416 protein-coding genes, 2 other RNA genes, 2 pseudogenes and 1 riboswitch (2 of these 421 cut by a window edge) are annotated in these 461,373 nt (G+C 44.7%); of the genes and pseudogenes, 259 read left to right on the plus strand and 161 right to left on the minus strand.

Annotated elements, in window-relative coordinates; translation table 11 throughout:
- The 13 genes from K5609_RS03425 to tldD form a co-directional block, all read left to right on the plus strand.
- On the plus strand, positions 1 to 428 hold the 3' portion of the coding sequence (locus K5609_RS03425; RefSeq protein ID WP_221075962.1) for a type II secretion system protein. 49 nt of this gene lie to the left of the window's left edge; only the last 428 of its 477 coding nucleotides appear in the window; its start codon lies beyond the left edge, outside the window; its stop codon occupies positions 426 to 428.
- The gene (locus K5609_RS03430; protein WP_221075963.1) at positions 415 to 942 is read left to right on the plus strand and encodes a type IV pilus modification PilV family protein; all 528 of its coding nucleotides are present in this window, start codon (positions 415 to 417) and stop codon (positions 940 to 942) included. Before K5609_RS03425 ends, K5609_RS03430 begins: the two co-directional genes overlap by 14 nt.
- Positions 942 to 1,754 carry a PulJ/GspJ family protein gene (locus K5609_RS03435; RefSeq protein WP_221075964.1) on the plus strand — a complete coding sequence of 271 codons (813 nt, stop codon included), beginning with the start codon at positions 942 to 944 and terminating at the stop codon, positions 1,752 to 1,754. The genes K5609_RS03430 and K5609_RS03435 overlap by 1 nt, the downstream gene beginning before the upstream one ends.
- Entirely contained in the window at positions 1,726 to 2,190 is a 465-nt protein-coding gene (locus tag K5609_RS03440; protein ID WP_221075965.1) for a hypothetical protein, read from the plus strand. Before K5609_RS03435 ends, K5609_RS03440 begins: the two co-directional genes overlap by 29 nt.
- Positions 2,187 to 6,059, plus strand: a complete 3,873-nt coding sequence (locus K5609_RS03445; protein WP_221075966.1) for a DUF6701 domain-containing protein — start codon at positions 2,187 to 2,189, stop codon at positions 6,057 to 6,059. The genes K5609_RS03440 and K5609_RS03445 overlap by 4 nt, the downstream gene beginning before the upstream one ends.
- Before the next feature lie 178 nt (positions 6,060 to 6,237).
- Complete coding sequence (locus tag K5609_RS03450) at positions 6,238 to 7,281, plus strand: rod shape-determining protein (RefSeq protein WP_016400728.1); 1,044 nt, start codon at positions 6,238 to 6,240, stop codon at positions 7,279 to 7,281.
- An 83-nt stretch (positions 7,282 to 7,364) separates the two neighbouring features.
- Complete coding sequence (gene mreC, locus K5609_RS03455; RefSeq protein ID WP_221075967.1) at positions 7,365 to 8,180, plus strand: rod shape-determining protein MreC; 816 nt, start codon at positions 7,365 to 7,367, stop codon at positions 8,178 to 8,180.
- 24 nt (positions 8,181 to 8,204) lie between these two features.
- Positions 8,205 to 8,690, plus strand: a complete 486-nt coding sequence (gene mreD, locus K5609_RS03460) for a rod shape-determining protein MreD (protein ID WP_221075968.1) — start codon at positions 8,205 to 8,207, stop codon at positions 8,688 to 8,690.
- On the plus strand, positions 8,687 to 9,265 hold the full coding sequence (locus K5609_RS03465; protein WP_221075969.1) for a Maf family protein: 579 nt from the start codon (positions 8,687 to 8,689) through the stop codon (positions 9,263 to 9,265). Before mreD ends, K5609_RS03465 begins: the two co-directional genes overlap by 4 nt.
- A 6-nt stretch (positions 9,266 to 9,271) precedes the next feature.
- Positions 9,272 to 10,741: a ribonuclease G gene (gene rng, locus K5609_RS03470; protein WP_221075970.1), complete on the plus strand. Its 1,470-nt coding sequence runs from the start codon at positions 9,272 to 9,274 to the stop codon at positions 10,739 to 10,741.
- Positions 10,742 to 10,745: 4 nt separating this feature from the next.
- Positions 10,746 to 14,597 (plus strand): YhdP family protein, encoded by a 3,852-nt coding sequence (locus tag K5609_RS03475; RefSeq protein WP_221075971.1) that lies wholly within the window; start codon positions 10,746 to 10,748, stop codon positions 14,595 to 14,597.
- Positions 14,594 to 15,418: a carbon-nitrogen hydrolase family protein gene (locus K5609_RS03480; protein WP_246611938.1), complete on the plus strand. Its 825-nt coding sequence runs from the start codon at positions 14,594 to 14,596 to the stop codon at positions 15,416 to 15,418. Before K5609_RS03475 ends, K5609_RS03480 begins: the two co-directional genes overlap by 4 nt.
- A 5-nt stretch (positions 15,419 to 15,423) precedes the next feature.
- Positions 15,424 to 16,869: a metalloprotease TldD gene (gene tldD, locus K5609_RS03485; RefSeq protein ID WP_221075972.1), complete on the plus strand. Its 1,446-nt coding sequence runs from the start codon at positions 15,424 to 15,426 to the stop codon at positions 16,867 to 16,869.
- A 66-nt stretch (positions 16,870 to 16,935) separates the two neighbouring features.
- On the opposite strand, the gene yjgA is transcribed toward tldD, so the two are convergent.
- A complete protein-coding gene (gene yjgA, locus K5609_RS03490) occupies positions 16,936 to 17,442 on the minus strand; it encodes a ribosome biogenesis factor YjgA (protein WP_221075973.1) in 507 nt (168 codons plus the stop codon).
- 104 nt (positions 17,443 to 17,546) lie between these two features.
- On the opposite strand from yjgA, the gene pmbA reads away from it, so the two are divergent.
- Entirely contained in the window at positions 17,547 to 18,884 is a 1,338-nt protein-coding gene (gene pmbA / locus K5609_RS03495; RefSeq protein WP_221075974.1) for a metalloprotease PmbA, read from the plus strand.
- Positions 18,885 to 18,965: 81 nt separating this feature from the next.
- Here the strand turns inward: pmbA and mgtE are convergent, their stop codons facing one another.
- The 12 genes from mgtE to K5609_RS03555 form a co-directional block, all read right to left on the minus strand.
- Positions 18,966 to 20,327 carry a magnesium transporter gene (gene mgtE, locus K5609_RS03500; protein ID WP_221075975.1) on the minus strand — a complete coding sequence of 454 codons (1,362 nt, stop codon included), beginning with the start codon at positions 20,325 to 20,327 and terminating at the stop codon, positions 18,966 to 18,968.
- A gap of 69 nt (positions 20,328 to 20,396) precedes the next feature.
- Complete coding sequence (locus K5609_RS03505) at positions 20,397 to 20,666, minus strand: HPr family phosphocarrier protein (protein WP_221075976.1); 270 nt, start codon at positions 20,664 to 20,666, stop codon at positions 20,397 to 20,399.
- Positions 20,653 to 21,510 (minus strand): RNase adapter RapZ, encoded by an 858-nt coding sequence (gene rapZ / locus K5609_RS03510; RefSeq protein WP_221075977.1) that lies wholly within the window; start codon positions 21,508 to 21,510, stop codon positions 20,653 to 20,655. The genes K5609_RS03505 and rapZ overlap by 14 nt, the downstream gene beginning before the upstream one ends.
- 26 nt (positions 21,511 to 21,536) lie before the next feature.
- Positions 21,537 to 21,980: a PTS IIA-like nitrogen regulatory protein PtsN gene (ptsN, locus tag K5609_RS03515; protein ID WP_221075978.1), complete on the minus strand. Its 444-nt coding sequence runs from the start codon at positions 21,978 to 21,980 to the stop codon at positions 21,537 to 21,539.
- An 8-nt stretch (positions 21,981 to 21,988) separates the two neighbouring features.
- Positions 21,989 to 22,276: a ribosome hibernation promoting factor gene (gene hpf / locus K5609_RS03520; RefSeq protein WP_221075979.1), complete on the minus strand. Its 288-nt coding sequence runs from the start codon at positions 22,274 to 22,276 to the stop codon at positions 21,989 to 21,991.
- A 24-nt stretch (positions 22,277 to 22,300) separates the two neighbouring features.
- Entirely contained in the window at positions 22,301 to 23,800 is a 1,500-nt protein-coding gene (locus K5609_RS03525; RefSeq protein ID WP_221075980.1) for an RNA polymerase factor sigma-54, read from the minus strand.
- A 53-nt stretch (positions 23,801 to 23,853) separates the two neighbouring features.
- Positions 23,854 to 24,579: an LPS export ABC transporter ATP-binding protein gene (gene lptB / locus K5609_RS03530; protein WP_221075981.1), complete on the minus strand. Its 726-nt coding sequence runs from the start codon at positions 24,577 to 24,579 to the stop codon at positions 23,854 to 23,856.
- Positions 24,579 to 25,058 carry a lipopolysaccharide transport periplasmic protein LptA gene (lptA, locus tag K5609_RS03535; protein ID WP_221075982.1) on the minus strand — a complete coding sequence of 160 codons (480 nt, stop codon included), beginning with the start codon at positions 25,056 to 25,058 and terminating at the stop codon, positions 24,579 to 24,581. Before lptA ends, lptB begins: the two co-directional genes overlap by 1 nt.
- Positions 25,059 to 25,083: 25 nt before the next feature.
- Positions 25,084 to 25,641 (minus strand): LPS export ABC transporter periplasmic protein LptC, encoded by a 558-nt coding sequence (gene lptC, locus K5609_RS03540; RefSeq protein ID WP_221075983.1) that lies wholly within the window; start codon positions 25,639 to 25,641, stop codon positions 25,084 to 25,086.
- On the minus strand, positions 25,638 to 26,189 hold the full coding sequence (kdsC, locus tag K5609_RS03545) for a 3-deoxy-manno-octulosonate-8-phosphatase KdsC (protein WP_221075984.1): 552 nt from the start codon (positions 26,187 to 26,189) through the stop codon (positions 25,638 to 25,640). Before kdsC ends, lptC begins: the two co-directional genes overlap by 4 nt.
- Positions 26,189 to 27,154, minus strand: coding sequence for a KpsF/GutQ family sugar-phosphate isomerase (locus K5609_RS03550; protein ID WP_221075985.1), 966 nt, complete (start codon positions 27,152 to 27,154; stop codon positions 26,189 to 26,191). Before K5609_RS03550 ends, kdsC begins: the two co-directional genes overlap by 1 nt.
- A gap of 39 nt (positions 27,155 to 27,193) precedes the next feature.
- Complete coding sequence (locus tag K5609_RS03555) at positions 27,194 to 28,162, minus strand: calcium/sodium antiporter (protein ID WP_221075986.1); 969 nt, start codon at positions 28,160 to 28,162, stop codon at positions 27,194 to 27,196.
- Positions 28,163 to 28,309: 147 nt separating this feature from the next.
- Between K5609_RS03555 and K5609_RS03560 the strand changes: the two genes are divergently transcribed.
- From K5609_RS03560 to murA, 7 genes are read left to right on the plus strand one after another with little or no spacing between them, the layout of a single operon-like run.
- Positions 28,310 to 29,110: an ATP-binding cassette domain-containing protein gene (locus K5609_RS03560; protein ID WP_246611939.1), complete on the plus strand. Its 801-nt coding sequence runs from the start codon at positions 28,310 to 28,312 to the stop codon at positions 29,108 to 29,110.
- Positions 29,107 to 29,883: a lipid asymmetry maintenance ABC transporter permease subunit MlaE gene (mlaE, locus tag K5609_RS03565; protein WP_425514833.1), complete on the plus strand. Its 777-nt coding sequence runs from the start codon at positions 29,107 to 29,109 to the stop codon at positions 29,881 to 29,883. Before K5609_RS03560 ends, mlaE begins: the two co-directional genes overlap by 4 nt.
- A gap of 14 nt (positions 29,884 to 29,897) precedes the next feature.
- A complete protein-coding gene (mlaD, locus tag K5609_RS03570) occupies positions 29,898 to 30,365 on the plus strand; it encodes an outer membrane lipid asymmetry maintenance protein MlaD (protein WP_221075987.1) in 468 nt (155 codons plus the stop codon).
- Between the two features lies 1 nt (position 30,366).
- The gene (locus K5609_RS03575) at positions 30,367 to 31,008 is read left to right on the plus strand and encodes an MlaC/ttg2D family ABC transporter substrate-binding protein (RefSeq protein WP_221075988.1); all 642 of its coding nucleotides are present in this window, start codon (positions 30,367 to 30,369) and stop codon (positions 31,006 to 31,008) included.
- Complete coding sequence (locus K5609_RS03580; RefSeq protein WP_221075989.1) at positions 31,005 to 31,283, plus strand: STAS domain-containing protein; 279 nt, start codon at positions 31,005 to 31,007, stop codon at positions 31,281 to 31,283. The genes K5609_RS03575 and K5609_RS03580 overlap by 4 nt, the downstream gene beginning before the upstream one ends.
- Before the next feature lie 22 nt (positions 31,284 to 31,305).
- Entirely contained in the window at positions 31,306 to 31,560 is a 255-nt protein-coding gene (locus tag K5609_RS03585) for a BolA family protein (protein WP_016400755.1), read from the plus strand.
- Between the two features lie 15 nt (positions 31,561 to 31,575).
- Entirely contained in the window at positions 31,576 to 32,841 is a 1,266-nt protein-coding gene (gene murA / locus K5609_RS03590) for a UDP-N-acetylglucosamine 1-carboxyvinyltransferase (protein ID WP_016400756.1), read from the plus strand.
- On the opposite strand, the gene degS is transcribed toward murA, so the two are convergent.
- From degS to K5609_RS03605, 3 genes are all read right to left on the minus strand, one after another.
- Positions 32,825 to 33,919 (minus strand): outer membrane-stress sensor serine endopeptidase DegS, encoded by a 1,095-nt coding sequence (degS, locus tag K5609_RS03595; protein ID WP_221075990.1) that lies wholly within the window; start codon positions 33,917 to 33,919, stop codon positions 32,825 to 32,827. The two genes, murA and degS, sit on opposite strands and share 17 nt — an antisense overlap.
- Before the next feature lie 97 nt (positions 33,920 to 34,016).
- Positions 34,017 to 35,384, minus strand: a complete 1,368-nt coding sequence (locus tag K5609_RS03600; protein WP_016400758.1) for a Do family serine endopeptidase — start codon at positions 35,382 to 35,384, stop codon at positions 34,017 to 34,019.
- Positions 35,385 to 35,463: 79 nt separating this feature from the next.
- A complete protein-coding gene (locus K5609_RS03605) occupies positions 35,464 to 35,868 on the minus strand; it encodes a Z-ring associated ZapG family protein (RefSeq protein WP_221075991.1) in 405 nt (134 codons plus the stop codon).
- 107 nt (positions 35,869 to 35,975) lie between these two features.
- Between K5609_RS03605 and zapE the strand changes: the two genes are divergently transcribed.
- From zapE to K5609_RS03645, 8 genes are all read left to right on the plus strand, one after another.
- Positions 35,976 to 37,091, plus strand: coding sequence for a cell division protein ZapE (zapE, locus tag K5609_RS03610; protein WP_221075992.1), 1,116 nt, complete (start codon positions 35,976 to 35,978; stop codon positions 37,089 to 37,091).
- A gap of 192 nt (positions 37,092 to 37,283) precedes the next feature.
- Positions 37,284 to 37,712, plus strand: a complete 429-nt coding sequence (rplM, locus tag K5609_RS03615) for a 50S ribosomal protein L13 (RefSeq protein ID WP_016400761.1) — start codon at positions 37,284 to 37,286, stop codon at positions 37,710 to 37,712.
- A gap of 17 nt (positions 37,713 to 37,729) precedes the next feature.
- Positions 37,730 to 38,122 carry a 30S ribosomal protein S9 gene (rpsI, locus tag K5609_RS03620; RefSeq protein ID WP_221075993.1) on the plus strand — a complete coding sequence of 131 codons (393 nt, stop codon included), beginning with the start codon at positions 37,730 to 37,732 and terminating at the stop codon, positions 38,120 to 38,122.
- Positions 38,123 to 38,364: 242 nt separating this feature from the next.
- Positions 38,365 to 38,955 carry a ubiquinol-cytochrome c reductase iron-sulfur subunit gene (gene petA / locus K5609_RS03625; protein ID WP_221075994.1) on the plus strand — a complete coding sequence of 197 codons (591 nt, stop codon included), beginning with the start codon at positions 38,365 to 38,367 and terminating at the stop codon, positions 38,953 to 38,955.
- Between the two features lies 1 nt (position 38,956).
- Complete coding sequence (locus tag K5609_RS03630) at positions 38,957 to 40,168, plus strand: cytochrome b (protein ID WP_016400764.1); 1,212 nt, start codon at positions 38,957 to 38,959, stop codon at positions 40,166 to 40,168.
- Positions 40,168 to 40,902, plus strand: a complete 735-nt coding sequence (locus tag K5609_RS03635) for a cytochrome c1 (protein WP_040306950.1) — start codon at positions 40,168 to 40,170, stop codon at positions 40,900 to 40,902. The genes K5609_RS03630 and K5609_RS03635 overlap by 1 nt, the downstream gene beginning before the upstream one ends.
- An 86-nt stretch (positions 40,903 to 40,988) precedes the next feature.
- Positions 40,989 to 41,624, plus strand: coding sequence for a stringent starvation protein SspA (gene sspA / locus K5609_RS03640; RefSeq protein ID WP_221075995.1), 636 nt, complete (start codon positions 40,989 to 40,991; stop codon positions 41,622 to 41,624).
- Positions 41,625 to 41,635: 11 nt separating this feature from the next.
- Positions 41,636 to 42,040, plus strand: a complete 405-nt coding sequence (locus K5609_RS03645; RefSeq protein ID WP_221075996.1) for a ClpXP protease specificity-enhancing factor — start codon at positions 41,636 to 41,638, stop codon at positions 42,038 to 42,040.
- A 43-nt stretch (positions 42,041 to 42,083) separates the two neighbouring features.
- On the opposite strand, the gene dolP is transcribed toward K5609_RS03645, so the two are convergent.
- Genes dolP through K5609_RS03665 form a run of 4 tightly spaced genes read right to left on the minus strand, consistent with a single transcriptional unit; the run spans position 42,084 to position 45,451 of the window.
- Positions 42,084 to 42,656: a division/outer membrane stress-associated lipid-binding lipoprotein gene (gene dolP / locus K5609_RS03650; RefSeq protein ID WP_221075997.1), complete on the minus strand. Its 573-nt coding sequence runs from the start codon at positions 42,654 to 42,656 to the stop codon at positions 42,084 to 42,086.
- Positions 42,657 to 42,659: 3 nt separating this feature from the next.
- The gene (locus K5609_RS03655; protein WP_221075998.1) at positions 42,660 to 43,250 is read right to left on the minus strand and encodes a D-sedoheptulose-7-phosphate isomerase; all 591 of its coding nucleotides are present in this window, start codon (positions 43,248 to 43,250) and stop codon (positions 42,660 to 42,662) included.
- A 1-nt stretch (position 43,251) separates the two neighbouring features.
- Positions 43,252 to 43,599, minus strand: a complete 348-nt coding sequence (locus K5609_RS03660; protein ID WP_246611940.1) for a YraN family protein — start codon at positions 43,597 to 43,599, stop codon at positions 43,252 to 43,254.
- Complete coding sequence (locus K5609_RS03665) at positions 43,592 to 45,451, minus strand: penicillin-binding protein activator (RefSeq protein ID WP_221076000.1); 1,860 nt, start codon at positions 45,449 to 45,451, stop codon at positions 43,592 to 43,594. Before K5609_RS03665 ends, K5609_RS03660 begins: the two co-directional genes overlap by 8 nt.
- A 139-nt stretch (positions 45,452 to 45,590) precedes the next feature.
- On the opposite strand from K5609_RS03665, the gene rsmI reads away from it, so the two are divergent.
- The 18 genes from rsmI (at position 45,591) to lpxC (ending at position 64,754) form a co-directional block, all read left to right on the plus strand.
- Positions 45,591 to 46,430 (plus strand): 16S rRNA (cytidine(1402)-2'-O)-methyltransferase, encoded by an 840-nt coding sequence (gene rsmI / locus K5609_RS03670; protein WP_221076001.1) that lies wholly within the window; start codon positions 45,591 to 45,593, stop codon positions 46,428 to 46,430.
- Positions 46,431 to 46,471: 41 nt separating this feature from the next.
- Positions 46,472 to 46,853, plus strand: an RNA gene (gene rnpB / locus K5609_RS03675) — RNase P RNA component class A.
- Positions 46,854 to 47,194: 341 nt separating this feature from the next.
- Positions 47,195 to 47,650 (plus strand): division/cell wall cluster transcriptional repressor MraZ, encoded by a 456-nt coding sequence (gene mraZ / locus K5609_RS03680; RefSeq protein WP_016400774.1) that lies wholly within the window; start codon positions 47,195 to 47,197, stop codon positions 47,648 to 47,650.
- 1 nt (position 47,651) lies between these two features.
- Positions 47,652 to 48,587, plus strand: a complete 936-nt coding sequence (rsmH, locus tag K5609_RS03685; protein ID WP_221076002.1) for a 16S rRNA (cytosine(1402)-N(4))-methyltransferase RsmH — start codon at positions 47,652 to 47,654, stop codon at positions 48,585 to 48,587.
- A complete protein-coding gene (gene ftsL, locus K5609_RS03690) occupies positions 48,587 to 48,904 on the plus strand; it encodes a cell division protein FtsL (RefSeq protein ID WP_016400776.1) in 318 nt (105 codons plus the stop codon). The genes rsmH and ftsL overlap by 1 nt, the downstream gene beginning before the upstream one ends.
- Positions 48,904 to 50,634, plus strand: a complete 1,731-nt coding sequence (locus K5609_RS03695) for a peptidoglycan glycosyltransferase FtsI (RefSeq protein ID WP_016400777.1) — start codon at positions 48,904 to 48,906, stop codon at positions 50,632 to 50,634. The genes ftsL and K5609_RS03695 overlap by 1 nt, the downstream gene beginning before the upstream one ends.
- On the plus strand, positions 50,621 to 52,096 hold the full coding sequence (gene murE / locus K5609_RS03700) for a UDP-N-acetylmuramoyl-L-alanyl-D-glutamate--2,6-diaminopimelate ligase (RefSeq protein ID WP_221076003.1): 1,476 nt from the start codon (positions 50,621 to 50,623) through the stop codon (positions 52,094 to 52,096). Before K5609_RS03695 ends, murE begins: the two co-directional genes overlap by 14 nt.
- Positions 52,093 to 53,469, plus strand: a complete 1,377-nt coding sequence (locus tag K5609_RS03705; RefSeq protein ID WP_221076004.1) for a UDP-N-acetylmuramoyl-tripeptide--D-alanyl-D-alanine ligase — start codon at positions 52,093 to 52,095, stop codon at positions 53,467 to 53,469. Before murE ends, K5609_RS03705 begins: the two co-directional genes overlap by 4 nt.
- The gene (gene mraY, locus K5609_RS03710; RefSeq protein WP_221076005.1) at positions 53,463 to 54,545 is read left to right on the plus strand and encodes a phospho-N-acetylmuramoyl-pentapeptide-transferase; all 1,083 of its coding nucleotides are present in this window, start codon (positions 53,463 to 53,465) and stop codon (positions 54,543 to 54,545) included. The genes K5609_RS03705 and mraY overlap by 7 nt, the downstream gene beginning before the upstream one ends.
- A gap of 34 nt (positions 54,546 to 54,579) precedes the next feature.
- A complete protein-coding gene (gene murD, locus K5609_RS03715; RefSeq protein ID WP_221076006.1) occupies positions 54,580 to 55,884 on the plus strand; it encodes a UDP-N-acetylmuramoyl-L-alanine--D-glutamate ligase in 1,305 nt (434 codons plus the stop codon).
- Complete coding sequence (gene ftsW, locus K5609_RS03720; RefSeq protein ID WP_221076007.1) at positions 55,881 to 57,086, plus strand: cell division protein FtsW; 1,206 nt, start codon at positions 55,881 to 55,883, stop codon at positions 57,084 to 57,086. The genes murD and ftsW overlap by 4 nt, the downstream gene beginning before the upstream one ends.
- On the plus strand, positions 57,079 to 58,161 hold the full coding sequence (gene murG, locus K5609_RS03725) for an undecaprenyldiphospho-muramoylpentapeptide beta-N-acetylglucosaminyltransferase (protein ID WP_221076008.1): 1,083 nt from the start codon (positions 57,079 to 57,081) through the stop codon (positions 58,159 to 58,161). Before ftsW ends, murG begins: the two co-directional genes overlap by 8 nt.
- Before the next feature lie 4 nt (positions 58,162 to 58,165).
- Complete coding sequence (gene murC, locus K5609_RS03730; RefSeq protein WP_221076009.1) at positions 58,166 to 59,620, plus strand: UDP-N-acetylmuramate--L-alanine ligase; 1,455 nt, start codon at positions 58,166 to 58,168, stop codon at positions 59,618 to 59,620.
- Positions 59,620 to 60,543 (plus strand): D-alanine--D-alanine ligase, encoded by a 924-nt coding sequence (locus K5609_RS03735; RefSeq protein WP_221076010.1) that lies wholly within the window; start codon positions 59,620 to 59,622, stop codon positions 60,541 to 60,543. Before murC ends, K5609_RS03735 begins: the two co-directional genes overlap by 1 nt.
- A gap of 2 nt (positions 60,544 to 60,545) precedes the next feature.
- Positions 60,546 to 61,301: a cell division protein FtsQ/DivIB gene (locus tag K5609_RS03740; RefSeq protein ID WP_221076011.1), complete on the plus strand. Its 756-nt coding sequence runs from the start codon at positions 60,546 to 60,548 to the stop codon at positions 61,299 to 61,301.
- Positions 61,282 to 62,538 carry a cell division protein FtsA gene (gene ftsA / locus K5609_RS03745; RefSeq protein ID WP_221076012.1) on the plus strand — a complete coding sequence of 419 codons (1,257 nt, stop codon included), beginning with the start codon at positions 61,282 to 61,284 and terminating at the stop codon, positions 62,536 to 62,538. Before K5609_RS03740 ends, ftsA begins: the two co-directional genes overlap by 20 nt.
- Before the next feature lie 38 nt (positions 62,539 to 62,576).
- Positions 62,577 to 63,728, plus strand: a complete 1,152-nt coding sequence (ftsZ, locus tag K5609_RS03750; RefSeq protein ID WP_163134753.1) for a cell division protein FtsZ — start codon at positions 62,577 to 62,579, stop codon at positions 63,726 to 63,728.
- Between the two features lie 108 nt (positions 63,729 to 63,836).
- On the plus strand, positions 63,837 to 64,754 hold the full coding sequence (gene lpxC, locus K5609_RS03755) for a UDP-3-O-acyl-N-acetylglucosamine deacetylase (protein ID WP_163134754.1): 918 nt from the start codon (positions 63,837 to 63,839) through the stop codon (positions 64,752 to 64,754).
- 22 nt (positions 64,755 to 64,776) lie between these two features.
- Here lpxC and K5609_RS03760 read toward each other — a convergent pair whose 3' ends face one another.
- A complete protein-coding gene (locus K5609_RS03760; protein WP_016400790.1) occupies positions 64,777 to 65,232 on the minus strand; it encodes a DUF721 domain-containing protein in 456 nt (151 codons plus the stop codon).
- Between the two features lie 17 nt (positions 65,233 to 65,249).
- On the opposite strand from K5609_RS03760, the gene K5609_RS03765 reads away from it, so the two are divergent.
- From K5609_RS03765 to mutT, 3 genes are all read left to right on the plus strand, one after another.
- Positions 65,250 to 66,173 carry a M23 family metallopeptidase gene (locus K5609_RS03765; protein ID WP_221076013.1) on the plus strand — a complete coding sequence of 308 codons (924 nt, stop codon included), beginning with the start codon at positions 65,250 to 65,252 and terminating at the stop codon, positions 66,171 to 66,173.
- Positions 66,174 to 66,208: 35 nt separating this feature from the next.
- A complete protein-coding gene (secA, locus tag K5609_RS03770) occupies positions 66,209 to 68,926 on the plus strand; it encodes a preprotein translocase subunit SecA (RefSeq protein ID WP_221076014.1) in 2,718 nt (905 codons plus the stop codon).
- A gap of 67 nt (positions 68,927 to 68,993) precedes the next feature.
- On the plus strand, positions 68,994 to 69,398 hold the full coding sequence (mutT, locus tag K5609_RS03775; RefSeq protein WP_221076015.1) for an 8-oxo-dGTP diphosphatase MutT: 405 nt from the start codon (positions 68,994 to 68,996) through the stop codon (positions 69,396 to 69,398).
- A 2-nt stretch (positions 69,399 to 69,400) separates the two neighbouring features.
- Here mutT and yacG read toward each other — a convergent pair whose 3' ends face one another.
- The 8 genes from yacG to nadC form a co-directional block, all read right to left on the minus strand.
- A complete protein-coding gene (gene yacG, locus K5609_RS03780) occupies positions 69,401 to 69,601 on the minus strand; it encodes a DNA gyrase inhibitor YacG (RefSeq protein WP_221076016.1) in 201 nt (66 codons plus the stop codon).
- Positions 69,601 to 70,341 (minus strand): cell division protein ZapD, encoded by a 741-nt coding sequence (gene zapD / locus K5609_RS03785; protein ID WP_221076017.1) that lies wholly within the window; start codon positions 70,339 to 70,341, stop codon positions 69,601 to 69,603. Before zapD ends, yacG begins: the two co-directional genes overlap by 1 nt.
- Before the next feature lie 59 nt (positions 70,342 to 70,400).
- The gene (gene coaE / locus K5609_RS03790) at positions 70,401 to 71,003 is read right to left on the minus strand and encodes a dephospho-CoA kinase (protein WP_221076018.1); all 603 of its coding nucleotides are present in this window, start codon (positions 71,001 to 71,003) and stop codon (positions 70,401 to 70,403) included.
- On the minus strand, positions 71,000 to 71,893 hold the full coding sequence (locus tag K5609_RS03795) for a prepilin peptidase (RefSeq protein ID WP_221076019.1): 894 nt from the start codon (positions 71,891 to 71,893) through the stop codon (positions 71,000 to 71,002). Before K5609_RS03795 ends, coaE begins: the two co-directional genes overlap by 4 nt.
- Complete coding sequence (locus tag K5609_RS03800; protein WP_221076020.1) at positions 71,893 to 73,143, minus strand: type II secretion system F family protein; 1,251 nt, start codon at positions 73,141 to 73,143, stop codon at positions 71,893 to 71,895. The genes K5609_RS03795 and K5609_RS03800 overlap by 1 nt, the downstream gene beginning before the upstream one ends.
- A gap of 87 nt (positions 73,144 to 73,230) precedes the next feature.
- On the minus strand, positions 73,231 to 74,934 hold the full coding sequence (pilB, locus tag K5609_RS03805) for a type IV-A pilus assembly ATPase PilB (RefSeq protein ID WP_221076021.1): 1,704 nt from the start codon (positions 74,932 to 74,934) through the stop codon (positions 73,231 to 73,233).
- Positions 74,935 to 74,940: 6 nt separating this feature from the next.
- Positions 74,941 to 75,390: a pilin gene (locus K5609_RS03810; protein ID WP_221076022.1), complete on the minus strand. Its 450-nt coding sequence runs from the start codon at positions 75,388 to 75,390 to the stop codon at positions 74,941 to 74,943.
- A gap of 253 nt (positions 75,391 to 75,643) precedes the next feature.
- Complete coding sequence (gene nadC, locus K5609_RS03815; protein WP_221076023.1) at positions 75,644 to 76,483, minus strand: carboxylating nicotinate-nucleotide diphosphorylase; 840 nt, start codon at positions 76,481 to 76,483, stop codon at positions 75,644 to 75,646.
- A 174-nt stretch (positions 76,484 to 76,657) separates the two neighbouring features.
- Between nadC and ampD the strand changes: the two genes are divergently transcribed.
- The 15 genes from ampD (at position 76,658) to K5609_RS03890 (ending at position 97,862) form a co-directional block, all read left to right on the plus strand.
- Positions 76,658 to 77,194: a 1,6-anhydro-N-acetylmuramyl-L-alanine amidase AmpD gene (gene ampD / locus K5609_RS03820; RefSeq protein ID WP_221076024.1), complete on the plus strand. Its 537-nt coding sequence runs from the start codon at positions 76,658 to 76,660 to the stop codon at positions 77,192 to 77,194.
- A 74-nt stretch (positions 77,195 to 77,268) separates the two neighbouring features.
- The gene (gene ampE, locus K5609_RS03825; RefSeq protein WP_221076025.1) at positions 77,269 to 78,123 is read left to right on the plus strand and encodes a beta-lactamase regulator AmpE; all 855 of its coding nucleotides are present in this window, start codon (positions 77,269 to 77,271) and stop codon (positions 78,121 to 78,123) included.
- A gap of 256 nt (positions 78,124 to 78,379) precedes the next feature.
- Positions 78,380 to 79,144, plus strand: coding sequence for a pyruvate dehydrogenase complex transcriptional repressor PdhR (gene pdhR, locus K5609_RS03830; protein ID WP_016400804.1), 765 nt, complete (start codon positions 78,380 to 78,382; stop codon positions 79,142 to 79,144).
- A gap of 57 nt (positions 79,145 to 79,201) precedes the next feature.
- Entirely contained in the window at positions 79,202 to 81,859 is a 2,658-nt protein-coding gene (gene aceE / locus K5609_RS03835; protein WP_221076026.1) for a pyruvate dehydrogenase (acetyl-transferring), homodimeric type, read from the plus strand.
- A gap of 12 nt (positions 81,860 to 81,871) precedes the next feature.
- Entirely contained in the window at positions 81,872 to 83,725 is a 1,854-nt protein-coding gene (gene aceF / locus K5609_RS03840) for a pyruvate dehydrogenase complex dihydrolipoyllysine-residue acetyltransferase (protein ID WP_221076027.1), read from the plus strand.
- Positions 83,726 to 83,856: 131 nt separating this feature from the next.
- Positions 83,857 to 85,290, plus strand: a complete 1,434-nt coding sequence (lpdA, locus tag K5609_RS03845) for a dihydrolipoyl dehydrogenase (RefSeq protein ID WP_221076028.1) — start codon at positions 83,857 to 83,859, stop codon at positions 85,288 to 85,290.
- A gap of 82 nt (positions 85,291 to 85,372) precedes the next feature.
- Positions 85,373 to 87,589, plus strand: coding sequence for a patatin-like phospholipase family protein (locus K5609_RS03850; RefSeq protein ID WP_221076029.1), 2,217 nt, complete (start codon positions 85,373 to 85,375; stop codon positions 87,587 to 87,589).
- Between the two features lie 234 nt (positions 87,590 to 87,823).
- Complete coding sequence (acnB, locus tag K5609_RS03855) at positions 87,824 to 90,421, plus strand: bifunctional aconitate hydratase 2/2-methylisocitrate dehydratase (RefSeq protein ID WP_221076030.1); 2,598 nt, start codon at positions 87,824 to 87,826, stop codon at positions 90,419 to 90,421.
- A gap of 238 nt (positions 90,422 to 90,659) precedes the next feature.
- Positions 90,660 to 91,478 (plus strand): winged helix-turn-helix domain-containing protein, encoded by an 819-nt coding sequence (locus tag K5609_RS03860; RefSeq protein ID WP_221076031.1) that lies wholly within the window; start codon positions 90,660 to 90,662, stop codon positions 91,476 to 91,478.
- Positions 91,479 to 91,487: 9 nt separating this feature from the next.
- A complete protein-coding gene (locus K5609_RS03865; RefSeq protein ID WP_221076032.1) occupies positions 91,488 to 91,835 on the plus strand; it encodes a YacL family protein in 348 nt (115 codons plus the stop codon).
- A gap of 351 nt (positions 91,836 to 92,186) precedes the next feature.
- On the plus strand, positions 92,187 to 92,525 hold the full coding sequence (locus K5609_RS03870; RefSeq protein WP_163134777.1) for a P-II family nitrogen regulator: 339 nt from the start codon (positions 92,187 to 92,189) through the stop codon (positions 92,523 to 92,525).
- Between the two features lie 45 nt (positions 92,526 to 92,570).
- On the plus strand, positions 92,571 to 93,842 hold the full coding sequence (locus tag K5609_RS03875) for an ammonium transporter (RefSeq protein ID WP_221076033.1): 1,272 nt from the start codon (positions 92,571 to 92,573) through the stop codon (positions 93,840 to 93,842).
- A gap of 134 nt (positions 93,843 to 93,976) precedes the next feature.
- Positions 93,977 to 95,011, plus strand: a complete 1,035-nt coding sequence (locus tag K5609_RS03880) for an extracellular solute-binding protein (protein WP_221076034.1) — start codon at positions 93,977 to 93,979, stop codon at positions 95,009 to 95,011.
- Positions 95,012 to 95,113: 102 nt separating this feature from the next.
- Positions 95,114 to 96,796, plus strand: a complete 1,683-nt coding sequence (locus K5609_RS03885; RefSeq protein WP_221076035.1) for an ABC transporter permease — start codon at positions 95,114 to 95,116, stop codon at positions 96,794 to 96,796.
- 7 nt (positions 96,797 to 96,803) lie between these two features.
- Positions 96,804 to 97,862, plus strand: a complete 1,059-nt coding sequence (locus tag K5609_RS03890) for an ABC transporter ATP-binding protein (protein WP_221076036.1) — start codon at positions 96,804 to 96,806, stop codon at positions 97,860 to 97,862.
- 23 nt (positions 97,863 to 97,885) lie between these two features.
- Here the strand turns inward: K5609_RS03890 and argR are convergent, their stop codons facing one another.
- Positions 97,886 to 98,353: a transcriptional regulator ArgR gene (gene argR, locus K5609_RS03895; protein ID WP_221076037.1), complete on the minus strand. Its 468-nt coding sequence runs from the start codon at positions 98,351 to 98,353 to the stop codon at positions 97,886 to 97,888.
- A gap of 189 nt (positions 98,354 to 98,542) precedes the next feature.
- Between argR and K5609_RS03900 the strand changes: the two genes are divergently transcribed.
- The 16 genes from K5609_RS03900 to K5609_RS03975 all read left to right on the plus strand — a co-directional run bounded on the left by K5609_RS03900 (position 98,543) and on the right by K5609_RS03975 (position 114,088).
- Complete coding sequence (locus K5609_RS03900; protein WP_221076038.1) at positions 98,543 to 99,250, plus strand: transporter substrate-binding domain-containing protein; 708 nt, start codon at positions 98,543 to 98,545, stop codon at positions 99,248 to 99,250.
- Between the two features lie 181 nt (positions 99,251 to 99,431).
- Complete coding sequence (gene mdh, locus K5609_RS03905) at positions 99,432 to 100,361, plus strand: malate dehydrogenase (RefSeq protein ID WP_163134782.1); 930 nt, start codon at positions 99,432 to 99,434, stop codon at positions 100,359 to 100,361.
- A gap of 239 nt (positions 100,362 to 100,600) precedes the next feature.
- The gene (locus tag K5609_RS03910) at positions 100,601 to 101,314 is read left to right on the plus strand and encodes a tetratricopeptide repeat protein (protein ID WP_221076039.1); all 714 of its coding nucleotides are present in this window, start codon (positions 100,601 to 100,603) and stop codon (positions 101,312 to 101,314) included.
- A 76-nt stretch (positions 101,315 to 101,390) separates the two neighbouring features.
- Positions 101,391 to 103,916: a ribonuclease R gene (gene rnr, locus K5609_RS03915; protein WP_221076040.1), complete on the plus strand. Its 2,526-nt coding sequence runs from the start codon at positions 101,391 to 101,393 to the stop codon at positions 103,914 to 103,916.
- A 2-nt stretch (positions 103,917 to 103,918) separates the two neighbouring features.
- The gene (gene rlmB / locus K5609_RS03920) at positions 103,919 to 104,653 is read left to right on the plus strand and encodes a 23S rRNA (guanosine(2251)-2'-O)-methyltransferase RlmB (RefSeq protein ID WP_221076041.1); all 735 of its coding nucleotides are present in this window, start codon (positions 103,919 to 103,921) and stop codon (positions 104,651 to 104,653) included.
- 197 nt (positions 104,654 to 104,850) lie between these two features.
- Positions 104,851 to 105,285: a 30S ribosomal protein S6 gene (gene rpsF / locus K5609_RS03925; protein WP_163134786.1), complete on the plus strand. Its 435-nt coding sequence runs from the start codon at positions 104,851 to 104,853 to the stop codon at positions 105,283 to 105,285.
- A 5-nt stretch (positions 105,286 to 105,290) separates the two neighbouring features.
- Positions 105,291 to 105,605: a primosomal replication protein N gene (priB, locus tag K5609_RS03930; protein ID WP_163134787.1), complete on the plus strand. Its 315-nt coding sequence runs from the start codon at positions 105,291 to 105,293 to the stop codon at positions 105,603 to 105,605.
- 4 nt (positions 105,606 to 105,609) lie between these two features.
- On the plus strand, positions 105,610 to 105,837 hold the full coding sequence (gene rpsR, locus K5609_RS03935; RefSeq protein ID WP_016400825.1) for a 30S ribosomal protein S18: 228 nt from the start codon (positions 105,610 to 105,612) through the stop codon (positions 105,835 to 105,837).
- Positions 105,838 to 105,886: 49 nt separating this feature from the next.
- Complete coding sequence (gene rplI, locus K5609_RS03940; protein WP_221076042.1) at positions 105,887 to 106,339, plus strand: 50S ribosomal protein L9; 453 nt, start codon at positions 105,887 to 105,889, stop codon at positions 106,337 to 106,339.
- A 160-nt stretch (positions 106,340 to 106,499) separates the two neighbouring features.
- A complete protein-coding gene (locus K5609_RS03945; RefSeq protein ID WP_221076043.1) occupies positions 106,500 to 107,681 on the plus strand; it encodes an ABC transporter substrate-binding protein in 1,182 nt (393 codons plus the stop codon).
- Positions 107,678 to 109,366, plus strand: a complete 1,689-nt coding sequence (locus K5609_RS03950; protein WP_221076044.1) for an ABC transporter permease — start codon at positions 107,678 to 107,680, stop codon at positions 109,364 to 109,366. The genes K5609_RS03945 and K5609_RS03950 overlap by 4 nt, the downstream gene beginning before the upstream one ends.
- Positions 109,366 to 109,983, plus strand: coding sequence for an ATP-binding cassette domain-containing protein (locus K5609_RS03955; protein WP_221076045.1), 618 nt, complete (start codon positions 109,366 to 109,368; stop codon positions 109,981 to 109,983). Before K5609_RS03950 ends, K5609_RS03955 begins: the two co-directional genes overlap by 1 nt.
- 137 nt (positions 109,984 to 110,120) lie before the next feature.
- On the plus strand, positions 110,121 to 110,414 hold the full coding sequence (locus K5609_RS03960; RefSeq protein ID WP_040306938.1) for a c-type cytochrome: 294 nt from the start codon (positions 110,121 to 110,123) through the stop codon (positions 110,412 to 110,414).
- 132 nt (positions 110,415 to 110,546) lie between these two features.
- Positions 110,547 to 111,965, plus strand: coding sequence for a replicative DNA helicase (dnaB, locus tag K5609_RS03965; RefSeq protein ID WP_163134793.1), 1,419 nt, complete (start codon positions 110,547 to 110,549; stop codon positions 111,963 to 111,965).
- 6 nt (positions 111,966 to 111,971) lie between these two features.
- A complete protein-coding gene (gene alr / locus K5609_RS03970) occupies positions 111,972 to 113,051 on the plus strand; it encodes an alanine racemase (RefSeq protein WP_221076046.1) in 1,080 nt (359 codons plus the stop codon).
- Between the two features lie 431 nt (positions 113,052 to 113,482).
- Positions 113,483 to 114,088 (plus strand): peroxiredoxin C, encoded by a 606-nt coding sequence (locus K5609_RS03975; protein ID WP_221076047.1) that lies wholly within the window; start codon positions 113,483 to 113,485, stop codon positions 114,086 to 114,088.
- 73 nt (positions 114,089 to 114,161) lie between these two features.
- Here K5609_RS03975 and K5609_RS03980 read toward each other — a convergent pair whose 3' ends face one another.
- Together K5609_RS03980 and K5609_RS03985 are read right to left on the minus strand one after the other, a co-directional pair.
- Positions 114,162 to 114,629 (minus strand): chemotaxis protein CheX, encoded by a 468-nt coding sequence (locus tag K5609_RS03980; RefSeq protein WP_221076048.1) that lies wholly within the window; start codon positions 114,627 to 114,629, stop codon positions 114,162 to 114,164.
- A gap of 636 nt (positions 114,630 to 115,265) precedes the next feature.
- Complete coding sequence (locus K5609_RS03985) at positions 115,266 to 115,667, minus strand: glycosyltransferase family 2 protein (protein ID WP_221076049.1); 402 nt, start codon at positions 115,665 to 115,667, stop codon at positions 115,266 to 115,268.
- Positions 115,668 to 115,861: 194 nt separating this feature from the next.
- Between K5609_RS03985 and K5609_RS03990 the strand changes: the two genes are divergently transcribed.
- From K5609_RS03990 to K5609_RS04005, 4 genes are all read left to right on the plus strand, one after another.
- Positions 115,862 to 116,452 carry a hypothetical protein gene (locus tag K5609_RS03990; RefSeq protein WP_221076050.1) on the plus strand — a complete coding sequence of 197 codons (591 nt, stop codon included), beginning with the start codon at positions 115,862 to 115,864 and terminating at the stop codon, positions 116,450 to 116,452.
- 499 nt (positions 116,453 to 116,951) lie between these two features.
- The gene (locus K5609_RS03995) at positions 116,952 to 117,245 is read left to right on the plus strand and encodes a pyocin activator PrtN family protein (protein ID WP_221076051.1); all 294 of its coding nucleotides are present in this window, start codon (positions 116,952 to 116,954) and stop codon (positions 117,243 to 117,245) included.
- A complete protein-coding gene (locus K5609_RS04000; RefSeq protein WP_221076052.1) occupies positions 117,242 to 117,535 on the plus strand; it encodes a hypothetical protein in 294 nt (97 codons plus the stop codon). The genes K5609_RS03995 and K5609_RS04000 overlap by 4 nt, the downstream gene beginning before the upstream one ends.
- Before the next feature lie 157 nt (positions 117,536 to 117,692).
- A complete protein-coding gene (locus K5609_RS04005; RefSeq protein WP_221076053.1) occupies positions 117,693 to 118,076 on the plus strand; it encodes a hypothetical protein in 384 nt (127 codons plus the stop codon).
- A gap of 30 nt (positions 118,077 to 118,106) precedes the next feature.
- On the opposite strand, the gene K5609_RS04010 is transcribed toward K5609_RS04005, so the two are convergent.
- A complete protein-coding gene (locus tag K5609_RS04010) occupies positions 118,107 to 118,958 on the minus strand; it encodes a hypothetical protein (RefSeq protein ID WP_221076054.1) in 852 nt (283 codons plus the stop codon).
- 203 nt (positions 118,959 to 119,161) lie between these two features.
- Here K5609_RS04010 and K5609_RS04015 point away from each other — a divergent pair, with 203 nt between their 5' ends.
- The 4 genes from K5609_RS04015 (at position 119,162) to K5609_RS04030 (ending at position 126,661) form a co-directional block, all read left to right on the plus strand.
- Positions 119,162 to 119,548: a hypothetical protein gene (locus K5609_RS04015; RefSeq protein ID WP_221076055.1), complete on the plus strand. Its 387-nt coding sequence runs from the start codon at positions 119,162 to 119,164 to the stop codon at positions 119,546 to 119,548.
- An 83-nt stretch (positions 119,549 to 119,631) separates the two neighbouring features.
- On the plus strand, positions 119,632 to 122,007 hold the full coding sequence (locus K5609_RS04020) for a type I restriction-modification system subunit M (protein WP_221076056.1): 2,376 nt from the start codon (positions 119,632 to 119,634) through the stop codon (positions 122,005 to 122,007).
- Complete coding sequence (locus K5609_RS04025) at positions 122,007 to 123,389, plus strand: restriction endonuclease subunit S (RefSeq protein ID WP_221076057.1); 1,383 nt, start codon at positions 122,007 to 122,009, stop codon at positions 123,387 to 123,389. Before K5609_RS04020 ends, K5609_RS04025 begins: the two co-directional genes overlap by 1 nt.
- Positions 123,389 to 126,661: a type I restriction endonuclease subunit R gene (locus K5609_RS04030; protein WP_221076058.1), complete on the plus strand. Its 3,273-nt coding sequence runs from the start codon at positions 123,389 to 123,391 to the stop codon at positions 126,659 to 126,661. Before K5609_RS04025 ends, K5609_RS04030 begins: the two co-directional genes overlap by 1 nt.
- A 145-nt stretch (positions 126,662 to 126,806) precedes the next feature.
- Here K5609_RS04030 and K5609_RS04035 read toward each other — a convergent pair whose 3' ends face one another.
- Positions 126,807 to 127,877 (minus strand): helicase RepA family protein, encoded by a 1,071-nt coding sequence (locus K5609_RS04035; RefSeq protein WP_221076059.1) that lies wholly within the window; start codon positions 127,875 to 127,877, stop codon positions 126,807 to 126,809.
- Positions 127,878 to 128,001: 124 nt separating this feature from the next.
- The gene (locus tag K5609_RS04040; RefSeq protein WP_221076060.1) at positions 128,002 to 129,111 is read right to left on the minus strand and encodes a site-specific integrase; all 1,110 of its coding nucleotides are present in this window, start codon (positions 129,109 to 129,111) and stop codon (positions 128,002 to 128,004) included.
- Positions 129,112 to 129,428: 317 nt separating this feature from the next.
- Between K5609_RS04040 and dusA the strand changes: the two genes are divergently transcribed.
- Positions 129,429 to 130,409, plus strand: coding sequence for a tRNA dihydrouridine(20/20a) synthase DusA (gene dusA / locus K5609_RS04045; RefSeq protein WP_221076061.1), 981 nt, complete (start codon positions 129,429 to 129,431; stop codon positions 130,407 to 130,409).
- 115 nt (positions 130,410 to 130,524) lie between these two features.
- Positions 130,525 to 131,163 carry a super-infection exclusion protein B gene (locus K5609_RS04050; RefSeq protein ID WP_221076062.1) on the plus strand — a complete coding sequence of 213 codons (639 nt, stop codon included), beginning with the start codon at positions 130,525 to 130,527 and terminating at the stop codon, positions 131,161 to 131,163.
- 1 nt (position 131,164) lies between these two features.
- Here the strand turns inward: K5609_RS04050 and K5609_RS04055 are convergent, their stop codons facing one another.
- On the minus strand, positions 131,165 to 131,620 hold the full coding sequence (locus K5609_RS04055) for a methylglyoxal synthase (RefSeq protein ID WP_221076063.1): 456 nt from the start codon (positions 131,618 to 131,620) through the stop codon (positions 131,165 to 131,167).
- Between the two features lie 113 nt (positions 131,621 to 131,733).
- On the opposite strand from K5609_RS04055, the gene K5609_RS04060 reads away from it, so the two are divergent.
- Together K5609_RS04060 and K5609_RS04065 are read left to right on the plus strand one after the other, a co-directional pair.
- Positions 131,734 to 132,300, plus strand: coding sequence for an SOS response-associated peptidase family protein (locus tag K5609_RS04060; protein ID WP_221076064.1), 567 nt, complete (start codon positions 131,734 to 131,736; stop codon positions 132,298 to 132,300).
- A gap of 41 nt (positions 132,301 to 132,341) precedes the next feature.
- A complete protein-coding gene (locus tag K5609_RS04065) occupies positions 132,342 to 132,935 on the plus strand; it encodes a gamma-glutamylcyclotransferase family protein (protein ID WP_221076065.1) in 594 nt (197 codons plus the stop codon).
- Between the two features lie 57 nt (positions 132,936 to 132,992).
- Here the strand turns inward: K5609_RS04065 and pykF are convergent, their stop codons facing one another.
- Positions 132,993 to 134,405: a pyruvate kinase PykF gene (pykF, locus tag K5609_RS04070; RefSeq protein WP_221076066.1), complete on the minus strand. Its 1,413-nt coding sequence runs from the start codon at positions 134,403 to 134,405 to the stop codon at positions 132,993 to 132,995.
- 250 nt (positions 134,406 to 134,655) lie between these two features.
- Complete coding sequence (gene arcA, locus K5609_RS04075) at positions 134,656 to 135,366, minus strand: two-component system response regulator ArcA (RefSeq protein ID WP_221076067.1); 711 nt, start codon at positions 135,364 to 135,366, stop codon at positions 134,656 to 134,658.
- A gap of 345 nt (positions 135,367 to 135,711) precedes the next feature.
- Between arcA and K5609_RS21905 the strand changes: the two genes are divergently transcribed.
- Together K5609_RS21905 and K5609_RS04085 are read left to right on the plus strand one after the other, a co-directional pair.
- Positions 135,712 to 136,179 carry a DUF3293 domain-containing protein gene (locus tag K5609_RS21905; RefSeq protein ID WP_221076068.1) on the plus strand — a complete coding sequence of 156 codons (468 nt, stop codon included), beginning with the start codon at positions 135,712 to 135,714 and terminating at the stop codon, positions 136,177 to 136,179.
- Positions 136,130 to 136,627: a putative 4-hydroxy-4-methyl-2-oxoglutarate aldolase gene (locus K5609_RS04085; protein ID WP_221076069.1), complete on the plus strand. Its 498-nt coding sequence runs from the start codon at positions 136,130 to 136,132 to the stop codon at positions 136,625 to 136,627. Before K5609_RS21905 ends, K5609_RS04085 begins: the two co-directional genes overlap by 50 nt.
- Here the strand turns inward: K5609_RS04085 and K5609_RS04090 are convergent.
- Together K5609_RS04090 and aceK are read right to left on the minus strand one after the other, a co-directional pair.
- Positions 136,624 to 137,175: a hypothetical protein gene (locus tag K5609_RS04090; protein WP_221076070.1), complete on the minus strand. Its 552-nt coding sequence runs from the start codon at positions 137,173 to 137,175 to the stop codon at positions 136,624 to 136,626. The two genes, K5609_RS04085 and K5609_RS04090, sit on opposite strands and share 4 nt — an antisense overlap.
- Positions 137,176 to 137,309: 134 nt before the next feature.
- Complete coding sequence (gene aceK / locus K5609_RS04095) at positions 137,310 to 139,016, minus strand: bifunctional isocitrate dehydrogenase kinase/phosphatase (RefSeq protein ID WP_221076071.1); 1,707 nt, start codon at positions 139,014 to 139,016, stop codon at positions 137,310 to 137,312.
- A gap of 540 nt (positions 139,017 to 139,556) precedes the next feature.
- Between aceK and thrA the strand changes: the two genes are divergently transcribed.
- The 5 genes from thrA to tesB all read left to right on the plus strand — a co-directional run bounded on the left by thrA (position 139,557) and on the right by tesB (position 146,197).
- On the plus strand, positions 139,557 to 142,028 hold the full coding sequence (gene thrA, locus K5609_RS04100) for a bifunctional aspartate kinase/homoserine dehydrogenase I (protein WP_221076072.1): 2,472 nt from the start codon (positions 139,557 to 139,559) through the stop codon (positions 142,026 to 142,028).
- A 1-nt stretch (position 142,029) separates the two neighbouring features.
- Entirely contained in the window at positions 142,030 to 142,995 is a 966-nt protein-coding gene (thrB, locus tag K5609_RS04105) for a homoserine kinase (RefSeq protein WP_221076073.1), read from the plus strand.
- Positions 142,992 to 144,269 (plus strand): threonine synthase, encoded by a 1,278-nt coding sequence (gene thrC, locus K5609_RS04110; protein WP_016400851.1) that lies wholly within the window; start codon positions 142,992 to 142,994, stop codon positions 144,267 to 144,269. Before thrB ends, thrC begins: the two co-directional genes overlap by 4 nt.
- 73 nt (positions 144,270 to 144,342) lie before the next feature.
- A complete protein-coding gene (locus K5609_RS04115) occupies positions 144,343 to 144,981 on the plus strand; it encodes a hypothetical protein (RefSeq protein WP_221076074.1) in 639 nt (212 codons plus the stop codon).
- A gap of 355 nt (positions 144,982 to 145,336) precedes the next feature.
- Complete coding sequence (tesB, locus tag K5609_RS04120; protein ID WP_221076075.1) at positions 145,337 to 146,197, plus strand: acyl-CoA thioesterase II; 861 nt, start codon at positions 145,337 to 145,339, stop codon at positions 146,195 to 146,197.
- Between the two features lie 66 nt (positions 146,198 to 146,263).
- On the opposite strand, the gene grcA is transcribed toward tesB, so the two are convergent.
- Positions 146,264 to 146,656 carry an autonomous glycyl radical cofactor GrcA gene (gene grcA, locus K5609_RS04125; protein ID WP_419196680.1) on the minus strand — a complete coding sequence of 131 codons (393 nt, stop codon included), beginning with the start codon at positions 146,654 to 146,656 and terminating at the stop codon, positions 146,264 to 146,266.
- 417 nt (positions 146,657 to 147,073) lie between these two features.
- On the opposite strand from grcA, the gene K5609_RS04130 reads away from it, so the two are divergent.
- A complete protein-coding gene (locus tag K5609_RS04130) occupies positions 147,074 to 147,634 on the plus strand; it encodes a hemerythrin domain-containing protein (RefSeq protein ID WP_221076076.1) in 561 nt (186 codons plus the stop codon).
- 51 nt (positions 147,635 to 147,685) lie between these two features.
- Here the strand turns inward: K5609_RS04130 and K5609_RS04135 are convergent, their stop codons facing one another.
- A complete protein-coding gene (locus tag K5609_RS04135) occupies positions 147,686 to 147,853 on the minus strand; it encodes a DUF3545 family protein (RefSeq protein WP_016400856.1) in 168 nt (55 codons plus the stop codon).
- A 307-nt stretch (positions 147,854 to 148,160) separates the two neighbouring features.
- Here K5609_RS04135 and K5609_RS04140 point away from each other — a divergent pair, with 307 nt between their 5' ends.
- On the plus strand, positions 148,161 to 149,570 hold the full coding sequence (locus tag K5609_RS04140; protein WP_221076077.1) for an alanine/glycine:cation symporter family protein: 1,410 nt from the start codon (positions 148,161 to 148,163) through the stop codon (positions 149,568 to 149,570).
- Between the two features lie 75 nt (positions 149,571 to 149,645).
- Here K5609_RS04140 and ruvX read toward each other — a convergent pair whose 3' ends face one another.
- Genes ruvX through rsmE form a run of 4 tightly spaced genes read right to left on the minus strand, consistent with a single transcriptional unit; the run spans position 149,646 to position 152,353 of the window.
- Positions 149,646 to 150,074, minus strand: a complete 429-nt coding sequence (ruvX, locus tag K5609_RS04145) for a Holliday junction resolvase RuvX (protein WP_221076078.1) — start codon at positions 150,072 to 150,074, stop codon at positions 149,646 to 149,648.
- Positions 150,074 to 150,637 carry a YqgE/AlgH family protein gene (locus tag K5609_RS04150; RefSeq protein WP_016400859.1) on the minus strand — a complete coding sequence of 188 codons (564 nt, stop codon included), beginning with the start codon at positions 150,635 to 150,637 and terminating at the stop codon, positions 150,074 to 150,076. The genes ruvX and K5609_RS04150 overlap by 1 nt, the downstream gene beginning before the upstream one ends.
- A 27-nt stretch (positions 150,638 to 150,664) precedes the next feature.
- Positions 150,665 to 151,621: a glutathione synthase gene (gene gshB / locus K5609_RS04155; RefSeq protein WP_016400860.1), complete on the minus strand. Its 957-nt coding sequence runs from the start codon at positions 151,619 to 151,621 to the stop codon at positions 150,665 to 150,667.
- Positions 151,622 to 152,353, minus strand: coding sequence for a 16S rRNA (uracil(1498)-N(3))-methyltransferase (gene rsmE, locus K5609_RS04160; protein ID WP_221076079.1), 732 nt, complete (start codon positions 152,351 to 152,353; stop codon positions 151,622 to 151,624).
- 164 nt (positions 152,354 to 152,517) lie between these two features.
- Between rsmE and K5609_RS04165 the strand changes: the two genes are divergently transcribed.
- Positions 152,518 to 152,946, plus strand: coding sequence for a hypothetical protein (locus K5609_RS04165; RefSeq protein WP_221076080.1), 429 nt, complete (start codon positions 152,518 to 152,520; stop codon positions 152,944 to 152,946).
- Here K5609_RS04165 and K5609_RS04170 read toward each other — a convergent pair.
- From K5609_RS04170 to K5609_RS04185, 4 genes are all read right to left on the minus strand, one after another.
- Entirely contained in the window at positions 152,935 to 153,399 is a 465-nt protein-coding gene (locus tag K5609_RS04170) for a SprT family zinc-dependent metalloprotease (RefSeq protein ID WP_221076081.1), read from the minus strand. The two genes, K5609_RS04165 and K5609_RS04170, sit on opposite strands and share 12 nt — an antisense overlap.
- Before the next feature lie 91 nt (positions 153,400 to 153,490).
- Complete coding sequence (gene metK, locus K5609_RS04175) at positions 153,491 to 154,642, minus strand: methionine adenosyltransferase (RefSeq protein WP_221076082.1); 1,152 nt, start codon at positions 154,640 to 154,642, stop codon at positions 153,491 to 153,493.
- Between the two features lie 360 nt (positions 154,643 to 155,002).
- Positions 155,003 to 155,548, minus strand: coding sequence for a YbbN family protein (locus tag K5609_RS04180; RefSeq protein ID WP_221076083.1), 546 nt, complete (start codon positions 155,546 to 155,548; stop codon positions 155,003 to 155,005).
- A 355-nt stretch (positions 155,549 to 155,903) separates the two neighbouring features.
- On the minus strand, positions 155,904 to 157,175 hold the full coding sequence (locus tag K5609_RS04185; RefSeq protein WP_221076084.1) for a chloride channel protein: 1,272 nt from the start codon (positions 157,173 to 157,175) through the stop codon (positions 155,904 to 155,906).
- A 206-nt stretch (positions 157,176 to 157,381) separates the two neighbouring features.
- On the opposite strand from K5609_RS04185, the gene tkt reads away from it, so the two are divergent.
- The 12 genes from tkt to K5609_RS04245 all read left to right on the plus strand — a co-directional run bounded on the left by tkt (position 157,382) and on the right by K5609_RS04245 (position 178,799).
- Complete coding sequence (gene tkt, locus K5609_RS04190; RefSeq protein WP_221076085.1) at positions 157,382 to 159,376, plus strand: transketolase; 1,995 nt, start codon at positions 157,382 to 157,384, stop codon at positions 159,374 to 159,376.
- Between the two features lie 83 nt (positions 159,377 to 159,459).
- Complete coding sequence (gene epd, locus K5609_RS04195) at positions 159,460 to 160,485, plus strand: erythrose-4-phosphate dehydrogenase (RefSeq protein ID WP_221076086.1); 1,026 nt, start codon at positions 159,460 to 159,462, stop codon at positions 160,483 to 160,485.
- 55 nt (positions 160,486 to 160,540) lie between these two features.
- Complete coding sequence (locus K5609_RS04200; protein ID WP_221076087.1) at positions 160,541 to 161,704, plus strand: phosphoglycerate kinase; 1,164 nt, start codon at positions 160,541 to 160,543, stop codon at positions 161,702 to 161,704.
- A gap of 98 nt (positions 161,705 to 161,802) precedes the next feature.
- Complete coding sequence (gene fbaA, locus K5609_RS04205; protein ID WP_221076088.1) at positions 161,803 to 162,879, plus strand: class II fructose-bisphosphate aldolase; 1,077 nt, start codon at positions 161,803 to 161,805, stop codon at positions 162,877 to 162,879.
- A gap of 433 nt (positions 162,880 to 163,312) precedes the next feature.
- Positions 163,313 to 169,888 carry a retention module-containing protein gene (locus K5609_RS04210; RefSeq protein ID WP_221076089.1) on the plus strand — a complete coding sequence of 2,192 codons (6,576 nt, stop codon included), beginning with the start codon at positions 163,313 to 163,315 and terminating at the stop codon, positions 169,886 to 169,888.
- A gap of 82 nt (positions 169,889 to 169,970) precedes the next feature.
- Complete coding sequence (locus K5609_RS04215) at positions 169,971 to 172,130, plus strand: type I secretion system permease/ATPase (protein WP_221076090.1); 2,160 nt, start codon at positions 169,971 to 169,973, stop codon at positions 172,128 to 172,130.
- Positions 172,123 to 173,517 (plus strand): HlyD family type I secretion periplasmic adaptor subunit, encoded by a 1,395-nt coding sequence (locus K5609_RS04220; protein WP_221076091.1) that lies wholly within the window; start codon positions 172,123 to 172,125, stop codon positions 173,515 to 173,517. The genes K5609_RS04215 and K5609_RS04220 overlap by 8 nt, the downstream gene beginning before the upstream one ends.
- Before the next feature lie 48 nt (positions 173,518 to 173,565).
- Positions 173,566 to 174,861 (plus strand): TolC family outer membrane protein, encoded by a 1,296-nt coding sequence (locus tag K5609_RS04225; RefSeq protein WP_221076092.1) that lies wholly within the window; start codon positions 173,566 to 173,568, stop codon positions 174,859 to 174,861.
- On the plus strand, positions 174,861 to 175,463 hold the full coding sequence (locus K5609_RS04230; RefSeq protein WP_221076093.1) for an OmpA family protein: 603 nt from the start codon (positions 174,861 to 174,863) through the stop codon (positions 175,461 to 175,463). Before K5609_RS04225 ends, K5609_RS04230 begins: the two co-directional genes overlap by 1 nt.
- Before the next feature lie 7 nt (positions 175,464 to 175,470).
- On the plus strand, positions 175,471 to 176,142 hold the full coding sequence (locus tag K5609_RS04235; RefSeq protein ID WP_221076094.1) for a transglutaminase-like cysteine peptidase: 672 nt from the start codon (positions 175,471 to 175,473) through the stop codon (positions 176,140 to 176,142).
- A gap of 9 nt (positions 176,143 to 176,151) precedes the next feature.
- Positions 176,152 to 178,083 carry a bifunctional diguanylate cyclase/phosphodiesterase gene (locus tag K5609_RS04240; protein ID WP_221076095.1) on the plus strand — a complete coding sequence of 644 codons (1,932 nt, stop codon included), beginning with the start codon at positions 176,152 to 176,154 and terminating at the stop codon, positions 178,081 to 178,083.
- Between the two features lie 26 nt (positions 178,084 to 178,109).
- Positions 178,110 to 178,799 (plus strand): SIMPL domain-containing protein, encoded by a 690-nt coding sequence (locus tag K5609_RS04245; protein WP_221076096.1) that lies wholly within the window; start codon positions 178,110 to 178,112, stop codon positions 178,797 to 178,799.
- A 106-nt stretch (positions 178,800 to 178,905) separates the two neighbouring features.
- Here K5609_RS04245 and K5609_RS04250 read toward each other — a convergent pair whose 3' ends face one another.
- The 5 genes from K5609_RS04250 to K5609_RS04270 are packed head-to-tail and all read right to left on the minus strand — an operon-like array spanning position 178,906 to position 184,671.
- Complete coding sequence (locus tag K5609_RS04250; RefSeq protein WP_221076097.1) at positions 178,906 to 179,880, minus strand: substrate-binding domain-containing protein; 975 nt, start codon at positions 179,878 to 179,880, stop codon at positions 178,906 to 178,908.
- Positions 179,881 to 179,916: 36 nt separating this feature from the next.
- The gene (locus K5609_RS04255) at positions 179,917 to 180,921 is read right to left on the minus strand and encodes an ABC transporter permease (RefSeq protein WP_246611941.1); all 1,005 of its coding nucleotides are present in this window, start codon (positions 180,919 to 180,921) and stop codon (positions 179,917 to 179,919) included.
- The gene (locus K5609_RS04260) at positions 180,918 to 182,453 is read right to left on the minus strand and encodes a sugar ABC transporter ATP-binding protein (protein WP_221076098.1); all 1,536 of its coding nucleotides are present in this window, start codon (positions 182,451 to 182,453) and stop codon (positions 180,918 to 180,920) included. Before K5609_RS04260 ends, K5609_RS04255 begins: the two co-directional genes overlap by 4 nt.
- Positions 182,440 to 183,609 (minus strand): Gfo/Idh/MocA family protein, encoded by a 1,170-nt coding sequence (locus tag K5609_RS04265; protein WP_221076099.1) that lies wholly within the window; start codon positions 183,607 to 183,609, stop codon positions 182,440 to 182,442. The genes K5609_RS04260 and K5609_RS04265 overlap by 14 nt, the downstream gene beginning before the upstream one ends.
- A gap of 9 nt (positions 183,610 to 183,618) precedes the next feature.
- A complete protein-coding gene (locus K5609_RS04270; RefSeq protein ID WP_220720360.1) occupies positions 183,619 to 184,671 on the minus strand; it encodes a sugar phosphate isomerase/epimerase family protein in 1,053 nt (350 codons plus the stop codon).
- 356 nt (positions 184,672 to 185,027) lie between these two features.
- Between K5609_RS04270 and K5609_RS04275 the strand changes: the two genes are divergently transcribed.
- On the plus strand, positions 185,028 to 186,017 hold the full coding sequence (locus K5609_RS04275) for a LacI family DNA-binding transcriptional regulator (RefSeq protein WP_016403944.1): 990 nt from the start codon (positions 185,028 to 185,030) through the stop codon (positions 186,015 to 186,017).
- Between the two features lie 47 nt (positions 186,018 to 186,064).
- On the opposite strand, the gene K5609_RS04280 is transcribed toward K5609_RS04275, so the two are convergent.
- Positions 186,065 to 187,000 carry a LysR family transcriptional regulator gene (locus tag K5609_RS04280; RefSeq protein ID WP_221076100.1) on the minus strand — a complete coding sequence of 312 codons (936 nt, stop codon included), beginning with the start codon at positions 186,998 to 187,000 and terminating at the stop codon, positions 186,065 to 186,067.
- A gap of 133 nt (positions 187,001 to 187,133) precedes the next feature.
- On the opposite strand from K5609_RS04280, the gene K5609_RS04285 reads away from it, so the two are divergent.
- Positions 187,134 to 187,424 (plus strand): putative quinol monooxygenase, encoded by a 291-nt coding sequence (locus K5609_RS04285; protein WP_221076101.1) that lies wholly within the window; start codon positions 187,134 to 187,136, stop codon positions 187,422 to 187,424.
- A gap of 64 nt (positions 187,425 to 187,488) precedes the next feature.
- Here the strand turns inward: K5609_RS04285 and K5609_RS04290 are convergent, their stop codons facing one another.
- The 9 genes from K5609_RS04290 to K5609_RS04330 form a co-directional block, all read right to left on the minus strand.
- Positions 187,489 to 189,435 carry a hypothetical protein gene (locus tag K5609_RS04290; protein WP_221076102.1) on the minus strand — a complete coding sequence of 649 codons (1,947 nt, stop codon included), beginning with the start codon at positions 189,433 to 189,435 and terminating at the stop codon, positions 187,489 to 187,491.
- 314 nt (positions 189,436 to 189,749) lie between these two features.
- Positions 189,750 to 190,979 (minus strand): phosphoglycerate dehydrogenase, encoded by a 1,230-nt coding sequence (gene serA, locus K5609_RS04295; RefSeq protein ID WP_221076103.1) that lies wholly within the window; start codon positions 190,977 to 190,979, stop codon positions 189,750 to 189,752.
- 255 nt (positions 190,980 to 191,234) lie between these two features.
- Entirely contained in the window at positions 191,235 to 191,888 is a 654-nt protein-coding gene (gene rpiA / locus K5609_RS04300; protein ID WP_221076104.1) for a ribose-5-phosphate isomerase RpiA, read from the minus strand.
- Positions 191,889 to 192,026: 138 nt separating this feature from the next.
- Entirely contained in the window at positions 192,027 to 192,611 is a 585-nt protein-coding gene (locus tag K5609_RS04305; protein WP_221076105.1) for a 5-formyltetrahydrofolate cyclo-ligase, read from the minus strand.
- Between the two features lie 161 nt (positions 192,612 to 192,772).
- Positions 192,773 to 193,492, minus strand: a complete 720-nt coding sequence (locus K5609_RS04310; protein WP_221076106.1) for a YebC/PmpR family DNA-binding transcriptional regulator — start codon at positions 193,490 to 193,492, stop codon at positions 192,773 to 192,775.
- Positions 193,493 to 193,692: 200 nt separating this feature from the next.
- Positions 193,693 to 194,436: an outer membrane lipoprotein-sorting protein gene (locus K5609_RS04315; RefSeq protein WP_221076107.1), complete on the minus strand. Its 744-nt coding sequence runs from the start codon at positions 194,434 to 194,436 to the stop codon at positions 193,693 to 193,695.
- Positions 194,429 to 195,643: an ABC transporter permease gene (locus K5609_RS04320; RefSeq protein ID WP_221076108.1), complete on the minus strand. Its 1,215-nt coding sequence runs from the start codon at positions 195,641 to 195,643 to the stop codon at positions 194,429 to 194,431. Before K5609_RS04320 ends, K5609_RS04315 begins: the two co-directional genes overlap by 8 nt.
- A complete protein-coding gene (locus tag K5609_RS04325) occupies positions 195,631 to 196,317 on the minus strand; it encodes an ABC transporter ATP-binding protein (RefSeq protein ID WP_221076109.1) in 687 nt (228 codons plus the stop codon). Before K5609_RS04325 ends, K5609_RS04320 begins: the two co-directional genes overlap by 13 nt.
- 9 nt (positions 196,318 to 196,326) lie before the next feature.
- Positions 196,327 to 196,956: a hypothetical protein gene (locus tag K5609_RS04330; protein WP_221076110.1), complete on the minus strand. Its 630-nt coding sequence runs from the start codon at positions 196,954 to 196,956 to the stop codon at positions 196,327 to 196,329.
- A 388-nt stretch (positions 196,957 to 197,344) separates the two neighbouring features.
- Between K5609_RS04330 and K5609_RS04335 the strand changes: the two genes are divergently transcribed.
- A complete protein-coding gene (locus tag K5609_RS04335) occupies positions 197,345 to 197,860 on the plus strand; it encodes a hypothetical protein (RefSeq protein ID WP_221076111.1) in 516 nt (171 codons plus the stop codon).
- Between the two features lie 128 nt (positions 197,861 to 197,988).
- Entirely contained in the window at positions 197,989 to 198,567 is a 579-nt protein-coding gene (locus K5609_RS04340) for a hypothetical protein (RefSeq protein ID WP_221076112.1), read from the plus strand.
- 84 nt (positions 198,568 to 198,651) lie between these two features.
- Here the strand turns inward: K5609_RS04340 and K5609_RS04345 are convergent, their stop codons facing one another.
- On the minus strand, positions 198,652 to 199,116 hold the full coding sequence (locus K5609_RS04345) for an OsmC family protein (protein ID WP_221076113.1): 465 nt from the start codon (positions 199,114 to 199,116) through the stop codon (positions 198,652 to 198,654).
- A gap of 161 nt (positions 199,117 to 199,277) precedes the next feature.
- Between K5609_RS04345 and K5609_RS04350 the strand changes: the two genes are divergently transcribed.
- Entirely contained in the window at positions 199,278 to 199,934 is a 657-nt protein-coding gene (locus K5609_RS04350; RefSeq protein ID WP_221076114.1) for a cupin domain-containing protein, read from the plus strand.
- 178 nt (positions 199,935 to 200,112) lie between these two features.
- On the opposite strand, the gene K5609_RS04355 is transcribed toward K5609_RS04350, so the two are convergent.
- Positions 200,113 to 201,171 (minus strand): LacI family DNA-binding transcriptional regulator, encoded by a 1,059-nt coding sequence (locus K5609_RS04355; RefSeq protein ID WP_221076115.1) that lies wholly within the window; start codon positions 201,169 to 201,171, stop codon positions 200,113 to 200,115.
- Positions 201,172 to 201,436: 265 nt separating this feature from the next.
- Between K5609_RS04355 and K5609_RS04360 the strand changes: the two genes are divergently transcribed.
- Complete coding sequence (locus K5609_RS04360) at positions 201,437 to 203,539, plus strand: alpha-galactosidase (protein WP_221076116.1); 2,103 nt, start codon at positions 201,437 to 201,439, stop codon at positions 203,537 to 203,539.
- 68 nt (positions 203,540 to 203,607) lie between these two features.
- Entirely contained in the window at positions 203,608 to 205,311 is a 1,704-nt protein-coding gene (locus tag K5609_RS04365) for a solute:sodium symporter family transporter (protein ID WP_016403182.1), read from the plus strand.
- Between the two features lie 72 nt (positions 205,312 to 205,383).
- On the opposite strand, the gene K5609_RS04370 is transcribed toward K5609_RS04365, so the two are convergent.
- Genes K5609_RS04370 through K5609_RS04380 form a run of 3 tightly spaced genes read right to left on the minus strand, consistent with a single transcriptional unit; the run spans position 205,384 to position 208,321 of the window.
- Complete coding sequence (locus K5609_RS04370; protein WP_016403181.1) at positions 205,384 to 206,133, minus strand: LytR/AlgR family response regulator transcription factor; 750 nt, start codon at positions 206,131 to 206,133, stop codon at positions 205,384 to 205,386.
- The gene (locus tag K5609_RS04375; protein ID WP_221076117.1) at positions 206,121 to 207,107 is read right to left on the minus strand and encodes a sensor histidine kinase; all 987 of its coding nucleotides are present in this window, start codon (positions 207,105 to 207,107) and stop codon (positions 206,121 to 206,123) included. Before K5609_RS04375 ends, K5609_RS04370 begins: the two co-directional genes overlap by 13 nt.
- Positions 207,108 to 207,139: 32 nt before the next feature.
- A complete protein-coding gene (locus K5609_RS04380) occupies positions 207,140 to 208,321 on the minus strand; it encodes a hypothetical protein (RefSeq protein WP_221076118.1) in 1,182 nt (393 codons plus the stop codon).
- A 425-nt stretch (positions 208,322 to 208,746) separates the two neighbouring features.
- On the opposite strand from K5609_RS04380, the gene K5609_RS04385 reads away from it, so the two are divergent.
- The 3 genes from K5609_RS04385 to K5609_RS04395 all read left to right on the plus strand — a co-directional run bounded on the left by K5609_RS04385 (position 208,747) and on the right by K5609_RS04395 (position 212,115).
- On the plus strand, positions 208,747 to 210,996 hold the full coding sequence (locus tag K5609_RS04385; protein ID WP_221076119.1) for a hypothetical protein: 2,250 nt from the start codon (positions 208,747 to 208,749) through the stop codon (positions 210,994 to 210,996).
- Positions 210,997 to 211,002: 6 nt separating this feature from the next.
- Positions 211,003 to 211,464: a hypothetical protein gene (locus K5609_RS04390; RefSeq protein WP_221076120.1), complete on the plus strand. Its 462-nt coding sequence runs from the start codon at positions 211,003 to 211,005 to the stop codon at positions 211,462 to 211,464.
- 81 nt (positions 211,465 to 211,545) lie between these two features.
- Complete coding sequence (locus tag K5609_RS04395; protein ID WP_221076121.1) at positions 211,546 to 212,115, plus strand: hypothetical protein; 570 nt, start codon at positions 211,546 to 211,548, stop codon at positions 212,113 to 212,115.
- Positions 212,116 to 212,508: 393 nt separating this feature from the next.
- Here the strand turns inward: K5609_RS04395 and ssrS are convergent.
- Both ssrS and zapA read right to left on the minus strand, forming a co-directional pair.
- A non-coding RNA gene (ssrS, locus tag K5609_RS04400) (6S RNA) lies at positions 212,509 to 212,689 on the minus strand.
- A gap of 47 nt (positions 212,690 to 212,736) precedes the next feature.
- Positions 212,737 to 213,051 carry a cell division protein ZapA gene (gene zapA, locus K5609_RS04405; RefSeq protein ID WP_163131971.1) on the minus strand — a complete coding sequence of 105 codons (315 nt, stop codon included), beginning with the start codon at positions 213,049 to 213,051 and terminating at the stop codon, positions 212,737 to 212,739.
- A gap of 268 nt (positions 213,052 to 213,319) precedes the next feature.
- On the opposite strand from zapA, the gene K5609_RS04410 reads away from it, so the two are divergent.
- The 5 genes from K5609_RS04410 to K5609_RS04430 all read left to right on the plus strand — a co-directional run bounded on the left by K5609_RS04410 (position 213,320) and on the right by K5609_RS04430 (position 218,332).
- The gene (locus tag K5609_RS04410) at positions 213,320 to 213,925 is read left to right on the plus strand and encodes a hypothetical protein (RefSeq protein ID WP_221076122.1); all 606 of its coding nucleotides are present in this window, start codon (positions 213,320 to 213,322) and stop codon (positions 213,923 to 213,925) included.
- A gap of 91 nt (positions 213,926 to 214,016) precedes the next feature.
- Positions 214,017 to 214,583: a UPF0149 family protein gene (locus K5609_RS04415; RefSeq protein ID WP_163131973.1), complete on the plus strand. Its 567-nt coding sequence runs from the start codon at positions 214,017 to 214,019 to the stop codon at positions 214,581 to 214,583.
- Positions 214,584 to 214,607: 24 nt separating this feature from the next.
- The gene (gene pepP, locus K5609_RS04420; protein WP_221076123.1) at positions 214,608 to 215,903 is read left to right on the plus strand and encodes a Xaa-Pro aminopeptidase; all 1,296 of its coding nucleotides are present in this window, start codon (positions 214,608 to 214,610) and stop codon (positions 215,901 to 215,903) included.
- Between the two features lies 1 nt (position 215,904).
- The gene (gene ubiH, locus K5609_RS04425) at positions 215,905 to 217,104 is read left to right on the plus strand and encodes a 2-octaprenyl-6-methoxyphenyl hydroxylase (protein ID WP_221076124.1); all 1,200 of its coding nucleotides are present in this window, start codon (positions 215,905 to 215,907) and stop codon (positions 217,102 to 217,104) included.
- Between the two features lie 19 nt (positions 217,105 to 217,123).
- Entirely contained in the window at positions 217,124 to 218,332 is a 1,209-nt protein-coding gene (locus K5609_RS04430) for an FAD-dependent monooxygenase (RefSeq protein ID WP_221076125.1), read from the plus strand.
- 50 nt (positions 218,333 to 218,382) lie between these two features.
- Here the strand turns inward: K5609_RS04430 and K5609_RS04435 are convergent, their stop codons facing one another.
- The 3 genes from K5609_RS04435 to K5609_RS04445 form a co-directional block, all read right to left on the minus strand.
- Positions 218,383 to 218,781: a hypothetical protein gene (locus tag K5609_RS04435; protein ID WP_221076126.1), complete on the minus strand. Its 399-nt coding sequence runs from the start codon at positions 218,779 to 218,781 to the stop codon at positions 218,383 to 218,385.
- Positions 218,782 to 218,796: 15 nt separating this feature from the next.
- Positions 218,797 to 219,987 carry a serine hydrolase domain-containing protein gene (locus K5609_RS04440; protein ID WP_221076127.1) on the minus strand — a complete coding sequence of 397 codons (1,191 nt, stop codon included), beginning with the start codon at positions 219,985 to 219,987 and terminating at the stop codon, positions 218,797 to 218,799.
- Positions 219,988 to 220,184: 197 nt separating this feature from the next.
- Positions 220,185 to 220,772 (minus strand): acyloxyacyl hydrolase, encoded by a 588-nt coding sequence (locus K5609_RS04445; protein WP_221076128.1) that lies wholly within the window; start codon positions 220,770 to 220,772, stop codon positions 220,185 to 220,187.
- 120 nt (positions 220,773 to 220,892) lie between these two features.
- Between K5609_RS04445 and K5609_RS04450 the strand changes: the two genes are divergently transcribed.
- The 7 genes from K5609_RS04450 (at position 220,893) to K5609_RS04480 (ending at position 228,513) form a co-directional block, all read left to right on the plus strand.
- On the plus strand, positions 220,893 to 221,300 hold the full coding sequence (locus K5609_RS04450) for an XRE family transcriptional regulator (protein ID WP_221076129.1): 408 nt from the start codon (positions 220,893 to 220,895) through the stop codon (positions 221,298 to 221,300).
- Positions 221,301 to 221,713: 413 nt separating this feature from the next.
- Positions 221,714 to 222,805, plus strand: coding sequence for a glycine cleavage system aminomethyltransferase GcvT (gene gcvT / locus K5609_RS04455; RefSeq protein ID WP_221076130.1), 1,092 nt, complete (start codon positions 221,714 to 221,716; stop codon positions 222,803 to 222,805).
- A gap of 78 nt (positions 222,806 to 222,883) precedes the next feature.
- Complete coding sequence (gcvH, locus tag K5609_RS04460; RefSeq protein WP_221076131.1) at positions 222,884 to 223,276, plus strand: glycine cleavage system protein GcvH; 393 nt, start codon at positions 222,884 to 222,886, stop codon at positions 223,274 to 223,276.
- A gap of 111 nt (positions 223,277 to 223,387) precedes the next feature.
- Entirely contained in the window at positions 223,388 to 226,273 is a 2,886-nt protein-coding gene (gene gcvP, locus K5609_RS04465) for an aminomethyl-transferring glycine dehydrogenase (protein ID WP_221076132.1), read from the plus strand.
- 595 nt (positions 226,274 to 226,868) lie between these two features.
- The gene (locus K5609_RS04470) at positions 226,869 to 227,078 is read left to right on the plus strand and encodes a hypothetical protein (protein WP_221076133.1); all 210 of its coding nucleotides are present in this window, start codon (positions 226,869 to 226,871) and stop codon (positions 227,076 to 227,078) included.
- A gap of 37 nt (positions 227,079 to 227,115) precedes the next feature.
- Complete coding sequence (locus tag K5609_RS04475; RefSeq protein ID WP_221076134.1) at positions 227,116 to 228,303, plus strand: reverse transcriptase family protein; 1,188 nt, start codon at positions 227,116 to 227,118, stop codon at positions 228,301 to 228,303.
- Complete coding sequence (locus K5609_RS04480; RefSeq protein ID WP_221076135.1) at positions 228,304 to 228,513, plus strand: cold shock domain-containing protein; 210 nt, start codon at positions 228,304 to 228,306, stop codon at positions 228,511 to 228,513.
- Positions 228,514 to 228,680: 167 nt separating this feature from the next.
- On the opposite strand, the gene dgt is transcribed toward K5609_RS04480, so the two are convergent.
- Positions 228,681 to 230,192 carry a dGTPase gene (gene dgt, locus K5609_RS04485; protein WP_221076136.1) on the minus strand — a complete coding sequence of 504 codons (1,512 nt, stop codon included), beginning with the start codon at positions 230,190 to 230,192 and terminating at the stop codon, positions 228,681 to 228,683.
- Positions 230,193 to 230,474: 282 nt separating this feature from the next.
- Here dgt and K5609_RS04490 point away from each other — a divergent pair.
- Positions 230,475 to 231,761 (plus strand): annotated as a pseudogene (locus tag K5609_RS04490) (DEAD/DEAH box helicase).
- A gap of 213 nt (positions 231,762 to 231,974) precedes the next feature.
- On the opposite strand, the gene K5609_RS04495 reads toward K5609_RS04490, so the two are convergent.
- Genes K5609_RS04495 through K5609_RS04505 form a run of 3 tightly spaced genes read right to left on the minus strand, consistent with a single transcriptional unit; the run spans position 231,975 to position 233,755 of the window.
- Complete coding sequence (locus K5609_RS04495; protein WP_221076137.1) at positions 231,975 to 232,328, minus strand: hypothetical protein; 354 nt, start codon at positions 232,326 to 232,328, stop codon at positions 231,975 to 231,977.
- Positions 232,329 to 232,352: 24 nt separating this feature from the next.
- On the minus strand, positions 232,353 to 232,700 hold the full coding sequence (locus K5609_RS04500; RefSeq protein WP_221076138.1) for a hypothetical protein: 348 nt from the start codon (positions 232,698 to 232,700) through the stop codon (positions 232,353 to 232,355).
- The gene (locus K5609_RS04505) at positions 232,700 to 233,755 is read right to left on the minus strand and encodes a hypothetical protein (RefSeq protein WP_221076139.1); all 1,056 of its coding nucleotides are present in this window, start codon (positions 233,753 to 233,755) and stop codon (positions 232,700 to 232,702) included. The genes K5609_RS04500 and K5609_RS04505 overlap by 1 nt, the downstream gene beginning before the upstream one ends.
- A 213-nt stretch (positions 233,756 to 233,968) precedes the next feature.
- Between K5609_RS04505 and betI the strand changes: the two genes are divergently transcribed.
- From betI to arsB, 5 genes are all read left to right on the plus strand, one after another.
- Positions 233,969 to 234,562 carry a transcriptional regulator BetI gene (gene betI / locus K5609_RS04510; RefSeq protein WP_221076140.1) on the plus strand — a complete coding sequence of 198 codons (594 nt, stop codon included), beginning with the start codon at positions 233,969 to 233,971 and terminating at the stop codon, positions 234,560 to 234,562.
- A 47-nt stretch (positions 234,563 to 234,609) separates the two neighbouring features.
- On the plus strand, positions 234,610 to 236,064 hold the full coding sequence (betB, locus tag K5609_RS04515) for a betaine-aldehyde dehydrogenase (protein WP_221077199.1): 1,455 nt from the start codon (positions 234,610 to 234,612) through the stop codon (positions 236,062 to 236,064).
- A gap of 52 nt (positions 236,065 to 236,116) precedes the next feature.
- Positions 236,117 to 237,799 carry a choline dehydrogenase gene (betA, locus tag K5609_RS04520; protein WP_221076141.1) on the plus strand — a complete coding sequence of 561 codons (1,683 nt, stop codon included), beginning with the start codon at positions 236,117 to 236,119 and terminating at the stop codon, positions 237,797 to 237,799.
- Positions 237,800 to 237,953: 154 nt separating this feature from the next.
- Positions 237,954 to 238,280: a metalloregulator ArsR/SmtB family transcription factor gene (locus K5609_RS04525; RefSeq protein WP_016400497.1), complete on the plus strand. Its 327-nt coding sequence runs from the start codon at positions 237,954 to 237,956 to the stop codon at positions 238,278 to 238,280.
- A gap of 53 nt (positions 238,281 to 238,333) precedes the next feature.
- Positions 238,334 to 239,350 carry an ACR3 family arsenite efflux transporter gene (gene arsB / locus K5609_RS04530; RefSeq protein WP_221076142.1) on the plus strand — a complete coding sequence of 339 codons (1,017 nt, stop codon included), beginning with the start codon at positions 238,334 to 238,336 and terminating at the stop codon, positions 239,348 to 239,350.
- 24 nt (positions 239,351 to 239,374) lie between these two features.
- On the opposite strand, the gene K5609_RS04535 is transcribed toward arsB, so the two are convergent.
- Complete coding sequence (locus K5609_RS04535) at positions 239,375 to 240,286, minus strand: LysR family transcriptional regulator (protein WP_221076143.1); 912 nt, start codon at positions 240,284 to 240,286, stop codon at positions 239,375 to 239,377.
- Between the two features lie 148 nt (positions 240,287 to 240,434).
- On the opposite strand from K5609_RS04535, the gene ygiD reads away from it, so the two are divergent.
- From ygiD to K5609_RS04550, 3 genes are all read left to right on the plus strand, one after another.
- Positions 240,435 to 241,256, plus strand: a complete 822-nt coding sequence (gene ygiD, locus K5609_RS04540; protein WP_221076144.1) for a 4,5-DOPA-extradiol-dioxygenase — start codon at positions 240,435 to 240,437, stop codon at positions 241,254 to 241,256.
- Positions 241,257 to 241,269: 13 nt separating this feature from the next.
- Entirely contained in the window at positions 241,270 to 242,238 is a 969-nt protein-coding gene (locus K5609_RS04545) for a glutathione S-transferase family protein (protein ID WP_221076145.1), read from the plus strand.
- Positions 242,239 to 242,487: 249 nt separating this feature from the next.
- Positions 242,488 to 243,852, plus strand: coding sequence for a glycoside hydrolase family 30 protein (locus K5609_RS04550; protein WP_221076146.1), 1,365 nt, complete (start codon positions 242,488 to 242,490; stop codon positions 243,850 to 243,852).
- A gap of 78 nt (positions 243,853 to 243,930) precedes the next feature.
- Here the strand turns inward: K5609_RS04550 and yghU are convergent, their stop codons facing one another.
- From yghU to K5609_RS04565, 3 genes are all read right to left on the minus strand, one after another.
- Entirely contained in the window at positions 243,931 to 244,788 is an 858-nt protein-coding gene (gene yghU, locus K5609_RS04555; RefSeq protein WP_221076147.1) for a glutathione-dependent disulfide-bond oxidoreductase, read from the minus strand.
- Positions 244,789 to 245,115: 327 nt separating this feature from the next.
- The gene (locus K5609_RS04560) at positions 245,116 to 245,706 is read right to left on the minus strand and encodes a hypothetical protein (RefSeq protein ID WP_221076148.1); all 591 of its coding nucleotides are present in this window, start codon (positions 245,704 to 245,706) and stop codon (positions 245,116 to 245,118) included.
- Positions 245,707 to 245,954: 248 nt separating this feature from the next.
- Positions 245,955 to 247,109, minus strand: coding sequence for an MFS transporter (locus tag K5609_RS04565; RefSeq protein WP_221076149.1), 1,155 nt, complete (start codon positions 247,107 to 247,109; stop codon positions 245,955 to 245,957).
- A 455-nt stretch (positions 247,110 to 247,564) separates the two neighbouring features.
- Here K5609_RS04565 and K5609_RS04570 point away from each other — a divergent pair, with 455 nt between their 5' ends.
- Entirely contained in the window at positions 247,565 to 248,665 is a 1,101-nt protein-coding gene (locus K5609_RS04570; RefSeq protein WP_221076150.1) for a DUF3179 domain-containing (seleno)protein, read from the plus strand.
- A gap of 73 nt (positions 248,666 to 248,738) precedes the next feature.
- Here the strand turns inward: K5609_RS04570 and nadN are convergent, their stop codons facing one another.
- Together nadN and K5609_RS04580 are read right to left on the minus strand one after the other, a co-directional pair.
- Complete coding sequence (nadN, locus tag K5609_RS04575) at positions 248,739 to 250,583, minus strand: NAD nucleotidase (RefSeq protein ID WP_221076151.1); 1,845 nt, start codon at positions 250,581 to 250,583, stop codon at positions 248,739 to 248,741.
- Between the two features lie 92 nt (positions 250,584 to 250,675).
- Positions 250,676 to 251,977 (minus strand): DASH family cryptochrome, encoded by a 1,302-nt coding sequence (locus tag K5609_RS04580; protein WP_221076152.1) that lies wholly within the window; start codon positions 251,975 to 251,977, stop codon positions 250,676 to 250,678.
- Between the two features lie 113 nt (positions 251,978 to 252,090).
- Here K5609_RS04580 and K5609_RS04585 point away from each other — a divergent pair, with 113 nt between their 5' ends.
- The 5 genes from K5609_RS04585 to K5609_RS04605 all read left to right on the plus strand — a co-directional run bounded on the left by K5609_RS04585 (position 252,091) and on the right by K5609_RS04605 (position 256,909).
- A complete protein-coding gene (locus K5609_RS04585) occupies positions 252,091 to 252,552 on the plus strand; it encodes an NUDIX hydrolase (protein WP_221076153.1) in 462 nt (153 codons plus the stop codon).
- A gap of 265 nt (positions 252,553 to 252,817) precedes the next feature.
- Positions 252,818 to 253,435: a CAP domain-containing protein gene (locus K5609_RS04590; RefSeq protein WP_246611942.1), complete on the plus strand. Its 618-nt coding sequence runs from the start codon at positions 252,818 to 252,820 to the stop codon at positions 253,433 to 253,435.
- Between the two features lie 297 nt (positions 253,436 to 253,732).
- Complete coding sequence (locus K5609_RS04595) at positions 253,733 to 254,404, plus strand: haloacid dehalogenase type II (protein WP_221076154.1); 672 nt, start codon at positions 253,733 to 253,735, stop codon at positions 254,402 to 254,404.
- A 104-nt stretch (positions 254,405 to 254,508) separates the two neighbouring features.
- Positions 254,509 to 255,102, plus strand: coding sequence for a sugar O-acetyltransferase (locus K5609_RS04600; RefSeq protein WP_221076155.1), 594 nt, complete (start codon positions 254,509 to 254,511; stop codon positions 255,100 to 255,102).
- Positions 255,103 to 255,409: 307 nt separating this feature from the next.
- Positions 255,410 to 256,909 (plus strand): arylsulfatase, encoded by a 1,500-nt coding sequence (locus K5609_RS04605; RefSeq protein ID WP_221076156.1) that lies wholly within the window; start codon positions 255,410 to 255,412, stop codon positions 256,907 to 256,909.
- Positions 256,910 to 257,069: 160 nt separating this feature from the next.
- Here K5609_RS04605 and K5609_RS04610 read toward each other — a convergent pair whose 3' ends face one another.
- Entirely contained in the window at positions 257,070 to 257,852 is a 783-nt protein-coding gene (locus tag K5609_RS04610; RefSeq protein WP_221076157.1) for a substrate-binding periplasmic protein, read from the minus strand.
- A gap of 58 nt (positions 257,853 to 257,910) precedes the next feature.
- Complete coding sequence (locus K5609_RS04615) at positions 257,911 to 258,234, minus strand: ArsR/SmtB family transcription factor (protein ID WP_221076158.1); 324 nt, start codon at positions 258,232 to 258,234, stop codon at positions 257,911 to 257,913.
- Between the two features lie 104 nt (positions 258,235 to 258,338).
- Between K5609_RS04615 and K5609_RS04620 the strand changes: the two genes are divergently transcribed.
- Positions 258,339 to 259,259, plus strand: coding sequence for a permease (locus K5609_RS04620; protein WP_221076159.1), 921 nt, complete (start codon positions 258,339 to 258,341; stop codon positions 259,257 to 259,259).
- A 59-nt stretch (positions 259,260 to 259,318) separates the two neighbouring features.
- Here the strand turns inward: K5609_RS04620 and K5609_RS04625 are convergent, their stop codons facing one another.
- Both K5609_RS04625 and K5609_RS04630 read right to left on the minus strand, forming a co-directional pair.
- Positions 259,319 to 260,638, minus strand: a complete 1,320-nt coding sequence (locus tag K5609_RS04625; protein ID WP_221076160.1) for a ferredoxin reductase family protein — start codon at positions 260,636 to 260,638, stop codon at positions 259,319 to 259,321.
- 166 nt (positions 260,639 to 260,804) lie between these two features.
- Positions 260,805 to 261,803: a zinc-binding alcohol dehydrogenase family protein gene (locus K5609_RS04630; protein ID WP_221076161.1), complete on the minus strand. Its 999-nt coding sequence runs from the start codon at positions 261,801 to 261,803 to the stop codon at positions 260,805 to 260,807.
- Positions 261,804 to 262,054: 251 nt separating this feature from the next.
- On the opposite strand from K5609_RS04630, the gene K5609_RS04635 reads away from it, so the two are divergent.
- Positions 262,055 to 263,038 (plus strand): TDT family transporter, encoded by a 984-nt coding sequence (locus K5609_RS04635; protein WP_221076162.1) that lies wholly within the window; start codon positions 262,055 to 262,057, stop codon positions 263,036 to 263,038.
- A 30-nt stretch (positions 263,039 to 263,068) separates the two neighbouring features.
- On the opposite strand, the gene K5609_RS04640 is transcribed toward K5609_RS04635, so the two are convergent.
- The 4 genes from K5609_RS04640 to K5609_RS04655 form a co-directional block, all read right to left on the minus strand.
- Positions 263,069 to 264,280, minus strand: coding sequence for a hypothetical protein (locus K5609_RS04640; protein WP_221076163.1), 1,212 nt, complete (start codon positions 264,278 to 264,280; stop codon positions 263,069 to 263,071).
- Between the two features lie 25 nt (positions 264,281 to 264,305).
- On the minus strand, positions 264,306 to 266,624 hold the full coding sequence (locus K5609_RS04645) for a bifunctional diguanylate cyclase/phosphodiesterase (RefSeq protein WP_221076164.1): 2,319 nt from the start codon (positions 266,622 to 266,624) through the stop codon (positions 264,306 to 264,308).
- A 15-nt stretch (positions 266,625 to 266,639) separates the two neighbouring features.
- On the minus strand, positions 266,640 to 267,299 hold the full coding sequence (locus K5609_RS04650) for a hypothetical protein (RefSeq protein ID WP_221076165.1): 660 nt from the start codon (positions 267,297 to 267,299) through the stop codon (positions 266,640 to 266,642).
- Between the two features lie 226 nt (positions 267,300 to 267,525).
- Positions 267,526 to 267,933 carry a hypothetical protein gene (locus tag K5609_RS04655; protein ID WP_221076166.1) on the minus strand — a complete coding sequence of 136 codons (408 nt, stop codon included), beginning with the start codon at positions 267,931 to 267,933 and terminating at the stop codon, positions 267,526 to 267,528.
- Between the two features lie 196 nt (positions 267,934 to 268,129).
- Here K5609_RS04655 and K5609_RS04660 point away from each other — a divergent pair, with 196 nt between their 5' ends.
- From K5609_RS04660 to K5609_RS04670, 3 genes are all read left to right on the plus strand, one after another.
- Positions 268,130 to 270,133: a metallophosphoesterase family protein gene (locus K5609_RS04660; protein ID WP_221076167.1), complete on the plus strand. Its 2,004-nt coding sequence runs from the start codon at positions 268,130 to 268,132 to the stop codon at positions 270,131 to 270,133.
- Between the two features lie 68 nt (positions 270,134 to 270,201).
- Complete coding sequence (locus K5609_RS04665; RefSeq protein ID WP_221076168.1) at positions 270,202 to 271,254, plus strand: ParB/Srx family N-terminal domain-containing protein; 1,053 nt, start codon at positions 270,202 to 270,204, stop codon at positions 271,252 to 271,254.
- A gap of 252 nt (positions 271,255 to 271,506) precedes the next feature.
- Entirely contained in the window at positions 271,507 to 272,034 is a 528-nt protein-coding gene (locus tag K5609_RS04670; protein ID WP_221076169.1) for a hypothetical protein, read from the plus strand.
- 42 nt (positions 272,035 to 272,076) lie between these two features.
- Here the strand turns inward: K5609_RS04670 and K5609_RS04675 are convergent, their stop codons facing one another.
- Complete coding sequence (locus K5609_RS04675) at positions 272,077 to 272,250, minus strand: restriction endonuclease subunit S domain-containing protein (RefSeq protein ID WP_016400452.1); 174 nt, start codon at positions 272,248 to 272,250, stop codon at positions 272,077 to 272,079.
- Between the two features lie 169 nt (positions 272,251 to 272,419).
- Between K5609_RS04675 and K5609_RS04680 the strand changes: the two genes are divergently transcribed.
- Complete coding sequence (locus K5609_RS04680; RefSeq protein ID WP_221076170.1) at positions 272,420 to 272,638, plus strand: TIGR02450 family Trp-rich protein; 219 nt, start codon at positions 272,420 to 272,422, stop codon at positions 272,636 to 272,638.
- Positions 272,639 to 272,678: 40 nt separating this feature from the next.
- Here the strand turns inward: K5609_RS04680 and K5609_RS04685 are convergent, their stop codons facing one another.
- From K5609_RS04685 to K5609_RS04695, 3 genes are all read right to left on the minus strand, one after another.
- On the minus strand, positions 272,679 to 272,957 hold the full coding sequence (locus K5609_RS04685; RefSeq protein ID WP_016400450.1) for a peptidylprolyl isomerase: 279 nt from the start codon (positions 272,955 to 272,957) through the stop codon (positions 272,679 to 272,681).
- 141 nt (positions 272,958 to 273,098) lie between these two features.
- Positions 273,099 to 273,758: an NAD(P)H-dependent oxidoreductase gene (locus tag K5609_RS04690; RefSeq protein WP_221076171.1), complete on the minus strand. Its 660-nt coding sequence runs from the start codon at positions 273,756 to 273,758 to the stop codon at positions 273,099 to 273,101.
- Between the two features lie 263 nt (positions 273,759 to 274,021).
- Positions 274,022 to 277,348, minus strand: a complete 3,327-nt coding sequence (locus K5609_RS04695) for an alpha-amylase family glycosyl hydrolase (protein ID WP_221076172.1) — start codon at positions 277,346 to 277,348, stop codon at positions 274,022 to 274,024.
- Positions 277,349 to 277,864: 516 nt separating this feature from the next.
- On the opposite strand from K5609_RS04695, the gene K5609_RS04700 reads away from it, so the two are divergent.
- Positions 277,865 to 279,397, plus strand: coding sequence for a methyl-accepting chemotaxis protein (locus K5609_RS04700; RefSeq protein WP_221076173.1), 1,533 nt, complete (start codon positions 277,865 to 277,867; stop codon positions 279,395 to 279,397).
- Positions 279,398 to 279,399: 2 nt separating this feature from the next.
- On the opposite strand, the gene K5609_RS04705 is transcribed toward K5609_RS04700, so the two are convergent.
- Complete coding sequence (locus K5609_RS04705) at positions 279,400 to 279,684, minus strand: DUF1330 domain-containing protein (RefSeq protein ID WP_221076174.1); 285 nt, start codon at positions 279,682 to 279,684, stop codon at positions 279,400 to 279,402.
- A 124-nt stretch (positions 279,685 to 279,808) separates the two neighbouring features.
- Between K5609_RS04705 and K5609_RS04710 the strand changes: the two genes are divergently transcribed.
- From K5609_RS04710 to K5609_RS04730, 5 genes are all read left to right on the plus strand, one after another.
- Positions 279,809 to 281,728 (plus strand): alkaline phosphatase D family protein, encoded by a 1,920-nt coding sequence (locus K5609_RS04710; protein ID WP_221076175.1) that lies wholly within the window; start codon positions 279,809 to 279,811, stop codon positions 281,726 to 281,728.
- Between the two features lie 96 nt (positions 281,729 to 281,824).
- The gene (locus tag K5609_RS04715) at positions 281,825 to 283,930 is read left to right on the plus strand and encodes an MMPL family transporter (protein WP_221076176.1); all 2,106 of its coding nucleotides are present in this window, start codon (positions 281,825 to 281,827) and stop codon (positions 283,928 to 283,930) included.
- Positions 283,927 to 284,637 (plus strand): hypothetical protein, encoded by a 711-nt coding sequence (locus K5609_RS04720; RefSeq protein WP_221076177.1) that lies wholly within the window; start codon positions 283,927 to 283,929, stop codon positions 284,635 to 284,637. The genes K5609_RS04715 and K5609_RS04720 overlap by 4 nt, the downstream gene beginning before the upstream one ends.
- Complete coding sequence (locus K5609_RS04725) at positions 284,628 to 285,677, plus strand: 3-oxoacyl-ACP synthase III family protein (RefSeq protein ID WP_221076178.1); 1,050 nt, start codon at positions 284,628 to 284,630, stop codon at positions 285,675 to 285,677. Before K5609_RS04720 ends, K5609_RS04725 begins: the two co-directional genes overlap by 10 nt.
- 215 nt (positions 285,678 to 285,892) lie before the next feature.
- Complete coding sequence (locus K5609_RS04730; RefSeq protein ID WP_221076179.1) at positions 285,893 to 286,582, plus strand: SDR family NAD(P)-dependent oxidoreductase; 690 nt, start codon at positions 285,893 to 285,895, stop codon at positions 286,580 to 286,582.
- A 2-nt stretch (positions 286,583 to 286,584) separates the two neighbouring features.
- On the opposite strand, the gene K5609_RS04735 is transcribed toward K5609_RS04730, so the two are convergent.
- Complete coding sequence (locus tag K5609_RS04735) at positions 286,585 to 287,763, minus strand: MFS transporter (protein ID WP_221076180.1); 1,179 nt, start codon at positions 287,761 to 287,763, stop codon at positions 286,585 to 286,587.
- Between the two features lie 321 nt (positions 287,764 to 288,084).
- Between K5609_RS04735 and K5609_RS04740 the strand changes: the two genes are divergently transcribed.
- Complete coding sequence (locus tag K5609_RS04740) at positions 288,085 to 288,258, plus strand: PA3496 family putative envelope integrity protein (protein WP_221076181.1); 174 nt, start codon at positions 288,085 to 288,087, stop codon at positions 288,256 to 288,258.
- Between the two features lie 175 nt (positions 288,259 to 288,433).
- Here the strand turns inward: K5609_RS04740 and K5609_RS04745 are convergent, their stop codons facing one another.
- The 3 genes from K5609_RS04745 to K5609_RS04755 all read right to left on the minus strand — a co-directional run bounded on the left by K5609_RS04745 (position 288,434) and on the right by K5609_RS04755 (position 291,518).
- Complete coding sequence (locus K5609_RS04745) at positions 288,434 to 288,784, minus strand: DUF2750 domain-containing protein (protein ID WP_221076182.1); 351 nt, start codon at positions 288,782 to 288,784, stop codon at positions 288,434 to 288,436.
- Between the two features lie 254 nt (positions 288,785 to 289,038).
- Complete coding sequence (locus tag K5609_RS04750; protein ID WP_221076183.1) at positions 289,039 to 289,716, minus strand: PEP-CTERM sorting domain-containing protein; 678 nt, start codon at positions 289,714 to 289,716, stop codon at positions 289,039 to 289,041.
- A gap of 578 nt (positions 289,717 to 290,294) precedes the next feature.
- Positions 290,295 to 291,518, minus strand: a complete 1,224-nt coding sequence (locus tag K5609_RS04755; protein ID WP_221076184.1) for a DEAD/DEAH box helicase — start codon at positions 291,516 to 291,518, stop codon at positions 290,295 to 290,297.
- Positions 291,519 to 291,708: 190 nt separating this feature from the next.
- On the opposite strand from K5609_RS04755, the gene K5609_RS04760 reads away from it, so the two are divergent.
- The 4 genes from K5609_RS04760 to K5609_RS04775 all read left to right on the plus strand — a co-directional run bounded on the left by K5609_RS04760 (position 291,709) and on the right by K5609_RS04775 (position 296,740).
- Positions 291,709 to 292,944, plus strand: coding sequence for an ABC transporter substrate-binding protein (locus tag K5609_RS04760; protein WP_221076185.1), 1,236 nt, complete (start codon positions 291,709 to 291,711; stop codon positions 292,942 to 292,944).
- 146 nt (positions 292,945 to 293,090) lie between these two features.
- The gene (locus tag K5609_RS04765) at positions 293,091 to 293,831 is read left to right on the plus strand and encodes a substrate-binding periplasmic protein (RefSeq protein WP_221076186.1); all 741 of its coding nucleotides are present in this window, start codon (positions 293,091 to 293,093) and stop codon (positions 293,829 to 293,831) included.
- 478 nt (positions 293,832 to 294,309) lie between these two features.
- A complete protein-coding gene (locus K5609_RS04770) occupies positions 294,310 to 294,810 on the plus strand; it encodes a carbohydrate binding domain-containing protein (RefSeq protein ID WP_221076187.1) in 501 nt (166 codons plus the stop codon).
- Between the two features lie 274 nt (positions 294,811 to 295,084).
- Positions 295,085 to 296,740 (plus strand): trypsin-like serine protease, encoded by a 1,656-nt coding sequence (locus tag K5609_RS04775; protein ID WP_221076188.1) that lies wholly within the window; start codon positions 295,085 to 295,087, stop codon positions 296,738 to 296,740.
- A gap of 13 nt (positions 296,741 to 296,753) precedes the next feature.
- On the opposite strand, the gene K5609_RS04780 is transcribed toward K5609_RS04775, so the two are convergent.
- A complete protein-coding gene (locus K5609_RS04780; protein ID WP_016400432.1) occupies positions 296,754 to 297,029 on the minus strand; it encodes a DUF3634 family protein in 276 nt (91 codons plus the stop codon).
- Between the two features lie 244 nt (positions 297,030 to 297,273).
- Here K5609_RS04780 and K5609_RS04785 point away from each other — a divergent pair, with 244 nt between their 5' ends.
- Positions 297,274 to 297,711, plus strand: a complete 438-nt coding sequence (locus K5609_RS04785; RefSeq protein ID WP_221076189.1) for a DUF4399 domain-containing protein — start codon at positions 297,274 to 297,276, stop codon at positions 297,709 to 297,711.
- A gap of 310 nt (positions 297,712 to 298,021) precedes the next feature.
- On the plus strand, positions 298,022 to 298,870 hold the full coding sequence (locus tag K5609_RS04790; protein ID WP_221076190.1) for an endonuclease/exonuclease/phosphatase family protein: 849 nt from the start codon (positions 298,022 to 298,024) through the stop codon (positions 298,868 to 298,870).
- Positions 298,871 to 299,061: 191 nt separating this feature from the next.
- On the opposite strand, the gene K5609_RS04795 is transcribed toward K5609_RS04790, so the two are convergent.
- On the minus strand, positions 299,062 to 300,291 hold the full coding sequence (locus tag K5609_RS04795) for an ABC1 kinase family protein (RefSeq protein ID WP_221076191.1): 1,230 nt from the start codon (positions 300,289 to 300,291) through the stop codon (positions 299,062 to 299,064).
- Between the two features lie 335 nt (positions 300,292 to 300,626).
- Between K5609_RS04795 and K5609_RS04800 the strand changes: the two genes are divergently transcribed.
- Positions 300,627 to 301,283, plus strand: coding sequence for a DUF642 domain-containing protein (locus K5609_RS04800; RefSeq protein ID WP_221076192.1), 657 nt, complete (start codon positions 300,627 to 300,629; stop codon positions 301,281 to 301,283).
- Between the two features lie 101 nt (positions 301,284 to 301,384).
- Here the strand turns inward: K5609_RS04800 and K5609_RS04805 are convergent, their stop codons facing one another.
- Positions 301,385 to 302,338, minus strand: coding sequence for a response regulator (locus tag K5609_RS04805; protein ID WP_221076193.1), 954 nt, complete (start codon positions 302,336 to 302,338; stop codon positions 301,385 to 301,387).
- Between the two features lie 191 nt (positions 302,339 to 302,529).
- On the opposite strand from K5609_RS04805, the gene K5609_RS04810 reads away from it, so the two are divergent.
- From K5609_RS04810 to K5609_RS04820, 3 genes are all read left to right on the plus strand, one after another.
- Positions 302,530 to 302,895: a 5-carboxymethyl-2-hydroxymuconate Delta-isomerase gene (locus tag K5609_RS04810; RefSeq protein ID WP_221076194.1), complete on the plus strand. Its 366-nt coding sequence runs from the start codon at positions 302,530 to 302,532 to the stop codon at positions 302,893 to 302,895.
- Positions 302,896 to 303,009: 114 nt separating this feature from the next.
- Positions 303,010 to 303,951 (plus strand): formate dehydrogenase accessory sulfurtransferase FdhD, encoded by a 942-nt coding sequence (locus tag K5609_RS04815; RefSeq protein ID WP_221076195.1) that lies wholly within the window; start codon positions 303,010 to 303,012, stop codon positions 303,949 to 303,951.
- Positions 303,941 to 306,247, plus strand: coding sequence for an FdhF/YdeP family oxidoreductase (locus K5609_RS04820; protein ID WP_221076196.1), 2,307 nt, complete (start codon positions 303,941 to 303,943; stop codon positions 306,245 to 306,247). The genes K5609_RS04815 and K5609_RS04820 overlap by 11 nt, the downstream gene beginning before the upstream one ends.
- Here K5609_RS04820 and K5609_RS04825 read toward each other — a convergent pair.
- Positions 306,244 to 308,031, minus strand: coding sequence for a putative bifunctional diguanylate cyclase/phosphodiesterase (locus K5609_RS04825; protein WP_221076197.1), 1,788 nt, complete (start codon positions 308,029 to 308,031; stop codon positions 306,244 to 306,246). The two genes, K5609_RS04820 and K5609_RS04825, sit on opposite strands and share 4 nt — an antisense overlap.
- A 721-nt stretch (positions 308,032 to 308,752) precedes the next feature.
- Between K5609_RS04825 and K5609_RS04830 the strand changes: the two genes are divergently transcribed.
- From K5609_RS04830 to K5609_RS04840, 3 genes are all read left to right on the plus strand, one after another.
- Positions 308,753 to 309,700, plus strand: coding sequence for a LysR family transcriptional regulator (locus K5609_RS04830; RefSeq protein WP_221076198.1), 948 nt, complete (start codon positions 308,753 to 308,755; stop codon positions 309,698 to 309,700).
- Positions 309,701 to 309,900: 200 nt separating this feature from the next.
- Complete coding sequence (locus K5609_RS04835) at positions 309,901 to 310,464, plus strand: hypothetical protein (RefSeq protein ID WP_221076199.1); 564 nt, start codon at positions 309,901 to 309,903, stop codon at positions 310,462 to 310,464.
- 267 nt (positions 310,465 to 310,731) lie between these two features.
- Complete coding sequence (locus K5609_RS04840) at positions 310,732 to 311,241, plus strand: P-loop NTPase family protein (protein WP_221076200.1); 510 nt, start codon at positions 310,732 to 310,734, stop codon at positions 311,239 to 311,241.
- Between the two features lie 10 nt (positions 311,242 to 311,251).
- On the opposite strand, the gene icd is transcribed toward K5609_RS04840, so the two are convergent.
- Both icd and K5609_RS04850 read right to left on the minus strand, forming a co-directional pair.
- A complete protein-coding gene (gene icd, locus K5609_RS04845; RefSeq protein WP_221076201.1) occupies positions 311,252 to 312,511 on the minus strand; it encodes an NADP-dependent isocitrate dehydrogenase in 1,260 nt (419 codons plus the stop codon).
- A 200-nt stretch (positions 312,512 to 312,711) separates the two neighbouring features.
- Entirely contained in the window at positions 312,712 to 313,809 is a 1,098-nt protein-coding gene (locus tag K5609_RS04850; RefSeq protein WP_221076202.1) for an endo-1,4-beta-xylanase, read from the minus strand.
- A gap of 544 nt (positions 313,810 to 314,353) precedes the next feature.
- Between K5609_RS04850 and K5609_RS04855 the strand changes: the two genes are divergently transcribed.
- Both K5609_RS04855 and K5609_RS04860 read left to right on the plus strand, forming a co-directional pair.
- Positions 314,354 to 315,643, plus strand: a complete 1,290-nt coding sequence (locus tag K5609_RS04855) for a carbohydrate porin (RefSeq protein ID WP_221076203.1) — start codon at positions 314,354 to 314,356, stop codon at positions 315,641 to 315,643.
- 493 nt (positions 315,644 to 316,136) lie between these two features.
- Positions 316,137 to 317,342 (plus strand): carbohydrate porin, encoded by a 1,206-nt coding sequence (locus K5609_RS04860; protein WP_152780148.1) that lies wholly within the window; start codon positions 316,137 to 316,139, stop codon positions 317,340 to 317,342.
- 77 nt (positions 317,343 to 317,419) lie between these two features.
- On the opposite strand, the gene K5609_RS04865 is transcribed toward K5609_RS04860, so the two are convergent.
- Positions 317,420 to 319,081: an AMP-binding protein gene (locus K5609_RS04865; protein WP_221076204.1), complete on the minus strand. Its 1,662-nt coding sequence runs from the start codon at positions 319,079 to 319,081 to the stop codon at positions 317,420 to 317,422.
- 376 nt (positions 319,082 to 319,457) lie between these two features.
- Between K5609_RS04865 and K5609_RS04870 the strand changes: the two genes are divergently transcribed.
- The gene (locus K5609_RS04870; RefSeq protein ID WP_221076205.1) at positions 319,458 to 320,171 is read left to right on the plus strand and encodes a substrate-binding periplasmic protein; all 714 of its coding nucleotides are present in this window, start codon (positions 319,458 to 319,460) and stop codon (positions 320,169 to 320,171) included.
- Positions 320,172 to 320,237: 66 nt separating this feature from the next.
- Here the strand turns inward: K5609_RS04870 and K5609_RS04875 are convergent, their stop codons facing one another.
- On the minus strand, positions 320,238 to 323,390 hold the full coding sequence (locus K5609_RS04875) for an efflux RND transporter permease subunit (protein WP_221076206.1): 3,153 nt from the start codon (positions 323,388 to 323,390) through the stop codon (positions 320,238 to 320,240).
- Between the two features lie 14 nt (positions 323,391 to 323,404).
- On the minus strand, positions 323,405 to 324,532 hold the full coding sequence (locus K5609_RS04880) for an efflux RND transporter periplasmic adaptor subunit (protein WP_221076207.1): 1,128 nt from the start codon (positions 324,530 to 324,532) through the stop codon (positions 323,405 to 323,407).
- A gap of 314 nt (positions 324,533 to 324,846) precedes the next feature.
- On the opposite strand from K5609_RS04880, the gene K5609_RS04885 reads away from it, so the two are divergent.
- The 10 genes from K5609_RS04885 to K5609_RS04930 all read left to right on the plus strand — a co-directional run bounded on the left by K5609_RS04885 (position 324,847) and on the right by K5609_RS04930 (position 333,684).
- A complete protein-coding gene (locus K5609_RS04885; RefSeq protein WP_343212505.1) occupies positions 324,847 to 325,182 on the plus strand; it encodes a DUF2960 domain-containing protein in 336 nt (111 codons plus the stop codon).
- A gap of 96 nt (positions 325,183 to 325,278) precedes the next feature.
- Positions 325,279 to 326,103, plus strand: coding sequence for a DUF4037 domain-containing protein (locus K5609_RS04890; RefSeq protein ID WP_221076208.1), 825 nt, complete (start codon positions 325,279 to 325,281; stop codon positions 326,101 to 326,103).
- A 99-nt stretch (positions 326,104 to 326,202) separates the two neighbouring features.
- Positions 326,203 to 327,168 carry a S1 family peptidase gene (locus K5609_RS04895; protein ID WP_221076209.1) on the plus strand — a complete coding sequence of 322 codons (966 nt, stop codon included), beginning with the start codon at positions 326,203 to 326,205 and terminating at the stop codon, positions 327,166 to 327,168.
- Positions 327,169 to 327,382: 214 nt separating this feature from the next.
- Positions 327,383 to 327,640, plus strand: coding sequence for a CBU_0592 family membrane protein (locus K5609_RS04900; protein ID WP_221076210.1), 258 nt, complete (start codon positions 327,383 to 327,385; stop codon positions 327,638 to 327,640).
- A 316-nt stretch (positions 327,641 to 327,956) separates the two neighbouring features.
- Positions 327,957 to 328,868 carry an AAA family ATPase gene (locus tag K5609_RS04905; RefSeq protein ID WP_221076211.1) on the plus strand — a complete coding sequence of 304 codons (912 nt, stop codon included), beginning with the start codon at positions 327,957 to 327,959 and terminating at the stop codon, positions 328,866 to 328,868.
- Between the two features lie 2 nt (positions 328,869 to 328,870).
- Positions 328,871 to 329,848: a DUF58 domain-containing protein gene (locus K5609_RS04910; RefSeq protein WP_221076212.1), complete on the plus strand. Its 978-nt coding sequence runs from the start codon at positions 328,871 to 328,873 to the stop codon at positions 329,846 to 329,848.
- Positions 329,841 to 331,730 carry a transglutaminase TgpA family protein gene (locus tag K5609_RS04915; protein WP_246611984.1) on the plus strand — a complete coding sequence of 630 codons (1,890 nt, stop codon included), beginning with the start codon at positions 329,841 to 329,843 and terminating at the stop codon, positions 331,728 to 331,730. Before K5609_RS04910 ends, K5609_RS04915 begins: the two co-directional genes overlap by 8 nt.
- A 239-nt stretch (positions 331,731 to 331,969) precedes the next feature.
- Positions 331,970 to 332,587, plus strand: a complete 618-nt coding sequence (locus K5609_RS04920) for a hypothetical protein (protein WP_221076214.1) — start codon at positions 331,970 to 331,972, stop codon at positions 332,585 to 332,587.
- Between the two features lie 82 nt (positions 332,588 to 332,669).
- Positions 332,670 to 333,233, plus strand: coding sequence for a DUF4136 domain-containing protein (locus tag K5609_RS04925; RefSeq protein ID WP_221076215.1), 564 nt, complete (start codon positions 332,670 to 332,672; stop codon positions 333,231 to 333,233).
- Between the two features lie 49 nt (positions 333,234 to 333,282).
- Entirely contained in the window at positions 333,283 to 333,684 is a 402-nt protein-coding gene (locus tag K5609_RS04930; RefSeq protein ID WP_221076216.1) for a MerR family transcriptional regulator, read from the plus strand.
- On the opposite strand, the gene K5609_RS04935 is transcribed toward K5609_RS04930, so the two are convergent.
- Positions 333,681 to 334,619: an aldo/keto reductase gene (locus K5609_RS04935; RefSeq protein ID WP_221076217.1), complete on the minus strand. Its 939-nt coding sequence runs from the start codon at positions 334,617 to 334,619 to the stop codon at positions 333,681 to 333,683. The two genes, K5609_RS04930 and K5609_RS04935, sit on opposite strands and share 4 nt — an antisense overlap.
- A 273-nt stretch (positions 334,620 to 334,892) precedes the next feature.
- Between K5609_RS04935 and add the strand changes: the two genes are divergently transcribed.
- Positions 334,893 to 335,891 carry an adenosine deaminase gene (add, locus tag K5609_RS04940; RefSeq protein WP_221076218.1) on the plus strand — a complete coding sequence of 333 codons (999 nt, stop codon included), beginning with the start codon at positions 334,893 to 334,895 and terminating at the stop codon, positions 335,889 to 335,891.
- A gap of 39 nt (positions 335,892 to 335,930) precedes the next feature.
- On the opposite strand, the gene K5609_RS04945 is transcribed toward add, so the two are convergent.
- Positions 335,931 to 337,898, minus strand: a complete 1,968-nt coding sequence (locus tag K5609_RS04945; RefSeq protein ID WP_221076219.1) for a M48 family metallopeptidase — start codon at positions 337,896 to 337,898, stop codon at positions 335,931 to 335,933.
- A gap of 15 nt (positions 337,899 to 337,913) precedes the next feature.
- A complete protein-coding gene (locus tag K5609_RS04950) occupies positions 337,914 to 338,507 on the minus strand; it encodes a LemA family protein (RefSeq protein ID WP_221076220.1) in 594 nt (197 codons plus the stop codon).
- A 248-nt stretch (positions 338,508 to 338,755) separates the two neighbouring features.
- Here K5609_RS04950 and K5609_RS04955 point away from each other — a divergent pair, with 248 nt between their 5' ends.
- Entirely contained in the window at positions 338,756 to 339,481 is a 726-nt protein-coding gene (locus K5609_RS04955) for a MarC family protein (protein ID WP_343212506.1), read from the plus strand.
- 131 nt (positions 339,482 to 339,612) lie between these two features.
- Here the strand turns inward: K5609_RS04955 and K5609_RS04960 are convergent, their stop codons facing one another.
- From K5609_RS04960 to K5609_RS04975, 4 genes are all read right to left on the minus strand, one after another.
- Positions 339,613 to 339,942 (minus strand): hypothetical protein, encoded by a 330-nt coding sequence (locus tag K5609_RS04960; protein WP_221076221.1) that lies wholly within the window; start codon positions 339,940 to 339,942, stop codon positions 339,613 to 339,615.
- 224 nt (positions 339,943 to 340,166) lie between these two features.
- Positions 340,167 to 340,730 (minus strand): hypothetical protein, encoded by a 564-nt coding sequence (locus K5609_RS04965; protein ID WP_221076222.1) that lies wholly within the window; start codon positions 340,728 to 340,730, stop codon positions 340,167 to 340,169.
- Positions 340,681 to 340,962: a hypothetical protein gene (locus tag K5609_RS04970; protein ID WP_221076223.1), complete on the minus strand. Its 282-nt coding sequence runs from the start codon at positions 340,960 to 340,962 to the stop codon at positions 340,681 to 340,683. The genes K5609_RS04965 and K5609_RS04970 overlap by 50 nt, the downstream gene beginning before the upstream one ends.
- A gap of 245 nt (positions 340,963 to 341,207) precedes the next feature.
- Positions 341,208 to 341,462, minus strand: coding sequence for a TIGR02647 family protein (locus K5609_RS04975; protein WP_221076224.1), 255 nt, complete (start codon positions 341,460 to 341,462; stop codon positions 341,208 to 341,210).
- A gap of 211 nt (positions 341,463 to 341,673) precedes the next feature.
- Here K5609_RS04975 and K5609_RS04980 point away from each other — a divergent pair, with 211 nt between their 5' ends.
- Together K5609_RS04980 and K5609_RS04985 are read left to right on the plus strand one after the other, a co-directional pair.
- Positions 341,674 to 342,267: a LysE family translocator gene (locus K5609_RS04980; protein ID WP_246611943.1), complete on the plus strand. Its 594-nt coding sequence runs from the start codon at positions 341,674 to 341,676 to the stop codon at positions 342,265 to 342,267.
- Between the two features lie 18 nt (positions 342,268 to 342,285).
- The gene (locus K5609_RS04985) at positions 342,286 to 343,104 is read left to right on the plus strand and encodes an AraC family transcriptional regulator (RefSeq protein WP_221076225.1); all 819 of its coding nucleotides are present in this window, start codon (positions 342,286 to 342,288) and stop codon (positions 343,102 to 343,104) included.
- A gap of 30 nt (positions 343,105 to 343,134) precedes the next feature.
- Here the strand turns inward: K5609_RS04985 and K5609_RS04990 are convergent, their stop codons facing one another.
- Positions 343,135 to 343,785, minus strand: coding sequence for a peroxiredoxin-like family protein (locus K5609_RS04990; protein ID WP_221076226.1), 651 nt, complete (start codon positions 343,783 to 343,785; stop codon positions 343,135 to 343,137).
- 158 nt (positions 343,786 to 343,943) lie between these two features.
- Here K5609_RS04990 and K5609_RS04995 point away from each other — a divergent pair, with 158 nt between their 5' ends.
- Positions 343,944 to 344,516: a TetR/AcrR family transcriptional regulator gene (locus tag K5609_RS04995; RefSeq protein ID WP_221076227.1), complete on the plus strand. Its 573-nt coding sequence runs from the start codon at positions 343,944 to 343,946 to the stop codon at positions 344,514 to 344,516.
- Positions 344,517 to 344,540: 24 nt separating this feature from the next.
- On the opposite strand, the gene K5609_RS05000 is transcribed toward K5609_RS04995, so the two are convergent.
- The gene (locus tag K5609_RS05000) at positions 344,541 to 345,248 is read right to left on the minus strand and encodes an SDR family NAD(P)-dependent oxidoreductase (RefSeq protein ID WP_221076228.1); all 708 of its coding nucleotides are present in this window, start codon (positions 345,246 to 345,248) and stop codon (positions 344,541 to 344,543) included.
- A gap of 143 nt (positions 345,249 to 345,391) precedes the next feature.
- Positions 345,392 to 346,645 carry an OmpP1/FadL family transporter gene (locus K5609_RS05005; protein ID WP_221076229.1) on the minus strand — a complete coding sequence of 418 codons (1,254 nt, stop codon included), beginning with the start codon at positions 346,643 to 346,645 and terminating at the stop codon, positions 345,392 to 345,394.
- 303 nt (positions 346,646 to 346,948) lie between these two features.
- Between K5609_RS05005 and K5609_RS05010 the strand changes: the two genes are divergently transcribed.
- From K5609_RS05010 to gloA2, 5 genes are all read left to right on the plus strand, one after another.
- Positions 346,949 to 347,245 (plus strand): Dabb family protein, encoded by a 297-nt coding sequence (locus K5609_RS05010; protein ID WP_221076230.1) that lies wholly within the window; start codon positions 346,949 to 346,951, stop codon positions 347,243 to 347,245.
- Positions 347,246 to 347,443: 198 nt separating this feature from the next.
- On the plus strand, positions 347,444 to 347,671 hold the full coding sequence (locus K5609_RS05015; protein WP_221076231.1) for a putative hemolysin: 228 nt from the start codon (positions 347,444 to 347,446) through the stop codon (positions 347,669 to 347,671).
- 88 nt (positions 347,672 to 347,759) lie between these two features.
- Positions 347,760 to 348,125 (plus strand): hypothetical protein, encoded by a 366-nt coding sequence (locus K5609_RS05020; RefSeq protein ID WP_221076232.1) that lies wholly within the window; start codon positions 347,760 to 347,762, stop codon positions 348,123 to 348,125.
- A gap of 12 nt (positions 348,126 to 348,137) precedes the next feature.
- Entirely contained in the window at positions 348,138 to 348,485 is a 348-nt protein-coding gene (locus tag K5609_RS05025; RefSeq protein ID WP_221076233.1) for a hypothetical protein, read from the plus strand.
- Between the two features lie 2 nt (positions 348,486 to 348,487).
- Complete coding sequence (gene gloA2 / locus K5609_RS05030; protein ID WP_221076234.1) at positions 348,488 to 348,871, plus strand: SMU1112c/YaeR family gloxylase I-like metalloprotein; 384 nt, start codon at positions 348,488 to 348,490, stop codon at positions 348,869 to 348,871.
- Positions 348,872 to 348,899: 28 nt separating this feature from the next.
- Here the strand turns inward: gloA2 and K5609_RS21700 are convergent.
- Positions 348,900 to 349,004 (minus strand): annotated as a pseudogene (locus K5609_RS21700) (sugar dehydrogenase); the annotation flags it as partial.
- 319 nt (positions 349,005 to 349,323) lie between these two features.
- Between K5609_RS21700 and phrB the strand changes: the two are divergent.
- From phrB to K5609_RS05045, 3 genes are read left to right on the plus strand one after another with little or no spacing between them, the layout of a single operon-like run.
- Complete coding sequence (phrB, locus tag K5609_RS05035; RefSeq protein WP_221076235.1) at positions 349,324 to 350,787, plus strand: deoxyribodipyrimidine photo-lyase; 1,464 nt, start codon at positions 349,324 to 349,326, stop codon at positions 350,785 to 350,787.
- Positions 350,788 to 350,847: 60 nt separating this feature from the next.
- Positions 350,848 to 353,238, plus strand: a complete 2,391-nt coding sequence (locus tag K5609_RS05040) for a heavy metal translocating P-type ATPase (protein ID WP_221076236.1) — start codon at positions 350,848 to 350,850, stop codon at positions 353,236 to 353,238.
- Positions 353,239 to 353,240: 2 nt separating this feature from the next.
- Positions 353,241 to 353,630, plus strand: a complete 390-nt coding sequence (locus tag K5609_RS05045; RefSeq protein ID WP_221077204.1) for a MerR family DNA-binding protein — start codon at positions 353,241 to 353,243, stop codon at positions 353,628 to 353,630.
- Between the two features lie 6 nt (positions 353,631 to 353,636).
- Here the strand turns inward: K5609_RS05045 and K5609_RS05050 are convergent, their stop codons facing one another.
- Both K5609_RS05050 and ppnP read right to left on the minus strand, forming a co-directional pair.
- On the minus strand, positions 353,637 to 353,915 hold the full coding sequence (locus K5609_RS05050; protein WP_205472613.1) for a hypothetical protein: 279 nt from the start codon (positions 353,913 to 353,915) through the stop codon (positions 353,637 to 353,639).
- A gap of 6 nt (positions 353,916 to 353,921) precedes the next feature.
- Positions 353,922 to 354,203 (minus strand): pyrimidine/purine nucleoside phosphorylase, encoded by a 282-nt coding sequence (gene ppnP / locus K5609_RS05055; RefSeq protein WP_221076237.1) that lies wholly within the window; start codon positions 354,201 to 354,203, stop codon positions 353,922 to 353,924.
- Positions 354,204 to 354,290: 87 nt separating this feature from the next.
- On the opposite strand from ppnP, the gene K5609_RS05060 reads away from it, so the two are divergent.
- The 3 genes from K5609_RS05060 to K5609_RS05070 all read left to right on the plus strand — a co-directional run bounded on the left by K5609_RS05060 (position 354,291) and on the right by K5609_RS05070 (position 355,796).
- Entirely contained in the window at positions 354,291 to 354,548 is a 258-nt protein-coding gene (locus tag K5609_RS05060; RefSeq protein WP_221076238.1) for a DUF3820 family protein, read from the plus strand.
- 275 nt (positions 354,549 to 354,823) lie between these two features.
- On the plus strand, positions 354,824 to 355,036 hold the full coding sequence (locus K5609_RS05065; RefSeq protein ID WP_221076239.1) for a cold-shock protein: 213 nt from the start codon (positions 354,824 to 354,826) through the stop codon (positions 355,034 to 355,036).
- Positions 355,037 to 355,304: 268 nt separating this feature from the next.
- Complete coding sequence (locus K5609_RS05070; RefSeq protein WP_221076240.1) at positions 355,305 to 355,796, plus strand: TIGR02444 family protein; 492 nt, start codon at positions 355,305 to 355,307, stop codon at positions 355,794 to 355,796.
- A gap of 169 nt (positions 355,797 to 355,965) precedes the next feature.
- Here K5609_RS05070 and K5609_RS05075 read toward each other — a convergent pair whose 3' ends face one another.
- Together K5609_RS05075 and K5609_RS05080 are read right to left on the minus strand one after the other, a co-directional pair.
- The gene (locus K5609_RS05075) at positions 355,966 to 357,759 is read right to left on the minus strand and encodes an ABC transporter ATP-binding protein (RefSeq protein ID WP_221076241.1); all 1,794 of its coding nucleotides are present in this window, start codon (positions 357,757 to 357,759) and stop codon (positions 355,966 to 355,968) included.
- Positions 357,760 to 357,895: 136 nt separating this feature from the next.
- Positions 357,896 to 359,239: a DEAD/DEAH box helicase gene (locus tag K5609_RS05080; RefSeq protein WP_221076242.1), complete on the minus strand. Its 1,344-nt coding sequence runs from the start codon at positions 359,237 to 359,239 to the stop codon at positions 357,896 to 357,898.
- A gap of 279 nt (positions 359,240 to 359,518) precedes the next feature.
- Between K5609_RS05080 and K5609_RS05085 the strand changes: the two genes are divergently transcribed.
- Positions 359,519 to 362,440 (plus strand): HD domain-containing phosphohydrolase, encoded by a 2,922-nt coding sequence (locus tag K5609_RS05085; protein WP_221076243.1) that lies wholly within the window; start codon positions 359,519 to 359,521, stop codon positions 362,438 to 362,440.
- Positions 362,441 to 362,510: 70 nt separating this feature from the next.
- On the opposite strand, the gene K5609_RS05090 is transcribed toward K5609_RS05085, so the two are convergent.
- Positions 362,511 to 363,755 (minus strand): diguanylate cyclase, encoded by a 1,245-nt coding sequence (locus tag K5609_RS05090; RefSeq protein WP_221076244.1) that lies wholly within the window; start codon positions 363,753 to 363,755, stop codon positions 362,511 to 362,513.
- 248 nt (positions 363,756 to 364,003) lie between these two features.
- On the opposite strand from K5609_RS05090, the gene K5609_RS05095 reads away from it, so the two are divergent.
- The 3 genes from K5609_RS05095 (at position 364,004) to K5609_RS05105 (ending at position 369,259) form a co-directional block, all read left to right on the plus strand.
- Positions 364,004 to 364,630 (plus strand): LysE family transporter, encoded by a 627-nt coding sequence (locus tag K5609_RS05095; protein ID WP_016400353.1) that lies wholly within the window; start codon positions 364,004 to 364,006, stop codon positions 364,628 to 364,630.
- 61 nt (positions 364,631 to 364,691) lie between these two features.
- Positions 364,692 to 368,507: a DUF748 domain-containing protein gene (locus tag K5609_RS05100; RefSeq protein WP_221076245.1), complete on the plus strand. Its 3,816-nt coding sequence runs from the start codon at positions 364,692 to 364,694 to the stop codon at positions 368,505 to 368,507.
- Between the two features lie 65 nt (positions 368,508 to 368,572).
- Positions 368,573 to 369,259: a TIGR01621 family pseudouridine synthase gene (locus K5609_RS05105; protein WP_221076246.1), complete on the plus strand. Its 687-nt coding sequence runs from the start codon at positions 368,573 to 368,575 to the stop codon at positions 369,257 to 369,259.
- Between the two features lie 335 nt (positions 369,260 to 369,594).
- Here the strand turns inward: K5609_RS05105 and K5609_RS05110 are convergent, their stop codons facing one another.
- From K5609_RS05110 to K5609_RS05120, 3 genes are all read right to left on the minus strand, one after another.
- Positions 369,595 to 371,088: a carbon starvation CstA family protein gene (locus tag K5609_RS05110; protein WP_221076247.1), complete on the minus strand. Its 1,494-nt coding sequence runs from the start codon at positions 371,086 to 371,088 to the stop codon at positions 369,595 to 369,597.
- Positions 371,089 to 371,375: 287 nt separating this feature from the next.
- Positions 371,376 to 372,119, minus strand: coding sequence for a two-component system response regulator BtsR (gene btsR, locus K5609_RS05115; protein ID WP_221076248.1), 744 nt, complete (start codon positions 372,117 to 372,119; stop codon positions 371,376 to 371,378).
- Entirely contained in the window at positions 372,116 to 373,816 is a 1,701-nt protein-coding gene (locus K5609_RS05120; protein ID WP_281423335.1) for a LytS/YhcK type 5TM receptor domain-containing protein, read from the minus strand. The genes btsR and K5609_RS05120 overlap by 4 nt, the downstream gene beginning before the upstream one ends.
- 250 nt (positions 373,817 to 374,066) lie before the next feature.
- On the opposite strand from K5609_RS05120, the gene K5609_RS05125 reads away from it, so the two are divergent.
- Positions 374,067 to 375,140, plus strand: a complete 1,074-nt coding sequence (locus tag K5609_RS05125) for a 3-deoxy-7-phosphoheptulonate synthase (RefSeq protein WP_040306856.1) — start codon at positions 374,067 to 374,069, stop codon at positions 375,138 to 375,140.
- A gap of 13 nt (positions 375,141 to 375,153) precedes the next feature.
- Positions 375,154 to 376,278 carry a bifunctional chorismate mutase/prephenate dehydrogenase gene (gene tyrA / locus K5609_RS05130; protein ID WP_221076250.1) on the plus strand — a complete coding sequence of 375 codons (1,125 nt, stop codon included), beginning with the start codon at positions 375,154 to 375,156 and terminating at the stop codon, positions 376,276 to 376,278.
- Positions 376,279 to 376,344: 66 nt separating this feature from the next.
- Here the strand turns inward: tyrA and K5609_RS05135 are convergent, their stop codons facing one another.
- Positions 376,345 to 376,773 (minus strand): hypothetical protein, encoded by a 429-nt coding sequence (locus tag K5609_RS05135; protein WP_221076251.1) that lies wholly within the window; start codon positions 376,771 to 376,773, stop codon positions 376,345 to 376,347.
- A 349-nt stretch (positions 376,774 to 377,122) separates the two neighbouring features.
- On the opposite strand from K5609_RS05135, the gene prfB reads away from it, so the two are divergent.
- The 4 genes from prfB to K5609_RS05155 all read left to right on the plus strand — a co-directional run bounded on the left by prfB (position 377,123) and on the right by K5609_RS05155 (position 381,463).
- Positions 377,123 to 378,221, plus strand: a protein-coding gene (prfB, locus tag K5609_RS05140) for a peptide chain release factor 2 (RefSeq protein WP_221076252.1) whose coding sequence is annotated in 2 segments (ribosomal slippage) — positions 377,123 to 377,197 and positions 377,199 to 378,221 — 1,098 coding nt in all. Because the reading frame shifts where the segments join, the coding sequence is not laid out codon by codon here.
- A 16-nt stretch (positions 378,222 to 378,237) separates the two neighbouring features.
- The gene (gene lysS, locus K5609_RS05145) at positions 378,238 to 379,761 is read left to right on the plus strand and encodes a lysine--tRNA ligase (protein ID WP_221076253.1); all 1,524 of its coding nucleotides are present in this window, start codon (positions 378,238 to 378,240) and stop codon (positions 379,759 to 379,761) included.
- A 160-nt stretch (positions 379,762 to 379,921) separates the two neighbouring features.
- The gene (locus K5609_RS05150; RefSeq protein WP_246611985.1) at positions 379,922 to 380,368 is read left to right on the plus strand and encodes a DUF1499 domain-containing protein; all 447 of its coding nucleotides are present in this window, start codon (positions 379,922 to 379,924) and stop codon (positions 380,366 to 380,368) included.
- A 105-nt stretch (positions 380,369 to 380,473) separates the two neighbouring features.
- The gene (locus K5609_RS05155; RefSeq protein WP_221076255.1) at positions 380,474 to 381,463 is read left to right on the plus strand and encodes a substrate-binding domain-containing protein; all 990 of its coding nucleotides are present in this window, start codon (positions 380,474 to 380,476) and stop codon (positions 381,461 to 381,463) included.
- Between the two features lie 114 nt (positions 381,464 to 381,577).
- Here the strand turns inward: K5609_RS05155 and K5609_RS05160 are convergent, their stop codons facing one another.
- Together K5609_RS05160 and K5609_RS05165 are read right to left on the minus strand one after the other, a co-directional pair.
- Positions 381,578 to 382,138, minus strand: a complete 561-nt coding sequence (locus K5609_RS05160) for a DJ-1 family glyoxalase III (protein WP_221076256.1) — start codon at positions 382,136 to 382,138, stop codon at positions 381,578 to 381,580.
- Positions 382,131 to 383,054, minus strand: coding sequence for a ketopantoate reductase family protein (locus tag K5609_RS05165; protein ID WP_221076257.1), 924 nt, complete (start codon positions 383,052 to 383,054; stop codon positions 382,131 to 382,133). The genes K5609_RS05160 and K5609_RS05165 overlap by 8 nt, the downstream gene beginning before the upstream one ends.
- Before the next feature lie 121 nt (positions 383,055 to 383,175).
- On the opposite strand from K5609_RS05165, the gene K5609_RS05170 reads away from it, so the two are divergent.
- The 3 genes from K5609_RS05170 (at position 383,176) to K5609_RS05180 (ending at position 385,421) form a co-directional block, all read left to right on the plus strand.
- Positions 383,176 to 383,658 (plus strand): YajQ family cyclic di-GMP-binding protein, encoded by a 483-nt coding sequence (locus K5609_RS05170; RefSeq protein WP_016400328.1) that lies wholly within the window; start codon positions 383,176 to 383,178, stop codon positions 383,656 to 383,658.
- A 180-nt stretch (positions 383,659 to 383,838) separates the two neighbouring features.
- Positions 383,839 to 384,180 carry a YciI family protein gene (locus tag K5609_RS05175; protein WP_221076258.1) on the plus strand — a complete coding sequence of 114 codons (342 nt, stop codon included), beginning with the start codon at positions 383,839 to 383,841 and terminating at the stop codon, positions 384,178 to 384,180.
- Positions 384,177 to 385,421 (plus strand): RNA polymerase sigma factor, encoded by a 1,245-nt coding sequence (locus tag K5609_RS05180; protein ID WP_221076259.1) that lies wholly within the window; start codon positions 384,177 to 384,179, stop codon positions 385,419 to 385,421. The genes K5609_RS05175 and K5609_RS05180 overlap by 4 nt, the downstream gene beginning before the upstream one ends.
- A 2-nt stretch (positions 385,422 to 385,423) precedes the next feature.
- Here the strand turns inward: K5609_RS05180 and K5609_RS05185 are convergent, their stop codons facing one another.
- The 4 genes from K5609_RS05185 to K5609_RS05200 are packed head-to-tail and all read right to left on the minus strand — an operon-like array spanning position 385,424 to position 389,131.
- The gene (locus K5609_RS05185; RefSeq protein WP_221076260.1) at positions 385,424 to 386,782 is read right to left on the minus strand and encodes an AmpG family muropeptide MFS transporter; all 1,359 of its coding nucleotides are present in this window, start codon (positions 386,780 to 386,782) and stop codon (positions 385,424 to 385,426) included.
- Positions 386,783 to 386,809: 27 nt separating this feature from the next.
- On the minus strand, positions 386,810 to 387,388 hold the full coding sequence (locus K5609_RS05190; protein ID WP_221076261.1) for a peptidylprolyl isomerase: 579 nt from the start codon (positions 387,386 to 387,388) through the stop codon (positions 386,810 to 386,812).
- Positions 387,385 to 387,966 (minus strand): YajG family lipoprotein, encoded by a 582-nt coding sequence (locus tag K5609_RS05195; protein WP_221076262.1) that lies wholly within the window; start codon positions 387,964 to 387,966, stop codon positions 387,385 to 387,387. Before K5609_RS05195 ends, K5609_RS05190 begins: the two co-directional genes overlap by 4 nt.
- A 22-nt stretch (positions 387,967 to 387,988) precedes the next feature.
- A complete protein-coding gene (locus K5609_RS05200) occupies positions 387,989 to 389,131 on the minus strand; it encodes a methyltransferase (protein WP_221076263.1) in 1,143 nt (380 codons plus the stop codon).
- Positions 389,132 to 389,229: 98 nt separating this feature from the next.
- Here K5609_RS05200 and K5609_RS05205 point away from each other — a divergent pair, with 98 nt between their 5' ends.
- The 11 genes from K5609_RS05205 (at position 389,230) to nqrM (ending at position 398,651) form a co-directional block, all read left to right on the plus strand.
- Entirely contained in the window at positions 389,230 to 389,817 is a 588-nt protein-coding gene (locus K5609_RS05205; RefSeq protein ID WP_221076264.1) for an alpha-ketoglutarate-dependent dioxygenase AlkB family protein, read from the plus strand.
- 18 nt (positions 389,818 to 389,835) lie between these two features.
- Positions 389,836 to 390,141 carry a BolA family protein gene (locus K5609_RS05210; protein ID WP_163132135.1) on the plus strand — a complete coding sequence of 102 codons (306 nt, stop codon included), beginning with the start codon at positions 389,836 to 389,838 and terminating at the stop codon, positions 390,139 to 390,141.
- A gap of 31 nt (positions 390,142 to 390,172) precedes the next feature.
- Complete coding sequence (locus K5609_RS05215) at positions 390,173 to 391,243, plus strand: TRAP transporter substrate-binding protein (protein WP_221076265.1); 1,071 nt, start codon at positions 390,173 to 390,175, stop codon at positions 391,241 to 391,243.
- A gap of 296 nt (positions 391,244 to 391,539) precedes the next feature.
- On the plus strand, positions 391,540 to 392,880 hold the full coding sequence (locus K5609_RS05220; protein WP_221076266.1) for a Na(+)-translocating NADH-quinone reductase subunit A: 1,341 nt from the start codon (positions 391,540 to 391,542) through the stop codon (positions 392,878 to 392,880).
- A 2-nt stretch (positions 392,881 to 392,882) separates the two neighbouring features.
- Positions 392,883 to 394,100 carry an NADH:ubiquinone reductase (Na(+)-transporting) subunit B gene (locus tag K5609_RS05225; protein WP_221076267.1) on the plus strand — a complete coding sequence of 406 codons (1,218 nt, stop codon included), beginning with the start codon at positions 392,883 to 392,885 and terminating at the stop codon, positions 394,098 to 394,100.
- The gene (locus tag K5609_RS05230) at positions 394,090 to 394,875 is read left to right on the plus strand and encodes a Na(+)-translocating NADH-quinone reductase subunit C (protein WP_221076268.1); all 786 of its coding nucleotides are present in this window, start codon (positions 394,090 to 394,092) and stop codon (positions 394,873 to 394,875) included. The genes K5609_RS05225 and K5609_RS05230 overlap by 11 nt, the downstream gene beginning before the upstream one ends.
- Positions 394,868 to 395,500 carry an NADH:ubiquinone reductase (Na(+)-transporting) subunit D gene (locus K5609_RS05235; RefSeq protein WP_016400315.1) on the plus strand — a complete coding sequence of 211 codons (633 nt, stop codon included), beginning with the start codon at positions 394,868 to 394,870 and terminating at the stop codon, positions 395,498 to 395,500. Before K5609_RS05230 ends, K5609_RS05235 begins: the two co-directional genes overlap by 8 nt.
- 4 nt (positions 395,501 to 395,504) lie before the next feature.
- Positions 395,505 to 396,113: an NADH:ubiquinone reductase (Na(+)-transporting) subunit E gene (nqrE, locus tag K5609_RS05240; protein ID WP_016400314.1), complete on the plus strand. Its 609-nt coding sequence runs from the start codon at positions 395,505 to 395,507 to the stop codon at positions 396,111 to 396,113.
- A 31-nt stretch (positions 396,114 to 396,144) separates the two neighbouring features.
- Complete coding sequence (gene nqrF, locus K5609_RS05245; protein ID WP_016400313.1) at positions 396,145 to 397,368, plus strand: NADH:ubiquinone reductase (Na(+)-transporting) subunit F; 1,224 nt, start codon at positions 396,145 to 396,147, stop codon at positions 397,366 to 397,368.
- 3 nt (positions 397,369 to 397,371) lie between these two features.
- Positions 397,372 to 398,397 (plus strand): FAD:protein FMN transferase, encoded by a 1,026-nt coding sequence (locus K5609_RS05250; RefSeq protein ID WP_221076269.1) that lies wholly within the window; start codon positions 397,372 to 397,374, stop codon positions 398,395 to 398,397.
- 17 nt (positions 398,398 to 398,414) lie between these two features.
- The gene (gene nqrM, locus K5609_RS05255) at positions 398,415 to 398,651 is read left to right on the plus strand and encodes a (Na+)-NQR maturation NqrM (RefSeq protein WP_016400311.1); all 237 of its coding nucleotides are present in this window, start codon (positions 398,415 to 398,417) and stop codon (positions 398,649 to 398,651) included.
- 39 nt (positions 398,652 to 398,690) lie between these two features.
- Here the strand turns inward: nqrM and K5609_RS05260 are convergent, their stop codons facing one another.
- The 3 genes from K5609_RS05260 to ggt form a co-directional block, all read right to left on the minus strand.
- Positions 398,691 to 399,137 carry an Lcl C-terminal domain-containing protein gene (locus K5609_RS05260; RefSeq protein ID WP_221076270.1) on the minus strand — a complete coding sequence of 149 codons (447 nt, stop codon included), beginning with the start codon at positions 399,135 to 399,137 and terminating at the stop codon, positions 398,691 to 398,693.
- Positions 399,138 to 399,258: 121 nt separating this feature from the next.
- Positions 399,259 to 402,285, minus strand: a complete 3,027-nt coding sequence (locus K5609_RS05265) for an Lcl C-terminal domain-containing protein (protein ID WP_221076271.1) — start codon at positions 402,283 to 402,285, stop codon at positions 399,259 to 399,261.
- A gap of 104 nt (positions 402,286 to 402,389) precedes the next feature.
- Positions 402,390 to 404,129, minus strand: coding sequence for a gamma-glutamyltransferase (ggt, locus tag K5609_RS05270; RefSeq protein WP_221076272.1), 1,740 nt, complete (start codon positions 404,127 to 404,129; stop codon positions 402,390 to 402,392).
- 359 nt (positions 404,130 to 404,488) lie between these two features.
- Between ggt and K5609_RS05275 the strand changes: the two genes are divergently transcribed.
- Positions 404,489 to 404,749, plus strand: a complete 261-nt coding sequence (locus K5609_RS05275) for an EF-hand domain-containing protein (protein WP_016400309.1) — start codon at positions 404,489 to 404,491, stop codon at positions 404,747 to 404,749.
- 147 nt (positions 404,750 to 404,896) lie between these two features.
- On the opposite strand, the gene K5609_RS05280 is transcribed toward K5609_RS05275, so the two are convergent.
- Positions 404,897 to 406,120, minus strand: a complete 1,224-nt coding sequence (locus K5609_RS05280; protein WP_040306848.1) for a threonine/serine exporter family protein — start codon at positions 406,118 to 406,120, stop codon at positions 404,897 to 404,899.
- Positions 406,121 to 406,325: 205 nt separating this feature from the next.
- Between K5609_RS05280 and K5609_RS05285 the strand changes: the two genes are divergently transcribed.
- Positions 406,326 to 408,041: an NAD-dependent malic enzyme gene (locus tag K5609_RS05285; RefSeq protein WP_016400307.1), complete on the plus strand. Its 1,716-nt coding sequence runs from the start codon at positions 406,326 to 406,328 to the stop codon at positions 408,039 to 408,041.
- An 85-nt stretch (positions 408,042 to 408,126) separates the two neighbouring features.
- Here the strand turns inward: K5609_RS05285 and K5609_RS05290 are convergent, their stop codons facing one another.
- Positions 408,127 to 409,869 carry a choice-of-anchor I family protein gene (locus tag K5609_RS05290; protein ID WP_221076273.1) on the minus strand — a complete coding sequence of 581 codons (1,743 nt, stop codon included), beginning with the start codon at positions 409,867 to 409,869 and terminating at the stop codon, positions 408,127 to 408,129.
- A gap of 302 nt (positions 409,870 to 410,171) precedes the next feature.
- Here K5609_RS05290 and K5609_RS05295 point away from each other — a divergent pair, with 302 nt between their 5' ends.
- Complete coding sequence (locus K5609_RS05295) at positions 410,172 to 410,669, plus strand: fasciclin domain-containing protein (RefSeq protein WP_221076274.1); 498 nt, start codon at positions 410,172 to 410,174, stop codon at positions 410,667 to 410,669.
- A gap of 66 nt (positions 410,670 to 410,735) precedes the next feature.
- Here the strand turns inward: K5609_RS05295 and K5609_RS05300 are convergent, their stop codons facing one another.
- Positions 410,736 to 411,572 carry a hypothetical protein gene (locus tag K5609_RS05300; RefSeq protein WP_221076275.1) on the minus strand — a complete coding sequence of 279 codons (837 nt, stop codon included), beginning with the start codon at positions 411,570 to 411,572 and terminating at the stop codon, positions 410,736 to 410,738.
- A gap of 183 nt (positions 411,573 to 411,755) precedes the next feature.
- Positions 411,756 to 411,953, plus strand: a riboswitch (FMN riboswitch).
- A gap of 155 nt (positions 411,954 to 412,108) precedes the next feature.
- On the opposite strand from K5609_RS05300, the gene ribB reads away from it, so the two are divergent.
- Positions 412,109 to 412,762 carry a 3,4-dihydroxy-2-butanone-4-phosphate synthase gene (ribB, locus tag K5609_RS05305; protein WP_221076276.1) on the plus strand — a complete coding sequence of 218 codons (654 nt, stop codon included), beginning with the start codon at positions 412,109 to 412,111 and terminating at the stop codon, positions 412,760 to 412,762.
- A gap of 256 nt (positions 412,763 to 413,018) precedes the next feature.
- Here ribB and K5609_RS05310 read toward each other — a convergent pair whose 3' ends face one another.
- The gene (locus K5609_RS05310) at positions 413,019 to 414,002 is read right to left on the minus strand and encodes an aldo/keto reductase (protein ID WP_221076277.1); all 984 of its coding nucleotides are present in this window, start codon (positions 414,000 to 414,002) and stop codon (positions 413,019 to 413,021) included.
- Positions 414,003 to 414,160: 158 nt separating this feature from the next.
- On the opposite strand from K5609_RS05310, the gene K5609_RS05315 reads away from it, so the two are divergent.
- Complete coding sequence (locus tag K5609_RS05315; protein WP_221076278.1) at positions 414,161 to 415,063, plus strand: LysR family transcriptional regulator; 903 nt, start codon at positions 414,161 to 414,163, stop codon at positions 415,061 to 415,063.
- 182 nt (positions 415,064 to 415,245) lie between these two features.
- Positions 415,246 to 416,736 carry an alpha/beta hydrolase-fold protein gene (locus tag K5609_RS05320; RefSeq protein ID WP_221076279.1) on the plus strand — a complete coding sequence of 497 codons (1,491 nt, stop codon included), beginning with the start codon at positions 415,246 to 415,248 and terminating at the stop codon, positions 416,734 to 416,736.
- Positions 416,737 to 416,784: 48 nt separating this feature from the next.
- Here K5609_RS05320 and K5609_RS05325 read toward each other — a convergent pair whose 3' ends face one another.
- A complete protein-coding gene (locus K5609_RS05325) occupies positions 416,785 to 417,669 on the minus strand; it encodes a glycoside hydrolase family 16 protein (protein ID WP_221076280.1) in 885 nt (294 codons plus the stop codon).
- A gap of 391 nt (positions 417,670 to 418,060) precedes the next feature.
- Between K5609_RS05325 and K5609_RS05330 the strand changes: the two genes are divergently transcribed.
- From K5609_RS05330 to K5609_RS05340, 3 genes are all read left to right on the plus strand, one after another.
- On the plus strand, positions 418,061 to 418,201 hold the full coding sequence (locus K5609_RS05330) for a hypothetical protein (RefSeq protein ID WP_221076281.1): 141 nt from the start codon (positions 418,061 to 418,063) through the stop codon (positions 418,199 to 418,201).
- Between the two features lie 397 nt (positions 418,202 to 418,598).
- Positions 418,599 to 419,681, plus strand: a complete 1,083-nt coding sequence (locus tag K5609_RS05335) for a PDDEXK family nuclease (protein WP_221076282.1) — start codon at positions 418,599 to 418,601, stop codon at positions 419,679 to 419,681.
- Between the two features lie 131 nt (positions 419,682 to 419,812).
- Positions 419,813 to 420,661: a TIR domain-containing protein gene (locus K5609_RS05340; RefSeq protein WP_221076283.1), complete on the plus strand. Its 849-nt coding sequence runs from the start codon at positions 419,813 to 419,815 to the stop codon at positions 420,659 to 420,661.
- Between the two features lie 121 nt (positions 420,662 to 420,782).
- Here the strand turns inward: K5609_RS05340 and rnr (K5609_RS05345) are convergent, their stop codons facing one another.
- The 4 genes from rnr (K5609_RS05345) to K5609_RS05360 all read right to left on the minus strand — a co-directional run bounded on the left by rnr (K5609_RS05345) (position 420,783) and on the right by K5609_RS05360 (position 425,289).
- Complete coding sequence (gene rnr / locus K5609_RS05345) at positions 420,783 to 423,113, minus strand: ribonuclease R (protein WP_221076284.1); 2,331 nt, start codon at positions 423,111 to 423,113, stop codon at positions 420,783 to 420,785.
- Between the two features lie 402 nt (positions 423,114 to 423,515).
- Positions 423,516 to 424,058 (minus strand): inosine/xanthosine triphosphatase, encoded by a 543-nt coding sequence (gene yjjX / locus K5609_RS05350; protein ID WP_221076285.1) that lies wholly within the window; start codon positions 424,056 to 424,058, stop codon positions 423,516 to 423,518.
- A gap of 59 nt (positions 424,059 to 424,117) precedes the next feature.
- Positions 424,118 to 424,864, minus strand: a complete 747-nt coding sequence (locus K5609_RS05355) for a sugar nucleotide-binding protein (protein WP_221076286.1) — start codon at positions 424,862 to 424,864, stop codon at positions 424,118 to 424,120.
- A 74-nt stretch (positions 424,865 to 424,938) separates the two neighbouring features.
- The gene (locus K5609_RS05360) at positions 424,939 to 425,289 is read right to left on the minus strand and encodes a hypothetical protein (protein WP_016400878.1); all 351 of its coding nucleotides are present in this window, start codon (positions 425,287 to 425,289) and stop codon (positions 424,939 to 424,941) included.
- 552 nt (positions 425,290 to 425,841) lie between these two features.
- On the opposite strand from K5609_RS05360, the gene K5609_RS05365 reads away from it, so the two are divergent.
- Positions 425,842 to 426,063, plus strand: coding sequence for a hypothetical protein (locus K5609_RS05365; RefSeq protein ID WP_221076287.1), 222 nt, complete (start codon positions 425,842 to 425,844; stop codon positions 426,061 to 426,063).
- Positions 426,064 to 426,088: 25 nt separating this feature from the next.
- Here K5609_RS05365 and K5609_RS05370 read toward each other — a convergent pair whose 3' ends face one another.
- A complete protein-coding gene (locus K5609_RS05370; RefSeq protein WP_221076288.1) occupies positions 426,089 to 427,519 on the minus strand; it encodes an aminotransferase-like domain-containing protein in 1,431 nt (476 codons plus the stop codon).
- 216 nt (positions 427,520 to 427,735) lie between these two features.
- Here K5609_RS05370 and K5609_RS05375 point away from each other — a divergent pair, with 216 nt between their 5' ends.
- The gene (locus K5609_RS05375; RefSeq protein WP_221076289.1) at positions 427,736 to 427,996 is read left to right on the plus strand and encodes a DUF1127 domain-containing protein; all 261 of its coding nucleotides are present in this window, start codon (positions 427,736 to 427,738) and stop codon (positions 427,994 to 427,996) included.
- 230 nt (positions 427,997 to 428,226) lie between these two features.
- A complete protein-coding gene (locus K5609_RS05380) occupies positions 428,227 to 430,359 on the plus strand; it encodes a di-heme-cytochrome C peroxidase (RefSeq protein ID WP_221076290.1) in 2,133 nt (710 codons plus the stop codon).
- Positions 430,360 to 430,445: 86 nt separating this feature from the next.
- Here the strand turns inward: K5609_RS05380 and K5609_RS05385 are convergent, their stop codons facing one another.
- Positions 430,446 to 431,603, minus strand: a complete 1,158-nt coding sequence (locus tag K5609_RS05385; protein WP_221077205.1) for an iron-containing alcohol dehydrogenase — start codon at positions 431,601 to 431,603, stop codon at positions 430,446 to 430,448.
- Between the two features lie 30 nt (positions 431,604 to 431,633).
- Complete coding sequence (locus tag K5609_RS05390; protein WP_221076291.1) at positions 431,634 to 432,323, minus strand: type 1 glutamine amidotransferase domain-containing protein; 690 nt, start codon at positions 432,321 to 432,323, stop codon at positions 431,634 to 431,636.
- A gap of 158 nt (positions 432,324 to 432,481) precedes the next feature.
- On the opposite strand from K5609_RS05390, the gene K5609_RS05395 reads away from it, so the two are divergent.
- The 6 genes from K5609_RS05395 (at position 432,482) to K5609_RS05420 (ending at position 437,704) form a co-directional block, all read left to right on the plus strand.
- Complete coding sequence (locus K5609_RS05395) at positions 432,482 to 433,393, plus strand: LysR family transcriptional regulator (protein ID WP_221076292.1); 912 nt, start codon at positions 432,482 to 432,484, stop codon at positions 433,391 to 433,393.
- 151 nt (positions 433,394 to 433,544) lie between these two features.
- A complete protein-coding gene (locus tag K5609_RS05400) occupies positions 433,545 to 434,438 on the plus strand; it encodes an EamA family transporter (protein ID WP_221076293.1) in 894 nt (297 codons plus the stop codon).
- A 10-nt stretch (positions 434,439 to 434,448) separates the two neighbouring features.
- A complete protein-coding gene (locus K5609_RS05405) occupies positions 434,449 to 434,922 on the plus strand; it encodes an anthrone oxygenase family protein (RefSeq protein ID WP_221076294.1) in 474 nt (157 codons plus the stop codon).
- Between the two features lie 225 nt (positions 434,923 to 435,147).
- Positions 435,148 to 436,026 carry a LysR family transcriptional regulator gene (locus tag K5609_RS05410; RefSeq protein ID WP_221076295.1) on the plus strand — a complete coding sequence of 293 codons (879 nt, stop codon included), beginning with the start codon at positions 435,148 to 435,150 and terminating at the stop codon, positions 436,024 to 436,026.
- Between the two features lie 270 nt (positions 436,027 to 436,296).
- Positions 436,297 to 436,815 carry a PEP-CTERM sorting domain-containing protein gene (locus K5609_RS05415; protein WP_221076296.1) on the plus strand — a complete coding sequence of 173 codons (519 nt, stop codon included), beginning with the start codon at positions 436,297 to 436,299 and terminating at the stop codon, positions 436,813 to 436,815.
- A 283-nt stretch (positions 436,816 to 437,098) separates the two neighbouring features.
- Entirely contained in the window at positions 437,099 to 437,704 is a 606-nt protein-coding gene (locus K5609_RS05420; RefSeq protein ID WP_221076297.1) for a YiiX/YebB-like N1pC/P60 family cysteine hydrolase, read from the plus strand.
- Positions 437,705 to 437,801: 97 nt separating this feature from the next.
- Here the strand turns inward: K5609_RS05420 and K5609_RS05425 are convergent, their stop codons facing one another.
- The 4 genes from K5609_RS05425 to K5609_RS05440 all read right to left on the minus strand — a co-directional run bounded on the left by K5609_RS05425 (position 437,802) and on the right by K5609_RS05440 (position 444,411).
- Positions 437,802 to 439,274 (minus strand): efflux transporter outer membrane subunit, encoded by a 1,473-nt coding sequence (locus tag K5609_RS05425; RefSeq protein WP_221076298.1) that lies wholly within the window; start codon positions 439,272 to 439,274, stop codon positions 437,802 to 437,804.
- The gene (locus K5609_RS05430; RefSeq protein WP_221076299.1) at positions 439,261 to 442,344 is read right to left on the minus strand and encodes an efflux RND transporter permease subunit; all 3,084 of its coding nucleotides are present in this window, start codon (positions 442,342 to 442,344) and stop codon (positions 439,261 to 439,263) included. Before K5609_RS05430 ends, K5609_RS05425 begins: the two co-directional genes overlap by 14 nt.
- Before the next feature lies 1 nt (position 442,345).
- Positions 442,346 to 443,428: an efflux RND transporter periplasmic adaptor subunit gene (locus K5609_RS05435; RefSeq protein ID WP_221076300.1), complete on the minus strand. Its 1,083-nt coding sequence runs from the start codon at positions 443,426 to 443,428 to the stop codon at positions 442,346 to 442,348.
- A gap of 101 nt (positions 443,429 to 443,529) precedes the next feature.
- Complete coding sequence (locus K5609_RS05440; RefSeq protein WP_221076301.1) at positions 443,530 to 444,411, minus strand: LysR family transcriptional regulator; 882 nt, start codon at positions 444,409 to 444,411, stop codon at positions 443,530 to 443,532.
- A gap of 253 nt (positions 444,412 to 444,664) precedes the next feature.
- On the opposite strand from K5609_RS05440, the gene K5609_RS05445 reads away from it, so the two are divergent.
- From K5609_RS05445 to K5609_RS05475, 7 genes are all read left to right on the plus strand, one after another.
- Positions 444,665 to 445,363, plus strand: a complete 699-nt coding sequence (locus K5609_RS05445) for a hypothetical protein (protein ID WP_246611945.1) — start codon at positions 444,665 to 444,667, stop codon at positions 445,361 to 445,363.
- A 430-nt stretch (positions 445,364 to 445,793) separates the two neighbouring features.
- Entirely contained in the window at positions 445,794 to 446,582 is a 789-nt protein-coding gene (locus K5609_RS05450; protein WP_221076302.1) for an FRG domain-containing protein, read from the plus strand.
- A 113-nt stretch (positions 446,583 to 446,695) separates the two neighbouring features.
- Positions 446,696 to 447,700, plus strand: a complete 1,005-nt coding sequence (locus tag K5609_RS05455) for a Shedu immune nuclease family protein (RefSeq protein WP_221076303.1) — start codon at positions 446,696 to 446,698, stop codon at positions 447,698 to 447,700.
- 121 nt (positions 447,701 to 447,821) lie between these two features.
- Entirely contained in the window at positions 447,822 to 448,184 is a 363-nt protein-coding gene (locus tag K5609_RS05460) for a hypothetical protein (RefSeq protein WP_221076304.1), read from the plus strand.
- A 105-nt stretch (positions 448,185 to 448,289) separates the two neighbouring features.
- Entirely contained in the window at positions 448,290 to 448,964 is a 675-nt protein-coding gene (locus K5609_RS05465; protein WP_221076305.1) for a hypothetical protein, read from the plus strand.
- A 110-nt stretch (positions 448,965 to 449,074) separates the two neighbouring features.
- On the plus strand, positions 449,075 to 450,061 hold the full coding sequence (locus tag K5609_RS05470) for a hypothetical protein (protein WP_221076306.1): 987 nt from the start codon (positions 449,075 to 449,077) through the stop codon (positions 450,059 to 450,061).
- A 109-nt stretch (positions 450,062 to 450,170) separates the two neighbouring features.
- The gene (locus K5609_RS05475; protein WP_221076307.1) at positions 450,171 to 450,602 is read left to right on the plus strand and encodes a hypothetical protein; all 432 of its coding nucleotides are present in this window, start codon (positions 450,171 to 450,173) and stop codon (positions 450,600 to 450,602) included.
- 163 nt (positions 450,603 to 450,765) lie between these two features.
- On the opposite strand, the gene K5609_RS05480 is transcribed toward K5609_RS05475, so the two are convergent.
- The 4 genes from K5609_RS05480 to K5609_RS05495 form a co-directional block, all read right to left on the minus strand.
- Complete coding sequence (locus K5609_RS05480; protein ID WP_246611946.1) at positions 450,766 to 451,956, minus strand: hypothetical protein; 1,191 nt, start codon at positions 451,954 to 451,956, stop codon at positions 450,766 to 450,768.
- Positions 451,956 to 452,774, minus strand: a complete 819-nt coding sequence (locus K5609_RS05485; RefSeq protein WP_016400901.1) for an outer membrane lipoprotein-sorting protein — start codon at positions 452,772 to 452,774, stop codon at positions 451,956 to 451,958. Before K5609_RS05485 ends, K5609_RS05480 begins: the two co-directional genes overlap by 1 nt.
- On the minus strand, positions 452,743 to 455,058 hold the full coding sequence (locus K5609_RS05490) for an efflux RND transporter permease subunit (RefSeq protein WP_221076308.1): 2,316 nt from the start codon (positions 455,056 to 455,058) through the stop codon (positions 452,743 to 452,745). Before K5609_RS05490 ends, K5609_RS05485 begins: the two co-directional genes overlap by 32 nt.
- 235 nt (positions 455,059 to 455,293) lie before the next feature.
- Positions 455,294 to 456,046 carry a TetR/AcrR family transcriptional regulator gene (locus tag K5609_RS05495; protein WP_221076309.1) on the minus strand — a complete coding sequence of 251 codons (753 nt, stop codon included), beginning with the start codon at positions 456,044 to 456,046 and terminating at the stop codon, positions 455,294 to 455,296.
- A gap of 425 nt (positions 456,047 to 456,471) precedes the next feature.
- On the opposite strand from K5609_RS05495, the gene sstT reads away from it, so the two are divergent.
- The 3 genes from sstT (at position 456,472) to K5609_RS05510 (ending at position 461,158) form a co-directional block, all read left to right on the plus strand.
- Complete coding sequence (gene sstT, locus K5609_RS05500; protein WP_221076310.1) at positions 456,472 to 457,695, plus strand: serine/threonine transporter SstT; 1,224 nt, start codon at positions 456,472 to 456,474, stop codon at positions 457,693 to 457,695.
- A 482-nt stretch (positions 457,696 to 458,177) separates the two neighbouring features.
- Positions 458,178 to 460,028: a DUF3857 domain-containing transglutaminase family protein gene (locus tag K5609_RS05505; RefSeq protein WP_221076311.1), complete on the plus strand. Its 1,851-nt coding sequence runs from the start codon at positions 458,178 to 458,180 to the stop codon at positions 460,026 to 460,028.
- Positions 460,028 to 461,158: a tetratricopeptide repeat protein gene (locus K5609_RS05510; protein ID WP_221076312.1), complete on the plus strand. Its 1,131-nt coding sequence runs from the start codon at positions 460,028 to 460,030 to the stop codon at positions 461,156 to 461,158. Before K5609_RS05505 ends, K5609_RS05510 begins: the two co-directional genes overlap by 1 nt.
- A gap of 48 nt (positions 461,159 to 461,206) precedes the next feature.
- Here the strand turns inward: K5609_RS05510 and K5609_RS05515 are convergent, their stop codons facing one another.
- Positions 461,207 to 461,373 carry the 3' portion of a tripartite tricarboxylate transporter permease gene (locus K5609_RS05515; RefSeq protein ID WP_221077208.1) on the minus strand. The gene runs 1,384 nt beyond the window's last position, so only the last 167 of its 1,551 coding nucleotides appear in the window; the start codon falls outside the window, past its right edge; its stop codon occupies positions 461,207 to 461,209.

Genomic DNA, 461,373 nt, shown 5'->3' on the forward strand with positions numbered 1-461,373 from the left:
TTGAGCTGGTGATTACGCTCATCTTAATTGGCATTCTTGCGATCACCGTACTACCTAAGTTCTTTCGCGGTGGCTTTGCTGAAATTAGCCTGCGCGAACAATTGTTAAGCCGTTTGCATTTAGTGCAAACTCAAGCCATGAACCATTATCAAGACTGCTTCTTTCTGCAAGTAAATACTGATAACTATTTCTCTGGCGAGTTGTCTACCGATGGTAGCTGCGCCAATACATCTCCTCCTTTGGAAGCTGTTTCTTATTCTAGCGATTTGTTGGTCAGCCAAGGAACCATTCGTTTTGATGGCATGGGGCGAGTAAGGCTTGCCGATTCAAGCTTATGTAATCAGTTCCCTTGTGTAATTAGTGTCGAAAGCGATGATATTCATACTATTATTATTGAATCAGAGGGCTATATCCATGCGCCCTTATAAGCTTCCGTCTGCTAATGGTTTCACTCTCATCGAGTTAATTGTAGGCATTGTTGTGTTGGCTATATCGCTGATGGTAATTACCTCTTTTTTAGCACCACAAGCGCTCAAAAGTGTTGATCCCATTTACGAAGTGCGCTCGGCTGAGCTGGGTTCAAGTTTAATGAATGAAATCCTCGGTAAATCCTTTGATGAAAACTCTGATCATACCGGCGGAGGGCTGTGGCGTTGTGGTGACACTGGGCAGTTAAGCTGCACGGCAGCCAGTGATTATGGTCCCGAAGGAGAAGACCGCGGACAATACAATGATGTAGATGACTATCACACCAACGGCAACTTCATTACTATTGATGACAGTTTAGGTGTTGATTTATCAAATGTTTATCGTAATTTTTCTTACCGAGTTAATGTGGACAGTAGTGAGCATGGCATCAATGCTGCCAAACGTATCGACGTAATAATAAGAGCGCCTAATGGCATCGATTACGCCTTTAGCGCTTTTAGATGGAATTACTAATGCGCCGCGTGCAAGGTTTTACCTTAATTGAGCTGGTTATTACCATGGTATTGTTGGCAATTTTAGCCATTGCTACTAGTGATTTTTTACGCACTGGTAGTTTGATATACCGCCAAGGCGCAGACCGCCAAGTATTGCTGGGGGAAGCGCGCTTTGCCATCGAGCGTTTAAATCGCGAGCTACACAACAGCTTGCCAAACAGCGCTATGCTTGGCCAAAATAGTGCTGGCGAAGCTAATCATTGTTTAACCTTTGTGCCTACCTTTTCTAGTCATACCTATATTGATTTACCGATTACACCTAGCAGTGCGGCTTCTGGCTCTGTCGTTACTTCACTCAACCAACCTGCTGTTACAGCGGCTGGCAATGCTTGGCTAGGTGTTTATGTATTAAACAGTGATGAAGTGCTAAATGCCAATGGCGCCTTATTAGATGCCAATTGTACCGCAGCCACTGGCAAGGTGTTTTGTTTAAGTAGTATTACAGCTGATGCTAGTTCTGGTGTTAGCACTATTGAATTTTCTGGTTCGATTAGTGTGAACACGGACTCACCGGCTCAGCGAGCATTTATATTGGATGAACCGATCCGTTATTGTGTGGAAGGTAGTAAGCTGTTGCGTTTTCAGCCGGCGGATAGTGGTAGTGGAGTATTAATGGCGAGTAAGCTTGAAGCCAATAGTGCTATTCAGCCATTCCAAGTGTCGCCTGCCAGTTTAACTCGAAATGGTTTGGTGAACCTTCGCTTGCGCTTTGTTGAGAATAGAGAAGTAGTGGAATTTAATCATGACATCGTTGTTCTTAATCAGCCCTAAGATAAAGGCTTACCAAGCACTTCCTGCCCGCCAAGGTGGTAGTGCCTTAGTGGTGGCTATTTTTGTTATTGTGGTCATGGCTCTAATCAGCGTGGGTTTAACCGCGATGATTCAAGATACCTCACGCAATGCCGCATGGGATGTTCTAGGAACACGTGCTGAGCTAGCTGCTTATTCTGGTTTAGAGCAAGCATTGTCAGAACTATTCCCGCTAAACGTACCTGCCACAACTTTAGGCCAATGTAGCAATGTGACTTCAGCACCAATTCTTAGTGGCCAAGGCCTATCGTCATGCGACGTTAGCGTGACTTGTCAGCAAAAAGACATCACAGAGTTGAGTGCGCGCTTTTTTGATCTTCAAGCAACTGGCCAATGTGGTACTGGAGAAGTATTGGTGCAACGTAGCCAAAGCATTCAAGCAAGGAGTGGCTTATGAAGTTGTGGTCATTATTTGCGAGTTGTTTAAGCATAAGCTTTCTGCTGGGAGGTCAACCTGTTCAAGCGGTTGAGTGCCAAGAAGTGTTTTCTAGCCCTGTTGCATCCTCACAAAATAACCGACGTGTAGAAATAAACTGGCAAGCACGCGTATATGGTACTCAAAATGGGCAGCTTAATGTTAGTCAAGTTGACAAGGTTGAACCTTCGGACGGTAATACTTGTCCCGATGAAAATACAGATTGTGCAGCAAGCGGGGTTTTAGCGAGCTCTGGTAATAACGTAACTATTGAAAAGTTAAACAATGGGGATTCAGTAAACGTTGGGTATCAGCAAAGCATAGTGTTAGGAAGTGGTAGCTACAATACTGATAATTTTGCCGACATTATTGGAGGTACTCAAAGTTCCATAACTTTTTCATCTACTCGCAATGAGTACTTTATTGAAAATATAGATCTTGGTTACCAAAGTACCTTAAGTCTTCCACCAGGTACTTACTGGGTTGATGGCTCTTTTTCAATGGGGACTGAAGCAACACTTCATGTACTAGGTGGTAGTGGAACAGTAAAGATTTTTGTTAAGGGTGATGTAAATTTTTATTACCAAACTGAAGTTAATTTAGGTGGTGATCCTTTGCGCCTGGCGATTTATTCTCGAGACGGTATTAACTTATCTAATGAGACAAAATCTGCATTTATGGGTTATGCCAGAAGGAATGTAACTCTAGGGTATCGTGCTGAAATTGACGGTGCATTGTTCACTCAACAGCGGGATGTGATTTTAGCTAACGAAGTTCAAGTTCGTGGAATTAATAATGCTGGAGAAGTCGACTTTGCGCCTTTGTGTGATGGCTCTGTAGTAGAACCTCTACTGTTACAATTTGGTAATTCAGGTGCAGGTCAAAACGGTGGAACAGTCACCTTTGATCAAGCGTATCAGTCTAAACCTTTAGTTTTTCTAATGACGCCAATGGATGCCAGTGACCCAAATAATGATGGTCCAGTGGCGGCGATTTTAACCAGTGTTATTCAAAGCAACGGAGAGTGGACGGGTTTTACCTGGGCTCGGCAAGAACCTCCAGGCAATACAACTGCCTCAAAAAATATTCAAGCGGTTGATTGGATTGCAGTGAATGAAGGTGAACATTTTCTGGAAGACGGTACCGAGTTAAGAGCGGGCACCATTGATACTAATGAAGCCTTCCCCTTCCCAGATAGAAATTACTTCAATGTTGATATGCCGAACTATCTCACAGTAGTTTTGCATCAAAAGCAATCGCGCAACAATAACTGTTGGCTGACCTCAAACTCAGAATATAACAACAACGGCATTCGCTTAGCGATCGATAGCAGCGAGGTCTATGATACTAATTTCTTTGGCTCTTCGCGTTACTGTGTCTCGGATAATGATTCAATCTTTTATACCGATATACAAAATGAAACAGTAGCCTACCTTGCCACTGAAGCAACTGTGGGGGAGATTACAGTAGACAATCAGGTGGTTAATTATCAGTTTGGCAACTCTGTTACTCATGGCAGTGGCGGTAGTACTATCTCACCAGCGGCTACTTGTAACTACACCACCAGTTATCAAACTAACCTGTTTTCTGTGCCACCTATTTTAGTTGGCAGCAAAAATGAGCGTCGTGGTAATAATGGTGGTTGGTTAAGGCGATGTCAGCACAATGCCGCTAATTTTTCGATGATCACTGAAGAGGACCAGTATTTAGATAGTGAGCGATATCACCTTGCGGAAGAGTACAGTTATATGGCGTTTGCCACTAACTCTTCGGTGCAGGAGCCCGGCCTTAATATCTTTGCTGATAGTACCGGACTTACCTGTGATATCCATGAGGTGACTATCCAAGCGACGCTAGATGGGCAAATTGACCAGAACTTTCAAGGAACGGTTGGGCTGAGTACTTCAACTAATCGTGGTACGTGGTCGCAAGGTGATGGTCAAGGCAGCTTACAAGCTGGAGCTGACAACGGCCAAGCCAGCTATAGCTTTGTACCTAATGATTTAGGTGAAGTAACATTGGGCTTACTACATCCCTTAGAAGGCGCAGTAACACTTACTGTAGCCGATGGCGGAATTAGTGCCACTACTGTTGTGACCTTTAATGCCTATGGGTTTAAAGACGAGCTAATTGGAACCTGGGGAGAGAATCCTCATAAAGCCAATACTGATTTTACGCTTAAGCTTACCGCAGTGGGGAAAGACCCCGATGGTGGTGTTGGCTGCAGTCAAATTGGTAATTACGAAGGTACCAAAGATTTGAGCTTTTGGACTGATTATACCCAGCCCACTTCAGGAACGCGGCAACTGGCAGTGCAAGACCAAGATAGCAATCAATTTGTAGATGTAGGCACTAGCCAAGGTGCCAATACCAAAATCAAAACAGTATTTGCTGGTGGTGAGGCACAGCTTAACTTGCGCTATCCCGATGTAGGCCGTTTGGGAATTAACTTTTGGGATGAAGATGGCTCGGAAATTGATGGCTCAACCGTAACCTTGTTGGGAAGCACGACCGCGGAGTTAATACCCGCGGGTTTCCAATGGCAAGACATAAAAAATCAAGAAGATGAAACCAGAGTCAATCCTGCAACTTACTTCACTAAAGCAGGTGACCCTTTTGTTTCATCGTTGATTGCGGTTATCGACAACTGCGATATCAGTACTCAAGGGCAAGACTGCAATGCGGCTAACTTTGTTGCAGATCCTGCTTACTTGGAGCAGGAAGCTAGCTTAGAAAGCCCTTCAAATGGAGAGCTAGGAACGCTTAGCGATGGAACGATTGATAGTCAATCGGCAGGAGTGGCGCTAATTATCGACACCAACTATTCAGAAGTGGGCGGTATTAATTATACAGGTTGGGTATCTGAGTACTTAGGTTATGTCTTGGAAGATTATGCAGTAGGAAAAGCCAGTGATGTGGTTGGCAGTTTTTATCCACATCATTTCGAATTAACGGTGGCGAGCATTCAAGCTGCCTGTTTACTTGGCGACTTTACTTACATTGGCCAGCAAGAGCAGCTAATTAGTTGGACCCTTGTAGCTGAGAATGCATTTGGTACTACAACTCAAAATTATTCCGAGGGCAAATTCCAGGTAACGAATGTAGGCCGAAACCCCGGTGATGATTGGAGTTTTGTTAGCAGCTCTGCGGAGGCGGATTTTGATGATGGCTTTATGATAGAAGAGTCTACCAGTACATGGGCTGATGGCGTGTTTACCCAAACTGATTTACTTTCTGGCGTTGAAAAGCCAGTAACGGCGCAAGCTCCGGTAGTAGACGGTGCTATTAGCTTATTTTATCAACATAGCGATGCGGGTATTCAATCTACCGATGGCACTTATGTGTGTGTGGGAGATGATGATACTGCATATAGCTGTGTATTAGGTACTGCTCCAGAATTGCGCCATGGTCGCATTAAGCTTAATAACGGCTTTGGCTCAGAGCTTCAAGCTATAGCAGTTAATGGCGAATTGCAGTATTACGATGGCAGTCAGTACATCCGAAATGCTGATGACGTGTGCAGTAATCTCAATCTTCCTAGCTTAGAGTTTTTACCTAAAGTTGATTCCGACACAGCCCAAGTTGGTGGAGGCAGTTCTGATGTTTCACTTCGTTCTCCAGGCATCGCTGAGCAAGGCATAATTTGGGTCGATTTTACTGCTCCGGGTGACAGCAATACTGGGCAAGTGGACTATTGGTTTAATTTAGACAGTAACCTTAATTGGTTACGTGAAGATTGGAATGGCAATGGTAGCTTTGAAAGTGCAGATGATGCTATCGGAAGTGGTCAAGTAACTTTTGGCGTATTTCGTCAAAGCGATCGGGTTATTGATCGTAGGATGCGTTATTAGTCGTTGATTGGTTGAAAAATATGCAATCTAAACCGAGGATTTTACGAAAGGCAGGTGATAGCCTTCACTATCCTTGGCATCTCTCTAGAGTATGCTTGCTAGTCGCGGTTTGCATTGGTAAAGTGAGCCAAGTTTTAATCGCTTATCATCGACACTATTTCTCAGGATTCGCCCAGCTATGTTTAAAAAGCTCCGAGGCTTGTTTTCTAACGATTTGTCAATCGACTTAGGAACAGCCAATACACTTATTTATGTAAAAGATCAGGGGATCGTTCTTAACGAGCCTTCAGTAGTGGCGATTCGCCAAGAGCGCGCTGGTAGTCCCAAAAGTGTCGCTGCGGTAGGTCATGCCGCTAAGCAAATGCTAGGTCGTACTCCTGGTAACATTTTGGCGATTCGTCCAATGAAAGACGGCGTAATTGCTGACTTCTATGTAACCGAAAAAATGCTGCAGCACTTTATTAAGCAAGTTCACGATAATAACTTCTTGCGCCCAAGCCCTCGGGTACTGGTTTGTGTTCCTTGTGGCTCTACCCAAGTTGAGCGCCGTGCAATTCGTGAATCGGCGATGGGAGCTGGAGCACGTGAGGTTTACCTAATTGATGAGCCAATGGCTGCGGCAATTGGTGCGGGCTTACCAGTATCAGAAGCTACCGGTTCTATGGTGGTCGATATTGGTGGTGGTACTACCGAAGTTGCGATTATCTCGCTAAACGGTGTTGTTTACTCTTCTTCAGTACGTATTGGTGGCGACAAGTTTGACGATGCCATTATCAACTACGTGCGCCGTAACTACGGCAGCTTAATTGGTGAAGCAACTGCCGAGCGCATCAAGCATGTTATTGGTTCTGCTTATCCTGGCGATGAAGTTCGTGAAATTGAAGTGCGTGGTCGCAACCTTGCTGAAGGCGTGCCAAGAAGCTTTACTTTAAACAGCAACGAAATTCTAGAAGCCTTACAAGAGCCGCTTTCAGGTATTGTGAGTGCAGTTATGGTCGCGCTTGAGCAAAGTCCTCCAGAGCTAGCGTCTGATATTTCAGAGCGCGGCATGGTATTGACTGGCGGTGGCGCCTTGGTTCGCGATTTAGATCGCTTACTAATGGAAGAAACCGGTATACCTGTAGTGGTTGCTGATGACCCTCTAACGTGTGTGGCACGAGGTGGCGGTAAAGCCATTGAAATGATCGACATGCACGGCGGTGACTTGTTCCATTACGAATAAGCTACACCTAACGAAGAACACGCCTTGTGTTCTTCGTTTTATTTAACTTTGTTCCAAACAGACAACTACTTAGGTAACGACCGATGAAACCTATCTTCGGCCCAGGTCCATCTTTAGAGCTTCGCCTTGTGCTCGCTATTTTGTTGTCCATTTCTTTTATTTTCATCGACAGTAAACTGATTGCCTTTAAGCAAGTGCGAGTGTATTTGCATTCTGCTGTAAGCCCCATGCAATACATAGCCAATATGCCGGGTCAACTTATGGACTCGATGTCCAATCAAGTGATTACGCGTGAACAGCTGAAAAAGCAAAATAGTAGCTTGCGAGAGCAGCTCCTGCTTAATCGTGCTGATCAGTTGTTAATGGAAAGCCTAGCCAAAGAAAATACCCGTTTACGTGCCTTATTGGGCTCTCCTGTGCGCAACGATAGCCGCAAGCTAGTGGCCGAAATTATGGCCGTAGATTCGGACCCATTTTCGCATCAAGTGGTTATTGATAAAGGTAAACTAGATGGGGTGTTTGAAGGGCAACCTGTCATCAACGATATTGGTGTGATTGGCCAAGTATTGCATGTAGGCACAACCACTAGTCGGGTATTGCTTATCACTGATGCGAGCCATGGTATACCGGTGCGTATCGCGCGAAATGATATTCGCGCAGTGGCTACCGGCACCGGTGAGCTAAACCGCTTGCAACTTCCGCACATTCCGAGAAGTACCGATATTGGTGAAGGTGATGTGTTAGTGACTTCTGGTTTAGGCGGAGTATTTCCTGAAGGCTACCCGGTAGCGGTAGTTAATCGTTTTGATTATCAGGAAGGCAAACCCTATGCCGACGTAATGGCTACGCCAGTGGTTGAGTTAGATCGCTTGCGTTATTTATTGTTAATTTGGCCTTAAATATTGGCTTGGTAAAGGCACAGCATGATTGAAAAAATTAATGGCCGCGGCGCCATTATTGGCAGTTTATTCATAGCACTGATATTGGCAATTATTCCTTTGCCCTTGATTGCCGACGCCTTTCGCCCAGATTGGGTATTGGTGTGTGTATTTTATTGGACGATAGCCTTGCCTCATCGCACTAATGTGGGCATTGCCTTTGTTGTTGGCTTTATTCTTGACCTCCTGCTCGGTTCAACTTTAGGCGTTCGGGCCTTAGCGATGTCTATAGTGGCCTATATTGCTGCCACTAACTTTACTCGCTTACGTAATTTTTCGGTTTGGCAGCAAGCCTTGGTGGTGGGTGGCTTAACCGGCTTGGCAAAGGTTGTTGTTTTTTGGGCAGAATACCTGGTTCAAGATATTCAGTTGCCTTCTGGATACTTTTATCCGGTTATTACCACTACCGTTGCTTGGCCTTGGATATTTTTACTGTTGCGCAAGCTGCGCCGCCAGTGGAAGATATCATGAAGCAATCCTGCCCTTTAATCCTCGCTTCTGCCTCGCCAAGACGACAGGAACTGCTTGGCCAGTTAGGCTGGATTTTTACTTCTCAAGCCGCGGATATTGACGAATCGCCAAAACAGAAGGAAGCAGCTGCAGACCTAGTGTGTCGCTTAGCAGAAGAGAAAGCGGCGGCTATATATAGCTTGTATCAAGGGAAGTCGCTTGCAGTACTGGGCTCGGATACTATTGTGGTCTGTGAAGGCAAAGTGCTAGGGAAACCCCAAGACGCTACCGACAGCAAAGCGATGTTAGGTTTATTAAGTGCTAAGCAACATCAAGTAATGACGGCTATTTGCTTATATTATCAAGGGCGAGCACATACTCAGCTAGTCACTACTGAGGTGTACTTTTGTCAGGTTACGGAAAGCCAAATGGTCGAGTATTGGGCCAGTGGTGAGCCGGCGGACAAGGCCGGTAGTTATGCCATTCAAGGTCTTGGCGGTCGGTTTGTCGAACGTATTGAAGGTAGTTATAGTTCGGTGGTTGGTCTGCCATTGGTAGAGACCGACCGTTTACTCCATTTACATTTAACTCGCTAGGTTACTATGTCAGCAGAATTATTGATCAACGTTACCCCAACCGAGACTCGTGTAGCTTTAGTGGATAGCGGGATCTTGCAAGAAACCCACGTAGAGCGTGATGCGCGGCGCGGCATTGTTGGTAACATGTACAAGGGCCGAGTTAGTCGGGTATTACCGGGTATGCAGGCGGCTTTTGTTGATATCGGTTTGGAAAAAGCGGCATTTTTGCATGCCTCCGATATTGTTCCCCATACTGAATGTGTAGATGTGACTGAGCAAGAACACTTTCAAGCGGGAAATATCGCCGAGCTAGTGAGACAAGGCCAAGACATTATGGTGCAGGTGGTTAAAGACCCACTGGGCACCAAAGGTGCACGTTTAACTACCGACATTACTTTGCCTTCGCGCTACTTGGTATTTATGCCTGGCAGCAGCCACGTTGGGGTATCACAACGTATAGAAAGTGAAGAAGAACGAGAGCGCTTAAAAGAGATTTGTGGCGATTTTGTTGATGAACTAGGCGGCTTTATTATTCGCACAGCCGCTGAAGGTATTGGCGCTGATGAGCTTGAACAAGATGCGGCGTTTTTAAAACGCGTCTGGCGTAAAGTGTTGCAACGTAAAGAGAGCTCGCCAAGTAAAAGCAAATTGTATGCTGAGCTGAATTTAGCGCTGCGAATCATTCGTGATTTTGTGGGGACTCACTTAGACCGGATTCGGGTCGATTCACGGGAAACTTACGAGCAATTGGTTTCTTTTAGTGCTGAGTTTGTGCCCGAATTTACCGAAATCCTCGAGTATTACGCTGGCGACAGACCAATCTTTGATTTGTTTGACGTAGAGAATGAGATTCAACGTGCATTAAAACGACGTGTGGACCTTAAGTCGGGCGGTTATCTGATTATCGATCAGACCGAAGCGATGACCACCATCGATATCAATACCGGTGCTTTTGTTGGCCACCGAAATCTAGAAGAAACGATTTTTAATACCAATATCGAAGCAACTCAATCAATTGCCCGACAGCTACGTTTGCGCAACTTGGGTGGCATTGTGATTATTGATTTTATTGATATGACTGACTCTGAACATCAGCGCCGCGTACTGCATAGTTTAGAACTAGCTTTAGCCAAAGACAGAGCAAAAACTAACATTAGTGGCTTCTCTCAGTTAGGTTTAGTAGAGATGACGCGTAAACGTACCCGCGAAAGTATTGAACATATTCTCTGTGGTGAGTGTCCAACCTGTCGTGGTCGCGGTACGGTAAAAACAGTCGAGACAGTTTGTTACGAAGTGCTGCGTGAAATAATTCGGGTTAATCGTGCTTATGACGCCGATAATTTCATCGTATATGCGTCGACCAAAGTGGCAGAGATGCTAATGGGAGAAGAGTCTCACAGCCTGGCAGAATTAGAGGTGTTTATTGGAAAGCAAGTTAGAGTTCAAACCGAACCGATGTACAGTCAAGAGCAATTTGACGTGGTATTGATGTAGGTTTATGGCGACTCCTTTACGCCGTGGCGCCAGAAAATGCTGGTACGGCCTTGCAATAGTGTTAGTGATTATTGCCGTGTGCTTAAGTATTGCACGCGGCATTTTATCATTTGCCAGTAACTATAAAGATGACCTTGCCCAATGGTTAGTAGCAGATCAAGACGCCGAGTTACGAATTGGCCAACTCAGTGCTCGGCTGCGTAACTTTCGACCAATGTTAGTGTTTGAAGACACCGAAGTCGCGATTGGCGAAAACCGCAATACGCGCTTCAGTGTTGGGGCCTTAATGTTAGAACTTGATCTTTGGGAAACGCTTGAGCAGCGCCAAGCGGTATTCAAAGATTTGGTACTTGATGAATTCCATTTAAAACTCAGTGTTGACCCCAACAGTAGCAGGTCTTCCCGCGATTTTAGTCAAAGCTATCAAGCCATTAGTAATGTGTTTTTGGGGCAGTTGGCGCAATTTAGTTTAACCAATAGTTTAATTGAACTGAGTTTCCCAGAACATAGCATGAATTTTGATATTGCTAGTTTAGACTGGGTGAACAAGGGCGATTTGCATCAAGGCAATGGTGAAATCCTGATTGGCCAAGATTTGCAAAATGGTCAAGTAAGCTTTCGGATCGATTTAGTGGGTGACGCTGCCAAGGTTGAGGGCTTAACGGGCAAGTTATTCGCTAAGGTTGAGCACCTCAATTTACAAGCCATGCGCAGATTATTGGGTGCTTCGGCCCAGCATTTCGAGAGTGATGTAAACCTTTCGCTATGGGCAGAGTTTGGCGCGGAACAGCAACAGCGTTGGCTAAGCCAGTGGCAACCTAGCCAATTAACTTGGGGCGAACAAAACAAGCAGGTTCTGCGCATTGACAGTGGCCTTATCCAAGGCCTAAAGGTAGCCGATAAGTGGCGAATTGATAAGCTTCCTTGGCAGCTAAGTGTTAACGATCAAAGCGCCGATTTCTCGGTACAAGGTTTGGTGAGCAAACAGCATCAGGCGTGGCGCTTGGCTGAACTTGATTTAGCGACTTGGTCACCGCTGTTAGCAGTGCTCGAAAACACCGAATCGAGCATAGCTTGGTCTCAGCTACTTAAGGGCGGTCAACTAAGTCAACTGAAGCTTGAATACCAGCAAGCCACTAAGCAACTAAGTTATCAAGCAGACTTGCATGATGTGACTACTCAAGGCCAAGCCTTTCTTCCTAGTCTTACTGGTTTAAATGCGCGGGTGGTAGGCGATAAGCTGCAGGCGAATATCAATTTGCAGCAACAAGGTGGTTTTCACCTAGGAGTGCAGTTTGAGGAAACCTGGAAAATTGAAAAGCTTGATTCTGACATTGCTATTCGCTTTGCCGATCCTGGATTAAGTTTACGTAGTCACCATACTCACTTAGTGACCCCCGAGTTAGATTTTGCTGGCAAGTGGTCGTTAACTTGGCCAAAAGATGGTGCTTGGCCAGTATTGAGTTTGATGGCAAACGCCGAAATTAGAGATGCAGGCAAGGCTTATTGGTATTACCCAGAAGTAATGCCGGCCAAGGTGTTTTCTTACTTAAAAGATGCCTTGGTGGAAGGGCAGGCAAAACATAGCCAAGTGCTGTGGTATGGCCAACTCAATAATTATCCCTATGATGCGAAAAACGGCATATTCCAAGCCTTTGTTCCACTAGAGAACGCCACTTTTAAATTTGACCCCGATTGGCCAGCGCTGAAAGAATTGCAGCTAGATTTGCTGTTTCAAAACGATGGCCTATTCATGGAAAGCAACCGCGCGCGTTTGGGCGAAGTGCCCGCTCAGCGTATTAGTGCCAGTATTCCAAAGTTTCAAAGTCGTTCGGAGCTTTTCATTACCGGTGAAATCGCCGGACCCGCGGCCGGCGTACAGGACTACTTATTGCAATCGCCCATCGACGCGCTCAGTGATAGCTTAGCTCAGCTACCGCTGGGGAGTGGCGATGTTGCCGGTGAGATTTACCTTAATATCCCACTTTATGATGGAGAAGTAGAGGTAAATGGCCATGTCGACTTTAATGGTAATAGCATTGAAGTAAAACCGGCCGGGATGGATTTGAGCCAGGTAAACGGGCGGCTATATTTTCAAAACGATAAACTACGCACTAACAATCTAAGTGCGCTTTGGCGCGGCATGCCGCTGGATATTAAGTTTAATACTCAAGCCTCAGCAGATAATTACTTACTTAACTTTGATTTAGTGGGTCGTTGGCCGCTAGATGATGCGCAGCGAGCTTTTGGTATTCCGCTTAGCGAATATACTTCTGGAAGCCTTAATTGGCAGGGTGACTTAGATATTCGCTTACTACCCCAAGGGCAGTTTGATTATAAGGGCGACTTTCGCAGTGACTTGCTAGGGCTAGCCTTAACACTTCCAGAACCTATTCAAAAACGCCCAGCCGAAACCTGGCCTACCGCACTGAGTATTAGTGGTGATGGTTTAAGTGGCAAATTGCAGCTGGAATCTAACCAATTGATCTCTGCTGCTGCCCAAGTTGATTTTGTCGATGAACAGAAACAACTTAAATATGCGCTGCTTAATTTAGGGGCTGATAACGATTTATTGTGGCAGGGAGAAGGCCTGGCGATGTCTTTTGATTTCGCTCAGCTAGATCTAGAGCCCTGGCTAAAATGGTCAAAGCAACAAATCAAATTTACTCCAGAGAAGCCAAAGACAAATTACACCAACGTGAGTTTAACTGTGCCGCCTCTGATGTTTATTCGCGGTTCAGTTGATGAAGCTCAGTTACTCGGCCAACCTTTAAATAATCTCAATATTGCTTATTTACCGCGCAGTAAAACCCAGTTGCAAATTGAATCTGAACAGTTGATCGCTAGTATTGCGGTGCCTGATGCGCCAAGCATCGAAGAAGCGGTGAAGGTAAATATAGAGAAAGCTCAACTGAATGAGTTGGATTTTTCCCAACTGGGTAGCGAAGCTGAGCAAAATGAACCAGTGGGCGAGCAGCAAAGCAGTTCTTTGCTTGAGGTATTGCCGCCAATAGCTATTAGCTGTAACGACTGTCAGTTTGGTGACTATCGTATAGGCAACGTTAAACTAGACTTGCCGATAGAAAACCAAGCCATGGAGAATGGCCGTTTGTGGGTTGATTGGGGCCATAGCCAGCTTACCGCTGCCTTGTTTTGGAATAAAATCGACGCGCAAGAGCAAGCCGGGTTTGCTGGTAGCTTTGATAGCTCTAGTATGGAGCAGCTAATAGAAGATTTAGGTCGAGATAGCCCTTTGAAAGGCACGCCTGCGCGCTTTACCTTTGATGTAAGTTGGCAAGACAGTTTGCTTAAGCCGCAAATGAACAGCTTGGATGGCTCTATATCGGTGAAGACCGATAAAGGCGTAGTGACCGAAATGAGTGACAAGGGCACACGCTTGCTTACTTTAGCCAGCCTAGACACTATTCGTCGTCGCCTGCAGCTTGATTTTAGTGATGTATTTGAAAAGGGACTGCACTTCGATTCAATGAGCGGCAGCATTAATTTTGATAATGGTGTGGGTAATAATCAAGACTTTTACTTAGATGGCGTAGCTGGCGCAATGCGTGGTAAAGGTGAAGTAGATTTTCGCGATGGCCAAATTGATTATCGAGTGAGTTACTCTCCCAAAGTAACCTCCAGCTTACCAGTGCTTGCAGCCTTTTTGGTAACTCCCGCTACAGGGGTTGCGGTATTGGCCTTATCTAAGCTCTTGGAGCCGGTGGTGGAAGTGGTTACCCAAATTGACTTCGCCCTTACCGGTAACCTAGCAGAACCAGAACTTATTGAGCTTGAACGGGTGAAACAAGAAATTAAAGTACCCGATGAATTTAGAGCCAGCGAGTCGCGCCAATGAAACTAATCGCCCTACAAATGACCTCAAATGGTGTGGTCGAAGACAATCTCACTCAAGCAGCGCGTTTGCTGCAAGAGGCTAATCCGGCTGCGGGCGACTTAGTATTACTGCCCGAGAATTTTGCTTGTTATGGTGGTGGCGATAAGGCCTATATGTCTATCGCCGAGCGGTTGGGCAAGGGGCCGATTCAAACTTGGCTAAGCCAACAAGCTAAGTTATATGGCATTTACTTAGTGGCAGGCAGTGTGCCTACTCAGTCTCAGGAGCTGCACCGCTGCTACACCACTAGCTTGGCGTTCTCACCCGCTGGAGAACTGCTGCAGCATTATCACAAGCTGCACTTGTTTGATGTTGATGTGGCTGACAACGTTGGGAGCTATCGAGAATCAGACAGTTTTGTTGCTGGCGAGCAGCTGGCTTGGTTTGATATGGGCGGAATTCGCGTAGGAATGGCGATTTGTTTTGATTTACGTTTTCCTTACTTATTTCAGCTGCTGCGCCAACAGGGCTGTGATATTGTATTACTTCCTGCTGCATTTACTGCATTAACTGGGGAAGCCCACTGGCAAGCGTTACTGCAAGCCAGAGCCATAGAAAATCAACTCTATTTAGTGGCCGCCAATCAAACAGGAACACATACAAATCAACGCCAAACTTGGGGACATTCAATGATTGTTGATCCCTGGGGGCGTTGTTTAGATCTACAGCCAAGCGGAATTGTGCCAGCAAGAGCCGATTTTAATCCGCAGCTATTACAGCAAGTTAGGGACCGGATGCCCGTGCCGTTGCATGGTCAATTACAACTAGGGTGGAGAGAATAAACACTATGTCGTTTGAAAAAGTCAGTCAGTCATTACTGGTGCCGGGAGGCATCGGCGAACAAGAGCTAAGCATGGCGCTGACCGAAGTGGCAAAACACCAAATTGATTATGCAGATCTGTTCTTCCAACATAGCCGCCACGAATCGTGGGTATTGGAAGACGGTATTGTAAAAGAAGGCAGCTATAACATTGAGCAAGGTGTAGGGGTTCGCGCGATAAGCGGCGAACAAACCGGCTTTGCCTATTCCGATGTGATTAACAACAGCGCCTTGTTACAAACTTGCCAAGCGGCTCGAGGCATCAGTCCAAAGGGTGTTAATGCCCGTATTAAGCCTTTTAGTAAAGTAACAGCCGAACAGTTTTATCAAGCCGATAACCCCTTAGTTAGCTTGTCTAATCAGCAAAAAATTGCCTTGTTAGAGCGGGCTGACAAATATGCGCGCAGCTTAGATCCTGCCGTTACTCAAGTGATTGTGAGCTTAAGTGGCGTATATGAAGAAGTATTAGTTGCCGCCAGTGATGGTACCTTAGCGGCGGATATTCGCCCCTTAATTCGGTTTAACTGTAGTGTATTGGTTGAGCGTAACCAACGCCGAGAGCGAGGTTCTGCCGGTGGCGGAGGACGTCGTAATTACAGTTACTTTTTAGAAGACGTTAATGGCCGTGAGCGAGCCATGGGTTTTGTTGATGAGGCGGTTCGCCAAGCCTTGGTTAATTTGGAAGCGGTAGATGCTCCCGCAGGTTTAATGCCTGTAGTACTAGGCGCGGGATGGCCAGGCGTATTGTTGCATGAAGCAGTCGGCCATGGCTTGGAAGGTGACTTTAACCGTAAGGGCTCTTCAGCCTTTAGTGGCTGCATGGGTAAACAAGTGGCATCTAGTCTTTGTACTATTGTTGATGATGGCACCTTAGGACAGCGTCGCGGCTCTGTGAATATCGATGATGAAGGTACTCCTGGCCAATACAATGTATTGATAGAGAAGGGTATTTTGACTGGCTATATGCAAGATAAGCATAATGCCCAGTTGATGAATACTCGTTCAACCGGTAATGGTCGTCGTGAGTCTTATGCACACTTACCATTACCACGTATGACCAATACCTATATGTTGCCGGGAGAAAGTGAGCCTGAAGAGCTTATTGCTTCAGTAAAACAAGGTATTTATGCGCCTAACTTTGGCGGTGGGCAGGTAGACATTACTTCGGGTAAGTTTGTGTTTTCTGCCTCAGAGGCTTATCTAATCGAAGACGGTAAAATTACCGCCCCCATTAAAGGTGCTACTTTGATTGGTAGTGGCCCAGAAGCAATGCAACAGGTGTCTATGGTGGGTAACGACCTAGCACTTGATCAAGGCGTTGGGGTGTGTGGTAAAGAAGGCCAAAGCGTTCCGGTTGGGGTTGGCCAGCCTAGTGTTAAACTCGATGAGTTAACGGTGGGAGGCACTGCATAAACCTTATTTAGGATGGTTCATGCGCAAAACAAAAGGGGCCTAGGCCCCTTTTTTGATCTTTAAGTATTAAGCGTTTTCTTTTAAGTACTTAGCCAACTCTTGGTGAGCTTTGGCTGGTTTGTCTTGAGCCGCTTCTTTTTTTGCTTGGCGAACTAATTGACGTAATTTCTGACGTTCTAATTTAGTATTCTGCTCAAGCACTTGATTAATCGCATCGTCACCTTCGGCAACTAATAAATCACGTTGCTTTTCTAAAGCTAATTGTGCTTGAGCTTGATAAATATGCTTGTTGCGAATTTTATCTAGACCGGCGTTAATCGCTTCTTCATCCTCGGTGCGCATTACTTTGCCAATATAGTTCATATGGCGACGAGCAGCTTCACGTTTGTCTTTTAAGCGTTTAGCTAAAGCAATTGCTTCACGCAAGGTTGGGCTCATTTCGATAGTGGCTAATTGTGGGTTAGTTAAGCCTACTAAATCCGCACCAATTTTTTTCAGCCGATCTGCTTCACGTTTGATTTCAGACTTGCTGATCCAATCGTCATCATCTTCATAGGGCTGCTGATTCTTCATTTTTAACTCTCGTAGTACTTTTTTTCATATCTTACCAGTTCTTGCATATGGTCGCTCGATGAGTTTTGTTATGCTAGTGCCATGCATGGAGATGAAGAATAACAATGAGCCCTGAAAAACAAGTTAGCCAAGAGTTAAGTCAATTGAAGCAGGCGGTGGAATTCGCCTTAGAGCAAGCCAAACAATTTGGTGCTGATGAGTCTGAAGTGTCGATTTCAAAGCAAACCGGGATTTGTGTAGCAACCCGTGACCAACAGGTTGAGACTCTGGAGTTTAATCACGATGGCGCCTTAGGCATCGCAGTTTACTCAGCTAATTGTAAGGGCAGTGCTTCTACCTCTGATTTAAGCCCTGAAGCGATTAAAAACGCAGTTAAAGCCGCCTACGATATTTCTCAATATACTTCTAAGGACTCTGCGGCAGGCATCGCAGATAAAGCGCTTTTAGCTAGTGACATTCCTGATCTAGAGCTATTTCATCCTCATCCATTAGAGCCGGATTACTTTATCGATGTGGCCAAGCAGTGTGAAGACATTGCTTTGCGTAACCCACAAATCAAAGCCAGTGACGGTGCCAATATAAACAGCCATTACGGTGTAAAGGTTTATGGTAATAGTCATGGTTTTGTTGCCGGTTATCCAACTAGTCGTCACAGCATTAGTTGCATGCTAATTGCCGGTGAAAAAGAGATGCAACGTGACTATGCCTATAGCGTGGCACGTGACTTCGCCGACCTAGACAATATTGAAACCATAGCTACCAAGGCGCAGCAAAAGACTTTAGGGCGTTTAAACAGCCAGAAGATATCTACCTGTGAAGTACCGGTGGTATTTGACCAAGATGTGGCCAGTGGGCTGTTTGGTCATTTAGTCGGGGCTATTAGTGGTGGCAACTTGTACCGCCGCTCATCGTTTTTGTTAGATAGCTTAGGCAAGCAATTGTTTCCAAGTTGGTTGTCGATTTACGAAGACCCGTTTATAAAGAAAGGCCTGTCGAGCACCCCATTTGATAGTGAAGGAGTTGCACCAACCGCTAAACATATTATCGCTGATGGTAAGTTAGAGACTTATTTACTGACCAGTTATTCGGCCCGTAAGTTAGGTATGCAAAGTACCGGTCACGCAGGTGGTATCCATAATTGGAAGGTTAAGCACAGTGGAATAAGTCGCGCAGAGCTACTCAAGCAAATGGGCACTGGCTTGTTAGTGACAGAAATGATGGGACAAGGGGTAAATACAGTTACCGGTGATTACTCTCGTGGCGCAGCTGGTTACTGGGTAGAAAATGGTGAAATTGCCTTCCCGGTGCACGAAATTACCGTGGCTAGTTCCTTACAAGAGATGTTTAGCAATATTGTGGCAATTGCTGACGATTTTGATAAAGAAAGTGCGATTCAATCGGGCTCGGTGCTTATCTCATCGATGAAAGTTGCCGGCAGCTAAGGCCTTAGCTGTTCAACCTATAGCCCGAGCAAGGTCTCGGGCTAAGTTTTATACGCTCAATTTAAAATAGAGACCGAAACCTTAGGCAAGCACAAGCGTCGCCATGCCTAGGAACGAAAATAAACCCATAACGTCGGTCACTGTTGTCAGAGCCATACCGCCAGCTAGCGCGGGGTCTATCTTGAATTTCTTCATGAGTAGCGGAATGGTTACCCCAGCTAAACCCGCTAAGGACATGTTAATAAACATCGCGCCAGCGATTATCACACCTAGGGTCCAATCGCCTTTCCACAGGGTGACGACCAAGGCTATTACCGTTGCCCAAATAACCCCATTGAGCATGCCAATAGCGGCTTCTTTACCAATTAGCCAGCGCGAGTTACCTTCACCAATATGCCCTACGGCTAAGCCTCGAATCACCAACGCTAAGGTTTGATTGCCGGCAATGCCGCCCATGCTCGGTACAATGGTCATTAAAATCGCTAAAGTGGCTAATTGCTCAAGGGTCGCTTCAAACATATTGCTGATGGATGCTGCGACCAATGCCGCACACAGATTGACCGCCAGCCAAAAAGTGCGGCGTTGGGTACTTTTTACTACCGGTGCAAAGGTATCTTCATCGTCGTCCATGCCGGCCATACCCATCATGCTGTGTTCAGCATTCTCTCGAATGATATCTACTACATCATCGATGGTTATTCGCCCTAATAGTCGGCCTTGTTCATCCACTACTGGCGCAGAGATCCAGTCATGTCGCTCAAATAATGCGGCAACGTCATTTTCATCCATTGCTACATGAATGGTTTCGGCATTGCCGTCCATCACTTCGCGCACGTTTACATTAGGGTTTACCGTAAGCAGGGTAGATAAAGGAATATCGCCGAGCAGCAGGTCATCTTCATCGACGACATACAGAGCATCGGTAGCTTCGGGGAGTTCACCACGCAAGCGTAAATAGCGTAATACCACATCTATGCTTACATCAGCGCGTAAAGTAATGGTATCAGTATTCATGATACTGCCGGCAGTGTCTTCTGGGTAAGCCAGAGCGGCTTCTACCCGATGCCGGTCTTGGCCATCCATTTGCTCAAGTACTTCTTGGTAAACACTGTCGGGCAGGCTTCGCAGTACGTAAGCGATGTCGTCGGTGTCCATGCCTTCTGTTGCTGCCGCCAAGGTTTCTGGTGCCATTAACTGAAGTACTCCCTCCATCACATCTTCATTGAGCTCTTCGAGGATTTCACCTTGCTGTTCTGGATCGGTAAGTTGCCAAAGTACTTTACGCCCTGCTGGTGGACTGGATTCAAGCAATAGCGCCACGTCACAGGGAGGCATTTGATGAAGCATGCGCCTAACATGCACGAACATTCCACTCTCTAGAGCTTGATTTAGCTCCTGTAAGCGTTTGTGCTGATTAGGGTTTAACTCCATCTCTTCTGGCATAAGCGATCCCTATTATTTTGTTGGCATGTACCGCTCGCTAATTGTAGCTCGGCTTTGTTGCGTATTGATTTATTCTTCGTTGAAGTTGGCTTCCACCAAAGCTTGTACCGCATCTAATGCAGCCTCTGCGTCGGCTCCTTCCGACTCAATGGTTAAGGTGCTCCCTTGAGCGCTGGCTAATACTAGCAGGCCCATCACGCTGGCCGCAGAAGCGGTTTTCTCGCCATCAATGATGGTGAGTTCAGCGTCAAACTGTTGCGCCAGTTCAACTAACTTTGTAGCCGGGCGAGCGTGCAAGCCTAGCTTGTTCTTTACAATAACTTGTCTAGTGAGCTTCAAGGCGATGCTCCAAGGTGCGATGGCGTCGCTGAACCTTACGTTGAGAGCTAAAATGGCTAGCCAGTTGCTCAGCGACATACACCGAACGATGCTGCCCGCCAGTACAGCCAATGGCAATGGTTAAGTAGGCGCGGTTATTGGCTTCCAAATGGGGCAACCAAGATTCTAATAGTTGACTGATTTGCTCGACATATTGATTAACTAAAGGCTGCGCAGACAAATACTCTTGCACTGCTTTGTCTAAGCCAGTAAGTGGGCGCAATTCCTCTTGCCAATGGGGGTTAGGCAAAAAACGCGCATCAAACATGTAGTCGGCATCGTTAGGCACGCCATTCTTAAAGCCAAAAGACTCAAAGACCAAAATCAACTGTTGTTGCTGATCGCCGGTAACCCGCGAGCGAATCAAGCCACTTAGCTCGTGCACCGATAAACGTGAGGTATCGATGCGTAAATCTGCATTTCTAGAAATAGGCGCTAATAGCTCGGTCTCTGATTCTATAGCTTCAGCTAAGGATAAGTCGCTTCGACTAAGTGGGTGAACTCGGCGTGTTTCACTGTAACGGCGGATCAGCGCTTCGTCTTTTGCATCCAAAAAGATGCTCAGTAAGTTCACATCGGGACTGGCATCTCGAATGAGCTGCCCAACTGGAGAAAGTTCATCAGGGAGGTTACGAATATCGATACTAATAGCAACTTTGCTATAGGTCTTTGTTAAGTTATCGATGAGCGATTGCCATAGTACTACTGGCAAATTATCGACGCAGTAGTAGCCAAGATCTTCTAATACTCTTAAGGCGACGGTTTTTCCTGAACCCGAGCGCCCACTAACGATGATCAGTTCCATGATAATCCCTAAGGCTGATTAGAGTATTAGGCTACCATGATGTCGTACAATTCGTCATCACTTTGTGCGCAACGAAGTTGTTTACATACCTGCTTATCGTTAAGTTTTTCAGCTACTTGAGCAAGAGTATTAAGATGCTGCTTACATTGATCTTCGGGAACCAGTAGCGCAAAAACCAAATCTACTGGTTTATTATCAATAGCATCGAAAGAAATGGGTGGATCGCAGCGTAAGAAAACCGCAGTGGCTTGATGTTGGTTATCGATACGACCGTGAGGAATAGCGATGCCTTGGCCAATACCAGTACTGCCCATTTTTTCTCGACTTAACAAGCTTTCGAAAATGCATTGGGTGGTGGTATCAAGCTGTTTAGCAGCCAATTCGCTGACTATTTCTAGGGCGCGCTTTTTTGAAGAGCATTGAACTGCACTGAGAGTGCAGTTCAAGCTAAGTACTTTATTTAGTTGCATTGGGGTGATTAACGTTTGTTGAGTTTTTCTTTATGTTTGATGACTTGGCGGTCAAGCTTGTCAATCAGACTGTCGATGGCGGCATACATGTCAGAATGCTCAGAGGTTGCAAATAATTCGCCGCCGTTAAGGTGCAATGTTGCTTCAGCAATTTGGTTCAGTTTTTCTACGTTTAAAATGACGTGAACATTGTTAATCTGATCGAATCGTCGGGTGAGTTTGGCAAACTTGGTGTGGACATATTCTTTCAAAGACTCAGTTATTTCTACGTGGTGTCCAGTAAGGTTAATTTGCATAGATATCTTCCCCTTTTATTGGCCTTAGATAAGGCTCTTACGTTGGTTAGAAGGTGGAATTGCTAAAGACTCACGATATTTAGCAATCGTACGTCTTGCCACCTTGATCCCCTGATCTGCCAAAATATCAGCAATTTTGCTATCGCTAAGTGGTTTACTGGTATTTTCGGCAGCTACCAGTTTCTTAATTAATGCACGAATGGCTGTTGATGAGCATTCACCACCACCATCGGTAGCCACATGGCTAGAAAAGAAATATTTAAGCTCGAAGATGCCGCGAGGTGTATGCATGAATTTTTGGGTGGTTACCCGAGAAATGGTCGATTCATGCATTTCTACGGCTTCGGCAACATCGTTCAATACCATTGGTTTCATGGCTTCTTCGCCATATTCAAAAAATGCTTGTTGGTGGTGAACAATGCAGTTGGATACTTTTAGTAGGGTTTCGTTACGGCTTTCAATACTTTTAATAAACCACTTGGCTTCTTGTAAATGGCTACGGATAAACTGGGTATCGGTGGCATTAGAGGTTTTACTTAATGAAGCATAGTGAGAGTTTACCCGTAGTTTAGGCATTGCATCTGGGTTGAGTTCAACTACCCAACGGCCTTGTCGCTTGACTACCGATACATCGGGAATCACATATTGTGCTTGATTAGGCTCTACTGCATTGCCTGGGCGCGGCTCTAAGGTATGAATCAAGCGCATAACTTCGCGCAATTGATCTTCTTTAAGCTTGGTTTTACGGGCCAGTAAGCGAAAGTCACGATTGGCCAAAACATCAATGTGGTTTGATACTACATCTTTGGCTTCAACTAACCATGGGGTATCTTCGGCAAAGCGACTTAGTTGAATTAGTAGGCATTCTTGCAGGGAGCGGGCGGCAATGCCAACAGGGTCAAAGTGCTGAATGCGTTTTAGTACCGCTTCTACTTCATCTAGCTCTACGTCTAAGTCGTTATTGGCGCTTGAACGTAGGCCTTCGAGTAGTTGCTCACAATCTTGAGTGAGGTAACCTGATGCGTCGACAGCATCAATGATGGCTAAGGCAATGGCTTGGTCCACTTCACTAAATGGCGTGAGTTGCATTTGCCACAATAAGTGGTCTTGTAGTGAGTCGACAGTTTCGCCTTGAAACACCATGTCGTTGTCATCGCTCACCGCGCCGCTAGAAGAGCTAGCTGGGGCTGAACTGGCGCTGTAGATATCATCCCAAGTGGAATCAACCGGTAGGTCATCGGAGACGGTTTCTTGGTTAATGGCATCGCCAGCTTCAATTTGACTATTGTCTATATCCGCTGTGGATTCAGCTTCGGTAGATTTCTCATTGGCTGATTTCGCGTCAGTTGCGTCACCATCACTCGCGTGAGACTCATCCGCCTCAAGTAGAGGGTTACTTTCCAGAGCCTCTTGAATCTCTTGCTGCAAATCCAGCGTTGAAAGCTGGAGTAAGCGAATGGCCTGTTGTAACTGGGGGGTCATGGTTAACTGCTGACCAAGACGCAACTGCAAAGATGCTTTCATTAACTACCGCTGTTCCTTCTTCTTATTGTCTTTTTGAAAACTTACTACTTTAACTATAGCTTGAATTGCTCACCGAGATAAACTCGTTTCACATGCTCGTTTTCAAGAATTTCTTTTGGTTTTCCTGAGGCTATCAATTCGCCTTGGCTAACGATATAGGCATGCTCACAAACATCGAGAGTTTCTCTAACATTGTGGTCGGTAATGAGTACACCTAGACCGCGATCACGTAGGTGTTCAATGATCTTTTTAATATCGATAACAGAAATAGGATCTACCCCAGCGAAGGGTTCGTCAAGCAAAATAAACTTAGGCGCAGCCGCGAGCGCACGGGCAATCTCGACTCTTCGACGTTCACCGCCCGACAAGCTCATGCCGAGATTTTTACGAATATGACCAATATGAAACTCTTCTAATAGGTCATCTAGTGCACCTATCTGCTGCTCTTTATCTAAGTCTTTACGGGTTTCTAACACCGCAAGGATGTTCTTCTCAACCGATAAACGGCGGAAAATAGAGGCTTCCTGTGGAAGGTAGCCAATGCCTTTACGTGCGCGAGTGTGCATCGCTGTGCTAGATATATCATCATCGTCGATGAGAATTCGACCCTGGTCGCGTGGCACTAAACCCACCACCATATAGAAAGTGGTGGTTTTACCGGCACCATTTGGCCCCAGTAAACCGACAATTTTGCCTGTTTCTACATTTAAACTTACGTTTTTGACTACCTTGCGACCTTTGTAGGCCTTAGCTAAGTTTTCAGCAATTAGGGTACTCATTATTGCTGGTCTTCCTTGGGCGTAAGCTCTTCAAGCTGCTGAGGCTGGAAAATGGTGGTTACACGGCTATTTTCGTCACCTTGTGCCACCATTTCTTGTTTATTGATGCTGTATTTGATCATGTTACCTTTTACCAAGCTCTCTTCTTGTTTGAGTTGGGCATTGGTAGTGAGTGTTAGCGTTTGGGTTTTTAAGTCGTAACGCACTTCGTTAGCCTCTGCTTCGATTGGTTTGCCACTATCAAGTAACTGATAAAAAGTAGCAGGCTCGCCTTTGGCGATCATCACTTCACTACCTTTTTCTTCACTGCCAATAACACTCAGTTCTTCGGCATGCATTTTTATCGAACCTTGAGTAACCACTACATTATTATAAAAAGTTACTCGGTTTTCTTTGATGTTGACCTGTTGACGGTCAGCATCAACAATAATTTGTTTATTGAAGTCGTCTTCTAGTGCTTGTGAACCCCAAGAAAGCATAAACAAGCTAGCGGCAAGGGCTAACTTACTCTTGTGGATTGTGGTAAACCGCTTCGATATCATCTAATAAAGTCACTATTTCGTTGGCTAAATCACCGTCCATGCCAACCCCATACAGTTCGTATGAAGGGCCATATACGGTAACAGGTTGATCGCTGCTCATGGTTTCTGTTTGCAGATCGATCTCCAATCTTTCGGTTATTAAGTCGCGAACATACTCGCCTCGACTCAAATTTTTAATTACTACATTGTCATTTAAAATGACGTTTTGCTGCTGCTGTACTGTAGCGTGATCGGCCACAATTTGCCATACAGGTTGGCTAGGATCTGGGTACACTAGGATCTTGGGTTGAGCAAAAGTAGTGTGCTTAAGTTGTTCAAAAAACTCCATTTCCTCAGCGTAGATACGATAGCGTGGGCTACCGTTCTCGCCAAAGCTTACGCTGTAGAGTTTTTCTGCAACAAAGTTTGGTTTGCTCGCTTCACGCTTGGCACTTAACTGCTCTGTTTCTGAGGGGCTGAGTTGCCACAGCACCAAGGCCAGCACAAATAGGCTAGCAAAAAACCAAGTGGGGCGATTCATACGCTCATACCTTGAGCATTATCCAACTCGCCTTTGGCTTGTAATAGTAAATCACAAAGCTCTCGCACCGCGCCAAAGCCGCCGCGGGTTTGGGTAATAAAGTGGGCGCTTTGTTTACACAATGGATGGGCGTCTTGTACTGCCACACCTAAACCACAGGCGCGCATCACTGGAGTGTCTACCACGTCATCGCCAATATAGGCGACTTCTTCAGGGCGTAATGACAGTTGCTCCAGCATTTGTTGGTAGGCCACCAGTTTGTCTTGTTGACCTTGATAAATGCGAGTAATGCCTAAAGCCTGCATACGATGCTGCACAATATTAGATTGGCGGCCGGTAATAATGGCGACTTCGATACCAATATTAAGCAGTGCTTTAATGCCAAAGCCGTCGTGAGTATGAAAAGCTTTTAGTTCTTCGCCGTCGTTACCCATGTAAATGCGGCCATCGGAGAACACGCCATCTACATCGCACACTAACAGTTTAATCTTCGACGCTGCATCAAAGTTGCTTTGGCTTACTTCGCCATAAGGTGTGTTAATGCTCACTAATAAACTCCAGCTTGCAACAAGGTATGCATATTAAACGCACCGACTACAGTGTTGTCCTTGAGCACAAACAAGCCATTGATTGATTTAGCCTTCATCAGTTTTAAGGCATCGAAAGCTAGCCAAGTATCTTCTATCACCTTGGGGTTTTCGGTCATCACTTGGCCTATTGGGGTGTCGTGAATGTCGATGCGTTGATCAAGAATACGGCGTAAATCTCCATCGGTAAAAATACCGGCTAGTTGTTGCTCGGCGTTAAGTACGCCCACCATGCCTAAGCCTTTGGCGGTAATTTCAAATAAGGCTTCGCGAATAGTTTGTTCGACTGTTACCAGTGGGATTTGTTCCCCAGTTAACATTAAGTCACTCACACTCAATAGCAGTTTTTTACCTAAAGTACCGCCAGGGTGAGATAGAGCAAAGTCATCGGCGGTAAAACCGCGAGCTTCTAACAGGGCTACTGCTAGGGCATCACCCATAACTAATGTGGCGGTAGAACTTGCCGTTGGCGCTAAACCTAGGGGGCAAGCTTCACGAGGAACCGAGATGCACAAATGGTAGTTAGCCAGCTTGGCCATTGACGAGCTCGGATTGCTGGTCATGGCTATAGAGCGCACACCAATACGATTAAATACTGGGTAAAGCGATAAGATTTCTTCAGATTCACCCGAATTAGATAAGGCTAATACAATGTCGTCGGCGGCAATCATGCCTAAGTCGCCATGACATGCTTCGCCAGGGTGAACAAAAAAGGCCGGGGTGCCAGTAGAAGCTAAAGTAGCAGCAATTTTATTGGCGATATGACCCGATTTACCCATGCCAGTGAGAATTACCTTACCTTTACAGGCCAAAATCATTTCGCAAGCGGCGGTAAAGTCTTGGTTGATATACTGGTGAAGGTTATCAATACCCAAGCTTTCAATCTCTAATACACGCTTAGCAACAGCGACGTAATCAAATGACACTCACTTCCCCTTGATTTACAAATTAGTAACAACAGCGACTTATGCTAAGAATAATAGCATTTGGTAGCCTATGAAGCCGCTTAACAATAAGCCACCTTCCCAGCGGGTGATTTTACGGCTTTTACCAAAGCCCATGGCCATGATAAATAACAGCACGGTGACTCCCATCATTACATAAAAGTCACGTCCGGCTGCGTTGGCATCAATCGGCCCCGGTGACAACATGGCTGGTACCGCCAATACGGCGAGAATATTGAAAAGGTTGGAGCCAATAATATTACCCAGCACCAAGTCGTCTTCTTTTTTAATCACACCAGCAATACACGCTGCCAACTCAGGCAAGCTGGTGCCAATAGCAATAATGGTTAAGCCAATCACCAAATCACTCATGCCAAAGTAGCGAGCGATTTCTGAGGCCGAGCCCACCAACAAATCGGCGCTAAGCGGCAGCACGATAATCCCCACCACTAGCCACAATAAGGCTTTGCTGGTTGGCACATCGTTAGGTACTTCCGATTCTGCTTCCTCAACCATTGGATCAACTTTATTGCTGCTGCGTTGACGTAGCGAATTGATAATTAAGTAGGCCATCATTGCTACAAATAAGCTGAGCAATATTACGCCTTCAAGGTAACCGAGTTGTTTATCGTGAAGTACCCAACCAGCAACTGCTGTTGCCCCGAGTACCATTGGTAACTCTCTAAATAAAGTAGAAGACGAAACCATTAAGGGCTTAAGTAGGGCAGTTAAACCCAACACCAAGGTAATATTGGTGATATTGGAACCAATCACGTTTCCTACCGCGGTATTCATTTTGCCTTCTAAAGACGCTGTGGCCGACACCATGATCTCTGGCGCCGAGGAGCCTAAAGCCACAATGGTTAAGCCAATAATCATTGGCGATAAACCAAAATTGTTGGCAATGGCCGCTGCGCCAAAAACAAAACGGTCGGCACTCCATACCAACAATGCTAAGCCTACAACCAACAATAAAAATTCAACTAGCATGTAAGTCCTTAAGTTTAAAAATATCCACGATGCAAAAAAATCGAAGCATTGTCGGCATTTTCCCAGTAAAAGGGAAGAGTTTAGCCTTGAGTGTAAGCAATTATCTCAATAATATGTCTGCCTTGGCCAATCAAGATTGCTCACGGAGTGGCAGATAGTTTGATTGAAGTAAAACAACTGGCGTTTCAGCGTGGCGATAAAGTCATCTTTGAAGGCTTAGACCTGCATATTCCCACTGGTAAAATCACTGCCATTATGGGGCCTAGTGGTATTGGTAAAACAACCTTACTCAAATTAATTGGCGGTCAGTTAAAACCAACTGGCGGCGAAGTGCTTATCGATCAGCAAAATGTTCACCTGCTTAGTCGTAGCGAATTGTTTAAACTGCGTAAGCGAATTGGCATGCTGTTCCAAAGCGGCGCTTTGTTTAGCGACCTTAACGTGTTTGAGAATGTTGCCTTCCCGCTTCGCGAGCATACTCAATTGCCAGAACCAGTATTACGTAACTTAGTGCTAATGAAGCTACAAGCGGTAGGGCTACGCGGCACTGCTCAACTGATGCCGGGTGATTTGTCGGGCGGCATGGCACGCCGAGTAGCGCTGGCACGAGCGATTGCCTTAGAGCCAGAGATCATTCTTTATGATGAGCCTTTTGTTGGCCAAGACCCAATCTCTATGGGCGTGCTGATTAAGCTTATTCAGGGTTTGAACCAAAGCCTGCAGCTTACCTCAGTAATTGTTTCCCACGATGTGAATGAAGTATTGAGCATTGCTGACTATGTGTTTGTGATTGATGGTCACAGCGTACTAGCGCAAGGAACGGTGGCGGAGATTGCTAATAATCCTAACCCACGCTTGGCTCAATTCCTTGAAGGGCAGGCCGATGGCCCAGCCGCATTTCATTATCCTGCTGAAGACTACGCGCAAGCATTAAAGGCGAGTTTATGATTGACGCTATTGCAGCTTTAGGCCGCAACACCTTATTACGTGTAGGGGCTCTGGGACGAGCTAGTTTAATGCTTTGGCATGCTTTATTAACTTTTCCCAGCAAGCAGCTACTTAAAGACACCATTCGCCAGATTTATGTGGTGGGCGTGCAGTCACTGCCTATTATTGCGGTTTCGGGCTTGTTTATTGGCATGGTGTTAGCGCTGCAGGGCTACCATATACTGGTAGATTTTGGTGCAGAGACCAGCCTTGGTCCCATGGTGGCTTTGTCACTATTGCGAGAACTTGGCCCGGTAGTTACCGCATTGTTGTTTGCCGGCAGAGCTGGCTCAGCGTTAACAGCTGAAATAGGTTTGATGAAAACCACCGAACAGCTCTCGAGTATGGAAATGATGGCCGTTGATCCACTTAAACGGGTGATTGCTCCACGTTTATGGGCTGGCTTTATCGCCATGCCGCTGCTTACTTTAATGTTCAACCTAGTAGGTATATGGGGCGGATTTCTGGTTGGTGTTGAGTGGCTGGGAGTTGATAACGGTAGCTTCTGGTCAATTACCGCAGCTTCAATAGAATTTGGTCAAGACATTGGCAATGGCATTATTAAAAGCGCGGTGTTTGCTATAACAGTAGTTTGGGTGGCGTTATTTAATGGCTACGATGCGATGCCGAGCGCTCAGGGAATTAGCCAAGCGACTACACGCAGCGTAGTGCACGCCTCTTTGTTGGTTTTAGCCTTGGATTTTGTACTAACCGCCTTGATGTTTGGCAGCTAGGTTTAGGGAATAACATGAAAGTAAATAAATTAGAATTGTCGGTTGGTTTGTTTGTATTGCTAGGCATTGCAGCCTTACTGATTTTGTCACTTAAAATAGCTGATAGCCAATTAGGTAAAAACACCGATACCTACACCTTGTATGCTAAGTTCGACAATATCGGCGGGCTAAAAGCACGCTCGCCAGTGAAAGTTGGCGGTGTGGTTGTTGGTCGTGTAGAGAAGATTCACCTTGATACTGAGGATTACATGCCAAAAGTCACCTTAAGCATGTATCGTCAATATGGTTTTTACCCCGAGACCAGTTCATTATCCATTCTTACAGCCGGCTTGTTAGGTGAGCAATATATTGGTCTGACACCGGGTTTTGTATTGGATGATATTGAAGACTTGAATGACGGTGATGTGATCGAAGACACCAAATCGGCGTTAGTACTTGAAGAACTAATTGGGCAATTCCTGTTTTCTATAACGGAGAAATAGCATGTTTATAAGACGCTTGATGTTGGCAGTAACACTGCTGTTTAGTGTTAATGCTTTAGCTGAACAAGTAAACGAAAACCCCTATCGTTTGATGAGCTATGTGGCAGAGCAAACCTTTAGTCGCTTAGCCGAAGTAGATAGAGACGCCGCGGATTCCGCTCAGCAAATTGAAGATATTGTGCGCGAACAGTTAATGCCGCACATCGACTATCGCTACGCCTCTTTTGTAGTGTTAGGTAAGCAAATTAAAAAAACCACTAAGCCGCAACGGGTAGAGTTTACCGCCGCTTTTAAAGAATATTTAGTAAGCACTTACACTCAAGCTTTGGGTCAATACAAGCAACAACAAGTAAATATTGAGCCAGAACGCTCTGTAGAAGGAAAATCTAAAGTTGGCGTTAAAGCGCAATTTGTTGATGGTGAACGTCCACCGATTAAGTTGGAGTTTAAGTTCCGTAAGCTTAAGAATAAAACACCTGACAGCCCCGACCGTTGGCTGGCCTACGATCTCATCGCAGAGGGTGTTAGTTTACTTTCAACAAAACAATCTGAGATGGATAGTCTGATTCGCGCCAATGGTATTGATGGGGTTATTAAGCTGCTACAAGACAAAAACTTTGCGGCTAATGAGTCTAAATCATGAAGGCAGAATTGAGCGTTGAGCAGCAGTGTTTATCGCTTAGCGGAGATTGGGATAGCCAACAAGTTGCACTTAAGTGGAACGAATTGCTGACTTGCCAAGCTCAAGAATTAGATCTTGCGAAGCTCAAGCGGATTGACTCTGCAGGAATAGCCGCTATTATCACCGCGTTAAAACCGGAACCCAGTAAGCGCTTATTAATTAAGCAGTGTCCTGAACAAGCCAAGTTGTTATTTAAACTCTATGAGTTAGACAGCTTGTTGCACTTTGAAGATTAACGCACTTAACGCGGAGCGAATTATGCAACCAGAACAAATCGAAGAAATCTTATCGCAAGCGCTTGAGTTAGAGCATGTGCAAGTGAGTGGTGAAGGTAATCACTTTCAAGTTGTTGCTGTTGGTGCAATGTTTACGGATTTATCGCGAGTTAAAAAACAACAAGCGGTTTATGCACCACTGAAAGAGTACATTGCGAGTAATGAAATTCACGCTTTAGGAATAAAAGCGTTCACTCCTGATGAATGGCAAAAGCAACAGAAGTTTGGCCAATTGTAGTCTTTAGGAGTTTTAGTGGATAAGTTTAGAATTGAAGGTGGCTGCCGCCTAGAGGGTGAAGTGGCTATCTCGGGGGCAAAAAACGCGGCTCTGCCAATCCTTTTTGCAACCCTATTATGTGAAGAGCAAGTTACTCTACACAATGTTCCTCAGCTAAGAGACATTGGCACTACTTGTAAGATGCTTGAGCATCTTGGGCGCGAAGTAGAAGTTAAGGGCGAAACCGTTATTGTTAAAGCGGGCAAAGCCAATGATTTTGTTGCTCCTTATGAATTAGTTAAAACCATGCGAGCTTCTATTATGGCTTTAGGGCCATTAGTGGCGCGTTATGGTGAAGCCGATGTATCACTACCTGGCGGGTGTGCCATTGGTGCGCGCCCAGTTAATTTACATATTCATGGCTTAGAGCTTATGCAAGCTAATATGAGTGTGGAAGATGGTTATGTAAAAGCTCGCGTAGACGGCCGCTTAAAAGGTGCCCGCATCTTTATGGACATGGTGAGTGTAACCGGTACAGAAAACTTAATGATGGCTGCTGCGCTGGCTGAGGGCGAAACCATTATAGAAAACGCCGCTCGCGAACCTGAAGTGGTTGACCTAGCCGATTTCTTGAATACCTTAGGTGCCGACATTAAAGGTGCTGGTAGCGACACCATTGTAATTAATGGCGTAGAGAGCTTACACAGTGGCGAATACAGTGTTTTACCCGACCGCATAGAAACTGGTACTTACTTGGTGGGTGCTGCGGTAACTGGTGGTAAAGTGCGTTGTACCCATACCGATCCAGGTTTAATGGAATCGGTGCTTTCTAAGTTGGAAGAAGCGGGCGCTAAGGTTACTAGTGGTAAAGACTGGATTGAAGTTGATATGCAAGGCTGTCAGCTTAAAGCCGTAAACGTGAAAACAGCACCTCATCCAGCATTCCCTACCGATATGCAAGCACAGTTTACCGTGTTAAACATTGTTGCTGAAGGCACCGGACACGTGACGGAGACTATCTTCGAAAACCGCTTTATGCACGTGCCAGAGTTAATGCGTATGGGGGCGGAAATTGAGTTAGAAGGTAATACCGCTATTTGTAAGCATTCTGAGCACTTAACTGGCGCGCAGGTAATGGCGACTGATTTACGTGCGTCTGCTAGCTTAGTGATTGCTGCATTGGTCGCTGAAGGCGAAACCGTAGTCGACCGGATTTACCATATTGACCGCGGTTATCAAAACATCGAAACCAAGTTTGCCAACCTAGGTGCAAAAATTACTCGTTTTAACGACCGCTCGTAGGTCGAGTAGGCAGTTTTAACTCAGTAATCTTAACGGGGAGCTCAAGTAGTTCCCCGTTTCTATATAGGCGAACCATAATCTCTGAGCCTGGGCGCGTTTCCGCCACAATATCCATGGCCTGTTTGATTGACTCGATATCTGTCCCTGCAATGCTCACCAATATGTCATTTGCTTGAATACCTGCTTTACCAGCTGGGCCGCTTGGATCAAGCCCACTCACAATTACCCCTCGGGTTTCATTTAGCTTTAAGCGAGAGGCGAGTAAAGGCGTAATTTTTTGCCCGTCTAAGCCTAGATAACCACGTACAATGGTGCCGTCTTTAATCAGCCCCTGCATGATTTTTTTGGCTAATACATAAGGAATAGCAAAACTAATCCCGTAAGTATCAGCTGCATCGTTTAAGTGATAGGCAGAGGTATTAATTCCCACTAACTCACCACGAGTATTCACTAAAGCGCCACCAGAATTACCACGGTTAATCGCTGCATCGGTTTGTAAAAAGTCTTGGCGGCCGGTTGAGCTCATACCGCTGCGTCCAGCAGCGCTAATAATGCCTTGGGTAATGGTTTGGCCTACGTTGTATGGGTTACCTATTGCCAACACTACATCACCAACCTGCGTTGCCAATTGGTCGTTTTGCGGAATAACAGGGAGATCTGGAGAGGCTTCAATTTTAAGTACAGCGAGGTCGGTGATCATGTCGCCACCCACTAAATCGGCATTAAATACGCGGCCATCTTGTAAGGCGATGACAATTTGATCGGAGTTGGCAATAACGTGAAGGTTGGTTAATACAAAACCTTGTTTAGACATAATAACGCCAGAGCCTAAACCTTGAGACTCGAGTTGAGTGTCTACATTCACATAAGATTGTAAGAAGCTGCGGGTATAGATATTTACCACTGCGGGCGCCGCGCGCCTAGACGCTTGTGCGTAGCTGACTAGCGGTGTATCGGTATAGTCATCGAGCAGTTGCTTACTGTTTTCACGAAATTCCGGAAACGCAAACAAAATGCCCAGTGCTATTGCTAATCCAAAAAAAGCGGGCTTGAGTAAATACTTGATTATAGCTAACAATTGTTCTTCTCCGGCTAGATTCTCAGCATAGCACGCAGATTCTGGAGACAAAAGAAAAGGCGACTAATAAGTCGCCTTTATTGTTAATCATCTCAATCTATTGAATGATTCGGTAGAGGTTTTCATCACCGCGTTGAATATTTACAGCTAGCACCTTGGGCTCGGTTTCCAAGAGGGCGCGCAAATCAGCGATACTCGTGATGCGAATTTTGTTGATGCCAATAATGATATCGCCTTCTTCTAAGCCGTTAGCAAAGGCTTTAGAGTTACGCGCAACTTTATTGACTCGCACGCCTGATATGTCTGCGTCTTTACCGGTAGAGCTCAAACTTGCGCCTTCAAGGGCAGGGTGCATTACCTTAGCATTAATGTTTTGTTCTTCTGCCTGCTGTAAGGTCACTTTAAAATCGATAGGTTTACCGTCTCTAATTGCGCCAATTTTAATGGTTTTACCTGCGCCCATGGTGCCAATTTTGGCACGCAGTTCAGCAAAGCTTTTCACCTTTTTATCATCAACGGCAATGATGATGTCGCCTGGCTCAATGCCGGCTTTATCGGCCGCTGACCCCTGCATAACTTGGTTAACAAACGCGCCATGTTGCGAGTCGGTGCCAAAAGCCTTGGCTAAATCACTGTTAAGCTCGCCACCGGTTACACCCAGCACGCCTCGACGTACTTCACCAAACTCGATAATTTGATCCGCTAAATTACGCACCATGTTACTTGGAATGGCGAAACCAATACCGATGTTGCCACCGTTAGGCGCAATAATTGCGGTGTTGATGCCAATTAGCTCACCGCGTAAGTTGATTAAGGCACCGCCAGAGTTCCCGCTATTAATCGCAGCATCGGTTTGAATGAAGTTTTCTAGGTTTTCAATGTTTAAACCACTCCGCCCCAATGCGCTCACTATGCCTGAAGTGACGGTTTGGCCTAGGCCAAAAGGGTTACCAATAGCGACAGTAAAATCACCTACACGAAGCTCATCAGAATCTGCCAGCTTAATATCAACCAGTTCATCGGCCTCTATTTGCAGCAGTGCAATATCGGTATGACGATCACTACCCAATACTTCCGCTTCAAAGGTGCGGCCATCTTTGAGAGTGACAACAATTTCATCAGCTTCGTGAATCACATGGTAATTGGTGATTACGTAACCCTTTTTTGCATCAACTACTACACCGGAACCTAGGCCTTGAAAAGGGCGCTCTTGTTCGGCGTTACCAGGATTACCTTCTGGACCGAAGAAGTACTTAAATAACTCTGGAAGTTGTTGTTGAGAAACTTTAGTACCCGCAACAGAGATATTAACCACGGCGGGGGTGGCTTGTTCAAGCACTGGGGCTAAGCTGGGAAGTTCTTCGCCACCAACGGAAAAAGGCAGGGCAGCGTGAGCTTGGAAGGTATTGATGCCGAGAAAGAGAGACAACAATACAATGACAAATTTCTTAGTGGAAACACTCATCTAAATACCTCAATAAACACATGTCATTATAAAAAAGCAGGATCTTAATGACCCTGCTTAGTTTAAAAAGTTCAATGATTTAGCTAGCTTTACGCTGAGCTTCGGTAAATAAACCAGATGGTTGATTAGAGTAATCTTTCGGTTGGGCTTCACTTGATTCAACCGTTTCGTCTAGCTCTAACTTTTCTTGATAATCAGCAAATAGCTGCGGCTGAGCTACGTCTTCGCTGATTAATGATTTTGACTGGCTGGCCATATGTTCGTATATGCCTTGGTATTGCTTAGCCATGTCTTCAAGTAGTTGAGCACTGGTTGCAAAGTGCTCTTGAACTTGCTCTTTATAACTGTCTAACTCAGCTTCATTTTGTTCGAGTTCTTGCTTCATATTGGCATCGCTACCAACCGGCTTTGATGCTATACGACTAAGGAAGAAGCCAATAGCGACACCAATAAGAAGAAAAATCATACTGCTAATTGCGCTCATATTATTCCTTTGTTGGTCTTGATGAACTTTCAATATACTTGAGAATGCTTTCACATGGTACTATCAATTTTCGACTAATTTTAGCGGGTTCTGGGAATAGGGAAAGGATGACTCCACAGCAACAATACGAGCAAGATCTGCAAGCTCATGATTTTATAAAAGACAATGCACAGGCATTCGCCGTTACCCAGCTGCAACGCGTATTTGAACAATTAAACGAAAAGCCCGCTTCCGCTGCTGTTCCCTCATCTTTTTTTTCCAAGTTAATAAGTCGATTTTCTAACGCTGATGTACTCACTAAGCCTTCTGTTCAAGGCCTTTACATGTGGGGAGGCGTTGGCCGAGGAAAAACCTACCTCATGGACACATTTTTTAACTGCTTACCCCAGCAACGCAAAATGCGAGTGCATTTCCACCGCTTTATGCAGCGGGTGCATCAAGAGTTAAAAAGCTTAACTGCCCAAACTAATCCCCTAGAGGTCGTGGCAGATCGTTTATATCAAGAGGCAGAGGTTATCTGCTTTGATGAGTTTTTTGTCTCAGACATTACCGATGCGATGATTTTAGGAACTCTGTTTGAAGCTTTATTTGAGCGTGGTGTTACCCTGATTGCTACTTCTAATATTCCGCCAGAAGATTTGTATCGCAATGGTTTGCAGCGACAGCGTTTCATCCCAACCATCAAGTTGATTCAACAACATTGCCAAATCATCAATGTAGATGGTGGCAGTGATTATCGAATGCGAACCCTTAATGAGGCTGAGATTTATCATCACCCGCTAGATCAACAAGCGGAACAAAACTTGGCCCAGTATTTTTTGCAGTTGTCTAACGAACCGCGTCAAGCGCTTGGTCAGATTGAAATTAATCAGCGGATGATTAACTTTGTCAATGAGGCCGATAGCGTACTGCATGTTGAATTTAGTGAGTTATGTGAAGGGGCGAGAAGCCAGTTAGATTACATCGAGCTGGCAAGGCTTTATCACACGGTGCTGCTATCGGGTGTGGTGGCAATGGGGGCAAAAAATGATGATGCTGCCCGTCGCTTTATTGCCTTGATTGATGAGTTCTATGAGCGAAACGTTACGTTGATTATTGCGGCAGAAGTGCCGCTAGAGAAGCTCTACCAAGGCGGCCGATTAAGCTTTGAATTTGAGCGTTGTTTGTCTCGTTTACAAGAGATGCAGTCTCACGAGTACTTAGAAAGAGAACACTTACCTTAAATAATCGCAATTAAGGGTGGTTTTTTTTTGTACTTCCCCTATAATCTTGCCACCCCACGTTACATGTCACCGATTTGGTGATACTAACAATCCAGCTTACTCCGTATTCGAAGGGATACTATGAGTGGCTACTTTCACGTTTGTGATTATCACAAACACATGTGTAACAGTTATTTTGGGTTATATATACAAATGAAAACTTTTGTAGCCAAGCCAGACAGCGTTAAACGCGACTGGTACGTTGTAGATGCAGATGGTAAAACTCTGGGTCGTATCGCAACTGAAATCGCTTCTCGCCTACGCGGTAAGCATAAAGCTGAATATACTCCTCACGTTGATACTGGTGATTACATCATCGTAATTAACGCTGAGAAAGTAGCCGTAACAGGCAACAAAGCGAAAGGTAAAATTTACCACTCGCACACTGGTTACCCAGGTGGCTTAAAATCAATTAGCTTTGAAAAGTTAATCGAAAAAGCTCCTGAGCGTGTTATCCAGTCTGCAGTGAAAGGTATGTTGCCAAAAGGTCCTCTAGGCCGTGCAATGTTCCGTAAACTGAAAGTATTCGCTGGACCTGAGCACACTCATGCGGCTCAGCAACCACAAGTATTAGACATTTAAGTTACGGAATTTGAATAATGGCTGAGAATCAATACTACGGCACTGGCCGTCGCAAAAGCTCTACTGCTCGCGTATTTTTAAAAGCAGGTAGTGGTAACATCACTGTAAACAACCGCACTTTGGAAGTTTACTTTGGCCGTGAAACTGCTCGTATGGTAGTTCGTCAACCACTTGAACTAACTGAATTGTTAGAAAAAGTTGACCTACTAGTTACCGTTAAAGGTGGTGGTACAACTGGTCAAGCTGGTGCTATCCGTCACGGTATCACTCGTGCTCTTATGGAATACGACGAAAGTCTACGTCCTGAGCTACGTAAAGCTGGTTTCGTTACCCGTGATGCGCGTAAAGTTGAGCGTAAGAAAGTTGGTCTACGTAAAGCACGTCGTCGTCCGCAATTCTCTAAACGTTAATTGCTATACACATTCGTGTTACAAAAAAGCTCGGCTATGCCGGGCTTTTCTTTATTCTAAAAGGTTAAAAACCTTGATTTCCCTTGTCAATTTGTGTGTTTTTTATTACTATTTTGTTCGCATTTACCTGCAATAATGTAGTAGCAAGTAAACGCTACCAGTAGCAGAAAAACGCTACCTTGTGCAGCATGCCGCAAGGAAAATTACAATAATTGCGCGGATCCTTACCGGAGAGACATTGGATGAGCAACGCTCCTGTCGATGCTGGCCGCCGTCGCTTCCTAACCTGGACAACAGCTGTTGTCGGTGGTGTAGGAGCAACGTTTGCCGCAGTACCTTTTATCAGTTCATGGAATCCGAGTGCCAAAGCTAAAGCAGCTGGAGCACCGGTAGAAGTGGATATTAGCAAAATAGAACCTGGACAATTACTACGTGTTGAATGGCGTGGTAAACCTGTTTGGGTGGTTAACCGTCCTCAGTCGGTTCTCGATAACTTAAACACCATTGGTGATAGGTTACGTGACCCTGAATCCGAGGAGCCTCAGCAACCCGATTATACAGTCAACGTACATCGCTCAATTAAACCTGAGCTATTTGTGGGTGTGGGCTTGTGTACTCACCTTGGCTGTTCACCCACCTATTTACCTGGCAGCTTTGCTGAACAAGTAAAAGGTGTTGAATATGGATTTTTCTGTCCTTGTCATGGTTCGAAGTTTGATATGGCCGGACGAGTATTCCAAAGTGTACCAGCACCACTAAACTTGGTTGTTCCTCCACATTACTATGTTGATGAAACCACCATTTTGGTCGGCTTGGACCAGGGAGAGGCATAAGATGAAGGCACTTATCGGTTGGATCGATGAACGGATCCCGTTGACTAAGACCTACAATAAACATGTGGGCCAATACCCGACACCAAAAAACTTTAACTTTTGGTATATTTTTGGCTTTATTGCCATGGTGGTATTAGTTAATCAAATCCTTACAGGTATTTGGTTAACTATGAATTACAACCCATCAGGTGATGGAGCATTTGCCTCTATTGAATACATCATGCGTGATGTGGAATATGGTTGGCTACTGCGTTACATGCATTCCACCGGGGCGTCAGCTTTCTTTGTGGTGATTTATTTGCACATGTATCGTGGCTTAATTTACGGCTCTTACCAAAAACCTCGCGAACTGATTTGGTTGTTCGGGATGTTAATTTTCTTGGTATTAATGGCCGAAGCATTCATGGGTTACTTACTTCCTTGGGGACAAATGTCTTACTGGGGGGCGCAGGTAATTATTTCGCTGTTTGGGGCTATACCGGTAATTGGTGATGACCTCACTCTGTGGATCCGTGGGGACTATGTTATCTCTGGGGCAACCCTTAACCGCTTCTTTGCTTTGCATGTTATTGCATTGCCCTTAGTGCTGGTTATGTTGGTGTTTTTACACATTGTAGCGCTGCATGAAGTTGGCTCTAACAACCCAGACGGCATCGAGATTAAAGCGAACAAAGACGAGAATGGTTGGCCGAAAGACGGCATACCTTTCCACCCTTACTTTACGGTTAAAGACTTAGCGGCCATTGTAGGCTTCTTGTTCTTCTTCTGTTGGGTGATGTTCTTCTTCCCAGAAGGTGGAGGCTTCTTCCTAGAGCCGCCAAACTTTGAAGCAGCTAATCCGCTTAAAACACCAGAGCATATTGCGCCGGTTTGGTATTTCACACCGTTCTATGCAATTTTGCGTGCGGTACCCGATAAATTACTGGGTGTAGTGATGATGGGCGCATCTATTGCGGTGTTATTTGTATTACCGTGGTTAGACCGCTGTAAAGTGAAGTCAATTCGCTACCGTAGTGTCATACATAAGCTTAACATCGCTCAGTTTGTTATATGTTTTGTGATTCTAGGGGTGCTAGGTGCTTTACCTTCAACCGACCTATTAACTTGGATCGCACGTATCGCAACTGTTGGTTACTTTGGTTATTTCCTACTACTGTGGATTTACAGTAAAAACGAGAAAACTAAGCCAGTTCCAGAAAGGGTGACCAAATGATGAAAAATATTTTTTTAGCATTCGCGTTGCTGGTTCCTAGCTTGGCGTTTGCCGCTGGTTCGACAGTTCCTTTAGACAAAGCGAACTATGACTTAAGTGATAAAGCTTCGTTACAAAACGGCGCCAAGTTATTTATGAATTACTGTTTTGGCTGTCATAGTGCTCAATACCAGCGTTATAATCGTGTAGCAGAAGATTTAGGTATTCCAATTAAGTTAATGGAAGAAAACTTGATTTTTACCGGGGTAAAACCAGGTGAATTGATGCAAAATGCCATCCAAGAAAAAGACGCTGCTAAGTGGTTTGGTGCGCCAGCTCCAGATTTAACCTTAGTAGCTCGAGTTCGTGGAGCTGATTGGGTATATACCTATTTACGTTCATTTTATGTTGATGAGACGCGTCCATTTGGGGTGAATAACAAAGTATTCCCAAGTGTTGGTATGCCGCATGTGTTGCAAGAGTTGCAAGGTGTGCCAAACGCGGTTTATGAAACAAGAATGATTGATGGTGAAGATCAGCAAATCTACGTTGGCATCCAATCAGATGGCAGCGGTGAGATGAGCGATGATGAGTATGACCACGCTGTTTTAGACCTAGTTAACTTTTTAGTTTACTCTGCTGAACCTATTCAGCTAGAGCGTAAACGTCTTGGTTACTGGGTGCTTGGTTTCTTATTCATTTTCTTCATTATTAGTTATCTATTGAAGAAAGAATACTGGCGCGACGTACACTAAGTCTTGAGCTAGTATTTAGTTATCGGCAATAGCATTTATGCTGTTGCCGTTTGTGTATTTATTTTAGATGGTTTTTGGAGGATTCAATGGCTGTAGCTGCCAACAAGCGTTCGGTAATGACGCTATACTCTGGTGCTAACGACTTATATAGTCATCAGGTACGTATCGTTTTGGCTGAGAAAGGCGTCAGCGTAGAAATTAATCAGGTTGATCCGGATAACTTACCGGAAGACTTAATTGATTTGAATCCGTACAGCTCTGTTCCAACCTTAGTTGATCGTGAATTGGTGTTGTACCAATCGCAGATCATCATGGAATATTTAGATGAGCGTTTTCCTCATCCGCCGTTAATGCCAGTGTACCCTGTGTCACGTGGTTCAAGCCGCCTTATGATGCACCGTATTAAAAACGACTGGTACACCTTGGTTGCGCAAATTGATAAAGGTGAGAACGCCGAAGCTGCACGTAAGCAATTAACAGAAAGCCTTTTAAGCATTGCCCCGGTTTTTGCTGAAATGCCTTACTTTATGAGTGAAGAATTTAGCCTAGTAGATTGTTACTTAGCACCACTACTTTGGCGTTTACCTACTTTAGGTATCGAGCTAGAAGGCGCGGGTTCTAAAGAAATTAAATCTTATATGATTCGTGTATTCGATCGTGAATCTTTCCAAGCTTCACTGACCGATGCAGAGCGTGAAATTCGCGATGGGTTCTTAGGTTAATGAGTGAAGAGATGACCCCAAATAGGCCTTATTTGCTTAAGGCTTTTTTTGATTGGTTGTTAGACAACGAGCTGACTCCACACTTGGTGGTGGATGCTACCCAAGCTAACGTGACCGTACCTAGCCAGTTTATCAATGATGGGCAAATTGTTCTAAACATTGCTCCCTCGGCAATTGCAGCGTTTAATATGGATTTACAGCACGTAAGTTTTAGCGCGCGTTTTGGTGGTAAGCCATTTCAGGTCTATGTGCCTATGGCAGCCGTTGTCGCCATTTATGCACGAGAAAATGGTGCAGGTACCGTGTTTGAGCCAGAAGCTGCTTACGAGCAAGCGGAAGAGCTTGAGAGTCAGCCTGAAGAGATTGTGGAGAAAGAGGATACTCCGAAAAAGCCAACTCTCACCATCGTAAAATAAAAAAAGCGCCGATAGGCGCTTTTTTGTATCTGCTTTAAAATAGCTAACTGGCTTCAATTAGCTCAAATACCTTAATTACTTTAGCCACACCGGTTTCATGGCGAGCAATGTCGATGGCTAAGCTTTCCTCTTCAGCTGTGACAAAACCAATAAGAAATACTTCACTGTCTTCTGTGATAACTTTAATCTTACCCGGTGGAAGCTGGCTGTCTTCGTAGATTTTGAACTTGATTTTGGTGGTGATCCAAGAGTCGTTGCTACGCACGCCTAAAGATACTGGTGCTTTAATGCGTACTTCGTTAAGCACTTGTTGCACACCACTTACATCGCGAACAACTTGAGTGATTTTATTGAAGTATTCTTGGTTTGGCGTTTGGCCAATTACCAGTACTCTGCCATTCAGCGCAACCACCGATAGCTTGCTTTCTCGCCAAATGTCTTCTTCTTTACCCAGTTCACTAAGTGCTTGTAGTTCTATAGTTTGGTCATCAAATTGAGTGCCTATGGTGCGCCTGTCTGTTGCAGCACCAGCTGCCACTCCAGCACCCACTACAACTGCTCCAGCACAGGCTTGTAATAGCCCTGCCAAAACAACAACGGTGATGATACGTAACATCCTTTAATCCTCCTGTTGGGGAAACAACGTACGGTCTACTAAATCACATAAACTGTTTAATGCCAGCAAGTGTACTTCGTTAATGCGCACGCTTTGCTCACCTGGCACTCTAATTTCAACGTCTTGCTCACTAAGCAGACCGGCCATTTCGCCACCATCTTTACCGGTTAGCGCAATAATTGTCATATCGCGGTTTACTGCTGCCTCCATAGCTTTAATCACGTTGCGGCAATTGCCTGAATCTGAAATCGCCACCAGTACGTCACCTTGCTGACCTAAGGCGCGAATTTGCTTGGCGAAAATTTCATCAAAGGAGTAATCATTAGCAATGGCCGATAACACCGAACTGTCGGTGCTAAGAGCCAAAGCGGGAAGGCTAGGGCGCTCGGTATCAAAACGATTAACCAAGTTGGCTGAAAACTGTTGGGCAAGCGCAGCACCTGCGCTATTGCCTGCAATGAGCAGTTTGTTGCCATTGAGCAATGCATGGGCAATGATTACCGTTGCTTTTTCAATGGCATCAGGCAATGCCTCTGCTGCAGCTATTTTGGTTTGTATGCTTTCTCTAAAAATTTCTTTAATTCGTTCTTGCATGTTATTCCCCAAACGCGTTCTGAAACCATTCTAGGTAAGGTGCTTGCTCTTGAATAGCAACTACATCAAAACGCATTGCAGTATCAAATTGGTTCAAATTTTTTTGTTGTAAATAGTGTTGAGCGCTCAGCAGTACGCGGTGCATTTTGTGCTGGTCTACTGCTGCTGCGGCACCGCCATGGCTTAGGCTTTTGCGGTATTTTACTTCTACAAAAACCCAGATATCGCCTTGCTTACAAATTAGATCTATCTCGCCTCGGCGGCAGTGATAGTTTTGCTCCACCAGGCGTAAACCTTGTTTGCTCAAATAGTTGGCCGCTTGCTGTTCTGCAGCTTGCCCTTTATTCAATATCTTGGTCTTGAAGCGTGTTAGCTTGGATTTCCAAGGGAACCAGTTGGCCATCTTTATATTGAGTCCAGGTTAGCTGTCTTATCACCAAGCCTTGTTGGTTAACACTCAATTTTCCGGTTAAACCACTAAGCTGGTAGTCTGAATAGCCGCGCATTTGCGCTAGTTGACTAATGAGCGAGTAGGCATCGTAACCCAATGCGTACAAACGCTTTTGTGAGTCTGAAGAGCTAGGCCAAAGCTGCTGATGTCGAATAGCATTTACCGACTGTTGCTCTAATATCCAAGGCATTTCGCTGATGTAGATACCATCGAGTTCGTTTTCACTGGTCTCATCATTTTTGTCGTAGCTGCGTGAGCTAGCATACAAGCGAGGGCTTACCGAAAATGGGCTTACCGTAACGTCGATAAATGCCTTGATGAGTTTTGTTTCAGTGTTATTGCCAACTAAATAAAGAGATCTCGCGTCACTGCGAGATCGAACCTCTGCTTCTAAGTCTTGGCCAAGAATCTGTTTGAATTGGCTAATCCGCTGTTGGCTCAAATCGGTATGTAATAGTTTGCGCACAGCGCGCTGCAAATCGTTGCGATTGGCATAGTAAATAACATCTACTGGAGAGCTCGAATTATTCTCCCATTCCTCTGTAAATGACTCGGCCATGCGCTTACCTAAGCTGCTTTGAGGTGCTAACAACAGTGGATTTTGCTCTTCACGTTGCGCCATAAACTGAGCGGCTTGCTTGGCTTCATCCTCTGGCGAGAGTGGGAAGAAAAACTGTTGCTCTTGTTCGCCAGCTTGCACATCGTTAAGAGCAAACACCGGTTGTGTAGGAGCAAGGCTTAACAGACTACGTAGCTGCGATTTTAATAAAGGCCCTACGATGAAGTCGATTTGGTCTTGTTCAAGCTGTGGGTAAAGCGTTTCCATTGCTTGGGATTGGGTATCGTAAAACACCAGCTCAGCATCACTAGCGAATTCTGTTTGGCCATCTAAGAAAGCCGATACTAAACCGTCTTTTACCGCTAAACCGTTATTTTGGTATTTGCCACTTAAAGGGAGTAAAACTGCTACTTTTTGCGGCGCATAAGGAGTAATGCTTAGCGCTTTTGCTAGATCTCCACCCACATAATCTAGCGCAGGGTGAGCTGGGTATTCAGTTTTCCAAGTTTGTAACTTAGCAACCAGTTTCTCCGGAGATTGTTTAGGTTCGTTGCTTATCGCAACAATTTCTAGCCAACCATTGCGTAATTCGTTACCCGGCTGTTGAAAACTGCGAAGGGTGAATGCGGTAAGTGGTTTTAATAGCTGCCAAATAGTTTGATGGTTTGCCGCATGGTCTTGTTCTGCTAAATAACGGTCTAGCTCAATAAATGCGCCAGAGGCTGCTAAGGGGTTATTTTGTTTTTGGTAAATCTCACCACGGCTTTGGTAGTAAGCATACCAATAGTCGGCGGGTAGCTGCCATGCGGGGTCAAAATCTAACAAGTTTAAAGCTGGAGTGTATTTACCCTGAAGTTGTTGCGAGTAAGCACTAACTAAGCGTAAACCAGCTTCTCGTTCTACTGTATCGCTTTGTTGCTTAAGTGAGTTAATAACCGCATCACCGGCTTGGAACATACCCTGTTGGTAGTAAGCTTTAGCGGCTAGCAGTTCCCACTCAAAGGTTTGCTCTACTGGCGCAATGCTGGCCTGATCCAAGTAAAACTCGGCGTTATGCTCGGGCGCAACTGCAATTGAAGGCAGGTCGATAGCAACAATGGGTGGCTTTGTAGGGCCACTACTACAGGCTGCAAGCAAAAGCATAAGGCTTAAACTGAGATAACGTAGCGCTGAGATCAGGTTATGTTTCAAGGTTTATACCACTAGTATTGATTAGTTAGTGCATATATTAAGAGCCAAACGCTAAATAATCTACAATCGAAGTGGCGAAAGATTGAGGCAAGTGAGGCTTTTGATTAAAGTAGAGGCCGTTTTCTTCAGAGGTGAGTATATGTCAGCCGTCGGTACCCTATATATTGTGGCCACTCCAATTGGCAATTTAGCAGATATTACATTGCGTGCTATTCAAGTGCTTAAGGATGTGTCGATGATTGCTGCAGAAGACACTCGCAACACTGGCCGCTTATTGAGTCATTATGAAATTGGCACCCGTTGTGTGGCAGTTCACGACCATAACGAGCAACAAAAGATCGCCTGGTTAGAGCAACAAGTATTAGAGGGGAATGATATCGCCTTGGTATCTGATGCCGGAACCCCATTGATTAATGACCCCGGCTATCATCTAGTTAACGCATTTCGCGCGAAAGGTTATCCAGTAGTACCCTTACCTGGCGCATGTGCGGCAATTGCAGCTTTGTCGGTGGCTGGCCTACCTACTGATCGATTTTTGTATGAAGGTTTTCTACCGGCTAAAACTAAAGCGCGTCAAGAGCGCTTAAACCTGCTACGCCAAGAAACTCGCACGGTAGTGTATTACGAGTCGCCGCATCGGATACTTGATAGTTTAGCCGATATGGTTAGCTGCTTGGGTGAAGAGCGCCAAGTGGTTCTTGCACGTGAACTGACTAAAACCTTTGAAACCATTCAATCCTTGCCTGTTGGGGAGCTGCTTGCTTGGGTTAAAGCAGATCCAAATCAACAAAAAGGTGAAATGGTACTGATTGTAGCTGGCTACCAAAAAGACACCGAACAGTTGCCTGTGGATGCCTTAGATACGCTTAAGCTATTACAAAGTGAGCTGCCGTTGAAGAAGGCTGCTGCGCTTACCGCTAAAATCTACGGTTTGAAGAAAAACGCCCTGTATGATTATGCGCTAAAGCACGGCCAATAAGCGCTATTCTTGCCGATAATTGTTTGCTATAGTCCGCCACCGGAGTTGGCTAGACAATCGCCGCTTCGTCGTTGTGTGCTCTTTCGAGAGTGGCAGACGGGCGAAGGGGAGGAAAGTCCGGGCTCTATAGGGTAGGGTGCCAGGTAACGCCTGGGGGGCGCGAGCCCACGACAAGTGCAGCAGAGAGAAGACCGCCGATGGCTCCTTGGAGCACAGGTAAGGCTGAAAGGGTGCGGTAAGAGCGCACCGCGCGTCTGGTAACAGTATGTGGCGAGGTAAACTCCACCCGGAGCAAGGCCAAATAGGCCCCCTTAAGGCGCGACCCGCGTTGGGGGCGGGTAGGCTGCTTGAGCCATTGAGCGATTAATGGCCTAGACGAATGATTGTTCACGACAAAACCCGGCTTATCGGCCAACTCCCTTTCTATCAAGACCCTGTTGTTTCACAACAGGGTCTTTTCCATTCTGTTGAGCAAACCTCACTTATCTTACTTTTAAGTCGTCGAAAGCGGCATCCTTCTAAATAAAAGTGACAATAAATTTAAATTAATTTTTAGCCAAAAATGGCGTGGCTGCTTTGTTTATCAAGTCTTTAGCCATTTCTTTATTTGGCTTGGTGGAATTTTGTTCATTTTCTTGCTCAAGGTCGCTTGCAAAGGGCGAGACTGGTCCTTAAACTTAGTGAATTGTGGGATAAAGTGGATCATAGTGGATCTGTTTGCCCAACAACTGAATTAATTAGGGATAAATGGGGAATTAACACTGATGTTACGCGGCGCTAGCTCAATCAACTTAGACGCGAAGGGACGCATGACCATGCCGACCCGCTATCGCGAATGGTTGATGGAAGAGTGTCACGGTCAATTGGTGTGCACCATTGATATCAATCATCGCTGCTTACTGCTTTACCCATTAGCAGAATGGGAAGAAATAGAGCGTAAACTCAAGCGTTTATCGAGCATGAACCCTGCAGAGCGTCGCTTGCAGCGTTTGCTATTGGGTTATGCCGATGATTGCGAGATGGACAAAAATGGTCGTTTGTTAATTCCACCTCCATTGCGTCAACACGCAAGCTTGGAGAAAAAAATTATGCTGGTTGGCCAGCTCAACAAATTTGAGTTGTGGTCAGAAGAGCAATGGCAGCAACAAATTGCTGCAGATATAGCCCTAGAAGAGGATGTTGATATGTTAACCGATAACCTAAAAGATTTTTCGCTTTAGTATGAGTACTGAATTTGCACATACCTCGGTACTACTGCAAGAGTGTATCGATGGCTTAGCCATTAAAGAAGATGGTATTTATGTGGATGGCACCTTTGGTAGAGGTGGACACAGTCGCGCTATTTTACAGCAGCTTGGTCCCAATGGTCGATTAATCGCTATTGACCGTGACCCTCGAGCTATAGAAGCCGCCAAACAATTTGCCGACGATCCACGCTTTCAAATCGTACATGGTCCCTTTTCTGGCATCGAACAATACATTAGCGAACTAGGTTTGGCGAAAAAAATTGATGGTGTATTACTCGACCTAGGAGTTTCTTCTCCGCAACTAGATGACGCTGAGCGCGGATTTAGCTTTTTGCGTGATGGTCCCTTGGATATGCGAATGGATACTTCACAAGGGCAAACCGCTGCACAGTGGTTAACCCACGCTGCAGAAGAAGACATTGCTTGGGTGATTAAAACCTTTGGTGAAGAAAAGTTTGGCAAGCGCATTGCCCACGGCATTGTGAATGCCCGTGAAGAGACGCCTCTTACCACTACTTTGCAGCTGGCCAAAATCATTGATGAAGCCTGCCCGGTGAAAGATAAATACAAACACCCAGCTACGCGCAGTTTTCAGGCTATTCGTATTTACATAAACAGTGAGCTGGATGAGATAGACACCGCACTGCTCGGTGCAATGAATAGCTTGGCAACTGATGGTCGCTTAGCGGTGATTAGTTTTCATTCTTTAGAAGACCGCATGGTTAAGCGTTTTATTCGCAAGCAAGAAAAAGGCGAGCAGTTTCCAAGAGGCTTTCCGTTGACCGAAGAGCAGCTAGCTAGTGGTCGTTATTTAAAAAGCGTTGGCCGGGCAATTAAACCTAGCGCAGCAGAAATTGAAGTGAACCCGCGCTCACGCAGTTCGGTATTGCGGGTAGCAAAACGTTTGTAATGGACGAAGTTAGCCGCCAGCCCAATTTATTGCGGGCGATTTTGAAAGATGTTTGGCGCAACAAACAGCACTTTTTGTTGTTAGTGGCTGCGGTGGTTTCGGCCTTTTGTGTGGTGTGGACAACTCACCACACCAGAATGTTTGTTGAACAACGAGAATCATTAATGATGAGCCGGGATGCACTCAATGTTGAATGGCGACATTTATTAATAGAACAAAATGCGCTGGCTGAACACAGCCGTGTAGAGAGCATAGCTAAAAAGCGTTTGGATATGCACCGACCCAAAATTGAAGAACAAGTGGTAATCACAAACTAATGAATGCTAAGGCAAATAAACAAGGACTGTTCATCCACTGGCGCTTTGTGCTGGTGATGGCAGTGGTTTGCTTAGTGTTTACTGCCTTGGTAAGTCGTGCGGCTTATATTCAAGTTATTGCACCGGATAAACTTATTTATGAAGGTGACTTACGCTCTATTCGCACCAAAACTGGCTATGCAGAACGTGGTGTAATTACTGACCGCTTAGGAAACGAGCTAGCTGTGAGTGTACCAGTGCGCGCTATTTGGGCTGATCCTAAACATGTGGCAGACCAAAATAGTTTAGCCAATCGTGATGCTTGGGCGGCCTTGGCTAAAGTATTAGATACCGACGTCGATAGCTTGCAACAACGAGTCAGCAATCCGAAACGTCGTTTTGTTTATTTACAGCGCCAAGTGAGTGCGGCGGTTGCTGATTATGTTACCAAACTCAAAATTAAAGGGGTTTATTTAAAACCTGAGTCCCGTCGTTTTTACCCTACCGGCGAAGTGAGTGCTCACCTTGTTGGCTTTACTAATATTGATGACCACGGTTTAGAAGGTATAGAGCGTAGCTATGACGACTGGCTCACAGGTGAACCCGGTAAGCGTAAAGTACGCAAAGACCGCTTAGGTCGCGTAGTTGAAGATCTGGATGTTATTCATCAAGCCAAACAAGCACAGAATATTGCTTTAAGTATTGACCAACGGATCCAAGCAATCGCTTATCGTGAGCTTAAAAAAGCCGTCACCGAGACCAAAGCTACCTCTGGCAGTGTGGTCGTGTTAGATATTGAAACTGGTGAAGTGCTAGCTATGGCTAATAGCCCGTCTTTTAATCCTAACAATCGTAACGAGTTTCAAAGTTATCGCTATCGTAATCGTGCAATAACCGATAGCTATGAACCAGGCTCTACGGTTAAGCCACTATCGGTTATCGCGGCGCTTGAGCGCGACCACATTCGTTCAAACAGTATGATTAACACCAGCCCAGGTTGGATGCAGATTGGCGGGCGTAGAGTTCGTGATTCGCGCAACTACGGTGAAATTAGTTTAACCAAAGTCATTCAAAAATCGAGCAACGTTGCCACTAGCCAATTAGCCCTAAAAGTGGGCGTAGAGGGGATGCTTGATACATTTTACGATGTGGGTTTTGGTAACGATGCTGGTTTAGGTTTAGTCGGCGAATCGGGCGGTCAAATGCCGCAGCGCCGCCGTTGGTCAGATTTTGAACTAGCTACCTTGTCATTTGGCTATGGCTTAATGGTTACTCCTCTGCAACTCGCTCAAGCTTACGCAACGATGGGAGCTGGTGGAGTATTTCGACCAACATCCATCATTAAGTTACAGCAGCCAGCAACAGGCGAGAGAGTGTTTGAGCAAAACAAAGCACAAGCTGTATTGGAGATGATGGAATCGGTTATTCAAGATGGTGGTACCGGGCAGAAAGCCGCAGTACCTGGTTATCGTGTAGCCGGTAAAACTGGTACCAGCCGTAAAGCGGTTCGTGGTGGCTATGGTGATGATTACGTTGCTATTTTTGCAGGTGTTGCTCCAGTGAGTAACCCTAAACTTGCCATTGCTGTATTTGTTAATGAACCACAAACCGACCGCTATTATGGCGGCGATGTTGCTGCTCCAGTTTTCTCGAAAGTGATGCAAGGCGGATTACAGTATTTAAATGTTGCCCCCGATGACAATACCAGCCAAGTGGTACAGCTAAATGGAGGCAATAATGGTGAAACCTAGTTTGTCTGCATTGTTAGCGAAATTTTCGGTAACGGTTGCCCCAGACATCAGCTTTAATCACCTCTCTCTAAATAGCAGAGAGATTGAGCAAGGTGATATATTTGTTGCGGTTAAAGGCCATCAAGTTGATGGCCGCAACTATATTGATTCGGCGATTAGTGCTGGAGCTGTGGCGGTACTTGCTGATGCGGATGATGAAAAATCTCATGGTCAAATAGTATGGCACAAGCAAGTTGCCTGCATTTACTTTTGGCGCTTGAACCAACAGCTATCGCAATTAGCGTCAGCGGCCTATTTTCCAGATGGTAATCCGCTTACTTTAGTGGGTGTTACTGGTACCAACGGCAAAAGCACAGTAACCCATTTAATTGCTAACTTGGCAAAACTAAGCGGCATTAGGGCTGCGGTGATGGGAACGTTAGGTAATGGTGAGCCAGGTAAGCTGGTTGCGAGTGAAAACACCACGGCTGACGCGATTACTATTCAGCGCCAGCTTTGTGAAATGAATCAGCAAGGCTATGAATTAGTCGCTATGGAAGTATCGTCGCATGGTTTGGTGCAGCAGCGAGTGGCGAGTGTGCCGTTCAAGGTTGCGATATTCACAAACCTTAGCCGAGACCACCTTGATTACCATGGCAGCATGGCTGAGTATGGCCGCGCGAAACAAGCCTTATTTAACTGGCCAAGTTTAGAATGTCGTTTAATCAATGCCGATGATGGTTTTGGCAAGCAGTTGCTGCAGCACTATCCAAGTGCTCAATCTTTGTCGCTAGAAGATAGCACTGCTGATTGGCAAATCGCTAACCTGCAGTTCAGCGAGTTAGGGGCAAGCGGTTATTTGTTTAGCCCCCAAACTAGGCATGAAAAGCTTACTTTTAAGAGTCCGCTTTTAGGGCGTTTTAATGCTGATAATTTACTAAGCGCTATAGCTTGTTTGCAGTTCTTAGGTCTTCCATTAGAAAGCTTGCTTACTCAGTTACCTGCTCTTAGCGCGGTACCTGGTCGAATGGAGTTATTTGCCGGTAAACGTTCGGTGGTTGTTGATTACGCGCATACGCCTGACGCCTTAGAAAAAGCCTTAACAGCCCTGCGCCAGCATTGTAGCGGCGAGCTTATTTGTATTTTTGGTTGCGGCGGCGACAGAGATAAGGGTAAACGGCCTCTAATGGCAGAAATAGCTGAGAGCTTGGCAGACCAAGTTATTGTTACCGACGACAACCCTCGTTTTGAAGATCCTCAGGAGATTACCGACGATATATTGCTTGGCTTTAATCAAGCTGAAGCCGTAACCATTATTCACGATCGCTGTGAGGCGATTGCATATGCGCTTACGCACTCTCGTGATAAAGATATTATTTTGGTGGCTGGTAAAGGCCATGAAAGCTATCAAATTATTGGTGCTGAAGTGCGTGACTATGATGAACGCGCAGTCGTTAAGCAGCTAGTGGGGGCGAAAGCATGATTGCCTTAAGCCTTAAAGAACTCACACAAGCCTTAGATGCTCAGCTAGTGGGCGATAGTTTAATTGTTCAGTCAATTAGTACTGATACTCGCGAGCAGATGTCTCAAGCCTTGTTTATTGCTTTGGTGGGTGAGCGATTTGATGCTCATAACTACGCGCAACAAGCTATTGATCAAGGCGCAACTGCGCTGCTAGTCGAGCGTGAATTAGCACTTGATGTGCCTCAGTTGTTAGTCAAAGACACCCGTTTAGCGCTCGGACAACTGGCCTGTTATGTAAGAGAGAAGTTGGCGTTAAGTTGCTGCGCCATTACTGGTAGCAATGGTAAAACCACGGTGAAAGAAATGACCACGGCCATTTTGTCACAGGGTTTTGAGGTATTAGCCACCAAAGGCAATTTTAACAACGATATTGGGGTGCCTTTATCGCTGCTTCGCGCGACCGAAAAGCATCAGTTGGGTGTATTAGAGTTAGGCGCAAATCATATCGGTGAAATTGCCTACACAGTGAGCTTGGTAAAACCCAAGGTTGCTTTAATCAATAATGTATCTGCTGCGCATATTGAAGGCTTTGGCTCTCAAGACGGCGTATTAAAAGCTAAATCTGAGTTATTTGGCGAGCTGGGTGCTGAGCAGTTAGCGCTGTGTGAGTACCAATCTAGCTATCAAGAGTACTTAGATGAAGTAGCTCGTCCGGCTAAAATTGAGCATTTCTCTTTAGATAACGTTAATGCCGATTATTATGCCAGCGCTATCGAATCTCTAGGTTTAAGTGGCAGCCGTTTTGTATTGCACACGCCAAACGGTGAGGCGCTTATACAAATTAATTTGGCGGGCGAGCACAATGTTAAAAATGCTGTCGCTGCGGCTGCGCTTTCGTTAAACATGGGAGCCAAGCTAGAGCAAGTAAGCCGAGGCTTGGCACAATTGGATAAAGTGCCGGGTCGGGTGAACGTGCAATCGTTAAATAGCAGCATTCAGCTAATTGATGATAGCTATAACGCTAACCCGGCGTCATTTAATGCGGCTATCAATATTTTGGCCAATTTTGAAGGTAAGCGCTTCCTTATCGCTGGAGCCATGGGGGAAATGGGACAGCAAACTAAACAGGTGCATAACGACTTAGTTAAACGGGCACTTGACAGTGACATCAGCTTGTATTCTTATGGCGCGTCTTTTGACGAAGTGCTGGCTGAAATCGGTCAGTCTTCACTCGGTTTCGACAGCCATGAAGCGCTTTGTGAGCAGCTTATTACAGCCTTAGAAGCACAACATTCTCCGTGTCTTTTGTTGGTTAAAGGGTCTCGTTCGACCCACATGGAAAAAGTCGTTAAACAGTTACAGCAATATTATAAAAAGGGTTTGGAATGTTAGTTTGGTTGGCGGAATATCTGCAGCAATACTTTAGTGGATTTTCGCTATTTGGGTATTTAACCTTTAGAGCAATTGTCAGCATTTTGACCGCCTTAGTCTTTGGACTATGGATGGGGCCAAAACTTATTCGTCGCTTACAGGTGTTACAAATTGGTCAAACCGTGCGTAACGATGGGCCAGAATCTCACTTGAGCAAGTCGGGTACTCCCACAATGGGCGGTGTGTTGATTATTGCCTCGGTGTTTTTGTCTACCTTATTATGGGCGCGTTTAGACAACCCTTATGTATGGGTGATGTTATTTGTATTTGGTAGCTATGGCGCAATTGGTTTTGTTGATGATTACCGTAAAGTTATCCGCAAAGACCCTGCGGGCTTAATTGCCCGTTGGAAGTATTTTTGGCAATCAGTTGTCGCGCTAATAGTTGCGGTTTATTTATTCTGGAGTTCTGACTCTGCGGCTCAAACCCAACTGGTACTGCCGTTTATCAAAGACATTATGCCGCAATTGGGCTGGCTATTTATCCCTCTCACATATTTGGTCATTGTAGGCAGTAGCAATGCCGTTAATTTAACGGACGGCTTAGATGGCCTAGCGATAATGCCAAGCGTGATGGTGGCATCAGCCTTTGCCTTAGTCGCCTACCTTACTGGCCATGTGAACTTCTCAAGTTACTTGTTTATCCCTTATATCCCAGAGGCTAGCGAACTCGTTGTGGTGTGTACCGCGATGGTGGGAGCAGGCTTAGCATTTCTTTGGTTTAATACCTATCCAGCTCAAGTATTTATGGGCGATGTGGGCTCCTTAGCGCTAGGCGCGGCCTTAGGTGCAGTTGCTGTATTGGTACGCCAAGAGTTACTGCTAGTGATTATGGGCGGTGTATTTGTAATGGAAACTGTGTCGGTAATCCTGCAAGTAGGCTCTTACAAATTACGCGGGCAGCGAATTTTCCGTATGGCGCCTATTCATCACCACTACGAGCTTAAAGGTTGGCCAGAACCACGAGTGATTGTGCGCTTTTGGATTATTTCGTTAATTTTAGTTTTGATTGGCCTAGCTACCCTCAAGGTGCGCTAAGCAAGTAACAAACACAATAGGAAGAGTAATTACAGTGAGTAAGTTACAGCCACAATTACGCTATGCAGTCGTAGGCCTTGGTGCCAGCGGGCTTAGCTCTGTGCGCTTTTTACTTAAACACGATGTATTGCCTTTAGTTTGTGATACTCGCCAAACGCCGCCTGGCTTAGCTGATTTGCCAGATAATCTACAGGTGGTGTGCGGTGAGTTACCACTTAGCCAGTTGCTCGAATGCGATGTGGTGATTGTTAGCCCAGGCATTGCCTTGGCAACTCCAGAGCTACAAAGCTTGGCACAAGCCGGCGTAAAGTTGATGGGTGACGTAGAGTTGTTTTGTCACTATGCTGAAGCTCCGGTTGTGGCGATTACTGGCTCCAATGGCAAAAGCACTGTAACTAGTTTACTGGGCGAAATGGCCAAGCAAGCCGGTCTTAAGGTAGCGGTTGGCGGGAACATTGGCGTGCCTGCTTTAGATCTACTTTCCCCCCAAGTTGAATTATATGTGCTTGAGCTGTCTAGCTTTCAGTTGGAGACAACTACAAGCTTGCAGGCTAAAGCGGCCACTTTGCTCAATGTTAGCGAAGACCACATGGACCGCTACCAAGGCATGAGCGATTACATTGCCGCTAAACAAAGGGTTTACCAACATGCTGAATATGCGGTTATCAATTTAGATGACCATCACTCGCAACCCCAAGTTCAGCCTAAGAAAGCCTTAAGCTTCTCACTTCACTTAGATACGGATTACCGTTTAAGTGAAGACCAGCAACATCTAATGCGTGGACAACAAACGCTACTTGCTACAGAAGAACTCGCTCTTGTTGGTACCCATAACTTTGCCAATATTCTTGCCGCATTAGCCCTAGCGGATGCCGCCGGACTTAATATAGAAGCCTGTTTACAAGCAGCAAAAAGCTATCAAGGTTTGGCCCATCGTTGCCAGCTGGTGGCGCGTAAACAAGGTATTGCTTGGATCAATGATTCAAAGGCCACCAACGTTGGCGCAACCTTAGCTGCCTTAAACGGTTTGGCTGGTGGCCAAGGGGAGCTGTGGTTGATTGCTGGTGGTGATGCCAAAGGCGGCGACTTAAGTGAATTAAAGGCCGCATTTGGCCAAGTTGCTGGTGTGGTTGCTTTTGGCAAAGACAAGCAGCGATTTAAAGCTTTAGATAATCGTATTGAGCTCAAAGATGATTTAGCCGAGAGTTTTATCTGGTGTCAGCAGCAGGCAAAAGAGGGAGATATAGTATTGCTTTCTCCAGCCTGCGCCAGCTTGGATATGTATAAGAATTTTGAAGTGCGCGGGCAACACTTCTGCGAACTGGTGGAGGCGCTATGAAAGCAATGTCTAAACCACTTTGGTTCGAGAATACCTTACAGTGGTTAAACCCAGCTGCTAAAGAAAGCCAAGAGCCGCTTTTATTCGACCGCCATTTATTGTGGTTAGCCTTATGCCTAATGGTGATGGGGCTAGTGATGGTGGCATCTTCATCTATTCCAGAAGGCATCGCGATTAACGATGACCCATTTCGTTTTGCTAAACGGCACGGTATTTATTTGTTGTTATGTTTAGCCGCTATGGCTTTTGTGGTGCAAATCCCGCTGGCGTGGTGGCAATCTCATAATGCTAAATTACTGCTATTGTCGGGAGTTGCTTTAGTACTGGTATTGCTGATTGGCCGCAATATTAACGGTAGTAGTCGCTGGATAGGCTTAGGGCCGATAAACGTACAGCCTGCCGAGTTTGCCAAACTTGCATTGTTCACATATTTAGCCGGTTATCTAGTGCGTCGCCATGAGCAGGTACGTGAAAACTTAAAAGGCTTTTTAAAGCCACTTATCGTGTTCTTTTTCTTGGCGGTATTGCTGCTGGCACAGCCCGATTTGGGCAGTGTGGTGGTTATGTTTGTAACCACCGTAGGTATGCTGTTTTTAGCAGGCGCCAAGTTGATTCAATTCTTTGGCTTAATCTTTACCGGTGTGGTTGCTGTGGTGACTTTGGTTATCGCAGAACCTTATCGGATGCGCCGAGTTTCGTCCTTCCTAGATCCTTGGCAAGACCCTTTTGGCAGTGGCTATCAGCTTACTCAATCTTTAATGGCATTTGGCCGTGGAGATTGGCTAGGTGAAGGTTTAGGGAACTCTATTCAAAAACTCGAATACCTGCCAGAAGCGCATACCGATTTTGTAGTTGCAGTATTAGCCGAAGAACTCGGGTTTATCGGTGTCTGCGCGGTGTTGTTGCTACTTATTTTGTTGGTAAGCCGCGCCATGAAAATTGGTAAACAGGCTTTACTGGCAGAGCAAGCGTTTGCTGGTTATTTAGCTTGTGGCATTGGTATCTGGTTTAGTTTTCAAACCATGGTAAATGTTGGCGCTGCTTCAGGCTTGGTGCCAACTAAAGGGTTAACCTTGCCGTTAATTTCTTATGGTGGTTCCAGCTTATTGGCGATGTCGATAGCGGTAGCTATCTTATTGCGAATTGATCATGAACTTCGATTGGCCAATTGTCAGGCCTATAAGAGAGATGCTCATGGTTGATGTTAAACAAAAGAAACTGCTGGTTATGGCTGGTGGCACTGGCGGCCATGTATTCCCGGGTTTAGCAGTCGCCGATAAATTGGCTGAGCAGGGCTGGGATGTGTCGTGGTTAGGCACTGCTGAGCGTATGGAAGCCCAATTGGTACCTAAACACGGCTATCCAATCGACTTTATTAGCATTAAAGGGGTTCGTGGTAATGGCTTGCTGCGTAAATTGGCGGCGCCGTTTAAATTGCTTAACGCAGTTCGCCAAGCTCGAGCAGTCATTAAACGTTACCAGCCAGATGTGGTATTAGGTATGGGCGGCTTTGCCAGTGGCCCTGGAGGTATAGCAGCATGGATGCTAGGAAAACCATTGGTTTTGCATGAGCAAAACGCGGCTGCCGGTCTTACCAACAAAATGTTGAGCAAAATTGCCAGCAAAGTACTAATGGCTTTTCCTGGAGCTTTAGATAAAGCCGAGGTTGTGGGTAATCCGGTACGTGAGTCGGTATTAGCATTAGATGAAAAGACTGAAAGCGATTCAACCAGTTTTAACTTATTGGTCATCGGCGGAAGTTTGGGCGCTCAAGTGTTCAATGAGCAGTTGGCCGAGGGCATTAAACAAAGCCAACTGGATTTAAACATATGGCACCAAGCCGGTAAAAATAAACACAGTAGTGCAGTGGATGCGTATCGATTGCATGAACTTGATAAAAATTTGAGCGAAGCACCTAAAATTGTCGAATTTATTGATGACATGGCAGCAGCGTATCAATGGTCAGATGTGATACTCTGTCGCGCTGGCGCGCTAACGGTCTCAGAGGTGGCCGCAGCGGGTATTCCGGCTATTTTTGTTCCGCTACCTTACGCCGTTGATGACCATCAAACCAAAAATGCACAATTTTTGGTAAAAGCTGATGCCGCACGTTTGTTAAAACAAGCAGAATTTACGCCGCAAAATATTGCTGCAGTACTAAATGAATTTGCTAATCCTGCATTGCGTTTGTCTTGTGCTCGCAATGCACGAAAGCAGGCAATTACCGATGCTACCGAAAAAGTAGCAGCGGTATGCCAAGCGTTAATTAAAGAGTAGATAGATGAGTAAAGTTGAGTTAGCCAAATTACGAACCATGATTCCTGAGATGCGCAAAGTGAAGCGAATTCACTTCGTGGGAATTGGTGGTGCCGGCATGGGCGGTATCGCGGAAGTATTGGCTAATGAGGGCTACCAAATTTCGGGTTCAGACCAAGCTGCAAGTGCTATGACAGAACGCTTGCAAGGCGTTGGTGCCGAGGTGTTCTTTGAGCACAGCGAAAGCAATATCGAGGGTGCTAATGTAGTAGTGCTATCAACTGCTATTAAAGAAGATAACCCCGAGGTACAAGCCGCCAGAGCTGCGCGCATTCCAGTGGTTCGCCGCGCAGAAATGCTGGCTGAACTGATGCGTTACCGTCATGGCGTTGCCGTAGCGGGTACGCACGGTAAAACCACTACAACGAGCTTAATTGCCAGTATCTATGGTCAGGCAGAGTTAGACCCTACTTTTGTGATTGGCGGTCTGTTGAATAGCGCAGGCACCAATGCTCGTCTAGGTAACAGCCGTTACCTCATTGCAGAAGCTGATGAAAGTGATGCGTCCTTTTTACATTTGCAGCCAATGGTTGCAGTAGTGACCAATGTGGAACCAGACCACATGGAAACATACGGCGGCGATGAAGCTCAACTTCACGCTACCTTTATCGATTTCTTACATAACTTGCCATTTTACGGAGTGGCGGTGATGTGTATTGACGACCCAGGTGTACAGGCTTTACTGCCACAAATTGGTCGTCAAATTATTACCTATGGTTTCTCAGAAGAAGCTGACGTGCGGATTACTCAATTTTCCCAACAGGGAGACCGCTGCTCCTTCACGGTTGACCGTAAGGGCTGTGAGTTGCTGGATATTTCACTCAATATGCCGGGTGAGCACAATGCCCTAAATGCGGCGGCAGCCATTGCTGTAGCCAGCGAAGACGGCATTGAAGATGCCGCAATTGTAGAAGCCTTAAATCGTTTTGCTGGCATTGGTCGACGCTTCCAGCAATATGGTGAATTCGAGACGGGCAATGGTTCAGCCTTGTTGGTTGATGACTACGGACATCACCCAACCGAAGTACTGGCAACGGTTAAAGCGGCTCGAGCCGCTTGGCCAGAGCGCCGTTTGGTTATGGCGTTTCAACCTCATCGCTATTCTCGTACGCGTGATTTGTATGAAGACTTCGTAGAGGTATTAGCTCAGGTAGACAGCTTGCTACTACTTGAAGTCTATTCAGCCGGTGAAGAAGTCATAGCAGGTGCTGATAGTCGCGCATTGTGTCGGAGTCTACGCCAACGTGGTTTAGAGCCAATTTACGTTAAACAGCCGAGTGAGCTTAACGGTTTACTGGCGGACGTTATTGAAGATGGCGATGTAGTGTTAACTCAAGGCGCGGGCAATATTGGTGTATTGGCTCGTCAGCTAGGTGAGTTGCAGTTAAACGTTAGCAAGCTTAAAGGTAGTGAAAGTTAATGGCGAGTTTACGAATGAATCGAGTAGCAGTGCTGTATGGCGGCGATTCAGCTGAGCGTGACGTGTCTTTAAAATCTGGTAGCGCTGTGCTATCGGGTTTACTGCGTGCTGGCATTAATGCAGAAGGTGTAGATACCAAAGGTTTCGACTTAAACCTGCTTAAGCAGAAAAAATATAGCCATGTATTTATTGCCTTGCATGGCAGAGGTGGCGAAGACGGCACCTTACAAGGTGCGCTTGAGTACTTAGGTTTGCCTTATACCGGCAGCCGAGTGCTGGGCTCGGCTTTGGCCATGGACAAAATTCGCTGTAAACAAATTTGGCAGAATATTGGTTTACCTACGGCGGCTTACGCGATTGTAGAACAAGATAGCTATAAGCCAGCGGATGCGGCTGATATTTTGACCAAACTGTCGGGTGAGGTGATTGTTAAGCCTGCCTTAGAAGGCTCTAGCATTGGCATGGCAAAAGCGGATAGCGCTGAACAATTACAAGAAGCCATTGAAAATGCTTTTGAGTACGACACAAGAGTATTGATTGAACAATGGATTACTGGTGCTGAGTATACGGTATCGATTGTAGGTGGCACGGTAATGCCTTCGATTAGAATGCAAACGCCACATAGTTTTTATGATTACAGCGCGAAGTATCAAAGCAGTTCAACCGAGTATTTCTGCCCAAGCGGTTTAAGCGACGAGCAAGAGGCCCAGTTAGCCGAAATAGCCTTAAAAGCATTTAAGTCGGTGGATTGTGAAGGTTGGGGGCGAGTAGATTTTATGGCTGACCAACAAGGTAATTGGTATTTATTGGAAGTGAATACTTCTCCGGGCATGACTGAGAAAAGCTTAGTGCCAATGGCTGCCAAACAATATGGTTTGAGCTTTGACCAATTGGTTGTCAGCATTTTGGATTTGGCGCACTAGTCATGACGCTAAGTGACCAGCAAAAGCAGCGAGCAAGCTATTGGGCTGGAGTGGGATTTTTTTGTGTAGTGTTGCTGAGTTTAGCTTATGCCGTGCACTCGGTGTATAGCTCAGTCAGCGATAAACAGCTTAGCCCAATGACTAGGTTGTTGGTGTCGGGTAAACGTGATTACGTACTCGACCAAGAGTTGCAGCAAAGCTTAGCGGCTTTGCCAGAAGCGGGTAACTTTTTTAGCCTTGATGTTTCAGAGGTTAAGTTGGCCTTGGAGCAGTTGCCTTGGGTTAAGCAGGTAACCGTACGTAAGCAATGGCCCGATAAGTTATCGATAGCTTTGCAAGAACAAGAGGTAGTGGCGCGTTGGAATAACGCAGCTTTGCTTAATCAGCAAGGTCAAATATTTGAAGCGCCACAGCAGCGAGTGACTAACGCTTTAGCTTCGCTAAGTGGGCCTGATGAGCAGGCTGAATCGGTGTTAAGCACCTTTCGTCAGCTTCAGCAAGTCTTGCAAGCTCGCCAGTTAAGCATTGTTAGCTTGGCATTAAATGAGCGCCATGCTTGGCAAGTAGAGTTAGCCAGTGGAATTGTGTTGAAGCTAGGCAAAGAAGATAAGCTCAATCGCATTGAGCGTTTTGTGTCGGTATATCCGAGATTAAAATCTAATGCGGTGGATTATGTAGATTTACGCTATGACACTGGTTTTGCAGTGGGATGGAAGAAACAGGAAGGTTTGGCAATAGATGACCAAAGTAACGGATAGAAAACTGATAGTTGGCCTCGATATTGGTAGCGCCAAAATCACCGCCTTAATCGGCGAGATTTTGCCTAGCAACGAGATGAGCATTATCGGTGTAGGAAGTCATCCGGCTAAAGGTATGGATAAAGGTGGCGTAAACGACCTTGATTCTGTAGTGAAAACGGTTCAGCGCGCCTTGCAAGAAGCGGAGCTAATGGCCGACTGCAAAATTAGTTCTGTTTACTTAGGTGTTTCTGGCCGCCATATCCGTTGCTTGAACGAAAAAGGCATGGTGCCAATCAGCGATGAAGAAGTGACGCAGGATGATGTGGATAACGCCATTCACACGGCCAAGTCAGTAAAGCTGCCTGATGAACACCGTATTTTGCATGTATTGCCGCAAGAGTTTGCTATCGATTTCCAAGAAGGTATTAAAAACCCAATTGGTTTGTCGGGTGTGCGGATGGAAGCCAAAGTGCATTTAATCGCCTGCCATAACGACATGGTTAAAAACATTGTTAAGTGTGTAGAGCGCTGCGACTTGAAAGTTGATCAGTTGATATTTTCAGCCTTGGCTTCTAGTTATGCGGTGTTAACCGAAGATGAAAAAGAATTGGGTGTATGTGTGGTTGATATTGGCTCTGGGACCATGGATATCGCAGTTTACACCAGTGGTGCGCTGCGCCACACCTCGGTAGTACCATTTGCAGGTAATTCAGTTACACGAGATATTGCCACGGTATTTGGTACTCCACTAAATGACGCAGAAGCGGTTAAGGTACGTTATGGCTGTGCGCTAGGCAGCATGGTAAGCCGCGACGATACCATTGAAGTGCCAAGTGTTGGCGGAAGACCTTCACGCAGTTTACAGCGACAAACACTCGCGGAGGTTATTGAACCTCGTTATAGCGAATTGTTTGGCATGATAAAAACCAAACTCGATGAGCTGACTGAAGACTTACAAGCTCAGGGGACTAAGTTGCAGCTAGGTGCCGGTGTAGTACTTACTGGCGGCGCGGCTCAAATAGAAGGCGTGGTTGAATGCGCTGAAAAGATTTTACAATGTCAGGTTAGGGTTGGCTCGGCCAATAATGTGGCTGGCCTGACAGAATACGTACAAGCACCCACTTACTCAACGGCAGTAGGTTTGTTGCATTACGGAATGGAAAACCAAAGTGAAAAACCAATTGAAGTAAAAAATATTAGCAGTGTTGGCAATATCGCTAAGCGATTGCACAGTTGGTTTAAGGGTGAATTTTAGTTTTTGCTAAGTAGCGAAAATCAAGCGGAGAGAGAACTATGTTTGAGATTATGGACAGTCATACCGATGAAGCGGTAATTAAAGTTGTAGGTGTGGGCGGTGGTGGCGGTAACGCTGTTGAGCACATGGTTGCACAATCAATTGAGGGTGTAGAGTTTATCACCATTAATACCGATGCCCAGGCATTGCGTAATTCTGGTGCAGATAATACCTTGCAAATTGGCGGAGCTATCACCAAGGGTTTAGGTGCTGGTGCCAACCCTGAAGTGGGGCGTGAAGCTGCAATGGAAGATCGCGATGCGATTATGAGCCAACTGCAAGGTGCCGACATGGTGTTTATTGCAGCCGGCATGGGCGGTGGCACGGGTACTGGTGCTGCGCCAGTGGTTGCAGAAGTAGCAAAAGAATTGGGTGTTCTTACTGTTGCTGTTGTAACTAAACCTTTTGGCTTTGAGGGTAAAAAACGTACTAGTTATGCTCAACAAGGTATTGAGCAGCTTAGTAAAAACGTTGACTCCTTGATTACAATTCCAAACGACAAACTGTTAAAGGTATTGGGCCGAGGTGTATCTTTACTTGATGCATTTAAAGCAGCAAATAACGTATTGCTTGGTGCTGTACAGGGTATTGCAGAGCTAATCACGCGCCCAGGTTTAATCAACGTGGATTTCGCCGATGTTCGCACGGTAATGCGTGAAATGGGTACTGCAATGATGGGTACCGGGATAGCATCTGGTGAAGATCGCGCTGAAGAAGCAGCGGAGCTAGCTATCTCTAGCCCATTACTAGAAGACGTTGATTTAGCTGGTGCTCGCGGTATCTTAGTTAATATCACCGCTGGCTTTGATATGAGCATCGAAGAGTTCGAAACCGTAGGTAATGCAGTTAAAGGTTTCGCCTCTGAGAATGCAACGGTAGTGGTTGGTGCGGTAATCGACCCAGAAATGAGTGATGAATTGCGTGTAACGGTAGTTGCTACTGGTATTGGCGCAGAGCGTCGCCCAGATATTTCTATCGTTAAACCTCAGCAACAAGCAGTAAATGCTGAGCCAGTTGCTCGCACTGCGCCTATGGATTCAGCGCCAATGGTTGAAGAGCCTGCTGCCGTTGTGAATGCTGAGCCGCGCAATACTGCAGGGGATGGCGACTATTTAGACATCCCAGCATTTTTGCGTCGCCAAGCAGATTAATCTGTTAGGAAATGGTGAAGTTTTAGACAAAAGTTTGTGATGTGTCTCAAACTTATGTTAAGATGTCCGACCATTCTAGTTTATTGGTCGTAAAGCAGAGGAATTTTTATGCTTAAACAACGGACTCTTGAAAAGTCAGTACAAGCGACAGGGATCGGTTTGCATTCCGGGCACAAGGTCACCATGGTCTTACGTCCTGCTCCTGCAAATACAGGTATCCTGTTTAACCGTACCGATCTCGATCCGGTTGTAACGATCCCTGCAAAAGCAGAGTTAGTACGTGACACTATGTTGTGTACTTGCCTTATCGATGATGCGGGCAACCGTATTTCAACGGTAGAGCACTTAATGGCTGCGGTTGCTGCGTTAGGCTTGGATAACTTGATTATTGACGTTGACGCTCCTGAGCTTCCGGTTATGGATGGTAGCTCAAGCCCGTTTGTATTCTTATTGCAATCGGCGGGTATTGAAGAGCAAGCGGCGGCGAAGAAGTTTATTCGCATTAAGCAGCCAATTCGTGTTGAGCACGAAGATAAATGGGCTGAGTTATTGCCGGGGAACGACGGATTTACCATCGATTTCTCAATTGATTTTGACCACCCAGCAATGGAAGGTCGTAATCAATCTATCTCAATGAATTTTTCAGCCGATAGCTTTGTGAAAGACATTAGTCGTGCCAGAACGTTTGGCTTTATGCGAGACATCGAGTATTTGCAATCGAAGAACTTAGCCTTAGGTGGCAGTTTAGAAAATGCAGTAGTTTTAGATGAATACCGTATTCTTAACGAAGATGGCCTTCGTTATGACGATGAATTTGTTAAGCATAAACTGCTAGATGCAGTGGGCGATTTGTACATGGCTGGACTACCCATCCTAGGTCATTTACGTGCTCACAAATCAGGCCACGCGCTAAATAACAACTTAGTACGTGCAATGCTTGAACAACAACATGCTTGGGAAATTGTTACTTTCGAAGACAAAGCCGAAGCTCCAGCTGCATACCAACAACCGGTATTCAGTTTCTAAATAAAAATATTGTCGGCGCTGACTAACTCTCTCCGCTCAGCGCCGCTAATTTTTCTAGCTTTTCCCTCAGTTCATCCGGTACGTGTTTCGCTAATTCTGTGATATGTTTGGCTGCTTGAGTGCTTAGCTGGCGTTTTCCAGTGCTTTTTTCCTCAGCTTCTGGTTTAATGTTTTTCAACTCGGGATTTATTTTAAGTTCCAAACTGACAACCCCTGGAATGGCTTTACGAAGCTCACTTAGCAGATCGAAACGAAACTGTTTTAAGCGAGTTAACCAAGCCGAGCTAGGAGCCTCGATAATAGCGACTCCTTGACGCATATTAACGATACGGCATTGCTGTAGTTTGTAGCGTGCCAAAATTTCACCACCCAGTTGCTGTAACTGAACACGTTGCTGCAGTGGTTGCTCGATTTTCGCGAACTGTTTCTGATGAAATAAGCGTTCTATCGAAATGGGTTGGTGCTGTCGTTTGGACATAAGTTTAATAGTTAGGTATGAAATTAACTTTAGTATACGCCCATAAAGGCGAGACAAGAACTGTTCGTTTAAATCCGCTACGTTTAGCGTGGTTTGCGTTCTTGTTGGTGTCACTTATTTGTAGTATCTCCTTGTGGGGGGTACAGCAATATCAAAACTTGGCTAAGCAGCAAACTCAGTTATTATCACAGCTGGATAGGTTGAAGGCTGAGCCTAAGTTAGAGCAGTTCGAGCAGCAGCTGCGTCACCGCTATAGTCAGCTGGCGGTTAAAGTCGGCCAAATGCAAGTTGAGATGACTCGGCTAAATGCATTAGGCGCGCGCTTGATTGAAGATACCGAGTTCGCAGCTGAGTTTGATTTCGAATCAATACCGCCAATGGGCGGCCCGATGTTAGACATCGAAGATACTAGTCATCAACCTGACAACTTGTTTTTAGACTTAACTTTGCTCGAGCAGCAAGTAGAGGCTAAGAAAAAATCACTTAACCTGCTTGAATCTTGGCAACAAAGCCACCATCTAATAAATAGTAGTTATATATCAGGTTGGCCGGCAAAAGGGCCGGGCATTTGGATTTCTTCGCCATTTGGTACCCGAGTTGATCCTTTTACCAAGCGTAAAGCTCGCCATAAAGGCGTAGATATCGCCGGAAAAGAAGGGACCAAGATCCGTTCTGTAGGAGCCGGTGTAGTGGTTTGGGCAGGAAGTCGCTTTGGTTACGGTAACTTAGTTGAAATTGAGCATGGTAACGGGATGGTAACACGTTACGCGCATGCTAAAGCTGTATTAGTAAAAGAGGGTGATGTAGTAAGTAAAGGGGATGAGATTGCCTTAATGGGCAGCACCGGCCGTTCTACCGGATCTCACGTACATTTTGAAGTGCTTAAAAATGGTCGTCCACTAAATCCCAGTAAGTTTATTTACCGCAAAGCCAGTGCCTAGAAAATTGGATTTCGTCTTAGCAAAAGTAGTTTTTCATGATTAGTAAATTAGTAACAAAAATCGTTGGTACTCGAAACGACCGTACCATCAAAAAAATGCGCAAAGTAGTAAATACTATTAATGCGCTAGAGCCTGAATACGAAAAGTTGTCTGCTGAAGAGATTAAAGCTAAGGCGGGCGAATTTAGGGTGCGCGTAGAAAAAGGCGAAACGCTTGAAGCGATTCTTCCCGAAGCTTTTGCTGTGGTGCGCGAAGCATCAAAGCGAGTATTTGAAATGCGCCATTTTGATGTGCAAATGTTGGGCGGTATGGTGCTCAACGACAACAAAATTGCTGAAATGCGCACCGGTGAAGGTAAAACCCTTACCGCTACTTTGCCCGCTTACTTAAATGGTGTAACCGGTAAAGGTGTTCACGTTATTACCGTGAATGACTACCTTGCCCAGCGTGATGCCGATTGGAACCGACCTTTATTTGAATACTTAGGTTTAAGTGTTGCGGTAAATATCTCGGGAATGGACCATGAGGCTAAAAATGCCGCTTATGCAGCTGACATTACTTATGGCACAAACAACGAGTTTGGCTTCGATTACCTGCGCGACAACATGGCGTTTGCACCAGAGCAGCGCGTACAGCGCCCTCTAAACTACGCGGTAGTGGATGAAGTGGATTCGATTTTAATCGATGAAGCGCGAACCCCATTGATTATTTCTGGCCCTGCTGAAGATAGCTCGGAGCTATATAAGCAGATTAACGACATTATTCCGCTGTTGGTTCGCCAAGAGGAAGAAGACACCGAAGAGCTTATTGGCGATGGTCACTTTACCCTTGATGAAAAGAATAAACAGGTTCACCTTACTGAAAACGGTCAGATTTTTGTAGAAGAAACGCTACAACAACGTGGTTTGCTAGAAGAAGGTGATTCCTTATACAACGCCGCAAACATTAGCTTGCTGCATCACGTTAATGCTGGCTTGCGCGCTCATACTTTGTTTGAGCGTAATGTAGATTACATTGTTAGCGAAGCCAACGAGATTGTTATCGTTGATGAGCACACTGGCCGTACAATGCCAGGGCGTCGTTGGTCTGAAGGTTTACACCAAGCTGTTGAAGCGAAAGAAGGTGTGCCAATTCAAAACGAAAACCAAACCTTGGCATCGATTACCTTCCAGAACTACTTCCGTTTATACGACAAACTTTCGGGAATGACCGGTACGGCGGATACCGAAGCTTTTGAATTCCAATCTATTTATGGCTTAGACACTGTTGTTGTGCCTACCAACAAGCCAATGGTACGTGATGACCAAGGCGACTTGGTTTACCTGACCGCAGAAGAAAAGTACCAAGCGATTATCAACGATATTCGCGAGTGTGTGAAAGCTGAGCGCCCAGTGTTAGTGGGTACAGTGTCGATTGAGAACTCAGAGCTGCTTTCAAATATTCTTAATAAAGAAAAAATTAAGCATAACGTGCTTAATGCCAAGTTCCATGAAAAAGAAGCCGACATTGTTGCAGAAGCTGGCGTAGCTGGCGCGGTGACGATTGCTACCAACATGGCGGGACGTGGTACTGACATCGTATTGGGCGGTAACTTACAAGTTGAAATTAGTGCTCTAGGTGAAAACCCAAGCGAGCAGCAATTAGCTGAAGTTAAAAAGAAATGGCAACAGCGCCACGATGCGGTATTAGCCGCTGGTGGTTTGCATATTATTGGTACCGAGCGTCATGAATCACGCCGTATCGATAATCAGCTACGTGGTCGTTCTGGTCGTCAAGGTGATGCAGGTTCAACGCGCTTCTATTTGTCGATGGAAGATAGCTTAATGCGCATCTTCGCTTCCGACCGAGTTACCGGCATGATGAAGAAGCTGGGCATGGAAGAAGGCGAAGCAATCGAGCACCCATGGGTAACACGTGCTATTGAAAATGCACAGCGTAAAGTTGAAGGCCGTAACTTCGACGTGCGTAAGTCATTACTTGAGTTTGATGACGTGGCGAATGACCAACGTAAAGTGGTTTACGAGCAGCGTAATGACTTAATGGATAGCGACAGCATTTCAGAAACCATTGAAGTGATTCGTGAAGATGTTTATTCATCGGTAATTGATGAGTACATTCCTCCACAATCTCTTGAAGAAATGTGGCAAGTTAGCGAGCTTGAGCAGCGCTTGAAGAGTGATTTTGGTTTAAATCTTCCTATTCAGCAGTGGTTGGATGAAGATGACAAATTACACGAAGACAAACTTCGCGAAAAAATTCTTGAAGCCGCAATAGCTGACTACCAGTTGAAGATTGACAAGGTTGGTGCCGATCCGATTAAACAGTTCGAAAAATCGGTGATGTTGCAAACCTTAGATCAACTTTGGAAAGAGCACTTGGCGGCGATGGATCATCTACGTCAAGGTATTCACTTACGCGGGTACGCTCAGAAGAACCCCAAGCAAGAATACAAGCGTGAGTCTTACGAGTTGTTTACCCAAATGCTAGAAGCGCTCAAACTTGATGTAGTAAGTATTTTGAGCCGTGTGCAAGTGCAAGCGCCAGAAGAAGTTGAAGCGATGGAAGCAAAACGTCGTGAAGCTGAACAACGCGCTATGCAATTTCGTCAGCAACAAGCTGCTCAAGAAAGTGAAGAGCAGGCCAGCGAATCGGGCAAAACAGTTATTCGTGAAGGGCAAAAAGTTGGCCGAAACGATCCTTGTCCATGTGGCTCTGGTAAAAAGTACAAGCAATGTCATGGTAAGCTTTCTTAAGGCTTAGTTTGGCATCTAAAAAGGAGAGCTTAGGCTCTCCTTTTTTAATCAACTCAAGGAGAACTCAGTGAAGGTTGTAAATGTAGCTGTTGGTGTAATTGTTAAGGGCGATGAGATCTTACTTAGCTTACGTAATCCGCAACAACATCAAGGCGGTAAATGGGAATTTCCCGGTGGCAAAGTTGAGGCTGGAGAGCAAACCGTTGACGCTTTGGCGAGAGAGTTGCGAGAAGAGCTGTTGATTAACATTGATAAAACTAGCTGCAAGCCTCTTATTCGTGTTGAGCACGATTACGGAGATAAACAGGTATGTCTAGATGTTTATACGCTTACTCGCTTTGAGGGAGAGCCTCAGGGCGCGGAACAACAAGAGATTCGCTGGGTGAGCAGAGCCGAACTAGCCAACTTGGCATTTCCAGAAGCGAACGTGTCTATTCTGGAAGAAATTCTTAAGCACGACTTTATAGCTTAAGTTTAAAATTCCCAGCTGTCGGGCTTGTCTTCATCTTCTTGCAGATTTTGTCCTGCTATGCTCTTTTCTTCGTTGGCCCACTCGCCAAGGTCTATCAGTTTGCAGCGTTCACTGCAAAAGGGTCTGAATTCACTGGATGGCTGCCAAATTACTTCAGCGTTACAGGTTGGGCATTTTACAGTGGTTTGATTTTTAGTTTTCATTAAGCAATTTTACAACAATAGAGACGGCAAGGAATGTCTTCAACATCTTGGCTTGAAGCACTGATGAATTTGATGGCGAAGCGGTGTTTGTGTCCACTCACCGTTGGGTAACATTGATATTCGGTATCTACTTCAATTCGCAACAAGCCACAATCGGCGGCCACACCCTGATAAAACCCTTTGTGAGCCATTACTTCAATATCGCTGTGCTGCTCTCTAAGCAGTTTAAGCAAATGACTAATGGCTTCTGCAACTAATTGGAAAGGTCCTAGCCATTGTTGAACTTGCTGATTAATCTGCGTTTGGGGCTGATTTAGCCATAAATGCAAATAGGGTAGATCAAAACTGCTGTTGCCACCGGGTAAACACAGGCGCTGTCGGATACTGGCTAATAGACGGTCATTCTTTAGGTGATCGGATACCCGGGCATGTTTAGAAATTGCTGCAATTAAGGTTTTTACTTGTAATAGCAGTTCTTCAATTTTGCTGGTATCCACATTAGGCATAGAGGCCCAATGGTCGAGTTTTTCCGCTTGCTTCGCCAAATCTTTTAGAAGATCTGCCCGCCACTCACAGCGCTCTAATACTTCAGATACTTCAAATAGTACCCGGAAGAATTGCTGTTGTTGTAAGGGGTGTTGTAGTGCTTTAGATAGCATTAGCTGTTCGAACAGTTGCTCTAAGCGTAAGTAATTACGTACTTTTTCGTTTAAAGGGTGCTCAAAGATCAATGCGGTCATAGCGGCTCAGATTTACGGCTGTTTAGGATAATATCTAAGCTAGTGTAACCATTGAGCAATCAACTGTCATGGCTTTTGGTGATATCGAGATAGAATTGGTGTAAATCAGCCACCTTTCGTTTAAGGCTAGCAAAGTCGCTATTATTTTCGATAACATCGTCTGCCGCTTGCAGTTTTAACTCTCGACTCATTTGGGCATCAATAATTTGTTGAGCTTGCTGTCTGTCGACTCCATCACGCGCCATGGTTCGGCTAAGCTGAATATCAACGGGGGCGTCTACAACTAACACTCGATCGACTAGCTGATTCAGCTTGTTTTCTAATAGTAGCGGCGCTACCAGTATTTTGTATGCGCTCTTAGCTTGCGCAAGTTGGTGCAGCATCTCTTGTCGAATTAGGGGGTGTAATAGTGCGTTTAGCCATTCTTTCTGCTGCTGCTGGGCAAACACAATCTCTCGCAGTTTACTGCGGTTTAATGAGCCGTCAGCAAGCAAAATTGATTGACCGAAGTGCTGCGATATTTTGCTTAGGGCTGGTTGACTCGGTTCTACAATTTGGCGCGCAACGATGTCAGCGTCAACAATCTCAATGCCAAACTCTTCGAATAGTTGTGATACTTGGCTTTTACCGCTGGCAATACCGCCAGTTAAGCCAACTATCATGAAGCAATACCAAGGTATGAGAAATACCAAGCATGAATCGCTTCACCAAAAAACAAGTAGCAAGCACCACCTAAAGCTAGGTAGGGACCAAAAGGAATGGCCTGCCCTTGTTGGTTTTTACCTAAGACAATAAGGCTAATGCCAATAAGTGCACCGGCAAAGGATGAAAGCAAAATAGTTAGTGGTAGGGCTTGCCAGCCAAACCAAGCACCTATCATAGCTAGCAGTTTAAAATCGCCATAGCCCATGCCTTCTTTTCCGGTTAATAGCTTGAATAGCCAAAACAGGCTCCACAAAAAGCCATAACCAATAGCTGCGCCCAATACAGCATCATTTAGGCTAACAAAACCGGAATTTAGGTTTATCAGTAAGCCTAACCATAAGGTGGGTAAAGTAAGCTGATCGGGCAAATACATGGTGTCTAAATCAATAAGCGTTAGACACAACAAGATTATGCAAAACAAGCTAGCAAATACGAAGGGTAGAGTAAGGCCAAACTGCCACCAGCAAGCCAAGGTTAAGCCTGCTGTTGTAAGCTCAACTAAAGGGTAGCGAATACTGATTGGATTTTTACAATTGGCACACTTTCCACGCAGGGCTAGCCAGCTAATAACCGGAATGTTTTGCCAGGCGGTAATTAAGCTTTGGCATTTGGGGCAGGCAGAGCGTGGCAGCATCAGGTTATATACTTCTGCAGCGTTTGTCTCTGCGGCCTGACTGCCTGAGAGTTCATCAGCTAAAAAACTGCGACATTCACTTTTCCACTGTCGCTCAAGCATGATGGGTAAGCGATGGATCAAAACGTTGAGAAAAGAACCGATACAAAGGGCGATTAAAAGGCAGAAACCCAGCGCAGTGGCTGGGTAGAGTTCAATAAAGCTAAGAAACATTAACCTACAACATCCCCAAGTTTGAATATGGGTAAGTACATGGCAATCACCATACCACCAACTAGCACACCAAGCACAGCCATAATCAGTGGTTCAATTAAGCTGGTTAAGCCGTCTACTGCATCATCTACTTGCTGCTCATAAATGTTGGCTACTTTATCCAACATGCTATCAAGTGAGCCAGATTCTTCACCAATCATCACCATCTGGGTCACCATGTCGGGGAACAGATCCACCGTGCGCATCGCGACGTTCATTTGCATACCGCCAGTGACCTCAATTCTAATCGCGTCTACAGCGTTACGGTAGACCACGTTGCCCGATGCGCCCGAGGCAGACTTTAAGGCGTCGATGAGTGGGATACCGGCAGCAAAGGTAGTAGATAAGGTGCGAGCAAAACGCGCCATGGCCGCTTTATGCAAAATAGGGTTGATCACTGGGATTCGAAGAATAAAGCGGTCGGTAGCATCTTTAACCGCTTGGGAGCGCCTAAAGGCTTGTACATAGCCATAACCAAGCGCAAATATGCCACCAAATATAAAAGGCCAGTAATCCTGTAAGAAGCGTGATATGCCAATCACAAACTGGGTGAAGGCTGGTAATTCTGCACCAAAGCCGGCAAATATTTCTTCAAATTGAGGGATTACGAATAACAGAAGAATAGTGGTAACAATAATCGCTACAATGATTACCGAAACCGGGTAAAACATGGCTTTTTTAATTTTTGATTTAAGTGCCTCGGCTTTCTCTTTATAAATGGCTACACGATCATAAATAGTTTCTAAAGCACCACTTTGTTCACCGGCTTCAATTAAGTCACAATATAGCTGGTCAAAGTATAAAGGGTGTTTGCGCAGGGTTTCAGATAGGGCGGTTCCAGATTCAACTTCTGCGGCAATCTCGGCAATTAACTCACGCATTGCTGGTTTTTCAACGCTTTTAGAAATAATGTTGAAGCTTTGAACTAAGGGAACGCCAGCTTGCAGCATGGTAGCAATTTGCCGTGATACCACCGCAATATCCATGGGCTGGATCTTGTTACCCATCTTACTAAGAAAACTCTCGGTCTTCTTTTTAATTTTAGTAACGGTAATGCCTTGGCGGCGCAAGTCACCTTTAACCTGGCTGATTGTTTCAGCTTGATACTCGCCACTAACTTTAGCGCCTTTACGGTTAACGCCACTCCACGAGTAGGCATTGATTTTTTTTACTGCAACTTTACGTTTGCTGGTGGTACTTGCGGTAGCCATAACATCCTTGCTAACAAAACACGCTTAACGCGGTAATAAAGTAATTGCCTAAACTTATCAGATAATTAGATTTAAAAAACCACACACTTATACATTTGTGACCCGCTCTACTTCAGAAAGGCTGGTTACCCCTAAACGGGCTTTTTCTAGGGCGGACATGCGCAGTGAGTACATGCCTTCTTCTACAGCTCGCTCGGCAATTTCGATAGAGTTACCTTCAGCCATAATAATTTTTGATATGGCCGTACTCATTGGCATTACTTCGTAAATACCTACTCGACCTTTGAAACCACCAGTGCATTCATCACAACCTACCGGATCAAATAGCTTAACTCCGGCATCTAGTTGCTCTTGGCTAAAACCGATTTTGGGCAGTAGCTCAGCCTCTACCATCTTAGGCTTTTTACACTTTTCGCATAAACGCCTAGCTAGTCGTTGAGCAATAATTAAACTTACCGAAGAGGCAATATTAAAAGCAGGAACCCCCATATTAAGCAAACGGGTAAGTGTTTCTGCCGCAGAATTAGTGTGCAAGGTAGATAATACTAGGTGACCGGTTTGCGCTGCTTTAATGGATATCTCGGCGGTTTCCAAATCCCGAATCTCACCGACCATGACAATATCGGGATCTTGGCGGAGGAAGGCCCGCAGGGCGCTAGCGAAGGTCATGCCTGCTTTGTTATTAATTTGTACTTGGTTAACCCCTGGTAGGTTAATTTCTACCGGGTCTTCCGCAGTTGAAATGTTAGTTTCAACGGTATTAAGAATATTTAAGCCAGTATATAGCGAAACCGTTTTACCCGAGCCGGTAGGACCGGTAACTAGAATCATTCCCTGTGGTCGAGCGAGAGCATCTAAATAAAGCTTTTTCTGCTTGTCGTCGTAACCCAGAATATCAATGTTTAAGTTGGCGGCAGACGAATCAAGAATACGAATTACAATTTTCTCTCCCCACATGGTGGGTAGGGAGTTAACCCGCATATCAATGGCTTTATTGCGGCCAGTTTTTAGCTTAATACGCCCGTCTTGCGGTAAACGTCGTTCGGCAATATCCATACGCGCCATTACTTTAAGGCGAGCCGAAAAGCGATTAGCTAAGTTAATTGGTGGGCTGGCGATTTCGTGCAAAATACCGTCGATGCGAAAACGAATCCGGTATTTGTGTTCATAAGGCTCGAAGTGTAAATCGGACGCTCCACGGCGTATTGAGTCCATTAATATCTTGTTGATGTAAACAACAATTGGCGCATCATCTTCTTTGCTGTTTTGTTTTTCATCTAAACGCGAACTTTCTTCACTTACTTCTAAGTCGCTAATGTCATCGTCGGAGATGTCACCTAAATCGAGATTAGCGCTGTCATCAACGAGTGATTGAATGGCTTTTAGTAGCTTGGATTCTTCAACCAATAGCGCTTCAACGTGTAGTCCAAAACTAAAACCAAAATCTTCCAGTGCGGTAACATTGCTAGGGTCGGCCATGGCCACATAAAGGGTTTGGTTTTGGCTATAAACGGGTAATACGTGGTGTTTAAAGATTAATTTTTCATTGAGGAAGTTCTGCGGGATTTCACTAAGCTCTATCGCATCTAAATCTAGCAGTGGAATGCCAAATTGGGCTTCACAAAAGTCAGCTAATTCGCGACTAGAGATCAGTTTGTTTTCTACCAGCACGGTGGTGAAGGCACGTTGCTCTTGAACACTACGTTTGTAGAGCTCAACCAGCTGTTGTTCTTTTTCTGGAAACGAAACGGCCAAGCTGGAAGCTAGGCCGTTTAAGTCAGCTACTCGCATTAGCTACTAACAAACTCCAGCGGCGATACAGGTTGAAACATTTCCTGTAGCATCATCTGACCATTGTACAGGAGCTGTCACACCATTTGGAGTAAGAATATAAGTGTAGCTACCTACATCCGAAGAGCCTGTAGCAGTAATAACACCATTGGTCATGTCAACACTTGTCACACTGCCAGTAGCCGTAGCCGCTGATGGAATGCCGTTTGAACCGGCATCTGCGTCCGCCAAAGCTGTAACTCGACCAGTTTGAACAGCAATTTCGAAGGCTGTTTTGTAAGGCCCCGTTGCGGCAATTACTTCAGAGAAAGCCGCTTTGCGAGTATAAGTTTGATAAGCAGGCAGTGCTACAGCAGCCAAGATTGCTACAATGGCAACTACGATCATTAATTCGATTAGGGTAAAACCAGCTTGCTTGTTGGCAGCTTTGGCTTGAAGGTTTTGGATGGTTTTCATTGCGTCTTTCCTTTACACAAGTTTTTGAAGTTATTTATTTACCGTTGTTTTTATCAGAGCTGCATTGAAACAACTTTTAATTCAGTAACATCCCTGATATCACGGTGCTATAAATGTGATTCTCATTAAAGCACACGTGATATATAAGTATAGTGATTATTGTAAAAAGGCAATAAAATCGTGATCTTAGCAGCACTTATAAAAAGCGGGCTGTACAAAAATTTGTACAGCTTAATGTTAAGATTAACAATTTCTATGCGACAAATCGCATACTTAGGTCTAGGGCCTTGACATGCTTGGTTAAGGCGCCCACCGAAATAAAGTCTACACCGGTTTCGGCATACTGGCGAATGGTGCTTAAGCTCATGTTGCCCGAGGCTTCTAATTTTGCACGCCCTTGGTTAAGTGCAACCGCTTGTTTCATTAAATCCACCGAGAAGTTATCTAACATTACTACGTCGCAATTAGCGGCTAGTGCTTGTTCTAGCTCGTTTAAGTTTTCTACTTCTACTTCTACCTTTTTGCCCGGTGAAAGCATTCGGGCTTTTTCAATGGCGGCTTTAATGCCACCACAGGCCATGATGTGGTTTTCTTTAATTAAAAAAGCATCGTTCAGACCAAAGCGATGGTTAGTGCCGCCGCCACAAGTTACTGCATATTTAGAGGCGTAACGCAAACCCGGTAGGGTTTTACGGGTATCTAATAATTTACAACGGGTGCCTTCTAACAAATCCATGTACTCAGCTACTTGGGTAGCAATGCCCGATAAGGTTTGAATGAAGTTAAGTGCTGAACGTTCGCCAGTAAGCAAAATGCGCGCAGGGCCCGTTAAGTAACACAGGGCTTGGTCTTCAATCACTTTATCGCCTTCTGCTACCAGCCACTCTATCTCTACCTGCTCGCCTAGCTGCCTAAACACTTCATCGGCAAAGGCTTTTCCAGCGAAGGTTGCACTTTCACGGCTGATGATTTTGGCTTTGCTTATTTGTTGTTCTGGAATAAGTGCGGCGCTAATGTCTAGTTGCGGGTCTAATTGTCCTAAATCTTCAATTAAAGCAGCGCTTACGTTGGCACGTAATTGTTCGGCGTTCATGCATCGTTTCTCTGATGGTTAGCAGGATGGGACAGTTGTTTAAGTCTGTCACTTTAGTGTGGCGCATTTTAGCGCAGAAGTTCAGCTCTTGCATGGTCAAATAAGCTGTTTATGCTAGACAATAGTCATTGGCTTGGTTAGAAAGCTTAACAATATACTTGGGTGGAGAAACTCTTGCAGATAAAACAACATCGATTGACTGACGTTAAGTGGCTAGAAAGTAAGTTCTATAATCAGCGACCCAATGAAGAAATTAGTTTGCTGGTTATTCACTGCATTAGCTTGCCTGAAGGCTGTTTTGGCTTACCGCACATCGATGAATTATTTTGTGGCAAGCTTGATTGTAGCGCAGAGCCAAGCTTTAAAGACTTACAGGGGTTAGAGGTATCTGCTCATTTAATGATAAGTCGAAGTGGGAAAGTGACCCAGTATGTCGATTTTGATAAACGTGCCTGGCATGCTGGAGTATCTAGTTTTGATGGGCGAGAAGGGTGTAACGATTATTCTATTGGCATCGAGTTAGAAGGTACCGACCATAGTGAATATACCCTGCAGCAATACCAAAGTTTAATTAAGGTAAGTCAATTATTACTGCGTGAATATCCTAGACTCACTAAACAGCGCATTGTTGCGCACAGTGATATAGCACCAGGCAGAAAAACTGATCCTGGTGAGCATTTTGATTGGTCCGCTTATCTAAAAGCACTTTGAAGTCACTTGGTTTGCTTAGGTAATTAGCTTACTATTCGAAAGTCGGCTGACGTTTATGGAGTAAAATCAGCAACATGTCTCTTATTTCCTTATTGCTAGCATTGAGTTTAGAACGTGCTCGTCGCATTGGTGCTAGCTGGTGGTGGCAGCATGTTTTTCATTGGTGGTTACAGCGCTTTGACCGCGCTTCAGCGATTTGGCAAATTGCTATGGCAGTGGTGTTACCCACTCTATTGATTGCGTGGCTACAAGTAAGTATCAGTGGCTTGCTATTTGGCTTAGCCAATCTTGCACTATGGATCTTTATCCCCTTACTTACACTAGGCTGCCCTCCAATTCAGCAAGGCTATCGAGACTATCTGCGTGCCGCTGCTAGTGGCGACGAGCAGGCCTGTAGTGACTTTAATCAGCAGCTGCTAAAACAAATTCACCCATTGCATCAAGTGAGTGAGCAAGAGTCGATTGCCCTTACTACCGGTACCCAATTAATGTGGCTGAACTATCGCTACTATTTTGCAGTGATTTTCTTTTATGTACTGGCTGGACCGGCTGGGGCGATCTTCTATGGTTGCAGCCGAGGTTTACACTTGCATAAAAGTACTGAAGTGCAAGCTTTGGAGCCTACGGTGAACAATTTCATGCATTATCTTGATTGGCTCCCCTCTCGATTGGCCAGTTTATGCTATTTGGCAGTTGGCAATACTAGCGAAGCGCTACCTATTTGGTTACACGCTTTGCGTGATACTAAACACAGCAACGGTTATTGGTTGGCTAAGGTGGCTGTGGCCGCAGAGCTTTCAGAACAAGAAAGCGAACATGAAATGTTATGTGTAGCTACCACTTGCCGATTCGTTAGTTTAGCTAAGCGTGGCATTATGCTAGCCATTGTTGTTATTGCTATTTTAACCATCGCCGGTTGGCTTATTTAAGCCGCTGCTCAGCGGCTTCGGTTTTTCATCTATTTTTACATAATCTTGTTAACTCCTTTCTCCTTGTTACATTTGCCCGATCTTGTGCACAAAAAAAGGTCAGACCAATCATATTTGTAGTACAAAAGTCTTTACTTATTTAGCAATAGGTGTTGGCTAAATTGATGTGGGTCAATTTTTCTGGACAGCGTGTTTCTGATTTGTTAATTTGCTGCGTGTAAATTGGTATTACCAATATTAAGTGCAACGGAAATTAATGAGCTACCAACGAATTAAGCCACCTAAACTCGCTGATGTTATTGCAAAGCAATTAGAGCGAATGATCTTAGAAGGAAGTTTACCGCCAGGTGAACGCTTACCTGCTGAGCGCGAGTTGGCAAAGCAATTCGATGTATCACGCCCATCATTGCGCGAAGCGATTCAGCAACTTGAAGCAAAAGGTCTAGTTGTAAGGCGCCAAGGCGGCGGCACTTATGTGCAACAAAAGCTGCGTGAAGCGCTAACCGATCCGCTGTTTAATTTATTGTCCAACCATGATGAAAGCCAACTAGACTTGTTGGAGTTTCGTCATGCGGTAGAAGGCATCTCTGCTTATTATGCAGCACTGCGCGGTACCGAGGCAGATTTAGAAAAAGTGCAAGCCAGTCATGAACGGATTGAGCTTGCGCAACAAGACGGCGATACCATTAGCGAAGCAAAAGCCGTTTTACGTTTTTATGAAGCCATTACTGAGGCGTCCCACAACCTAGTATTGTTTCATTTAATTAGAGGTTTAAGTCCATTGTTAGAAAAAAACATTATGGACAATTTTCAGGTGTTATATACGCGACCTAATGTGGCAGACAAAATTCGCCACCATCGGTCACTTATGCTGCAAGCCATTCTCGATGGTAAGCCAGACGATGCCAGAGAAGCCTCACATAAACATTTGGCGTTTATTGAAGAGACGCTGTTGCAAATCGAACGAGAAGAAAGCCGAGTTGAGCGCTCTAATCGCCGTTTAAAACAATTGAAAGTGTAACCCAAAAGCTGCGTTGCAGTGGTTTGGAAACTATTAATAACTGATAAGGAAACAGCCATGTCAGAGGTACTGAAGCATGATGTTGACTCACTAGAAACCAGTGAGTGGATAGACGCCATTGAATCTGTGATCCGTGAAGAAGGCGTTGAACGTGCCCAGTTCTTGTTGGAGCAGGTCATCGCTAACGCAGGCATTGATGGACTAGCTGGCCCTGGTGGGTCAATCACTAGTGATTACATCAACACCATTTCGGTGGCAGATCAACCGGAATACCCGGGTGATAGTGCAATTGAACGCCGTATTCGCTCAATCATTCGCTGGAACGCAATTATGATTGTATTGCGTGCGTCTAAAAAAGACCTCGACTTAGGCGGCCACATGGCTTCTTACCAGTCTTCTGCAGCATTTTACGAAGTGTGTTTTAACCACTTCTTTAAAGCGCGTAATGAAAAAGATGGTGGCGATTTAGTTTATTACCAAGGTCATATTTCTCCGGGTATTTATGCTCGTGCATTTGTTGAAGGTCGTTTAACTGCAGAGCAGCTAGACAGCTTCCGCCAAGAAGTAGACGGCAAAGGCTTAAGCTCTTACCCACACCCTAAGTTAATGCCTGAATTCTGGCAGTTCCCAACAGTATCTATGGGCTTAGGTCCTATTTCTGCTATTTATCAGGCTCGCTTCCTAAAATACCTTACTGGCCGCGGCATGAAAGATTGTTCTGGCCAACGTGTTTACGCTTTCTTAGGTGATGGCGAAATGGACGAGCCAGAATCACGCGGCGCGATTTCATTTGCGGCCCGTGAAAAGTTAGACAACCTATGCTTCCTTATTAACTGTAACTTACAGCGCCTAGACGGCCCAGTTATGGGTAACGGTAAAATCATTCAAGAGCTAGAAGGCCTATTTAAAGGTGCTGGCTGGAATGTGATTAAAGTGGTTTGGGGTAGCGAGTGGGATAGTCTTTTAGAAAAAGACAGCTCAGGCAAATTGCTACAACTGATGAATGAAACCGTTGACGGTGATTACCAAACCTTTAAGTCTAAGTATGGCGCCTATGTTCGTGAGCACTTCTTTGGTAAATACAGCGAGACCGCTGCTCTAGTTAAAGATATGTCTGACGACGAAATTTTTGCTTTACGCCGTGGTGGTCACGATCCAGTTAAACTTTATGCTGCTTTTGATAATGCGCGTAAAGCCACTGGTAAGCCTACCGTTATCCTTGCTAAAACCGTGAAAGGTTATGGCATGGGTGAAGCTGCTCAAGGTAAAAACATTGCTCACCAAGTTAAGAAGATGGATATGACTCATGTTGAGCAGTTCCGTGACCGCTTGGGTGTTGATGTGAGTGATGAAGAGCTAACAAGCCTGCCATACATTGAGCTTAAGCCTGGTACGCCAGAGCACGATTACTTGCACGCTCGCCGTAAAGAGTTAGCCGGTTACACGCCATCTCGTTTGCCTAACTTCACTCAAGAGTTAGCCATTCCTGAATTGAGCGAGTTTGATGCGCTATTGGGTGAGCAAAAGCGTGATATTTCAACCACCATGGCATACGTACGTGCTTTAAATGTAATGCTTAAAAACAAAGGCATTGGCAAAAATATTGTGCCAATTATTGCCGATGAAGCGCGTACCTTTGGTATGGAAGGTTTGTTCCGTCAAATTGGTATCTACAACCCAAGTGGCCAAACATACACCCCGCAAGATAGAGAGCAAGTGTCTTACTATAAAGAAGATACTAGCGGTCAAGTATTGCAAGAAGGTATTAACGAGCTAGGTGCTATGAGTTCATGGGTAGCTGCTGCTACTTCATACAGCACTAACGATGTGCCAATGATTCCTTTCTACATCTATTACTCAATGTTTGGTTTCCAACGAGTGGGTGATATGTGTTGGATGGCGGGTGACCAACAAGCGCGTGGTTTCCTATTAGGTGCTACAGCCGGTCGTACAACGCTAAATGGCGAAGGTTTGCAGCACGAAGATGGCCACAGCCTAATTTTGGCGAATACCATCCCTAACTGTATTTCTTATGACCCAAGTTTTGCCTATGAAGTAGCGGTTATTCTTCAAGATGGTTTACGTCGCATGTACGGCGACCAAGAGAATATTTACTACTACTTAACCTTGATGAACGAAAACTACCATCAACCAGCTATGCCAGCAGGCGCTGAAGAAGGTATTCGTAAGGGTATTTACAAGTTTGAAGAAAACAAAGGTGCTAAAGGTCAAGTTCAGTTACTAGGTTCGGGCACCATCATGCAGCAAGTATTGAAAGCTGCCAAAGTATTGAGTGAAGAGTACGACATTGCGTCTGACGTATTTAGCGTAACGTCTTTCAACGAGCTAACCCGTGAAGGTCAAGCCGTTGAGCGTAGCAACATGCTAAACCCAGAGAGCGACGCGAAAGTAGCTTACATTACTGAAGCCTTAACAGACGCACCAACTATTGCTGCGACCGATTACATGAAGCAATACGCAGAGCAAGTTCGCGCTTATGTACCAGGTAGCTACAAAGTATTGGGTACCGATGGCTTTGGCCGCAGTGACAGCCGTGAAAACTTACGTCGTCACTTTGAAGTAAATGCTGACTACATCGTAGTAGCAGCACTTACAGAGCTAGCTAAAGCTGGCACTTTAGATAAGAAAGTTGTGAGCGAAGCGATTGCAAAATATGACATCGACACTAACAAAACTAACCCTCTCTACGCGTAAGGGCGAATAGCTATGAGTATTGAAATTTTTGTACCAGATATTGGCGCTGATGAAGTAGAAGTGACCGAGATCCTTGTTGAAGTTGGCGATAGCGTAGAATTAGAGCAATCGTTAATTTCGGTAGAAGGCGACAAAGCGGCAATGGAAGTTCCGGCTTCTCAAGCTGGCGTTGTAAAAGAAATTAAAGTTGCAGTAGGCGACAGCGTAGCCACCAACGCACTGATTATGATTTTTGAAGCTGAAGGCGCAGCCGAACAACCAGCGGCTGCTCCTGCTGAAGCCGCCGCGCCTGCAGCGAGTTCAGTAGAATTAGTGCATGTTCCAGATATTGGTGACGACGAAGTTGAAGTAACCGAAATTGCAGTAAATGTTGGCGATGTGATTGAAGCAGAGCAAACACTTATCTCGGTTGAAGGTGACAAAGCTGCGATGGAAGTACCAGCACCTTTCGCTGGTACCGTTAAAACCATTAGCATTTCGGTAGGCGATAAAGTGTCTACGGGCACTCTTATCATGGAATTTGAAGTAGCGGGTTCTACACCAGCTGCGCCTGTGGCAGAAGCTCCAGCCGCTGCCCCTGCAACTTCGCAGCTTCAAGAAGTTAATATTCCTGATATTGGCGATGATGAAGTAGAAGTTACCGAAGTTGCGGTTTCTGTTGGCGATAGCGTAGAGCTGGAGCAAACGCTTATCTCTGTAGAAGGTGATAAAGCGGCAATGGAAGTGCCTGCACCTTTTGCTGGTGTAGTGAAAGAGCTTAAAGTAGCCGTTGGCGACAAAGTTAAAACTGGCTCATTGGTAATGGTGTTTGAAGTTACATCTGCAGCGCCTGCAGCAAGTGCACCAGCCGCAGCTCCGGCCGAAGCAGCTAAGCCTGCTACAGCGCCTGCGCCAGCTAGCAAGCCTGCAAGTGCTCCTGCCAAATCGGGTGAATTTGTAGAAAACAGTGCTTACGTTCACGCATCACCGGTTATTCGTCGTTTAGCGCGTGAGTTTGGTGTCGATTTAGCCAAAGTTAAAGGTTCGGGCCGCAAGGGTCGTATCGTTAAAGAAGACGTTCAAGCTTACGTTAAGCAAGCGGTTAAAGTTCTAGAGTCTGGCGCTAGCGCTGGTGGCTCAGGCATGGACGTAGCAGCATGGCCAAGCATCGATTACTCTAAATTTGGTGAAGTGGAAGAAGTTCCGCTATCACGTATTCAGAAAATCTCTGGTCCAGCACTGCACCGTAACTGGGTGAAAATCCCTCACGTTACTCAGTTTGACGAAGCCGACATTTCAGAAATGGAAGCTTTCCGTAAAGAGCAAAACGTAATTGCTGAGAAGCAACAGTTAGGCTTTAAGATCACGCCGCTAGTATTCATGCTAAAAGCCGCAGCTAAAACCTTAGAGAGCATGCCTAAGTTTAACTCGGCGCTGTCTGATGATGGCAATAGCCTCATCATGAAGAAGTACATCCACATTGGTATCGCAGTAGATACGCCAAACGGTTTGGTTGTGCCGGTAGTACGCGACGTGAACAAGAAAGGTATTTACCAGCTTTCTGAAGAGTTGGTAGAAATTTCTAAGAAAGCGCGCGCGGGTAAGCTTACTGCCTCAGACATGCAGGGCGGCTGTTTCACTATTTCTAGCCTTGGCGGTATTGGTGGTACTCAGTTTACCCCTATCGTAAATGCGCCAGAGGTGGCCATTTTGGGTGTTTCACGTAGTGAAATGAAACCAAAATGGAACGGCAAAGACTTTGTACCGAAGCTAATGTTGCCATTAGCACTGTCTTACGATCACCGAGTGATTGATGGGGCCGACGGCGCCAGATTTATCTCAACCTTAAGTGGCTTGTTGGGCGACATTCGCCGACTAGTACTTTAGTAATAAGAGCTGGGTGTTTATCACCCGGCTCTTCTTTTTTATACCGATTAACCGTAAACTCAGTTTAGCTGCATGGTTGACACTTTTACCCTACAGCAGCTTTACAACATAACAATACCAAGAGGTCATCAATGAGTAAGGAAATCAAGACCCAGGTGGTAGTACTGGGTGCAGGCCCTGCAGGTTATTCTGCTGCCTTCCGTGCTGCCGATTTAGGTTTGGAAACAGTAATTGTAGAACGCTACGCCACCCTCGGCGGAGTATGTTTGAATGTGGGGTGTATCCCATCAAAAGCTTTGTTGCACGTAGCTAAAGTGATTGAAGAAGCAAAATCACTGGCCGAGCACGGCATTGTGTTTGGTGAGCCACAAACCGACATTAATAAAATCCGTACCTGGAAAGAGAAAGTAATCGGTCAGTTGACTGGTGGCCTCGATGGTATGGCTAAAATGCGTAAAGTTAAAGTAGTCCAAGGCTTAGGTAAGTTTACCGGCGCTAACTCACTAGAAGTAACTGGTGATGACGGCGAAGCCACTACTATTAACTTTGACAACGCAATTATTGCAGCGGGTTCTCGCCCAGTTAAATTGCCATTTATTCCACACAATGACCCACGTGTATGGGATTCAACTGACGCGCTAGAGCTTAAAGAAGTTCCTGGTAAGTTGTTAGTATTAGGTGGCGGTATTATTGGCCTAGAAATGGGTACAGTATATGGCGCACTAGGCAGTGAGATTGACGTTGTAGAATTTGCTGACCAACTTGTACCAGCAGCTGATAAAGATGTAGTTCGCGCTTACACCAAAAAAGTGAAAAGCAAGTTCAACATCATGCTTGAAACCAAAGTGGTAGCGGTTGAGTCGAAAACAGACGGCTTATACGTAACTTACGAAGGTAAGCAAGCGCCACACGAGCCGGTTCGCTATGATGCAGTATTAGTTGCGGTAGGCCGTGTACCAAATGGTTTAGGTTTAGATGCTGAGAAAGCCGGCATTGAAGTCACCGAGCGTGGCTTTATTGAAGTAGACAAGCAACTACGTACTAACGTGCCACACATCCACGCTATTGGCGACATCGTAGGGCAACCTATGTTGGCACACAAAGGGGTGCATGAAGGTCACGTAGCTGCAGAGGTTATCTCTGGTAAGAAGCACTTCTTTGATCCTAAAGTGATCCCTTCGATTGCTTACACCGAGCCAGAGATGGCATGGGTAGGTTTAACCGAGAAAGAAGCTAAAGCGCAAGGCATTAACTATGAAGCCTCTGTGTTCCCCTGGGCTGCCTCGGGCCGTGCTATCGCCTCTGATTGCCCAGATGGCATGACTAAGATGATTTTTGATAAAGAATCTGGCCGTGTGATTGGTGGTGCTGTAGTGGGTACTAACGGCGGTGAATTGCTAGGTGAAATTGGTTTAGCGATTGAGATGGGTTGTGATGCAGAAGACATCGCGTTAACCATTCACGCTCACCCAACCTTGCATGAATCGGTTGGCTTGGCTGCAGAGATTTTTGAAGGAAGTATTACCGACCTTCCAAATGCGAAAGCCAAGAAAAAGAAAAAATAGACTCATCTAGTCTAAAAAACTACAGTTATAAAGGCAGCCTAGGCTGCCTTTATTGTTTTATATTTCAAAGGAATGACGCCACATGCCACAATTGCGTAAAGCTGTTTGGTTTATTTTGCTCATGTTGATTGCCACTACGGCAGTTGCCCGTCCCAAAATAGGCTTGGCACTTAGTGGTGGAGGGGCAAAGGGCGCAGCGCATTTAGGGGTCATCCAGCTTCTCGAAGAGCATCAAATTCCGGTTGATTATATCGCTGGTACCAGCATGGGTGCATATTTTGGTGCCATGCTAGCCATGGGCTATAGTGCCCAAGAGATCGAAGAACTGACTTTTTCGATTTATTGGGAAAGTGGTTTTGTTGACGATGTGACTCGCAGCGAATTGTCTTTACGTAGCAAAAAACAGCAAGATGATTATCAAATTGCCTTGCCGATTGGGGCTAATAAAGATGGGATGCAGATTCCCAAAGGAGCGGTACAAGGCCAAACCATGGCCGAGATATTGCGTTATGCCACCAGTAACTTAGAAGCACTAGAAAGTTTTGATGAGTTGGCCATTCCTTATCGCGCAGTAGCTACCGATATGGCTGCTATGACCACGTATATTCTCAAGCGTGGCGACTTAGCTGTTGCTATGCAAGCGAGCATGTCGGTGCCGGGAGCACTGCGTCCGGTAGAGCTTGATGGTAAACTGCTTTCAGATGGTGGGGTGGTAAACAACATGCCTGTAGATGTGCTGAAAGAAATGGGCGCAGACATCATTATCGCGGTGGATATTGGCGCGCGACTTAAAACCCAGCAAGAGCTAAATAGCGCCGTTGATGTTGTAGACCAATTATCGGTGTTTCTTACCCGCTCAGGTACTGAGCGACAAATTGCTTTGCTAACATCAGATGATTTGCTTATTTCCCCCGATGTTACCGGCATCGATACTGCAGACTTTGCATCAATGCCTTTAGCAGTGGAGCGGGGCAGGCAGGCAGGTGAAGAGCCAATCGCTGAGCTGGCAAAACGTATTCATTCAGCCGATCAAAACGAAGTGTATTTGGCCTATCAACAAAAAGTTGATCAGCGCCGGGCAAAACTTAAGTTACATGCCGAGTTTGTGGTAAGCAGAATCGAATTGAATAACAACTCAGGCTTGAGTGATGAGGTTATTTTATCGCGGCTACAACTCAATCAAGGCGAGTTACTTTCTAAAGCACAGCTTGAGGAGAAAATAAGTCAGCTGTATGCCTTAGGCACTTTTGAGCGTGTTGATTATCGCATTAGCACTGAGCAAGGTGAAAATGTCATTCACTTAGATACGCAAGAAAAGAGCTGGGGGCCTGGCTACTTTGATATGAAGTTTGGTCTGCAAGAAAACTTTACCGATCGCACCGAAGCTAATATAGGTCTAGGTTTTACTTTAACTAATTTAAACCAATATGGCGCTGAGTGGCGAAACGAAGTCGAAATCGGTTCAATAAAACGTTTATTTACCGAATACTACACACCGTTTACCGATAACCTTAAATACGCTTGGTTAGCTTCGGCCGAGTACGATAAACGTAGCCGTCGTTTATACGGATTAACCGAAGACTTTGAATACCTAGAGGCAAACTTTAGTGATACTACTTTTCGCACTCAAGTATCGTGGAACTACAAACCTTGGCAGGAGTGGGGCTTAGGTCTCGCCGCAAGGCATGGTGACATTGAGTTAAAAGGGCTTAGCGCAGATGCTAGCTATTGGTTGTACGGGCCTTACTTTAAGTTTGATTATGATACCTTGAATAGTTGGGCTTTTCCGACCCAAGGGAAAATGTTGGATGTGGGCCTAACCCTTTATCATGAAGATGTTCAAGGATTCTCTAGTGTATTGGCACCTAGTTTTGAGGCTCGTTGGAAAGTGCCATTTGGCTGGAACAAACACCATCTAAATTGGTTTGGCGAATACGGTAGCACTGGTAGTGATTTTATTGTGCCAACGGATGCCCAAGATCTAGGGGGCTTTTTGCGGCTTTCGGGCTTTAAGTATGAACAGTTATCAGGTCGTTATAAGGCGCTAACCGGTCTAATGTACTTTTATCAGCTGCACTATTTTCAATCTCCAGTATTACAAGCGCCTGTTTTTGTCGGTGGTTCCTTAGAAAATGGCGGAGTATGGAATAGCTCTGATGACATTTCTTATAGCAGTGCGCTTTGGGCTGGCAGTATTTTTGCTGCTTTAGACACCAGTGTATTAGGGCCAGTGGTACTTGCCTATGGACACAACGAATCGGAACAAACTTTATATTTATTTATCGGCAATGACTTCTAAATAAGTGATAAATGTGAATAAATTGTAACTTTCTCGCTTGTGGCTAAAGTATAATAAAGTGTTTAAGTTTTTGTTTTAAATAGACTTAACTGTTTTTTGCTTGGCTTAGCTGAAACGTCGATATTTTAATTTATAGTTAAAACGGCTATAATCTCAGCCCCATGTGGCCAGCAAACCTCTGGCCCATATATATGGATATCCCCCTACGGGCATTATTACAATAAGGAGCGAGCCGTGCTAGAAAGCTACCGCAAACACGTCGAAGAGCGTGCTGTTGAAGGTATTGTACCTAAACCCCTCGATGCTGAACAAACCGCAGGATTAGTAGAGTTATTAAAAGCTCCGCCAGCCGGTGAAGAAGCGTTTCTACTTGATTTGTTAGCAAACCGCATTCCACCTGGTGTAGATGAAGCCGCTTATGTAAAAGCCGGTTTTCTTGCTGCTGTAGCAGCTGGAGAAGTAAGCTCTCCTATTGTTTCTACCGCGTATGCCACAGAACTGTTGGGTACTATGCAAGGTGGTTACAATATTGAACCCCTCATTTCATTACTCGACAACGCTGAGTTAGCGCCTATTGCCGCTAAAGCCTTGTCACACACATTATTGATGTTTGATTCTTTTCACGACGTGGAAGAAAAAGCCAAAGCAGGCAATAACTTTGCACAACAAGTGATGCAAAGTTGGGCTGATGCAGAGTGGTTCTTAAACCGTCCTGAGCTTGCCGAAAAATCAACACTTACTGTTTTCAAAGTAACCGGTGAAACTAACACCGATGACTTATCTCCAGCACCAGATGCATGGTCTCGCCCAGACATTCCATTGCATGCATTAGCAATGCTAAAGAATGCCCGAGAAGGTATTGAACCGGATCAAGCGGGTTCAATTGGCCCAATGAAGCAAGTCGAAGCCCTGAAAGAGAAAGGCCATCCGCTAGTGTACGTGGGTGACGTTGTAGGTACCGGTTCTTCGCGTAAATCAGCTACTAACTCTGTGTTGTGGCTGATGGGTGATGATATTCCGTACGTACCAAACAAACGTGGCGGCGGCTTCTGTTTAGGCGGAAAAATCGCACCAATCTTCTTTAATACCATGGAAGATGCTGGCGCATTACCTATTGAGCTAGACGTAGAAAAACTTGGCATGGGCGATGTTATCGACATTTACCCATTCACTGGCGAAGTGAAAAAATCAGGTACTGATGAAGTTATCTCAACCTTTGAGCTAAAAACCGACGTATTGCTTGATGAAGTTCGCGCTGGTGGCCGTATACCTCTAATTATTGGCCGTGGTTTAACTGACCGTGCTCGTATCTCATTAGGCCTTGAGCCTTCAGAAGTATTTAAGCGTCCTCAAGACGTAGCTGCTTCATCTAAAGGTTTCACCCTTGCCCAGAAAATGGTGGGTAAAGCTTGTGGCGTAGACGGTATTCGCCCTGGCCAATACTGTGAGCCGAAGATGACGACAGTGGGCTCGCAAGATACTACTGGGCCAATGACCCGTGATGAGTTGAAAGATTTAGCCTGTTTGGGCTTCTCTGCTGACCTAACCATGCAGTCATTCTGTCATACCGCTGCTTACCCTAAACCAGTAGATGTGACTACTCACCACACACTTCCGGATTTCATCATGAACCGTGGCGGTGTATCACTGCGCCCAGGTGACGGTGTTATTCACTCTTGGTTAAACCGTATGCTATTGCCAGATACTGTGGGTACCGGTGGTGATTCACATACCCGTTTCCCAATTGGTATTTCCTTCCCAGCTGGTTCTGGCTTAGTGGCATTTGCTGCTGCAACGGGTGTAATGCCATTGGATATGCCAGAGTCAATTTTGGTTCGCTTTAAAGGTGAAATGAAGCCGGGTATTACCCTGCGTGACTTGGTGCATGCTATTCCGTATGCCGCCATTCAGCGTGGCCTATTAACGGTTGAGAAGAAAGGTAAGAAAAACATCTTCTCAGGTCGTATCTTAGAAATTGAAGGCTTAGAAGAGCTAAAAGTTGAGCAAGCGTTTGAATTGTCGGATGCTTCTGCTGAACGTAGTGCTGCAGGGTGTACCATCAAGCTTGGCAAAGCCCCAATCATTGAGTACTTAAACTCAAACATTGTGATGCTTAAGTGGATGATTGCTGAAGGTTATGGCGACCGTCGTACTATCGAACGTCGTATCACTGCTATGCAAGAGTGGATCGCTAGCCCTGAGTTAATGGAAGCGGATAAAGACGCAGAATACAAAGAGATCATTGAGATTGATTTGGCTGATATTAACGAGCCAGTATTGTGTGCGCCAAATGACCCAGATGATGCACGTTTGCTATCTGAAGTTGCCGGCCAGAACATTGATGAAGTGTTCTTAGGTTCGTGTATGACTAACATTGGTCACTTCCGTGCAGCAGGTAAATTGCTCGACAAGCATACTGGCTCATTGCCAACACGTATGTGGGTTGCTCCTCCTACTCGTATGGACCAAAAACAACTTACCGAAGAAGGTTATTATGGTATTTACGGTCGTGTTGGTGCACGCACCGAGATCCCTGGTTGTTCTTTGTGTATGGGTAACCAAGCACGTGTGGCAGATAACTCAACGGTAGTCTCTACTTCTACCCGTAACTTCCCTAACCGTTTAGGTACCGGCGCTAATGTTTACTTGGCTTCTGCTGAGCTAGCTGCTGTATCGGCAATTTTAGGTAAGTTACCTACTCCAGAGGAGTACCTTGAGTACGCTAAGCAAATTGATGCTACCGCAGCTGATACTTATCGTTACCTCAACTTCGATGAAATCACTGATTACACTAAAGTGGCTGATGAGGTGATTATTCAAGCCGCCGTGTAGATTTTCACACCGCATCAAAAACGCAGCTTTGGCTGCGTTTTTTTTTGCACAATAGCCAAGTAACACACTGAGGTGATACTATATATACGCCTAAATAAGTAAAATTATGAACATTTTATTATAAAATAAATATAATATGCGTTATTATGTGCTGCGAAATATGGATAATTTTAGCATTTACTGGTATAAAGGAGCCCGCTAGATTTACTAGCTCATTCGCTTGCAGTTGGAAGACAATATGTCCTTTAATGATGTTGTAGTAGTTGGCCCGTTGGCCGTAGATATGAGCCAAAATAGTATTACGTTTAAGGATAAAAGTGCCTATTTGGGACCATTAAGAACCCATTTGTTGGGATATTTGTGTAAACATGTCAATCAAGTTGTGGGGAGAGACGACTTGTCTGATGCTGTGTGGGGACGTAGTGTCTCAGACCATACAATTAATCAGCATATATCTCAGTTACGAAAAGTAATCACTACTTTGAACAATACTGATCTCACCATCGCTACCATTCCCAAAAAGGGCTATATAGCAAGATGTGAAGCAGTCGCTCAGCCCAACCGAGTAAAACCGGAGCTGGTTCAAAATCAAGCAAAAGCCTTGTTATTAAGTGATGCTGAGACCTGCCAGAAAATTCAAAACCTGAAGGCCGATGGCGAGTTAAAACAGTTAGAAATGTTCTCTAATGCTGGTTTGCTGCATGAGCGACTAATGAGCAACGAGTTCCAGGCTGTGATCATCGACACCGAATTAGCCAATGCCGAAGGCTTAAAGCTAATTAAGGCAATTCGAACTGGCCAAACTTTGGCTAGCTCTGATATCGCTATTCTATCTTTAGCATCTGAAGCCACTAAGCAATTGCTTGGTTTTAATGTATTGATGGACGTGCAAGGCTTAATCGTTAAGCCTGTTGACATTGAAGTATTGGAAAAGCAAATAAAAACAGCCGTAGCAATGCGCTTTAAACTAAAGCCAAATGCCGCTTATGATCTTGTTCCTACTATGTTAAATAGCGCGGTTAGCGTAAACTTACAGTCTGCTTGTTTAAGTAACTAGACTGACACTATGGAACTGACGATTCGCCGTTCTTTGGACGGCGCTTTTATTATTGATTGCGGTGACGAACATCGGTGTTTTTCGATGTGGCTAGAGCGCGAGCTAAATAAAGATCGTCAGTTTATCCCTTCTTTAGTCGCCCAGCTGAAAAATTTGTCTGGCTTAGCAGAGCTGCATATCGACAGTGATGAGTTTCGTTTTGAAGCCAACTTAGATGAAGTGACCATCGCCGTATCTCAAGACAACGCTACCGAGAATCAAGCCCTACTAGAAGAGGCTATGAGTTTAGATGCGGCACATAGCGCTTGCGGCTACGACGATTTTCTAGAATTGTTAAATTCTATCGAGACTTATTAACATGGTGCAAAATTAGCACCTTGCTCGGAAATCTTCTAAACCCTTCTTCCGCTCTTTTTATTCTGTCAATTCATTACTTTAACCCTAGTTAATATGCGGGTTAATCGCCAAATTGCTACAGATTACCCCCTAGCTGCACTTTATTAGTGCTGATAAAAATACCACCACCAATGCGTGAACCATGTTGGAGCGTTGTTAAAAAATATAGCACCATATTGGTGCGGCGTTTTTTGTTGTATTTTATTCTTTATTGCTTAAGTTGTTGTTTTTTAATGATAATTTTGTCTTGGCACAAGCCTTGTATTTTGTTATTCGAGAAAAGTTAATCGATGACTCTTTGGAGGAGCTCAAATGAAACTAATTAGCGCGATAATCAAGCCATTCAAATTGGATGACGTGCGTGAAGCCATTGCCGAAGTTGGCGTAGATGGTTTAACCGTATCTGAAGTTAAAGGTTTTGGTCGTCAAAAAGGTCACACCGAATTATATCGTGGTGCCGAGTACCAAGTTGACTTTTTACCTAAGGTAAAACTGGAAATTGCTACTAGCTCAGAAAATCTAGATCGCATTATTGAAGCGATTTCTAGTGCAGCTTACACCGGCAAAATTGGTGACGGTAAGATTTTTGTATACGACTTAAGCAACGTAGTACGTATTCGTACTGGCGAAATGGATGCAGAGGCTATCTAAGGGCAACCTTAGCAAGCTTATAACAGGGATTACGGGGAAGTAATTATGGAAAACGAAATTTATCAACTGCAATATGCTATCGACACCTTCTACTTTTTGGTGTGTGGCGCATTAGTAATGTGGATGGCCGCTGGTTTCTCTATGCTAGAGGCTGGTTTAGTTCGCGCTAAAAACACCACAGAAATTCTTACTAAGAACATCGCACTTTACTCTATCGCTTGTATCATGTACTTGGTATGTGGTTACTCAATCATGTATGACGGCGGTATCTTCTTATCAGGTATCGAAGCCTTTGACCTAGGTGGCGTATTAGCTTCTAAAGCTGAAGAAGGCTTTGAAGGCGGCAGCGTATACTCAGGTGCTTCTGACTTCTTCTTCCAAGTAGTATTCGTTGCAACTGCAATGTCTATTGTTTCGGGTGCAGTTGCTGAGCGTATGAAGCTTTGGGCATTCTTAATCTTCGCTGTAGTGCTAACTGGTTTCATCTACCCTCTAGAAGGTAGCTGGACTTGGGGCGGTGCAGATGTATTCGGTCTATACAACCTAGGCGACCTTGGTTTCTCTGACTTCGCGGGTTCAGGTATTGTTCACTTAGCTGGTGCCGCTGCTGCATTGTCTGGTGTACTTCTACTAGGCGCACGTAAAGGTAAATACGGTAAAAACGGTTCTGTTAACCCAATTCCTGGTTCTAACATGCCGCTAGCTACTGTAGGTACTTTCATCTTATGGATGGGTTGGTTTGGCTTCAACGGCGGTTCTGTACTGAAACTTGCAGATGCTTCAAACGCTCACTCTGTAGCAATGGTATTCCTAAACACTAACGCTGCAGCTGCAGCTGGTGCAATCGCTGCACTACTAGTGTGTAAGCTAACTTGGGGTAAAGCAGACCTAACAATGTTACTAAACGGCGCATTAGCTGGCCTAGTAGCGATTACTGCTGAACCTTCTACTCCTACTGCGCTTCAAGCCACTCTGTTTGGTGCTGTAGCTGGCGTATTGGTAGTAGCGTCTATCGTATTCTTCGACAAGATTAAGATTGATGATCCAGTAGGTGCTATCTCAGTTCACGGTGTAGTTGGTTTGTTCGGTCTATTGATTGTTCCACTAACTAACGATGGTTCAAGCTTCTCTGGCCAAATCATCGGTGCACTAACTATCTTCGCATGGGTATTCGTAGCAAGCTTCATCGTATGGAGCATCTTAAAAGCTGTAATGGGTATCCGAGTTTCTGAAGAAGAAGAAATGAACGGTATGGACATTGCTGACTGTGGTATCGATGCATACCCAGAGTTCGTAACAGTTAAGTCTTCTAGCTAAGATTAAAAAGTAATAAAAAAGGCCCGCTTAGCGGGCCTTTTTTTGTTTTAAAACATAGTCAAAGATGTGATCCCATGTTAATCTAAAGTCAAATGATAACGATTTGCGTTTAACATATATTGAAGGACTCATTTGTGAATAAATCAGTATTCTCTTCATTAGTGGCCGTGTTGGCTTCACTAGTGGTAGCCACGCCAGCCTTAGCTGCAGAAGAAGTAAACTTATACTCTTACCGCCAACAAAGCTTGTTACAACCATTAACTGATGCGTTTACCGAAGAAACCGGCATTAAAGTGAATGTTGTGCATGCTGCTAAAGGTTTAGCTGAAAAGATTAAAGCGGCAGGCGAAAACAACCCTGCTGATTTGGTACTAACCGTTGATATTGGCCGCTTGGAAGAAGTGCGCGCTGCCGGTTTATTTGAAGCGGTTAACTCACCCGTTATTGATGAAGTAGTGCCAGCTCACTTACGTCACCCTGATAACTTGTGGTTTGCCCTTACTACACGTGCACGTGTGGTTTACGCACATAAAGATCGCGTGAAAGAAGGTGAGCTTAACTCGCTTAAAGATTTGGCTGATCCTAAATGGCAAGGTCGCATTTGTACCCGCTCTGGTAAGCACGTCTATAACATTGGTTTAATTGCTTCGGTAATCGCAGAAGATGGCGAAGTAGCGGCAGAAACTTGGTTAAAGGGCTTAAAAGCTAACTTAGCGCGTAAACCTCAAGGTAACGACCGTGCTCAAGCAAAAGCGATTTTCGAAGGCCAATGTGACTTAGCAATTGCTAACCGTTACTACATGGGCAAAATGTTCTACAACACCAAGAGCCCAGAGCAACAAGAGTGGGCCGAGAAAATCCGTGTTGTATACCTAGACCAAGACATTGGTGGCCGTGGTCAGCACATTAACATTTCTGGTGCTGGTTTATTGAAAACGGCTAAAAACAAAGACAACGCGATTAAGTTGTTAGAGTTCTTAGTAGGTGAAAAAGCCCAAGGTTTATACGCCACTGCTAACTACGAAGAGCCAGTTCGCAGCGGTATTAAAACTGACGAATTTATTGAAAGCCTAGGCGATTTCAAGGCCGACCGTATTTCATTACAAGAAGTGGCCGATCAACGCGCTGCTGCAGCACGCTTAGTTGACCGTGTTGGCTATGACATGTAAAGGTTGTTAAACTTGCTATTCTATTAGCAAGCATTAATAAAGCTGGCCATAGGTCAGCTTTATTCTTTTTCGGCTTTGTGCCGTTTTTTTTGTTTGGAAGCTATGAGCACTACCGCCAATTCTACTTCGCCTTTTTCGCTAGCTCGTTTACGCTTTGACCCTTGGGTATGGCTTGCCTTAGCCATTGCAGCCTTAGCCATTATACCTATTGCTACCATCTTGATGCTCTCATGGGCCGACAACCAAGAGATCTGGCAGCACTTACTTGATACGGTATTTTGGATTTACGTAAAAAACACTTTGCTACTGTGTTTAGGCGTGGCGGTATTTACCAGTTTAATGGGCACGGGTGCTGCTTGGTTAGTCACGCGTTTTAACTTCCCGCTTAAGTCGGTGTTGGTATGGGCGCTGTTGTTACCTTTAGCGGTGCCAAGTTACATTCTCGCTTTTGTTATTACCGATCAACTCGAATACGCAGGTTTTGTACAAAAGACCTTACGCACTTTGTTTGGTTGGCAAACTGCTCGTGACTACTGGTTCCCAGAAATTCGCTCCATACAAGGCGCCATTGCAGTATTGAGTTTAGTGCTATATCCCTATGTTTACTTGTTGGCGCGAGCCGCCTTTGTAGAACAAGCTGCACAGCTTTTTGAAATGAGCCGCTGTTTAGGTAAAAGCCAAACCCAGAGCTTTTTTAAAGTGGCATTGCCGTTAGCGCGTCCTGCTATTGTGGTAGGGGTGACCTTAGCGCTTATGGAAACCATTAATGAATATGGCACGGTAGAGTTTTTTGCGGTGCCCACACTAACCGCGGGCATTTTTGATGTGTGGCTAAATATGAGCAGCCTGTCAGCGGCCGCTCAAATAGCATTAATGCTAGTGAGCTTTTCTATCTTGCTGCTGGGTTTAGAACGTTACAGCCGCAATGCTGGTAAGTTTTATAAGTTGACTGGTCAATCTCCAACCATGTTTGCAGAACCGCTTTCGGGCTTTAAAGCGTGGTTGGCAACAGCTTTATGTTTATTGCCGATTAGCCTTGGCTTTATTCTACCGATTACCGTATTAACTAATTATGCATTGCGTAATTTAGAGCAAGGTCTGGACCAGTATTTAAACAGCGCTTGGAACAGCTTTTCTCTGGCCATTATGGCCGCATTGCTAACCTCTATTTTAGGCTTATTGTTAGCCTACGGGGTTCGCTTATCCAAAAGCAATAAAATGCGCAGTATCGCCGAGGCCGCAACCTTGGGTTATGCCATTCCAGGTGCGGTGCTGGCGGTAGGTATTTTGTATCCACTTGGGGTGTTTGATAATACCGTTGATAGGCTGATGAAAGCTTGGTTTGATTACCCTACTGGCTTATTGCTCACCGGCACTGGTGGCGCCTTGGTATTAGCCTATTCGTTACGCTTTATTGCCTTAAGCTATCGTACGCTCGATGCAAGCCTTACAAAAATCACTCCAGAAATGGATGATGCTTCACGTATTCTTGGCAGCCGATCGGGGAAAACCCTTTGGCGTATTCATTTGCCATTAATTCGGCCAAGCGTGCTTACCGCAATGTTATTGGTATTTGTTGATACCATGAAAGAGCTGCCTATTACCCTGATTCTAAGGCCATTTAATTTTGATACCTTATCAACCCAAGTTTGGGATTTAGCCTCTTTAGAACAGCTTGAGCAAAGCGCTTTGGCTGCATTAACTATATTACTGGCGGGCATTATCCCGGTTATTATTATGAGTCGAAATATCGGTTCTTCTGAACGTCGCCCACAAGGACAATAAACCTGCAATGAGTATTGTTTTACGCAAAGTTAATCATTTTTACGGCGAACAACAGGCATTAAAAGATGTCAGCATTGAAGTGAGCGACAATCAAATTGTGGCGTTGCTAGGGCCATCGGGCTGCGGTAAAACCACACTGTTGCGCCTTATCGCTGGATTAGAGCGACTGCAAAGTGGCGAACTGTATTTGCAAGACAGCTTGGTGGCTGCGCCCCAGCAAGCGATTCATTTAGCGCCAGAGCAACGCGCTATTGGCATGATGTTCCAAGACTATGCCTTGTTCCCCCATATGAGTGTGCGTAAAAATATTGAGTATGGTTTACGTAAACAACAAGATCTTGCTACGCGACGTCGCTGGGTTGAAGAAAGCTTAGATAATATGGGTATGCAAGGTTTGTTAGAACGCTTTCCTCACACTTTATCGGGCGGCCAGCAGCAACGTGTTGCATTGCTTCGTGCTTTAGCGCCAGAGCCTAGCACTTTGCTGCTAGATGAACCTTTCTCTGCACTTGATGAGCATCTTCGTCAGCAGGTTCGAGAAGAAACTCTAGATGTGCTTAAGAAAACCAATACTCCTGCAGTAATGGTGACTCATGACCCATTAGAAGCAATGTTTATTGCCGACAAAATTGTGGTGATGGAAAAGGGTGAAATTGTGCAAAACGCCAGCCCTCAAGAGATTTACAATAACCCTAAAAACGCCTTTGTTGCGGCTCTATTTGGGCCAAGTAATCGTTTCGAAACGGATGTTGAAGACAATAAAGTTCACACGCCCTTAGGCCACTTTTCTGCGAATGGTGTGGATAACCAGCAAAGGGCTGAGATAATTGTGCGCGCTAAAGACATCGTTGTGCATCAGCTAGAAAACAAAGAGTACATCGAAGCAAGCGTGATATCGGTGCACGCTATGGGTAACGAAACTCACTTTAGATTACAACTAAGCAATATGCCTGAGCGTGTTATCCATGCGCGAATGCGCGATTATTGGCAGGCGAGTGCTGGCACCAAGGTATGGCTGTCGGTGAATGGTGATGCTGCATTTGTCTTCCCTAAAGCCTCGCTTTAGGGAGTTATAAAGGCAGGGCTTAGTTAGCCTACTTCGAAGAGTTCTTTCACTGATTGAAAGACATCTGCGATAGCTACTTGGCGAGTAGGGGTGATGAAGATGGTATCGTCTCCTGCAATCGTGCCAAGAATACCTTCTGCCTTACCTAATGAATCTAACAAACGCGCGATTAGTTGAGCGGCGCCGGGGCTGGTGTGGATTACGATGAGAGCGTCATTGAAATCCATTTCTAATACTAAGATCTTTAGTTGGCTAGAAACGGTTGGCACCCCTAATTCTGCTGGTAAGCAGTAAACCATTTCCATTTTTGCGTTGCGGGTACGCACTGCACCAAACTTACTTAGCATGCGTGACACTTTCGATTGATTAATGTTTTCGAAACCTTGCTCTTGCAGGGCGGTCACTATTTCGGCTTGCGAGCCAAATCGTTCCTCTTTTAACAGTGATTTAAAGGCTTTTATTAACTGTTCTTGTTTATCGCTATATTTCATCGGTGATCCGAGCTTATAAATCCGCTGCCATTGTCGCCAACTTTTTACTCTAATTCAACTTTATTCTAGTTTTATGCATATAAATGCATACTCCAACACAGAATTATTATTGCATTTAATAACAATTAGTTGTGAGCCTTTGCTAAGCTGAATTATGATAGCCCCATCCGACTCGATGAGTAGTTGATTATGTGGATTAAACTTTTCATTCTTCTTCCCGTTTTAATCTTTGGCTCAGCCCTTGCTGATGAAAAGCCTTTACGAATTGTTACCGAAGCTTCTTACCCGCCTTTTGAAGCCTTTGACGAGCAAAAGCAACTGGTAGGTTTTGACATTGAGCTAGCCAAAGCCATATGCCTACAAATAAATAGAGAGTGCGAGTTTTATCACCAGCCCTTTGATAGCCTGCTCACCAGTGTGGCGGCAGGGCATTACAACTTAGCCATTTCTGCCCTCGATATCACCGAGCAGCGCAAACAGTTGGTTAACTTTAGTGATGCTTATTTTGACAACATGGCGGTGTATATTACCGGCTCGAAGCAAGAGATCGCCGATAGCGCTGTGGTGGCTGTACAAAGTGGGTCTAGCTTTATGCGCTTTTTGCGTGAGCAACGACCTGACATTTTGTCGATTGCCTACCCAAGTTACCAGTTAGCTTTAAACGATTTAGAGCAAAGTAAAATAGATGCGGTGTTTTTGGATGCAGCAGCCGCTCATTATTGGTTAGCCAATCACCCCAACTTCGTTACTCAAGCTGATAAAAGCTATCCTGCCAGTGGTTTAGGGATGGCTGTTTCCAAGCAAGACGAAGACCTGCTGAATCAAATCAACCATGCGCTTAAAGTGTTAAAAAATAATGGCACTTACCAAACAATATATCAATCCTTTTTTAACTGACAAACACTGTTAGACCAAGGTCTTAAGCCATATTGTTAAAGTGTGATTGAGGCAGCTTTTTTCTGTTTTAAACTTGCTTTAAAAATGTTGCTAAATTGTATTTTGAGGCGGATTCCGTTATCTTGTCAGCTGTCTCTATAGACATCCCCTCTACAACTACAAAAAAGCATGGAGAAGTTTGATGAAAGTTGCCGTATTAGGTGCTGCAGGCGGAATTGGCCAAGCCCTTTCATTACTATTAAAAACTCAGTTACCCGCTGGTTCTGAACTTTCGCTTTACGACATCGCCCCAGTAACACCAGGTGTTGCAGTAGATTTGAGCCACATCCCTACACAAGTGGCCATTAAAGGATTTGCGGGCGAAGACCCAAGCCCGGCCCTAGAAGGTGCCGACATTGTTCTTATTTCTGCAGGTGTGGCGCGTAAGCCTGGTATGGATCGTTCAGATCTATTCAACATCAACGCAGGTATTGTTAAAAACCTTATCGAGAAAGTAGCTGTTACTTGCCCTAAAGCCTGTATCGGCATTATTACTAACCCAGTAAATACCACTGTGCCAATTGCTGCAGAAGTATTGAAAAATGCTGGCGTATATGACCCTGCTAAATTGTTTGGTGTTACTACGCTTGATGTAATTCGCTCAGAGACCTTTATTGCCGAAGCTAAAGGCTTAAACCCAGCTGACATTAACTTAAACGTTATTGGTGGCCACAGTGGCGTAACTATTTTGCCATTGTTATCACAGCTAGATGGTATTTCATTCACCGATGAAGAGATTGCTGCTATGACCACGCGCATTCAAAACGCCGGTACTGAAGTTGTTGAAGCTAAAGCCGGTGGCGGTAGTGCTACACTTTCTATGGGTCAAGCAGCAGCGCGCTTCTGTTTATCTCTAGTGAAGGCTGCCCAAGGCGAAGACGTGATTGAATGTGCTTACGTTGATGGCGGCAGCGAACATGCTAAGTTCTTCGCTCAACCAGTGCGTTTAGGTCCTCAAGGTGTAGCTGAAATCCTGCCTTACGGCGAGATTAGCGCATTTGAGAAAGGCGCAATTGATGGCATGCTCGACACTTTACATGGTGACATCGATAAAGGCGTAGAATTTGTTTAACCATAAATTCTAGTTCCTAGTAAGGAGTGCAGTGCACTCCTTTTTTGTGCCTGCTTTTCACCAACACTCGGTTACTAACGATCGCATTCCTCAACTAAACTCCGATTAATAGAGTATTAAGCACCGCACTACCGCTATTTTCTTAAAGCGACGAGCAGCTTAGTTTTAGCCTTATAAAAGTGGCTTTAGTTTTTTAGCATAGTGCCGATAGCTTAAGTGTTAAGACGATAGGAACGGCTATGAATAAGCAGATTATTTCACTACTTCTTGCTGCGGGGATCAGTTCGGCAGCTTTTGCAGAATCTATTGATGCCTTGTCAGTAGATGACGAATTAGATGCGCCTGCTCTGCAAGCCGAAGCCATAGACCCTACAGAATATACCAGTCCCTCAGATATTGAAGCGGTTCAGCTCTATAAACAAGACGAGCTCATTACTTGGATCAACAACAATCAACACCTTGCTCGGGTGAAAGCCGATGATTGTCAGTTAGTCGAAGATATTGAAGCGCGCGCTGAAAAGGTGGCTATCCCTGCCTACCAGTTTTTATGGGGGGATATGCTGGCATGGGGAGTATGTGTAGACCCAAACCCAGAGCTTGGCGTTATGTATATGTGGCGCGCGGCCAACCAAGGTTTAGCTGCGGCGATGGAGCAACTAGGGCGCTACTACGCCACGGGCACCTTGGTACAACAAGATTACGCCAAAGCCATTCCATTATTGCGTGAGGCCGCAGGCCAGGGGTTCTTGCCGGCGCAGCTGCGTCTTGTATCACTTTATGTGGAAGGCAAAGGTAGCCCTTATGACTTTGAAGATGCCTATCGTTGGTTACATCATTCCATTATCGCCGACAAACAAACCCACCAAAAAGCCAGCCAACTGTTAGCCGCACTGGCTAATAAAATGCCAGATTATGTAGTGCTTAAAGCTAAAGCCAGCAACCAACCCTACTAAAGCCTCGCGCAAAGCATTAACATAGAGCTATTCTGAAGGTTAAGACCTTCAATAGCTCAACTAAGTGGGTTAGTTAATGCAAAATCAGGCAGTGTCGGCCACACTAAAATCGACCTTACTCGCCGCCTTAAGCGAAGAAATGGCACCCGTGTCTAAAGATTGGCTCAAAGCGCTTTGTAATGAACAACAACAAAGTCAGTTTTCTACAAGTCTTGCTGAATTAGTCGATGAAGGTGCCATAGTCACAACCAGAATCGGCGCTTACACCTTACCTGAGCGCTTAGGTTTAGTCACCGGAACGATTATTGGCCACCGCGATGGTTTTGGTTTCTTAAAAACCACCCAAGAGGGAACCGACTTATTCCTGCCCGCTAAAGAGATGCGCAAGGTTTTCCACAATGATTTTGTATTGGCTGCGCCCTCCAGCATGGACAAACGTGGCCGCCGAGAAGGTCAAGTTATTCGGGTATTAAAGCCAGGCAAGCTCGAATTGGTTGGTCGCTTTTTTGTAGAAGGCAATCACCGCTACGTTGTGCCAGATGATTCTCGAATCAATCAAGACATCCTCATTGGTAAAAATGACACAGCCGGTGCTCGTCAAGGCCAAGTGGTGGTTATTGAAGTCATTAGCCGCCCTGCTGCGCCCAAACTTGCGGTGGGTAAAGTGACCGACATTCTTGGTGATAAGATGGCGCCAGGCATGGAAGTCCAAGTCGCCCTGCGAAATCACGATATTCCGCACGAATGGCCAAATGCGGTGACTAAAGCTGTAAGCAAACTCGAAGAAGAAGTGGATGAAGCGTCTAAGCAAAACCGCGTAGACTTACGAGACTTACCATTAGTCACCATTGATGGTGAAGATGCTCGAGATTTTGATGATGCAGTTTTTTGTGAAGCAAAAAAATCTGGAGGCTGGCGCTTATGGGTAGCCATTGCTGATGTGTCTTATTATGTGCGCCCAGATGCGGCGCTAGATAAAGAAGCCCTTAATCGAGGGAACTCGGTGTACTTCCCCGATCAAGTTATCCCAATGTTGCCCGAGCAGCTGTCTAACGGTTTATGTTCGCTTAACCCTAAAGTTGATCGTTTGTGTATGGTTGCCGAGATGACTATCTCCGCAGCCGGGCGTTTATCGGGTTATAAGTTTTATGAAGCGGTCATGCATTCTCATGCGCGCTTTACCTACAATAAAGTGGCAGCGATCCTTGATGGTGATGAAGCGCTAGCACAGCGCTATGCAGAGCAAGTTCCGCACCTGCAAGAGCTGCATCGTTTATACAGTGCTTTAAAAGTGAGCCGCGCGCAGCGAGGCGGCATTGAGCTAGAAACCCAAGAAACCCGTTTTATCTTTAATGCCCAGCGTAAAATTGAGCAGATTGTTCCTCTTACTCGTAATGATGCGCACAAAATGATTGAAGAGTGCATGATTCAAGCAAACGTGGCAGCCGCCAAATTTGTTGAAAAGCATCAACAAGCCATTTTATATAGGGTGCATGACAGACCGGGCAAAGAGCGTTTAACTAACTTTAGAGGCTTTTTGAATGAGTTAGGTCTGCCTTTAGGTGGAGGCGAAGAGCCGCAACCTAGTGACTACTTCCATCTGGTAGCGGCGATTCAAGAACGGCCTGATCTCGAGCTGATTCAAACTATGTTATTACGCTCGATGATGCAGGCGGTGTATCAGCCCGACAATATTGGTCACTTTGGTTTGGCGCTTAAATCGTATGCACACTTCACTTCGCCAATTCGTCGTTATCCTGATTTATTGCTCCATCGAGTGATTAAGTTTTTAGTGAACAAGCTAGACGCCGAGGCAGCTGGCAAAACCGTTAAAAATAAATGGACGGTCACTGGCGGCTTCTCTTATCAAGATGATGAAATGGATAAGTTTGGTGAAGTGTGTTCAATGACTGAACGTCGCGCCGATGACGCCACTCGTGAAGTGTCTGACAGCCTTAAATGCGAATACATGCAAGATCACGTAGGTACCGTGCTGCCCGCCACCATTGCCGCGGTAACTGGCTTTGGCTTTTTTGCCCGCTTAGATGAGTTTCATATCGACGGCTTAGTGCACATCAACTCTTTACGTGGCGACTATTATCATTATGATGCAGCTCGTCAGATACTCGTAGGCGAAAAAACCGGCAAGCGATTTAGAATTGGAGATGCCGTTACGGTAAAGGTGGCCTCGGTGAATATGGCCGACCGCAAAATGGAATTTGTGATTGTTAATAAAGACGGTCAAGCGGATGAGTTCGATAGGCCTAAGCGCAGCGGTAAAGACGGTGCTCGTGGTAAGCGTTTTGCTAAGCCAGGCGAAGAGCGTGAAGCAGGCAAGCGTAGCGATAAAAAGAAACCTCGTCATAGAGATAGCAAGAATAAAGGTAAGCGCCGTAAACCGAGCTCTGCAAGTGACAGTACCAAACAAACTGAGAGTGAAAATAAAGGTGGTTTTAGCCCGTGGCAGCAACGAGACCCCGCTGCTAAAAAGACTAAATCGAATAATGAGGCCAGTGCTAAGTCGCGCAAAAAGCCTAAGAAGAAACGCAAGCAACGCCCTGGAAAACAAGAGCGTACAGCTGCTAAACAACAGAAGAATTAAACATGAGCCAACAAGTTATTTATGGTTTGCACGCGGTGCAAGCTTTGTTAGAGCGAAGCCCTGAGCGATTTATTGAAGTTTACGCTTTGAAAGGGCGTCAAGATGAGCGTTTGTTGCCCCTGCTTAATGAACTTCGCCGTTTAGGCGCGTCAGTGCAGTTTATGCCGCGCAAGGCCTTAGACGATAAAGCCGAGAGCACTCAGCACCAAGGTATTGTGGCGCGTGTGAAAGCGGGGCGTGGGTATAACGAGCATGACTTAAAGCAATTGGTTGAATCCACCTCTGCACCTTTATTTTTGGTACTTGACGGAGTCACCGACCCACATAACTTAGGCGCGTGTTTACGAAATGCCGATGCCGCAGGTGTAGCTGGGGTGATTGTTCCCAAAGATAAATCGGTGCAATTAAACGCCACGGTGCGCAAAGTTGCCTGTGGTGCGGCCGAAACCGTACCGCTGGTAGTGGTGACTAACCTTGCTAGAACCTTGCGCGAGCTGCAACAACTTGGCGTTTGGGTGGTAGGTACTGCCGGCGAAGCCGAACAATTTATTTATGACAGCAAATTACAAGGCCCAATGGCGCTGGTAATGGGTGCCGAGGGCAGCGGTATGCGCCGCTTAACTCGCGAAACCTGTGACGAGTTAGTGAAGCTGCCAATGCTAGGTGCCGTGTCGAGTTTAAACGTGTCAGTCGCTGCTGGAATATGTTTGTTTGAAGCGGTTCGCCAGCGTCGTTAACCCGCAATTTTGCCCAGCAAAAAAAACTGCGTTATTAGCCTCTGAGTGGAATATCATTCAGAGGCTTTAATTTAGCTTGATTAAATTCTCGCCTTCGCCTAAAATCAGCGCCCCTAAAACAGCCATTTTACTTTTAGTTCCTTGCCTCTTCGGTTCGGCTGTACCATGAACGAGGCTATAACCCGTAGGGAGCAATCATGCGTCATTACGAAATCGTATTCATGGTCCACCCAGACCAGAGCGAACAAGTTCCAGGTATGATCGAACGTTACTCAGCAGTTATCACAGATAACGGCGGTAGCATTCATCGTTTGGAAGACTGGGGCCGCCGTCAATTGGCTTACCCAATCGAAAAATTGCACAAAGCCCACTATGTTCTTTTGAACATCGAAGCTAGCGCAGAAGTTGTTGATGAATTGGAAACTGCTTTCCGTTTCAACGATGCTGTTATCCGTAACATGATCATGCGCACTAAGTCTGCTGCTACAGAGATGTCTCCAATTGCTAAAGCTAAAGATGAGCGTCCAGCTCGTCGTGATGATGAGCGTCCAGCTCGTCGTGAAGAAGCTGCACCAGCAACTGAAGAAGCACCAGCAGTAGAAGCTAAAGAAGAGTCAGCTAGCGAAGAATAAGACGTATGTCTGAAAATAGGTTGGTTTTGCAGGGGCGAGTTTTACGCGCACCAAAACGCTCTACCAGTCCGGCCGGTGTTGCACATTGCCAATTTTGGCTGGAGCATCGTTCGCAGCAACAAGAAGCTGGGTTTTCTCGCCAAGCCTATTGCCAAATAGCAGTAGTTGCCAGTGGCGATATTTTGAAGCAAGATTCATCGCATATAAGTATGGGGTGTGAAGTAAGAGTAAGTGGTTTTATAAATAGCCACAAAGCGGCCAACGGTACATACCGATTGGTGCTTCATGCTTCTGAAATTGATTTGTTATCACGAGGATAATGTTATGGCACGTTTTTTCCGTCGTCGTAAATTCTGCCGCTTTTCAGCGGAAGGTGTTGTTGAGATCGATTATAAAGATACAGCAACATTGAAAAACTACATCACTGAAAGTGGTAAAATTGTACCTAGTCGTATTACTGGTACAAGCGCTAAATACCAACGTCAACTTGCACGTGCTATTAAACGTGCTCGTTACCTGGCTCTATTGCCATACACTGATTTACATAAGTAAATCGGCGTTGCAACTAGCCTAACTCAATCGAATTAATCGAGGAAAGGTAATGGAAATTATTCTATTAGACAAAATCGCTAACTTAGGCGGTTTGGGCGATCAAGTTAATGTTAAAGCAGGTTACGCACGTAACTTCTTGATCCCACAAGGTAAAGCTGTTCCAGCAACTAAAGCTAACGTAGAAGTTTTTGAAACTCGTCGTTCAGAATTAGAAGCTAAACTAGCTGAGACTTTGAAAGCATCTGAAGCTCGCGCTGAGAAACTAAACGCTCTAGAAGCGATTGTTGTTGAAGCTAAAGCTGGTGAAGAAGGTAAACTATTCGGTTCTATCGGTACTCGCGACATCGCTGATGTTGTAACTGCTGCTGGTGTTGAAGTAGTTAAATCTGAAGTTCGCCTACCTAACGGTGTACTACGTAACACTGGTGAAGTTGAAGTTGTAATTCAAGTTCACACTGACGTAAGTGCTACTGTTACTCTACAAGTTGTTGCTGCTGAATAATTTCAGTTTAATAGCTTGAAAAAAAACCGCGCCTAGGCGCGGTTTTTTTGTATATTGACTATGATTTTAAAGGATTTTGAAAGATAGTTGAGACAAATCCGGTTTTGACTATAAGTAGTTAGTTGTCGCAGATTATGCAACTTGAACAAGGAGAGTCAGTGTGCGTTTATTTTTGGTTTTAGCGACCGCCTTCATCAGTGTTTTTTCCCACGCCAACGATAATTGGTCAGATATCGAAAAGCAGGCCAAGGGGCAAACCGTCTATTTTAATGCCTGGGCTGGCGCCGATAATATTAATGCCTATATTCGTTGGGCCGGTGAGCAGGTTAAGCAGCGCTATGGCGTTGAACTTGAGCATGTAAAAATTACCGATACCGCCAATGTGGTTAGCCGTATTCTGGCAGAAAAAGTAAGCGGACGAACCAATGGCGGCAGTGTTGATCTGGTATGGGTTAACGGCGAGAATTTCCGCGCCTTAAAAGAGGCCAAATTGCTATACGGGCCATTTAGCCAGCACTTGCCTAATTTAGCACTTACCGATGCCAATAACCCAGCCTTACTGTATGACTTTACCATTCCTGTAGAAGGTTATGAATCGCCTTGGGGCGGCGCTCAACTTACTTTCTACTATGATGGTGAGCGTATCAAACAGGCGCCAGCGACGATGCAAGCCTTGCTTGAGTACTTGCAACAAAGCCCTGGTTTATTTAGTTACCCTGCGCCGCCTAGCTTTTACGGAACCACCTTCGTAAAACAAGCCTTGATTGAAACTATTGATGATACCGAGCAACTTTACCAGCCGGTGAATAAGCAAACCTTCGATAAGGTGACCAGTAAGCTATGGGCTTATTTAGACCAGTTACACCCTTTAATGTGGCGCCGTGGCCAAAGCTTTCCTAGCGGCAGTGGCCAAATGCAGCAACTGTTGAATGACGGCGAATTAAGCATCGCTTTTAGCTTCAACCCTAACGACCCAGCTGCCGCAATTGAACAGGGTTTGTTGCCTGACTCGGTACGTAGTTATGTGCATCAGCTAGGTACTGTTGGTAATACCCACTTTATAGCGATTCCCTTTAACAGCGATGCCAGCGCCGGAGCCATGGTAGTGGCTAACTTTTTGTTATCGCCAGAAGCTCAAGCACGTAAAGCCGACTTAACCTATTGGGGTGACCCTACGGTATTGGCTTTGGATAAACTTAGCGCTGAACAACAACAGTTTTTTGCTGGACAGCAAAACCAAGCTAGCTTAAGTGCTGAAGATCGCGCCAAAGTGTTGGGCGAACCTCATGCTACTTGGGTAGCACTATTGGAAGCAGAATGGTTGCGTCGCTATAGTCGATGAGTGAGCTTTCCAAAAAGGCAGTAGTGTTATTTCCAGTAGTGACCTGTGCACTACTGATGCTGCCTTTGCTGTTTGGTTTTATTGATACCGTACTGCCTGCTTTTGGCTACTTTCCAATTGCGTCAAAACACCAATTTAGCTTAAGCGTTTGGCAACAGCTATTTAGTTACTCTTCATTATGGCAATCGGTATTGCTTACGCTGTTTACTGGTTGGACTGCCGCTTTATTGTCATTGATATCGGCACTTTGGCTAATCATGCACTGTTATCAAAGCCGTTGGTGGCAGTTCCTAGAAAAAACTTTGGCCCCATTTTTGGCCATCCCACATGCTGCAATGGCCATTGCTTTATTATTTTTATTAGCGCCAAGTGGCTGGCTGATGCGTTTGGTCTCCCCTTGGTTGACCGATTTTAGCTACCCACCTTTATGGCAAACCACTCAAGATGCTTGGGGTTTAAGCTTAATACTCGCTTTGTGGGTGAAAGAGTTACCATTCATGTTATTGGTATTAATGTCTGCTTGTTCTCAATTACCAGTCAAACGCAGTTTGGCTCTTGGCCAGAGCTTTGCTTATTCGAGCCAGCAAGTATGGCGAGATATTTTGTTCCCGCAGCTAATTAAGCGTATTCGCTTGCCGTTTTTTACAGTGCTTGCGTTCTCACTTACTGTTGTGGATGTGGCGCAAATTATCGGCCCCAGTAAGCCGGTGACATTTGCGCTATTGGTATGGCAGTGGTTTAGCGATAGCAATATAGACATGCGCTTGGTGGGGGCTGCTGGCTCCTTGCTATTGCTAGCTGTTGTGCTGTTGAGTGTGGCCTTGTGTATCGGCTTAGAAAAGCTCTATCTCACTAGGCAACTAAATAAAGCCATGCAAGGTGTTCGCAAATCAGCGAGTAGCGGCAAACTCGCCCGTGGTTTGTTAGTGACACTGGTGCTTAGCTTAGTATTGAGCTTATTGGTGATCCTTGTTTGGTCAATAACTTGGCGATGGAGATTTCCTGATGTATTGCCTGCACAGTGGAGCTTGCACTATTGGCAGCAAGCAGGGAGTTACTTGTTATCTCCATTATTTAATAGTTTAGGCATTGCGTTTTCTTCGGCCGCCATTAGTTTAATACTGGTTGTTGGCTGCTTGGAGTACCAATTAAAACAAGCCAATACGTCGCGCTGGTGGTCAATTGTGATGTACTTGCCTTTGTTGTTGCCTCAAGTGGTGTTTTTATTTGGTGTGCAAGTTCAGCTGTTTAAGTATCGCCTAGATGGCAACCTCATTACTGTTATCTGGGCACACATTATTTTTGTTCTACCCTATGTGTATTTATCTTTGGTTGGCAGTTATCGGGCCTTTGATAAGCGTTATATGCAGGCAGCGGTTAGCTTGTCGCATAGTTATTGGCGCAGTTTTATGGCGGTAAAATTACCCATGCTTACTCGTCCTTTAGGCTTGGCTTTTGCTATTGGTTTTGCTGTGAGTATTGCTCAATACTTGCCTACTTTGTTTGTGGGAGCAGGGCGAGTGAGTACTCTAACCACCGAAGCAGTTGCGCTGGCTTCTGGTGGTGATAGGCGAGTCACTGCAGTGATGGTGATATGGCAAACTTTACTGCCACTACTGGTGTACAGTGCTGCTATTGCTTGGCCTAAATGGCGCTACCGGCATTTTCGAGGGATGCATAGTTAATGTTAGAGATTAAAGATTTTGGTTTGGCATTTGCTCAGCAGCACTTTTTAAGCAAGCTTAATATGTCGGTGGCCGGTGGTGAGATCGTGACTATTATGGGGCCGAGTGGATGTGGTAAATCTAGTTTTCTAGCGGCTATTGCCGGCACTTTAGACGAAGGCTTTACTTGCTCGGGAGAAGTGAGTCTGGCCGGGAAATCTTTGCTGAACATGCCGCAAGCGCAACGCCAAGTTGGAATGCTGTTTCAAGATGATTTGCTGTTCCCGCATTTTAATGTTGCTCAAAACCTGCAATACGGCTTAGCGCATGCCAAACAAGGCCAAGCAACTCAACTTATAGAGCAAGCTTTAGCTGATGCTGGTATGCCAGGCTATCAGCAGCGTGATATTGCTAGCTTGTCGGGTGGTCAGCGGGCGAGGGTAAGTGTATTACGTAGTTTATTGGCAGAGCCGAAATTATTATTGCTTGATGAGCCTTTTAGCAAGCTAGATAAGCCCTTGCGCAAACAGTTTCGCGAGTTTGTTCGAGATAAAATTGAAGAGCTGTCAATTCCGGCTCTGTTAGTTACCCATGATGCTGAGGACCGTTTACAAGCTCCGCCTATTTCGATTTTTTGATGGCGGTTTCAGCCTAAGTATTAAGCTGTTGCTGTTGAGTTTTATTTGATAAGCTTAATTTTCCTGAGGCTTTATTGTGTGGAGCGAAAGCGTCAGGACTCACATAGAGATCCCCAATAACAATAAAGAGGATGAAGATGAACAAATTGATTATTGCGTTGGCATTGTCACTACCATTTGTCGCATCAACCGCAAGCGCGGCTCCAGCTAAAGCGCCATTATGTGCTGCGTGCCACGGAGCTGAAGGAAAGGCTATGATTCCGGGCTATCCGCATTTAGCCGGCCAAAATGAGCAATACCTAGTGTCTTCGCTTAAAGCGTACCGTGATAAGCAGCGTAATGGTGGACAAGCTGTTGTAATGCAGGGCCAAGCGGCTAACTTAACCGATGCCGAAATTGCCGAATTAGCTGCCTACTACGCTAAAATGTAAGCAGCCGTTTTTTGCAATAAGCCAGCCTAGAGCTGGCTTTTTAGTTTCTAAATCTGAGAGAAATGTTACTTGGTGTGGCTGCATAATTCCCGCATAATAGGCGCCAGTAACAAACAACCGCAATGAAAGATTATGGCAGCCAGCGCGCCCTCTCGTAAGTTTAAAGATAAAGACAAAAAGCCTAGAGATTCTCAGATCGATCAGCTTAAAGTACCTCCACACTCTTTGGAGGCTGAGCAGGCTGTATTGGGCGGTCTAATGCTCGATAACAATGCTTGGGACAATGTGTCTGAGCTAGTGGTTGAACAAGATTTCTATCAACGTGCCCATCAATATACATTTTCCGCCATGCACCGTTTGGCGGAAAGCGGTCAGCCTATCGACTTGGTGACTGTATCGGAAGAGCTAGAGCGCCAAGAACAGTTAGACGATATTGGTGGTTTCGCTTACCTCGGTGAGATTGCTAAAAATACCCCAAGTGCTGCCAATATTCGTGCCTATGCCGAAATTGTACGTGAACGTGCAGTAACTCGTGAGTTGATTGCAGTGGCTAATGAAATAGCCGACAGCTGTTATGAACCCGCAGGGCGAAAAAGTAGTGACTTGCTGGACTTTGCCGAGAGTAAAGTATTTAAAATTGCCGAGTCTCGCGCTAACGCCAACGAAGGCCCCAAAGAAGTAAAAGGTTTGCTGGCTGCAACCATTGATAAAATTGAAGAGTTGTACAAAGCGCCTAATGACGGGGTAACCGGTGTATCTACCGGTTTCGCCGACTTAGACAAGAAAACCGCAGGTTTACAAGGTTCAGATCTTATTATTGTTGCTGCGCGTCCATCGATGGGTAAAACCACCTTTGCGATGAACTTATGTGAATACGCTGCAATGACCCAAGATAAACCAGCTCTGATTTTCAGTTTGGAGATGCCCTCTGAGCAAATCATGATGCGTATGTTGGCCTCTCTTGGTCGAATTGATCAAACTAAGATCAGAACCGGAGCCTTAGATGATGATGATTGGGCTCGCTTATCTTCCACCATGGGGCTCATGGCCGAAAAATCTAAGATGTACGTGGATGATTCTTCTGGCTTAACTCCCACCGAAGTTCGCTCTCGCGCCCGCCGTGTAGCGCGGGAAGAAGGTGGGCTTAGCATGATCATGATTGATTACTTGCAGTTAATGCAAGTGCCAGGTTTAAGTGAAAACCGTACTTTAGAAATTGCCGAAATTTCTCGCTCACTTAAATCACTAGCGAAAGAGCTTAACGTACCGGTTGTGGCGCTTTCTCAGCTTAACCGTAGTTTGGAGCAGCGCGCCGATAAACGCCCAGTAAACTCCGATTTGCGTGAATCGGGCTCTATTGAGCAGGATGCCGACTTAATTATGTTTATCTACCGTGATGAGGTATATAACGAAGGCACCGATAACAAAGGCCTTGCCGAAATCATTATTGGTAAGCAACGTAACGGTCCTATTGGTCGTGTTCCACTTACCTTCCAAGGTCAGTTTTCTCGTTTTGATAACTGGGCGGGTGAATTCTACGATGATGAATAAAATCTAATGGAAATCGCCAACGCGCATGTTTCCTTATCGGCCTTAAAACACAACTACGCAGTATTAAAGCAGCGGGCGCCAAGCAGTAAGATTTTGGTAGTAATTAAAGCCAATGCTTATGGCCACGGAATGTTGCAAGTGGCAGAGGCCCTGTCGGAACTCGCCGATGGTTTTGCGGTAGCTCGCAGTAAAGAAGCTATTGCGCTGCGAAAGGCCGGGATAGATTCACATATTCTGGTGCTTGAAGGTTTTTTTGATGGGGCAGAAGCGCAAGCCTTAGCCAAGCATAATGTTGCTACTGTGATTCATAGCGAGCAGCAGTTGGAAGTGGTAGAAGGCTTGTCCTTAGCACAAGCCCTAGAGACCTGGGTAAAACTTGATACTGGCATGCACCGCTTAGGCCTACTGCCAAAGCAGTTTAAGTCTTTGTTGCCGCGCATTCGAGCTTGCCAGAATATTCAAACACCTTTCAAATTAATTAGTCACTTTGCCTGCGCCGATGAAGTAGAGCATCCCTTAACTTCTCAGCAAATCATTGCGTTTAATGACTTAAGCAAAGAGCTTGATGTTGAATGCTCGTTAGCTAATTCGGCCGGTATTCTTCTTTGGCCAGAGGCTCATTCCCAATGGAACCGTCCTGGGATTTCCATGTATGGTATTTCTCCTCAAGTAGATAATAGTGGTGCAGACTTTGGTTTGATTCCCGCTATGACCTTGCAAACAAACCTTATTGCAGTGCGCGAGCATCCAAAAGGTGAGTCAGTAGGCTATGGCGCTACTTGGCAGTCCAAACAAGATACTCGTTTAGGTGTGGTGGCTATGGGCTATGGAGACGGCTATCCCCGCAGTGCGCCTAATGGAACACCAGTTTGGTTAAATGGTCGATTGGTACCTGTCGTTGGCAGGGTATCTATGGACATGCTGTGTGTTGACCTTGGCCCTGATTGTAAGGATAAGGTAGGCGACAAGGTGATACTTTGGGGGCCAGAGCTGCCAGTTGAAACCATCGCCAAGGCGGTAGGCACTATTGCTTATGAGTTAGTCACTAAGTTGACATCAAGAGTTCGCATAACTTACACAAACTAGGGTCTGTAGATCTTTGCTGATGGTTTTTGCAGCAATTAATTAGCCATTTAGGCAAGGCAGTGAGTGTGCGGTTAAGTGGGCTTAATAATCACTCGCTAACGCTGAATAAATGGCTAAGAAATGCTGCCCGAAGGGTTCGGATAAGCGAACTGTACTCTTTGTTAAGCACTTCTTGCTTAGCCCACTAGGCTTCTAAGTGCTCGCCGCGATTAAAGCCCGCTTATCTCGAACAAAATTTCAACACCAAAGATTAACAGACCCTAGTATTTACAAGTTCATCAAATTAGGCTATTAATTGGGTGCTGAATTATTAATCTGTATTTTGATAGGTTTGACCTATTGAATTAATTGATTAGATCAATTCGTCAATTCGACAATTTTAGCGCATTATTTATAACGAAATTGATAACCTATTTAACAAGGAATACGAAATGAGTGTATTAGTTGGTCGTCCTGCTCCAGACTTTACTGCCGCTGCTGTTCTAGGTAACGGTGAAATTGTTGATGCCTTTACGTTAAGTGAGCACATCAAAGGTAAAGCTGCGGTAGTATTCTTCTACCCACTAGATTTTACTTTTGTTTGTCCTTCTGAGTTGATCGCTTTTGATCACCGTTTTCAAGATTTTCAAGATAAAGGCGTTGAAGTAATCGGTGTATCTATCGATTCTCAGTTCTCTCACAACGCATGGCGTAACACTGCTATTGAAGATGGCGGTATCGGTCAAGTTAAATACCCACTAGTAGCAGATGTTAAACACGAAATCTGTAAAGCTTATGATGTAGAGCATCCAGAAGCTGGCGTAGCTTTCCGTGGTTCTTTCCTAATCGACACTAACGGTGTTGTTCGTCACCAAGTAGTGAACGACCTACCATTAGGCCGTAACATTGATGAAATGCTACGTATGGTTGACGCATTAAACTTCCACGAGAAGCACGGCGAAGTATGTCCTGCTCAATGGGAAGAAGGTAAAGAAGGTATGGACGCAAGCCCAGAAGGTGTTGCTAAGTACTTATCTGCTAACGCTGAAGGCCTATAATAAGCCGCTGCTTGGTTAGAGTATAAAATGAAAAAGCCCGCAACAGCGGGCTTTTTTGTATCTGTCGTATAGGCTAAGTATTTTCGAAGCAAATCTCGATGGTGGCGTGACCATGGATTGAGGTGAAAGGAATTAACACCTTAGGCCCTTCGGTTTTGTGGGTGATAGTATGAGACGGACCTGACACTACCACGGGAGTAGCCATATCAAAATCGTAGCCATCTTCGGCTAGCAAGCGCTTAGCGCCACCCGTTACCATGTTGGTAATTTCACCCACCATGTCGGTGACTTCTTCATTAATTGATTCTGGCGCTTCACCTAACATGCGGCGCATAATTTCAATAGCCAAGCCCTTATCAAAACTAATTGATAGAGAACCTTTAGTTTGTGGGCCAACCATACCAATCAGTCCAGAAACATCGCCGCGTGCAATTTCATCTTTTTTAAGCCCTGGTTTACCTGGCTTAAGCTCTAGTTGAGCCATGGTTTCGAGCACGTTTAAAAGAGACTTTAGAAAAGGGTTAACAAAATTTACGTCCATAGTGACCGATAACTTCCTACTGTGGGTGATTTGGGTCAAATTTAAATCAAGTGCTTAAGTAGACTGATGACCAAAGTCACAAAAACTATTGAGAATTATTATAAGAATCGCACGAGATCCGATGAGCTGCAACTATTAGTCATATTTTTAAGAAGTGTTTCACTGAATCGTTGAGAGTCAGTTGATATTCTCATTTTTATCCATTCAGCTTTCTGCTCATTTATAGTTGCTATGGATTATCGTCGTGAAAAGCCTAAAAAAGTAATAACGGGTGCCGTTGGTTCTCCAAGCGGCTAATTCAAAGGTTCGCTGTAGGTTATTACACAGGGCCCAAGTTCCACCTCCTTTATATAAATCTCTCCAGTGCTTTTTGAACACCTTTAAGCGCCTGTAAAAAATGTACTGCCAGCGGCCAGACTCGTTACCTTGATTTGCTCTGCGAAACCACTCTAATGGTTTCGTAATAAACTTACAGCGATGACCTCTGGCAAGTCGAGTGAGGAACAAATTATAGTCTTCTGCAATAACCTGTGAATCAAAACCTTTAGCCTCAATGAAATCCTTTCGTTTTACTAACCAGCTTGAAGGAACAATATTTGAATCTATTAGGCTATCACTCATACTAAGATAAAGTGGCTAAGCGTTGCAGGTTTCACTAGCTTCACCTTCTTGAGAAAAGATATTGGTAGCGCAGTGACAGTCAGAGAGTTCGGGTTCGCTGTCCATTATCTCTTGTTGAAGTGCTAGTTTGTGTTTATCCCAATAATCATCAGCATCTAGAAATGCGATGAATTCACCTTTTGCAGCTTTAACACCGTTATTTCGTGCTTCGGCTATTCCCAAATTACTGGGATGGTCAACAATAGTAGCCACCGAACTAAATTGCTCTAGGTATTCTCGCGCTTTCTTGTTAAAACCATCACTCACAATGATTGATTCTAGCGCTGGCTGAGTTTGTTCGATTACAGCGTTTACTGCTTTGGAAATAAACTGCTGATTATTAAAATATGGGATCACCACCGAGGTTTTGGCTTCCATTCTTTCTTCCTTGAAAGTTTTATCTCAAAAGTCAGGTTGTATTCAGTTGTTGCTAGTTTACAGATTCCGGACTACCAGCTAAGGAAAGTTGAGCAAGTGACTTAAGATAAGTTTATCGGTGATGCTGGCGTGGAGTTTGAAATTGCATGCCCAACAGGCCTTACTTGTTGGATGGTTACATACAAGGAAGTGAAATGAAGAAATTAATCGCTGCAGCTTTGCTTTTCGCTCTTTTTGAAGGCGCTGTTTATGCTGCAGCAGAGATAAACCATGATGAAATGTTTGCGCTCAACTTTGAAGGACCTGATTATTTGCGCACTATTCGCTATACCGAACCATTTCGGGAAGGCGACGAATGGAATATGGGCTCAGTGGTGCATGATAAAACCGTTTACCATAATGGCTGGATAACAGTATTTGATGGCGAGCTTGAGTTGAGAAAACAAGCGCATGGTAGGGTTTTGGTTTACCCAAACGCTGAGCAGTTGGCGGCAAGCAATTGGTCTATTTCACTCACTATTAAGCCTGACTTAAGTGGCTCTTTTATAGATAAAAGTGGAGCAGAAGTGCATGAGTTTGTTGGTGAGTTTGCAAGGCTCCCAGAACCATTGAAAGACAGCTCAATTAATGGCTATTCGAATTGGCAGTTGGCTTTTAGTGTTGCACCTAAGCACGGCGTTTACTCTGTTAATGGAAAGCAGCGTTATGAAGGTAAAGTTATTGGCAGTGCCAGCTGGTTAGCCGAGTGGGTTAAAACTGGCGAATTTCAATTTGTACTTGAATAAGCAAAGCCTAATTAGAGCAAGTATTCCCCGACATTATTGGTCAATACCCGTTCAGCCGTAGTATAATTGCTGGCTGAGTTAATTTAACTCGACTATTTGTAAGCATTTAATAACGGCTAGCTTAAATAAGCTTAGCTTTAAAGTTTAGTGCTTTGATCTTGCAGCTTTTTATTATTATGTTGAACCCATGACCCAAGTTTCACCTTTCCAAGCTCATCGTTTTTCTGTTGCTCCAATGCTCGATTGGACTGATTTTTAATAAAAAACATTAAATAACAGTGCTTTATATTTCTCTTTTCGATTTTGGGGGCAAATAGGGGGTAAATACTAAATACTGTCTTGTTACGTCCTTCACACTACCTTCAAACCCCATAATATTGCCCCCTCAAAAAAAAATCGACTTTTTTGCAAAATAAATTTGGATTTACTCAAAATACTTTGTAATAACTTTGGGTATGGGCAATTTTGCTTATACGTTCACGTCACTATAGAGGTAAAGATGGCAGGACGTAATACTCGCAGCACCAATAATCTCCTATCCACTAAATCAATGCTTGCTGGAATGTTTGGAATGAAGCCTTGTGTCTCTTTAGAAGAGGTAACAGAAGAGTTCTTGGATATATCTTTCAGTACGGCGCAACGTAAAGCCCGACTGAATGAACTTCCTTTTCCATGTTTTCGCTTGGGAATGAGCCAAAAGTCCCCTTGGTTCATCAATCTAAACGATCTTGCTGAGTATATAGAAATGCGTAGTTCGGAAGCACGTACGGTATGGAAGAGGGCGATGGTATGAACCTTGGTAATATGATCATTCTCAACCCAATGCTCTTAGTGCCAAATGATGACAAAGTCATGTTGGAGGACTTCGTTCGTGGTTTAGTTCATAGCCCTTATTTTGCGCAATTAGTTTTGAACTTGTTACGAGACGATAGGGTTAGCTCAGTAAATTTACGAGGGTTAATGAATGAAATGACAATGTTTGAGTCTTCAGGCTTTATGCGTTTTATTGAACTCTCTCAGTTTCATGGTATCGAGGAGCTATTTTCTCCAGTATTTATCTCTTTTTTACGACTAAAGAGGTAATTAACTATAGTACCATGATTGCCAAAAATGCACACTTTTCTAAAAAGTCAAATTATTTCTAATTTTTGAGTTGGTTTTGTGGTTCGCGTCACTTTTTGGTTTTGTTTTAATCTGATAGTATCTTCACCAGTTAATTCAATTAAGAGGTAAAAAACTAATGAAAACAGATATTAAAAGGCAAAGTTTTGAGCAGATGCAGACTCTACGCGATCATCACCTTAAATATGTGGACTTTCATGCTGAGATGATTCATGGATTTACGGAGCACTTATTAACTATGGTGAATAGTGGAGATTTGTGTACGGAGGACGAGCGTGACTTATCGACATTTGCTAGCCATTTGAACGAGGTTGTACATTGCGCCATGTTCGGTGGTATGTTGCCTGTTGAGACCGGAGAGTATCTTATTTCTCGCCTGAGAGTGGAATTAATCAAAGCTCATGAAGAAGGTGATATTGGGGCTTTTGAGTGTTTGGAAGATATTTCTGAGTGGATGGAGGCGTTATTTGGTGTGGATTTTAACTTTTACAATTTGCACTAATATGTAAAAGTTAGAACCTATAAGCCCCTTTTATAGGGGCTTTTTTCTAGCCTGATAAACCTTGTATTTCAGTTTATCTACTTTCGCTTCATAATTTGCTGGAACTGCTAACTCCGACAGTTCTTCAAATGTCTTAATCAAACGATTTAGCTGGCGGTTGACTTGTAGTTGGTTGTTGTTATCAATTGCTTCAAACCATTTCTCAGCTTGTTTCTGCATTTTAATTATGAGCTTTTCAACGTGAAGTGATTCACTTACTTCCTGTTGTTGATACTTCCATGTTTCGAGTCGCTTCCCTCGGTTAAGTTCATAAGGCTTATATTGTTTGTGGTCTAAACCTGTATGTTTAAGCACTGCTGCGTTAAATGCCTGTTTTAGCAAAGCGGTACACTTCTTCTGCTGGAGGACTCTCAACACCTTACCGTTTAAAACTTTTCCAATGATGAGATGAACGTGATCACCTGTGCCACGAACGCCAGACTGCTGTTGTTGATGCAATACAACGCGAATCTGAGACTTGAATAGTTTCAACTCTTCAGGTTTGAGTTCTAGTAGCTTACTGATTGCTAAGCAACAATCACTGATCATTGCTTTCCAATTTTCAGGTGTTGGTCGATGACCTTTTGGTAAGGTTAATACGTACTCCATCGCGTAGCTGGATAGAGGTCTTCCGCCCTTGCGGTTAAGGTGTTGTTTGACTCTGAATTGCTCCCCAACCAGAGCAATCCGCTGTGAGGTTTTTTCACTTCCAAATAGTGAAGTTATCGCTTCTGCGGTGCGGTGGTTGGGATGTTTCTTTGCTAATAGGTAACGTTCCCTTGCCACTACGCCATCAGAGCCATTTTTTACGGCCTCGGTTGTTATCGTCCAATTCTTAATCATGCTTTTCTTTTAGCATATTAATTTACCGAGTAAGAATGCAACAACCTACCTTAATGGTGTTGTATATACGGGTATTCCAGATAGGCCAACCTCATGCTTCGCTGAGTTTTTGGCCACTGGTGAGATTGGGATACCCCCTCTCAACTCCCCCCTCTAGAAAAAGTTGTACTACTTCTATTCAATTTGTATGTTTAAAGAAAACCATGGAAAAACAATCTTTTGAGAAAAGCCTAGCTAGTAGTATTGCAACACCAAAATTGAAGTCAGAACAAATCCGCTTAGCAGTGTTGAAGCATTGCCAAAATTCTGGATTCATAAGCAAACAAGATCAGGAAGATAACTCATCTCGCTATGAGTGGTTGTTAGAAATCCTAGAGTTAAATTTGTTGTCACTTAATTTGCTAGATCAAATTATTTCAGATGTGAGTTACCCTCTATTTCCTTTGGACGTAAAAACTGAAATTGATGCTAAAGCTGCCTCAATTGTCAAAGATATTGCTAAAAGGGTTATGGCAACGGCTATCCAATATCCTTCCCCACATAGTGTTGATGATGCGTCTAGCCCAAAGCAAAAATTAGATATGAAATAACGTTCTACATATCAGACAGCTAGATACTACTCAGATATAATCCCCTGAATTATGCATATTGCAACTTCAGGTTTTTCTCTTTCATGACTAACACAAACTTCTCTCAAACCGCTACCTTCATCTGGTCGGTTGCCGACCTGCTTCGCGGTGACTTCAAACAATCTCAATACGGGCGCGTCATCTTGCCTTTCACTCTTCTTCGTCGCCTTGAGTGTGTACTGGAAGAAAGCAAAGATGCTGTCGTTATTCAGGCCGAGAAAGTGAAAGCTATGAACCTGCCTGAAGAAGCGCAAGAAAAAATGCTGCTTCGAGCAACTAACGGGCTTTCATTCTTCAATACCTCACCAATGAACCTTGGCAAAATGGGACAGAGTGACATCAAAGCCAACCTAGAGAACTACCTTCAATGCTTTTCTGCGGATGCTCGAGAGATTTTTGAACATTTCAATTTTAATGAGTTTATTGGTTTGTTAGATGACGCTAACCTGCTCTTTAAAGTAGTACAAACCTTTACCAATAAAAAGAAAATTGATCTTTCCCCAAAAGCCATTTCTAACCACGATATGGGTTTAGTTTTTGAAGAGTTGATTCGCCGCTTTGCTGAAAGCTCAAATGAAACGGCAGGTGAACACTTTACCCCGCGTGATATCGTCGAATTAACTACTTCTTTAGTGTTTACGGGAGATGAAGGATATTCAAAAGAAGGTGCCATTCGGACTATTTATGACCCAACTGCGGGGACTGGTGGTTTCTTATCTTCTGGCATGGAATATGTTTATGAAATGAACCCAAGCGCTCGAATGGTTGCCTTTGGTCAAGAGCTAAATCCTGAGTCCTATGCTATCTGTAAAGCCGACATGCTGATCAAAGGGCAGGAAGTTAAAAATATCAAACTAGGTAACACCTTATCCAATGACCAACTGCCAGCCGACCAATTTGATTACATGCTATCGAATCCCCCGTTCGGCGTTGACTGGAAGAAAATTGAAGGTGAAATCAAAGACGAACATACCCTAAAAGGTTTCGATGGTCGTTTTGGTGCGGGATTACCTCGTGTGTCTGATGGCTCTTTACTTTTCTTGATGCACTTGATCAGCAAAATGCGTGACACTCATGCCGTCGACGGCAGTGTTACGGATGGTGGGCGTATCGGCATCATTCTTAATGGTTCACCACTGTTTACTGGTGGTGCTGGTAGTGGCGAAAGTGAAATTCGTCGCTACATCCTTGAAGCTGACTTACTTGAAGCCATCGTCGCGTTGCCAACCGACATGTTCTATAACACAGGTATAGCAACTTACGTATGGGTGCTAAGTAATAAGAAAACCTCAGAACGTAAAGGCAAAGTTCAATTAATTGATGGCTCTAACCTGTGTGGAAAGATGCGTAAGTCGCTAGGCTCTAAGCGTAACGTAATGAGTGAAGATGACATTAAAACCATTACGCGTAGCTTTGGTGACTTTGAAGTGGTTGATGCGCGTGAGCTTGATAAACCAGCAGAGCAAAAGTCGAACCGTGGTCGTCAGGCAGCGACACCAAAAACAGAAGCGTCTAAAACTTTCGCCAGCAAAATTTTCAGCACCCACGAGTTTGGATACCGCCGACTGACGATTGAGCGTCCATTACGTTTATCTACACAATTAACGGATGAGCGAATCAATACTCTCCGTTTTGCTCCTAAGCCATTTAACGTAGTTATGCCTGCGATTTATGAGAAGTTTGGCTCAGAGTGGAAAGAAGAGGCTTATGGTCTGTTAGGACATGTTGAAACTGAGGTTCGAGCATTAATCAAAGCGGATTTTCCTGAGCTAAAAGAAAAGCAAATCAAAGATGTCTTGGATAGCAAAGTATGGCTATTTCAAAAGTCATTACTGGAGAAAGCTCAGCAGCTACAAGCTGAAATTGGTCAATCCCTTGGTGGCAAAGCGCAACAGTCTGATGATTTCAATCAGTTTGAACTGACATTGAAAGGCGCGTTTAAAAACACTGGTATTAAATTGGATGCCAAAGAGAAAAAGCAGTTCCTTGATGCGGTAACGTGGAAGAATCAAGATGCCGAACGCGTGGTTAAGAAGGTACTAAAAGAAGAGTTTCAACCATTATATGGCGCTTTCGATTACATCGGTGATGTTAAAGGCTTAGTGGGTAAGGTCGTGGAATTCCAGCAAGATGGTGACCTGCGTGATAACGAGAATGTCCCCCTTGACCCAAGTGCAAGTACCTCGGAGTTGATTGAAACCTACTTCAATAAAGAGGTCGCCCCGCACGTGGCGGATGCTTGGATCAATGCTGATAAGCGAGATGATAAAGACAGTGAGATTGGTGTGGTGGGTTATGAGATCCCGTTTAACCGCCATTTCTATGTTTACCAGCCACCACGTGAACTAGAAGCGATTGATTCTGATTTGGACGCTGTGAGTGCTGACATTATGAAGCTACTGCAAGAGGTTCATTCATAATGGGTAAGTATCAGGCGTATCCAGATTATAAAGATGCTTGTATCGACTGGTTGGGTGCCATTCCTGAACATTGGATGACAAGCAAGCTACGTTACACATTCAGTTTCGGAAAAGGACTAACCATAACTAAGGAAAACCTTAAAGATACTGGAGTTCCATGCGTCAGCTATGGCGAAGTGCATTCAAAATATGGTTTTGAGGTTGATCCGTTAAGACACCCACTAAAGTGTGTTGATGAAGAGTACATTCAGTCATCACCTTATGCGTTGCTAAAAAATGGCGATATCGTTTTTGCTGATACATCAGAAGATATTGATGGTTCAGGTAACTTCACTCAACTTGTTTCCGATGAGTTGGTCTTTGCAGGCTACCATACAATTATTGCCCGCCCATTTGATAGAGAATGTTGTCGATTCTATGCGTATTTACTCGATTCGAAAGAGCTGAGAACACAGATCCGTCATGCAGTGAAGGGGGTAAAAGTCTTTAGCATCACTCAAGCAATACTGCGTGGAGTGAATATTTGGCTACCTCCTTTAGAAGAGCGCGCTAAAATCGCCAGTTTCCTCGATCACGAAACCGCCAAAATAGACACCTTGATCGACAAGCAGCAGCAACTTATCGAGCTACTAAAAGAAAAGCGTCAAGCAGTGATCAGCCATGCGGTGACTAAAGGGCTAAACCCTGACGCACCAATGAAAGACTCTGGTGTTGAGTGGTTGGGTGAAGTGCCGGAGCATTGGGGGGTTTCTAGTCTTGGTTACTACGCGTTACTAAATACTGGAGCAACTCCAGACAGAGCCAATTCGAGTTATTGGCTAGGCGATATTCCGTGGATTAAAACTGGGGAAGTAAAATATGAGACTATTTACAGCACCGAAGAAACTATTAGTAGTTTGGCGGTAAAGCAAACATCAGTTCAACTGTCTCCTCCGGGAACGTTATTAATGGCTATGTATGGACAAGGTGTAACTCGTGGCCGGGTCGCTCTTCTTGGTGTCTCAGCAACGTACAATCAGGCGTGTGCTGCTATTACGACTAATAACTTTCTGTGGAATGAGTACCTAAGAGCATTTTTTATTGCTGGGTATCACGCTATACGTGATGGAGGTAATGAAACTAGCCAAATGAATCTCAATGCCGATATTGTACGGAAGTTCAAAGTGACTATTCCTCCCAAAGGGGAACAAGAGTCGATTGTTCATTACCTGAATAATGAGCTACCAAAGTTAGATGTACTATTAAAGAAAGCTGATAGCGCTATTGCTTTGATGCAAGAACGCCGATCGGCTCTTATCTCAGCCGCTGTTACAGGAAAGATTGACGTGCGCAACTGGCAAGTTCCAGTGAATCAAGAAACTCAACAGCAGGAGGCTGGCTAATGAGTACCGACTCAACGCAAGAGCGTATTTTCCAAGATGACATCATTCGTCAGATGGTGGCGAATGGTTGGGTAGAGGGTAAGCCAGAAGGCTATAACCGAGAGTCAGCACTATATGAACAAGATGTGCTGACTTTCGTAAAAGAAACCCAACCGAAAGAGTGGGAGAAGTTCTGCAAGATTTACCCGAATGAATCTGACCGCCACTTCATTGAAGCGCTGGTTGTGCAGCTTAAAAAAGCTGATGTGAATGCCACAGACCTAGCCTCACGTAGTTTGGGTACTTTGGGTGTACTACGTCATGGCTTAAAAATCCGTAATGCGCGCTTCTCGCTGTGTCAGTTTAAACCTGAGCATAACCTAAACCCTGAAACCTTAGCGCGTTATGAGCAGAATATCTGTCGTATCGTTCCTGAGCTTGTTTATAGCCCTTATGCGACTAAAGAGCATCTAGAAGCGACAGGCAAAAAAGCTAAGGCGTGGCGTATTGATCTGGTGCTGTTCGTCAACGGCTTGCCAGTATCAACGCTTGAATTGAAATCAGAGTTCAAACAAGCGGTAGAGAATGCAATTAAGCAGTACAAGCGCACTCGTCTACCCAAAGACCCAGCAACTAAGAAACCAGAGCCACTATTAACATTTAAACGTGGTGCTTTGGTACATTTCGCTGTGAGTCAGTATGAAGTGTACATGGCAACCAAATTGGCAGGTGATGACACTTTCTTCCTTCCTTTCAATAAAGGGACGAAAGAGGGCGGTGCGGGTAACGATGTACCGGAAGATGAGAGCCGCTATGCTACGGATTATCTGTGGAATGAGGTATTAGTCCCTGACAGCCTACTGAATATCATTGGTCGCTTTGTACACCTTCAAATTGAAGATAAGGAAGATTGGGAAGGGCGAAAATACAAAAAGGAAACGCTTATTTTCCCGCGTTATCACCAGTGGGATGTCGTGACTAAGCTCATTGACGCCGCCACCGAAGAAGGCACGGGTAATAAGTATCTTGTGCAGCATAGTGCGGGTTCGGGTAAGTCGAATTCTATTGCATGGACAGCACACCAGCTTTCTACCCTTTATGACGCTGAAGGTAACAAGCAATTCCATTCCGTCATTGTCGTTACCGATCGAACCGTTCTTGATGATCAACTGCAAGATACTATCTACCAGTTTGAACATGCCGATGGTGTGGTAGGGCGCATCAATAACAAAGAGGGTGATGGTTCTAAGTCAGAGAAGCTGGCTTCAGCGTTAGAGAACTCGCAACCCATTATCATCGTTACCATTCAAACCTTCCCGTTTGTGTTACGTGCGATAGAAAACAGTACCAGCTTGAAAGAACGCAGCTATGCCGTAATCGCCGATGAAGCGCACTCTTCGCAAAGTGGCTCTACTGCTCGTCAGTTGAAAGAAGTATTGATGACCGAAGAAGCCGATGATGATGTCGAGTTGTCCTCGGAAGATATTTTGGATGCGACCATTGCTGCGCGTAAAGGTAGCGCCAACCTTAACTACTACGCTTTCACAGCAACCCCTAAACCAAAAACATTAGAACTGTTCGGACGATTACCTAGACCTGAGTTACCCCCATCAAAACAGAATAAACAAGAAGCGTATCATGTGTATTCAATGCGCCAAGCCATTGAAGAGGGCTTTATTCTGGATGTGCTAAAGAACTACACCAACTATAAGGTGATGTATCAGTTAGCGCAGAAGGTAGAGGCCGCTGATAAAGAAGTCGACAGCAAAAAAGCCAAGGTGAAATTGAATCAATGGGTTCGCCTACATGATCACAACATCTCACAAAAGGTCAAAGTGGTTGTTGAGCACTTCAAAGATAACGTCATGGGTTTATTAGGTGGTCAGGCTAAGGCGATGGTTGTCACCAGCTCTCGCAAAGAGGCGGTGCGTTACAAACTCGCTTTTGATAAGTACGTGGCTGATGCGCTTGCCGAGAAGAAGACAGGTTATGATGCGATCCGCGCTATGGTGGCTTTCTCTGGTGAAGTCGAATTCAACGCTAATGACCCTGATAGCTTTGCTTTTATCGATCAAAAGTTCACAGAAAAGAACATGAACCCAGACTTAAAAGGTCGGGATATGCGTAAAGCCTTTGATAGTGATGACTATCAGGTAATGCTTGTGGCGAATAAGTTCCAAACGGGCTTTGACCAACCGAAGTTATGCGCTATGTACGTTGATAAGAAGCTAGGTGGCGTAGAGTGTGTTCAAACTCTTTCTCGCCTTAACCGTACTTATCCAGGCAAGGCAGAAACAGGCACATTCGTATTAGACTTTTACAATGAACCAGACGAGATTTTAGGCTCCTTCCAGCCCTATTACCAAACCGCAGAATTGGCGGATGTCACCGATCCTAATATGGTATTTGATCTGTATGAGAAGCTGCGCACCAGTGGCATTTTCTTATGGTCTGAAGTAGAGCAGTTTTGCGAAGCCTTCTTCACTATGAACAAATCTAATGCCGCAATCAGTAACATCTGTCACCCAGCCAAAGAGCGTTGGCAAAAAAGTTATACCTCAGCGGTAGAGGCCTATATTAAAGCTAAAGAAATGTTTGAGCGCACTAAGAAGACAGATGATGCGGTTCTTATTGCCAATGCAGAGAATAGCTTCAAAGACTGTAAGCAAGAGAAAGACCGTCTTGAGATCTTCAAGAAGGATCTCGGCAGCTTTACCCGTTTCTATGAGTTTATGTCTCAGCTCGTAGATTACGATGATAAAGAGCTAGAGAAGCTTAGCCTTTACGCTCGTCACTTGCGCCCATTACTACGTGACAAAGTGATTGAGGAAGATGAGCTAGATTTAGATAACGTGGTAATGAGCCACTACCGCCTATCTAAGATCCGTCAGCAAGATATACAGCTCAAAGAAGATGCTCCTGACTACCAACTTGAGCCAAGTACCGATATCGGTACCGCTAAGGCCAAGGATAAGAAGGAAGAGTTCCTTTCCCATATCCTTGATAAGTTGAATGAAGTGTTCATTACCGACAACCTGACAGACAAAGACATGATCAATTATGCTTTTACTGTTAGAGACAAGCTCACAGAGAACGAAGCGGTAATGAGTCAAATTGCCAATAACACGCGTGAACAGGCAATGCTGGGCGATTTCCCTCAAGCGATTGATGATGCGATTCTTGGAAGTAATGAAGCGCATCAAGAACAGATGATGCAGCTTCTGTCTGACCCTACAAAAACTCAGCAGTTTGCGCGGGTTATCTTTGATATGTTGAGTGGGTATAAGGGATAGGGTATTTGCAGTTTGCATTGTGCATGGAGTGGGAATCACTTCCCACCTAAAATGTGCCATTTCAGGCGAAAAGCGATTGAAGGTTTGAATAGTGCATTTACTGTGACCATGTGACACACCTATAAGGTGTGTCACATGTCACGGTTTAATGCACGACGGTTATCACGTCAGTGTTTGAAGCTTTGCCTGAAGACTGCTCCAAGGAGACGAGTCTGTTTTCAATAAGCGTTTTAATCGAACGACTAAAGCTTTTTCTCTGAGCATCGGTCATCTTACCCGTTGGATACAGCATTGAGCGTAACTGTTCCCTTGTGGCTTTACCTGCGAAGTCCCTATTCAGTACTTCTAAAATAGGGTCGTTCTTAGGCTTCACTGTGACTGTTTTAGTTACAGCTTCTTTTGTTCTTGCTAACGAGGTTATGGGTCTATGACTGTCGCAAACAATACCTAGGTCAACAGTTTCCATTTCAAACTCCATACAGGGCATTTCAGTTCCATCTTTTTGCTTAGTGTTGCTGAAGGTAAGTAACTTTGATTGTCCACTGCGTTTGACGTGAAACTCATAGTCACAAGCAGCTCGTAACACACTACTTCCTCTAGCACCTTTACTGGCATCTTTTCCTGTATGGTGCACACACATGATACTTGTGCTGGTAGCCGCTTTTACTTTATCGCAGCCAGAGATGAAGGCCCCCATATCACGAGATGAATTTTCATCACCGCTAAAGCAGCGTGCTAGCGTATCGAGGATAATTAATTGCACTTTGACGTTTTCACGCTCTTCAAGCTGTTGTATAGCCGTTATCATTTGCTCCTGGGTTGTTTCTTCCGCTAGCAACAAGTGATTACCCAGTACGAAAACCTTGTCAGCTTTAAGCCCGTTCGTCAGTTCCCACGCTTTAATTCTCTTGGATATACCAATTTGTCCTTCGGCGGCGACATACACCACAGCACCTTGCTCTACATTTCTATCACACCATGATTTATCTGTTGCAATAGAACACGCAATATCGATTGCTTGAAAGGATTTTAATGTGCCACTTGCTCCGTAGATTACACCAAAGGATAACGTAGGGAAGTAGTCCTTGATCAACCATTGTGCTTGGTAGTCATAGCCTGTGGAACCGCGGGAAAACATAAAGTCTCCGTACTGCTCCAATGTGTTTTGTTGTTCTGAATTTGTAACTTTTTTATTTAAATTTGCGCCTTGTTTCATAGTTCTAATTTTAGTTTATTTCCGCACTCTTAATGTGCAGTCTCTATTGATTAGATCTTTTGAATGAGCGTTGCAAATTTTTATTATAAAAAAGCGAGCTAGATAGCTCGCTTCAATTTGGATGCTAAGATTGTCTTATTTCATTTAGCATCTTACTAATATCTGAGGCTTGGATTCGGTTGTAGTGTTCTTGAAGGATTCGGAAGTCTTTGTGTCCGGTGATCTTTGCGACAATAGCCATGTCCAACCCTTTTTCGAGCAGGCGAGATGCTCCCTCGGCTCTGAGGTCCCGGTAGCTTAGGTCTGTTATCCCTAACTTGTTTCTTACTCGCTGCCACCCAGCCGTTACAGATCTAGAGTTGTAAGGGAAGATTCTGCCATCATCGCTTTTAGGTTGAGATTCGATAATCTTTACCATCTCATCACAAAGTGGGAGTGCCATATCATTGCCGATTTTCTTCGTTGGGTGTTTTCTATCTCGCACCACCAGTGTCTTTTTATCAGCATCGTAGTCTGAAAGCTTAACATCACACAACTCACCAATGCGTAAGCAAGAAAGGATAGAGAATGGGACAATTGAACTGTAGGGGATGTGTGCAGCACGACGCACCTCTCTTTTCTTAAGCTCACCCATAATTCGATCAAGCTCAATGCTAGTAGGTCGACGGGTACGCCCTTTACTTCTACCGATTAACCCTTTGTCTACTAGCTTCTTATACGCTTTGTCATGGTAGTCAGTATTAGCCTTAATGCCAAATTCATCTTCAGCAACATCCATTACTGTTTTTAAGTAAATAACATCTGTCATTACCGTTGCTGGGCTGGGTGACGTAGGGGAATTGATTCTTTGCTTGCAGTGTTGCTCAAGATCCTTAGCAGTGATCTTATGTGCAGAAATCGTTCCTAAGTCAGAAATAGCTAGGCGCTGTAGAACGTAGTATTTGTCACTACCTTCATATTTTCTTAGGTTGATGGGATCGTTGAGGTACTCATAGATAAGAGTCGAGATGGTGGCATGTTCAAGTTTTTGTTGCTCTTGTTCGATACTTTGCGGGTTGTCTTGCAGGTATTCAAATTCAGCCTTCTTTTTCTTCGCCCAACTAGCGGCCTGTGCTCGAGTATCAAAAGTACGACCTTCACTCTTTTCTACAACACCTTTTTTCGTGTTTTTTACACGTGCCTTAAAGCGAATACCTTTCTTGTTCTTAACTTGCGTGATTTCAATTGATGCCATTACTGCTGTACCTCCAGCTCTACCAAAATAACGCATGAGCGTAAACTCATGCTATGAGGTAAGAACATTCGACACAAACAATCCAACCAATAGTAAAAAGTTGAAATTAATTTGTTGTTTACGGAATGTTCTCCGAAGGTTGGTGTGAGAGATCTTTCCTTGTATAATCTATCGCCCATTTTTTAGGGGGGATTTGCCCCCTAATTTTGCCCCTTAGGGGGCAAATGAATGTCGAAATTTGACAAAATCAGCCAGAATACCCACAAATAAGCCGAAATGTCGGTATGGGTAAGGCATTGATAATACTAGGTTTACCAATGAAATACCCATCTTCTCGTTTTTCCGTTGCCCCCATGCTCGATTGGACTGACCGACACTGTCGTTACTTTCACCGTTTGATGAGCAAGAACATTCTGCTTTATACAGAAATGGTGACTACAGGCGCTATCTTACATGGCAAAGGCGACTATTTAGGCTTCTCTGAGCAAGAGCACCCACTTGCTTTGCAATTAGGGGGCTCTAATCCGCTGGAATTAGCTGAATGCGCCAAACGCGCTGAAGATTTGGGTTATGACGAAGTAAACCTAAATGTAGGCTGTCCATCTGATAGAGTTCAAAATGGTCGTTTTGGCGCTTGTTTGATGGCAGAGCCAGAGCTGGTGGCTGAATGTATTAGCAAAATGCAGCAACAAGTTAAGATCCCCGTGACGGTTAAAACGCGGATTGGTATCGATGAGCAAGATAGCTATCAGTTTCTAAAGGACTTTATCGATCCTGTTGCTGAAGCTGGCTGCGAAACCTTTATTATTCATGCGCGTAAAGCTTGGTTGTCTGGTCTTAGCCCAAAGCAGAATCGCGATATTCCTCCGCTAGACTACCCAAGGGCTTATCAAGTGAAAGCCGATTATCCGCAGCTCACCATTAGCGTAAATGGCGGAATTGCTAGCTTGGAACAAGTGCAGGAGCACCTAAAGCATCTTGATGGCGTTATGTTAGGTCGCGAGGTTTATCAAAACCCTTACTTACTGGCAGAGGTGGATCAACGGATCTTTGACGATCCGCAGCAAACCTTAAGCCGCCATCAAGTGGCTGAGCTAATGCTGCCATACATTGAAAACCATTTAGCTCAAGGCGGCCGTTTACAACATATTAGCCGCCACATGCTGGGCTTGTTTCAAGGTTGCGTGGGAGCCCGTGCTTGGCGTAGGCACTTAAGTGAGAATGCCCATAAGAACGGCGCTGGCATTGAGGTGATGCAAGCAGCAATGGAGCTAGTTCCAGAGCATCAACAAGCCTAGTATTGTTACTTCCTTCATTTAGTTAAGGCCGCTTTATGCGGCCTTATTATTATCTGGCACAGCCCTTGCTATCACTACCTGCGAAGAGTCAGCTTTTTGTCAGGAGTGCAAAACAATGGAATTTTTAGGACGTTTAATCGCCCGCTGGGGCATATTAGACATTTTTATGGCGTGGGTGCTTACCGCCAGTGGAATGCTACTGCTTATTCCCAAGCAGTGGTTACCAGAAGCAGGCTTAAACGCCCAACTGAGTATGGTATTGACCATTAGTTGTGTCGCGGGTTTGGCTTATTTTCTTAGCCGTGGCTTGTTGTTGTTGTTGACCAGTATCACGGGCGCAGTTCATCATCGTCGAGAATTGCAACGACTCGCTTCGATGATCTCGTGTTTGGATCATTCTGAGCGCGCTATTTTACGCGAGTTTATTATTACTCGCCGCAGCGTATTAAGCCTGCCTTTAAAAGAACCTGCCGTAGCTAACTTAATGGAAAATGGTGTGTTAAAGCCAATGAATGAGCAACATGTTCATGAGCAACGAAGCAATGTGGATATGATGATCAATTTAGCGGCTCGGCCATTACTCAGTTACAAAGCCTTGGGTTTACCGGTTGGTAAGTTAAACGAGGAGCAAATTGAACATTTGAAATCAATTCGTCCTCGCTTTTTACAGCCAGATTACAAAGCAAATCGTACTCACTCTGGGAAACTATTTCGGATCCGTGCTGGTGAAACTGAAAGTCAAACAGCAGCGTAGCTTAACTAGTTCGCTGTTTTAGATAACCCGCGTAATCGGGTACATCTACCGAGAACTCCTGATTAAAGTGGCGGCTGGCTAAGATAAATTCAGCCGTCGCTTGGTTGGTGGCCATAGGTATATTCCATACCGCCGCCAAGCGCAGTAGTGCTTTTACATCAGGGTCATGCGGAACCGCATCAAGTGGATCCCAGAAGAAGATCATTAAGTCTATTTTACCTTCCGCAATCATTGCTCCTAACTGTTGGTCGCCACCCATTGGACCGCTTAATAAGGCTTCTACTTCAAAACCCTGCTTTGATAATAGTGTTCCGGTAGTGCCGGTACCAAATAGTTGATGTTTAACTAAATCTTCGCGATGGTGTTTCGCCCAGTTAATTAGTGCCGTTTTCTTATGGTCGTGGGCTACTAATGCAATACGTTTACGAACGTTCATGGTGCGGGTAGTTGTATCCATGTTACCTCTTAAATACGATTAGTTTGAAAGCGTTTACTGCAGATTATGTTACTGTTTGTACTTACTATTAGCTAGCAACAGCCAGCAGATAATCAAGGTGGGATAACAAAAACGTGTGCGGTAGCGTAATGATTGGTGGTGAATATGAAATACGACAAGCCATAGGTGTAGATTCGTTATTTCTAGATTTTGGCGAAACCAGACAATATCGCCCCAGTGAGTCACTTCCCGCTTTGATTATCGAGCAGGAAAGCCTACGTTGTAAGCCATTTATTTGGGGTGTAAAACACTCTCAGCATTCCCAGCTTATTATCAATGCTCGAGCAGAAACCGCCGCGGATAAACCAATGTTTAAGAACGCTTGGAAAACGCAGCGTTGTTTACTGCCGGTAAAGGCTTGGCACGAATGGCGTAATCAAGAGCGTTTTGAATTCAGCCTTGAGCATCAAAATCTGTTGTTGCTGGGAGGTTTATACCTGCAAACTAATGAAGCTCAGCAACACTTAGTGGTACTTACTCAAACTGCAGCCAATGATTTACAGCAATATCATCACCGCATGCCCTTGTTGTTTGAGCTTAAACAAGGCTTGAGCTGGCTCAGTGGTCAGCATTGTGACTATAAGGCGGAGCAGTTTCATTATCATGTGTCGAGCAATAGCCCACAGCTAGGTATATTTTAGTGACAAGTATTTTTATCGCGTCAGATTTCTAGGAGTGATTGATGATTTACATTTTTGGTTATGGCAGTTTAATTGATGCAGATTGCAGACAACGTACCTTTCCTGGTGAACATGCTTACGCTGCGCGCTTACATGGTTATCAGCGTTATTGGAGTGGTTTAAAAAGTGCAGAAGATCGCTCGGCCGTGGTTATTACCCCAGATAACAAGGCCAGTGTGAATGGGGTATTGATTCCCTTTGATGAAAGCTTCTTGCCTGAGCTAGATAAACGCGAAGAAGATTACGACCGAGTATTGCTCGATGAATCACAGCTTGATTTGTTAGATGCTCTGCCACAACCTGCAGTTAGAATTTATACATATGTGGCTAAAGAGTATTGGCATCCGCAGAGCAATAGCCCCATTCTGCAGTCTTATTTAGATGTGTGCTTGCGCGGGTGTTTGGCGGTAAATGAGCAATACGCTCGTGAGTTTTTGCTTTCAACCAATTATTGGGTAAGCCACTGGTTGGATGACCGTCATCAGCCTATTTACCCAAGGGCTATTAACATGGATGCTCTAGCCTTAGAGCAAATTGATTCGATATTAAATGATATGGCGCATTTGTCTGATTACAAGCCAGTAGATCAGAGCTAAGAATTTGGGCATAAAAAAAGGCGCCTAAGGCGCCTTTTTAGCTTCGATAAACGTAGTTTACAGTACGTGTACAGAAGAAGTGTTAGTAGTACCAGAAGGTACTAGAGCACCAGATACCATAACAACGATGTCGCCTTTGTTAGCAAGACCTGATTCCATCGCTAAGTCTTTACCAAGCGCGTAGAAAGAGTCAGTGCTTTCAATGCTTGCAACAACGTGAGGAATAACACCTTTAGTTAAGCAAAGTTGAGCAGCAGTCTTAGTATTAGTAGTAATTGCTAAGATGTTAGCTTGTGGGAAGTATTTACGAACAGATTTCGCAGACTTACCACCTTCAGTAGCAACAACAATAAGAGGAGCACTTAGCTTCTCTGAAGTTTCTACAGCGCCTTTACATACCGCTTCAGTGATGCGTAGTTTACCGCTGTCACGTGCTGGATCTAAGTTAGAAGGCATTACTGCGTCAGTACGACCACAGATAGTTGCCATGATAGATACAGCTTCTACTGGGTATTTACCTTTAGCAGACTCACCAGAAAGCATTACTGCATCGGTACCGTCTAGGATTGCGTTAGCAACGTCGCCTGCTTCTGCACGAGTTGGACGTGGGTTTTTGATCATTGAATCAAGCATTTGAGTTGCAGTGATAACCAATTTACGTGCACGGTTACACTTCTCAATCATCATCTTCTGAGCGAAGATTACTTCTTCAACTGGGATTTCAACACCTAAGTCACCACGAGCAACCATGATGCCGTCAGATACTTCTAGAATTTCGTCGAAGTTATCTACACCTTCTTGGTTTTCGATTTTAGAGATGATTTGGATCTTCTCGCCGCCATTCTCTTTAAGAAGTTGACGAATTTCTAATACGTCTTCTTTCTTACGAATGAAAGATGCAGCGATGAAATCAACACCTTGCTCACAACCAAAGATTAAGTCGCCTTTATCTTTAGCAGAAAGAGCAGGAAGCTGAACGATAACACCAGGAAGGTTAACACCTTTGTTTTCGCCTAAGTCACCGTTGTTAAGAACAGTACACTTAACTTCGTCATCAGATACTGCGATAACTTCCATTTCGATTAGGCCGTCATCTACTAGGATGATGTTGCCTACTTTCAAGTCAGCAGCAAAACCAGAGTAAGTTACCGCTACGCGAGTTGCATCGCCGATTACTGTTTGGTCTGTGGTGAAAGTGAACTCTTGACCAGCTACTAGGCTAACGTCTTCGCCGCCAGCTAGTTTAATAGTGCGGATTTCTGGACCTTTGGTATCCAACAAAACAGCAGCAGATTTGCCAGTGTTCTTAACAACTTCACGTAGGTTGTCGATGCGAGTGCCGTGCTCAGCAAAGTCGCCGTGAGAAAAGTTAAGACGCATTACGTTCATGCCTGACTCAACTAACTTAGTTAGCATTTCTACCGATTCAGTTTTTGGACCAATGGTACAAACTATTTTGGTTTTCTTCATTGAAGTGACTCTCCGTTAAGGATGCTAGTAAAAAATCTGCGCACATTATACAAGATTGATCACAAAAGGATATGTAGAAAAATAACTACAAATCCGAATGTCGATCAAAATAATGTCGATTTATAATTCACAAATGTGGCTTGTTAATTGTTCAATTTTGTAAAAGCTTGCTGTTTTGCTCATTATTTGAGCATCTAGCAAGTATAAAAAAACCTCGCCAAACTGCGAGGTTTTGATGCGAATTTATCGCTTATTCAATTTCACCACAGAAACGATAACCTTCACCGTGGATGGTGGCGATAATTTCTGGTGTTTCAGGGATCGATTCAAAGTGTTTTCTGATGCGACGAATAGTCACATCAACTGTACGATCGTGTGGCTTAAGCTCGCGGCCAGTCATTTTCTTTAATAAGTCAGCGCGGGTTTGAATTTGTCCTGGGTTCTCAACAAAGTGCAACATGGCGCGAAACTCACTACGTGGTAGTTTGTAAGTCTCTTGGTTTGGACTTACCAATGAGCGACTATTAATGTCTAAGGTCCAACCGTTGAAGCGATATTCTTCAACCGTGCCTTTTTCTTCGCTAGCTACTTGACCATTTACAGTTCGGTTAAGCAGGTTGCGAGCACGAATGGTGAGTTCACGAGGATTAAATGGTTTGGTGATGTAGTCATCGGCACCAATTTCCAAGCCAAGGATCTTATCCACTTCGTTGTCACGTCCAGTTAAGAACATTAACGCAATTTGCTCACGGTCGCGTAATTCACGCGCAAGTAACAGACCATTCTTACCAGGAAGGTTAATATCCATGATAATTAAGTGAACAGAATGCGCTTCTAATACGCTGTTCATTTCATTGCCGTCAATCGCTTCAAACACATTGTAACCTTCAGCTTCAAAAGTGCTTTTTAGCGTATTACGAGTGACCAGTTCGTCCTCGACAATTAAAATATTTGGTGTCATGGTCTTCCCCAATGCTGTTTAGAATAAAGTTGGCTTGTGAACAGGTAGCGCTATATAGAAAGGTGAGGCAATGGCTACTTATTCTTCCATGTTGAGTTTGTGTTAAAACTCGTTGAATGGCAAAAAAATAGACAAATAGTTTGTCTAAAACGCGTGATAAATCAGCGTACGAGACCTTCCATATGCATTGTTCGTTACAAGCAATAAACATATTCTATGGGCTTAACAGTGATATAACAACTTGAGTCTGAAAAAAGCTTACGTTTTCTGCGGTGCTTTTGATTCAAATCAATCGAAAATTGCGAATAAAGCGAATTTTACTAATCAATACTGAAAATAAACTACATGTTTAATTTGTATCAAAACACCATTTTTTTGGCAAATACCGACTATAAATATCAAGAACTTGCTGTTATCACCGCCAGTAATCCTGATGGTGTGACGCGAACTCGACGATTTAATCACTGGCTAGACTGTCATTTTATTTCATTTTTGCAGCGTCATCAGTTTCGTCACTTTTGGGTATTTGCGGGTTCAAGGGATCTAAATCATTACGAATATAGTGCAATTGTTGACTGCTCGTTAAATGATGCTCAACATATTGCAAAGGCTTTCAGACAAAAGGCCTTTTATTGGTTAGATAACGAGTGCTACCTTTATGACACTAAGCGTATAGGGAGCGCCCATTCTAGCCTCGGAGAAATATCGCCCCGCTGGTTTAACAACCCTTGGGCTTACAACAAGATGATAGAGGACTATCACTATGCAAGATCTACTACCGGAACTGTGCGACCTATATCCAGCGCGAGTTAAATTGCTCGAACCAGTTTTCCAAGTGTATGGAGCCAAAAAGCTGTTTTACGGCCAAGTGGAAACCGTTAAGTGTTGGCAAGATAACAGCCGAGTAAAAGAACTATTGGCTAGCCCAGGAGAGGGAAGGGTATTGGTTGTTGATGGTGGAGGAAGTACCCAAAGAGCCTTAATGGGCGATATCATTGCAGATTCTGCTTATTTACAAGGTTGGTCAGGTGTGGTGATTTATGGTGCGATTAGAGATGTTTCAGCCATTAATACCATGGAGCTTGGTGTTAGAGCCTTGGCGGCTTGCCCGATGAAAACAGAGCGAAAAGGTGCAGGAGAAACTGGGCTTGAGCTTAGTGTTGCTGGGCAAACAATCCAGCCAGGAATGTATTTATACGCTGATGAAAATGGGATTTTAGTGAGTGAGCAAGCCTTGCTGCTGCCAGAAGGCTTTGCTTAAAAGCGGTAACCCAAACCAAACTGTACTTGCTGTTGCGTCTCTTTATCTTGTTGGGCCTCAACTTGATAAACAGCTTTAACATCAATGTTCTTCAGTAAGTGGTAGGTGCTAGATAGTTCTAAACTGTGCTCAGTATTGTCGTACTTGGGCTGGTGAACTTGCACTAATTTACTTTGAATAGATAAGCTTTTTAAGGGTTGGTAGTTAAGCCCGGTTGAAAGGTTAAAGCCTTTGCGTGTAGCGATGTCGTCGTATTGGTTGTTAACCCCAGCTTCTACGAATAATGACAATTCGTTGCGAAGCTTGTGTTGATAACCCCCGTTGAAAAACCACGAATCAACATCGTTGGATTCACCAGTGCTTACAAACTGGCTGTTGTTGTAACCAGTGATGTACCAATTTTTAACTTGGCTACGTGAAGAAACTTGAACATGTTCTCCATCGCCGTAGCTTAAGCTCATTTCACTTTCTACTTCAGCAGCCGCTAAAGAACTGCTGACAATAACAAGCACAGCAGCAATCGAATGCTGGAATAGTAACTTAGCCACTGCCGTCTCCTTGTTATTATTTTTCTTAGTAACAGTAGTATGGTTGATCATCGCTTTAAGATCATTGCAGATCTTCAAAAATTTGTAGAAAGCCTAATAAATGATTTTAAAGCCAATTTTTCTAGCACAATCGTCTAGCGGTTAATAAAACGGCGGCGTCTTCGGTATGGATATACGTCTTCAAACTGGCCATTCTTAATGTTTTGCTGCAGTTCCTGCCAAAAACTGGCTTGAAAAAGCTCCGCATGTAACTCTTTAAAAACCTGTTTTACAATGGGTTTTCCTAATAAAAAGGTGGCAAATTCCTCAGGGAAAATATCGTTCGGTCCCACTGAGTAACAGGGTTGTACCGCCCATTGATCTTCAGGATATTGAGATTTTGGAAACTCTCTAAAATTACATTCCGTCATGTAAGAGATTTCATCATAGTCGTAAAATACGACACGACCATGACGGGTGACCCCAAAGTTCTTAAATAACATATCTCCGGGGAAAATATTGGCAGCAGCCAGCTGTTTAATGGCGTTGCCGTACTCATCAATAACTTGTCGAGTTTGTGCTTCATCAGCTTGATCCAAATACATATTAAGCGGGATCATTTTTCGTTCTGTGTACAGGTGCTTGATGGTGATTGAATCCCCTTCGATATGTAGTACCGAAGGCGCAACCGCTTGAAGCTCATCCAATAAGCTTTGGCTGAAGCGCGCTAAGGGAAACTCCACGTTAGAAAATTCTTGGGTATCGGCCATACGACCCACTCTGTCGTGCTGTTTTACCAGTCGATATTTCTCTTTCACAATGGCGTGGCTTACGTCTTTTGGTGGGGTAAATTCATCTTTAATGATTTTAAATACCACATCGTAAGAAGGCAGGGTAAATACACTCATCACCATGCCTTTGATGCCAGGTGCCAGTTCAAACTGATCACTAGAATTGTGTAAGTGGTTGAGGTAGTGGCGATACAATTCGGTTTTACCATGTTTTTGACAGCCAATGGCGGTAAATAGCTCGTAGTCAGTTTTATTGGGCAGCAGTTGCTTAAGAAAGTTAACTATCCGACGCGGGGCTGGGGCGTCTACCATGAAATAAGAGCGCGCAAAGCCAAAAATAATACTCACTTCGTCGCTATCAATAAGCACACTATCTACTGCCACTTTGCCTTGCTGATTAAGCAAGGGAAACACTATTGGAAAACTAAGGTCTTCACTTGTGTATTGGCCAATAAGGTAAGCGGCTTTGTTTCGGTAAAACACCGGTTGCAACATAGTTATTTTGTGCAACTGTTGCTGAGCCAGCTGCGGAAGTTCCGTCAAGCGCTGCTTAATAAACCCTATGTCGCGAGCTAAATCTTCGTATTCAATATTAAAGCGATAGTCTTCGAATAGCTGCTTTAACAGGGTATCTAAGCTGGTGTTTTGATAAGTATGGGTAAGCAGCTGGTAATCAAATAACTTACTGCATCGGCTGGGGCGAATGAAGAGTTGGCTTTCTTCTATATAGCGATGATGGAATAAACGTTGATAAACAGAATTGAAAAACGACTCGGCAACTTCAAAATTATCATGCTGTTTGAGCAACTCTGAGTAATGCGCCTTTACTGCCGCGCAAAAGGCATCGCTACGTTGTAGGTGGCCGGTGAGCTGTTTAATCGCCGCTCGTGCTTCGGTGACGTGGTGGTCATAGAGGCGAATACGTTCGCGTGAAGCAAGTTGCACCGACATCCAGTCGGCTTCTTCAAAGCGTTTTTGAGCACCGCGAGTCACTTCTAAAAAGCATTGATAAAAGCTATTGAAGCGCTGCAGCATAGCGTGGGCGGCTTGGTTTTCCATTAATTGCGTCATAGGCTGTTTCTTATTGTTGTTTTTTTATTCACTATGGCAGGATTTAAACACCTGTTCAAATTTTTGTTGCTAAGTTGTGTTGGGGGATGAGTGTTTGCTTCTTAGCGTTCTATCTGGTGCTTAGCTCGAACGGCTTAAGGGCTTAATAAAAGCTGCTTAGCTTGTTTTATGGAGAGTGCCTTAATGGTTTTAATTAGCATTAAAAATCCTTTGGCTTGAAGGCATTATTGCTCTCTCTAAGCAACTTGGTTTAGCAAGCCAATTATTAAATAAATGGTCCTTTAAAGCATAAACAAGGCTAAAAGCGCACTTTTATGCATTTGGCTTAGATAAATAAAGCTTGACTATCCACCTCAGCTGGTTAAGGTATGGCCATAAATTGGATTTAGTTTTTTTATTAAGATGCTAGTACGTTTTGCCTACACAACCACCGGAACTATTACCCGCACAACCACATGCGGGTCGGGCTGGTTGTAGCAACTTACTACATCTAAGAAAGCCCGTATCAACCACGATACGGGTTTTTTTTTGGGAGGAATAATGCGAGTCTTAAAATTTGGTGGATCATCCTTAGCTAACGCTGAGCGCTTTAATCGTGCAGCAGACATTGTGTTAAGCAATCAGCATCAATCTCAAATGGCAGTAGTATTGTCTGCCCCTGCTGGGGTAACCAATGATTTGGTTGCTGTAGTAGATAAAGTTAGTCACGGTAACGATGGCGAAAGCTATTTGACCCGCATTGACGCTACCTTCCAAGAGCTATTGTCAAAACTAAAAGAGAAGTACGCTGGCTTTGCCATAGAGCAAATGCAGTTAATGGTTCACCAAGAGTTGGGCGAGCTTCGCCAATTATTGAAAGGCGTAGCACTATTACAGCAGTGCCCAGACAACATTCGAGCCAAAGTACTGTCTACTGGCGAAAAGCTTAGCATTCATACTATGAACCACTTATTGTCGGTTCGTGGTCATAGCGCCGAAATCATCATTCCTCAGCAAAAATTAGTGGCTACTTCCGGTGGTTACCTAGAGGCGGTTGTTGATATTCAAGCCTCTAAACAGCGTTTGAACAAAGCTATGATTCAAGAGGATCTCATCTACTTAATGCCTGGTTTTACTGCGGGTAACGAGCAAGGTGAAACTGTAGTACTTGGTCGTAACGGTTCTGATTACAGCGCAGCAGTTTTGGCAGCTTGTTTAGATGCGGAATGTTGCGAGATTTGGACCGATGTAGATGGTGTTTACAACTGTGACCCTCGCATTGTTGAAGACGCTCGCTTGCTGCGCAGCTTAAGTTATCCAGAAGCGATGGAGCTTAGCTACTTTGGTGCTAAAGTACTTCATCCCAAAACCATTGCCCCAATTGCTCAATACCATATTCCTTGCCTTATTAAGAACACCTTTAACCCACAAGGTGAAGGCACTTTAATTGGCGCGCAAAGCCCTGCACAAGATGACTTGCCAGTTAAAGCATTATCAAGCTTGTCTGAATTAACCATGCTGACGGTTTCAGGCCCTGGCATGAAAGGCATGGTTGGCATGGCCGGGCGGATCTTTGAGAGCATTTCGCGCAGTAAGGTATCGGTTGCCCTTATTACGCAATCTAGCTGCGAATACAGCGTAAGTTTTTGTATTCACAGTATTGATGCATCGCGTGCCTTGGCTGCGCTAAACGAAGAGTTTGAACTCGAGTTAGCTAACCAGCTATTAGAGCCCATTGAAGCCATTGATAAGTTGGCGATTATTTCTTTGGTGGGCGATAGCATGCGCCGCAGTAAAGGCGTTGCCGCCCGCTTCTTTACCTCTCTGGCAGAAGTGGCGATTAACATTGTTGCTATTGCTCAAGGTTCGTCTGAGCGTTCAATTTCTGCGGTTGTGTCGCAAGACAAAGCAGCTGAAGCAATTCGCGCTTGTCATCAGAACTTCTTCAATAGCATGCACTTTATCGACTTATTCCTAATAGGCGTAGGTGGTGTTGGCGGCGCTTTGTTAGAGCAGATTCATGCCCAGCAGAGTCATTTAAAAGAACAGCAAATCGGTATTCGTGTATGTGGCGTAGCTAACAGCCGTAAGTTGCTATTAGATTCAAAAGGTTTGGATCTTGAGCACTGGCAAGAGCAACTGGCTGCAACCGAAGAAAATGGTGGCTTTACTTTAGACAATGTCACTAAATTGGTAGACCAAAGCCACTTAATTAATCCTGTGATCGTAGACTGTACCAGCAACGATGATATTGCCGGTAAATATGCAGAATTTTTAGCGAATGGCTTCCATGTGGTTACGGCCAACAAAAAAGCCAACACTTCGAGCATGGAGTACTACCAGCAGCTACGTAAAACGGCCATGGCAATGCGCCGTAAGTTCTTATACGACACTAACGTAGGTGCTGGTTTGCCAGTGATTGAAAACCTACAGAACCTGCTAAAAGCGGGCGATAAATTAGAGCGCTTTAACGGTATTTTGTCTGGTTCTCTGTCATTTATCTTTGGCAAGTTAGACGAAGGCATGAGCTTTTCTGAGGCCACTACAATCGCCCGTGAGAATGGCTTTACCGAACCTGACCCGCGTGATGATTTATCGGGTATGGACGTAGCGCGCAAGCTGCTAATACTCGCGCGTGAAGCAGGCATGCCACTAAGCATTGAAGATATTCAAATTGATATGGCCTTGCCACCAAATTTTGATTCAAGCGGAGATACCGAAGCCTTTATGCAACGCTTGCCTGAAGCCGACGCTTATTTCGCTAAGCTTATGGATGAAGCGGCCGCCGAAGGCAAAGTGCTGCGTTACTTAGGCAGCATCGATAAAGGTGTTTGCAAAGTGTCGTTAAGTGCCGTTGCGGCAGATGACCCATTACACCGCGTGAAAGACGGTGAGAATGCATTAGCCTTCTACAGCCGTTACTACCAGCCAATTCCATTAGTATTGCGTGGTTATGGTGCGGGTACTGCAGTAACAGCAGCGGGCGTATTTGCCGACGTATTAAGAACGCTTAACTGGAACCAAGAGGTGTAATATGGGTGTTGTTGTTTATGCTCCAGCCTCTACAGCCAATGTAAGTGTAGGTTTCGACAGCTTAGGTGCAGCGCTGTCGCCAATTGATGGGCAGCTATTAGGTGACCGAGTATTGGTTGAAGCTGCCAGCGGCGATGATGTGATCATCGAAAATGTTGGCCCTTACGCACATAAACTGCCAGCCGATCCTAAACAGAACATTCTTTATGATTGCTACCACTACTTTGTTAAGCAGTATGCAGAGCATCATAGCAAGGTACTTGGCTGCGTTAAGATGACCCTAGAAAAGAACCTGCCTATTGGCAGTGGTTTGGGGTCTAGTGCGTGTTCGGTAGTGGCTGCGTTAGAGGGTTTAAATGCCTACCTTGATTCGCCATTTAATAAAGAGCAAATGCTAATTATGATGGGCGAGTTAGAAGGCCAAATTAGCGGCAGCGTGCACTACGATAACGTAGCGCCATGTTATTTAGGTGGCATGCAGCTAATGTTGCAAGAAGCCGGGGTGACTAGCCAAGCTATTCCCCATTTTGAAGATTGGTATTGGATTGTTGCCTACCCAGGCATTAATATTTCAACCGCTCAAGCACGCTCTATTTTGCCGGCGCAGTATCGCCGCCAAGACACCTTAGAATTCGGCCGTAATTTGGCAGGTTTTGTTCATGCCAGTTATAGTAAGCAGCCAGAGTTAGCCGCAGCCTTATTAAAGGATAATATTGTGGCTGAACCTTACCGTGCGAAATTAATTCCAGGATTTGATGAAGTACGCAGCTATGCAGCGCAAAGTGGTGCATTAGCCAGTGGTATTTCAGGCTCTGGGCCAACGGTTTATATTGTTACCCCAGTATTAGAACAGGCTGAGCGAACCAAAGCTTGGTTAGAACAACACTTTATTCAAAACGAAGATGGATTTTGCCATGTTTGTAAAATTGATGAGCAAGGCACACGAGTAACAGGAACGTCGCTATGAACTTATATAACTTAAAACACAACGAAGAGCAGGTGAGCTTTACTCAGGCAGTAAAACAAGGCTTGGGTAAACAGCAAGGTTTATTCTTTCCCGATAGCATTCCTGCATTTGATGATATTGATGCGGTGCTGGAACTAGATTTTCACGCCCGTTGCGCAAAGTTGCTCGCGGCTTTATTAGACAACGAGTTGTCTGAAGCTGAGCTATTTGACATGGTAAGCAAGGCTTTCACTTTTACTGCACCTTTAAATAAGGTGACTGAGCAAATCAGTGCGCTAGAGCTATTTCATGGCCCAACCTTAGCCTTTAAAGATTTTGGCGGCCGCTTTATGGCCCAGTGTTTAGCCAAGTTCTCTAATGGTAATAAAACCACTATCTTAACTGCTACTTCGGGTGATACTGGCGCAGCTGTGGCACATGCTTTTTATGGCATGGAAAACATTAACGTAGTGGTACTCTACCCGAAGGGTAAGATTAGCCCACTGCAAGAAAAGCTGTTTTGTACCCTTGGTGGCAACATTACTACGGTAGCGGTAGAGTCTGACTTCGATGCTTGTCAAAGCATGGTTAAACAAGCCTTTGACGACCAAGAGCTCAAACAAGCTATTGGCTTAAACTCGGCAAATTCCATCAATATTAGCCGTTTGGTGGCGCAGGTTTGTTACTACTTTGAAGCTGCTGCACAGTTACCTAAAGCGCAACGTGAGCAACTAGTGGTTGCAGTGCCTTCAGGCAACTTTGGTAACTTAACCGCCGGTTTAATTGCTAAAGCTATGGGCTTACCGATTAAGCGTTTTATTGCTGCCACAAACGTAAACGATACGGTGCCACGTTACTTAGCGTCAGGTAACTGGGAGCCTAAACCAACACAAGCTACCTTATCTAATGCGATGGACGTGAGCCAACCAAACAACTGGCCACGTGTTGAAGAGCTGTTTAAAACCAAAGGCTGGCCACTAAGTGACTTAGGCAAAGGGGCCATGACTGATGAGCAAACTGCTGAAGCGGTTAAAGCTTTAGATGACTTAGGTTACGTGTGTGAGCCGCATGGCGCGATTGCTTACCAGCAACTTACAGAGCAACTAGCCGATGGCGAACAAGGTTTATTCCTGTGTACCGCTCACCCAGCTAAGTTTAAAGAAAGCGTAGAAGAGATTCTAGAACGTGAAATTGACCTACCAAAACCGCTAGCTGACCGAGCAGACTTAGACTTGTTATCTAAAGAAATGCCAGCTGATTTTGCTCAACTGCGTACTTTATTAATGAGCATCTAAGCTGATTGGCTAAACGACGTAAAACAGCGCCCTTTATGGCGCTGTTTTTGTTTGTAAAAGAAATGGTGAAAGCATGAAAGCCAGCCTGATAATGGGCATAGTGAGTGGTTTAATAAGCGCTGCTACAAACGCTGAACCCAGCAATGCTTGGCACTACCAACAAAGTGCTGAGCAGCAATTGAGTTACGCGGAGTTAGTTGATATTTCTGGCGAAGTTAGTCTAATGTTTCGTTGTATTCATGGCGAGCTGGATAGCTTAATGCGCCTTGCAAATGGGCCTTTGCAGCCAGCGTATAACTTTATGGATTGGCAATTCACCCAGCCGCAGAATCAGCTAACTAGTTTTAATGTTCTCTATCATCACTTTGATGACGATTATTATCAGCTGGGGGCGGGTTATAACAGCTGGTTTGAGCTGTACTTTACTATTATGCAGCATTCGCAGATGCGTTGGTCTAGCAACGATTTTGCTGGCATAGAGTTTTTGTATCACGACACAGCCGCGATTGGCCAAGTGATTCAAGATTGCCCAGAGGCTTTTCAAGCTTCTTATGACCTGCTGGCTGAGCAGTTAAGCCAAGCGCTAGTTGAGGCTCGTAATACTGGTAAGCATCAACAAGTTAATGATATCGAGCAAGCCATTGAGCAGCTAGTACAATCAGCCACCCAGTTGGCTCAGCTAGCTCAAGTACCGTTGCGGATTAGTGACTAGGGTCTGTAGATCTTTGCTGATGGTTTTTGCAGCAATTAATTAGCCATTTAGGCAAGGCAGTGAGTGTGCAGTTAAGTGGGCTTAATAATCACTCGCTAACGCTGAATAAATGGCTAAGAAATGCTGCCCGAAGGGTTCGGATAAGCGAACTTTACTCTTTGTTAAGCACTTCTTACTTAGCTCACTAGGCTTCTAAGTGCTCGCCGCGATTAAAGCCCGCTTATCTCGAACAAAATTTCAACACCAAAGATCAACAGACCCTAGTTAGTCAAATAAATATCGCCTAGCTATCGAGTTGATCTTTGCTGCGAACTCACGCATATTGCAAAGATTGCTAGAACAAAATACGAAAACTATGAGTAAAGTGTTAAAAGATTTGCTCGAGCTATTAAGCTTAGAGCGCATTGAAGAAGGCTTGTTTCGCGGGCATAGCCAAGATTTAGGCTTTGGTGCAGTATTTGGCGGCCAAGTAATGGGGCAGGCTTTGTCTGCCGCTAAAGAAACCGTGAGTGAAAAGCGTCAAGTTCACTCTTTCCACTCTTACTTTTTACGACCGGGCGATCCTAATCATCGCATTGTTTACGATATTGAGAGCATTCGCGATGGCCGCAGCGTATCCACCCGCCGGGTTAAAGCGATTCAATTCGGTAAACCCATTTTTTATATGACGGCGTCTTTTCAGCAGCCATCTTCAGGCTTTGAACATCAAGATAAAATGCCAGACGTCGCTGCCCCAGAAGAGCTGCAATCAGAACAAGAGTACGCTTTTCAATTGCGTGATATGTTGCCTGATGCGGTTCGAGACAAATTCATCTGTGATAAACCCTTAGAGATGCGTCCGGTAGAGTTTGTTAACCCTTTACAGCCAGAAAAGCTAGCGGCTAAGCGTTGTGTATGGTTTAAGGCCAATGGGCAAATGCCCGATGATGGGCGCATTCACCGTTATTTGCTGGCTTACGCGTCTGACTTTAACTTTTTACCTACGGCTTTGCAGCCTCATGGGCGCTCATTCATTGAGCCGCAGATGCAAACAGCGACTATTGACCACAGCATGTGGTTTCACCATGACTTCCGTTTAGATGAATGGTTATTGTATGTGGTTGATAGCCCTGCAGCGTCTAATGGCCGAGGCTTGGTAAGAGGGCAGTTCTTTACTCGAGATGGCAAGTTAGTGGCTTCTACCATCCAGGAAGGTGTAATTAGAGAGCGAAGCTAGGCCTATTGAGTTTAGATAATAAAAAAGCATGCCTAGGCATGCTTTTTTCGTTTTAGTTACTGAGTCTTATAGTGATTCAGTAAAAGTACGAGTAATTACGTCTTGTTGTTGCTCTGTAGTTAGCGAGTTAAAGCGAACTGCGTAACCTGAAACACGAATAGTAAGCTGAGGGTATTTCTCAGGGTGCTTAACCGCGTCTTCTAGAGTTTCACGACGAAGAACGTTAACGTTTAGGTGTTGGCCACCTTCTTCGATTGGCTGAGCTTTCATTGGTACTTCGCGATACTCGATTTGACCTAGTTTATCGAGAGCAACAACTTCATCTTCAGCGTATAGCTCGTCTTTAACACATAGGCAGCGAGCTTGGTTTTGCTCGTTGTCTAGCAACCAAAAAGAACCTAATAGTGCGTTGTTATCTGCTTTAGTGATTTGAATACCGGTGGTCATAACATACCTCATTAGCTAAAAATTGTAATTTTATTACATAATATAGCGATCCCTGAGCCACTTATTGAATCATTATCGCCACTTGCTGTAACTATACTACAATTGACCTTAATCAAAAAAGGGTTTTTTTTGAATTTTATTATTATCTTTGTTGATTAAGGTTAAGAGGGTGTTTGATTGCTTGTGTTAGTGCCTTGAGCTGTGCTTGAATAAGAAATAAGCGTTCATCATCGAAGTGTTATACAAGCATTTGTTTTTTATGGCTTAGTGGTTAACAAACAGTACAAATACGCTTTTTGGACTGTTTATCTTAAAAAGTGTGAACTGAGCGAAAAGCAAATCTGTCTAATAAACGATCTAGCGCAATAATAGTTCAACGGTGAGTCCTTTATACTGATTTGAAAAGTGCTAGTTAGCCAAGGAGAAGCAATGTTACAAAGTCTTCAACAAGATCATCAAAATATCGCTAAATTGCTGAAGGTGTTAGAGCAGAAGTTGGCTCATATTCGCAATGAGAAAGCAGTTAAATATAAGTTGATCGCCCATATTATTAGCTACATGCAAGAGTACGCAGATCGCTATCATCATCCAAAAGAAGACCTCATTTATGACTACTATGTGAAATATCGCGTGGTAGAGGATGACTTATCCGATCAACTTAAAAAGCAACATCAAAACTTGTTGGCTATGACCGACGAGCTAAGTGATATCTTAGATATCATCTTGCTTGACGCAGTGGTTCCGCTGGATCAATTTAGCGACAAGCTTGAAGCCTTTATTAATGCCCAGTGGGAACATCTTAATTACGAAGAGGATGTTGTTTTCCCTGCCTTAAAACGCCATCTAACAGCGGATGACTGGCGCGCAATTGAGCAAAGCTGGCAGCACGGAAACTACGAAGACCCATTGTTTGGTCACCGTGTTCATGAGCAATACAAAGCCTTATCTGAGCGAATTAAGCTGTCTCAACCTCAAGAAGAAGAAGAGTAGAGAGTACTTTTTCAGCAAATAAAAAACCCGGCCAAAGCCGGGTTTTTTTGTTTAGTATTCGTACTCTGATTGAAGATCAAAACTGTGGTCGATTGACTGCAGTTCTTTTTGTAAACGAATCTTATCTTTAATTGCCTCAATCTCTCGCCATTTACGTTTCTTGTTTGAACTGCGAGAAGATTTGCTGGTTTCAACAGTATCCAAGTCTAGCCTATCCATGGTTATCTCCTTGTATGTTGTTGCAATTTAATAAGTACCATACGAGCACAAAAAGTAAAATACTAATGTTGCAAAATAGTTACGGTGGCTCACTTTTTTAGGCTTTTTTTGCAAAATTTTCTAAGCTTTATCTGTAGCGGCGAATTCTAGTAATAGATTTTTATGCCATTAATTTATATGGCTGTGAGTTTTTATCTTGTTTTTGTTATATATCAAAGCATAGTCGCGCCCAGCTCCTTAGAATCCGCGTTCGTTCAAACCTAGCTTAGGTTTTTAACCAACATTAAACGTAAGGTGAATCTGAACCATGAATGAGATTGTGAACTGGTTAAACGATGTGCTGTGGGGAAATTTGCTCATCTATTTGTTGCTGGGCACAGGTGTGTTGTTCACCGTAAGAACCAAATTTATTCAATTTCGCCATTTTGGCCATATGTTTTCGGTGATGAAGTCTAGCCGCAAATGTGACGCCAGCGGTATTTCTTCATTTCAAGCCTTATGTACCAGCCTTGCTGCGCGAGTAGGTACTGGTAACTTAGCAGGTGTTGCGGTTGCGGTAACCCTGGGTGGGCCAGGTGCAGTATTCTGGATGTGGTTGATTGCCTTGTTGGGTATGGCAACGAGCTTTGCTGAAAGCAGCTTGGCCCAGCTGTATAAAGTGAAAGACAGCGATGGTAATTTTCGTGGTGGCCCTTCCTATTACATGGAGCAGGGCCTTGGAAAGCGATGGATGGGAGTGGTATTTGCCATCTGTTTGATTATCGCGTTTGGCTTGGTATTTAATGCTGTGCAGGCTAACTCTATTGCTTCCGCTCTGCATGAAGCATTTGGTTTTGAGAAATACTTAGTGGGTTTGGTATTAGTGATAGCGGCGGCGCTGATTATTTTTGGCGGCATTCGCAGCATTGCCCGTTTTGCCGAACTAGTGGTGCCGGTGATGGCCTTAGCCTATGTGGTGGTGGCCTTGGTTGTGGTGTTGATGAATATTCAGCAAATGCCCGAAGTATTTAGCCTTATCTTCCGCTCTGCCTTTGGATTTGAAGAGGCGGGGGCTGGTGCATTAGGTGCTGCCATGATGAACGGTATTAAACGAGGTTTATTCTCCAATGAGGCCGGTATGGGTAGCGCGCCTAACGCCGCAGCCACTGCAACACCTTATCCGCCGCATCCTGCGTCTCAAGGCTACGTGCAAATGCTAGGGGTGTTTATCGACACAGTGGTGATTTGTACTGCTACCGCAGCGATTATTTTACTTAGCCACAATGAACAACTTACTGGTGATGGCATTGCCTTAACTCAGCAAGCTCTAAGTGGCCAGGTGGGGGCTTGGGGTAGCTACTTTGTAGGTATTGCGATTGTTTTCTTTGCTTTCACATCTATTGTAGGCAACTACTCTTACGCTGAGACCAATCTGATTTTCTTAGAGCACAACCATAAAGCTGGTTTGTGGATCTTCCGTTTGCTGGTTCTATCAATGGTAATGGTAGGCGCAGTGGTCAAAATCGACATTATTTGGAATTTAGCCGATGTATCCATGGGCTTTATGGCCTTGGTTAACTTGGTGGCTATATTAATGCTCTCGGGTGTGGTGGTGAAATTAGCCTCTGATTACAACCGTCAATTAGATGCGGGCAAAGTGCCGAGTTTCGATAGTGATGAGTACCCAGAATTAAAGCAGAAAATAGATAAAGATATCTGGTCAGGCTCTAGCAAGTAGCAGGCTTAGCTCTTCGAATAAGCAGAAAAGCCTCGATAATATCGAGGCTTTTTATTAACTAATTTAGGTGAATAACTAGTACTGTTCGGTGCACCAGCTTTCAAAAATTAAGGCGGCAGCTAGGCTATCTACAGCCCCTTTTTCTAAGGCTTTATAACCGCCTAACTCAAATAGCTTTTCTTTGGCATCTACTGTGGTTAAACGCTCATCTTGCATCGCTATGGGGTAGCCAAAACGGCCATGAAGGCGGTTGGCAAACTTCTTGGCGCGGTTGGTGAGTTCTTGCTCGGTGCCGTCCATATTAAGCGGTAAACCAATCACCAGTAGATCGGGCTGCCATAGCTTGAGCAGCTCCTCCAAGGTTTGCCAATTTGGAATGCCATCTTGAGCTTTGATGGCGGCCAGCGGCTTAGCTGAGCCCGTTAACTCTTGACCGATGGCAACACCAATACTTTTGGTTCCAAAGTCAAAAGCAAGGGCTGAGCGCTCTCCTGATCTAGCCATTAAGCGTGACCTACTTGGTTAGACAATTGCCAGATATCAATGCCCAAACTTTTGGCCGCGGCTTCCCAACGTTTATGAATGGGGGTTGAGAAAATAATGTCGGTACTGGCCGGTAAGGTTAGCCAAGAGTTTTCAGCAATCTCTTGCTCCAGCTGTCCGGCTTCCCAGCTGGCATAACCTAAGGTGACGATATAATCACTGGGCTGGGAATCAGTGCCTAAGGTATCGAGTACATCCTTAGATGTGGTGACCATTAGCTCTTCACTTACTTTTAAGCTGCTACTAAAGCCTTTTACCGGTGAATGCAGCACAAAACCGCGCTCTTGCGACACAGGGCCGCCTTGATAAACCGGGCGGTCCAAATCTTCTCGGATCATTTCTACTTGGTCTTGCAGTTCAATTTGTTGCAGAAGCGATTCTACCGATAAATCGACCGGTACATTAATCACCAGGCCCATTGCGCCTTCTTCATTATGTTCACACATATAGACTACTGAGCGTTTGAAGAAGGGGTCTTCTAAGCTCGGCATGGCGATTAAAAACTGATTCTGCAAAGTGTTCATTGCGTCCAAATTAACCCTTTTAACTACTTAGGTTGATGATTTAAGTCTAGCTTCTATTGCATCCATTAACTTACCGGTAATGGAAATATCGTAGGCTGCTTCAATTTCTTTGATACAGGTAGGGCTGGTGACGTTTATTTCAGTCACCTTATCGCCAATCACATCTAAGCCTACAAATACTAAGCCTTTTTCTTTTAGAGCCGGGCCTATGGCATTCGCGATGTGCCAGTCACTGTCTGAAAGTGGTTGAGCAACACCTCGGCCACCTGCAGCCAGGTTGCCACGGGTTTCGCCTTTCGATGGAATGCGCGCTAAGCAATAGGGCATAGGCTCACCATCTACGATCAAAATGCGCTTATCGCCATCTACAATTTCTGGGATGAACTTCTGCGCCATACAGTACTCTTGACCATGATTAGTGAGTGTTTCGAGTATCACGCCAACATTTGGATCGCCTTCTTTTAGGCGAAAGATAGACGCTCCACCCATGCCATCTAGCGGCTTCATGATGACGTCTTTGTGCTGCTGGTGGAAAGCTTTTAAGCGCGGCATATCACTGCTAACTAGCGTAGTTGGGGTAAACTCGGCAAACCAAGCAGTAAACAATTTCTCGTTAGCGTCGCGTAAGCTTTGCGGCTTGTTAATGATTAAGCTGCCCTCAGCTTCGGCGCGCTCTAAAATATATGTGGCGTAGATAAACTCGGTATCAAATGGAGGATCTTTGCGCATTAAAATGACATCTAGCTCACTCAAGCTTTGATCAACTTCACTGCCTAACTCATACCAAGATTGCTCGTCATGTTGCACGGCTAATGGGCGCATATTAGCTGCAGCTCTGCCGCCATCTAAATAGAGATCTTGCATCTCCATATAATAAATCTCGTAGCCGCGTGATTGAGCTTCTAGCAACATGGCGAAACTAGAATCTTTTTTGATGTTAATGTCGGCGATGGGATCCATCACTATACCAAGTTTAATGCTCATTTATGCTAAGTCTCCAAATTGACATTGCAAAGCGGTAATAGCCGTAAGGGCTGCGGTTTCGGTTCGCAGTACCCGCGGCCCTAAAATTGTCTCTTGAAACTGATGCTGATTGCAGTTCTCAATTTCTTGCTCGCTTAAGCCACCTTCTGGCCCAATAAGTAGCCTTACTCCATGTTCAGGAGTTGGCAGGGTCTTAATGCTATATGGGGCCTTTGGGTGTAAATTCAACTTCATAGCGGCAGACTCTTCACTGGCCCATTGCCCTAGGCTTTGCAGTGGTGCTATTTCTGGCACAACACTGCGCCCCGACTGCTCACAAGCAGCAATAGCAATTTTTTGCCATTGTTGGCGCTTCTTCTCAAAGCGCTCTTGGTTGAGCTTGACTCCACAACGCTCGCTGGTGAGAGGGGTGATTTTATTTACTCCCAGCTCCACGGATTTTTGAATGGTAAACTCCATTCTGTCACCACGAGAAATCACTTGGCCTAGATGGATATGCAGAGGAGACTCACTGGGGTTAGCGGCAACTGCGGTAATTTTCACCGACACATGCTTTTTACTGGCGTTTTCTATTTGTGCTGCGTAGTTATTGCCATCGTTATTAAACAGCTCAAGTTGCTGGCCAGCTTCCATGCGCAGTACCCGCCCAACGTGATTGGCTGCTTCATCATCAAGCTCTGTGACCATGTTTAGCGAGAGCGGCTGAGAGTGGAAAATTCGTGGAATGCGCATGGTGAAAAATAGGCCCTTTGGGTTGTTGTATTGGTTAAGGATTTGACTGTTAAAGGATAAACCTATTGCTTACTTATGCCTAGTAATCCATTAGTACATAGGATATTTCTATATTGATTTATTCGTTATTTATTGTAGTCTGTGCCTTTTTCAAGGGACTGAATATGAAAGTAATTAAACTTGGTTTGGCTTTTTCTATGATGGGGCTTTTAGGTTGTGCTGCGACCAATCAAAAAGTGGAAGAAATAGCATTGAACTATCAACCAAATCCTCCTTCGGTTGTTACCGAAACTACTAAACAGTTACTCGTTGAGCGTTGCAATAAAAGAGTGAGTTCTGTGAGTTATTTAAAAACACATTGTTATGTTGTGGGTGATGTATTGGTTATTGAGCACCGCCTTCGCGACAAGCGCAGGGAATGGACTGCAAATTCTATTTCTGACTCTCAGCTTCGATTAGCTAATAACGTTTGTAATTCTCATGTGGAATTTGGTGCTCTGCAAGATGGTATGGGTTACATGGTTAACTTTACTGGGGGAAGAAATGGTTTACCTACCAGGGTTATCACCATTGACGATTGTTCAAACTCTTAATCGTTGATTACACTTCTTGCACTGATAACTGGCCCCTTTTAACACTTTATTATGGCGTTGTACACTTAGTTGATGAACTTGGCAGGCGCAGCGATATTCATAGCTGGCTAGCTTTAGTTGCTTCAGTGAGTAGCTATGAGTGGTTGCTGCAGGGCAGTTGAACACTTGCTGCATAATTTGCTGCCACTCGGCTCCATGCGGTTTTACTCTTCCATAAATGGCATGACAAACTAGGTGAGCCACTTCGTGAGGAACTGTTTGGGCTAAAAAGTGTTGCGGTTGTTGCTGATAAAAATGGGCATTAAAACGCAAACGCCATTGGCTTAGGTTAGCACTGCCTGCGACTTTACTTTTCCGCGATGACAGCACCACTTCTGGGCGAGGAAAATTACGCTTATAAAAAGCTTCTGCCAGAGTAAAGCACTGTTCTACTTGTTGAGTTAATTGCTGCACGAATTGAGTTCTTAGATTTAGCCAATAAAAAAGCCGAAAGGATAATCGACGATTATACGCTTTCGGCTTAATTTAACGAGTGGGCTAAAGCTTATAAGCCAGCTTCACTCTTGAGTAGTTCTGCTTTATCGGTTGCTTCCCAAGGGAATTCTTCACGACCAAAGTGGCCGTAAGCAGCAGTTGCTTTATAGATTGGACGCTCTAAATCTAGCATGCTTAAAATGCCGTAAGGGCGCAGGTCAAAGTGCTTACGCACTAAAGCCACTAATTTGTCATCGGCAATTTTGCCAGTGCCAAAGGTATCAATGCTGATTGAAGTCGGCTCCGCTACACCAATTGCATACGATACTTGAATCTCACAGCGATCGGCTAAACCTGCGGCAACAATATTTTTAGCTACATAGCGGCCAGCATAAGCGGCACTGCGGTCAACTTTTGAAGGATCTTTACCAGAGAATGCACCGCCACCATGACGTGCCATGCCGCCGTAGGTGTCTACAATAATTTTACGACCGGTTAAGCCACAATCACCCATTGGACCACCAATTACAAAACGGCCAGTAGGGTTAATGTGAAACTGGGTCTTATCGTTAAGCCACTGTGCAGGTAGTACTGGCTTAATGATTTCTTCCATTACGGCTTCACGTAAATCGGCAGTAGAAATGCTGTCACAGTGCTGTGTAGACAAAACTACAGCGTCAATGCCAGTGATAATGCCGTTCTCGTAAGCAAAGGTAACTTGTGATTTAGCATCTGGGCGTAACCAGTCAAGCGTACCGTTTTTACGCACTTCAGCTTGACGCTTCACCAGCAAATGAGAATAAGTAATTGGTGCAGGCATTAGTACGTCGGTTTCGTTGGTGGCATAACCAAACATTAAACCCTGGTCGCCAGCGCCTTGCTCTTCAGGGCGAGAGCGGTCTACACCTTGGTTAATGTCTGGGCTTTGTTTGCCCACAACGTTAAGCACTGCGCAAGAGTCAGCATCAAAACCCATATCTGAGTGGGTGTAGCCAATGTCACGTACTGTTGAGCGAGCAAGTTCTTCGATATCAACCCACGCTGAGGTATTGATTTCGCCGCCCACCATTACCATGCCGGTTTTTACGTAGGTTTCACAGGCTACACGTGCCTTTGGGTCTTGCTCTAAGATTGCATCCAATACTGCATCGGAGATTTGATCTGCAATTTTGTCTGGATGCCCTTCAGACACTGATTCTGAAGTAAATAAATGAGTAGCCATGTTTATATCTCGTAAATGGAATTATATACGTATGGATGTTTTACCATCTGGACGTCTATTCTAAGTGAGGGGTAAAAGATTTGCTAGCGCTTATTAATGAAAATAATTCACATTGGCAGATTAGTTTTATTGAATTTGCCCATTAGTACGCAGGCTTTCAACTTTAAGATCTTAGCAAAAACTATTTTGTTGCTAATCACTTAGCTATCTCTAGGGGCTGGAGGTAAATCAGAACGGCAGATACAGAGCACTGCTAAGAAAAGACTAAAGATGGTGGTTGTTAGAGCTTAGTTTGAACTACAAATCACTTAGCCACTTTTAAAGCGGCTAAATGTACAATTTTGAGAGCAAGTTGCGTTGTTAGGGCTTGCTCAGCTCGTGCTTGATCCAGTTGCTCATGTTTTGCCGAGTTTCGAGTCCGGTTTTTCGAGCGATTTCTTTGTCGCCGCGCACAATCACTAAGACCGGTAGGGTAGACACTTGATATTTGCTACGAGCTGTCCTGTCTTCACTTAAATTAATTAGCTCAATTTTCTTTTCATTCTGCTGGTTATAGAGCATCACTAAATCAGCTTGAATTTTACTGTGATCGTTTCGGTCATGCACAAAAGAAACTAAGCGAATAGGGGGGCGAGGGCTACGGGTTAAATCTAGGCATTGGCCACTATCATCGTATTCCTTACATGACCAAACAAAATCGTGGTACTTAAGAGTTTGCGAATAGAAGTATTGGCCTGCATCGAACTTTTTGATGCTAGGTATATGTTTGGTCGTATCACCATGTTCATCGCTGAAGCTTTTAATCACCCGGCTATTAGCCTTAAAGGTGGTAGTGTCGGTGTTCTCGGCAGCAAAAACTTGGCCAGAAAACAAAGCCATTATTAACAGTACAACTGGGCGGCGCATAAAACTTTCCCTATAAAATACAAAGCCACTATTAATATCTCTGGCATATTAAAACACTCTTGGCTTTAAGCCTATCGGATTTTTTAGTGGTACCGTTCTCATTTTGAATCCGCTTGGTTTTTTGGGGAATAGCTACTCAATCGTCTTTATTAGGCAGGTATTATCATTTCGTTTCAACGGTTTAGGGCTTTGGTTGCCTTGATTGTTAATACAAGGCTATCCATTTCAAGAACCCACAGGAAGAGAGCTGCTCACTTAATCAAGCTAGAAATGCGCTTTGTGAGAGAAAAATGACAGGCGTCTATATTTGCGCTCTAGCTTTGAATATCGTCACTATTGCCCAGCTTATTTCAGTTTAGCTTTGTTGTATCTGCTCGCTGTCTAAGATTTTGTTCTCTTCTTTAACCAATACCGGGCTATTGATTAGGCGGATTTGTGCATTGAGCAACTGCTGTTCGATTAAACTTGGAGAGCGGAAGATATATTTGGCAACGGCGCTGGCGCATAAACATGCCACCATGGCGGGAATCACTATTTCCACTTGCATGGTTTGTTCGGTAATCAGCAAAAATGCAGCCCAAGGCGTGCGAAATACCGCGCCAAACATAGCGCCCATTCCTACTATGACCAGCATTAGGTCGGCGCTGGTAGGGATAACATCACCAATAATACTGCCTAAGATACCGCCAATTACCAACATGGGGCCTAAGCTGCCACCGGGTAGGGCAAAGGCTAAAGCTACAGTAGTTAAGACGATCCTAGCTAGTAACCAGAGATGCTGTTGGCCAAGGTCTAACTCCCAGTAAAGTAAACCGTTTGGCGTAATAGGTTCTAAACCTAACCATTGAGGGTTTAGTAGTCCAGCTAAAGCAGTCACACTAGCAGCAATAGTTACCGCATAGTTGCGGTTAAGTTTAGGCATGGCGCGAATAAGCTTAACCAGCAAAGTAGCAAATACACCACACAACATGCCGAGTAAGGCAAACTGCGCTAAACCATGCCATTCAAAAGACTGTGGAGGCAGGTTAATTGTTAACATGCTTCCACCATGTAATTGCGATATAACGCTTGCTGTTGCTGCCACCACCGCAATGGTGGCGATAGAGCGCCAATTAAAGCGGCGCATGACTAACTCATAAGCTATCACCGTACCGGCCAATGGCGCATTGAATAAAGCCGCTACTGCCGCGGCGGTGCCACATGCAACACTTAAGCGTACTTGACCTTCAGTTAAGCGCGCGGAATAAGACAAATTACTGGCAACAACCGCACTTAAATAACAGGCTGGGCCAACTATTCCTACGGCATAGCCACCCCACGTTAACAGCAGGCCTACCGCAAACTGATATATCAGGTTACCCCAGTGCAGCTGCCCCTCATCAAAGTGGTAAGCCTTCACCACAAAAATTAAACCCACTTGTTTGTAACGACTAAACAGCCGCTCAAACAACAGAATACAAATAGCCGCAATAAAGGGCAGTGAATAAACAGGTAAGGGCGAATCAAGAAACTGATTAGGGTTGAGGTGGGCGAGATCACTAAACAATAATGCTAAGCCACTGGAGAACAAACCTATGAACAGGTAAACAAAAAAACTGCGGCTGCGAAAAGCAAAGTTGTTCGCCATTTTTTGTTTAACGTCCTTGTTTGGTTCTTATATCAAGACTTTATCACGAAGATTCAAACTGTAAATATGCGATTGCTTAAGCATTCAGCAGAAAAAATGCATAAAACTGGAGATTCTTTTTAGATAAATATTGAGTAACACCGTTGACTTTGTGACAATACGCGCCTCTCGATACCCAATAGCCCTAATATTTGCAGGAGAAATTCATGTCTTCTCGTCGTCAATACGCCAACGCTATTCGTGCTTTAAGCATGGATGCAGTTCAGCAAGCTAACTCTGGTCACCCTGGTGCACCAATGGGAATGGCTGACATTGCTGAAGTTCTATGGCGCGACTTTTTGAAACACAATCCAACTGACCCAAACTGGGCAGACCGTGACCGCTTTATTCTATCTAACGGTCATGGCTCTATGTTGCTGTATTCTCTACTGCACCTTTCTGGGTATCAACTACCTATTGAAGAGCTTAAAAACTTCCGTCAGTTGCATTCAAAAACTCCAGGTCACCCTGAGTACGGTTATGCACCTGGTGTAGAAACTACCACTGGCCCACTAGGCCAAGGTATCACCAACGCTGTAGGTATGGCGCTAGCTGAGAAAATTTTGGCTGCGCAATTTAACCGCGACGGTTTCCCAGTTGTCGACCACTACACATACACCTTCTTAGGTGACGGCTGTTTGATGGAAGGTATTTCGCACGAAGCATGCTCTTTGGCGGGTACTCAAGGCCTAGGTAAGTTAATCGCATTCTGGGATGACAATGGCATCTCAATTGATGGTGAAGTAGAAGGTTGGTTTACCGACGACACCGTTAAGCGTTTTGAATCTTACGGCTGGCACGTAATTGGTGGTGTTGATGGCCACGATAGCGAAGCGATTAGCTCGGCAATTAAAGCTGCTCAAGCTGAAACTAAACGTCCAACCATGATTTGTTGTAAAACTGTGATTGGTTTTGGTTCGCCAAACAAATCTGGTAGCCACGACTGTCACGGTGCTCCACTAGGCGCTGAAGAAATTGCAGCGGCACGTGAGTTCTTAAACTGGCCACATGCTGCTTTTGATATTCCTCAAGATGTTTACCAAGCTTGGGATGCAAAACCAAATGGTGAGAAATCTCAGTCTGAGTGGAACCAGTTGTTTGCTGGCTACGAAGCTACTCACCCAGAGCTAGCGGCTGAGTTTAAGCGTCGTGTAGACGGTCAACTTCCGAGTGATTGGAAAGAGTTTGCCGATAACTACATTAGCGAACTGCAAGAAAGCCAAGCTAAGATTGCCACCCGCCAATCTTCTCAGAAAACTCTAGAAGCCTTTGGCCCTAAATTGCCAGAGTTACTAGGCGGTAGTGCTGACTTAGCGCCGTCTAATCTTACTATGTGGTCTGGCTCTGAAGCGGTTACTGCTGAAGATGCATCAGGTAACTACATGCACTACGGTGTGCGTGAGTTTGGTATGTCAGCCATTATGAATGGTATGACCTTGCATGGTGGATTAAAACCTTACGGCGCAACCTTCCTTATGTTTATGGAATATGCACGTAACGCTCTTCGCATGGCTGCCTTAATGAAGCAACCTGCGATCTTCGTTTACACTCACGATTCAATTGGTTTGGGTGAAGATGGTCCAACTCACCAAGCGGTAGAGCAAACTGCAAGCTTGCGTTTGACGCCAAACATGAGCACCTGGCGTCCATGTGACTCTGTTGAGTCTGCAGTGGCGTGGCGTCATGCGGTAGAACGCACCGACGGTCCAACCTCATTGATCTTTTCTCGCCAAGGCTTAGCGCCTCAAGCGCGTGATGCTCAGCAATTAGCTGACGTTGCTCGTGGTGGTTATGTACTTAAAGATAGCGCTGGTACGCCAGAGCTTATCTTAATCGCAACTGGTTCTGAAATTGAGCTAGCTGTAGCAGCTTACGAAGAACTAACTGCTGCTGGTAAAGCAGTACGTGTAGTGTCTATGCCTGCTACCGATGTATTTGATGCACAATCAGCTGAATACCGTGAGTCAGTATTACCAAATGCTGTTCGCAAGCGTATTGCTGTAGAAGCCGGTATTGCCGACTTCTGGTACAAGTACGTTGGCTTCGACGGTAAAGTACTAGGTATGACTACCTTTGGTGAATCAGCGCCAGCTGGTGAACTATTCAAGCTATTTGGCTTCACTAAAGAGAACTTAGTGAACATGGCTAACGAATTACTATAAGCTCGCGCTTGGTGTAATTCAGTAAAAATGGAACCCTCTGCTAAGAGGGTTCTTTGTTTTAGCGTTATATGAAGGCGATTAGTATGCCTAATCAAGCTATCAGAGTAGCCATTAATGGCTTTGGTCGAATTGGCCGCAGCGTAGTGCGGGCGCTCTTTGAATCTCATCGTCAGCACCAAATTAAAATTGTCGCTATTAATGAACTGGCCAGTCCAGAGGCCATGGCGCACCTACTTAAGTATGACTCTACCCACGGCACCTTTGCTGAAGATGTACTGCTGCAAGGCGAAACATTGTCGGTAGAAGGTCAAGTCATTCAGTTATTGCATCAAAGCGAGCCAAGTAGCTTGCCTTGGCAAGAGCTCGCTGTAGATATTGTGATGGAATGTACCGGTCGTTTTAGCTCGGTGGCCGATGCGCAAATGCACATTGACGCAGGGGCTAAAAAAGTTTTGTTTTCTCATCCTGCCGATCCTTGCGTAGATCAAACTGTGGTCTATGGTGTAAATGACCAGCTATTAAGTACCAGCGACAAAGTGGTGTCTAATGGCTCTTGTACCACCAATTGTATTGTGCCTGTGATACAGGTCTTAGATGAAGCCTTTGGGGTTGAATGTGGTACTATTACTACAATTCACTCGGCCATGAACGACCAGCAAGTGATTGATGCCTACCACACAGACTTGCGCAGAACACGTGCTGCAGGGCAATCAATTATCCCGGTTGATACTAAGCTAGCCAAAGGTGTAGAGCGGATCTTGCCTAAATTTGCAGGTAAATTTGAAGCAATTGCGGTAAGGGTGCCAACGCAGAACGTTACGGCGATGGACTTAAGTGTAACATTGTGTAAAAAAGTTACAGTTTCTGATATAAATCAAGCCATCCAAGCAGCAACTTGCGGTAAATTAAGCGGCATCTTGAGTTATACCGAAGAACCATTGGTGTCTATCGATTTTAATCACGATAGTCATTCAAGCATTATAGACGGTTCACAAACCCGGGTAAGTGGCGAACATTTAGTAAAAGTGTTGGCCTGGTGTGATAACGAATGGGGCTTCGCCAATCGTATGTTAGACACCGCAGAGTTAATGAGTAACACGGAATTGTAGGTTTAGCCATGCTGGCTAAACTGTAAGTTTAAATTGAAACTATAGAGGACAGATAATGTCAATTATCAAAATGACCGACTTAGATCTTGCAGGCAAACGCGTATTTATCCGTGCTGATCTAAACGTTCCAGTAAAAGACGGTAAAGTAACTTCAGATGCACGTATTCTTGCATCACTTCCTACCATTAAGCGTTGTCTAGAAGCTGGCGCTAAAGTAATGGTTACTTCTCACCTAGGTCGTCCAACCGAAGGCGAGTACGCTGAAGAATTCTCTCTAGCTCCTGTAGTTAACTACTTAAACGATGCACTAGATTGTGACGTTAAACTAGCTAAAGATTACCTAAATGGCCTAGAGCTAAACACTGGTGAATTGGTTGTTCTTGAGAACGTTCGCTTCAACAAAGGCGAAAAGAAAAACGAAGAAGAGCTATCTAAGAAGTATGCTGCATTGTGTGACATCTTCGTTATGGACGCATTTGGCACTGCTCACCGCGCCCAAGCTTCTACTCACGGTGTAGGTACTAACGCTCCTGTAGCATGTGCTGGCCCTCTTCTAGCTGCTGAGCTAGAAGCACTAGGCAAAGCAATGGACAAGCCAGAGCGTCCATTAGTAGCAATTGTTGGTGGTTCTAAAGTTTCTACTAAACTAACAGTACTTGAGTCTTTATCTAAAATTGCTGACCAACTTGTAGTGGGTGGTGGTATTGCCAACACATTTATCGCTGCCGACGGCCACAACGTAGGTAAATCTTTGTACGAAGCTGACCTAGTCGACACTGCTAAAAAGCTAATGAAAGAGTGTGCTATTCCGGTAGCTACTGATGTTGCATGTGCTAAAGCATTTGATGAAAACGCTGAAGCTGAAATTAAGAACGTTGCAGACGTTCAAGATGACGACATGATCTTCGACTTAGGCCCAGATTCTACAGCAGCTCTTGCTGAAATTATTGGTAATGCTAAAACTATCCTTTGGAATGGCCCTGTTGGCGTATTTGAATTCAAGAATTTTGAAGCAGGTACCGCGGGTATTTCTAAAGCAATCGCCGAGTCTGCAGGCTTCTCTGTAGCGGGCGGCGGTGATACACTAGCGGCCATCGACAAGTTTGGTATTAAAGCCGATGTATCTTACATCTCTACTGGCGGCGGCGCTTTCCTAGAGTTTGTAGAAGGCAAAGTATTACCAGCTGTAGCCATGCTTGAAGAGCGTGCAAAAGGCTAAGAACGTAATCGGGAGCGCAGCTCCCGATTTTCTGTATTAGAATACTCTGTTACAGAAACAAGAATTTTTAATCAACAAGACTAAATGGAACCATTGCTATGTCTAAGATCTTTGACGCAGTTAAACCAGGTGTAATCTCTGGTGATGACGTACAGAAAGTTTTCGAAATTGCTAAAGAAAACAAATTCGCACTACCAGCGGTAAACGTAGTTAACACTGACTCAATCAACGGCGTACTAGAAGCTGCGGCTAAAGTTAAGTCTCCAGTTGTTGTTCAGTTCTCTAACGGCGGCGCAGGTTTCTTCGCTGGTAAAGGCGTTAAGTTAGAAGGTCAAGGTGCTCAAATCCTTGGTGCTGTAGCTGGTGCGAAATACGTACACGCTGTTGCTGAAACTTACGGTGTTCCAGTTATTCTGCACACTGACCACGCTGCTAAGAAATTACTTCCTTGGATTGACGGACTACTAGACGCTGGTGAAGAGTTCTTCGCACAAACTGGTAAGCCACTTTTCTCTTCTCACATGCTAGATCTTTCAGAAGAATCTCTTGAAGAGAACATTGAGACTTGTGCTAAGTACCTAGAGCGCATGGCTAAAATGAACATGACAATCGAGATCGAACTTGGTTGTACTGGTGGTGAAGAAGACGGCGTAGATAACTCAGATATGGACGCATCTGAGCTTTACACTTCTCCTGAAGACGTAGCTTACGCATACGAGAAACTAATGGCTATTAGCCCTCGTTTCACTATCGCTGCTTCTTTCGGTAACGTACACGGTGTTTACCAAGCGGGTAACGTTGTTCTTACTCCTACTATTCTTCGTGATTCTCAAGCTTACTGTGCTGAGAAGTTTGGTATTGCTCCAAACGCGCTTAACTTTGTATTCCACGGTGGTTCAGGTTCTTCAGAAGCTGAAATCCAAGAGTCAATTGGTTACGGTGTTATCAAAATGAACATCGATACTGATACTCAGTGGGCTACTTGGAATGGTATCCGTGAATATGAAGCGGCTAACCGTGAATACTTGCAAGGCCAAATCGGTAACCCTAAAGGTGCTGACCAACCTAACAAGAAATTCTATGACCCACGTGTTTGGTTACGCGCTGGTCAATCTGGCATGGTTACTCGCCTAGAAAAAGCTTTTGCTGACCTAAATGCAGTAGACGTACTGTAATTTAGTCATCAAGACTTGATCAATTAAGGCTCACTTTGGTGGGCCTTAATTGTTTTTAGTCGTAGAGTAAATCCTTTTAAACTATTTAATAATCTAACCATTTTATTATTTGTAAACCTTTCTATACATTTTTTCTAGATCTCAATTCTCCATTTCTAAACAATTCCAAGCATTTCATTTTTCTCGCTTTTAGTTCATGATTGTTTTACTTTAGCTTCATAAGATAATGAATTTACTCTATTTATTTTTGCTTGATATGGAAAATAACTACGTGATTCAAGCGTTTATAGCCTTCGTTTGAGCAAGATTAGAAAAATTCATTCGTTAAAATTAGCGCTATTGGCTAAAATTTATACTCTAAGTCCAATGAATTGGCGTGAGTCGCGGGCTGCGGACAGCAAGCGTATCGATAAAGATTGAAAGGAATAATCAAATGGAACAGAGCATTGCAACTTCAAGTGCAACGATTGTATCTATTCAAGGGCAAGCGTTTGCCGTAGATGCCCAAGGCAACATTAGACCCCTCCAACCCGGAGATACTATTGCGCCTGGCGAATTGATTATTACCTCTCAAGGCGCGCAACTTGGTTTTTATTACGGTGATGAGCAATATCTGCTGGGCGATAATAGTGCTACTCAACTACCTGAATTTGATCCTAGCCAAGCGCTTTCGCAGTTAAGTGCTGCCAATGACCTTGATGTAGAAGCATTACAACAAGCCATTTTGGAAGGGGCTGACCCTACCGAATTATTTGAGGCCACTGCTGCAGGTGGTGCTGCTCCTGCAGGCGATGGTTCCTCAGCAGGCAATGGTGGGTTTGTCACTATCGACCGAATTGGCGGTGAGACCATCGCTCAAGCTGGGTTTGATACACAGTCCCCAGCTACCAGCCCAGAACTTGTTGACACAGACAACGAAGTTGCTGAACCTTTAGCTGTAAATAGCTCGTCTAATGGGCCAACCCCTCCAGCACCAAGCCCAGATCAAGCCCCAACAGTTAACTTAAGTGTGCAAGCTATTGCCGAAGGGGCCGTTGATACCGATACTGTTGTGGCTACTTTTAGTTCTAGCGATCCCGATGGTGATGAGATCACCCATAGTCTAGTTAATGATCCTCAAGGTTTTTTTGTCATCGATGGAAATGAGATAAAGCTTACTGAAGCCGGGGTTGCAGCAGTAAATGATGATCAGCTAAACCTAACTTCTTTAAACATTACCATCCAAGCAGAAGCAAATGGTTTGACTGCAAGTGATAGCGCCGATCTAAGCATCGCTCGTACAGACGATGGAGTAACGCCTCCGGTTGATCAAGGCCCAAGCATTACGGTGACCGCAGAAGCCGTGACCGAAGAATCGGTCGATACCAATACCGTGGTGGCTAACTTCAGCTCAAGCGATCCAGAAGGCGATGCGCAGACCTACGCCTTGCTCAACAACGGCGATGGATACTTCGCACTCGATGGCAACCAAGTCAAACTCACCGATGCCGGTGTGGCCGCGGTTAACAATGACCAGCTTAACCTGACTGAACTTGAAGTCAGCGTAGAAGTGACCGCCAATGGCCAAACCGCTAGCGACAGTGATACCGCAGCGGTTAACCGTGTGGATGAAGGCCCAAGCATTACGGTGACCGCAGAAGCCGTGACCGAAGAATCGGTCGATACCAATACCGTGGTGGCTAACTTCAGCTCAAGCGATCCAGAGGGCGATGCCCAGACCTACGCCTTGCTCAACAATGGCGACGGCTACTTCGTACTCGATGGTAACCAAGTCAAACTCACCGATGTGGGTGTGGCCGCGATTAACAATGACCAGCTTAACCTGACTGAACTTGAAGTCAGCGTAGAAGTGACCGCCAATGGCCAAACCGCCAGCGACAGTGATACCGCAGCGGTGAACCGTGTGGATGAAGGCCCAAGCATTACCGTGACGGCAGAAGCCGTGACCGAAGAATCGGTCGATACCAATACCGTGGTGGCTAACTTCAGCTCAAGCGATCCAGAAGGCGATGCGCAGACCTACGCCTTGCTCAACAATGGCGACGGCTACTTCGTACTCGATGGCAACCAAGTCAAACTCACCGATGCCGGTGTGGCCGCGGTTAACAATGACCAGCTTAACCTGACTGAACTTGAAGTCAGCGTAGAAGTGACCGCCAATGGCCAAACCGCCAGCGACAGTGATACCGCAGCGGTGAACCGTGTCGATGAAGGCCCAAGCATTACCGTGACGGCAGAAGCCGTGACGGAAGAATCGGTCGATACCAATACCGTGGTGGCTAACTTCAGCTCAAGCGATCCAGAGGGCGATGCCCAAACCTACGCCTTGCTCAACAACGGCGACGGCTACTTCGTACTCGATGGCAACCAAGTCAAACTCACCGATGCCGGTGTGGCCGCGGTTAACAATGACCAGCTTAACCTGACTGAACTTGAAGTCAGCGTAGAAGTGACCGCCAATGGCCAAACTGCCAGCGACAGTGATACCGCAGCGGTGAACCGTGTCGATGAAGGCCCAAGCATTACCGTGACCGCAGAAGCCGTGACCGAAGAATCGGTCGATACCAATACCGTGGTGGCTAACTTCAGCTCAAGCGATCCAGAGGGCGATGCTCAAACTTACGCCTTGCTCAACAACGGCGACGGCTACTTCGTACTCGATGGCAACCAAGTCAAACTCACCGATGTGGGTGTGGCCGCGGTTAACAATGACCAGCTTAACCTGACTGAACTTGAAGTCAGCGTAGAAGTGACCGCCAATGGCCAAACTGCCAGCGACAGTGATACCGCAGCGGTGAACCGCGTGGATGAAGGCCCAAGCATTACCGTGACCGCAGAAGCCGTGACGGAAGAATCGGTCGATACCAATACCGTGGTGGCTAACTTCAGCTCAAGCGATCCAGAAGGCGATGCTCAAACTTACGTCTTGCTTAACAACGGCGACGGCTACTTCGTACTCGATGGCAACCAAGTCAAACTCACCGATGTGGGTGTGGCCGCGGTTAACAATGACCAGCTTAACCTGACTGAACTTGAAGTCAGCGTAGAAGTGACCGCCAATGGCCAAACTGCCAGCGACAGTGATACCGCAGCGGTGAACCGCGTGGATGAAGGCCCAAGCATTACCGTGACGGCAGAAGCCGTGACCGAAGAATCGGTCGATACCAATACCGTGGTGGCTAACTTCAGCTCAAGCGATCCAGAGGGCGATGCGCAGACCTACGCCTTGCTCAACAACGGCGACGGCTACTTCGTACTCGATGGCAACCAAGTCAAACTCACCGATGTGGGTGTGGCCGCGGTTAACAATGACCAGCTTAACCTGACTGAACTTGAAGTCAGCGTAGAAGTGACCGCCAATGGCCAAACTGCCAGCGACAGTGATACCGCAGCGGTGAACCGCGTGGATGAAGGCCCAAGCATTACCGTGACGGCAGAAGCCGTGACGGAAGAATCGGTCGATACCAATACCGTGGTGGCTAACTTCAGCTCAAGCGATCCAGAGGGCGATGCGCAGACCTACGCCTTGCTCAACAACGGCGACGGCTACTTCGTACTCGATGGCAACCAAGTCAAACTCACCGATGTGGGTGTGGCCGCGGTTAACAATGACCAGCTTAACCTGACTGAACTTGAAGTCAGCGTAGAAGTGACCGCCAATGGCCAAACTGCCAGCGACAGTGATACCGCAGCGGTTAACCGCGTGGATGAAGGCCCAAGCATTACCGTGACGGCAGAAGCCGTGACCGAAGAATCGGTCGATACCAATACCGTGGTGGCTAACTTCAGCTCAAGCGATCCAGAAGGCGATGCTCAAACTTACGCCTTGCTCAACAACGGCGACGGCTACTTCGTACTCGATGGCAACCAAGTCAAACTCACCGATGTGGGTGTGGCCGCGGTTAACAATGACCAGCTTAACCTGACTGAACTTGAAGTCAGCGTAGAAGTGACCGCCAATGGCCAAACTGCCAGCGACAGTGATACTGCTGATATCAATCGAGTTAATGAATCGCCAGTAGCAAATGATGATGATTTTTCTTTGGCTGAGCCGGGAGAAACGGTTCAACTTAATTTATTAGCTAATGATACTGATCCTGAAAGTGATGTATTAGCAGTCAAGTCGATTAATGGCACATTGCTAACGCCTGGCGTTGCACAAACGATTGCAGTTGCTCAAGGCGTGGTGAATGTTAGCGATGCTGGTGCAATTAGTTTTACCGCTGATGCAGATGGAACAGGCGCGGTAAACTTCAACTACGTTGTTCAAGATAGCGCAGGGGCAGAAAGCACTGCCAATGTTAGTGGTAACGTAGTTAATTTGGCTAACGATAGTGCTCAAGTTGCGGAGTCTGGTTTAGCCACAGGTTCAGACCCTAGCGCTCTAACAAGTTCTGCCACTGGTAATTTATTAGCAAATGATGATGGCTTAATTGATGGTTTAGAATTGAGCTCTGTGGTTTATCAAGGTGTTCCACATACCGCTGACGCTAATGGTGTGATTTTAATAGATACTAATCAAGGTCAGTTAAGTGTTTATACCGAAGACTACAATGGTTTCAGTAAAGGCGATTATGAGTACCAGCTTGAAAGCTCCAGTTTGGCTGGAGATGGTGTTAGTGAAAGCTTCAACTATGTAGTTGCTAACCCTGCATCGGGCTTTGTGACTCAAGCAACTCTAGAGGTCAATATCGTTGATGATACTCCGGTAGGCAATGATGTATCGCATAGTTTGGAGTCAAGCCCCTTACTGGTAACCACCAACCTTGTACTGGTATTGGATACCTCTGCCAGTATGACTAATGGTGAGCATGGAGACGGTTTAAACTATTTAGATATAGCCGTTGAAGCCTTGTCTAATTTAATAGAGCAAGCCGATGCTGCGGGTAACGTAAATGTGCAAATAGTTGGCTTTTCAGACTCTGTAATAAGCAGTGGCTGGATCAGCGACAATGTTGAAGATGCTTTAAGTTACCTGCAAGACTTAAGTTCTGGTGGGGGTACTCATTACGATCTGGCGCTTAACCAGGTGATTTCAAGCAGTACCAGTGATCAGCAACCAGATGCAGATAATACGCTGCTTTACTTTATCTCTGATGGCGAACCAAACTTTGGTTATGGGATAGATGATACCGTTGAATATAAAGGCTCTAATGGCCTAGCAGCATGGGATGAGTTCGTTCAAGACAACGTTGATACTAGCTTCGGCGTCGGTATTGGCCAGGCAGACTTAGAAGTCTTGAAGGATGTCGCTTCGGAATCAGCAACTGATGAATTTGCCTTTATTGTTGATGATGTAACAGATTTATCTACCACTCTTGTCGAAAGTTACCTTGAAGCTGAAGTTGATGCATCACTTGGTCTACTTCAAACGGCATCTACCGATGGCTTTATGGTAGGAGCTGATGATGGTTACGTAAGTGCCATTACCGTCGATGGAACGACTTATAGCTATGATCCTAATGCAGTTCCTGAGCAAGAGAAAAACCTTAGTATTACCACAGCTTTAGGCGGAGTATTGTTACTTAACTTTGTCACTGGCGCGTATTCATATGAGCTTGATGTCGGTGGTGATGGTTGGGGGCAGCAAGAAAACTTGGCAGTAACCGTAACCGATTTTGATGGTGATACAAGCTCTATTAACATTGAGATAAACACTGTATTTGAAGCGGTGGTTGATGCTAACCGTGACGTGATTATTACCAACCAAGATGGTAGCAGCGCCATAAGTGTGCCGAGCTTAGCCCTATTATGGAACGATACCGGAGAGGGTATTAGCTTTGATGAAATTGGTGATGTAATTGGTGGTTCGGTAGAAGTTAGTGATACTAATGACATTCTATTTAGCTCTGATGATGGGGTTGGTGTAGGAGTTCACGAAAGTAATTTTGAGACCGAATCTGTTGCTGCTATTGGGGTAGAAGATCTCAATGATAGCGACTTATTTGCTACTAATAACAGCTTGGAAACCGCCATCGACCTTTCTAATCGAAATCTATTTAGTTCAAACGATAGTAATATTGTTAGAAATGTCGACGGATACTCTTATAGCCTTCAAGGCTCAATAAAAAATGACTCTAACCCTCTAAATGGTGTCGATGAAGACTGGGTTAAACTAACCTTGGCTGAGGGCGAAGGTTTATATGTGAATTTAATACCCGGACCTGATTCTGATTCAAGAACAGTGAAAGAACTTGATGTATACATATACGACAGCAAAGGAGAGCTGTTGAGTCAATTTGACGAGTATTGGGCTGGTACTCGTGGAGACTACACAGCAGAGTATGAAGGGGATTATTATTTAAAAATTGTAGCTGAGCAGCCTGATGATAACGCCACGTACCAACTAAATATGACGATAGTTACCGATGGGGCTAATTATCAGCGCAACCCTGTAGGCGACATACTTGAAGAATTTGAATACAGCATCATCGGTGATGGTGCATTGGATACTACCACTGCCGAGCTTATTGGTGTTCAAGGTAGCTCTATAGATGGTGGTGAAGGGGATGAAGTACTGGTAGGCAATGAGGCCGCTAACGCTATTGGTGGTGATGCTGGAGATGACGCCTTAGTGGGCTATGCCGGAGATGACCAACTTGATGGCGGCGCAGGTGAAGACTTGCTGATAGGTGGCCAAGGTAATGATATTCTTACCGGCGGCGATGATAGTGATATGTTTGCTTGGTTAGATGGCGATGACCAATCTACCAGTAATGATACTGTTACCGATTTTACCTTAAAGGCTGATGGCGACGCCGATGTGCTTGATTTAAGTGATTTGCTGCAAGGTGAAACAGAGGCAAGCTTAGAGTCGTATTTGTCTTTTGAAACTGTCAATAACGGCGGTAATGTTGAGACGATTATCTCAATCGATAAAGACGGAGCTAGCAATGGTGAAAGTGTTCACCAAACTATTACCCTTAAAGATGTCGACTTCTCAGGCATGAGCGATAGTGAAATTTTAAGCCAATTAATTGAAGATCAACAGCTTAATGTAGATAACTAGTCGCTTAAGGTTTGGGAAAATGTAGATTCAAGAGTAAGCTAATGCTTACTCTTGATGTTTTTGTTTATGGAAAGGATGCTCGGTGCAGGACGCTAACCCACAGCAGCAATATCGCGATTTAGATTTAACCGCAGAAAGAACAGACCCTTTACTGAGTAGCTTGGTATTTTTATCTAAGTATTACGGTAAGCCTTTCTCTGCGCGCGCGCTCTCTGCTGGCCTGCCTTTAGAGGAAGGCTTGCTAACACCAGCCTTATTGCCTCGTGCCGCATTACGTGCTGGTATGGACGCCTCTATCGTTAAAAAGCCAATTAACAAAATACCTGAATTGCTCTTACCCTGTATTTTGCTGCTAAAAGATGGTCGCTCTTGTGTGCTGCTTTCACGAAGTGAAGAAGGTATAGAAGTAGCTTGGCCGGAACTTCCCGATAGCCATGAACATATTTCTTTAGATAAACTAGAGCCAGATTACACCGGCTTTTGCTGCTATGTTCGTAAGCGTTATCGCTTTGATGCTCGTTCTCCAGAGTCATTAAGCAATAAGCAAGGTCATTGGTTTTGGAATACCCTGCGTCGCTCAGCACCCATTTATCGCGATGCCTTAGTCGCTTCCTTGTTTCTAAATTTGTTTGCGATAGCTTCTCCACTGTTTGTAATGAATGTTTATGATCGGGTGGTACCTAACTCGGCGATTGATACCTTATGGGTACTTACCGCAGGTATGGCCTTGGTGCTGGTGTTTGATTTCGCTCTCAAGCAAATGCGCGCTTACACCTTAGATTTGGCGGCGAAAAAATCTGATATTTTGCTCTCTGCGCGAATCTTCGAAAAACTACTCAATATTAAAGCGGAAGTGCGGCCGCCTTCGGTGGGGGCTTTTGCTAAGAATGTGCAAGAGTTTGATTCGATTCGGGAGTTTGTTACCTCGTCAACCATCGCGGCCTTGGTTGATGTACCCTTTTCCTTGTTGTTCTTATTGGTCATCGCCATGGTGGCTGGGCCATTAGCTCTGGTGCCCGCTGGTGCCGCTCTATTGATGCTACTTTATTCTTTTTACATTAAGCGCAAAATGCATCAGGAAGTGGAGCTAGGTAGTCGCTTTGCCAGCCAAAAAAATGCCCATCTCATCGAAAGCTTAAACGGCATTGAATCCTTGAAGCTAGCGGGGGCAGAGAGTCAGTTTCAGCATAAGTGGGAAGAGTTAGTGGGTAACATTGCCACTTGGAACATGGCTATTCGCAAACTGGCTACATCGGTAGGCAATGTTAATGCCTTTGTCTCACAAAGTACCACGGTATTGATCGTAGTTGTTGGGGTATTCCAAATCTCTCAAGGTGAGCTGTCGATGGGCGGCTTGGTAGCCGCTGTTATGCTTACTGGCCGCGCTTTGGTGCCATTTTCTCAAGTATCACTACTAGCAACACGTTATAACCAAGCGCAATCTGCGCTGGAAAATCTAGAAGATATTATGCAATTGCCTGATGAGAACTTAGAGCGCTATATGCATCGTTCTCATTTTGACGGCGCGATCAGTTTCACCGACGTGAGCTTTACCTATCCTGGTAGCGATCAGCAAGTACTTAAGAATGTAAGCTTCTCTCTAAAAGCCAAAGAGAAAGTTGCGATTATTGGCAAAATTGGCGCCGGAAAAACCAGTTTAGAGAAAGTTTTGTTGGGGTTCTATACACCTCAGCATGGCGCTATTCGTCTAGATGGGGTGGATCTTAACCAAATTAGCCCTGCAGATATTCGACAAAAAATGGGCTGTTTACCGCAAGACATCAACCTGTTTTTTGGCTCTATTCGTGAAAACATCACCTTAGGTGTGCCGCATATAGAAGATGAATTAATCTTCCGAGCAGCCGAGCTAGCCGGAGTCACTCAATTTACCGATGTTGACCCTGAAGGCTTAGACAGGCAAGTCGGTGAGCGAGGACTGTATTTGTCGGGTGGTCAAAGGCAGGCGGTAGCCTTAGCACGTGCGCTGCTGTTTAATCCGCCGGTATTGGTATTGGATGAGCCAACCAGCAGTATGGATGCCTATTCAGAAAATTTGGTCAAAGAACGTTTGAAGCAAGTGGCCGAAGATAAAACCTTTGTATTAATTACCCACAAAATGTCGATGTTGGACTTAGTGGATCGGATTATAGTATTGGAACGAGGCCAAGTGGTTGCGGATGGCAGTAAAGCTGAAGTTCTCGAGTTGTTGCGCAGTGGTAAAGTGAGAGCGCCAAATGAGTAAGCACAAGCAGGACCTCTCGGAAGCTGAGCTAAAGTTTGTTGACGATATAAATGCTGCTATTTTGATGAAAACACCACGTCGCTCTAAGCGTTTATTGTGGCTTATCTTTATTTTGCTGGCTTGCGCACTGTATTGGGCTCACTGGGCCAAAGTTGATGAAGTTACCGTGGGCAGTGGTAAGGTGATCCCTTCGCAACAAATTCAAATGATTCAGAATCTGGAAGGCGGTATTCTCAAACAAATTTTGGTGAAAGAGGGGGAGCAAGTCGAGCCGGCCCAGCCCTTATTACTCATTGACGATACCCGCTTTCGTTCCGACTTTAGAGAACAGCAACAACGGGTGATTAACCTAGAAGGCGACGTGGCTCGCCTTAAAAGTGAAATTGCCAGTATCCAATTAACCCCAGAATTACCAACCCAGCAGTGGCGCGATCAAGTGCAAGTTGTTGAGGTCGACATTGCCTTTGATGACCAGTTTAAACAAAAGTACCCCTCAGAAGTTACTGGCCAGCAGCTGCAAAAGTCAGCACGTTTAAGCGCATTACAAAACCAATTGTCGATTACTGCTGGTCAAATTGAGCAAAAACAGCAGGAGCTGTTGGAACTCAAATCTAAAACTAGCCATGTGAATACTAGTTATAATCTTGCTTTAGAAGAATTACGAATTACTAAACCTTTAGCCGAAGAAGGCATCGTCTCGCAAGTTGAGATATTAAAACTACGCCGCCAAGCCAACGATTTAAATGGTGAATTACAGGGTAGCAAGTTACTTGAACCAAAAATTGTGAGCGCCATTAGCGAAACCATTTTTAAACGCCGAGATATTGCGCTCAATTTCCTTAGTGAAGCTCGCCGTGAACTCAACCAAATTGAAGCAGAGCTACAACCCTTAAGTGAAGGGCAAGTTGGTTTGCGCGATAGGGTTGATAGAACCTCGGTAGTTTCTCCGGTAAAAGGCACCGTCAAGAAAATCTACATTAATACCGTGGGCGGTGTTGTGCAGCCAGGTATGAGCATCATGGAAATTGTCCCGATTGAAGATAACCTTTTGGTTGAGGCGAAAATTCAGCCAAAAGATATTGCATTTCTTCGGCCAGGACTTAAAACTGTTGTTAAATTCAGTGCTTACGATTTTTCTATCTACGGTGGATTGGACGGCCAACTAGAACATATTAGTGCCGACACCATTTTGGATGAAGAAGGGAATAGTTATTATTTGGTCAGGGTACGAACCGACAAAAACTATTTAGGAAATGATGAAGCCCCATTGCCTATTATTCCCGGAATGCTTTCTAGTGTAGATATCATCACTGGCAAGAAAAGTATTTTAGATTATTTGCTAAAACCAATTATTAAAGCGCAACAATCAGCGCTACGCGAACGATAAGAAAGTCTGTTTGCTAACCCTTTGGTTAGCCTACGACAAGGAGTGTTAATGAATAAGCTGACCTTAACTCTAGCGTCTGGTCTATTGATGTCTTGTAACTTGGCTTCGGCCCAGTCATTGGAGCAAGCGGTAGCTAAAGTGCTTACCGAGCATCCACAGCTGCAGTCATCTTTTAATCAATTTAAGGCCAGCAGCGAGCAATACCAAAGTGCCAAAGGCGGTTACTACCCAACGGTAGATCTCACCGCTGGTGCAGGTTGGGGCCAACGGGAAACTGAAACTCTGGGCGTAAATAGTGCTAACCCTACTGAAATTGGCGTGAGTATTCGCCAGCTTCTGTTTAGTGGTTTTGCTACATCTGGAGAGGTTACTCGTACTGAAAACGAAACCTTGGCCGATCAATGGCTGTTATATAACGATGCTGAAAACATCGCATTGCGAGTGGTTGATGTTTACCTAGAAGTGATTAAGCAGCAACAGTTATCGGAACTTGCCGAAAGTAATCTGCAAACTCACTTAGCCATTCAAAAAGACATTAAAAAGCGCACCGATTCGGGGGTTGGCTCTAGTGCCGATTTAACCCAAGTGAATGGTCGTGTTGCCCGAGCAACCACCAATTCTTTGTCTGCTCAAAATAACCTAATGGATGCGCAAACGCAGTTTTTACGCGTTGTTAATCAGTTACCCAAAGGCTTAGTGCAGCCCGGTGCGGATGTAGCCCTAATACCTGCCGATCTTGATGCCGCGCTTGCAGCGGCTTTAGATGTACACCCAACCCTTAAGTCTGCTCAATACGACGTTGCCGCTGCGAATGCGCAAACTACCGTGGCTAAAGCTAACAACTATCCAGAGATAGCCTTAGAGCTTGATGGTAACTGGGATCGTAACCAAAACGGCTTAGATGATACTAAAGATTATGAGTTGGCCGCGATGCTCCGCCTACGTTACAACTTGTTTAATGGTGGTAGTGATGCCGCACAAATTCGCCGCAGTGCCTATGATGTTAATCGTGCCAAAGCAGTGGGCGAAGACGCTTACCGCCAAGTTAGTGAAGGTACCCGTTTAGCCTGGAATGCTTGGGATGTTCTGGTTCGTCAAAAATCCTTTTTACAACAGCATGTTGAAGCTAGCTATCAAACTGTCGAAGCTTACAAGAAGCAGTTTAACTTAGGTAAGCGTAGCTTGTTAGATGTACTAAATACCGAAAATGAACTATTTGAAGCGCAAAATGAATTCATTGGTGCCGATATTGATGAACTTCGCGCTAAATACCGCTTACTCAATGCAACGGGCTTATTGCTCGAAGCATTACGTGTTAATCGACCAGAGGACTGGACTTTTTAATGAAAAAAAAGAGCGTAATTGTCGCAGCGGCTATTTTGGCCTTAACTGCGTGTAGTCAAACTGCTGATACTTATAAAGCTGAGCCAGCTAACTACGACCGCCAAGACCAAGACATTGATGGTGTTATTAATGAACGGGATCTTTGCCCTGATACCGAAGCCGGTGCAGCGGTTGATAATGATGGCTGCTCAGAGTTTCAAAGCGTAGATGATGGTTATGAATTAATGGTCTTTTTTGGCCACGACTCAAGCAATCTAACAGATGAATATGCACCGCAGCTTCAACAAGTTGCCGAATTTATGCAGAATTACCCAGAGGTGAAAATCAGTGTTGAAGGCTACGCCAGTGCCAGTGGCAGTAAGTCTTACAACCTTAAGCTGTCTAAACGTCGCGCAGCAAGCGTACGCCAGCAATTAATTGACGACTACGCTGTGAGCGCAGAGCGCATTGAACTAGAAGCGATTGGCGAAGAAGAGCTATTGGCTGCTGGCGATACAAAACAAGCGGAAGCGGCCAATCGCCGTGCGCGAATTTTTGTACAAGAACAATACCGCAAAGTAGTTCCTCGTTGGTCAATTTACACGCCGCACTTAAAGCAGTAATCAGCTAATGCGAGGGCTTTTAGCTAGGTGGTGGATAGCATTATTGGCTTGGCCAATATTGTTATTTGCTACCGCTTACCAGCTAGAAGAACTCGCTAGTACTGTTCGTAGTTTCTACGGTGAAAAGGCCGAACTTAGGGTTCGCGCCTGGCGAGAATTGATTGAAGACAGCCATTCCATAGCAGAAGCTGACCAGCTTCGTGCCATCAACGATTTTTTCAACCAAATGCAGTTTGTTGATGACATTGAGGTGTGGGGACAAGAAGATTATTGGGCCACTCCCGTTGAGTTTTTGGGCGCTGCAGCCGGAGATTGTGATGACTTTAGCATCGCCAAATACTTCTCTTTAATAGAGCTGGGCGTAAGCGATGAAAAGATGCGCTTAGTCTATGTAAAATCTCTTACTTACAACCAATTTCATATGGTGGTGGCGTATTATGAAACGCCTTCATCAGTGCCGATTATTCTCGATAACATCAATCCAAATATATTGCCGGCGACGCAGCGTGGTGATCTAGTGCCCATTTATAGCTTTAATGGTCAGCACTTGTGGTTGATGAAAGAAAAAGGCCGTGGTCAGTTAGCCGGCAAATCTAGCCGCCTCAAGCTTTGGACCGATCTCCAGCAACGCTGGCGGCTAAACAAACTTAAAAAACCAGTAAAGAATTTCGATGCTTAGGGGAACACTATGACCTTATATCGCCAGTTGTTAATTGTGGTACTGCTTATCTACGGCGGCCTGCTGGCTGTGGTATTTAGTATCGAAATTGGCAATACCCGTAGTTATTTGTCTGAGCAGCAACTATCAGATGTAAACAATACAAGCACTTCTTTAGGTTTATCCCTAAGCCCCTATCTAGAAGATGGGGATGCAATTGGCGCTGAATCGGTCATTAACGCCATGTTTGACAGTGGCTACTATCAGCAAATTAGTCTTAAGTTGTTTGCCGACGACAGCCTGATCGACCGCCAAAACTCTCGCTCTATTGATGGCGTACCTGAGTGGTTTACTTCACTTGAATTATTTCAGCCCAGCGCTCAAGAACAGGTATTAACCAGTGGTTGGATGCAGCTAGGCGAACTAAAAGTAGTTGGCCACCCAGGCTATGCCTATTTGCAACTGTGGAACGCCATGGTTGATTTAGCAAAGCTGTTTGTCGTGGGGTACTTAGCAACGGTGTTGCTATTAATGCGGGCGCTACGTTATTTGTTAAAACCACTGGAGCAAATTCAACAGCAAGCTAAGTTAATTGAGCAGCGTAATTTTGGCCAAACTATTCCGTTGCCACACACTCAAGAGTTGCGCAGTGTAGTGGGTGCAATTAACCATATGTCGGATAACATTGCCCAGCAGTTTGAGAACCAAGTTCAGGAAGCCAGCGCGTTGCGCCAGCAAGCTTTTCAGGACTCAGTGTCAGGCTTAGGAAATCGTGCTTACTTCATCAGTCAAAGCAAATCTTGGTTGGCTGAATCGGGGGTGGGAGGAGTTGCGTTATTGTCTCTCGATATTATTGAAGCCATTCACGTGCGCGATGGTTTTAGTGCTCGGGATGAGTTTATTCATTCTGTAGGGGAGCTGTTTACCGCTTATACCCAGCAACAGCAGCAATTGGTATTTGCCCGCATTAGCAATTTAGAATTTGCGGTCTTAGCCGAAGGTTTCGACCAGCAACAATTGTTGCAGCTCGCAGAGCAAATTAATAAAGATTTATTGTCCCGTTTAGCTACGTGGAAGCAGTACATGCCTCGACCATTGGTGATGGGCTTAGTATTGCGCCAAAAAGATGAAAACATAGGCGAGCTATTAACTGCAGCAGATACCGCGTTACATAACGCTCGCGAGTTGCGCGAAGGCTTCTTTAGTTTGGCCGATGTTGAGCATACTCATATTCCGCGTAGCCAATGGAAGCAGCTACTTGAAAATACCATTAGTCGCCAAAGCTTGGCTTACAAGGCGCAGGTGGTTAACTTTATTCATAGCGACAAGGTATTGCACCACGAGTTGTTTACCACCATTGAAGTGGATGCTCAGCATTACGCTGCTGGTCAGTTTATGCCGGCGGTTGAGCAATTTAGATTGGGCGCTCAGTTTGACCAAATGGTGGTTGAGCAAGCCGCGCGAGCTTTGCAGCAGGACAATAACTTAAGCTTGGCGATTAACTTAACTTTATCGGCCATTAGCGAAGCGAGCTTTTTAGCGTGGTTAGTAGAACTGGCGCAGCAGTATCAAACGGTGGCATCGCGAATGGCCTTTGAAATTCCAGAGACCGCTTTTTTGCAAGAGAATACCCAGTTAGAAGCCAGCTTAGATAGCTTAAGAGAGCTTGGTTTCCAAATTGGTATTGATCAGTACGGGCGTAACCTAAACTCGCTAAGCTACTTAAGCCGGGTTAAACCTAATTACGTTAAGATCGACTATGGTTATACCGCACAAGCCTTGGCTGAAGATGGTGATAGCCACTTCTTAAGTGCAATTTGTCGTGCTGCTAGAAACTTACAAATTGTAACCGTGGCGCAAAGGGTAGAGAATCAGCAGCAAGTAGAGCTGCTATCGGCCTTGCCGGTAGACGCCTATCAAGGTTATGTTGCCCCTCCTCAGCGCTTTACGTTGAGCGAATAAGCAATCTAGATTAGCAGAGGTAAATAATGAACAAATTATTGTTAGCGGGCTTGGTTGCCTGCAGTGTTAGCATCTCTCCGGTATTTGCCGCCTTACTGCATACTAGCGGTGAGGCGAAGTTAGTGGTAATTGCCGACCAAGTGCAGGTGGACTTACATGCTACTAGTCTGGCAAAAACGGCCAGTGATGCTAAACAGCAGGTAGATAAAATAGTTAAAGTTACTCAATCAAACCTTGCCAATTTATTAACTGACTCTGACCGCTTTGAAGCCAGCCAACTGCAAATTCAGGCCGAATATAAATACCAAGACCGCGAGCGCGTATTTGTTGGCTATCGTGCACAGCGCAGCATTATTGTTGAGCTAGCTAACCTCGACGGCTTAACTCGAATTCTTGATGCCGCCATGTTAAGTGGGGTGAATGAAGTACGCCAACTACAATACAAAAGCTCGCAAGAAGAGCAGTACAAGCAACAAGTACGGGCAATGGCAGTAAGTGACTCTTATGTAAAAGCGAAGCAATTGGCCGAAGGCTATGACGGCCAGCTAGGCCCGGTGGTTGAAGTTAATTACCGTAACCAATCTGCCATTCCAATGATGAAAATAGAGCGCGCCACCCTTGCCGCAACCGATGCGAATGCTGGCTCTTATCAGGCTGCTCAACTTATTTATAGAGATAGTGTTGATGTGAGTTTTGAAGTACTGACCGAAGACTAGTCTCTCGGCTTGTTCTCGCAGAAACAAAGCTTACTTAATGACTAAAAAATAAAGCCCAAGCGCTGCTAAGTGATAAGCAGGCTTGGGCTTTATGGTTTTTCCAAGACTAATAAGCCGCGTCGGCCACTACAAAATCGGTGGCGTTATTGGTGTCGACAAGCTCAGCCGCTAAAATCACTCGCGACGGTGCACTGTGGTACATTTTGCCTAACATTTCATGGCGAGCACCAGTAATCGCTAAGGCAATGCCAGAGGCAACCATGCTAGGTGGGTAAGTGACGGTAGCGCGAACTACTGGGTTACCATCTACCACCATTTTGATGATGTCTTGCGAGCCAGCCCCACCTAATACGGTTTTAATGTCGGTTCGGCCAGATTCTTTAATCGCCTGCATAACCCCTTTTAGCATGTCATCATCTTGGCACCAAACTGCGTCAATTTCTGGGTGTTTTTGTAAATAGTTTTCCATTACCGCTAAGGCTTTTTGGGTAGACCAATCGGCAGGTTGGCTATCGAGAATACTCATGCCTTTGTGCTGTGAAATGACCTCGTTAAACGCATCTACACGTTGCTTGTTAATCGGAATAGACATGCCTTCAATCACTACGACCTTGCCTTTACCATCCATTTCTTTCGCTAGCCATTCACCACTTACGCTGCCTAAGCCTGCATTGTCGCCAGCAATAAACACATTTTGTGCAGGCGTTTCTAGTTCGCGGTCTACAACTACCGTGTAAATGCCACTGCCGTAGGCTTCCTCAATCACTTTTTGTAAGGTGGCAGGGTTATGCGGCAGTATCACTAAGGCATCGATGCCTTTGATCATCAAATCTTCTACATCGCCAACTTGTTTTGAACCAGAGCTGGCAGCCACTACGTAAAACTCTATATCGTCTTCACTTTTCTTAAAGTCGTCGGCGGCTTTTTCTGCCCACCACAACAAGCCTGCGGTCCAACCGTGGTCTGCTGAGGGAACGGATACACCCACTTTTAAGGTTTTAGCTACTGCGGCATTTAAGCCCAAAGAGGCTATAAAAGTGGCGGCAAGTAGTAGTTTTCCTATGTGTTGCAATAAACGCATGAGTTACTCTCCTTTGTATTAATGTACGGTGTGGGTTTAGCGATCGCGTTTAAATTGCATGAGCACTGCAATCAAAATCACTAAGCCTTTTACCGTTCCTTGTAAGTAGGGGGACACCCCCATTAAATTCAGCATGTTGTTAATAATGCCTAATATGATGGCGCCGATAACGGTGCCCCATAAGGTGCCTTTGCCGCCAGACAGCGAAGTGCCGCCTATTACAACCGCTGCAATGGCGTCGAGTTCGTAAAACAAGCCCGCATCACCAGGGCTCACCGAATTTAATCGTGATGACAGCATCACCGCAGACAAACCCACGGTGAAACCAACAATCACAAAAGTAAGAAAATAAACGCGCTGTACATTAATCGCAGAATAGGTGGCCACTTTGGGGTTAGAGCCCACCGCACATACATGGCGGCCAAAAGCGGTATGCCGCAAGATAAGGTGGCCTAAAAATGCGAGACCAATAAACAGCCAAACAGGAATAGGAATGCCCAGCCAATAGCCGCCACCAATGTCGGGGTAGTGACTATTTTGCGAGACCATTTCTCCGGCATCACTAATGTATAGGGTTAAGGAGCGGAATATAGACATGGTTGCCAAGGTGGCGACAAACGCGGTGATTTTCCCTTTGGTGGTAAGTAAACCATTTACCGCGCCAAAAGCTGCGCCCATCGCCATTGCTGCAGCAATAGAAACGGTCACTGCCATCCACCCATCACCTAAATAGTTGAGCAGCATAATCACCAGTACACCCACTAAGGCGACCATTGAACCCACCGATAAATCTATTCCGCCGGCAATAATCACAAAGGTCATTCCTAGGGCAATAATGCCGGTATAGGAGACTTGTCTAAGCACATTGGTAAGATTTCTTGGGATAAGGAAGTGGTCACTGGCCATGGCCGACAGCACCACCAAAATGAGTAATGCGACTAAAGGAGCCCAGTTAGACAGAGTAAATTTAGGCAGCTTATTTAACCAACTGGAATTAGGGCTTAGCCCAGATTTTTGATTCATTTTAGCAACCTCACTCATTGGGGGCTCTCCTGCATCGGCGTAGATACCGGCGTTGCCTGGCTTTGCAGACCTGCGGCCAAAAACATGATTTGTTGTTCGTTGATTTCTTGTTCACGCAGCTCTCCTTGAATTTGGCCTTCGCGCATCACCAAAACTCGGTGGGCAAGGCCAATGAGTTCTTCCATGTCTGATGAGATCACCACAACTGCTAAACCTTGCTCGGTCATGCTTTGGATAAAGTGGTAGATTTCTTTCTTGGTATTTACATCGACGCCCCGAGTGGGTTCGTCGAGAATCAGTATTTGCGGCTGGGTATCCATCCATTTTGATAAATACACCTTTTGTTGATTGCCTCCGCTTAAGTAAAGAAGTTCGGTATCTATGGAAGCCGCTTTAATGTCGAATTTACGCACATATTGCTGTGCTTGTTGGCGAGCCTTGCCGTGGTTAATTAAGCCTTTGCAATAGCTCCCTAGTGAAATAAGGCTAATGTTCTCGGGTAAATTAAAGCTCATGGTTAGCCCGCAGCCTTGGCGATCTTCGCTTAAGTAGGCCAAGCCATGTTTTACCGCGTCTTTAATATTGTGAATGGTGACGGCTTGTTGATGAATAAAGATCTTGCCGCTTTGGCGACGGCGTAACCCCATTATCGCTTCTGCTGTTTCGGTGCGCCCGCTGCCAATTAAGCCGGCAAATCCCAATACTTCACCTTGGCGCACTTCAAAGCTAATTTGCTTAAGTAAGTTTTTAACATTCAAATCATCGACTTTAAGTGCCACTTTGCTTTGTACTTTAGAGCGCGGCGGAAAAACTTGGTTAAGCTCACGCCCAACCATTTTTTTCGCCATGTCTTGTTCGTCAATGTCACTCACTTGGTCAACCGAAATTAACGCGCCATCGCGCAAAATAATTAGGCGATCGCATAGCTGTTTCACTTCTTTAAGTTTGTGCGAGATAAACAAAATCGTTACGCCTTGCGCTTTTAGCTTATCGATAAGCTTGAATAGCACGGTAACTTCTTGGCTGGTTAACACCGTGGTGGGTTCATCCATGATCAGAATACGCGCATCATTTACTAATGCTTTTGCTATCTCCACCATTTGTTTTTCGGCCACGCTCAGTGCTTCAATTAGCGCATCTGGCGACAAATCTGTTTCTAATAAACTCAATAGTTGGAGGGTACGTTGGCGCATGGCTTTTTTGTTAAGAAACAGGCTGCCTTTTAACTCTTGGCCTAAAAAAATATTTTCAAACACACTTAGGCTGGCGATTAAGTTAAATTCCTGTGGAATCATCGCAATGCCCAAGGTCTTGGCGTCTGCGGGGCTGTTTATCTCAACGGCTTTGCCATTAACTAGCACTTGGCCGCTACTGCGCTGATAAATGCCAGAGATAATTTTTAGCAAGGTAGATTTACCGGCGCCATTTTCACCAAGAATGCCCATTACTTCGCCTGGTTGCACCTCAACGCTAATGCCGTGTAAAACTTTTACTCCAGAAAAGCTTTTAGTGATTTTATCCAAGCTAAGAATAGGTTTAGGCAAGCTCATGAACATTCTCCAAAGCGGTCCATTTACCATTGTTTTGCGAGGAGTGGATCATGGCATTGATGAACTGTAAGCCTTCTACACCTTGCTTCACCCCCGGCAATAAACTATTAGCCAGAATGTCGGTGGCCGATGAGCCACTGCGTGCTGTACGAATAGCCTTGGCAGTTTCGGTGTAAATATTGGCAAAGCCTTCTAAGTAGCCTTCGGGGTGGCCGGCTGGAGTCCTCACCAAATGTTCAGCCTCGGCGCTGTATCCATAACCTGCACGGCTAATAATTCGGCTAGGCTGGGAGAATGGGCTGTACAATAGTTGGTTGGGCTGCTCTTGCGACCATTCAAGCCCTCCATCACTGCCATAAACCCTAATCCGCAGACCATTTTCATTACCAGGCGCTACCTGCGAGCTCCATAACATGCCGCGTACACCTTGCTCGAAGCGCAACATGGCATGTACGTTGTCGTCTAGTACTCGGCCATTTACAAAAGTAGACAGTTCTGCGCTTACTTGTTCTAGCTGTAAGCTACTTATAAAGGCCGCTAGATTAAAGGCATGAGTGCCAATGTCGCCCAAGCAACCAGCAGGTCCCGAGCGCTTTGGATCGGTGCGCCATTCGGCTTGTTTATTGCCAGTATTTTCCGCTGCGGTAGTGAGCCAATCTTGCGCATACTCCACTTGAACCAAGCGCAGCTTGCCAAGCAAACCTTCCCCAACCATTTGTTGGGCTTGGCGCACCATGGGGTAAGCACTGTAGTTGTGAGTGAGCACAAATAGCTTGCCGCTATTATTCGCCAGCTCTTTGAGTTCCATTGCCTCGTGAAGAGAGCAGGTCATGGGTTTGTCACAAATCACATGAATACCCGCGGCCAAAAATGCTTTAGCTATAGGGAAGTGCAAATGATTAGGCGTTACGATACTTACCGCTTCAATACCATCAGGGCGAGCGGCTTCTGCCTCAGCCATATCTTGATAGCTTAGGTAGCAACGCTCGGCAGCAATGCCTAAATCCTTGGCTGATTGTTGCGCTCTGGCTGGATCGGCACTTAATGCGCCAGCAACTAATTCATATTGGTTATCTAAGCGCGCAGCAATACGGTGAATGGCACCAATAAACGCACCACTGCCACCGCCTACCATTCCTAGTTTAATTTTATCCATGAGTTACTCCTATAAACCCAGAATTCGCAGATTTGCTGCTTGGTCGATGGCGCTGTCGGCAAAATCATCAAAGGCTTTATCGGTTACTTCAATGATGTGTTGCTCTACAAAGGCTGCGCCTTCCAGCGCGCCAGCTTCAGGGTGTTTAAGGCAGCACTCCCATTCAACCACCGCCCAGCCGCTAAAGTTGTATTGGGCGAGTTTGGAAAAAATCCCCACAAAATCTACTTGGCCGTCGCCTAAAGAACGGAATCGACCGGCGCGTTCAGTCCAACTTTGGTAGCCGCCATATACGCCTTGTTGACCAGTGGGGTTAAATTCCGCGTCTTTTACATGGAACATTTTGATGCGAGGGTGATAGCGGTCGATAAAGTCTAGATAATCCAGCTGCTGCAGCACAAAATGGCTAGGGTCATACAAGATATTGCAACGCGGATGCTGGTTAACTGCATCCAAGAACATTTCGAAGCTAACGCCGTCATGTAAATCTTCTCCTGGGTGAATTTCGTAACATACATCTACGCCAGCTGCGTCAAAGGCGTCGAGGATCGGTAACCAACGCTTGGCTAATTCCTCAAAGCCAGTTTCAACTAAGCCTTGAGGACGTTGTGGCCATGGATACATATATGGCCACAGTAGCGCGCCAGAGAAGGTAGCATGAGCACTTAAACCTAGGTTTTTAGAAGCCTTTGCCGCCAACATCATTTGGTTTACCGCCCATTCTTGACGGGCGCTTGGGTTAGCCCTAACGGACTCAGGAGCAAAGCCGTCAAACATTTCATCATAGGCTGGGTGCACTGCAACAAGTTGGCCTTGCAAGTGAGTAGAGAGTTCTGTGAGAGTGAGGCCATTGTCGGCAAGCAGGCTTAATACCTCTTGGCAATAGCTTAGGTCTTCTGCAGCGCGCTCCAAATCAAACAAACGTTTATCCCAGCTGGGCATTTGCACTCCTTTGTAACCCACACTGGCTGCCCAAGCGGCAATTGAACTAAGTGAGTTAAAGGGCGCTTCGTCACTAGCAAACTGGGCGAGAAACAGCGCGGGTCCTTGTAGGGTTTTCATCGGCAATCCTTTTATCGAAGTTCAAACCAAATGTCGTATTTTGTTGAGACTAAATGTAATCGATTACATTTAGTCTCATAAAAAAACCATGCGCTGTTCAAAGCTGGAGGCGTATAAAGCCGCACTGCATGGCATTTATTTAGTAGTTGAATAAAACTTATACAATAAAATAGTGTTTATCTAGCGTATGTTGCGAAAATGTGATCAGTTTAAAAGTTTATTTTTTGTACAAATTGCTGATTGAGTTCTTAAGTGATTTAAAATAAAGTACTTTATGATAATTGATGTAATCCGTTACATTTGGGCTAAGCTTTCATTAAAGTTAGCCTTGCTTATTACCAATCTAAGGACAGTAAATGCCTACCATAAAAGATGTGGCCAAATTGGCAGGCGTATCTACCGCAACCGTATCTCGGGCGATGATGAGCCCAGAAAAAGTATCCGAGAAAACTCGTTTGAAGGTCGAGTTAGCGGTAGCCGAGTCGGGATTCTCTCCCAATGTGATTGCCCGAAATTTAAGGCGCAGCGAGTCTAAAACCATTGTGATTATTGTGCCCGATATTGCCAATATGTTTTTCGCCAGCATTGTGCGCGGGATCCAGCAGGTTGCTTTGCAAAATGGCTACAAAGTGTTGCTGGGGGACTCAATTCACACGGTTGAGCAAGCAAAAGTGTATATGGACTTGGTACGCAGCAAGCAAGCCGATGGCATTATTTCGCTTACCGCTGAGCTGCCTATGGAGATCCGCCAAGGTACCGAAATTCCAATGGTGATGGCCTGTGAGTACTTTCCAGGTTTTCCTATTCCCACGGTGCGTATTGATAATCGCGGCTCGGCTAAGCGAGCAGTCGATTATTTATTAGATATTGGGCATAGCCAAATTGGCTGTATTACCGGCCCTATGGAAAACCCAATTTGTGTGGATCGTAAAGCCGGTTATCAAGACAGTCTGCAGCAGCTAAATATTGCCGTTGACGAAGCCGCTTTTGAAGATGGTGATTTTAGTTTTCAGTCGGGGTATAGCGCGTTCATGCGTCTACACGAACACTACTCAATGACAGCGTTATTTTGCTTTAACGACATGATGGCGCTAGGGGCAATGAAAGCGGCAACGCAACTGGGTATTAAGGTGCCGCAACAGTTATCAATAGTGGGCTTTGATGACCTGTTATTTGCCGAATATACCAACCCAGAGCTCACCACCATTCGTCAGCCGCAAGAAGATATTGGTAAGACAGCAGCCAACACGCTAATGAAGATACTGCAGGGCAGCAAAGCCAGCCAAGACACCATTGTGCCAACTCAGTTATTGGTACGTTCGAGTTGTTGCTCGCCCAGTAAGTAGCAAATAAGCAACTCAATAGGGCTGATGTTGTGATGAGACAAAACCAATTACGCTAATACATTAGCCGGTAGAATTTTTTCTGACACCAGTTGTTGCAGCAGGTCTTGAGTCTTTTCTCGTAAACTGTCACGTAACAAACGCATCGCTGAAGTAATTGATTGTCGGCTGGGGCAAATAAGCCATAGTTCGGTAGCAGTAGGCTGATAGCTATTCATCACACTCACTAACTTACCGGATAAGAGATCTGCGGCCATATCTAAGCTAGATTTTACCGCCAGCCCATGACCTGCCACACACCAACGTCTGACTAAATCACCATCGTTGGCTGCGCGATTGCTGGGCATCTTTATTTTATATTCTTGTTGCTGGTGGCTAAAGCGCCATACGTCATGAATAATGTCGTGCAGTTGGTAGAGCAAACCATTGTGTTCCCTTAAGTCTTCAGGTTGCTGCGGGCTGCCGTGTTTTAATAAATACTCTGGGCTAGCGCACAATAGCCGTGGCACCTTACATATCTTAAAACCGTAGACACTGGCATCACTGGGCGAGCCATAACGCAAAGCCATATCTACAGAATCACGATAAAAATCTATGTTGCTGTCACTGATGCTGCTGCGCAGGCTAAGCGCCGGGTAGTTTGCCATAAACTCATCGAGCCAGGGGCTTAACACGTTTCTTCCTAGATCCGAGGAAAGTGCAATGCGTAATTCACCATCAATCACATCTAGGTCATGCTTCATATTTTGCTTAGCTTGCTCAAGCATCAAAAGCGCTTGTTCGCATTGCGGGATATAACGCTCGCCAGCACTAGATAATCGCAGGTGCCTGGTTGTTCGAATAAATAGCTCAGCCCCTAGTTGGCTTTCTACACGCTTTAGCGCGGCACTAGCCGTGGCAGAGCGCATATCTAGCTTGGCTGCAGCGGCTGTAATACTGCGGCATTCTGCTACCTTTAAAATTACCTGTAAATCTTCCAGTAGCATAACGGCACCTTTTATTGTCTATTTATTTTTGATAATGATTCAAATATTACCCTGTTTATTGAGCTGTATGCAAAAGGCTACTATTTAACCCGTTAAAGCGAACCAGCAATTTACTTATTTAGAGGATAGCCAAATGGCCAAGTTAACTATCGTTGCAAACATTAAAGCAAATGCAGACAAAATTGAGTTAGTAAAAGCAGAACTGCTTAAGTTGATTGACATTACTCGCGCCGAAGAAGGCTGCATTAACTACGATTTGCATCAAGACAACGAAAACCCAGCGCACTTTGTGTTTTACGAAAACTGGGAGTCACGTGAGCTGTGGCAAACTCACATGGGCAATACGCATTTGGCCGAATATATGGCCGCTACCGAAGGCGCAGTAGCAGAGTTTACCTTGAATGAAATGACGCAAATTGCTTAGCGTGAAGCTGTGAATTCAAGTTGTATGTGAAGGCTGCTAGATAGTGATCTAGCAGCCTTTTTGTTTAGAGGCTTGAGCGATTTCGAAGCTTGCCTGATAAATAAGCTCCATCACATTCCAGCTCAAAGTCTAGAGCTAACTTTTGATATTGAGCTAATTGGCCTTCTTCGTTGATACCTAAATCGACTGTTTCATTCTCTAATACTGATACTCGAATTGACCTATCGTAGCAGTGATATGTCCACGATTGGCCACCGACCGAAAGATGTATGTTAGCTCCATTTTCTCGTGAATCAGCGGCTCCGTCTATAAATGGGTTGACTGAAAACCAAAGGTTGTTTTGCTCTCCTTGAATAGATAGCAATTCCTCAGAGATAGACCCAGATGATTCAGAAAGAAATAGCAGAGTTTGACTTGGCGAAGTGTAGTAGTTTGGGCCTAATATTAGCTCTACGTATGAGCGTTCGCCATTGCTTGGCTCTGTGCTTAGAGTAACCGTTTGTGTGGAAACTCTAGAATAAGGGTCGGTAATACTGGCTAAAAAAGTGTAATTGCGCCCTTCGGTCATCTCGCTTGGCGTAATTTGTGCTCGAGTTGAATCTAACCTTGTTACAGTAATGTCTTTGTCGCCATCAATAAGAGTCCAATCAATGGAGTAGTCGGTATCTGGATGACTGCTAGACGTTGGACTTAATACGAAGTCTTGGTCTACGGAAACAAACTGATCGGTGGTCACTATTACATCAAACGCTTTATTAGTGTTGAATGAGTATGAAACAAAGTGATTGCCATCTTCTGCATAGAGCGTAGTCATGAACGAACGATCAACCGGTAAATTGTTGATAAAATCGATAGTTACCCACGGTCCATCAGCTGAGATTTGATAGTGCTCATTAGGAACAAGAACCGATTCGTAGCTATTAAATATTTCAACGTTATTTAGGTCTTCAGTGGCAGGAGCAGGCATCACTAAGAAACGAACCGTTGGCTGTAAACTATTACCTTTAGGGTAATGTACCTTAGGTGACTGGTTTTCATAGTGCCAATGTCCAGAATCGCCAGTAAAGCCAGGATTGCCCCACTCTCCCGTATCCATACCTTGCCGTGCTGGAAACGCCACCGCTGATCCAGACATTACATCTTGCCACATAACTTCTACGGTTTCATTTTGCCCACTGACTTGGAGTTCAACTTCAGCCATAGAGGCATCAAGGTGATATGGACTTATTGCGATAAAGTCCCCAAAGCCACCTGATACGACAAAGCGGCCACTTTCGGGGTAATGGTTAATTTTACCGGCTATTGGGTGAGAGGTTGAAAGATCCATTTCACCTTCAAATGCACTGGGTAAGGAGAATCTAGCTGAGAAGGTCAGAGAGTAATCTCCAGTTGTATAATCTAGCTGTTTAGTGAGATTGCTGTCTTTAAAGTAGAAAGGTACATCATTGAAACTAATTGCTTCGTTGCCAATCAAGGATAATGATTGCTTAATTTGATGACTTGATATTAGTGATTGACTAATCGAGGCATCAAAGCCAAGGCTGAAAGCTTGACCTTCATAGGAATACGATAGCTGGGGAGCGTTAAGAATGGCGTTAAAAGTTAAGTAGTTATTGGCCTTCTCTAGTGAGCTAAAGGCGACGCTTATCGCTCCTGTCACTTGCCCTAAACCTTCTATGTCACATGAAGTAAGGTTTATTTCTAAAGCATCTTCATTGAGTACAGCTTGATAATCTCCTGTTCCTGAGCTGTTAAATAAGCATTCATCGACCGCGGTTCCAGACTTAGCATCAAGGTGATGTAAAATACTAATAACAAAGTTATTTAGAGCCATTGGTTGTTCTAGTACTTCTAGACTGTTTGCCGCTACAACGAAGTTTTCTTCGCTAAAACCAGCTTTGTTTCCGTCGTCAACTCCGCCATCTAAAGGATTACTTCCATCTTCTCCTCCGCCTCCACAAGCGGCCAATCCACCAATCAAAATATACAGGCATGTCCTTCTAAACATCATTGAAGCTCCATTTCTAAAAGTTCTAAATTAATTTTTCTTTGAATATCAATGATTTTATTGTTGATTATGTAAGAATCAATCACCTGTTTGGGGGATATGTAGAGTAAATGGACCTTTATCTCAAAAGTGGTAAATGGAAATTATGCCTATGTGATATTTAGCAATAATTTAAGTCACCGATTGCTGAGGCTGGTGTAAAAGGAAGATATGATCCGAGTGTAATCGTATCAGTTTTTTAAGCAGAATTTGTCGATGAATGCAGCCAACAAAAAAGCCAGTCGAATGACTGGCTTTTTCTATATGGGCAATAAAGCTTAGTGAAGAATACGGGCGCGAATAGTGCCTTCAATTTCTTTAAGCTTGCTAATGGCTTGTTCTGCTTGAGCGGTTTCTACGTCAATCACTACGTAACCAATGCTGTCGTTAGTTTGTAGGTATTGCGCTGCAATGTTGATAGAGTCTTCAGCAAAGGCCAAGTTAATCTTGGTTAGTACGCCCGGTTGGTTGTGGTGAATGTGCAGCAAGCGGCTAGTGCCAGTGTGCTCAGGCAGTGCAACCTCTGGGAAGTTAACTGCTGACAAGGTTGAACCGTTATCAGAGTATTTAGCCAGTTTAGAGGCTACTTCAATACCAATGTTTTCTTGGGCTTCTTGAGTTGAGCCACCCACGTGTGGGCTAAGAATTACGTTATCAAAACCACGTAATGCAGAGACAAACTCTTCTTTGTTTGATTTTGGCTCGGTTGGGAATACGTCAATGGCCGCACCAGCAAGCTTTTTGCTTTCTAATACCGATACCAAAGATTCAATCTCAACCACTGTGCCGCGTGAGGCGTTGATAAGGATTGAACCTTGCTTCATGGCTGCCAGTTGCGCTTCGCCAAACATGTATTTGGTTTGGGCGGTTTCTGGAACGTGTAGGCTTACTACGTCGCTCATGGCTAATAGCTGTTCTAAGTCTGCTACCTGTGTGGCATTACCTAAAGACAGTTTGTTTTCAATGTCGTAGTAGTAAACTTGCATGCCCAGTGTTTCGGCTAGAATACCTAGCTGAGTACCAATGTGGCCGTAACCAATAATACCTAGTTTTTTGCCACGCGCTTCGTAAGAGTTGTCGGCAGACTTAATCCACTCTCCACGGTGTGCTTTAGCATTTTTCTCTGGGATGCCGCGCAGTAGTAATATAATTTCACCTAGTACTAGCTCTGCAACACTTCGTGTATTTGAGAACGGCGCGTTAAATACCGGAATACCTTTTTGCTGGGCCGCTTTAAGGTCTACTTGGTTGGTACCAATACAGAAACAACCAATTGCAACTAGCTTGTTAGCTGCTGCTAGCACACGTTCGTTTAGGTCTGTACGGGAACGAATACCAATGAAGTGAACGTCTTTGATTTTCTCAATCAGTTCTTCTTCTGCTAGCGAGGTTTTGATCATTTCTACATTTTCATAACCCGCAGATTGGAAAGATTGCAGTGAGCTAGGGTGTAAACCCTCTAACAACAATACTTTGATTTTTTCCTTGCCTAACGAATACTTTGCCATGTTTGCTTCCTAATACCCATGTTACCGCTCGAGCGGCTAAATTTAGCAAAAAAGCAGCACTTAGGGAATGTAATTTTATTACATCAAATTATATTCATCTTTTGGTTTTTATTCTGCAAAGTTATCCATCTTAGGTTTTTTCTGCTGCAAAGGGTGGGGTTGTTGGAGCTTGATCGAGATTATTTTTGGTGTGTTGGAATATTTCACAAAAAAAAGAGTGCGCAATGCACTCTTTTTTTTTAAGGTCTTGCTTGATTAGCGTTTTTTAGCGCCTTCAGGGGTGCCAATGATTACTTCGTTTGCGCCGCGCGCTGCAAATAAACCATTAGTCACTACGCCAACAATGGCATTGATATCGCGTTCCATTTTCACTGGGTCAACGATCTTCATGTTGTGAATATCCAAGATTACGTTGCCATTATCGGTAACCACACCTTCGCGGTAAACTGGGTCACCACCAAGTTTCACTAGCTCACGTGCTACGTAGCTGCGTGCCATCGGAATCACTTCTACTGGTAGTGGGAAGGTGCCTAATACTGGTACTTCTTTGGTATTGTCTACGATACAAATAAACTGGTCGGCTACCGCGGCAATAATCTTCTCGCGAGTTAAAGCTGCACCGCCGCCCTTAATCATGTGGTTTTGTTCGTTAATTTCGTCGGCGCCATCTACGTAAACCGACAACTCACTTACACTGTTTAAATCAAACACTTCAATGCCGTAGCCAAGTAGCTTTTCGGTAGAAGCTTCAGAGCTTGAAACTGCTCCTTTAATGCTATCTTTCATGGTTGCTAAGGCGTCAATGAAATGGTTCACGGTAGAGCCTGTACCTACGCCAACAATGGTGTCTTCTTGAACATATTCCAAGGCGGCCCAGCCAGCGGCTTTTTTCATTTCATCTTGTGTCATTACTGTGCTCCGAGCAAAGTGAAGGGGAGGGCAATAGTTGGCCCACTTGTGTGGCGCGGATTATAACCAAGCACTGGCGTGAACGCCATGCTCGTTTGGCGCTTTTTTCAGCGTATTTTAGGAGAGAAGTAGCGGTGCTTACCAACACCAATATCGGCTAGGGGTAATAATCCGTTTAAGTGGTTGATCCCAAGCTTGAATAGGCACTTCGTTTATTTGCTGGCAGTCGTGAGCTAGGCCAATGACCAAGGGTTTATCATCGCGAATGTTTGCCAGTAAGCGGTCGTAATAACCACCGCCCATTCCAAGGCGGTTACCTTGTGAGTCAAACGCTACTAAAGGCGCTAGGATCAAATCTAACTGCTGGCTATCAATCACTTGTTCGGCATCAAAAACCGGTTCGCCAATGCCAAACCGGTTTGCCTGTAAAGGGCTGCTTGCTTGGTAGCGATGAAAACACATTTCGCCATTTTTAGTGGGATCCACTAAGGGTACATAAACCTGTTTACCTTGCTGCCACAGCCAATTGATTAACAGGCTTAAATCCAGTTCACCGTCAAAAGCCAAATAAAGGGCAACACGCTGCATAGCAATCAGATCGGGATCATCCTGCAAGTATTCTAGAATGGCTTGGCTAGCCTCTAGTTGCTGTAAGGGGCTTAACGCGCTGCGTTGTTGGCGAATTTGTTTACGTAATTGCTGGCGAGGGTCAAGCTGAGTCATAAACAGGCTTTAACTGATAAATAAGACTTTAAGTGTGTATCGATATTGGCTATCAAGCAAGGCGCTTGAAGGATTTTAGCCGCAAATGAATCGATACAAGCTGAGAGGAGTCGTCGAGAAGCCACCAAGCCTGGAGTTCAGGCTTGGTAAACGCTATAAGGCTAGCCTTGCTCTACGTTGTGGTAAACGTTTTGCACGTCGTCACAGTCATCAAGCATAGCTTGGAACTTCTCAAACATCGCCACGTCATCACCGCTAATAGTGGTGTAAGTTTGTGGAATGAAGCTAATTTCTTCCAGTTCAAACTCTAACTCTGGCAAAGCTTGAGTTAATGAAGTTTTAACTTTGAAGTATTCAGTGTGTGGAGCCAATACGGTAATCATACCGTCTTCGCTTTCTACGTCGGTGACTTCCACGTCGTCCATTAGTAGGATTTCTAGAATCGCGTCTTCGTCGTCACCTTTAAAGGCAAAAATAGCTTGGTGGTCGAACATATGCGCCACGCTGCCTTGGTTACCAATTTTAGATTTGGTTTTTACAAAAGCTTGGCGAACGTCGGTAAAGGTACGGCTGTTGTTATCGGTTAAGCAGTCAACAATTACCATGCAGCCGCCAGGACCGTAACCTTCGTAGCGCGCTGGAACGTAATCTTCACCAGCGCCGCCTTTGGCTTTGTCGATGGCTTTGTCGATTACATGGCTAGGTACTTGGTCTTTTTTGGCTCGATCTACAACACTGCGTAGTTGCAGGTTAGCGTCTAAATCGGCACCGCCGTTTTTAGCGATAACGTAGATTTCTTTACTGTATTTAGAATAAACCTTGGTTTTTGCACCAGCGGTTTTGGCCATTGAGGCCTTACGTACTTCAAAACTTCTGCCCATAGGGATGCTCTTTTCTTCGATGCTTAAAAATTCTGGGGAAGGATTTTACCAGCTGAAATGCAGGGAACAAGGGCTGGCGCGGGTTCTCGATCAATAATGCGGTTAATTTAGTTAAATCGTGAGGTATTTAACTGTTAAATCCTCACGATTACCTAGGTGCTTGATAGCCTTTTGCGACTAAATAGCTGTTTGTAGCATATTTAAAGCTGCTCTAAAGACTGCTTACTTAAATAGGCAGGGTTATAGTATTTATCGGTAAGGCTATGCGCTTGCACTGACTCGTAATCAATCACCGTGCTTTTATTGGTTTGGATGCTATCAACCAAGGTCATGGTTTTTACTACGGTTCGCCCATCTCGCTGGCCTTGCTCAAAGTAAGCTTGTTTCGCCAGTTTGCCAGACTTTAAGTAGAGGTCGGCTTTTAGTGGAAAATTGCTGCGGTGATCCACCCACAAGTCTATTTTTTGATAACTGGCACCACTGGTTTTAGCCTGCAGTTGTAAGTGCAGAGCCGTTACCCCATCTAGCTCACTAATTTCACCCAACTCGCCTTGGTAGTCTTCACTCCAAGTAAGGGTGGAGATGTCGCCTACCGAGGCTTCTCCCAATAGCTTTTGCATGGGGGTAATGCGAATTGGCCTGCGGCTATTTGGCATAAGCAGCCAGTAGTTGTCGCCAAGCATCAGCATTTTTTGCCCCAACTCAGATTGCGCTTTAAACACCACCAATGATTCACGTTCAGGGCGAATATACACGTTGTAACGGTGCTTTTTCTTAAGCTGCTGTTTATCAAATTGACTCACCTCGGTAACCACTTTGGCCGATGCGCTTTGTAAGCGGTAGCTGTCGGCTTCAAGCAAGCGCAGGCTAACTTCTTCATTCGCTTGCACTAAACCAATGCTAAACAAGCTACCTAATAACCACAGTTTAAATAGACTAAACATAAATAAGTGCCTCGGTAATCGGCTTTTTTAAGCCTTTGTTAGCAGCAATGGCAGACGCCAATACGCATATACACACCACGCCTAAAGAGACGATGGCAGCCAATAAGAATGAGAAAGTAATATGTAATGGGTAGCCTACGCTGCGCCCCGGTGGAGGAGGCATTTGAATATCAGCAAATAGCAGCGTTAATGATACCGAGCCACTAAGTAGCACGCCTATTAGGCTGCCAATTAAGGCCAGAACTACAGCTTCTAATACAAAGCCAATTAGCTGTTCCGAGTTGGCGGTGCCCAAGGCTGATAGGGTGCCTATTTCTCGGGTTCGCTCAGTGACCGACATGCTCAAGGTATTAAATAACGACACAAACACCACTAGCGCCATAATAAAGCCCATCACTCCAAAGATGCGGTTGTACAAGCCTTTTACTGCTTCGTAGAAGAAGGCCTGTTCCCACCATGGCGTTACCAACAAACTTGGTTGCTGTAGTTCAACTTGTTGCTTGAGCTGGCTAACATCTTGATTAGCGAAGGCAAATACCGACATTAGGCTCACTTTATCGGTGGCGAGCAGGGCTTGGCTATCACTTAAGGAGATATACACTAGGCGTTTGTCCATCTCTGGAACACCAGTAGAAACAATGCCTTGCACGGTAAAGTCGAAGGCATTTAGCGCGCCCTCTGTGGTGGTGCTAAGCAGAGTAAGCCAATCACCGGGTTGTACCTTCATATTGCGAGCTAACTCATCGCCTAGCAGAATTTGTGGCAAGTTTTGGTCACTTTGCTCGGTGAGTAGTTGACCAGCCTTTAGGTCTAAAAAGGGCCCTTTTTGGGTGAACTCGCTGGGCAATACGCCTTGGCCTACAAAAATTGCCGATTTGTCGCCGTTGCTAATTAGGCCGCTAAACTCGATGCGCGGTTGCACCGCTTTTATCCCATTTAATGCCATTAAGTCTTGGCGTTGTTGTTGCCAGTTAGCTAAGCCATATTGCAGGGGAGTATCTTCTTGCTGGTTAAAATACTCTGGGCTAGACAAGGTTAAATGGCCTGTGTCGCGTGCGGCGGCTTCGGCGAGAGATTGATAGGTAAACAAGCCAAACCCGCCGGAGGTGACCAAGGCCATTACGGCAATGGCGATAATAATCACCGACATAATGCTGCGGCGGCGATTTCGTTGCACATTAAGTAATGCATGTTTCAGGCGACGCATGCGCTAACCTCCTTGGATAATACCTGTCCGTCTAGTAGTTCTATTTGTCGATCACAATGTTCACTCATGCGGTTATCGTGAGTGGCGATCACAAAGGTGGTGTTGTGGCTTTTACCAATGTCCTTCATCAGCTCTACAACTTGGTGGGCGGTGTGGCTGTCGAGGCTAGCCGTGGGTTCGTCGGCAATTACCAAGCGAGGTTGGTGAATCAATGCTCGTGCCACAGCAATGCGTTGTTGTTGGCCCCCCGATAAACGGTCGGGTTTAGCTTGTGCAAAATCGGCCATGCCTACCGCATCTAAAATTTGCATAATGCGCTGCTTGCGTTGTTGGCTAGGCACTTTATTTAGCATCAACGGGTACTCTACGTTTTCGTAGGCGCTCATTACTGGCACCAAGTTAAAGCGTTGGAATACAAAGCCCAGCTGTTGTCGCCGTAGCTGCATGCAATGCTGTGGGTCTTTATCCAGTTTTACCCCATCAAAATACAGCTCGCCTTGGTAGTTAAGATCTAGCAAGCCACAAATATTAAGTAAGGTGCTTTTGCCTGAACCTGATGGGCCGCAAAGGGCAATCATTTCACCGGCGCGAATGTGTTCATTAACATTGTTTAACGCCTGCTGGCTTACTTGGCCGGTTTGGTAAAACTTACTTAAGCCTTTAAATTGCAACATATTCTATCCTTAGCTCTTGTTTTGCTTAGCCATTAGCTGCGCGGTTAGCTGGCTGTAATCATCATTTACACCGCTTTGCTTAAGTTGCTTAAACCATTGTTGAGCAAGTGCCGGTTGCTGATTGTTTAAGGCTGCCTCTACTGCAAAGCGGTATACCCACGAGGTGGCTTGGGCTGGCGATTGCAGGAAGCGCTGATCATTAATTACTTGTTTGAACAACTGCATACCTTGGTCTTGGTAATTAAAAAAGTCTGGCACGCTGGTAAAGGTAACTGCGGCCGTTGCCTGCATATATATCGCTTGAGGAAGGTAGCGATATTGCTGCTGCCATTGCTCTTCACCAATCATATTTAAGGCTTTATCCATGCGTGCTAAGCCATCTTCGGTGTAGCGCATTTTGCTCCAAGGCATCCAAGCATCGTCACCTTTTAGAGTCTCGGTGCCGCCTAGATAGAACAAAGTCCAAGGGTCTGAAGGTTGCTGCTGATGGGCGAGTTGTAACTCTTTATACAGTGAATCTAGCTGCGAGTAGTCGCCTTGAGCTGCTTGAAAGTAAGAGGCAAGTTGTTGCTCGTTAATGCTAGCGCTTGCTGAATAAGAGCAAACAAGTAGTAGGCTGGCTAAAGTAAGCTTTTTCATGATCAATCCTTGTCAGTGTGAGTACATGAGCAAGATTACGATTGATGTTGTTCAATAACTGTTCGATGCGATAAAAGGTAACTGGCGCAGATTAATGGAATGTTGAGCTGATGAATGAGCGAAGCGAAGAGTGAGGCTTAAAGTGTTTACTCGATGACTAGCCGCAATCACTCCTCACCTATCGTTGCTTAGCTCTTGTTGATGACCAATAAGGTTTGACCGTTTTCGTTTGAAATGTCCTTTTCTGGATGGACAAATACGGTGATTGCATACTTTTATGTTGATGTTTTAGTTACTTTTCTAGCTGGGCGGCTGATGCAGTTAATAAAAGGTGATAATCTGACTCCAGTTCAATGCGTGATAAGAGGTTACCTTTCTAAGGAGTATTATGGGGTGGTTTGAAAAGTACCAAACATTTGTAGCGGGTTTAATTGGTTTTGCCGGAGTTATGGCGACAATTCGTGCAAATAACAATCAGCAAAGGGCGCTGTTGAGCGAAGAAAAACGGCATGAACGTCGCGCGTTAAGGCGCGCTCTAATCGAAGAACTAAGACTAATTTCAGAAGCATACATGTCAAATATGCAAGACTTAAGTGAATCGAGTAACTATCCTATTGCTTATATTCCTTCAACTCCCCACATTCAGGCATTTAACCAATCGGTTCCTAAGTTTGGTTTGTTGACGACTAACGAAATCAAGAAAACAATGCGAGCATATCAACTCATTCTGGAGTTGCCTGATAAGCTTAGGCTATATCAAACAATGGATGAATCCGTCCACAAAGAAAACTTCATTGCAATCGATAACGACTCAAGATTGCACGTAGGTACAGTTTACGATTCAATGTTAAGTCCAGTTCTTCAAGCGATAGAGTCTTTAGAAAGTTGCGACAAAACCTCATAACAAAGCATTTAAGACGGATTCCCAACGCTCGGCATTTTTGGTTTGCTTTAGTCTCAGTGTTTACTGCATCATACTTTTAGTTCAGTGGTCTGCGTTGCTTACCACTTAATGCGGCGTTAGGCGTACATATGAATTCATACAACCGTCAGAAGTACCTAAAATTAATGTATGAGGCAACCTTGCGCCTTGAAACGCTTCGAGATTTTTTGTCTGGAATTCACTCAGCAACATACAATGTTACAACTATTGAATCTGAAGCTTTGCAAGTTCGTAAACTACTCGAGCTGATCGCTTATGCTTCTCTAGTTTCTAATCGTGAAGCATATGAAACAGTAAAAAAGGATTTGGCTAAAGATTGGCATGCTGAACGGATTCTGAGAAAAGTGGAATCGGTGAATCCAAGCTTTTATCCTGTCCCATTAAATTCGAGCGGCACTGTTAAAGGCGGTTTTCTGACTCGGAAACAGTTTTCGAAATTATATGACAAGTGTGGTGGTATTCTTCATGCCAAGAACCCTTTCTCTAAATCACAAAGGAACTATCTATCTTTCGAAGCCAAAATTCCGGAATATGTAGATCGTATAGAAAACCTTTTGAAGCATCATAAAGTCACTTTGGCGTCAAAAGAAATTTTAATCGTAACCGTTCCAACTGGTTCAAATCAGAAGCTGACAGCTAAATATTATAAAAAACGAGAAAGCGCCTAACAAACGGCAGTATCGGATTGGCAAACCTGTCACTCAAATTGCTGCGCAATTACTTGCCAGCTCTGCCATCCGCTGAGCTGGGCACTAAACCACAATATTGGTTGTTACTTTTGTGGTCACCGAGTTAGCAATAAAACATTGCTGATGGGCTTGATGATGCATTTTCTCAAGCTTAGCAAGGCTCACGTCTTGCCCTGAAAAAATCACTTTAGGGTTGAGCTTTACCTCTGTCATGGCCATTTTACCTTGTTCATTTAAGGCCATTATTCCTACCGCTTTGTCTTCATAGCTATCCACTACCAAACGGTTTTTAGCCGCGATAGATAAGAAAAATAACATATGGCAGCTAGACAGTGAGGCAACAAAGGCCTCTTCTGGGTCAACGTTTGCTTCTACCGAGTAAGGCAGCGGCACCACATGCGGTGACGACGAGGCTGCAACAGTTTGGCCGCCATCAAAGTGCCAATGGTGGCCTCGGCTGTAATGGTTGTCGGTATAAGCTTCATCGGTTTGGCGTTGCCACTCTACAATGGCGAAGTATTCAGACATAAGCATTCCTGCGGTGAGTTAGCAAAGTTAAAACAACACGGCCTTAGCATGCTGCAGTCGTTAGTGCTTGGCAATGACAAATTCAAGCTTAAGGGCATGGGCTTGAAATTTATTGCCAAGCAAGCAACTCTAATGGTTAACAGCGTTTTTTAGGAACCATTATGCTCAACATGAATTTTGACCAAGCCTTGGCGATCGATACCGAACAAATGGATTGGCTAGCTAGTCCCTCTGCTGGGGTATTGCGTAAACCGCTAGAGCGAGAAGCCAAAGAGTCTGGCCACGTGACCAGCATTGTGCAGTATCAACCAGAGTCATTTTTCCCAGAGCACCCACATCCTCAAGGTGAAGAGATATTTGTATTAGAAGGCGTGTTTTCTGATGAGCATGGCGATTACCCAGCAGGTACGTATATTCGTAATCCGCCAGGCAGCAAACATAGCCCCTTTAGCAAACAAGGCTGCGTGATATTTGTAAAGCTCAATCAGTTTGATGCTCGCGACCTTACTCAGGTAAGAGTTAACACTAAGCAAACAGCTTGGCTACCGGGGATTGGGGGCTTGGAAGTAATGCCTTTGCATGAGTTTGAACATGAACATGTTGCATTGGTTAAGTGGCCAGCCGGTGAGATTTTCCAGCCTCATCGTCATTTTGGTGGGGAAGAGATTTTAGTGCTTTCGGGAGAGTTTAAAGACGAACACGGTAGCTACCCAAAACATACTTGGCTGCGCAGCCCACACATGAGTCAGCATCATCCCTTTGTGGAGCAAGAGACTATTATCTTGGTGAAAACCGGCCATTTACCGGTAGATAACTAAGTATTCTCTAGTAGAGCTGCGCTACAGTGGGAAATGAAAAGAAGCAAAAAAGGCAGATGCTTAAATAGCTATATGCGCTGAGATTGAGGCTTAAAGTCTTCGAGCTAATCGATGAAAGCAGCGTAAAAGTACGCACGCTACAAGCGGCTTTTAGCGCAAACTAGATTAGCTGTACTTGCTAAGGCAATGCATTTTTAACTTGCTGTAGCAGCTGCTCTATTTGTGCCTTATTGTAAGTTTTTGAGTCTAAGGCTTGCGTGCTGGCTCGCTCAATTAGCTGGGTTGCTACAGAGGCTTTAAAGGGCGGCTCGCTGGCCGAATCGTTGAACAACATGTCTACCGCCTGGGCTGATATTGCCGCAAAATCTTGCTTAATGGTGGTAAGCGGAGGGTAGAAGTAGGCACTATCGGCGCTGTCATCAAAACCAATTACCGCAACTTGTTGCGGTACCGCTAGGCTATGCTCGTGCAGAGCGCGTAATACTCCCAAGGCCATCTGGTCACTCGCAACTAGTACGCCGTCTATCACTGCGCCATTGCTTAATGCTTCACGAGTAAGTTGATAGCCACTGCTGGCCAGCCAGTCTCCTTCAAGTTGAGCAACCACAGTAGCCTCAAAGTGCTTAATTTGGCTGAGCCACCCTTGTAAACGCAGCGTTGAAGCCGTTGAATCCTGAGGGCCTGTAATGAGCAACAAACGTTGGCGTTGCTGCTTAAGCATTAGCTGAGCAGCTTCACTGGCTCCTTGGTGGTGTGCTGCACTCACCGAGTTCACTTGGCTGTTATTAGGAACATCGATAAAGACAAAGTGCAGATCTGTGAATAGCTCTACCAATTGTTCCGCTTCGTCTTTGGTAAGCGGAAGGTTCACAATAATGTATTCAATACGTTGTGATTTTAACTCTCGAGTCGCTGTTACGATTTTTTGGTAGGCGTGTTCATCCACTACAGCAAACGAGGTGCCGTAGCCATGCAATTGAGCTTGAATACGAATGTTGTTGGCAATAATCGAAATGCCATGCAGCGATACATCAAGGGTAATTAAGCCAATAACCTTAGATTTAGCCCCACTTAATAGCTGCGCTCCTTTGTTAGGCACGTAACCAAGTTTGTCGATAGCGGCATTTACTTTGTCACGTGTTTCTTGGGCAACATTACTGGCACCGTTGGTTACCCGAGAAACCGTTTGTGTAGATACGCCCGCCAACTCGGCAACCTGTTTAAATGTAACGCTCACCTGCAAATCCCTTGTGTTTAGTTCACTGTTTCGCTTTAGCAAGCAAATTGTAACACCCAGTTTAAGGGAAATCTTAGTCAAGCCAATAAAACGCGATTCAGCGCTACAGTAGTTACTGTGTTTTCGAAAACATAACTCGATCAATGTCACAAGTAAACGTTTTCCCTGTCGATCTTGATCACATTGTGCTGGCGATTAAATAGCCTTACACACCAAATAGGCGCATATTTCGGCTAAATGTTTACGCAAACACTTGGATGTTGTTATGAGTCAGATTGTTCACCTTTGTAGCAAAAATTGCAGCCTCATTATTAAGCTGGCGCGAGTGCCAGAAATTTTGCATTGGGGCAATAAAATAGAGCAGATTGATGAAGATATTCTGCTATCGACAGAGCGGCCAATTTCACAAGCCCGTTTAGATGTGGATGTGCCTTTAAGCCTTTGCCCTGAACTGGGTAGTGGCCACTTTAATGCCCCCGGAATAGAAGGGCACCGCAATGGTTACGACTGGGCGCCGGTTTTTACCACAACGGAACATTATTCAAGTGAAGGCTGTGCAGTATTCACTTTACGAGACGACGTTGCACACTTAGAGCTTAAGATTGAAATAGAGCTTGATTACGACAGTGATGTGGTGAAAAAGCGCATTAGCGTAACCAACTTGGAACACACCAAGTACTATCTCACTAAGCTTTCCGCCACTTTGCCCTTACCGCATCACGCCAATGAGTTGATGACTTTTCATGGTCGCTGGAGCCGCGAGTTCCAAACGCACCGTCAGGCGTTCTCCCATGGTGGGTTTATGCAAGAGAACCGTCGTGGCCGTACTTCGCATGAAAACTTCCCTGGTTTGTTTGCTGGTAGCAATAACTTCGACCAGCAAAATGGTCAGGTGTGGGGCTTTCACTTAGGGTGGAGCGGTAACCATCAGTTACGTGCCGACGTAAAAAGTGATGGCCGACGTTTTGTGCAAGCTGGTGAGTTATTGTTAGCTGGCGAAGTACGTTTAGATTACATGCAAAGTTATAGCACTCCTTGGTTGTATGCCTGTGCTAGCAATACCGGTTTAAATGGTATTTCAGATCGCTTCCATCGCTATGTTCGCGCCAACATTATTAAGTTCCCTGAGAATAAACCTCGCCCAGTACACCTAAATACTTGGGAAGGGATTTATTTTGAGCACGATCCTGAATACATCATGAAAATGGCCAGCGAAGCCGCCGAAATGGGCGTGGAGCGTTTCATTATTGACGATGGTTGGTTTGTCGGTCGCAGTGGCGAGCGCAGTGCCTTAGGTGATTGGTATCTAGATGAGAAAAAATACCCTAATGGCCTAGAGCCGGTTATCGAGCATGTAAATCAACAAGGCATGGAGTTTGGTCTTTGGATTGAGCCAGAGATGATCAGTAAAGACTCTATTCTATTCCGCGAACATCCAGAGTGGGTGCTGGAGCTTAAAGGCTACCATCAACCTTCTGGCCGTTGGCAGTACGTTCTTAACCTGCAAAACCAAGATTGTTTTGATTACTTGTTTGAGCGTTTAAGTGAGCTGCTTACTCGCTACAACATCGCGTACTTAAAGTGGGATATGAACCGCGAATTAGTACAGCCAGGTCATGTTGGACGACCAGCAGTTAATGGCCAAACTAAAGCGCTATATGCCTTGTTAGACAAATTACTAGCAACACACCCTAAGGTTGAAATCGAGTCTTGCTCATCAGGCGGTGGCCGCATTGATTTTGAAATTCTAAAACGTACTCATCGTTTTTGGGCTTCAGATTGTAATGATGCATTAGAGCGTCAAACCATTCAGCGTGGCATGAGCTATTTCTTCCCGCCAGAAGTGATGGGCGCACACATCGGCCCCGACGAGAGCCATACAACCCGTCGTTGCCATCACATTAATATGCGTGGCATGACTGCATTAAGCGGACACATGGGGGTAGAGCTAGACCCAGTTAAAGTGGCTAGTGAAGAAAAACAAGCCTTTGCTCACTACATTGCGCTGCACAAAGAATATCGCCAGTTGTTACACAGTGGCCGAAGCTTTCGCTTAAATGCTTCGGATCATCGCCAACACATTAATGGTGTACAAAGTGACGACGAAATGTTGATCACGGTATGCCAGTTAGCGATGCCAGATTACGCCTTACCTGCACCCCTGCGGATTAGCTGTGTAGAGCCGGGAGCAAGCTACCAAGTTAAGTTGGTAGAAATGCCAGAGACCAGTTTCCAGTTAATGAAACAGCGCCCAAGTTGGTTAGATAAAACCCTCACTTTGAGTGGCGATAACCTGCGTGAAATTGGCTTAACCCTGCCGATCCTCGACCCCGAGTCAGCGCTAATGGTGCACCTGAAACGAATTTAGTTATTGAGTTTTTAGTATCAACCGAGTGGTCAGTGATTGCCGCTCGCCAACTTTTTGAAGGATTAACCATGTCTATAACAGTGTTCTTATCGTTTCTGCTGTTTACTGGCTTTGTGGGGGTATTTACCTACAACAAAGTTAAGAAAAACAAGCACGATTCCCAAGATGGCTACTTTTTAGGTGGCCGTAGCTTAACCGGTGGCTTAATTGCCAGCTCGTTAATTTTAACTAACTTAAGCGCTACCAGTTTTGTGGGTATGAGTGCGCAGTCTTACACGCACAACATGAGTGTAATGGGCTGGGAAGTGGCCTCGGGTGTTACCCTGATTATTATTGCCTTGCTGTTAGTGCCTCGCTATCTAAAACAAGGTATTACCACCATTCCAGACTTTTTAGAAAGCCGTTATGACTTATCGGTGAAGAAGTTTGTCACCTTGCTGTTCTTATGCCAGTACGTGATTAACATTTTGCCTACTACCTTGTACGCCGGTGCAGTGGTATTAGGTGAAATCTTCGATATTCAAACTTTGCTGGGGGTGTCTGAGTTTGCGGCTATTGCGATTATTTCTGCCACTATTGGTGTTTTAGGCTTCTTTTATGCTATTTATGGCGGCTTAAAAGCGGTAGTAATTGCCGATACCATTAACGGTGTAGGCTTAATTATTGGCGGCTTAATGATTCCGGTATTTGGCCTAATGGTGTTAGGTGGTGGTAGCTTTAGTGATGGCTTACATCAAATTGTTACGGTTGCACCAGAGAAGCTGCAGTCGGTGGGCACCTCAACTGATCCACTACCATTCTCAACCCTGTTTACCGGTTTGCTGTTAGTAAACTTGTACTACTGGGGAACCGACCAATCTATTATCCAACGTGCTTTAGGAGCTAAAAACCTTAAAGAAGGACAAAAAGGGGTAATTTTAGCCGGTGGTATTAAAGTTATTTCACCATTGTTCTTAATTATTCCCGGCATTATTGCCTTCCATATGTTCGGTGCTGATGCTGGTAACCCAGATACAATGTATACCCGCTTAGTAAACGAAGTATTACCAAAACCACTAGTGGGCTTTTTTGTGGCAGTAATGTTTGGTGCCATTCTTAGTACCTTTAACGGGGTGTTAAACAGCTCTACTACTTTGTTTGCCCTTAACGTATACAAGCCTTTATTTGGTCATGGTAAATCAGACCAAGAGTTGGTGGCTAAGGGCCGTGTGTTTGGCGTACTTATTGCGATTATTGCAGTGTGTATTGCACCATTTATTATGTTTGCGCCAGAAGGTTTATTCCAATACTTACAAATGGTTGCTGGCTTTTTTAGTGTGCCAATCTTTACCATTGTATTTGTTGGCTACATTTCTAAGCGTGTTCCTGCTATCGCTGCCAAAGTAGCTTTGGTGGTGTTTGTATCATCTTACGCTGCGATGCAGTTAGTGTTTGAAACGCCTTTGCACTTCCTACACCAGTTAGCCATCTTGTTTGTGGTTTGTACCATCTTAATGTTTGTAATTGGTGCCTTTAAACCACGCGAACAAGACTACGTTATGCCTATTAACAAAGACATGGATGTAACACCTTGGGAGTTTCGTTTTGAAGCATCGGCCATTGTGCTTTACATGGTATTGGGCGCGTTCATCATGTTCTCAGATATCGGCTTAATGTCAGATGATCCTACATTGCTGCAAACTTACGGATTCTGCGGTTTGATTATGCTGGTGGGTATTTTCTTCAGACACCTTAAACGTAAACAACTTCAGCCAGAAGCTGAAGCAAGCTAATTCTTAGCAGGCTTTTGCCCAGCCTTAGCGCTGGGCTTTTTTATGTCTAGAAACAAGGTTAACCGTTAAAGCTTACATCGCTTTAAACAAATGGTTGGCGCTGCGGCTTACCGGATATTCGCTATTGTCTTCTAATGCAACCGTGAGTTTGCCAAGCATGTTTTTGTTCACCCGTTTAATGGCGTTAACTCGAACTAAGGTTGAGCGATGAATCTGCCAAAACAAGCCCGGTTCAATTTGGCCTAGCAACTCTTTTAATGGCGTTCGAATAACGTAGTCACCTTGTTGGCTGCGTACCGTGGTGTACTTGTCTTCCGCCACAAAGGCCAAAATGTTATCGATGGCAATAAGTTCTACCGCCTCTCCTTTACTGGCTCTTATCCACTGCAAGTATTCGGGCTTTTCGTCTAGTGCTTGCACTAATGCTTGAAGGTCGTAGCTGGGGCTAGCATCAGCACTTGTTTGGCGCTGCTGAATACGTTGGCAGGTTTGCAATAAGCGCTGCTCATCAATGGGTTTAAGCAAATAATCAACCGCTTGTTGTTCAAAAGCTTGAATCGCATATTCATCAAAGGCCGTGGTGAATACAATATGTGGTGGTTTAGCTAGCTGGTTGAGCTTTTGCGCCACTTCAATACCGGTCATGCCGGGCATACGAATATCCAGAAATACCACGTCGGCGGCCAGTTGTTCGGCAGCGGCTAAGGCGCTTGGGCCATCGCCGGCCTTATCTACAATCTCTAACTCTGGCCAACATTCCCCCAGCATTTTGTCTAAATGAAAACGCAGTAAGGGTTCGTCATCAACAATTATTGCTCGCATGGAAACTCCAATTTGGCCAAGGTGCCGCCGGTTTCTAAAGCTTGAATATGTAAACTAGCTTGATTGGGAAATAGGCTCGCTAGCCGTTTTTGGATGTTGCTTAAGGCCAAACCATGACCTTGTTTGGCAGCTTGCTTAAAGCCAATGCCGTTATCTTCGATAGTTATTTGCCAGCGCTGCTCGTCCACATTAATGCGCACATTTACATGGCCGCCTTCGGCCTTGGGTTCAATGCCATGAAAAACCGCATTTTCAACTAAAGGCTGCAATAACATCGGTGGCAATTGGCGCTGGTTAAGCTCTTGCGAAGTAAGCGTTACTGAATACTGCAGGCGCTCACCTAAGCGGATTTGTTGAATCGCTAAATAAGCACTAATACCTGCTACCTCATCTTCTAGGCGAATACTCTCTTGGCGGCTTTTTTTAAGGGTAACTCTTAATAGCTCGGTGAATTTATCTAACAGAATTTCTGCTTGTTTGGGCTCTACTGCGATGAGTGCTTTTAAATTGGCTAGAGTATTAAACAAAAAGTGCGGCTCAATTTGGCTTTGCAGTAATTTTAGTTGGCTGTAGGTAAGTGCTTGCTCCGCTTTTAGCTTTTCTAACTCCGCTTGTTGCAGCGCCGAAGCCATGCTTAGGTTTTGCTCGCGGCTAAAAAAGTAGTAGTAAATAACGGCACAGAAAAATAGGCCAATAATCACTACTTTAAGCATTAAGGGCCAATCAAAATCATCGTAATAAGGGCTTATCCAATACCAAGTATGGGCGCTGCCAATACTTAAAGTGAGTGGGGCGCTCAGCACAAATGCCCAAAAACTACTCATCTTTGGAAACATGGTATCAATTAACATGGTGGTGCAAGTGCCTACTGTGCCAAATCCTAAGGCAATAACGAAATGCATCCAATAGGGACCGCCCCAAATTGCGTTGGTGAGGTAGGCAATGGGGAAGGAAAACAGCGCGCAAATTGCCAACGAGCGCCACACTGATAAAAGGCATTTATTGTTCAAAAGAGTCCCTCGAGTTTTATTAAGCCAACTTTATTTTCCGGTAATAAGCTATATACCGCATCACTCGCCCCACCAAGATAGCGCAGCCTTGCGCCAAGCGTCCATCCTTGGCTAAATTCGTAATCCAGCCTTGCTGTTGCGATCACGCCACCGTCTTCTGGCGCTAGCATTAAATCAAATGCTGGTTGCCAATCTTCTATGTCACGATGCCAATGCAGCATTACATTGTGTTGCAGCAAATTTTGACCATTAAACACTTCACCTTGGGAAAAGCGTAAGCTGCTAATGTCGCCACTTTGTTGCTGCAAGTAATAACTAATATCGGCGACGTGTTGCCATTCTGTCTGGTTTAACGCGCGGTTATCAAACCAATATTCTAGGATCAGGTTATCACCATTTAGATTTGCCCAGGTCATGCCTATTAGTGCTTGAAAACCATGATTAAATTCTTGTTCGATTACCGGTGATACTTGACCAATGTTGCTGCTGTTTAGTTGGCTAACACTGCGCTGATAATGCTGCTGGTAACGGCTCTCGGCATGTACTTCCCAAGCATCACCAAAGGTGGTGACCCAAGTTCCTCCTAGGTTAAGCGCACGTTTATTGTCGTAATAGCTTATTGCCTGCCATTCGCTATCGTTATTAAGTTGGTACCAACGTAAACCTAGGCCGCGTTGTTGTAGGCCTTCGGATTCGGTTGCTAGGTAAGAGTCGGTATAAAATAAAGCATATTCGCCATTGCCACTAAACTGGCTAAGGCTTAATACGCCCACCCCTTCTTCTACTTGAATAGCTACCGGATTACGCCGATAAGGCAGGAACATATCTAAAGGGCGAAAACCATAACTTACGCCTAAGTCTATGCGTTGTTTTCCTACCAGCAAATCACGTTCGGCTAGCTCGGTTTTCCAGAATAGCTCGGCCACAATCAAGTCATGCTGATTATCTTGCTTTTGTTTGGCTTGGCTTAAAGCAACTAGCTGCCCTTGTGCATTGCCATATTGAGGAAACCAGCGCAGGGCTGCATCGCCAAACCATTGGTCTTCACTGTCGAACACCGGGCTATTTGAAGCGCTAGCAAAGCCGCTATCTAGTTCTAAATGCCATTGCTGTTGCCAAGCTGCTTGGCTAAAAGTACTGGTAAACAATAGCAGCCAAATAAAACGAAATTGAGCCAAAACTTTTCCTAGTTAAATCGTGTCCTTTGAGCATTAGCTTACGAGAGTGGCTAAGGGAACTGGTTTGAATGCGATAAACGGTTAGCTAAGTTGATAAAGTGTTTTAACTAGGGATAAGTGGTGGGAGTTATTGAGGTGTTGTGTGGATTAGTGGAGTGTGAACTGTTTGGGTGAACTAAATAGGTTTTGCCCCATTGTGAGTTTCAAGCCTAAAGTAACTCAAATCAAATCTTCGTATTTTCAGCCAATTTTTATCATCTCTAGCGATACGTTTAATGAGTATTTTAACATCTATATTGACTCCCTTGTTACTAGCCTGATAGCATCACGACCTTATTGATTCTAAAGTCAATTTTAATCAGATAAACAAGCAAGGAATCGCATGTTTAAGGCAGTAAAATCGATAGCGTGTTTGAGAGGCAATAATGCATCCAAACGCTAACCCCTTCGAGGAGTCTAAGTTTAGCCAAACCCTGTTAGTTGATGCTTTTGGTCAGTCTTATATGTTTTTACCAAGACACGCAGGTCACACAGAAAACCAAGGTGAACTCGTTAATCACAGCATCGATATTTATTGGGCGCAGTCTTTACTGCAAAACCATAGCCCTATGTGGGGTTATCAGTTCGACTTAAACAAACTTTACTTTTACGTGTCTGGCGATTACATGGCCAGCCACAAAAGCGAGCAGCAGAAAATTGCTTGGCTTAGTAATGGCATTGTGAGCGGTGAGGTAAAGGTTCTTAAAGGCAAAAACTTTGCGCCGCCACCGCCTTCTAATATGGAAGGCGGCATGCCTGTTGCCACTTTGCCAGAGAGTGTTGTTACTCGTGCGAAACCTGCTCAAGCACCCTTAGGCCAAGGTGGTCAATCTATCGAGGACATTCGCGAAGCCTTAGATTTGTATTGCGCACTACCAGATGGCTCACCTGCGGCCAGCTTGCCTTACAAAGCAACCTTAGCAGATGGCACTGTATTAAAAGGCATGCTCGATGCTGATGGTTTAGCGCATCTACCTAACCTTAAACCCAATAACGTTGATGTTGAGTTTGGCGAGCAACCCAATGACGCCGCCATTGCAGCTACCCGAGCCGAGATTATTGCTGTGCTTAACAGCATTATTGCGGCGGAGAGAGTAGAGGGAGCTAAAATTGCAGCCGAGTATGGTGAGTTAAATGCCCTTCAAAAGGGCGCGTCGAGCATTGGCTCTTTGTTAACCGGGGTTGGTGGTGCGCTTGGCGATGCTGCTGAACTTACCTATAACCTTATAGAGCTTGGCTCTATGCAAGGGCAACTTAAGCGAGCGCTTAACGCTGGATGGGATGCCTACAATGTAGATGACGATAAAGGATGGACAGAAAGTTTTGCCAGTAATTGGAGCAGTAGCCAGCACCAAGCCTATGTTAAAGCACTAGGGTTTGACCCCACCTCTATTACCAAAGAAAACCTTACCGAAGCCTACGAAATTGCCAGTTTCATTAGTGATGACGATGAAACTCAAACGGCCTTACTGCAGTTTGTAAAAGACTTTGCCGACGCACAACATCATACCGAACTTACCGAAATGGGCGGCGCAGCCATATTTGATATTGTGCTAGGTGCAACTTTGGTGGCAATTACAGGAGGCGCCGGTACCGCCGCTGTAGCCGCTAACAAAGTACGCCATTTAGATAAGCTAGGCGGCTTGTTCAAAACCCTCGCTAAGCAGCTTAAAAAGAAAGCCCAATTTAAGACTAAATCTGGCCGCACTGGTGGCAAAGTAGAGCAACAAATTGCTAAGCCTGCGGGGGCAGAGGTGCCTACTGATGCAGGTAAGCAAAAGCAGGCCAATGTCGCGAGCAATAAACGCAACCAAATGAACCCTCGTTCTTTTGCTGAAGTAGAAAAACGCTTGGAGAAGGCTCGAGAAGATATTAAGAAACGTATGGATGCAGGTAAGCCGGCTTACAAACCCAAGTATAGCGATGATGAGCTAGTAAAAATGGCAAATTCAGGGGCAACGGCTAATGATAGGTTCTTAGTTAGTATTCAAACAAAAGCCACCTCAGACAAAGCAAAGCTCGCCTTTCAAAGAGATAGCGGGCTAGCACCTACTTGGACAACATCCTTTGATCAACTGGAAGCCGCCGATTCAGATCCAGAGCTCATTAATAAAATTTTAGGAAATAGTAAATGGTATGATCCCAAAAAAGACTATGTGATGCATATTATTGATCGAGGTGAAAACTTAGATCAGTTTGGTGGTAATACTGTTGTACCAACTTGGGAGAATATGAGCGGTGTGGTCACCCACAATGTTAAAGGGCATGATAACAAAACCCTCTTAAGCACCATGAACTCTGACTACCAAGACAAGTATGCAAAAACCATGGAAGACGTGTGGGCTAAAGACATATCAGATTTCGATAAAGAAGACATAAAAGAATATGCATCCACTTTATCCGAAAAAGATTCTCAACTATTTCAGGCTCGGCATGAAGTTCGAACCGAAATTGGGGCAAACGCCGAATTCACAGGTAATGGACTAACAGCAAACACAGCCGATGGGGGGGGGAACTATGGTGTTGTGGAAACCCTTTCTATAGAGAAAAACACACCAACATTAAAACAATTACAGACTCCAAAATCCGACGGTTCGACAATTGTCAAAACCATAGACTTAAACCCAATTGAGTAAGTTGTAATGAAAAAGTTTTCTCTTCTAAAAATTGATGATTTACCTAAAAATGCAAAAATACTATTCAGCATCCAATATCCAATGTTTCCAGATAAAAACAACAAAGTCATTCTTCTCGATGATTACGTTATAATTTGGACAGAATATACAAGCAAACTCACGAAAAAACGTAAAACATCTCAAAAAGAATTCCCTAAAGACGCTATACAGTGGTTTGTTAATACAATTGAAAACAACTATTGGGGTGATGGAGGGACTAAATCAAGCACCTCAGAAGAAGTAGTAATTAATAATGAGTCTATTGGTATCAGCTCCATGGCGCACTGCTGCGCTGAAAACCTACCTGGATACAATTTTTGGAATAGATCGAGGAAAGATCATGTTTCAAATCTACCACCTCAAGAATGGGATATTCCAAGATACATGCTTGAGGAAGGGCTTTTAGAGAAATTAAAGTGTATTTCCTGAGTAAAGTTAATCCTATTAGTACCGTGAAAAAAATGGCACCGTGAAGAAGGTCGCGCTTACTGAAATTCCAGGATTACAATTATGAACAAACCCCCTGTCTTTGACGCATCTACTTTTGTGCCAGTGCCTCGCAAGCCAGAATGGCCCGTATACCAGCCCGAGAATATACCTAGCGCTTGGAAAAAAATTGCCGAGATTACTGATGTTAGGTTTAAAGATACGATTCGTGATTGGCAGCTTTACTTTGATGGGGCTATGTTAATTATTTATTATTGGAATGATGGTATTAGCCCTTTTAGTGGTGAACCATATCGCTATGTAGAGCAATATGAATTCCCCATTGGTGCAGCCGCATGGTTTGTAGAAAACCTACCGCGCTTTTTCAATGCTGGAGACCCAACCAAGCCGCAAACCAGTGAAGGTTTTCATCATTACGGGCATTGTGGTGACGAGGAGTTAGGGATATCCAGGCTCATTAACTCTATAGGTAGAGATATTCCCGGTTACAGTTTAGATAATTGTAGTCGCTGCGATCACCCAGACATGGACTTATGCCAAAGCTTTAAGATGAGTGATGATTTTTTGTTTAACCAAGGAATGCTAGAGCTGTTTAAAGACATCGCTAAGCGTAATGCCGCAGGCACGCTTTAAAAAAGATAGAAGAGTCAGGAAACAGTTTCTGGCTCTTTCTTTGTAAGAATATCCCGTAACACTGCTATTTAGCACTTTCCCATACTTTTGCTAATCCTAATCACATTTGGATAAGCGCGTGTGCTAACGCATTTTTGTCCAATTGTGATTTACAACACCCGCTTGTTTGACGTCATGCTCTATCAGTAACTTACCTGCGAATGTGCAAGTTCGAGTATGTGATTACTAATTGTGGATCGTTTTTTGGGAAACAAGTACCCAAAGTGTCGCTGTTAATTTTAGCGTTTGAACTATCAGGTTCTTACGGAGAGGGGGTAAGAAAGAAGTACCCAGAGTGTCGCTGTTGATTATAGCCCTTGAGCTATGAGGTTCTTACGGAGAGGGGGAAAGAAAGAAGTACCCAGAGTGCCGCTGTTGATTTTAGCCCTTGAACCATGAGGTTCAAGGCGGGAAACAAGACCCTACCGTAGGCTTCTCAGTCGGGCTGAGCATGCTCAATAGCAGGGAAAAATTACCCTTAAGATACAATTATCGGCTCAGGGACATCACCAACTGGCGAACACCCCAGGAAACTAAACTCTTTATACACTGTAGTAAAACTTCGAATACCCTGCGAGTGCTCTATTCAACATTATCCACTGGTTGGCTCTGTTCTAACAAAGCGCGTTCAATGGTGTTTTGTAGCTCTACTATGCGCTGATTCATGTTATCAGCATAATTCTGGTTTTTTGCTTGTTCGCTATGCAACTCATAAGAGAGATGCAAACCAACCATAATGGCTAAGTGCTCGGTACTATTAACGCTGCTCTTTTGTTTGAGCGCTTCTAAACGTTGAGATAATTCGTCGGCGGCTTGGCGAAGCTTATCTTCTTCACCTACCGGGCAAGCTACCCGATAATTCTTGCCTAACAATATTATGTCTACGCCCTGCGTCATGATTCGCCTTAGCTAAACTCTATTACGACCGAATATATAGCGCAGCGCGCTAACTTGCAACCATTGTTGCCGCGGCTTTGTGCAAGCTGCGGCAATAACGAGCAGTTTGCTGTAAAGCTAAACAAATCTGCGTTATCGGCCTCATAAAAGCTTATTTGATTGCTTGAATATCCCTAACGATTTGTCCACCATAGCCAACTATAATTATTTGAGCGTTAACGCTAACGCCAGTTTACAAAGTTTTTTAGGTAACAGGATACAAAGCTTCATGGCGCAAGCAGGCAGTTTTGCCGATGAACGTCGCAGATTTTATCGCATTGTTTACCCAGTGCGTTTGATTCAGCTCCTCATAAAAATGGTTAACACTAAAATTGCCAATGTTGACCCTCAAGGCCGCAAAAAATCAGAAGTGAAAGACGCCTATGCGGCGCAGTTCATGCCAATGATGTATTTGGGCGATCATGTCTTTCCTGTGTTAGATGTCTCTGAAGGCGGCTGTCGTATTCAATGGCGCTCTTCTGCCGAGCCTTTACCTATTTCCAGTAAAATTTTGGTTGGGCGGGTGTTATTTCACAAAGACCTAAGCAAAATTGTTGATTACCTGCCTAAAGATCTCAAAGACGAATTCGAAGATTTAAGCTTGCTCTACAGTACCGAAGGTTACGAGCATCAGTTTGAAGCAAGAATTGTTCGCAAGATTGAAAACAAGCGCGATCCTTACCCACAGTTGTGTCTGCAATTTACCAAGGCCACTCACATGTCGGCGCGCTTTATTCGCCAACAAGAGAGCACCTTAATTAAACTGTTTCGCGATCAATACATTGAGCGGGTGCGCCTGCGCCGCCAACAGCTTAAAGAAGCCCAACAAAAATAGCCCTTTTACAGCCCTAAATATGAGTTTAAAAATGGCCGCTACCCTAAAGCAGTGTTAGGATTAGCGGACTAAAAGTAGCTAGGTATTTAACGTGACTAAAATTGCATATCCAGATTATGAAGATCTGGGTGAACTACTCATAGGTTCAAAAATATTGGTTAGCCCTGCAGAAGTTCATGGCCTGTTAAGTGGCTTACTAGCAGCTGGCCTGCCCAATGACGGTGACTGGATGAGCCAGATTAATGCGCTGATTAACGATGGCCAAGGTTTACCTGTTGAGATTAAAAAGCAGCTTAAAATAGTAATGGAAGCCACCCATAGCGGGATGAGTGATAGCTTGTTAGGTTTTCAATTGATGTTGCCCGACGACGAAGTAGTGGTAGAAGAGCGCACCGAAGCCTTAGCCCAATGGGTACAAAGCTTTTTAGTGGGTTTTGGGGTAGTGCAAAACGACCTAAATAAACTCTCTGAAGACGTGCAAGAACTGGTTAAAGACTTCACCGAAATTAGCCAATTATCTTCCGATTTAGATGATGACGAAGAAGAGAACGAACAAGCCCTATTCCAAGTAGTGGAATACGTTCGCATTGGCGCGATTACTATTTTTGCTCACCTCACTGCCAGTGATAGCGACCAACAACAACCTACACTGCATTAAACACTTATAAGCCAAGGAGTTGCTGTGTTTTTACAACGTCGTCAGCAGTTATTTGCTGCCATGTCAGACAACAGTGTTGCGATTTTCTGTGCTGCCGAAGAACAAACGCGCAGCCGCGACACTGAGTTTCCCTTTCGCCAAGACAGCGACTTTTACTACTTCTCTGGCTTTAACGAGCCCAGCGCAATGTTATTGCTTATTAAACACGCTGGCGAAACTCGCACCGTGTTGTTTAATCGCCGCAAAGATAAGCTGGCCGAAATTTGGCAAGGCCGCCGTTTAGGCCAAGAGCAAGCTGTAAGTAATTTGGCTATCGATAAAGCTCACGCCATAGAAGAATTTGGCGAGCATTTACATCTTGAGCTAGATGGCCTAGACAAAGTGTATTTGGCCCAAGGGCGTTACCCTGCTTACGACCAACAAATTTTTGCTGCCATCGAATGCCTACGCAATGGTTTGCGCCAAGGCTTTAAAGCGCCTAAGCAAATCGAAGACTGGCGACCCATTGTTGATGAAATGCGCCTGATTAAATCGGCCGAAGAAGTGGCGCTAATGCGCAAAGCAGGCGAGATCTCTGCCGCTGGTCATGTGCGTGCTATGCGCAGCTGTAAGATAGGCATGTGGGAATACCAGTTAGAAGCCGAAATTCATCACGAGTTTTTAATGGCCGGCTCACGCGCGCCTGCTTACGGCACCATTGTTGGCGCTGGTGATAACGCGTGTATCTTGCATTACACCGAAAACGAAAGCGTGATGCAAGATGGCGATTTGGTGCTTATTGATGCCGGCGCTGAATACCAAATGTATGCCGGTGATATTACCCGTACCTTCCCGGTAAACGGTAAGTTCAGCCCAGAGCAAGCCAAGCTCTATAACGTAGTATTAGATGCTCAATTAGCCGCTTTAGACATGCTAAAACCAGGTGTGTCTATTTACCAAGTTAACCAAGAGGTGCTTAAGATTATGGTGAGTGGCTTGGTGGAACTGGGCATTATGCAGGGCGACGTTGCTAAGCTCATCGAAGAAGAAGCTTACAAAGAATATTACATGCACGGTTTAGGACATTGGATTGGCCTAGACGTACACGATGTGGGTGACTATTACGATGTTAAGCGCACTCGACCATTGGTAGAGGGCATGGCCATCACCATTGAACCTGGCTTGTATATTCCTGCAGATGCCGAGGTGCCAGCGGCTTATCAAGGCATAGGTATTCGTATTGAAGACGATGTAGTGATAACCAGGGATGGTCGTGAAATTCTGACCAGCGATGTACCTAAATCTATTGCCGAAATAGAAGCGTTAATGGCAAATGGCTAGTATGACCGCTCAGCATCAGCACTTTGATATTGCCATTGTTGGTGCAGGCATGGCAGGCGCAAGCCTTGCTTTAGCTTTAAGCAATGCTAGTGCTGAACAGCCTTTACGCATTGCGGTTATCGAGGCCGCCGAGCTAAATTTTGGCCAGCACCCGGGCTTTGATGGTCGCGCTATTGCTTTATCGGCTGGCTCAGAACAGTGGCTAAAACAGCAAAACTTGTGGCAATTTTTAGCGCCACATACTTGCGCCATTGAGCATATCCATGTCTCGGATCGCGGCCATTGCGGCTATACCACCTTAAATGCTCAGGAGTATCAGCTTGATGCTCTAGGGCAAGTGATAGAGCTAGAACACGCAGGTCGTGAGTTTCACACTCTACTTAGCCAGCGCCAGCAGGTGCAGTTGTTTTGCCCCAACAAGGTAAACAAGATTGAGCAGCAGTCAGAGCAAGTACTTGTAGAGCTAGATAAGCAGCAAACCATTAGTGCTAGCTTATTAGTGGGCGCAGATGGCGCTGAGTCACTAGTGGGTAAGCAAATAGGCAATCAACAGCAACATGATTTTGGCAAGTTTGCCTTAATTGCCAATGTGCAGGCAGAGCAAGATCTCGCAGGTCGCGCTTTTGAACGCTTTACCGAAGATGGGCCATTAGCGCTATTACCTATGACCGACAATCGTTGGTCGGTAGTTTGGTCACTTAATGGCGAGGATGCTCAGCGCCTGCAAGCGGCCAGTGAGAATGAGTTTTTAGCGGAGCTACAGCGCGCTTTTGGTTACCGTGCTGGGCGCTTTATTGGCGTGGGCAAACGCTTTGCCTATCCCTTAGCGCTGCGTTATTACCCACGTTTGTTTAGTCACCGTTTATTGGTGCTAGGCAATGCCGCCCATGCGCTGCACCCTATTGCCGGGCAGGGCTTTAATTTAGGGCTGCGTGACGTAGCGGCTCTGGCGGAACTGATTCAACAGCAGTGGAGCTGCGGCGGCGATTTAGGCGCGCACAGCCTATTAGATGCATATCAACAAGCGCGTGAGCAAGATAATGCCCGCACCATTTCCATGACATCTACGCTGGCTAGTTTGTTTGCCAGCAACGACAAAACTTCGGTAGTTCCACGTAACCTTGGCCTTATGGCTATGCAACTTTCTCCTCGCTTTAAATCGCTGCTAGCGAAACAAAGCTTAGGTTTATATCTCTCTTAACAAGCACTAGGACAGGCAAATGCAAGCGGTTGATTTAACAATTATTGGTGGTGGAATGGTAGGTTTGGCCTTAGCCAGTGCACTGGCCGACAGCTCGTTGCGTATTGCCATTGTTGAACCCAAACCCTCGCAGCCGCCAGAGCTGAGCGAATACAGCTTGCGGGTGAGTGCACTTAGTTTGTCTTCTCAACAGTTTTTACAATCGCTAGGAGTATGGCAAAGCATAGTAGAGCAGCGAGTCGCACCTTATAACGACATGCAAGTTTGGGAGCACGACAGCTTTGCTAAGATTCGTTTTCAAGCAGAAAAGATGATGGTGCCAAACATTGGTCACATTGTAGAAAACGACATTATTCGTCACGCCTTATGGCAACAAGTTAGCCAGCAGAGCAATGTCACTATTATTGAGCAGGCAGTAGACAAATTGCACCGCGGCGATAGTGAATCATGGTTAAGCTTTGCCAATGGCCAAGGTCTAAGCTCTAAACTGCTGGTGGCGGCAGATGGCGCAAACTCTTGGTTGCGCCAACAACTAGATATCCCTCTTACCTATTGGGATTACCAGCACACTGCCATTGTGGCCACCATTAAAACCGCTGAACCACACCAAGATTGTGCCCGCCAAATATTTACCCCAGAAGGTCCCTTAGCCTTTTTACCCTTAAGCGATGCCAATACCTGTTCGATTGTTTGGTCGGTTTCACCCGACAGAGCGGCAGAGCTGCAAGCCATGAGTGAGGCCGAGTTTAATAAGCAACTTACTATGGCCTTTGATAATCGCTTAGGTCTGTGTGAGCGAGTAGGTGAGTGCGCTGGCTTCCCACTGCGAATGCGTTATGCACGCGATTTTGCCGGTAAAGGTTTTGCCCTTATTGGCGATGCCGCCCACACCATTCACCCCTTAGCTGGGCAGGGTGTAAACCTAGGGTTAATGGATGCTGCCGCGCTGGCACAAGAGCTAATAGCTTTGCAACAAGCAGGCAAGAGCATTAACGACTACGCCAATCTACGCCACTTTGAGCGCTGGCGTAAAAGCGAAGCCAGCCAAATGATCGCCTCAATGGAATTGTTTAAGCGCTTATTTGGCAATACCAATCCTGCACTTAAACTGCTGCGCGGAGTAGGCATGAGCTTGGTGGATAAAGCTGAACCGCTTAAGCAACAAGCGATGCGTCGGGCCTTGGGTTTAGAAGGTGACCTGCCTAAGCGAGCCAACTGTAAAGTCTAAGCTTTAGCGCTGACACTTAGAGAAAGTGCCAGCGCTTTTGGTTGCTAAGCTTATTGGTCGCGTGGCTTACTGCGCTTCATAATCGCCGAGAACTGGTCACCACTGGTATTGGCAGATACCAATATCCAACCTGATTGATTCAAGTGATTAAGTGCATCCATCGGTGAGTTAAAAGCAATTACTTTGCCCTGGTTATCTCGCAATAGATCTTTGTTTTTTATGCCAATCTCTAAAGCTTGGCCAAAGTCTACTTCAACCTTCCACTTGGTTAAGCTCAGTAGTTTTCCTTTGGCCACCACCATGGCGTACTCCTCGCCGGTTTGTAGCTGGTGCGTTTCTTCGGCTTGTACACTTAAAGACAAGATAAACATGCCAAACATCGCGGCTAGTAAAGCTCTTATTATTGCCGTTTTATATCGAATGCTCTTATTCAATTGTTGCGAATTCATGGAGTGCTCCTAGGCCTATTTACGTAGCAGTTCGATAATGTCGTAAGCTGCTTGGTAGAGCTTGTTAAAGTGCTCGTAAGGCGCTGGCAATTCACTGGCGATGCGGCTGTTAATCGCGATAATGGTGCCAGACTCTGGATCAGCCCAAATAAGTTGTCCGCCCCAACCGCTGTGGCCCAAGCCATATTTGTTCATAATTGCCGATTTGTAATAGCGAGACTCAATGGCGGTAAGCTCTGCAGGCACTACCTCTCCGTCTTTCTTAGCTTGTTTAATATCTTGTTTTACAGCTTTGCTATCTTCAATGAGCAAGCGGCCATAGCGGGCAAAGTCTAAGCTAGCCGACATCAACGATGCGCCAATCATCGGAACACCTTCAAAGTCGGTGCCCATGTAAACGGTTTGCTCTCCGCCAATATCGTGCATTAGTTCGCGCACCAACTGGTCGGCAGGTGTGTTAGTGGCAGCCTCAAGAATCAGCATTAGTACGTTGGTATTAATGGTGGCGTAATTGGCCATTTTCCCTTTCCACTCATTGCTGGGGCCCATGGCGCCAATTTCATTGGCAAACTCGCGTAGGGTTTTGCGCTGGTCGTTACGTTGTAGGCCTATGACTCGCTCATCTTCATCAAACATTTTTAGCGCTTCTGGGTCACCGGTGTATGCCGCTAGCTCAGAAATATCATGGTTTACCGCCATGTTTGCAACATCGCCTACGGTGCGGCCTCTAAAGCCTGCGCCAATCTCTGGCAGGTATTTTTCTACCTTGTCATCCAAGCTGATTTTTTGGGCTTTAAGGGCGCGGTTTAGCAATATATACCCCATCGACTTAGTCGAAGACTGGTCCGAGTAAATGCTATTGCGATCACTATCGCGGTAGTGCTCTAGCATTACATCGCCATGCTGGTTCATCACTACTATGCTGGCCACCGCCGGGTGGTTAATGATTCTGGCTACCGAGTCAATTTCATGAATCTCGTAATGGCGCTTTTGGTGATTAATGCGAAAGCTGTCTTGCGCGTTAACGGCCATTACGTTGGGGGTGATTGACGGCAAGTTTATTAGGCCTTCGGCGCGTTGCTGTTGCCAAGTATCAATAGTTAATGGCGTTAAGTTAGAAGGTGCAGCACTTACACCAATGCTGAGAATGGCTGCAGCGGCTAAGCTCGCGATAAAAGCGGTTTTAAGTGTTTTGCTATTTGTCATGGTTATTCACCTTATGGTTTGGCGAATCCTGCCTAGGGTTAACAGCTTGTTCCTCAAGCTGCAAAGTTGTGTTGTTGTTTCAATGTCTTCATATTACGCAATGCTAATTTCATAATATGAACTCTGAACTTTGTCGATTTCGTAATACGAAAAGAGCCGATTACTTTTAATTCATCGCGGTACTGGCAAGCTAGGGTTTAGAATTTACGGCCAAGACTAAGGCTAAAGGGCACATCAAAACCGGGATTAGGAGGAAGCAAATCGGCGTTAGAAAGGTGACGCCAAGAAAAGCTAAGCTCCCACTGTCTGTTCTCTCCAAAATAAGCGCCAAAGCTAATGAAGTCGTTAAACAGAAACCGCGAGCCTTGCTCTTGATAGCCCAACTTATTGGATGACATGATGGAAGGCCCAGCAGTAAAGCCGAAATATGGGTCGAAGCTATCGCGAGCTTTTAAGTTGTAACGAATGGTGGGAAGTATTGAGTACACATCTACTTCACTGTTTTGTTCAACATCGCTCACCAAGTGGCTGTAGCCCACACCCAGCAGTAATTGCCAGCGCTCATTCTCGCCAAAGCGGCGATCCCAAAAGGTGTAACTAAGATCAAATACCGCGTTGTTTTGTCGATCAACATTGGCGCCTACTTGCGGGCCATAGCCCACGCCAATGTTTAATTGTTTGGCGGGCAACTCAACACTTAATAGCATTAAACACAGCCAGGCTAAGCTGGTCGTTAGTTTTTGGCCTTTAGCCTTGGAAGGGGAAAGTAATGCAACTTGCTGCATAAATGCTGCCTCATGGTGGTTGTTTAAAGCCTTCTGAGGGCAACTCTAGATAATTCTATTTTCATAATATGAACAAAGGACTAAGCTGTATTTCATATAGTGTAAAAAGAGCAAAGGCAAATGGCGGAATTGAATACCGAAGGTTTTGAGTTTTTTGGCGAAGATGAACAGCGCTTTAGAATGATGCTGATAGAACGCATCGAAGCTTACATGGTGCATAACAACATGAGCAAAAGTGCTTTGGCTGACAAAGCCAATATTGGCAAAACCGCTTTTTATAGCAAAATGGATAAGCAACAGGGCAGCCAATTTACCGTGTCTGACTTATTTCGTTTGGGCAAAGTCTTAGACGTAAGCATTTTGCAGTTCTTTCCAGTTGATGAAATAGACCGTATTCACGGTGGCCAACTGGCTGTGCCTGCTAGTGTGCTTAGTTTAATGGATGAAATGATGAGCATGCCCAATGAAGACATCGAGTTGCTGCACTCTTTAATGCAAACCCTGCGAAAGCATCAACGCATAAGCTAAGCTGTTAACACTCTCTTCGTTTAAATATTGAACAGGTACCAATGGCTTAATTTTGCTAATTGAAGCGCTTAAACAGGTGATTTATTTTTATTAAGTTTTTTCTTGTGGATTAGTTTAACTAATGATTGGCGGTTTTGAGTCGGCCTTTTAAATTGTGGTTATGTTTGCGTAGGCTAGCAATAATTAGTGAATAACTAAGATTTGGCTTGGTTTGTTGGTGTTTTTTGCTGTTTTGGGGCGTTTTTAGCTAAAGCTTGTCACCACGCTGTTGAAGGGATGTAAGTAAATTGTGCAGCTTATAGATTAGCTCAGCTTGTGATTGGTGCTTTCTTGTTGCGCACATCTCGCTATAATTGTTCAGCATTGGCAGGGGGAGTTTATCCTTCGCGTCCTCATAATAAAGGGATCAGCACATGACACAGCAAACGGTACTTCATCAAGCGCACCTCGACGCAGGCGCAAAGTTAGTGGATTTTCACGGCTGGGAAATGCCGATTAACTACGGCTCACAAATCGAAGAGCACCACGCTGTTCGCCAAGCCGCTGGCATGTTTGATGTATCCCACATGACCATTGTTGATGTGCAGGGCGAGCAAGCCCAAGCTTTTCTTCGAAAACTATTAGCTAACGACGTGGCCAAACTTACCGTTAAAGGTAAAGCGCTTTACGGCGGCATGTTAAACCATGAAGGCGGCGTGATTGACGACCTTATTACCTATTACTTTAGCGAAACCGATTACCGCTTAGTGGTTAACTCGGCTACGCGCGAAAAAGATCTAGCGTGGATCAACCAACAAGCCAGTGATTTTGCAGTAAGCATTACCGAGCGCCCAGAGCTAGCGATGATAGCGGTACAAGGCCCACAGGCTAAAAAGCTGACTTCTGCGGTATTAGACAATGACCAAAACCTCGCTATCGAAGGTATGAAGCCGTTCTTTGGTGTACAAGCTGGCGACTTATTTATTGCGACAACTGGTTATACCGGTGAGCAAGGCTACGAAATTGTGGTACCGCAAGATAAAGCGGTAGCGCTTTGGAAAGCCCTAGAAGCGCAAGGTGTACAACCTTGTGGTTTAGGCGCGCGCGATACCCTGCGTTTAGAAGCAGGCATGAATTTATATGGTCAAGACATGGACGAGGGCGTATCACCGCTGGCGGCAAACATGGGCTGGACCATTGCATGGGCACCTGAAGACCGCGACTTTATTGGTCGTAAAGCGTTAGAAGCACAAAAAGCTGAAGGCACCGACAAGCTGGTAGGTTTAGTTATGGAAACCAAAGGCGTAATGCGTGCAGGCCAAGCGGTTACCGTTGTGAATGAATATGGTGAAGCCTTACCTGGCGTTGTCACCAGTGGCACTTTTTCTCCTACTTTGGGTCAAAGTATTGCGCTGGCTCGTATCGCCAATTGCGACGTTGAAGAAGCCTTAGTGGAAATGCGCAAAAAACAGGTTAAAGTGAAAGTAGTAAAACCTGTATTTGTGCGTAATGGCGCCAAAGTGTAAGCCCCAATAATCGAATTTTGTTTGTAGATTTAACTTTAAATTAAAACCTTAAGTAAGAACTTATAGAGGAAAGGAATTATGGCTAATATCCCTGCCGAACTGCGTTATGCCAGTACTCACGAATGGGTACGTTCAGAAGGCGATGGCGTATACACCGTTGGCATTAGTGAGCACGCGCAAGAGCTACTAGGCGACATGGTATTTATTGACTTACCAGACGTAGGCGACGAGATTGACGCAGGCGATGACTGCGCAGTGGCGGAGTCGGTTAAAGCCGCCTCAGACATCTACGCACCAGTAAGCGGCGAAGTAGTAGAGATTAACGACGAGCTAGAAGATTCACCCGAGCAAGTAAACAGCGATGCTTACGGTGATGGTTGGATGTTTAAAGTTAAAGTGAGCGACGAAAGCGAGCTAGAGAACTTACTCTCGGCCGAAGATTACGCCGCCACTATCGAAGAAGATGAATAAGCTTTGATCAAAAATGCGCTCCGCTAGTCGGGGCGCTTTTTTTGTCCGTAACACAACAATAAACCCGACTAAACGCAACGCATTTTGTTTCAGTAATACAGGAATAGTTTAATGAACCCGTCTTTGCCGTTAACCGAATTAGAGCAAAACCAAGACTTTATTCGCCGCCATATTGGCCCCGATCAAGCCGAAGTTAATACCATGCTTAAACAGCTTGGCTTAAGCTCTGTAGAGCAACTTATTGAGCAAACGGTGCCTCAGCAAATTCGTTTAAACCAAGACCTAAGTATTGGCGATAGCCTCACCGAGCAACAAGCGCTTGCTGCATTACGTAAGCTAGCTAAGCAAAACAAGGTTTACCGTAGCTACATTGGTATGGGCTACCACAATACCCATGTACCGCACGTTATTTTACGTAATGTATTTGAAAACCCAGGTTGGTACACCGCCTACACACCTTACCAACCAGAGATTGCCCAAGGCCGCTTAGAAGCACTGCTTAACTTCCAACAGTTAACCCTAGATTTAACTGGCTTAGAGCTAGCTAGTGCTTCGTTATTGGATGAAGCTACCGCCGCAGCCGAGGCCATGGCGCTTGCTAAGCGTGTGTCTAAAAATAAAAAATGTAACCTGTACTTTATTGCCGACGACGTGCACCCGCAAACCATCGACGTAGTAAAAGAGCGTGCCGATTTCTTCGGTTTCGACGTTGAAGTAGGCCCAGCCGAAAGCGTGGTTGAGCACAATGTGTTTGGCGCGCTGTTGCAATACCCCGGCACTACTGGCCGAGTGCGCGATTTAAGCGAGCTTATTGAACAAGTACATAGCAACAAAGGCATTGTGGCTGTAGCGGCCGATATTATGGCCTTGGTAATGCTTAAATCGCCAGGTGCCATGGGTGCCGACGTAGTACTAGGCTGCGCTCAACGCTTTGGTGTACCTATGGGTTACGGCGGACCACATGCAGCATTTTTTGCAACCCGAGACGCTTACAAACGCTCCTTACCGGGTCGAATTATTGGTGTCTCTAAAGACAGGCGTGGCAAGCCTGCACTGCGTATGGCACTGCAAACCCGCGAGCAACATATTCGCCGCGAAAAAGCCAACTCAAACATTTGTACTGCCCAAGTATTGCTGGCCAACATGGCCTCGTTTTACGCGGTATTCCACGGCCCAGATGGCCTGCGCACCATTGCCCAACGCATTCACCGCTTAACCGCTATTCTTGCTCACGGCCTAGAGGCCAAAGGACTAAGTCCAGAACACGCGCAATACTTTGATACTCTAAGCATCAAAGTAAGCGATAAAGACGCGATTAAAGCACGCAGCGAAGCATTAGGTATTAACTTGCGTATGGATTTAGATGGCAGCGTAGCGCTAAGCCTAGATGAAACCACCACAGCAAGCGACGTAAATGACTTATTCACGGTATTGCTGGGTGATGATCACGGCTTAGATGCCGCGCGTTTAGATGACATTGTGAAAGGCGAAACCTGCATTCCAGAAACGCTACTACGCGATACGCCAATTTTGGAGCACGAAGTATTTAACCGTTACCGCAGCGAAACCGATGTACTGCGTTACATTCGCAAGTTAGAAGGTAAAGACTTAGCGCTTAACCATTCGATGATCTCGCTAGGCTCATGCACCATGAAGCTAAACGCCACTGCCGAGATGATCCCAGTAACTTGGCCAGAGTTTTCCAGCATGCACCCCTTCTGCCCAAGTGACCAAGCGCAGGGCTACCACGCCATGATTAGCCAGCTAGAAGATTGGCTGGTTAACATTACCGGTTACGATTCAATTTGTATGCAGCCAAACTCGGGCGCGCAGGGTGAATATGCGGGCTTATTGGCGATTCAAAAATACCACGCTAGCCGCGGCGACCATCACCGTAACATTTGTTTAATTCCTAGCTCGGCGCACGGTACTAACCCTGCTTCTGCACAAATGGCTAACTTAAAAGTAGTGGTAGTGGCCTGTGATAAAGAGGGCAACGTAGACATGGACGACATGCGCAGCAAAGCCGAAGAGCTAGCCGAGCAGTTGTCTTGTGTGATGATTACCTACCCAAGTACTCACGGCGTATACGAAGAAACCATTAAAGAGATTTGCGACATTGTTCATGACAATGGTGGCCAAGTGTACATGGACGGCGCCAACATGAACGCCCAAGTAGGCATTACTTCGCCAGGCTTTATTGGCTCCGACGTAAGCCACTTAAACCTGCATAAAACCTTTGCTATTCCGCACGGTGGCGGTGGCCCGGGTATGGGGCCAATCGGCGTTAAAGCCCATTTGGCACCTTTTGTAGCTGGCCACAGCGTAGTAAGCAATGGCAAAGCCAGCCACGCCAATGCCGCGGTATCGGCTGCGCCTTATGGCAGCGCGTCTATCTTGCCAATTAGTTGGATGTACGTAGCTATGTTGGGTAACCAAGGGCTGCGCCAATCATCTGAGATTGCCATTCTAAACGCTAACTACCTAGCTAGCCGTTTAAGCCAAGGCTTCCCTATTTTATACAGCGGACAAAATGGCCGAGTCGCGCACGAATGTATTATTGATATGCGTCCACTTAAAGAGGCTACTGGCATTACTGAAATGGACGTCGCCAAGCGCTTAAATGACTACGGCTTTCACGCACCAACCATGAGCTTCCCAGTAGCGGGCACGCTAATGGTAGAGCCTACTGAGTCGGAATCACTAGCCGAAATCGACCGCTTTATTGATGCGATGTTATCGATACGCGCCGAGATAGCTAAAGTGGAAACGGGTGAGTGGACGCTACAAGACAACCCACTAGTGTTTGCCCCGCATACTCTAGATGACTTAACCGATGCTCAATGGACCCATAACTACAGCCGCGAGCTAGCCGTGTTCCCATGTGACGCAGTTAAGCAAAACAAATTCTGGCCTACAGTAAATCGCATTGATGATGTTTATGGGGATAGGAACCTCTTTTGTGCTTGCCTGCCGATGGAAGCCTACCAAGAGTAAAAATCAAAAGCTTTTCAGTGTGTTATGATAGAAAGCGAAGCAGTAGTGCTTCGCTTTTTTTGTGCGTGAAGTTTCAGAGTTTACGCAGTTGAATTTAAAGTTACTCTGACCCCTTAGACCCCTTAGACCCCTTAGACCCCTTAGACCCCTTAGACCCCTTATATTTTTTATTCCTCTGAAAAGCATGGGGCAAGGGTAACGAAATTGGAAAGCCAGCAAAGAATCAATTTGGCAGTTAACTTTATAAAAAAGAAAGAAAAAAACTTTACAATGCAAATTTACAATATTATCATTAATGGCGTGGGTGCTATTCGCCCATTTGCTTATTGTTTTTTTTGTGTAGCAAACAGAAAAGCGACGCTCTATGGAGCGAACCTGAGACTATAGAGTTTCTAGGTTCTTGACCCGCATCTGTGCGCCCTAATGTGATTTTTAATGCGAGCCATAATTGCCCGCATAAAAATCACTAATTTGGGTCGACGGTTGTCTGGCATCGATTAGAGAAGTCGGCTCAATGGTCATTATTTAGATTTCTGGTTCAAAACTTATTGGTCTGGCAGGGCAATTTCGTCCACAACTAATAGGAGACATTAATATGTCTAAGCTTGATTTAAATATCCGTTACACAAGCCAAAAAGAAAGCACAGAGCTCACTGTTGAAGCCAACTATGAGTCAACTGAAAAGCAAAATGACCAGAGCCCAAGGAGTGTGGTAGGACTAGTTTTAGACTACCTCCCTTTGGCTGTTAATCTGATAGTCATGACTGTACCAGTAATTTCTGATGCCTTGACTCATTTGATCTAACAGCTGACTTCTCTTTTTCTAACGTTTTTGGTGTGTTATGGATAAACCCTTATACCCTTGTAAGCCGATTGGTTCTATTCACGTCTTGGCCAACACCTTGGGTGTACACCCGCTGAAATTAAAGAGTATCGCTAATAAAGCCGAGAGCTCTTATACTTCTTATAACTTGAAGCAGCATCCAACTACGGGCAAGGTTAGAACGGTTTGTGATCCAAAACATGAATTGAAAAAAATCCAAAAGCGACTCAATTCAAGAATATTTGCTAAAGTTGAATTCCCGCCATACGTTCAAGGAGGGATTAAAGCGACGATAGATAGCAAACGTGATTATATTGAAAATGCTACTATTCATGGTCGCAGTCAAACGTTGATAAATCTTGACGTAAAAAACTTCTATCCAAATGTCAAAGCAGATGCCGTAAAGAACATTTTTAAATATTTCTTTAGGTTTAGCGACGATGTTGTCGACCTTCTAACCAAATTAACTACTTATCGAGGAAGCTTGCCGCAAGGCGGTTGTGCATCAAGCTATTTGGCAAACTTAGTATTTTTTAACGATGAGTATCGTTTGGTGAGTTCTTTAAGAGGGAAGCAGATCAGGTATACGCGGTTATTGGATGATGTAACAATTTCGTCTCAAAAGCCTCTGGACGGAAACACAAGTGAGAAGATAATAAAGCAGGTAGCGGCAATGCTCCGCAAGCATAATCTGTCTCTGAAATCTCCGAAGACAAAAGTTTCAGATCGAAAAGAATTGCATAAAGAGTTTGAAGTAACTGGATTATGTGTTCGAGCTAGTTTTCCCAAAGTACGTAAGCAAGATAGGAGGTATGTTAGGCAGCTAGTGTTTAACTGTGAGCAGCTTGCCGCTCAAACTCGTACTAGTGAAGATTATCATAGCTTGTGGAATAAAACCTCTGGGCTGGTAGCAAAACTAGTTCGATTACAGCATTCGGAAGGCAAAAGTTACAGAAAAAGGTTGACTAAAATCTTGCCCCTTTACGACCAATATCAAGAGAACAAAATTTGTAAGCGTTATTATGCTGCTTTGAAAGTGCCAAGGGAGCAACATGTCCAATGGGGCACAATTAATAAATATAATAAGTTAATGTATAGTTTGGGAATATTGTCTCGCACAAACAAAAAACGTGCTCAACATTTTAGGAAAAAATTGGCGACACATTATTCCTCGGTACCAGTTATTGAGGATTTTTGGGAGAGCTAAATGACAAAAGTGAATGGAAAGGTTAATGCCTATAATGATTTTAAGGGTGTTGGCTTTATAAGGCGGGAGAAAGGCAAAGACCTCTTTTTTTCTATAGATGATTTCGAGACAGAAGTTGATATTGACGCTATAGCCATAGGAAAGGTCCTATTGTTTGACGTTGTTAAGACCGCTAAAGGGCCTAGAGCTATGGCTATAGAATTTGGTTAATGACTCGCTTTTCATTTGGCTCTTGGTGAACCGGAGAGTGAGAATAAATGGGGTAAGAGTCACTTTAAACATCTAGTCCCTTTTGTCCCTTAGTCTCTTAACTAATAAATAAAAGGGGGGCAGAGTCACTTTAAATATCTGTTCTCTTTAGCACCTTTTCCGCTTACTTAAAAATCACTTATCACATTAAACGCTCTAAACTCGTCGTAGGCGTATTGATCGGTCATGCCGCTGATATAGTCAATAATCAGCCTTGTGCGGTAGTAAAACTCGCGACATTGTTCGTTGCTAAACGCATCACTTACTGGTGCTTCGCCCATGGCCTTTTGATACGCCGCTAAGTGTTTAGCTGGTAGTTTTTTGAATAGGCGCTGTATGTAAGCAGAGCTTTTTTCTTTGGGCTTGGTGTTATCTACTAAGTATTCAAACTTGCCTTGGCTTAGCGCTAGTAGCGGTTGATAGCAGGCCATTAAGCCAGAGATAATTTGGTAGCCTTGTAGCTCGCGGGCTTCTACTTCTGGGTGGCAAAAGCAACGCTCTAGCGCGACGCTTTTAAAGGTTTCTACAATGAGGTGGTTTACGCTGCCATCTTCGATAAGCGCCCGGTTTAAGCTGCCTTGATAAACCGCTTCTAAGTTTTCTACAAACTGATTTTTGGCATGTTCGGGCAAGCGTTGGTTTACTGCTACGCGTAGGTAAACAAAAAACATCGAGTCTCTTTCTTCATCACTTAGCTGTGGTTTTTTACTTTGGTGAGCAAAGTCGAGAATGGTTTCCATTTCTTTTGGTTTGCTGCAGCCATTTTCACTGCTTAGCTTGGCAAAAGTGGCTAATAGGGCGTGCTTTAGTTCTTTAATGCTCAGCACGCCTTTTTCTATGGCGTCTTCTAAATCGGCAATGCCGTAAGATACATCATCCGCCGCTTCCATAATGTAAGAAAACGGCGAGCGGCAGTATTGCTCTATATTTAGGCTGTAGCGAATGTCTTGAATGTAGTTTTGCTCGCTAAGGTAATAACCCACTTTCTTTTTTAAGTAACTAAACGGTGCGCTTTTATCTGGCTTGGCTTCTGTTCCACAGCGAGTGTATTTGAGTATGCCAGAGGCTTGCGAGTAGGTGAGGTTTAGCTTTAATAAGGAGTGAATAAGCCTTATGCCTTGAGCGTTGCCCTCGAAGCTGACTAAATCTCGATGAATCGCTTTTGGCAGATTTTGTTTCGGTTTTTCGTTCTGGTCTTCATCTAGTTCTGTTGCTTGAGAGCTTTGGTAGAGGTGGTTGAGGTTTTCACTTAACCAATCAATTAATGCTTCTTCACCAAAATGACCAAAGGGCGGGTTGCCTATGTCGTGCATTAAACAGGACATTTCTACAATGCTTTCTAACTGGCGCTCAAGCCCTTTAAGTTGGTAGCTGTTTTGTTCATCAACTAAGGCTTCGCAAATGAGCTGAGAGATATAACGGCCCACTTGTTGTACTTCTAAAGAATGGGTAAGGCGGCTGCGTACTGCGGCATTTCGCTCTAGCGGGAATACTTGGGTTTTTTGTTGTAAGCGGCGCACCGCAGCGCTGTTAATGATTCGGCCTCGGTCGCTTTCAAACTTCTTTAGGTCGGCATTAAGATCTGGCTTTGCTGGGTAGGGCCGAGTGCCAAGAATCTTACTAGCGAAATTTACCGTCATACTCTAAGCCGCTCTCTGTCAATTAGAGTATTTATACTGCTGTATTATCTATAGAAAATCAATTAATGAGTTTTTTGAAAATAGTAGTTTGGATCATTACTGAGAAGTGGGTTGCATTGATAACAGTGGGAGTGATGTTTTTATATTTGCTTGCGATAAAGGCGACGGTTTTAGCGTGGTATTTACGGCCTTGGCGGTTACACTAAGCCGCTTAGCTGGTGAGTATTTACTCCCAGTATTACAGTGCTTTTATTAAAGTACCTTGTTTTATAAGGCTTGTTTATGTCGTTTAGTGCGTTAGGTTTGTGTGATGCTTTGCTAAAAGCCGTTGCAGAGCAGGGTTATGCCACTCCATCACCAATACAGCTTGAAGCTATTCCAGCTGTGTTAAGCCAGCGTGATGTTATGGCGGCAGCACAAACTGGCACCGGTAAAACGGCCGCTTTTACCTTGCCAATGGTGCAGCTGTTAGCGGGTGGGAACAAGCGGCAGGCCTTAGCGGTGCGGGCATTAGTGATTGCCCCAACTCGAGAGCTGGCTGCACAAGTTGCCGAAAGTGTTAAAAACTACAGCAACAAGATGAACATTAGCACTGCTGCGGTATTTGGTGGGGTGAGGATTGAGCCGCAAATCGCCCAGTTGCGCAGTGGAGTAGACATGCTGGTGGCAACACCGGGTAGATTGCTTGATCTTTATAAACAACAGGCTGTTAAGTTTGAGCAGCTTGAGATTTTAGTGCTTGATGAAGCAGACCGGATGTTGGATTTAGGCTTTATCGACGATATTCGCAGTATTCAACGCTTGCTGCCTAAACAGCGCCAAACTTTACTGTTCTCTGCCACCTTTTCTCAACCGATTAAGGCACTAGCCAGGGGCAGGCTTAATAACCCCTAGCTTATTGAAGTAACCGCAGTAAATAGCACCGTTGATACGGTTAAACAACGTATTCATCCGGTAGATAAAGCACGTAAAAACGCCTTGTTAATCCACCTGCTTAAAAAGCATAAATGGCCGCAAGTGCTGGTGTTTAGTCGCACTAAACGCGGTGCCGATGCTTTGGTCTCTCAGTTAGCGAATGTGGGGATTACCGCTGCATCTATTCATGCAAACCGCACCCAACATGCGCGAACCAATGCTCTAGAGGGCTTTAAAGGTGGCAGCATAAAAGTGCTGGTGGCTACAGATATTGCTTCGCGAGGCATTGATGTTAGCCAACTGCCATGTGTTATTAATGTTGATTTACCTTATGTTGCAGAGGACTACGTGCATCGTATTGGCCGCACCGGGCGTGCTGGAGCCTCTGGCTTGGCGATTTCATTGTTTAGTGAAGACGAGTCTAAACAGCTAAAGGCAATAGAACGACTGATTGGCCACCAGTTTACATTGGATGTTATCCCGCGCTTTGCTCCTACTGAAAAACAGCCAGAACCGCTTTGCGATGACGACGATGTATATGGCAATTTTGAGCCAGATCCCGTTGCGGATTACAAAGGTAAATCGAAAGGGCGAGGAAGCCGCAGTGGGAAAAGCTCTGGCAGGAGTGCTAAAAGTAACAAGCGGACAAAGTAAGTGGAATATAGCTGTTGTTAGGTTAGGGACTTAGGTGAAAGCAATTTGATCAACCATTAAAGATAACGTTATTCGTTTTGAACTTTTTTGTGATCCACTTTTTTTACCCAATTTGAGAGCTCACTGCGGAAACGGTGTTCGAGATAGTCTGTATAGAAGAAGGGAATAGCTAACCTATTATTTCGGTTAGCTATTTCTTTGATTCGAATAAAGTTAGCCAAACATGAGGTAATGGGTTAGGCCAATGAATAACATGGCGACTGATGAAGTTAAAAAAATAACAGCTAACACTTTGTCTATAGTTCTTATTGAACGTTGTACTAGTTTTTCGTCGTAAAGTTGTATGTTGCCAACTCGCTTACTTACTACGGTTAAGGCATACATGGGTAAACGGGTACCAAAGCCTTTATCCCATTCTGGTATGTCACCATGCACTTTTTTTATCTGCTTATCGAAGTGTTTTAGCGATATGCGGCCAAATAAGAGGAGCGATATCGAGAAGGTTAGAAAAGTGATTGGTAGTCCCACTGCCACGATACTATTAAGCACTTCCACTAGGCTAATCATTTCATAGAGCTTTGACGTGCTCTACTATCCTATTAAAAAATATATAGAAAAAATAGAAATGAAAAATATCGCAGAAGATATATTGTAGTACCAAGCCAGTTTAATATCTTTTGCTCTGGCATGTCTTTTAACTGCGTTCTTATCGACAATCGGCGTGCTTTTTACTTCTTTTTTAACGATGACTAAGGCGTATGTCATTATTCGTGTTCCGAAGCCTTTATCCCATTCAGCTGGGCCAAAACCTTCCTTTAATAGTTCGTTATCCAAGTGGGTAACAGATATTTTTCTAAAGACTATTGTTGCTATTCCCCAGTTTAGAAAAATAACAAAACCGACAATAGCAAGGTAATCTTCAAAATTTAATGAATTCATTATATGCTCGAGCCCAGTTTGTAGGCACTTTCTGCAAAGAAACGGCCAACAGTGTCACCTGTTACAGCTGCACCGTATCCCGCTGTTACCCCAATTCCTACTGCTACAACCCAACCTACTGGTGTTGAGAATAGTGCGATACCTAAAAGTGTTGAAGTTACAACGGAACCAACAGCCATTCCAGCTGCAGCAGCAGAGCCGAAGGCTGCAGTTTCAACTGCTGCTGATTTCTGCCAGTTTGCTCCTGCTTTGTATTGGTCATATACACCAGCACCACGAACGCCAGCATCAATGGCTAATGCTCCATAACCTAACATGCTTGTTTTGCTGGCAAAACCTTTTATTAAGTTAAATTCTTTGGTGGTGGAAAGCTTTATTGGTTGGAAGCTACGAGCGCTTTTAGCCTGATTTATGCCACGTTGAGCTCTGGTCCAAGCGTTACCCCTAGAGCTGGCTTTACTCGCGTATTTGTTGATCTCTCGGTGAAACTTTCTCGTCAGTTCCGCGTGCATGCTTTTTGCGGCTTGTTCTAGCTTGGTCATTTCGATTTTACTGAGCTTAGCTAGCTTTCCTCTGCGTACGGCTTCTAAAGCTTTCTGATATCGCTCAGCCGTTGCCCCAAAAGTATTAAACCTCTGTTCAATCACGGTCGCAGCTGCTCCTGAGTACCCAGCTTGATTGCCTGTTTTTCTTGGATCAATTTTATCGTGAAATACTAAAGGAGCGATATGCTCTTGGTTAAATTCGGCCATTGCAGTCACTAAGTCTGAGCCGAACTGATTAAGCATGTCTGCAATGTTTACTCGTTGCTGGCGGGGAAGTAAGCGGAGCTCTCTTAGCTGGCGAGCCTTTTGAGGGTAGAGCTGTTGCCAAGGCTTACGGTCTTGCGTTGGCTTCATTTGTCTTACTACAAATGGCGTTCCATGAGGAATGGTATTACTTAAGATATGTGGGTTATCTTTTCTAAAAGCCAACAAAGCATCTTTATCATTTGTATCACATGGCGGTTTACTGCAGTTGCTTTTATTGAAGCAAATTAGAATGTCATCGCTCATTGGTTAGTCCATTAATCACAAATAAATCATTAGTGGTGATTCTGTTGGAATTGGTATTGAGTGTCAACAAAGTAAGAGGTCTAAAACTTAAATTTAACAATTGCTTATTGAAGGTTGAACTTAAATCAAATTGTCTAATCTTTAACTTGCCCTCGAAATGCTGTAGTTTATTTTTAATTGGATGTTCAATTAATAAAAATTTGAGTGACACTTATGCCAAAGGTAGGGATGCCTGAAATACGTAAACCGCAGCTGGTAGAAGCTACTATGGCGGTGATAAACGAAGTAGGTTTGTCGGGCGCAAGCGTCACTTTAATTAGTAAAAATGCAGGTGTGTCTTCGGGCATTATTCATCATTATTTTGGTGGTAAACACGGCTTATTAGAAGAAACTATGCGTACTGTGTTACGTAAGTTATCTGCCGCTTCCATTGCGCATCTGCAAGCTGTTGAGCCCAACGATGTAATGGCTAGGGTTAAGGCGATTGTTGCTGCCAATTTTGATGGCTACCAAGTAGAAGGCAAGGTAGTTAAAACCTGGTTAGCATTTTGGGCACAGGCCATGCACGACCAAGATTTACATCGCTTGCAACGTGTGAATGAGCGCCGCTTATTGTCGCACCTTCGTTTTGAACTCAAACATATTTTACCTGCCGAACAAGCCGCTTTTGTTGCCCAAGGAATAGCGGCACTTATCGACGGTATTTGGCTGCGCGGGGCACTTAATCCCGAGGGTATTTCTGCTGATTATGCGCAAAAGCTGGTAGCAGATTACCTAGAAAAGCAGCTCGCCCCCTATTTAGGCTAAGTTTTAACTAAGCAACAACAGCTAATTACTAAGGCATTTTGATGACAATGAAGTCTCTTTATATCCATGGTGAAGCCCTTGAAGGCTCTTCGGCGGATACATTTATCACGACTAACCCTGCCACTGGCGAAGTGTTAGCACAAATTAGCCAAGCCTCGGCTGAAGATGTAGATCGCGCTGTGGCCTCTGCACAGCAGGGCTTTAAAGTGTGGTCGGCTATGAGTGGCGCTGAGCGAGGTCGCATTATGATGCGAGCTGTTGCCATATTACGCCAACGTAACGACGAGCTGGCAGAGTTAGAAGTGAAAGACACCGGTAAGCCGATTCAAGAAGCGATAGCAGTAGACATTGTTACTGGTGCCGATGTGATTGAGTATTACGCGGGTTTGGCGGCGGCTATTCAAGGCCAGCAACAAGACCTAGGCCACGGTCAGTTTTTTTATACGCGCCGCGAACCCTTAGGTGTATGTGCCGGAATAGGCGCGTGGAACTACCCCATTCAAATCGCCATGTGGAAATCGGCTCCTGCCTTAGCGGCAGGCAACGCCATGGTGTTTAAACCTTCGGAAGAAACGCCATTGTCTGTACTCAAATTGGCAGAGATCTTCACCGAGGCTGGCGTGCCTGATGGCGTATTTAACGTGGTGCAAGGTGATTGCCGAGTTGGTCAAATGCTGTCGCGCCACCCTGATATCGCCAAGGTTTCGTTTACTGGTGAATCTGGTACTGGCAAAAAGGTTATGGCCGATGCTGCTGGCACACTCAAAGACATCACTATGGAGCTGGGCGGCAAGTCACCTCTAATTGTATTTGACGATGCCAAGCTAAATAACGCGGTGTCGGCAGCCATGCTAGCTAACTTTTATACCCAAGGCGAAGTGTGTACTCACGGTACACGGGTGTTTGTGCATGATGCAATTTACGATGAGTTTGTAGCGCAAATTACTCATCGAACGCGCAAGCTAAAAGTGGGTGACCCAAGTGATATGGAGACACAAATTGGCGCGCTTATCTCACGCGAGCATTTAGAGAAGGTGCTGGGTTTTATTGAAGCAGCAAAAGCTTCTGGCGCACGTTTACTATGTGGTGGCCAGCGTGAAACGGCTAACGGTTTAGATAAAGGTTACTTTGTGCAACCCACCATTTTTGCCGATTGTAGCGATGATATGCCGCAAGTTAAGCATGAAATTTTTGGCCCGGTAATGTCGATTCTACGTTTTAGTGATGAAGATGAAGTGATTAAGCGTGCTAACGCCACTGACTATGGTTTGGCGGCAGGTTTGTTCACCCAAAACTTATCGCGTGCTCATCGGGTTATTGCGCAAATAGAAGCCGGCATTTGCTGGGTAAATACCTGGGGCGGCTCGCCAGCAGAAATGCCCGTAGGCGGTTATAAACAGTCGGGGATTGGCCGAGAAAATGGCATAGAAACGCTTAATCACTACACCCAAAATAAGAGTGTAATGATTGAGTTAGGTGACTTAGAAAGCCCTTACGAATAAGCCATTCAGCACTAACCACTGCTAAGGCTGGGTTGGCCAAACAGGGAATAAGATGAACACCAATTTCGATTATATTATTGTTGGCGCAGGCTCTGCAGGTTGTGTATTAGCCGACCGCTTAAGTGCTTGTGGTAAACATACGGTTTTATTGCTTGAGGCGGGCGGCAGCGACAAAAGTATATTTATTCAAATGCCTACCGCTTTGTCTTTCCCCATGAATAGCAAAAAGTATGCATGGCAGTTTGAAAGCCAACGTGAAGCTGGCATTGATAATCGCCGTTTGCATTGCCCAAGAGGGCGAGTGCTTGGTGGCAGTTCTTCGATTAACGGCATGGTGTATGTGCGTGGTCATGCTTGCGACTTTGATGAATGGGCAGAGCAGGGCGCACAGGGGTGGAGTTATCAAGAATGCTTGCCCTATTTTCGCCGGGCTGAGTCATGGATAGATGGTGCCGATGATTACCGAGGGGGCGATGGCCCACTGGCTACCTGTGGCGGTAATAATATGAGCTTGAACCCGCTTTACCAAGCCTTTATCGATGCTGGCCAGCAAGCGGGTTACCCAACAACCAGTGATTACAACGGTTACCAGCAAGAGGGTTTTGGTCCCATGCATATGACCGTAGACAAAGGCGTGCGCGCTTCAACATCAAATGCTTATTTACGCCGAGCCCTTAAGCGCAGCAACCTCACCTTGCTAAAGGGTGTGCTTACCCGCAAGGTATTAATTAAAGACCAACATGCTATTGGGGTAGAAATTGAGCGAGCTGGCCAAGTAGAAAAGCTGTTTACCAACAAAGAAGTGCTTCTGGCTGCAGGCTCTATCGGTTCGCCGCAGTTATTGCAGTTATCGGGCATTGGGCCGAAAGCCGTTTTAAAAGATGCAGGTGTTGAGCTGGTTCAAGATTTGCGAGGTGTGGGGGAAAACCTGCAAGATCACTTAGAAGTGTATTTTCAATATGCCTGTCGCCAGCCGATAACCCTTAACAGTAAGTTAGGGCTAATTAGCAAAGGCTTAATTGGCGCGCGTTGGTTATTGCGAAAAGACGGTTTAGGCGCAACTAATCATTTTGAATCTTGCGCGTTTATTCGCTCGCGGGCTGGGCTTAAATGGCCGAATATTCAATATCACTTTTTACCCGCCGCAATGCGTTACGACGGCCAAGCTGCTTTTAGTGGGCATGGCTTTCAGGTTCATGTTGGGCCTAATAAACCCCAAAGCCGAGGGCGAGTGTGGATTAGTTCAGCCGATCCGCATGCTAAACCTAATATTCAGTTTAACTACATTAGCACCGAGCAAGACAAGCAAGACTGGCGTGACTGTATTCGTTTAAGTCGAGAGATTTTGGCGCAGCCAGCAATGAATGATTATCGCGGGGAAGAGATTCAACCCGGCGCTAATATTAACAGCGATGAAGCGATAGATGCGTGGGTAAGGCAAAATGTAGAAAGTGCTTATCACCCTTCGTGTAGTTGTAAAATGGGCGGTGATAATGACCCAATGGCCGTGGTAAATAGCCAGTGCCAAGTAAAAGGCATTACTAGCTTACGGGTGGTTGATTCCTCGGTTTTTCCTACTATTCCTAATGGTAACCTTAATGCCCCTACCATTATGGTGGCGGAGAAAATAGCGGACTCTGTTTTAGGACACCCACCGCTTGCCGCAGCAAATGTAACCACCTGGATAGCAGAAGATTGGCAAAACAAGCAACGAACCGGCAAGCCGAAACGCTGAGGTGGCTTAAGGCCTGTTTAGACGCGAGAAGCCAGAGCATAACTATTACTAGTATGTATAAATCCGAGCAGCTTGCGCTCGGATTTTTTTTCTAGGTTGACAATAAAACGTACATATGCAAAATTCAACATATGTAAATAAATGCATGTGAACGATGAACCCTCAATTATTTTATAAATGCCTCGCTGATGATGTTCGCCTAAAAGCCTTGATGATTATTGCCGAGGCTGGTGAGGCCTGTGTCTGTGATTTGATGCAAGCCTTGCAGCTCGACCAACCAAAGACTTCTCGCCATTTAGCGCAGTTGCGCAAATGCCAAGTATTACTCGATCAGCGGCGCGGTAAGTGGGTGTATTACCAATTACACCCTGAGTTACCAAGCTGGGCTGAACGAGTGTTGCGCGAGACTCAAGCCAATAACAAAGACTACTACCAAGCAGAGTTAGCGCGCTTTGAAGCGAATAAACAACAGCTTTGCTAGTGGATTCATCACAGAACCCACCTACACAGGTAGCTGGGGAAGAAGGTAATAAAATGGGATTATTTGAACGATATTTAACAGTATGGGTAGGTTTAGCCATTGTTGTTGGCATTGCTGCGGGCAGTCTAGTACCCGAGGTATTTGCGCTAGTGGCTGGCCTTGAGTTTGCACATGTTAACTTGGTGATTGCCTTACTTATTTGGCTAATGATTTATCCGATGATGGTGCAAATTGATTTCTCATCGATTAAAGATGTGGGTAAAAAACCAAAAGGTTTGCTGCTTACCATTGTGATTAATTGGCTGATTAAACCCTTTAGCATGGCGTTGCTAGGCTGGTTGTTTTTTAAAGGTATATTTGCCGATTGGGTAGATCCAAGCACCGCGACTGAATATATCGCTGGCATGATCTTGCTTGGCGTAGCACCGTGTACCGCGATGGTATTTGTGTGGAGTCAGCTGACCAAAGGCGACGCTAATTATACCTTAGTGCAGGTTTCGATTAACGACGTAATTATGATCTTTGCCTTTGCGCCTATCGCCGGTTTTTTGCTTGGGGTGAGTGATATCACAGTGCCTTGGAATACCTTGTTAATGTCGGTGGTATTGTACGTATTAGTGCCACTTATAGCAGGGGCGATTACCCGTAAAAAGCTAGATAAAAAGAATGACCATTCAAGGCTAAATCAGTTTTTAGCCACTATGAAGCCTTGGTCGATTATTGGTTTGCTGGCCACTGTAGTGTTGTTGTTTGGCTTTCAATCGGAAACAATTTTAGCCAAACCTGAAGCCATTGTTCTTATCGCTATTCCTTTGCTTATTCAAACCTATGGCATTTTTGCGCTGGCTTATTGGTTAGCCAAGCGCATGCGTTTGCCACATAACATTGCTGCTCCAGCTTGCATGATTGGTACCTCTAACTTTTTTGAGTTAGCAGTAGCGGTTGCCATATCGCTATTTGGTTTGCACTCTGGAGCTGCGCTAGCCACCGTAGTTGGTGTATTGGTTGAAGTGCCGGTAATGCTATCATTGGTATGGTTTGCCAATCGCACTCGTCATTGGTTTAGTTAATCTAAAATCGTTACTCTCTCTGCGCTAAGCCGCGGGGAGGGTGACAATATCGTTGTTCTGCACATCTTCAAGTGCAAAATCTATCAGTGCTCTTACCTTACGAGGCAGCACATTACCTTCTAAGTAAACGGCATACAGAGGATGCATTGGCAGTTGATAGTCTTCCAGCAGCCGCACCAGTTTTCCTTCACTCAACTGTTTATGTAAAACAAAGTTTGGACACAGTGCCACACCGCAGCCCTCTGCTGCCCAATCTCGAGCAACATTGGCACTATTCACCATCAAGTTTCTAGAAGGGTGAAAGGCATATTCTTGGCCGTTTTGCAGAAAGACCCAACGATTGGCATCACGCCTATTGGTGTCGATGATGCAAGTGTGGGCATCTAAGTCATCGGGGCTAAGCGGAGCGCCTTTAAGTGTTAAGTAGCCGGGTGAGGCCACCAAGTGGCTGGTAAATTCAAATAGCTTGCGTGCTTTTAAAGTAGAAACGCCGGGAGTGCCAACGCGAAAAGCGAGGTCGAAACCATCGCTTGCTAGATCTACATGCTGGTCGCTTAAACGCAAGTCGATACTTAGCTCAGGATGGATAGCGGCGAAACGGCTCACTAAACCTTGTATGTAGATTTCGCCAAGAGTCACTGGCGCAGCGATGCGCAACGTACCGTGTAAGCTTGTTGCTTCCTCGTTGATGCCTGCCAGCAAATCATCAAGTTCGTCCAACAGGGCTGGGGCCCGATTAAGTAGCTGCTGACCCGAAGGTGTAAGCCCCACTTTTCTTGTAGTGCGTTGCAACAGGCGAGCGCCAAGCTTGGTTTCTAATTCCGCTACGTATTTTGAGGTGAGTCGGTTGGATACACCTAAGCGTTTTGCCGCTTCTGTAAATGAACCGGTTTGCGCCGTAGCAACAAATGCCTTTAAGCCGTCAATTAAGTCCATGCTAACTACCTATTAAGAACAAATTGGTGATAGTTATTCTATATCTTCTCCATTGTGAGGTGAATCTCTTTGGCTGATAATTGCTGCATTACTGTTTAACGCTTCGCTCAAGCCAAATGGCATTGGGCCGAAGGGAGAAAGAGGCGAGATGTCTACTCTGCAAGGCTTAAATATACTTGGTGCTAAAGCGACGATGCAGCCCATGCCGGCGGTGTTCATTGGCCATGGCAATCCGATGAATGCCCTAGAGGAGAATCGCTTCACCCAAAGTTGGTCGCGGCTTGGGCAAACCTTAACTAGGCCGCAGGCAATATTGATGATTTCCGCTCACTGGATGACACCCGGAGTAAGCCTAGTAGATAGTTCCGCTAAGCCTAAAACCATTCACGATTTTTACGGCTTTCCAGAGGCTTTATTTGCCGAGCGCTATCCAGCCAGTGGTAACCCCTTGTTGGCGCAGCAGCTCACTGAGCTGTTAAGTGATCATCAACTTCAAACCGATAGCAGTTGGGGGCTTGATCATGGCGCTTGGTCGGTATTGAAATGGATGTATCCGGCAGCAGATGTTCCGGTATTTCAGCTCTCTATTGACGTTTCACAAAACTTGAGCTGGCACTTCGCCCTAGGTCGCAGCTTGTCAATGCTGCGTCGCCAAGGCGTGATGATTATTGGCTCGGGCAATATTGTACATAATCTAGCGGCGCTAAAGCACACCTCCCAACCTTATGACTGGGCAGAAGAGTTTGATACCTTTTTTGCTAAACGCTTAGCGCAACGAGATTTTTCTGACTTACTCAATCCAGCAGCCATGGGCGGCTTAATGCGCATGGCTAACCCAAGTTTAGAGCACTATATCCCAGCGATTATTGTGACTGGTGCGTCAAGTAAACAGGATCACTTAAGTGTGGTAAGCGAAGGTTTTGATCTTGGCGCATTATCCATGCGCTCGTTTGTTTTTCATCACGTTTAGAGAGGAGTCACTCATGTTAGTAAATGGAGTATGGACCGAAGACTGGCAGCCTTTGCAGAAGGCGGATGAGCAAGGGCGTTTTGTAAGGCAAACTTCCGGATTCCGCCATTGGGTAACCGCTGATGGTAGCCCTGGTCCAACTGGCGTGGGTGGCTTTAAAGCGGAAGCCGGGCGTTACAGATTATACGTGGCCTTAATTTGCCCTTGGGCATCGCGCACGCTGATTGCACGTAAGCTAAAAGGCTTAGAAGCGCTAATCCCTGTTACGGTACTTAACCCTAGTTTAAGCCCTCAAGGTTGGCGTTTTGGCGGCTACCAAGGTGCAGATCAAGACCCGTTGTTCTCCGCTAATTACCTACACCAAATTTATACGCAGGCAGATCCCAACTTTACCGGAAGAGCTACCGTGCCAGTGCTCTGGGACATGCAGAAAAATGTGATAGTGAATAACGAAAGCGCCGACATTCTGCGCATGTTCGATAGCGCCTTTGAGGAGTTAGTTCCCTCTAAAATTCGCCTTTATCCAGAGCAACATAGTGAAGAGATAGATGCCCTAAATGCGCGAATTTATCACCAGTTGAATAACGGCGTTTATAAAGCAGGCTTTACTCAGTCGCAAGCTGCTTACGAAGAGGCGGTAAAAGGGGTATTTGAAGTATTAGAGGAGCTGGAGCAAAGGCTAGCAAAGCAGCAATACTTAGTTGGGGATAGGCTTACCGAAACCGATATTCGAACCTTTGTCACACTAATACGTTTCGATCTTGCCTATTACGGTTTGTTTAAAACCAATCGTAAACAAATAGCTGATTACCCTTTGTTGTCAGCTTACATGCAACGAATACTGGCCTTACCTGGAGTGGCTGAGACGGTTAATGTTGACCACATTACTCGCGGCTATTATTCGATTAAGGCCTTAAACCCATCTGGAGTTCGACCTATTGGGCCTGCGCATATCGATGCTTTAATGGCAGCGCTAGCCTAGTGTTATCACTTAAACAAAGTAGTGCTTACAAGAGATTTGTAAGCGCTTCCTTTTTACTTGGGCTATTAAAATGGCAATACATCGATAAATCTTCTTGGGTGTATCTACTACATATCTTTATTTAAAGGTTTGGGGGTGAGTTTTGCTTTCTTGGTATGTTTGCTTATTTTGTGATTTAGGTAGATTGAAAAAGAAAGCGCTTTCATTATAACCTGTGCTCAGTTTAGATAAACAAGGTTGATTGAGTAAATGAAAGCAACACACTATAGAACACTGGAGCGCACGGGTGAGCGTTGGGCAGAAAAGGCACCAGTGGAGTTTAAGTCTCATTACAAAGTGCAGCAATCGATGATTGCGGTTAACTCGAAAGAGAGATTTCAAAGCCATATCGGCTTTGGTGGCGCATTTACCGAAGCGGCAGCCAGCACCTTTTACGAGATGCCAGAGGCCTTGCAAGAGGAATTTACTAAGGCCTATTTTGATAAAGAGCAGGGCTTGGGGTATGTGCTAGGGCGTGTTGCTATTCATTCCTGTGATTTTGCTTTAGGCAACTATACCTATATCGAAGAAGGGGATAGTGAGCTTAATAGCTTTGATCTTTCTCACGAAGAGCAATGGGTTATTCCCATGATCAAGCGGGCGGCTGAACAGGCTGGTGAGCCGATCACTATGTTGGCATCGCCTTGGAGTCCACCGGCATTTATGAAATCTAACGGTGAAATGAATTACGGCGGAAAACTGTTGGCTGAATATCAGCAGCCTTGGGCCAACTATTACACCAAGTTTATCGAACAGATGGAGCTACGCGGCGTACCTATCTGGGGCATTAGTATTCAAAACGAACCGGAAGCCGATCAAATCTGGGATTCGTGTTTTTATTCTGCCGAAGAAGAGCGCGACTTTATCAAAAATTACCTCGGCCCAGCTATGCATGCCGCAGGCTACCAAGATAAAGCCATTGTTATTTGGGACCATAACCGTGATGTTATGGTGCAGCGAACAGCCATTGTGCTTAGTGACCCAGAGGCAGCCAAGTATGTGTGGGGCGTGGGCAATCATTGGTATGTGAGTGAAGATTTCGAAAATCTCTCTATGGTGCATCACCTTTATCCAGATACTCATATTATCTTTACCGAAGGTTGTGTGGAGCTAACCGATACCTCGGTAGATAAGAATGATAAAAGTGGCTACTTAGGCGCTTGGGGGAATGGCGAGCGTTATGGCAGAAACATTATTGGTGATTTTAACAACTATTCAGAGGGCTGGATTGATTGGAATTTGTTGTTAAATGAACAAGGTGGTCCAAATCATGTAGAGAACTTCTGCGAAGCGCCCATTATGTATAACCGCCAGACAAAGTCGCTAATTTACAATAACTCGTATTACTACATTGGCCATTTATCTCGCTATGTTGAGATTGGCGCTAGGCGAATTAAAACCCAAGTAAGTGGTGAAAATTTGCATGCGGTAAGCTTTGAAAATAGCAACGGTGAGCGAGTCGTCGTAGTACAAAATGAAGGGCATGTGGCCAAGCTTACTTTGGTGGTTGATGGCTTAGGTGCGGAGCTGTCTTTAGCGAATAACTCGATCAGCACTTTTGTGTTAAAAGCATAGTCACTTGTTGGGTTATTGCTCGTAAATCTTATCCTGAAAAAAAGCACCCTAGGGTGCTTTTTTAGTGGATAATTGAGCTTAAGGCTTTTTACTTAATACCGCATCAATATCTGCCGCGCTGTGGCGTTCTGCCAGTTGCTCCCATTCTTCGCCCCATACCCGATTAACAATACGTCCACGTTGCACAGCAGGGCGTTGCTCTATCTCTTTAGCCCAGCGCATTACGTTGGTGTAGCTTGCGGCGTCTAAAAACTCTGCAGCTTCATAAACCGTGTTAAGCACAACGTTGCCATACCAAGGCCAGGTAGCAATATCAGCGATGCTATATTCACTGCCACCCAAATACTGATTATTGGCGAGGCGTTTATCTAAAACATCTAGCTGACGTTTGGTTTCCATGGTGAAGCGATTAATTGGGTATTCGTATTTTTCTGGCGCGTACGCATAAAAATGTCCAAAGCCGCCACCTAAATACGGAGCAGAACCTTGTAGCCAAAATAGCCAGTTCATGGTTTCGGTGCGTGTGGCCAGCTCTTTAGGCAGCAGGTGGCCAAACTTCTCGGCCAGATATAGCAAAATAGCGCCCGACTCAAATACCCGAATAGGTGTGTCCCCGGAATGGTCGCTTAAAGCCGGAATCTTAGAATTAGGATTAATATCCACAAAGCCAGAGGAAAATTGGTCGCCTTCACCAATGTTAATTAAGTAGGCGTCGTACTCTGCCTCTTTAACGCCTAGTGCCAGCAACTCTTCCAGCATTATCGTCACTTTTTGTCCATTTGGCGTTGCTAACGAATGCAGCTGTAAAGGGTTGGCGCCCACAGCAAGGGTTTTCTCATGCCGTGCGCCTGAATCGGGCCGATTAATGCTTGCCCACTGACCACCACTTTCGTTGTCCATAGTCCAAACTTTTGGTGGCATGTATTGGTTTGTCATTGTGTTTCCTTATCTGTTTAGGTGCTACCTATATGGATATAGGGATGGTTTTGCTACATAAAACCGTTGTGGTTGTTTTAATTAGAACGCTTAAAGCAACAAAAAAATTCAGCCACAACAAGTCTCCTTATTACCGAGACTCTATACCTAGCTTTGTTGTTACACTTTAGGTGGAAATGACTAGCAGTAGCAAATGATTTTAAGCTCAGAAAGGAGAAAAAGGCCGAGCTATTAGGGTCACTCGGCGGATAATGTTTAACAGACTACTAATGCCAACAGGTGTTGCTTGATACCGCTACAGAAGCCGGCAGCGTAGTCTATTCGAGATTACTGAGTATTACTTCTCAGTTTGCTATTTCTAAGCCTTCTAGCTGCTAAACCAAATATGGCTAAAACGAAAACCGTAAGGCTGCTTGGCTCAATAACGCTGGCTGGGGCATTAGTTAAAAAATCTATTTGCAGGAACATATCGCTGGTTACCGAGGTTTCAGGTAACGCAAAAGAAACACTGTCTGCGGTAAAGTCGGTTTGTACCCCTGTCATATTGGTACTTACATCAAGGCCAGTGAGTATTTTATTGGGCGTACCTAGCCAATCGAGATCGGACAGTACAAAGCTCAATAAGCCCCGTCCATCGCAGGTAAACCATCCGCAGTAAGGACCATTGTCAAAATCAACCCTTAGTGCATTGGCTAGAACATCGATGCTTAGTGAGTTTTCGAAATTGAAATAATCTGGGTATTCAATTTCATCACTTACGGTAGCCGCTAATGCGCCATTGCCCTCACACAGTTGGTGTGCAGATCCAGAACTTTGCTGGCAAGATAAATACACGTCATCGCCGATTATGGTTGCAGAGGCTAAATTTGAAGCCAGCAACATCGCGCCTACTGCAAATATACCTAACAGTCTATTCATAACTATTCCCTATGTTTATTGGATGCAGTAACCACTAAGCAGGGATTAAGCCAAAGATTTTTAAAGCTTAAATTACATATGTTTAGGCGGCTTTTTGTTTAACATGGCTACTTGAAAAAGAAAGATTATTCGCAGTTTGCATTTTGCGAAACATAAGACTTGATAGTTTGGATATTTGGCTAGTGATACAAGCAATACCTACATTAAAGCTATGCAAGTTGGCGTATTTAACTTGCATAGCAAAAGCTTTAATTTGAGCGTGGTTTTAGACCTAAGGTAAGCACTGCAATGGCTAAAGTAATTAGCATGTTAATAGCGCAAAAATCTACAACCGCTACAAAGCCGTCGCTGTCGATGAGCTCGCCAGCTATAAGTGCTCCAGCAGCAAAACCAAAAGACATGGCAAACAATAAAACACCTTGGGTTAGTGCCGGAGAAAATGGACTTAGCTGTTCAGCTATGGCGGGAATCACCATGTCAAACCATGAGATTGCTTGCATCAGCAATACAATCAACAGAACAGGTATTGCGCTAGGTATTTGTGTTCCCACAGCCAGCCATAAACCAATAGCAGTAATGGCATAGCAACAGAGTCCGGTTATCCACACAACGTAAGGCCCACTTTTTTCAGCCCAACGTCCAGCAGGTTCTAGTAAGGCTATGGTGAGAACTGCTGAGGCTGCTAAACCAAAAGCTGAGTGGCCTAAATCTACAGAAAATACCTGCTTAATAATCAGCGGGCCGGTTTCCATTAAATTGGTAGAGGTAAGCATCGAGAGAAAAATCGTGGCTAGAAATGCGCAAAAGGCTGCCTTTCCTCGATGGGAAAAAGCGGGCTTATTGCTTAGTTCATCAGCTTGTTCGTGCTCTTGATTGTCTAAAATCACCTTAGGTGGTGGAGCTATAAATACAGTGACTATAGAAATGCTAACTAAAGCCATCATCAAGATGAGTTGTTGTTCGCTGGTCCAATTCAAAAGGCTCACTAAACCTAGTAATGTACCTGCGATAACAATGCCCAAAAACTGAAACTGAAATAAGCGGCTTAAGCCCCTACTATGCTGATTGGCAGGCAGAGAATTGATCACAAAAGTGGGGTTTAACACCAGCTGAGACACGGTGCCTATGCCAATACTTAATCCAAGCAGTAAATACATGTAGCTTTGTGTTGTCGCAAAGTAGAGCAGTATTAGCGACAGTAGATGAGAAAACAGCGCTACTTTTTGTAGCTGTCGATGAATAGAATATTTGTCGGCCAGCCAGCCAATAAGTGGCGCGCTAATGCCAAAAATGCCAATTAGTGACATGACCGAGCCCATTAACGTGCCGCTGCCTGTCCGCTCAATAATCAATGGTGTAACGAGTAGCGCTAAGCCTACCCATTGCACAACCCCATTGGACATTTGTGCAATATATCAGGGTTTAAATTCTTTCATTTGTACCTCCTGAGTTATTCAAAAACTATCGCCTGTACGTTCAACCCTTGAAGGTGCTCAAGAGTGAAAAAGTAGGGCGAATAGTCGGATTTAACTCAGAGTAAAAATTTCGACAGCGTTGGCACAGTGTCTTACTCGTTGTTACTCAGTAGCGGAGTAAGTTACTGGGTTTATTGTTCCATTCTTCGAAATAATGCTTCCCGCTGCTGCTACTTACTCTTGTTTAACTCTCTCGATAAGCTTTGTTGCATGAATTAGCAGGGTGCTAATTGCGCGGGCTCTCAGATTAGTAGGGAGTCTAGAATTTAGCCAATCTCAAGCAAGTTAAGCCTTCGGCGATAAGTAAACGTGGTGGGACTGTAGCAAAGCAAATTAGTGGGCTTGTGATATTGGCATTTGATTCCTAACTAAAGGTAATACACATGAATAGAACAACCTTAAAAGCACTTTTTTATAGCTTGGCCTTGTTGATTGTTATTGTCAGTGTCGGCTCTGCAGTGGGGGTAACCGAACCGGGGCAAAAGTTTGGCACCGACAGGGCTGTAGTCGTTTGGCTGCTAGAGCACCGAGCATTAGTGGCAGTAATCAATATACTCATGATGATCGGTTTAGTTGTGCTTAATCGAAGAACCCAAATTTGGCCACGTTCAATAATGGCAGTGTGTTCAGGCCTAGTTGCGCTGGGTATTTGGTGCAGTAACTACGCTACTCAAACGGTGTTTCCTTCAAAGCAGCATAACGCTGAATATTACGACGTAAGTTACGCCGATACCGTGTTACCAGATGATCAAGTAATGTATGTGGTGCAAGTTGGTGACGACGTACGCATGTTCCCGCGTGAGCATTTACAAATTCCCCATATTGCAGGTTGGAACGTAGACGGCACCGACTACACCATGACTTTTTGTGGCTTATCTAACTTGCCGGTAGTGATTGAAGCCGACTACGGTTTAGGTGAGTCTGACTTAAACGTATCGATTCAAACACATAATAATCTGATTTTTAAAGACACCAAAAATGATGTTTTTCTTCAGCAAATTACTATGGAGTCAGAGTTTACCGACCACAAACCAAAGCAGGTTCCAAATACTTTAATGTCGTGGGCTGCAGCGCGTGAGTTATACCCCAATGGCCAGGTGTTTATTTACCACTATGACCGTTTACTAGACAAGATGATCAATACCGCTTTCCAAGATGCTTTAGATGTTCAATTTGATAAAACGAGAGAAGATGAAGCGGCGTTTCCTACACTGCGCCTAGACGATAAACGATACAATCAAAAAGAGCTGATTTATGGTTACGATGGTGGAGACTTCCAGTTTGCTTTTAGCATTGATGACGCGCGTACTTTTGCTGGTGAAACCTTTGAAGTGAACGGCCAAACCTTAAGCATTAACTACAATAGCGAACATGACTTTGCCTACTTAGTCGATGGAGAAGGAGAACAGTTACCTACTCATAACGGTTTATTCTGGATGGTGTGGTCGCACTGGTTCCCTGATACCGTTACTTTAAACGGCTAGCCTATATCCATTGAGCTTTAAACAATAAAAAGCCCGCTAAGTAGCGGGCTTATACATTTAGTTTGGCTAAGCCTTAGTTTTGCAGGTTGCCGTCGGTATCGTAGAACATTTGGGTGCTGTAGCTTTCTAGCGGCAGTTTATCGATGGTTCCATTACGTTCTACGTAATCTACAAATGATTGCGCATAGTCTAGGAAGCTATCTTCAAATTTACTCTCATCAGCAGAGATGTCGGCAAAGCTAAAGTATCCATCGCGGCCGCCAGCAATGTAGTTGTTGGTTACCACTGTGAAGCTGTCACTATCGGCCAAGGCTATCCAATCGGTGGTGCCTTTCGCTTTTACTTCTACGTCGTATAAACGAGAGCCAGTAGCTTGTGACATATCCACCTTGTAACGTAAACCAGCAGCGTAAGGGTAAGCGCCAGTAGAGCCTTCTGGATCTAGCGAGTAATCTACAGCTTCGTTAAGTACCGTTTTAATTTCTGCGCCAGTCATTTCCAAGTAAACCAAGGTATTCGCGAAAGGCAGTAAGGTGTAGGCATCGCCAATGGTGTAATCGCCTTGTGGTACGTCGTTACGTACGCCGCCGGCATTTTGAATGGCTACGTCGCCACGTATGGCTTGCTCCAAAAAGGCTTGAGCTACAAGGTTTGAAATATCTGAACCATTAGCGCTGGTGGCCGATACATCACACAAGGTGCTACGGCCTTGGCCCGGAATGCGCTCAAAGCATAGGTTTTGTGCCACGTCGCCTACTACTGATTGTTTTAGCACGTCCACTTCTTCGGCATAAACAGCTAGTAAATCTGTAGCATTAGCGTCGGCTGTAACAATCGATAAGTTAGGGTTGGCGGCTACCGCGTCGGTAACTGCAGTGCGAGTTGCACCGGTAAGCTCAACGCGGTCACCGTTAGTGTCTTTGCGCATAAAGCTGTCTGCTAGCAATAGGTGAGGGGTACCTGCACAGCTTTCTAACTTGCCGTTGCCATCGAAGGTAACAGCTAAATCACCCACTACAGCTGAGTATTGCCAAGCTTGGGCAACACACACTGGGTCGCCGTCTAAGTTGCTTACCATGGTTGGGTAATCACCTGCACTGTTTAAGCCTAGCTCTTCAAAGTCACCTAATAGGGTGTGTGAGTCACCACCAATGATCACATCTACGTCAGTAAGTTTTGCGGCTAGCTCTAGGTCGTTTTTGTACTGATAGTGAGTTAACAAAATGATGTTGTTAACGCCTTTTTCTTTTAGCTCATCGATGTACATTTGCGCCGTGCTGGTTTCATCATGAAACTGAGTGGTGGCATCAGGGCTTGAAGAGTTTTTAGTTTTAGTGGCAATGTCGATACCGATTATACCTACCTTGGCATCGCCAAATGACTTAATCATGTATGGCTGGAAGTAATCCCAACGGGTAGTTGGTGCAAGCGGCGATACGCCAACTTCAGGCTCTACGTTGGCAGCCAATACTTGGGTTTGGCAAGTTGGGCTATATAAAAACTCTAAGAAGGTTTTTAAGCCAGCGTCGCCGCCATCAAATTCGTGATTACCTAAAGCGAAAGCGTCAAAACACACTTCGTTCATTAAGGCTGCATCGGCTTCGCCTTTAAATAGGGTGTAGTAAAGATCGCCGGTAATTGCGTCACCCGCGTGCAGTTTTAATACATTGTCTTTACTTGCGGCTAGTTCATTGATTTTCGCCACAACTTTTGGAAAACCGCCTACCGAAACTCGAGTTGCTTCGCCCGCTAAGTTTAAGTCTATACCGCTATCAGCTTGTAAATGAGAGTGGTGATCGTTGATATGCAGTACGTTAATGCTAAGTGGCTGAGGGCTTGGGGTACTGTCGTCGTCATTACAGGCAACTAAAGCAACACTAAGGGGAAGAAGGGCTAACCATTCCTTGCGAAAATTCATCTTTACTAACTCCGTTTAGATAGAAAACTCTAAACACTAGAGAGTTTAGATGAACCATAGATGAACTATTTTTGTTAGTTTTATGTCGGTGGCTAAACTGGCCAGTCAACCATGTTGGTATGGTCGCTTGGTAAGCTGCCAAGCTCCCCCTGCCAACGTTTAATAAATTGCTTATTTGGGTCAAACATTTTGCTTTGTTTATCGATGTCGAAGTGGCGACCACCGCGTGGGTCTGCGCCTACTCCTGCAATGTATTGCCAATTCCCCCAGTTACTAGCTACATCGTAATCAATCAAGCGTTGTTCAAAGTAGGCCGCGCCATAGCGCCAGTCTAATTGCAGTTCGTTTACTAGGCAGCTAGCGACAATTTGCCGGCCTCGGTTCGACATCCATCCACTGCTGTTTAGTTGATGCATTAGCGCATTCACCAAAGGGTAGGCCGTATTGCCCTCGCACCATTGTTTAAAGCGCTGGGCGTAAAAACTGGTATGTAAGGTTTTACCGGTAACCCCAGAAAAACTAAACAGCTTGCTGCCATGCGCGCGGGCATACCAATAAAAGTACTCGCGCCAAAGCAGTTCAAAGTAAATCCAATAGCTGGATTCATTAGCGCCGTGCTTTGCCTCGTAATTACGTAAAGCCTGTAAAACTTGCCTAGGGCTAACAGCGCCATAAGCGAGAAACGGCGAAAAGCCAGTTGAGAATAGCTCGCCGCTTAGGGCGTTACGGGTTTGCTTGTAGTGGCTTGCAGCAGTGGTTGAAAAGTAATGCTCAAGATGATTACAAGCTGCTTGCTCACCTGCTTGAAAATCGCTTGAATGATGTTCTTGCAGTTTAATTAGCGGTGCAGGGCTTAAGTTACTTGGCACTTTAGGTAGCTGATGTAAGGTGGCTAAGGGCTCTGCTATCGCAAGCTCTTCTACTTGCTTACGAAAGGGCGTGAAGCTTGTCGGTAAGTTGCTTAAATCAAAAGGTAATTGCTGTTGCTCAAATAAGCTGTTACTGCTGGCAGAGTGAAAGCGGATCTGCGGATAGGCAAGCTGCAGGGCAAGCCATTGCTTGGCTTCGTCACTGCCTGGATGCACACTTCTGCCAATATCGGTGATGCGATAGTGTTGAATGTAAAGGGCGACTTGCTGCTCAAAACGACCATGTTCGACAAACAGCTGTTGGCCAAGTTGATTTAAGCTAAGATTGAGTTCACTTAAGGTCTGGTTTAAGTAGGCCTGTTTGGCCAAGCTGATTTTGGTTTGGCTGAAGTGTTGCACAAAGGGGCTAGTGGTTTGGTTTATGTAAACGCAAATGAGCTGGTCAACTTGCCGCGCGAGTTGTTTAAGTGCAGGGTTGTCTTGCACTCTACAATCGTTATCGAAAATAAACAGCCCTAGTCGCATTTTTGCTTTCCAAAATTTGTGGTTAATAAATTAGTTTACGTATCTGCTTGTTATTCAGTTTAATCTGGCGAGTGTTTGGCTGCTTAGTTTTTCTTTTACCATAGGAAATTACCATGATCCCTTTGAATACTTCGATAGTGGCTGGCGTGGCTTTGTCGCAAATCGACGGTGAAACCAAAATGTTGCTTATGAAGCGAACCAAGGGCAATTATTGGTGCCATGTAGCGGGGCATATTGAAGGGGATGAAAAAGCCTGGCAGGCGATAATTCGAGAGTTTAACGAAGAAACCCAAATTGAGGTGAAACAGCTATATAACGGCCAAACTCTTGAGCAGTTTTTTGAAGCTAATGTAAACGTGATGCAAATTATTCCGGTATTTGTGGTGTTTTGCCCGGCTGAGCAGGCGGTAGTGTTGAACCATGAGCATAGTGAATTTCGCTGGTGTAGCTTGCAAGAAGCCTGTGACTTGGTGCCTTTTCCAAACCAGCGAGAAGTGTATCAACAGGTTTGGCAGAACTTTGTTTTAAACAAACCCCACCCTTTGTTTGAGGTAGATATAAGCTCACTTAGTTAGCGGATAAACCTAGTGCGGCAAGTACTGTTAATGATAATTTTTTGATTAATTATCTCTGCAGGTGTTAGTCTAAGTGTATGTTATTTATGGATTTGTAATATCTATTTAGTGTGCATTTAGTGCACTTATAACTTGTTATGAAGATACTACAAATTTAGTGGTTTTCCGTTCAAATGAGCGTAAAGCAAGGTTTTAATTAAGCTTTAGCGGGTTGAGCAGTTTAGTTTATTAGCGATGTTCGCTTCCTCATTTTATAGGTTTGTAGATGCATTTCTCTAAAGTATTACCTTTGTCTTGGTTGTTGTTACTTACACTTAGTGGCTGCGGAGGCTCAAGCGATTCGCCAGAACCTCAGTCGGATGAAGAGGTGACTCCGGTCAACCCAGTTGAGCCAACAGCACCAGAGCAGCCCAATGAGCCGATTGACTCAGTAAGCCCTGCAGACCCGAGTGAACCGGGAGATAATTCATTACAAGCCAGTATGCTGCGTTTAGTTAATGAAGCTCGCGGTGAAGGCCGTAATTGTGGCAGTACATTTTACCCAGCCGTTGCGCCTTTAAGCTCGAACCTGTCTTTGCAATTGGCTGCTGAAGAACACTCTAACAACATGGCTAACTATGACTTCTTTTCTCACACCGGCTTAGATGGCTCAAGCTCTGCTACTCGAGCTAGTGCTCAGGGTTACAGTTGGTCTTATGTGGGAGAAAACATCGCCGCTGGACAGCGCTCGGTAGAAGCCGCAATGAGTGGTTGGCTTCAAAGCAGTGGCCATTGCGCCAATATTATGAATGCGAACTACACCGAATTAGGCGCCGCAAAAGCCGAAAATGCCAGCAGCAGTTATGGCATTTATTGGACTCAAGTTTTTGGTGCGCAGCGTTAGCTTATTAAGCGAACTTACCAATTGATTTCACCAAACCCAGAGCTGATGCTCTGGGTTTAGTTTTATTTGGCGTAGCGCTCGGGAATATCAATTTCACCCTCGCTAGCCCAGCGCTGATATATTGATGTTAAATCCCATGTTATCGAAGTTCTTAAACAGGTTTACTCGAACAAAATTTTAGCGGCCAAAGATCAACGGACCTTCGTTAACCATAAAGCAATTGGCGATTTTTGTTGATGGGTTCAAAACACTATGGCCTTGTTTTGTTATTCTGCAATTTTGAGGGGAGTGAGTTTGATGGCAACAACACTGGCTTTTGATGTTTATGGCACCCTTATCGACACCCAAGGTGTTCTAAATAAACTGCGCGAATATATGGGCGAGCAGGCCGCGCCTTTTTCACAAGCTTGGCGAGATAAGCAATTAGAATATTCGTTTCGCCGAGGCTTAATGCAAAACTACCAAAACTTCGCCTTGTGTACCGAGCAAGCCTTGGACTACTGCTGCCAAGTGTTTCGGGTGCCACTCACTGAGCAACAAAAGCAGAGCTTGTTGGCTATTTATAAAGTATTACCCGCTCATCCTGAAGCAAAACAAGCTTTAGCAGGCTTACAACAAGCGGGTTTTAGGCTTTATGCTTTTTCTAACGGTCAGCAAGCTGCAGTTGAACTGTTATTAGAAACTGCTGAGATCCGGCCATTTTTTAGTGCAGTGGTGAGTGTTGATGAGGTAAAAAGTTTCAAACCTGATCCAGCGGTTTACCAGCATTTTCTTAATAAAACTCAAAGCCAAGCCAAGGATACTTGGTTGGTTTCTTCTAATCCCTTTGATGTTACTGGTGCGGTTTCGGCAGGTTGGCAGGCTGCATGGGTACAACGGTCGCCAACTGTGGTGTTTGACCCCTGGGAGCTAGCGCCCACTGTTACTATCACCTCCTTATTAGATTTAGCGGAGGCCTTGCCGGGTTAAGCGGGCTGTTTTATTTTGAACTCGCGCTAAGTATACGGCCTTGTATATTGCTAAAGTGCTGCTCGCAGACAGGTATTCATTTCAAGCTGAAAGGTAGTTGTAATATGGCGCAAGTAGACAAAAAACATTCGCAACAAATTTACTATTTTGATGACGCTACTTTTGCTGAGCAAACCCAATGCCAAGAAGTGATTTACGACTACAACCATAGTCGGCCTTCCGAAATAGAACGACGTGCTAAGTTGCTTAAACAGATTTTTGCTGACGTGGGCGAAGATTGCATGATAGAGCCGCCGTTGCAGGCCAACTGGGGAAAGCATACTCACTTAGGTAATAAGGTTTACGCTAACTTTAATCTCACCCTCGTGGACGATACCCATATCTACATTGGTGACTACACCATGATTGGCCCCAATGTCACCTTGGCAACAGCCGGTCACCCAATAAACCCAGAACCGAGAAAGCAGGCTGCTCAATTTAATGTGGCTATTCATATTGCCAGTAATGTGTGGATTGGTGCTAATTCGGTGGTATTGCCGGGGATCTCCATTGGAGAAAATAGCGTTATTGGGGCGGGCAGTGTGGTGACTAAAGATATACCTGCTAACGTGGTGGCAGTGGGTAACCCTTGTAAAGTATTGCGTGAGATTAGTGAGCGCGATAAGCAGTTTTATTACAAAAACTTAGCCTTCGAATAAGGGAGTTTGTCCGCTACTAGGTTTGCTGGAGCGCTTAACTAAAGCACGCTACAGCGATTATTTCATTGGTCTTCGCCCTATTCGAAGACAGTTATTGTTCTAATAAGTAATTTTCCTTCTTTGTTTGCACCTACTAAGTTGACGTAAGGCGAATCTTTCCTACCTTTACAGTAACTACCGAGTAAAAAATCATTAACTCTACATTAGCTAGAGCGGTTGCCACTCAAGGCATTTGCTGCTGTTTGGGTTATTGGCATTTTAGGCTGAGCGCGACGCTCATTAAACGACACACTATTAAGGACTAACTATGAAAAGGATTTTGGCTACTTTGGCGTTAATACTTGGTTTAGGCTGTATGTCTTTAGCTTACGCCAAGCCAGATAAACCTAATATCTTTGTTATTTTTACCGACGATGTAGGAATCTCAAATTTAAGTGCCTACCACCGCGGCGTAATGAGCAGTGAAACGCCAAATATTGATAGCATTGCCGAAAAAGGCATGTTGCTCACCGATTACTATGCTCAACCTTCTTGCACTGCTGGGCGCTCAGCCTTTCTTACCGGGCAGTTTCCTGTGCGCACTGGTTTACATTCGGTGGGTTTACCTGGCGGACCGGTTGGGTTACACCCGGATACTCCTACGTTGCCAGAGCTGCTAAAAACCATGGGCTATCGCACGGGGCAATTTGGCAAAAATCATTTGGGTGATCGAGATGAGTTTTTGCCTACCATGCACGGTTTTGATGAGTACTGGGGCTGGTTGTATCACCTTAATGCGATGGAATATACCGAAGATCCAGATTGGCCAAAAGATCCTGCTTTTGAGCAGTTTGCACCGCGCAATGTTATTTACGCTAAGTCAGACGGGAAAGGTAATCAAACCATAGAAGACGATGGCCCGTTAACTAAAAAGCGTATGCAGACTCTCGACGATGAAGTAAACAAACATGCCATTGATTTTATTGAGCGAGCGGTGAAAGCAGATGAACCATTTTTTACTTGGTATTGCCCGTCTCGAGGTCATGTTTGGACACACCTTTCACCTGAATATGAAGCAATGCTGGGTCAAAATGGCTGGGGCTTACAAGAAGTAGTGATGAAAGACTTAGACGATCACGTTGGTGAAATGCTCGCAAAACTCGAAGAACTAGGCGTTGCTGATAATACCATTGTGATGTTTACCGCCGATAATGGTCCAGAAATTATGACTTGGCCCGATGGTGGAATGACCCCTTACCATGGGGAAAAAGGCACTACTTGGGAGGGGGGAGTTAGAGCGCCGCTATTGGTGAGTTGGCCTGGCAAGATTCCAGCGGGAAAAGTCCATAATGGCATGTTTGATGGAATGGATTGGTTGCCTACATTGGTTAGCGCAGCTGGCGGTCCAGAGGATTTAAAACAGCAAATGTTAGAAGGCTTTGAGGGCTTCAAAGCCCATTTAGACGGTTACAATCAGCTAGATATGTTAATTGAGAACAAACCGTCGAATCGCGAACACATCATCTACTATGAACGAGACAAGTTACAGGCAGTGAGAGTAGGTGATTGGAAAGCACACTTCGTTGTACAAAACCAAGGCTGGAGTGGACCAAAAGAAGAGCTAAACGCACCTCTGTTATTTAACCTGCGTCGTGACCCTTATGAGCGAGCCGCCGAAGAGTCAGGAATGTATATTAAGTGGATGGGTGAAAAAATGTGGGCATTTGGTCCAGCTCAAGCAGCGGTGCAGAAGCATTTAGCGAGTTTTGAGAAGTGGCCAGTGGTGACAGCCAACGATAGCGTTAGTGTTGGCGGAGTAGGAAACTAAAGTAACAAGGCCAAAGTAGTAAGGCGCTTAGTTAGAAAAGCCAGCAAGGTGCTGGCTTTGTCTATGTAGATAGATGCGCTATTGGCAAAGGGAGTGCGCAGTGCACTTGGCTGTTGGGCATCTATAGCGGGTGATAAAAGTAATAATGCGGAAGGCCGGGCTATTTTAGAATAAGAATACTCTTGCTGATTTGGGTGTCGACGCCATGTTGTTGTTTTATTTTGTCGCGCCATTTTTCGGCAATTTTCTGCAACTCTCCTTCACTTTGCATATCCTCAAAAGCCTGCTGCCATTGTTCTGCCTTAGTAAAATGCTTAGACATAGCGATGTATACGCCTTGTTGTTTTAGCGTTTTTAGCAATTTAAAGCTAGTTGGGTCTATGTCTAGTTCATTGGCAACAATCTGTAAGCCTGCACCTTCGTAGGCAATGGTGCTAACTCGCTCTCTTACCAGTAGCTGGATATTAAGTTGGTGGCTACTGTTAACCGATAAATTACTTAAGCCTTGGTTGGCTAGCCACTCGTGGCGAATATCTCCCTTAGTCACGCCAATCGTTGGGTAGTCGGCTAAATTTTCATAATCGTGTTGGAAGCTCTTTAGGCCATATAGGCCCCAGGTTTTTATTAGAACCGGGCCAATCCAATTGAGTTTTTGATCGCGCTCGGCGTTTCGACTAAAGGAAAACACCATGGTGTTATCGTTGTGGTAAGCGGTTCGTAAAGCACGCGCTTCTGGCACTACTTCTAGCTTGGCATCAACCTCTAAGCGTTGGGCTAATGAGCGAAATATATCAACCACATAACCTTGAATCTGGCCATCTTCATCTAGGTAGCTGGCGGGCGGTTCATTTACGGTGAGAAATCTAAGTGGCGAGCTCGAAGCTACCGCCTGATTAAGGATAAAGTGAACAACAAAAAACGTGAGTAAAAACGGTTTTATCATAGAGAGATTACAATGATTGACTGAAGTAATTGTAGTTTAAAACAACCCACAAAATGGACTATATAGTTTTTATATTGTTTATTTGGGGGGGCGCTTGCTCATCGGCGCAGCATTCATCCTGCAAAAAGCCGATTACTGTTTGTAAGCATTCAAATTCGGCTACGCAATATAAAGTGCGCCCTTCTCGGCGCTGGCTAAGTAAACCTGCAGAGACCAAACCGGAGATATGATGAGACAAGGTTGAGCCTGGAATACCTAGGTTTTCTTGTAAGCCGCCTACCGCGATACCAGCGTAACCGGCCCTTACCACGCTGCGATAAATACTTAGGCGCGTGGGATGACCAAGTTCTTTAAGGGCTTTAGCAATGCTTTCTGTATTCATTTGCTTTCTCGGGTGAAAAATATATTTCGATATTACTAGAAATATCTTGCATGTTCTAGTCTTGATGTTTATATTTCGAATATTCTAGAAATATAGGTGTTAAGATGATGAATATAAACAGTGATATGGCTTGGCAGGCAACTAACATGTTTGTTTTTTTGGCCTTTGAATTAACCTTATTGTTTTTGGCGATTAGCTATTTGGTGGGGGTATTGCAGCATTACATTCCGCCGCAAAAGATCCAGCAAATCCTTAGCGGAAAGAATGGCAGTGGCTATGTGGTGGCAGGCTTTTTAGGGGCGATTACTCCATTTTGCTCTTGTTCTACCATTCCATTTTTAAAAGGCTTAATAAGGGCCAAAGCGGGCTTTGGCGCTATGTTGGTGTTCCTGTTTGCTAGCCCTTTGCTTAACCCTATTATCATTGGTTTGTTTACGGTTACTTTTGGCTGGCAAGTGAGTTTGTTCTACTTTGTTGTGGCGATGAGTGTGTCGGTTGTAGCTGGTTTCAGTTTAGAAAAACTAGGCTTTGAAAAATACATTAAGGCCGATGCTTATCTTGAGCCTACCAAGCAGTGCGGCGGCTCTAGCTGTGGTGCTAAAGAGAAAAAGCCAGTGAGTAAATGGCGCACCATTTGGGACAGTACCTGGAGTGACTTTAAGAAAGTATTGCCTTACCTGTTTGCTGGTATCGCCTTGGGATCATTGATTTACGGCTTTATGCCAAGCGAGTTTATTGCGCGGTTTGCTAACGACAATAATCCCTTTGCGATTCCTGTGGCGGCGGTAATTGGTATTCCTTTATACATTCGCGCCGAAGCGGTAATCCCGCTCAGTGCTGCCTTAGCAGCTAAAGGCATGAGCTTAGGCGCGGTAATGGCCTTGATTATTGGCAGTGCTGGCGCCAGCTTAACTGAAGTTATTTTGCTTAAATCAATTTTTAAGAACCAGATGATCGCGGCGTTTTTGGTGGTAATTTTAAGCATGGCCATTGGTGCAGGTTTTCTTTATAACTTTGTTTTTTAATTGCAATAACCCTTTGGGGCTTTGCGCCCCAAAGGGTTATTGCTTCTATTCACAAAGTTCTAGCGCAGCTCAAATAGCTCTTCGTGGTAGTTGTTTAAGTTGAAAGTAAGCTTGGCCAAGTCGTTTTTAAGCGCCTTGGAAAAAGCGACCGGCCCGCAGAACCAAATAGTACGCTGCATTAAATCAATTACCTCATGGTGCAGCTGTTCAACACTAAGTAGAGGATCGCTGGCACTATTAATAATGTGGAGTTGTATATTAGCCTTACTCGTCTGTTGTTTTAGCTCATCAATAAACTGTTGGTCTGGGTTGTCTGCGCAATAATAGAGGTGAGTTTCTTGCTCTTTTGGGGCGAGTTGGCGCTCTTCAATAATGGCTTTGAATGCAGCAATGCCTATGCCGCCAGCTATCCATACTTGCGGAGCCGGATGCTTAAAATCGAACTGACCATAGGGCCCTTCTATTCGAAGCTTTTGCTTAAGGCTTAGTCGGTTTTTTAAGCTACTGGTAAAGTCCCCCAGCTCTTTAATTAAAAAGCGCAATTGCCCATCTTGTTTAGCGCTGCTAGCAATAGTGAAGGGGTGGGGTTCTTCTCCAGAAACTTGCACAAAAGCAAATTGGCCGCTGTGGTGACCGCTCCAACTGGGCGCTGCTAAGCGTAAATCTAAGACTTTGTCTTTGGCTAAATATTTTACCTCGCTAACAGTAGCATCGTGTTGTTTACTTTTACCTATTCGCCCAAACAAGCTATAAACCGCCGCGACACAACCTACCCAAATAAGACTTAATGTGATGAACGTAATGGGGTACGGCCAATAGCTGTGTTTAATCAATATGGCGGAATGAAATGCTAATGCTAATAACGCTAGCGACATGAGTTTGTGCGAATAACGAAACCCTTTGTACCTAATCACCCCCACTAAGGCGACAACTGCTAGCACTACAAAGCTGTAAAAGGCTACTTCGCCTACTTGTTCAGCCAGTCCACGTAAAGGACGCACCAGCGCATATAACGAATCAGAATTATTGGGACCAGTGCCTTTAACGGGTTTGTCTAGTATTCCCGCTCTTACAAGTTGCTTAGGAATAATCGCCAGTAGCCAATGCACCACTGCTACTAATAACGAGGCGATGCCGAGGTGTTTGTGCAAACGGTAGGATTTGTCTAAGCCTTTGGTGAGCTGCTCGATAAACGGCAGGCGCAAGGCTAGCAGCATAGTAAGGCTCATTAACGCTATGGTGAGTATGCCACTGTATTGAATCAGCGCAGAACGCCATTGAAAGAAGTTATCTGAAGAAAAGAGAGTGGATTCTGCTTGAAGCCATAGCCCAGTAACGGTAGCTATGACCAGCAAAACAGTGATAGAGGTTTTACGCATGATTCGGCCTTACTTATCCTTAAGTGTTAAGTATAAAAAGGCCAATCTTTAGTTAGGTAAAGCTAGGGTAAAGAAGTGTAAAGTCGCTGTTTGCATAGACGTGAAAAATGGAAAGCAAGCTAGATGAATAACCTAGGGTGTTCATCTAGCTTGGGTGTTGAATTAGCTAAAACCCTTCCAACACAATTTTTCCTTTAGCCTTTTGCGACTCGATAAAGGCGTGGGCTTGTTTGAGGTTGTCGGCATTTATTTGGCCAAAGTGTTCACCTAAGGTACTTTTGATTTTTCCTTGGTCGATCAACTGTGCTACTTCAGTTAGCAGCTGGTGCTGCTTAATCATATCTTCGGTTTCAAACATTGAGCGGGTATACATAAACTCCCAATGCAGCGAAATACTCTTACGTTTAAGCAGCTTTACATCTAGCTCTGCGGGGTCGTCTATTAAGCCAAACTTACCTTGCGGCTTAATCACTTTAACTATTTCGCCCATGTGTTCGTCGGTATTGTTTAAGCTCACTACGTAGTCAATGTTGTCTTGCTCGGCTAACTCTTCACTTAAAGGGTTGCGGTGATTAATGATTTGGTCGACCCCCAATTCTTTTAACCAAGCCTGGGTTTCGGGGCGAGAGGCGGTGGCAATAACTTTAAGCTTGGTGAGCTGTTTAACCAGCTGAACCATTATCGAGCCTACCCCGCCAGCGGCACCAATGATTAAAATAGACTTTGGCTCAGTTTTACTCACTTGCAAGCGGTCGAATAGCATTTCCCAAGCGGTTAGTGCTGTGAGAGGCAAGGCGGCCGCATGTGCTGCTGGAATGCTAGTGGGTGCTAAGCTAACTATGCGCTCATCTACCAGTTGGTATTCTGCATTGCTGCCAGCGCGAGTTAAATCACCGGCATACCAAACTTTGTCACCTACCTTGAAAAGCTGGGCTTGGTCGCCAACTTGCTCCACGGTGCCTACTGCATCCCAACCGATTACTTTCCATTGGCCTTGCTCGGCGGAGGCATTGGCGCGAATTTTAGTATCAACAGGGTTTACCGAGATGGCTTCAACTTTTATTAATAAGTCTTTAGCACTGGCACTAGGCTTTGGCAGTTCAATATCTTGTAGTGATAAGTCTTCACTAATTGCTAGTGCTTGTTGGTAGGCTACAGCTTTCATTGGTGGCTCCATTAGGGCGAAAATTCAGATAACTCAGTGTAGTAGAGTTTGGCTGTAGGAAAAACACAGCTGCGATTAAATCACTTTCAATTTATTTTTGATAATCAGTGAGAGAAGATAACCAGCCCTTAATTTGGGTTTTGGCTAGCTTACATCAAGTTATGCTTTTTAAGAGCGTACTAAACTGTCGGCTATTTGAGCTAAGCCCATCTTGCTTGGCTTGCTTATGTTGAGTATACAAAGAGTCATTTATGAAACACAATTGGCGCATATGTGCAGCGCGCTTAAGCCGTTTTCCCACGCCAGTGGCAGGGCTTGCATTAGGAATAGCAAGCCTAGGCTTTGTCATTGAATCTAGTTATAGCACCGAGGGCTTTGTTCAAGGGCTTTCCGCGCTGCTTGCAAGTATGCTGTTGGGCTTGCTGCTGCTAAGGTTTGTGTTGCACCCTAAAACGCTTATTCAAGATCTATCACACCCTGTTGTGGGCAGCGTTGCTCCTACTTTTGCTATGGCATTAATGCTAGTAAGCAACGCAGTTGCGCGTTATTTGCACCCATTTGCTGGTAGTGTTCTTTGGATATTGGCCATTGTTATCCATTTAGCTTTTTTAGCGGCCTTTTGTTACCACCGAAGCCGCCAATTTAATTGGACTGACATGGGGCCAAGCTGGTTTGTGCCGCCTGTGGGGATTATTGTGGCCGCTCTTGCTTACCTTGGTCCGGTGCATGGCGTTTTATATTGGCTGGCGGTCGCTTGTTTATGGTTTGGTATGGCATGTTTTTCGATTATGTTACCGATGATGTTTTATCGGTTTATTTTCAAAGACAATATTGAGCAAGGCGCGCAGCCCACTATTGCCATTCTTGCCGCGCCTGCCAGTTTATCGATGGCGGGTTATTTGACTATTGAGCCTTCTCCATCAGCCTTGATAGTGTTGAGCTTGTTTGGCATTTCGCTATTGATGACCTTTACCGTTTACCTGTCTTTTTTCAAATTATTGCGCTTACCTTTCTCTCCAGGCTATGCGGCATTTACCTTTCCTATGGTGATTGGCGCTAGCTGCATGTTTAAAACCGCAGACTTATTGAATAGATGGGGAGTAAACGCTAGCTTGGTTGAAGAAGTGTTATGGTTGGCGCGTTTTGAACTATTAATGGCAAGCTTAGTTGTCGCTTATGTTAGCTTCAGGTTTATCTACTTCTTTGTATTTACGCGGCGCCATCAGCAGCTTTAGAGTTAAGCAAATCTAAACTCTTGCTCTAGGTTAAATTGCGCTAAAGAAGTAGCGGGCAGCTATCTGGAACAGTTGTTCGTTGGTGTCTGCTTCTAGCCCGTGCAAGGCGCGCTGCGGCCGTTGGCTGTTTAGCCATTGGTATTCGCCACCTATAAACCAGTTTTTGTTTAACCTATATTGGTAGGCGAAGGTAAGGCCTTTACCGCGCTCGTTATTGTCATCTAAGGGGGTGTTGTCGCGGTCGATGTTTTCAAAGGCTTCTGCCCGCAGGCTCACTCGGTGCTTCTTTTTAAAGTTGCGGGTGAGCATGGCAAAACCATTGGCAAAGTCCATCTTCACAGCATCTTGGCGATCGAGCGATTGCATCAAGGTTGAGCCGTTCATGTATTGCCACAATAGCTGCCAATGCTTGTTTATCCGCCATTTTCCACCTAAGTGAGCAAAGCGGGTTCGCCACGCGTAGTCTCCACCATCAATTAAGTAAGGTTTAGCCAGGTTATCGTAGTATCCCACTCTAAACAGGGCATGGCGTCTGATGCTCCAGTCCAAGTTAGTATGAAAGCCGGGGCGATGATCTATTTCTTTAAATGGGTTCGAACGGCGGGTTTGATCGGCTAATGCGGGTTGCAATGGTTCGGGGAATGGGCGAGTTTCCCCCCATAGGGTTTGTCTCGAGCTGCTGGTCCAGCCGTGCCAAGCTAATAAGGCCCCAGCTGGGTCGTTAGCCACAAACAGCATGCCGCTTAGTGACAAGTTGTGTTGGGAGTTAGAGAATTTACCTAAGCGCTCTAGTTTGGCCTCGATGCCGGTGGTGCGAATTTCTTCTCCAACCCAAGTATTAAGAGTGGAGGCGTTTAAGGTGTATGGCGTTGCCCAGGCGGTGGCGGTGTTTTCTAAGGAAATACTCGGATACATAATGCCCGCTCGGCCCGACCAGCGAAGGCCACTCTCCGAGGGGAGACCTTTATAACTAAAAAAAGCCTCAGTAAAACCTAGCGCACTATCTTCTTGATCGAGCCAGCCATTTAAAACCAATTTGCCAGAGAAGCCGTTATCCCAGTGAGCGCTTAAATCTAAGCCAGCTTGAGCAACGGAAAGTTGGCTTCCATCAGAGTAGCCAAATTTGCCGTAGCCACCTTTTACATAGCTGTCACTGCTATCTACATGGCTAGCGCGTAAATCGAGGATCCCTCTGGCGCTATATTCCGCAGCCTTGGTGGTGTTTAGCGTAGCTGTTAGCATCAAACAGATGCTGAAAATAATTCCCTTATTCGGCAAACTCGATGCTCTCCTGAGCGAGTAATTCATATAATTCTTTAGCGGGTTTTGGGCGACTAATAAAGTAGCCTTGAGCTAAATTACACTTGGCTTTTTCCAGCCACCGTAAGCTCTCGATATCTTCTATACCCTCTGCTACTACACTTAAGCCCATGTTGTGCGCCAGCTCAATGGTCGACTTCACAATAATGGCATCGTCGGCATCAATGGCGAGCTTTTGTACAAAAGATTTATCAATTTTGAGCTCATGCACCGGTAGGCGTTTTAACTGAGCAAGGGACGAGTAACCGGTGCCGTAGTCATCAATAGACAATTTAAAGCCACGTTTTTTAAAGCGAGCCAGCAAGGCAATCGCCGTTTCAGGGTCGTCAACTAACGCGCTCTCTGTGACTTCTAAGGTGAAGGATTCTGCTGCTAGTTGCTTGTTTTCGATATTCTGGCAAATGAAGCTATAAAAGCTATCGTCTTTTAGGTTTTCGCCAGAGATATTGATCGCGATGTTGACGTCGACACCTTTGACCTTCCAAGCCAGGCTTTGTGATAAGGCTTCTAAAAATACCCATCGAGTGAGCGGGTTAATTTGCCCAGTATGTTCAGCAATTTCGATAAATGCATCGGGTGGTACCATGCCTAACTCTGGGTGTTGCCAACGTACTAGGGCTTCTACATGGGTGATTCTGTTAGCGGCAAAGCTAAACTTTGGCTGGTAGTGCAGGGTGAGCTGGTTGTTTTGAATGGCCTTTTTAAGATCGTTAATTAGGCTTAAGCGTTCAACGGTATTGGTATCGGCACTTGGGTCGTAGATGTAACAATGGCTGCGCGCTTCTCGACAGTGATTTAAGGCCGCATCTGCTTTTTGTAGTAACTCCTGCGGGTTTTGGCCATGCTCTGGAAATAAGGCTACACCCACATGCGTTTGCAGCTGTAGATGCATATCTTGAAAATTACAGCCTTCGTGCATTTGCATACTAATAAGCTGCAAATGTTGTTGTACGTTGTCTCGGGTTACATTTGGCAGTAATACAATAAATTCGTCGGCACCGATGTGGCACAGGTAGTGTTCACTTTTTAGTGCGCTTAGGCGTTTGCCCGCTTCTTTAATCAGCTGGTCGCCAGCTTGGTGGCCTAAGGTATCGTTCACTTGTTTTAGGCGACAAATGTTTAAGTGGAACATAGCAAAGGACTGTTTGCTGTCTGCTGTAAGTTGAGTAAGTTTATTGGCCAGCCAGTTGCGATTGGGTAACTCGGTAAGAGGATCGTGGTTTAAGCGATGGTTAATGGCCTGTTCACGACTGAGCACCTGTTCTTGCATGTTATTAAATTCGCTGGCTAGTTGGCCAAGCTCGGTTCTGTCGTTTATTGATACCGGTGTTTGATAATCACCAGCGGCTAGCCGCTTAGCTTGTTTCACCAGCAGTTTAATTGGCCGGGTAATGTCATCAGCAATCAGGTAAGCCGCTATCATCGAACAGAACAGCGTGAGTGCCGTTAGCAGTAAAATTTGCACCCAACTTTGTTGAATCACCGCCACTAGGTTATCTCTAGAGCTATGCAGCACTACATAAAAAGCGCCTTCACCCGCTACGCTAAATTGTTGGTGCAGAGCAATTACATCACTGTCGGTTTGGCTTAGTAAGGCTTTAGCGCTAGCAACATTGGCATCGGGATTACTTGAGCCCAACAAAGACCATGTTTGCTGTTGCTCTAGGATAAAGTCGGTTTGCAAGCCGGTTTGGCTTAAAAAGCTTTCTGCCAAGGGCTTGCCAATTTCGTAACCAAAACCAACCCAACCAATAATCGCTGGACCACTCTTTATCGCTGAAAGATGTAGTTGGTAAAGTTGGTTGCCTATAGCGTAGTAGGGAGGCAGTAAGTTTTGTTGTAATGCCGGCATAAAGGCAAAAGTTTGGCCTTGTTGTTCACCCCTTACCACTTTGCTTTTTTGATTAGCTTGCTGGCTGTTTACTAATTGCAGTTCAATCATGCCCGACGGCGTGACCACCATGGCTAAGTCTGCATTAATGCGTTTACCGTGATTATGCAAAGCAATCGCAACGCTGCGTTTGTCTTCACCAAATACACTTTTTAATCCGTAATCGTTGGTGACAGTTTCGGCAAAGCTGCTTAGGTAAAACCCTCGGCGATTAAACTCACTTTGAAACAGAGCGTTGGCTTTGCTTAACTGCGAGTCGATGGCAATTTTTTCTTTCAGCCTTAAGGAGTCGTAGGTAGACCAAAATGAGATCGCTTGAAGCAGTAACAATAGCGATACGATCAGCAGTAGTATTTTGGTCTTTATACTTTTCATCGGCGCTCCTGCCAATTAGTACTCTGAGAGAAAATCAAAATCATCCGGATTTTGCTGTTCTAGTTCTGCATCTTCTAAAGCGTTGGGCAAGCTAAGTGCTAGTTTACCATCGTTATTAATGTTTAGCTTTTGGCTAAGTTGCTGATTAGTTGTTTTAAGCTCTGGATGCCAAACCACCAGTTGGTAGTCTCCCGCTGGTACAGCAGTAAATTCAACCATTCCTTGGGCGTTAGTTTTGTTAAACAAGGGCGTATCAACTAGCAATAAATATGCGCCCATCCAGTCATGAATGTTACACCCCATAGGTATCACGCCGCTGTGGTCGAAGTCATGTTTGCTGTGGGTCTCCCCCGACTTGATTTGAAATGAAAACTTGTTATCACCAGCAGCAGAGTAGATGTGGTGGGTAATGTTGTCATCGTTATTAAAATCGACTTGGCTACCACGTTGCGCCACACTGATGTAAGGCACAAAGGCTTTATCTCGCTGGCCTATCACAACGGTTTGTTGGTTTATCTCACTGAGTTGATGGCCCTGTGGCTCAAGATAAACCACCACATTGGCGGCGGGGCTGCCATCGGGCTGACTGAGGCTTAGCTGATAGCTAAAGCTTGAATTGGCAAGGCTCGAAAAGCTGAGAATTATTAGAGCTAGGCTAGTGACTATGTTTCTCATCGGCATCCTTTCGCCACATTACTGGTGGCTGATGAAATCTGTTGGTGGTTTGGTTCTAGTACTTAGACCTTAGCACTTAGCCAAATATTACAGCTTATTTGCTTGGGCATAACTGAGCTATTTAAGTGTAAGCACTTGGCTGTTGATTGAGCAGCAGAAATTGCGCTAAATGTGGCATAGATAGAAAAAGCCTAAAGCAAATGAGTACCTTAGGCAGGCTGTTAGCTTAATCATTGTTGCTTAATGCATGTAAGGCCGCGGCTCGGCGAGTTTCATGTTCATTCATAAAGTAGCAGCGGTGGGTATAAGCAGAGGTTAGGGCTTTATGCTTATCTAGGCCTGGATAACGTTGGTCGTAACGCTCACTAAAGTTTAAGTATTGGCGATGGTTTAACTGCCTTACAGAGTTGGCTAGCTCGCTAGGTACTTGATATTCAGCCACTAAAGCTTGGTAGTCTTGTTGATGTACCGCCACCCGCGAGTGGTTTTTTAAGTATTTTGCGGCTGCCATGCAAGCTGCCGCTTCGTTAAGTTCAAACATCATTTCTGCAGCTTGAGGTGGTAGCTCTTTGGCTTGGACGGTAAGTGCTAGGCCTGCGCTAAAAGCAACTAAAAGTAATTGGCGAAAGGTCATGTAATTAGCCTTGAACAAGTGGTTTTAATAAGAATAAGGCAGCGTTATAGAGGTTAATTATTAAATAAATATTACGGCTAGCACTTAATTTTAGTAATTGCTTTAATTAATAAAAGTGAAATCTTAGTGTCATATTTTGAATTCAGTATCCTCCGCCAAATCAACTAGATAACTGGCGATATGGAGACATTACCTAATGCAAAATTCAACTAAATTAGTGTTTCGCACTACTTTGTGCGCTGCGGCAGTGAGCGCACTACTTAGTGCTTGTAACAGTGATAGCAATAATGACCAAGATACTTCAAGCCCAATTGTACCGGCACCGCTGTCTATTGGTCTGTTACCTGATACCCAAGGCAATGGTTGGGAAGTCGCGCAACACCCCATGGAAGCAGTGTTGGCTAAGCACCAAGCACATGGCGTTGATTTGGTTATTCCGGTAGGTGATTTAACCAATCACGGTTCAACCAAAGAATGGGCAGAGTGGCGGGAGGTTGCTGAGAAGTACCGTGAAGCTGGCATGGAGTTTTTGCCAGTAATGGGCAATCACGAAACCAGCTGGGCTTACACGGTAGAATGGATTGAAAACATGCGTCACTACATTCCTGAAGACGCTGTTCACATGCCTAGTGCCGAGTGGCTTAACTATTACATTATTCGTGAAAATGTATTGGTGATTGGCCTTGCTTATTACAACCTACCGATCGCTTTTGGTTGGATTAAAGATGTAGTTGCAGAACATGAAGGTAAGTTTGAACATGTGGTAATTGCCAGCCACGATGGCTTGATTGGCGCTAAGTATGGGCAAACCCGTGAGCAAATTGTACAGGGCACTAAAGATGACAATCGCCTGTTTGATATTCATAAAGAGATCCGAGAGTTATTTACAGAAAAAGATGTAATTTGGGTGCAAGGACACGAGCACATGTATCAGCGCTCGCAAGTGCATGCGAGGGTATTAGGCTCTAATGATCCAGGTGGGCGCAATGCCGAACCGTTGGCATCTACCCCTAGTGGTGGTAATTACCGTATGCCATCTTATACCCAAATTGTCAGTGGCAATGCTTCTTACAAGGGTTATGAATACCGTTATGGCGAACGCGAGCTTATTCAAGATGTTATTCAACACAAAATGGATAGCATGAGCAATGGCTCGGAGCACTACGATGCCAACGCCGCAATGTTACATTTTGACGGTTCAAGAGTAAATTACCGTGCTTACTCGGCGCCTCATACCATTAAGGCCAACAGTGATGGCCCTAAAGAATTGCTTGAGCCTAATTGGACCTTAATGGACAGCTTTAGCCGCAGCTCTAACCGTTGTGAGTCATTGATCTATCCAAACTCGATACCCGATGATCAGCGCCCAATTCTTAACCATATTGTTGAATACAAAACCGCCTCCTGTGTGGCTGATGACCAAAGTACGGCCAAGCTGTTAGGCGGCACAAATAATACCTTTAACCGGGTAGACACCACCGAACGAACCATGGGGTATACGGCAGGCTTTAACCGCGCCGAAACCATGAACGACATGATGCGTTTAAGCTACCAGTTCTTATTTACCAAGCATTCTTCTTGGGATGTAAATTTAAATGGTAATAACCGAGTAGTGCCTAATTACGATTCGATTCAACCTGATGAGTCTGGTGCAGAAACTGGCCATGTAGTGCTACCTGCCACCACCATCGACATGAAAAAACACCTCACCTTGAGTTGGATGCCGAAAGAGGCCGCTACAGTTTCTGAGGTGTTGCTAGTGAGTGGTACCCAAGTGCATGGTGGAGTTTATCAAAATGCCTACGGCGGAGAAGTTGATATTCGCACCATAGCCGGCCAGCCTGGCTCGCAACCCGATGGAACGGCCAAACAACCGGTGGTCGATTTACCAAGTTATGCAACTCAAGCTTGGGATGTAGAACAGATCATTGCTGATCCATATGGCATTGAGTTCACCACCGAGAACTTGGCGCAGGCAGAGAACTTAAACCTTGCTTGGAAAGCCAACGGTGAATGGCAAGCGGTAGCGGCATCTGAGTGTGTGTTTGATTTGCCATGGGATGAAGACTACTTAACTAACCCTCCGGCACGTATTACCAGCTGTAGTGACCAACCCCTAGTTGGCTACGACAGCCAATATGGTGGACGCTGGTGGATGATTGCCCAGCAAGATGTAGAGTTAGCCTTAATTAATAAATAGGCATTAGCCACGGGGTGCTAATGGCGTGGCCCCGTGGCTTAATTCAACAGTTTTAATGAGGAAGTGTAGTGATTTTTAAAGCTTTAAAAAGAGTTAAAACCTCGGCTCTGGCGCTGTGTATTTTAGCTGGCCTAATAGGGTTTAATGCTCAAGCAGAAAACATTGATTACTTAAGTGCAATAAACAGTGACCTTAATGCTAGCCCTTTAACCTTTGCTAAAGGTGAACTTCGTTGGGCAAAGGTTGGAGATTTACGCCCAACCCAAGCTTTGATTGGCTATGACCAAGTAAATTATAAACTTGGCCGCTACCAAGCCGAGCCCAAAAAGATGTATGAAGAAATTTGTGAGTCTTACGGTGCTGGTGAAAAAAAGGTTAAGTGGAGCGAGCAGTCTTCTCCATTAAAGCCGGGAAGCTTTAACTGCCCCTTGGCAATTGGTAGTGAAACTGCAGAGATGAAAACCGCCATGGTAGGACCCGATGGTCATTTATATTTAACCGACGGCCATCATACCTTCTCGACTTTTATCGATATGGAGAATGGTGGGGCACAAATGCCGGTGCTGATTAAAATTCAAGATAATTGGTCAGCGGGAGAAAGTGATTCCATCGAGCAAGCTATGTCGCAGTTTTGGCAGCGCTTGGCACAAACTAACAATAGCTGGCAATTTACCGCCAGTGGCGAAGCCATTTCTTATTTAAACATGCCGACTACACTCGGGCAGGATTCTTTAGCCAACCAAGCTTTTAGAGCCTTAGTTTATTTCGCGCGTGATATTAGCTGGGTGAAAAAGCAGGCCGAAGCGATTAACTTTTTAGAGTTTCATTGGGGTTATGAGCTAGCTAAAAGCATCTCTGTAGATGAACAACGCTTAGTTGAGCAGGCATACTATTTAAGCAAAATAGAAGAAGTTGCTAAGCAAATGCTAGCGTATGCGCCAGAGCAAGCTATTGCCAGCAGCGGCAGAAGCGCTAAGCAGCTAGGGCAAAAGGCGGCTTGGGACAATAACAGTGATAAAACTCTACAGCAGCTGGTTTGCGGCTCGAAAAAAGGCCGCTTAGGTAAGTTAGGTTTTGCCTTAAGTTATAAGCAACCGGGTGTAAGCTTGGAGTGTAATTAAGCTTTAACAAGGTGAGCTAAGTCCTTAGTTCCTCATAAGTCCAAGCAAAAGCATAATTAATGTTATTAACAAAAATCTAGCAACGCCCATGTTGCTGGATTTTTTAGTTTTGTCATATGGTTTGATTTATCAATAGCTGGTTCACAAACTCAATACTATTTTATATATATATGTTTTTTATATGATTTAATGCGCCTGCAAGTTTGCTATTAAAAATCCAATAAAGGATTAGTTGTACAGCTAAGGGAAGAGATGAAAAAAGTAAGTTTATTGGCTTTATTGTTTTGCGCAGCAATAAATCCTCTACAAGCAGAAGAACAAAGCGCAGTAGAGCAACAAAACTATTTCTGGCTAGAGCCGGGAATGTCTTATGGAAACCCTAGTGTTAATGCTAGCATTGATATGCGATATAGTTTCTCTGACTATACGGTATCTTTTGGTGGTACCGGCGGCTTCGATTGTTTTTTATGTGATAGGTCTGAAGGTGATATTGAAACTCACTCGCTTAGACTTATGGCTGGGAAATACTTTTATCCGGGTAAAAACGAGTTTCTGATAGAAATAGGATTAGCAAAGACCCTTGTATCCACAGATTACCAAAATGACGGTCAGTGGGAAACAATTGATAGTGATACCTTGGGGATCCCTGTTCGTTTTGCAAAGTATTTTAATAGCAAGTATGTGGGGTTTGCTTTAACAGCAGATGTGATGTACACCAAAGACGAGTGGATAACTACGGTTGGTTACAGCGTGCCTTTTGGCAAATTACGCCATTGGTAAGTAAACAAAAAAGGTAGAGCAATGCTCTACCTTAGATGTGTTTTATTCAGGTTTGCGCTTGCCTGTCATAAATTCTTCGAGAATTTCTGGAGTCAATTCACCGGCTTCTTCTAGGCGCTTTAGCTCCGCTACAATAAGCTTTTGCTCTTCCATTGATGGAACTGGAAGTTCAGGCTCTTTTTCGATGCCTTCTGGAATGTTTAAATTATCTAACATGGTGGCTCTCACGATAAAACTTAGTTGGACTAAGTATATCAGCAAATGGGCTTTTAGTTGCAGTGCTTGAAAACTGAAAAGTCACCCCTTGATGATCTAAATCATCACCCGCCTAGTAAGCATTAATATTAGATGAGTGCCTGAGATGTAAGGAATGGTGGGCCCGAGTATGAAAAATCAAGTAAATCCCAAATGCTTACTGAATAGTAAATGGACTAAACAAGCGGTAGTGAATAAGCAAAAACACTTTATTGTGACTGAGCTAGAGATTGATGACTTACAAGCGGTGCAGCGCTGCGTGATTCAAGCGGTTTACAATCAGCAAGATTTTGAGATTGATTGGCGAGAGCTAAAAGATCGCCGCCATTGGCAGCAAGGTTGGAAGTAGTAAAGTTAGGCACTAACCTTCAGCGCCTAACTAACATGCATTAGCTACGGCTAGTGACTTCTAGCAAGTGATAACCAAACTGAGTTTTCACAGGGCCATGCACAGTATTTAGCGCTTCATTAAACACTACTGTATCAAACTCTGGCACCATATCGCCTTTATTAAACTCACCTAACTCGCCGCCATTTGCGCCAGATGGGCAGTTAGAATGCTGCTTGGCGATATCGGTAAATGCGGCTCCGCCTTCAATTTGTGCTTTTAGATCTAAACATTGTTGCTCGGTATCTACCAGAATATGGCGTGCGCTTGCTCTTGGCATGAGATGTCCTCTGTATATGTCGCTGTTAATGGCTAAGCCTTGCTAACTTGCTGAATGCTTAGCTTGAGAGGGCAAATGTAGTGGTAAAGCTTAGTGTCTGTCAAATTGGGGAAGCACGCTTTGTGCTTCCCCAGCCAAACTTTATAAAACGGTAATTACATCTTGTTCTGGCAGGCGTGCCTTTGGTAAGCCGTAGTTGTAGTCTTCGCCGTCGAGGTGGTAGCCCAGCGCTAAGGCAAAGTGGCAAACATGGCCATCAAGCTCTTGCTCGAATATCTCGCCAATTAGCGCCGAATCTACGCCTTCCATTGGGGTAGAGGCTATGCCTAAACGCGCCAATACGTGCAAAGTGTTGCCTAATGCAATATAGGTTTGCGCCTTGGTCCAGTTACCGTTAAAGCCACTCTCGTCGGTATTGGCTTCGGCAAAGCTGAATCCGCCATTAAGCATGGCGTCGTACATGTCGGCGGGTAAGTGGCCTGAGCTTACTTCTACGTCTACCACTTTGCGGTAATCATCTTTGGTGAAATTGGGGTTGTGAGCAAACAAAATGATATGAGACGCTTCTTTTGCATGCGGTTGATTAAACTGATGCATATTGGCAAAACTATCGTGGAAGCGCTGCTTAGCAGCGTCGCTTTCAATAACAATAAATTTCCAAGGCTGCGAGTTAATTGAAGAAGCCGATAAACGAATAGCTTCTTTTATCACCGTCATGTCTTCGGCTGAAATACGCTTTGATGCATCATATTTTTTAGCGGTGTAGCGGCTATTTAGATCGTTAATAATTGGGTGAGACATGGGGTAAGTCCTCGCAAAGCTTGTTTAGATAGGCGCATCTTACGAGGATCTGTTTTTAAGAAACAGAGGCGAACTCTCCAATTATTATGGTCATTTATGTCCACAATGATGTTGAGTTGGTAAAACAGTTAAGATTTTTTGAACGAAGCGTAATGGGTGTTTTTAAGAGACCAGTTTTGATTGATGAACATATTACATTCAGCCGCAGAAACAAAAAGGCCGCTCAATTGCTTGAGCGGCAAAGGATATAAAAGGCTATTGGATTACATTGCTTCGATTAAGATCAGCCCTTCGCTGCCCGCATCAAAGCTAACAGTGCCATTGCTTACGGTGGCAATAGAGCCAGTGTAAGCGTTGCGCACGCTGCTGCCGTTGTCGAAGTAGCCAGCAACATTCACAGATACTGTGCCTGAGCCATCTACCACCACAACAACATTGTTGCTTTCGCCCGATACTGGGTTAGTCCAAGTACGTGCAAAAGCTTTGCCGTTAGACTGGCTAACAGCAATGTGTTGGCCGGCGCCTACTGCTGGGTTGTCACGACGGAATTGACCCACTTTTTGCCAGTGTTGGTGAACGCTGTTACCTGCTTTGTTCCAGTCGATGCTAGAGCGGCTGCCTTGGTCGGCATCTGAACCACCGTCACCGTTTACACGGCCAAGCTCATCACCGTAGAACACTTGTACGCCACCAGGTAGTAGCAATAAGGCTGTGCCCGCACGTTTCTGGCGATTGTCGTCACCGTTGTAGAATACGGCTCCGGTATCGTGGCTAGAAATGTAGCTGAGTGAGTTCCAATCGCTAGAATTATTCACTTGGTTAGCATAATCAGCAAACACGCTTAACATGGTGTCGGCGCTGCTTACCATGCCATCAATAGAGCCTTTAAAACCAAAGTTAATTACAGAATCAAAGCCGCCTTGAGTGTGGTACTCAGATTCACCTAAACCATGACCAAATACTTCAGCGGTTGCCCAAAACTCATCGCTCCAATCGGCACCTGGTGCGCTTGGGTTGTTTTGACGCCATTCACCTAGCGCGCCTTTGGCTTCGCTAATTAGGTTAGCCCAGTGATCGTTAGTCACGTGTTTGGCTGTATCTACACGGAAACCATCGATACCGTAGTCACGCACGTATTGAACTAACCACTCGGTGATCCAATCACGAACACGCTTGTTACCTTGTGCTTGGTAGTCACTTAAGTAGCCTTGGCCAAAGGTAGATTTATTGGCTAGGAACGGAGGAATACCCACTTGTTGGGTTGACTCGGTTTTAAAGTCTGGCAAGAAGGCTAAACACTTGGTTAGGTCATCACCGCCACAACCATCGTAGCCAGGTAAACCAACACGTATCCAATCTTTACCCCACCAGTTCAACCATAGGTTTTCATCGCCATCGTAGTTGATGAAATCATGGTAACCAAACCAGTTTTGACCATTGCTTGGAGTCCAGTTTGGACCAGCAGTGTCAGAGCCGTAGTTAAACTCATCCATGTCTTTTAGGGTGTTGTAACCCGCGTGGTTCATTACCACATCCATAACAACACGAATGCCTTGGCTATGGGCTTTATCTACAAAGGCTTTAAACTCTGCAGGTGTGCCCATGTTGGCATCAAGGTTGGTGTAATCTTGTACGTAGTAACCGTGGTAAGCATAGTGAGCAAAATCGCCGTCGCTGCCGCCACCAACAAAGCCATGAGCTTGCTCATATGGTGCAGTTAACCAAATGGCGTTAATACCAAGATCGGTGAAGTAACCTTCATCCAATTTTGCCGTTAAGCCGGCAATATCACCACCATGGAAGGTACCAATGTTTTTGCCTGTAGCATCAACACTTGGGCGACCATAAGAGTTGTTATTGCTTGGTTTTCCGTCGTTAAAGCGGTCGGTGATCACAAAGTAAACGTTAGCGTTGTCCCAAGTGAAATCAGACGCGGTTGGCTGCTCAACTTTGGTAATAGTGAAACACTGGTTAGCGTTGCTGTTTGCGTTTTCTGCATACAAACATAGCTGCATAGACTCACCAACGGCTAGGTTGCTGCCAACAGAAATAGTTTCGCCATTGCTATAAGCAATACCGTTAACTGGATCGCTACCGTCGGTAGTGTATAAACCACCAGTAACGTCATCACCAGTAGCACCTAAGGTGATGCTTACTTCATTAGTCCAGAAGGTGCTTAGCGCGGGATCAATGCTTACTTTGGCATCATTGCTTGGTAAGTCACAGGTATCTGTCCAACTCTGAGTGCTAATGGTGTAACAGCCATCTTTATCGCGGAATAGATCATCCGTTTGGCTATTGCCTTGGTTGCTAAAGATAAGTTTGCTTGAGTCACTGTTCTCAAACTTAAACTCATGCCAGTTTTCACCTAGAGCTGTCATTGCATCACCAGGCCACGCTGAATCTGCTTCAGTACCTGCCGGAAGGGCATCCCAGTGGTGAATTGATGGTGTCCATTCTGCTGGCGCGTTTAGATAAACGGTAAAGCCAGTTTCTGGAACGGCAATCTTGTTGTAGGTATAGGTTTGAATCACCGAACCTTGGGCATTGGCTACAAATACTTGTAACTCAACAAATTCGCCTACAGCCAGCTCACCACCAATGTTGATGATGTCGCCATTGTTAAAGCTTACACCTTGGGTGCCACCAGTAGTACTGAGCGAATAACTACTATCTGTAACGTTTTCGCCTTTGTAGCTTAAGGTTACTGCTAGCGTGTCGGTGCCAAAGTCACTGCTGCCAGGGCTAACTGTTAACTCAGGTTTGGTTTCAATAATGACTACGTCGGCAGCGATGGCTTTGCTTGAAGCATCAAAACTGATGTTGTAGTTAGTATTGTCATCCACTTGGAAATCTTGGTTAGGGTAGTTCTCACCCCAGCTACCGTTATCAGAACATGCAGCAACCTTAAAACGCGCTGGGCTTTCTTCACCAGCAAAGGCTTGTGTTAGCTCATATAAGCCAGTTGCTGAGTTAAGCGGCATTGGGGTTTGGCCCCAGCCATTTGGCGTACCACGGAAACACCACACAGCAGGCTCTTCGCCAGCAACGGTAATGTCTACGCTGGCGGTATTACTTACAGCGCCTTGGTTGTCGGTTACTTGTAAAGTAACGGTTTCGCTTTGGGTGAAGGTAACACTGATAGATTCAGTGGTTTCGCCAGTGCTCCACGAATAACTAGCAATGCTTCCATCGCTATCGCTAGAGCCGCTAGCCGAGAAGGTGATGCTAGTGCCAGCATCTACTGTTTGCGCGTTTGCTGGTGAGATAACAGCAGTTGGCGCTTGGTTACTATCACAGTTTGCTACCGATACTACGTCGATATTTTTGCTGTCACTGTAAAAGCTGATTTGGTAGCTACCGGCCGATACGCGGTAGTCTTGGTTAGGGTAGGCTTCTTGCCAATCACCCCAACGGTCAATTTTAAAACGTGGGTCGTTATTACCAAAGGTTTGGCAGGTTTGAAACTCGGTACTAGATACCTGATCCATGGCGGTGGTTTGCCAGCCATTTGGCGTGCCACGGAACTCCCATTCTGCCTGAGCAGAGAGAGAAGCCGTTAACAAGCCAAGGAGTACTACCTTGTTCATGTCATTTCCTTATTCGAGTATTTATTGTGATAGCCATAGGCATATCAAGCTGTTAGCCAATGTTAAATGACTCTTTGTGGTCATTTATTGCGCGACCATAACGCTGGTCGAATCAAAAATAGCCTTAAAAGTGAGCAAACTGAGGTGTTCATCAAATAAATATATTGTTTTTGTGATTGAAAAGGATTTCATTTTATTTGTCATATTAATCAATTATTTATATTCCGCTGATTGTTAGTAAGTTTGGGTTAAACCAGATAAGTCACTACTAGGTGGGGTGCCAGCGGCATTTTTTATAATTGGCTGAAAGTGGGAGGCTAAGACACAGAGCTATCCCTAGTAAGCGACAAAATTGAAAATAACTCCTTTTCTTGGCGGAGTTTAAGTATTTGAATTGCAAAAAGATTAGGTGACCCAATTGTCAATTAAAGGTGAGTTAATGCTGTTTTTTAGCGGTATAACTGAGTAATACGACTATTATTTAAGTTATCTATAGTTAGTTTTGGTAATAATGTTATGGCAACAATCAATCAAGAAGTCACCTTTGAGAAGTCTATTCAGTTGGTCTCAACAACTGACCTTCAAGGTGATATCACCTATGCGAATGACGACTTTTGTGAAGTGGCGGGATACTCGCATGAAGAGCTACTGGGACAACACCACAATATTGTTCGCCACCCTGATATGCCTAAGGCCGCTTTTGCCGATTTGTGGAAGAAGTTAAAAGAGGGAGAGGCTTGGCGTGGCATGGTGAAGAACCGCTGTAAAGACGGTCGCTACTATTGGGTAGATGCTTACGTTACGCCGCTCTATGAAGAAGGCCTGCATATTGGTTATCAATCAGTGAGGGTATCGCCAAAACCAGAACACAAGCAGCGAGCAGAGATGATTTACCATAAGCTAAGTAATGGTAAGCATATCGAACCCTTATGGAGTGGCAGGTTAGCAAGAGTATGGGCTTCTGCGATTATTTTGCTGATGGGGATACTTTGGGTCTCGATGAATATAGACACCCGTTATGCCTTGCTAGAGTTACTGTTTGTCGCCAGTTTATTTTTTCTTAATTTTAATGAGCTAGTGAGAACGCCTTGGAAGCTTAATCAGCTTAAGCAGTCGTTTGATAGCCCTAGTCGCTATATCTACGAGGGTACCGAACTGTTTGATGTGGCGCGTTTTCATATCGGTTTACTGGAAGCGAGAATTAAAACCATACTAGGACGCACAGCAGATTCAACCAAGCGCTTGCAGATCCTCTCCAAAGAACTCGCTACTATTTCTATTACAACCAGTAAGGCAGTAGATATTGAAACCGTAGAACTAGAACAGTTGTCTGCGGCCATTCATCAAATGTCGATGACAGCGTCAGAGATCAGTAATTCCACGGTAACCGCTACCGATAAAGTAGGCGAAACTCAAAAGCACTGTGAGCAAACTCAAGCCAACATGACAGAAACTCGTCGCCAGGTAAAAACCTTGTCTGACGATGTGCAACAAGCTGCTAGCTTGGCCAAAGAGCTTACCGATGACGCCGATGGTATCGCAAAAGTAATGGAAGAAATTCAAGGCATTGCTTATCAAACCAACCTTCTGGCTTTAAATGCAGCCATTGAAGCGGCGCGAGCAGGAGAGAAGGGCAGAGGTTTTTCGGTGGTTGCCGATGAAGTAAGAGCGCTCTCAAATCGAACTCATCAAGCTACTGGTTTAATTGAACAGTCGGTGGAAAAAATGCAGCATAGCTTAGCATCATGGGAAAACAGAATGACGCAAAGCAGCGGCCAAGCTGAGCAGTGTTTGCTTACCGCAAGTCGTAGTTCAGAATTAGTGGCTGATATTTCTAATATGATGAATGAGGTGCATGATGTTTCTACCACCATCTCTGTGGCAGCCGAGCAGCAGTCGGTAGTGAGCGCTAATATCTCGGAAAATGTAGCTAGAATTAGCCAACTCAGTCAAGAAACCAAACAACATGCGAGTGAGCTGAAAACCAGCAGTAGTGAGCTGGCCAAGAAGTCTAATGACATAGCCTCACTATCGGATATGTTTGCCTAAATCTAGTTGCTGTAACTACTAATGTTTACCTCTGCGGCTCTATCGCGCAGAGGTACAAGCGATTGATAAGTTGGCGAATTATACCAATGCTCAAGTTGCTCAGTGCTGCTAAATTCAATTACCACACTTTGCTCAAACTGGCTAGAACCTGCCAATTGTTTGTGCCATTGCCCACGTAACAATACCTTGGCCTCATAGGGCGCCAAAGACTCGCCCACACCCTCAACATATTGCTGCCAAAGCTCTTGGTTTTTAATGTTAACTTGTCCTAACAAAAACGCTGCCATACTGCCTCAAAACTTGATTGCCTTAATGCTTTAAAGCTAGTCTTAATATGCTCACTTGGAAACCAATAAACTATTCTATTTAAAGCGTAATGGTCTTTTCCTAAAGCGCTTGTATACTTTTGATATGAATGAAGAAAATTTAGCACTAGTATTAGCCGGTCCGATCCTAAGACAAATCTGCACCACTAAGCTGAGCATGTGGATTGCCACATCGCAAGCCATAGAGCTGCAACTTAGCTTACAGCCAGAGGGCAAGCCGCCACTACTATTTGACCATCAGCAAATCATGCAAACTAGCCAATGCATGTGTGCTGGTGAGCGACTTTATTACTATTTAATCGAGCTAGAATTGGAGCCAAGCTTACCTGTGGAAACCTGGGTTAGTTACGATTTAGGGCTAATTAAGGCGGGTGAATCAGCGCCCTTAACCTGGCGGGATTGGGCGCCAGAACTGGTGTATCCACCGCGCAGCTTACCCGGTTTTGTGGTGCCTAATAAGGTCAAGCAAATGCTGCACGGCTCTTGCCGTAAACCACATTTTGCTAGTGGCGATGGTTTGGTAAGAGCAGATGCTTGGTTAGCGGAACAAGAGTTAGATAACTGGCCAAGTTTGCTGATGCTCAGTGGCGATCAAGTATATGCCGACGATGTTGCCACTCCTATATTAGTGGCTATTCACCAGTTAATTGCTCAGCTAGGCTTGGCGAATGAGCCTTTCCAAGACAGTAAGCTAGCCGCCAGCGAGCCACTTCATGCGCAAGGACACTATTTGTCTCGCCAAGAGCTATTGCCCAAAGAGGGAGTAGAACTGGCTGCCAATAAAGCTTTGTTTAGTGCGGTGAAAAAACCTATTTTCACCTCTGATCATGCTAACAATCATTTGATCTCTTTAGCCGAAATGCTCGCCATGTACTTGTTGGTGTGGTCACCTAGCGCTTGGGCTAAATTGGATATGAGCCCACCCGAAGCTCTAAGCTTGGAGCAATTGGATGAGTTTGTTAAGCAGCGCGAAACCCTTGAAGGTTTTGTTGTGGGTTTAGCTAAAGTGCAGCGCTTAATGGCGCATTTGCCTTGCGCAATGATGTTCGATGACCATGATGTAACCGACGATTGGAATTTAACCGCAGCTTGGGAGCAAAGCGCTTATGGCCATCCGTTTTCTAAACGGATTATTGGCAATGCCTTAGTTGCTTACTTTTTATGCCAAGGCTGGGGCAATGCACCGGATAACTTTTCAGCGAAGTTGTTGGGCGAACTACAAGCTTGCTTGTCGGCTCCGGGTGGCCAACAGCACTTAGATTTAATTGATAGGCTACTTAGCTACCCACAGTGGCATTACCATTGGGATACCGAGCCTAAATTATTGGTATTGGATACTCGAACTCATCGTTGGCGCTCGGAGCGTAATCTTAATTCCCCTTCGGGCTTAATGGATTGGGAAGCACTTACCGATTTACAGCAGCAATTGATTGGCCTTGAAGCGGTGATATTGGTTTCACCCGCACCGATGTTTGGGGTGAAGCTGATAGAAGTGATTCAACGGCTATTTACCTTGGCAGGAAAGCCATTACTGGTAGATGCTGAAAACTGGATGGCGCATCCTGGCTCGGCTAACGCGTTATTAAACTTATTTCGCCACCCCAAAACGCCTCAGCATTTTGTGATTTTATCTGGCGATGTGCATTACTCTTTTGCTTATCAAATTCAGCTACGCGGCAGAGAAGGTGGTCCCGATATTTGGCAAATTACCAGCAGCGGCATAAAAAACCAATTTCCCGAAAGCTTGCTGGATACCCTTGATCGGATTAATCGCTGGCTATATTCACCTCGCTCACCGCTTAACTGGTTTACTCGCCGCAGACGAATGCGGATTGTGCCTCATCGACCGGAAAACGCTGCACGTGGTGAGCGCTTACTTAATGCCTCCGGTATTGGCTTACTTAAGCTAAATAGCGATGGTTCTCCCAATGCTGTGCTGCAATTAACCGCCAAGGGCGAGGCGATAGCCTTTGAAATGTCCGAGCAAGACGCGCGCTGGGAATAAAGCTTTTTGTAACTGATTCATTTTTATTGAAAATAAATTGCCTATTCCTTGGTCTAGTTAAACAGGCAATTATTTTTAGTTAGTAAAAGGCGGACTATGCAGCAAACCAAGGCCACAATGTTTATCCTAAGCATGCAACATGTTTGGGTAAAAGTTGGCTGGTTGTTGCTGCTAATTATTGCCTTGCTGGGCTTACCCAAACTTAACTTGCAGCCAAGTATTCAAGCCTACTTTTCCAAAACTGACCCAGCGCTTATTGCGCTAAACAAATTTGAGCAGCAATTTGGTGCTGCTACTAACCTTCAGGTTTTGCTCACTAGCGCTAAAGGCTGGGATAGTCCAAATCAACAAGCTGTGCTGCAAAGTATGAGTCAGCAATTACTTCTGCTAAACGGAGTTGAAGCTCTTAGCCCTAGCACCCGTTTAGCCCTGCAATCAGCCTTACCTCCCACACTCGCAAAGCAGGTAGTAAGCGACGATGGTTTAAGTATATTGCTTAGCCTAAATGTAGCGCCAACTATTGCCGAGCAAGCCAAGCGAGTACCAGAGCTGTTCTCCCAGCTTGATACTGTGCTGCAAGAGTTTGCAGCTGAAGGAGTCTCTTATCAATATGCTGGAGAACTAGCGCTAAGTCAGCAATATCTTAAAGTATTGAAGCATGATTTGAGTTGGTTTGCTCAAGCGCTGATCATTAGTTTTACCTTGCTATTTACTTTGGGTATTCGCAATCTGCGGTGGTTAGCTGCTATGGGCAGCTGCGCCTTATTTAGCTTGCTGCTTACTTTGGGGTTAAGTGGTTGGTTAGGTTTAAAATTGGCGGCAATTAGTGCTTTTATTCCTTTGGTAATAATTAGCCTCATCATGGCCTATTGCAGCCATTTATATTTTGCATGGCGAGAACAGCTAGTAGTGAGCAATGATAGCTATCAGGCTATATTGGGCGCTTTAGAGCACAAGTTCTCACCTTTGCTTTGGGGTGCGTTAACCACCGCTGCAGGTTTCTTATTATTGAATCTAAGTCCTTCACCACCGATTGCTGATTTTGGTTTAATGGTGGCATTTTCAGTGTTAGTTAATGGCTTGGCTTGTTGCTCCCTGCTGCCTTGGTGGCTAAAAGGCATTACATGTTCAAAAAATATAAACACAAAACAACCCGCTAAATTAGTTAACTTTTCTCTTTTGCTTAAGTATCGAAGCGGTATTTTGCTGGCCGGACTTGTTGTGAGCTTAGTGGCGGGGTGGGCGGTAAGTCAGCTGCGCTTTGATGATGATCCTTTGAACTACTTTAAAGCCGATAATGCTTTCTCTTTGAGCAGGGATAAGCTGCAGCAACAGTTTTTAGGTTTACATAGTGTGCGTTATCAGCTCAGCGAACAAAGCGATGATCCCTTGGCTCGCTCAGAGCCATTAAGCCGATTGCTAGGCTACCTAAATCAGCAAGCCGAAGTTCGCCAAGTAAACAGCAAACATGATTGGTTAGATTGGTTTGCGCAAGACCCAACAGCAATTATGAGTATGTCTACGGTCCAGCAAAGTGGGCTTGATTTAGCTAAACAGGCAGAGTTACTCACGGTATGGTTACAGCCTTTAAGCAATCGCCAGCTTATTGAGTTTGAGCAACGCGTTGCCCAGTGGGCGGCGGCTGAGCAAATCCAATTATCACCGGCTTATAGCAGCAATCTGATTTTTGCTAAGTTTAATCAAGCTAATGGTCAAGCGATGCTGCTGTCTTTTAGCTTGGCTTTTTTGTTGGTGGCCGTGGTGGTGTTAGTGTTAAAACGCAGTGGCTACCTAATGCTTCTCGCGCTAGCGGCTAACGCCATTCCACTATTATGGGTATTTGCTATATGGCAACTATTTGGCCAACATCTAAGCCTAGGCAGTGCGGTGGTGATGGGCATGATGCTTGGCATTATTGTGGATGACAGTTTACACATTTTGCTTAAAGTTGACCCCATTCGTGGTAGTGCCCAACTGCAGCAAGGCATGGCTAGCATTACGCCGGCGTTATTGCTCACCTCTGGGGCGCTGATTATTGGCTTCGCTCTCGCTTATCTATCGGATTTTTTGCCTATTCAGCAAATGGGTTTGCTCTCAGCACTAACTTTGTTTTTAGCCTTGCTGGTGGATTTATTGATACTACCTTTGTGTTTGCCTCATGCTAATAGCCGCTTGTCAGCAGAGTTAGGGGGGCAGCCATGAAACGACATGCTATGGGCAACTGTTTTGCCGCCAAACTAGCGACACCGAGCTTAAACTTGCAGCACCCTATTGCTAGTTGGAGCAAACAATATGCAGGCTATCCTTTAGATTTTTCTTCAGCACATACCGAGGCGCTGTCTTTGTTAATGCCACTTTTGTTGTGCGGAGAGCAATCTGCTCAGTTGGTTTTCCAACAGCAAGCTTTGCAATTAGGCCAGCAACAATCCGCTGACTCGGTGTTAGCCTTAAACGAAGTTGAAGCCGATGAAGCTTGGCATGATGAAGCCTTGCAGCTTGTGTTCTCGCAGCTACCAGAGCTTAGCGGCCAGCACCAAGTACGCCGTGCCGCACAGCGCTTTTATACTGGTCTTGGGCGCAGCCTAAGTTTGCAACAACAGTTTGTGCGGATCGCCAGTTTAGATGCCTGTGTTACCCAGCTAATGCAACTTATTGAGCGCGGCAGTATAGGTAGTCGTCATCCCTTTTCTCTGCTGTGTGGTTTAATCAAAAAAGATGAAGCTAAACATGTGTATGTAAGTAAACACTTTGCCCAAAAGCTAGGTGCTAGCGTGCATGAAATGGCTGAAGAGCGCTTATGGGTGCTAGGCGCATTAATGAAACTACTAAAACAACAAGCCAACCAGTTTGAGTTAATTGGTGTCGATTTAGACCAACTAGAGAAGAAATTGGAGTTTAAATGGCAGTAAAGTTTGCAAATCACTCACTAAACTTATTGGCCGCTAACTGGTATGTGCCGCATCAACCAGTAAGCAATGAGCAGCTCTTAGGTTTTATGTCTGAGAAATGTGGCTGGCGGATGGCACGTAAAGCCAAAATTATTGCTAAGCGCTTGGGTGTAGAGCAACGCTTTTTAAGCCGTAGTTTTGCTCTGTCGCGTAGTCAGGCATCGCCAACGGGTGTGGCTATGGCTAAGCAAGTACTGCAACAATGTTTACATCAATCGGGCGTTGAGGCGAATCAACTTGGCTATTTGCTCAGCCATACTTGTACGCCGCATACTCAAGTACCGCCTAATGCTGCGTGGTTGGCCGATGAGCTGGCGTATCACGGCGCTTATGCAGAACTTCGCCAAGCCTGTACTGGTTTTGCCAATGGCTTGCAGCTAGCTAGCGCGCTGTGTGCTGCAGACCAAGCACCGGTGGCTATTGTGGGCAGCGAAACCGGCTCGGTATATTTTGATCTAGATAAGGGCTTTGTTGATCAGCAGCAGTTGGTTAACTTTGTGCAAATGGGCGATGGTTGTGGTGGGGTGATTGTTGGTCCAGCAACTCAGCCACGCAGGGTGATTAAAGACATTTATTTGGGGCAAATTGGCCACAACAAAGCCCCTGGGTTTTACTTAGATGCTGGCGCCGATACGGTTGGTGAGGGCAACATGGCGCGTTTCCATCATAATATTACTCAGGTAAAAGAAACCGGCTCGCAGCTGTTTGAGCTGGGCTTAGAAGCGGTGTTGTCACGTGGCTATCAACTTCGTGATTTTCGTTATATTTTGCCTCACCAAGCCAATGGTCATATCGACAAGCTACTGAGCAAAGCACTTAACTATCCCAAAGAGCAGATCGTTAATGATGCAAAACTATTCGGCAACCTTGGCTCGGCAGCCATTTGGTTAAGTTTTGCCCGTTTACTGGAAAACTGCCCCTTGGAGCCCGGCGATCAAGTTTTGGTACTCGGTGCCGAAGCCACCAAATACCTGTACGGCGGTTTTATTTATCAGCATTAGTGTTTATTGCTGATTTTTACTGTGAGTTCGCGCAGTACTTGTCGCCTTTTTCTTCGAGTAAAAGGCACACTCTTTCATTATGTTTCACTCACTTTTGAAGTGCTTCTATCTTTGCCAATTTAACTCAATCTCACAGCTAGATTGCTCTTTACTAAGGGTAAGATTAAGCATTGTGAGAATCAGTTGATTTTACGGCATTTGAGGGTGGGCAGAGTATGCAAGTAGCAGGTAAATGGGCCTTAGTGACTGGGGCAAGTCGAGGCGTGGGATTACGCATTGCCAAAGCATTAGCAGCTAAAGGTGCTAAAGTGATTGTGCATAGCCGAAGCGTGAATGCATCGCAACACGTGGTGGATGAAATTACCCGCCAACAAGGTTTTGCTGTTGCTATCGAGGCTGAGCTCTCCAATCCGCAAGCGGTGGCAAGCTTGGTGGCTCAAGTCAATCAGCTGAGCGGCCATTCTTTGTCGGTGTTATATAACAATGCGGCAATTATGACCCCTTGGCGAGAAGATGCAGTGGTTCCAGCCGAGGACTACGCTTTAAGTTTTCAAGTTAACTGTATTGCACCAGCAGCCTTGTGTGATGCCTTTTTGCCGCAAATGAAGCAGCAAGGTGAGGGGCGCATTATTAATGTTACCTCTGGCATTGCCGACCAACCTCAGCTTATGGCGTATAGCTGTTCCAAAGCAGCATTAGATCGTTATGTGCGCGACATGCTGCCTAGCTTAGCAGGCAGCGGAGTATTGATGAACTTAATGGATCCTGGCTGGTTGCAGACCGACTTAGGCGGAGAGCAAGCGCCTAATCATCCCGATTCGGTAATACCGGGCGCTTTGGTCCCTGTTTTACTAGCGGATGATGCAGGTAGTGGCCAGCTCTACTGCGCTCAGGATTACCGTTAAGCTCAAACTCCCAGCGTAGGCGGTAGGTGGCCGCGGCCCGCTTTTTCTTTGCTGGCCGCTATCAGCATATACACGCTAGTGCTAGCCAGTACCAAAGCAATATACAAGGGCAGTGTAAGCGCTACGCTTTGAACTGAGCCTGCCAACAAAGGGCCACAAATTGAGCCAATGCTGTAGCTAATTAGCATTAGCTCTGTGATGGCGACAATTTTCTCCGCCGGCACATTTACACAAGCTTGAGATATCGCGATTGGGTAAATAGAAAACGCCGCCCCCCCTAATATAAACAAGCTTAACCACATGGCTAACCAAGAGTTAGCCATGGCAATCGACAAGGCTGCTAGTACGCCAATGGCTGCAGCAAAAGCTTGTAGCAAGGTTTTGTTTAAGCGTGCCGACAAATAGCTACTTAAGGGCTGAACCAACATTCCGCCAAGCACTAAACTCGCCATTAACACTCCTACCTTGCTGCTCCACTGGCTTGAGTTACTCAAATAGCTAGGCATTAGTCCATAAATAGGTCCCAACACCAAGCCCGAGACAATACAGCCAATAAAGGCGGGTTTACTCAAGCTTGAAAGCTCTTTGATAGATACCGCGCTATGTAACACCTGGTGGGGTTTGACTGCGCGAGTAAACAGTGGTGCCAAAATAGCTAAAGCCAGCAATGTCGCGATGCTTAAAAAGGGCACCGAGCCCACTATACCGATAGGCTCAATCAGCAATTGGCCAAGCGCGCTGCCGGCATACAGAGTTAACATGTAAATGCCTAAACGAGCGGCCCGTTGTTTGTCGTCATTCACGAGTAATAGCCATGATTCAACCACCACAAAAATCCCTGCGGTTACTGCGCCAGCCACTAGGCGCAAAGCTAGCCACGCGCCCGCATAGGGAAGCATGAACATTAGCAATACCGTGGCGAGCAATACTACTAAACAAATAATGAAGGCCATCCGATGGCCAATGACTGCGATTAAGCGTTGTGCTTGTAAGGCGCCAAGTAACAAACCTGTGTAATACGCACTCGCCAACCATGCACTTAACGACAGTGGTAGAGCTAAGGCTGTTAAGGCCAGTGGTAATAGGCTCATTAGGTAGCCTGAGGCTACCGCAAATAAGCCCAAGCCTAACAATGGGCTAAGGATCCCTGAGCTGGGCTGGTGTGCAGAATTGTTTAACATGGCGTACCTACAAACACGAATAATAGACAGTGCTTTATCCAAAGCCGCGCGATAATGTCAGTAAGTTCACTTACGTTGAAACAAAGAATTTTTGTGGTAACGATAAGAAAGTTTTTCTAGGTGGATAAATAACGGTTTGTGTATTTAATTTGTTGTTTATTAACGGTTATTTTTCTATTGGGTGATTTTGGTTAGCTGTGAAATAGATTGACGAAAGTAGGATTTTTTAGCACATTTAAATGGCGAAAAAAGCTCAGCTTAGCTAACTTTTTGTCGCGCAATATAGCCTGTAATATTTTTAGTTAAATTAGGTTACCAGCGATGAGATTTTCAAGATTTGATGATATTGATGAGTGGGAAGAAGAAGATAAAGCCGCTCAGATTAAACACTCTAAAAAAGCCAAAAATAGTTCGCGTACTCGGCGCAGAATAGACGAGTATCATGAGCAAAAACAGTTGGCTTCGTATTTAACGGATTTCAGCTCATTTTCTTAAAGGTGAATAACTGCTAGACAAGTAAGCTAGGTAATCCAAGTGCCTAGGGTAGGTTGAACTTTCCCGCCGATTTTTGCAGTGGCTAAAATGATTTTTACTCGAAGAATTTAACCACTAAAGGTTAACGGACCACAATAAAAAAACGCCACTGATTGAGTGGCGTTTTTGTTTCGACTTAGGCGTCGTCTGCGGCGAGCTGCTTGGCTAGAGCAAAAGCTTCAATTTCGTCACCCACTAAGTTTTCATCCAAATCTATCGCCACCAAGACTTTGTCTTCATCTAGGCTTGGTAACCATTCTTCAAAAAACTCTTCAAGTTTAACGGCTACTGGCTGATAGCTCGCCCAATCCTCAATACATAGCGCTTGCGCATTGGCTTGCTTAGAAAATAGCGGCATTACGTCGGTAGCTTCAAACTCGATGGAATCCACCACAACAAACTCATCATCGGCGCTGAGTACCCAAAGCTCTCCAGCGGCAATTACTGCTTGACTAAAGGCTGATAGATTTGTTTCTGAAGTAGACATGTGTTGCTCCGTAGTTGTTAGCTCGCGATAGTTGCGCATATTAAACTTATACGCAAGCAATATAGCTCAAAGATGTCATATAGGAAGTGCTAATAAACGACTTGAGTATGAAGGTTTAGTGAAGGGAAGCTTAGGTATCTTGGTGTGAGCAATGAGTGGAGAGCTGTGTTAAATGAAGTAGGCAATTAAAACTGCTAATAGATGGCAAATCTAAGAGCTAAGCCACTTAGAATGTGGCTTAGCAAATTAGTTTGTTATTTGGTTTTACGGCGGCTTGCTGCAAAGCCTAATAAACCAAGGCCTAACATTAATACGCTAGTTGGCTCAGATACCTGACTAGGCAGTACTTGTGCTTGGTTAGCGATAGTCATATCGTCAAATCCAAAAACGTCAGAAGAGTTCGTATTGCCAAAAGAGATTTTGGTGAAAGGGTTTAGTGTATCTATGATACCCCAGTAAAGTAGCGTGCCATTTGGAGCGTTAGTTGAATTGTCGACGGTATAACTGGTAGATGTGCCACTTAAAAAATCGAGGGTGATTTGTCCGCCAAAATCACCGATATCAGTGCCATAGAAGCCGAAAGCAGAAATTGCTTGTGAGAATTCGATAGTGAAGTTTTGGCTTGTTTCCCAATATTGAGATCCTGAAGTTGCGAAGCGACCGGAGCCTCCATTATCAATATCGCCTGATCCAGATAAGGTTGCCGTTCCTGCTGCACCAAAATCCGCGGTTAGCGGGCCATTGGTACCTGTAGCGAATGACTCAAAATCTTCTGTTCCCGCGCCTACTAGTGATGCAAAAAAGCTATCTTTAGCAGCGCTACTGTTTGCAGTACTCGTGCCGGGGTTAAGATCTTCCCCAAAAAAGATAACGCTAGCGTTGGCCGATGCCGAAAGTCCCAGAAGGAGAGAAGAAATTAGTATTTTTTTCATGCAGTTATTCCCTTGTATGCTATTGATTAAAAAGTTAATCGCCAGGTAAGCACTTTTCATACCAAAATATTATATATATGTAATTCAAAGGCTTGTGTTTTTCTATGAAGGGTGAAGGTAAAAAAGTGTAAAAGAAACAAACACCTATAGATAATTAATTAAACTGTCAAAAATATTAAAGTTTGAATACGGATGAACACATTTTAATTTAGTACTTAGGCATTTGGCTTAGTAAATTGTCGTTAGGGCTTAGGCTTATGGTTGTTTTTTGGCAAGCGCTCATGCTATTAAAGCACTGGCCACAGTGCCAAAAGCGCTTACACCAGTACTAGCAAATAGCCAGCCTTATGGCCAAGCAATTACAGTAATTACAAGGTGCTTTGTCACGAGGCTGCCCAGCCTAGTTGAACAACTAAAAAGAACAAATTGGTCAGCGGTAATCGCTTAGAGTCATACACAAGAATAAAATATATCAGGTAGGCAAGTTTTTAGCCGAGCGGTATAGGGCAGCTGATGAGCCGCCCTTTGTGATAAAGACAATTGGCGAAGTGCTAAAAACTACCAAAGATAGGTTTAAATCAGCGCTTCTTGCTATTAGCAGCCAAAGCTCTTTTCCGCGCCTTCTTCTTTTGAGCCGAGCGAGAATTGCGTTTGTTAGATGGTGCGGGCTGGCTTAAGTCGGGCTCAAAGCCGGGATACCATTGCTGAGGTAATCGGCGGTCCAATTGGGCTTCTAAGTCGTGCAGTAAGTGCTCGTCGTCAACACTCAACAATGTGATGGCAATGCCGCTTTGCCCTGCGCGACCAGTACGGCCAATGCGGTGGGTATAGTCTTCGTTTTTGTAAGGTAGCTCTAGGTTGATAACACAGGGCATATTTTCGATATCTATCCCCCGAGCCGCTACATCAGTTGCGACCAAGAGGCGTATTTCGGAAGCCTTAAATTTAACTAAATTTTGCTCGCGTGCGCTTTGACTTAAATCTCCGTGCAGGGCCGAAGCATTGATCCCTTGTTGAATCAGCTGTTTTACCAGTTTATCGACACCCTGTTTGGTGCGACAAAATACCAGAGCCTGTTGCCACTGCGCTTGCTTAATGATTTGGCAAAGCAATGCGGCTTTTTTATCTTGGTCGACGTTGTAAACGCGCTCTTCTATTTTTACTGCCTTGCTATGGGCTTTAGCAACGTCTAGTTGTTTGGCTTGGTTTAACCAAGGTTTGGCAAAACGATAAATGCTGGCATCTAACGTTGCCGAGAACAACATGGTTTGGCGCTGTTGTGGTAAGCGCTTTAGCAAGGCGCTTAACTCATCTTTAAAGCCAAGGTCGAGCATGCGATCGGCTTCGTCTATCACTAAATACTGTAAGTGCTTTAAGTCACAGGAACCGCGTTTTAAGTGATCTAAGATTCGGCCTGGCGTAGCTACCACAATATGGCAAGGCTGCTTAAGTGCTAGCTGCTGCTTGTCTATGCTCACACCGCCATACACCAATGCGCAGTTAATCTCGCAGCCTTTGGCGTAATTTTCTAGGCTTTGGTGCACTTGCTGAGCCAACTCACGAGTAGGTGTGATGATTAAGGCTTGGATAGGGTGAGTACGCTCTTGCTGGCTAAGGGCTTGCAATATAGGCAAGCAAAATGCGGCGGTTTTACCGGTGCCTGTTTGCGCACAGGCCATTAAATCGTGGCCAGCCAATGCCAGAGGAATGGCTTGCTGTTGAATCTCGCTCGCTTGCTGGTAGCCCAAAGCGGCAAGATTACTGAGTAGTTGAGGATTGAGTTGCAGTTGGCTAAATTTCATGGTGTTTACTAACAAGCTGATAGTGGCTGAACTCAGTATACCTAATCACATCCGCTGCTACTGACATTTGTTTTTACTGGCTTTTTTGTCATTTAAAGCCCTGACTGAGCTAACGCTAATGTTGCCAATTGAGACTACACTTTAACTACACCTAGCCAGAGGGTTAGCAAACGAATAGTGAAGGAACCTTATGTCGCTCAAATGGCTAGTCTTGCTAATTGTCTCTTTAAGTTTAAGTTGTGTTGCCGAGTCACTTAGAGTGTCTTTACTGTTAACGCCCAAACAGCGTGATAGCTTTCATCATGTATTCGAGGGTTTTACGCAAGAAACGGGCATTCACATTCAACCCATTATTCGCAGTGATGAAGACTATAAAAGTGAGATTGATAAGTGGCTTAAAGGGGGAGAAAACTCACCCGATGTGCTGCACTGGCAAGCTTCTGAACGCTTGTTTCAGTTTTCTCGCAAGGGCCTGATACGGCCAATTAATCATATTTGGCAAGAGTTAAAACTTGCTGATAGTTTTGCCCATTTACAAAGTGGAGTGAGTGAAGAAGGGCAGGTATATGCCTTGCCTTTTGCTTATTATCACTGGGGTATTTTCTACCGTAAATCGCTGATAGATAAACACGGCGGCCCGCAGCGTTTTTGGGAAGACTTTGTCCGCCAATGTGAGCAACTTAAACAAGCTGGTATTACCCCCATTGGTATTGGTAGCAAAAACTATTGGCCAGCCGCGGCTTGGTTTGATCATTTAAATCTGAGAATAAACGACCTTAGCTTTCACCAGCAATTACTTCGAGGGGAAGTCTCTTTTTATGATCCTCGATTAACACCAGTCTATGAACAATGGGCCTCGTTAATCAAACACGGCTTCTTTAATGCTGATCATCATGATTACGCATGGGATGAAGTATTACCCATTTTTTACCGAGAACGGATAGCATTTTTGTTGTTAGGTAATTTTGTAGCCACCAAGTGGCCAGCTAAGCTGGAAGATGATATTGGATTTATGCCATTTCCGGTGCTGTATGATCTACCCACCTATGAGGTGGCCCCCACCGATGTGTTTATGATTGCTCAACAGACCAAGAAGGTGTACCAAGCTGAAGAGTTTATAAAGTATATGGCAAGGGCAGAAGTACAAGCCCAAATAGCTGAAGGCTTAGGCTATATACCTGCTTCTACTGCGTCAGAAGTGAGTAGTGATAGTTTAGTGAGTGAAGGCGCGAGTATGCTGAAGGAATCTATAGGCGTATCGCAGTATTTTGATCGCGATACCATTCCTGCGTTTGAACAAATTGCGGTAAAGGCTTTTACGCGTTTTTTAGACGATGCAGATATACCGCGCTTAAAGCGCGATTTAGAGCAGGCAAGGCAGTTTGCATTTGAGCTTTCTGCAAGCCTACCCAAGTCTAATCTGTAAACAATTATTTCCAACTCTCATCTTAAAGATTTTATGTTTAGGCGCTTTTAATTTGACCTTGTTTTGCTGTAGCCTGATTGCGACTTTTTGAGAAAGCCTTAAAGGAATCATAGGCTTAATGCTAGCTAAAAGGGATTTTTTTGCTAATGAGGGTCTTATTGTTGCTTGGGCTTTGCTTGTTGTTGAATACTGCAACGGCTGAGCCAAGAACGACTTGGCGAGTAGCCTATTCGACAAAACAGCATTTGTTGAGTCACGATGTTATGAACCTACTGGTTAAAGAAGCACGGGTAGAAAGTGTTAACTACTATCTACCGTTTGCTAGGCGTTTGCGCAGTTTGCAGATGGGCCAAGTAGACATAACCGCAGGGTTAATTAAAACCAAACAGCGTGAACAAGACATCTACTTTTTAGAGCCTGCCTATTTAAGCGCTGCTCGTCATTACTTCGTTATGCGTAAAAGCGAGCTACGAAGCCTAAACCAGTATTCAGATCTTTATCCCATGCGGGTAGGCATTAAGCTTGGGGCTAAGCATTTCGCGCGCTTCGATCAAGACCACAAACTATATAAAGTGAAGCTAAACAACCAAAGCGAATGCTTGAAAATGCTTGAACGAAAACGCGTTGATGTATGCTTAGCCGGAGAGACTGGACGGCACAAAGCCTTGAACTCCACCAAATGGACTGGAAAATTTAAGATCGCCAAGTTTGAAGTGCCATACGATAGCAAGGTGTATATCGGTATCTCTCGCCAATCAAGTTTGTACCCTAAGCGAGCAAAGCTGGAGCACTTGCTTAACTATCTTCATGACTCTGGAAAACTGAGCTCAACCATAGAAAACTACTATCACTCTCAACAGATCCCGGTTCCCGCAATGACCAACTGACGGCTTGCTGTGTAACCTGAGCTCGGGAAAATAAACAGGTTAGGCTAATTTTACTTATTTCGGTGTTGAAGCTACTTGCAATAGGCTAGCTATTGGCGCGCAGCTTCGCCTACAACTAAGCAAAACTATCTCGTCAGAAACAGGGGTTAGATTAAATACTGGGTTGCAGAGTTCTCGTCACTTCCTTATCCCGAGTTCAGGTTATGTAATAAGTGTATGAGCTGGCTCACAAAATTACCGCTTATCTCTGTTTTTAAACAATAATTCTCGAGAAAATCACCAATAAGTAGTTTGGTATTACAAATGTTGGTGTGGGAAGGCCAATGCAGGGATTAATCCAACAAAGATTGGAGTAGTTCTAACCTGATTTATTTGTGTTATAAGATTACTTATTTTGCGGCCTAAGGATACAAATAACAGGCGGCAGTTTGCTATCGAAAAGAGACAGTACGGTAAACAAAAAATAAGGAAATTGAACATGTTAAAACGAGTGTTATCGATACTCTGTGGGTGTGTATGCTCACTGGTTATCAGCCAAGCCGCAATGGCTAAGGTCTTGGTCATTAATCCTGACTTTGAGCAGGGCTGGTATGGCTGGAAAAAGTCTGGTTCAACGGCCATTTCTGGGGAAGGGCGCGATGATGAATCTTCGGCAAAAATCACCGGTGAAAGTGGCCGTTTTGAACAAGAAGTAAAAGTGCAAGCTAATACCGATTATACCCTAGCAGTATTTTTGAAAGGCTCTGGAAAAATAGGTGTGACGGTAACAACAGAAGCCACCGAAGAACAAAAACTAATTAACAAGTTTCAAGAATTCTCCATCCAAACCTACGCTAAAGATGATTACCACGGTGATTGGGACATTATTGAAGTTGATTTCAACAGCGGTATTGGCAACAGCGTAACCATTTTTGGTACTTATGAAGATGGTGGTCAGGGACGTTTTGACCGCTTTCGGGTAAAGCGAAAACGTGATTAGTCGGTTCATTTTGGTGGGTGACCGAGTTTATATACCCGCCAATTGAGGCCCTTTTACTTGCTTTCTCGACATCGCTTGCTTGTCAGCCATAGGCTTTGCCTGCTTAGCGTTAAATTAACGGATATATTGTGACGCTGTAGCACCTAGTTCGATGCTGTAGCGTTTTACTCCATTGACAAACTATAAAGCTGTTCACAAATTCCTCAAACCTCTATTGAGTTTTATAATATTAAATGTAGGGTGCTAAAAAATATAAAAAACTAAGGAAAGGGAAGTGAATACAAGGATTTTGTTAGGGCTAGTGTTAAGCCTCTTTGGCGTTAGCGCAAGTGCCGTTGTTGGTGGAGAGCAAGTAGCGGATAAAGATTGGCCAAGTGTGGTTTCTCTGCGATATTTTACTGGGCTTGGAAGCCTTGAAACTCACCAATGTGGCGGAGCTTATATTGGCCGCGGCTTGATTGTAAGTGCAGCACACTGCGTAGCTCTTGCTCCCGCAACACGTGCTTATGCTTGTATGGGAGGTAGTGGCACAGCTGCAATGAATAATTGCTACCCTCTCGCTAAAAGTGTTGTTCACCCTCAGTATGTAGCAGGTAGCTATGATAAAGATATTGCTGTCTATCAAATGGCAAGTTATCCAAAAAACTATCCAGCGGTTCGATTGATTAGCGAGGCTGAAAACCTACAGCTGCAAGCAGGAGATAATCTACAAATTCTAGGCTTGGGTTCTACGGCCTATGAAAGCTATCAGCCCGCTTATCAGCTGCAAGGGGCGATATCCCCGATCGCCGATATTGAGACCTGTAATAACCAAATTGCTGCAGATGTTCCGCATGCTATCGCAGATGAAGACTTTATTTGTTCTGGAAAGCAGACTAAGGGACCCGCCCCTGGCGATAGTGGAACGCCTGCATTTGTCTTTGTTGGTGGTGAAGAGGTATATGCTGGCTTGGTGTCGCATGGCTATAACTACATGGGATTATTTACCCGAATAGGCCGTTACTTGGATTGGATTAATGTGACCCAATTGGAGTTGCTTGGGCCTCTTGATTTTACAAAAGAGGAAGTTTGGCTTATCCAAGATCCTTATCAAAGCCAGCCTTTCAGCCTAACTCTAAAAAATACCAGTGATTCAACAATCGAACTCAGCGAATTTGACGTGGTTTCTGAGCACTTCAGCATTGTAAATACAAATGAATGTAGCCTGCTAGCTGCAAGTGAAAGTTGTCAGTTAATGCTCGATGTATTGCTTAACGACGCCAGTCATGCAGCTGCAGAATTACAGTTTAGTTTAGCTGGTGAAACCCTCATTATCGATCTCTTAGCTTTATCACAAGCGCCTTCAGACTTGCTGGCGGTTTACGATTCACCTTTTGACGCTTGGAGTGTCAGTGGATTGCAGCAATGGAGCAGTTTGCTTGATGAAGGGATTGCTTTCGAAGCAGGTAATGAGCAAGTGCGTCAGTATTTAGTAGGAGATATTGAAGGCCCAGGGCAGTTGGCTTTGGATGTTTTCTTGGGCAGCTATAGTGGCTCCGGTTCTTTATCCGTAAGTGTTGATGAGCAATCTAAATATCAGTTAAGTGGAGATTGTAAGGCTGAACTAGCAGTTGATATACCCGAAGGGATTCATTCGGTTAAGATTGCGTATCAAGCTGATGCAGCTATTAGCACTCAAGCAAATGCTAACTCCAGTGTGGGTGCAAAAATGAGCCCTAGCGAGACGCATTTATATGCGCAAATCTTGAGACTAAGCTTTGAAGAACAAGCAAATGAGCTAAGTTCAATAGATTGTGACTTTAGCTCAAAACTAGCAGACGAACTGGTGTACTCCAGCCTACCTGTAGCAGAGTCTGGCGGAGGCAGTATTGGCTTTGCTGGTTTAGCTCTTATATTGCTTGCTTGGATTCGTAGAAAGCAGGTTGCGTAAACTAGCGCGACGCTTAGCGGCGCTTTAAGCTACCATCGTTACTCGGTGTTGGATTTGGGCGCCAAACATTACGCAAGCGCTGTAAGATGTGCTCGGGGATTTCTTTTGAGCACTCTAGGTTTATTTGACGACCTCGGCGCATCCCGTAAATTTTGCCTTTAATGGCTTGGGCGCTGCGCTGTACTAGCTTAATCTCTCGAATAAAATACTCTGGCACTTGGCCTTTGCTTACTTCTACTCGAATTCCATCTACTTTAATTACAAACTGTGCACTTATTGCTTTTAACATCTTCACCTACTGCTGCTAACTTTGCCATCTAGTTAGATTTTTAATCATAAAATATTATGTGCTATTTAGCCTAACTTACTGAGCAAAACTCTACCTAGGTCTTTTCACAAAACACCGACCAGAATTACCATTTCAAGCTAATGGCTGTCTTTGGCTAATTCAAGTTCACCGCTTAGCCAAATTGCTTAGTAAGTGCATCGTTACTACCTTTAAAGCTCTCTTGCTAAAACTTAGGCTAATCAACATGGGTAATTTAACACCTGCTAAGTCATCTATTTGGCTCGCTTTACTTACAGTTTTACTCTTTGCTCCACTTACTTGGGCGCAAACAAAGGCCCCAGAGGGCGCTAGTGTCTATATTATTTCTCCCGCAGATGGCGCTGTGGTGAGCAGTCCGTTTACTGTTAGCTTTGGCTTAAAAGGAATGGGTGTCGCGCCTGCGGGAACCGATAACACCAAAACCGGTCATCATCATTTGCTGATTGATGTGGCTGAACTTCCTGCTCTTGATATGCCGGTACCAGCCGATGAGCAACACCTGCACTTTGGTGGCGGGCAAACCGAAACCAGCATCGAGCTGGCACCGGGTGAGCATACCCTACAATTATTACTAGGCGACACGACCCACATTCCTCACTCGCCGCCAATAATGTCTGAGAAAATTACCATTACCGTTAAATAAGCTTGTCCCTGTTTAGTTATTCAAGCACAGTGTTAAAGAAAACAGGGGCTTAGCTAGGGGCTGTTGATCTTTCGAGCTGATTTTTGCGGCAGTTTGTGGCTTATTTATACAAGACATAAGCTTTGCTGCTAGCCTGTATGAGAAGCCGATAAGGCAGCATACTCCTTGCAGTGCCTAAAACGATTTTATCTTGAACGAAATTTAACCGCGAAAGGTCAACAGGCCCTCAGGAGTAAGCATTAAAATTCTCAGTTTAAACTTACTTAATTATTTGGCTCCCCCGTATGCGGCTTACGAATTTGATAATATTTTGGATTCGCAGCAATGGCAGCATAAGCAAGCCTGGTTAAACAGGTTAATCAGCTTAGCTGAAGCCGATGTCATGGCGTTTCAAGAGGTGTTTAGCGCAGAGGCGTTGGCCGAGCAATGCAAAAGCCTTGGCTATTCTTATTTTCTGTCCACTCCCAGTAGCTTAGACGAGTCTAGTTATGTGTATCGTAAGCCCGGTTTAGCGCTGGCTAGCAAGTATCCACTGCGCAGTGTAGCCCTTTATAATCCTGCCCATTTAGAAATCTTTAGTCGCGCGCCCTTAGTTGCAAAAGTTAAGTTGCCAGAGATTGGTTGGATTAAAACCTACGTGGTGCACCTTAAATCTAAGCGGCCTATCTTAGATGAAGATCTAGTAGGTGATCCGAGTGACATCGATGAATACATGGGCCGTTGGCAGTCTGATACTTTGCGAGCTAAAGAAGTAAGTTTATTGATGCAGGATATTTTGAGTTGTCGTAATCATACACTTGAAGCGGTTATGGTGATGGGGGATTTTAATGATGACTTATCCCAGGGGGCGCTAAGCCATATATTTGATCTTCCTTTAGCCCAACACGATGAGGTTGAGCAAGTCTGGCGGATGCATGACAGCTTTGCACTGAGTCAAACTAATCAGCTGCGCGCAGCTACTCACTATTGGGGCGGGCAGGGCAGTGTACTCGATTACATTTTGTTATCAGGTGAGTTCTCAAGCGATTATCAGCAGCAAATGGCCGAAGTGGTGGCTTTCCACTGTTTCGACCGCCACCTTACTCACGCTGATTATGCACTAGATAGCCAAGCCAGCGACCATGCAGCTGTGATGATTGAGCTTAAAGCGTGGGCTTAACGCTCTAGTCGATAAGGTTCGAATAACTGCTGTAAGTTAACTTTGGCGTTTAGGCGGCTCGCCAACAAGTACATTCCGCCAGCTTTGCGATGGATTAGCAATACAGCTAAGAATGGGGCCGGTAACTTGGTGCATAGCCAAGCCTCTGAGCATGGTCATGCAGCTGTGATGATTGAGCTTAAAGCGTGGGCTTAATGCTCTAGTCGATAAGGTTCGAATAACTGCTGTAAGTTTACTTTGGCGTTTAGTCGGCTCGCCAACAAGTACATTCCGCCTATTTTTCGGTGAATCAGTAAAACATCAATGGGTGGGGTGTGCCAGTAGTCATGCTCATAACTAAGCGCCATGCCTGCTTCACGTAACTCTTTAGCTAAAGGTGAAGATGCAAAGTCATAGGTCCCCGAGTGCTTGAGAGGTTGTATTACCAACGCTAACATGCTGTGAAGTGTGGCTATTTGGCGTTCGGTACTGTCTGGTTTTACAAAGCCTAGCTGCTCAAGTGCCGCTAAGTCGAGAGTAAAAGGTTCAGCCAAAGCGCGACTTAAAAGTTTGCGATAGCCCTGGCTGATGTGTGGCGGGATTTGCCGCGTAGCGCCAAAGTCTAACAATACAATTTTGTTGGATTGCGCCGAGTAAAGGTAGTTAGCAAAATTGGGATCGGTTTGCATTAAGCCAAAGTCAAATAACTCCATCATCAACAAACTAAACAGCTTATGCATTACCTCGTCACGTAGCGCCTGAGGTTGCTGTTGTAGCTGGTCTATGGCTTCACCCTCATGATGGCTCATGGTAAGAATGTTGCTGGTGCTTAAGTGGCTAAATAATTCGGGTATTTCAAACTCAGCATGATTGGCTAATTTAGTTTGATACTGGCGTAGGTACTCAGCTTCTTGTAGGTAATCGGCTTCTTGGTGAAGTTGTAACTTGGCATCTTGAAGGATGTGTTGATAATCAAATTGCTTAGGTAATACCCCGCTAATATTTAGTAGGCTAACTACATTATCCACGTCGCTGTCGATACTGCCTTTAACCCCGGGGTACTGAATTTTAATGGCTACTCGTTGTTGTTTATCGAGGTAGGCGCTATGTACTTGACCAATCGACGCAGCGGCAATCGGTTGCAAAGAAAACTGCTGAAATTGCTGTTGCCAGTTGTCTCCCCATTCATTAAGCAGTACTTGGCTAAGCTGACCAATTGGCATGGGGTCGGCATCAGCGCGCAAGCGTGCCAGTAACTCACTCACTTCTTTAGGCAACATGTCTCCAGCATCCATCGACATTAACTGACCAACCTTCATGGCCGCGCCACGAAGTTTGGCCAGCTGGTCGGCCACCCGTTTTACATTGTTGGGGGTAAGTAGTATTTCATTTAGTTTTGGGCGTTTACCTGCTGCTAATTGGGCGGCGCCTTCTGCTAGCATACCTCCTGCTACACGCGAGGTTAAAGACCCAAGCTTGGTCAATCGGGCTAGCCGAGAGCTTGGCACTTTAGAGGCTTTGTTGTTATCTGAGTGGCTGATAATGCTTTATCCCTAACGGTAGGTTTCTGCTTAAGTTTACGTCGAAAAGGTGTTTATGGATCTATATCTACCGTTTTGATTTCACGTTGTTACTTAGCTGCATTTTCAATTTGCTAATCAATATATGTTTTTTAAGTTGTTATTATTCAATGTCTTATTCTGATTTTTCTAACTTGGCTCGCTGCTTGCGTTATCACAGTTAAATGGTGTTATTTGCAATTTGCAAGAGAGGCTTTATGAGAATCCTATTGATGTTTTTATGTTGCTTACCTTTGATAAGCCAAGCCGGAATTATCAGCAACGGCAGTTTTGAGCAGAATGATGTTCGCTATGGCGGATGGAGCTACTTTTCAAGTGCTGATGTAGAAGGCTGGCAGGGACACAATATCGAAATTTGGGATAACTTGTTCAATATTCAAGCGGCGCATGGGCAACAATTTATAGAGCTAAACGCACACTGTTCTGGGCAGGGCGCCAAAGCTTGCCAAGCCGGAAACTACCATATCTACCAAGATTTTGTTACCGAGCCAGGCGCGCAATATCGCTTTGGTTTGGCCTATCGTGCACGTACTAACAAAGCAGAGGCATTTTCCGTGAGCATTCAAGACAGCAGTGGTAATCAGGTATTTGCACAGCTTATCGATGACCATGATGCATCGACTTGGCAAAGCTTTTCCGGTGACTTTGTAGCGACAGACTCAACATCAAGACTTCGTTTCGATTCAATGATAAATGGTTCTTTGGGTAACCTAATCGACAACGTTTACGTAGAAGCGATTCCTGTGAGTGGCTTTAGTGCGGCGGTTTTTTCAGTATCAGAACCAGTGACGATTGTATTGCTCATTTTTGCGCTGGCCTTGCTGATTGTGACCAAAAAAACCAAAGAGTATTAATCAAGGTTTGGCTAGAACGTTGTCTTGCGGCGAACCTCAGCGTTCAGCAAACTAATAAAAAGGGGAGGCTAGTGCCTCCCCTTTTTTTCCTTATTAGATTGCTAACGCTTTAAGTAGGCTTGCAATAGTTCGCCACCGCTTGCGGCATTTAGCGGTTTGAAAATAAACCCTTGAATGCCTTGTGCTTGGCAGGCGTCAACTACGCTGCTGTCGGTGACCGAAGAAAGCATCACGATTGGCGTTTGCTTATCAAACTGGCGCATTTGGCTTAGCGCTTTATCGCCATTTAAGCGGTTCATTACCACATCCATAAACACAAACTCTGGTTTGTGTTCTGTTAATGCTGCAACAGCACTATCGCCGTCATCGGCTTCGATAACATTGTTGTAGCCTATTCCGGCAAGAATACGTTTCATGGCTTTGCGAATTAAAGGACTGTCATCCACTGTCATGATCAGTGCATCTTTAGCCAAGGTTTCTCCACTAGCTGGTGGAGCAACAATGCAGGCGTCTGAGTTAAACACAGCTTCTTGGTAATCGTTTTGCTGATTAAGCTCGCGAACTAGCAGGTTGAAATAGTAACGACCAACGCCTTCTATATGCACCGGTACTGTCACAATTTCTTGTACGCCTTCTAAATAGCGGCTCATGTCGGCTAAATCGAGAGCCACGTGCGGGCTGGCAAACTCAAAACCTAAGTTGTGTTTTTGCAGAATATGAGTAGCCCGACCCACAATGGTGTTGCCCCATTCTTCTAGCGCTGCTACTAGATCCTCATCTAGCGTAGCGCTGCTGCTTGCTTCTCCCACTAAAGACTGTTGTACAGCTTGGCCAATAGCTACAGCTGTTTCCTGATAGTGGTGCATTAACACCACGCCATCTAGCTGGCCCTGCATATCAGAACAAACGGCATAACCTTTAAAACGAAAATCTTCCACTTTATCAATAAATGGTTCATCGGCACGGCCGTCTAGACCGGTCATTAGCTTAAGGCTCTGTAAAGATTCTTGGATGAAAGGATGAAGAATTATTTTGTGAATGGTTTCTACTGTCATAATTTTCCTTTTAAATAGACTCAAGCTGAATTTGGTTTACTCTTCCTAGAGTATTTGTCATATCTTTGATAGCGCGAACCACTCTAGGCAAGAACTTATAGCGATTCAAGCAAACTGATCAAATGTGCGATCCCTGACCAGTAATGGCGAGGATCGAGTTAATGGAATACAACACAGATTAAGGAATATCCATGCCACACTGCGTAATTGAATGTCCGGCTGATTTAGCCCGCATAGTAAATTTTGATGTATTGGTGGAAGCGGTACACGACGCGGCCGATGCCAGTGGGCTGTTTTCTGCGGGTGATGTAAAGGCCCGCTTGGTTTTAGCTAACCATTACCGGGTTGGCGGGAAGCGAGCGCCTTATGTGCATACCGAGGTGCAACTTTTAAGTGGTCGTAGTGAGTTACAAAAGAAAGCTTTAGCCAACGATATTGCTCGTGCAGTATGTGAGTTACTACCAAGGGTTGAAATGATCTCGGTAGAAGTGCGTGATATCGCGGTTCAAGCTTATGCTAACCGTGCCAGCTTAAATACCTTGAGTGAGGCGGTATAAACATCACAGCTTAGAACATCTAAAAGCAAAGTTCTGGCCTTGTGCCAGGCTTTTGATTAGGCTGAATATTCGGCAGCATTGGCTGTGAGTTGTTACTTTTATAGTAGGAGCGAAATGCTAAAGCCTAAACAACATTCAAATCTTGAATTAGCCTTAGCTCGAGAGAATGCTACTAGTGCTAAAGCTAGCTATAGCACTGGCATTCAACGCTTTTCTGCTGATGCCAATCAAGCGAGTCAGATTCAGCAAGATTGTTTAGCCATAGAAGAGCCACTGCAGCTTAGCTTGCAATGGTTTTGTCAGCGTCACCAGCAATATCAGCAACGCCCACTTAGCCTTACCATGCGCACCCCCGGCAATGATGTGGCATTAGCCTTAGGTTTTCTGCAAAGCCAAAATATTATTGAGTCGCTTAGCGATGTGCAGGATATTCGATTCGCTCCAGGCGCAACGACCAAGCAACCCTATGATTACAACCACTTAGAGCTAGATCTTGCTCGGCATGTTCAGTTTGACTGGGCCGGGCTAGAGCGCAATTTTGCTAGCTATTCAAGCTGCGGCTTGTGTGGTGCCAGTTCGCTTAAAGCCTTGGCTTTGCGCCAGCCCGCCCAGCTAGATATTAGCGAAGGCTGGTTAGCTGAATCTGTTATTTATCAGTTACCTAATTTGTTGCAAGAACAACAAACCCTGTTTAAACAAAGCGGTGCGGTGCACGGCGCTGGGGTTTGGGCAAATGGCCAATACCTGAGTATTGCCGAAGATATTGGCCGACATAACGCCCTAGATAAAGTGCTAGGCCAGTTATTGTTAGCACCAAATCAGCTGACACGCAGTGTATTGGTATTAAGTGGCCGCGTGAGCTTTGAATTAATGCAAAAAGCGCTGGTGGCTAAACTGCCTGTGGTGGTCGCGGTTGGGGCACCGTCTAGCTTGGCTTTATCGGTAGCGAAACAATTTAATATCACCCTAATTGGCTTTACTAAAAACAGTCAATTTAATGTTTATCATGCCCCGTGGCGAATAAGTAAAGAAGGTGGAAGCTTGCATGAGTCATAAACCCTATCAAGGTGCAGCAGGTGGCTGGGCTGCCTTAGCGAGCACTGCTAAGCATTTGGTAAAAAGTGAGAACGTCGCTAAAAACCTTAAAAATTTACTCAATACCAATCAAGACCACGGCTTTGATTGTCCCGGCTGCGCCTGGGGTGAAAAGGGGCACAAAGCCACTTTTCGCTTTTGCGAAAATGGCGCTAAGGCAGTTAACTGGGAAGCTTCTTCGAAGCGAGTTGACGCCAGCTTTTTTGCTCAGCATTCGGTGCAGTGGTTGGCCAAGCAAAGCGATTATTTTTTAGAATACCAAGGGCGCCTAGCCGAGCCAGTGGTTTTTACTCCGGGCAGTGACCATTATCAAGCCATCTCGTGGGATGATGCCTTTAAGTTGATAGCCGAGCACCTACATCAGTTAGTCAGCCCCGACCAAGCCGAATTCTATACCTCTGGGCGAGCTAGTAACGAAGCGGCATTTTTATATCAGTTGTTTGTACGCCGTTATGGCACCAATAATTTTCCTGATTGTTCCAATATGTGCCACGAAGCCAGTGGTCATGCACTTACTGCCAGTATTGGTATCGGCAAGGGCACGGTTACCATTGAAGACTTTGAGCTGGCCGACGCTATCTTTTTGTTTGGGCAAAACCCCGGTACTAATCATCCTAGAATGCTCGAAACCTTGGCTCACGCCACGCAACGTGGTGCAAAAGTGGTGGCCTTTAATAATCTTAAAGAGCGCGGCTTAGAGCGCTTTGCCAATCCTCAAAAGCCGGCAGAAATGCTGGGTGGAGCTGCCAGCCCAACAACGAGTCACTATTTTACGCCAAAACTTGGCGGCGATATGGCGGCGGTTCGTGGCATAGTAAAAATACTGTTGGAACGTCATCAACAAGCTTTACGCCATGGTGATAGCGTGTTTAACCAAGCGTTTATTGAACAGCACTCGCAAGGCCTAGAGGCCTATTTGATTGACGTTGAGCAAAGCTCATGGCAGCACATCGAGCAGCAATCAGGGTTGAGTAAAGCGCAGTTAGAAAGTGTTGCCGATATTTATCAGCAATCGGAGCGGGTGATTATTGCCTGGGCCATGGGAATTACCCAGCATAAACACTCGGTGGCAACAATAAACGAAATCACCAACTTGCAGTTATTGTTTGGCCAAATCGGTAAAGAGGGGGCTGGTGTTTGTCCGGTGCGTGGTCATTCAAATGTGCAAGGTGACCGGACCATGGGCATTAACGAAAAACCTAACGCAGCATTTCTGAAAAGTATTGAAGATGTGTTTGGCTTCGCCCCGCCAAGTAAACCTGGCCACAACGTTGTGCAGGCCATTGAGGCAATGTTGAAGGGTCAAAGTAAGGTATTTATTGGTTTGGGTGGCAACTTGGTAGCTGCTGCCCCCGACACGACTTTAAGTGAGCAGGCTTTGGCCAATTGTGATCTTACCGTAAGCATTGCTACCAAGCTTAATCGCACCCATGTTACACCGGGCAAATACTCGCTTATTCTGCCCTGTCTTGGAAGAACCGATGTAGACATACAAGCCGGCGGGCCCCAGCAAGTCACTGTAGAAGATTCTTTCTCTATGGTACATGCCTCAGCCGGTTTAGTGGATGAGAGCGCCGATAATATGCGCTCTGAGCCAGCAATTATTGCTGGTATTGCCAATGCGGTATTAGGCACATCGCCTATCGACTGGCTAGCTTGTGTGCAAGACTATGACAAGATCCGCGACTATATCGAGCAAACCATTCCAGGATTTGAGCACTTTAATCAACGAATACAGCAGCCAGGTGGTTTTTACCTAGGCAACAGTGCGCGGCGCAGAGAGTGGAATACCGCGACAGCCAAAGCCCAGTTTATTAGTCATCCTCTACCAGATGATGTTTTACCCGCCGAAGTGCGTGCATTAAGTGAAGACCAAGTATTGGTGTTGCAAACCTTGCGGTCGCATGACCAATACAACACCACCATTTATGGTTTTGAAGACCGTTATCGTGGCATTTATAACGAACGTAAAGTACTACTGATTAATCCTAAAGACATTCAAGCTTTAGGTTTTACAGAAGGCGCATTGGTGGATATAGAAACGCTCTGGCCCGATACAGTAGAGCGTAAGGTGAGTGGCTTTAAGTTGATTGCCTATGATATTCCTCAGGGCAATGCGGCGGCTTATTTTCCCGAGGCAAACCCTTTGGTACCGCTAGCTAGCAAAGGTGATTTTAGTGATACGCCAACCTCTAAGTCGGTGGCCATTGTGCTAAGTGCATCTAATCAATCTTCAATTGATACTAGGCCAGCTTAAGACTCGGCCAGCAACTTAGGGGCTTGCTCAGCGCTAATTAGTTGTTCAACTTGGTCAATAGGCAAGGGTTTAGCAAAGTAGTAGCCTTGCAGGTAATCTACTCCAAGGCTACGCAGGGTATTCATTTGGCTTTGGGTTTCTATGCCTTCAGCAACTACCGAGTAGTTTAAGGCCCTAGCCATGTGCATTACCGCAGTAATAATGGCATAGCCATTGGTATCAATACGCTCCACAAAAGAACGGTCGATTTTAACAATATTTACCGCTAAATCTTGCATGATGGAAAGCGAAGAATAACCGGTACCAAAATCGTCAATCGATACTTTTACCCCTTTGTCTTGCAGCGCTTTAATTTGCTCGGCCAATAAACCAATGTCGCTGGTAAATACCGATTCGGTCATTTCGATGTGCAGCAACTCAGGTGCTAATTGACTGCTTTGTAGAGCGGCTTCCACAATGTCTACAAAGTCATCATCTTCTAATTGAGCCACCGATACATTTACGCAAATGGCGATGGGATGGCGCTGCGCCCAACTGCTGGCGGTTTGGCAAGCCTGCTCCAATACCCATTGGCCAATTTTTCGGATCAAACCATATTGTTCGGCAATGCTAATGAACTCATCGGGCGGGATCATCTCATCATTCAAGCGCCAGCGCAGCAGCGCCTCAAAAGAGACTATTTGGCAATCATTAGCGTCAATGATGGGTTGGTAGACTAAATGTAGCTGATTTTTATCTACTGCTTGGCTTAAACCATCTTTTAACAGTAATTCGCGGTGAATTTGTTTTTCTAGTTGGTCAGAAAAAACGCCAACCGTAGAGGGCGACCGTTTTTTCTGGGCGTACATTGCGGTATCGGCAAGACGAATTAGGCTGTGCTCATTTTGTGAGTGCTGCGGATAAAGCGCGATGCCCACCGTAGCACCAACTGACAAACGATTATTGGCAAAGGTATATGCTGCAGATAGGGTTTGAATAATCTCTTCTGAGCGGCTTATCGCGAGTGATTCATCGCAATCTTCTATAGCAAGTAAAAACTCATCACCACCCCAGCGGCACAGCAGTTGATGATTATGACAAAGGTGTTTTAGGCGCTGCGCGGTATTATTCAATACCTGGTCGCCAGTATCATGGCCAATAGCATCGTTAATCTTTTTAAAGCCATCTAAGTCGATAAACAAAACCGCTAACGACTGTTGCTGTTGTTTGGCTTCTAGTAAGCGAAGCTTTAAGTGCTGCAAAAAGGCAGTGCGATTAAATAAACCGGTGAGGGGGTCTAGGTTCGACAGCTCATAAATGGTGTGGGTACGCCTCTCTACCTTTTCTTCCATATGATGAACCAATACTGCGTTTTGGTTTTTTAGTAACACCGCTTGGGCGGTAAACTCAGCATTTTTTTTAGCAATCACCACTATCACTATGCCAAATAACACTCCCAAAATACCCAGCATTTGGCGCTCGTAGATACCTGAGAATAATAAACCTAAAGAGGGCGGAGCTAGCAAAATAAAGGCATAAGCCATGGCGGTGTATTTGTGCCCAGCCAGCACTGTGGCAGAGCCGCCGGCCATGGCCGAAATAATAATAATGTGAGTGCTTAAATCGATATCACCACTTAGTGGATTAGAAATAACTTTGAGAATGTAAACCGACCACATTATAGCGGTAATGTTTGCGCCTAATATGAAACGCCGAATGGCTTTTCTACCGTTAAAAGCCTTATGCTGTTCGCGGTGTTTCCATACTCGCCAATCCAGCAATCGGATAAGTAATAAACTTGTCATTACTACCCACCAGGCGTGTTTAAACTGCTGAGTGCCACTAATATTGAAGGCAAAAACTAAAAAGCTGGACGCGATGATCGAGATTACAATGCCAGAAAACGCGTTGTCGTATAACAGGTTGGCTCTATCTCTTTCGTTGCTCTGTTCTAATTCATTGTTATTGATAAGAATTTCTCTGCTTAAACCTCGTTGAGTGTACTAGCTCGATTGATCGGTATCATTGCTTTGGGTGAGCGTTAACAGCTTACGCTTTTGCTTAGTATTGCAGCAAAATCAGAAGAGTTAGTTGCTTGCTATAAAAGCATAGCCAAGGATCTCTAGAATCTACCAGTTCACAAGTGAATTATGTTTGCGAAACATAGAACTAGCTTACGTTTTAAAGGTTTTATGCTATTTCTAGCGCTAAAAAGTGCGGCTAGCTTAGCCGAAGCACACTACTTATTTGTCTGCAAAACCCCAAATTTTCATCATATTTTATAAAAGCTTATGGCTCATCATCAGCTTGCTCGTTAACAAAAAAGTCGCCGTTGACTATCTCTTTACTATCCTCTGGCAATTGAGAAGGTGAGTCTGCCTGAAGATATTTTCAAGGGAGGTTAGTGGCAGCAAGTGATTGGCGTCGTGACGACTTAGTCACGCTTTTTTGAATTGACGCTTTACTCTGAGCAGTTCGCTACATAAATTGAGGTAGGAAATAGTTTTTTAGAGGTTCATAGTTTCTGTGAATATTAGAAAGGTAGATTTAAACCTACTCGTTTACTTAAATGTGTTGCTAGAAGAGCGCAATGTTTCGCGAGCTGCCAACAAGTTGGCGCTGACTCAGCCCACTATGAGTAATGCGCTTAAACGCCTTAGAGAGCTGTTTGATGATCCTCTACTGGTGCGCACTGCAGAGGGCATGACGCCCACCGAAAAAGCCACTAAGTTAAAACCAGAAATAGTTAGCTTATTGAGCATGGCGGAGAAGATCACTCAGCCAGACAAAGACTTTTCACCAGCACAAAGTAGCGTTACTTTTCGAATAATGTGTAACGACTACATAGAAGCAACCTTGTTGGCGCCTTTTATTCAAAGTGTTCTTAGAAGTGCGCCCAAAATTAACTTTGATATCTATGCGCCCGGTGATATTCGTTTAGGCGATATGGAAAAGGGCCAGATAGATTTAGCCATTAATCGCTTTACGAGCTTGCCAAAAACCTTTCACCAATCAAGCATTTGGCGCGATAATTTTTGCTGCTTGGTACATAAAGACCATCCTTATGTAGACCACTTAGATTTACCCAGCTATTTAGCTGCTGAGCATGTTTGGTTAAACCGAGCTGGCTGGGGCGCAGAAACCAGTATTGGCAATCAAGCCGCCAGCCAAAAGTTGGGGTGGGTAGATGAGGCTTTGGCTCAGCTAGAACAAGTTCGAAATATTCGGGTATATACACGCCATTATGCACTGGCAGGTTTATTAGTGGCTCAGCCTCAGCTGATAGCAACTTTACCGCGCCGACAAGCCATGCTTTATAAAGACAGCCCTGACTTGCGCATCGTTAGGGTACCATTTCAAATTGTACCTATTGAAACCAAAATGATTTGGAGCCCGCTATTACAGCACTCCAAAGCCCACCAATGGTTGCGTCGTTCGCTGACAGATTTTTCTACAACGGTATTAGATCGCTAGTGTGCGGCGGATGAATTAATACTTCTGGAAATAGCAAAATAAGGCTTTTAGCCTACTACTATTCACTAAATCTATAGTTTGTATTGAAAACTACAATTTCATTTTATTTTGGTGGCGCGCTATCTTGAGGTTGAGGCTTAGTTAAACGAATGACTTAGCCAATAAAACAATAACAAAATACCACCAGAAGGAATTTGACCATGAATACAACACAACAAAGCGGTCAAGGTTACCAACACAAAGACAACCTATTTATTGATGCTCCCCTTGCGACATTTATTGAGCAAAAACTGCTAGGCAATAATACTGCCGACGCGGCTCAGTTTTTTGAAGCGCTGTCTGTCTTGGTAGAAGAATTTGGTGGAACTTACCGTAAACTAAACCAGAGCTGCCAAGAGATGGCCTGTGAGATCCACTTAAAGCAGTGCCAAGCCAGTGCTGAGAAGCCTAGCACAATCAATATTAGCCATGGTAGCAGCAAAGCCATTTTAGATGAATACAGCTGCGCTATCCCAAGCTGTTTATTGGATGTGTTAACCACAACGGTAATTGCTAATAAGCAAGATATGATGCTATCGCTTAGCACCACCAATCAAGCTGAAGCAGAGTTAATGGAAGCGGTGTTTGCTCGCGCGCATTGTTTAATGGGTTTTGATTCGCAACATATAGATGTGATTCGCCCAGTAGACAATGTAGCCTGTATTGCTCAAGCACGTAAACGTGCTGAATACCACGATACCGAAGCTATGGTGAGCCATGGTTAAGCCTTGCTTAGTGTTTGTAAAAGCCAAGCTTTAGCTTGGCTTTTACTTGTTATGGCTATTCTTGCTAGCTAAGTGGCAACACCCTTGGTTGACATTAATCGAGATATCGATAAACATTGGCTTATGAGTATATTATTTAGCCATTTTTCAGCACGAATTATCATCATTCCTTAGGAATGGTGGGTTTGCTAATGTGCTTAAAATTTAGAAACCCGCCCTTGAGGCGGGTTTTCTATTTCTGCCTCTGGGGTATTTTGGGGAGGTAATATGAAAAAAGTAGCGATATTTGGAAAACCAGGCAGCGGCAAGTCAACCTTAAGCAAGGGCTTGGCCCAAGCAACGCATCTCGAGTTGCACGCTTTGGACTCCATCTTATTCAAGCCTGATGGCAGCCAAATAGAGCGCGAAGCTTATGCTCAAAAGCATCGCGCGATATTGCATTCAGACAGCTGGATAATAGACGGCTTTGGACCAGTTCCTTCTTTTTATGAGCGTCTTGAGGCTGCCGATACGCTTATTTACATCGATTTGCCTTATGCAGTGAGTTACTGGCTGGTGACTAAACGGCTACTAAAAGGCTTATTTGTTAAACCAGCTGGTTGGCCTAGTGGTAGCTCGGTGATTAAGGGAACGCTGCAAAGCTATAAAACCTTAAAGCTCTGCCCTAGGTTTTGGAATGATGATTTTATGCAGAAGCTACAAATCATAGCTAAGGGCAAAAAGATTTATGTGATTCGTTCAATAGAAGAATTAAACCGCTTTGTTGAACAAGTCTAAAAGTACCCGTTTAGCTGCTCATGTGTTTGATCACTTCATCTCCAAAGGCAGAGCAGCTTACTTCGGTTGCGTTGTCGATCATTCGGGCAAAGTCGTAAGTGACGGTGCGTGCGCCAATGGCACCGTCTACGCCTTGGCTAATTAGGTCGGCGGCTTCTATCCAACCGATGTGTTTTAGCATCATTTGCGCGCATAAAATGATAGAGCAGGGGTTTACTTTATCTTGTCCAGCTAAGCGTGGAACGGTGCCATGTGTGGGTTCAAAAAAGGCTACTTCGCTACTCATATTAGCGCCAGGTGCAATGCCAATTCCCCCTACATGGGCAGCTAATGCGTCGGCCAGTAAATCTCCATTTTGATTCATGGTAGCAATGACATCGTAAAGCTCTGGGTGCAAGGTCACCTGCTGGAACATACTATCGGCAATAATGTCTTTGATCACTAGCGGGGCTTGGCCGTCGTCTCGCGGGATCTCCAACCAATAGCCGTTGCTGTGGGTTTGAGCACCAAATTCTTCTTGGGCTAATTGGTAGCCCCAATTTTTAAAGGCGCCTTCGGTAAATTTCATGATGTTACCCTTGTGCACTAGAGTAACGGAGTCGCGTTGGTGGTCTAATGCGTACTGAATCGCATGGCGGATCAACCGTTTTGAGCCTTGCTCCGAAATATGTTTTATCCCTATGCCACACTCGTCACTAAAGCGCATTTTTGTTACGCCCATCTCTTGTTGAAGGAAGTCGATTACTCGTTCTGCTCCTGGGCTGCCGGCTTTCCATTCGATGCCGCTATATATGTCTTCAGAGTTTTCTCTAAATACCACCATGTCGGTTAGCTCGGGATTTTTAAGAGGTGAGGGCACCCCTTGAAACCAGCGAATAGGACGAATATTTACAAACAGATCCATCTCTTGGCGCAGGGATATATTGAGCGAGCGAAAGCCTCCACCAATCGGTGTAGTAAGTGGCCCCTTAATGGCTACTTTATGTTCACGTATTGCACCCAATGTTTCTTGTGGAAACCAGTCACCATCGTACATGTTGGCGGCCTTTTCTCCATTAAAGACTTCCATCCACATAATTTTTCGTAGTTGGCCATAGGCTTTGGCCACGGCGGCATCAACTACTTTTAACATCACTGGGGTGATGTCTACTCCAACGCCATCACCTTCTATGTAGGTGATAATGGGTTTGTCGGGAACCTGTAATTCTTGCTGCTGGTTAAGGCTTATTTTTTTCCCGCCAGCGGGTACACGAATATGTTGATATTGCATGCATAGCCTAAAAGTAACGAGTGCTTAGCTTTACTTTACTTGGCTAGTTAAAGAGGGGCAACGCTGAGTGCTGTAAGAAGTGACCTAGTGTGGATTTAAGCTAAAAGAAACGGCTAGCTGCTCGTTTGCTAGCTAGGGGCTGTTTATCTTTCGCGAAAAAAATTTAACCGCGAAAGATAAACAACCCTTAGCCTTACTCTCTATTTTAGTTCGTTTGCTACACCTTCAATGGCAGGTTTTTGCTCAAGGCTGCTATTGAACAACAGTGGCCAATCATTGTGGCCGGTGAAGTGAGGGATCCAACTATCAGCGTCACTTACACCCCAAACAGTAATGCCGCCACGTAAATTAGCAGGTACGTTGTCGTAATAGGCTTTGATAATTTCTTGGTAACGTAATTTTTGTTCTTCGGCCATCGCGGCAGTAAAAGTATTTCGGTCACCATTTGGATTCAATTTTATATCAAGCTCGGTTACTTTCACTTTCAATCCTTTTGCCACAACTTTGGCAAAGGAAGTACCAATCGCTTGAGCACTTGGCCAATCGTAGTTAACGTGCATTTGGAAGCCAATTCCATCAATGGGAATGTCATCGGCAAGTAACTCATCGGCCATTCTTAGTACCGAGGCTAGCTTGGCTCCGTCGTCTTCGATGTTGTAATCGTTGTAATAAAGCTCAGCGTCGGAGTCTGCAGCGTGAGCCATCTTAAATGCTTCGGGGATGAAATCTTTACCTAAGTTTTGGTACCAAGGGCTGTTTCGATAAGGTGCAAAGCCGCCAGAGCTGCTGTCATCAAACGCTTCGTTTACCACGTCCCAACTTACTACACGGCCTTTAAAGTGATCGGCCACGGTGCTTACGTGGGTATCCATCATAGTGAGCCAGTCACCTTGATAGTTCTCCATCCAGCTAGGCATTTGTGAGTGCCACACTAAAGCATGAGCATGCACGGTAATATTGTTGTCGACTGCCCAATCCACTAGGTTATCGGCATCCTGAAAGGTGAAATCGCCTTGGCGAGGCTGTATGTATGCCGATTTCATAATGTTTTCAGCGGTGATCTGATCAAAATGTTGAATAACAACATCCTGCAATTCTGGGCGTGTTTCAATACCGTTACTAAACTGGTCCTCGTACCCTGCTGGCACGGCCGCACCCATGTAGGTAGTGCTTAGTGCTTTTAGACTTTCTACTTGAGGTACCTCGATGGGTTCTCCTGAATCAGAACTTGAGCCTCCACAAGCGCTTAGGCCAATGCTTATAGCTGTAGAAAGTAGTGCTAATGGTAGTACACGCATAAATAATCCTTGATGTCTGTTAGCGCTAACAACGCAGGGGAGCAACCAGTCATTTGCTTTAAGTCTGTGTTATTAAATCAGATTAAAGCGCTTTCATATGATTACCAAAAACACTAATCGTCTTATAGTAAATAGTTTTTGTGATCTAGGTTATAACAGGGCGTATTGATATTTATTGCTAATAAAATCAGTAGTGTAGAGTGGCGGGCTTAAGTTTATCTAATTGCACTTTACAACAAGCAAATATTGTTCAAATTAATTTTTCGTTGATTTTCTTTATGCTGTTTATTGTGCGATTTTTGAAACTAATTTCTTAAATTTAAGTTTATTTGTGATTTTTATCTTCAATATTACCATTTTATCTTGATTATATTTTTTACAGTTATTGCTGCTATTTTTGTGATCTGAATCTTTGGTAAGGTTTTCATGCGTGATATCGCTCTCAATAATTAGGTTTATTTGGAGTTATATTCTTTTCGCCTAGAGATAAATCCATTCGGGCAGAATAAAAACATAAAATAATTACTATTCCAGGAGTTTTTTAATGAAAGTGAAAGCGCTTACATACGCTGTGGCAATCGCACTTACTTGTTCCCCCCTCGTTAGCGCTGCAGAAGACGAGGTTAATTCTGAACAATTTCAACAGATTAAAGATTCTCAGCCAGTGGTTTTAGACCCTGAATTTGTTGTTGAAGAAGGCATTATCTTTTCAGGATATGCCCGATACGGCTTACATTATTCAGATGACTTTCAAAAGTATGTTCAAGCTGAAGGTGAGCTTGCAGGCCGTGCTGTTGGTCGTTTAGGTAACGAAACCAATGGTGGTGAATTCCAATTTGCTAAAGCATTTCAAAGTGAAAGTGGTGCTATTTGGGATGTAGTGCTGATGCTAGAAAACTGGTGGAAGTATGAGTCTGAGCTCGAAAGTGGCGAAGAAATTAGTGAGTATGGCGATATTGCTCTTAAAAAATTCTACGCCGGCGCCACCAATATTTTTGCATCCCAGCCTAATGCGTATATTTGGGCGGGTCGAGATTTCCACCAACGTCCACAACAGGGTTTAAATGATTACTTTTGGATGAGTCACGATGGTCAAGGTGGTGGTATTTATAACCTTGAACTAGGTGATATGGCCAAGTTAGATTTCTCGGTAGTTGGCCAGGTTGATGGGCCGGGAGACAACGGTAACTATGCCTTAACGTCTAAGCTGCATGCCCTGCAACTCGCCGACTCTGTTGCCTTGAGCTTTCTATTTAACTATGGCTTTGAAAGTGATCAATATGATGACAATGGCGTAATAGAAAATAAAGACAAGATTAATGCCTACCACCTAGCTGCGGTGATTGACCAAAATTGGTCTAAAGGTCGTAATCAGTTTATTGCGCGCTATGCAGATAATGCAGACACCAGCGTATTTAATAAAACTGAAGATTTAACCACGCTGTATTTAAGCTTAGAAGGCGCGGTTAATTTTAGTGAGCAAGTCGCCCTTGAGTATCTCGGTGCTTACCACAACTACGATGCGAACTCGTCGGAAGATGACCGCACCAACTACAGTGCTATTGTTCGACCTATGTATAACTGGAACGATACACACTCTACGTGGTTAGAGGCTGGTTACTCGGTAGTGGATTACGATCAAGGCGGTAAAAACACGGCTTGGAAAGTGACTCTATCGCAAAACGTAACCATTAATGCCTTTGGTAACGCTCGTCCAATGTTACGTTTCTATGCCACAACCGGCCAAGCGGACAATCAAGTTCGAAGTAATGAAGCTATCGAAGCCAAGCAAGATACTTTGGCTTTAGGTGCTATGTTTGAGTCTTGGTGGTAAAGCGTTTTACTCATGAGTTATAGCTTCACTGGTTGAGGCTGTGCATAATCAAAGGGGCGTTGTTTGCGCCCTTTATTTTGTTTGTAAGCCTTTAGTAAATTCCCGCCTAGTAATACCAATTTCTACTTTAGTTAACGCCTCTATATCTAAATCACAATATTCCCGTTTAGAGTTTTATGCTGATTTTATTAAACGCCGCCTTTGCTTTTATTTTTTTGCATTAAATTTTTATCTCTATATTTTGATGTTTATGTGTATTTCGATCTAATTTTTAATCGTTTAATGATATTTTATCCTTAATTATCTTAATTTATCGCTAACATTTAAATCGCAGTAAAAGCTTTTGTTTTTGTGATCTGTAGTTATTTTATTCTGCTTGTGCGTGATATTTGTCTCAATTTAATTTGACTCTCAAAATTATACTCAGGCTCGAAGGTGAGGTTCACTCGCCGGATAAACTAATAAAAAAAATTTATTCCATGGAGTTGTAAACATGAATATGAAAGCGCTTACAGTTGCGATGATGAGTGCCGGTATGGCATTTAGTGGTTCTGCTTTTGCGAAGGAAGAAGGCCTAAGTTACAACGGCTACGCCCGCATGGTTGCGGGTTTTAATACAGAAAAAAATAATAGTGAACATGAAGCTCAAGCTTATAACGCGGTACGAAATGGTATTGCAATTATTAAAGCTCCAAGCAGCCCGCAACAACCTGGTCGTATTGGTAACGAAGGTACCGGTATGGAGTTAGGTATTAATTATCACCAAAAGAGTGAAAATGCGGGTGATTGGGATATCTACTTTATGGCGGACGACGGCTATGGCTGGCAGCGTGATCACAATGATAGTACAACCTACAATTTAAGAATGGCTCAGGCTTTTGCGGGTGGTTCAAACTTGTTTGAAAGCCAGAAAGATATGTATGTGTGGGCCGGTAAACGCTTTAATGGGCGAGCTCAGTTTGGCTTAAATGATTACTTCTATTTCATGAATGACGGTGCCGGTGGTGGTTTCGACAACATGGATTTTGGTATGGCTAAATTTGATTTGGCAGTGGTATCTGGCGACAACGGCAATAACGGCCGTTACGCGGTAACCTCAAAGCTACACAGCATCGAAGTAGGCTCAGGTAGCATAGGTTTTAACTTTAACTATGGTTTTGGTGACCAATCTGATGAGCATGATCCAAAACACGTAACCTCACTTCAAGCAGCGGCTTTCTATAAAGTGGGTTGGAGCATGGGTACTAACGAATTTGCTATTCGTTACAACGACAATGTGAGCGATAACAACTTGTTGGACGCCGGCCAAATTAAAGGCGACATTAATTCAACAGCATTTTACTGGTTTGGTAACTTAGGTTTAAGTGATTCGTTTGCTATTGATTACGGTTACAGCTTTGAACAATCTGATTTAGAAAACAACGATGAAAGCACCTGGAATCAGTTTGTTATTAAACCTCATTACCGTTGGTCTGATATCCACTCTACGTCGTTTGAGTTTGGTTACGACAGTGTAGATTTCAACGATAACCAAGACGAGAGTGCTTGGAAAGTCAGTATTCAGCAAAACATGTCGATGGGAAGCTTCTTATGGTCGCGCCCAGAGATTCGATTCTTTGTAACTCATGGTGAAGTGAAAGTGGGTGATAAAACAACACCGGCTACTAACGTAGGCATGATGTTCGACGCGTGGTGGTAATTATTACCACTTTTAATGGGCGATAGGGACAGAGCCTAATCTTGGAATTTTGGCGCAGCTTAGCTGCGCCCTTTTTGTTAGCGTAACTCGCGACGTAAAATTTTACCTACATTGGTTTTAGGTAGCTCTTCACGGTAAACAATGTCTTTTGGCATTTTGTAACCGGTAAGGTGTTTGCGGCAGTGCTTTTTAATTTCTTCTCGGCCAACTCGCGCATTACACACAACAAACAAGCGAATGCGTTCGCCACTCACATCGTCTGGAACGCCAACTGCTGCAGCCTCAACAATGGATGGATGTAGCGTTGCAACTTCCTCAATCTCGCTAGGAAAGACATTAAAACCTGACACCAAGATCATGTCTTTTTTACGGTCTTCAATAAAGAAGTAGCCTTGTTCGTCCATGCGACCAATATCGCCAGACTTAATCCACCCGTCTTTGGTGATAACGTTGGCGGTTTCTTCAGGTTGTTTCCAGTAGCCCTGCATAACTTGCGGGCCTTTTATTTGTAGCTCACCGACACCGCCCACATCTAGCTCGTTACCTTCTTCATCTACCACTCGAATTTGGGTGCTAGGCATCGGTACCCCAATAGAGGGGATAAAGGCTTGTTGTTGGTGGGTTCCTGCAGCCACAACTGGCGAACATTCGGTAAGCCCATAACCCTCAATAATTGGCATTTGGGTAAGCTCTTGCCATTGCTCGGCAATGTGCTTTTGAGTAGCCATGCCGCCGGCAATTGTAAAGCGAGCCCTAGAGAAATCTAGCTGCCTAAACCCGGCATGATTAAGCAAACCGTTAAACAGTGTGTTTAAGCCAAAAATCATGGTGAACGGGTACTTACGAAGATCGTTTACAAAGCTATTAAGATCACGTGGATTAGTAATTAATAAGTTTTTGCCACCAATATACAAGATGAACATCATGCTCACGGTGTTGGCGAAGATGTGGTAAAGCGGTAGGGGCGTTACCGCGTGTTCTTGGTCTAATAAGGTGCGTGGGGCAAAGTGATAGTAAACCTGAATCACGTTAGCTAGTACGTTGCGGTGAGTTAACATCGCCCCTTTCGCCACACCAGTTGTGCCGCCGGTATATTGCAAATAAGCAATATCATCGCCGCTAAGCTGCGGCTTTTGATAAGCCATGGTTTTGCCCTGAGTTAAGGCGCGGCGCATTGAAATCGCACCTGGCAAGTTGTACTTAGGCACCATTTTTTTAACGTACTTAACCACAAAGTTAACTAGCGTGCGTTTGTGCACGGCTAATTGGTCGCCAATACTGGTAAGAATAACGTGTTTAACTTGGGTATCTTTAATCACTTGCTGCAGGCTGTTACCAAAGTTGGTTACGGCCACAATTGCGCTAGCTTCTGAGTCGCAAAGCTGGTGCTTTAATTCGCGTGGCGTATACAGCGGATTCACATTGACTACCACTAAGCCTGCTCGCAAGGCGCCATAAAGTGCAATGGGGTATTGCAACACGTTGGGCATCATTAAGGCGATACGCTCGCCAGCTTGCATGCCTAGCTCTTGTTGTAAATAGGCGGCAAAGGCCAGCGATTTTTGGTCTAGCTCTTGATAGGTGAGGCTTTTACCCATATTGATAAAGGCGGTTTGTTTGGGAAATTGCTTACAGCTGTGCTCAAACAATTCCAGCAAATTCTCAAATTGCTCTGTGCTTATTTCTGCGGGCACATCGTCTGGGTAGCTTTTTAACCAAGGTTGGTCTGATGAATTCATATTCTATCCTCACCCACTAGTTAGCACGAAAAGTCCTGTTTGGCGAACCAAGCGGTTTTACCAAGCAGATAATATGCTGTTTGGGGCTTATCTATTTTTGCCCGCAAGATTAGCTGATTGCGATAATAAACCCTAGCGTATTTTTGTGAATCGTTGAGCTAAATCATTAGCCGTTTTCTTCAAGTAACCAGTTTTGTGGATAATATGCAGATAAATGTCAGAATTGTTTGAAGGCCGCGAGGTTTTAGATTGGCGTGTATAGGTTTAAGCAATCTTATTATTGCTAATTATATTTGATATTTCTATCATCTAAATACTCTTGAATGTAGCCTTGTTTTTACTAATGTTATACAAGGAACGGCAAAAGGAACCGCCAGTGTTACGACTACTCACATTGATTTTTAGCAGCTTATTGTGCGCAACGGTGCAAGCCACCTGCGAACAGATTCGCGTGAATGGCGAGCATAATTGGTTTGACGTGTCATACAGAGTTAATGCTCAAGCTCCCTTGCAAGGCTTAGCGGTCGACTTGGCAAATCGCGTTTTTGCCGAGGTAGGCATTGATGTTGAATATCAAGCAATGGTGCCTTGGAAGCGGCAGTTTTTGCAGTTGGAAACGGGTGATTTAGATGTGGTTATTGCTGCTTTCTATAATCAACAGCGCGGTAGTAAGTTTGTATTTAGCGAAGCGGTAGGCGTGGAGTACAGCACTGCCTTTATTCATGAAGATCAAAGTGCTGCTTTTAGGGGCTTAGAAAGCTTACAGGGCAAGCGTGGTATACAAATGCTGGGCAGTAGCTTTGGTGACCAGTTTGATAGCTATGCCAAGCAAAATCTTACTATTTCTACAATGGATGACCTAGATAGAGCGATTAAGCTGATTGCCTTAAAAAGAGCTGACTATTTGCTATATGCCACCCATGGGGGCAGGCTAAAAATTGCTGATACAGAATATGCCGATGTATTGGTGGATATGCAGCCTAGTATTAGTGAGCAGAGCATCTATATGGTGATGTCTAAATCTTCTCCCTGCTTAGAGCATTTAGATGAAATTAATCGGGCTATTAGGCGCAACCGAGACGACTTTTAGCGGTTATCTTGCCAATAAAAAAGCAAGCCCTAAGGCTTGCTTTTTAGTGAGGTAAATAGCGAAGGCTTAAACCTCTTCTATTTCTTCTAGCTTAGTTGAGCCACCATGATGGACTTCTCTGCGACGCTGAATCATCGCGTAGAAACCAGGTATTAAGAAGGTGCCTACTAGTAATACACACAGCAATCCACCCACTAGCGATATTCCCAAAGAGTTTTGGCTAATATGGCCTGCGCCATTCGCTAATACCAGTGGGATCATGCCAAAGATAAACGACCAAGAGGTCATGTTAACCGCTCTAAAGCGCAAGGTGCCTCCGGTTACCGCCGCTTGATTGATGGGCATGTCTTTGTCTTCACGTTGCATACGAGCAAACTCAACAATCAAAATGGCATTTTTGGCGGCCAGGGCAATCAGCAGTACTAAGCCTATTTGCGCATATAAGTTCATTGGCAAACCAGCAATGGCTAACGCAACAAAAGAACCTAAAGTAGCTACCGGCACTACCAGGATAATGGCAAGTGGAATTGTCCAGCTTTCGTATTGTGCCACCATAAATAGGTAGATGAATAGCAGCGCTAGGGCAAAGGCGTATATGGCCATGTTACCCGCTTGGATCTCTTGGTAAGCCATGCCTGTCCATTCATATTGGTAACCATTTGGCAGCTCTTCAGCAGCTATTCGTTCCATTGCTGCAATGGCGTCACCAGATGAGTAACCCGGCGCTGGTTGGCCTTGCAATACTGCGCTGCGGTACAGGTTGTAACGCCAGGCGACGTCGGGCGCAAACTGTTGCTCAATACTGACTAAGGTACTTAATGGGACCATGTCGCCGCTGATGCTACGAACATGAAACTGACCAAGGTTATCTAGGCGACTGCGGTATTCATCTTCTGCCTGCATGGTGACTCGGAAGTTTTTACCGTAAAGGGTAAAATCGTTCACATATAACGAGCCAAGGTTGGCTTGTAAAGTTGTAAACAAATCCCCCAGTGGCACGCCAAGCTGTTTAGCTTTGCTGCGGTCGATGTCTACATAAAAATGTGGAACATCGGCTCGGAAAGTACTAAAAGCACTGCCAATTTCTGGTGCGGCATTGGCCTTAATAGTGATGTCTTGCATCACCTGTGCAAGGTCGCTGCGCGAGCGACCTAAGCCATCTTGCAGCACAAACTCAAAGCCCGAAGCGGTGCCCATGCCAGGAACAGCTGGAGGGCCAAAGGCGAAAATCATTGCATCTTGAATTCGCCCATAGGCTTGTTCATTAATACGCTGGCTAATGGCAAAAGAGCTGTGATCGCCCAGCAAGGCATTGCGCTCGTCCCAGTGTTTTAGTTTTACAAACATGGTGGCAGCATTTGACTGAATAGCCCCAGCTAATAAACCGTAGCCGTTAGCTAAACTCACTGCTTCTACGCCAGGTTCTTCAAGGATAATGTCATTGAGGCGCTGAGATACCTCCGCTGTGCGGCTAAGTGAAGCTGAGTCGGGCAGCTGCACGTTAACCAGTAATACGCCTTTATCTTCTTGCGGTACAAACGCTTTAGACGTGTTGTGGTTCATCCATGCTACAGCAGCAATGGCCAAGCAGAAGAATACCACTAATGCTGCACTGCGCCTTACCAACATGCCGGCAGCTTGCCCGTAGCGGGTGGTAATTGCCACTAAACCTCGGTTAAACAGCGCAAACCAACGCGCTTGTTTTTGCTTACCTCGCTTTAATACTAACGAACAAATCGCCGGTGAAAGGGTTAAGGCGTTGATTGAGGAAATAACCACCGAGATACAAATGGTAATGGCAAATTGGCGATACATTACCCCGGTAATTCCTGGCAGCATAGCAACCGGTAAGAACACCGCTAGCAATACCAAGGTGGAGGAGATAATCGGCCCAGTTACTTCGCGCATGGCTTTTAAGGTGGCTTGGCGTGGGGTGAGTTCTGGGTGGGCCGACAGTTTACTGTCGACGTTTTCAATTACCAGAATCGCGTCATCCACTACAATACCAATAGCTAAAATTAAGCCAAATAAGGTAATGGTGTTAATCGTAAAGCCGGTTGCCAACATAATGGCAAAGGTGCCGATTAGCGATACAGGAATAGCCACTACCGGTATTAGCGTAGAACGCCAACTTCCTAAGAATAGGTAGGTAACTAAAATTACCAGCAAAATAGCTTCAATTAGGGTTTTGATTACGCCTTTGACCGACTCTTCCACAAATAAGGTGGTGTCGTAGGCAATTTCGTAATCCATTTTCTCTGGCATATTGGCTTTAAGTTGGCCCATTAAAGCCATTACCGCTTCGCCACTTTCTAAAGCGTTAGCGCCAGTTTGCAAGGATAGAATTACTGATACCGAAGGCTGGTCCCTAAACTCGCCAAAGGCGGCATAACCACGTTTGCCTAACTCTACCCGAGCTACGTCTTTCAAATATATTTTTGAGCCATCGGCATTAGCGACCAGTAGAATGTTTTCAAAGTCTTCTACTGTATCTAAGCGGCCTTTGGTGAGCAGACTAAACTGCACGTCGTTGTTAGCTTGGTAGGGCGGTGCACCAATAGAACCCACAGCCACTTGCACGTTTTGCTCAGCTAAACTGGCGCGAATGTCACTGGTGGTTAAGTTAAGGTTGGCAAGCTTTAAAGGATCTAACCAAACTCGCATCGAGTATTCAGCTGAGCTAATTACTCGTACGTCACTAATGCCTTTTACACGAGCGAGTTGGTCTTCAATGTTTAGCGTGACGTAGTTGTTTAAGAAGGTATCGTCGTAGTGCCCGTCTGGAGAATAAAAGTTAAGCACCATTAATAAGTCTGGTGAACGTTTACGTACGGTTACACCCACTTGGCGCACTTCTGGCGGCAACTTAGATTCAATTTGAGTAACCCGGTTTTGCACATTAATTTGTGCCATGTCGGGGTCGGTACCAATATCAAAGGTTACCGTTAGTGAATAAGAGCCATCGTTAGCGCTTTTGGAGTTCATGTATAACATGTCTTCCACGCCATTCACCGAGCTCTCAATCACTTCGGCGACGGCTTCTTCTACTGTTTCGGCGCTGGCACCAGTGTAGTAAGCGGAAACACTTACCGAAGGCGGGCTAATTTGAGGATATTCGGCCACTGGCAAAACCATTAGGGCGATAGCCCCAGCCAATGACAATAAGATAGAAATTACCAAAGCAAACTTTGGCCTTTGAATAAAAAAGCGACTAAGCATAGTGACTAATTACCTTATCCTTGCTGCTTTTCAACAACTTGCACTGGGTGACCATGGCGTACACGTTGTAAGCCAGCAGTGATAACCTGCTCGCTACCTTGCAAACCTTTATGTATCACAACGCCTTGCTCTAGCACTGGGCCAATGGTGACATTACGACGCTCTGCCTTGTTGTCTTCGCCCACTAGCATGACAAATTCTCCCTCTAAATCACTTTGTACTGCGCGACGAGGAATCACTGTTGCTTCAACTAATGCGGTGCTGGTAAGGCCTATTTCTACATACTGGCCGGGCAAAAGCTGCTGTTGTGGGTTGTCGAATTGAGCACTGATATTGATGGTACCGGTTTGTAAATTGATTCGGTTGTCGATGAAATCTAAACGGCCTTTATTGGGGTAACTACGGTTATCGCTAATCACCAAATCAACGATGGTATCGTCGGTTTGTGCGCTTGAGTGAGCGTCTACATGATCAAGCCCCATTGCTAGACGCTCACGCTCCGAAACACGAAAACTGGCACGAATTGGATTTAAGCTCACAAGGTTAGTTAACGCGCCGCTAGTCATAGTGATTAAGTCACCTTTACTTACTTCACTTTGGCCAATTCGCCCATCAAAAGGGGCAACAATACTGGTGTGTTTTAAATCGACTAAGCTGGCGTTAAGTTCTGCTTCTGCAGCTTCTAACTGAGCTTCGGCAGAGAGCTTTTCTGCGGTTAAGCGATCAAACTCTGAGCGGCTAATATTATTCTTTGGCAATAAACGTTCGCCACGTTGCCAGTTTATCTCGGCATTGGTTAGTGCTGCCTTAGCTTTTGCCAGTGAGGCTTTGGCTTGAGCAACTGCGGCTTGGTAGCGGGTAGGGTCAATTTCATAAAGTAGTTGTCCGCGTTTTACCATCTGGCCATCTTCAAAGTGGCGTTTTACCAAGTAACCACTTACTTGTGCGCGAATATCTACATCTTGATAAGCCTCAATGCGACCAACAAATTGCTGGGAAGGCGCGTATTGAAGGTTTTGTGCCAATTCAGTGTTAACTAAGCTGGCGGGTATCTGGGCGGCAGACTCGGTAGAAGAGTTGCACGCACTGAGCAAAACTAATGCTGCGGCAGTCACAAGCATACGAAGACGGGTGGAAAACATGAAACTATCCTCAAACTATACAATGGTGCGGAACAAGTTGCCGAAAGAGCCGAGAGCTCCCTGCATTGGTATAGTTGGCGGATGCTAACTAGAACGCGATCCTTGCGAAACGCCTTTCTGACGCCTTTATTTTTAGTAATTACTAAAAATAAGTAGGGGCTAAATATACACCCATATTTACCAAAGGTAGCCTCAGTAATACCGAATCTAAGCTTCGGGATTTATCCGCAAGTTTGATGTTTGCTTGATGCTTTATCTGGTGAGTGAAGAATAAAGCAGCTTGTTAGTATTTGATTTCTCTATAAAAGCTATTTATGAAATGGATAAAGCTCGGCATTCGCTATGGCTTTACGCTATTATCTAGCCAAATTTTAGCGCGCGTAGAGGGCATGATGGCACGCCAAATAACTTACAAATATAAACGTCAAACCAAAGTCATTAATTTTTCTTTTGACAAGTTTCATGATGCACATGAAGCAGTTGCTGTGGCTGAAGGTGTTGATATTTCTTCCTTTTTGCAAATGGAGAAACAGCTGGCTATGTCTACCAGAGATAAAGCTACCTTGAAAGAATACCGAGCAAAAGAGTTCCAGCGTTTGGGCTTTAGCGATATTCGCTTCTTAAAAGACGAAGAAAAAGAAGCCAAATAGTGATTTAGTGCTTGAAAGCGCTTTTCTATAAAGTGCCCCTATATTTAACAGGGTTTTTTATTAAGCTAGCTTGATAAACAACAGGGAATGTTAAATATGTCTGAATCTATCCACTTCTTAGCGCTAGTTGATGAGCTTTCGGCGCTTGCACAAGTTGATGCCATTTTACTGGCGGGCTCAAGAGCTAGCGGCCTTTCTGATAGCTATTCTGACTACGATGTGTATGTTTATTTAAACGCTCCCTTGGCGGCTGAAACACGACAGGAGCTGGTGGCAAAACATTGTCAGTATCTTGAGTTAAATAATCAGTTTTGGGAAACCGAAGACGATGGTGTATTGCTCGACGGAATAGAGATTGAACTCATCTATCGAGACTTTTCCTTCTTGGAAAATGAGCTGCATTACTTAGTGGAGCGCCATCAAGCGAAAGTAGGCTACAGCACCTGCTTTTGGGCAAATTTACTCGATTCAAAAATTCTCTATGACGCTACTGGTCAAGCCAGGCGCTTACAGCAACGTTTTGATGTGGCTTATCCCAGCGCACTGCAACAAGCAGTAGTAAATAAAAATGCGCCTTTGCTTACAACACTAATGCCCGCTTACTACTTCCAATTAGCCAAGGCCTTAAAACGCCAAGACCGCGTTAGTTTAAATCACCGTTGTGCAGAGTTTTTAGCCAGTTATTTTGACATTCTTTTTGCCGTTAATGCGCTGCCTCACCCTGGTGAAAAGCGAATGCTTGAGTACGCTGAACTACACTGCAATATTTGCCCAGACAAGCTGACTGAAAATGTAGAGCGTTTGCTGGCGGAGATTGGGCAAGTGGCAGACAGCTTGTTAGATACAGTGAGTTTGTTAAGTGAAACCTTGCAGCAGTTGGTAACGACTCAAACATCCTTAAGCTGGCCTACTAAGTCCTAGCAGATAAAAGATAAGCTACATTGATCTATCTCTATTGATTAAAATAATATTTAATGTGAAGGTAGCGCAACTCATAGTAGTAAAAACAAGGATGTATTGATGCTAATAAGCCGTAAAGCCGCGGGTGGTTTACTCGCGCTAACCCTGTTCTCAGGCGCTTCTTTTGCAAGCTCCGATCTAGCCGTTCCCTATGTCGTAGGGGGAGAAGATGCCCCTAAAGGTGCTTATCCGTGGATGGCTCAACTTAAAGCGGGTAGCAGCCACTGTGGTGGTGTGTTAATTAATGAGCAATGGCTGTTAAGTGCTGCGCATTGTACTTTCGATCAATATGAAGAAGGGCAGCATACTCAAGCTGAAGATATCATCGCTTTTATTGGCGAAGATGAATTCAATTATTCTTATGATGACGGTTTGTCGATGGCAGAGGTATGCCAACATCCAGATTACGTTGATTTTGACAACACTGAGGAAGGCAAGGTTATTGGAGACTATGATCTGGTGTTGATACGTTTAGCTGACGCTACTTCTATTACGCCAATAACGATTAATCAAAGTGCTATTTTTGACCAATACTCTCCTGGTTTTGGCGTGCGAGTAATTGGTTACGGCAGAGTAAACAATGATGCTGATAACCCCGAGTATCTTGATGAGCTTCAACAAGCCGATCTCTTTTTAACATCGGCCTCAGAATGTAGCCAGTTTTATGGTGCGGAGTGGTTAAGTGAGCAAATGTTTTGTGCGGATAGTGATATAGCCGATTCATGTTCTGGCGACAGTGGTGGTCCATTGTTTATTGATGAGGGGACCCAATACAAGCTGGCAGGCATTGTTAGCTGGGGGACACGCAGTTGTGCTAATGCGCCTGGGGTTTACGTAGATGTTGGCAAATTGTCAGGCTGGATTAACCAAGTAATCCAAGCCAGTGAAGCAGAGCGAGCAGACCCAAGTTTGTGTTCACAACTAGCTGCTGTTCCTCGGCCTAGCTCTGGTGGTGGAGGGGCTGCTGGCGGTCTAGGTTTAATTGCTTTGCTGGTGTTACGCCGCTTTAGAAAAGCTAAAAATTAGATTTTTCAATTAGTTAATTAACGGAATAATTCTTCCGTTAAATTGTTTAAAAAATCCTCATGCATCGGCGGGCGTTTTCTGGTAGATTACGCCCGCATTTTTATATGCCACTAACAAGCTGTCTCATGGAGTGCTGTTAAACAGTTGAGAACGTCCACCCCAAGGATTGGGCCAGCAATTTGGACGAACATTTTTGCTTGTTAATGAGAATTTTATGCAAAGTATTTTTGCCGATATCGTTGGACTACTTGGTACTGCCTTAGTGGTAGGTTCGTTTTTTCTTTTACAGTTAGAGCGTTTAAATCCCAAACAACTTACCTATAACCTAATGAACTTAAGCGGTGCTATTTTACTGCTAATTAGTTTGTGCATTAATTTTAACCTAGCTAGCTTTGTTATTGAGCTATTCTGGATTGGTGCGTCAGTGGTAGGTATTGTTAAGTACTGCAAACGTGAACCTGTAGCCGCCTAACTAACCCGCCAGTGAATCGTCTAGAGATAAGAGCTATTGCTAAAACATATACCTACTCTGTATCAGTAATAGTTCTTTATTTAGGTCTTAGGATGTATAGATCTTAGCTAAACAGGTGTCTGTTTATTGCTTGCTGATAAATAGAGTTCCTGCTGTTTCAAGCCATCAACTAATCTAAGCTGACATTTGTTGTAACTAGCTTAGTAATAATTCGTGGTTAGATTCTAAAAATGTCGATAAGGTGGCAATACTAATGCTGCCCAAATGGCTAAAAGCTTTGTATGCTTAAAGCATTCAAACCTAGCTGTTTACTTATATGAATCAGATACATCCTCAACTTGCACCAATTTGCGACTATCTTGAGCAACAATTGCTGGGCAAGCCCCAAGCGGTGCGTTTGGCCTTGAGTTGTCTGTTGGCCTCTGGCCATTTGCTGATTGAAGATCTGCCGGGTGCTGGGAAAACCAGTTTAGCTAAATGGCTTGCTGCTGGTTTTGGTTTAAGTTTTCAGCGAATTCAATTTACTAGCGATTTATTGCCTGCTGATATTATCGGTGTGTCGGTATTTGAACCGCCTACTCAGCAGTTTAAGTTTCACCCTGGGCCTATTTTTCACCATCTAGTCTTGGCTGATGAGCTTAATCGCGCCAGCCCTCGCACCCAAAGTGCTTTGCTCGAAGCCATGGAAGAGCAACAAGTGAGTACCGACGGTGAGAGCTATCCTTTAAAAGCGCCGTTCTTTGTTATTGCCACCCAAAACCCGCGCGAGCAGCTTGGCACCTTCGACTTACCCGAGTCTCAGTTAGATCGCTTTGCGATGCGTTTAAGCATTGGCTTTCCTGATTTAGATTCTGAAATGGCAATGCTTAAACGAGGCAAGCAAACCAGCCAATCTTTAGCAGCGCTTTCGGTAGAGCAACTGTTGGAGTTGCAACAGCAAGTGAACGCTCTGCATTGCAGCGATGCTTTGTTAGATTATTTATTGCGTTTGGTGCACTGCAGCCGAGTGCTGGAAGGGGCTAGTCCTTTGTCGCCGCGTTGCAGCTTAACCTTACTTGCTTGCGCCAAGGCGTGGGCCTTTGTTCATAATAAGCAGCATGTTTCTCCAGAAGATGTACAAGCGGTATTTAGCGCGGTAAGTGCTCACCGCTTGGGCCGAGGAGATAGCGGTGAAGCCTATGCAAAACAAATTTTGGCTGAAGTAGACCCTTACAGCGATTTAACCTAGATATGAAGTTCACACTGCTAGAGGCGTTTAAACAATGGAAAGGTGTTCGTAGCGCTGCTTGGCTAGCTAAACGTGTACCTAGCAGTGGCAGTTTGCGTTTAACTCGCAAAAACCTGTTCATTTTACCTACTCGCTTTGGCTGGGGCTTTTTAGTCGCCTTAGTGGTGATGTTGATGATGGGCAGCAATTACCAAAACAACTTAATTATTGCCTTAGGCTTATGGTTGTTGGCGCTTTGGTTAGTGTGCTTGGTGCTGTGTCATCAGAACTTATCGGGAAATACCGTAAGTTTATTGCAACGGCCCGAAGGGCAATGCGACAAACCGCTGCGTTTATTACTCAACATCGTTAATCACAAACAGCCGCATGCCTTAGCGGCCGAAATAAAAAGCTGGCCAGGCAAGCAAGCCTATGAACAGCTCGATGGTCAGTTAGCTTTAGATCTAGAGGTAAAGCAGCGCGGGCGCCAATTACTGCCTCGCATCAGCCTCTCCAGTGTATTTCCTCTAGGCTTATTTAGATGTTGGACCGTGGCTGATTTTAATTGTGAGTTGCTGGCTTATCCTGCACCGCTGGCCGGTTTTGCTTGCCCTTCTCAGGAATGGGTAGAAGCCCATGATGTTGAGCGTGCTGCTAGTGATAGTCAGCTACAAAGTGAGTTTGCGGGCCTTAAGGCTTACCGTAGCGGCGAGCGAAAAAGCTTATTGGCTTGGAAGCAGTTTGCTGCGGGGCGTGGTTTACAGACTAAGGCATTTACTGGCAACCCTAGTATTGATTTACACCTTAGTGACCGCAGGCATAGCGGTTTAAACTATGAACAAACTCTTTCGGTATTGGCTTTTTGGTTGCGTCAGTTGGCGCAACAGCAACAGAGTTTTAGCTTACAAGTTGGTGCAAAGCAACTGGCTAGTGGCAGTGGTCATCAGCAGCTAAAAGCGGGTTTAAGGTTACTGGCAGAGGCCCCGAGCAGTGATGAATAGTCTCAACAGTTCGCATATTCGCATGTCGTTGTTGTGCTATTCGGCAACAGCTTTGTTATTGCTGCAACAAGTGCCTTGGCTGCTACTGCTTGTAGGCTTGGCTGCGGGGTGGTGGCGCTTGCGGGTGATGCAAGGCTTAGCCACTTTACCTAAACCACGCTGGGTAAAGCTAAGCTTAGTGCTACTTATTGCACTGGTGCTTTGGCTAGCGCGCTCCTTTGAGCTGTTTGATAAGCTGGTGAGCCTGGTAATGCTTGGCTATAGCTTAAAGTATATTGAGCTGCATAAGCGGCGTGATGTGGAAATGTTTAGCCTTACGGGCTTATTTTTGGTGGCATTTTCACTGGTTTTTTCTAGCCAACCCTTAGCTGCATTATTGGCTGCAATAGTGGCATTCTTACACTTATTACTGTTGCTTAGCTTAGATGTGAAAATAAGCTTTAACTGGGCTAAGCGGTTGGGTTTATGGTTATTGGCTATTGCTCCCCTAGCTATCGCGCTATTTATTGTTGCTCCACGCTTAGCGCCTTTGTGGAAAATGCCTACCCCGAGCAGCGCGCAAACCGGTTTGTCTGACGTGGTTCGTCCAGGCGATATCAGCCAATTGATTCGCTCAGATAAGTTAATGTTTCGGGCGGAGTTTAGTCGCGCGCCAGAACCCGATGAACTGTATTGGCGAGCCATGGTTTTAGATGAGTTTGATGGTGAGCAATGGACTCGCAGCCAGATAGCCCAACAGAAACAAGCTCCCGATAGCTCAAGTGCTATTAACCAGTATCAACTCTTGTTAGAACCCGCCAGCCAAGCGTGGTTAGCCACTTTAAATCCTAGCCAAGTTCGTGGTGGTGGCGCTAACTATGTGGCCGATGGTAGCTGGCTGCGCGAAGGTGAGAGCTTTCCACGACAAATTCTAAATTTTAGTCAATTAGAGCCGCCTACCAGCAGCGCGGTTCCACCCGCTTATTTGCACTTTCTTACCCGTTTACCGCAAAACATCACACCCAAAGTTAGCGAGCTTAGTGAGTATTTGGGGTCCGGTTTAAGCCCTCGAACACCTGATTACCCAAAGCAAGTGATGGCAAGCGTGCAGCAGTGGTTCTTAAGTCAGCAGTTTAGGTATACCCTCAGTCCGCCGGCTTACCCAGGGCTGTTAGGCGTCGAGCGTTTTTTATTAGATCAGCAAAGCGGCTTTTGTGTTCATTATGCGCAAAGCGTGGTGATACTGGCACGTTTGCAGGGGATACCTGCTCGTATGGTAACCGGCTTTTTAGGTGGAGAGTGGGAGCAACAAGACAGCTTACTAGCAGTGCGTAACTACGATGCACATGCTTGGATGGAGTATTGGGATGGTGAGCGTTGGGTGCGGCTTGACCCCACCGCTTGGATCGCACCCGACCGGGTAGAAAATAACCTTCAGCAAAGCCAAGCTACTGCAGAGCAATGGCAAAGTATCAGCGCTTGGAGCCAAAAGATTTGGTACACCCAAGGCTTTAATCAAATGCGCTTATGGCTTGCTCAAGCCGATTACTGGTGGGCTAAGTGGGTGCTTAATTTTGACCACAAACGACAGCTAAATTTGTTTTCGCAATTGCTGGCATGGTTGCCGGGCAGCTCTTTGCTAATGTTAACAGCGGGAATGATTTTGCTGGGTTTATTCGCCACTGTTTTACTCATGGCTAAACCTTGGCAATGGCGCCTGCCTAATAAACAAGTTATCGCACTTAAATGGCAGTGTTGGCTATTAGCCAGGCGGGGCGTAGTTCGTGACAAAGGAGAAAGCTTTAATCACTTCTTAAAACGTGTAGAGCAGCAAGCTCCGCAGCGAGCATTAGCCCTAGCACAAGCCATTAATAGCTATAACCAAAAGCGCTATCAACCTTAAGGCTCTAGGCTAAGGTTAAACGAGCTACAGACGATTGTGGCTCGCTTAAGCTTTTGGCTTTTCTATCACTCGGCTTTTCTCTAAGTGTCTGTGTTTATTTACCACTACTTTTCAACAAATACAGTGAGTTTTCTTAAAAAAGTCTAATTTATTTATCAATTTGTGTGAGCTAACCAGATTATTGGCAGCGCTGCTCGTAAAGTGAGCGACACTAAAAGCTCAGGTAAAAGGAGAAGTTTATGGACTGGATTGAGTGGTTTGGTTACTTGGCGTCGGTGGTGGTGGCCATTTCGTTAACCATGAGTTCTATTGTAAAACTGCGTTGGTTAAACATGGTGGGTGCAGCGCTGTTTTCAACTTATGGATTTATTATTGGCGCAATGCCGGTTGCCTTGTTAAATCTATTTATCGTATTTGCCAATGTTTATTACTTGCAGGGTATTTACCGCAGCAAGGATCAATTCAAGTTAGTGGCAGTGGAAGCTAGCAGTCCATTACTTGGTTTTTGGATTGAGCACTATCAAACTGATATCGAGAAGTATTTCCCGCAATTTTCGACAGATAGTTTGCTTGGGCAGGGCTGTTACATACTCATGCGCAATAGTGAGCCTGCAGGCATATTGGTGGGCAAACAGCAATTGCATGAGTTTGAAATAAAGCTCGACTACGTTTTCCCCGCTTATCGCGACTTTAAAACCGGCGATTACCTTTACCATAGCTCTGGGTTTTTTGAAGCCTTAGGTGTTAAGCAGCTAGTTAGCTATACGGCGGTAGCGAGTCACCAGCAGTATTTAGTTAAAATGGGCTTCAAAGCTTCGGGTGATAATGCAGCACTATACCAATATAAACTTGCTTAGCGCTAAGGTAGCAGAATAGCGCAACATGCTGTTAATTTTATGCTAGGGTGAGTTTTTTGATTCGCCTTTAGGTAACTGTAATATGCGTTTGAAATTGCTGCCGTTTTTGTTTCTGCCTTTGCTATTTGCTTGCGTTCCTGTCGAGCAAGCCCGCGCTCCCGAAACCCGCTCAACTACCGTTGTTACTGGGGATGTTGAGTACTTAAACAGCTCCAATGGCCGATATGCTTGGCACCCAAGTCTAGGCAAAGCTCATCTAGAGAAGGCCGAGAATGAAGAGCTACTATTAAGCGAGCTGCGCAAAAGTATTGCTAAAACAATGGCTGAGAAGGGCTACCAACAAGTCTCTTTGCAGCAGCAACCCGACTTTTTAGTTGGCGTGGGCGCAGCGCTTGAGTCGCAAATGAGTGACCAGCAAATATTAGAGCGCGCTGGTATGATGGCGGGAATGTCTAGTGATTCATTAGATCCTGAGCTTTACCAAAAAGGCTCAATAATGGTGGCGCTATTTCAAGCAGAAGATACTGGCCCATTTTGGCGGGTATTAGGCCAAGGTATGGCACCTACCAACATTCCACTTAGCGAACGAAAGCTGCGTATCGAATCAGCCATTGAGCGTTTGCTGCAATATCTACCTCAGCGATGAGTCGCTTTGGCATTTAGTTGACTAGATTAGTGACTTAAGGACGAAAGCGATGGCCGAGAATACACCAAGTAGCTTTAGCGTAAAGCAAGCAGCAGAGTTAGCAGGCATAAGTAGCGACACTTTGCGGTTTTACGAGAAAAAGGGGCTGCTGTTTACGGTTAATCGCTCACCTAGCGGCCATCGCCGTTTTAGTTCGCAAAACATAGAATGGCTGCGTTTTATTGTTTGCTTGAAGTCTACCGGCATGTCGCTTGATGCGATTAAGCAATATCGCGATATGCTGGACGAAGGCCCTAGCACCGAGCAACAGCGTTTGCAGCTGTTGCTAGATCATAAACAGCAAACCGAGCAACAAATAGCCTGCCTAAATCGAAATTTAGAACACGTACAGCGGAAAATAGAGCACTACCAAACTGGTAGCGAATTAAGCATTAAACTTAAGTCGCTTTAAACCGATTCAATCAAGGCGATGTCTTGTTTATCGAGTTTAAGGCTGGCACCTTTTATTACTCCATCAGCTTGCTCAGGGCTACGCATGCCAACAATGGCGCCGGTTACTGCCGGATGCTTTAAGGTCCATGCAATCGCAACTTCTGCTGTCGATACTTGATGTTTTTCTGCAACTTGCTGCAGGGCAGCAACTATTTTTAAGTTATGACTTAACTTCGGTTCGTTGAAGTCATCGGCTTTTTTGCGCCAATCATCATCACCCATTGCAGCGATCCGTTGGGCGGTCATTTTCCCAGTAAGTAAGCCAGATCCCATTGGTGAGTAACAAATCACCCCGGCATTGTGTTGCTGACAATAGGGCAGTAGCTCAGTTTCACATTCTCGGTTTATTAGGCTGTAGGGTGGCTGCATACTGTTAATAGGGGCTATTTTTTGTAGGCTTTGCATCTGTTCGATGGAGTGATTAGAAACGCCTAAATATCGAATCTTCCCCTGCTGTTTTAACTCAAGCATGGCTTGCCAAGCTTCTTCAATGTCCTCGGCTGGGTTAGGCCAGTGAATTTGGTATAAATCGATGGTTTCTACTTGCAGACGTTTTAGGCTGTTTTCTACTTCCTGTTTAACACTGGCTGCTTTAAGACACGGCTCAATATTATTTTGTGCATCCCAGTTAAAACCACATTTGCTAAAGATAAGTGGTTTTTCACTCAAGCTTTTAATGGCTTTACCTACTACTTCTTCGCTGTGCCCAAGCCCATAAACGGGCGCTGTATCTATCCAATTAATGCCTAATGACAAGGCGTGTTGAATGGTAGCAATGGAGTCTTCATCTTGCTGTGCTCCCCAGCCCCACTGCCACTTTCCACCCATTGCCCAAGCGCCTAAACCAATACGAGAGATATCTAAATCGCTGTTGCCCAAACGTGCCAATTCCATGTTGACTCCTCAAAAGCCTTGTTGATTACAATGTAAACAAATAACTTAGGCGTGAGTGTAAATCTTGGAGTTAACTCCAAGTCAAATACTAATACAGAGTCGGTGAAATATCGCTTTGATTAGTGATATTTCAACACATTCGGCTAGGATTAAAATAAGCCCTAAACTTATTGAAAAAGAAGGCCTTATTTCGGTTAATCTAATTTGGCTTGCGACCTTGTGCTGACTACACTGAGGCGATAAATAAGTTATAAAAACGATGCAGGAATCTTCATGTTAAAACAATACCCAATTACCGATTTACACCGCCACTTAGATGGCACCATTCGCGCAGAAACCATTTTGGAATTGGGTCGAAAGTTTAACGTAAGTTTGCCTGCTAACTCGCTACAAGAATTAATCCCCCATGTGCAAATTACCAAGCAAGAGCCTAACTTGGTGGCCTTCCTTTCTAAGTTAGATTGGGGGGTAAATGTATTAGGTGATTACGATGCTTGTGCGCGGGTGGCTGAAGAGAACGTTGAAGATTTAGTAAAAGCGCAGATCGACTATGCCGAATTACGTTTTAGCCCAGGCTATATGGCGATGAGCCACAAGCTTAATCCAGAAGGGGTGGTTGAAGCAGTTATCGAAGGTGTACGTCGTGGCATGCAAAAGCATGATGTGCAAGTAAACTTAATTGGCATTATGAGCCGTACTTTTGGTCAGCAAAGTTGTAGCGATGAATTAGCCGCTTGTATGGCGTTTCGCGATCAAATCGTGGCGGTAGATTTGGCGGGTGACGAGTTAGGTCATCCGGGTAATTTATTTGTGGAGCAGTTTTCACGTGCTCGAGATGCAGGTTTTGCTATTACGGTGCACGCTGGCGAAGCCGCTGGTTCAGAGAGTGTGTGGCAAGCTATTCGCGAACTAGGTGCAACCCGTATTGGCCATGGCGTTAAGATTGCCGACGATCCAGAATTAATGGACTATGTAGCAAAACATAAGATTGGTGTTGAGTCTTGTTTATCATCTAATTTCCAAACCAATACCACGCCAGACTTAAGCCAGCATCCACTAAAACGCTTTTTAGAACATGGTATTCGAGCTAGCTTAAATACCGATGATCCTGGCGTATCGGCGATTGATTTACCCGACGAATACCGCATTGCACGCGAGCAGTTGGGCTTTGGAGATGAACAGATCGCCAAACTGCAGAGCAACGGTTTAAAAATGGCCTTTATTAGTGAAAGTGCGCGTCAGGCCTTGCGGGAAAAAGCCTCAAAACGCTAAAGGAACCAAGTAAAAGCCCGTGCATTAGCACGGGCATTTTTATGGGCGCCGCACACCCAAGCTTATCTGTGGGCCTGGGCAATCCATTACTGCTGCTATGCAGCGGATCATTTCGTTTTCTAACACAGTAAGTTGTTTATCTAAACAAACACAGGCTACCAAAGCGCGCAAAATACGCTGCTTAATTTGCGGGTAGGCGTTGGCGAGCTTTTTCACTGCTGGGCCAAAATGCTCAACCTGACATTGCTCCAGAGGCAACAAAGTAATGGTATATAAACCAATGCTGTTGGCGCCTATCCCAAAGGCACGCTGAGTCTCGGTATCATTATCATGACCAAAGTAAGCGAGGCTCGATAATACGACCGAAAACGGCTCAGATAACGCTGGAATACTGCTATAGACCGGTTTGCTGTGTGTGACTTTTTCAAATTGATGAGATAAGTAGTGTTTTACTAAGTGGTACAAACACCATTCATACATATCTACTTGTTGGTCTGCCTTAATTAAGCTGCGTAGGTTATCCATAAAACGCTGATATTGCTTAGCCGACATACACTTAAGCGCAGGAAACGATAGTTCGAGCAGGGGTAGGCGGTAGCTTTTGTCCACCGAATTTATCCAAGTCCATGCTTGGAGTGTTTCTTCAATTCTTGAAGATTTACTCAGGTTGTCTTTAATATCGTCTAGCTGTTTAGCGCGTTGCGCTTCGTCGTTGCTAAGCAGCAAGGCATAAACCACACTAATAACGCCACAAGGATCATGAGCTAAACTGAGCAATCCATCGGGTAAGTGGGCTAATTCGCCACTTACCGTTACGGTATTCTCTGACAGGGTAAACTCAGCTTTTTCAGATTTGTTATCTAGAGCGTCTATGGCCGCTTCTGCTGCCGCTGCTACAAACACAGTTTTTTTGAGTTGCTCCTGGCGTTGCTGTTTGGCTTGCTGTTGGCTGGTTTTACTGTAAATAGGTTTGGCTACTTTTTTAATATCGCGCTTGATCAGTGCGCCATCCCAGCGAGGAAGAATCCGTTTTATCCGTGATTTAATGGCTGGATGAGTGGCAAAAAAGCTGCCTAAACGGCGAGCATCACCTATAAACATATGGCTGGTTTCTTGGCTAAGTGGGGTACGTAAACCCGAACCGGCATCATAGCCGCCGATAATTTTTAGCGCATCGGCGATGCCATTGGGGTTGCGAGTAAACTGCACCGCCGATGCATCTGCCAAATACTCGCGCTGGCGACTGATGGCCGCTTTGATCATATTAGCAAAGAATAAACCTATCCAGCCAAGAGCCAGTAAGCCAAATCCTGCAGCCGCCACCCGAGCGTCATTATTGTTAGAACGGCTCGATGAACGGTGGCTATAACGCTGAGTATGCAGAATAAATTCACCAAGGTTAGCGATAAAAACTATCCCGCTAAGCAAGGCAATTAAGCGCACGTTTAGGCGCATATCACCATTAAGAATATGACTAAACTCGTGGGCGACTACACCTTGCAACTGCTCTCTATTAAGCTGTTCAAGTGCACCTTGAGTAATGCCAATCACTGCGTCGGCAGGGGTGTGACCTGCTGCAAAAGCATTAATGCCAATTTCATCTTTGAGCAAATATACCGAAGGCACCGGCATGCCAGAGGCTAGTGCCATTTCTTCAACAACATTGAGTATTTGTTGCTGCTCTGGGTGTTGGCTATTGGGTGGAATACGCTGACCACCCAAAGATTCAGCTATTCTTCGGCCGCCATCTTTTAACTGAAACCACTTAAAAGCAATCGCGCAGATAATGACGCTAGTCATTACCAAGCTAACAAATACCAGAATATCAGCAGAGAAGAAGCTGCGATTGTCTGGCAAGTTTAACTCACTGGTAGAGTCAAACATCCACAAACACGCTGCGATCAAAATATTACTTAGGCCAATTAAAATGATCACTGCGATAACAAATAATAAGATCAACCACTTGCTGTTACGACGAGCATGATCTTGTTCAGCAAAAAAGTTCATGGTGCTCCCCGGTGCTTAAAAAGACACTTTAGGGGCGGTTTGTATCTCAGCACTGTCGGCAAACTCGAGTAAGCTTGCATCTTTTTTATGGCCAAATTGGGCAGCAAAAAACACCGGTGGGAAAGATTGACGGTATTCGTTGTATTCGGTTACCGAGTCATTAAAGGCTTGGCGTGAAAAAGCGACACGGTTTTCTGTAGTAGTAAGCTCTTCACTCACTTGCATCATGTTATCGCTGGCTTTTAGGTCGGGGTAGTTCTCCATCACAATGTTCATTTTGCTCATTGCACTTTGCAACGCCCCTTCGGCGCTGGCCAATTTGCTAAGCGTTGCACCAGTGGGATCACTTGCTGCAGCACGCAATAATGCCGAAGCATCGTTACGGGCGCTAATCACGGCCTCTAAGGTGTCTTTCTCATGTGCCATATAAGCTTTGGCTGTTTCAACTAAATTAGGGATAAGGTCGTAACGACGTTTTAGCTGAACTTCTATTTGAGCAAAGGCGTTTTGGTAGCGATTACGCAAGCTAACTAAACGGTTGTAGATACCAACAACATAAAAAACTAGTGCCGCAATAATTACCAAAATTACGATTAGTGATACATCCATTTGCCTAAGTTCCTTTATTTATTAAACACTTAATATCTGCATGATACGGATTTAGCATAACAATGCTATGGCTTAACTAGCAGTTTACGCTTAAATGATTTAGTTAATTTTTACCAAGGTGTAAGTAAATGCTGCCAACATCGGTTTGGTGAAAGCTGTGGAGCTGGGCTTGTTGTTTAGGTGTTCGCTAGCTTGGTGAAGTTGGCCACGTAAATGGAGCCGTTAAAGCTAGCTACAAACCCACAGCATTGGCAAAAAAGCATTTTTGTTTAGCTACTAAAGCTGCGATGCTAGGTGAATACAAGGATGAAAATAATTGGGTAGATATCACCATGCATGAATTGGCGACACTAGCGATAACCGTATTTATGGGCTTTTTTGCGATGATGAACCCTATCGCAAATACTGCTGTGTTTGTTGGCTTAACTGGCGGCCAAAGTGCTGCTGAGCGCAAGAGAACTGCATTTCGCTCACTTGCAACGGCTTTTTGCATCGTGGCAGCTTTTTGTTTACTGGGAAAAGGCATATTTGAATTATTTGGTATTACTTTGCCAGCGTTGCGTTTAGCCGGCGGTATATTAGTTTTTCTGGTGGGCTACCATATGTTGCAAGGTGCAAGCTCTAAACTGCATTCTCATACTCCCAGCAATGATAGCGACGATGAGGAAAAGGACATTGCAGTATCTCCATTAGCGTTGCCTATCCTAGCCGGGCCAGGAACCATTGCTACAGCGATGAACTACTCAGCTTCTGGCGGCATTATAAACATCATCGTTACTGTTATCGCATTTGCCTTACTGTGTTTAATTACTTTTATCTGCTTTTTATATGGCCCAAAACTGGTAGATAAAGTGGGCAAGGATGGGATAAACATTACCACCCGATTGATGGGGCTAATTCTTACTGTTATTGGCATGCAAATGCTAATTCAAGGCGTGCACGATGCCTATATGTTGTTTCAAGGCGTGAGTTAAAAACAAGGTTTTAGAGCAACACTATTAGCTGTATAGGCGCTTTTAGGTTAGCTGTTATTATCCCCACAAAGGAACAAAACAGTACAACATACTCGCTCCTTAGCGAGTATGTTGTACTAACAATTTTATCTCTAGTCTCTGTCAGCAAGCAGTTTGGCTATTAGGGCTGGTTCATCCGGATAGCCATATTTAGCTAAATGGTTAACTTCAGGGTCGCTGCAGAGGCTAAAATCGTTAACCCAGGCATTAACTGATGGTTTACCAAATAATAAAGTGAACTCAGGGCAAGATTTGTATCCACTCTTTGTTATTAGTTTCTCTACTCGCCACTTCTCAATTGATTTACCTGGAAATGCTATTAGTGTGCTAGCTAGCATCAATATAGATAAAAGCTTAATGCTTTTAGCAAACTTTCCTATGGTTTGTTTTTTCAGCTCTTGAGCTTTTAAAACTGCAGCCAACAGGAAAATCGACAAAACAAGTATACCCGCGAGGATGTAGCAATAACTAACATCTATATAGATTACTGGGTATTTTAACGATAATTGATTAGGGACGTTTGATAACAGCTCTCCGTCAGAAGAATAAAAACTAACGTCGGAACCGAAAGAGCCGCAATAAAAATTGTTAGATGAAGTAGTCGAATTTGCTTTTTAACTTGGTCAGTCATTTCTCACCATATCTACTAAAAATAGAAACCATTCGTTCGCATGCTATTCAAAGCTTTCATTCTATCAATCTTTATTCCCAGGTTGTCTAAATCATTTTTTGCCCTCTTTTCAGTATATTCATTGATAGAATCTATAATTTTTTTACTTATTTGATATCTAGTGTCTAAATAGTTAAACGCGGTGTTGAACGTAAATGCCACTGTTACATCTACTGCAATAGGTATTATTGTTAAAATAGCTGCTGCAGAAGCAAATAAGAAACCTAAGCAAGCAGACACTGCTGCTTTAGTGACATCAGCTGATATGTCAACAACCCAATTGCTCATAAGGTAATCTTGCTTTAGTGTGAGTTCCAATGTGTGGTAAGGAACAGAGAATAAAACAGTGATTAATACCCCACCTTTCGCTGAAGCTTTTAAACCTTGTTGACCAATACCGAGTTTAAGCATTTGAGCATTTGTGGATAGGTATCTAGTCCCTTTAATAACAGTTCTTAACTTGTGATTTCCTTTAACGCTAATGTAACTTTTAGCGCCATTTTGAGTTATTTCGTATTTCCCCAAAAATACTTCCGCCACGCTGCATATCTAGTGCTAGCGCTCCCATCGCTTTTACGTCTAAGGCTTGGCCAGCAAATTGGTTGGTGAGACTAGCGGTATTTAGAGCTAACTTTTGAGCGAGCTCCGATAGGCCTAAATCTTCTAATTTCTGACTAATCGCTGTTTGCTCAAGTCCTTGGCTTTCCTGTTTAGCTAACCATACTGAGAAAAACTGTGGCCCATGCAGTACATAAAGGTCCACTTCTTTCATTTCTGAAGCTTTAAGTTTGCTTAAGCAAGCATCACGTTTGGCTTTGTTTCGTTGGGACAAGCATTGAAATTAATTTTGAGCCACTGCAATTATCTCCTTTAGTTGCAGGGCAAGATACCAAATATCAATAATGACAAAGTGAACAATAAGTTTTGGTTAAGCGTTATTCGGTAGTTATTCTTAAAAAATACGACTAAAAAACCAAGGCTTGCCTTGGTTTTTTGTTTTCAATTATTATCTTGAGTCTATGCGAGAACTTGTTCAGGTTTGGTCGACAATACCGCTAGCAGGCGCTGGGCATGTTCTGCGACTTCAACGCCTAAATCGGTGAGGTAGCCTCCGTCGGGGAGGGTGCTTAAGCCTTTATTAAATAGGCTTTGTGCTGCAGCTACCACTTCGGGTGCTGCGTCATGGTGAACCTTAATCCCGGTTTGCAAACTGCTCATATCAAATTGCAGCAGCAGGTTTAGTTCGGCGATAGTATTGGGAGTAAATTTCATCGGGCCATCCTTTATGTTTTTGTTAACTCCACATTAGAAAGCCCACACTTATTGCGCAAGCGGTCAGGATAAGAACTGATACCTGACGCATTGTTTTATTTGCTCGCGTGGCGCTGCAAAAATCTCTCAATGACCTAGCGCAATTTTGTTCAATAAAGTTTTCCGCTGAATCTCTATAGTTTGGTTTTTTGCTAGGAACAAGAGGTTCACCGTGAGTATATTTATGTCGATGTTGGTATTTGCATTTATTGGTGCAATATCACCGGGGCCTGTGAACATTATTGCAACTGGAGCGGGGGCTAACTATGGTTTTCGGCAAGCCTTGCCACATGTAGTTGGGGCAAGTGTTAGTTATAGTTTAGTGGTGCTTACAACGGGTTTAGCGCTAAATGCACTGTTGTATTGGCTTCCCAGTTTAACCGAGCTGCTAAAGTATTTAGGCGGTGCTTTTTTGTTGTATCTCGCGCTTAAGATTGCATTGTCTCCGGTGGTCGCGCAAGGGGAGCAAGTACTGACTAAGCCACCCAGCTTATTGCAAGGCGCGCTGGCGCAAGGTTTAAATCCAAAAGCTTGGCTAGTGGCGATGTCTGGGGTGAGTTTGTTTGTTTCCACGCAGCATCCCGCATGGTTATATTTGTTGGTTTTTTGCTGTATCTCTCTTATTGTTTGTTTAGCTGGAGTGGGTACTTGGGCGGCAATTGGTTCGCTAATTTCCCGTTACTTACAATTACCCACGCGAATGCGAGCGTTTAATTGGCTAATGGCGCTGTTGTTGGCGGCTTCGGTTTTAACTCTTTTTGTTTAGTTCAATTGGTGAGGCTTTATGACAAGCACTGCAAAGCATCTGTTAAAGCGAAGTAAGCAATTACCCTTTGTTGAGCTGCGCCAAGCTGAACATTCTGAGGCTTGTTACCATAGCCATTCTCACGATGAGTTTTCCTTTGGCATTATTGATACTGGTGAAGCCATTTATAAAAACATGCAACGCCAGCATCATATTGGCCAAGGACATAGCGTAACCATTAACCCCGGAGATGTGCATTCTTGTAATCCAAAACAAGGTGCTTGGTCTTATCGAATGTTGTTTGTGGAAACGGCTTGGGTAGCGCAACTGCAACAAGAGATGTTTGCGCGTTCTGCCAGTGACTATTTTGCATTCGAGAAGCATTGCTTAAGTCATAAACAAAACTACCGTTTATTAGAGAGCTTGTTTAATAGCATTAAATTAGAGCGAAACACACTAGAGCAAGAAAGCCTGTTGATAGCTTTTTTTGAACAACAATTTGCGGCAAAACATCCATTGCGTGCAGATTTGCGTTGTTTAGCTAAACCGCAATTAAAAAGGGTGAAAGAGTGTATTTCTGATCAGTTAGATAGTCAGCTAAGCTTGGGTGAACTTGCGGAAGTGGCCGGGCTTAGTCGTTTCCATTTAGTGCGCAGTTTCAAGCAGGTTTACGGATTGTCTCCGCATGCCTTTCAACTTAATCAGCGAATTAATCGAGCCAAAGCGTTGTTGCGAGAAGGAAGCAGTATTGCCGACACTGCCTTAGATTTAGGCTTTGCTGATCAAAGTCACTTTCAACGAAATTTCAAAAAGCGCTTGGCACTTACACCTAAGCAGTACCAAGGCTTTTTTGTGTAGCATGCTCACCCTTGTAGGAGCACTGCAGAGTTAGTTCTTTAACGATTCCAACACTGGTAATAAATCACTCGGCTCTTGGCGCTTGGTGTAGTCTGGGTCGACAAAGGCACTCGCGATAGAACCATCTTGGGCAATGACATAAGTTACCGCTAGCGGTAAGTTAAATTGTCCTGCGCCGTTATGTTGTTCTACTTCAATACCAAATGATGAGTAAATAGGGCGTAGCTCTTCAGGTAGGGCAAAAACAATACCTAAGCTTTTGGCGTATTCTGCATTTTCATCACTTAACACCTGAAACTCCAGCTCATTTTTCTCGGCGGTGCTTAACGACGCATCTGGTAGCTCAGGGGTGATCGCCACTAGGTTTGCTCCTAAGGCCTTAATTTGCGGCAAAATTTGCTGGTAGGCGCGTAGCTCTAGGTTGCAGTAGGGACACCAGCCACCACGGTAAAAAGTCACAATAGCCGGACCTTGCTTGAGTAATTCAGCCAAACTAACCGAGTCACCATTTTGATTAGGTAAGGTAAACGCTGGTAGTTGTTGCCCTTGTTGAGGTGCCTTGGCTGCGATACCACTCTCGGCTAAGTTTTTGGTGGCTTGTTTCATTAGTTGCTGCACCTCTAGTGGTGCTTTCGCTACAAAAGAAGCAATGTAATCGGCGATCTCGGTTTGTAAACTCATGGTCAATCCTTAGAAGTGTTAGCTTGTTTTTGAACGTTCATTCAAGCAGTGTTTGAATGAACATTCAAGTTAATTTTGAATAAACGTTCAAAAAGATGTTTAATTGTTTACCTCAAGGTATACTTACACCGAGTTACCTAAGTAGAGTGGATAGATAAATGGCTAAGATGCAGTTTCAGCGTGACCAGGTATTGGAGCAGTCGGCTAACTTGTTTTGGCGAGTGGGTTATAACGCCACTTCTATGCAACAGGTGTTCAAACATACTGGTTTAAAGCCGGGTAGTGTTTACTTAGCCTTTGGTAACAAAGAGGCACTATTTAAAGAGTCTTTAAGCCATTACGCTGAAGTCTCTAAAGCGGGAATTACCAAAAGTTTAGACGCAGCAGAGTCTGTTGAATTGGGCATCTGTGAAATACTTGATGGCATGGTGTCCCAGTCTGCTGCATCGGACTACTGCAGCTGCTTTTTAGTGAAAAGTCAGCTTGAGCTTAGTGATGAGCCAAACTTACAAAGTTTTGTGAGTGAGCAACTACATCAAATAGAGCAGCTTTATGCTGGCTATTTACAAACAAAGTATGGTGAACAAGACGCTAAAACCAAAGCGTGTTGTATCATGCTTCACATCTTTGGTATTCGAGTGTATAGCTACCACCAAGGTAGTGAGTTAGCCATGCGGCAAGCCTTGCGTACCGGGCTTGCTTGGTTGCCATGGCATGGTTTGAACCACTAAAATTAGCGGCTAGCCAGTTAGTTATTACCAACTTAGCTCTTGGTCATCCCAAGACCAAAACCTGCCGCTTTGCTCTGGACTTAGTTGATATATTCTCTTCAGCAGCAATGTTGCACTGCGTTCGCTGGTTAACAGTTTGTGCTTAGCAATATTGGCTTGAAATGGTTTCGATAAGGCTGTGTCGGTAGTACCGGGATGCCAGGCCGCTACACATACTTTAGGGTGAGTGCGTTGCCATTCTATTGCGATGTTTTTTAAGGCCATATTGAGTGCGGCTTTAGCACAGCGATAACTATGCCAACCACCGATGCGATTGTCGCTAATTGATGCCAGCTTGGCCGAGATACTTAAAAATACGCCGGATTGACTATGTTTTAGCGCCTTAGCGGCATGTTTTGCCAGTAACAAACTGGGCAAGGCATTTAGCTGCATGCTCAGCATAAAGCTAGCCGCTTGGCATTGGCTTAAGCTTTTTTCAGGCTTTAACTGAAGCGAGTGTAATACTCCGGCGCAATTTATTAGCCAATCCAGTTGGTGAATATTGGCCATTAGCGCTGCTATCTCTGTTTCATCACTAAGGTCTAGTTGCTGCCAATTAAGCTTAGGATGCTGCAAGGTAGGCATGTTGGAATGCCAAGTGGCTGTGATACTTGTAATCGCTTCTTGTTCGAGCAGTTGTTTAACTAAAGCGAGGCCTATGCCACCGCTGCCGCCAGTTACCAATACTTTCATGTGTAGAGTTTTGTAGTTGGTTTTAAATAGTTACGTGGCGAAGCGTTAACTAGTTTAATAAAGCAGCAATTAACAGAGGGCTAGCGGAGCAAAAATGGTGAGAAATTCAGTGGCAAGCAGGCGCCTGCCACTGTTAGCTATGTTTAGAATAAGTGGCTGTATTGCATAGAGTAGTAGATGGCGTCTGAACGAGTGTGGCCAACTACAGTGTTTGGTAAGCTTGCTCCTGCTAATACGGCGCTATCTTCTAATACTTCCACATCTTTACCACGTACAAAGGCTAGGCCAAAGTCGATGCTTGAGTTTTTGTTTATATGATAGCTGGCACCAGCGGTGTACCAGTTACGATCTGAATCTGGAATAGATAACGAGCTAATCTCATCCACTACACCTTTGTCATGCATGTAACCGGCACGGGCGGTCCAATTTTGATTGATAGTGTAAGTACCACCTAAACTAAACAACCAAGAGTTCTTCCATTGGTAGCTTTTTACTGTGGTGTCTGGGTAATTACCAGTAACCGTAATATGTTCAAAATCACCCCAACTGGTATGTTGCGCCGTGTAGTGAACCGCCCAACTAGGGCTTAACTCGTGGTAACCAGCGATTTGAAAAATGTCGGGTAGAGGAATATGGATTTCTTCAAATTTTGCTCCTCCCACTTCCACATTACCATCAGCTTTAAATGTTGGGCTAAAGCGATAGCTCATACCTAAGCGGTTTTTATCGTTGATCTCGTAGGTAGCACCTAGAATACCACCCAAGGCCCAACCGTCGGCTTCTACGTCAACCAGAGTAGATTGTACGCCTGAACCACCTTGAATCTCGCCTTGACGTTTTAACTTACCTTCACCGTAGATAAAGTCTAAACCAGCACCAATGCTAAATTGTTGGTTAATCCGGTAAGACACGCTGGCATTGAAGTTAGAAGTAATAATCTCTGTTTCGCCAAGTAAATCAACAGGGGTAATTGGCGCACCGCTGTTATTTAAAGAACTAATATCGGTACCTGTACCAAAATTAGAAAAGGCACCTACGCCAACAGCAAAGGCATCGTTAATTGGGTGGATGTAGTAGATGTTAGGAATAACTTTGTTGTCCGCTGCGTCTGGTTCGCTACCGTATTGAATGGTGCCGCCCAAAGCGCTTACATCTTTAATGGTTACATCTACGTCTGCGTAGGTTAAACCCAATGACAAGGCTTTGCGGTCGAACATCGCCATGGCTGCAGGGTTACGTGATAATACCGATGCATTATCAGCAATAACTGCGTCACCAGAAAACGCACGACCAATACCGGTGGCCGATTGGCTATTTAATTGAAAACCTGCCGCTAAACTTTGGCCAGTAAGTAATGAGGCGCTAATTGCAACTAGACTTAATTTACGTTTATCCATAACTTCTAATCTCTCGAATAAGTGTCTCAGTTCGCATGGCGTAACTGAATTGTTTTATTTTTGTAATATTTTCCGCATCTTAGGCAAGTGATCGGTCCTCTACAACTCCGACCAGAGCGAATATTCTAATGTTGAAATTGTTAAAAGCGGTGGTCTGACCTGAATGTTGCAAGCTAAGCGTCTGGTTTATAGTGCATAATTTTGTTAAGCAGCATCTGAACACTTGCTGCTCTTAATTGATTTACAATGCGATAGACGACTATTAATTTCACAAAATGAGAGCTTAATACGCAGGAGCAAACCATGATACGCCATATTTTACTGATTAAGTTTAAGGCTGATGCTAGTGAAACGAGCATTCAGCAAGTGCAACAAAGCTTTCTAGATATCCCTAATAAAATCAGCGGTGTGTTAAGTGTTGAGTGGGGCCATAACGATAGCCCAGAGGGTTTAAACAAAGACTACCAATACAGTGTATTAATGAGCTTTTCTGACGAAGCAGCTAGGCAAAGTTATTTATCTCACATAGAACACGAAAAATTAAAGCTGGATTTTGTTCCTTTGCTCGAAGACATCATTGTGTTTGATTACACCCTATAATCTTGCAGTTGAATACCAGGGGCTAAAGTGAGCATGGTGTAGCCATTTATTTCTATGAATTAGTGGTTTTAGGTCTTACCAGCGTTGATTAACTTGTTGCTGTGTTTTTAATCAATTATGCTTGGGTTGATAATAAACACATTAGGTGTTGCTAGCTTGAGCTAGTTTATGCCCTGTTGTATGAGGCTTAGTTTGCAAATGAAAAAGGTAGTAATCGGCTTATTAATGGCTTTTTTGGTCGCTTGTGGTTCTGAGCAAGAAGACTCAGCCTCAGTAAGCATGGCTAATCCCGCTGCGGTATATTGTGTTGAGCAAGGTGGAGATCCGCAAATTAAGAAAACCGCAAAGGGTGAGGTAGGGTATTGTCACTTTGCCGACGGGCGAGTGGTAGAGCAATGGGATTTTTACCGCGCTAGCTTAGAGTAAGCCCCGTTGTTTTTAGTTTTTGACCGTTAGCGAATTGTCTTATGATGATTGATACACGCTGATATAGCTATTGGGTGCAGGTTCAGAAATGATAAAACTAAGTGCAATGTTAGTGATTGTAGGTGGTTTGCTCAGCCTTAGCGCTTGCAAACAAAAGCCGGAGATATACAGCGGTCATTTTGTCTATGGTCATGAAGTGAGGGAGTTTATTCCCTGTGGCCGCTCCGCTGTTTGGTGGCAAGCAGATAAAGAGGTGGTTGCCGACCTACTCGAGTTTTACCAAAGCAAGATTACTCAGCCTTACCAAGCCATTTATGTTCAAGCCGAAGCAAAGCTTCTTCCCGCCTCCACCGACGGTTATGCCCAAGACTATCCCGCAGTGCTGCGTTTAGATAAGATACTAGATTGGCAGCTTAGTGTGCCGCCAAATTGTCTTGTCTCCCCTCAGCAATAAAGGACTTTAGCTTTGCTAGCGCGTTTGATTTTTTCTGTTTGTACCGTTGTTACCTGTTTAAGCAGTTTGGTGATTTTGGGTTTGAGCTGGTGGCCTTTGTTGTTTTTAGCCCTCGCCGCATTTGTCTGCTTATCTATATATATTAAAGCCTTAGACTATATAGCCATATTGCTGGCTAGAATTGGCGGAGTATTAGCTCTGTTAGGCTTAGCATTGCTAATGTTAGCGGCAACTGTTGGTGGCAGCTTTCATTTATCGCCAAGTAATTGGCTAATGGCGGGCTTGATGCTTACTATGGCAATATCAGGATTGAGCGCTTTCTTTTGGCAACCAGCTGAGTCTCAAAATGCAGAGGAGTAAACATGTTTAAGGCGTTTCATCATGTGGCGATTATCTGCTCTGACTATAGCCGCTCAAAACACTTTTATTGTGAATTGTTAGGCCTCGAAGTTATCGCCGAACATTATCGAGAGCAGCGCAACTCTTACAAGTTGGATTTAGCTTTGCCTAGCGGTGAGCAAATCGAACTATTTTCTTTTGCCGACGCTCCTACAAGGCCAAGTTACCCAGAAGCGCAGGGCTTGCGACACTTAGCATTTGCGGTGGAGGATGTTGAAAAAAGCGTTGCCATATTAAGCGCTAAAGGAATTAAGTTAGAGCCGGTGCGAATTGATCCCTACACCGGCAAACAGTTCACCTTTTTCAGTGACCCAGATGGCTTACCACTGGAGTTGTATCAGCAATAAGTGTGTTTAAGACGTTGGAATTACGGTGTTAGTTTCGACCAGCCATTACTCCGCCATCTACATCCCACACCGCACCGGTAACCCAATCGGCTTTATCACTCAGTAAAAAGCTCACGGTATTGGCTAGAACTGCTATTGTTATTGGGCCTCGGATACCTTTTACTCTTAAACGCTTAACAATAATTGCCGTTCTATTTTTCTCTAAACGCTGCTTTGTAGTGGCTTAAGAAATAGCCCTAGAAGCAATAAAAATTAAGTTATCGGTCTAAGTAGCCACAGTCGCCATTGCTCCTCGCATGGAGTATCAAGTTACCGAATTTGGCGACAAATTCTTACGCATTTTGGATCAGCTAGAAGAGCTGCAACAAGAACTAACTCAATAGCATAATTGGTTGATCGTTTTAGCTTTTAGCTGCGTAAATACAGGGTGAAAAGAATTCTTAAGGTAGGCAATGAGCGCACAACTACTCTGGTTTAGAAACGATCTAAGGACAAAAGATAATCAAGCCTTAAGTGCTGCAGTGCAAAGCGGTCAAGCTGTATTGGCGGTATATACCCTCTGTAGCAAGCAATGGCAGCAACATCACTTAGCGCCTATTCAGGCAGATTTAATCGTGCGTCGATTAGCACAACTCCAGCAAGATCTAGCCGCACTTAATATTCCCCTGGTAGTGGCTGAGTTGGCTAGTTTTAAGCAGGTGCCAGAGTATTTGTTAAGCCTGTGCCAACAACATCAAATTACCGATGTGCATTGCCATTATCAATATGAGCTAAACGAGCAAGAGCGCGATGAAGCTGTGGAGCACCTGCTTAGCCAGCAAGCGATAAGTGTTTATCGCCATCATGGCGAGTGTGTGGTGAACCCTGGCCGCGTACTAACTAAAAGTGGCGAGAACTTTAAGGTGTTTACACCTTTTCGTAAGGCTTGGTTGGCGAGCTTAACTGAGCAATCTTTTAGTCCTTTAAGTTCGCCTGCTGCGGTACATAAAAGTTTAGTCTCTCGGTCTCTCACGCAGCTGCTTGAGCAGCCGCAAGAGATAAGCTGCAGTTACCCGCGAGAGAACAGCAATGCTTGGGCTAGCGATGATCAACAAATCATTCAGCAATTACGAGACTTTAGTGCCAGCAAGGCTAGTGATTACAAAGAGCACCGCGATATTCCAGCACTTGATGCAACCAGCCGTTTGTCGGCTTATTTGGCCTTGGGAATGCTATCGGCACGTCAATGTTTAGCGAGGTTGTATTTGGAGCATGCCGAGGATATAGCCTCGCAACAAGGCGGTGCTTTTACTTGGTTGAGCGAAATAATTTGGCGCGAGTTTTACCGTCATTTAATCGCTGCAAACCCTAGATTATGTAAGGGAGAGGCCTACTTAGGGTGGACCGAATCTGTCGCTTGGCAAAGTGATAAGGCCTTACTTGAAGCTTGGCAGCAAGGCAAAACGGGCTACCCGATAGTAGATGCCGCGATGCAGCAACTTAAGCAAACGGGTTGGATGCACAATCGCCTGCGGATGGTGGTAGCCAGCTTTTTGACCAAAGACTTGCTGATTGATTGGCGCGAAGGTGAGCGCTGGTTTATGCAACACCTCATCGATGGAGACTTTGCCTCGAATAACGGCGGTTGGCAATGGGCGGCGTCAACCGGCACTGATGCGCAACCCTACTTTCGCATTTTTAACCCCACCACTCAGGCGCAGCGTTTTGATCCCGAGGGCGAATTTGTTCAGGCTTGGCTTCCAGAGTTAGCTCAAGTTCCCGGTAAACATGTTCACACTCCGCACACCTGGGCGGAGAAAAATGGCTTGTCGATAAACTACCCCATGCCTATTGTTGAGCATGGACAACAACGCAAATACGCGCTGCACTTATTTGAACAGGCTAAAAGTATGGGGCAGGCCAAAATTATCGCTTGACCTTCCCCTTGCGGGAAGGTTTACACTTTACTCCTAGTGCTAATGCCTATGGAGTAGTAAATGACTCAAACTTTGGTTTTCCCCTTACGGGGCTTACGGTGTGCCGGCTGTGTTGGCAAGGTTGAAAAACTCTTGTCTGGGCAGGAGGGTGTGTCTGAAGTGTCAGTTAACTTGGCGCTGAACCAAGTTCGCCTAGATAGCGCCGCCCCAGCATTATTACCCAAGTTACGTCAGCTATTAGCTGAGCAAGGTTTTGATATTCCGTTCGTACGTCATTGCTGGCAGATAGAAGGCCTAAACTGTGCTAGTTGTGTAAGTAAGCTGGAAAATGCCTTAGCCAAGCTTGAAGGCATTGATAAGGTTAATGTCAATCTGGCCTTAAACCAAGTTAGCTTTGAGCTATTACCCGATGCTCAAGACCTCGCTCAAGTGAAGCAAGCTTTAACAAGCAATGGTTTTACTCTCAAGCAAAGCGCTACAAACTCAAGCAATCCTCCTGCTACCTCTTTACCTTGGCGCTTATTGTTGAGCATGGCTTTATCTTTACCCTTGGTGCTGCCAATGCTAGAGAGTAGCTTTACTGTGCCTTCCTTGTGGCAGTTTTTACTCGCTACTCCGGTACAGTTTCTTATTGCTAAGCCCTTTTATCGCGGGGCATTTCAAGCTTTAAAGCAAGGTAGCAGCACCATGGATACCCTGGTGGTGATGGGCACCAGTACTGCTTATTTTTATAGTATTTACCTGTGGTTGAGTGGGCAGGCGGGGCATTTATACTTTGAAGCCGCTGCAGTGATAATTACGCTCATTTTGCTGGGTAAACATTTAGAAGAGCGAGCCAAGCAACGGGCTGCAAAAAGCATTGCCGAGTTGGTGAACCTTAGCCCGCAACGCGCCTTAAGAGTTAATCAGCAAGGGCTTAGCGAAGAAGTCGATGTTGCAGAGTTGCGTATTGGCGATGTAATTTTGGTTAAGCCGGGTGAGCAAATCGCTGCAGACGGTGAAGTTAGTTGGGGCAGTAGTGAGGTATCAGAAGCTGTTATCACCGGCGAGAGTGTTCCTTTAGAAAAATCGCTTAATGACTCGGTACTTGCTGGCAGTTTAAATGGCTCGGGTTTACTGCAGGTGAAAGTCACGGCAGAGAACCAACATAGTACCTTGAGTAAAATTATTCAATTAGTGAGTGAAGCTCAATCTGGGAAAGCGCCGATACAAGGTTTGGTGGATAAAATAAGCCATTATTTTGTACCAGTGGTATTGCTAATAGCCTTGGCAACCTTGCTAGTTTGGACGCTGTTGGGTGACTTTAACCAAGGGCTGATTGCCGCTGTGTCGGTGCTTGTGATTGCATGCCCTTGCGCACTGGGCTTAGCAACACCTACTGCCTTAGTGGCTGGCACCGGACGCGGAGCAAAGTTGGGGATTTTATATCGCAACATCCAAGCGCTTGAGCTTAGCCACAAAGTTACCGATGTGGTGTTTGATAAAACCGGAACCCTAACTCAAGGCAAACCTAGTTTGGTTAAGCTTGCGGCTAGCGAGAGTACTAATGAAGAAGAATTGATTCGCCTAGCGGCAAGTGCCCAGCAAGGAAGCCAGCATCCTTTGGCGAGTGCTATGTTAAAGGCTGCTGAATCGGTTCCTCTAGCGCCGTTAAACTACTTTAATAGTTATCCGGGTTTAGGCATAGAAGCTCAGCTGCGCATCGATGATGAGAGCGAGGCAATGTACTATCTAGGCAATCTTAGCTTTATAGAGCATCGTTTAGGGCAGGGCCTAGAGCACGCTATTCCGTCTCAACTACAAAGTAGTACTGAGCAATGGCTGGCTGAAGGACTTACCACTGTTTATGTGGCGAATAAACAGCAAGTATTGGGGGTGTTGGCCTTAAAAGATGAAATGCGAAGTAACGCTAAAATTGCGGTAGAGGCCTTGCAAAGCTTGGCCTTAAACACTCATTTACTTAGTGGTGACGCCAAATCGGTAACTGAAGATTTTGCTCAGCAAGTGGCTATTCAACACTGGCAAGCTGAGTTGTTACCAGAGCAAAAGTTGGCACAAGTTAGTCAGATGCAAGCGCAAAATTCTGTTGTAATGATGCTGGGTGACGGTGTTAACGACGCGCCCGCTTTAGCTAAGGCTGATGTTGGCATTGCCATGGGCGGTGGTAGCGATATTGCCTTAAATAGCGCGGATATAGTGTTAATGAGAGACGATCCTTTGTTGATTGCACAGGCGATAGCCTTAGCGAAACAAACCTGGCGAACTCTACAGCAAAACTTGTTTTGGGCCTTTATCTACAATCTTATTGGGATCCCTATTGCGGCAATGGGTTTACTAAATCCCGCTTTTGCTGGCGCGGCGATGGCCTTAAGTTCGGTGTGTGTAGTGAGCAATGCGGTGCGACTAAATTATTGGCAAAGCCCAATTACTCACAGTGAAAAGGACGTTTAGTGATGATCAAAATTGGTGAAGCGGCCAAGCTCAGCGGTTTGTCTATCAAAACAGTACGTTATTACCACGACGTAGGTTTAGTTGAAGCGCTTAAGGCGGAAAATGGCTATCGTTATTACAATGAGCATCAAATAAGACATCTACGTTTTCTAGGCAACTGTAGAGAGCTAGGGTTTAGCTTAAGCCAGAGCCAACAGTTGTTGTCTCTATATGTAGATAAGCAGCGTAGCGCCAGTGAAGTAAAGCACATCGCGACTGAACATCTTAGCGAAATAGAGCAACGCATTGAGCAACTTCAACAGTTGCAGCAAAGCTTAGCTAGAATGGTGGCTTGTTGTCATGGCGACGCAAGACCCGATTGCCCAATTATTGATGGCTTAGCTGCGAGCTAGTGTTTACTAACTGCGGCGCAGTCGAACCACCTTCATTATCTCAAACTCGAAGCCGGCGCGTAGCTGCTGGCTTGGATAATAGCTTAGGTTTACCCGAGCGCCTTTTAGATCTTGGTAGCGCTGCTTACGTTTATAGATAAAAGGCACATCGTAGCCCGCTATCATTAGGGTATGTAAGATCCAGTCTCCTTCTTCACGCTGCACATGTGACGCCACTTTTACATTTTCTGAATGTATCAGTGCAGGGCGTTTTTTAAGTAAGCTTTCTGGATCTTTTTTCAGCATCTAAGTTTAACCGTACACACAAAGGTAAGCGGTTTGTGTAGGCACTTTTAGCTGAAACTTTGCATTGCCAGGTACGTTGAACTTGTCGCCATCTTTATAGCTGTTCCACTCAGTTTCACCAGGCAGTTTAACAATCAATTCGCCTGCTACTACCACCATTAGTTCTGGTTCAGCTGTGCCAAACTCATATTCGCCTATTGCCATAACACCAACAGAAGATGGCTTCTCTTTTCCAAAGAATCCGATTGATTTAACTTGACCGTCAAAGTATTCATTACTCTTTAACATCATATTTCCTTGTTTGAATCGATTGTGCAAAAGCGCAGGCTAGCATAATGTTAGGATATTTGGATCGACTAATGAGTTATTTGCACAATGAATGAACAGCTTCTATCGGCAAATGAGCCGTTTGATAAAACCTTATTACTGAAGGTAGCGCGTCATAAAATGCCATTTGGTAAATATGCTGGCCGAGAAATTATTCGCTTGCCTGAAGAGTACTTGCTCTGGTTTGCCAATAATGATGGTTTTCCAAATGGAGAGTTAGGCCAATTAATGGCATTAGCTCTTGAAATTCAAATAGCTGGCCTAGAAAAAATCATCTGGCCACTAATTGATACAAAACATCAATAACTTTCGTTCTCAATTGGTTGTTTTTCGTCCATCTCTTTGCTAGCGTGTTAATTCTAAATGCTTTTGTTCAGAACTTTAATCAAAATTTAACAGTTTATTGATGGTTTAGGGCTGATCTTATTGAGTATTTAGTAGAGAATGTAAATCGCTGTAGCAATGCTTGTTGATAGTCCAAAGTTTTTCCTGGTTCTAAATTATTTAGGTGTGGTTAAATTTTTGTCGCTGGCTTGCCTAGCAAATACGTTAAATTGCACATGAAATATGAGAGGACGATAATGTCAGGTCAGGGATTATCAGGAACCGTTAAATGGTTCAACGATGAAAAAGGTTTTGGTTTTATTGCACAAGAGAAAGGTCCGGACGTTTTTGTTCACTTTCGCGCTATCAACGGTAACGGTCGCCGTACCTTAGCTGAAGGTCAAGCGGTAACGTTTGATGTTGTTCAAGGCCAAAAAGGTCCGCAAGCTGAAAACGTAACTGCGCTTTAATCTACGTAGTTGTCTGTTTCAGTTAAAACGCTATCACTTAGATAGCGTTTTTTTTTGTTTACAGTTACGACTAAGGTTGAATACTTATAGTATTGTCAGCGAGTTAGCTGCTTTGTTAATCTGATCTAGGGCCTGCTGACCTTTCGAACAAAGTTAATCGCGAAAGATCAACAGACCCTCGTAACAAATTGAAAGATTTTATAGCTGTTCAGGTCTGTGTAGGGCGATCAATTTCGACCTTATTCATTTAACAAGGATAGGTTAGACCGTGATTTCAAAATCTTGTTTGGTGCCAGAAATGCAAACTATTGCCGATAGTTTTTGGCATTACTCGGAGCAGGTTTATTCAAGACCTGAAGTGAAGAAACTGTGTTTATGGCTGCAAGAGCAACACACCCGTAACGTAAACCTGCTGCTTTGGTTGAGCTTTTGCCAACAGCAACGCTGGACAGTTAATTTAGAGCTATTGCTCAGCCAAATTAATAGTAGCGAACAGAAAATTACTGAGTTCCGCCGCCATCGGAAAAAGATGAAGCCCCACCTTAGTGAAACTCAATACCAGCTATTACTCAAACACGAATTAAAGCTTGAACGCCGCCAACAACAATTATTAGTACTCAGCCAGCAGCGCCACCCAGGGCGACAAACTGCTGACGCAGCACTGACTAACTATCTTAACCAGGCTGAAGCATCAGGCCAGTACTTAGCCACAATGCACTTAGCCATCCTCGAAAGTAAATCGCAGCCTTGCATTGACTAACTATCTTAGTCAGGCTGAAGCACCAACTCAGTGCTTTGCCATTCGAGATGACAAGCTGCAGACCTAGCACGACTAACTACCATAACTAGGCTGAGTCATTAGCCTAGCCCTTCGTCACCGTTAATTTCGTCACAGTTAACTTAGATACATAAACTTAGCTATCCAATAGCTAGCTCTGATGCTGGTATAAGGTTTTGTAAAGACCTGTTTGTTCAATTAGTTGCTGATGCTCACCTACTTGGCTAATGGCGCCATCATCTAATACGTAAATCAGATCTGCTTGTTTAATAGCACTTAAACGATGAGCAATAATTAGGGTGGTTCGCTGGTCTAAAAAGCCTTGCAGGTTGCGGTGCAGTTTCGCCTCTGTGTCTGTATCTAAGGCTGAGGTTGCTTCATCTAACACCACCACTTGAGGTTTAGCTAAGATCATTCTTGCTATCGCGAGGCGCTGTTTTTGCCCTCCCGAGAGTCTTACGCCACTTCTACCCACTAGCGTGTCTAAGGTATCGGGCAGTTTTTCCACGGTTGTTTGTAGCTCGGCAATAGCCAAGGCTTGCCACAGCTCTTCATCACTGTGTTGGCGCCCCATGTTGAGGTTTTCTCGCACCGAGGTATTAAACAAAATAGGTTGCTGCAAAACCGTGGAGATATTGCTGCGGATGGTGGAGTAACCGACTTTTTCTATGGGCGCTTTGTCTAGCAGTATTTGCCCACTGTCTTTTTGGTAAAGCCCCAGCAGCAGATTAACTAAGGTAGATTTACCTCCGCCGCTGACCGACACTACCGCAACTTTTTTACCTGCTGGCAGGGTTAGGCTAATGTCTTTTAGTACTGGAGATTCTGCTGAGTAGCTAAAGTTGACGTTCTTGAATTCAATATCAAAGTTTTGCTGTTTAGCAAAGGGATCAACTTCGCAAGGGTAGTGCGGCTCTTGTTTTAGTTCAAACAGTTGGTTTAGGCGGGCCAACGCTGCATTGGCACTGAAGTAGCTGTATTGAATGCTTAATATTTCTTGTACTGGCCCCATCATGAACCATAAGTAACCAAATACCGCGAAGATTTGCCCTACGGTTAAATCGGAAAAAACTACCATTAACATGGCTATTGCGCGAAAGACCTCAAAGCCAACGAGAAAGATGGTAAAGCTGAGGCGATTAACCGCATCAGTTTTCCAATGCGAGGCGATTGCGTGATCTTTTAACTCACCAGCTGCACTAATCACTCGCGAAAAGTAATGACTTTCACGTTGGGTTGCGCGTAGCTGCTGAATACTGTCTAAGGTTTCAATTAAGGCAAGTTGAAAGGCTTCAAAGGCGGCATTTTCTTTTTTCTTTAGCTCTTTTACATGGCTACCAAAAGAGCGAGAAAAGTAGATAACAGCAGGGTTTAGTAGCAGAATAATTAATCCTAGCTGCCAATCAATCCACAACAAAATAATTGCAGTGCCAATAATGGTAAGTAGAGCGACTAAAAACTTAGAAAGGCTTTCACTAATAAACTTATCTAGGGTTTCTACGTCGGTGATACAACGGGCGCTAATCCCACCAGAGCCTTGGGTTTCATATTCGCGTAGCTCAACCTTGGGTAGGTGTTCGACCAAGCGCTGGCGAATCAAAAAGCTAATTTGCTTGCCGATAAAGGTAAACTGTCTGGCTTGTAGCACGCCGATCACTAAGGATGATAAGCGCAAGCAAACAACCACAGCAAGAATCGACAGGATATAAGCCGTGGCGCTATGCCAAGCCTCTGGCAGCACTTGTTGTAATACTTCGATGGCTTTGCCCGGTTTTTCCAGTAGCACTTCGTCAACCAGTAGGGGCATCATTAGCGGAATAGGCACACTGACTAGCGTTGCCATAATGGCAATTAAGTGTGCGTATACTAAAGGCTTTTTGTAGTGGAAAATTTGTTGGCGAATCGTTGCCCAAGTAAAGGCAGCCGAGCGGGCGTCTGAATGCATAATCTAAATAAGAATCTTTTTCATCTGTAATTGGGCAAGTCTACGGAGACTATGATGAAAAAGCTAGAGGCTGCAAGCATTCTAGCCTGCAGCTTTATCTGGTTTAGTGTAATTAGAACAGCAAAAAATACCGAGCTTATTCGTCGCTGGTATCTATGTCGCTGGCTTTTTGGGCCTTTTTCTGGCGAATAATCGGCGCGTCACCCATCTCGGTACCAGCTGCAAAAGTTTTATTAGCTTTCACCTTAGGCTTGCTAGCTTTGGCTTTTGCTTTGCTTTGGGGTTTATGGCTATTTTTACTAAAGCTCGGTTTGGTATTTTTAGCGCGTAAGCCTTTAAATTTGGCGGCTAAGCCCTCTAGGCTGACAAATTCAACCTTTTGCTCGAGCAGCGCTTCTAAGCTTTTAAAACTATACCAATCTTTTGGCCCTACTAATGAGTAGGCTTGTCCAAGATTACCCGCGCGGCCGGTTCGGCCAATGCGGTGTACGTATTCTTCGACGTGTTTGGGCATGTCGAAGTTGATCACGTGAGAGACTTGCACAATATCAAGGCCACGAGAGGCAAGGTCGGTGGTAAACAATACCTTTTGATGGCCACGGCTAAACTCGTCCATGATCTTGTTGCGCGCGCCTTGGTTTAAATCTGCATTTAATGCTGAGCAACTGATACCTTGCTCGCTAAAAGCATCGGCTAGGCGCTGGGTGTCGGCACGTGTTGCAGTAAACACAATGGCCTGTTTGACCGAATCTTGTTTGAGTATTTCAGCAAGTTGCGCTTGTTTGTGGTCGAGGTGATCACTTAATAAAAATTGCTGACTAATATCTTGGTGCTGGGTAAAGCTAAAACCTACTGCAATGCGCTCTGGCTCATTGAGTAACTCAAGGGCAAAGGAGTTAATGGCGGCATCATCTAAGGTGGCTGAAAACATTAAGGTTTGGCGCTTACGATGATTAGCGGCTTTGTTTACATAATTAAGCTGTTCAGCAAAACCCAGATCGAGCATACGGTCGGCTTCGTCGAGAATCAGTAGCTCAAGACCATCTAAAAATAAGTGACGCTTACTTAAATGATCGGCCAAGCGGCCTGGCGTTGCTACAACAACCTGAGGATCTTTACGTAGCAACTTACTTTGATCGTTAAAGTTTTCTCCGCCGGTGATAAGGCAAGCGCGGGTTTGCGTATTGGCAATTAGCAAACGAAGCTGAGCAAATACTTGCTTAGCAAGCTCGCGGGTGGGCGTTAAAATTAGCGTGCGTGCATCGCGCTTAGAGAGAGCTCGCGTTTTTAGCATACGCTGCATGGCTGGCAGTAAGTACGCTAAGGTTTTACCTGAACCTGTTTTAGAGGATGCCAGTAGATCTTTGCCTATCATTGCTGCGGGAATTGCCCGAGCTTGGATCTCGGTGGTTTCACTAAAGCCAAGGTGCTCAATGGTTTTATTTAGGCGGGGATCTAAGCCCAGTTCAGAAAACTGCAAGTTGTAACTCTCTTCAAATGTATGTGAGTGAGATTATAACCGTAAATGCCTTGGCTCACATTATGGTTTCGAGCTTAATTCGATCACTTAAGCAACTATTCAGTTTATTTTGCTGTAAAACTCTTGGTGGTAATGAAATTGTTTACTTAGGTAATCGTTTTAGGCTTAGTTATTGATTTATAACATAACAGTATAAAAAACAGACACTTTTACTTGCCTAAGCAGGGTGAGCTTGCCATAGTTGAGGCTGCAAGGATGAGCTTTAGCAAAGGATTGATAATGGCTGGTATTTCCGAAAGGGCTGCAGGTTCAAGGCGGCGATTTTCGTTTCATATTCATCTAGTTAGTGTGATGGTTTTAATGCTGATTACCAGTGGCTTAGTGATCGGCACACTTAACTATTTTCATACTAGCGATATTGTGGCCGAAAACCAGGCCAGAGCTTTGGAGCAAGTTGGCCGTGCCACGGTATCTGAACTTGAAGGTGTGATGTTCCCTGCGCAAAACTTCGTGCATAGCTTGGCGGCAATGAATTTAGACATGTCGCAGCTTAACAACAGCCAACGTAGTTGGTTACCTATGTTGTATTCAAGTTTAAGCCAACAGCGCGGTTTGTCGGCGGTTTACATGGGCTATGACAATGGCGATTTTTATTTAGTTCGCCCTCTAGATACTTTGGAAAAACGCCAGATGGTCAGTGCGCCTATCGGCTCAGTGGTATTGGTCACTAAAATAGTCAACGGTCAGTCGAGTAATCTATTTTACGATAACGAATTAATGCCAATTCGTGATGAAATTGAACGTAATTATCAGTTAGACCCTCGTGAACGTCCTTGGTATAAACTCGCAGTAAACAGTCTCGGCATTGTTGCTACCGATCCTTATATTTTTTACACCACCAAAGAAGTAGGGGTGACTTTTGCTCATGCCAACAAGCAACGCAACATGGTGGTGGGCGCCGATCTTACTTTAGCCAGTGTTTCTGAAAGTTTAAATAAAAACAAACTCAGTGAGTCATCGTTATTGGTGATGTTTAACAGTGAATACTCGGTGTTAGCGCACCAGCAAGCCTCGTGGATTGCTGAGAATCTTCAGGTTACCGAAGAAAACGTAATTTTACCGCGCTTAGATAAACAAGATTTAGGCGTTCTTTCTCAATTTTCTGAACATTCTGGCGCAGCCGATGGCGGCAGCTTTATTATTAATGGTGAGCATGAGGATTGGATTGGTCAAATTATTGAGCTCACTTTAGAGGTTAATGTCGATAAGGAAAGTGTAAAAATTGATAAGCTGTTCTTGGGGCTGGCTTCACCTGAAGATGAAATCTTAATGGATGCGCGAGCGGCGCGTGACCAATCGGTTATTTTTAGTATTTTCATTGTGTTGGTTTCAATACCTATTGCTTGGTATGTGTCTCGCTTGGTCGCCAAACCTTTGCGTGAATTAATGAATCAAAATGAGGCAATAATGGCCTTCGATTTTGATGCCACTAAGCAAGTTAATTCAGTGGTATTAGAGGTGCATCAATTAAGTCGCATTACTGAGCAGCTTAAAAAAACTATCAAACAGTTTTCAGATGTGTCGACCATGTTGGGTGAAGAAGATAACTTTGGTCGCTTGCTCGATAAATGTGTGCAAGAAATGCAAACCATATTGGATATGGAGCAAGGTGCAATTTGGTTGAAGAACGATCAATTGTTTGAGTTGCAAACTCAAGCTCCAGAGGGCTTGGAGCTACCGCAAACCTTTACTTATGCTGATACATTAACTCAGTCACTGGTGAAGCACTTGCTCGACGCAACTACTAGCTCTACAACTAAGTTTACTCGTTTAGAGTATCAAGGCCGACCCCTTAATTTAGTGGTATCCCCACTGATTAACCGGGAAAACAAATTAGTAGGTATGATTGCCTCTTTTAGCCACCATCAAGCTAATGTGTCGCCAAGAGTATTGTCGTTTATCGACGCCCTAAGTAGCGTAGTAACGATTGCTATAGAAAATCGCCATTTAATTGAATCGCAGAAGAATTTGCTGGAAGCCTTTATAAAACTAACGGCTGGTGCGATTGATGCTAAATCCCCCTATACCGGCGGGCATTGCCAGCGGGTTCCAGAGCTAACTAAGATGCTGGCCAATGCAGCTGTAGAGCAACAACAGGGGGTATTTGCTGAATTCACAATGAGTGACGCGCAATGGGAAGAGCTATACATTGCCAGTTGGTTACATGATTGCGGTAAAGTTACCACGCCAGAGTACGTGGTGGATAAAGCCACTAAGCTGGAAACTATTTACGACCGAATCCATGAAGTTCGGATGCGCTTTGAAGTACTTAAACGAGATGCTCAGCTTGGCTATTGGCAGCAAGTGGCCAGCGGTGTAACAGACGAGCAGCAACAAGTTTTACAAGAGCAATTAAACCAGCAACTAGCGAGCTTGGATGAAGAGTTTGCCTTTGTGGCGAAATCTAATATCGGTGGTGAGTTTATGGGCGCTGAAGATATTGAGCGCTTACAACAAATAGCTCAACGAACTTGGCTACGCACCATTGACGATAGCTTAGGTTTATCACACATGGAGCTTGACCGCCGTACCTCGCAAAGCGTGCATTTACCAGTAAGCGAAAAACTATTGGATGATAAACCCGAGCATATTATTCATCGTCGCGAAGATGAGAAGATTGATATCGACAACCCTTGGGGCTTTAAGCTTAAAGTTCCCGAGCATAAATACAATCGTGGTGAACTTTATAACTTAAGTATTGCGCGCGGAACTTTAAGTGAAGAAGAGCGCTACAAGATTAACGACCATATTGTGCAAACCATTATTATGTTGGAAAAGTTACCCTTCCCGCATCACTTAAGAAGAGTGCCGGAAATAGCAGGTGGTCACCATGAAAAAATGGATGGTACTGGCTACCCGAAACAGCTTACCAAAGAGCAAATGCCTACCACTGCTCGAATGATGGCGGTGGCAGATATTTTTGAAGCCTTAACGGCAGTGGATAGGCCTTATAAAAAAGGGAAGAGCTTGAGCCAGTCACTGAAAATTATGCGCTTTATGTGTGACGACAAACATATAGATGCCGATATATTTAGGCTGTTTTTACACTCAGGGATTTATCTCGAGTACGCTAAAACGTTCTTAAAACCGGAGCAAATAGACCAAGTAGATATAAACGACTATTTGCCCGATCAAGCTTAAGTGCTGTGCCCTCTCACGCTTATATCTTGTTAGCGGTAAAACCGTTTAGGCTCGGCAAGGGTTGTCTAGCCTAGTCTCCCACTACAATATTACGCCCAGCATCTTTAGCGTTATAGAGCAGTTCATCCGCTCGGTTGAGCTGCGCATCTAAATGCTCTTCGAGATGGTTAGTTACGCCAATACTAACGTTGATAGACAGTGGAGTATCGTTATAAACAAACTCTGTTACTGCTACTTGTTCACGAAAGGCATCGAGTAGTTGATAGGCCTGTTCGTTACTAAGCCCAGCCATTGCCACACTAAACTCTTCTCCGCCGGTCCGGGCGAATAAAAAATTAGCTAAACCAGTTTTTAGTAAACTAGAAAAGTGGATCAATACTGCATCACCGGCTTCGTGGCCGTGTTGATCGTTAAACTTTTTGAAGTGGTCAATATCGAGCACGGCTACCGCAAGTTGAGAGTTTTTATCCTCGGCTTTTTGGTGCAGTTTACGGCCGTGTTTAATAAAGAAACGACGATTAGGAATCGCGGTTAAATAGTCTTGGTAAGCGGCTTTTTCCAGTTTTTCTACCAACGCTAAGGTATGCAGACTATGATTGACCCGACATTGAAACTCTTCAATGGAAAAGGGCTTGTGCAAGTAATCGTTAGCCCCGTTTTTAATGAACTTACTCGATACAGTCGCATTATCGGCAGAAGATAAACCTAGAATGCTTATCCGTCGTTGGCCCATTTCGTGGCGTACTTTTTGAACCAGCTGGAAACCATCCATATTCGGCATTTGATAGTCACTAATCAGCAGCTTAATATCTGGGTCATCTTGTAAATGCTGGAAGGCTTCTTGTCCGTCGTTAGCTTCAATCACTTGGAATAGGTGACGCTTTAATAAGCCACAGATGTGTTTTCTGGCTAGCTCTGAGTCTTCGGCAACCAACACTTTGGTATTTTGGTTTAGGTAGAGTTGATTTAAGGTATCGAAGGCCAACTCGTAGGAGTAGCGACCTTCTTTTAGCACATAATCAACTACGCCCTTAATGATTAGTAGTGATTGGGTTTGTTCATCAAATGAGCCTGAAAGCACTACAGTGGGAAGTTTATTTTCCAACAGGTAGTCAATTAGTTCCCCGTTTGGCGCATCGGGTAAGTTAAAATCCGCCAGCGCGGCAAAGAAGCTAGTGGGTTCGGCGCTGTACAATTGTTTCGCTTGTTCTAAGCTGGAGGCAAAAACTGGCTCAAGCTGATTCAAACGAGAAGACAAATGGCGGAGAATTTTTAGTACTGTTGGGCTGTCTTCTACAATAAGAATTTTCTGCATAGCTTGCTTTCCTAAAAACTCACTTGATTATTGTGCTTTGGGTCAAATAAAACTAAATTTTGAAAAACTAATATAACAAAATAACTGATTGATGCAGCGCAGTTTTTTAAATAAGTAATAACAAAAATTTGCCAAGCTTTATTGTTTTATATCTGCTAAATACAATTGTAGATGGATTTATGCTTGCTGGTTTTGTTTAATCAATTAGACGTGAATATTGTCACTGTTGGTTTCTTTAAGGAGAGAGTGTGTACTGGGCAGAATTTTTAACCGTGGTTGTGGTGCATTTGTTAGCCGTGGCTTCGCCGGGGCCAGACCTAGCAGTAGTGCTAAAAAATAGTATTTCCCTTGGTCGTCGAGCCGCTATTTTTACCTCCCTTGGTGTAGGTTGTGGGATTATGGTTCATGTGATTTATTCGGTGCTGGGAATCGGCTTAATCATCTCTCAGTCGATTTGGTTGTTTAACGTGATTAAATGGTTAGGCGCTGCTTATTTGATTTGGATAGGTATTCAAGGCTTGCGAGCTAAGCGTCGTGATGCAGCAGATATTGAAGCCGATACGGGCCTTAGGCTTAGCGATAAAAGTGCCTTTTTAAGTGGTTTTATGACAAATGGCTTAAACCCTAAAGCGACCTTGTTTTTCTTGTCATTATTTACTGTAGTTATTAGCCCAACTACGCCAATGCTGGTGCAGTTAGGCTATGGTTTATATATGGTTTTTGCTACAGCCTTATGGTTTGCCATGATCTCCTGGTTGTTTAGTACTGCCCGAGTTCGCCGTAAGTTTTTGCAGGTAGGACACTGGTTTGATCGCAGTATGGGTTTTGTTTTAGTAAGTTTGGGAATTCGTTTGCTTTTTAGTAGTCGAAACTAATAAGCATCATCAAAGACGCGGGAGATTTATGAAGGCAGCCACAAGGATAGGGCAAATAAAAATGCTCTGGCAGCAGGCTACGGTTTGGCAAAAAGCTGGGGTGTATTTTGTAATAGTCTTTATGCTTTATGTTGTGCTGTCACTAAGCTTGTTACCTTGGGTGATCAAGCAGCAAGTAGAAAAGCAATTAACCGTTCTCACCGGTCACACTGTGACTCTGCAACAAGCAGATTTTCATCCGCTTAAGCTTTCATTAACGTTGCGCCACTTTGCCATTAAAGAGCTTGATGAGCAGCAACCCCAGCCTTTGGCGAGCTTCGAGCGCCTCTATGTAGATTTCACCTTAAGCTCTATATTCTACTGGAGTTGGAATTTTGAAGCCTTAGAGTTAGACGGTTTATTTTTTCACCTTAGCCGACTAAAAAACGGTGCGCTAAACATCGACAGCTTATTCCCCAACACCGCTGAAGCGCAAAATACAGAGTCGGAAAGCAGTGAGCAAGCTAGCGTCCCCCGTTTGCGAGTTAAACAGTTTATGCTGCGCAATGCTCAGCTAAAACTGAGTGATTACTTGCCAGAGCAGGCGGTAGATTTTTCTATTTCTAGCTTTGATTTATTGCTTAACGATTTTTATACCCAAAGAACCGGCGATGCAGCTAATGCCTATCGTATTGAAGCGCAAGTCGGCGAGCAAGGCCGTTTAGCGTGGAGTGGTGAAGTGGATTTGCCTGCTTCTCAAGTATCGGGGCAGTTCTCTTTAGAAGAGTTTCAGCTTCCGCGGGTTTTTGCTTTTTTACGCCCTTATACCGATTTGCGAATCAACCAAGGCGCGGTAACGCTTAGCACAGATTATTTCATTGATTACCAACAACAGTTTCAGTTTATTACCGAACAAGGCCAGCTGAGCATTGAACAATTTGAGTTGAGTGCTTTTGATGAAACTCGCGCTAAGTTCGAACAGCTCTCGCTTAATAACATTACTTTTGATTTGAACCAGCAACACCTAAGTTTAGGGGATATAGGTCTCAATCAAGGTTTACTTGCTGCCAACTTTGACCAGCACTCTCAGCTAGATTGGCTCTCGTGGTTTCATTTTGAAAAGCTGGTGGCTGAAACTCAAACACCTGACGCTGGCGCACAAAGTGATGCTACACCGGCGGTTGAACAGGAAGAACCGGCTACCAGTGAGTCTTCTTGGGTGCTAAGCAACAACAGCATTAAGGTGAATGACTTTGAACTAAGGCTAGGTGAAGCTTGGTTAGGCAGCACTAAACAGCATCAATTATTGTTACAAGCGCTTAGCCTTAGCGGGTTTTCTAGTGATATGCAGCAAACCACGGAATTAACGCTTGATGCTAGTTTGTACCAGCAGAGTCCACTCAATGCAAAGTTAGCCTTTAGTGGCCCAGAGCAGCGTTTAACTGGTCAAGTAAGCCTTAGCCAATTGGCGCTAACGCAACTTGAAAAATGGTACTCCCCTTTTGTTCGGCTAGATATAAACAGTGGGCAACTGGCCTTAAGTAGCGAGTTAGATATGCAGTTGGCAGACAGCTTTGCTCTTAATAGCTCTAAAGGGCGTTTGGCCTTATCGCAAGTTAATCTGGCGGTGCCCCAACAAACAGAGAATTTGCATTGGCTGGCGGCCAATGATGTTGTTGCCGACGGTATAGATGTCAATCTAACTAAGCAAACTGTTGATATTGCGAGCCTTAGCAGTGAAGCCTTAGAGTTTATTGCCAGTCTCGATGAGCAAGGCAACTTGGACATTATTGAATACCTAGGTTTTGCAGCAAGTAAGAATAGCGAAAACAGCCCAATCGACATCGAGCCTGAGCCGCAAAGCGATCAAGCCTTAGAGTCGGAGGCAACTAATCTCGATGAAGTCAGTGACGTTTCTTTAGAAGCGCAAACTAAGCCAGAACTTGCACAAAATGCAGTGGCAGCAGAAGAAACTGACGCTACTGCACGTGAACAGCAAGCTGGGTGGATGGTTAATATTGCCCAGTTGAGCGCAGCTAATTCACGTTTTAGTTTGAGCGAGATGTATTCTGGGCAAGAGCTTAAACACCAACTAAACGCCCCTTTAATTGAGCTTTCAAATATAAGCTCCGATATGAGCGCTTCGATGACGATAGCCGCAACGCTGCAAGCCGAGCAGGGTGGCGAGCTCGCTATTGATGGAGAAATTGCCCTTGCCGACAAACAAGCTGATTTAACGCTTAAAGCTACACAGTTTGGTTTGGCTTTTTATCAAGCCTACTTAGCGCAATACACCGAGCTAAAACTTGAGTCGGCCAAGTTTAATACCGACATGCAAGTGCAATTAGATTGGCAAGAGCAATTTGGATTGGCTTTAAAAGGCCCGCTCAGCATTGATGAACTGCATTTAAAAGACGCAAGGGCGCAGTCCGATTTACTAAAATGGTCAGAGTTTAATCTTAGCCAGTTAGATTTAGATACTCGCCAACGCCGCCTTGCTTTGGGTGAGATTAACTTTATTCAACCTTACTTCTTAATTGAGGTATCTGAAGACTTTTCCACTAATTTGGCTGGGATTGTAAAGTCACCCGAAGAGGGTGAAAGCTCGGTTGAGCAGCAAAGCGAAGAGCTTGAGGAACAAGCCAGTGAGCCAGTAGCTACAAATGATTCAGCAAGCTGGCAAATTAGCATTGCGCAAACGCAGTTTAGCCAAGGCTTGGTCGACTTTGCTGATTACTCGTTAGACCCCAACTTTGCCGCCAAGATTGAAAAGGTAGAGGGTAAAATTGGCAGCTTAACTCAAGACGCTAGCCAGCCTGCCGAAGTGAGCCTAAGCGGTGAAGTGGACGGTTATGCTCCGGTAAGTTTTGCTGGTGAAATTGCCCCTCTTGCTGCGGAACCTGCTTTTGATGCGGCACTAGATTTTAAACATTTAGAACTTACTCGCTTAAATGCCTATTCGGGCACCTATGCAGGCTATGTGATTGAGCGTGGGCAAATGTCTTTAGCTCTGGCTTATAAACTTAAGCAAAGCCAGCTACAGGGAAGCAATCAAGTTTACATAGAGCAACTGCAATTAGGTAAACGCACTAATAGCGAAAAGGCTACTTCGCTACCGGTGGAGCTTGCGATTGCGCTACTAGAAGATGACCAAGGTGTGATAGACCTAGGTTTAGAAGTTAGCGGCGATGTAAATGATCCAGACTTTAATGTTGGTGGATTGGTGTTCAAGGCCTTAGGTGGCGCGCTGAAAAAAATCGTTACCTCACCCTTTGCTTTGATTGGTTCGCTAATTGGTAGTGACGAAACCTTAAATGAAGTGAGTTTTGTTGCTGGCAGTAGCGAGATTGAGCAGCAACAGCTTACTCAGCTAGGCCAATTGGCCGAAGGCTTAAAAAAACGTCCGCAGCTAAAAATTGCTCTAGTTGGCTCCATCGATCCAGCTCAAGATATTCCAGCGCTCAAAAGACAAGCGCTCGCTGAACAGCTTAATCAACAGGCTAATTTGGATATAGCGCCGCAAGATATCAGTTTAAGTGCAGTACTCGAGAACCGCAGTTTACGAACTGCTCTTGTTAACTTGGCACAAGTTAACATAGAAGAAGCAAGCCGTAATGAAGACCGACAGCAGCTAACCCAAAGCTTGCAAGAGCAAGAGCAGCTTAGCCCCGAGCGTTTAAATCAAGAGTTACACAGCTTGTGGTATCAACGATTAGTTGACCAACAAACCCTTAATGATGGCGATTTAGAAAGCTTTGCAGAGCAACGAGCGATTGCGGTGAAAGACGTTCTCACCGAACAAAACGAATTAGCCATTGACCGCGCTTTTGTGCAGCGCCAAGCGCTCGACAAGCAAAGTGGCAAAATGCTGGTAACCTTAAGCATTATTGCTGATTAATCGCGAAAGCTTGTTTTAAACCCTGTTCGGGCGATAATGTCACTGATTTTGTAAGGAAAAGCAGTATGCAAAAGCTCCTACTCGTGGCCGAACACAGCGATTTTATAGTGGTTAATAAACCCAGTGGTATTAACTTTCATACCGAGTCTGGCGAGTTGGGGCTGGTTGAGTTGGCGCGCCAACAATTTGCCCTAGAGTTATGGCCAGTGCATCGCCTAGATAAGCTAACCTCTGGCTTGTTACTGCTTGCCAAAAATAAATCGGCAGCTGCGCGTTTTCAAGAGCTGTTTAGCCAAGGCTTAGTCAATAAATTCTACTTAGCCTTAGCCTCTAACAAACCTAAAAAGAAACAGGGCTTGATTAAAGGCGATATGCTGAAAGCTCGCAACGGAAGTTGGAAGCTTGGGCATACTAACGATAACCCGGCGATTACCCAGTTTTTTAGTTTTGCGCTGTTACCCAAACGCCGTTTGTTTTTATTAAAACCTCATACTGGGCGTACCCATCAATTGCGGGTTGCCCTTAAAAGTTTAGGCGCGCCAATACTGGGTGATACGCGTTATGGTGGCGAAGTGGCAGAGCGGGGTTATTTGCATGCTTTTGGCCTGCAGTTTAATTGGGGTGAACAGTCTCTCCATTATGTAGCTTTAGATAATCTTGATGGGGATTTTGAGCGGTTTGAAATCGCTGAAAAGATTGCCAGTTTAGCTAAGCCTTGGGAAGTGGCCTTCCCGCAACTTAAGCGCAGTTAAGCTAACAGCTCTGTCGTTTCTTAAGCATAAAAAAAGAGCCGCATAAAGCGGCTCAAATGTTAGGGGCTGTTGATCTTTGCTGATGGTTTTTACAGCAATTTATTAGCCATTTAGGCAAGGCAGTGAGTGTGCAGTTAAGTGAGCTTAATAATCACTCGCTAACGCTGAATAAATGGCTAAGAAATGCTGCCCGAAGGGTTCGTATAAGCGAACTTTACTCTTTGTTAAGCACTTCTTGCTTAGCCCACTAGGCTTTTAAGTGCTCGCCGCGATTAAAGCCCGCTTATCTCGAACAAAATTTCAACACCAAAGATCAACAGACCCTAAGGATGTTATTAGGCTTCTTTGGCCGAATTTAGTTTAGTTATTTCGTCTAACTCTTCATCCAAATCGTCTTCACCAATGCCTTTTAGTTTGGCTATTAGCAAACCGGTAATCACTAAGGTAGTCACTACCCCTGCCACCGTAGAAATAGTCATTGGTAGCCCAAAGCCCAAGGTGCTTGAGTTTAGGATGAAGGTCACCACTACTGTTGTCATAAACATGGCTGGAACAGTGGTTATCCAGTGGAATTTGTCATTACGCAATAGGTAAGCGGTTGCCGTCCATAACATCATTACAGCGGTTGTTTGGTTAGCAAAGCCGAAGTAGCGCCAAATTACTCCAAAATCTACTTGAGTAAGAATGCCACCAATAATGAAAATTGGCAGGGCAATCATTAAGCGGTTTTTAACGGGTTTTTGAGACAGGTTAAAGTACTCTGCCAAAATTAAGCGGCTTGAACGAAACGCCGTATCGCCTGAGGTGATAGGTAAAATAACCACTCCTAAGAACGCTAAGATACCGCCAAATACACCTAGTAGACCAAAGGAAGCATCGTAAACCACTTTACCTGGACCACCGTTCGCTACTGCAGCTTGCAAACCTTCCATCGAGTTGAAGAACGATAAAGCGATAGCACACCAAATTAAGGCAATAACACCTTCACCAATCATTGCGCCGTAAAATACAAAACGGCCATTTTTTTCATTCTCTACACAACGAGCCATTAACGGTGATTGCGTGGCATGAAAGCCTGAAATTGCTCCACAAGCAATGGTAATGAATAAGGCTGGCCACAATGGTAAGTCGTTCGGGTTCATGTTAGTGAACATTTGGCTAACTTCAAAGTTGCCCATTACTTGGTGTTCACTGGAGAAAGCTACAGCGGTAATAAGCCCTACCGACATAAAAATAAGTAGCGCGCCAAATAGTGGGTAGAAACGACCGATAATTTTGTCGATGGGGACGATGGTAGCGATGATGTAGTAAACAAAAATTAGGCTAACCATAGTGCCTAAACCAAGGCTTAAGCCGGCTTGGTCGTTAATTAGGTTGGTCAACATGCCTGCAGGAGCGGAAACAAACACCACACCAACTAACAGCAGCAAAACAATCGCAAAAATGTTCATAAAGTGACGGGCGCTTTTTCCTAAATAGCGACCAGATAGAGCGGGGACTGAAGCGCCGCCATTACGAACTGACAACATGCCAGAGAAGTAGTCGTGGGTTGCGCCAGCAAAAATACAGCCAACCACAATCCATAACATCGCCGCTGGGCCATATAAAGCGCCCATGATAGGACCAAAAATAGGGCCCACGCCGGCAATGTTAAGCAGTTGGATTAAATAAACTTTTTTCTTCGACATCGGCACGTAATCTACGCCATCTTGCTTGGCGTAAGCGGGGGTTTGTCGTTGTTCTTTAATGCCAAATACCTTTTCTACAAAGGCACCGTAAATGAAGTATCCGCCGAGCAACGCTGCGACGCAAAATAGAAACCAAAGCATGTCATCCTCTCAGTACTTAGTTGTAATCGAGGCCAGTCTATTAATTCGCAAGTCTCTATTCAGTAGTCGCTTTGGTGAGTGGTGCTATTTCTTGGTAAGTGGTCGAAATAGCACTTAAGTGGTGTTGATTAATTTAACAATGTTATAAGCCAAAATAGTCTTTAATTGCTTTGAAGTAGCGACGGCTAACGACTAACTGTTAACTGTGCGCCACTTTTAGTAAACAGCACCGTTTCTTGGCTAGTCGTTGAAATAGCACTTAAGTGGTGTTGGCTAATTGAACAATGTTATAAGCCAAAATGCTCTTTAATTGCTTTGAAGTAGCGGCGGCTTACTGGCAGCTGTTCGCCACTTTTGGTGAACAATACTGCGCCACCATTGTCTTCTAGGGATATTTCAGAGATCGCTTCCACATTCACCAAGTGTTGGCGATGGCAGCGTAATAAAGGCGATTTATCTTCTAATACTTTTAAGGTGAGCTGAGTATGATAGCTGCCATTTTCGGTGGCAACGTGCACCCCGCTTAGATCGCTAGAAGCATGCTCTATATCTTCCAAACGTATTAGTTTTACCCGTTGTTGGTAGTAGCAGGGAATTAAGCGAAGTTGCTGCTCTTTGAGCATGGTTTGGTAGGAGTGATTAGCGGGCGCATCGGCTTCGGTTTGCTTGATGGAAGGCAAGCGCTCTTTTAAGCGTTTAATCGACTTACACAAACGTTCCGAGTCAATCGGCTTGAGTAAGTAATCCACGGCATTTTGTTCGAAGGCATCCAGAGCAAATTGATCGTAAGCAGTCACAAATACAATCGCTGGCGCATTGTCGCTGTCAATCATATTCGCCAGTTCTAAACCGCTAATTTGTGGCATTTCTATGTCTAAAAACAATACCTCGGCTTGCAGTTGCTTAAGGTGCTTTAAACACTCTATGGCGTTGCCAAATTGCGCGACGACTTCAATTTCAGGGTGGCTTTGCAGCATCTCCTGAAGCTCTTCTCTGGCTAAGGGTTCATCGTCGACAATGATTGCTCTCATTGGTTAGGCTCCTTGGGCAGTGAAATAATCACCCGAGTATATTGGTTTAGCTGACATTCAACTTGTAACGCGAAAGATGCACCAAAAGCATTTCGTAAACGGGTATCCACAATATGCATGCCTAATCCTTCGCTGGTGGCTTGCTCTGGTTTTTGATAGAGGCCGGCGTTGTCTTCAACTACCAATTGTTTAACTCCATTGTTTAGCCGGCTATAAATGGTGATTTTGCCGGTTTCAAGCAAATGAGCGGTGCCGTGTTTAATGGCGTTTTCAACTAAGGGCTGCAAGGTAAAGGTGGGCAACTCCAAGTGCATAAACGATTCATCAATATCTTGTTTAATCACCAGCCTGTCGGCAAAGCGCACTTGTTCAATATGTAAGTAAGCGTTCACATGTTCCAGTTCCACACTGACTAAGCTGCTTTGCTGATTACGCTTTAAATTAATTCGCAAGAATAAGGCTAAATCAGCAATAAGCTGACGGGCAGAGCTGGCGTCGCGTTTTACCACCGCGCTAATGGTATTTAAGGCGTTAAACAAAAAGTGTGGGTTAATTTGGGCGCGCGCCAGTTTTAGCTCAGCTTCGGTGAGTAGTTGCTGCTGTTGCTGAACATGGCTATCACGTAATTGTTCGGCAATTACTTTAGCAATACCTTCGCCTAAGGCGCGGTTAATGTGTAAAAACAAGCGACGTTTCGATTCGTACAATTTCACAGTGCCAATCACATCGTTCTCGCTACCGCGAATAGGCACCACCAAGGACGAACCCAGTGGGCATTTATCACTTGAGCTACATTGGTAGGGCTCTTCTACGCCATCGGCAAATACCACCCTGTTTTCATTAATCGCTTGGTAGGTTTGTTTTGAAGAAATAGGCCGACCGGCATGATGGTGGTCGCTGCCCATGCCTTTAAAAGCCAATACCTGTTGGGTATCGGTAATAGCGACCGCAGAAACACCGGTTTCTTCATGAATGATATTAGCGATACGCACCGCATCTTGTTGTTTGAAACCTTGATGAAAGACACCTACCATGCGTTGCGCAAGGTTAAGCGCTTTAGCTGAAGAATGACTACTAAATTTGTCATAAAGCCGGCGGCGGTCGCGAATCATCATCATGAATAAAGCGGCGCCAACAGAATTGGCTAAAACCATAGGAAGGGCGATAACTTCTACTAAGGCTAGTGCCTGCTCAAAGGGTTTAGCAATCAGCAAAATTAATAACATTTGCAGGGTTTCGGCGATTAAGGTTGCAACAAAGGCAATAGTGGGCGAAAACAAATGTTCGTTGTGCAAGCTGCGCCTGCGGATCCACAAATGAAATAAGCCGCCAACTAAACCTTCAAGCGTGGTTGAAACTGCGCAGGCTACGTCGGTAAATCCGCCCATAAAGTAGCGATGCATGCCTCCGGTAAAACCTACCAGCAAACCCAGCACTGGACCGCCAAATAAACCACCAAGCACGGCGCCAACTGCGCGAGTATTGGCAATGGCGTCGTCAATCGCCAAACCAAAATAGGAGCCTAGAATACAGAAGCCCGAAAACAAGCAATAAATGGTGAGCGTATTAGGTAAACGTGGCGACAGATTAGTAAGCGGAAGAAAGGCTGGCGTTTTACTCAGCAGGTAGGCAATGACCAGAAAAACGCTCATTTGTTGGGCTAAAGACAATAGCAGGGAAAAATCACTCAATATCATCAGCTATTAAAGCCTCGCTAGTTGGCGAAAGGATATCTGGCATTCACAGTAGATAGCAGCATATTAGCATACTGTTTACAGCAACTAATAGGACTTACCAAAATCGCTGGTAAAGCTCTTAACAAGCTGGTAACGCTTGACCGCTTGCAAATGGTGCAAGCACTGGTATTGTGATGGGTTTCTATAATAATTAATCCCAAAATGGGAAAGGAAATGTGTGGCTAAATCCGCCACCGGAGTAAAAGAGCAAATGCAAAAAGATCCAATTAACGATATTCATATCTCGTCAGAACAAGTCCTTATCACACCAGAACAGTTACGCGAGAAGCTTCCAGCTTCTGATGAAGCATTACAATTTGTACTGCAGTCACGCAAAACTATCGCCGATATTTGCCACAAACGTGACTCACGTTTATTGGTTATTACTGGCCCTTGTTCTATTCACGATTTAGAACAGGCGAAAGAATATGCTTCGCGCCTGAAGAAACTTCACGATCAATATAGCGATCGCCTATTTATCGTTATGCGGGTGTATTTTGAAAAACCTCGTACTACCGTAGGTTGGAAAGGTTTCATCAACGATCCGCACATGGATAACTCTTTTGATGTGGAAACTGGTCTTCACAACGCCCGTGAACTGCTAACTTGGACCGCCGAGTTAGGTTTACCAGTGGCCACCGAAGCGCTAGATCCAATTAGCCCGCAGTACCTATCAGAATTGTTCTCTTGGGCTGCTATTGGTGCACGTACTACTGAGTCACAAACTCACCGTGAAATGGCCAGTGGTTTGTCTATGCCTGTTGGCTTTAAAAATGGTACTGATGGCAACTTAGGTACAGCAATCAATGCAATGCAATCGGCTGCTCACTCGCACCGCTTCATGGGTATTAACCAACAAGGTCAAGTGTCTTTGTTGCAAACTCAAGGCAACCCAGATGGCCACGTAATTTTACGTGGTGGTAAACAGCCTAACTATGATTCAGTAAACGTGGCACTGGCTGAGCAAGCAATGGAAAAAGCCGGCTTAGCACCTACCCTAGTAGTGGACTGCAGCCACGCTAACTCTAGCAAGAACCACGAACTTCAGCCTTTGGTTGCGGCTAACGTGATTAATCAAATTGAAGAAGGCAATAAATCAATTATTGGCTTAATGTTAGAAAGTAACTTGGAAGCGGGTAACCAGCCAAGTGAAGCACCCAAGTCAGCACTTAAATACGGTGTATCGGTAACCGATGCGTGTATTGATTGGGATGCAACTGCAACGTTGATCGACAAGATGTTCAACGAACTTGGCGACAGCCTAGCTAAACGCCTAGAAAAATAATAACGGAAACAACATGGTTCAAGCTCTAAATCTTTTACGTGACCAAATCGATGAAGTGGATCAACAGCTTCTAGATTTGCTACAGCAACGTATTCAGCTGGTTCATAAAGTAGGTGAAGTTAAAACTCAGCACGGTTTACCTATTTATGCACCGGATCGCGAAGCAGCCATGTTGGCTAAGCGTCGCGCCGAGGCTGAAAACAAAGGTGTACCGCCAGCGTTAATCGAAGACGTATTGCGTCGAGTGATGCGTGAGTCGTATACCAGTGAAAAAGACAGTGGTTTTAAAACGATAAATCCTGAGCTTGGCAATATTGTTGTGATTGGTGGTCGTGGGCAACTAGGCCGTTTGTTTGTACAAATGTTTACTTTGTCTGGCTACCAAGTTGATGTCATTGGCAAAGAAGATTGGGATAAAGCCCCCGAACTATTTGCTACCGCCGGTTTAGTGTTGGTTTCTGTGCCAATCAACCTTACAGAGACGGTGATTGCCCAATTAGGTAATCTGCCTGAAAACTGTATCTTGGCCGACATCACTAGTATTAAGTCTGCACCGCTAAACAAAATGTTGGCTGTGCACAAAGGCCCAGTTGTGGGTTTGCATCCAATGTTTGGCCCAGATGTGCCTAGTCTTGCTAAGCAGGTTATTGTTTACGCCGATGGTCGTGGCGGTGAGCAGTACCAGTGGCTATTGCAGCAAATGGGCATTTGGGGCGCACGTTTACATGCCGTAGAAGCAGAAAGCCATGATAAAGCGATGACTTTGATTCAGTCTTTGCGTCACTTTACGTCTTTTGCTTATGGCATGCATTTAGCGCAGGAAGATGCAGACTTAAAACTGTTACTAGACTTAAGCTCTCCGATTTATCGCTTAGAGCTGGCCATGGTTGGACGTTTATTTGCCCAGTCTCCTGATTTGTACGCCGATATTATTATGGCATCAGAGCAGAGCGCTGCGATGATTAAGCGTTACCACCAACACTTTGGTGAATTGGTTGAGCTGGTAGAGAATAAAGATCGCGAAGGCTTTATTGCGTCTTTTGAGCGAGTGAGTGACTGGTTTGGTGATTACTCGCAAGAGTTCTTAAAAGAAAGCCGCAGCTTATTACAGCAAGCTAACGACAGCCGACGCTCTTAGGTTTTGTAGTTAGTGATTAGCCAGCCCTTAGGGCTGGCTTTTTTATGCGCTTTATTAGCTTATTATTTATAAATGATCTTCGAAAGCCGCTTGCTGTTCATATTCAGCAATTTTTTGTTTTAACCAGCTCAGCGCCTCACCCTTATCAGTAAATATTTGTACCGTTTCCCCTGCTTGAATATATATTTGGCTTAAATGCCATTTAGCGAGCTCTGGTACGCTGGCGTGGGTAAGGATTAAGGCGGTGGCAACTCGACCACGTTGTTTTTCAACTTTTAACCACTCAATTAATTGCTTTGCTGCATCTTCGGTATAAAAGGTTTCTCCATGAAATGTGGCTAAAACTGCCCATGGCGAATCTAATAATTGGTCTAGTATAGGAGCCGCAGCGCTGCCACTATCCTCCATTTGTTCAAGATTCCAAGGACCTGTGCCCTCAATCTCCATTATCTGTCCATTAAGTGAAAACTCAATAGAACCATGTGCTTCTCGCAATGCCGTCTCCCACAAACACTAAACCGACGAAATTGTATTGGCTTGTTAGTTTAAGTTAATGCTAGATCTCCAGTTCAGCAAGTTTCAGTTAACGAATTCGACTAATTTATAATCCCAACAAAACTAAGAAAAAGCTGAAGCAGTTAACGAAAAGCCGCTTTGGCATTAGCTATAAAGCTCCTTAGTTTATGGAAATGCTGGCAAATTTTGGGTTGGCTAAAGCTGCGATTCACCGAGATAACAAAAAAACTGGTTTATTTAGCCTATTCATTGCGCCTAACTATGTTTATTCCCCGCTATATTGGTTAAAATTGCGCGTTTTTGGTACTTCGACGTAGGTCATTGCAGGATGTTTGAAATTAATTCGGTGAACAACTCACTAGCAGATATTAAAGAGCGCACAGAAGTGCTCCGGGGGTATCTTTGACTACGATGCAAAAGCAGAGCAGTTAGAAGAAGTCAGTCGCGAATTAGAACAACCAGAAATTTGGAATGACCCGGCGCGCGCGCAAGCCTTAGGCAAAGAACGCTCAGCGCTAGAGTTGGTGGTAAAAACCATCGACAACCTTACTCAAGGCATCGAAGATGTTGCTGGTTTGGTTGAGCTGGCGGTAGAAGCTGAAGATGAAGAAACCTTCGAAGAAGCTCAAGCCGAAGCCGAAGACTTAGTTAAACAATTAGAGAAGCTTGAATTTCGCCGGATGTTTGCTGGCGATATGGACGAAAGCGATTGTTATATCGATATTCAATCAGGCTCTGGCGGCACCGAGGCTCAAGACTGGGCCAATATGATGCTACGTATGTATTTGCGTTGGTGTGAAGCGCATAAATTTAAAGCTGAATTAGTTGAAGTGTCGGATGGTGATGTTGCTGGTATTAAAGGTGCAACGATTAAAGTAAGTGGCGAATATGCTTACGGCTGGCTAAGAACAGAAACTGGCGTGCATCGTTTGGTACGTAAGTCTCCTTTTGATTCTAGTGGGCGTCGTCATACCTCGTTTGCATCGGCGTTTATCTACCCAGAAATTGATGACAGCATTGAAGTAGACATTGACCCAGGTGATTTGCGCATTGACGTATACCGAGCTTCAGGCGCGGGTGGTCAGCACGTAAACAAAACCGAATCGGCGGTGCGAATTACCCACTTACCTACCAATACAGTGGTGCAGTGTCAAAGCGGTCGTTCGCAGCACAAGAACAAAGACGAAGCAATGAAGCAGCTTAAAGCTAAGTTGTTTGAGCTAGAGTTGCAAAAACAGAATGCCGAGAAAAAAGCGGCGGAAGACAATAAATCGGATATTGGCTGGGGCAGTCAAATTCGATCTTATGTATTAGATGATTCAAGAATTAAAGATCTTCGAACCGGTATTGAGAACCGTAATACTCAAGCCGTGTTAGATGGTGATTTAGATAAATTTATAGAAGCTAGCCTTAAGTCAGGGCTGTAACGAGCAAGGTTTTCACATGTCGGAACAAACAGAACAAAGTCTGGAACAAGCAGCACAAGAAGAAAATAAACTGATCGCAGAGCGTCGCGCTAAGTTAGACAAAATTCGCGAAACTTGCTCGGCTAACGGCCACCCAAATGACTTTAAACGTGAGCACCTAGCTGACGATTTACAGCAGCAGTTTGGCGAACAATCTAAAGAAGATTTAGAAGCAGCCGGTAACATAGCCGCTATTGCTGGTCGTATTATGGCTAAGCGTGGACCATTTTTAGTGATTCAAGATGTATCGGGTCGCATTCAAGCTTACGCGCCTAAGCCGGTGCAAAAAGAGCTAAAAGAAATTGGTGGCTTAGACATTGGCGACATCATTGGTGTTAAAGGTGCGCTGCACAAATCAGGTAAAGGTGATCTTTACGTGAACATGGACGAGTATGCTTTGCTAACTAAAGCCTTGCGTCCATTGCCAGAGAAATTCCACGGTTTAACCGATCAAGAACAGCGTTACCGTCAGCGTTATGTTGATTTGATCGTAAACGACGATTCACGCCAAGCCTTCATTGTGCGTTCTAAGTTGGTAGCCGGTATTCGCCGCTTTATGGAGTCTAAGAACTTCATGGAAGTGGAAACACCAATGATGCAAGTGATCCCTGGCGGCGCTACCGCACGTCCATTTATTACTCATCACAACGCGCTAGATCAGCAGATGTTCCTGCGTATCGCACCAGAGCTTTACTTGAAGCGTTTAGTGGTAGGTGGCTTTGAGCGCGTATTCGAAATTAACCGTAACTTCCGTAACGAAGGTCTGTCGCCGCGCCATAACCCAGAATTCACCATGATGGAATTCTACATGGCCTACGCCGACTACAACGATCTAATGGATCTAACCGAAGAAATGCTACGCACTGTAGCGGTTGAGGTTCTAGGCTCTTCTTCTATGCCTTATGGCGACGAGACGGTTGAGTTTGCTGGTAGCTACCCACGCTTGAGCATGTTGCAAGCGATTAAGCAGTACAACCCTGAGCACGCCGATATTCAAGCTTTGGATTACGACAAAGTGCAAGACCGCGAGCACATGGTTAGCATTGCTAAATCAGTTGGCGTTGAAGTAGAGAAGTTCTGGACTTGTGGCCAGCTACTTGAAGAAATCTTCGGTGAGACTGCTGAGCCTAAGCTAATTCAGCCAACCTTTATTACAGAATACCCAGCAGAAATTAGCCCGCTAGCGCGTCGCAATGACGACAACGCCTTTATCACTGACCGTTTTGAATTCTTCATCGGTGGTCGTGAAGTAGCTAATGGCTTCTCTGAGCTTAATGATGCAGAAGACCAAGACGCGCGCTTTAAGGCGCAGGTTGAGGCTAAAGATGCTGGCGATGATGAAGCGATGTTTTACGACGCTGACTACATCACCGCCCTAGAGCACGGCCTACCACCAACGGCTGGCCAAGGTATTGGTATTGACCGCCTAGCGATGCTCTTCACCAACACGCACACTATTCGCGACGTGATTTTATTCCCAGCGATGCGTCCTCAAGCTTAAGTTCACAAATAAGCTATTAAAGGCCATACACTTTTTACAGTGTGTGGCTTTTTTTTTGTGCTTTTTCGTTATAGTAGCGATAACGAAGACTAAGCTCATTGAGAGTAAGCTTGGTTTAGTCAAAAGCAATTAGCGTAATTAAGGGAGAAAGGTAGTGAAAATGCTGTTGTCAGGAATAGTAGTGATTGTACTGGTTGTAGTTGGGTTTATGGTTTACAAAAACCTTAGCACTCCAAGTGGCCTAGGTTTGCAATCGGGTCGATTGGCGCCATTAGCCAGTTCTCCAAATGGGGTGTCTAGTTATGCCGAAGGTGATAAAAAAGTCGCTGCCTTGCCATTTAAAGCCGATTTGAAAAGCACTCAGCTAGCCGCCTTACGCGCTTTTGCCCATATGCCAAACAACAAAGTGATTAGCCGTGATGAGCAATATGTTCACGCCGTCTTTTTCAGCCCAACGGTAGGCTATCGCGATGATGTAGAGCTGCATTTTGACCAAACTGAGCACTTAGTCCATTTTCGTTCTCAGTCTCGCGTAGGTTACTCTGATATGGGTATAAATAATCAGCGATATCAAGAGTTTGCCAAATTATATCTAGAAGCTGAGTAATTACCTACAAAAGCGTGAGCCAAGTTGCAGATAGCGCAGCTTGGCTTTACCTAATGGCTTTTATTGGCTTAGCTTAAAGTATTCTCCTAGGTAGTTGGTGATGCCGTGAAAGCATGTCTGTTTAGTCTGTTGATTCTTGTAAGCTGTCAAACTCTTGCAACTGATTCCTCTGCAAAACCACGTTTCTTAGTGGTACCTAAAACCGTTACCAATCCTTTTTTTGATGATGTAGAAAAGGGCTGTTTACAAGCTGCCGCTGAGTTAGATGTAGAGTGTGTCTACCTTGGCCCTGAAGAAGCCGATGCCCGTTACCAAGATCAAATAATTTCTCAGCAAATTGAGCAAGGCTTAGACGGCATTTCGGTGTCGGTGATTAACTCTCGGGTGCTTACTCACCGCAGCATGCAATTGGCCAAGCAAAGTCAAATTCCCGTAGTGACATTTGATTCTGATTTTTCTGAAAAAGCCTTGGCTGCCGATCCCAAACTACGCCATAGCTATATTGGTACCGATAACTTTCAATTTGGCTTTCAGTTGGGGCGTTTAACCCAAGCCTTAAAGCCGCAAGGGGGCTCGTTCTGCATTATCACTGGGCATAAGGGCGCGGCCAACTTGATGGAGCGTATTAGTGGGGTGTATGCCGGCTTAGGATTTAATAATAACAGTGGTAAGAGTGACTTATGGGAAGAACTAAGTCGCTGCCCAATTTACTCCGATGATGATGCTCAGCGCTCGCTTAATAATCTCGATAGAATGCTGCGCCTACATCAATACGAACCGAAATTGCTTGATGTGATTATTACCGTTGGCGCGTGGCCACAAACGCTTGAGTTTAAATACTCAGACGTTGTGTCGCCGCATAGTGATAGTTTGGCCTCAAGCCGTTTATTGCTTATTTTTGGCGATACCCTCGAAGTACAAAAACGCTTATTAGCGCAGGGTTTAGCCCATGGTAATGTTGGCCAATCACCCTACGATATGGGCTATCAGTCTATTTATACCCTGTATAGCATTCATCAAGGTAAAGCGGTGGAACCACTGATACACACCAAGCTGGAACGCTGTGTATTTGGTCAAATTCCGATGTGCCAATAGCTTGCTTGCAGTGGTTGTTTAAACAAGTAGCTACGTGGGTGAATACCGATATTAGCGTTCAGCTGTAGCTGCCTTGGAACGGCCACTATGATAGCTGGTAAACGCTTCTTTAGCTTAAGTTAACACCATGGGGGCGGCGACTTGGTTGGCGCTCTGTTGATCCTTGAGCTGAGCAATTAAGGCTAAACTAAATTCAATAGCTGTGCCGGGGCCTTGGCTGGTGATTAGCTTATGTTCTTGATCAACCACTACTCTGTCGACACTTAATTGGTTTTGCGGTAGCTGCTGTTGAAAGCCAGGGTGGCAAGTTACTACAGCATCACCCAGTAAATTATGCTCTGCTAGTACTACAGCAGGAGCTGCGCAAATTGCGGCTAACCATTGCTTCGTATTACGTTTCTTAAGCATGGCAATGAGTGATTCGCAGTCACGGAAAGCCTCACTACCGGGAACACCACCGGGCAATACCAGCATCTGGTAGTTTGCTGGGTCTATATCGCTAATATGCAGATCGGCCACTAGTTTTACGCCGCGAGAGGCAACTATCTCCAAGCGCTTGTCGGCTTCAATACTTACTACGTCTACGATAATCTCGGCTCGGCGTAATACATCGATGATGCTTACGGCTTCAATCTCTTCACTGCCAGAGGCTATAGCTACCATCACTTTAGTCATTGTGTTTCTCCAATCGCTGGATCTGTTGCAGCATGTATTGATTATGTGGGCAAGCCAATTGATGTTTCGCAGCTTGCTTAACTATATAACCATTAATGTAGCCTATTTCACTAAGGCGTTTGTGGTGTATGTCTTGCTGCATAGAGGAAAAGTTATTGGCAGTTGCTTTCGCTACCTGCAACACCGTTTTGTGTAGGTCTTCGGCACTTAAATCAAGCTGTTCGGCAGCGGCTACTTGGCTAACTTCGTCGCAAAGTGCGGCAATATCTTTGGCAAAACGTGTATCTAGCAGTTCGCCGTTTCGGCATTGGTGCAAGGCAGTGAGAGGGTTAATGCAGCAATTGATTGTCAGTTTTCGCCACAGAGCGGGGTAAATATTGTCTTGCCAACTTGCGCTTGGCAATGCTTGTTCAAGTGCCATCAAATCTTGCGGCTTTGCGGCGTTTTTTAGGTAAGGCCCAACAACCAGCTGACCCAAGCCTGTGTGTTTTAGCTGTAGTTGGGTATTCGTCTTTTCTTGAATAAGCGCGCCATGAGTATTACTGGCTAAATACAACAGCTGGGGAGCTAGTTTATCTACGATCTCATGGTATGCGCCCATCCCGTTAACCACTAACATTAGTTTGCAATTGTCGGCTAGCTTAAACGCAGACAAGGCTTGTTTTACTTGGTGGGCTTTTACGCATAGCAATAACCAACGGCAATTAGGTAAGCTGGGAAATACCTTCAAGTTGTTTGTAATGACGCCATATTCAAGGCTATCAAGTTGCAATGTTAGGTCTTGAGTATGGCTTAAGCGTGAGTCAACAAAACACACTTTTTGTTGTTGATGGCTCAACAAGCCGGCCAGTAAGCCACCTACGGCGCCCGCGCCAATGATGGCAAAGTCGTAATAGGGTTCTGCAGAAACAGTCATAAATAGACTCACTAATCTAACAAAATTGGCACTAGCGTTACCGCAAGCGATACTCTTTTAGTGGTAACGGGATATAATGCAGCAATTTTCGCATAAGGCCAGATTTTAGGGGAGAGAAAACATGCCTTCATTTGACATTGTTTCTGAGATAGATGCTAACGAAGTTCGCCATGCGTGTGATAATGCGATACGTGAACTAGAAACGCGTTTTGATTTTCGTGGTGTAGAAGCCAGCTTCGAATACAAAGATGAGTCAATTAAGATGACTGCTGAGGCTGAGTTTCAGTTACAGCAAATGCTGCATATTTTGCGTGGCACTTTAGTCAAGCGCTCGGTTGATGCTAAGTCGATTGATTTAGCCTCGGTAACCCGTAGCGGCAAAACACACTCTCAAGTGGTTAACTTCAAAAACGGGATTGATCAAGCCACCGCTAAAAAAGTGGTTAAGCAAATCAAAGATGCCAAGCTAAAAGTTCAGGCCTCTATTCAAGGTGAACAAGTACGTGTTACTGGCAAGAAGCGTGATGACCTGCAAGCTGCGATGGCATTGGTACGCAGTGGTGAATACGACCAACCGTTCCAGTTTAATAACTTTCGCGACTAAGGCTTTATAGCCAAGGTTTGTTAAACCGCCATCCGGCGGTTTTTTTGTGTCTGGTGCTTATCTCAAAAACTTTTTGGTAAAAAATCCCGCAAGGTGTCCAAGTTTATATTTGTTAAACCTCATTACTATGTCGGTGAAGTATGCTTCACTGATTAATATGAATTTGAATGGAGTGAAATAATGAGCAATAAACAATATATGTGTTTACTTCGCAGTGACTCGGGCGGCTGCGAACAATTATCTGCCAGTGATATGGAAGTGATGTACGCCAAATTTAATGCTTGGCAAACTAAGTTTGCCGACAACATTGTGGATATGGGCGGTAAGTTGGGCAGTGAAGGGGCGGTGGTTAATCGTGATGAAGTAAAAGATGGCCCCTTCATCGAAGTTAAAGAAATTGTTGGTGGTTATATGTTGCTTACTGCCAGTGATTTAGCAGAAGCCGTCGAGGTGATTAAAGCGAGCCCTATGGTTGAAAACATGGGAACCAATATTGAGCTTCGAGAAATAAGCAAACCTTGAGTTCTCACGGAAAAATAGAGCATCTATTTCGCCACGAGTATGGCCAACTCGTGGCCTTATTAGTTCGCCGTTTTGGCTTTGAGCATTTTGAGCAAGTAGAAGATGCGGTGCAGTGGGCGATGGCCCAAGCGCTTGATAATTGGTTGAAACAGGCGGTGCCAGACAAACCCTCTGCTTGGCTCTATCAAGTGGCACTGCGTTACCTTTTGTCGCAGTTTCGCCAACAGCAAAGCCATTCTAATTTGCTAGCCCAAACTGAAGAGCCACAAACTGAGGTACTGGTAGAGCCGCCACTTAGTGGAGAATTAAGTGACGCATTATTGCGAATGTTGTTTGTTGCTAGCGATGAGGCTTTAGCGGTGGAGTCGCAACTGGTTTTCACCCTAAAAAGCTTGGTGGGGTTTAGCATTAAAGAAACTGCATTGCGGCTATTTATTAGTGAAGCCAATGCTTATAAGCGCTTTAGTCGTGCTAGAAAACACCTACAACAGCAACCCTTGCAACTAGATAGCTTAAACGAGCAAGACATGCAACGGCGTTTGCCAGCAGTGTACCGGGTATTGTATTTGCTTTTTACCGAAGGCTATTTGTCTTCTCACGAAGATTTATCTATTCGCCAAGATTTATGTGAAGAGGCAATTCGTTTAACTGGGTTGCTAAGCCAACATGCCTTGGGCAATCGGCCCGAAAGTTATGCTTTGTTAGCCCTTATGTATCTAAATACAGCTAGGTTGCCCGCGCGACAACAAGCGGGGGAGCTACTGCTGTTGCAAGAACAAGATCGTAGTAGCTGGAATCAGGCACAAATTGCTATGGGCTTGCGTTGTTTGCAGCGCTCGGCGCAAGGTGAGCAATTGTCTCGCTATCATATTGAGGCGGGCATAGCGGCGGAACACTGCTTGGCTTCTTCTTTTGAGCAGACTCGTTGGCATAAAATAGTGGAGGCCTATCTACTGCTAGAAAAGCTGGCGCCTTCACCCTTTCATATTCTCAATCGGGCGGTGGCCTTGGCGCAATGGCAAGGGGCAAAGGCTGGCTTGGCAGTGCTTGAAAACTCTCAAGCTCCTAGTTGGCTGAGTCGCTCTTATCATTGGTATGCGGTATTGGCAGACTTACAGTTTCGCAGTGGAGAGCAGAAACTGGCAGAGCAAAATGCCCAGCTAGCACTAGAGGAGGCTCCTAGCGCTGCGATTAGGCGTTTATTAAGCAAGCGCTGGAGTTTGTCGCCTCTTAAAGACTAGGCTTAGCTCTGTTTGCTGGAGGCGTTGTGCGCCAGTATCTTGGTAAAATAGCCCTTTAAGCTAAGTAACATTATTAGGCTCGGGATTACCATTACTGCAGTTAAGATGAAAAATAGCGGCCAAGATTCTAAGTAATCTGCCAAGTTACCGCTGAAGGAGGCGAGAGTGGTGCGTCCCAAGTTCCCCAAGCTAGCTAACAAGGCATATTGAGTTGCAGAAAAAGCTTGGCCAGTAAGCACTGTTAAAAACGAAACAAAGGCGACTGTGGCAAAGGCACTGGTAAAGTTATCGACGATAATGGTGGCTAAGAACAATTGTTCATTTGGACCAGCTGAGGCAATCCAAGCGAACATTAAGTTGCTGCTAGCCATGGCGATGCCACCCAATATTAGCCCTTTAATAATGCCAAAGCGCACATTAAAAGCACTGCCAATAATGGTGAATACTACGGTGGCTCCCCAGCCAATAAGCTTAGAGTAATGGCCAATTTGCTCATTACTAAAACCCACTTCGCGGTAAAAGGTTATCGACATTCGGCCTAAAAAGGCTTCGCCAATTTTGAACAGAAATACAAACAATAACAAGGTGATTGCTACTCGCACGCCATTGCGGCGGAAAAAATCTAAAAAGGGTTCGGCCACAGTTACGGTTAGCCATGCTAGCAAGGGCGATCTTGTGCCAAGGTATTCGGCATGGCGCAGCTCTGCTTGTTGTTGCAAGGCTTCGCGGTTACTTAACGGTTCCTTCACTAACACGGTAAATAGCATCAGCAAGGCCACAATAAAACACATACCTAAATAGACGCCGTTCCAACCAATGCTGTCAGCATTAATAAAGGCTAAATACCCCGGTAAGGAATAACCGGTCCACCAACCAATCACAGCCATGGCCGAAGCTTGTGGTAAGCGGTGCGATTCAGCATTAGCGAAGCTGTCGATACGGTAGGCATCAATGGCAATGTCTTGAGTAGAAGATGCGGTGGCAATGCACAAAGCGAGCAGTGAGGTAAATACCAGGCTGTTGGCGGGGTCAAACTGGGCAATGCCAAAGGTACACAGCAACACGATACTTTGGCACAAAAATATCCAACTTCTACGCTGGCCGAGCCAAGCATGTAAAACGGGAAGTTTTACCCTATCAACTAAGGGAGCCCATAAAAAATTGATGGCATACACGGTAAATACCGAGCCAAAAAAGCCAATGGCTGAGCGTGACAAACCGGCGTCGGTAAGCCAGCCCGACATATTAGAACCAATTAGTACCCACGGAAAACCGCTGGCACAACCGAGCATAAATACCCAAAGCAATCGTTTATCTAAATAAGAACGTAGGGTCTGAGACCAATTTAGCGATGAGTTCATTTATAGCTCGGTTAAGTTGTGGCGAGTTTACGGTTGGTTTTCGTCAACAATTAATACATCTTCGATAATGACTTTTTCCATCGGAACATTGCGCATTCCAGGGATAGGTCCGGTTTTGGTTGGCTTGTTTACGATTCTATCGACCACATCCATGCCAGAAGTGATTTCAGCAAATACGGTATAGCCAAATTTGTTAGCGCTGCCGTCTAAGTAGCTATTGTCGTTAACGTTAATAAAGAACTGGCGAGTAGCGCTGTGTGGGTCGTTAGTGCGAGCCATTGCTACTGTGCCGCGCTTATTGCTTAAGCCGGTTTTCGACTCATTTTCTACAGGGCGATAGGCATCTACCTTCTCGTAGTTAATTGAGTAGCCGCCGCCTTGCACCATAAAGTTAGAAATAGTGCGATGAAACAAGGTGCCTTTGAAGCTGCCGTCTTCTACATAGCGCAAAAAGTTGGCAACGGTTTTAGGCGCTGCTTCAGCCTTTAGTTCCATTTCAAATTCACCTTGATTGGTGATGAATTTTAAGGTTTGTGCGCTAGCGCTAAGGCTTAAGCCGGATAAAACAAACGCAACTAAAGTGCTGCGAATAAGGCCCAGGTTCATAATTGATACTCCAATACTTCAATAAGTTGCGGGTCGTTGGCGATTTGCGTCAGTAATTCAGACAGCTGTGAGCTCATGGCTTCACTTTGCTTAGTTACATTGACGGAAAACGCGCCTTCGTTAGTGTGGGTAGAGCGAAACTGTTTGGTTAAGGTTTTGTGAGGGGTATCGATGGTTACTTTTAAGCGCATGGTTGAGCTGGCGGCATGTTTAACGCTGCTTTCTTCTACCTTATTAGCAAGCTCTAGTATATCGATAGTAATAAGATTAGGTGAGTCTGGTACAAAACCAATACCTTGTTGTTGCCAGGCCGCAGATAACTGTTGCTCGATGTTTTGGCGCAAGTTGCTGCTGCTTGAGATGAGCTGGGCTTGTTCTTCACCCTCTTGGTGAATGCTAATTAAAAAGCGGTTGCTGCGTAAATCTTGAGATTTTATTGCTGCAATTATTGAGTGTTGAGCCGGATCATTCACTTCAATGCTTGGGTTTAATGCTACCTGTTCTGGTTGGCTGCTACAGGCGCTAAGCCCTAATACGCCGCCTATGAGCAAAGCGGGCAATAAAAACTGAGTTTTCAAGTTGTTCACCTTAATGAGTGGATTAACGCTTAGTGCAGCTCAGAATAACAAATTTGCTATTACTCGCCAGTAACTTATAACCGCCAAAGTAAGATTTTAACAGTGGGTGGTAGCCCAAGTGTCGATTGGCAACAACGATCAAGCGACCGTTACTGCGCAAACAACGCTTAGCATCACCAAACATTTGCTGCGCAATATGGCTAGAAATGGTGTTTTGTTGATGAAAGGGTGGATTACACAATACTAAGTCGGCACTGTCATCGGCTTGGTGCTGTAAGGCATTGTCATGATTGAAGCTGCAGTCGTTGATACGCTCGGGAAAGTTAAGCGCCACATTGTTTTTAGCCGACGCCAGCGCCATTGCTGACTCGTCACAAAAAGAGACCTGAGCGTTGGGGTAGTGTTTGAGCGCTTGCAAGCCTAGCAAACCATTACCACAACCTAAATCGATAACCTGATTAAAATCACCTTGCGGGAAGTTGTCTAACAAAAAGCGACTGCCAATATCTAACTTGCCAAAACAAAACACATTGGCGTGGTCGTTCAAGCTAAATTGGTGCTCAGCCACCTTCCATTGCTTAGGATAAGGATTAGCCGAGTGAATACCTTGATAGTGACCAAACAGCAGCCGCGCTTTTTTCTTTGCTAATGAGGTTGTGACTTTGCCAAGGTGTTTTTCAAACAAGGAGAATACCGACTTAGGCAAGTTCTTTAGCATGACTCCGCAAGCAAACAGGCTGTCTGCCAATAGTATCTGCTGCAATGCTATCAGTTGATATTCCAAATAGTTGAGGCTTTTGGGCTGGCGCATTAACACCAACTCACAGGCGGGAAGGCTAACGGTGCTGCTTAGTTGCTGGAGCCGCTCATTAGCATGAAGATTATTCGCTTGTAGGTTCTCTGCTAAGGCTTGCTGTGCAATAAAGGAATCGCTGAGCCAATGTATTTGGCTATTGGCAAATTGGGGATGAGCTAATAGTGCACATGCCAAGGCGCCAAATTCATCATTCATGATGAGTATTTGCTGAGGCACGCTAGTTTGCTCAAAGGCAAAGTTGAGCATTAATTCGTCAGCTGCATTCCATGCTTGTAGTTCGCTAGCCGCTTGTTTTGGGTAGCGCGATAAGCTCAATTGGAGCGAGTTAATTTGCAATTCATGACTCATATTGGATTTGTACGCTGCAGGCCTTGATTAGTGGCTGCAGTGTATCTAAGTTGGGGGCTAAACTAAAGCAACACCCATATGGAAATAGGCTGTCGTACGTGGTGCTAGCAGAAGATATTAAACTAGAAGACATTGTTCATCATCAGCGTTGGTTAAAAGCCGAATCTGCAGAGGCGCTCTATCAGCAATCGCTTAGTGGTTTACCGTGGCAACAACATACCATCAAACTATTTGGCAAAACTTGCCTTGAGCCACGACTATCCTTGTGGATTGGCGATGCCAATACCGCCTATCGCTATTCCGGTGAGTGGCGTAAACCAATGGCGTGGCCAAGTTTCTTGATACCCTTAAAGCTGGCAGTGCAGCAGAAAAGTGGTCATCAGTTTAATAGTGTATTGCTCAACTACTATCGAGATGGACACGATTACATGGGCTGGCACAGCGATAACGAAAAACAATTGGGTAAACACCCGATTATTGCTTCGTTAAGTTTGGGGCATGCTCGACGTTTTTTATTTCGTAATAAATCCAAAGACCAACAACATGAGTATTTATTAGGGCATGGTGATTTACTGGTTATGAATGGCTTATGCCAAGATCAGTGGCAGCATAGATTGCCGAAAGCATTACGGGTAAAACAGCCGAGGATCAATTTTACTTTTCGTTATACAATGCCAAATGACTAATCTCTACAGGAAGCAAAGATGCGGGTTGAAACACTAATCACTAATAAATTGCAGCAACATTTTGCGCCAGTGCATTTAGAAGTGGTGAATGAGAGTAATATGCATAACGTGCCTGCAGGCTCTGAAAGCCACTTTAAAGTGACCATTGTAAGCGAAGCATTTGAAGGAAAGCGTCTGCTCCAACGCCATCGTGCGGTAAATCAGTTGTTGGCAGAAGAGCTGCAAAATGAGATTCACGCCTTGGCGATGCATACTCTCACTCCTGCGCAATGGGCAGAGCAACAACAAGTACCTGATTCTCCGCAGTGTCGTGGCGGACAATAGTTAAAACACTGCATCAAATAAGGATTGTTTAATGCGGGCATATATAAAAGTAGCGCTATTCGCGCTGCTGTTAAATGGTTGCTTTGACCGCACTGCTAAGCAAGGTGAGTCTCAGCCTGTAGAGCATACATGGACTTTAGTGACCTCGTGGCCAAAGCATCTACCAGGTTTGGGTTCTACACCTGAGCGCTTTGCTGAAGAAGTTGCCGCTATGAGTAATGGCCGTATGCAAGTAAATGTATATGGTGCTGGAGAACTTTATCAGGCTTTAGAAGTATTTGAGGTAGTCTCTGAAGGTAAGGCTGAGATGGGCCATAGTGCGGCTTATTATTGGCAAGACCAGCTTCCAGCTGCTGCTTTTTTCAGTTCAGTCCCCTTTGGTATGCGAGCTAAAGAGCTTAACGCATGGCTCTACCTTGGTGGTGGTTTAGAGCTTTGGCGTGAACTATATGCGCCGTATAACTTAATTCCATTTCCTGGTGGCAATACCGACGCGCAAATGGGTGGCTGGTACAACAAAAAAATCACTAAAATTGCGGATTTTAAAGACTTAAAAATGCGCTTGCCTGGCTTAGGCGGGCGAGTACTTGAACTGGCCGGCGGACAGCCGACAAATTTACCCGCTGGGCAGCTTTATACTGCTTTGCAGTCTGGTGAGTTAGATGCGGTTGAGTGGGTGGGACCATACAATGACCTTGCGTTTGGCTTTCATAAGGTAGCACCTTACTACTATTACCCCGGCTGGCACGAGCCCAGTACCACCTTAGAATTTGTGATAAACCAAGAGGCTTTTTCCGCCTTGCCTGCTGATTTACAACGAATTGTTGAAAATGCCACCAAAGTCGTTAATCAAGAAACCCTTAACGAATATGTGGTCTACAATATAGAAGCGCTCAATGTGCTGGCTAATGAGCATGGTGTAGAGGTAATAGCTTACCCCGATGATGTGCTTGCTTCGCTTAAAGGTTACAGTGTAGAAGTTATTCAAGAGTTAGCCCAGCAGGATCGGTTCTTTGAAAAGGTTCTCAATAGTTATCAACGATTCCAATTTGGAGTGCTGAAGTACAATCAAGTGGAGCTGGTTCCAACAACCTTAGAATAGGCTAAAAATTACCATAAAAAAATTATGGTGATATGCCAGCAATTTGAGCTTTGTTTGGTGGAAGCATGACTTGTTTTACAAGTCTGTTAACAATCCTCTAACACTTAAGTCGAATAGCTTAGGTTTTTGGCCTTTTTCTTTGGAGAAATAGGATTAATTGGTGCTAGAATACACGCGATTTCTGTGTCTTGTTAGTTAATTGTCTAAGACTTGTTAGCTGAACTACCCATTTTTGAGTACAAAAGTTACACAGGGATCATCGCTCGTCTTCCGACCCAACACATGTGTAAGAGAGTATGATTACAATAAATAAAGGACTGGATCTGCCGATTAAAGGCGGTCCCAAACAGCAAATAGTAGACGCGTCTATTATTACCAAAGTTGCTGTACTCGGAGAAGATTATGTAGGCATGCGTCCTACAATGAAAGTTCGAGTGGGTGATGTGGTAAGCCAAGGTCAGACGCTGTTCGAAGATAAGAAGAACCCCGGCGTTATATTTACCGCACCTTGTGCTGGCGTTGTTCAAGAAATTAACCGTGGTGCCCAACGAGTATTGCAGTCTGTTGTTATTGAAAAACAAGACGGCGATAGTGTTGATTTTGGTGCCCTAAGCGATGCAGAAATCGACAGCGCAGATCGCGCCGTGATTGTAGACAAGTTAGTTAAGTCAGGCCAATGGGTTGGCTTAAGAACTCGTCCATACAGCAAAGTGCCAGCAGTAGACTCAGAACCTTCTGCCATTTTTGTTACTGCCATCGACACTAACCCTCTCGCTGCCGATCCAAAAGTGGTGATCGACCAAAACGAAAGTGCTTATTTAACAGGCTTACGTGTTTTGTCTCGTTTAACTGCTGGGGAAGTATTTGTTTGTAAGGCAAATGATAGCTTACCTAAGTCGGATGCAGCCCGTGTTGAAGAACACGTATTTGCTGGCCCGCATCCAGCAGGTTTAGCTGGAACGCATATTCATACCTTAAAGCCTGCTAGTGCTCAGCGCACAGTTTGGACGCTTTCTTACCAAGAGGTGATTGCATTTGGTCACCTGTTTGCTAGCGGCAAAATTTACAACCAACGTGTTGTTTCTTTGGCTGGTCCGGTGGTTAAAGAGCCTCGTTTAGTGCGTACCGAGTTAGGCGCTAACGTTGTTGAGTTGACCGATGGAGAGCTGGTTGACGGCGAGCACCGCGTTATCTCTGGCTCAGTGCTTATGGGGAACCATGCTACTGGTCCTAACGCTTATATTGGTCGTTATCACCAACAAGTTGTTGCGCTGGAAGAAGGCTATGAGAAAGAGTTCATGGGGTGGGCTGTGCCTGGTACCAGTAAGTTCTCTTTAGCGCGAATATTTATCTCTGGCCTTAATAAGAGCAAATTGTTCCCATTCACAACAACTACCGGTGGTAGTGCGCGTGCAATGGTGCCAATTGGTCAGTATGAGCGCATTATGCCGCTAGATATTTTGCCTACTCTATTGCTTCGAGATTTGTTGGCTAATGATACCGACAGTGCTCAACAACTAGGTTGTTTAGAGCTAGATGAAGAAGATTTGGCACTGTGTACCTTTGTGTGTCCTGGCAAATACGAGTACGGCAGCGTGCTACGTGATTGTTTGACCAAGATTGAGAAGGAAGGTTAAGCATGAGCAGTATGAAAGATTATATTGAAAAGATTGAACCACAATTCTTACCTGGCGGTAAGCATGAAAAGTGGTTCGCTTTATACGAAGCAGTAGCGACGTTTTTATACTCGCCAGGCTTGGTAACTAAGAAAAACACTCACGTACGTGATGCGATTGACTTAAAACGTATCATGATTTTTGTTTGGGTTGCGTTAATGCCAGCTATGTTCTTTGGCATGTACAACGCGGGTATCCAGGCTAATGAAGCAATTATCGCAGGTGCTGGTACCGTACCAGACGATTGGCATGGCGCGCTAATTAGCATGCTAGGGGTTCCAACGGGGGCCGAAGCTGGCTGGATAGCGTCGATGATATACGGGGCAATTTTCTTTTTGCCTATTTATCTAACCGCTTTCGCCGTAGGTGGCTTTTGGGAAGTATTGTTTGCTTCTGTACGTGGCCACGAAGTTAACGAAGGTTTCTTTGTTACCTCTATCTTATTTGCACTTACGCTGCCTGCAACCATGCCGCTATGGCAAGTTGCCTTAGGTATCACCTTTGGTGTTGTAGTGGCGAAAGAAGTATTTGGCGGTACCGGTAAAAACTTCTTAAACCCTGCTTTAGCTGGTCGTGCTTTCCTATTCTTTGCTTACCCAACTGCCATTTCTGGTGATGCGGTATGGACCGCGGTAGACGGTTACTCTGGCGCAACAGCACTAAGTGTTGTTGCAGCAGAAGGCATGCAAGGTTTGGTTGACCAAGGTATCTCTTGGAGCGACGCATTCTTTGGCTTTATTCAAGGTTCAAGTGGCGAAACCTCAACCTTCTTGTTAGCGCTAGGTGGTTTGTTCCTCATCTTCACGCGTATTGCATCTTGGCGCATTGTTGCTGGTGTATTGGTTGGTATGGTGATTAGCAGCTTGCTATTGAACATGGTTGGCTCCGACAGCAACATGATGTTCCAATTGCCTCCTCATTGGCACTTGGTACTTGGTGGCTTTGCTTTAGGTATGTTCTTTATGGCAACCGACCCTGTATCAGCTTCATTTACTAACAAAGGTAAATGGTGGTATGGCGGCTTAATTGGTGTGATGGTGGTGTTAATTCGTGTAGTTAACCCTGCATTTCCAGAAGGCATGATGTTGGCAATTCTATTCGCTAATTTGTTTGCTCCAATTTTTGACTACTTTGTAGTTCAAGCCAATATCAAACGGAGGCTTGCTCGCGATGGCCAGTAATGATTCCTTAGCCAAAACCATTAAGGTTGTTGTTGGCGTAAGTTTAGTATGTTCAATTGTGGTATCTCTTGCGGCAGTTGGCCTACGTGGCATGCAACAACAGAATGCGGTTGAAGATAAACAGAAAAACATTTTAGCGGTATCTGGTGTAGCGCTAGATGGTCGCAATGTAGCAGAGGTTTATTCGCAGGTTATTGAACCGCGGGTAATTGATATCGAAACCGGTGAGTTTGTTGCTCAAGACCAAATTGACCCAGCGACTTTCGAACAACGTAAATCAGCTAAAGATCCTGCTACTAGCATTCGTTTATCTAGCGAAGAAGATATTGCTGGTATCGTTCGTCGTTCTAACCTTGCTAGCGTGTATCTTGTTAAAGACGAGCAAGGCGAAATTGAACGGGTTATTTTGCCAGTACATGGTCGTGGTCTTTGGTCAACTATGTACGCGTTCTTGGCTATTCAGCCAGACGGCAATACCGTTGATGCGATTGTTTACTATGACCAAGGGGAAACTCCTGGTTTAGGTGGTGAAGTAGCCAATCCATTGTGGCAAGACAAGTTCATCGGCAAAAAGCTGTTTGATGAAAACGGCGATACTGCGATCTCTGTGATTAAAGGTAGTGCTCCAGCCGACTCACTTTACGAAGTGGACGGATTATCTGGTGCAACGCTAACCAGTAACGGTGTCGATGCCACCTTCAAATTTTGGTTAAGTGATAAAGGCTTTGGTAAGTTCCTTGCCAAGTTGCAACAGGGAGGCCTAAACAATGGCTGATGCTAAGGAAACCAAAAAGGTTCTATTTGGGCCTGTTTTTGCAAACAACCCTATCGCGCTGCAAGTGCTTGGTGTTTGTTCTGCATTAGCGGTAACCAGTAAGTTAGAAACTGCGTTTGTAATGACCCTAGCCGTAATTGTTGTTACTGCGTTCTCTAACTTGTTCATCTCTATGATTCGTAATCACATTCCTAGCAGTGTACGAATCATCGTTCAAATGGCGATTATTGCTTCATTGGTAATTGTGGTAGACCAAGTGCTGAAGGCGGTGGTTTACGACATTTCTAAGCAGCTCTCGGTATTTGTTGGTTTGATTATTACCAACTGTATTGTAATGGGCCGTGCAGAAGCCTTCGCAATGAAGGAACCACCGTTTAAATCATTCCTTGATGGTATCGGTAATGGCTTAGGCTATGGTGCTATTTTGATGTCGGTAGGTGCTGTTCGTGAACTATTTGGTTCGGGCTCGCTATTTGGCATCGAAATTATGCCATTGATCAACAATGGCGGTTGGTACCAACCAAACGGCTTATTGTTATTACCTGCTTCGGCATTCTTCATTATTGGTTTGTTGATTTGGGCCTTGCGTACTGCATACCCAGAGCAAGTAGAGCCGAAGGAGTAATCGAGTGGAACATTATATTAGTTTGTTAGTTCGCTCTATTTTCATTGAAAATATGGCTTTAGCTTTCTTGCTAGGTATGTGTACCTTCCTAGCGGTTTCTAAGAAAGTTAAAACTGCATTTGGCTTGGGTGTAGCGGTTATTGTGGTATTGGGTATCTCAGTACCAGTAAACCAGCTTATCTACTTCAACTTATTGGCTCCTGGCGCGCTAAGCTGGGCTGGCTTGCCAAATGCCGATTTAAGCTTTTTGGGCTTCATTACCTTTATTGGTGTTATTGCTGCCTTAGTACAAATACTAGAAATGGTATTAGATAAGTACTTCCCGGCCTTGTACCAAGCTCTAGGTATCTTCTTACCGTTGATTACCGTTAACTGTGCCATCTTTGGTGGTGTGTCGTTCATGGTTCAGCGTGAGTACAACCTTGGCGAATCTTTGGTATACGGTATAGGTAGTGGTATCGGTTGGATGTTAGCCATTGTGGCGCTAGCCGGTATTCGAGAAAAAATGAAGTATTCAGACGTGCCAGATGGTTTACGTGGTTTAGGTATTACCTTTATCACCGTAGGTTTAATGGCAATGGCGTTTATGTCGTTCTCAGGCGTTCAGCTTTAAGACGGCCAATAACTACAAGGAAAATTAGTCGATGGAAATTATTCTCGGCGTAACCATGTTTACCTTGCTCGTCTTGGCTTTAGTAACAATCATTTTGTTTGCTAAGTCTAAGCTGGTAAGTTCTGGTGACATTCAAATTTTAATTAATGATGATCCTGCCAAGGCGATTACTACTCAAGCGGGTAGTAAGTTGCTGGGTGTATTAGGTAATTCAGGTATCTTCGTATCTTCTGCCTGTGGTGGCGGTGGCTCTTGTGGTCAATGTCATGTTCACATTCATGAAGGTGGCGGTGATATTCTTCCTACTGAATTAGATCATATTAGCAAGCGTGATGCTGCTACTGGTTTACGTTTAGCCTGTCAGGTTAATGTTAAGCAAGACATGAAAATTTCGTTACCAGAAGAAATTTTTGGTGTGAAAAAATGGGATTGTGAAGTTATTTCTAACGATAACAAAGCAACCTTTATTAAAGAGCTTAAATTACAAATTCCTGATGGTGAATCAGTACCATTCCGTGCTGGTGGTTACATTCAAATTGAAGCTCCGGCTCACCACGTTAAGTACTCTGACTTTGATGTTGAAGAGCAATACCGTGGCGACTGGGAACACTTTGGTTTCTTCAACTTAGAATCTAAAGTTGACGAAGAAACCATTCGTGCTTACTCAATGGCTAACTACCCAGAGGAAGAAGGCATCATCATGTTGAACGTGCGTATTGCTACGCCGCCGCCAAATAACATGAGCCTACCTTGCGGTAAGATGTCCTCGTACATCTTTAACCTAAAAGCAGGTGATAAAGTTACTATCTCTGGTCCATTTGGTGAGTTCTTCGCGAAAGAAACCGATGCTGAAATGGTATTTATTGGTGGTGGTGCAGGTATGGCACCTATGCGTTCGCACATTTTCGACCAGCTTAAGCGATTGAGCTCGAAGCGTAAAATTAGCTTCTGGTATGGTGCACGTTCACGTCGTGAGATCTTCTATGAAGAAGACTTCGATATGTTGGCCCGTGAAAACGAAAACTTTGAATGGCATGTTGCTCTATCTGATCCGCAACCTGGAGACGATTGGGAAGGTAAAACAGGCTTCATTCACAACGTATTGTTTGAAAACTACTTACGTGACCACGATGCCCCAGAAGATTGTGAGTACTACATGTGTGGTCCACCGGTAATGAATGCTGCTGTTATTAACATGCTTAAAGATTTAGGCGTGGAAGACGAAAACATTCTACTTGATGACTTTGGTGGCTAAACCGTGAGTTTAGTGAAGCATTATTGGCTAGCCCTGCTTGGGCTAGCCTTTTTTATTAGTGGCTGTAGTGAGCAAAACAATTTGTATACCTTACAAATTGAAGGGCGCACTATGGGAACCTATTACCAAATAAAGTTAGTTGAGCCTGAGGCCAAACTGCCAGATGGCGACAAGCTGCAAGCTAAAATTGACCAAGTGTTACAACAAGTCAATCAAGAGATGTCTACCTACATAGCCGATTCTGAATTGTCACGTTTTAACCAGCACTCTAGTAATCAGGCGATTAGCATTTCAGATAATCTAGCTTTGGTGATTGAAGCCTCTTTACAGCTCTCAGAAGAGTCTAATGGTGCTTTTGACGTAACCGTAGGTCCGCTGGTCAACTTGTGGGGCTTTGGACCTGAGGGGCGTCCTGAGAAGCGACCTAATGACCAGCTACTTGACGAAACTCGTGCTAAAATTGGCTACCATCACTTAAGTTTGAATGCTGGTAAGTTGTCAAAGGATCTACCTGAGCTTTATGTGGATTTATCAGCTATTGCAAAAGGCCACGGAGTAGATCGTGTTGCCGATTTGCTGGAAGCTGAAGGTTACTTGAACTACATGGTCGATATTGGTGGTGAGTTACGCCTAAAAGGTCACAATGACAAAGCCCTTGGCTGGCGCATTGCTGTAGAGAAACCCTTGGCTGAACAGCGGGCGGTTCAAAAAGTGATTGCACCGGGTGATAATGGTTTAGCGACATCGGGTGATTATCGAAATTATTTTGAGCAAGATGGGGTCAGATATTCACACACCATCAATCCAAATACCGGTAAACCGATTGCCAACCATATTGTGTCGGTAACCGTTATCGATGAAACCAGCATGATGGCCGACGCTTACGCCACCGCATTTACGGTAATGGGAGTGGAGCAAGCGATGGAATTTGCTGAAGCTAAGCAGCTAGCGGTGTATATTATCGAGAAGCAAGAGAACGAATTTGTTGAGCATATCAGTGCCAAATTTGTGCCTTTTGTAGTCCAATAACAGAATAAGGAGTCGTAATGGCTTATTTTTTGGTGACATTCATTTTCTTCATGGTGGTTATTGCCGCCATGGCTGTGGGCTACATTTTCCAAAAGAAAACCATTAGCGGAAGCTGTGGCGGAATTGCTTCTTTAGGCATCGAAAAGGTGTGTGACTGTCCCGAGCCTTGCGATAAACGCAAAGCCAAAATGGCCTTGGTAGAGCAAAAGAAAAAGGCTCGCCAAGCGATGTTAGATGAACATCGAATCATCTAAATAAAAAGCGCCTCACGGCGCTTTTTTATATCTTGTGATTTACAATCCGCCTCTTACTAAGCGCACTGCATAATCATCGTCTTTTTTATCTAAGTCTATTTCGCCACTAATAAATTTGATAAACCAAGCTTTGGTTGTAGTAAGGCTATCAGGGGTTGCTGTCCAATAAGGTATCGAAACCCCTAAAGCAGAGGGAAAGATGTTCTCGTTAATCGCTGGGTCATAACAGCTGTATTCTATTAGGTGGCTAAGCTCTTTTACATTAGGTAGGCGCCAATCGTTGTATCCAGCGAGCGTTGAGTTGGGGCCCTCTTCAACGGCTTGTTTCCAGGTCAGGCTTAGCGCTGCACCAGTGCAGGTGCTGCCATCCCAAGTTCTTCCTACACTACAGCGGGCCCACATCAAATTGGTTTCTTGGTCTGAAATAGTTTGGTCGTTGTTATCAACAAATCGGCTATCTGGAGCAGTTAATGGTGATGATGCCAAGCAAATGCTAGCACTGAGAGCGGGTAGAGGTGTTAACAAACAAGCGGTAACAATGACTAAGCATCCAAGAGAGTAATTTATTGATAATTGCGTATCGGAATTCGCGGTGTTCAATTTTAGTTTAAGGAAGGTCATGAACTAGCCTCACAGGTAAAGTTTCAGACTTAAGCGCAAATGGAAGTCTATCAATAGTTAAATTGAAATTCACTCTCCATGCTGCACTGTTGAATTGGGATAGCGTGCTTGATGTCCAGTACCCATCGTTATCTGTGTTTGGAAAGTAATCGTTTTCGATGGCGAAATTAGTTTGGCTATAGTCAACTAAGGATTGTAGCTCTGGATATGCCGGCACTCGCCAGTTAGTTAAACCACACAAACTTAGGGCATTTACGCTATTCACATAACTTTCGGTATCACATGTACCTACGCAACTACCTGCATCAGCGGCACCACTGTTGCCGCCATTTTGGCTATTGTTATTGTCTAACCAGCTATAGTTATGGTGAATGTCTTGTAAGCCACTGTCGGTGGTTTTGACCTCCCATATTAGCTCAGTCACAGTATCTAATACACAGGACCAAGAGGTGGCATCTGCATTTAGAGCTTGCCCTTGGCTATCTAATTTAATAAAGCTAAAGCCGAGTTTTCCATCATCGTTATTTGAGGCGTTAATGTCTCTACCAACGTGACCGTCTTGATCTTGAGGGACCGAGTCACCATCGGCATCGGTGGTCAGATTACAATCAATTGAATTTTGATGAGACTCACTGGCGCCGAAGGCATAATCTGCACAGGTACTAATCCCAGTATCGTTAATTGGCGCTAAGTTGGTATTACTTGGCGTTAGCGCAATGCTTACTTGGTTAGTCGCGGTTTTGCCACCTTCATCGCTGACTGTTAAGGAAATAGCTACTACTATCGAAGTGGTAACATTTGGAGCGGTAAATTGAAGTTGTTCAAGGCTACTATCTGCAAAAGCAATGCTAATACCGCTATTGTCGGTTTGTTGCCATTGGTACTGCAAACTTGCTGTTTCAGTGTCACTCGAACCGCTGCCGTCTAAAACGACTAATTCTGTTTCCCTTACCAGAACGGGAGCGATTATGTCAGCCGTGGGGGAGAAGTTATTAGCAATGGTAATACTTACGTTGTCACTTGCACTAATCCCTTCGTTGTCTGTTACGGTTACTTCAAGTTGTACAACGCTATCGCCGCTCACTTCAGGGGCTATAAAGCTGGCATTTGCTGTATTGGCATCTTGTAGGCTAACTGTCACTCCAGCGGTTTGCTGCCACTGATAAGTGGCAATGCTGCCATCGGTATCGTTGGCTGTTGCATTCAGCGATACATTGTTTTGTTCATCAATAGTTTGGTCGTTACCTGCTGAAACAGTTGGGGCGGTATTCACCGGGTTTACGGTGACTTGTGTTAGTCCAATTTGGCTCACACCTTCGTTATCGGTAACGAGTACTTGAAAGACCAAATTTTCTGAGGTCACTATAGTGGGGGAGGTAAAACTAGCGATTGCGGTGTTTGCGTCGCTCAGGATTACATTGGTGCCACTAAGCTGTGTCCACGTATAGCTAGCAATATTGCCATCGGCATCGCTAGCGTTCACGGTTAACATCACGCTAGTTTGCTCATTAACACTTTGAGCTGCACCAGTAGTCACTATTGGCCCAGTGTTTATTGGGTTTACGCTAACTGAGAGTGTATCGGTAGCGCTATCGCCTTTATTATCGGTAACCGTTATTTGAAACACTAAGGTCTCAGGTAACAAGAGAGTAGGGGAGGTGAAACTGGCTATCGCGCTATTAGCGTTGTTCAGGGTCACCTCGGTGCCACTAAGTTGCCTCCAGACGTAGCTAGCAATGGGGCCATTGCTATCGCTGGCGCTAGCGCTAACGACTACCGTGCTTTGTTCATTAACAGTTTGGTCACTTCCTGCTTCCACGCTTGGAGGGAAATTAAGGTTGTTAAACCCCTGCTCAATTTGTTCTTTGAGCTGCGTATTATTGGGCTCATTGAGGTAATCTACTACTAGTGAAAGCCATGTTTGAAGGTTTTCGCCTTGGTTTCCTATTGCTGCGCGAAGACTCTCTACATCAACATTAGTGCTGTCGGTATTTAAGAATGGGTCAGGGCTTATATTACCCATTAAGGCTTCTATATCACTGACCCATTGTCCCTGTTGACTAAGGTCTTGTAAGTCGTTTCTAGCAGCGTAGCTAAGTATTAAGCTAGATATGGGGGTGACGTTACATTGGCGGCGATCATTGAACTCGCATGCGCTGTTCATACGGCCAACAAAGGCTTCGCCGTTTATCTGACCGCCATCAATTTCAACCAAAAAATCACGACTGTCAGTATCTAGCAAAAACTCAAAGTATCCCAACTCGTCAGTTTGAGTTTGTGCTATTAGCGCACCGCTATGCCAATCTTTTAAACTAACAGTAGATTGGCTAATTGGGTCATCTACAGCCCTACCTTGTAATGCAGGGTAAGCATTAACCGTGATTTCTTTGCTACTAGTGGCTTGTTGCTCATCCGTAGCACTCAGTTCAAACTGATAACTCTGTACTGAACTAAGTGCGGGAATATCTACACTTAAATCTGCTTTATCGGTCTCTGTGGTGTTTAGTGGAGTTTGATTGTCGCTCAGTATTTGCCGCCACTGATAGCTAATTAGTTGGCTGTCGGCATCACTCACTTGGGCTTGTAGCGCTATCGTTTGCAACTCAGCAACTTGGCGTGATGCAGCCAAAATAATTTGTGGCGCTTGGTTGAAGTTAAGTACCGTAACGTCAAGGGTGTCGGAATATACCTTGCCCGCTTCAGTGCTAGCGCTGAATTCAAAACGTAGTATTTCAGTTTGGTTAACAGAGGGGGCAATAAAGCTTAACAGCAAACCATTTGAGTTAGTTAAATCAACCGCTATACCTGAACGCTGCTCCCAGATAGCCTCTGAGAGCTGCATATCTGGATCTTTTAAGGTTCCGCTAATTTCTACCGCTTGGTTTTCGTTAACCATTAGGTTTTGGCCTGCATCTACCGCAATTTTTGCGTTCGAATTGTCGCTACCACAGGCGCTTAATAACAGTGATGAAAAAAGTAAAACAAGCATGCCTAAGAGTTTCTTTTTTAACATCAACCTTCCTTATCAGCTAATACCATATTGGCTAACAACTTTAGCCCTTCTAGTATAGAAGATAATGAGTGTAGCGAGATTGTTGGGCTTTTAACATATTTTTATCAATCCCCTTTGGCAATACCTTCTCTGCGCGGATCAGCCGCACCTTCTAACCTATCGGGGTAGATCCTTATGCCTTGTAAACCCGAAGTCATATCTTTGATTTTGGTTTTGTAGCCTAAGGCTTCTAAAGCCGATTGCTGATCTGCAGCGGCTGTATTGGCTTCCAACTCAAAGGTGCCAAAACGATTGTTTAAATGAGGCTGTTCAACCGCTTGTTGTAGGCTCATTCCCCAGCTTAAGTGGTTAACTAAACTCTGTGCTACATAGCCGATAATGCTACTACCGCCCGGTGAGCCAATGGCAATAATTGGCTGTTTGTTTTCCATAACAATGGTTGGCGCCATAGAAGAGCGAGGGCGTTTATTGGCTGCGACTCCGTTCGCCACTTTCTTACCGTTTTTCTCAGCGACAAATGAGAAGTCAGTCAGCTGATTGTTTAGTAAGAATCCTTTTACAAATACTCTCGAACCAAAGGCATTCTCAATGCTACTGGTCATCGACAATACGTTGCCTTGGGCATCCACAATACTGATGTGAGTGGTAGAAGGAAGTTCTAGGCTTTGGTCTATGCTGCGATAGGCGTTTAAAGGCAACTCGCCAGGGCTTACTGAGGTTAAGGCTTTATCACCACTTAACAGCTTAGCGCGCTTGGCGAGGTACTCAGGGCTTAGTAAGTTGCTAAGTGGCACGTCGACAAAATCACTGTCGGCAAGGTAGGCGCCTCGGTCCGCAAAGGCTAGGCGAGAAGCATCGCCGAGAATACGCCAGCTTTGTGGATTATTAGGTCCCCAATCTGCCAAGGGGTAATGTGCAGCAATACCGAGGATCTGTCCAAGGGTACTTGCGCCTGAACTCGGTGGCCCCATGCCACATATTGAGTATTGAAAGTAAGCAGAGCAAAGGGCAGGGCGCTGTTTTACTTGGTAATTAGCTAGATCTTTTTTACTAAGCAAACCCGGATTGTCATTGAATTGCCCAACCGCGGCAACAATTGCTTTGGCGGTATCACCTTGATAAAAACCTGAAGCGCCTTGCTCTGCGACCAACTGTAAGGTGCTAGCGTAATCAGGGTTTTGTAGTAAGTGCCCTTCGTGTAAAGGCTCGGCTGAGTCATCAAAAAAGTAGTTACGAGCCTCTGGGTAGCGGCCCAGCCGTTCAGCGTCGCCAGCAATTAGCTTAGCCAATCGCGGGCTCACTCTAAAGCCTTCTTTGGCTAAGCCGATTGCCGGTTTAAACAAATCTTGCCATTTGCTGCTACCGTAACGCTGATGCATTTCTTCAAACAGCGCGATAACTCCAGGTGTGCCTACTGAACGTCCACCTACCACCGCATCATAAAACTTTAGTGGTTTACCTTGTTGGTCCAAAAACAAGCCAGCATCAACTTGTGAAGGGGCGGTTTCTCGGGCGTCAAAGGTGGTGAGTTGTTGCTTGGCTGCATCGTAATACACTACAAAAGCGCCGCCACCAATACCTGAGGATTGCGGTTCAACCAAGCCTAGTACGCTTTGTACGGCAATCATTGCATCTACGGCGTTGCCGCCTGCTTTTAGCACCTCATAACCGGCTTCAACCGCTAAGGGGTTAGCAGCCGACACCATGAATTTTTTGGCAGTGACCTCGGTCTTAGCCTGCACTCCGCTGGCTAACTCTGGGGCATAAGCATCGGCGCTTTGGCTATTTGAGTAGCAAAAGCCGCTAATTATTAGTGTTGATGCAATGAGGCTGCGAGTAAACATGCTAAATCCTTTTTTAATGCGTATTCAGCCAGTGTAGCAGTCCATATATTAATCGCCATCGCTTGTTTATATGACTGAATTTATGCAGGTTTTTCTATTTGTGTGAGAATTGAGCACAGCGGTGACGTAGATAAGAGACAGCTTGAAGCCGCATAACTCGTCGGTTTTGGCTTTTATCACTATTTAGGTGTCGCTTGTAGGCGACGCTGGCATTTAAATTGCGACCGTGATTTGTGGTTATAGGTTTGATTTTAAAGGTTTTTTAAAAGTTGGTTTGACCTTTGCTATATGTAGTTCGTCAACCGCTAAACCTAGTTAGCGGCCATTTAGTGAAGTAGATGTTAAACAAGGAGTTTCTTATGAACTTGAAGTATAGCTTTCCAGTGTTAGCGCTATTTGTAGCCAGCCTAGCCTCGGCAAATAGTGAAGTGTTCAAAGACCTAGATACCAACCAAGATTTGGTGGTAAGCATGGAAGAAGCTGCCGAACTACCAATCCTTACTGAAGTTTGGAGTGAGCTTGATACAGACCAGGATGGTGTATTAAGCCAAGCAGAATTCATAAACCTTGAAATTTCCGTTCAACCTGAAGACCCTGAAAACAGCGAAGTAGCTGAATAGTTAGTTCCTTTATGTTTTCGTGAACCGATCCAATTTTAGGACGCTGTCGGGGGCCAATTTTTCTGCGATTTGGTCTAGTTTGTAGCAGTTTTAATCCTCGATAATTTTCCAGCGCTTAAGTCTGTGCTAGCTTAAGCGCCTTTTTCTTTATAGCGAGCTACGTTGCGGTACCGCTACGTTAGCAAATAAAATTCCCGCCACAATCGACATGAATATCAAAAATGTTTGCGAACCAATATTGGGGATGCTCACCATTGACTCACCTAGTACCAATGAATTTAAGCTGATATAAGCCTTACTACCCGGTACCAATAATACTATGCCTTGCAGCAATACCACCGATGCAGGAGACTTGGTTAACTTGGCAAATAGGTTTGCATATACACCCACAATAAAGGCACCTACAAAAGGACCTAATGCTTCGCCTAGGTAAGCGCTGCCAGCAAAGGCGGCAGCATAGGCAATCACTCCCGAAAGAATGCCCCAAGGTAAATCTTTAGCGCGTACTTTAAATACCACGCTAAGGCCTAAGGACAACAACACCACACCTAGCCACTTAATCCACCAGGTGCTAACAAAGCTAGATTGAAGATCAACCTGCCCCCAAATTAGCGCACCAAAGGCCATGCCTAACACCGCGCCAAAATAGAGTTTAAACAACACCATAATGCCGTCCATTACCCTTGCCGTACCCGATATAAGTTCGCGCGCGGCTAACTCACTTAAACCAAGGGTGAGTGATAAACCTGGTATGAAAATAATGATCGCTGAAAGCACCACAATGGGAATGTTTACATCGGGCACAAACTGAGAAATAGCAACGGCCACAAAGGAGCAGAGCAGTGCAGCCACTGGCTCCAAGGCTTCATGTACCCCTTTAGAGTGCTCGGCGCGATAAGCCAAATAAAATGAAATACAACTAAGCAAACTCGACCAAATAATGGTGCTCCAATTGGCCGACATTAACATGGCAAATGCGCCGCCAGTAATGGCAAAGGCCAAGCAAATTACCCAAGGAGAGTGTAAAGCTGGCTGATTGGCCATTTGGTTTAGCCGCTCTATGGCCTCGGCCAAACTGATTTCTTCTTCGGTTACTTTTTTAACCAGCTGATTGGTACGGGCCAATAAACCTAAATCGATTTCACCGGGCTTTACTCGCATCACATAGTTATATTCTTGAGTATCGTCTGGTGCCCAAAGTACAAAAGTGAGTGAGGTAGGAGTAACTAAAAAATAGCCATTTAGGCCTAAGGTTTCAGCGACATTACTTAGGTGTGACTCTAAGCGAAACGCCGGCGTACCATATTTATGTAAGGCCTTGCCTAGTCTGATAATGAAATTACGTTTTACTTCAAAGCTTGATTGTTTCAATGCGGGGGCTAATTCTAAAAAGCGGATGCTTAATTGTATCTCACAGATTGGCATTTGGTGTAGTTGTCTTGAGATAAAAAACTCCTGCCGGCGTTTTAAACAGAGAAATTTTCCTATTTTTTAATGAAATAGCGTACAGAATCGGCCTGATCATTTATCATTTACAGTTAGCTAATTATTCTCACGTGCTGTCTCGGAGGACACCATGGCCGCTGGTAAATATTTACGTTGGAAAGACGAAAACGGTAACGAGTTTCGCCCTGTTTCAATATCTGGTAACGCATTACTTAACGATCGTACTTTAAATAAAAGCTCAGCTTTTAGTTTTGAAGAGCGCGAAGCCTTTAATTTGGCGGGCTTGTTGCCTCCCAAGCCGCAAACCTTTGAAGATCAATTAAAGCGTGTTTACCAAGGCTTTTTAAGTGCTTGTAGCGACATTGAGCAATACCAATACCTACGCGCACTGCAAGACAGAAACGAAACCTTGTTTTATGCATTGGTATCACGCCATATCGAAGAAATGGCGCCGATTATTTATACCCCAACAGTGGGTAAGGCCTGTCAGGAATTTAGCCATCGCTATCAAAAAGACCGCGGGTTATACATTACCGCAGAGAATGTCGACCAAATGGGCGAGATGGCGCGCCACTTCGCCGGTAAAGATATTAAGATTATTGTGGTTACCGACAGCCAAGGTATTCTCGGTCTCGGTGATTTAGGCATTGGTGGTATGGGTATTCCTATTGGTAAGTTGTCACTGTATACCTTAGGCGCGGGTATTCACCCTGCTCGTTGTTTGCCGATTGCGCTTGATGTAGGTACCGATAATCAAGACTTACTCAACGATCCTATGTATTTAGGCCTTCCGCAAAAACGGATGCGTGGTCAAGAGTACCAAGACTTCATCGAGAAGTTTGTGGCGCAAACTAAGCTGCACTTCCCAGAAGCCGTATTGCAATGGGAAGACTTTAGTAAGTCTAATGCCTTCGATAACTTATCTAAGTATGAAGACGAATTGCCATCATTTAACGATGATATTCAAGGTACCGGTTCTGTAGTTTTGGCTGGCGTGATTGGCGCTACTAAGATTAAAAACGAAACCCTTGGTGAGCAAGTTTACGCTGTGTACGGTGCAGGCGCTGGCGGCGTAGGTGTTGCCGACCAAATATTTGCTGGCTTGCTTAAAGAAGGCATTAGCCACCAAGAGGCGCGTGACCGCATTTTCATTCTAGACTCACGCGGGGTGGTTTTTGATAACCGTGAAGATCTTGATGAATACAAAAAACGTTACGCCAAGCCATTTGAACTAGCCCAAAACTGGACGCTAGCCGAAGAAGGCAAGGCGAGTTTGGGCGAGCTTATTGATAATACGCCGGTTACCGTATTATTGGGTTGTAGTGGTGTAGGCGGTGCATTTAAAGAAAGCCATGTGAAAAAGATGCTGGAATATACCGACCGCCCGATGGTATTCCCGCTATCTAATCCAACCGATAACTGTGAAGCCTTACCAGAAGATGTATACAAGTGGACTAATGGCCAAGCCATTGTGGCCACCGGCAGCCCCTTTGACGACGTAGATTACAACGGCAAAAACTACCGTATTGGTCAGGGTAACAATGTGTTTATTTTCCCTGCGGTTGGCCTTGCTACCATTGTTTCTGGCGTGAGCAAAATCACCATGGAAATGTTTACCACAGCGTCGTTTGCTTTGGCTGAGTATGTATCTCAAGAAGACTTAGACAGCGGCTGTGTATTCCCAAGAATGCGTGAGCTAAAAGAAGTTTCTGGCTTTGTGGCTAAGGCGATTTTAAAACAAATTCAAGAAACTGATCCGCAAGGCTGCTTGAGCGGTAAAGACATCGACCAAGAAATTGCCGAGCATATGTGGGAGCCTATTTACCTGCCATATCGCAGAGTATAAGGCCTTAACAATAAATTAGCTGTTAAGCATAAAAAGGAGCCAATGGGCTCCTTTTTTGTATGAAGAGTGGATGTAGGGTTTAGCCTTAGTTAGCAGTAATTTCCCATACTGTTAACGACCCGCTTACTTCGTTACCAACCAACAATAATGGTTGGCTGGTTGGGCTGTTATCGGCGGCAACAAATACCAAGCTTTCTGGAGCTAAGTCACCAATACCGTCATCAACGCTTAAACCTTCTGTTAGGTCACGGTTAATTACGTAGGTTTCGAACTTGCTGTTGTAAGGGTTAGTTACATCGTAAACCATAATGCCGCCCATACGCTCTAAACCAATAAAGGCGTAGATTTTGTCGCCAACAGTACCAACTGTTAACGCTTCAGGTTCAGCGCCTTTGTTTTCTGAGCGAGAATCGCCTTCGTTCTCATCATCACCATTGTTAAAGGCATTGCCGTGAAGTGCTGCAGTGATGCGACCAATTTCATCACCAGAATCGAATACTACTAAACCATTTTGGTCCCATACGGTGAATGAGCGAGCGCCGTAGGCTACGGCAGTTTCATACTCGCCATTGCCGTCGGCATCGCCCAGTACATTTGTTACGCGTAGGTCATCAATCTCGCCGCCAGCTTGCAGTGCTTCTAGCTTAGAGCCTGCTTGGGCGGTAAGGTTTTTAAGTTTTACTTCTTCGGTAAAGGCTAAGCAACCATCGTCTTCATCGTAGTCTTGACCACCCGCTGCAACACAGGCAGCTTCGTCGGCTACATCAAAGAAATACTCACGTGCATCACCTTCGTTGGCAGTGATGAGGAACGGCGCACCATTCCACGAGAAAGAAGCAATGGTGTCTGGCATGTAAGCGCCGTATAAGCCGTCGTATTGGCCAAAGCTTACTGTGCCATCTTCGTTCCCGTCAAAGTTTAACCCTGACCAATCTTTATAACCCAAGCCGATAATTTTCACGCTGTTATCGCTTAAATCTACAAGTGCTAAGCCGTTGTTTTCTTGAAGCGTTACATAAGCCATGCTGTTGCTGGCGGTAATGTATTCAGGCTCTAAATCTTGTGCAACAGTGGTGGCAATTACTTGGCCGTTTAAACTACGGCCACTTGGGTTAGGGAAATGTAGCCCTTTAGCTTCAAGCTCACTTTGCATGCCGTTAAAGCCAGTAAAGTCGATGATAGTGGCGCTAGTTGCTGGTATTCCATCAGTTACGCTAATGACTGCAATTGAGCCTTCAGGGTCGTTGCTGTAATCGCCGCTTGGTTCACCTTCGTTAGCCACAATTACTTTGCTGCCATCAGGCGTGAAAGTAACCATATCTGGCAAGTTTCCTACTTCAACAGCGCTTAGGAATACTGGAGTGCCAGCGTTTAAACCATTGTAGAAAACAATGAAACCATTGTTGGCTTGCGCATCGGCTTCAATGGCTACTGCCATTAAATCATTATGCACGGCAATGCTGTTGGCTCCGCCCAGAGCAACGCCATTGGCTTCGGTTGGTAAAGTAAGTGGGGTAGCGCTTAGGTTAGTATCGCTAGTTGGAGCACTTAGTTGCTCAGAGCTAAGGCCAGAGGCATCAATCATCTCAACCGTTGCGTCAGAGCTATTAATGGCATAAATAGTTTGAGTAGCAGCGTGGTATTGCAGGATCTCTGCAGCACCGTCTGGGTTTAATACTGCGCGACCAACCGGATTAAGCATGATGCTGCTAACAGCATCTGCGCCAGGCTCACCGTTTAAACCATTTTGACCATCGTCACTACTACACGCTGTTAATGTTAGGCTAGAAATTACTGCCAATGAAACCAAGCTCTTCTTGAGCATCATGTTATATCCCTATAAATAGTTACAATTCGAAGGGCATTTTGTGTACTCAATGTGACTTTACGATGACGAAAACATGACAATCAATGAAATGTTCCAATAAGGTAACAAGTGAACTTAAGCCTGAAAAATATAGCGGTTTATACCTATATAAGTAATTGAATCTAATAACTATTAAACCTGTTTAATTTAACACTTTAGTTTGATAAAAGTGGAACGATTGTGCTTTTCGTTTGATCTAAGCAAATTTGCCAGCCGTAACCATTCTCGAAACCGACGCAACTTAAGCTTGAAGGAAAGAGACAATGATTAAACGAATTGCAAGTGTATTTACTTTGATTATCACAACAATGACATTCTCGATGTTGGCTCACGCTGACCATCACGGCATGAAAAAGGACGTTGTTGATGTAGCCGTCGAAAATGGCTCTTTTACTACTTTAGTTACCGCTGTGAAAGCCGCTGGATTGGTTGATACCTTAAAGGGAGAAGGGCCTTTTACTGTGTTTGCTCCTACCGATGAAGCCTTCGCAAAATTGCCTGAAGGAACCGTGGAAATGTTACTCATGCCTGAGAACAAAGATAAGTTAATCGCCGTGCTTACTTACCATGTTGTAGCCGGAAAAGTCATGGCAGCTGATGTCGTTAACATTGATAGCGCTACAACCGTTCAAGGAGGAATGTTAGCCGTTAGCACTAGCGGTGAGTCGGTAATGATCAATAACGCAAAGGTAGTGGCTGCAGACGTTAAAGCTAGCAACGGTGTGATTCATGTTGTCGACACCGTATTGTTACCAAAATAGGCGTATCGGCAGGGCATAAATTAAACCCTGCCTAGTTTCTGGAATAAAGCCGTTCTTAAAGGTTTGCTAAACGCTGCTTAGCTTTTTGACCACTTGATTCATGGTGTAGTGAACAAACTGAGCACCTAATTCGGTGAGTTGATAGGGTTTAGTTTCTTCAAAAGCAGATTCTAAGAGCGGGCTTGCAGGTTTTCTAACTTTACCTTTGCTTGACTGTTTTACAAAGTCACCTTCATAAGTGGTTTCTCTAGTTTGTCTAATCACTCCACCTGCACTTAAATCTCTAATAAGCAACTTAAACAGATCGGCTTCAGCACTATCTTCACGGGGCATTTCTTCGCTTACCGACTGCCAAATGGCTAATCGGGTTATTCCCTTGCTTTGGTAAATAGCGCGGATAACCTTAAAGTGGATTTCATGGTATTTATCTAACCAGTCATTAAACAAGCGAATTTGGTCATCAGGGCAAAGAGGAGAAGCCGCAGCGTTAGATATTAGGTTCACCACGTAATCACGCTTTTCTTGTGTTTCTGCAGCATCCCAAGACTTAAAGGCTCTGCGTATTAATGCTAAATAGGCGTCTGATTGAATCCGAGATTTGTGGCTGGCATGCACCGACTCTAATCGATACGCCATTTCATCGAGGGTTAACATCAGTTGGTTAACTTTTTGCTGGTGGATTTTGAGCCATTCTTCATGCAGTTCGTTAACTCTACCTTGCTCGCTTTCTCCATGAATGGAGGCGCTGCTAGCTAGTACTTGGCCAACCCAAGGTATCGCCGACATGGCATTAGCAACAATGCGACAATACTTAGTCCATTGTCCTCGGTCTTTTAAAATGGCCAATTCGTAAGCAATAAACTCTTCGTTTCTTTCTTCTAGAGGCTTGTTTGTGTCTTCCATGACGAAACCTTGTAAGCGCTAAGTATTAATGTGGAATAACAATGGCTTGCTAAACCAAGTGCTACTTTGATTTCTTCTTTGTGTTTTATCAATAGCTAAACGTGATTTTGTTAACTCAGTTCAAGATTGAGTTTCTAGCAGAAGCAGGGCAACATAAGCGGGTTGTTTCGTAATCGGAGCAGCAATAATTCTCAGGGCGGGGTGTAACTCCCCACCGGCGGTAGTTAGTGTGTCGTTAGCAAACGAGACAGTAAAAGCCCGCGAGCGCCCAACAATAGTTGGGGTCAGCAGATCTGGTGACTTAACTTAATGAGTTAATAGTCCAGAGCCGACGGTAATTTGCAGCGTAGCTGTAATAAGTCCGGATGGAAGAGAATCAAGCATTATCATTTTGTTTTAACCTGGTTAGAACAGAACACTTAGCCTGTGGCTGAGTGTGGTTTAATGCCGATAAAAAACTTCACTTTACGGTGAGGTGCTATTCCTGCACGCCCTGATTCTGGAAAACTTAATGTAGTAATTTAAGGATTTAAACCATGAATCAGTCTCCACTTGCCGAATATGGCAATCCTATCCAACGAGTTGACGCCGCGCTTGCAGCCTTACGCCAAGGCCAAGGGGTATTGGTTGTTGACGACGAAGACCGCGAAAACGAAGGCGATTTAATTTTTGCCGCCGAAACTCTCACCAATGCTCAAATGGCCATGCTGATTCGCGAATGTAGCGGCATTGTTTGCTTGTGCTTAAACGATGACAAAATCAAACAGCTTGATTTACCGCCAATGGTCAGTGATAACTCTAGCCAATTTGGTACGGCCTTTACCGTAAGCATTGAAGCCAAACAAGGCGTAACCACTGGAGTGTCGGCTGCTGATCGCGTAACTACCATTAAAACCGCGATTGCTGATGGCGCTAAACCCAGCGATTTAGCCAGACCTGGTCATGTTTATCCGCTGCGTGCCCAGCCCGGTGGAGTGTTAACACGCCGCGGCCATACCGAAGGTACTGTGGATTTAGTGACCTTGGCAGGATTAACGCCTGCTGGCGTGTTGTGCGAAGTGACTATGCCAGATGGCACCATGGCGCGTTTGCCCGAGATTGTCGCCTTTGCTAAGCAGCATGCCATGCCAGTATTAAGCATTGAAGATATCGTGGAATATCGAAAAGCGCTGATCAGTAAAGCGAGCTAGTTAAGCGTTTGTTTAGGCAAAATAAAAGGGGCCATTAAGGCCCCTGATCAGATTATGCGTTTAGTACTATTGTTGTTTTGTAGGTGTAATCACCTTTTCATCAGTATAGCCCTAGCGTCACAAAAAGTTCTTATATTTTTTCAATGTTTCAGCTGTTTTTTCACAAGGCTGTGATCACGGTAATATTCATGAGCAACACGCTTGTGATAGAGCTTTTGCTCTAATGTGATAAAAGGTAAATCCCCTTATCGATAGATTAAAAGCGCTCTGGCGCTGCGGGTTTATTAGCTAAAATGTTATCAACCTGCTGCCATACGTCGTTGTTTAACTGCTGTTTCAGCTCTAGCGCTTTAAGGTTATCTTTTAACTGCTCTAACTTAGACACTCCTAGTATTACGCTGCTCACATGTGGCGTACGCAAACACCAATTTAAGGCTAGGTGATGTAACGGCATGTTAAGGCTTTCTGCCAATTGGTTAAGTTGCGCTATCTGCTCTAGCTTGTTGTTCTCGCCCATTAACATATCGCGCAGCCATTCATAGCCAGGCAAGCTTAAGCGGCTGTTATCAGGCACACCATTTAGGTATTTACCGGTGAGCAACCCACTGGCCAGTGGCGAGAAAATAGTGGTGCCTAAACCGGTCAGTTGATACAGCGGTAAGTACTCGGCTTCTACTTTGTCGCGTACCATCATGTTGTATTGCGGTTGCTCCATCACTGGGGCATGTAAGTTTTCTGCTTTGGCTACTGCCCATGCTTCGGTAATTTGCTGGGCGCTCCATTCAGAGGTGCCCCAGTACATTACTTTGCCTTGGCTAACCAAGTCGTGCATGGCACGAACCGTTTCGTAAATCGGCGTATCAATGTCTGGACGGTGGCAGTAAAACAAGTCCAGGTAATCTACTCGCAGGCGTTTAAGTGCTGCATGACAGGCATCAAATACATGCTTGCGGCTTAGTCCACGTTGGGTAGGTTTATCGCCGCCCCAAAATACTTTGCTTGAAACCACAAAGCTATCGCGTGTCCAACCCAGTTGCTCTATGGCTTGTCCCATTAAGCGTTCGCTTTCGCCGCTTTCATAACCTTCGGCGTTATCGTAAAAGTTTATTCCAGCATCATAGGCGCGTGTCATAATTTGCTTGGCAGCCGATAAGTCCACTTGTTTGCCAAAAGTAACCCAAGAGCCTAAGCCAAATTCACTTACCTGCAGGCCACTTTGGCCTAATCGACGATATTCCATTTTATACCCACTTAATCAAAGTTGTTGGCTCAAGTATAGAGTTAATAAAGCCACTGAAAAAAGAGGGTGAAAGCAAAAATACTGTTTGTTATATCAAACAAAAAATCTTACTTTGCGTATTATTATGGACAAGTTGATGCAGCGAAGTAGGTAAGCAGATGTCGAAGAATCATAAAAAGTTAGAACGCTTGTTGTTGTTTTATGAAGTGGCTCAGTACTTGAGCTTTTCTAAGGCCGCTGAACACCTTGATATTTCTCGTAGCTACTTATCGCAGCAAATTCGCAGCTTAGAACAAGATTTACATACTCAACTGTTGATTAGAACCACTCGCAGTGTGCGATTGACCACCGAAGGTCACAAGGTGTTTCTGCAGGCGCAAGCCATGCATCATAACTTGTTAGATCTAGAGCGAGAGCTAGAACACAGCGGCGAAGATGTCGCGGGTATTTTGCGCATTACCGCGCCAGCCGCTTTTGCAGAGTCGTTTTTGGTTGAGGTATGTAATGGATTTAATCAACGCTACCCCGAAGTAAGTTTTGAAATTGATGTTGGCCATCATCTAGAAGACTTACATGAGCGTAATTTCGATTTAGCCATTCGTGTTACCGAGCAACCGCCACAAAATATGGTGGCGCGAACGCTAATGCCTTATTGTCATTGGGTGTGTGCATCGCCAGATTATCTAGCAGAGCAGTTTGTGCCAACACAGCCTAGCGATTTAAACCAGTTGCAGTGCTTAGCCTTTCCTACTTGGCGAACCTGGACATTTAAACAAGCCAATAAAGTGCAAGAGTTTGAAGCCCAAGGGCGGTTTGCAGTGAACGACAATAACATCCTCATTAAAGCGGCTTTAAATGCGCAGGGCGTGATTCGAGTACCTGAGCATTTAGTTTGGGAGCATGTGCAGGCAGGCCGATTGCAGAGGTTACTGGCTGATTTTCAAGTTGAACCCCGACAAGTGTGGATGTTATACCCGCCCAAAATTGAACACTCTTCACGCTTGCAGCGTTTCATGGCTTACTTGCAAGATCATATAAGTAGTTTGTTGCCTAAGCCTTGATGAGATCAAAAGTGATGACTCAATCACCCGTTAATGTTTATTTATCGGCCCTTTTAGCAGTTTGTGCCTATTATCACTGCACTTGTCGCAATTACTTTTATTATCAATAGTGCTGTGTTTGTATGTGATTAAATTTACAGCGTTTATTAGTGATCACGGATGAGTGGAACTTAAGGATTGAGATGAAACGACATAGCTTATTGGCATTAGCCCTACCTCTTTTAAGTGTGTTATTGGTGGGGGCTTGCAGCAGTTCTTCCAACAGCAATGCTTCTGAACAGAGTGAATTAGCTTGCGCTAATAACGCTGGCACTTGGGAGCTTTTTTTGGAGGTTGATGACAGTGATTGCAATGGCTTTGGCAAACAGCTAAAGCAAGTATTTGTAGTGGAACAACAGCAATGCGAACTGAGTATTGATAGTGGCGTAACAGGTGATATTAATGGCCAGCAGATCACTTGGTCTGTACCTAGTGTTCGGATTGATGGTGGGGAATTAAGTTACGCTTCGGCTACAGCTGAAGTACTCGATGGGAAGATTACTGGCTCCTACCTGTGGGAGTGGAGCAACAGCGCTTATTATTGTTCGGGCTCAACCACTGTAAAAGGGCGAATATTGCCGGAGCAAGAAGCCGCCAGTGCCGAGCTTGGCGAGTTTGATTTAACGCCTCCTCATCCGCTACTTTCTCCTGCAGAAAACTCCACCGCACATACCTTTACGGTAATGGCTAAACAGGCTGAGCAGGTGTATTTAGCCGGCGAAATGAGCGACTGGCGTCCCGATGTATTTCAAATGAACGCGAATGGCGATGGTAGCTGGTCAATTACCTTATATTTAGCGCCAGGTGCTTGGCAGTACAAGTTTGTGATTGACGGCAATTGGATAGCCGACGAAAACAATGAGCGCGCGGTAGATGACAGCAGAGGCGGATTTAACTCAGTATTGGTGATTGGCGAAGAGTCGCCGCTGCTTAGTGCTAACCCAGAGATTGCTCATGGTGAGGTAGTTGATGCAAGGTTCGCCAGCAGCGCGCTTAATAAAGCCAGCCCTTATGCGGTTTACCTGCCGCCCAATTACCATGCTAGCGAGCAACGCTATCCCTTAGTGGTGCTGTTGCATGGCTATGGCAGTAATTACCTGCAGTGGCTGGTGGACGGCAAAGTCCAGCACCTTATGGATAACTTAATCGCCAAACAAGCGATTAAACCTTTCATATTGTTAATGCCGTCTGGCGAGCAGAGCTATTACACTGGCGAATACGAGCAGCTTATTATGCAAGAGCTGCTACCGAGTATTCGTGAGCAATACAGAATTAAACCAGGCGCGCAAAATAGTGCGATTAGCGGTGTGTCTATGGGTGGGGCAGGGGCATTTTATTTAGCACATAAATACCCAGAGCAGTTTGGTTTATCGGTGCCTTTGAGCGGCTACTTTGATATGAGCATTTACCGCGATTTTACTTGGCAGAACTTTACTATGCAGCCAACCTTGTACTTATATTGCGGTGAAGATGACCACACCAGTTTTCAAACCAATCAGCGCTTAGTGGAGCAACTAGAAAACCATAAGGTTGAATTTACTTACACCACAGCAGAAGGCGGCCACACTTGGCGTTATTGGAATGGCATATCAGCCCATTTCCTCAGCCAAATATCAGCCTTCTTCCATCCATAAACAATCTGCTGCAGAGTGTTATCAATAAGCTAATGCGGAGCGCTAACTCTAGTTAAGCGCTTCGTATACCCGTACATAATCTACTTCCATTTGGGCGGGAAATATCTGGTTAGATTGTGGATTGCCATCGTAATTGCCGCCTACCGCCAAATTCATAATGATATAAAAATCCTGGTCGAAAGGAGCAGGGAAGTCTTGGTTTTGGGTATACCAAGCACTTTGGCTAGCGTATAACTGGTCGTCTACGTACCAATATATGCCCTGTGGCGTCCAATCGATTCGGTAAACATGAAACTCGTTAATATCACTGTCGGTAAATAGGTAGTGGCGTTCCGAGTAGGTATTATTTGGCCATTGTGCGCCATAGTGAAGCGTGCCATTTACCTGCGAAGGGTTGCTACCTCGCGCTTCCATAATGTCTATTTCGCCAGAGGCCGCCCAGGTGCCATATACATTGTCTTGCGGCATTAACCAAAAGGCAGGCCATAACCCTTGGCCAACCGGCAGTTTTATACGCGCTTCAAATCGGCCATAGGCTTGGGCAAATAAACCTTGGGTTTTTAAACGGGCAGAGCTGTAATTGTAATTGCCGTATTGGTCGCTACTGCCTTCGACTAAGGCTTGAATAATCAGTTGACCTTTGCCGTTGAGTCGCACATTAGCGGCATTGTTAGTATAGGCTTGCAGCTCGTTGTTTCCCCAACCTGAAATATACTGGTCGTTGAGCATAAAGCCGTTGCCCATGTCAAAGGTCCACTTGTTCAGATCTAGCTGGCTGTCGTTAAATTCATCACTCCACGAGAGTTGCCAAGTAATGGGGTCTGGCTGGCTAGGCAGCTCCGATTGAGGGCTAACACCGCCTCCGCCGCCACAAGCCAATAAGCCGCTGCTGAGTAAAGCTAGTAATCCAATCTGATGGTTGCGGTTTAGCATTAAGTGCTCCAAGCCTTGCTAATCATCTTCAGCGTCAGTTTGCCAAGGGCTTGGCCTGTAAGGTAGTAAAAAACCTGCAGACTAAGAGCCAGATCAATGATGAAAAAACACTTCAAGTTACGTAATTTATTGCACTTGCCAAAGTAAACTCACTATTACATTTCACCATAAACCTGAGCATAGTGGTGCTTGGTTTTAGCGGTAAACATACGCTGTATCAATACCGCTTTTCACGATGCCTTCTTCATCCAAACTCTCGTATTATTTGGTGCTGATATTTTTGTTACTTTTTGATCTGGATGGCTGGTGAGGCATAGGAAAGGTGATAATCTAGTTTTCATTCTCTGAGTGACAAAAGGAAACTTTCCTTTTAGTAAGCTGTTAGGTGCAAATGAATATTGAAGAAATATACGAGTTTCTCGTCGAGGAAAAAGCCGTTAAAAGATCAAAATTGCACCAAGAATCGGATCTTGTAGATGATCTCGGTATAGAGGGTGACGATTTTTCTGAAACAATCGAACTCTTTGCCTAAAGGTACAAAGTGGATATGACAGAGTACCGTTGGTATTTTCATCACGGTGAGGAGGGGGGGAATCTAGGCGCATTTTTTTTAAGCCACCTTATGATCAGGTGCAGAGAATAAGTGTTACTCCAAGCTTATTGCTGGAAGCCGCGAGAACAAAAGTGTGGCCAATAATTTATCCGGAGCATCAAATTCGCGAAGGTCGTCCAGATATAACATTTAACCAAATACTGTTCAGTGGTATTGGCATTTTCGGTCTGTTGTTGTGGGCATCTCGCAAGCTCGGCACCTAACAAGCCATCAAGCAAAAGGACGCAAAAAGCTTGGCTTGCGTTCCTTCGTCGCTAATTTTAGCCAAGTCTCTATACGCTGCTCATGGCGAGCGTTATATTTCTTAGGAGCTTTTGTGTACAAAGTAGATATTGAGAATAAAGAACTGATAGCGCTTTCTCCAACTGGTTTTGCATCTCTTGGTTTAATGGAACGCTTTGATATCCAAGAATGGATCGAAAAAATGCCAAGTATTCTTGGAGAAGAATTGTTAGTTATTGGCAAAGAAGTAATTCTTTCTTCAGGGAAACGCTTGGATTTACTCTGTATTGATAAGCAATCAAGCATAGTGATTATTGAACTTAAAAGGGACGATTCTGGCAGTGCAGTCGAGTGGCAAGCAATAAAGTATGCTTCTTATTGCTCTAATTTTTTGTCAGGTGAAATTTATCAGAAGTATTCCGCCCATAAAAATATTACAGAATATGAAGCTCAGCAAGAAATCGAAGAATTTATTGAGGTTGATATTGAAAACCTCAATAAGTCTCAACGAATCATATTGGTATCAAAAGAGTTTAACTCGGAAGTTATCTCAGCGGTTTTATGGCTCAGGGAATATGGTTTAAATATGCAATGCACTAGGCTTTCGCCGTATCTTGATTCTGATGAAGAGTTATTTATAAACCCAGAAACAATTATTCCATTACCTGAAGCTAGAGACTATATAGAGAAAAAAGAAGTAAAACAAAGAGTCTCAATGAGTCAGCGCCCTGATTGGACAGGTTATTGGTTTGTAAATGTAGGAGAAGGGCCACACCGAACATGGGAGGACAACAAAAAATATGGATTTATAGGTGCAGGTCAGGGCAAACGATACTCATCAGCATTAAAGAGGCTTAAGGTTGGCGATAAAATATTTGCGTATATGAAAGGTCTAGGTTATGTCGGTTTTGGGGAAGTAACACAAACAGCTAGAATGATTAAAGAATTTCAAGTCGGTGATAACTTATTATTAAATCTTGAGTTAAAAGCGGAAATGCCTGAAGAAAATTTGGAAAATGAAGAGCTATCAGAGTGGGTCGTTGGCATCAACTGGAGGAAAGTGGTTAATAGTAATAATGCAAAAACTTTTACTGGTGTTTTTGCTAATCAAAATGTTGTTTGTAAATTAAGGCAAGAACAAACTTTGCGGTTTGTTCATAAAGAGTTTGGCGAATAGAAACATAACAAATTGCTGCATCGTACTTTGTAAAGCTATCTTCTTTTGTGCAAAAGAAGGCCGTATAAAAGCCGTCAGCTCCGCCACTGAGCAAGGTGTTAGCATCCCAAATAGGAAGTTCAGGAATTTAAATGAGAAAACCAAGACTATTTATTGCTTCTTCTGCGGAAAGCTTAGAAATTGCGGAAGCAGTGAATGTAAATCTTGATCATGAGTTTGAGGTTACTATTTGGAAGAATGGAACCTTCAAACTCTCATCAAGCACTATCGATGATTTGATTGAAAAATCATCTACTGTAGATTTTGCACTATTTATTTTTGCTCCAGATGATATCGCTACGATAAGGAGTCGGAAAGAACATATAGTTCGCGATAATGTTTTATTCGAAATGGGGTTGTTCATTGGAGCGATTGGCAAGGAAAGATCTTTTATCTTAAAGCCTCGAGATGCTGAAATGCACCTTCCTACTGATCTACTTGGGACAAATCCAGCTGACTATGATTCAAACAGGTCTGACGGTGATTTGGTTTCAGCAACAAATAGGGCTTGCTCATTGATAAAGTCAGAAGTCGAACGGATTGGACTAATAAACTACGCAAGTCTTTCTGAAACAAAACGCATTCAGGCCAATCCATCTGAATACGAATTATCAGAAGTCGACTTTGGTTTTCTGGCTTCATGTTTACAGAGTCATACAAGTGATCCAGGAGGTTTAGCCTTTCATCAAATCACTAGCAATCTTCGCCACTATAACGATGCTTTGTTACAAATATCAGCAATAAAACTCGTCAGAATGGGATTGTTAGAAAAAACAGTTCTCACTGATGAACAATATGATCACGATTATTATTCGTACATTATCACTGAGCTTGGCATTGATACATTGCTGAAAAATGAGGAACAATTACACCCCAAACCATTGCAACAAGCATCGCAGGCATCCATAACTCAGGCTTTTGATAAAGACATTCCGTTTTAGTGCTGACAAGACAAAGCAAACTAATTCTTCAACCTATCATGCAGTTGTTTGCGGCGTTATGGCTTTATAGAGTAAGAAAACACTCACTAAGGCCACTACTAGCCTTAGTGAGCTAAAGCCTTTAAGCGACTTTTTTTGCTTTGCTTTTCGCTTTGGCTTTTTTCTTGGGTTTGCTGAAGTTGCTCGCGCTGGCGATATCACTTGGCACTAACTCAATTTTGCGTTGTTCCATATCTACGCGAGCGACTTTCACCTCAATCACATGGCCAATGCCAAAACTCTTGCGGCTGTTTTCGCCAATTAAGCGTTGTTTGTTTGCGTCGAAGTTATAAAAGTCGCCAGCCAGTGACGAGATATGCACCACGCCTTCTACTGCCATATCTTTTAACTCTACATACAAACCAAAGTTGTTTACGCCACTTACAATGCCTTGGAAGCTTTCGCCTACTTGGTCTTGCATGTATTCACATTTAAGCCAAGCGTCTACGTCCCAACTGGCGGTGTCGGCGCGGCGAGCCACTAAAGAACAGTGGTCGGCCAGCATTAACATTTGCTCTGGGCCGTATGGGTAGCTGTTTGCTAGCTTAAGAGGCTCTGCTCCGCTGATTCGGCGAACCGGGTCTAGGCCTTTGCCGCTTAATGATTTAAAGGTGCGTTTAAAAATGCTGCCGCTTTCTTTACTACGAATTATTGAGCGAATTGCGCGGTGTACCAGTAAATCGGGGTAGCGGCGAATTGGCGAGGTAAAGTGTGCGTAAGCATCAAAAGACAAACCAAAGTGGCCGTCGTTTTCTGGGGTGTAAATGGCTTGGCTCATAGAGCGCAGCATCACCGTTTGAATAATGCTGGCGTCTTCTCGCTCACCAATACTGCTAAGTAGCTTGTTGTAGTCGGCTGGCGTAGGTTTGTCGCCTCCGCCTAAGTTCAAGCCTAGTTCGGCTAAGAAGCTTCGCAAGCCTTTGAGTTTTTTCTCTTTAGGGCCTTGGTGTACGCGGTATAACGCCGGAATTTTTAGCTGTTCTAAGAAACGCGCCGTGGCAACGTTGGCGCACAACATACATTCTTCAATCAGTTTGTGGGCGTCGTTACGTACTAGTGGAACAATCTGCTCAATCTTACGTTCGCTATTAAATTCAAAGCGAGTTTCTTGGGTCTCAAAATCAATGGCACCGCGCAGTTCACGCGCCTGTTTCAATACGCCATACAAACGGTGTAAGTCTTGTAGGAGTGGCAGTACCTTGGCAAACTCTTTACACAGCTGTTGGCCTTGCGCCGAGTTGGCTTGCTCTAACATTGCGCCCACTTGGGTGTAAGTGAGGCGGGCATGTGAGTGAATCACCGCTTCGCAAAACTGGTAACTCGCCAGCTGACCTTGGGCATCAATGTTCATTTCGCAAACCATTACTAAACGGTCAACCAGAGGGTTAAGCGAACATAAACCGTTTGAAATCGCTTCGGGCAGCATTGGCACTACGTGGCCAGGAAAGTACACCGAGGTGCCGCGTTTCTGCGCTTCAATATCTAAGGCGGTTTCTGGCTGAATGTAATGAGAGACATCGGCAATGGCTACCGATAAACGCCAGCCACCGTTTGTGTTTGCTTCGCAGTAAACCGCATCATCAAAGTCTTTTGCGTCTTCGCCATCAATGGTAACAAACGGCGTATCGCGTAAATCTACACGGTGCAGTTTGTCTTGTTCGGCCACTTCTGGGGCTAATTGTTTGGCTTGGGCTAGTGCTTCTTCAGGCCATTCAAAGGGAATTTGATGGGTGCGAATCGCAACATTGATTTCCATACCCGGTGCATTGGGATCACCAATGACTTCACTAATGTGGGCAATGGCGTTATCACGCTTGTGCGGGTAGCTGATGAGCTCGGCACTTACGTATTGGCCATTGCTGGCACCTAGGGTTTGCGCCGCGGGTACATCAATGGTTTGGGTAATGCGTTGGTTGTCGGGTTGAACACTGTAGCGGCCATCTTGCTCTACAAAACGGCCAATAATGTGTTGAGTATTCTTCTCAATAATTTTAACCACGCGGGCTTCTTCACGGCCACGGTTGTTAAAACCATTTGGCAAAGCTTGAATGATGTCGCCATCAAATACTTTACTCATTTGCGAGCTATGCAATACAAAGTCGGTGTCGTAGCCTTCGCATTTTAAAAAGCCAAACCCTTCGCGGTGACCAATCACGCGGCCTACTAAATATTCGCTGTCGTCTACTGGCCAGTAGTTGCGTTTACGGTCGCTATGCAATTGGCCGTCGCGGCTCATGGCAATTAAGCGGCGGCGCAATGCTTCTAAGTCTTCTTCTGAGCTTAGGTTTAGGGCTGCGGCAAGTTGTTCGCGATTAAGCGGTTTTCCTTGTTGATCGAGCAGCGCAATGATGGCGTCGCGATCAGGAATGGGGTTGGCATATTGTTGCTCATTAGAGCGTGAGTGTTTACTCATAGTTATTGTTCTCTGTTAATCGGGCCAATAACCTTGCTCTAGGGAAATCATGAAATGTTCTTTTAATGCAGTTCAGATATAACTCTCAAGGTTTTTAGGCCAATGCGCTCGTTTATCGAGTCGCTAAAATAAGGTGTGATGATGAACGCTACAATCTGGGGTTCATTCATCACGATGTTTGCCTGACTTATAAGCTGGTTTTATGACAGCACTATGACAAGCAAAGTAATAATTGCCTGAGGGCAAGATTGGAAAAACAAGCTTGAATTTAAAACGACGAAACGAAGGTTAGAAGAAGGCAACCTTAAAGCGGAGTTCAAAAAATAGACTGTATTTCTAATGGCCGCCACTTTATAGACTTGTGGCGGAAAGTCAACTTTTGTTGCTTTAAGGCCCTATCGCTTATTGCTGAAACAGGTTTGGGTGAGCAAATTGCACCAGTGCCAGTAGCATGGCATGTACGTAGTTATCTTCGCGGGTGGCTAAGCCATTGGTGAGCAAACCAATCGCGCCGCCTTTTTGCTTAATATTTTGAGTATTAAACAGTTTGTCCATTAGTGGGCCAAGTTCCTCACCTTGCTCTAGCGCTTGATAAACGCTTGGCGGAAGAGGCATGTTAGCGCCGCGCCCAACTGATAGTTGCTGCTGATTGGCAATAGCCACGTAAGCAAAAGTGGCAGGACCATCTTCAAACATATCTACGCCACCCTCGATTGCGGCATAAAAATCGGCAGTTTGGTGCTGCTGGCAGTAACGCAGGCGATTTACTGCACCATCGCGAGTTTGCTGAGCGCTAATGGGTTGCTCGGGCACTTGAGAGGGGGCATCAATGCCTTGGCAGTCAATCTCAGCATCTGGGTAATACATTGCGAGGGCTTTAGCTACTGCTCGCACTTTTACTGGGTTGCGCGACCCAACCACTACTTTAATTCTTTGCTCTGACATGTTTACTGTTCTTCAATTGGTTTGGAAAAGGTTAAGCCCTGATTAAGCGGGTGGCCAAGCTATACAGCCAGCTGCTCGGAGATGCTGCCACATGCTACTCGTGGGTCTACAATTCGGCCATCTCGCTGAGGGGCGTTTCCGGGGCGAATGTCCCAGTTTAACTGGTACTTTTGATTGATCATTTGCACCAATTGGTAGAAAGACAAGCCTTGCTCATTACCGCCTACATGATATATCCCCGGTTTGGCTTGTTGCGCCAAAGTGACTAAGCACTGCATGCTATGTTCAACAAAGGCCACGGCTGGTAACCACTCGGTGCTAGCAGCCAAGTAACCTTTTTCAGCATGCATATCTCTAACATGTGTGAGTAAGTTGTCTTGCTCAAAGTTATCGAACATTTGCCAGCCTAGGCGAGCAATAATGGTATTGGGGTTAGCGGCAAGGGCTGCTTGTTCACAGCTTATTTTGTATAGCCCATAATCATTTACCGCATCTGTGGGATGCTCTGGGGTGAAAGGGCCGGTGCTCTCTGGGTTAAATACACTTTCGGTGCTGGTAAATAGCATTGGAATATTTTGTTCACCAGCAATGCCAGCTAGACAAGCCAGCCACTCTTCGGGCCCTGTGGCTAAGTGAAATATTGCATCGATGTGGTTGCCGCGAACATAGCCTAGCTGTTGTGCGCGGTTGGTAATGTCTAGTTCTTGGCGATTAAAGCCATGTACTGCAATGCCTTGCTTTTCTAGCGCTTGTTTAAGGTAAGGTGCAAGTCGACCATTTAGACCGGTTACTAGTACGTTTTGCATTGCATAATCTCATCACTTTCTAAGAAGTGGCTATTATGCGGTTAGACGGCTTTAAGCGCTAGAGTAGGGCAAATTTAGTTAGCCAGTATTTGTTCTACTTTGTCTTCTTGTAGCCAGCTAATGCAGTAGCGAATAGAGCCGGAAGGTGGGACATTTTTAGCGCCAGCTTCAGCTTCGGCGTATACCGCTTCAAAGTGTTCGGTAGGTAATACGCTGTACTGGTAGAACACTTCCATTTCTTCGCGTAAGCCATTTAGCGTGGCAGCAGGAGTGGGATCGATTTTGGCTTGAATGTGGTACATGCAAGCGGCAAATGCATAGTTTTTAAGCGCAGGAAGCTCAGAGCTATCAATGCTTTCATTGGCCACACTGGCTTGAGAACTAAGTAAAATAACAGCAGCACTAACTATGTGTTTTAATTTCATTGTTACCTTATATATCTAATAGCAATTGCCGTTAAATATGATTTAAATCCATTTACTGTGGCCCAAAAATTATCCCAAGCAATGATACTTGTCAAACTAACAAATTGAGATTTTAGGCTTGAAATTATTATTTAATTCGTCATATAAATTTTAATATTTGTGGTTTGTTAATAAACATGATTGCTTAAAGTATGCTCATTAACATTAATGCTAAATTATGAAATCGTTTACTTGGCGCTAGTTTTAATTGCCTGAAATTTAAAGATTTATGTGTAAAGTATGATGTTTGGCTGCTTTTCACAGAATTTGCGTAAATAATAGCCACTTAAACTAACAATTAAATAAAAATAACCCTCTGTTGAAATCGATGTCATTTTTATTATTTACTGATTACATAATTAATTTCCTGATACTCAAGAAGTGAAAATGCTGTCATTTTTACGTCAGCTTTATATTGTGAGTTTTTTCACAAAACTGTCGCAGATTGCACTGCAAAAAATAGCTGGTATAAAACGCAGAAATTACTTTTATCAATAATTGTGAGAAGAAAAAATGCGTAATGTTTTAATCAGCTCAGTTGCAGTAGTGTTCGGTTTAGGTCTTAGCGTAACTACGGTTGCTGCTGAACAACCAAGCAGCAAGCCAGCGCTTAGCGAATTCGATAAAAATGCAGAGTATTACAATAAAAGCCTAGTAAAAGATGGCTACCGCTTTGGTTGCCGTGTGCACGACGACAACGGCAAATGCACTAAGTTACAGTGGAAGAAACTGTAATAATAAGCGGGCGAGCTTAACGCTATTAAGCTCGCGCTAAGGCTTGCTGTAAGAGAATCTTTGCCTGTTCGCCAACAATTTTGATGGCTTGCTCTATGCGCTCACTCGGTTTATTGGCGTAACTTAAGCGCAAACAGTTTTGATACTTGCCAGCAGCTGAAAACAAGCTCCCTGCAGCAATGCCGATGTTAAAGGGTTTTAGGTTTTCGTTTAGCTCCAGGCTGTCGATTGACTCTGGTAACTCTACCCACAAAAAGAATCCTCCTTTAGGAAAACTCATCTTACTGCCCTTGGGAAAGTAGCGCTGTACCCAATGTAGCATCAAATCTCGCCTGGCTTGGTACTGTTGCTTAGATAGTCTTAGGTGTTTTTCGTAGTGCCCTTGCTCGATAAAATCGGCCACTGCCAACAAGGGTAAGCTGTTAGCACCCAGTGAGGTGACAAATTTTAAGTGAGTGAGCATTTGTCCATAACGGCCAGGCGCTACCCAACCCACACGTAGGCCCGGTGCAATGGTTTTAGAAAACGACGAGCAAAACAACACTCTGTCTTGGCTATCGTAGGACTTTAAACTTCGCGGGCGCGGTGTTTGGTAGTAGCCGTCGCCCAAGATATCGTCTTCAATAATGGCGAAGTCGTATTTCTCAGCCATCTTCAGCAGCTTTAATTTGTTCTTTTCAGGCATCACATAACCCAAGGGGTTGTTTGATGTTGGGATTAGTTGCAGCACTTTTATTGGCCACTGTTCCAGCGCAAGCTCTAGCGCGGGCAAACTTATGCCGGTCTCTGGGTGGGTTGGGATCTCGATAACTTTGAGTTGGTTAGATTGGATCGCCTGCATAGACCCGTAGAAATTGGGTGAGTCTATCGCAACAATGTCTCCGGGCTGGGTGAGCGCTTTTAAACTTAGCGATAAGGCTTCTTGGCAACCGGCAGTAATTTGGATGTTATCGGGATGAATATGGCAACCAGAGTGCTGCATTAGGCGAGCAATTTGCACCCGTAACTTAAACAGGCCATTGCCTTTTGAGCAGCTAAAAACCTGTTTGCTTTGATACTTGATGTTGTCGCTAAGTAAGCGCTGCAATGGTTTTAAACTGCTTAACTCGGTATCAGGAGAGCCTCTGCCTAAGGCAAGAAAGCGGCTATTGCTTTCTGTCATGGTGAGCTCTAACACCGCTTGCCAATTGTCGATCGGCACCGGGCGTTGCTCTGGTTGGCTAGTTTCTGGCAGTAGTGCGGTGCTGGGCGGCTGCTGCACATAATACCCCGACTTAAGCTTGCTGCGAACAAAGCCTGCATCTTCTAACAGTCGATAGCTCTCTTGCACCGTAGAAATACTTACACCTCTAGCCTTACTCATTTCGCGGATAGAAGGCAGCTTCTGGCCAACCGGGTAATAGGCTTGAGTGATTTGCTCTTTAAGCTCTTGGGCAAACTGTTCGTAGAGGGTCATTGGCAACTCCTTAGCCAAAACATCGCTCATTAATACCACAGAGAAATACAGTTAAGCAAAGTTGCTTAGCTAAGCAGTACAGATTGAGCATTCATAAGCATTACAGATAGCCACTTTGGGCATCTGTAATGGCAAAATTCTTGTATTCTGAATCTGTAAGCTTGCTTGTTCAAAATTTAAGCTAGAGGGGTAGCTGATTAAAACAAGGAGCGGAATATGCAGATACAAGTTTCTTTCCATATGGGTTTTCACGCACTGATTAAGCGCCTTGCCCTGTATCGAGCGCGTCGCCGCAGTCGCAGCGCCTTGCTAGCCTTGAATGACGACTTGCTCAAGGATATTGGTTTAAGCCGAGCGCAAGCCTTAGCCGAAGGCCGTAAACCTTTTTGGCAAGCAGGTAAATGTGGGCGTAGCCATAGTGACAAAAATATTCTGCAAAGCCGCGGGCATAAGTTTACTCAAAAACTAAAGGCTTAAGCGATGACAGGCAGCTTAACCATCGTAGCTGCCTTATTTCTAGGTCTTGCTCACATGCGTAAAGTTAACGGTACTGACACCACAGTTAATAGGTTTACATTAAAGCCACTTTTCCTCTATGGTTTAGCCTTAGCAGAGAGATTTTTTCAAGGATGTTAGGCGCTTGCTCAGCGCAGTAATAGTGAATCATCATCTGCTTGTTACCCTTCATGGAAGAAAGGAATAAATGTATGAGTAAGGTGTTATCTAGCAAACTGGCTCGTTTAGGCATCATATTGTTGATGCTGCTAGTGGTGTATTTATTGATGCTACTAAGCAGTGACAAGGTGAAGAGCATTACCGATGCCTTAACGCCGCCTAATTTGCCCGAGCTGCAAGTTGTTCACCAAGATGGCTCTTGGCTAAAACTGTATTGGCCAGAGCAAAATTGGGGCAGCAAAGGTGATTACGTTAGTGATGAGGCTAAAAAGTACCATCACATCTCCCAAGGTACTCGCACCATTCCCATTCCTTACCAATGGTTTGTGAGTTTGGAGCAACCCAGCGGCTCGCTTTGGTCTTTACTGCTACTTAATGGATTTTCTGATAACGGTTTGCTTTCCGCTAACGAGTTTTTGCTGCGTTTTGGCTTTATCCGCTCGCAGGTGAGTGAGCAAAATCCTGATGGTTTACCTATTGGTTTTGCTCGCACCGATTCCGTTAACTTACCTGGTTATCCAACCCGCACTGCGGGCATTGGTTTTACTTGTGCGGCTTGTCATACCGGCCACTTTATTCATGGGGAAGGGGAAAACAAAACCGAGTATGTGATTGACGGTGCTCCCGCCACCACCGACTTAAGTTTGCTTACCGAAACCTTAGCTGCTGCGCTAGGGCAAACTTTGCTTTCGAGTAAGTTACCCATTTTAGATGGGCGTTTCGACCGCTTTGCTCGCCGAGTGCTTGGTGCTAGTTATAGCCCTGCCAACAAGCTGTCTTTGGCAGAAGAGTTAGCCAGCATTGTTGCCGCCAGTGAAGGGCAGCAAGATGTTATTCAAGTAAACGAAGGCTTTATGCGCTTAGACGCGCTAAACCGCATTGGTAACCAGGTATTTGCCGAGAACATCAATCGCCGTGAAAATTACCACGCGATAAATGCGCCAGTTAATTATCCGCATTTATGGAGCGCTTCTTGGTTTAACTGGGTGCAATACGATGCCTCTATTATGAGCCCGCTCATTCGCAATGCTGGCGAAGCGATGGGGGTAAATGCTTATGTGGATATGCAAAGCGCTATGGATGACAATCGCTTTAGTTCGTCAATCCCAATGCAAAACTTGGTGTGGCTAGAACACTTTCTTGGTGGGGAACAGCCTAGCCAAACTAAGGGTTTTTCCGGTTTACAGCCACCCAAGTGGCAATTTGGCCCAATAGATCAACAAAAAGCCGAGCTTGGGGCATCACTTTATCAAGCTAAGTGTCAGGGCTGCCATTTACCACCCTTAGACAGCCAAGAGATTTGGCAAGAGCAATACTTTTCGCCGATTGTTTATCAGCAAAATGGCGAGCAAAAACAAACCGCAGAGAAAGTGCTACAACTTAAGCTGATTGATTTGTCGCAAGTTGGGACCGATCCTGCTCAGGCAAATGTATTGGCTACTCGCACCTTAAGCACGGCTGGAGTAAGCAATGTAGCTGCTGCGAACGTGACTCCTGGCTTAGGCATTGATGAAACAATTTGTGGCGAAAACCCTAACCAGCTTTATGGCAGCCAAATGGCTGGCGCTAACTATTCGAAGAAAGATACAGCCCAGCTGGTGGACTTGCCGGTAAACGATAGCGGCGAAGTATTATTTGGCTTAGCGCTGGGCGCCATAGTGCAGGAAACCGTGAACGCTTGGTTTAAACAACAGGGCGTGAGTGATAAAGCCTTACAAGCTGAATTTGAAGGAGGACGCCCCAACTGTATTCGAGTCACTTCTGGCTATAAAGCTCGCCCGCTAAATGGTGTTTGGGCCACTGCGCCATTTTTGCATAACGGTTCTGTAGCAACATTGCGTGATTTGCTTTGCCCTGAGGGAGGCGAGCGTCCTAAGTATTTGCAGTTGGGCAACATTGGCTATGATGCGGTTAACCTAGGATTACAGCAGCCCGAAGGTTTTGAAAAAGTAGCTAACAAAGCGCTGAGAAAAGGTCAGCAATATACAGCGGAAGGCTACTTTATCTTAGATACTTCAATACCGGGTAATCACAACAGTGGCCATAACTTTTCAGATTTATACGACCCTAGTAAACATTATTTAGATCAGCCTAAAGGGGTGATTGGTACTGCCTTTGATTCACAGCAATGTGACGCGATACTTGAGTACCTAAAAACGATCTAATCTATGCGGTGCTTATATTGCACCTAGAACTCTGTGTTGTTCTCAATAAAAAAGGGCCTTCAGGCCCTTTTTTATAAGCATTGGCTTTATAGCGCGGCGTTTAGGATTTCGCGGCTAACATCTAAAGTGATAGCTTTATCTTCGCCTAAAGCCACCATTTGGTGTTGCTCTAACTTAGTCAACAAAACCTCTACATCGCTAGCGCCTAGTTCGATGTCACTTAAGCGCACTGGAACTTGCATGCTACGGAAGAAGGCTTCGGTAGCGGCAATCGCTTGATCGATGCGTTGCTGCTTGTCGCCCTCGCTTATGCCCCAAATACGTTCTGCGTATTGCAGCAATTTGTCGGCTTTTGCTTCACTGCGAATTTTCATTACCGCTGGCAAAGTGATAGACAAGCTGCGTGCGTGGTCAACGCCATAAGCGGCGGTTAACTCGTGGCCCAACATGTGGCTTGCCCAATCTTGCGGCACGCCAGCACCAATTAACCCGTTTAAGGCCATGGTGGCTGCCCACATAATGTTAGCGCGAACCTCTAAGTCTTTGCTGCTCTCTTCGGCAAGTGCTTTAGGGCCTTCTTCAATTAAGGTGAGCAAAATGCCTTCGGCAAAGCGATCTTGGATTTTGGCGTTTACTGGGTAAGTGAGGTATTGCTCCATTACGTGAACAAAAGCATCTACCGCACCGTTGCTTACTTGGCGGGGCGATAAACTTAAAGTTACGCTTGGGTCTAAAACTGCAAACTTAGGGCGCACTGCTAGGGCATAAAAAGGTAATTTAGTGCCGTCACGGGTGACCACTGCTGCTGGGTTGGTTTCAGATCCAGTGGCTGGCAAGGTGAGCACTGCTCCTAATGGCAAGGCTGTATCAACCGGGTGTTGCTTGGCAATAATGTCCCAAGGATCATCGCCTTGGTAACAAGCTGCAGCAGCGATAAACTTGCTGCCATCAATTACCGAGCCACCGCCTACAGCAAGAATGTAGTCAAGCCCTTCCGCTTTAATTTGTTCAACAGCACGCATAAGCGTGTGATAGCTAGGGTTAGGCTCGATGCCCGAAAACTCAGACCACTGGTGATTTTCTAAGGCCTTTGCAACTTGGTCATAAACGCCATTGCTTTTGATTGAGCCTCCACCATAGGTGACCAATACTTTGGCATCCGCCGGGATTTCGTTAGCGATGGTAGCTATTTGCCCCTCGCCAAAATGGATTTGGGTACTGTTTTGGAACGAAAAATTTAACATCATATTTCCTTCAATTAACTAGCTTGGCGATTAGGCCAAGTGTTGTAGTACTTTTTCTGCAGCCATTTCTGAAGATGCCGGATTTTGACCGGTAATCATTAAACCATCTTGAATCGCAAAAGGGTTCCAGTCGGCTACTGCTTGGTAATCTGCACCGCGGGCTTTTAACTCATCTTCTAACAAAAATGGCACCACCTCGGTAAGTTGTACTGCGGCTTCTTCACTGTTGGTAAAGCCGGTTGCTGCTTTGCCTTTTACCAGTAATTGGCCATCGGCTTGTTTTACATTTAGCAAGGCTGCGCTGGCATGGCAAACTGCTGCAACTGGTTTGTTTTGCGCAACAAAGTTCTCTAGTAGTGAGATAGATTGTGGGTTGTCGGTGAGATCCCACAATGGACCATGACCACCGGGGTAAAACACCGCATCGTAATCACTAGCATCAAGGTCGGCGAGCTTAAGTGTAGTGGCTAACTGTTGTTTTGCCGCGTCGTCTTGGTCAAAGCGGCGAGTGGCATCGGTTTGAAAATCAGGGAGCTCACTATTTGGGTCAATGGGTGGTTGGCCGCCATTAGGTGAGGCTAAGGTGATGTTTGCTCCAGCATCTAAAAACACATAATAAGGGGCGGCAAATTCTTCTACCCAAAAACCAGTTTTATGTTCGGTATTGCCCAGTTGGTCGTGGGAAGTTAGAACCATTAGGATTTTCTTAGCTGTGCTCATTGGTGCATTCCTTAAAATTGATGAGTAACTATGCGATCTCGCAATAGCAATGCACCTAGTGTAGGTGGGTAAGCTCATTCCAACAATGCAGATTAAATAGACATGATTGGTAGAATAATTGATACAATTAGGAGGTGTTTTAAAAAAGAGATAGAACAATGAGCGTTAGCTTTGAACAGCTAAAAAGTATGGTGGTATTTGCTCAGGTAGTTGAGCAGGGCAGTTTTAGCGCCGCCGCAAAGCATATTGGCATTACCCGCGCGGTGGTTAGTTACCACATCAAAAAGCTGGAACAGCAACTAGGGCTTAGCTTACTAAATCGCTCAACCCGAAGTTTGCATTTAACCGAGGCTGGCGAGCAATACTATCAGCGCTGTCATAACATTGCTGAGCAAGCTAAAGCCGCAAATTTACAGATAGAAAACCTTAAGCAAGAGCCGGAAGGTTCGATCAAAATTTCTTGTCCGGTAAACGCTGGCCTACAAACCATTGTGCCAGTGATTAATGAGTTTCGCCGTTTGTACCCTAAGGTGAATATCGAGCTGGTATTAAGTGATGAGGTGGTAAATATTATTCAAGATGGTTTTGATTTAGCCATCCGCGGAGCCGAGCTTAACGACTCTGGTTTGCAAGCCGCCAAGCTAACCACCTTAAGTACCTGCTTATGCGCTGCCCCAGAATACTTAAATAAGCATGGCCGGCCGACTAAACCTGCAGATTTAGATGCCCACCAATGGGTTATTTATACCGCAGGCTCAAGTACCTTACAGCTAAGCAAAGGTTCTCGTTCTTATAGCATAAAAACCAAAGGTGGCATGAGCACTAATAATGCAGCAGTGCGCACTGCCTTTGTTGAAGGTGGCCATGGCTTAGGGCGTGTTCCCTTGTACGACGCCTTGCCAAAAATACAGGCTGGAAAGCTAGAAGTGCTTATGGTCGATTATCAATTACAAGATATTGATGTGTATTGTGTTTTCCCTAAAGGCTCGGCGAGTTCTAAGAAGTTGCGTTTGCTCATCGATTACTTAAAACAGAGCCTAGTAAAACAAGAATCGCTGCGAGCGCGCTAGTGATTGAGGTTACATCGAGCGTTTAAATAGGGGGGCTAAACTTAAGCAGGGCTAATGTTTTTTGCTTACGCCATTTCGATGCTTAGTTAAGCCCTTGTTGCTATTTAGTTTGTTGCGTAGGCTGGGGTAAATTTTTAGTGAGTACGCAGCCTTGTTCTTTTTTATCGCCTTAACTGCTACCTTTGCCTATGCCCTACAAGGGGTGCTAATGGCCAAGGTTTATCGCCAATCAGATCTGCTTAGTGCGGTGGCTCACCGCGGTTTAAGTTTGTTTATTAGCATGTCTCCCTTACTGCTATTGGTGCCGCTGTCTGCGTATTCTGGTTTTATTCATCATGCTGGTTGGTTGGTACTAGCGGCGGGTTTAGCCGCCTTGGCTAACTGGGCAAATGCAATAGCCTTTGTAAGGTTACCCGTTGGCATTGCTAGCGCTTTATCGATGGCATTTACGGCGCTGTTTGTCGGCTTGTTGGGCGAATTACTGTTAGATGAGCGTTTGAGTCCATTGCAATGGTTAATGGCCGGACTAACCTTACTTGCTGTGCTGCTGTTGGGAGCAAGTCAAACTCGTATTAACAGTGAAACAACGGAGAGTGCCGCTCAATACAAGCCGCTTATTGGCATTGTAGCCAGTGCTTGTTATGGCGCTTTAATGTCTTGTGCGTTGATACTGGTGGCCAAAATGTCTCGCGACAGCCACCCATTTCTAGTGGGTTTTAGCTGGGAAGTGATGATTGGCGTGGTGGCTATGTTCATGGCGTTCGCGCGAGGCAAGCTTAGCGGCCACGGCGGAATGCAAAAGGTGACAGCCGCACAGTTTAAACAGATCCTCATTTTCGCCTCACCTACGGTTATTGGCACAGGCTGCTATGCCTTAGCGATGACCTTAGGCCCCCTAGCCATTGCGGCAGCTGTGTTAAGCACTATGATGGTATTTAGTATGCTACTGGGCTGGTGGCTATTAGCGGAAAAGCCTACTCTCAAACAGTGGGCAATGATTAGCCTAGTTTGCATTAGTGTTATAGGACTAAAGCTAGTGGTTTAGGGGGAAATACATGTTTGAACAAAGCTTAATAATCGCCGCGGCTTTTGGATGCGGTTTAGTGGCTGGGATTTTTGTAGCATTTTCTAATTTTGTAATGCCTGCTTTGGCTAGGCTGAATACTCAGCAAGGTTTGGCGGCCATGCAAAGCATTAATATCACGGTGCTTAACCCAGGGTTTTTAGGCTTGTTTATGGGCACGGCAATTCTGTGTTTAGTGGTGCTTGTTTGGCAGGTGTTTTTTGTCGCAACAATTAACCTATGGCTGGTGGCTGCAAGCCTTTGTTATTTACTGGGCTGCTTTGCGGTGACTGCGTTTGCCAACGTACCAAGAAATAAAGCGCTGGCGCTAATTTCTGTGAATGATGGGCTAAGCGAAGCACAAAGCTTGCAGTGGCAGCAATATTTAGCGGAGTGGACCTATTGGAATCACTGGCGCAGCCTTGCTTCTGCGCTAGCGATGTTACTGTTTATGTTGGGTTTATAGTAAACCTGCTGTTTGCAAAGCTGCAATTCTATTTGCTGTTCGTGGCAACCATCTGTGTGCTTATCCCATCTAATCTAGCGCTTGTATTCGCTGCTACAAGCATGCTGTTCTCTTTATTTTAAGTTATTTTCGGCGGGCGATAGGCTTTGTTTGCTGTGCGCCTTGCTTGAAAAATCTGCTGCTGCATAATGTTATCTTTCTTGGCTACTTCAATAAGGTTTCATTATGATTAATATCGACTGGTTACAAACCTATTGCACCTTAATTGAAACCGGACATTTTACTCGCACCGCAGAAAAGCTGGCGATGACTCAGCCTGGCGTAAGCCAGCAAATTCGTAAGCTAGAACACTACTACCAGCAAACTCTGTTACAACGAGAAGGCAAAAGCTTCACGCTTACAGAAGCGGGCAATCAAGTGTATTTGCAAGCACAGCAAACCTTGGCTCAACTTAACCAGCTTGAACTGTCACTTAAACAAGATGATCCTCATACTGGTTTGTGTCGGGTTGCCAGCCCCGGCAGCGTGGGTTTGAAGCTCTATCCAAACCTGTTGGATTTACAAGCAAAATACCCTGACTTGGTGTTTGATTATAAATTTGCACCCAATGCTAGCATCGAACAAATGCTGGCTGATCGTCAGCTTGATTTAGGTTTTATTACTCGCCCCAGCACCCTAAGTGAGTTGGCTACCCAAGCCTTCGCAGAAGAGGCTTTGGTATTGGTAACACCGGCACGATATAACAATGCTAGTTGGCAAGATTTGTTAGGTTTAGGTTATGTGGACCATCCCGACGGCGCCCATCATTCACAATTGTTATTGTCAGCCAACTACCCAGAGTTTGAGCAAACCAGCCAATTTAAACTTCGCGGATTCTCTAACCAAATTAGTTTGATTTTAGAGCCGGTTGCAATGGGCTTGGGCTTTACGGTATTGCCTGCACACGCAGTGGCCGCTTTTGCCAAACCTGAGCTTATTGCTGCTAGCCGTTTAGCAAATCCAGTGAGTGAAACCATATATTTGGTGCAGCGCCGTTATCATCGTTTGGCCTCCCGCTTTAAGTTGGTCACCGACAATATGCAGCAGTGTTTGGTGCAGAAATAGCCTGATTAAGGCTGGTTAAATTGTGATTAATGTCACATTTAGGTGTCCGTTCACCTAAAGCTTATCAAACTAATTATGTGAGCTTGTAAGGTGTTGAAATAAATAATTTAAATTTTTCGTTTGTTTAAATTATTGTCGGTTATTTTTACAACTATCAATTAAAGGGTGTTCGTTTTTTCGCTAAGTGCTTGTAAGTAAAGCTATTGATATAAAGGTATATTTTTTGCATTTACGGGCTCGCTAACAAACTAAAGCAAGGAAAGCGGAAAAATGAAACAAATAAAAAAAATAACGATGTTTGCCATGTTCATCTCAAGCATGGTGTTTTCACAACAATCGGCCGCTACGGTCATCACTCTAGATCCTCTAGAGGACGTGATTGTAAGTAGTGATATTTTTGATTGGGTTTGGGCCTCGCCTTGTTCAGGTGGCTGTAGTCAGCTAGTGGATAATTGGGAATATGCTAGTGGTTTATACGATGATGCTTTAAATGCGGCATTAGGTGTAAGTACTTGGCGTTTTGCTAGCTTGGCCGAGCTTGCCAATATTCCTGCTAGAGATTTATTTATAGATGGGAATAAATGTGCTGCTCAGTATTTTGACAACACCTACAGCCATTGTGATTTTAATGATCCTGTGGTGAGTTCTATTAATGGTGGTAACCAAGATACCTTGTTAGTGCGGGTTAATAACCTTTCTCTACCAGCGCAGGTTAGTGAGCCAACAACCGTAGCCATTATGTTGCTAGGTTTGGGCGGATTGCTTATGAGGCGCCGTACGTCGGCATAATCGCTAGCGCTAATTGTCTATTTTTTGATTTAAGCCCGCTCTATTGCGGGCTTTTTGTTTTTATCATATAAAGCAAATTGGGGGCTGTTGATCTTTGTTGATGGTTTTTTTCAACAATACTGCCCAGCGGGTTCGGATAAGCGAACTTTACTCTTTGTTGAACACTTGTTACTTAGCCCACTAGGTTTCAAAGTGTTTGCCGCGATTAAAGTCCGCTTATCTCGAAGAAAATTTCAATACCAAAGGTCAACAGACCCTTAGGACTATCGAGAGAGTTAGCAGGATGCTAAAGCCCGACCCACTAGCCAAAAAACTAAAAACTGGCGATTTGGTGTTCTTTTCTGGCAAAGGTTTAAGTAGCGACATTATTCGTTACGGAACGTTTAGCAAATGGTCACATGTTGGCATGGTGCTAGAACTAGAAGCCTATGATTTTGTGACCCTTTGGGAAGCAATTCCTAATTCAAAAGATACCTGTTTGTATTCTCAACAAGCCAGCAATGGGGTGCAGGTAGTGCCGCTACACCAACGTGTTAAACAACACTTAGGCAGTATTTCAATTCGCCAGTTGTTAGGTGGAACCTTGTCGGATGAGCATTTAGGCAAATTAATGCAATTGCTTGAACAGCTAAAGCTACGCCATTATGAACAAGACTTTTGGGAGCTGGCTCGGGCTGGATGGGAAGGGCCATTTGGTGAGAATCAAGAAAACCTCGATTCATTATTTTGCAGTGAATTAGTGGCAGCAGCCTATCAACATATTGGCTTGTTGGATAAGCAAAAGCCCTCCAATGAATACACTCCTGCGAATCTTTCTGAAAAACAGCTTACTCACTTAAATGATGGTTTCTATTTGTCACCTGAAATTGATTTGTTCTCAAATGTATAGGCAACTATTTGTCTAAAAAAGACGCTTTGGCTAACTAGTTAAGAGAGAACAATCTAACTAATTAGGCTTACCTGCCAAAGCGTCAACATGACCAAACTTATTGCATCGTCCAGTCACCCCCTAAACTTTTATGTAAACCAACTATGCTGTTAGCGGTTTGCAGCTGAGCAAGCACTTGTGCGTCTTCAAGCAAGTTTTGCTGGCGTTGCGCATCTAAAACAGCCAAGTGGTCCAGTAGGCCTGCTCGGTATAGTGAGTTGGCTTTACTTAAAGCAAGATCGGCTTGTTCGCTTGCTTGCTCTATGTTGCTGGCAAACACTTGGCTATTGCCATAGGCCATTAACATAGTCTCTACTTCAACAAAGGCTGCATTCACGGTTTGTTGGTATTGCAAAGCACTGTCGTTAAATCTTTGCTGCTGTATTTCTACCAAGGCGTCGTTTCGTCCGCCATCAAACAGGTTCCATTGCACCCCTATGCTAGCTAGCCAAGCGGCAGAGTCTGCTTTGAATAAATCATCAAAGTTCTCAGCACTTAAGCCCGGCCCACCGGTTAAGAAAAAGCGTGGGTAACCCGCCACCATACTGGCTGCTAGTTCTTGATTCACCGCCGCCATTTCGCGCTCGGCAATATTGATGTCGGGGCGCTGGTTAAGTAAATCAGACGGCAAACCTAAGGGGATCATGCCTTCAAAGTTTGGCAAGGCTTCTGGCTCCCCAAGTTGTTCAGCCAAGCTAGACGGGGTTTGCGCAAGTACTAAAGCCATGCGATTTAAATGCACACTTTCGGCACTGTTAAGCTGGGGCAGCGCGGCGCGGCTTAAAGCCAGTGCACTTTCTGCCTTAGCTACATCCATGTCTGAACCATAGCCGCTGGCGCTAAGCGATTTAACCAGTTTAAGCACGGTTTCTTGCTCACTAATATTTCGTTTAGCAATGGCAATACGTTGTTGAGCACCGCGATATTGTAAGTAGTTGTTAATGATCTCTGCGCTCACCAAGGTGTGCATGCCTTGATGGAAAATCTCGGCCTGCTCACCCCTAATTTCTGCAGCGCTTACTTGCTTGTCTATTCGGCCAAACAAGTCCATTTCCCAACTTACATTTATGCCAGCAAAAAAGCCGCCGTTTTGCTGCTCAATTAAGTCGAACTCCCCGCCCGATATGGGATTTTCAATACCAAAAGCGGGGCCCGCTAAAGGATCGTTTTTACTGAGTTGGTAGCTGGTGTAACCACCCCCTAAGCTCACGGTTGGTACTTTAAAAGACGCCACCGCACTGCGATAAGCTTGAGCTGCTTGAACGCGGTTAGCCGCCATTTTAATGTTTAAGTTTTGCTGCTGAGCTTGCAGCACCAAATCATTTAAAATGGGGTCGTTAAATTGCTGCCACCACGCCGCCTCAACCGTTTGTTGGTTTACAAACTGATTAGACTGTTGCTCAGAGTACACGGTGTCTACCGACGTCTCTGGCATTTGATATTCGGGAGCACTAGCACAAGCGGTTGCCAATACTGAGAACACCATTACCGACAGGGCTTTGCTTGTAGTTAAAGGCTTAGTTTTGTTCATGGTTTAGCTCCGAACTTACGCTTAGATCTTCAGCTTTGTTTTCGGTTTGTGGGTCACGGTAAAAAATCCGATACCACGCCGGCATAATGATTAACGACAAGAAGGTCGCAACCACCAAGCCGCCAATAATAATCGCCGCCATTTGGTCAAATAAACGGTCACTAAGTAGCGGTACCATGCCTAGTACGGTGGTTAGTGCACCCATCGAAATGGCCATGGTGCGGTTAATTGTGGCTTCTACAACGGCTTCGCTAATGCTTTTACCTTGTTTGCGTTCTAGTTCGATTTGATCAATGAGCACAATGCCGTTTTTGATGATCATTCCCGATAGCGCAACTGCGCCAGTTAGGGCCATAAAGCCAAAGGGTTTACCAAAGAAAAACAGCGTCCAAGCGCAACCTATCGCGGCTAGCGGCAAGGTAATTAAAATAATCGCCGGCTGTTTTAAGCCATTAAATAGCGCCACCATTACAATCACCATCATCAACGTTGCTTTTGGAATTTGCTTTAAGGTGTCGTCAATTGCGCGTTTTTCATCGTAGTACTCACCGCCCCATTCAAAGCTGTAACCATAAGGCAATTCAATAGCTTGAATTTGCTCGGCTAACTCTTTACGCACATCGGAAGGTGTTTGACCAAATACTTCTGCTTGCGCAGTGATAATTGGTACCCGATTACGACGCCAAATAATGCTTTGCTCTTCGCGAGTTTCAAAGCCGTCGACAACTTGGCTAAGTGGCACAGTGTGTAAACCCAATAGTGAGCGAACAGGAATGTTCTCTAATTGCGCAATATCGGTGTTACTGCTTTGCATTTTAATTGGCAAGGTCTCATCGCCTTGGCGCAGCGCACCCACAACTACACCGCTAGACGCTCGTTGGATAGCCAGTGCTACGTCGCTGCGATTAATACCTGCGCGGCGCATTTTGTCTTGGTTCATAATTGGCACCAGCTGTTTACTGGTTTGTCGCCAATCGTCACGCACATACTTGGTATTAGGGTGAGCATTAAAAATGGCTTGAGCTTGCGCTGACAAGTCTTGCAGAACTTGCGGATCGGGGCCTTTAAAGCGCGCTTCAATGGCAAACTTATCCTTGGTGGCTAGCTTTAAGTTTCTAAAGCGAGGTTCAGCATTAGGAAACTGCCTCATTAGCCAGTTATCACCACGTTCAATAAGCGGCGCAATAGATTCAAAATCTTTTGCATTAATCAGAATTTGCCCGTAACTGCTGTCAAAGGGTTCTGGCTCAACGGTTACCGAGAAGCGCGGAGCACTGGCGCCTATGTAGCTTGAAATGCTGCTTACTTCCGGTTGCTCCAATAACCAGTCCTCAATCACTTTCATATCACGTGACACCACTTCGGTTTGTCCGCCGTTGGGTAGCCAGTAATCTAGAAATAAGATGGGCCTATCGGAGCCAGGCATAAAGTTAATCGCAATTTTTGGCACAATTAAGGCAGTAACAAGTAATGCCGGAACGATGCAAGCAATAGCGCTAAAAGGTTTTGCCACTACCCAGGTAAGAACCTTGCGCGCAATTTGGGCAAACTTTGGCTCTGACTGGTCTACTTGTTTCGCTTTAGGTTTAATGAAGGCCCAACACATGAGAGGGGTAAGTGTCATCGCCACTAACCAAGACAATAGCAGTGAGCTACAAAGTATTTGGAATACCGAAATAGAAAACTCGGCAGCATCGGTTTGTGATAACAGCACTGGGGTAGCACCCATAATGGCAATCACAGTAGCAGCGAGTAAGGGCACAGCGGTTTCTTTCACACTGTTAGTGGCGGCTTGATAGCGCTCTATGCCTTGGTTGAGTTTAGCCTTAAACATGTCGGTAATAACAATGGCGTTATCAACCAGCATACCTAGCGCCAAAATAAACGAGCCAACCGATACCCGTTGTAAATCAATGCCAGCAACTAGCATGTAAATAAGGGTAATAAGCAAGGTAATAAGCAAGCTACTGCCAACAATGGCAGCACTACGCAGCCCCATAAATACCCAAAGCACTGCCACCACAATAAGAATACTTTCTACTAAGTTGCTTACAAAGTTATTGATAGACTTTTGCACTTCGTCGGGCTGAAAGGCAATGGTGCCAACCTCGGTGCCAAGCGGGAGTTCGCTAGTAAACTGCTGAATCACCTGCTTTAGGGTGTCGCCCAAGGCCACTACGTTTATGCCATCAACTGGGCTTACCGCAACAGTAATCGCAGTACTACCGTTATAACGGCTTTCTGATAGAGCTGGAGTTTGGTAATCCAAGTAAACATCGGCGATGTCACCTAGGCGAATTAAGCCAGAGCCGAGTTCGGCAATACCAGATTTAAGCAATAGATTCTGAATATCACTTAGGTTTTCAAAGGTGCCGCTTTGGCTAACTCTTATGCGCTCTTCACCAAGTTTAAAGCTGCCAGAATCTAGCACCATGTTTTGGGTGGTTAATTGGCTAAATACTTGAGCAGCCGAGAGCTGATGCTCTGCTAAGCGCTCGCTTGGCAAATCAATATTAACGATTTGCTGGGGAACACCATGTAGCTCTACTTTTTTAATGCCATCAACGGCTTTTAAGCGGCGTTGTAACTCTTTGGCATGGGCTTTTAACTCAGCTGGCGCAGCGTCGTCGCTGTGTACTGCAAACAACATCCCGTATACTTCCGAGAACTCATCTTGCACGATGCTAATTTGCGCACTGGCCGGAAGCTCTAGTTTTACGTCGTTAACTTTGCGACGTAATAAATCCCATTGCTGAGGAAGCTCTTCTGAGGTAGTGCTCTCTTTTAGGTCAACAAAAATCATTGAACTGCCAGGGCGAGAAAGGCTGCGTAACTTCCACACCGAACCCATCTCTTGCAAGCGGGTTTCAATTTTGTCGGTAACTTGCAGCTCTACTTCCTGGGCAGATGCCCCAGGGTACAAGGTAACCACTACCGCACTTTTTACGGTAAACGAAGGGTCTTCTAATTTACCTAATCCAATGTAAGAGCCAATGCCTGCAATAATGCATAACACGGTAAAAAAGCATACAAAGGTGCGTTGGCGAATCGCGAATTCTGCGAGGTTCATCTTAACCCTCCTTCGCATCTAATAAATCACCTACTTGCTGTCCTTCGCTTAGGTAACGGCTACCAGCAACAATGATTTTATCGGCTTCTTTAAAGTCGCCGCTTACACATACTTGTTGCTGAGTTTGGTTTACGATTTCACTGGCTACGGCTTCAACCTTGTGATTGTGAACACGGTAAACTTTGGCCTTTGCTCCCTCAAGAATTAAGGCTGAATGCGGCAAGCAGTAGCGAGCTTGTTCAGATTGCGAAAGCGCTAAGCTTAGTTTAACCGATTTGCCCGGATACACCTCATCGAGAGTCTGCTCAAGCTTAAGTTTTACCGTATAGGTTTGCTTGATGAGATCTGGCACGGTGGCAATCTCACTCACCTTGGCGTTTATGCTATCGGTTTTATCATGCCAACTAACTTGCGCAGCTTGGCCAATGCTAAAGGCATTAATTTGATTCTCTGGCACTTCTATCACGGCTTCTAAGTGCTCGGGCTGGTGTAAGGTAAACACGCGTAGCGCAGGTACTGCTTGTTCGTGTTCTTCGGCAAAGCGTTGAGCAATTACCCCATCAAAAGGTGCGCGCAATTCGGTATAACGCAGTGCATCTTTAGCGCGTTGAATATTCTGGTTCACTACTTCAACGCTGGCGTCGGCGCGTTGTTTGCCGCTAAGTGCGCGGTTTAGGTTAACCGGTGCTATGGCGTTGTCTTGGCTGGCTTGCTCAACCCGCTGGTATTCGTTGTGGGCGAGAGCTTGGGCCGACTCTGCTTCAAGTAGCTTGGCTTCTAGCTCAAGCAGGCTCACTTGGTAGTCGTGTGGGTCTAGGCGCGCAAGCACTTGCCCCTTGGTCACGCTTTGGCCATTGCTTACCAGTATTTCTTGAATGGTGCCCGGAACACGAAAGGCCAGCTTAGAGCTGGTACTCGATTGCAACACACCGTTGTAATAGCTGTTATTAGCTTGGGTGGCGGCACTTAGGCTGACTACTTTAACAGGGCGCAGCTTTACATTGCTAATGTCTGCGGTTTGTTCGGTACTGCATGCGCTAAGCAAAGTAGCGCTTAGTGCTAAAGCGAGATAGGAGTATTTCATTGCGTGCTCCGGTGGAAGGATTAATTGCACGCATGGTAAACAGTTTTATTAAGGCTATCTGCTAGCTAATCTGTTCTTATGTGTCACAAAAAACGTGACAATTACAGATGCTCCGGTACACGAGAAGCAATATAATCCAACAGTAGCCGCGCCGTATGGGTTAAACCGTTACGGCTTGGGTAGACCATCCATGCGTCTTCAGAAGAAGAGACATGGTCTTTCATTAAATGGCATACCGTGCCTTTTTCTATCATCGGATAAGCCAAAATATAGGGCACTAAGGCTATGCCCAAACCCGCCTCAACAGCTTGGGCAATATGGGCATAGTTATTACTAATATGGTGATGGCTTACTTCGATTTCTTGGTTGGTAAATTGCCAACGGTTCTCTAATTTTTGGCTATAGCTGCGATAAATAATGCAGCTATGTTGCAGTAAATCTTGCGGGGTAACAGGCACAGGGTTTTGTTCTAAATACTCGGGGCTGGCAATAATTACTTTACTAAAGCCGCCTAGCTTTCTTGCGATAAAACTAGAGTCGTCTAACGAGCCTACATACATAGCCATATCAAGGCCATGCTCAAATAAACCTTGGTAGCTTTCGTTAGAATAACGTGCCTCAACATTAATATCGGGATAGCGTTGTTTAAAGTTTTTTAGGATGTCGATTACATAGTGATCACTACCTACATTAACCCCCATTTTAACCAAACCACTCGGGCTAGCTGTGTGGCTATGCAAAGCGCTGTTTGCGTCGTTAAGGCGGCGAATAATGTCTTGCATGCTTTCGTAGTATTGCTGGCCCTGAGTGGTAAGGTTTAGCTTACGTGTGGTGCGAACAAACAAACGGGTACTTAGGCTTTGTTCTAATTCGTTGATGCGTCGGCTTACATTCGCGCGAGGTAAATCGAGGGAGTGGGCCGCAGCACTAAAACTGCCCGATTCCACCACTTTTATGAATAAAGAAAGATCTTCTACTCGCATAAGATATTGTCACCAAATTAGATACAAACTGAGCGAAGATTAACAGTATTGATGAGCAATTCAAGTTAAGTGCTTAGCGTTACACCCTTAACAACGGCACTAGCAGCTGTATTGGTATTTTCTCACCTGTAAGACGAGCTAACAGGTACTCATTTAGCAGCCTCCTTAGGCAAGGTTAAACTTGCGGCCATTATTTGCGGCTATGGAATGCCGCTCTTTTCTAAAGGGCATTTCATTATTAGCAGGTAAAAAAATGAAGAAGACAATATTAGCAATAAGCTTGGCGGCTATCTCATCTGGCGTAATGGCAGAGCAAACTGTCGAGGCAAAAGCCGACATGAACTATGGCGATCCAACCGCCACCTTCAGCTCTTTAGGTATTTCTCGCAGTAGCGAGCGCACTCAGCTAAACGGCACCTATGGCTGGGGAGCGGGCAATATGATCTTTGCCGACCTAGGCGCTGCCGATAAAAAAGATCAACAAGGCAAAATCGATTTTGATTATCGCGTTCGTTACTTCAAAGTAAACGATGGCTTGGGTTACTCCGTTGATGTAGTCGGGGATAGAAATACCACTACTGCATTGGTAGGTGGTATGTACAAATTTGATATCACCAAAAATATCTCACTGTTCCCCATGCTCTATGGCGGCTACATGAAAAGTAAGCTAGATATGCCAATTAAAGACAGTAACGAAACCTTTAAAGACTCATCACTAGTACAAGGCGGCTTATACGCCATGTACGCCTTCGACGACGGCCACTGGCTTTACGCCAACCCTAAAGCCACTTACGTAAGCCGAGCCAAAGATTTTGTGCCGCAAATTGAAGTGGGTGGTGGATACATGATTAATAGCAATATGTCGGTAGGCTTTAAAGTTGACCACACCGCAGAAAGCAAAATCTCGAAAAAAGACACCGTTGGCTGGCTGCAAGCCAGTGTCTACTTTTAATGTAACTTCAGCGTAAACTCAGTAGGGCTTAGCTCTGCAGAGTTTAGGCCAAACACCTACATTTGATCGAGAATACTACCGCAGAAAAAGCGCTTGGCTAAAGATATCAAAGCAGCTATTTTCTGTGTTCATATACAGTGTTATTGGTTTTTCTGCTTTTTATCGAATAAAAGAGAGGAACTTTTGTGCATTAATCCTTGAGGCTAAGAATTTTCAGGCGTAGTATCAATTACTTAGCTTAGTGTTAAATTAGATAATAGGTTTGCTAACTGGGCATGCGCGTTTTGCCCAAAAATGTATTGAACCTTATTCTTGTTTCTTCCCTAAATTCAAAGGATTAAGTATGCGCGTTTTCACTGGTCTAATGAGGTAAACGCGCATGCGCAATATACAAATGTTATATCCCCCCTAACTATATCGTGAGCTAAATATGGCGATAAAAGAAGTATCAATAAGCAGCCTGTCGAGTTACTTGACGCAAATAGAAAAAATACAAAGTAGATGGCACATATTTCATTCAGATGTTTGGTATCGTGGGGTAGCGTCTAGCAAGTATGAGCTCGTTCCGGGGATTATTTGGCGAGATGTTAAAATAGGTCAAACTATTACTAATGACTTTCTAATGCATTATAAGGCCTATGAATCGGGGGGGTATAATGACTCTTGGGAGCTGTATTCATTAATGCAACACTATGGATTGCCAACAAGGCTTTTAGATTGGAGCAAGAAACCATTAATTGCTTTGTATTTCGCATTGGAGGAGGATACCAAAACTCGTCCCAAGAGTTCTAATAAGAGGGTGGTTTGGATGATGATTCCAGGGTCTCTAAATAAGATTCTGACAAATCACGTTGATGTAGACTGCACGATAACTCGGCCAGATTTAGATCACTACTTGCCTGACTCCCTTGCTAGCAAGTCAATTAAGGAGAAAAACCTCCCGAAAACCCCTTTAGCGATAACGGTTCCTTTAGCAAACCAGCGTGTAGTCTCACAAGAAGGTGTTTTTACTATCCATGGTGAAGAAGGCAACTCAATTGATTCTTACTTTTCAAATGATTCAAGTGAATTTAAGGATCACATTGTTAAGTTTGTTATTAAGGAGGAGCATAGAGAGCGCATAAGAAAACAGCTATATTCTGTAGGCTATAAGGAAGATGACGTATATCAAGATTTGAATTCACTTTCAGTAAGAATAATCCGTGAATGGGGTATATAACAAACCAATCAAGTACGCTCCCGATGGTCACCGGACTCGCTCCGCTCACCGCTTATTGGTAGCGTTATGTGCTCGAATACTTAAAGACTTGTATGGTCAAATTAGGGAATAAGATGGGAATCGAATCGGAAGAATATAAACCAATAAAAATGAGAAAACCCACTGTTAGAAAAACACAAGTTAACATACGACCACAAATTTCCGCGATGCAACGTCAACTTCTTGTACATACTAGTGGTTCTAGGTGTTCTTTAGCTAATTGCAGGCGAGAATTAGCAGTAGGTGACAATGCATTTATCGGTGAAGTTGCCCAAATCGAATCATTTGCGGAACGAGGGGCAAGATATAATCCTGAAACTCCAGTTGAGAGTTTGGTTTCACAAGATAATTTAATATTGTTATGCCCTACATGCCATCGCTTAGTAGATAAACAACCTGAGATTTATACAGCTAATTGGCTGAGAGAAGCCAAGCTAAAGCATCTAAAAACGCTAGAGGCAGCTATTGTCCCAGAGCAGTTGTTTGACTTCAAGTTAGATGAGCATACCGAGGTTTCTTTAAAAGAAGCTGTTAGCATCTGGGAGAAAAATAGACACAACGCATCAGAAGAGTTTTGGCAGCATCTGCTCACTAAATCTCCAGCAGTGTTAAGCCAAGTGTTTCCTAATAGCTCATTTCAATTTGGCTCTAAAAGTTACGTGGGCGGTAAGACCCTTGGTAATAAGAAGGGCAACATCGTCGATTTCATATATGCAAGCAAACATACCGACAATGTTGTTATGGTTGAGATCAAAACTCCAGTTAAGAATTTGCTTGGGAAGAAATATCGCGGCAACGCTTATTCTATAAGTGATGAGTTGAGCGGTGGTATTGTTCAAGTACTAAATTATAAAGAGCAGCTTCTTAAAGAGTATTACAAGCTAAAAGATGATGATAGTTCATTTAATGCTTTTAGTCCCAAATGCGTAGTTTTGGTTGGTGACTTAGAAAGAGAGATGAACGACCCCATAAAAATAAAGTCATTAGAGCTGTTCAGAGGTAGTTTATCAGGTGTTCAAGTCATCACATATGATGAGTTGTTTGAGAAAGCTAAAGATGTACTTGCACTTGTTTCTTAAATTAAACGCACATAACAAACGCTTCAAGTGGGATTCGTAAACGCGTGCCATTTTCGCTTCGCTACAATTTTGGCACACATTTACTCACCCCTTAAGCGGGCGTTAAGTTTCAAAGGGAATCATGAACAAAACGAAGATTAAAATATCTCACTTCTCAATAATAATTGGGGCTTTGTTCCTATGGTTCTATGCAATGATGGGGCTGCTTGATGCACTTGGCGTAGATAGTGGCCAGCGAGCTAAGGATGTATCAACTATTACAAACATCATTGTGTTTGGCTCAATGGTTGCCACTTTTATCATAGCTCTTTTTGGGGCAAGTCTTTTGAGCTATGTCATTATTGCTCGGTTGCTAAAAATACCTAGATACGACCTTGAGCAAGTCATTGTAGATCGAGCGGAAACTGATCCCCACGAAAATATTAAAATCGCTCAATTATTTTATAAGTGGTGCTTAGATTTTGCATACAAAGATAAAACTTAACAAGTTTAGCCTGCCTCGCCCCGGAAAAAGCCCCGGGGCTGGACTCGCTGACGCTCGCCGCAGCTAAAGGCGTTAGCCGTTTCATCATCTTGAGTATCAAATTATATGCCATTAACAATAGATGAAATAAAAGAAGTAGTTGAAGTAGCAGTATCGACTTCTTCAACTATGAGTATCAATCAAGTTTTGTTGTTGGTTAGTATTACTGCAATTGCATCATTTCTAGGTGCATACTTAACTGTCAAAGCTAAGAATATTGCAACAAAAGAAGATATAAGCCACATAACAACTGAAATCGAGAAAGTTAAGTCTAGTTATGCTGAAAGCCTTGAAAAAACAAAAGCTGATTTACAAATAAAAAGTGTTTTACAGTCTGCTTTTCAAACGAAATGTTTAGAGGCTGTAATTGCAGTTAATGACCTTCTAATTGAAATTAATTTATATTGCTGGAAAAACATGGCGAAAAGAGATGCTGGTGAACATTACGTTTGGAGTCACGTCGATGACACTACTCCAGATAAACACTTAACATACTTTCTTGTAGCTATAGATAAAATGAAACTAGAGCATGGATTGTATTTAACAGATAAAGCTAAAAGAGCTTTGCTAGATTTATCTGGACAAATTTCAACTTTAGTAAGTATGGAAGTAGCACTTAGCTCCACTGAGAAAGATCCGGTAATTGAAGTATCGGCAAGCAGTGGATATAGAATTGGAATTGAGGCTGTTGAAAAATGCCAAAGTGCTTTAGTTAATGAACTCGGCATAAACAACGGCTAACAAGGCATTTAAACGGAACAAAAATAGTGGGTTATGTTTCGCTTCGCTACACATTTTAACCCACTATTTTTGTCCGCTTAATGCGGCGTTAAGCGCAAATGGAGTTCAACATGCAATCACTCCAAGACATTGCAAATAAAATAAATAGTGAAGCGCACAACTACAAAGTAGGCAAGCTTCAAGACATAAGAAAAAACATCCAAAAGTTAAAGAGGCTACCCTCGAAGCAACTTTTTGACTACAGAACAGTCTTTGAAGAGTGGGGCTGGCACTACGGAGGTAGAAAAGAACTACAGTTCAACATTGGCATTGAAGGCACCGAACTTAGATATGGTGTAGCCTTTTCATTGGAATGTAGCCAATCACTCCCTGACATTGATGTACTGATACCGAAAATATCGTTATTCAATGAATACATGTCGGAGTTCGGTGATCATTTTTCAGAACTTAGAATGTGGCACTTTGAAGGAGCGAGAAGCTCTGACTACATGCCCTCTCCGATACCTCAAGAAAATGTACGTGAGGGACTTTTCATCTTTTTAGGTGGAAAGCAGGACATCACAAAAATCAATTACCAGCTTGTTTTAGAAACGCTTGATCGCTTGTTGCCACTATATTTATATACTGAAAAACAACCGATTGCTGAAGCTAAATTTCATGAGCCAACTTGTTTTAAGTTTACTTCAGGTTGTACGGCGAAATTATCTAGTACTAGTGGAACCATCGTAGAAAAAGAACTGAATATTAGATTAAGGCATAATGATCTACAACTGAAGCTCTATGAAGAATTGTCACTGGAGCATGGTGCTGACAATGTCGGGACAGAGATAAAGTGTATTAGTGGTAGTATTGACCTTGTTGTGAAAAATGAGAGCAGCTTCTGGTTTTATGAAATAAAAACAGCATCAACAGCTAGAGCATGTATTCGACAAGCGTTAGGTCAAATCCTAGAGTACTCATATTGGCCAGAGAGTGAACGAGCCGAAAAGATGATCATTGTTGGTCCGAATTCAGCAACTATATTAGAGCGTCAGTACATAAACACATTGCGTACTGAATTTGGTTTACCAATAGAGTATTTGGCAAGCAGCGCTTAACAAAGCAATTAAGGTGACCCGTTACACTCAGCGGTTTTGGTATGGAGTTTGGTGTGCTTTGCTGGTTTTGCGTAGTGCACCTTTTTGCAGGCGTTAGCTCTACACAACTATGAACATTGAAGCAATAATATTAAACCTCAAAAATTTGGACTTGCCAAAGTCTCTAGGGGCGCTGAACTTTAAGGCAATTGATTTAACAGATGGTGAGACTGAGTATCTTTTTGCTTGTTCAGCACTTATAGGCGATGTAGCTTCAATAGAAGCTTTTACCAGTATGGCACTATATAAGATAGATGCATATTTTGGTGGCAAGCCTATTGAATTGACAAGTTTTCTCGAATGTGAATTTGAAAAGGTTAACACAGGCAAGTTGCGTGAGCTGAGAGCTTGGGCAAATGACTTGCCAGCCCAACAAACAATAAATGATAACTGTATGTATCAAGGTGTATGGTATCTAGAGAATCTAGAAGTGACTGGTTTTGGCGTAATTCTAAAAAATTGTACGCACTATTATTTGTTGTATTGGTTTACAACAGGATGAATAAGAAGAGCAAACGACTCTAGGCAGCGACGCTACTGCGTGACTGGACGCGCTAACACAAGCCGCCGTATTAGGCGCAACTTTTCAACCCACTCATTTACTCACCCCCAACAAAAATCCCTCAACAACGAGGGCTTTTTTGCAACTCTTTCCTGTGTGGCTTTTAGAAAAAGTAGGCCATGTTTACTTGTACAAAGCTGTCTTTGCTAAAGGCGTAGGTTGGGTCGGCAAGGTCATCGGCGTCGATGTACCAAAGATCTAGCTCGCCTTTCCAGTTTTCGCCAAAGCGGCGGCTGGCTTCTAGGGTGACTACGTTGGTGTTGTAGTCGAGGTCTATAGCGCCACCTAACAAAAACTCGGTACTTTGCGCGTCGTTTAATACTAAGCGAGCGCCTAGGTAGAGATCGTTTTGAAAGGTAGACGTGGCCTCTTTGCCGTCACTATTCCAGTTGTATTCGGTGAGTAGCCCTAAATCGGCAATGCTGTCGAATAAACCCACTAGGGTATATTCGTAACCACCTACAGCAGCGGTGTAACTGTTGCTGCTGGTATTGCGATATAAGCCTTCAAACTTCCATAACCAATCACCAATGGTGGCTTGTAGGTCTACGCCAAGTTGGTCCATTTGCTCATAGTAAGGGGTAAGTTTAGTGCCGTCGGCGCTAGCAATTAGCAGTGGATCGCGGTTGGTGCCACGAAAATAGGCGGTGCCTACGTCCCAGTCGCCAAAAGTTTGCGCCCAGCGCAGGGCTAGATCAACGTGTTTGTTTTTAGCGCCCGATTCATACTGGGCATTATCTTGGTCTACCGGCAATGGTGGGCGAAAGCGGCCATCTACGCCGGCAAAGGTTCTCTCTCTAAAGCCCGGTAAAATGAATACATCCCAAATGCCTGAGTCTTGATAGGTATTAAAGTGCAACATGGGTTGGCCAAGCTTTTCGTCGCCATCGGGCGATTCGATAAAGTCGGTTTGGTTTATCACATCCACCAAGTGTTGGGTTTCGGTTACGCCCCAAAACACTTTGGCTATACCTATTTCCAGCTCGTATTCGTCGGCTAGGTGCAGCCATTTAAGCTCGCGAATGTCGGCGTGAGTGCGCTCAGAGTCCATGGAGTCGGCTCGTGCAAAAGGCGTGAAGGTGATGCTGTCGATGCCATCGTTCCACTCCCAGTAAAGCTCGGGCTCGGCACTTATTGAGCCTTGGTGTTGCTGGTCTTGACCGGCGAAAGCACCTTGCTCGAAAAAGCCGCGATATTGCCCCGCCACATTGCCGCGCAGCTCCATGGCGGTACTGCTTAAACTAAGCGCCGTTAGGCTACACGCTAGGGCTAGCTTCGTGTATTGTGCGTTCATTAGCGGGCTCGCTTAAGCTTGTTTTTATTGAAGTCTGATTCTTTTACGCCGGTTTTAAACTGATAATTATTCCAGAACATTTCGGTTTTTTTATCGGTTTGGTGGTTCACCATCAACATTTTAGACGGACGCCAATGTTTGTCGGCATACACTTGGTAATCACTCATGGTGAGGGTTTTTAGTAGCTGCCCTTTGCGGTCGTAAAACTCTACTTTGTGCACGCGGTAGGCTTCTTTGTCCATCCAGGTGATTTGCTTGGTATAACCTGAGTACTTATCTACTGGTACGTTTTGCACCACATAGCTGTCGAAGCCGGCAATGGTTTCGTCGCGTAAGTAGGTGTAGGTGTATTTTTCTACTTCAAATGAGCTTAGATCTTCAAAGGCAAACTCACTGCCCATGTAAGGGCCCGATTTGTTGCGTGAGCCAATGCGTTTTACCCGTTTTAAGGCAGGTAGGTATAACCATTGCTCGTCGGGCTCTAGGGCGTGAGAAAAGCTTAAAAAGGCAGTGCCTTTAACATCGGCTGGGTGGTCAAACACACTTAAGGCTTTGTCGCCGTCGCCTTCTACTTCTAAAGATTGAATGCGAATAGAGCGGGTGCTTTTATCGCCTTGCGCGTTGTACAGCACCATTTCTGTGTCGGCTTTCGAATCAACCCAACCTAAATCAAAGGCTTTGCGCTCTTGAGCGATGCGTAAGCCTTTTTCTTCTGCGGTTTCTGCTAATGCTTGTTGGCTAAACAACAGGCTAATACAGATAACTGCGGCACGATTAAGCCACATACTAAGCGGTTTTTTGTTGAAGTGCTGCTGCATTTTCTGCTCCCTTTGCACGGTCAAAACTAATCAAGAGTAATGGTAGTAGTAAGAAATCGATGATTAAGGCTACGGCAATAATAATAGAAGTAAGTAGCCCCATATTGGAGTTAATAGTAAAGGTTGAACCAATTAATACTGAGAAGCCAACCACCAATACCGCGGTAGTAATAGCCAGTGCTTTGCCTACGGTTACAAAGGCGTAGCGCACTGCGTCTTCGGCTGATTTACCTTGCTTGCGGGCATATTGATACTTGGTAAGGAAGTGCACAGTGTCGTCGACCACAATGCCTAAGGTAACGCTAATAACAATCGACAAACCAAGGTTTATGTTGCCATCAATTAGCGCCCAAATACCAAAGCCAATGCCTGCTGGTACTAGGTTAGGTAGCAAGCTAATAAAGGTGAGCCGCAGTGAACGCAGCGAAATACCAATTAACACCGAGATAAGCACCAGTGCCCAAAACGCACCTTTGAGGGCTTGCGGCATATTGCGCTCGCCAATGTGCGCAAACATTAAGTTAGGGCTGGCGGCGATTACTCGGTACTCGGGCGCATTTTGTTGCCACCAATCTAAGGAACGTTGCTCTAGCGCTATCATGCCAATAGAGCCCATGTTTTTGGTGGTAATGGTTAAGCGCGTTGCCGATTTATCTACGTTGATTTGGTTATTTAAATCTAAGCCGTAGGGCAAGCTCATTTCGTACATTAATAAATACTGGGCAGAGAGTTCGCGCTCTTCGGGCACTAGGTAATAGCTTGGGTCGTCACCATGCATGTTTTTGTTTAAACGACGCATAATGTCGGAGATGCTATTTACGTTGTCGATCTCTGGTTGTTGGCGTAACCAAGCGCTAAAGTCAGCCACTTTTTGCATGTAGTGGGGCTGGTTAATGCCGCTGCTTTCGCCGCTTCTTATTTCATAAGAAATGGTGGTAATCCCGGATATATTTTCCTCCATAAAGTCTGTGGATTGACGAAAGTCCACCTGCTTGCTGAAGTACTCCGTAGCCACGTCGTTAAGTTGGTTGCGTGGGATCATGGCTAAGAAGCCAACAATCACAACTAGGGTAACCGGCATTAGCCACTTGCGAGAATCAATCACAAAGTTTGCTAAGCGGTCGTAGTTTGAACGGCTGCTAATGCTTGGCGTTTGTTTAATGGGCAGAATGTTAAGCAGGGCAGGCAAAATGGTAAGTGCATACACATAGGCCAACATTACACCCACTGCCACAATGGTGCCTAAGGCTTGAAACGGCGGTGAATCTGAGAAGTTTAAGGTTAAGAAACCAATCGCAGTGGTGGCACTAGTAAGGAAAATAGCGCGGTTGTTTATTTTTAAACTAAAGGCGAGAGCTTCTTTTTTAGATTTACCTTGGCGCATCTCGTAGAGCATAGAGGCGATAACGTGCACACAATCGGCCACGGCTAAGGTCATCACCATGGTGGGCACATTTACCGTAACGGTATTTAGTGCAAAACCCATCCAACCGGCCATGCCCATGGTGCTGGCAATAGTCACTACAATGACCACTAAGGTAGCTAGCATGCCTAATACCGAGCGCAGTAAAATGGCTAGCATCACCAAAATGAGTAAGAACATTAGCGGCACTAAAGTGGACATGTCTTTCTGGCTTTGTTCGATGAAGCTGTTGTTCATCATAATCATGCCAGAGAGCAAAATTTTATGTTCTGGGTAGGCTTGCTGATACTTGGCTTGTAGCTCACGTACAAATTGCGAGGTTTTAGGTACCTCGGCCTGCATATCGTCTTCGGAGATGGTGATGGTGGCAGCCACTACTGCTACGCGCCCATCTAGGCTAATTAAGCGGTTTTCTAGCAGTTGTTCACTTAAGCTAACTTGCTCAATTTTAGATACTTTTTCTGCATCTAGCATATCTAGCTCTAGCAATAAGTCTTCTACCCAAAGGTCATCTTCTACGGCTTCGGTATGTTGAAAGTTGGTGATGGAGTCGACCCGAGTAGAGTTGGGAATAAGCCAAGAGTCGTCGGTAAGCTCTTTAATGAGAGTGAGAGATTGCGGGTTGAATACATCGCCTTCGTTAGGGGAGATAACAAAGGTGACCGAATCGGTTTTATTAAACACCTTTTGCATGCTTTCGAATTCTTGCAGCTGAGGGTTGTCCTCACCAAAGAAAATGCGGTAATCGCCTACAAAGGTAAGAAAGCGTCCGCCAGAGCTCATTGCTACAACGGCTAACATTAATAACATGAGTGTTAGCCAAGGTCTGGCAATCACTTGATTAAAAAATTTCTTTTCCATAGCCCTGTCCTTTACCAATTGCACCATTCAATTGGTTTAGAGTGAATTATGACGATTTGTCTAAAATTGACGAATCGTCACTTCCTTTGCTTAAAAAACCGCAGTAATCGGCGGCTTATTTGAATCTAAATGCGTGCGTTTATTATTCCACTTAACAACAGTAGAACAACTTGGCACTTTTTCTTGTTTCGCTGACAAAAACTTTGTGAGCTAATTGCCTGCTTGCGTAAAGCGCTTAGTACAGTGTTTCGTTTTTCTCTAGTATTGCCAGTTCGTCAGCGTAAAGCTCTTGGCCTATTCGCTGCCATGTTGCTAGGTAGTCTTGCTGTTGTGACAGCGGTTGCCAATTTAGCCCGTCGCACAATAAGTTAATGTTATAAAGCAGGGCGAATTGGCTGTCGAAACCAGCAGAGCAAAACTTGCTGGATTTATTTACCACCGCGCTGCTCAAAGCATTAGTACCAAAGGCCATCGACCAAGCGGCAAATGTAGCAGCATTGGCATCTACATTTTGGCTGGCTGGTATTTCACCTAAAGCTACTGCTTCTTCAATTAACTTAACCGCAATACCGACAATTTTGTTTTCGTGTTCACTTACGCTGGTACTGCGAATACTCGAGGTTTTCTCCATGATGTTAGGTGTTTTCATGCTTAACACTACCATCGACAGAGTGGGGTAAAGACGATTAAACAAACGGTAGCCATAGGCCATTGCAATCATCTTCTCTCGAGTGCTACCAGCAAAATCATTAATCCGTTGGTATAGCTCTATTTGTAATCGCATAGAGCGACAGCACAAGGCACACAATACATCTTCTTTACAGGCAAAGTGGTTATACACAGTGCCTTTTGAATACTGCGAACGCTGGGTAATCTTATCCATCGTAAGGCCAGCAAAGCCGGTTTCAGCCATCAGCTCCAGTGCTATATCTAGCAGCAGCTCTTCGCGGTTGGCAATTTCTTGGGCTTTTCTGGTTTTGGTATTCATTTTTTCTCGTTATTGACACTTCGTCACAATGTGACGATTCGTCAAGTTATACGCTTTGATGATTAATTGTTCAAGTTTTATTTATGTTTGATGTTTTGCTTTTGGTGCTTAATTTAGTTTAAGCGCCTGTTTATTTAGCCAATGACGACTTGCAAAATTGCCACAAAAACCTGAACAGCTGATCAAAGTGTAAGTAAATACTGAGCTTAAGGGCAAGTTGCAACACTAAGTTAGTTGAGCGATAGCTAAAAATGTTGGGCTTTTAGGTGTAAACCTTACTTGTATATTGCTTATACAACTTAGGTGAGTGAAAAGTTTTTGCGATGTGTCAATTTAATGTGGTTATTGTCTGTGATTATGGTGTTTCATCCTATAAGGTTACGCCTTCGCCAATTATATAGCTTCACGAAAGGACCATAAGAAGCATGAAACAACAATCAAACAACAGCATATTACGATTTATTACCCAGGGCAGTTTAGTGCTGCAGATCCTTATCGGTATTATCGCCGGTAGCATTTTAGCCGTTTTAGCACCTAGTGCGGCTACGTCTATTGGCATGTTAGGTAGCCTTTTTGTTGGCGCTTTAAAAGCCGTAGCGCCGGTATTGGTTTTTGTGTTGGTAGCGGCCTCAGTAGCTAGCCATAAACGAGGCCAAAATACTCAGCTTCGTCCGATTATCTATTTATATTTATTTGGTACTTTTGCCGCGTCGTTAACGGCGGTAGCCATGAGCTTTATGTTCCCTACCGAGTTAGTGCTAGTGAGCACCGAAACCTCGGCTAATCCTCCGCAAGGCATTGGCGAGGTATTACACACCTTACTATTTAAAATTGTCGATAACCCAATTAGCGCCATTATGAATGGCAACTACATTGGCATTTTAGCGTGGGCAATTGGTTTAGGTATTGCCATGCATAGCGCATCGGACACTACCAAAACCTTGTTTAATGACGTGGCTGCGGGTGTATCAAGCATTGTGCGTTTTGTTATTCGCTTAGCGCCAATTGGTATTTTTGGCTTGGTGGCAAACACTATTGCGCAAACCGGCTTCTCGGTATTGCTAGGCTATAGCCAACTATTGTTGGTATTAATTGGCTCTATGTTGCTGATTGCCCTAGTGATGAATCCGCTATTGGTATTTTATAAGATCCGCAAAAACCCATACCCATTAGTATTTAAGTGTTTACGTGAAAGTGGCGTAACTGCCTTCTTCACCCGTAGCTCTGCTGCGAACATTCCAGTAAACATGGATTTAGCTCAGCGCTTAAAGCTAGATGAGGATACTTACTCGGTGTCTATCCCACTAGGTGCCACTATTAACATGGCCGGTGCTGCAATTACCATTACCGTGTTATCGCTAGCGGCAGTGCATACCTTGGGTATTCAAGTAGATTTTGCTACTGCCTTGTTACTGAGCGTAGTGGCAGCGGTGTCTGCTTGTGGTGCCTCGGGTGTTGCTGGTGGATCGTTATTGCTTATTCCATTAGCGTGTAGCTTATTTGGTGTGTCTAACGATGTGGCCATGCAAGTGGTTGCAGTAGGCTTTATTATCGGCGTATTGCAAGACTCTGCCGAAACCGCGCTAAACAGCTCTACCGATGTATTGTTTACGGCTGCTTGTTGTAAGGCTGCTGAAGAAAAAGCTTAACAAGCTCTCTAAACTGACGTGAAAAAGGATGGCTTAGGCCATCCTTTTTATTGTTACTCGTAATCTGCATTGATGGCACTAGTTAAGGTTTGTTGCATTGAATTGATATGTCCTCTAATTGACCTGCTAGATTTGGTTTTGAAGAACTTCTGTCTTTCTCTTTTGTTTTGGTTGCAGATGCGATGATGCCGTCATTTTTGGGGATTTGCCTAATAAAATACGCTATCAATCATTAGCGAACTGTTCTTTTTAGCATCGAGTCATTATTATGTCTTACTTATCAATATGCATAAGGAAGCGCAGTGATTGATTTGCTTAGATCCTCTCGTTTAATTCTCACACTATTTGTTTTTTGGTTGCCGCACTCATTGGCTTTGGCTAATCAAGCTAACTATTGGCAAATTGGCGCGGTTCCAGATTGGGTTCAAAGTGCGGTTAATTCGCCAAAAGTGGGTAATGGCGTGGAGTCCATAGAGTATTTGTTGTCTGATACTCAAGTAAACTTAAATTTATCTGAAGCTCAGCGCTATAACCATTATCGTTATCAAGTTAATGATGCCGCAGGTGTTGAAGATAATTCGGACATAAATATTACCTTTAGCCCTGATTATCAAACAGTGGTAATACATAATGTTGAGGTTATTCGGCAGGGAGAGCCTAGATCGCGATTATTTGAAGAAGATGTGCGGCTAGTTGATATTGAACCGGAGAAAAGTAACAAGATTTATTCTGGGCATAAACAGCTACAACTTTGGTTAAAAGATGTGAGAGCCGGTGATGTGGTTGATTATAGTTATAGTGTTGTCGGTACAAATCCAGTGTTCGATGATTACTATAGCGCTTTCTTTAAACTGGGCTGGGGCATTGAGGTAAAACAAGTCAATGTTAGTGTTATTGCTTCGAATAAGCGCCGGTTAAAGCATCAGTTGATAAAAACTGATACACAGGTAAAGGTTGATAAACGAGCAACTGACACTCGATATTCTTTAACATTAGTTGATATTCCCGCTTATTATTCTGATGGCGATGAGCCGTCTTGGGAGTTTTCTCAGCCATATTGGTTGGTGAGTAATTTTGAAGATTGGGCGGAGGTAAACAATTGGGCTTTGGGCTTATTCGAATACTCTGCAAAAAATTCAACAGCACTAAATCATTGGTTAGACGATTTAAAAAGCTTACCCACTAAAGCTGCAATTGAGCAAGCCATTGGCTTTGTACAACAAGACATTCGCTATTTAGGTGTAGAGATTGGAGAAAACTCTCACCGACCACATACCCCTGCAGAAGTATTTGATAACCGCTACGGTGATTGCAAAGACAAATCGCTATTACTAGTCACTGCGCTTAAGTCTTTGGGGATAAACGCAGATCCTGTTTTAGTTTCCACCTATAACCGCCAGACAATTCGAGATTTTATTCCTGCTTACAATTTATTTAATCATGCTATCGTTCGTTTTGATTTTGAAGGGAAAGAGTACTGGGTTGATCCGACGAAAAACTATCAAGCTAGGGGCTTAAACTATATTGTGCAGTCTTCTTTAGGCGACGCTTTAGTCGTGGCTAAAGGAAACACCAATTTGTCAGAAGTGCCTGACTACTTGGCTATAGATAATCGGATTATATTTGAACAAACTTATAAAGCAGCCGACTACCAATCACCGGTAGAGCTATTGATTAAAGCTACTTATACCGGGACTCAAGCCGATAGAATGCGCTACCGAGTTGCCAGCAAAAGTGCTAAACGTATGTCGAAAGAGTACTTGGAGTACTATCAACGGTTGTATCCAAAGCTTAGCCGTTTACAAGCGATCCAAGTAGAGGATGATGTTAACACTAATCAGCTTACCATTTATGAATCTTACTTAGTGCCTGAGTTTTGGACGATCGAGGATGGAGAAGCCGTCTTTGAGCTCTATTCTGATTTTGTTGATGATTATCTTTACATCCCAGAAAAAGTTAATCGTCTGCAGTCTCTTGCTTTGGGCTCGCCTATTTCCGTTTATCAGGTCTCTAAGCTGGTTCTACCTCAAGATGTTGATTTTTCTAGTTTAAAAAGCCATAGATCAGAGGAGAATGAATATATAAAGCTGAGCTCAAGCTTTGATTATAAGAATAGGACTATTTCATTTGACCATGCTTACACTAATAAAGCTCGTTCTGTACCGCCGCAAGATACAGAGCAGTACATTGAATTTATACGAGAAGCGCGCAAACGCTTAAGTATTAGGTATAGCGTAACCAACGTAACAGAAGAAGACACTTATGATTCTGTGGCTAAGCTAGTCAACTACTTATTATCTTTGAAGCAGGCTAATGCTAAGGAACTGAATTAGTGAAAATTTTTGTTACTTTAATTGTTTGCTTGCTGCTAAATGCTTGTGCAGTCACCGAGGTAGATAGTCAGCAGAACGCTTTGTCGGCTCATAATAAGTCGGCCAATGTGCATAATTACGATAGCGAACGGTTTTACATCCAATTTGTAGATGCTCTCAATCAAAATACTGAGCAGGCTCTTCGCTCAAAAATCAATCTTGACGTCAGTGCCGATTATCTTGACGCAGAGCTTGGTTTAGACTCGGTATCTAAAAGTGATATGAACAAATCTCTTGAAAGACTAAATGATCGCTTTATCTACGTGTTAAGCGAGCAAGCTAATTTGCAATGGAGTTACGTTGGCGGTGAACTTAACCAGCATGATAAAAAAATCAGTTATTATCGAGCGACAGAAGGGGATTACTTTGCTTATTACACGTTAACCTGGCGTCACAATAAGCTCGTTGATATCGAAAGTACTCTGCTTACCATGGGGGTTAGCTCGATGTTTTCTATGGCAGCTCAATTAGTCGCCGCCAACACCTCTACAGAAGTAGAGAAACGTTTAAATAGTTTTGTTAAGTTGGCTATAAATGGGGATACAGAGCGAGTCCCTTTAGCTTACCAACGCCTTTCTAAGGAATTCCAACAAAGTAATTTGGTATTAGGTGTTTTAACGACTTATTTAGCCGAGCAAGAATTCGCCGAGTTACCATTGGCGTTTTCGGAATTCATGCAATCAGAAAAACCAATTCACCCTCGATTTTATGGTTACTATACTGACACCGGTAATTATCAAGCAGCCATAGATTGTCTCAAGCAGCTTCCTACCGCGGTTTTCGAAGACCCAAGAATTCAGGCTGAAATTGCTTCTATTCACTTTTTAGATGGTCAAGCGGATATAGCGAAAACAGTGCTACGCAATGGCATTTTAAACCACCCTTACGATGTGTATAGTTACTTTTGGTTATTGGATTTCGCGTTGAAAACAAAAGATTTTGAAGAAAGTGAGTTATTGCTAAACGTGCTTAGAGACCGCTTCTTTGTTGAGTACTCTCGTCAGGACTTGGTTGAAGTTGAGGGCGGGGATGACTTTGTTAATTCTCGCTTTTACACTCGCTATCAAACTTACCTAAAGAACGCCGCTTGATATAGATAATATAAAAGACCCACAGCAAACTAAGGGTCTTTTATTTCCTTACTTAGCTGCCGCCTTTTGCTTGGCTTTCTCATACTCGGCTTTAGCTTTACTACGCTCCCACAGCGGCCTTAGTAATGGGCTAAACAACACCATTGCTGCAATACTAATAAAGGTGAGGGTTAAGGGGCGTTCCCACAAAAAGCTTAACTCGCCATCGCCAATTA

The sequence above is a fragment of the Agarivorans aestuarii genome (assembly GCF_019670125.1).
GTDB lineage: Bacteria > Pseudomonadota > Gammaproteobacteria > Enterobacterales > Celerinatantimonadaceae > Agarivorans > Agarivorans aestuarii.

What these genes read in the sequence shown, in the direction of transcription:
- K5609_RS03430 (WP_221075963.1), top strand. Translation starts at nt 415, where the DNA reads ATGCGCCCTTATAAGCTTCCGTCTGCTAATGGTTTCACTCTCATCGAG.
- K5609_RS03435 (WP_221075964.1), top strand. Translation starts at nt 942, where the DNA reads ATGCGCCGCGTGCAAGGTTTTACCTTAATTGAGCTGGTTATTACCATG.
- K5609_RS03440 (WP_221075965.1), top strand. Translation starts at nt 1,726, where the DNA reads ATGACATCGTTGTTCTTAATCAGCCCTAAGATAAAGGCTTACCAAGCA.
- K5609_RS03445 (WP_221075966.1), top strand. Translation starts at nt 2,187, where the DNA reads ATGAAGTTGTGGTCATTATTTGCGAGTTGTTTAAGCATAAGCTTTCTG.
- K5609_RS03450 (WP_016400728.1), top strand. Translation starts at nt 6,238, where the DNA reads ATGTTTAAAAAGCTCCGAGGCTTGTTTTCTAACGATTTGTCAATCGAC.
- mreC (WP_221075967.1), top strand. Translation starts at nt 7,365, where the DNA reads ATGAAACCTATCTTCGGCCCAGGTCCATCTTTAGAGCTTCGCCTTGTG.
- mreD (WP_221075968.1), top strand. Translation starts at nt 8,205, where the DNA reads ATGATTGAAAAAATTAATGGCCGCGGCGCCATTATTGGCAGTTTATTC.
- K5609_RS03465 (WP_221075969.1), top strand. Translation starts at nt 8,687, where the DNA reads ATGAAGCAATCCTGCCCTTTAATCCTCGCTTCTGCCTCGCCAAGACGA.
- rng (WP_221075970.1), top strand. Translation starts at nt 9,272, where the DNA reads ATGTCAGCAGAATTATTGATCAACGTTACCCCAACCGAGACTCGTGTA.
- K5609_RS03475 (WP_221075971.1), top strand. Translation starts at nt 10,746, where the DNA reads ATGGCGACTCCTTTACGCCGTGGCGCCAGAAAATGCTGGTACGGCCTT.
- K5609_RS03480 (WP_246611938.1), top strand. Translation starts at nt 14,594, where the DNA reads ATGAAACTAATCGCCCTACAAATGACCTCAAATGGTGTGGTCGAAGAC.
- tldD (WP_221075972.1), top strand. Translation starts at nt 15,424, where the DNA reads ATGTCGTTTGAAAAAGTCAGTCAGTCATTACTGGTGCCGGGAGGCATC.
- yjgA (WP_221075973.1), bottom strand. Translation starts at nt 17,442, where the DNA reads ATGAAGAATCAGCAGCCCTATGAAGATGATGACGATTGGATCAGCAAG.
- pmbA (WP_221075974.1), top strand. Translation starts at nt 17,547, where the DNA reads ATGAGCCCTGAAAAACAAGTTAGCCAAGAGTTAAGTCAATTGAAGCAG.
- mgtE (WP_221075975.1), bottom strand. Translation starts at nt 20,327, where the DNA reads ATGCCAGAAGAGATGGAGTTAAACCCTAATCAGCACAAACGCTTACAG.
- rapZ (WP_221075977.1), bottom strand. Translation starts at nt 21,510, where the DNA reads ATGGAACTGATCATCGTTAGTGGGCGCTCGGGTTCAGGAAAAACCGTC.
- ptsN (WP_221075978.1), bottom strand. Translation starts at nt 21,980, where the DNA reads ATGCAACTAAATAAAGTACTTAGCTTGAACTGCACTCTCAGTGCAGTT.
- hpf (WP_221075979.1), bottom strand. Translation starts at nt 22,276, where the DNA reads ATGCAAATTAACCTTACTGGACACCACGTAGAAATAACTGAGTCTTTG.
- K5609_RS03525 (WP_221075980.1), bottom strand. Translation starts at nt 23,800, where the DNA reads ATGAAAGCATCTTTGCAGTTGCGTCTTGGTCAGCAGTTAACCATGACC.
- lptB (WP_221075981.1), bottom strand. Translation starts at nt 24,579, where the DNA reads ATGAGTACCCTAATTGCTGAAAACTTAGCTAAGGCCTACAAAGGTCGC.
- lptA (WP_221075982.1), bottom strand. Translation starts at nt 25,058, where the DNA reads ATGCTTTCTTGGGGTTCACAAGCACTAGAAGACGACTTCAATAAACAA.
- lptC (WP_221075983.1), bottom strand. Translation starts at nt 25,641, where the DNA reads ATGAATCGCCCCACTTGGTTTTTTGCTAGCCTATTTGTGCTGGCCTTG.
- K5609_RS03555 (WP_221075986.1), bottom strand. Translation starts at nt 28,162, where the DNA reads ATGCTAGTTGAATTTTTATTGTTGGTTGTAGGCTTAGCATTGTTGGTA.
- mlaE (WP_425514833.1), top strand. Translation starts at nt 29,107, where the DNA reads ATGATTGACGCTATTGCAGCTTTAGGCCGCAACACCTTATTACGTGTA.
- mlaD (WP_221075987.1), top strand. Translation starts at nt 29,898, where the DNA reads ATGAAAGTAAATAAATTAGAATTGTCGGTTGGTTTGTTTGTATTGCTA.
- K5609_RS03575 (WP_221075988.1), top strand. Translation starts at nt 30,367, where the DNA reads ATGTTTATAAGACGCTTGATGTTGGCAGTAACACTGCTGTTTAGTGTT.
- K5609_RS03580 (WP_221075989.1), top strand. Translation starts at nt 31,005, where the DNA reads ATGAAGGCAGAATTGAGCGTTGAGCAGCAGTGTTTATCGCTTAGCGGA.
- K5609_RS03585 (WP_016400755.1), top strand. Translation starts at nt 31,306, where the DNA reads ATGCAACCAGAACAAATCGAAGAAATCTTATCGCAAGCGCTTGAGTTA.
- K5609_RS03600 (WP_016400758.1), bottom strand. Translation starts at nt 35,384, where the DNA reads ATGAGTGTTTCCACTAAGAAATTTGTCATTGTATTGTTGTCTCTCTTT.
- K5609_RS03605 (WP_221075991.1), bottom strand. Translation starts at nt 35,868, where the DNA reads ATGAGCGCAATTAGCAGTATGATTTTTCTTCTTATTGGTGTCGCTATT.
- zapE (WP_221075992.1), top strand. Translation starts at nt 35,976, where the DNA reads ATGACTCCACAGCAACAATACGAGCAAGATCTGCAAGCTCATGATTTT.
- rplM (WP_016400761.1), top strand. Translation starts at nt 37,284, where the DNA reads ATGAAAACTTTTGTAGCCAAGCCAGACAGCGTTAAACGCGACTGGTAC.
- rpsI (WP_221075993.1), top strand. Translation starts at nt 37,730, where the DNA reads ATGGCTGAGAATCAATACTACGGCACTGGCCGTCGCAAAAGCTCTACT.
- petA (WP_221075994.1), top strand. Translation starts at nt 38,365, where the DNA reads ATGAGCAACGCTCCTGTCGATGCTGGCCGCCGTCGCTTCCTAACCTGG.
- K5609_RS03630 (WP_016400764.1), top strand. Translation starts at nt 38,957, where the DNA reads ATGAAGGCACTTATCGGTTGGATCGATGAACGGATCCCGTTGACTAAG.
- K5609_RS03635 (WP_040306950.1), top strand. Translation starts at nt 40,168, where the DNA reads ATGAAAAATATTTTTTTAGCATTCGCGTTGCTGGTTCCTAGCTTGGCG.
- sspA (WP_221075995.1), top strand. Translation starts at nt 40,989, where the DNA reads ATGGCTGTAGCTGCCAACAAGCGTTCGGTAATGACGCTATACTCTGGT.
- K5609_RS03645 (WP_221075996.1), top strand. Translation starts at nt 41,636, where the DNA reads ATGACCCCAAATAGGCCTTATTTGCTTAAGGCTTTTTTTGATTGGTTG.
- dolP (WP_221075997.1), bottom strand. Translation starts at nt 42,656, where the DNA reads ATGTTACGTATCATCACCGTTGTTGTTTTGGCAGGGCTATTACAAGCC.
- K5609_RS03655 (WP_221075998.1), bottom strand. Translation starts at nt 43,250, where the DNA reads ATGCAAGAACGAATTAAAGAAATTTTTAGAGAAAGCATACAAACCAAA.
- rsmI (WP_221076001.1), top strand. Translation starts at nt 45,591, where the DNA reads ATGTCAGCCGTCGGTACCCTATATATTGTGGCCACTCCAATTGGCAAT.
- mraZ (WP_016400774.1), top strand. Translation starts at nt 47,195, where the DNA reads ATGTTACGCGGCGCTAGCTCAATCAACTTAGACGCGAAGGGACGCATG.
- rsmH (WP_221076002.1), top strand. Translation starts at nt 47,652, where the DNA reads ATGAGTACTGAATTTGCACATACCTCGGTACTACTGCAAGAGTGTATC.
- ftsL (WP_016400776.1), top strand. Translation starts at nt 48,587, where the DNA reads ATGGACGAAGTTAGCCGCCAGCCCAATTTATTGCGGGCGATTTTGAAA.
- K5609_RS03695 (WP_016400777.1), top strand. Translation starts at nt 48,904, where the DNA reads ATGAATGCTAAGGCAAATAAACAAGGACTGTTCATCCACTGGCGCTTT.
- murE (WP_221076003.1), top strand. Translation starts at nt 50,621, where the DNA reads ATGGTGAAACCTAGTTTGTCTGCATTGTTAGCGAAATTTTCGGTAACG.
- K5609_RS03705 (WP_221076004.1), top strand. Translation starts at nt 52,093, where the DNA reads ATGATTGCCTTAAGCCTTAAAGAACTCACACAAGCCTTAGATGCTCAG.
- mraY (WP_221076005.1), top strand. Translation starts at nt 53,463, where the DNA reads ATGTTAGTTTGGTTGGCGGAATATCTGCAGCAATACTTTAGTGGATTT.
- ftsW (WP_221076007.1), top strand. Translation starts at nt 55,881, where the DNA reads ATGAAAGCAATGTCTAAACCACTTTGGTTCGAGAATACCTTACAGTGG.
- murG (WP_221076008.1), top strand. Translation starts at nt 57,079, where the DNA reads ATGGTTGATGTTAAACAAAAGAAACTGCTGGTTATGGCTGGTGGCACT.
- murC (WP_221076009.1), top strand. Translation starts at nt 58,166, where the DNA reads ATGAGTAAAGTTGAGTTAGCCAAATTACGAACCATGATTCCTGAGATG.
- K5609_RS03735 (WP_221076010.1), top strand. Translation starts at nt 59,620, where the DNA reads ATGGCGAGTTTACGAATGAATCGAGTAGCAGTGCTGTATGGCGGCGAT.
- K5609_RS03740 (WP_221076011.1), top strand. Translation starts at nt 60,546, where the DNA reads ATGACGCTAAGTGACCAGCAAAAGCAGCGAGCAAGCTATTGGGCTGGA.
- ftsA (WP_221076012.1), top strand. Translation starts at nt 61,282, where the DNA reads ATGACCAAAGTAACGGATAGAAAACTGATAGTTGGCCTCGATATTGGT.
- ftsZ (WP_163134753.1), top strand. Translation starts at nt 62,577, where the DNA reads ATGTTTGAGATTATGGACAGTCATACCGATGAAGCGGTAATTAAAGTT.
- lpxC (WP_163134754.1), top strand. Translation starts at nt 63,837, where the DNA reads ATGCTTAAACAACGGACTCTTGAAAAGTCAGTACAAGCGACAGGGATC.
- K5609_RS03760 (WP_016400790.1), bottom strand. Translation starts at nt 65,232, where the DNA reads ATGTCCAAACGACAGCACCAACCCATTTCGATAGAACGCTTATTTCAT.
- K5609_RS03765 (WP_221076013.1), top strand. Translation starts at nt 65,250, where the DNA reads ATGAAATTAACTTTAGTATACGCCCATAAAGGCGAGACAAGAACTGTT.
- secA (WP_221076014.1), top strand. Translation starts at nt 66,209, where the DNA reads ATGATTAGTAAATTAGTAACAAAAATCGTTGGTACTCGAAACGACCGT.
- yacG (WP_221076016.1), bottom strand. Translation starts at nt 69,601, where the DNA reads ATGAAAACTAAAAATCAAACCACTGTAAAATGCCCAACCTGTAACGCT.
- zapD (WP_221076017.1), bottom strand. Translation starts at nt 70,341, where the DNA reads ATGACCGCATTGATCTTTGAGCACCCTTTAAACGAAAAAGTACGTAAT.
- coaE (WP_221076018.1), bottom strand. Translation starts at nt 71,003, where the DNA reads ATGATAGTTGGCTTAACTGGCGGTATTGCCAGCGGTAAAAGCCAAGTA.
- K5609_RS03795 (WP_221076019.1), bottom strand. Translation starts at nt 71,893, where the DNA reads ATGTTTCTTAGCTTTATTGAACTCTACCCAGCCACTGCGCTGGGTTTC.
- K5609_RS03800 (WP_221076020.1), bottom strand. Translation starts at nt 73,143, where the DNA reads ATGGCTACCGCAAGTACCACCAGCAAACGTAAAGTTGCAGTAAAAAAA.
- pilB (WP_221076021.1), bottom strand. Translation starts at nt 74,934, where the DNA reads ATGCGAGTAGCTGACTTAAACGGCCTAGCTTCCAGCTTGGCCGTTTCG.
- K5609_RS03810 (WP_221076022.1), bottom strand. Translation starts at nt 75,390, where the DNA reads ATGAAAACCATCCAAAACCTTCAAGCCAAAGCTGCCAACAAGCAAGCT.
- nadC (WP_221076023.1), bottom strand. Translation starts at nt 76,483, where the DNA reads ATGAACGCCGAACAATTACGTGCCAACGTAAGCGCTGCTTTAATTGAA.
- ampE (WP_221076025.1), top strand. Translation starts at nt 77,269, where the DNA reads ATGTCTCTTATTTCCTTATTGCTAGCATTGAGTTTAGAACGTGCTCGT.
- pdhR (WP_016400804.1), top strand. Translation starts at nt 78,380, where the DNA reads ATGAGCTACCAACGAATTAAGCCACCTAAACTCGCTGATGTTATTGCA.
- aceE (WP_221076026.1), top strand. Translation starts at nt 79,202, where the DNA reads ATGTCAGAGGTACTGAAGCATGATGTTGACTCACTAGAAACCAGTGAG.
- aceF (WP_221076027.1), top strand. Translation starts at nt 81,872, where the DNA reads ATGAGTATTGAAATTTTTGTACCAGATATTGGCGCTGATGAAGTAGAA.
- lpdA (WP_221076028.1), top strand. Translation starts at nt 83,857, where the DNA reads ATGAGTAAGGAAATCAAGACCCAGGTGGTAGTACTGGGTGCAGGCCCT.
- K5609_RS03850 (WP_221076029.1), top strand. Translation starts at nt 85,373, where the DNA reads ATGCCACAATTGCGTAAAGCTGTTTGGTTTATTTTGCTCATGTTGATT.
- K5609_RS03860 (WP_221076031.1), top strand. Translation starts at nt 90,660, where the DNA reads ATGTCCTTTAATGATGTTGTAGTAGTTGGCCCGTTGGCCGTAGATATG.
- K5609_RS03865 (WP_221076032.1), top strand. Translation starts at nt 91,488, where the DNA reads ATGGAACTGACGATTCGCCGTTCTTTGGACGGCGCTTTTATTATTGAT.
- K5609_RS03870 (WP_163134777.1), top strand. Translation starts at nt 92,187, where the DNA reads ATGAAACTAATTAGCGCGATAATCAAGCCATTCAAATTGGATGACGTG.
- K5609_RS03875 (WP_221076033.1), top strand. Translation starts at nt 92,571, where the DNA reads ATGGAAAACGAAATTTATCAACTGCAATATGCTATCGACACCTTCTAC.
- K5609_RS03885 (WP_221076035.1), top strand. Translation starts at nt 95,114, where the DNA reads ATGAGCACTACCGCCAATTCTACTTCGCCTTTTTCGCTAGCTCGTTTA.
- K5609_RS03890 (WP_221076036.1), top strand. Translation starts at nt 96,804, where the DNA reads ATGAGTATTGTTTTACGCAAAGTTAATCATTTTTACGGCGAACAACAG.
- argR (WP_221076037.1), bottom strand. Translation starts at nt 98,353, where the DNA reads ATGAAATATAGCGATAAACAAGAACAGTTAATAAAAGCCTTTAAATCA.
- K5609_RS03900 (WP_221076038.1), top strand. Translation starts at nt 98,543, where the DNA reads ATGTGGATTAAACTTTTCATTCTTCTTCCCGTTTTAATCTTTGGCTCA.
- mdh (WP_163134782.1), top strand. Translation starts at nt 99,432, where the DNA reads ATGAAAGTTGCCGTATTAGGTGCTGCAGGCGGAATTGGCCAAGCCCTT.
- K5609_RS03910 (WP_221076039.1), top strand. Translation starts at nt 100,601, where the DNA reads ATGAATAAGCAGATTATTTCACTACTTCTTGCTGCGGGGATCAGTTCG.
- rnr (WP_221076040.1), top strand. Translation starts at nt 101,391, where the DNA reads ATGCAAAATCAGGCAGTGTCGGCCACACTAAAATCGACCTTACTCGCC.
- rlmB (WP_221076041.1), top strand. Translation starts at nt 103,919, where the DNA reads ATGAGCCAACAAGTTATTTATGGTTTGCACGCGGTGCAAGCTTTGTTA.
- rpsF (WP_163134786.1), top strand. Translation starts at nt 104,851, where the DNA reads ATGCGTCATTACGAAATCGTATTCATGGTCCACCCAGACCAGAGCGAA.
- priB (WP_163134787.1), top strand. Translation starts at nt 105,291, where the DNA reads ATGTCTGAAAATAGGTTGGTTTTGCAGGGGCGAGTTTTACGCGCACCA.
- rpsR (WP_016400825.1), top strand. Translation starts at nt 105,610, where the DNA reads ATGGCACGTTTTTTCCGTCGTCGTAAATTCTGCCGCTTTTCAGCGGAA.
- rplI (WP_221076042.1), top strand. Translation starts at nt 105,887, where the DNA reads ATGGAAATTATTCTATTAGACAAAATCGCTAACTTAGGCGGTTTGGGC.
- K5609_RS03950 (WP_221076044.1), top strand. Translation starts at nt 107,678, where the DNA reads ATGAGTGAGCTTTCCAAAAAGGCAGTAGTGTTATTTCCAGTAGTGACC.
- K5609_RS03955 (WP_221076045.1), top strand. Translation starts at nt 109,366, where the DNA reads ATGTTAGAGATTAAAGATTTTGGTTTGGCATTTGCTCAGCAGCACTTT.
- K5609_RS03960 (WP_040306938.1), top strand. Translation starts at nt 110,121, where the DNA reads ATGAACAAATTGATTATTGCGTTGGCATTGTCACTACCATTTGTCGCA.
- dnaB (WP_163134793.1), top strand. Translation starts at nt 110,547, where the DNA reads ATGGCAGCCAGCGCGCCCTCTCGTAAGTTTAAAGATAAAGACAAAAAG.
- alr (WP_221076046.1), top strand. Translation starts at nt 111,972, where the DNA reads ATGGAAATCGCCAACGCGCATGTTTCCTTATCGGCCTTAAAACACAAC.
- K5609_RS03975 (WP_221076047.1), top strand. Translation starts at nt 113,483, where the DNA reads ATGAGTGTATTAGTTGGTCGTCCTGCTCCAGACTTTACTGCCGCTGCT.
- K5609_RS03980 (WP_221076048.1), bottom strand. Translation starts at nt 114,629, where the DNA reads ATGGACGTAAATTTTGTTAACCCTTTTCTAAAGTCTCTTTTAAACGTG.
- K5609_RS03985 (WP_221076049.1), bottom strand. Translation starts at nt 115,667, where the DNA reads ATGGAAGCCAAAACCTCGGTGGTGATCCCATATTTTAATAATCAGCAG.
- K5609_RS03990 (WP_221076050.1), top strand. Translation starts at nt 115,862, where the DNA reads ATGAAGAAATTAATCGCTGCAGCTTTGCTTTTCGCTCTTTTTGAAGGC.
- K5609_RS03995 (WP_221076051.1), top strand. Translation starts at nt 116,952, where the DNA reads ATGGCAGGACGTAATACTCGCAGCACCAATAATCTCCTATCCACTAAA.
- K5609_RS04000 (WP_221076052.1), top strand. Translation starts at nt 117,242, where the DNA reads ATGAACCTTGGTAATATGATCATTCTCAACCCAATGCTCTTAGTGCCA.
- K5609_RS04005 (WP_221076053.1), top strand. Translation starts at nt 117,693, where the DNA reads ATGAAAACAGATATTAAAAGGCAAAGTTTTGAGCAGATGCAGACTCTA.
- K5609_RS04010 (WP_221076054.1), bottom strand. Translation starts at nt 118,958, where the DNA reads ATGATTAAGAATTGGACGATAACAACCGAGGCCGTAAAAAATGGCTCT.
- K5609_RS04015 (WP_221076055.1), top strand. Translation starts at nt 119,162, where the DNA reads ATGGAAAAACAATCTTTTGAGAAAAGCCTAGCTAGTAGTATTGCAACA.
- K5609_RS04020 (WP_221076056.1), top strand. Translation starts at nt 119,632, where the DNA reads ATGACTAACACAAACTTCTCTCAAACCGCTACCTTCATCTGGTCGGTT.
- K5609_RS04025 (WP_221076057.1), top strand. Translation starts at nt 122,007, where the DNA reads ATGGGTAAGTATCAGGCGTATCCAGATTATAAAGATGCTTGTATCGAC.
- K5609_RS04030 (WP_221076058.1), top strand. Translation starts at nt 123,389, where the DNA reads ATGAGTACCGACTCAACGCAAGAGCGTATTTTCCAAGATGACATCATT.
- K5609_RS04035 (WP_221076059.1), bottom strand. Translation starts at nt 127,877, where the DNA reads ATGAAACAAGGCGCAAATTTAAATAAAAAAGTTACAAATTCAGAACAA.
- K5609_RS04040 (WP_221076060.1), bottom strand. Translation starts at nt 129,111, where the DNA reads ATGGCATCAATTGAAATCACGCAAGTTAAGAACAAGAAAGGTATTCGC.
- dusA (WP_221076061.1), top strand. Translation starts at nt 129,429, where the DNA reads ATGAAATACCCATCTTCTCGTTTTTCCGTTGCCCCCATGCTCGATTGG.
- K5609_RS04050 (WP_221076062.1), top strand. Translation starts at nt 130,525, where the DNA reads ATGGAATTTTTAGGACGTTTAATCGCCCGCTGGGGCATATTAGACATT.
- K5609_RS04055 (WP_221076063.1), bottom strand. Translation starts at nt 131,620, where the DNA reads ATGGATACAACTACCCGCACCATGAACGTTCGTAAACGTATTGCATTA.
- K5609_RS04065 (WP_221076065.1), top strand. Translation starts at nt 132,342, where the DNA reads ATGATTTACATTTTTGGTTATGGCAGTTTAATTGATGCAGATTGCAGA.
- pykF (WP_221076066.1), bottom strand. Translation starts at nt 134,405, where the DNA reads ATGAAGAAAACCAAAATAGTTTGTACCATTGGTCCAAAAACTGAATCG.
- arcA (WP_221076067.1), bottom strand. Translation starts at nt 135,366, where the DNA reads ATGACACCAAATATTTTAATTGTCGAGGACGAACTGGTCACTCGTAAT.
- K5609_RS21905 (WP_221076068.1), top strand. Translation starts at nt 135,712, where the DNA reads ATGTTTAATTTGTATCAAAACACCATTTTTTTGGCAAATACCGACTAT.
- K5609_RS04085 (WP_221076069.1), top strand. Translation starts at nt 136,130, where the DNA reads ATGCAAGATCTACTACCGGAACTGTGCGACCTATATCCAGCGCGAGTT.
- aceK (WP_221076071.1), bottom strand. Translation starts at nt 139,016, where the DNA reads ATGACGCAATTAATGGAAAACCAAGCCGCCCACGCTATGCTGCAGCGC.
- thrA (WP_221076072.1), top strand. Translation starts at nt 139,557, where the DNA reads ATGCGAGTCTTAAAATTTGGTGGATCATCCTTAGCTAACGCTGAGCGC.
- thrB (WP_221076073.1), top strand. Translation starts at nt 142,030, where the DNA reads ATGGGTGTTGTTGTTTATGCTCCAGCCTCTACAGCCAATGTAAGTGTA.
- thrC (WP_016400851.1), top strand. Translation starts at nt 142,992, where the DNA reads ATGAACTTATATAACTTAAAACACAACGAAGAGCAGGTGAGCTTTACT.
- K5609_RS04115 (WP_221076074.1), top strand. Translation starts at nt 144,343, where the DNA reads ATGAAAGCCAGCCTGATAATGGGCATAGTGAGTGGTTTAATAAGCGCT.
- tesB (WP_221076075.1), top strand. Translation starts at nt 145,337, where the DNA reads ATGAGTAAAGTGTTAAAAGATTTGCTCGAGCTATTAAGCTTAGAGCGC.
- grcA (WP_419196680.1), bottom strand. Translation starts at nt 146,656, where the DNA reads ATGAGGTATGTTATGACCACCGGTATTCAAATCACTAAAGCAGATAAC.
- K5609_RS04130 (WP_221076076.1), top strand. Translation starts at nt 147,074, where the DNA reads ATGTTACAAAGTCTTCAACAAGATCATCAAAATATCGCTAAATTGCTG.
- K5609_RS04135 (WP_016400856.1), bottom strand. Translation starts at nt 147,853, where the DNA reads ATGGATAGGCTAGACTTGGATACTGTTGAAACCAGCAAATCTTCTCGC.
- K5609_RS04140 (WP_221076077.1), top strand. Translation starts at nt 148,161, where the DNA reads ATGAATGAGATTGTGAACTGGTTAAACGATGTGCTGTGGGGAAATTTG.
- ruvX (WP_221076078.1), bottom strand. Translation starts at nt 150,074, where the DNA reads ATGGCTAGATCAGGAGAGCGCTCAGCCCTTGCTTTTGACTTTGGAACC.
- K5609_RS04150 (WP_016400859.1), bottom strand. Translation starts at nt 150,637, where the DNA reads ATGAACACTTTGCAGAATCAGTTTTTAATCGCCATGCCGAGCTTAGAA.
- gshB (WP_016400860.1), bottom strand. Translation starts at nt 151,621, where the DNA reads ATGAGCATTAAACTTGGTATAGTGATGGATCCCATCGCCGACATTAAC.
- rsmE (WP_221076079.1), bottom strand. Translation starts at nt 152,353, where the DNA reads ATGCGCATTCCACGAATTTTCCACTCTCAGCCGCTCTCGCTAAACATG.
- K5609_RS04165 (WP_221076080.1), top strand. Translation starts at nt 152,518, where the DNA reads ATGAAAGTAATTAAACTTGGTTTGGCTTTTTCTATGATGGGGCTTTTA.
- metK (WP_221076082.1), bottom strand. Translation starts at nt 154,642, where the DNA reads ATGGCTACTCATTTATTTACTTCAGAATCAGTGTCTGAAGGGCATCCA.
- K5609_RS04180 (WP_221076083.1), bottom strand. Translation starts at nt 155,548, where the DNA reads ATGCGCCGCCCAGTTGTACTGTTAATAATGGCTTTGTTTTCTGGCCAA.
- K5609_RS04185 (WP_221076084.1), bottom strand. Translation starts at nt 157,175, where the DNA reads ATGGCGAACAACTTTGCTTTTCGCAGCCGCAGTTTTTTTGTTTACCTG.
- tkt (WP_221076085.1), top strand. Translation starts at nt 157,382, where the DNA reads ATGTCTTCTCGTCGTCAATACGCCAACGCTATTCGTGCTTTAAGCATG.
- epd (WP_221076086.1), top strand. Translation starts at nt 159,460, where the DNA reads ATGCCTAATCAAGCTATCAGAGTAGCCATTAATGGCTTTGGTCGAATT.
- K5609_RS04200 (WP_221076087.1), top strand. Translation starts at nt 160,541, where the DNA reads ATGTCAATTATCAAAATGACCGACTTAGATCTTGCAGGCAAACGCGTA.
- fbaA (WP_221076088.1), top strand. Translation starts at nt 161,803, where the DNA reads ATGTCTAAGATCTTTGACGCAGTTAAACCAGGTGTAATCTCTGGTGAT.
- K5609_RS04210 (WP_221076089.1), top strand. Translation starts at nt 163,313, where the DNA reads ATGGAACAGAGCATTGCAACTTCAAGTGCAACGATTGTATCTATTCAA.
- K5609_RS04220 (WP_221076091.1), top strand. Translation starts at nt 172,123, where the DNA reads ATGAGTAAGCACAAGCAGGACCTCTCGGAAGCTGAGCTAAAGTTTGTT.
- K5609_RS04225 (WP_221076092.1), top strand. Translation starts at nt 173,566, where the DNA reads ATGAATAAGCTGACCTTAACTCTAGCGTCTGGTCTATTGATGTCTTGT.
- K5609_RS04230 (WP_221076093.1), top strand. Translation starts at nt 174,861, where the DNA reads ATGAAAAAAAAGAGCGTAATTGTCGCAGCGGCTATTTTGGCCTTAACT.
- K5609_RS04235 (WP_221076094.1), top strand. Translation starts at nt 175,471, where the DNA reads ATGCGAGGGCTTTTAGCTAGGTGGTGGATAGCATTATTGGCTTGGCCA.
- K5609_RS04240 (WP_221076095.1), top strand. Translation starts at nt 176,152, where the DNA reads ATGACCTTATATCGCCAGTTGTTAATTGTGGTACTGCTTATCTACGGC.
- K5609_RS04245 (WP_221076096.1), top strand. Translation starts at nt 178,110, where the DNA reads ATGAACAAATTATTGTTAGCGGGCTTGGTTGCCTGCAGTGTTAGCATC.
- K5609_RS04250 (WP_221076097.1), bottom strand. Translation starts at nt 179,880, where the DNA reads ATGCGTTTATTGCAACACATAGGAAAACTACTACTTGCCGCCACTTTT.
- K5609_RS04255 (WP_246611941.1), bottom strand. Translation starts at nt 180,921, where the DNA reads ATGAGTGAGGTTGCTAAAATGAATCAAAAATCTGGGCTAAGCCCTAAT.
- K5609_RS04260 (WP_221076098.1), bottom strand. Translation starts at nt 182,453, where the DNA reads ATGAGCTTGCCTAAACCTATTCTTAGCTTGGATAAAATCACTAAAAGC.
- K5609_RS04265 (WP_221076099.1), bottom strand. Translation starts at nt 183,609, where the DNA reads ATGGATAAAATTAAACTAGGAATGGTAGGCGGTGGCAGTGGTGCGTTT.
- K5609_RS04270 (WP_220720360.1), bottom strand. Translation starts at nt 184,671, where the DNA reads ATGAAAACCCTACAAGGACCCGCGCTGTTTCTCGCCCAGTTTGCTAGT.
- K5609_RS04275 (WP_016403944.1), top strand. Translation starts at nt 185,028, where the DNA reads ATGCCTACCATAAAAGATGTGGCCAAATTGGCAGGCGTATCTACCGCA.
- K5609_RS04280 (WP_221076100.1), bottom strand. Translation starts at nt 187,000, where the DNA reads ATGCTACTGGAAGATTTACAGGTAATTTTAAAGGTAGCAGAATGCCGC.
- K5609_RS04285 (WP_221076101.1), top strand. Translation starts at nt 187,134, where the DNA reads ATGGCCAAGTTAACTATCGTTGCAAACATTAAAGCAAATGCAGACAAA.
- K5609_RS04290 (WP_221076102.1), bottom strand. Translation starts at nt 189,435, where the DNA reads ATGATGTTTAGAAGGACATGCCTGTATATTTTGATTGGTGGATTGGCC.
- serA (WP_221076103.1), bottom strand. Translation starts at nt 190,979, where the DNA reads ATGGCAAAGTATTCGTTAGGCAAGGAAAAAATCAAAGTATTGTTGTTA.
- rpiA (WP_221076104.1), bottom strand. Translation starts at nt 191,888, where the DNA reads ATGACACAAGATGAAATGAAAAAAGCCGCTGGCTGGGCCGCCTTGGAA.
- K5609_RS04305 (WP_221076105.1), bottom strand. Translation starts at nt 192,611, where the DNA reads ATGACTCAGCTTGACCCTCGCCAGCAATTACGTAAACAAATTCGCCAA.
- K5609_RS04310 (WP_221076106.1), bottom strand. Translation starts at nt 193,492, where the DNA reads ATGGGCAGAAGTTTTGAAGTACGTAAGGCCTCAATGGCCAAAACCGCT.
- K5609_RS04315 (WP_221076107.1), bottom strand. Translation starts at nt 194,436, where the DNA reads ATGTTTAGTCTATTTAAACTGTGGTTATTAGGTAGCTTGTTTAGCATT.
- K5609_RS04320 (WP_221076108.1), bottom strand. Translation starts at nt 195,643, where the DNA reads ATGCGTCGCCTGAAACATGCATTACTTAATGTGCAACGAAATCGCCGC.
- K5609_RS04325 (WP_221076109.1), bottom strand. Translation starts at nt 196,317, where the DNA reads ATGTTGCAATTTAAAGGCTTAAGTAAGTTTTACCAAACCGGCCAAGTA.
- K5609_RS04330 (WP_221076110.1), bottom strand. Translation starts at nt 196,956, where the DNA reads ATGAAAAAGCTTACTTTAGCCAGCCTACTACTTGTTTGCTCTTATTCA.
- K5609_RS04335 (WP_221076111.1), top strand. Translation starts at nt 197,345, where the DNA reads ATGGGGTGGTTTGAAAAGTACCAAACATTTGTAGCGGGTTTAATTGGT.
- K5609_RS04340 (WP_221076112.1), top strand. Translation starts at nt 197,989, where the DNA reads ATGAATTCATACAACCGTCAGAAGTACCTAAAATTAATGTATGAGGCA.
- K5609_RS04345 (WP_221076113.1), bottom strand. Translation starts at nt 199,116, where the DNA reads ATGTCTGAATACTTCGCCATTGTAGAGTGGCAACGCCAAACCGATGAA.
- K5609_RS04350 (WP_221076114.1), top strand. Translation starts at nt 199,278, where the DNA reads ATGCTCAACATGAATTTTGACCAAGCCTTGGCGATCGATACCGAACAA.
- K5609_RS04360 (WP_221076116.1), top strand. Translation starts at nt 201,437, where the DNA reads ATGAGTCAGATTGTTCACCTTTGTAGCAAAAATTGCAGCCTCATTATT.
- K5609_RS04365 (WP_016403182.1), top strand. Translation starts at nt 203,608, where the DNA reads ATGTCTATAACAGTGTTCTTATCGTTTCTGCTGTTTACTGGCTTTGTG.
- K5609_RS04370 (WP_016403181.1), bottom strand. Translation starts at nt 206,133, where the DNA reads ATGCGAGCAATAATTGTTGATGACGAACCCTTACTGCGTTTTCATTTA.
- K5609_RS04385 (WP_221076119.1), top strand. Translation starts at nt 208,747, where the DNA reads ATGCATCCAAACGCTAACCCCTTCGAGGAGTCTAAGTTTAGCCAAACC.
- K5609_RS04390 (WP_221076120.1), top strand. Translation starts at nt 211,003, where the DNA reads ATGAAAAAGTTTTCTCTTCTAAAAATTGATGATTTACCTAAAAATGCA.
- K5609_RS04395 (WP_221076121.1), top strand. Translation starts at nt 211,546, where the DNA reads ATGAACAAACCCCCTGTCTTTGACGCATCTACTTTTGTGCCAGTGCCT.
- zapA (WP_163131971.1), bottom strand. Translation starts at nt 213,051, where the DNA reads ATGACGCAGGGCGTAGACATAATATTGTTAGGCAAGAATTATCGGGTA.
- K5609_RS04410 (WP_221076122.1), top strand. Translation starts at nt 213,320, where the DNA reads ATGGCGCAAGCAGGCAGTTTTGCCGATGAACGTCGCAGATTTTATCGC.
- ubiH (WP_221076124.1), top strand. Translation starts at nt 215,905, where the DNA reads ATGACCGCTCAGCATCAGCACTTTGATATTGCCATTGTTGGTGCAGGC.
- K5609_RS04430 (WP_221076125.1), top strand. Translation starts at nt 217,124, where the DNA reads ATGCAAGCGGTTGATTTAACAATTATTGGTGGTGGAATGGTAGGTTTG.
- K5609_RS04435 (WP_221076126.1), bottom strand. Translation starts at nt 218,781, where the DNA reads ATGAATTCGCAACAATTGAATAAGAGCATTCGATATAAAACGGCAATA.
- K5609_RS04440 (WP_221076127.1), bottom strand. Translation starts at nt 219,987, where the DNA reads ATGACAAATAGCAAAACACTTAAAACCGCTTTTATCGCGAGCTTAGCC.
- K5609_RS04445 (WP_221076128.1), bottom strand. Translation starts at nt 220,772, where the DNA reads ATGCAGCAAGTTGCATTACTTTCCCCTTCCAAGGCTAAAGGCCAAAAA.
- K5609_RS04450 (WP_221076129.1), top strand. Translation starts at nt 220,893, where the DNA reads ATGGCGGAATTGAATACCGAAGGTTTTGAGTTTTTTGGCGAAGATGAA.
- gcvT (WP_221076130.1), top strand. Translation starts at nt 221,714, where the DNA reads ATGACACAGCAAACGGTACTTCATCAAGCGCACCTCGACGCAGGCGCA.
- gcvH (WP_221076131.1), top strand. Translation starts at nt 222,884, where the DNA reads ATGGCTAATATCCCTGCCGAACTGCGTTATGCCAGTACTCACGAATGG.
- gcvP (WP_221076132.1), top strand. Translation starts at nt 223,388, where the DNA reads ATGAACCCGTCTTTGCCGTTAACCGAATTAGAGCAAAACCAAGACTTT.
- K5609_RS04470 (WP_221076133.1), top strand. Translation starts at nt 226,869, where the DNA reads ATGTCTAAGCTTGATTTAAATATCCGTTACACAAGCCAAAAAGAAAGC.
- K5609_RS04475 (WP_221076134.1), top strand. Translation starts at nt 227,116, where the DNA reads ATGGATAAACCCTTATACCCTTGTAAGCCGATTGGTTCTATTCACGTC.
- K5609_RS04480 (WP_221076135.1), top strand. Translation starts at nt 228,304, where the DNA reads ATGACAAAAGTGAATGGAAAGGTTAATGCCTATAATGATTTTAAGGGT.
- dgt (WP_221076136.1), bottom strand. Translation starts at nt 230,192, where the DNA reads ATGACGGTAAATTTCGCTAGTAAGATTCTTGGCACTCGGCCCTACCCA.
- K5609_RS04495 (WP_221076137.1), bottom strand. Translation starts at nt 232,328, where the DNA reads ATGATTAGCCTAGTGGAAGTGCTTAATAGTATCGTGGCAGTGGGACTA.
- K5609_RS04500 (WP_221076138.1), bottom strand. Translation starts at nt 232,700, where the DNA reads ATGAATTCATTAAATTTTGAAGATTACCTTGCTATTGTCGGTTTTGTT.
- K5609_RS04505 (WP_221076139.1), bottom strand. Translation starts at nt 233,755, where the DNA reads ATGAGCGATGACATTCTAATTTGCTTCAATAAAAGCAACTGCAGTAAA.
- betI (WP_221076140.1), top strand. Translation starts at nt 233,969, where the DNA reads ATGCCAAAGGTAGGGATGCCTGAAATACGTAAACCGCAGCTGGTAGAA.
- betB (WP_221077199.1), top strand. Translation starts at nt 234,610, where the DNA reads ATGAAGTCTCTTTATATCCATGGTGAAGCCCTTGAAGGCTCTTCGGCG.
- betA (WP_221076141.1), top strand. Translation starts at nt 236,117, where the DNA reads ATGAACACCAATTTCGATTATATTATTGTTGGCGCAGGCTCTGCAGGT.
- K5609_RS04525 (WP_016400497.1), top strand. Translation starts at nt 237,954, where the DNA reads ATGAACCCTCAATTATTTTATAAATGCCTCGCTGATGATGTTCGCCTA.
- arsB (WP_221076142.1), top strand. Translation starts at nt 238,334, where the DNA reads ATGGGATTATTTGAACGATATTTAACAGTATGGGTAGGTTTAGCCATT.
- K5609_RS04535 (WP_221076143.1), bottom strand. Translation starts at nt 240,286, where the DNA reads ATGGACTTAATTGACGGCTTAAAGGCATTTGTTGCTACGGCGCAAACC.
- ygiD (WP_221076144.1), top strand. Translation starts at nt 240,435, where the DNA reads ATGTCTACTCTGCAAGGCTTAAATATACTTGGTGCTAAAGCGACGATG.
- K5609_RS04545 (WP_221076145.1), top strand. Translation starts at nt 241,270, where the DNA reads ATGTTAGTAAATGGAGTATGGACCGAAGACTGGCAGCCTTTGCAGAAG.
- K5609_RS04550 (WP_221076146.1), top strand. Translation starts at nt 242,488, where the DNA reads ATGAAAGCAACACACTATAGAACACTGGAGCGCACGGGTGAGCGTTGG.
- yghU (WP_221076147.1), bottom strand. Translation starts at nt 244,788, where the DNA reads ATGACAAACCAATACATGCCACCAAAAGTTTGGACTATGGACAACGAA.
- K5609_RS04560 (WP_221076148.1), bottom strand. Translation starts at nt 245,706, where the DNA reads ATGAATAGACTGTTAGGTATATTTGCAGTAGGCGCGATGTTGCTGGCT.
- K5609_RS04565 (WP_221076149.1), bottom strand. Translation starts at nt 247,109, where the DNA reads ATGTCCAATGGGGTTGTGCAATGGGTAGGCTTAGCGCTACTCGTTACA.
- K5609_RS04570 (WP_221076150.1), top strand. Translation starts at nt 247,565, where the DNA reads ATGAATAGAACAACCTTAAAAGCACTTTTTTATAGCTTGGCCTTGTTG.
- nadN (WP_221076151.1), bottom strand. Translation starts at nt 250,583, where the DNA reads ATGAATTTTCGCAAGGAATGGTTAGCCCTTCTTCCCCTTAGTGTTGCT.
- K5609_RS04580 (WP_221076152.1), bottom strand. Translation starts at nt 251,977, where the DNA reads ATGCGACTAGGGCTGTTTATTTTCGATAACGATTGTAGAGTGCAAGAC.
- K5609_RS04585 (WP_221076153.1), top strand. Translation starts at nt 252,091, where the DNA reads ATGATCCCTTTGAATACTTCGATAGTGGCTGGCGTGGCTTTGTCGCAA.
- K5609_RS04590 (WP_246611942.1), top strand. Translation starts at nt 252,818, where the DNA reads ATGCATTTCTCTAAAGTATTACCTTTGTCTTGGTTGTTGTTACTTACA.
- K5609_RS04595 (WP_221076154.1), top strand. Translation starts at nt 253,733, where the DNA reads ATGGCAACAACACTGGCTTTTGATGTTTATGGCACCCTTATCGACACC.
- K5609_RS04600 (WP_221076155.1), top strand. Translation starts at nt 254,509, where the DNA reads ATGGCGCAAGTAGACAAAAAACATTCGCAACAAATTTACTATTTTGAT.
- K5609_RS04605 (WP_221076156.1), top strand. Translation starts at nt 255,410, where the DNA reads ATGAAAAGGATTTTGGCTACTTTGGCGTTAATACTTGGTTTAGGCTGT.
- K5609_RS04610 (WP_221076157.1), bottom strand. Translation starts at nt 257,852, where the DNA reads ATGATAAAACCGTTTTTACTCACGTTTTTTGTTGTTCACTTTATCCTT.
- K5609_RS04615 (WP_221076158.1), bottom strand. Translation starts at nt 258,234, where the DNA reads ATGAATACAGAAAGCATTGCTAAAGCCCTTAAAGAACTTGGTCATCCC.
- K5609_RS04620 (WP_221076159.1), top strand. Translation starts at nt 258,339, where the DNA reads ATGATGAATATAAACAGTGATATGGCTTGGCAGGCAACTAACATGTTT.
- K5609_RS04625 (WP_221076160.1), bottom strand. Translation starts at nt 260,638, where the DNA reads ATGCGTAAAACCTCTATCACTGTTTTGCTGGTCATAGCTACCGTTACT.
- K5609_RS04630 (WP_221076161.1), bottom strand. Translation starts at nt 261,803, where the DNA reads ATGAAAGCTGTAGCCTACCAACAAGCACTAGCAATTAGTGAAGACTTA.
- K5609_RS04635 (WP_221076162.1), top strand. Translation starts at nt 262,055, where the DNA reads ATGAAACACAATTGGCGCATATGTGCAGCGCGCTTAAGCCGTTTTCCC.
- K5609_RS04640 (WP_221076163.1), bottom strand. Translation starts at nt 264,280, where the DNA reads ATGCTAACAGCTACGCTAAACACCACCAAGGCTGCGGAATATAGCGCC.
- K5609_RS04645 (WP_221076164.1), bottom strand. Translation starts at nt 266,624, where the DNA reads ATGAAAAGTATAAAGACCAAAATACTACTGCTGATCGTATCGCTATTG.
- K5609_RS04650 (WP_221076165.1), bottom strand. Translation starts at nt 267,299, where the DNA reads ATGAGAAACATAGTCACTAGCCTAGCTCTAATAATTCTCAGCTTTTCG.
- K5609_RS04655 (WP_221076166.1), bottom strand. Translation starts at nt 267,933, where the DNA reads ATGACCTTTCGCCAATTACTTTTAGTTGCTTTTAGCGCAGGCCTAGCA.
- K5609_RS04660 (WP_221076167.1), top strand. Translation starts at nt 268,130, where the DNA reads ATGCAAAATTCAACTAAATTAGTGTTTCGCACTACTTTGTGCGCTGCG.
- K5609_RS04670 (WP_221076169.1), top strand. Translation starts at nt 271,507, where the DNA reads ATGAAAAAAGTAAGTTTATTGGCTTTATTGTTTTGCGCAGCAATAAAT.
- K5609_RS04675 (WP_016400452.1), bottom strand. Translation starts at nt 272,250, where the DNA reads ATGTTAGATAATTTAAACATTCCAGAAGGCATCGAAAAAGAGCCTGAA.
- K5609_RS04680 (WP_221076170.1), top strand. Translation starts at nt 272,420, where the DNA reads ATGAAAAATCAAGTAAATCCCAAATGCTTACTGAATAGTAAATGGACT.
- K5609_RS04685 (WP_016400450.1), bottom strand. Translation starts at nt 272,957, where the DNA reads ATGCCAAGAGCAAGCGCACGCCATATTCTGGTAGATACCGAGCAACAA.
- K5609_RS04690 (WP_221076171.1), bottom strand. Translation starts at nt 273,758, where the DNA reads ATGTCTCACCCAATTATTAACGATCTAAATAGCCGCTACACCGCTAAA.
- K5609_RS04695 (WP_221076172.1), bottom strand. Translation starts at nt 277,348, where the DNA reads ATGAACAAGGTAGTACTCCTTGGCTTGTTAACGGCTTCTCTCTCTGCT.
- K5609_RS04700 (WP_221076173.1), top strand. Translation starts at nt 277,865, where the DNA reads ATGGCAACAATCAATCAAGAAGTCACCTTTGAGAAGTCTATTCAGTTG.
- K5609_RS04705 (WP_221076174.1), bottom strand. Translation starts at nt 279,684, where the DNA reads ATGGCAGCGTTTTTGTTAGGACAAGTTAACATTAAAAACCAAGAGCTT.
- K5609_RS04710 (WP_221076175.1), top strand. Translation starts at nt 279,809, where the DNA reads ATGAATGAAGAAAATTTAGCACTAGTATTAGCCGGTCCGATCCTAAGA.
- K5609_RS04715 (WP_221076176.1), top strand. Translation starts at nt 281,825, where the DNA reads ATGCAGCAAACCAAGGCCACAATGTTTATCCTAAGCATGCAACATGTT.
- K5609_RS04720 (WP_221076177.1), top strand. Translation starts at nt 283,927, where the DNA reads ATGAAACGACATGCTATGGGCAACTGTTTTGCCGCCAAACTAGCGACA.
- K5609_RS04725 (WP_221076178.1), top strand. Translation starts at nt 284,628, where the DNA reads ATGGCAGTAAAGTTTGCAAATCACTCACTAAACTTATTGGCCGCTAAC.
- K5609_RS04730 (WP_221076179.1), top strand. Translation starts at nt 285,893, where the DNA reads ATGCAAGTAGCAGGTAAATGGGCCTTAGTGACTGGGGCAAGTCGAGGC.
- K5609_RS04735 (WP_221076180.1), bottom strand. Translation starts at nt 287,763, where the DNA reads ATGTTAAACAATTCTGCACACCAGCCCAGCTCAGGGATCCTTAGCCCA.
- K5609_RS04740 (WP_221076181.1), top strand. Translation starts at nt 288,085, where the DNA reads ATGAGATTTTCAAGATTTGATGATATTGATGAGTGGGAAGAAGAAGAT.
- K5609_RS04745 (WP_221076182.1), bottom strand. Translation starts at nt 288,784, where the DNA reads ATGTCTACTTCAGAAACAAATCTATCAGCCTTTAGTCAAGCAGTAATT.
- K5609_RS04750 (WP_221076183.1), bottom strand. Translation starts at nt 289,716, where the DNA reads ATGAAAAAAATACTAATTTCTTCTCTCCTTCTGGGACTTTCGGCATCG.
- K5609_RS04755 (WP_221076184.1), bottom strand. Translation starts at nt 291,518, where the DNA reads ATGAAATTTAGCCAACTGCAACTCAATCCTCAACTACTCAGTAATCTT.
- K5609_RS04760 (WP_221076185.1), top strand. Translation starts at nt 291,709, where the DNA reads ATGTCGCTCAAATGGCTAGTCTTGCTAATTGTCTCTTTAAGTTTAAGT.
- K5609_RS04765 (WP_221076186.1), top strand. Translation starts at nt 293,091, where the DNA reads ATGAGGGTCTTATTGTTGCTTGGGCTTTGCTTGTTGTTGAATACTGCA.
- K5609_RS04770 (WP_221076187.1), top strand. Translation starts at nt 294,310, where the DNA reads ATGTTAAAACGAGTGTTATCGATACTCTGTGGGTGTGTATGCTCACTG.
- K5609_RS04780 (WP_016400432.1), bottom strand. Translation starts at nt 297,029, where the DNA reads ATGTTAAAAGCAATAAGTGCACAGTTTGTAATTAAAGTAGATGGAATT.
- K5609_RS04785 (WP_221076189.1), top strand. Translation starts at nt 297,274, where the DNA reads ATGGGTAATTTAACACCTGCTAAGTCATCTATTTGGCTCGCTTTACTT.
- K5609_RS04795 (WP_221076191.1), bottom strand. Translation starts at nt 300,291, where the DNA reads ATGCTAGCAGAAGGCGCCGCCCAATTAGCAGCAGGTAAACGCCCAAAA.
- K5609_RS04800 (WP_221076192.1), top strand. Translation starts at nt 300,627, where the DNA reads ATGAGAATCCTATTGATGTTTTTATGTTGCTTACCTTTGATAAGCCAA.
- K5609_RS04805 (WP_221076193.1), bottom strand. Translation starts at nt 302,338, where the DNA reads ATGACAGTAGAAACCATTCACAAAATAATTCTTCATCCTTTCATCCAA.
- K5609_RS04810 (WP_221076194.1), top strand. Translation starts at nt 302,530, where the DNA reads ATGCCACACTGCGTAATTGAATGTCCGGCTGATTTAGCCCGCATAGTA.
- K5609_RS04815 (WP_221076195.1), top strand. Translation starts at nt 303,010, where the DNA reads ATGCTAAAGCCTAAACAACATTCAAATCTTGAATTAGCCTTAGCTCGA.
- K5609_RS04820 (WP_221076196.1), top strand. Translation starts at nt 303,941, where the DNA reads ATGAGTCATAAACCCTATCAAGGTGCAGCAGGTGGCTGGGCTGCCTTA.
- K5609_RS04825 (WP_221076197.1), bottom strand. Translation starts at nt 308,031, where the DNA reads ATGACAAGTTTATTACTTATCCGATTGCTGGATTGGCGAGTATGGAAA.
- K5609_RS04835 (WP_221076199.1), top strand. Translation starts at nt 309,901, where the DNA reads ATGAATACAACACAACAAAGCGGTCAAGGTTACCAACACAAAGACAAC.
- K5609_RS04840 (WP_221076200.1), top strand. Translation starts at nt 310,732, where the DNA reads ATGAAAAAAGTAGCGATATTTGGAAAACCAGGCAGCGGCAAGTCAACC.
- icd (WP_221076201.1), bottom strand. Translation starts at nt 312,511, where the DNA reads ATGCAATATCAACATATTCGTGTACCCGCTGGCGGGAAAAAAATAAGC.
- K5609_RS04850 (WP_221076202.1), bottom strand. Translation starts at nt 313,809, where the DNA reads ATGCGTGTACTACCATTAGCACTACTTTCTACAGCTATAAGCATTGGC.
- K5609_RS04855 (WP_221076203.1), top strand. Translation starts at nt 314,354, where the DNA reads ATGAAAGTGAAAGCGCTTACATACGCTGTGGCAATCGCACTTACTTGT.
- K5609_RS04860 (WP_152780148.1), top strand. Translation starts at nt 316,137, where the DNA reads ATGAATATGAAAGCGCTTACAGTTGCGATGATGAGTGCCGGTATGGCA.
- K5609_RS04865 (WP_221076204.1), bottom strand. Translation starts at nt 319,081, where the DNA reads ATGAATTCATCAGACCAACCTTGGTTAAAAAGCTACCCAGACGATGTG.
- K5609_RS04875 (WP_221076206.1), bottom strand. Translation starts at nt 323,390, where the DNA reads ATGCTTAGTCGCTTTTTTATTCAAAGGCCAAAGTTTGCTTTGGTAATT.
- K5609_RS04880 (WP_221076207.1), bottom strand. Translation starts at nt 324,532, where the DNA reads ATGTTTTCCACCCGTCTTCGTATGCTTGTGACTGCCGCAGCATTAGTT.
- K5609_RS04885 (WP_343212505.1), top strand. Translation starts at nt 324,847, where the DNA reads ATGAAATGGATAAAGCTCGGCATTCGCTATGGCTTTACGCTATTATCT.
- K5609_RS04890 (WP_221076208.1), top strand. Translation starts at nt 325,279, where the DNA reads ATGTCTGAATCTATCCACTTCTTAGCGCTAGTTGATGAGCTTTCGGCG.
- K5609_RS04895 (WP_221076209.1), top strand. Translation starts at nt 326,203, where the DNA reads ATGCTAATAAGCCGTAAAGCCGCGGGTGGTTTACTCGCGCTAACCCTG.
- K5609_RS04900 (WP_221076210.1), top strand. Translation starts at nt 327,383, where the DNA reads ATGCAAAGTATTTTTGCCGATATCGTTGGACTACTTGGTACTGCCTTA.
- K5609_RS04905 (WP_221076211.1), top strand. Translation starts at nt 327,957, where the DNA reads ATGAATCAGATACATCCTCAACTTGCACCAATTTGCGACTATCTTGAG.
- K5609_RS04910 (WP_221076212.1), top strand. Translation starts at nt 328,871, where the DNA reads ATGAAGTTCACACTGCTAGAGGCGTTTAAACAATGGAAAGGTGTTCGT.
- K5609_RS04915 (WP_246611984.1), top strand. Translation starts at nt 329,841, where the DNA reads ATGAATAGTCTCAACAGTTCGCATATTCGCATGTCGTTGTTGTGCTAT.
- K5609_RS04920 (WP_221076214.1), top strand. Translation starts at nt 331,970, where the DNA reads ATGGACTGGATTGAGTGGTTTGGTTACTTGGCGTCGGTGGTGGTGGCC.
- K5609_RS04925 (WP_221076215.1), top strand. Translation starts at nt 332,670, where the DNA reads ATGCGTTTGAAATTGCTGCCGTTTTTGTTTCTGCCTTTGCTATTTGCT.
- K5609_RS04930 (WP_221076216.1), top strand. Translation starts at nt 333,283, where the DNA reads ATGGCCGAGAATACACCAAGTAGCTTTAGCGTAAAGCAAGCAGCAGAG.
- K5609_RS04935 (WP_221076217.1), bottom strand. Translation starts at nt 334,619, where the DNA reads ATGGAATTGGCACGTTTGGGCAACAGCGATTTAGATATCTCTCGTATT.
- add (WP_221076218.1), top strand. Translation starts at nt 334,893, where the DNA reads ATGTTAAAACAATACCCAATTACCGATTTACACCGCCACTTAGATGGC.
- K5609_RS04945 (WP_221076219.1), bottom strand. Translation starts at nt 337,898, where the DNA reads ATGAACTTTTTTGCTGAACAAGATCATGCTCGTCGTAACAGCAAGTGG.
- K5609_RS04950 (WP_221076220.1), bottom strand. Translation starts at nt 338,507, where the DNA reads ATGGATGTATCACTAATCGTAATTTTGGTAATTATTGCGGCACTAGTT.
- K5609_RS04970 (WP_221076223.1), bottom strand. Translation starts at nt 340,962, where the DNA reads ATGAAAGAAGTGGACCTTTATGTACTGCATGGGCCACAGTTTTTCTCA.
- K5609_RS04975 (WP_221076224.1), bottom strand. Translation starts at nt 341,462, where the DNA reads ATGAAATTTACTCCCAATACTATCGCCGAACTAAACCTGCTGCTGCAA.
- K5609_RS04985 (WP_221076225.1), top strand. Translation starts at nt 342,286, where the DNA reads ATGACAAGCACTGCAAAGCATCTGTTAAAGCGAAGTAAGCAATTACCC.
- K5609_RS04990 (WP_221076226.1), bottom strand. Translation starts at nt 343,785, where the DNA reads ATGAGTTTACAAACCGAGATCGCCGATTACATTGCTTCTTTTGTAGCG.
- K5609_RS04995 (WP_221076227.1), top strand. Translation starts at nt 343,944, where the DNA reads ATGGCTAAGATGCAGTTTCAGCGTGACCAGGTATTGGAGCAGTCGGCT.
- K5609_RS05000 (WP_221076228.1), bottom strand. Translation starts at nt 345,248, where the DNA reads ATGAAAGTATTGGTAACTGGCGGCAGCGGTGGCATAGGCCTCGCTTTA.
- K5609_RS05005 (WP_221076229.1), bottom strand. Translation starts at nt 346,645, where the DNA reads ATGGATAAACGTAAATTAAGTCTAGTTGCAATTAGCGCCTCATTACTT.
- K5609_RS05010 (WP_221076230.1), top strand. Translation starts at nt 346,949, where the DNA reads ATGATACGCCATATTTTACTGATTAAGTTTAAGGCTGATGCTAGTGAA.
- K5609_RS05015 (WP_221076231.1), top strand. Translation starts at nt 347,444, where the DNA reads ATGAAAAAGGTAGTAATCGGCTTATTAATGGCTTTTTTGGTCGCTTGT.
- K5609_RS05020 (WP_221076232.1), top strand. Translation starts at nt 347,760, where the DNA reads ATGATAAAACTAAGTGCAATGTTAGTGATTGTAGGTGGTTTGCTCAGC.
- gloA2 (WP_221076234.1), top strand. Translation starts at nt 348,488, where the DNA reads ATGTTTAAGGCGTTTCATCATGTGGCGATTATCTGCTCTGACTATAGC.
- phrB (WP_221076235.1), top strand. Translation starts at nt 349,324, where the DNA reads ATGAGCGCACAACTACTCTGGTTTAGAAACGATCTAAGGACAAAAGAT.
- K5609_RS05040 (WP_221076236.1), top strand. Translation starts at nt 350,848, where the DNA reads ATGACTCAAACTTTGGTTTTCCCCTTACGGGGCTTACGGTGTGCCGGC.
- K5609_RS05045 (WP_221077204.1), top strand. Translation starts at nt 353,241, where the DNA reads ATGATCAAAATTGGTGAAGCGGCCAAGCTCAGCGGTTTGTCTATCAAA.
- K5609_RS05050 (WP_205472613.1), bottom strand. Translation starts at nt 353,915, where the DNA reads ATGCTGAAAAAAGATCCAGAAAGCTTACTTAAAAAACGCCCTGCACTG.
- ppnP (WP_221076237.1), bottom strand. Translation starts at nt 354,203, where the DNA reads ATGTTAAAGAGTAATGAATACTTTGACGGTCAAGTTAAATCAATCGGA.
- K5609_RS05060 (WP_221076238.1), top strand. Translation starts at nt 354,291, where the DNA reads ATGAATGAACAGCTTCTATCGGCAAATGAGCCGTTTGATAAAACCTTA.
- K5609_RS05065 (WP_221076239.1), top strand. Translation starts at nt 354,824, where the DNA reads ATGTCAGGTCAGGGATTATCAGGAACCGTTAAATGGTTCAACGATGAA.
- K5609_RS05075 (WP_221076241.1), bottom strand. Translation starts at nt 357,759, where the DNA reads ATGCATTCAGACGCCCGCTCGGCTGCCTTTACTTGGGCAACGATTCGC.
- K5609_RS05085 (WP_221076243.1), top strand. Translation starts at nt 359,519, where the DNA reads ATGGCTGGTATTTCCGAAAGGGCTGCAGGTTCAAGGCGGCGATTTTCG.
- K5609_RS05090 (WP_221076244.1), bottom strand. Translation starts at nt 363,755, where the DNA reads ATGCAGAAAATTCTTATTGTAGAAGACAGCCCAACAGTACTAAAAATT.
- K5609_RS05100 (WP_221076245.1), top strand. Translation starts at nt 364,692, where the DNA reads ATGCTCTGGCAGCAGGCTACGGTTTGGCAAAAAGCTGGGGTGTATTTT.
- K5609_RS05105 (WP_221076246.1), top strand. Translation starts at nt 368,573, where the DNA reads ATGCAAAAGCTCCTACTCGTGGCCGAACACAGCGATTTTATAGTGGTT.
- K5609_RS05110 (WP_221076247.1), bottom strand. Translation starts at nt 371,088, where the DNA reads ATGCTTTGGTTTCTATTTTGCGTCGCAGCGTTGCTCGGCGGATACTTC.
- btsR (WP_221076248.1), bottom strand. Translation starts at nt 372,119, where the DNA reads ATGAGAGCAATCATTGTCGACGATGAACCCTTAGCCAGAGAAGAGCTT.
- K5609_RS05120 (WP_281423335.1), bottom strand. Translation starts at nt 373,816, where the DNA reads ATGATATTGAGTGATTTTTCCCTGCTATTGTCTTTAGCCCAACAAATG.
- K5609_RS05125 (WP_040306856.1), top strand. Translation starts at nt 374,067, where the DNA reads ATGCAAAAAGATCCAATTAACGATATTCATATCTCGTCAGAACAAGTC.
- tyrA (WP_221076250.1), top strand. Translation starts at nt 375,154, where the DNA reads ATGGTTCAAGCTCTAAATCTTTTACGTGACCAAATCGATGAAGTGGAT.
- lysS (WP_221076253.1), top strand. Translation starts at nt 378,238, where the DNA reads ATGTCGGAACAAACAGAACAAAGTCTGGAACAAGCAGCACAAGAAGAA.
- K5609_RS05150 (WP_246611985.1), top strand. Translation starts at nt 379,922, where the DNA reads ATGCTGTTGTCAGGAATAGTAGTGATTGTACTGGTTGTAGTTGGGTTT.
- K5609_RS05160 (WP_221076256.1), bottom strand. Translation starts at nt 382,138, where the DNA reads ATGACTAAAGTGATGGTAGCTATAGCCTCTGGCAGTGAAGAGATTGAA.
- K5609_RS05165 (WP_221076257.1), bottom strand. Translation starts at nt 383,054, where the DNA reads ATGACTGTTTCTGCAGAACCCTATTACGACTTTGCCATCATTGGCGCG.
- K5609_RS05170 (WP_016400328.1), top strand. Translation starts at nt 383,176, where the DNA reads ATGCCTTCATTTGACATTGTTTCTGAGATAGATGCTAACGAAGTTCGC.
- K5609_RS05175 (WP_221076258.1), top strand. Translation starts at nt 383,839, where the DNA reads ATGAGCAATAAACAATATATGTGTTTACTTCGCAGTGACTCGGGCGGC.
- K5609_RS05185 (WP_221076260.1), bottom strand. Translation starts at nt 386,782, where the DNA reads ATGAACTCATCGCTAAATTGGTCTCAGACCCTACGTTCTTATTTAGAT.
- K5609_RS05190 (WP_221076261.1), bottom strand. Translation starts at nt 387,388, where the DNA reads ATGAACCTGGGCCTTATTCGCAGCACTTTAGTTGCGTTTGTTTTATCC.
- K5609_RS05200 (WP_221076263.1), bottom strand. Translation starts at nt 389,131, where the DNA reads ATGAGTCATGAATTGCAAATTAACTCGCTCCAATTGAGCTTATCGCGC.
- K5609_RS05210 (WP_163132135.1), top strand. Translation starts at nt 389,836, where the DNA reads ATGCGGGTTGAAACACTAATCACTAATAAATTGCAGCAACATTTTGCG.
- K5609_RS05215 (WP_221076265.1), top strand. Translation starts at nt 390,173, where the DNA reads ATGCGGGCATATATAAAAGTAGCGCTATTCGCGCTGCTGTTAAATGGT.
- K5609_RS05220 (WP_221076266.1), top strand. Translation starts at nt 391,540, where the DNA reads ATGATTACAATAAATAAAGGACTGGATCTGCCGATTAAAGGCGGTCCC.
- K5609_RS05225 (WP_221076267.1), top strand. Translation starts at nt 392,883, where the DNA reads ATGAGCAGTATGAAAGATTATATTGAAAAGATTGAACCACAATTCTTA.
- K5609_RS05230 (WP_221076268.1), top strand. Translation starts at nt 394,090, where the DNA reads ATGGCCAGTAATGATTCCTTAGCCAAAACCATTAAGGTTGTTGTTGGC.
- K5609_RS05235 (WP_016400315.1), top strand. Translation starts at nt 394,868, where the DNA reads ATGGCTGATGCTAAGGAAACCAAAAAGGTTCTATTTGGGCCTGTTTTT.
- nqrF (WP_016400313.1), top strand. Translation starts at nt 396,145, where the DNA reads ATGGAAATTATTCTCGGCGTAACCATGTTTACCTTGCTCGTCTTGGCT.
- nqrM (WP_016400311.1), top strand. Translation starts at nt 398,415, where the DNA reads ATGGCTTATTTTTTGGTGACATTCATTTTCTTCATGGTGGTTATTGCC.
- K5609_RS05265 (WP_221076271.1), bottom strand. Translation starts at nt 402,285, where the DNA reads ATGTTAAAAAAGAAACTCTTAGGCATGCTTGTTTTACTTTTTTCATCA.
- ggt (WP_221076272.1), bottom strand. Translation starts at nt 404,129, where the DNA reads ATGTTTACTCGCAGCCTCATTGCATCAACACTAATAATTAGCGGCTTT.
- K5609_RS05275 (WP_016400309.1), top strand. Translation starts at nt 404,489, where the DNA reads ATGAACTTGAAGTATAGCTTTCCAGTGTTAGCGCTATTTGTAGCCAGC.
- K5609_RS05285 (WP_016400307.1), top strand. Translation starts at nt 406,326, where the DNA reads ATGGCCGCTGGTAAATATTTACGTTGGAAAGACGAAAACGGTAACGAG.
- K5609_RS05290 (WP_221076273.1), bottom strand. Translation starts at nt 409,869, where the DNA reads ATGATGCTCAAGAAGAGCTTGGTTTCATTGGCAGTAATTTCTAGCCTA.
- K5609_RS05295 (WP_221076274.1), top strand. Translation starts at nt 410,172, where the DNA reads ATGATTAAACGAATTGCAAGTGTATTTACTTTGATTATCACAACAATG.
- K5609_RS05300 (WP_221076275.1), bottom strand. Translation starts at nt 411,572, where the DNA reads ATGGAAGACACAAACAAGCCTCTAGAAGAAAGAAACGAAGAGTTTATT.
- ribB (WP_221076276.1), top strand. Translation starts at nt 412,109, where the DNA reads ATGAATCAGTCTCCACTTGCCGAATATGGCAATCCTATCCAACGAGTT.
- K5609_RS05310 (WP_221076277.1), bottom strand. Translation starts at nt 414,002, where the DNA reads ATGGAATATCGTCGATTAGGCCAAAGTGGCCTGCAGGTAAGTGAATTT.
- K5609_RS05315 (WP_221076278.1), top strand. Translation starts at nt 414,161, where the DNA reads ATGTCGAAGAATCATAAAAAGTTAGAACGCTTGTTGTTGTTTTATGAA.
- K5609_RS05320 (WP_221076279.1), top strand. Translation starts at nt 415,246, where the DNA reads ATGAAACGACATAGCTTATTGGCATTAGCCCTACCTCTTTTAAGTGTG.
- K5609_RS05325 (WP_221076280.1), bottom strand. Translation starts at nt 417,669, where the DNA reads ATGCTAAACCGCAACCATCAGATTGGATTACTAGCTTTACTCAGCAGC.
- K5609_RS05330 (WP_221076281.1), top strand. Translation starts at nt 418,061, where the DNA reads ATGAATATTGAAGAAATATACGAGTTTCTCGTCGAGGAAAAAGCCGTT.
- K5609_RS05340 (WP_221076283.1), top strand. Translation starts at nt 419,813, where the DNA reads ATGAGAAAACCAAGACTATTTATTGCTTCTTCTGCGGAAAGCTTAGAA.
- rnr (WP_221076284.1), bottom strand. Translation starts at nt 423,113, where the DNA reads ATGAGTAAACACTCACGCTCTAATGAGCAACAATATGCCAACCCCATT.
- yjjX (WP_221076285.1), bottom strand. Translation starts at nt 424,058, where the DNA reads ATGTCAGAGCAAAGAATTAAAGTAGTGGTTGGGTCGCGCAACCCAGTA.
- K5609_RS05355 (WP_221076286.1), bottom strand. Translation starts at nt 424,864, where the DNA reads ATGCAAAACGTACTAGTAACCGGTCTAAATGGTCGACTTGCACCTTAC.
- K5609_RS05360 (WP_016400878.1), bottom strand. Translation starts at nt 425,289, where the DNA reads ATGAAATTAAAACACATAGTTAGTGCTGCTGTTATTTTACTTAGTTCT.
- K5609_RS05365 (WP_221076287.1), top strand. Translation starts at nt 425,842, where the DNA reads ATGCGTAATGTTTTAATCAGCTCAGTTGCAGTAGTGTTCGGTTTAGGT.
- K5609_RS05370 (WP_221076288.1), bottom strand. Translation starts at nt 427,519, where the DNA reads ATGACCCTCTACGAACAGTTTGCCCAAGAGCTTAAAGAGCAAATCACT.
- K5609_RS05375 (WP_221076289.1), top strand. Translation starts at nt 427,736, where the DNA reads ATGCAGATACAAGTTTCTTTCCATATGGGTTTTCACGCACTGATTAAG.
- K5609_RS05380 (WP_221076290.1), top strand. Translation starts at nt 428,227, where the DNA reads ATGAGTAAGGTGTTATCTAGCAAACTGGCTCGTTTAGGCATCATATTG.
- K5609_RS05385 (WP_221077205.1), bottom strand. Translation starts at nt 431,603, where the DNA reads ATGTTAAATTTTTCGTTCCAAAACAGTACCCAAATCCATTTTGGCGAG.
- K5609_RS05390 (WP_221076291.1), bottom strand. Translation starts at nt 432,323, where the DNA reads ATGAGCACAGCTAAGAAAATCCTAATGGTTCTAACTTCCCACGACCAA.
- K5609_RS05395 (WP_221076292.1), top strand. Translation starts at nt 432,482, where the DNA reads ATGAGCGTTAGCTTTGAACAGCTAAAAAGTATGGTGGTATTTGCTCAG.
- K5609_RS05405 (WP_221076294.1), top strand. Translation starts at nt 434,449, where the DNA reads ATGTTTGAACAAAGCTTAATAATCGCCGCGGCTTTTGGATGCGGTTTA.
- K5609_RS05410 (WP_221076295.1), top strand. Translation starts at nt 435,148, where the DNA reads ATGATTAATATCGACTGGTTACAAACCTATTGCACCTTAATTGAAACC.
- K5609_RS05415 (WP_221076296.1), top strand. Translation starts at nt 436,297, where the DNA reads ATGAAACAAATAAAAAAAATAACGATGTTTGCCATGTTCATCTCAAGC.
- K5609_RS05420 (WP_221076297.1), top strand. Translation starts at nt 437,099, where the DNA reads ATGCTAAAGCCCGACCCACTAGCCAAAAAACTAAAAACTGGCGATTTG.
- K5609_RS05425 (WP_221076298.1), bottom strand. Translation starts at nt 439,274, where the DNA reads ATGAACAAAACTAAGCCTTTAACTACAAGCAAAGCCCTGTCGGTAATG.
- K5609_RS05430 (WP_221076299.1), bottom strand. Translation starts at nt 442,344, where the DNA reads ATGAACCTCGCAGAATTCGCGATTCGCCAACGCACCTTTGTATGCTTT.
- K5609_RS05435 (WP_221076300.1), bottom strand. Translation starts at nt 443,428, where the DNA reads ATGAAATACTCCTATCTCGCTTTAGCACTAAGCGCTACTTTGCTTAGC.
- K5609_RS05440 (WP_221076301.1), bottom strand. Translation starts at nt 444,411, where the DNA reads ATGCGAGTAGAAGATCTTTCTTTATTCATAAAAGTGGTGGAATCGGGC.
- K5609_RS05445 (WP_246611945.1), top strand. Translation starts at nt 444,665, where the DNA reads ATGAAGAAGACAATATTAGCAATAAGCTTGGCGGCTATCTCATCTGGC.
- K5609_RS05450 (WP_221076302.1), top strand. Translation starts at nt 445,794, where the DNA reads ATGGCGATAAAAGAAGTATCAATAAGCAGCCTGTCGAGTTACTTGACG.
- K5609_RS05455 (WP_221076303.1), top strand. Translation starts at nt 446,696, where the DNA reads ATGGGAATCGAATCGGAAGAATATAAACCAATAAAAATGAGAAAACCC.
- K5609_RS05460 (WP_221076304.1), top strand. Translation starts at nt 447,822, where the DNA reads ATGAACAAAACGAAGATTAAAATATCTCACTTCTCAATAATAATTGGG.
- K5609_RS05465 (WP_221076305.1), top strand. Translation starts at nt 448,290, where the DNA reads ATGCCATTAACAATAGATGAAATAAAAGAAGTAGTTGAAGTAGCAGTA.
- K5609_RS05470 (WP_221076306.1), top strand. Translation starts at nt 449,075, where the DNA reads ATGCAATCACTCCAAGACATTGCAAATAAAATAAATAGTGAAGCGCAC.
- K5609_RS05475 (WP_221076307.1), top strand. Translation starts at nt 450,171, where the DNA reads ATGAACATTGAAGCAATAATATTAAACCTCAAAAATTTGGACTTGCCA.
- K5609_RS05480 (WP_246611946.1), bottom strand. Translation starts at nt 451,956, where the DNA reads ATGAACGCACAATACACGAAGCTAGCCCTAGCGTGTAGCCTAACGGCG.
- K5609_RS05485 (WP_016400901.1), bottom strand. Translation starts at nt 452,774, where the DNA reads ATGCAGCAGCACTTCAACAAAAAACCGCTTAGTATGTGGCTTAATCGT.
- K5609_RS05490 (WP_221076308.1), bottom strand. Translation starts at nt 455,058, where the DNA reads ATGGAAAAGAAATTTTTTAATCAAGTGATTGCCAGACCTTGGCTAACA.
- K5609_RS05495 (WP_221076309.1), bottom strand. Translation starts at nt 456,046, where the DNA reads ATGAATACCAAAACCAGAAAAGCCCAAGAAATTGCCAACCGCGAAGAG.
- sstT (WP_221076310.1), top strand. Translation starts at nt 456,472, where the DNA reads ATGAAACAACAATCAAACAACAGCATATTACGATTTATTACCCAGGGC.